The following is a 444,273-nucleotide window of genomic DNA, read 5'->3' as shown; positions in this document are numbered from 1 at the left end:
CCGCGCGCGGCCCGGAGGACAGCAGCCGCAGGTCGTTGCAGCTCTTGCTCAGTTTGACCGCGATCCGCTTGAGCACGCCGGACATCTGGACGAACGCGCCGCAGTCCTGGGTGGCCTCGACCAGGTTGGCGGCGGTGACCAGGTGCAGGCCGGTGATCGCGGAGAGGTGGCGCCGGGCGGACTCGGCGTACCCGGTGGGGGCGTTGAGGCCGGTGCCGATCGCGGTCGCGCCCAGGTTGATCTCATGGATCAGCTCGACGGCCTCCGCGAGCCTGCTGCGGTCCTCGTCCAGCATCACCGCGTACGCCGAGAACTCCTGCCCGAGCGTCATGGGGACGGCGTCCTGAAGCTGGGTGCGGCCCATCTTCAGCACGTCCCGGAACTCCACCGCCTTGCGCGCGAAGGAGTCCTGCAGGACGGCCATCGCCTTGAGCAGCCCGCGCACCGCGAAGATCGTGGCGATCTTGACGGCGGTCGGGTACACGTCGTTGGTCGACTGACCGCGGTTGACGTCCTCGTTGGGGTGCAGGTACTGGTACTGGCCCTTGGCGTGTCCCAGCAGTTCCAGCGCCCGGTTCGCCACGACCTCGTTGGCGTTCATGTTGGTGGACGTGCCCGCGCCGCCCTGGATGACGTCCACCACGAACTGGTCGTGCAGCTTGCCGTCGCGGATCTCACGGCAGGCGGCGACGATGGCGGCGGCCTTCTCCGGCTCCAGCAGCCCCAGTTCCTCGTTGGCGAGCGCGGCGGCCTCCTTCACGGCGGCCAGGGCGTCGACCAGGTGCGGGTAGGTGGATATCGGAGTGCCGGTGATGGGGAAGTTCTCCGTGGCGCGCAGGGTGTGGACACCCCAGTACGCGTCGGCGGGGACGTCACGGTCGCCGAGCAGGTCGTGTTCGATGCGGGTGGCGGCGGCAGTCATGCGGTGCGGGCCTCTTTCTCAGGTAAGGAGGTAGGGCGGGTCGGGTGGGACGGATACGGGCGGGTCGGGAGGGACGGATACGGGCGGGTCGGGCGGCGGGTCTTCGAGGGGGACCGGCTCCGGTGAGGACGGACGGCGGACGGGCTCCGTGGCTCCGCCGTTGGATACCGGGATGCGGGCCGGGGGGCCGGACAGGCCCCCGCGGCGCCGTGTCCCGGACGTGCCGGACGGGCACGCCTTCGGACGGCGGCCGCGCGACGGACACCGGCTCGGCGCCGGGCCCGGACCGGCAGCACGGCCCGGCAGGAGCCGCCGCCAGGACGCCGTGAAACGGCCATCGGCACGACCCGGCGCGACCGCACCGGGCGGGAGCCGGCCGCTCTGTGCGACGGACCCGCGTGCCTGCCAACCGCAGAGCGGTCGCAAGCCGCACGTACGGACACCGGCCCGCCCGGGGTCCGCGCCGTGACACCGCGGAACGGCAGACGGCCGCCCTGCCCGGCACGCCGTGCACACGGCTCGACGGCGTCCCCGGCCGAACCGGTGCGGCAGCGCCCGCACATGCCCGACGACGACGGCATCGCAACCGCCACCGGTGGCCACATCCGCCCCCGAGACCGGGTACCGCACGGCGACGGCACCCGGCCGACACGCCCGGCACCGCACCGCGACGGCACCCGGCCGGCGCATCCTGCGCCGCACGGCAACCGGGCCCGGTCGGCGCCATGAACACCGCCCATCGCGCCGACCGCCCCCGCGTCGCAGACACCCGCACCGCAGTCACCGCCGAAACCGAGCGTCGCGGCTACGCGCAGGCGGGCAGCAGTGCGACCGGGTCCAGCTCGCGGACCGGCTGTACGCAGCCCACGGGCTCCCCGCCGCCGAGCAGCGGCTCACCCGCGAACTCGGCGAGCAGGGCGGGGTCCACACCGGCGCGGATGAGGGCGGCGGCGGTGACCGGGACGCGGGCACGGTTGGCGCCGTCGGCGATCTTGACGGCGACGGCCCGGCCGTCCGGGAGGGCGGCGACCTCGACGCCCTCGAAGCCGTCCTTGGCCAGCAGTCCGGGCACGGCGCGCATCAGGGCGGCGACGTCTCGGCCGGAGCCGGAGGCCATCTCGGCGTGCTCGCGCATGGCGTCGGCGACCTGGCCCTCGGCCGTGCTGGGCGCCGCGGTGGTGATGCGGGCGGCGGCACGGGCGAGGCCGTTCAGGGAGACGGAGAACAGCGGCGCGCCGCAGCCGTCGACGGTCACGCGGGCGATGCGCTGACCCGTCAGGTCCTCGACGGTCTCAGCGATCGCCTGCTGGAGGGGGTGTGCCGGGTCCAGGTAGTCGTCCAGGGACCAGCCGTTGAGCTTGGCGGTCCACAGCATCGCCGCGTGCTTGCCGGAGCAGTTCTGGGCGAGCCGGGAGGGCAGGCGGCCCTCCCGGACCCAGACGTCGCGTACGACGGGGTCGAACGGCAGGTCGGGGACGTTGCGCAGGTCGTCCTCGGTCAGCCCGGCGAGTTCCAGGATCTGCCGGGTCCCGGCGAGGTGGTACTCCTCCCCCGAGTGGCTGGCCGCGGCGAGGGAGAGCAGGGCGCCGTCGAGTGGCAGCCCGAGCCGCACCATGGCCACGGCCTGGACGGGCTTGAGCGCCGAGCGGGGGTAGAAGGCGGCCTCGACGTCACCGAGTTGGAAGCGGACCTCCCCGTCGGTGCCGAGGACGACGACGGAGCCGTAGTGGACGCCCTCGACGATCCCGCCCCGTACGAGGTGGGCCACGGGAGCGTGGAGCGGCTCGCGGGCGATGGGTGCTGCCAGGGGTGAGCTGCTGTACATCATTGCCTGCATCACTGGTCGGTGGTGTGGTGGACCGGCGCCCGGTTCACGCGTCGGCCCCCGTGGACTGGCGCGCCGTTCGGCCACGGACGGCGTACCAGCCCGCGACCAGCGCTGCGACGATCAGCGGCAGGCACAGCACGGTGGTGCGTCCGGCGCCGCCGTCGGCGTACATCAGGACCAGGACGGAGGCGAGGAACGCCAGCGTCACGATTTCGGTCCAGGGGGAGCCCGGCAGCCGGTAACCGGGCCGGGTCAGTTCGCCCTTCTGGGTCTTCCGCCAGAAGAACAGGTGGCAGATCATGATCATGCCCCAGGTGGCAAGGATACCGATCGCCGCGAAGTTGAGCACGATCTCGAAGGCGTCGGCGGGTACGACGTAGTTGAGGCCGACGCCCAGCACACAGATACCGCTGGTCAGCAGGATCCCTCCGTACGGCACCTGACTGCGGCTCATCCGCGCGGTGAACTTCGGGGCCGAGCCGCTGACCGCCATCGAGCGCAGGATGCGGCCGGTGGAGTACAGGCCGGAGTTGAGCGAGGACATCGCCGCGGTGAGGACCACCAGGTTCATCACGCCGCCGGCCGCCGGGACGCCGATGTTGGACAGCACGGTGACGAAGGGGCTCTCGCCGGCCGAGTACCTGTTCCAGGGCAGCAGCATCGACAGCAGGACGACCGAGCCGACGTAGAACACGCCCACCCGCCACATGATCGAGTTGATCGCCTTCGGCATGATCTTCTCGGGGTTCTCGGTCTCACCGGCCGCGACGCCCACCAACTCGACGGAGGCGTAGGCGAAGACGACACCCTGGATGATCAGCAGCATCGGCATCAGGCCGTGGGGGAAGACACCGCCATGACCGGTGATCAGGGACGGGCCGGGGTGGTGGCCGTCGACCGGGTGCTGGGTGACCAACAGGAAGATGCCGATGCACATGAAGACCACGAGTGCCCCGACCTTGACGATCGCGAACCAGAACTCCAGTTCGCCGAACATCTTCACGGATATCAGGTTCACGGTCAGCACGACGGCCAGCGCGATCAGCGCGATCACCCACTGCGGGATGTCGGAGAACATGCCCCAGTAGTGGGTGTAGGTGGCCACCGCGGTGATGTCGGCGATGCCGGTGGTCGCCCAGTTGAGGAAGTACATCCAGCCCGCGGTGTAGGCGCCCTTCTCCCCGAGGAACTCCCGGGCGTACGACACGAAGGCGCCGGAGGACGGCCGGTGCAGCACGAGTTCGCCGAGGGCGCGCACGACGAGGAAGGCGAAGACGCCGCAGACCGCGTAGGCGATGAACAGGGAGGGTCCGGCGTCGGCCAGACGGCCGCCCGCGCCGAGGAAGAGGCCGGTGCCGATGGCGCCGCCGATGGCGATCATGTTGACGTGCCGGGACTTCAGGGACTTGCTGTAGCCCGAGTCGCCGGCGTCGACGTGACGGGACGATGGGCGCGTCTCTTCTTTGAGGTGCTCGCTCACGCCTCGGGTCCGCCTTCCGTGGGAGTGTCCGTGCGCGCTGAGCGCACGATGTCGGTGAGGGTCGTCTCGACGCGGTCGAGATGGTGGGACATGGCCTCCACCGCGTCGTGCTCGCTGCCGTCGACCAGCGCCTCGACGATCGCCCGGTGTTCGCGGTTGGACTGCTCGCGGCGGCCGCCCAGCTCGTTGAGGAAGGCCGACTGACGCGCCAGTGCGTCGCGGATCTCCTCGATGACCCGGCGGAAGACCGGGTTCTGGGCGGCCTCGGCCACGGCGAGGTGGAAGAGGGTGTCCATCGCGACCCAGGCGGTGGTGTCCGTCTCCCGCTCCATGCGGTCCAGCAGGTGGGCGAGGTGGTCGAGGTTCTCCGGGGTGCGGCGCAGGGCCGCGTACCCGGCGACCGGGATCTCGATGTGCCGGCGCACCTCGAGCAGGTCGCTGGCCACGTAGTCGCCGAAGGTGGGGTCCTCGACGGCGTTCGCCACGACGAAGGTGCCCTTGCCCGTCTTGGAGACGGTCAGGCCCATCGTCTGCAGGGCCCGCAGGGCCTCGCGGAGCACGGGCCGGGAGACCTCGAGCGTGCGGCAGAGCTCCGCCTCGGACGGGAGCTTCTCCCCGATGGCGTACTGACCGCGCTCGATGGCACCGCGGAGGTGGGCGAGTACCGCTTCCATCGCACTGACGCGCCGCGGCCCAGGACCACCTGTCTGGCTGTCTGACAGGTTCACGGGCTCGATCCTGCGGGTTGCGGAAGGACGCTGTCAAGACACCTGAAAAGGAAACATTCACGGGGTGTGATGCATGAATCTCTGCATCACACCCCGTGAAAGATCACCGACGGCCCGGCGGCCGTACGCCGGTCAGCCGTCGAGCACGCCGCTGCCCAGCAGACCGAAGAGCGCGAGGCCGACGACGATCCGGTACAGGACGAAGGCGTTGAAGGAGTGCTTGGCGACGAACTTCAGCAGCCACGCGATGGAGGCGTAGGCGACCACGAAGGAGACGACGGTGCCGACGGCCAGCGGGGCGGCGCCCACGCCCGTGCCCAGGGCGTCCTTGAGCTCGTACAGGCCGGCGCCGGTCAGGGCCGGGATGCCGAGGAAGAAGGACAGACGGGTGGCGGCGACGCGGTCCAGGTCGAGGATGAGCGCCGTGGACATGGTGGCGCCGGAGCGGGAGAAGCCGGGGAAGAGCAGGGCGAGGATCTGGGAGCAGCCGACCAGCATGGCGTCCTTGAACGAGGTGTCGTCCTCGCCGCGCTTGTGCCGGCCCATCTGGTCCGCCGCCCACATCACACCGGATCCGACGATCAGCGAGCCCGCGACCACCCACAGCGAGGCGAGGGGACCGTCGATCAGCGGCTTGGCCGCGAGGCCCACCACGACGATCGGGATGGTCGCGTAGATCACCCACCAGGCGAACTTGTAGTCGTGGTGGTACCGCTCCTGCTTGTTGCGGATGCCACGGCCCCAGGCCGAGACGATCCGCACGATGTCCTTGAAGAAGTACACGAGCACGGCCGCGATCGCGCCGACCTGGATGACGGCGGAGAAGCCGACGACGGACTTGTCGTCGACGGGGATGTTCATGAGCCCCTCGGTGATCTTGAGGTGCCCGGTCGAGGACACGGGGAGGAATTCGGTCACCCCCTCGACGACACCGAGGACGGCGGCTTGACCGACGGAGATGGCGCTCATGGGATCCAGTTCTGCTGAGGAGTTGGTCGACAGTGCTGTAGACAGTCTTACTATGCCCGGGTGTGAGTCCCGTGCCTACGCCCCTACCGCCCGGGCGAGTGACACGCCGGCGAAGGCCGCACCGAGTCCCGCCGTCACACTCGCGACGGCGTTGGCGGCAGCGTAGAGCCCCGCACCGGTCTCGGTCAGCCTCAGGGTCTCGTACGAGAAGGTCGAGTACGTGGTCAGCGCTCCGCACAGGCCGGTGCCCAGCAGCAGCCTGAGGTGCGCGTCGGCGGCGGACGCCCCGGTCAGCAGGCCGAGGATCAGGCAGCCGGTGACGTTCACCACGAACGTGCCCCAGGGGAAGAGAGAGTCGTGCCGGGACTGCACCGCGCGGTCGGTCAGATAGCGCAGCGGAGCACCGACCATGGCGCCGAGGGCGACCAGCAGCCAGTTCACAACGACTTCTTACCCTTCCCGTCCGTGCCGACCGGGCCCGCGTACCGGATGACCTCGCAGTCGTCCAGCATCACCAGGCCTTCGGTGACCAGTTCGTCGAGCTGCGGCAGGAAGGCCCGTACCCGCTCCTCGGTGTCGACGATGACGACCGCCACGGGCAGGTCCTCGCTCAGGGACGGCAGCCGCGAGGTGTGGGTCGGGGAGGAGGCGCCGAAGCCCTTGATGCCCCGGAAGACGCCGGCTCCCGCGAGACCGGCCGCATGTGTGGTGCCAGGTGTCGTGCTCGCCGACGAAGACGGTGACGCGCGGCGCGCTGCCGGTCAGCCGGGTCATGGCTGCCTCCGCTTCAGGACACGGCGGGTCGCCGCCGCGGCGGCCCAGACCGCCGTGAGGGCCGCGAGCAGGGTCGCGGCGAGGTAGCCGAGCGCCGTCCGGGGGTGGCCGCCGTCGAGAAGCCTCTGGAGGTCGACGGCGTACGTGGAGAAGGTGGTGAACCCGCCGAGCACACCCGTGCCGAAGAAGGGGCGTACGAGGCGGTGGGCGGCCCGCACATCGGTGATGATCACCATGAACACGCCGATCACGGCGCAGCCGCTGACGTTGGTCCAGAAGGTGGCCCAGGGGAAACCGCCCGGGGCGGTGGGCCAGGCCAGGGACAGTGCGTAGCGGGCCGTCGCGCCGAGGGCACCGCCGAGGGCGACCACGGCGACCACGGGTGTCTGCGCACGCCAGGCCGACGGCCGCGCGGGGCCGGGCTGGACGCGGAGGCTCTCGGCTTCCGGGGCTGTCATGGTCGTGCATCTCCTGGTTCGGCCCCGTCGTCTCGAGCACGGCCGGGCATCAGGGTACCGCCGGGCCGCCGCGGGGGTCACTTCGCGGTGGGTGCCTCGCAGACCGCGATGCCGCGCTCCCGGAGGCTGCCCAGGACCAGGTGGCCGCCGGTGAGGCAGACGCTGGTGACCATGCGGAAGCCGGACCGGCGTCGGGTGAGGTGGTGGACGGTGGTGCCGTCGTCGTCGACGGCCAGGACGCCGGCGTAGCCCGTCGGGCGGAAGGACGCGTGCGCGGCGGCGCGGCCGGCGGCCCGGCGCACGACGGGCGGGGTGCGGTGCAGCAGGTCCAGCGGGGGGACGGGCGGTGCGGCCAGGGCCACCCAGAGCGGGCCGGAGCCACCGGCTCGCCAGATGTTGTCGGGCATGCCCGGGAGGCCGTCGGCGAGGGGCTCGGCGGTACCCGCCCGCGGGCCGGTGAGCCGGTAGCGGGTCAGTCGGCGGGCACCCGTCTCGGCCACCACCAGGCAGGACTCGTCCGCGCTCGGGGCGAGGCCGTTGGCGAACTGCAGCCCTTCCAGCAGCACCTCGGGGCCGCCACCGCCGGGCGGGAGGCGCAGCAGACGTCCCGTGCCGGTGTGTTCGACGAGGTCGGCCATCCAGTGACGCAGGGGGTGACGGCGGCTGAAGACGGTGAAGTACAGGCTGCCGTCGGACAGAGCCACCACGTTGCTGCAGCCCCGCAGCGACTCCCCCGACACCGAGTCGGCGAGTACGTCCACGGAGCCGGCGGCACGACCGCCGAGGCCGACGCGGAGCAGACCGCGTTCGGCGTCGCAGACGACCAGGTCGCCGTCCGGGAGGAGTTCCAGGCCGAGGGGCCGGCCGCCGGTCTCGGCGAGCACCTCCACGCGTGCCGTGCCGGGGTCGGCGAGGCCGTCGAGGCGCAGGATGCGGCCGTCCTCGACACCGGTCAGGACCCGTCCCCGGTCGTCGGCCACCACGTCCTCGGGTCCCCTGCCGCCGATCGCCACGTAGCGCAGGGGGTGCAGGGGTACGGGTGCCGTGGCACGTTCCATGTGCGCCCTGCCCTTCGTGATCCGAGGTGCGGTGGCCGGGGAGTTCATGGTCGCAGGTGCCCCTGCCAGCCCTTCTCGAACATCCGGGCCACCTCGGCGATCCGGACCTCGTCCCGCCGGTAGTAGGTGCGGCGCCGGATCCGCTTGGCCTGCAGCAGACCGATGCGGGTCAGCAGGCCGAGGTGGGTGTCGGCGGCCCGGCGGGAGACGCCGAGCTTGGCGGCGACGGCACGTGCGGTGACGCCGTCCTCGACGGGGTCGGCGTGGCGCTCGGGTGGGAAGTGCGCGGCCGGGTCCTTGAGCCACTCAAGGATGTCCAGGCGCCGATCGCCCGCGGGAGTCCTCAGCATCGCGTCGCCTCCGTCCGCGCCTCCTCATGTTCCGTCTTCCCACTGTCCCGCGGTCTTCACCGTCGCGCACGGGACTCGCCGGCCCTTGTCCGGTACCGAACGCCCCTTCCCGACAAGGGAGTTCCGCTTCCGGCCCAGGCAAGACGCCGAAGGGCCCAGCCGCCCCCACACGGCCGGGCCCCGTCGCGGCGGTTCAGCGGTGGCTGAACCACGACATGGACGACAGCGCCTTGTCGTCGTAGCCGAACAGCGCCTGGTTCTCCCAGCCGTTGCCGGAGGTCGCGTCGGCCGGGTCCCAGCCGTTGCCGGTGACCGCGGTCCAGGTGGCCTCCCAGTAGAAGACGCCGAGGCCGCGGCCGTTCGGGACGGCCTCCACGATGCTCGCCACGTCGTTCATCCACCGGGTCTGCCCGGCCACCGTCGCCGGGTAGCCGGCGACGAGCTCCCCCGTGGTGTCGATCTGGTTGGTGAGCGGGTCGTCGCTGTCCAACCGGAAGGGATAGGCCGTCTCGGCGATGAACACCGGCTTGCCGTAGCGGGCGGCGGCGTCGTCGAGGGTGGTCTGCGCGGCGGCGAGCGAGCCGTGCCAGTAGCCGTAGTAGGACAGGCCGATCACGTCGTAGTCGATGCCGTACGTCCTGGCGTTGTCGAACCACCAGCGGACGGTGGCGTCGTCGCCGGCGTTGGCCAGGTGCAGCGCGACCCGGGTGCCGGAGGAGACCGCCTTGGCGGCGCTGTAGCCGGAGTTGATCAGGCCGGCGAGCTGCGGCCAGTTGTCCGTCGAGCCCTCGGACCACAGCATGCCGCCGTTGATCTCGTTGCCGATCTGCACCATGTCGGCGGTGGTGCCCTGCGCCTTCAGCGCGTTCAGGACGTCGTACGTGTGGTTGTAGACGTCGGTCTTCAACCGGCTGTAGGAGTGCGAGGCCCAGGCGGCGGGCTTGGTCTGCTTGCCCGGGTCGGCCCAGGTGTCCGAGTAGTGGAAGTCGACCAGCAGCTTCATGCCGGCCGCCTTGACGCGCTTGGCCATGGCCAGTACGCGCGCCTTGTTGTTGTAGCCGTCGGCGGGGTCGACCCAGACCTTCAGGCGGGCGTAGTTCATGCCGGCGTTCTTCAGGATGGTGACCGCGTCGCCGGTGCTGCCCGAGCTGTACTTGTACACCCCGCCCTTGGCCTCGCTCTTGGCGAGGGAGGAGATGTCGGCGCCCTTGACGGTCAGACCTGTCCTGCCCGAGGTGAGGCTCAGGTCGTCGACGTTGATCCAGTTGCCGGCGTTGGCGTCGGAGTCGACGCTGATCGTGCACTGGTTGTTCGTCACCGCTATGGAGGTGACGATGCGGACCCAGCTGCTGGTGGACACCGGCAGGTCGGTGCGCTGGGTCGGGCTCCCGCAGTTCTTCAGCGCCAGGTAGGCGGAGTTCTGCCCACCGCTGGAGCGCACCCAGGCGGTGAGGGTGTAGGTGCCGTTGGCCAGCCCGGACAGGTACTGGTACGTCTCCACCTTGTAGGCGGACGACGAGTAGTGGCTCAGCCGGTAACTGCCGCCGTGGCCACCGGACTCGGTGTAAGAGGCGCCGGTGTCGCCGTACTCCGACCAGCCGCTGGGCGTGGCCGCGCCCGTGCCGTCGGACTCGAATCCGCCGTTGGTGAGCGTGCTCGCCGCCTGCGCGGTCTGGGCGGGCAGAGCGGTCAGGGCGAGCCCCGCCGCGAGCGGCAGCAGCAGGGCTCTCAGGGTGCGTCTGGGATGGAACATCGTCGTCCGTCGTCCCTTCGACGTGGTGGGTCGGGGATGTCCTCCCCGGGGAGGGGAGGAGAGCCCCTCCGCCCACGGCTCGTACGGCTCACGCGGGCGGAGGGGAGCCGGTGGGCCCCAGGGGTCTTCGGTCGTCCTCAGCCGTCGAGCCGTACGACCCGGACGGCTCCTGCGGGGACCACCAGGCGGCCCGCGGCGCGTTCGCCCGTCAGCAGTTCGGTGCCGGGGGTCTCCAGGGGCACCTTGGCGTCGGTGGCCGTGTGGTTGATCGCGAAGAGGAAGGCGGGGCCGCCCGAATCGCCGGCGCGGCGCACGACCTCCACGTCCCGGGGCAGATCGGTGCGCGGCGCGATCCGGGCGTCCGCGGCGGCCCGGGCCAGCACCTCGTCGAGGCCGTGGGTGTCGAGGCGGGTGGAGACGTACCAGGCGGTGCCCTCGCCGAGCCGGTGCCGGGTGACTGCGGGGCGGCCTGCGGTGAGGCCGTCGGCGTACGTCCAGACGGTCTCGGCGCCGTGCGGCACCACGAACTCCGTCCACACGTCGCCGGTGAGCTCCGAGCCCTCGGGGCCGGTGACGCGCACCCGCTGGTTCTCCAACAGGGGTGAGAACTCCTCCACGGTCAGACCGAGGACGTCGCGCAGCGGCCCCGGGTAGGCGCCGTCGTGCACGGCGTCGTGCTCGTCGACGATGCCGGAGAAGTACGAGACCACGAGCGTGCCGCCGTTGCCCACGTACTCCTCGAGGTTTTTCCCGGCGGCCTCCGTCATCAGGTACATCGCCGGTGCGACGACAAGGGGATATCTCGACAAGTCGGCTTCGGGGCGGGCGAAGTCGACGGTGAGGTGACGGTCGTACAGGGCCTCGTAGAAGGAGTCGGCGCGTTCCCGGGCGTCGTGGTCCTCGCTGGGGCGCCACTGGAGGTTCTGCGCCCACCAGGAGTGCCAGTCCCAGAGGACCGCCACGTCCGCCTGGGTGCGGGTGCCGCGGATCTGGCTCAGCGAGTCGATGCTCGCGCCGAGTTCGACGACCTCGCGCCACACCCGGGTCTCGGTGCCGCCGTGCGGCAGCATCGCCGAGTGGAACTTCTCGGCGCCGCGCCGGGACTGCCGCCACTGGAAGAACATGGCGCCGTCGGAGCCCCGTGCGACATGCGCGAGGGAGTTGCGGGCCATCTGGCCCGGGGCCTTGGCGGGGTTGCGGGGCTGCCAGTTGACGCCCGAGGTGGAGTGCTCCAGGAGCAGCCAGGGTGCGCCGCCCGCCACCGAGCGGGTGATGTCGGCGGCCATCGCAAGGTTGACGTGGGTGCGGCGGCCGTCGGTGATCAGATAGTGGTCGTTGGAGACGAGGTCGACCTCGCGGCCCCACGCCCAGTAGTCCATGGAGTCGCACTGGCTGAGCGCGGTCATGAAGTTGGTGGTGACCGGGATCCCCGGCGAGATGCGGTGAAGGATGTCCCGCTCGGCGCGGAAGTTCTCCCTGACGGTGGCGTCGGCGAAGCGTTTGTAGTCCAGCGCCTGGGCCGGGTTGCCGACCGTGGGGGTGGCGCGCGGCGGGTTGATCTGGTCGAGGCCGGTGTAGCGCTGCCCCCAGAAGGCGGTGCCCCAGGCCTCGTTGACCGCCTCCACGTCGCCGTAGGTGTCGGCGAGCCAGCGGCGGAAGTGGGCGGCGCAGGAGTCGCAGTAGCAGGCGGAGACGGGGACGCCGTACTCGTTGTGGACGTGCCACATGGCGAGGGCCGGGTGGTCGCCGTAGCGCTCGGCCAGCTTGGCCGTGATGTTCGCGGCGGCGGCGCGGTAGTGGGCGTTGCTGTGGCAGATCGCGCCGCGCGAACCGAACTCGTAGCGCACCCCCTCGGCGGTGACCGGCAGGGCCTCGGGGTGCGCCCGGTAGAACCAGGCGGGCGGCACCACGGTGGGCGTGCCCAGGTCGACGCGGATGCCGTTCTCGTGCAGCAGATCCAGGATCCGGTCCAGCCAGCCGAAGTCGTACTCGCCCGGCGAGGGCTCCAGCAGGGCCCAGGAGAAGATCCCGGCACTCACCATCGTGACCCCGGCCTCCCGCATCAACCGGACGTCCTCGAGCCAGACGCTCTCCGGCCACTGCTCGGGGTTGTAGTCCCCACCGAAGGCGAGCCCGGTGAGGCCGCTGGGGGTGGTCTCCGGCATGGATGTCTCCCGAGATGTCGATCGTTTGGGAACGTGCACACACATGGTCAGCAGTGCGAGGGCCAACATAACCGCACAGCAACAACCATTGACAAGTGTCCGGGATGTTTCTCTACTGTGAACGCTCACAGAAGCGGACAGGGCCTCGCGACGGGCGGGGACCCGGGTCAGAGGGCTTCTGCAGGGCAGGTTCCCGCAGCGGGCGGGAACCCAGGTCAGGGGAGAGTTCCATGCCGCACACGAAGCGCCGTCGCCTCGTGACAACCGCCGTCGCCGTCTCGCTCGGGGCCACCGCCCTCGCCGCCTGCGGCTCCGAAGACGGCAGCAAGGCCGAGTCGGGCCCGGTCTCACTGACGTACTGGACCTGGACGCCCGGTATGGACAAGGTCGTCGACCTGTGGAACAAGGGGCCGGGGAAGAAGGACAGGATCACGGTCACGGTGAAGAAGCAGGCGTCCGGCGACACGCTGGTCACCAAGATCCTCACCGCGCACAAGGCGAAGAAGGCGCCGGACCTGGTGCAGGCCGAGTACCAGGCGCTGCCGACGCTGGTGAGCAATGACGCGCTGGCCGACATCTCCAAGCAGGTCGGCGACGTCAAGGGCAAGTTCGCCGACGGTGTGTGGCAGCAGACCACGCTCGGCACCGACTCCGTCTACGCGGTCCCCCAGGACATCGGGCCGATGATGTTCTACTATCGCGAGGACCTGTTCAAGAAGTACAAGCTGAAGGTCCCCGCCACCTGGGAACAGTTCGCCGAGACCGCCCGCGCCTTGAAGAAGGTCGCTCCCGACAAGGACCTGACCACCTTCTCCGCCAACGACTCCGGTCTCTTCGCCGGTCTCGCCCAGCAGGCCGGCGCCAAGTGGTGGACCACCTCCGGTGACAAGTGGAAGGTCGCGATCAACGACGCGGCCACCCAGAAGGTCGCCAGGTTCTGGGGCGGCCTGGTCAAGGAGGGCGCCATCGACAACCAGCCCATGTACACCCCGGCCTGGAACAAGGCGCTCGACACCGGGAAGCAGATCGCCTGGGTCAGCGCCGTGTGGGCGCCGGGCACGCTGACCACGGCGGCGCCCGACACCAAGGGCAAGTGGGCCATGGCCCCGCTCCCCCAGTGGTCCGACAGCGAGAACGTCACCGGAAGCTGGGGCGGCTCCTCCACCGCCGTCACCACCGACTCCCCGCACCAGGAGGCGGCCGCCGAGTTCGCCGAGTGGCTGAACACCGACCACGACGCGCTCAACGCGCTGGCGAAGGACAGCGGCATCTACCCGGCCTCGACCTCCGCCCAGCTCTCCGGCGCCTTCACCAACCCGCCGGCGTACTTCTCCAACCAGGCGGACTTCTACACCGAGGCCGCCAAGATAGCGAACACCACCGCGCCGTCCGCGTGGGGCCCCGACGTGAACGTCGCCTACTCGTCCTTCAACGACGCCTTCGGGGCCGCCGCTAAGAACAGGACGGACTTCGCCGCCGCCCTGGACAAGATGCAGGGCGACACGGTCGCCGACATGAAGAAGCAGGGCTTCGAGGTCGCTCAGTGACCAGCACAAGCCGGAAGGCGTACGGGGTCAAGGGGGCCCCGTACGCCTTCCTCCTCCCCGCGACGATCCTTTTCGCCCTGTTCTTCGCGCTGCCCATCGGGTATGCGGTCTGGCTCAGCTTCCGCAAGGTGCACGTCTCCGGGCTCGGCCTGGGGTCGGGTGCGCGCAAGGAGGTCTGGGCCGGGCTGGAGAACTACTCCGACGCCCTGCGTGACCACGAACTCCTCGACGGCGCCCTGCGCGTGCTCGGCTACGGCTGCATCGTCGTCCCGGTGATGCTGGGCCTCGCCCTGCTCTTCGCTTTGATGCTCGACTCCGACAAGGTCCGCCTCGCGCCGTTCACCCGGCTCGCGATCTTCCTGCCGTACGCCATCCCCGGCGTCGTGGCGGCACTGCTGTGGGGCTTCCTGTACCTGCCGGACGTCAGCCCCTTCTACTTCGTGCTCGACAAGCTGCACCTGCCGCAGCCGAACCTGCTGGACGGCGGCCCGCTCTACCTCGCCCTGTCGAACATCGCGGTCTGGGGCGGCACCGGCTTCAACATGATCGTCATCTACACCGCGCTGCAGGCCATTCCTGCCGAGGTGTACGAGGCGGCGAAGCTGGACGGCGCCACCCCGCTGCAGATCGCGCTGCGGATCAAGATCCCGATGGTGGCGCCCTCGCTGGTGCTGACCTTCTTCTTCTCGATCATCGCGACGCTCCAGGTGTACAACGAGCCGACCACCCTCAAACCGCTCACCAACTCCCTCAACACGAGCTGGAGCCCGCTGATGAAGGTGTACCAGGACGCCTTCCGCCGCAACGACATCTACTCGGCGGCCGCCGAGGCCACATTGATCGCCCTGGTCACGCTGGTCCTGTCGTTCGGTTTTCTGCGGGCCACGAACCGCCGCACCAAGCAGGAGGAAGCAGCATGAGTTCTCTTGCCGTCCGCAACGCCGCCCAGGCCGCCGGCACCGCCCCCGGCACCGCCCAGGGTCCGCCGCTGCGCCGCCGGATCGCGCTGGTCCCGACGGTCACGCTGCTGCTCGGCGCGCTCTACATGCTGCTGCCGGTCGCCTGGGTGGTGATCGCGGCCACCAAGTCCGGGCACGAGCTGTTCTCGACGTTCACGTTCCTGCCGGGCACCGGTCTCGCCGACAACCTCAAGGACCTGACCGCCTACCGCGACGGCATCTACTGGAGGTGGCTGGGCAACTCCGCCCTCTACGCCGGTCTGGGCGCCCTGCTGTCCACGGTCGTGTCCGCGATCAGCGGCTACGCGCTGGCGACCTACCGCTTCCGGGGCCGCGAGACCATCTTCAACGTCCTCCTCGCAGGCGTGCTGATGCCGCCGGTGATCCTCGCCGTGCCGCAGTACCTGCTGCTGGCCAAGGCGAACCTCACGGACTCCTACCTGTCCGTGCTGCTCCCGCAGATCCTCTCCCCCTACGGCGTCTACCTCTCGCGTATCTACTCGGCCGCCGCCGTCCCCGGTGACGTGGTGGAGGCCGGGCGGATGGACGGCGCCAGCGAGTGGCGGATCTTCACCCGGATCGCCCTGCCGATGATGGTGCCCGGCCTGGTGACGGTGTTCCTGTTCCAGTTCGTCGCCGTGTGGAACAACTTCCTGCTGCCGTTCATCATGCTCAGCGACGACGAGAAGTTCCCGATCCCGCTCGGCCTGTACACACTGCTGGAGCAGGGTTCCAACACCCCGGCGCTGTACACACTGGTGATCACCGGCGCCGGACTGGCCGTCCTGCCGCTGATCGTCCTCTTCCTGGTCATCCAGCGGTTCTGGAGCCTGGACCTGCTGTCCGGGGCCGTAAAGTCATGACCATGAGCAGCAATGCGGCGGGCCGGCGCAAACCGCCGACGATCCACGACGTGGCGCGCGAGGCGGGGGTCTCCAGGGGCACCGTCTCCCGGGTGCTCAACGGCGGTCACTATGTCAGTCCCGCCGCGCAGGAAGCGGTGAACGCCGCGATCCGCAGGACCGGGTACGTCGTCAACCGGCACGCCCGCTCCCTGATCACCGGACGCTCCGACTCCATCGGCTTCCTGCTGACCGAGCCGCAGGAGCGGTTCTTCGAGGACCCCAACTTCAACGTCCTGCTGCGCGGCTGCACCCAGGCGCTGGCCGCCCACGACATCCCGCTGCTGCTGATGCTGGCCGGTACGGAGGACGAACGGCGGCGCATCGCGCGGTACATCACCGCCGGGCACGTCGACGGGGTGCTGCTGGTCTCCAGCCACTCCGGGGACCCGGTGGCCCAGGAGCTGTGCGAGGCGGGCGTGCCGCTGGTCGCCTGTGGCAAGCCGATCGGCCTGGGCTCGAAGGTGAGTTACGTGGCCGCCGACGACCGCGACGGCGCCCGCGACATGGTGCGCCATCTGCTGTCGATCGGCCGCCGCCGGATCGGCGTGGTCACCGGGCCGCTCGACACCCCCGGCGGTGTCGAGCGTCTCGCCGGCTACAAGGAGGTGCTCACCGAGGCGGGTGTCGGCCTCGACGACGACCTCGTCGTCTCCGGTGACTACAGCCGGGCCAGCGGCGAGACCGGCGCGGAGCGGCTGCTGGCGCGGGCCCCGGACATGGACGGCGTCTTCGTCGCCTCCGACCTGATGGCGCAGGGTGTGCTCGCGGCGTTGCAGCGAGCGGGCAGGAGGGTGCCGGACGACATCGCCGTCGGCGGTTTCGACGACTCCCCCGCGGCCACCGCCGTCAGCCCCGCCCTCACCACCATCCGCCAGCCCTGGGACCGGATCAGCGCGGAGATGGTCCGTGTGCTGCTCGCCCAGATCGGCGGCGAGGACCCGGCGGCGGTGATCCTGCCGACGGAACTGGTGCGCCGCGATTCCGCTTGAGCGGACACAGCCCGTGCCCCTTCCGGTGCCTCACCGCTCCCCCGGTCTGACCAGCCCCGTCTCGTACGCGAGCACGACCGCCTGGGCGCGGTCGCGCAGCCCGAGCTTGGCGAAGATGCGGGCGACGTGGGACTTGACGGTCGCCTCGCTCAGCGTCAGCTCGGCGGCCAGTTCGGTGTTGGACAGACCGCGGCCCAGCAGGGTCAGGACCTCGCGCTCCCGGGGTGTGAGCGCGGCGAGGTCGGCGTGGACGACGGGGGCCCGGTCGGCCTCCGCCGCGTACCGCTCGACGAGGCGCCGGGTGATCGCCGGGGCCAGCAGTGCGTCACCGGTGTCCACCAGCCGTACGGCGGCGGCCAGGTGCTCCGGCGTGACGTCCTTCAGCAGGAACCCGCTGGCACCGAGCGACAGCGCGGTGTACACGTAGCGGTCCAGGTCGAAGGTGGTCAGGATCAGCACCCGGCACTCCGGGGCCCGTTCCAGGATGCGCCGCGTCGCCTCCAGACCGTCCATGGCCGGCATCCGGATGTCCATCAGCACGACGTCCGGCCGCAGCTCCCGCGCGGCCACCACCGCCTCGGCGCCGTCGGCCGCCTCCCCCACGACCTCGATGCCCCGGGCGGTGAGGATCAGCCGGAAGCCGGTCCGGATCAGGGTCTGGTCGTCGACGACCAGGACACGGGGCGCCCGCTCGGGCGCGCCCGGGATCACGGGCGGTCCAGGGGTATGCGGGCCCGGACCCGGTAGCCGCCGCCGAGTCTGCGGCGGGCGTCGAGGTCGCCGCCGTACACGGCGACCCGTTCGCGCAGCCCCAGCAGGCCGCGGCCCGCGCCCTCATGGCGCCGCGGCGGCACGGTGCCGGGGGTGCTGCCGGTGCCGGTCAGCACGCTGGGGCCCGTGTTGAGGACCTCCACGCGCAGCGCGTTCTCGGCGTAGCGCACCATCACCTCCGCCTTGCCGCCGTTGCCGTGCCGGAGCGCATTGGTGAGGGCCTCCTGGACGATGCGGTACGCGGTCACGTCGACGCCCTGGGGCAGGGGACGCGGGTCGCCGGACATCCGTACCTCGACGGGCAGTCCGGCGAACGAGATCCGGTCGACGAGCGTGCTCAGGCGGTCGAGGCCCGGTTGCGGGGTCAGGTCCGCGCGGGCCCCGGCCGGGCCGGGGTCCTCGTCCTCACCGCTCGCCGCCGGCGCCAGCAGCCCCAGCAGGTGCCGCAGGTCGGTCATGGCACCGCGCCCGGCGTCCTCGACGGCCCGCAGGGCGGCGGCTGCCTCGTCCGGCATGGTCCCCAGCACCTCCCGGGCCGCGCTCGCCTGGACGACCATGAGGCTGACGTTGTGGCTCACGATGTCGTGCAACTCGCGGGCGATGCGGTCGCGTTCGGCCGCGACCGCGGTGTGCGCGGCGCTCTCCCGCTCCCGCTCCAGCAGCCAGCCGCGCTCCCCCACGGCCGCCTGCCAGCGGCGCCGGGTCCGCAGCAGCGCCACGCCCAGCCATACGACGGCCGCGCACGCCACCCCCAGCGCCGCCACCAACCAGTCACGTTCCCCCATGCGATCACTGTCGCAGACACCACTGACATCCGCATCGGCCTGTGGATCCAGCCGTCTGCATCTGTGGGATGAGACGCGTGCCGTGATGCGGTCCGGGGAGGGATGCCGGCCGGCCGGCCGCACCCCTAGCGTCCTCACCATGGTCACTGAGGTGGGAACGGAAGACGCCGTCGTGCGACTCGACGGCGTACGCAAGGAGTACGGCGAGACGGTCGCGTTGGGCGGTGTGTCGCTGCGGATCCGGACCGGTGAGGCGGTCGCGGTGATGGGGCCCTCGGGATGCGGCAAGTCCACACTGCTCAACATGATCGCCGGGCTGGACCGGCCCACGGGCGGCTCGGTCGTCGTGCACGGCGAGGACATCGGCGCGTTGAGCGAGACGAGGCTCGCCCTGTACCGGCGGCGCCGGATCGGCATGATCTTCCAGTTCTTCAACCTCATCGACGACCTGTCGGCCCTCGACAACGTGGCGCTGGCCGCCCAGTTGACCGGGGCGCCCGCCCGGCAGGCCCGTCGGCGCGCGCTGGAGCTGTTCGACGAGCTGGGCATCGCCGACCGCCGCAACGCCTATCCGGCGGTGCTCAGCGGTGGTGAGCGGCAACGCGTCGCGGTGGCCCGCGCGTTGATGAACCGGCCGGCGCTGCTGCTGGCCGACGAGCCGACCGGAGCACTGGACAGCCGGGCCGGGGAGCAGGTGATGGACCTGCTGATCGACCTCAACCAGATCGGCCAGACGCTGATCATCGTCACGCACGACGAGCATCTCGCGCAGCGCTGCGCGAGCCGGCTGGTGCGGTTGGCCGACGGCCGGGTCGCCGGCGAGCACACCCTGGAGCCGTCCGCGTGAGGGCGGTATGGACGGCCGCCCGGGCGGCCGTCCGCAGGAGGAGACTTCAGACGCTGGTGATCTGGCTGGTCACCCTGGTGTCGACGGGGTCGATCGTGGTCGCGCTGGGGCTGGTGGACGCGGCGTCCGCGCCGTTCGACAGGGTCTTCGGCGCGCAGCGCGGGCCGCATGTGGTCGCCGAGTTCGACCGGGGCAAGGTGACGGACGCCCGGTTGACGGACGCCTCGCGGAGGTCCGGCGTCGAGGCGGTGGCCGGCCCGTTCCCGGCGGCGACGGTGGACGTTCCGCGCGGTACGGAGGACCTGGGTCTCGGCGGCGAGGTCACAGTCGTGGGCCGGCACCGGCCCGGCGGCCCGGTGGACCGGGTGGATCTGTGGGCGGGCCGGTGGCCGGCCCGGCCCGGCGAGATGGTCCTCAACCGCCAGTCCGACTGGTCCCGCGACGCCCTCGGCAAGACGTTCCACCTGCCGTCCGGGCCGACCCTCACCATCGTCGGATTCGCCTTCGAGCTGAGTCACACCGCGGACGCGTGGGTCACCCCGGACCAGGTCGCGGCCCTGCACCCGAACGCCACTCAGATGCTGTACCGGTTCCGGGACGCTTCCTCGCAGGGCGCGCTGCGGGCGGAGCTGGCCCGGGTGACCGAGGGACTGCCCAAGGGCTCGCTGAGCGGATCGCACAGCTATCTGACGCTCAAGGACCAGGTCGGCGGCAGCGCACGCGCGTATGCCCCGTACCTCATGGCGTTCGGGATCCTCGGCATCCTGGTGGCGGTGCTGATCGTCGCCAACGTGGTCGGCGGCGCGGTGGTGTCGGGCTTCCGGCACATCGGCATTCTCAAGGCCCTCGGGTTCACTCCCGGGCAGGTGCTGGGCGTGTATCTCGTGATGGTCTCCGTGCCGGCCGTGCTGGGCTGCGCACTGGGCACGCTTACCGGCAACCTGCTGGCCAAGCCGTTCTTCCGGTTCGTGTTCTCGGGTCCCGGCGCAGGGGTGCTGCACGCAAGCGTCGGCATCGCGCCCTGGGTGAACGTGCTGGCTCTGTGCGGCATGCCGCTGGTCTGTGGGCTCGCCGCGCTCGGCCCGTCCGTGCGCGCCCAGCGGCTGTCCGCGGCGCGGGCGATCAGCGCGGGCAGCGCAACGCGTGCCGGGCGGGCGGTCCGTGTGCAACGGCGGCTCGCGGGGCTGCGGCTGCCGCGGTCGGTGAGCCTGGGGGCGGGGCTGCCGTTCGCCCGGCCCGCGCGCAGCGCACTCACGCTGGCCGCGGTGGTCCTGGGTGTGACCACGGTGACGTTCGCCACGGGTCTGGCGACGACGATGACCCTCTTCGGGAACAGTGGCAGGGAAGCGTACGACGTCACGGTGTACGCGAGCGACCACGTCCATGGCAAGCAGGTGTTGCCGGTGCACGGCGACCGCGAACTCCAGCACCTGCTGGGCTCCTTGCCGGGCGCGGCACGGGTGACGGCCCGGGGCGACGAGGACGCGCGGCTCGAGGGTTCCACACAGCGGGTCGTCTTCGAGGGCAGGCGCGGGCCCGGCCTGTCCCTGGGCGACGTGCTCGTGCGGGGCCACTGGATGCGCCGTCGTGGAGAGGTCGTGGTCGGCACGGCCTTCCTGCGCCGCAACGGGGTGCACCTGGGTGACCGCCTCCGGCTGCGCAAGAGCGGTCACGAGGAGGAGGTCACCGTGGTCGGCGAGCTGATGCAGGACAACGACGAGGTGGTCGCCGGCACCTGGCCGACGTTCACCGCGCTGATCCCGGACGGAAAGGCGTTCGCCTATCACGTCGCACTGCGCAAGGGCGCGGATCCGGCGGCGTACGCGCGCGCCGCCCGAGCCGTCGACAAGGGGCTCAGCACCCAGCTGACCGGCCCGAGCAGCGGCGCCGAGACCATCATCGGCTCGGCGACCGGCCTCACGCTGGTGCTGGCCCTCGTCGCCTCCCTCGGCGTCTTCAACACGGTCGTCCTCAACACCCACGACCGGCGTCGCGACCTCGGCATGCTCAAGTCGATCGGGATGACCCCGCGCCAGGTGACGGTGATGACGGTGACGTCGATGGCGGTGCTCGGCGTGGCCGGGTCGGTGCTCGGCGTCCCGCTGGGCGTCGCCGCCTACGAGGTGGTGGTCCCCCGCATGGCCGCGGGCATCGACATCACCCTGCCCTCGTACATGACGGACGTCTGGCACGCGCCGAAGCTGGCGGAACTCGCGCTGACGGGGGTGGTGATCGCCGTGACGGGCGCACTGGTCCCCGCTCGGCGCGCGGCGCGTCTCACCGTCGCAGAGGTGCTGCACAACGAATGACGGCAGCACACGGAGCCCGCAACCGGTCAGGATCGAAGAAGCCGGGGCGGGCTCCCCGGACCTAGCGTGGGAGCACCGACGGGGAGCCCGTCGGGCCGCCCACCCAGAGGAGTGAGTCCCATGACCGCCGGCCTGCAGACGATCATCTACCCCGTCAAGGACCTCGCCCGTGCCAAGGCCCTGTTCACGGCCCTGCTGGGCGTCGAGCCCTACGCGGACGAGCCCTACTACGTCGGTTTCAAGGCCGCCGGGCAGGATGTCGGCCTCGACCCGAACGGGCACGCCAAGGGGATGACCGGGCCGGTGCCGTACTGGCACGTCACCGATCTGCGGGAGCGGCTCGCCGCCCTGCTGGAGACGGGCGCCGAGCTGCTGCAGGACGCACAGGACGTGGGCGGCGGCAGGCTGATCGCCTTCGTCAAGGACACCGACGGCAACCTCGTCGGGCTCCTCCAGGATCCGGCCGCCTGAGCGCCGTACGGCTGCCCGACATCCGCACTAGTTGCATACTCAACTATTGACCGGATCGGTGTTACCGTGCAGTCATGGCAGTCAAGACGGCCGATGCCCGGCTCGAGGAGCGCTGGCGGGACATCCTGTCCGTCCACGCGCGCACGATGTGCGAGATCGACCGGGCCCTGCATCCGCACGGGCTGGGCGCCAGTGACTTCGAGGTGCTGGACCTCCTGGTCTCGGAGTCGGGCGAGCAGGGTGACCAGTGCCGGGTGCAGAACCTGGTCGGGCGGGTCCATCTCAGTCAGAGCGCGCTGTCCCGCCTGATCGCGCGGCTGGAGAGGGACGGTCTGGTCGAGCGCTCGGTGTGCGCGGAGGACCGGCGCGGCGTCTGGGTCGCGCTCACCCGCAAGGGCCGCGCACTGCACAAGGACGTGCTGCCGCTGCAGCGGGCGGTGCTGGCGCGGATGCTGGAGGAGCGGCAGGAATGACGGGCGGCCGGGGTCGCCCCGGCCGCCCAAGCCTGCCCGCTCAGCCCGCGGACCGGGCGAGCAGGGTGCGCACCCCCTCGGAGGTGAGGGTCAGACTGTGCTCCGAACTGCCGTCTATGGTGAGCGAGATCTCGTCGGCCGGCCACTGGGAGGCGAGCGCGCCCAGGGGCACCAGACGGTAGCGGGAGACGAAGGGCAGCAGTTCGGCCATCGTCGTCTCCGAGGTGAACACGGGCACGACCGGGTTGTCCCCCGGCCTCTCCAGAACCGGCAGCGCCACCGCCGAGGGGTCGGTGGCGTCCTCGGCGGCGGCGTCGTCCGGCACGGGGAGCAGCACGTCGCTGCTGGCGAGCGTGTGCAGCGCGACCGAGTCCTCGGCGTTCTCGGCCAGCGCGTCAAGCGCCCGCTGGGCCGGCGTCGGCATGTCGTCGTACGCGGGTGTCTCCATGGCAGATCCCCTGCTAGCGGCGGTCTTACGTCCGCCCGGGGCGGCTCGGCCCCGGGCGCGGTCCTGGGCGCGTACCCAGTCGGCCCCGCCGCATGCCGACCGGATGGCGCCGGGTGGGTGACGGAACGGTGAACCGTGCGTCGTCCACCGGGCGGGCCTGCACGCCGACCCCATGGCCGGCGCTCTCGGGTGGCGCGGCCGGCCGGGGGCTCAGCCGCCGAGGAGTTCGGCGAACCGCTGGGCGCCGATGTTGCCGCCGGAGAGGACAACACCGATCCGGCGGGGCAGCGGATCCACTCGGTGGGACAGCAGGGCGGCCAGGGCGCTCGCGCCGCTCGGTTCCACGACGGTCTTCAGCCGCTCGAAGGCGAACCGCATCGCCTCGCGGATCTGGTCGTCGCCGACCAGCGTGATGCCGTCGAGCAGGCGCCGGTTGATGGAGAACGTGAGCTCGCCGGGGATGTCCGCGGCCTGGCCGTCCGCGATGGTGCGGGGCACGGGGATGGACACCCGCCGTCCGGCCTCCAAGGACCGCTTGGTGTCGTCACCGGCCTCCGGCTCCACGCCGATCACCCGGATGCCCGGCAGGAGCCCCTTGGCGGCGGTCGCGCTGCCGGCGATCAGTCCGCCGCCGCCGACCGGCACGACCAGGGCGTCCAGTTCGCCGGCCTCCTCGATCAGCTCCAGGGCCGCCGTGCCCTGCCCGGCGATGACGTGGGGGTGCTCGTACGGCGGGATCAACGCCAGTCCCCGATCGGCCGCGAGGGCCTCCCCGATCGCGACCCGGTCGCCGGTGTAGCGGTCGTAGGTGACGATCTCCGCACCGTACCCGGCGGTCGCCTCGAGCTTGGCCCGGGGCGTGTCCTTGGGCATCACGATGACCGCGGTCGTGCCGAGTTCACGGGCGGCCAGCGCGACGGCCTGGGCGTGGTTGCCGGAGGAGTAGGCGGCGATGCCCTGGGCCAGCTGCTCCGGAGTCAGCCGGGAGGCGGCGTTGTAGGCGCCGCGGAACTTGAAGGCACCCGCCCGCTGGAGGTTCTCGCACTTGACGAAGACCTCGGCGCCCACCAGCCCGTCCAGGGTCCGCGAGCGCAGCACGGGTGTCCGGTGGGCGTGGCCCTTGATCCGTGCGGCGGCGTCCTGGACGTCGTACAGGCTGACGGGCGGGGTCTCGGGCATGGGAGTACTCCGTTCTGAGCGCTGCCGACCGCTGTGGTCGCCGGATGTCCGGCCACGCCGGACTGGACTCATTGTCCAACATCTAGACGGAAAGTCCAGAGTCCGTTCCTCGCGCGGATCCGGCAGCGCCCAGCCGTGAGTGCTCCCGTGAGAGCTTCCCGCCCAGGTTCAGTGCGTCTGGCCGGGGTCGCCGGGCCGGATGCGCCCGCGCCACGCGCCGGTCTCGTCGCCCCGGTGCTCGATGTAGTCCTTGAAGCGGCGCATGTCCCCCTTGACCCGCCGGTCGATCATGCCCAGCGCGTCGGCACCCTTCTCCACCATGCCGCCGGGCTCGATGTCCATGACGAGTTCCACGCGCGTGTGGGTGTCGTCCACACGCTCGAAGCGGACGCTGCCCTTCTGCTGGGCCTCACCACCGACGGTGCGCCAGGTGATCCGCTCGTCGGGAAGCTGGTCGACGATCTCGGTGTCGAACTCCCGCTTCACTCCGCCGATCTTGGTGGTCCAGTGGTTGTGGCGGTCGTCGAGCTGCCTGACTTCCTCCACGCCCTCCATGAACTGCGGGAACTGTTCGAACTGCGTCCACTGGTTGTAGGCGGTGTGGACGGGGACTTCGACCTCGACCGTTTCCTTCACCGTGCTCATGGGTGCTACCTCCTTCATCGGTCGGTCATGGCGACCATGGGCCGCCCTTCGTCGGCCGGCCTTCGAGTACCCCCGCGACCGGTCCGATCACAGCTGTTCCGTGCGTCCGCCGGCGGTCCGCCGGCTCGTCCTCCTGAGGGCACCCTCGTGCTACTTGTCCTCGAAGTCGTTCCGGTCGACTCCCGCCTCGTCCAGCGCCTCCCGCATGGTGCGGCTCGACGGTCCGGGGGTGCGGCGCCGCTCGCCCTGCGCCGATCCCCCGACCACCTCGTCCGTGGTGTCCGTCTTCGGGCGGTTCTCCTCGGGAACGGTCATGGCGGGAATCTCCTCACGTGTGCGTGCGCCGTGCGCGTCTTCCTGTGCCTGCGGTGCGGTGAGTACCCGGGAGCCGACCGGGGACACCGGGTCACCCGCGGCCCCGGAAGACCTCCTGTGTCGCGGTGAAGCGCAGCTCCTCCAGCGTGCGCAGTTGCCGTTCGGCGCGTTCCAGCAGCTCGTCCAGCTGCCGCGGGTCGAGGCGCTCGTCCGCCTCCGCCAGGGGACGCAGCATCCGCCAGCCGGCCGCCTTGCCCTCGACTCCCAGCAGCAGGAACTCGAGCTCGAGGACCGTCGTGAGCGGTGAACGGCGCACGACGCGTCCGTTGGGCTTGAACCGCCCCGCCCATTCGGCCGCGGCCCCCGCCAGGACCTTGTACCGGCGCGCCGGTACACCGAGCCGGCCCATGATGGCCAGCAGGCTCCTGCGGTCCTCCGCGATCTCCTTCGCGAGCGGTCGCAGCACCCGCCCCAGCGGGGTGCCCTGCTGGGCCTGGGCGACGTAAAAGGCGCGGCGGGTGCCGATGGTCGCCCCTGCCAGATGGTCGTTGAGATAGATGCCGAGCAAGTCCACCCGTAGCGAACCGGGCCGCCTCACACTCGTCGCGCTCCCCCTGGGGACGTCACTGGTACTCACCGCAGCCTCCTCGGATCGCACTTCCGGCCGGGACGCTCCTGCGGCCGGCGTCCCGGGTACCCACCCGGTACCGATATCAGCAGACGACCGGTTTGCCGCTTATTTCAGAAAGTTACCCTTAAGCTCGAAAAGCTCGCATCGTCCCCCCGCAGGACGGGTACCTGAGCAGTCCGGCGCGCCTTCCGACGGCGTCGGACAGACCCTCGTCGACATCTCACCGCCTGGAGGAACCATGGCGGCTGTCAGGCCCCCTGATCTGCAGAAGGCCCTGTCCGGAGCGGAGTACCCGGCTGACCGGGACGAGCTGCGGAAGGTCGCGGAGAAGAACCACGCGCCGAAGGAGATCACCGAGCGTATCTCCCACCTCGGCAAGAAGGAGTTCCAGAATCCGGCCGAAGTCAGCAAGGCCGTGTTCGAAAACGAGTGATCCGAAACGAGTGACAGCACCCGTGGACAAGGCGGCCGGAGCCTCGGGCTCCGGCCGCCGCCCGCTGTCCGGCCTCACTCCCCCGGCGCGAGCGTGCGGACGAGCACGTGCCGTGTCGGCGATCAGCGCGTCGTCCGCCGTCGCGTCCGGTGTGGCCCCAGGCGACGCCGATGTCGTTGGCGGTGGCGTAGGTTGTCCGCGGTCGGCGTCCGTCAGCGACCGGCCCACGACCGGCCGCGTGAAACTGCCGCCGATCGCCTCCGGCGTGGTGGTGCCGCGCAGGTCGCCGGGAACGGCGGAGTTCAGGTCGGGCTCCCACTGGTCGAGTCAGCTGACCGGGTGCCCGGGGCGGTGTCCGCGCGCAGTTCGCTCGCCGACCGGTGCGCCCCAGATCGGCGTGGGCCGGCGTGGGAGGCCGAGTCCGGTCGCCTTCGAGGCGCTGCGCCGCTGAGGCGTCGGCGGTCACCGGGCCCGCAGACGTCACCCGGTGGCCGCGGCCTTCTTGATCGCTTCGCGGATCCGGGAGTAGGTACCGCAGCGGCACACGTTCTCGATCCGGTCGATGTCGGCGTCGGACGGGTCGGCCGTCTTCTTCAGCAGGGCCGCCGCGGCCATGATCTGGCCCGGCTGGCAGAAGCCGCACTGGGCGACGTCGCAGTCGAGCCAGGCCTGCTGCACGGGGTGCAGGGTGTCACCGTCGGCCAGGCCCTCGATCGTGGTGACCTCGCGGCCCGCGCAGTCGGCGACCGGCACGACGCAGGGCTGGACCTCCTCGCCGTCGAGATGGCTGGTGCAGGCACGGCAGACGCCGACACCGCAGCCGTACTTGGGTCCGGTGACGTGCAGCAGGTCCCGCAGCACCCACAGCAGCGGCATGTCGGCGGGTGCCTCGACGGTGACGGGCTTGCCGTTGAGGACGAAGGAGTAGGAGGGCATCGGCACCTTCTCGCGCGTGTCAGAAGTTCAGGGGGAAGCGGCGGGGCTTGGTGCCGGTGGCCCGGGCGTATGCGTTGGCGACGGCACCGGCCGCGGCCGGAACGCCGAGCTCCCCCGCGCCGCCCGGTTCCCGCCCGGAGGGCATGACGTACGCCTCGAAGTGCGGCGGGGAGTGCCGCTGGCGGGCGTAGTGGAAGTCGGCGTAGCTGCTCTCGCGTACGGCGCCGCGGTCGATGTGGAGGCCGGCCCGGAGGACGGTGGAGATGCCGTCGATGGCGGTGCCCATGAGCTGGGCCTGCAGGCCCCTCGGGTTGACGGCGATCCCGACGTCGGCCGCCATCACCACCTTGGTCACCCGGGGGTCCTTCGGGTCGGTGGCGTCGATCTCGGCCAGGCAGGCGACGCACGAGCCGTACTCCTCGTGGACGGCGACACCCTGTGCCTGGCCGGCCGGCATGGGCCGCCCCCAGTGCCCGGCGGCGGCGACCTTGTCGAGTACGGCTTTGACGGCCTTGTCGCGGAGCGTGGCGCGCCGGAAGGCGACCGGGTCCTTGCCCAGGCTCGCGGCCACCTCGTCCACGAGGACCTCCTCCGCGGTGCGCATCGTCCCGGAGTCCACCGACCGCCACGCGCCGAGCGGCATCGCCAGTTCGACCGAGCCCGAGTCGCCGGAGACGCGGCCGAAGTTGTACAGGCCGCTGCCGCTGGGCAGCGGGCCGGCGGTGCGGGCTCCGGCCGGGGCCCTCCCGCCCAGGGCCGACAGTCCCCGCCCCTCGTACGACTCGCTCACCGAAGCCATGGCGTGGGTGAACGCCACCACCCTGCCCGCGGCGTGGCTGGCCCGGATGCGGTGGTGGCTGGCCGGGCGCATCCTGCCGTGCCGGATGTCGTCGGCGCGGCTCCACATCAGCTTCACCGGGCGGCGTGCCGCCTTGGAGATGAGGGCCGCCTCGATCGCCGCGTCGTAGTTGAGCCGCCGGCCGAACGAGCCACCGCCCCGGATCACATGGACCCGTACCCTGCCCTTGGGCAGTCCGATCGCCGAGGCGATGCCGTCCCGCGCGTCCATCGGTGTCTGGGAGGAGAACCAGATCTCGGCGCGGTCGGGACGCACGTCCGCCACCGCCGTCAGCACCTCCATCGGCGCATGACTGACGAAGGCGAACTCGAACTCGCCCTCGACCTGCGTCGTTCCGCGTGGCGGGGTGCCCTGCCGGGGCACGGCGGCCCGCAGCCGCGAGCGGATGCCGGCGTCCGACAGCGCCACGAGCGGACCGGGGGTCCAGGTGATCCGCAGGGCGTCCCTGGCCTGGAAGGCGTGGTGGAAGGTCTCCGCCACCACGGCGACCCCACCGGCGGTCCTGACCACCGCGTGCACCCCGGGCATCGCGCGAGCCGCCCGGTCGTCGACGGACCCGACCTTGCCGCCGAGCGTGGGCGGCCGGGCCACCACGGTCGGTTTCGCTCCGGCCACCGTCAGGTCTCCGGTGTACTCCGCCTTGCCGGTGACGATGTCCCGGGCGTCGATACGGGTGGTGGGCCGTCCGATCACCCTGTGCCGGGAGGCGGGCTTGGGCCGGCTGGAGACGGCGGGACGGCGGACCCGGGCGGCGCTCGCGGTCAGGGATCCGAAGGTGGCCGAACGCCCGTCCGGCGCGACCACCTTCGTGTCCTTGGTGTACAGCGACCGTGCCGGGAGGTTCCAGCGCCCGGCCGCCGCGGTCACCAGTTTGGCGCGAGCCGTGGCGGCGAGTTCGCGGGCCGGTCCGTACAGCGAACTGACCGAGCTTGAACCGCCGGTGTACTGGTTGCCCTTGGCGCGGGCCTCGGCGAGCGGCACGTCGACGTCGGCGAGCCGGGCGTCCAGTTCCTCGGCGATCATCATGGCGACGGCGGTGGTGACGCCTTGCCCGACCTCGACGCGCGGCAGCCGTACGACGACCTTGTTCGCTTCGGTGACCTCGAGGACCAGCATCTCCTCGTCGGTGCCGGTCACCAGGACGTCGGAGTGCCCGTGGGCGGGCTCGGCGCCTTCCGCGGCTGACGCGTCGCAGGCGAGGGGGGCCGCGACGGTCAGGGTGGACGCGGCGAGCGAATAGACCATGAACCTGCGACGGGACAACTGGCGGGCCAACAGGCTCTCCTTACAGGTTCCGGTTCGGTGCGGCGCTTTCGCCGACTGGTATGAGGTGTCAGCACCCTCCGGGGTTGCCTGCCCGGGCCCGCGGATCCCCGCTGCCCACGAGGCCCTCAAGACCCTCAAGACCCCCGAGAAGACCGCGTAGGCGCTCGGAAAAGACGTCACCGGCGAAATACGGGAAATGCACACCACCCGCCCCTTGGCGATTCCGTGGCGGGCTTGTGTGGATAGCGTGGCAATCGGCCGTGAAGTGTCGGCGTATAAGCCTGTCGGTACGGATTCCGGCCGCTGGGGATCCCGGAGAAGGCTTGCGGGGATATCTTCGGTGCAGTAACTAGGTGAATCATGAACCTGTTCAACCGCGGTGCGTCCCTGCGCCGTTCGGCATCCTCCTCGACCTCCCAACTCACCGCCGAGCCAGAGGCTTTCACCGGCTCCGGCCTGCTGGATCCCGCACTGGCGGCGCTGACCGGAGAGTGGATGATCGACCCGGCGCACAGTCGCATCGGCTTCTCGGTGCGGCACGCCATGGTGACGACGGTGCGCGGGGCATTCACGGAATACCAGAGCCGGCTCTACTTCGACGGGCGCGATCCCGCGCGTTCGCAGGCGGAGATCGTCCTGTCCACCGGCAGCGTCGACACCGGCGTGGAACAACGCGACGCCCACTTGGTGGGCCGCGACTTCCTGGACGCCGCGGCCTATCCGCGCATGCGTTTCGTGAGCACCGCCGTGGAACTCGCGGGAACCGACGTCTACCGCATGACCGGTGACCTCACCATCAAGAACGCCACCCGTCCCGTCGTCCTGGAACTCACCTACATCGGACGGGTCACGGACCCCTTCGGCTACGAGCGGGTGGGATTCGACGGGACCACCACCATCAACCGCTCCGAATGGGGCCTGACGTACAACACCAGACTGGCCGAGGGCGGGGCCATGGTCAGCGAGAAGGTACGCCTCCAGTTCGACATCGCCGCGATCCGTGCCGCGCCCCTGGGCTGACGGGGGGCCGGACGCACCGGTCACATCACCACGGGTCCGGGCCGTCGGCGCGTGGATCGGTGAGCAGCGTCAGATGGGCCAGGTCCCGGGGCGGCGGGGTCGTCACCGACCACAGCGGTGGGGGGCTGCCATCGGCGACGGCGGCCGGGGCGTCGGTCAGGTTCATCCGCTCGCGCAGCCGGCCGTAGAAGTCCATCGGGCCCAGCCGGACCGCCCGCAGCCGGCGCGGCGCCGCGTACACGCCGATCCAGTCCCCCGGGTCCAGCACGCCGCGCAGCTGGCCGTCGATGCTGACCGCGGCCTGTCCCGACCGCTCCAGCACGCGCAGCCCGACGGGCTCGTCCGGGGCCGTCACGACCGATCTGTCGAACGCCATGTGCGGGGCGACCGGGGTGAACACCAGTCCCTCGGCGCGCGGCGAGACCACGGGGCCGCCGGCGGCGAAGCTGTACGCGGTCGAGCCGGTCGGGGTGGCCACCAGCAGGGCGTCGGCGGAGTAGGACGCCAGGAGCCGGCCGGCGACATAGACCCCGACCGACACCTGACGGTCCCTGGACAGCTTCTCCAGGACGATGTCGTTCAGCGCGAAGACGTTCAGGGGGATGCCCCACTCGTCGTCCACCTCGCAGTCGGCGCGCACCCGGGGAGGCGGCAGGAGCGGCCCGCGGCCGAACCGCATCAGTGCCTCCATCTCCGCCGGTACCTTCAGCCGGCACGAGGCGCGCAGGGTCAGCAGCATGCGGTGCTCGACCTCGACCCGGTCCTCCCGTACGGCGTCCAGGGCCGCGCGCACCTCCGCGAACGGCACCTCCGTCAGGAAACCCACCCGCCCCAGGTCGACACCGAGGACCATGGCGTCGTGCTCGGCGGCCAGCCGGGCGCCGCGCAGAAAGGTGCCGTCGCCGCCCAGCGTGACGATGAGGTCGGGATCACCGGCGGCGTCGACCTCCTCCCGGGCGCTGTGCCGCCCGCCGTCCCGCCACACGTCGATGTCCGCGCAGGGCACGCCGTGTTCGGCGCACCACTCGCGTACGGTGCGGGCGGCCTCCGCGGCTCTCTCACGCCCACCGTGGATGACCAGTCCGAGCCGGCTCACCGTCACGCCTGCCTCCCGAAAGCCTCAGGAACGGCCACCAGTACACCGTAAGCGGCACACCGCCGCGGATGCCACGCCGTCGGGGCCCCGGCGGTGCTCGACCTAGGCGGGCGGCTCGTGCGCGGTGACGAACACCCGTACGTCCCAGGCGCCGAGCTCCAGTGCGGTGCCCGCGGCGGTGCGGCTGCCGTCCAGGACGTCGGACAGGTCCACCGGGGTCATGACGCGGGCCGGCTCCCAACTCCAGTTGTGGATCACATGGACGCGGTGTCCCCCGGGTGAGGTGCCGGTCGTCGCGGTGACCGTCGGTGGCAGGTTCCGCCAGCCGCTGACCCCCGACGGGGCCAGCCAGGCGGCCAGCGCCCGGGCGAGGCCGCGGCCCGGTACCGTGCCGACGCAGGTCACCCGGCCCGCTCCGTGGCGGCGGGTGGTGACCGCGGGCCAGCGGCCGAAGTGGGGATGGCGGTACTCGGCCAGTACGTCGGCGTCGGTCACGGTGAGGCCGTCCACCCACCGGGTCGCGGTCGCGTCCTCGGGCAGCCGCAGCGGCCCGTCGGCCACGGCGCGGACCGGGACCTCGCACCGCAGGTCGCCGAACTCCTCGTAGCCGACGCCCGCGGCCTCGGTGAGGCGTCCGGGCGCCGGCCCGCGCCGGGCCCGCGCCTCGTGGTCGGCGTAGCCGGTGCGCGGGCCGAGGACCAGGTGGGCCGAATTCTTCCCCCGCTTCCGCTCGCCGGCGACTGAACGGGCCGCTCAGCCGCCCGTCAGCAGCCGGACCGGGGTGCCGGCGAGGAAGGCCGTGATGTCTTCCACGGCTTGTGTGTAGAAGGTGCGGTAGTTCCGTTCGGTGACGTAACCGAGATGCGGGGTGGCGAGCACGTTCGTCAGGGACCGCAGGGGGTCGTCGGCGGGGAGCGGCTCCGTCTCGAAGACGTCGAGCCCCGCCCCGGCGATCCAGCCCTCCCGCAGAGCGCGCACGAGTGCCGCTCGGTCGACGATGGGGGCGCGGGAGGTGTTGACCAGGAAGGCGTGCGGGCGCATGGCGCGCAGCTCCGGCTCGCCGAGCAGGCCGCGGGTGCGGTCGGACAGGACGAGGTGGACGGACACGAAGTCGCTGCGGCGGAGCAGATCCTCCTTGCCGGAGGCGAGTCGGGCGCCGGCGTCGGCCGCGCGTTCGGCGGTGAGGTTCTCGCTCCAGGCGAGGACCTCCATGCCGAAGGCGGTGGCGACGCGGGCCACCCGGGAGCCGATCTTGCCGAGTCCGAGCAGCCCCAGGGTCCGGCCTTCGAGGTCCTGGCCCACGGTGGACTGCCAGGGGCCGCCCCCGCGCAGGGCCCGGTTCTCGGTGGTGACGTGCCGTGCGAGACCGAGGAGCAGCGCCCAGGTCAGTTCGACGGGCGGGGTGGAACTGCTCGCCGTCCCGCAGACGGTCACGCCCTGCGCGGCCGCCGCGGCGAGGTCGATGGAGGCGTTGCGCATGCCGGTGGTCACCAGCAGACGCAGCCGGGGCAGGCGGCGCAGGAGGTCGGCGTCGAAGGGGGTGCGCTCCCGCATGGCCACGATGATCTCGCAGTCGGCGAGTTCGGCCACGAGCTTGTCCCGGTCGGTGATGTGTTCGCGGAGCGTGCGCACCTCGACCTTGTCGGCGAGGGCGTTCCAGTCCGCCAGGGTCGGGGCGACGCCCTGGTAGTCGTCCAGCACTGCGCAGTTGAGGGTCATACGATCATTCTGCCGGGAGCACACAGACCGTTCACGGTCGCTCTTTACGCAGTGCTTTCCCGTAGGTCGTACCATCCGACCGAGCACCATCGGTGGAACGATTCTCCACGCCTTCGACGCCGTCACCGGACCGAGCGTCCACATCGGCTCAAGCCACCGAACCAGCACACCGGAAAGAGAGATGCGCATGACCGCCGCACGTGGCACACCCGTCGACGTCCCCACCCAGGACGGCTCCGCCGACGCCTACTTCGCGTACCCGGACGACGGCGCCGCCCACCCCGCCGTACTGCTCTACATGGACGCCTTCGGTCTGCGCCCGCAGCTCAGGGCCATGGCCGACCGGCTCGCCGGAGCGGGCTACACGGTGCTGGTCCCCAATGTCTTCCACCGGCACGGGCGGGCGCCGGTGTTCGCCCTGCCCGAGTTCATCAGCGATGCCGACCGGCCGGCCCTGTTCGAGCAGATCGTCCCGGTCGCGGGTGCGCTGACCGGGGATGTGGTGGCTCGCGACGCCGCCGCCTATCTCGACTGGCTGGCCGCGCGTCCCGAGGCCGCCGACGGACCGGTCGGCGTGTCCGGCTACTGCTTGGGCGCCCGCCTGGCCCTGCTCACCGCGGGCACCCACCCGGAGCGGGTGGCCGCCGCGGCCGGCTTCCACGGCGCAGGCCTGGCCACCGACGCCCCCGACAGCCCCCACCTGCTCGCCGACCGGATCACCGCGGAGGTGTACTTCGGCCACGCCGACCAGGACCCCTCGATGCCGTCCGAGCAGATCGAACGCCTCGACAAGGCCCTCACCGAGGCGGGCGTCCGGCACCACAGCGACGTCTACGCCGGTGCCGCACACGGCTACACCATGGCCGACACCGACCGCTTCGACGCCGAGGCCGCCGAACTCCACTGGACTGTGCTGCTGGACCTGTTCCGCCGCACCCTCTGACTCACCGTCCCGACAGGGACGCACGCGGTGCCGGACACACCCTTCCGCGCGGATCAGCGCTCCGGCAGCTCGAGCGTGCGGGTTTCTCCGGGCGCGACGGTGACGGCCCGGTCGGCCAGTACCACGCGGATCGGTGACTCCTCCGAGTCGGGCACACCGATCTCCAGCTGTCCGCTCCGGCGCCGGACGCCGACTCCCCAGTGACCGCGGTAGCGCAGCGAGAAGCCGTACTCGGAGAGCGCCGGGAGGGGGACCGGGTCCAGCCACAGCGCGTCCTCGCGGGCCTGAAGTCCTGTGAGGCCGCGCTGGACGAGGTCGAGGGTCCCGGCCATGGCTCCGAGATGGATGCCCTCACCGGTCGTGCCGCCCTGGATGTCGGCGATGTCCGCCTCCAGGGCCTCGCGCACGTACTGCCATGCCTCGGTTCGTCTGGCCCTGGCGAGGACGAGGCCGTGGACGAGTCCGCTGAGCGTGGAGCCGTGGCTGGTGCGCCGCAGGTAGTAGTCGACGGTTCCGTGCCAGATCTCGTCGTCCAGGCCGTATCCGAGACGCCGGAACAGGCTCCGCAGCTCCCCGGGTGAGAACAGGTAGCCGAGCATGAGGACGTCGGCCTGTTTGGACGCCTTGTAGCGGTTGACCGTGTCACCCTCGGCCTCGAGGATCCGGTCCAGTCGCCGGATGCCGCCGTAGCGGGCCCGGTACGCCTCCCAGTCGAGCTCGACGAGGTCGTCGTAGCCTTCGAACTGGCTGATGACACCCCGGTGGAAGGGCACCCGCAGCCGTCTGGAGACCCCGTCCCACTTCTGGAGTTCGCCGCCGTCCAGCCGCAACCGGTCGAACAGCTCCTCCCGGCGCCACACGGGAAGACGCCGTACGAGGTCCAGAGCACGGGCGAGGACCCAGGCGGCCATGACGTTGGTGTACGCGTTGTCGTCCAGTCCCGGCCGGGCGGCCCCCGGGTAGCCGTCGTGGTACTCGTCGGGGCCGACGACGCCCCGGACACGGTAGCGGTCCGTGGCGGGGTCGAGGACCGCGAGGTCCGCCCAGAAGCGGGCGATCTGCAGCAGCGTCTCGGCGCCCTTGGTGTGCAGGAACTCGGTGTCGCCGGTGGCCTCGCAGTACTGCCACACGTTGTAGGCGACCGCCGAACCCACGTGGTGCTGCAGCCGGGACCGGTCGGGCAGCCAGCGCCCCGAGTGCGGGTTGAGATGCCATTCCGGGGTCTCCTCACGGCCGTCACTGCCGCTCTGCCACGGGTACATCGCCCCGGCCCGACCGGCCTCGGCGGCGGCCCGGCAGGCCCGCGGGAGGCGGCGGTGGCGGTAGTTCAGCAGCGCCCGGGAGACCTCGGGGAAGCGCAGGTTGAGATACGGCAGGACGAACAGCTCGTCCCAGAAGACATGACCGCGGTACGCCTCGCCGTGCAGCCCCCTGGCCGGGACACCCACGTCCAGGTCCGCGGTGTGCGGGGACAACGTCTGCAGGACGTGGAAGAGGTGGAGGCGCAGGACGCGGCCGGCCTGGCCGGGTACCTGGACGTCCGCGCGCCGCCACAACCGCTCCCAGGCCGCGACGTGCGACTCCAGCAGGGCGGGGAAGTCCGCCGCCGCGGACACCCGGTCGACCGCTTCGGCGAGCGGGTCGCTGATCGCCGTGTCGCGTGAGGTGTGCAGCGCCACGGTCTTCTCCACGGCGACGGGCCGGCCGGAGGCGACCGGGACCACCAGACGGTGGACGGCGCGACGGCGGGCGGGGCGAAGCTCCGACGCGGCCGCGGTGGCACCGGCCACGACCGTCCGGGCGGCCAGGGCGACACCGATGTCCGAGGCGCTGGTCCGGCACTTCAGCCAGACGGTGTGGGGTTCCCGCGCCGCCGTGCGCACACGGTTCAGATGGCGGCGGTCGAGGGCACGGTAGCGGTGCACGTTGCCGTTGATCACCTCTGCGTCGAGGCAGGACTCGATCTCGATCTCTCCCGACCAGTCCTCGGCCGTGAACACCGTCCGCAGCGCGGCCAGGTGCGGGTCCCCCATGTGCACCAGGCGGGTCTGTTCGACCCGGAGTACGCCCGCCTCGTCGTCCCGGTGGCGGAAGGTGCGGGTGAGTGTGCCCCGCCGCAGGTCGAGGGTGTGCCGGTGGTCGAGAAGGAGATGTCTGTCCGGGGAGAACCACTGGCCCCACGCTCCCCCGGTGCGGCGCAGCCGGAAACGGAACAGCAGCCAGTTCGGGAGGTTGACCAGGTCCTCGTTCACCACCTGCCGCCCCGCCACGGTCGACTCCAGGCGGTTGTAGCACCCGGCCACGTAGGTGCCCGGGCAGTGCACCAGGCTCGCCCGGCTCTCCGGTACCGCGCCCCGTGTGGCGAAGTAGCCGTTGCCGAGCGTGCACAGCGATTCACGCAGCCGCTCGGCGGCGGGGTCGTAGCCCGTCCACCGCCATGTCCACTCCGTCATCCCCTCAGACCTGCTGGGGGACGACGGCGACCGGGCACTGCGCGTGGTGCAGCAGGGTGTGGGCGACCCTGCCCAGTTGCAGCCCGAAGTCACCTTGGCGTCGCCGCGCGCCGACGACCACGAGGTCGGCGTCGGCGGATGCCTCCAGCAGGACGCGATGGGCGGGGCCCTCCGCCGGGTGACGGTGGACAACGACCCCGGGGTGCTCCGTCACGGCCTCTCGCAGCGCGTCGTCGAGGCCGGCGGAGGCCTGCTCCTCGCGCGACCGTGCGGCGGCGTCGGCGATCAGCATGTGGTTCAGGGGCTCCTGGGCGGGAATGCGCCAGGCCCGCACGGCCGCCAGGGCGCAGCCCCGCGCCTCGGCCTCGCGGACGGCGAAGCGCACGGCGCCCGCACCCCCGGCCGGCTCGCCGACGCCGACCACGATCCGGCCGAGGGTTCCCCGCACATTGGGCTCCGCTCCACGCACCACGACGACCGGGCACACGGCGCGGGCCGCGACCGCGAGGCTGACCGACCCCAGGAGCAGCCCGGCGATCCTGCCCCGCCCACGCGAACCGGTGACCAGGGCGAACGACTCGGGTGCCGCTCTCAGCAACGCGGTCACGGCGTCCTCGGGCAGTACCTCGCCCGACGCCTTCACCTCGGGATCGCGGAGTCCGACGCGTTCCGTGCAGGAGGCGACGATGTGCTCGGCCATGACCTCCTCGGCCGGGCGGTCGGTGCCGAAGGACGGCAGGGCTCCCTCGTAACGCTCCCACAGGGAGGCGTGCACCAGGCGCAGGGGCAGTCCGTGCCGTGCCGCTTCGTCCGCCGCCCAGTCGACCGCCCGCAGACTGGAGTCCGATCCGTCGACGCCCACGACCAGCGGGAGTTCCATCGCTGCCACCACCTTGCGCATCCGGTTGCCGAACGGCCCCCTGTGAACACGGTCGCACCGCAGACGAACCACCGCGACACACGGGACGGCGAAGCACGACCCGGTGGCGCGGACGCCGGCCCGGACGGCCCCGGCGCCACCCGGATGATCACAAGGGCCATCCGGCGGCCTGACGGGGACCCGGCCGGGGCGCGCCCGTGCCCTCCATGTCGCGCTCGGCCGCGTTCAGCAACTGGTGCGCGAGGTCCACCATGGCCCGGCCCGCCGCGAGTTCGTCACCGATCTCCGGAACGTTCGCGTCCGCGGGGTGACAGTGCGCGGATCCGCGTCCGGTGAGTGCCGAGGTGCCGGTGTCCAGCACCGCGTGGGCCTTCGTCGTTCCGTCGTCGTCCTCGAAGAGGTGGAGGCGAACCTTCCACTCAGCCGTGTGCGACATCGCTTCTCTCCTCTGTCTGGCCGGCTGTGCTCTCGATGCGCCACCGGACATCGACCACGAGTACGCCGCACATGCGCCGCGGAGGGGATGGGGGTACTCCTCGAATGAGAGCACACCACACGCGGCACGCACGCGACGTCCGGACCATCCGCGCCACCGGACTCCTCCACCGTCGTTTCCAGCTTCTTACGAGACGGAGGCCACCGCCATGCAACCAGTCGTCATGGGGCAGGAGCGCCGGCCGCCACCGCGCGCAGCGGTGTGCGAGACCCACACCGCGATCCTGTTCTTCGCCGGCGACCGCGTCCACAAGGTCAAGAAGCCGGTGGACCTGGGGTTCCTGGACTACACCACGGTGGCGGCCCGCCGGGCCGCGTGTGAGCGCGAGGTCGCTCTCAACCGCCGTTTCGCCCCCGACGTCTACCTGGGCCTGGGCGAGTTCCGCGGCCCCGAAGCGAAAGAAGGGGCAGACGCCGAACCGCTCGTGGTGATGCGCCGCATGCCGGCGGACCGCCGCCTGTCCCGGCTGGTACGGGACGGGGTCGCCGTCGACGACGTGCTCCGGGCCGTCGCCCGGCGGCTCGCCGCATGGCACGCGGAGGCGCCCCGCGGTCGCGACGTGGACGAACAGGGCACGAGGGACGCGCTGGCATCGCGCTGGGAGGCGAGCTTCGCCCAGGTCCGGGCGCTGGGGGAGGACGGCTCGGTGCCCGACGGGCTCGCGGAGATCGAGCGGCTGGCGCGCCGCTATCTCGTCGGCCGTGAGCGGCTGTTCGACGCCCGTATCGAGCAGGGCCGGGTGGTGGACGGCCACGGCGACCTGCTGGCCGAGGACGTCTTCTGCCTCGACGACGGCCCCCGCATCCTGGACTGCCTGGAGTTCGACGACCGCCTGCGCTACGTCGACGGCCTCGACGACGCCGCCTTCCTCGCCATGGACCTGGAACGACTCGGCGCCCCGGACGCCTCGGCGTACTTCCTCGCCCGGTACGGCGAGTACTCCGGCGACCCCGCACCCCCTTCGCTGTGGCATCACTACGTCGCCTACCGCGCGTTCGTCCGCGCCAAGGTCTCCCTGATCCAGGCACACCAGGGCACGCCGGGCGCGGAGGCCGCGTCACGACGGCTGGTCTCGACGGCGTTGCGTCACCTGCGCACCTCGGCCGTCACCCTGACGCTGGTCGGCGGACTGCCGGGCAGCGGGAAGTCCACCCTCTCCGGAGCGCTGGCCGACCGGCTCGGGGTCACCCTGCTCAGCAGCGACCGTCTCCGCAAGGAGCTGGCGGGCATCCCCGCCGAACAGTCCGCGGCGGCCGGCTACGGCGAGGGCCTGTACACGCCCGAGTGGACGGACAGGACTTACGCCGCCCTGCTCGAGCGGGCGGCCGCCCTGCTGTCCTGCGGGGAGTCCGTCGTCCTGGACGCCACCTGGTCCGACGCGAGCCGGCGCGCGGCGGCACTGCGGGTGGCCGAGCGCACCGGCGCCGACCTGCTGGCCCTGCACTGCCACGTACCGGGCGACGTGTCGGCGGCCCGCCTGGACACGCGCGGCCCCGGGGTGTCCGACGCCGGTCCCGGCATCGCCGCCGCGATGGCGGCCACGGAACCGCCCTGGCCCGAGGCCGTCCCGGTCGACACCAGCGGCCCGCTGGAGTCCGCGGTCACCCGCGCGCTGGCGGCCGTACGCCCGCGGGGCACCGGCCAGGCGCCGGTCTTCCGCCGCCCGGACAGCGGGCCGGGCTGAGCCGCCCGTGCCGGGCGCGCCCTCTCATCAGGCCGCCGGGACGACTTCGGCGTGGGAGGCGCCGCCGAGGACCACCTTGAGCGCACCGGTCTCGGCGGCCTGGGAGAAGACGTCGTACGCCTCCTCCATGTGATCCAGCGGGAAGGTGTGGGTGACCAGTTGTCCGGTGGGCAGCCGTCCGGCGGTCGCCATCCGCAGCAGTGTGGGGGTGGAGTACGTGTCCACCAGTCCCGTCGTGATGGTGACGTTCTTGATCCACAGGTCTTCGAGGTGGAGCGTGGCGGGCCTGCCGTGCACACCGATGTTGGCCACGTGTCCGCCCGGGCGGACCATGCGGGTGCACAGTTCGAAGCTCTCCGGTACACCGACCGCCTCGATGACCACGTCCGCTCCGAGCCCTTCGGTCAGGTCGGCGACCAGTTGGCCCGGTGTCTCGCGGACATCGGCCACGGCGTCGGCGCCGAGCCGCCGGGCGGCCTCCAGCCGGGCCGGGGCGAGGTCCACGGCGATGATCCGCTCCGGGGTGAACAGACGCGCCGTGGCGATCGCCGCCAGCCCGATGGGACCGGCGCCGACGACCGCGACGGTGTCTCCCGGGCGTACCCGCCCGTTGAGGACGCCCACCTCGTAGGAGGTCGGGAAGATGTCCGCGAGCAGGACGGCGTCCTCGTCGCGGACCGCGCCCGGCAGCGGGTGGACGGACAGGTCGGTGTAGGGGACGCGGACGTACTCGGCCTGGGTGCCGTCGATCAGGTGGCCGAGGATCCAGCCCCCGCCGCCGCGGCACTGGCCGTAGCTGCGCTCCCGGCAGAAGCGGCACCGGCCGCAGGAGCTGATGCAGGAGATGAGCACCCGGTCCCCGGGGCGTACGGTGCGCACGTCGCTGCCGACCTCGACGATCTCGCCGACGGCCTCGTGGCCGAGCACCGTTCCGGGGCGTACCTCGGGGACGTCGCCCTTGAGGATGTGCAGGTCGGTGCCGCAGATGGTGACGGCGCCGACCTTCACGATCGCGTCGGTGGGCTCCTTGACGGCCGGGTCCGGGACGTCCTCCCAGGAGGCGTGTCCGGGGCCGTGGAAGACGAAGCCTTTCATCGCGCTCCTCACCCTTCGCTCTGCCGCGGGACCGGGTTCCGGCGCGTACGACGAGGGTCGCGGGCCGGACTCCGACACGGTGCCGGAAATGCCCCGCACATCCAGCTTGTGCGGTGTCGGAGGACCGCGCTTGGGCCGTCCGGCCCTCGTGCGCGACCGGAGGGCGCCCGTCGGTGGGTGCTCCGCCCGGGACGGGGGTCGACCGGGCGCGCGGCGCGAGGTCAGGCGGTGAGCAGGTTCTTCACCTCGACGACGTCGGCGATGCCGTCGATCTCCGCCACCAGCCGGGCCGTCGTCGCCGGGGACATCCGCCCGGTCAGCTCCACCACGCCGTCGTGCACGGCCACCTCCACACTGCCCCGTTCCCCCGGCGGGCAGCAGGCTTCGATCCTGGCCTCGACCTCGGCCCGTATCCCGGCGTCGTCCCTGATGAGCGCCTGCAGCAGGGCTTCCCGGCGTACGACGCCGACCAGCCGGCCCTCACGGTCGGTGACCGGGATCCGCTTCAGCCGGGACAGCGCGGCGAGCCAGGCGGCCTCGGCGACGGTGGCACCGGGCAGCACCGTGATGGCCGGGCTCGTCATCAGGTCGGCCGCGGTCTCACCACGGGCCTTGCCGTGCAGCCGCCGCTCGCGCAGCGTGCCGATGGGTCCGGGCCGGTGGCCGGAGGCCTGGAAGGCGACCTTCGCCAGCAGGTCGTTCTCCGAGACGACACCGACCACGTGGTCCTCGGTGTCCACGACCGGGACGGCGCCGACCTGCTCGCGGGCCAGCAGACGGGCGATGTCCCGGTACGGCAGGTCGTCGCGGAGGGAGGCGGCGGGCACGTCCATCACGTCGCGCACCAGCGGCAGGCCGGTTCCGGGCGTGGGCTCCGGCCGCGGCGTCCCGCCCGCCGGGGCCCACTGGGTGCCGGCGTGTGCGGCCGCGGCCACGGCCACGGCGCCCAGGTGGCGGACAAGCGTGTCCTGCCGTGCGCTCTCCCCGGAGCCCCGGGGGCGGGAGGGCAGGTCCCGCCGGGCCTCGGCGTGAGAGGTGAGGTTCTCGTGCTCGTTCACTGCGGCCTCCGGGTTCCGCCGCATCGCCTACGGTCCCATTCTTCCGCGCGTCCCGGCCCCGCCCAAGCGGCCCAGCGGTGCGATCACTGTCCGGCAGCGACGACGTACCGCCCGTGGAGTGGTCACCGCCGGTCCGCGGGAGGAGGCTGGAGGGAGATCGCCGCAAGGGCGTGACGCCGTGGCGTGGCCGGTGCGAGGGAGGAAGCCATGAAGGTCGGAGTGCTGACCGGCGGCGGCGACTGTCCCGGTCTGAACGCGGTGATCCGCAGCGTCGTCCGCAAGGGCGTCCAGGAGTACGCCTTCGACTTCGTCGGGCTCCGGGACGGCTGGCGCGGTGCGCTCGGCGGCAACGTCGTCCCGCTGGACATCTCCAGTGTGCGGGGAATCCTCCCGCGCGGCGGCACCATTCTCGGCTCCTCCCGCACCAACCCCTTCAAGCACGAGGACGGCCCGCGCCGGGTACGGGACACCCTCGCCGCGCACGGCGTGGACGCGCTCGTCGTGATCGGCGGCGAGGACACGCTCGGTGTGGCCGCCGAGCTGAGCCGGCAGGGGGTCGATCTGGTCGGTGTGCCGAAGACCATCGACAACGACGTGTACGGCACCGATTACACCTTCGGGTTCGACACGGCCGTGGGCATCGCGACCGAGGCGATAGACCGTCTGCACACCACGGCCGAATCGCACATGCGCACACTCGTGGTGGAGGTGATGGGGCGGCACTCGGGATGGATCGCCCTGCAGGCGGGCGTCGCAGGCGGCGCGAACGCGATCCTCATCCCTGAACGGCCGTTCGACGTCGATCAGGTCTGTGCGTGGGTGCAGAGCCGATTCAGGATCAACTACGCGCCGATCGTCGTGGTGGCCGAAGGGGCCGTCCCCAAGGACGGGCAGATGGTCCTGAGGGACCGGACGGTGGACGAGTTCGGTCATGTCCGCCTGTCCGGCGTCGGCGAGTGGCTGGCCCGCGAGATCTCACGGCGCACGGGCACGGACGCCCGCACCACGGTCCTCGGTCATGTCCAGCGCGGCGGAACTCCCAGCGCCTTCGACCGGTGGCTGGCCACGCGCTTCGGGCTGCACGCCATCGACGCCGTCAGGGACGGCGACTTCGGCCGGATGGTGGCGCTGACCGGTACCCGCGTGGTCCGGGTGCCCCTCGCCGAGATCACGGGCCGGACCAAGAAGGTGGATCTGTCGCTGTACGACGAGTTCGAGGTGTTCTTCGGCTGACCGCTTCAGTGACGCGCGAGGCATTGACGTCCACGGTGTCACGGTCGCGGCCCCCGCCGGAGATCGGCGGGGCCGGCAGTGCCGTCGTGGTGCCGCACCGCGACGTGTTCTCAGCCCTCCAGCGGCTCGTAGTCGAGCCAGTCGAAGTGGACGGTGCCCGCCGAGGCGTACAAGCCGATCACACGGCCGGTGAAACCGCCGGCGACCTCGGTGGACAGGTACCGGCCGTCGAGCGCGGCGAGCTCGACGAACGTGCCCTCCGCGTTCTCCACGCCGAGCGAGACGGTGTCGGGTCCCTGGCGCGCGTCGGTGATGTGCTGTGCGACGGCCGTCTCGATCCTGAGCACGACCGGGCCGCCGGTCACCGGGTGGGACGCGACCACCGATCGCAGCGGCCCGATACGGGCGATCACCTGCACTTCCGCCGACGTCGTCTCGATCTCGTAGTGGTGCTGCTCGTCGAGCCGGACGGCCAGACCGCCACGCCCCTCGGCCGGATCGACCAGGGCCCGTGCGCGGCAGGACAGGTGCTGCTGGCGGCGGCCGACGAAAACGGCCTCCGGATCGTCGAGCGAACCGCCCCGGGCGTGCAGACTCAGCCAGCCGGTTCGTTCCTTGGTGGTGCAGTTCTCCTCGGGACGCGAGCGCGGCGAGATCCAGCCCGGGGCGAGTTCACTGAGCTCGAAGTCGTCCCGGACCGGCACGGCGGCAGGCTCCTGAAGCGGCCAGGGCGGCGGGGGCATGGCGGGTGACACCTCGCCGACGACCGGCCAGTCGTCGACCCAGGTCACCGGGGCCAGGAACGTCTCCCGGCCGAGGACGTGCCAGCCCGGCGTACCACCCTGGGGCCGGACTCCGAGGAACACCATCCACCAGGAACCGTCCGGGCCCTGCACCAGATCGCCGTGTCCGGTGTTCTGGACGGGGTGGTCGGTGCCACGGTGCGTCAGGATCGGGTTGCCCGGGCAGGGTTCGAACGGGCCGCCCGGGGTGCGGCCACGGGCGATCGAGACACCGTGGCACCGCTCGGTGCCGCCCTCGGCGATGAGCAGGTACCAGTAGTCGCCGATGTGGTACAGGTGCGGCGCCTCCGGTGCCTTGGCACCGGGCGCTCCGGACCACAGGCGCCGCGGCTCGCCGAAGGTCTCCCCGGTGTGGGGGTCGATCCGGATCTGGCTGACTCCGGCGACGGTGCACCAGCAGTTGCCCTCGTCGTCCCAGGCGAGGTCCGGGTCGATGCCCTGCACTCCGGGCAGCCGGATCGGCTCCGACCAGGGACCGGCCGGATCGGTCGCGGTGAACAGGACGTTTCCGTCACCGCTCACGTTGGTGACGATCAGCCAGAAGCGGCCGTCGTGATGGCGCAACGTGGGGGCGTAGAGACCGCCCGACGAGGTGGAGTCGGGCGGCAGACGCAGTTGGCTCGGCCGGTCCAGGGCGTTGCCGATCTGGGTCCAGTGCACCAGGTCGCGACTGTGGAAGACGGGGACGCCGGGGAAGTACTCGAAGCTGGAGCACGCGAGGTAGTAGTCCTCGCCGGCCCTGCAGATGCTGGGGTCGGGGTGGAATCCCGCAATGACGGGGTTGCTGACGGTGTTGTCCCTCGCGGACGTGCTCGGCAACTCGAGTCCTTTCAGCTGGACTTTCCACCGGAAAAGAAACTTTCGCACAGCGAGCTCGGATAGTTTCCAGGGGAGGCTAGCGACAGCCCTGGCGCGGGTCAACGCTTCGGCGGTGCCGTGCTCTCCCGTACCGTCAGGGTCGTCGCGATCTCCAGCCCGACCTGGGGGGCCTGTTCGCCACGGCCGAGGGTGAGCGCCAGCTCGGTCGCGGCCACGGCCATCTCGGTGAGGGGCTGGTGGACGGTGGTCAGCGGCGGCTCCACCCAGGCCACGACCGGCAGGTCGTCGAAGCCGACGACGCTCAGGTCGTCCGGAATGCGCAGGCCCGCCTCGCGCGCCGCCTGGTACACACCGAGGGCCTGCAGGTCGTTGGACGCGAAGATCGCCGTCGGGCGGTCGGCCAGGGCGAGCAGGGTGCGCGCCGCGGCGCAGCCGTCCTCCCTGGTGAGGCCGGTGTGCACGACGATCTCCGGATCGACCGGCAGGCCGGCGGCCCGCAGCGCCGAGCGGTAGCCGTCCAGCCGGGCCGCGCAGCACAGCTGCTCCTCGGGCCCGCCGATCATCGCGATACGCCGGTGCCCCAGTTCGGCCAGGTGACGGGTCGCGGCCCGGCCGCCGGACCAGTTGGTGGCACCGACGAACGGGACGTCGTCCGGCAGCTCCATGATGGGATCGAAGACGACGAACGGGATGCCCTTGGCGGTGAGTTGCTCGCGTTCGGCCTCGGAGAGCTGCGCCACGGACAAGACGCAGTTCGGGCGCCGGGACACCGTGTCCTCCCAGGCGGGAGCGGCGGTGTCGTGCAACCCGAACTCCGACACCATGACCCCCACGCGGTGCCGGCGGGCCACCCGCTCCACACCCCGGATGATCTCCACCGCCCACATGTCCTTCAGCTCGCGGAACACGAGTTCCACGACGTTGCTGCGGCCCGCTCCGGCCGGTTTGCGGTAGCCGTAGCGGTTGATCAGCTCCTCGACCCGGGCGCGCGTGTCCGCGGACACCCCCGACTTTCCGTTGAGCACCTTGGACACGGTGGGGACCGACACCCCCGCCGACTCGGCGATGTAGGCGATGGTGACGGATTTCGGAGTGCCTTTGGACCTGCCGTCCCCGTCGGCGGGTCCGTCCGCTGTGTAGTCGGCCAAGGTCGCCTTCCCGATCATCGAACCGCTCGCTGTCGGCGTGTCGGACATTCTGGCACCTCTGACCGACCGACCTGTGGCCTTGCACACCTCTTCATGTTAACTTCTCCGCCGCGCGAAACGAAACTTTCTCTCATCGAGCCCAGCACGGTCCCGGCCGCCGACCAACCGGAAGGTGCACGTGATGACGAGGAGACGGACAAGGTTCCTGCCGCGACGGCACCGGTCGTCGCGCCCCCCGCGCAGACTGGCAGCGCTTCTCCTGTCGATCGCCCTGCTCGCGCTGGTGCCGCCCGCCACGGCACAGGCCGCCGGTCCTCCGGCGCCACCGCCCGGTGCCCCGGCCGCCCGGTCCGCGGTGGCGGCCATGCAACCCGGCTGGAACATGGGCAACACCTACGACGCCATCCCCGACGAGACGTCCTGGGGCAACCCGCCCGTGACCCGGGCACTGCTCGGAAAGGTCAGGTCGCAGGGGTTCAAGAGCATCCGCCTGCCCGTCACCTGGGGCATTCACCAAGGTGCCGCGCCCGGTTACACCATCGACCCGGCCTGGATGGCGAAGGTGCGGCAGGTCGTCGACTGGGCACTGGACGAGAACCTGTACGTGATGCTGAACATGCACCACGACTCGTGGATGTGGGTCGACGACCTCGCGACGGACCACGACACCGTCCTCGCCCGCTACACCGCGACCTGGACGCAGATCGCGACGGAGTTCCGTGACGAACCGTCCAGGCTGGTGTTCGAGAGCATCAACGAGCCGACGTTCAGCGGCACTTCCGGTGACGACGAGAACTACCGGCTGCTGGCCGAACTCGACAAGGCGTTCCACGGCATCGTACGAGGCTCCGGAGGCGGGAACGCCAAGCGTCTCCTCGTCCTGCCCACCCTGTACACGAACGCCGACCAGGGCCGGCTCGACGCCCTGGCCGCCGAACTGGCCGATCTGCGCGACCCGATGGTGGCCACGACGGTCCACTTCTACGGCTGGTGGCCGTTCAGCGTGAACATCGCCGGGTACACCCGCTTCGACACCACGTCGGAGCAGGACCTCACCCAGACCTTCGACCGCGCGTACAACACCTTTGTCGCACACGGCGTCCCGGTCGTCATCGGCGAGTACGCGCTGCTCGCCTACGACCACACCCGTCCCGGCATCATCGAACGCGGTGAGGTGCGCAAGTACTTCGAGTTCCTGGGTGACTACGCCCGCGAGCGCGGACTGACCACCATGCTGTGGGACGCCGGCCAGTTCCTGGACCGCGAGACCCTGCGATGGCGGGACCCCGAGCTGTTCGCACAGATCAAGTCGAGCTGGAGCACCCGTTCCGGAACCGCCTCCAGCGACCAGGTGTTCCTCCCCAGGTCGAGCCCCGTCACCAGCCGGACACTCACGCTGAACGACAACGGCACGGACTTCCAGGGCCTGCGGCAAGGCTCCCGGAACCTGGTGAAGGGCAAGGACTACACCGTCTCCGGCAACCGGCTCACGCTGACGGCCGCCGCACTCACCGAGCTGGCCGGCGACCGGGCGTACGGCGTCGACGCGACCCTCGAGGCCAGGTTCTCCCGCGGAGTCCCATGGCGCGTCGACGTGCTCACCTACGACCCTCCGGTACTGTCGAACGCCTCGGGGAACACCGACGGCATGGCGATTCCCACGCGGTTCCGCGGCGACCGGCTGGCGACGATGGAAGCCACGTACGACGACGGCGGCGGCAACGCCGGCCCGGCGAGCTGGACGCCCTACCAGCAGTGGGACGCCGCCTTCTCGGCGTACACCGACGACTCCGTCAAGCTGACCTCCGGCTTCGTCAAGTCGCTGAGGGACGACTCCCCGGTCACGCTCACCTTCCACTTCTGGAGCGGCACCACGGTGACCTACCACGTCGTCAGGACCGGCGGTACGGTGACCGGCACGGCAGCCTGACCGCTGCGGCCGCGTGGGCTGACGACTGCCACCGCTGCGGACCGTTCAGTGGGCCGTCCAGCCGCCGTCGAGGACCAGTGAGGTACCGGTGACGAAGGACGCCTGCGGACTGCACAGGTACGCCACTGCCTCGGCGACCTCCTCCGGCTCGATGAGCCGTTTGACGGCACTGTCCTGGAGGAGCACCTCGGACAGCACACGCTCCTCGGGGATGCCGTGCGCCTGTGCCTGGTCGGCGAGTTGCCTCTCGACCAGTGGGGTGCGCACATATGCGGGGTTCACGCAGTTCGAGGTGACGCCGTGGGACGCGCCCTCCAGGGCGGCCGTCTTGGACAGGCCCTCCAGGCCGTGTTTGGCGGCCACGTACGCCGACTTGTAGGCGGAGGCGCGCAGTCCGTGGACGGAGGACACGTTGACGATCCGGCCCCATCCCTGTCCGTACATGTGCGGCAGGGCGCCGCGGATCAGCCGGAAGGGCGCCTCCAGCATCACCGTCAGTACGGTGTGGAAGGTGTCGGGCGGGAACTCCTCGATGGGGCGTACCAGTTGCAGCCCGGCATTGTTGACCAGGACGTCGGTGCCCGCCGCGGCGTGTTCCGCTGCGTCCAGGTCGGTGAGGTCCAGCACCTGCGGTTCGACGGTGCCCGCCAGGTCCCGGGCCCGCTCGGCCAGGGCGTAAAGGCCCTTCGCGTCCCGGTCGACGGCCCTGACCTCGGCCCCGGCGGCCGCCAGCCGCAGCGCGCAGGCTCGCCCGATGCCGCCCGCGGCGCCGGTGACGAGGGCGGTGCGGCCGCCGAGGTCCAGGGAAAGGGCATGAGGGGCGGGCGGGATGCCGGGCGAGGTCATGAACCCACCCTAGGCGGCGTCCGACCGCGACCGCACATCAGTGCAAGGTGGCGTCGGACGCCATGGGGTCGAACCACGTGGGTGCGTCGTTCATGGCCTGCTTGATCCGGAACAGGCCGAACTCGTGGAGCTCCGGCAGAGCGTCCACCTCGAACCAGCCCACCTCGAGCGACTCGTCGTCATTGACCCGCGCCTCGCCGCCCACGGCCCGGCAGCGGAAGGTGATGTCCATGAACTGGCAGACGTCACCGTTGTCGTAGGTGATGGGGTCCAAGGCCTGTACGAGGACCACCCGTTCGACGACGCAGTGCACCGCCGTCTCCTCGTGGACCTCCCGCACCGCGCAGACCGCCGGCTGCTCACCCGGATCCGGGATGCCGCCGATCACGGACCACTTGCGGGTGTCGGACCGGCGGCCCAGCAGCACTCTGCCCTCGTCGTCGAAGACGATGGCGGTGACCCCGGGGAGCCACAGCAGCTGCTGACCGGCACTGGCCCGGAGCGTACGAATGAACTCAGGAGTTGCCATGGCCCGACCCTAGGGCCTGTCCGGCGGATCAGGTCGCAGGGCACGGGCGGTGCCTCATCGGCGCTGGTGAGCGGGGCGAATGGGGGTGCCCCCGCGCGAGCTCATTCGAGCGTGGGGGAGCGTCCGGCTGCAAGGCGGAGGAGGGCGTCGACGCGATGGGGGTCCCCCCGCGCGAGCTCGTTCGAGCGTGGGGGAGTCGGCAACCGACGACAACGCCGGTGGGGGCACCGCCCGCTCGAGCGAAGCCGAGAGTGGGGCAGGGCGTGCCAAGCCCCGCGTCTGCGGCATGATCCGCCGGACAGGCCCTAGCGAGCCGGTTCGGCCCGCTCCGGTTGTTCCGGCCCGGCGCACCGCCGGGGTACGGCTACACGTCGGCGGCGCGCCGACCGCGCACACCGGCCCCGATCGCCCAGCCGAGCCCGCCCGCGGCGACGATCACCAGGGCGATCTCGGGGAGGATGCCCAGCCGGGTGGCAGGTGTCTCGGTGGTGCGCAGCGGCACTTTCTGGACCAGGTAGGCGGGCACGAACATGCCGGTCCTCTGGGTGATCCGCCCGTCCGGCATGATGATCGCACTGACACCGCTGGTGACCGGCACGGTCACCGTCCGGCTGTGCTCGACGGCACGGATACGGGACATCGCGAGCTGCTGGTAGGTCATCTCGCTGCGGTCGAAGGTCGCGTTGTTGCTGGGCACGGAGATCAGCTGCGCGCCGTCGGTGACCTCGGACCGTACGGCCCAGTCGAAGGCGGCCTCGTAGCAGGTGACGAGGCCGACCTTGGCGCCGTGGATGTCGAACACGCCGGGCTTGGTGCCCCGGCTGAAGTCCTGGCGGACCATGCTGGTCCAGTTCTTGTTGATCGCCCCGATGAGCGACCGCAGCGGGAGGTACTCGCCGAACGGCTGGATCTGCCGCTTGTCGTACGTCTGGGTGGGCCCCTTGGCCGGGTCCCACAGGATCTGCTCGTTGTAGAGCTTGCCGCCTCGCTCGACGACGCCGCCGACCGAGATGGGGACGCCGACCTCCCGGGCCGCCTGGTCGATCTCGATGGCCGCGTCGGCGTTGGCGAACGGATCGATGTCGGAGGAGTTCTCCGGCCACAGCACGAAGTCCGGCTTGGCGACCTTGCCGGCCTTGATGTCGGCGGCCAGCTTCTTGGTCTCGCGGGCGTGGTAGTCGAGCACGGCGCGCCGCTGGGCGTTGAACTCGAGACCGGAGCGCGGAACGTTGCCCTGGATGACCGCGACGGTCGCGGTGCCGTCCTCGGCCTTGTCGCTCACCAGCGGCCGGGCGACGACCGCGCCCACCACGGGCACGGCCACGCTCAGCAGGGCGGCGGCAGCGGCCCCGCGCCGCACCGCACGGGTGCGCCGGCCCTCGACGGCCAGGCGCCCGGCCTCGTACAGGCCGAAGCCGCACAGCACCACCGCGAAGCCGAGCACCGGGGTTCCGCCGACAGCGGCGAGCGGCAGGAAGACGCCGTCGGCCTGACCGAACGCGATCTTGCCCCAGGGGAAGCCGTGGAACGGTACGCGCGCGCGTATCGCCTCCCCGGCCGTCCATACGGCGGCCGCCCAGACCGGCCAGGCGGGCAGCCTGGACACCGCGGCGACGCCGACGCCGACCAGTGCGACGAAGATCGCCTCGATGGCGACCAGCGCGAGCCAGGGCCCGGGACCGACCTCCACGCCGGTCCACACCAGCAGGGGAAGCAGGAAGCCGAGCCCGAAGAGGTAGCCGAGCCCCAGGGCGGCCTTCCAGCCGCGGCCGCGCAGGGCCCAGGCGAAGCCCGCGAAGGCGGGAAGTGCCAGCCACCACAGAGTGCGCGGCGGGAAGCTGAGGTAGAGGACCACTCCACACAGCGCTGCGGTGGCGGCCGGGATCAGACGGGCCGGCCGGCGGCCGAGCCAGGTGGACGGGGTCCGCGGCTGCAGCTGGTCGGGCTGGTCCACGGAAGTTGCGGTGACGGTCACTCCGGGAGTGTACGGCGGACCACATTGACCTTGACAGGACGGTCCGGCGGGCGACGCACGACACACCTACGGTCAGGAACCGCATCTTTCCTGTCCAACTCATCCACAAAAGGGTCATCAGCGGCTACGGTGTGCCCAGCCTCTGTCGTGTGGCCCTGTCGTGGCCCGGCGGCCGGGGTCTGCCACAGGCCGGGGGGCCGGGTACGGGGGCGGGTTCGGGGGGCGAGGGTTGGGTTCCACGCAGACGGCGTCCGCTGCGGGCGCGGAGGCGGACAGCGGCAGGCGAAACGTTTCCGACGCGGCGGGCGTGATCATCCTGGGGGGCTGCGCCGTATGGTCCCTGATCAGCGCGGCGGCGCATGACGGCCGACCGGAGGGCGTGCTCCTCGCGGTGCTCGCCGTGGCCGCCGGCTACGCCTCCGGCCGGATCAGCGGCTCGCTCCTGCCGGTCGCGGCGCCCTGTGCGGGGGCCCTGGCCGGGCTCGGACTGACGGTGACCCTGCCGCACCTCGCCGCCGGACCCGAGGTCAGCACCCCGCTCGGCCACGCCGGTGCCGCCGCGGCGCTGCTGACGCTGGCCGCCGGAGCCGCCTGCTGCGCGGCCTGGGCCACTCCCGCACCGGCACCGCGGTTGGCACTGCGGCTGCTGGCCATGGCCATGGCGGTGACCGGGGCCGCCGTGGGCTCGGCCACCGGATGCATCGTCAGCGGCGCCGTACTGCTGTGCTCGCTCGCCGCCGCCCGGCTGCGCTCCCGGGGCCCCGGCATCGTGGCACTGGCCCTGACGGCGGCCCTGGTGACCGGAACGGTATGGACCCTGACCGGGAACTTCCTGTCGGGCGGGCCGGCCACCTCCCTCGAGGGCCGGCTCACCGCACACCGCGTCCGGTTGTGGCGCGACGCGCTGCACCTGGCCCACCGGGACCCTGTCCTGGGGGTGGGGCCCGGCCGGTTCGGCGAGCTGAGCCCCACCGCGTCCCAGGCGCTCTGGCCCGACGGAAAACCGCACTCGGCGCCGTTGCAGCAGGCCGCGGAGCAGGGGCTGGTCGGGGTGCTGCTGCTCGCGGCGGCGTTCTGCTGGGTGCTGTTCGCCCTGTGGCGCTCGCCCCGCTCGACCCCGGTCGTGCTCACCGCGGGCGCGGCCCTCACCGGGCTCGCCGCGATCGCCGCGATGGGCGACGCGCTGAGTTTCACCACGGTCTCGGCGGGCGCCGGACTACTGGCCGGACTGGCCACGGCCCGGCCGCTCGCACCCGACGGCCCGGCGGGCGCCCCGGACACCCGGGTACGGTGACCGGGCGAGTCGATGGCGGCGGGCTGCTCCCGGGTGACCGTGCCGAGGCGGTCGGGGTCAGTGGGCCCTGCGCGGGGTGACCGCGCGAAGCCGGTCGCGGATGACGCGTACCGCCGACTCCGCGTCGTCCACGGTGACGGTGAACGTATGGCCGTCCCACAGCCGCAGCACGATCCCCTCACCCCGGCGCACCACGACCGCGGTGCCCTTCTCGGGCCGCCAGCGGTACCCCCAGCCGCCCCAGTGCCGCGGGGTGACATGGGCGGCGAACTCGGCGCCGGCCACCTGGGACAGCGGGATGCGGCGGCGCGGCAGGCCCATGTGGCCGCAGCGCACCTCCAGGCACTCCCGGTCGACCTTCAGGGCGACGTGCACGAACGCGAGGGTGCCGAAGAGGACCAGCAGCCCGGCGGCGATGCACCCGACCACGGACATCGCCAGCGGGGCGACGCCGGACGTCCAGGTGGAATCCACGGCCAGTTCGATGCCGAGCGCGAGACAGGCCGCGCCGACCAGGGCCAGCAGCCACTGGACGCGGTTGGTGGCGCGCCCGGTCCACACGTCGGCGTGGTGCGCGCTCTCGTCGTGGGTGTGGTGCCTCATGCCTATGAGACTACTCAGGTTTCGCTGCGCGGGTACCGCGTCGCACAGCGTGACCGGCTTGCGTGCCCGGCTTGCGTGCCCGCATGGCGGGCCGGAGGAGTCCGGCCCGCCGTGACGGGTCAGCGAGCCGGGGTGACGGCCTGCAGGAGCCGCCCTTCGGCGTAGTTCAGCGCGGGTTCGGGCAGCGCGCCCTCACGGCCGCTGAGCAGCACCGTCAGTGTGCCCTCGGCCGGGGCCCCGGGGGGCGGCTGGGCGCCGATCCGGCGCAGCGCCTGGGCGGCCACCGCGCCGGCGGAGCCGTGCAGGACGAGCGGTGCGGCGCCGGGCTGCTGCACCGCGCTGCGGATGCGTTCCGCCACCAGCTCGTAGTGGGTGCAGCCCAGCACGACGGTGGTCACGTCGTCCGGGGTGAGTCCGGCGGCCGCGGCGACCGCGGCGTCGATGGCGGCCTCGTCCGCGTGTTCGACGGCCTCGGCCAGCCCCCAGCAGGGCACCTCGGTGACGGGCACGCCGCCGGCGAAGTCCTCGATGAGTCCCCGCTGGTAGGGGCTGCCCGTGGTGGCCGGCGTCGCCCAGATCGCGACATGGCCGCCGCCGGCCGCGGCCGGCTTGATCGCCGGGACCGTGCCGATGACCGGGATGTCCGGTTCCAGGCGCAGCCGCAAGGCGGGCAGGGCGTGCACGGTCGCCGTGTTGCAGCCGATGATGAGCGCGTCGGGCCCGTGCGCCGCGGCGGCCTCGGCGACGGCGAGCGCCCGGCGGGTGACGTCCTCGGGGGTGCGGGGCCCCCAGGGCATGCCGTCCGGGTCCAGGGAGAGCACGAGGTCCGCGTCGGGTCGCAGGCGCCGTACCGCGGCGGTGGCCGCCAGCAGCCCGATTCCGGAGTCCATGAGCGCGATCTTCACCCGGCCACGATAGACGATGCGCCCTTGAGGGTCCCTCCCGTGGGGCAGACTGCGCGCGTGAGCGCCATCGCGTGGACCGCCGTCGTATCCCTCGCCGCCTGGCTGTGGTTGCTGCTGTGTCAGGGCTTCTTCTGGCGCACGGACGTCCGGCTGCCGCCCCGCCGGGACCCGGAGGTGTGGCCCCCGGTCTGCGTCGTGGTACCGGCCCGCGACGAGGCCGCCGTCCTGCCGGGCAGTCTGCCGTCGCTGCTGGCGCAGGACTATCCCGGGCGGGCGGAGGTCTTCCTGGTCGACGACGGCAGTTCGGACGGCACCGGCGAGCTCGCCCGCGAGCTGTCCCGGCGCCACGGCGGACTGCCGCTCACCGTCGACTCCCCCGGTGAGCCGCCCCCGGGCTGGACGGGCAAGCTCTGGGCGGTCCGTCACGGCATCGCCCTGGCACGCGCGCGTGAACCGGAATACCTGCTGCTGACGGACGCGGACATCGCGCATGCGCCGGACAGCCTGCGGGAGCTGGTCGCGGCGGCGCGCACGGGCGACTTCGACGTCGTCTCCCAGATGGCCCGGCTGCGGGTGGAGAGCCTGTGGGAGCGGCTGGTGGTGCCCGCGTTCGTCTACTTCTTCGCCCAGCTGTATCCGTTCCGGCGGATCGGCGTACGGGGTGCGCGGACGGCGGCCGCCGCGGGCGGCTGTGTCCTGCTGCGCGCGGAGACGGCCGAGCGGACGCGGATCCCGGACGCCATCCGGCACGCCGTCATCGACGACGTGGCACTGGCCCGCGCGGTGAAGGCGGGCGGCGGCCACATCTGGCTGGGCCTGGCCGACCGGGTGGACAGCGTGCGCCCCTACCCGCGGCTGCACGACCTGTGGCGGATGGTCTCGCGAAGCGCGTACGCGCAGCTGCGGCACAGTCCGCTGCTGCTGCTCGGTACGGTCGCCGGGCTCGTCCTGGTCTACCTGGTGCCCCCCGCGGCAGTGGTGGCGGGCGCGGCGGCCGGGAGCACGGCGGCCGTGGTCACCGGCGCGGCGGCCTGGCTGGTGATGACGGCGACGTACCTCCCGATGCTGCGTCATTACCGGCAGCCGCCCTGGCTCGCCCCCCTGCTGCCTTTCACCGCGTCGCTGTACCTCCTCATGACGGTCGATTCCGCGGTACAGCACTACCGGGGACGCGGCGCGGCCTGGAAGGGCCGTACGTACGCCCGGCCTGACGCCGTGCCGGACGAGGGCTGACGCCGCCGGACCGCTATTTGCGTCCGGGCGTCCAGTCCATGCCCCATCCGTAGGCGCGGTCGACCGTCCGCTGCGGGCTCACCCCGTACTCCGGTACGAGATAACGGGCCTCGCGCCGGACGATCAGGTCGCCTCCCGTGTTGGTGATCAGGGCGAGTGCGCACACGGTCGAGGGGACCGTGCACTCGTCGAGCGAGAACTCGATCGGGGCGCCGTGCTGGGGCCGGAGGGTGACCGCGGCGTGCAGGTCGGCGAAGGAGTCGGCGCCCTCGTAGACGGTGACGAAGACGAGGATGCGCCGGAAGTCGCGCTGGTGGTCGAGGTTGATGGTGAGGTTCTCGCCGGCGGTGACGGCGCCGGTGCGGTCGTCGCCGTCGAGGTGGATGTACGGCGGCCGGTGCAGCGATCCGAAGGCGTTCCCGAGGGCCTGTACGACCCCCTTGCGGCCGTCGGCGAGTTCGTACAGGGCGCACAGGTCGAGATCGCGGTCCGCCGCGCCGCCCCGGCCGGCCCGGACGGGGAACCGTTTGCGGGTCTGCCAGTTGAGGTTGACCCGCATGGCGCCGGAGGTTCCGCCCTGCTTGGCCAGGGAGACGGTGGGGGCGGCCTTGGTGAGCGTGACCTTGGTGAGCCGCACTGGCGGGGCCGCGGGGGCCGGCTGGGGCGGCGCGGTGACCGGCGGGGCGGTGGGCATCGGCGGGGCGGCGGGCGGCGCCGGATGGCGAGGCGGGGCCGCCGGGGATGCCGGGGCGGGCGGAGCCGCGGCACGTGCGGCGGCGGGCCGCGCGGGATGCTGAGGCTCGTCCACCGTGATGCCGAAGTCCGTGGCCAGCCCTTCCAGTCCGCTGCTGTAGCCCTGGCCGACGGCGCGGAACTTCCAGCCTCCCTGGCGCCGGTAGAACTCCCCGAGGACGAAAGCCGTCTCCACGGTCGCGCCCGGGCTGTCGAAGCGGGCGACCACCGTGTCCCGGCCGGCGTCCCGGACCTCGATGTAGAGGCCGGGCGCCTGCCCGAACGTACCGCCGTCCGCGGAGGCGGCGAGGACCACCCGCTCGATGACGTCCTCCACGCGCGCGAGGTCGACGAGAAGTGTGTCGGTCACCCGGTCCCCGGCGTCCCGCTTGCCCTCGTGCCGGACCGAGCCGGAGGAGTGCGCGGGCTGGTTGTAGAACACGAAGTCCCCGTCGGAACGGACCTTTCCGACCGCGAGAAGCAGCGCCGAGGCATCCACGTCGGGGACGCCCGGTCCGTGGCGCCAGCCCAATTCGACACGCAGGGCCGTCGTGGGCACCGGCGTATTCGATCCTTTCGCCATTGACATGTCCGCCCCCATCACGGTTCACCGCCGGGCCGTGTCCCGGCCCGGCGCTCGGCATCGCCGGCTCATCCCTGCCCGTCAACCTGTTCGCGGGGACGGCGAACACCATGATGGGCACGGAAGATCGAGGTCAACCATCGGTAACCGGCCCGGAACTCGGCCTTTACAAGATCGATGCCTCGAGTGGCGTCCTATTTTGCCGAGTTCGCTCGGATTGGGGATGCCGGGTCACCACCGACACGAAAAACAACCCTCTTATCGGTCTCCCCAACCAGCACATCGTGGGCTTAACTTATGTGCCATGACCTCCCCCCGCTCCACTTATGGTGGCGGCTACTACTCCGCCTCCTTCCCGGACACTCCGATCTACGACTCGCTCGTCGCCGAGCGGGGTACCCCGCAGATCGCGCCGATCCGGGTCCCCGCCGCGTACGACTCGGGCAGCCACCTGCCCGCGCTGCCGTCGGCACTCCCCGCGCTCCCCTCGGGCCCGTCCCAGCAGGCCCCCGCCTACGGCTATCCGCAGGCGCAGCAGCCCGCTCCCCTGCAGCAGGCGCCCACGGCGTACATCCCGCAGCAGGCCACCGCGCCGCGCGGCTACCCCGGCGCGCAGCCGCAGCAGCCCCGGCCCATGGCCCAGGGCACCGGCTACGAGGCGATGCGCCCGGCGGCCCCGCGGCCGGCCGCTCCGTACCAGGAGCCGTACAACAACCAGCAGTACCGCGGTTACTGACGGCGAACCCCGGTTGTCGGTGCCGCCTGGCACCATGACGTCATGGGGAATGCCGCACTGAAGTCGATCCACATCCATCCGGTCAAGGCGTTCCGGGGCTTCTCGCCCCGGGAGGCGCTGGTGGAGCCCTGGGGGCTGGCCGGAGACCGCCGCTGGACGCTGGTCGACGACGGGGGAAAGGTCGTCACACAGCGCGAACAGCCGCGCCTCGCGCTTGCCGCCGCCGAACTCGCTCCCGGCGGCGGCGTTCGTCTGTCCGCACCCGGTAGGACTCCCCTCACGGTGCCCGTGCCACGGCCGGTGGACACGGTCACGGTGAACATCTTCGGCACCAAGGTGGAGGCCGTCCCGGCCGAGGAGGCCGCGGACGCCTGGTGCTCCGGGTTCCTCGGGACCTCCGTCCGCCTCGTCCACATGGACGCCCCGGCCACCCGCCGTCCGGTGGATCCGGACTACGCCCTCCCGGGTGAAACGGTGAGCTTCGCGGACGGCTATCCGCTGCTGGTCGCCACGACCGCCTCCCTGGACGCCCTCAACTCCCTGATAGCGCGGGGCGGGCATGCCCAAGAGGGTCCGCTCCCCATGAACCGCTTCCGGCCGAACGTGGTGGTGGCCGGCACGGAAGCCTGGGCCGAGGACGACTGGTCGCGCATCGCCATCGGCGAGGTGATCCTCCGGGTCGCCAAGCCCTGCGGGCGGTGCGTCGTGACCACGACCGACCAGGAGACCTCCGAGCGCGGCCGGGAGCCCCTGCGCACCCTGGCGCGTCACCGCCGGTCCGGCAGCGCGCTGGTCTTCGGCCAGAACCTGGTGCCCCTGTCCTCCGGCACGATCCGGGTCGGTGACCCGGTGCGGATCCTGGAGTGACGGACCCGGATCGAGCTCGTGCCGCCGGACGGGAACCGGAGGGCCGGGCCGGGTCGTTGGGGGACATGAGAAGTTCATGAACGGTCCCGGTCGCGGTCCGAGGTGACGTTGATCTCTCTTCGACCGGGTCCGCGGGTGCACGGCTCCGCGGGGGTCTATCACGGAGCGGGAAGGGGGTGCGTGACGGTGCGGGTAATCGGCGGACTCTGGCGCTGGCGGAAGAATCCGCTGCGTCGCACGACCGATCTGGTCGAGGCCTGGCTGGCCCTCGTCGCCCTGCTGCTGATCGTGGTGGCCGCGCCCGTGGTCGGCTCGCTCGTCGGCGCCGTGGCACAGGACTCACTGCAGCGGTCCGTCCGCGCCCAGCACGAGTCCCGTCACCTGGTGACGGCCACGGTGACGCGAAAACTGGACCGTGCGCCGCTGGACCCCGAACCCGACACCACGGCGCACGACATACGCACCCGGGTCGTGGCCGCCTGGACGGCCCCGGACGGCACCCGGCGGCACGACACGGTCCTGGCGCCCCTGAAGTCCCCGCACGCCGGGGAGCACTTCCGGCTCTGGACGGACCGCCACGGGCAGCTGATGACCCGCCCTCTGGACTCGGCGACGGCAACCACGCACGCCGTACTCGCCGGGCTGGGCGCGGCGATGCTGACGGTGGGAGCGGTCGAGAGCGGAAGACGGCTGGTCCTCTGGCGCATGGTCCGCCGCCGGTACGCGGGCTGGGACCGGGCCTGGGACCGGGCGGGTCCGGACTGGGGCAAGGCCGGCACCGGCAGCTGACGGCCTTCCGACTGTGGTCAACCCACTGCCCGCCCGCACGCTACGGTGGACCGGCTGACGCATTCGGCATCGACCCGCGCGCGCGAGCTACAGGGGCAGCGCCCCGCAGGCGAACGAGCCATCAGTACGACGAGGTGGGGGCACAGCAACGCCATGGCACAGGGCACGGTCCAGGTGACGCACACCGGCACATCGAGGTGGCGGCGCCGCACGGGTGAGTACGCTTCGCTCGCCGCCGCCCTGGAGGCCGCGGCCGACGGCGACGTCCTCACCGTCGCCCCCGGCACCTACCGGGAGAACCTCGTCGTCCAGCGGGCGGTCACGCTGCGCGGCCCGGAGGGCTCGCCCGGCTCCGTGCGCATCGCACCGCCGGACGGTGTGCCGTTGACCCTGCGCGCCTCGGCGGTGGTGCGCGACCTGCACGTCGAGGGGCAGGACGCGGCCTCCCCCGCGCTGCTCGTCGAGGAGGGCACGCCGGAGCTGACGGACGTGCGGGTCGTCACCCGGTCCGCCTCGGGGATCGAGGTGCGCGGTGGTGCCCGGCCGACCGTGCGCCGCTGCACCGTCGACAACCCGGCCGGCGTCGGCATCGCCGTACTGGACGGCGGGAGCGGGGTGTTCGAGGAGTGCGAGGTGGTCGCGGCCGGTCAGTCGGGCGTGGCGGTCCGCGGCGGCGGACACCCCCGGCTGGAGCGCTGCCGGGTGCACCACGCCTCGGGCCCGGGTCTGACCGTGACGGGCGACAACTCCTCGCTGGAGGCGGTCGGCTGCGAGGTGTACGAGGTCCGGGGCTCGGGTGTGCAGGTCACCGCACGGGCCACCGCGCACCTGAGCGACTGCGATGTGCACCGCACCACGGCGGACGGCGTCACGCTCGACACGGACGCCGTCGTGACCCTGGCCGACTGCCGTATCCACGACATCCCGGAGAACGCGGTCGACCTGCGCTCCCGCTCGGTGCTGACGCTGACCCGGACGACGGTGCGTCAGTTCGGACGCAACGGCCTGTCCGTGTGGGACCCGGGCACGCGCGTGGACGCCAACCAGTGCGAGATCTTCGACAGCACGGGCGACTATCCGGCGGTGTGGGTGAGCGACGGTGCCACCGTGGTGCTCGACTCCTGCCGGGTGCACGACGTCCCGGACGCGCTGTTCGTGCTGGATCGCGGCTCGCGTGCGGACGTGGTGGACAGCGACCTGTCCCAGGTGCGCAACACGGCCGTGTCGGTGAGCGACGGGGCGACCGCGCAGCTGGACGACTGCCGGATCCGGGAGGCGGCGACCGGTGCCTGGTTCCGCGACCACGGCAGCGGCGGCACGCTCAACAACTGCACCCTGGACGGCACCCAGACGGGCGTGATCGTCACCAAGGGCGCCGACCCCGTCATCGAGCGCTGTACGGTCGACTCGCCCGCGGAGGCCGGCTTCTACGTGTCGGCCGGAGGCCGGGGCAGCTTCCTCGGCTGCCGGGTCACCGGCAGCGGCGGGTACGGCTTCCATGTCATCGACGGCTGCCGTACGACGCTGAAGAAGTGCCGTACCGAGCGGTGTGCGCGCGGCGGCTACGAGTTCGCGGACGGCGGGCCGGACGCCGCGCCCGGCAGCGGTCCGGTCGTGGAGGACTGCACCAGCGACGAGAGCGCGGGGCTCAGACCGCCCGCGGCGGGCGAGCCGGCCGTGCAGACGGCGAGCCAGACCCCCGGCCTGCTGGGCCTGCTGCCCGAGCAGCGGGCCGGCGACCCGCCGGCGCCGTCGGCGCCGTCGGCCGCTCCTGTCGCGCCGGAGCAGCCGGCCCGCACCTCCAAGGCCGTGCTGGGTGAACTGGACGCGCTGGTCGGTCTGGACAGCGTCAAGCGCGAGGTCCGCGCACTGACCGACATGATCGAGGTGGGCCGGCGACGGCAGGAGGCCGGTCTGAAGGCGGCTTCCGTCAAGCGCCACCTGGTCTTCACCGGGTCCCCCGGCACCGGCAAGACCACGGTCGCCCGGCTCTACGGCGAGATCCTCGCCTCCCTCGGCGTGCTGGAGAAGGGTCATCTGGTCGAGGTCTCCCGGGTCGACCTGGTCGGTGAGCACATCGGCTCGACCGCGATCCGCACCCAGGAGGCCTTCCAACGGGCGCGCGGCGGTGTGCTGTTCATCGACGAGGCGTACGCCCTGTCACCTCAGGACGCCGGCCGGGACTTCGGCAAGGAGGCCATCGACACCCTGGTGAAGCTGATGGAGGACCACCGGGACGCGGTGGTGGTGATCGTCGCGGGTTACACCGCGGAGATGGAGCGCTTCCTCTCCGTCAACCCCGGTGTCGCCTCCCGCTTCTCACGGACCATCACCTTCGGCGACTACGGCCCGGACGAATTGCTGCGGATCGTGGAGCAGCAGGCCGACGAGCACGAGTACCGGCTGGGGCCGGGCGCGGCGGAGGCCCTGCTGAAGTACTTCACGGCCATTCCGAAGGGTCCCGCGTTCGGCAACGGCCGTACGGCGCGGCAGACCTTCGAGGCCATGGTGGAGCGGCACGCGAGCCGGGTGGCCCAGCTCGCCGAGCCGACCACCGACGATCTGACCCTGCTCTACGCCGAGGATCTGCCCGAGCTGCCCTGAGGTTCGCCGGGTGTGGGCCGCGGGCCCGGTACCCCGGGGCCCAGCCGGGCCAGCAGGAGCGCCCGTTCCTCGGCGAACACCGGGTCGGCCTGGTAGTCGGAGTGGCCGAGCAGGGGCGCGGGCAGCGGGTGCTCGACGGTGCGGCCGTAGGCGAGGGGGTCTTCGAGCGGGGCGCGGTCGACGGCGGGGCCGCGGTCGCCGGTGAGGCGGACCGGGCCGCCGATGGGGTCGGTGAGCCGGTAGAGGTTGCGCCAGCAGGCGACCTCCCGGTGCAGGGCGGCGAGGGCGGCTGGGCCGAAGTGGGCGGGGAACCAGCGGCCGTACAGGCGCTCCAGCGGGGAGCCGTAGGTGAGCAGGGCGATCCGCGCCCGCGCGGCGGGGGGCAGCTGCCAGGCCGCGGCGGCCGCGAGCACACTGCCCTGGGAATGCCCGGACAGCACCAGACGTCCCCCGGTGCGCCGGGTCCAGGTGGCCATCCGCCAGGTCAGGTCCGGGACGGCGCGCTCGGCGTAGCAGGGCGGGGCGAACGGGTGGGCGGCGCGCGGCCAGAAGGTGCCGACGTCCCACAGGATGCCGATGGTGCGCCGGGCCGAGACGTCCTTGTAGGCGCGCCGTCCCCAGGTGGCGAACAGCAGGAGGCCGAGGCCGGCCAGCCAGGAGCCCAGGGCCTGCGAGGTCTCGGCGGCGGCCCGGACCATCTCCGGGGCCCGCTGTGCGGCCTCGCCGGGGGGCCGGTGGGTCGCCTGGGCGCCGGCCAGGGCCGCGGCGCCCAGTAACAGGGTGGCGGTGGACAGGACGCCGACGACCAGGGGCGCCCGGTCGGTGAGGGTGGCCGTCGCCAGGGCCCGTGCGATACGCCGGGTGCGCGCCGGATCCTCGGGTTCTGCCCGGTGCTCGCGCTCGATCCGGCTCCGTTCGGCGCGGGCGAGCCGACGGGTGCGCAGGACCGGCCGGACGGCCGACGCCGACAGCACCAGCAGCAGGGCCGGGACCGCGGACACCTGCCACGCCAGCGACGCGGGCGGGCCGTCGACGGCGGCGCCGGTGCCGTCCAGCCAGTCGGCCACGCGCCCGGCGACACCGCCCGAGACGACGCCGCCCAGGGCACAGGCGAGCAGCGCGACCGCCGGTCCGCCGAGGCCGCGCAGCGCCGCGCGCGGATCGGGTGCCGTGCGGTGCAGCAGGTGCGCCACCCCACCGAGTGCCACGACCAGCAGGCCCTGGGTCAGGGCGAGTCCCCCGAACACGGTGTCGCCGGGCAGCCGCCCGGCGGAGTTCCAGCCCGGCCGGGACCAGCCGGTGTACAGCAGGGTGAGGCCGAGCAGGAGCAGGGCCCCGAGCGGCAGACGCCGTACGAGGTGCTCGTCCAGTTCCTGGTCGAGGCGGTTCTCGCTGCGGCCCCGGCGGCAGACCACGGCGACCGCTGCCACCGCCCAGGCGAACAGCGCCACCGCCAGCGACCGTCCCAGCGTCTCCAGCACGGCGGGCCCGTCGGACCGGTGGTCGAAACGGGCCGCCGGGAGCAGCACCGCCGCGGCGACCGTCAGCAGGCCCGCGGCGGTGTGCGCGGCGCGCAGCCGTGCCACGAGCCTGCGCCCGTACCAGAAGCCGGGGCGGCCCAGCGAGGTGGGGTCGGTCTCCTCGTCGGGCTCGGGCTCGGACTCGGGCCCGCCGGACTCAGGCTCAGGCTCGGACTCGGGCGAGCGGTCGAGTGGCTTCTGCGACTCGTACGCGCTCCAGGTGCGGTGCGAGAGGTACCAGAGCAGGGTGGTGAGGGCGGTGGGAAGCAGGGCGGCCAGGGCCAGCCGTCGTCCGGGCCGGCTCCACCAGCCGTCGCCGGAGAGGGCCGGCGAGAGGAAACCCAGCCAGGTGTGCCGCCGGGCGCAGGGGCTGGTGCCCGCGCACTGCCAGGCCGTCAGGTCGAGGGCGACCTCGCAGGCCGCCGCCACCAGCAGCACGGTCAGGGTGAGCCCGGCGAGCCGCACCAGCAGCCCGTAGAGTCGCACCGCACGGGTCCGGCCGGGCGCGGCGGGGCGCATCCAGTGGGCGAGGTTGACGATCATGAAGGGAAGCAGCAACAGCCACAGGGCCCGGGTGCCGTTCCCGGAGGTGAGGTTGCACCAGACGTACGCCTCCGGCACGGCCCTGCCGGGGGCCGCCGGGTCTCTGCGCGGCACCGGGGTCCTCGGCGTCGACGTCCTCGGCGCGCCGGAAGACGGCCGCCGTGTCGTCACCGGTGATCCGCACCGTGCGCGGGTCGCCGAGCATCTTCGCGGGTGTGGTGCCTCCGACTCCGTGGAACCAGGAGTTCCAAGGCGGCAGCGCGTTCCTGTGCACGTTCCACTATTCGTACTTCCCCCGCGACGCTCCGATGGCATGTGTCCGTGCATGTACCAGGATCACCGCTTGCCATGTGATGTACACCACTTCGGCCGGAAACTCCCTCGATCCGTGGGGACCGCGGCGATGAGCATGATGTCCGAATGACATGTGCGCGTCGGTGCGGTAGTGGCGCCACCGGGGCTCTCCCGTGACAAGATGGGACGCCCGCGCATCGGGGACGGACGGAACGTCCTGGTCGGAGCAGGTGCGAAGGCGTGACGGACGGCTGACGCGAAAGGACCGGAGCGTACGTGAGCGAGAATCAGAACCTCCTCGCGGAGCAGCGGCGCGCCCTGATCCTCGACGAGGTCCGGCGCCGTGGCGGCGTACGGGTCAACGAACTGACCCGCAAGCTCGGCGTGTCGGACATGACGGTGCGCCGCGATCTGGACGCCCTGGCCCGCCAGGGCGTGCTGGAGAAGGTGCACGGCGGTGCGGTACCGGTGGTGCAGGCCAGCACCCACGAGCCCGGCTTCGAGGCGAAGTCGGGTCTGGAGCTGACTGCCAAGGAGGACATCGCACGGGCCGCCGCCCAGTTGGTCACCCCCGGCACGGCGATCGCGCTGTCGGGTGGTACGACCACCTATGCGCTGGCCCACCACCTGGTCGAGGTGCCCGACCTGACCGTGGTGACGAACTCGGTACGGGTGGCGGATGTCTTCCACGCGGCGCAGCGCTCCTCGGGGCAGCGGCAGGGTGCGGCCACGGTGGTACTGACCGGCGGGGTGCGCACCCCGTCCGACTCGCTGGTGGGACCGGTCGCCGACCAGGCGATCGCAGCCCTCCACTTCGACCTGCTGTTCCTGGGCGTGCACGGCATATCGGTGGAGGCCGGGCTGTCGACGCCGAACCTTGCGGAGGCGGAGACCAACCGCCGGCTGGTGCAGTCCGCGCGGCGCGTGGTGGTGGTCGCCGACCACACCAAGTGGGGGACGGTGGGCCTGAGCTCGTTCGCCGCGCTGGAGCAGGTCGACACGCTGGTGACCGACGCCGGACTGCCCGCGGGGGCCCGCGCGGAGATCGCCGAGCATCTGCGGCGGCTGGTGGTGGCGGGCGAGCCCGGTGAGGGCGTGGAGGACTTCTGACCGACGGGAGCACCGGGGGTACAGACAGCTGATCTCCCGTCAGTTAGGGTGACCGGCCAACAGACCATGCACGTCGGGCACTTCCCGAGGGGGTCCCTCGCCCATGGCTCACCGTCTGCGCCCGGTGGGGGCCGACTTCACCGAGAACGCCCCCGTGCGTCTGGTGTTCACACGGGAGATCACCACGGCCCCCGACCCGGTCTTCCGCGCGCTCGCCGAGGACCTGCCCGGCTGGGCGGGGTGGTTCTCCGCGGTGACGTCCGCCCGGCCGACCGAGAGCGGACGGGAGATCCGGCTGCGGGGCGGCGCCCGCTTCGAGGAGACGGTGCTCGTGGCCCAGGCACCGGAGCTGTACACCTACCGCGTCGACGTGACGAACGTCCCGGGCGCCCGGGCCTGGACCGAGGAGTGGCGCCTCGCCCCGGCCGGCACCGGAACCCGGGTACGGATGACCTTCGCCCTCGACGGAACCACCCCCTTCCGCCTCTTCTGGCCCCTCGCCCGCCCAGCAGTCGGCCACGCCTTCCACGACGCGATCACCGAACTGGACCGGCGGCTGACCAACGCCGGGTGACTCAGCCCGTCCACACCCCCGTGAGCAGCAGCGACTCGATCGCCGAGGTGTACGGCGTGATGTCCAGGCCCTGCTCCGCGAGCCAGACGTCGGAGTAGTACTTGTCCAGGTAGCGGTCGCCCGGGTCGCACAGCAGGGTGACCACGCTGCCCGTGCGGCCCTCGGCCACCATCTCGGAGACGATCTTCAGGGCGCTCCACAGGCCGGTCCCGGTGGAACCGCCCGCCTTGCGGCCGATGACCCGCTCCAGGGCCCGCACGGCGGCGACGCCGGCGGCGTCCGGGACCTTCATCATCCGGTCGATGGCGCCGGGCACGAAGCTCGGCTCCATGCGCGGGCGGCCGATGCCCTCGATGCGCGAGCCGCAGTCGCAGGTGACGTCCGGATCGCCGGTGGTCCACCCGTCGAAGAAACACGAGTTCTCCGGATCGGCGACACAAATGCGGGTGTCATATTGCATGTAGTGGACGTACCGTGCGAGCGTCGCGGAGGTGCCGCCCGTGCCCGCGGTGGCGACGATCCAGGCCGGCTGCGGGTACCGCTCCAACTCCAGTTGCCGGAAGATGGATTCGGCGATGTTGTTGTTGCCGCGCCAGTCCGTGGCCCGTTCGGCGTAGGTGAACTGGTCCATGTAGTGGCCGCCGGTCTCCACCGCGAGGCGGGCGGACTCCTCGTACATCTTCCGCGGGTCGTCCACGAAGTGGCACCGTCCGCCGTGGAACTCGATGAGGCGGCACTTCTCGGCGCTCGTCGTGCGGGGCATCACCGCGATGAACGGCACGCCGATCAGCTTGGCGAAGTAGGCCTCGGAGACCGCCGTCGAGCCGCTGGACGCCTCGATCACCGGGCGACCCGGCCGGATCCAGCCATTGCACAGGCCGTAGAGGAACAGGGAGCGGGCCAGCCGGTGCTTGAGACTGCCGGTCGGATGGGTCGACTCGTCCTTCAGGTAGAGGTCGATGCCCCACTGCTCAGGCAGCGGGAAACGCAGCAGGTGCGTGTCGGCCGAACGGTTGGCGTCGGCCTGCACCTTGCGGACGGCTTCTTTCAGCCAGCCGCGGTAGGCGGTGTCGCTGCGGTCGACGTCAAGGGTGGCGCCGGTTCGGGTCTGTGGGGTGGTGCTCACGGCGGGGCTCCTTACGCTTCGCGCCGACGGCGCCCAGCGCGGCCGACACCAGGATCATAGGCACCTTTCACACTGCTTCCCACCTGCATAAACGCTTCTTTGAGCCACCCCAAGACACCCTGGGGCACGCGCATACGAACCGCCGGCGGCCCCCAGGGGGCGCATTCGCGCGAATGCTCCGGGCGCCGGTCGCACGCGCCCCCTCGCGCACTGGTGCTCGGCGTCGCACGCGGGCAGACTGCACCGACGACGGGCCCTCTGCTCCGGCACCCGGTTGTCCCGGTGACACGGCCGAGGTCCCGCACCAGGCGCACACTGAACGACACGGAAGCACACAGCTCAAGGGCCGGAGCGACCCGGAGGGGATCGGGCCCGGCGAGCGACACGCAAGGGGGCGGCGAAGGATGGCGGAGCCGGAGTTCACGGCCACAGGTGTGCGGATCGGGAAGCGAATGCGTTCACTGACCCGCGCCGGACAGGTCCGGATCAGCGACGGCAGGCTGGAGTTGCTCACCAGCTACGGCAGTGAGATCGACAGCGCGCCGGTCCGGTCGGTGCGCGCCTCCAAGCCCTGGTTCGCCCCGGACGACCGGGCCCTGGCCGACCTCAACGGCAAGCGGTACCTGCTCACCCTCGGCGAGCACGACCCCGCTCCGGGCGAGCCGGGGCCACCCGCGGCACGCCGGTTCATCGAGGCCGTGCGCCGGGCCGCCCGCCACGGCGGCTGAACGGCCGCGTGAGTTGCGGTAGCGCACCCCCTGCGTCACGCTGGTGGCACGTCACTCTGGGTTTACCGGCGATAACGCTGCGAACCAGCCCGCCGGCCACGACAGCAGGCGGACGTTTGGACGCAAGCACCCTGCTGGATCTGTTCTCCGTGTTCCTCCGGGTTCGACCGGACCTCACATCGGGGAGTCGCAGCCGTGATCAGTCATCCAAAGCACTGCACGGTGGAGCTCCAAGCCCTGCCGTCGCGGATCGGCCAGGTCCGCAGAATCGTATCTGCGCAGTTGCGCTACTGGCATCTGGACCAGTTGATAGACCGGGCCTCGCTCGGTGTGACGGAACTGCTGAGCAACGTCCACCGGCACGCCCAGCCCGACAAGTCCTGCACGGTGGAGATGGAACTGGTCCTCGGCCGGCTCATGGTGTCGGTGCGCGACCACGATCCGCGTCTGCCCGTGGTCGGTGACATGCCCGTGGTGGGCGACGTGCAGGACCTCGGACCGCTGGCCACGTGCGGGCGCGGGCTCGCCATGGTGGCGGCGGTGAGTGAGAGCTGGGGGGCGCGGCCGGACGGCGACAAGGGCAAGGTCGTGTGGTTCACGCTGCCCGCCCCGTCGGTCACCGACCGGCAGCCGGCCCGCCCACCGCGGCGCGCCGCCGCGGAGGCGCCCGTGCGCCGTTTCGAGCAGGTCGAAGTGGAGCCCGCGGCCTGTGCGCCCGCCCCGGTCCACGTCCCCGCCCGGCCCGTCGCCACGGGCTGACCGGGCGGCTGCCGTCAGTCCGGTCGGCGCCCGGCGCAGCCGCCGGCCGGCGGGGCGGCCCGCGGCACTCAGGCCACGCCGCCCTTGCCGATACGGCCGAACTGCTCGTCCAGGACGGACAGCCGGCGCCAGTACTCGTCCTCGTCGATCTCGCCGGAGGCGAAGCGGCGGCCGAGGACGGCGATCGGCGAGTCGCCCGCGGGGCGCGCGCCGCCCATCGTCCGCCAGTACCCGCCGCGCTCGCGCCACACGGTGCGGCGCAGGAAGGTGACGGCGCCGATGACGACGACCGCCCAGATCATCGGGAAGAACAGGATCCACGGGCCGGGCCCGCCGTTCGAGTTCGCCAGGGTCTGCATCTCGGTTCCTCTCCATGGTCGGAGGCGTGTGGTGCAGTGATGCTTCAACACTGGTCCGGGGGAGGGGTCCGGGGCGTCGTACGCCCGGCGGCAGTGGGCGTACCCCGCAGGAAGTACGCGGCGATCGCACGAGTACCCGGCGACAGGACTGGCCACTGTAACTACTAGTATGTACAGTGGCGGTATGAGCACCTCGGAGCGGCTGATCGAGTCCACCCGCGAGCTTCTGTGGGAGCGCGGGTACGTGGGGACGAGCCCCAAGGCGATCCTGGAGCGGGCCGGCGCCGGTCAGGGCAGCATGTACCACCACTTCAAGGGCAAACCGGACCTGGCGCTGGCCGCGATCCGGCGGACGGCCGAGGAACTGCGGGCCACCGCCGAGCGGGTGCTGGACGGCCCCGGCACTCCGTACCAGCGCATCGAGGCGTACCTGCTGCGCGAGCGTGACGTGCTGCGCGGCTGCCCGGTCGGCCGGCTGACCATGGACCCTGACGTGATCGCCAGCGACGAGTTGCGCGCGCCGGTCGAGGAGACGCTGGACCGGATCCGCGCGCGGATCGCCGGGATCGTCGAAGAGGGCAAGCGGCAGGGACAGTTCGCGTCCTCGCTGGACGGCGCGGAGATCGCCGCCGCCGTCATCGCGACCGTGCAGGGCGGTTACGTCCTCGCCCGCGCCTCCGGCTCCCCCGCCGCGTTCGACACCGCGGTCCGCGGGCTGCTCGCTCTGCTGGCACCGCAGCACACGGGCTGCGACGACCACCCCGCCTGAGAAAGGTTCGCATGTACGCGCTGCAGTACGAGCTGACATTCCCCGCCGACTACGACATGGACGTCATCCGTGGCCGGGTGGCCCGCATCGGGCACCTGCTCGACGACTGGGACGGCCTCGGCCTGAAGGCCTACCTGATGCGGGAACGCGGTGCGCACGGCTCGCCGGTCAACCAGTACGCGCCGTTCTACCTCTGGAACACCGTGCGGGGCATGAACCGCTTCCTGTGGGGCGGCGCCTTCCAGGGGCTCGTCGACGACTTCGGGCGGCCGGTGGCACGGCGCTGGTCGGGGCTGGCGTACGAGGAGGGCGGCGCCACGGCTTCCCGGGCCGCCGTCGCCGTCCGCCGGCGCGAGCCGGTGCCGGACGGGGCCGGACTGTCCGGGCTGATGGAGGACGCGGTGCGCGAGACCGGACGGCTGGCCGCCGAGGACGGTGCCGTGCTGGCGGCCAGTGCCGTGGACACCCACCACTGGGAGCTGGTGCACTTCTCCCTCTGGGAGCACGATGCGCCCAAGGCGCGTGGGGACGTCTTCCAGGTGCTGCACCTGTCGGCACCGGGCAGGGCCGGCCTGCCGCGCGGGCGGCAGTGGTGAGCGCCGCCGTCCGCACCGTCCTCGGGGACATGCCTCCCGAGGAGCTGGGCGTGTGCGACGCGCACGACCACCTCTTCTTCGGCAGTCCCCAACTGGTCGGCCAGGAACTGAACGACGCCGCCGCGGCGCGCGCCGAACTGGAGGCGTTCCGGGCGGCGGGCGGGGCGAGCGTGGTGCAGTGGACGCCGTACGGCCTCGGGCGCCGGGCCGCTGACCTGCCGGTGCTGTCCCGGGCCGCCGGGGTGCGGGTGGTCTGCGCGACGGGACTGCACCAAGCGGCACACTACGCGCCGGAGTTGCTCGACGAGCTGCGCGGCCGGCTCGCCGCCGTGTTCGTCGCCGAGCTGACCGAGGGCATCGGCACGTCCGGGGTCCGCGCCGGGCTGATCAAGGTGGCCGGCGGCTTCCACGCCCTCGACACGCACGCCCGCTGGACGATGGCCGCCGCGGCGGAGGCGCACCACGCCACGGACGCGCCGATCGCCGTGCACCTGGAACTGGGCACCGGTGCGCTCGACGTACTGGACCTGCTGTGCGGCGAGTTGGAGGTGCCGCCGCACCGAGTGGTTCTCGGGCACCTCAACCGCTCCCCCGACCCCGTGGTGCAGCGGCAGGCCGCCCGGAGCGGCTGCTGGCTCGCCTTCGACGGGCCGTCCCGCGCCCATCACGCCACCGACTGGCGGATGCCGGACGCCGTACTCTCCCTGGTGGAGGCCGGGTTCGGGCACCGGCTGCTGCTCGGCGGGGACACCGTGGTCGCCGGGGCCCGTTCGGTGGACGGCGGGCCCGGGATGCCGTATCTGCTGCGCCGGGTGCGGCCGCGCCTGGAGGCGGTGCTGGGCACGGAGCCGGTGCGGCGGATCCTCGTCGACAACCCGGGGCGGGCCTTCGCCGTCGACTGGCGGTGAGCCGCCCGCCCGCGCCGGGTCAGGCACCGGCCTCCGCGAAATCGCGGACGACGGGCGCCAGGTAGTCCGCGTGCGGGCCGCCCAGAGCCGCCAGTGCGTCCGGTGAGCCGACCAGCGCGATCCGGTCGAACTCCGGATCGCGGCCCTGGGCCGTCTCCGCGTCCGCCAGCGCCGCATGGCGTTCGTACAGCGACGACGCGGGACACGGCGGGGCCAGGAACACGACGCCGACGGATCCGTTGCCACCGCGGGTGGCGAGCCCCAGGGTCAGCGCTTCCGGCCTGGTGTCCGACCCGGTCTCCTCGGCCAGTTCGCGGGCCGCGTGCCGGCGCAGTGCGGCCAGGTCCAGGTCGTCGCCCGCCACCGGTGGTTCGACGGTGCCGCCCGGCAGCTGCCAGCGGCCGGGCGCGGCGGTCCACGCTGCCGCCCGGCCCACCAGCAGGCGCCCGTCGTCGGTCGGCTGCACGACGGAGACGAACAGGGACGGCAGCCAGGCGGTGGCGCCCGGGACCTGACGCAGGGCGCGCAGCCGGTAGCTCGTTCGGGTCCAGGACAGGACCAGTCCGTGCCCTTCCTCCCAGGTCAGCCCCGTGAGGGCGGCCACGGGCCCGTCGAACAGGGCCGGATTGGCCCGTACCGCCTCGTCCCACACGCGGTCCATCGCCGAACGTTCCTCGGGAGGCAGTTCGGGCGGGGGTGTCTCGACCAGCCGGACGCGGTGTGCCCGCAGGAGTTCGACGGCGCGCTCATCGGTCACCGCAGTGCCCCGAGCGGGTCGTCCAGCACCGGCTGCCACGCCAACTCGGCTGCTCCGACCAGGCTGTTGTGGTCGAGGGTGCAGGGCAGGATGGGGACGCCGCCGCTCTGGCCCCACAGGCTGCGGTCGGCGACGACCGCGCGGAGCCGGTCGGGGTCCGCGTCGAGCAGGGTGCGGTGCAGGCCGCCGAGGATGATGCGGTCGGGATTGAGGATGTTCACCAGGCCCGCGAGACCGAGGCCGAGCCGGTCGATCAGCGCCTCGGCGGCGGTGCGCACCTCCGGGTCGGCGTAGTGGTGGCGGATCAGGTCGATGGCCTGCTGGAGCAGGGAGACCTCGGGTCCCGGATCGCGTCCCGCCTCGCTGAGCAGCGCCAGCGGGTCCGCCTCGACGTCGAGGCAGCCGCGGCTGCCGCAGTGGCACGGGCGGCCCTCGGGGTTGACGGTGAGATGCCCCACCTCGAGGGCGAGGCCGGAACTCCCGGTGTGCAGACGGCCGTCCAGCACCAGTGCCCCGCCCACGCCCCGGTGCCCGGTGGCCACGCACAGCAGGTCCCGGGCGCCGCGGCCCGCGCCGTGCCGGTGCTCGGCGAGCGCGGCGAGGTTGACGTCGTTTCCCGCGAAGGCGGGGCCGGTGATCCCGGCCGCGCGGACGCGCTCGGCGAAGATCCGGCGCACCGGCGCACCCACCGGCCAGGCCAGGTGCAGGGGGTTGAGGGCCAGTCCGTCCGGTTCGGCCACCGCCGAGGGCACCGCGAGGCCGGCGCCGACGCAGCGGCGCCCGGTGCCGCGCAGCAGCTCGGTGCCCGCCTCGACCACGGAGCCGAGGACCTTCGCCGGGTCGGCGTCGACGGTCTCACAGCCCGGCGAGGTCGCCACGATCCGGCCGCCGAGTCCGACCAGTGCCGCGCGGAAGCCGTCGGCGTGCACCTGCGCGGCCAGCACGACGGGCCCCTCCTCGGCGACCTCCAGCCGGTGCGAGGGGCGTCCCTGGGAACCGGCCGCCGCGCCGGGCCGGGCGTCGACCCTGATCAGGCCGAGCGCCTCCAGTTCGGCGGCGACCGCGCCGGCCGTCGCCCGGGTGACCCCCAGTTCGGCGGTGAGCACGGCCCGGGTCGGCGCCCGTCCGGTGTGCACGAGCTCCAACGCGGGCCCGAGCGCACCGCGCCCCCGGTCCAGCCGCGTCCTCGAGGTGCTCCCATCCCCCGCCGCCCGGGGGTCCGCCTTCCCGCTCATGAGGGCGAGTCTCCCATGATCCGCATGTCGGCCGGTCCGTGTCGCGCGCAAACGCGGGGACCAGGGGGTGTCTTGTGGATCAGGCCGGCCTGGACCGACGGTGTCTTCCTGCCGACCCCGGCATGATCCACGAGAAGCTCCCTAGAAGCCACTCACCCTGAGGGTGATGTTCAGCCGCCCGGACAGCCCCAGCGCGGGCGGCGCCGTGCCGGCGCGTACCCGGGGGACGCCGTGGTGGGCGAACCGGGACGGCCCGCCGAAGACGAACAGGTCGCCGCTGCGCAGTTCGACGTCCGTGTACGGCCTGGTCCGGGTCTCGGTGTTGCCGAAGCGGAACACGCAGGTGTCGCCCAGGCTGAGGGAGACCACCGGCGCGTCGCACTTCTCGTCGCTGTCGCGGTGCATGCCCATGCGGGCGTCGCCGTCATAGAAGTTGATCAGCGCGATGTCGTACTCCCCCGTGGCCGCCTCCGCGCCGAGCGCGTCGGACACCGCGCGGCGGCCCAGCTCGCCCAGCCAGGGCGGGAAGGGTTTCACGGGGACACCGTCGCCGTCGACGACCGTGCGGGCGTAGCCGTACGGGTACCAGTGCCATCCCAGACACACCTGCCGGGCGGTCATCGTGCCGCCGCCGGGCGTACGGACGGTGCGCAGGCCGGCCGGGGGGCGTGCCCACCCACGGCAGGCGGCCAGCAGCTCACGCTGGGCGTCGGCGTGCAGCCAGTCCGGGACGTGCACGGCGCCCGGCGCGACCCGGGTGCGCCCCCTGGGGAACAGCTCCGCCTCCATACCCCCATCCTGCCCGACGTGCCGCGGGCTGCCGCCCGGCCGTGCCTGACGGGCCGGATAGCCTGGACGCACGATGAACGACCGTATGACGACCGCATGGGGCACGCTCGAGCTGTCCCGCTTCCCCGAGGATCCGCACGAGAAGCTGCGTGCCTGGGACGCCTCCGACGCGTATCTGCTCCGGCATCTGGCCGAGGAGGAAATCCCCCTGTCCGGCACGGTCGTGGTCGTCGGGGATCGCTGGGGCGCCCTGGTCACGGCGCTGGCGGCGCACCGGCCGACGCAGATCACCGACTCCTACCTCAGCCAGGAGGCGACCCGGGCGAACCTCGCGCGCGCCGGGGTGGAGCCCGGTGCCGTACGCCTGCTGACCACCCAGGACCCGCCACCGGGCCGCGTCGACGTCCTGCTGGTCCGGGTGCCGAAGAGCCTGGCGCTCCTCGAGGACCAGCTGCTGCGGCTGGCGCCCGCCGTGCACCCGGACACGGTCGTCGTCGGCACCGGCATGGTGAAGGAGATCCACACCTCGACACTGCGGTTGTTCGAGCGGATCCTCGGCCCGACCCGGACCTCGCTGGCCCGGCAGAAGGCCCGGCTGATCCTCTGCTCCCCGGATCCCGCGGCGGAACGTCCCGCCAACCCGTGGCCGTACAGCTACGCCCTGCCCGACGGCATCGGCGCGGCCTCGGGGCGCACCGTCGTCAATCACGCGGGAGTGTTCTGCGCGGACCGGCTGGACGTCGGCACCCGCTTCTTCCTGCAGCACCTGCCGGGCGCGAACGGGGAGGGGCCGCGCCGGGTGGTGGACCTGGGGTGCGGCAACGGCGTCGTCGGAACGGCGGTCGCGCTGGCGGACCCTGGCGCCGAGGTGCTGTTCGTGGACGAGTCGTTTCAGGCGGTGGCCTCGGCCGAGGCCACTTACAAGGCCAACGGGGTTCCGGGGCACGCCGAGTTCCGCGTCGGCGACGGGCTCGCCGGGGTGGCGCCCGGCAGCGTGGACGTCGTCCTCAACAACCCGCCGTTCCACTCCCACCAGGCGACGACCGACGCGACGGCCTGGCGCATGTTCACCGGCGCCCGGCGCGCGCTGCGTCCCGGCGGCGAGCTGTGGGTGATCGGCAACCGGCACCTGGGCTACCACGTGAAGCTGCGACGCCTGTTCGGCAACAGCGAAACGGTCGCCGGCAACCCGAAGTTCGTGGTGCTCAGGGCCGTGAAACGGGGCTGATGCCGGCGGCTCGCGCGGGCGGGGAGAGGACGCCGATGATACGGGTGACCTCCCGGGCCATCGCCTCGCGGGCCGCGCCGAGGTACTGGCGTGCGTCGACGGCCTCCGGACGGGCCGCGAGGAACTCCTTGATCGCCCTGGTCATCGCGACGCTCAGGGCGGTGCCCACGTTCACCTTGGCGATGCCGCCCGCGACCGCCGCGACCAGGCCGTCGTCCGGTACTCCGGAGGAGCCGTGCAGCACGAGCGGGACCGGCACGGCGCGGGCCAACCGCTGGAGGAGGGCGTGGTCGAGGGCGGCGGTGCGGGTGGTCATGGCGTGCACGCTGCCGATGGCGACGGCCAGCGCGTCCACGCCGGAATCGGCGACGAAGGCCCGGGCCTCCTCGGGATCGGTTCGGGCGCCGGGCGCGTGGGCGTCCCTCTCCTGCCCGGCTTTGCCACCGATCTGACCCAACTCCGCCTCGATCCACAGCCCTTGGGCGTGCGCCCAGGCGACGGCGGCGCGGGTGGCGGCCAGGTTCTCGGTGTACGGCAGGCGTGCGGCGTCGTACATCACGGAGCTGAAACCGGCGCCCGGCGCCTGCCGCAGCAGGTCGTCGCTCTGTACGTGGTCGAGGTGCAGGGCGACCGGTACCCGGGCCCGCTCGGCGGCGACGGCGGCGGCCCGGGCCAGCGGGTGCAGTCGTCCGTGGCGGAACCGGACCGCGTTCTCGCTGACCTGGAGGACCACGGGGGCGTCCGCCGCCTCGGCGCCGGCGATGACGGCCTCGACGTGTTCCAGGGTGATGATGTTGAACGCGGCGACGGCGCAGTGCGCGGCGGCGGCTCGGGTCACCAGCTCACCGGTGGTTGCGAGAGGCACGGCCTGTCCCTTCCTTTCAGGGGTCCGGTCAGTGGTCCTGTCAGGGCGCGAGGACGACCGAGCGGGTGAGGTGACGCGGCCGGTCGGGATCGAGGCCGCGCGCCGCGGCGACGGCGACGGCGAGGCGCTGGGCCCGGACCAGTTCGGCGAGCGGGTCGAGACGTCCCTCGATCCACGACCCGCCGGTGGCGCGGACCTGTCGGTCCAGCCCGTCGGGTGCCGTCCCGAGCATCCAGGTGATCGTGCCCGGGCCGGCGATGCTGATGGGACCGTGCCGGTACTCCATCGCCGGATAGGCCTCGGTCCAGGACAGTGACGCCTCGCGCATCTTCAGTCCGGCCTCGTTCGCCAGTCCGACCGTCCAGCCGCGCCCCAGGAAGGTGAACTGCGTGCACGCGACGAGCTCCGGAGGCAAGGGAGTCGACAGCGCGGTACGTGCGTCGGTGACGGCCGTCTCGGTGTGCAGGCCGAGGTGGGCGCGGAGCAGAGTGAGCGCGCTGGTCGCGAACCGGGTCTGCACGACGGACCGTTCGTCCGCGAAGTCCAGTACGGCGACGTCGTCGGCGGCCGACATCACGGGGGCCTCCGGGTCGGCGGTGACCGCGGTCGTGCGCACACTCCCCCGCAGCCGCTCGAGCAGTCGGAGTACTTCGGTGGTGGTGCCGGACCGGGTGAGGGCGATGACACGGTCGTAGCGGCGTCCGTGCGGGAACTCGGACGCGGCGAAGGCGTCCGTCTCGCCCGCGCCCGCGCCCTCGCGCAGGGCGGCCACGGCCTGCGCCATGAAGTACGAGGTGCCGCAGCCGACGATCGCGACCCGCTCCCCCGGCGCCGGAAGCACCGCGCCGTACCGTCCCGCCTCCTCGGCTGCCCGTGCCCAGCACTCGGGCTGGCTGCTCAGCTCGTCCTCGACATGGGTCACGCGCGCCCCTCCCGAAGATTTTTGCATTTTCCTGCAAGATAGAAGCATCTTTCGAGCAGAATCAAGCATGGTGACCGAATCGGACCGCGTCAGGGTCGCGGAGTCGCCGGGGAACGGAGGCCGCCGATGTCGCGCGACGCCCGCTGGAAGGCGCTGCTGGAACTGCTCGTCGAGCGTGGCCGCCTGGAGGTCGAGGAGGCGGCGGCCGAGCTGGGCGTGTCGCCCGCCACGATCCGCCGGGACTTCGACCGGCTCGCGGAGCAGCAGATGCTGGTGCGCACACGCGGCGGTGCGGTGGTGCACGGGGTGTCGTACGAACTGCCGCTGCGCTACAAGACGGCCCGCCGCGCGTCCGAGAAGCAGCGCATCGCCAAGGCGGTGGCAGACCTCGTCGCGCCGGGTGAGGCGGTGGGACTGACCGGCGGTACGACCACCACGGAGGTGGCCCGCGCGCTCGCCGTGCGCGGCGACCTGACCTCCGCCTCCCCGGCGCTGACCGTCGTGACCAACGCGCTCAACATCGCGGGCGAGCTCGTCGTACGGCCCCAGTTCAAGATCGTGGTGACCGGCGGGGTGGCCCGCCCGCAGTCGTACGAACTCGTCGGCCCGCTCGCCGACGGCGTGCTGGGGCAGATCACCCTGGACCTGGCGGTCCTCGGGGTGGTGGCCTTCGACGTCGCGCACGGTGCGGCGGCGCACGACGAGGCCGAGGCCGCGATCAACCGGCTGCTGTGCGAACGCGCGCAGCGGGTGGTCGTCGCCGCCGACTCCAGCAAGCTGGGCCGACGGGCCTTCGCCCGTATCTGCGCGGCCGAGGCGGTGGACACGCTGGTCACGGACACGGCCGTGGGACAGGACATGGTCCGCCGGCTTGAGGAGGCGGGGGTACGGGTCGTCGCCGTGTGACCCCGCATTCCGCGGGCGGATCCACCAGGGCCGTCAGATCCCGCTGTGGTCCGCGCTGACGAACCCGGCACCCCGCTGGTCGTTGCAGCCGACCGCCGGCCGGTACGTGCCCGGGTCCGGCCAGGTCTGCTGGGCCTGCAGGGCGACGCTCACCAGCGTCAGCAGCAGGTCGACGTCGCTCGCGGCGTCGAGGCGGATGGTCACCCACTGCGAACCCGGGACGATGCGGATCGCCCCGGAGCCCTTGAGGTTCTTGGAGAAGTGCCGGATGGCGCGGGCTGTCAGGCGCAGGTCGACGTCCCGGTCGGAGTGGAAGTGGGCGATCTCGCCCCCGGCCGAACTCACCGCCTGCCCCAGGCCGCAGCTCGGCGCCGCCTGTCTCAGGTCCGGCCAGGTCGCCAGTTGCGCGAAAGCGCGCGAGGCCAACGTCATGGGCCCATCATGACGCGCTTACTCTCCCGCAACCAGCTCGTGAGCAAGCATTAACCGGACTGTATCGGCCAGTTGTCCGCACTCAGGCCGTACGTCCAGCACAAAGAAATGCCCACTGATAAGACAAATCGCCCGTATTCCTGTGTGTGCGGCGCGGCCGGGGACCCGTCAGTCCCCGGCCTGCCGGGCCGGGTCAGGGCTTCACGGGCTTGCCGTGTCCCCAGCCCCAGGCGAGCCGGTCGGCGCCGGACTGGTTGGTGGTCTCCAGCCAGGGCCGGGAGGCGTCGCCGATCAGCGTCTGCATCGAGTAGGTGTCGTCGGTGCGCAGACCCGGCCAGTAGACGGAGCCCATGCCGAGCTTGCGGAACGTGTCGGTGTCGGCCTGGATGAAGTTGACGAAGTTGTTGTCCGGAGCCGGGTGGTCGTAGTCGAGGCCCGTGGTCATCGGGGCGCCGAACTCGTCGGCCACGGTCCGGCTCGCGCAGTCGCCGAGACGCTCCTTGAGGTCGGACACCCACTGGTCGTAGGTGGCGTAGTCCTTCCAGAACCCGTAGTGGTGCAGCGACAGGTAGGTCCCCTTGAGGCGCGGGTCGGCGCAGACGGAGGTGACGTGGTCGTTGTAGCCGGCGCCGCTGACGAAGACCCGGTTGCGCGGGACGGAGGGGTAGGTGGCGAGCCACTTCGCGGCTATGTCGGCCCACTGGGTGTCGGTGTAGCCGTGCGGCTCGTTCATCGGTTCGAAGTAGACCCGCGAGTTGTCCTTGTAGGCCTTCACCACCGTGTCCCACATCGGCCAGTAGGTGGCGGTGTCGTCGATGAAGCCGTCCTTGTTGGCGCCCGTGCCCTCCCAGTAGGAGACGATGACCTTGAAGCCCTTGGCCGTCGCCGCGTCGATGACCCCGCGGTAGGACTTCCAGTACGCGCCGCCCACGGTGTACGGGTTGATGGGCAGCCGGACGGTGTTGGCGTCGAGGTTGGCGCGGAACGCCGAGATGATCCGGCTCGCCTTGGCGTAGGTCTGGGCGTAGGTGTCGGAGGTCGACAGGCCGGACAGCTGCAGGTAGTCGTCGGCGTAGTTGTCGCGCGGGTCCGCCCAGTTGACGCCCCGGAACTGGCCCGTACCGGTCGGGGCGGCCGAGGCGGGGCTGCCGACCAGGGTCGCACCGCCGACCGCGGCGATCGCGACCGCCGCACAGGCGGCACGCAGTCGGGGGGTGAGGCGGTTGCTGGTGGGGGTCTTGCTCATCGACGTGCCCTTTCCGGAGATGGCGTCTCAGCGCCTCGCATGTTTACGTAAACATGACCTGCCGTCGTGGGGGATGTTTACGTAAACTCGGCGGCGCCGGAATCGTGGCATCCGCCTCAGCGGCCGTCAAGATTTCTCACGCGTAACATCCGGTGCATTGCGCAACAGACCCCGGGGGCGGGGAACGGGTCGAGGAGGCACGAGTGGTCGAGCGGGGCGGCTCCGGTGTTCCGGGCGGGCGTCGGAAGCAGCGAGTGTCCATGGCCGACGTCGCCAAGCTCGCGGGTGTCTCCTCCCAGACGGTCTCCCGGGTGTCGAACGGCCATCCCGGGGTGATCGGCTCGACCCGGGAGCAGGTGCTCGCGGCGATGCGGGAACTGGGCTACCGGCCCAACAGCGCGGCCCGCGCCCTGAGGTACGGGCAGTTCAACACCATCGGCGTGATCCTCTTCAGCCTGTCCTCGACGGGCAACAGCCGTACGGTGGAGGCGATCGCCACGCAGGCGGCGGCCGAGGGGTACGCCATCACGCTGATCCCCATCGACGTCCCCACCCAGGACAACGTGCTCGGGGCCTTCACCCGGATGGGAGAGCTGGCCGTCGACGCCGTCATCGTCATCATGGAGATCCATCTCCTCGACACCGGCACGGTGCAACTGCCGCCGGGCGTGCACGTCGTCGTCGTGGACTCCGACGCCGGCGACCGCTACGGCGTGGTCGACACCGACCAGGCCGACGGCGCCCGGAAGGCCGTCCGGCACCTGCTCGACCTGGGCCACCGGACCGTGTGGCACCTCACGGGACCGGAGACGTCCTTCGCCGCCCAGCGCCGCACCCAGGCCTGGCGCGCGGCACTGGAGGAGGCCGGACGCCCCGTACCGCCGCCGATGCACGGCGACTGGTCGGCCGAGTCGGGCTACGCGGCCGGCCTCGCCCTCGCCCAGCACCCGGAGTGCACCGCGGTGTTCGCCTCCAACGACCAGATGGCCCTCGGCCTGCTCCGTGCCTTCCACGAACGCGGCCGCTCCGTGCCCGGGGACATCAGCGTCGTCGGCTTCGACGACATCCCCGACGCCGCGTTCTTCGTGCCGCCTCTCACCACCGTGCACCAGGACTTCGCCGAGGTGGGCCGCCGCTGCGTCCGCAAGGCGCTGGAGCAGATACGCACCGGTGGGGGTTCGCGGCCGGGGACCGACCTGGTGCCGGCGACTCTGGTGGTCCGGCGGAGTACGGGAACGGCGCCGCCGAGGTGACGGGAAGGCCCGTCACAGGACGTCGGCGAGGCGGTCCACCTGGTCCGGGTCGAGGCCGTAGCAGTAGAGCATCACCTCGTCGGCGCCGAGATCGGTGAAGGCGGCGACGGCCTCGCGGATCTCGGCGGGCGTGGTGAGCATGCCGGCCACCATCCGCTCGGGCATGCCGGTGAAGGTGTAGTACGCGTGCATGGCGGCCCGGGCTTCGCGCACCACGTCCTCGGAGCCCAGCGCGACGTTGACCTGCGCGACGATACGCGGTTCGCCGTCGCGGCCGTACTCCTGCCAGAACCTGCGGGCGGTGTCGAACAGGCCGCCCGCCCAGGAGGGGGCCGCGGCGGCGAGGAAGCCGTCACCCCAGCGCGCGACGCGTTCGATCGCGGCGGGCTTGAAGCCGCCGAAGAGCACCTCGGGACCGCCGGACCGGGCGGGCGCGGGACCGATCGGGCCGATGCCGTCGCCGTACGGTTCACCGGACCACAGACGGCGCATCACCGCCATCTGCTCGTCGAGGCGCCGGCCCCGGGTGCGTATGTCGGTGCCCGTGACCTGGTGGTCGTCGTCCCGGCCGCCGACGCCCAGGCCGAGGACCAGACGGCCACCGGTCATCCGGTCCAGGGTCGCGGCCTGCTTGGCGAGCAGGGCGGTGTCGCGCAGCGGGGCGAGCAGCACCTCGGTCTGGACGCGGATGCGGGAGGTGGCACCCGCTAGGACGGCGAGCGCGACCAGGGGCTCCGGGTTGTCGTAGACCATCCGGTCGAGCAGACCGAGCGTGCTGAAGGGCCCGGCGTCGGCGCGCTGGGCCCAGGTGATCAGGGTGGCGGGGTCACCGATGGGCAGGCCGATACCGACGTTCATGGGGAAACCTCCGAAGGGAAGGGTCGACGAAGACTGCTGCCGCCCCTCCGGCACCTCAGCGAGGTGGGACGCTCCGCTCTGCGGCGTGCTTCTGGGAACGTCACTTCGAAGTGGCCTCACCCTAAGGCGAGTTGATTCGGCGGGACAAGCCGATATCGGCGAACCCGCGCGAGGACGGTCCGGCGCGCTCCGCAGCCCTCCACGGAAGCCCTTGCCCGGCCTCGGCCACCCCCCTACCCTGCGTTTGTGCCGCAAATAAACAAAACCCGATCGCACAACGCAGTGCCGGGAGACGGCGACCCGCTCACGCGACTCCGCATCATCCTGACCGTCTTCTTCGCCCTGGACGGCTTCATCTTCGCCGGGTGGGTGGTCAGGATCCCCGCCATCAAGCACCAGGCCCATGCCTCGGCCGGTGCCCTGGGGCTCGCTCTCCTCGGGGTGTCGGCCGGGGCGGTCGTCACGATGATGCTCATCGGGCGCCTGTGCCGCCGCTACGGCAGCCACCCCGTCACCGTGGTGTGCGCCGTGCTGCTCTCCCTCAGCGTCGCGCTGCCCCCGCTGGTCCACTCGGCGCCCGCGCTCGGGGCCGTACTGGTGGTGTTCGGGGCGGCGTACGGCGGCATCAACGTCGCCTTCAACAGCGCCGCCGTCGACCTGGTGGCCGCGCTGCGGCGACCGGTGATGCCCACCTTCCACGCCGCGTTCAGCCTGGGCGGCATGCTCGGCGCCGGTCTCGGCGGGCTGGTCGCGGGATCCCTCTCCCCCGCCCGCCATCTGCTGGGCCTGGCCCTGGTCGGGCTGCTGGTCACAGCCGTGGCAGGGCGTGCGCTGCTGCGGCACGAGTCCCCGGTGCGGCATGCCGTCCGGGCTCCGGAGGATCGCCCGCCGCGCGATGACGGCACCCGGCGGCACCTTCATCGCCCCGACCGCCGTACCCGCGCACTCGTCGCCGTCTTCGGGCTGATCGCCCTGTGCACCGCGTACGGCGAGGGAGCCATGGCCGACTGGGGCGCCCTCCATCTCGAACAGGACCTCGACGCCTCGGCCGGGGTCGCGGCGGTCGGTTATTCCTGCTTCGCGCTCGCCATGACCCTCGGCCGGCTGACGGGTACGACCCTCCTGGAACGCCTCGGCCGGACCCGGACCGTGATCGCCGGAGGCGGCACCGCGGCCGCCGGGATGCTGCTGGGGTCACTCGCCCCCGCCGTCTGGGCGGCGCTGATCGGCTTCGCCGTCACCGGACTGGGGCTCGCCAACCTGTTCCCGGTCGCCGTGGAACGCGCGGGCAGCCTGGCCGGCCCCTCCGGCGTCGCCGCCGTCTCCACCCTCGGCTACGGCGGCATGCTCCTCGGGCCGCCCGCGATCGGCTTCATGGCCGACTGGTTCTCGCTGCCCACCGCGCTGACGAGCGTGGCCGTACTGGCGGCCGTGGCGGCGCTGATCGGCCTGACGGCGGCCCGGTGGGCGGATGACTGCCGCCCGGTCGGCGGTCGGACGCGACACGACCCCGGTGCCGGAACCAGTACGCGCGCCGTGTGACGGATCACGGCCGGCCTCGCTCAGAGAACGCCAAGCCGGACGCCGGTCAGATGACAGCTGACGTCCCACAGCCGGGCCGCGACCGAGAGGTCGCAGAGGTGGCTCCACAACGGTTCGCAGCGGGGCTTGCCGCGCAAGGAGAACATCCGCGGGCCCCAGACCTGCCCTCCGCGCACGGACGGGTCGAGCGCCGCTCGCACCACCGGCCACGCCCCGGCGTCCTTGCCCTGGACGACGAGAGCGGCGGGTGCCGCACGCAGGCCCTCGCCGAGGGTGCGCACATGGACCGGCGGCCGCGACGGAGTGAGGGAGTCCAGGGCGCCGCCCGGGTGCGCCACGACGCTCGTCACCGTGCTGCCGACGGCGCGCAGGCGGCGGTCGAGTTCGAGGCCGAAGTACATCTGCGCCAGCTTGGAACGCCCGTAGGCGCGCCCCGGCCGGTAGTCCCGCCGGGACTGGAGGTCGTCGAGGTCGAGCCGTTCGGACTTCGCGGCGAAACTGCCCACGGTCACGACACGGGCCGCCGGCGCGGCCGAGAGCAGCGGCATCAGACGGTGGGTGAGCGCGAAGTGCCCGAGGTGGTTCGTGCCGAACATGAGCTCGTGACCGTCGGCGGTCTCCCTGCGCGGCGGGGCGTCGAGCGCCACCCCGGCGTTGTGGACCACCGCGTCCAGGCGGTCCGTGTCCAGGGAGGCCACCGCCGCTTCGAGTGAAGACAGGTCGGCGAGGTCCAGCCGTACGGCACTCAGCCGTGCGCCGGGCACACGCGCGCGGATCGCGGCCATGGCGACTTCGGCCCGCGCGGGCTCACGGCTGCCCAGCACCACGGTGGCTCCGGTCGCCGACAACTGCTCGGCGGTGAAGTACCCGATGCCGGCGTTGCCGCCGGTGACCAGGACGACCCTGCCGTCGGCGCGGGGCGGACGCCGTACGTCCCAGGGGGCGGCGGAGGATTCGGACGGCATGGCGCAGGCTCCCTTGTTGCTGGGGACGGGGTCGAGGACGCTCCCGGGGAGCGCGCTCGCCGCCCACACTCCCGGCGTCCACCGACACATCGCCTACGGATCACCGACAGCCCGCGCGGACGGCGAACCGAGGCGGCGGGCGGGAGCGAAATACGGTGCCGTTCCGCCCGGCCCGTCCGGCACACTCGCCCCATGGACACAGCCGACTACCTACACGTCCTCGACCACGAGGGCCGTCTGCTCGCCACGGCCGCCGTCAAGGCGGGGACCGATGCGAAGGTGCCGACCTGCCCGGGGTGGCAGGTGCGGGACCTGCTGCGGCACACGGGCGCGGTGCACCACTGGGCGGCGGGGTTCGTCGCCGGTGGACTCTCCGAGCCGCGTCCGCTGGGGGACGGCCCCGATCTCGACGGGGACGAGCTGGTGAGCTGGTACCTCGACAGTCACCGGCGACTCGTCGGGACGCTGGCCGCCGCGCCGCCCGATGTGGCGTGCTGGACCTTTCATCCGGCGCCGTGCGCCTCACCGTTGGCCTTCTGGACGCGGCGGCAGGCGCACGAGACGACCGTGCACCGGTACGACGCGGAGTCGGCGGCCGGGGGCACGGCGTCCCGGATCGCCACCGACTTCGCCGTGGACGGCGTCGACGAGCTGCTGCGCGGATTCCACGCCCGGCCGAGGAGCGGGGTCCGGACCGACCGGCCGCGTGTTCTGCGGGTGCGGGCCCTGGACGCGGACGCGGTGTGGACCGTACGGCTGTCCGACCGGCCGCCCGTCGCCGTCCTCGGCGAGTCGGGCGACGCGGAGGCCGAACTGGCCGGTCCGGCCGATCAGTTGTACCTGGCGCTGTGGAACCGGCTGTCCGTGCCCAGGGTGACCGGCGACGCCGGGCTCGCCACCCTCTGGCGCGAGACCTCAGCGATCGGCTGAGTCGGTCAGCATCCGGGTCAGCACCGCGCGCTGCACCGGCCGTACCTCGCCGTGCAGCGCGCGCCCCTTCTCGGTGAGGGTCACGCGGACGCCCCGCCGGTCCTCGGCGCACATGGCCCGCTGCAGGAGCCCGTCCTTCTCCAGGCGGGCGATCAGGCGGGACAGAGCGCTCTGGCTGAGGTGGATGCGGTCCGCGATCTCCTGCACGCGATAGGTGCAGCCGCCGTCCGCCGCGGAGCCCTCGGAGAGCAGGTCGAGCACCTCGAAGTCGCTGGCGCACAGGCCGTGTCCGTGGAGGGCACGGTCGAGTTCGCACTGGGTGCGGGCGTGCAGCGCCAGGATGTCCCGCCACTGGTTCACGAGCTCCTGCTCGGCCTTCTTCGCCGCCATGAGCGCACGTTAGCAGAGAAACCCATTTGTTGCATCGTAATTAAATGCGTTTGCATCTCATGCATGCGCATGTAGCCTCTCCGGCATGACCTCTCCGCTCACCACCCCCGCGGTCCCGTCCCCGGCGGTCCGCTGGACCCCCCGGCTGTGGGGCACCCTGCTGGTGCTCTGCGCCGCGATGTTCCTGGACGCGCTCGATGTGTCGATGGTCGGCGTGGCCCTGCCCTCCATCGGCTCCGACCTCCATCTGTCCACGTCGACGCTGCAATGGATCGTCAGCGGCTACATCCTGGGTTACGGCGGGTTGCTCCTGCTCGGCGGCCGCACCGCCGACCTCCTCGGCCGGCGCCAGGTCTTCCTGGTCGCCCTGGGCGTGTTCGCGATCGCCTCGCTGCTCGGCGGACTGGTCGACTCGGGGCCGCTGCTGATCGCCAGCCGCTTCGTCAAGGGGCTGAGCGCCGCGTTCACCGCACCGGCGGGCCTGTCGATCATCACCACGACCTTCGCCGAGGGGCCGCTGCGCAACCGCGCCCTGTCGATCTACACCACCTGCGCGGCCACCGGCTTCTCCATGGGCCTGGTGCTCTCCGGCCTGCTCACCGAGGCCAGTTGGCGCCTCACCATGCTGCTGCCCGCGCCCATCGCACTGCTCGCGCTGCTCGCCGGACTGAAACTGCTGCCGCGCAGCACCCGCGAGAAGGACCACAACGGGTACGACATCCCCGGCGCCGTCCTCGGCACCGCCTCGATGCTCCTGCTGGTCTTCACCGTGGTGCAGGCACCGCAGGCCGGCTGGGCGTCGGCCCGTACCCTGCTGTCCTTCCTGGCGGTCGCGGCGCTGCTGACCGTGTTCGTCGTCGTCGAGCGGCGCTCGCCCGGCCCCCTGATCCGTCTGGGTGTGCTGGGCTCGGGGCAGCAGGTGCGGGCCCAGCTCGGGGCGATGGCGTTCTTCGGCAGCTACGTCGGCTTCCAGTTCCTGGTCACCCTGTACATGCAGTCCCTGCTCGGCTGGTCGGCGCTGCACACGGCGCTCGCCTTCCTGCCCGCCGGTGCGCTGGTCGCGGTGTCCTCGACGAAGGTCGGTTCGATCGTCGACCGGTTCGGCACCACGCGGCTGATCGCGGCGGGCTTCGCGCTGATGGTCGCCGGGTACGCCCTGTTCCTGCGCGTCGATCTCGACCCGGTGTACGCGGTGGTGATCCTGCCGTCGATGCTGCTGATCGGAGCCGCCTGCGCGCTGGTCTTCCCCTCGCTCAACATCCAGGCCACCAACGGGGTCGAGGACCACGAGCAGGGCATGGTCTCCGGGCTGCTCAACACCTCGGTCCAGGTGGGCGGCGCGATCTTCCTGGCCGTCGTCACGGCCGTGATCACCGCCCGCGCCCCGGCCCACGCCACCCCGCGGGCCGTGCTCGACAGCTACCGTCCGGGGCTGCTCGTGGTGACGGGCATCGCCCTCGCCGGGCTCCTGATCACCCTCACGGGACTGCGTGGCCATCGGGTCCCGCAGCGGACCGTCGTGGTCGCCGGGTCCACCGTGGAGAGGGAGGCGGACGCGGAGCGCGTGGCGGTCCGCGACTGACGGGGAACGCCTCCTCGCGTGCGCCCGGCCGGAGTTGGTTGCTCCGCCGGGCGCACGCCTGTGAAACTGGGCGGATGGACGGGTACGGGGGACGACGGAACAAGAGCGAGCAGGACGCCTGGACCGTCGAGATCGGGTACGCGCTGCTCAGCGCGGTGTTGGTGGCGGGGGTCGCCTTCGGAGCCGTCGGTGGGCCGGCCCTCCTCTTCGATCTGCCGCGCATGCTCTCGACGGTGCTGCTGCGCGTCGGCGGCACGCTGGCGGCCCTCGCCTTCGTCGCCCGGGTGGTGGGTGTGCTGGTGAGCTTCGGGCAGCGTGCTCAGCCCAGCCAGCCCGGTCGCACCAGCCCGGACTCGTAGGCCAGCACCACCAGTTGGGCCCGGTCCCGGGCTCCCAGCTTGACCATCGTGCGGCTCACATGGGTCTTCGCGGTGAGCGGGCTGACCACCAGGCGGCGGGCGATCTCCTCGTTGGACAGGCCGATGCCGACCAGCGCCATCACCTCCCGTTCCCGCTCGGTGAGCGCGGCGAGGGCGTCCGCTGCCGCGGGCTCCTTGGAACGGGCCGCGAACTCGGCGATCAGCCGGCGGGTGACGCCGGGCGACAGCAGCGCGTCGCCGTCGACCACGGCCCTCACGGCGCGCAGGAGTTCGTCCGGCTCGGTGTCCTTGACCAGGAACCCGGAGGCACCCGAGCGGATCGCCTCGAAGACGTACTCGTCGAGTTCGAAGGTGGTGAGCATGACCACCTTGACGTCCTTCAGGCCCGCGTCGCCGGTGATCCGGCGGGTCGCGGCCAGGCCGTCCAGCAGCGGCATGCGGATGTCCATGAGGACGACGTCCGGGCGCAGTGCGCGGACCCTGCCGAGGGCCTCCTCGCCGTCCGCCGCCTCCCCGACCACCTCGATGTCCGGCTGCGCGTCGAGCAGCGCCCTGAAACCGGCCCGCACCAGCGACTGGTCGTCGGCGAGCAGTACCCGGATCACTGGCCCTCCCTGGGGTACGCAGGCAGTACGGCGAGCACCCGGAAGCCGCCGTCGGGGCGCGGGCCCGCCTCGATCGTGCCACCCAGCGCGGCGGCCCGCTCCCGCATTCCGGCGAGCCCGTTGCCGCTGCCGCCCGCCTGCGCACCGGTCGGGGGGCCGTCGTCGTCGATCTCCAGCCGCACCACGTCACCGTCGTGCCCGAGGCGTACGCGCGCGTGCCGCGAGACGGAATGGCGTACGACGTTGGTGAGCGCCTCCTGGACGATCCGGAAGGCGGCGAGGTCGGCGCCGGGCGGCAGGCGCGGCGGCTCGCCCTCGACCTCGACCTCGACGGTGAGGCCCGCGCTCGCCGCCTGTTCCACCAGTTCCGGCAGCCGGTCCAGGCCGGGTGCCGGGGCGCGGGGGGCGTCTCCGGGCGCGCGCAGGGTGGCGAGGACTTGGCGCACCTCGCCGAGCGCCTCCTTGCTGGCGTCCTTGATGGTGCTGAGCGCCGCCCGCGCCTGCTCCGGGTCGCTGTCCAGGAGTGCGAGGCCCACGCCGGCCTGCACGTTGATCACGGAGATGCTGTGCGCCAGGACGTCGTGCAGTTCCCGGGCGATGCGCAACCGCTCCTCGTCCGCGCGTCTTTGGGCCGCCTGGGCCCGGTCGGCGCGCTCCCGGGCCCACTGCTCGCGCCGTACCCGGGCCAGTTCCGACAGTGCGAGGACGGCCAGCACCCAGGCGGCGACGACGACCTCCGGGCCGATGCCCGTTCCCTTGTCGTGCGGCGGTGGAAGCAGGCGGTAGAGCCAGAGCGCGACCAGGACGTGCCCGGCCCACAGCAGCCCCAGGGACGCCCAGGCGGCACGGCGGTGTCCGGTGACGACCGCGCTGAAGCAGCTCACGACGACCGCCAGGTACACCGGCCCGTTGGGGTAACCGGCGGCCAGGTAGACCAGTGCGGCCGTGGCGGTGCCGAACGCCACGGCCACCGGGTGCCGCTGCCGCCACAGCAGCAGGCCCGAGGCCACGAGCAGCAGCACCCGCCCGGGGACGCCGAGCGGCTCGCGGCCCGGCTGCTGGTGCTCGGCGAAGCCGGAGCCGACCAGCACGAAGACGGTGAACAGCACGGTGGAGCGCCACGGCCAGTGCGCGCCCGGGACTTCGGTGCCGTCCGGGCCGTGCCACCGGCCGGACCACGGTCCCGGGCCGTGCCACCGGCCGGGCCACGGTCCCGGGCCGTGCCATCGGCCGGACCACGGTCCCGGCCGCTCCCTTCGGCCGGGCCGGAGCCGCCGCCCGCGCTGCTCTTCCATGACCGCCACGCTAGACGCCGGCCGGGCGGGCGGGCGTCCGCCGGGCGTGGTGATCACACGTACTCCCCGGGAAGTACGGCGCCCCGCCGTGCGGGGACCTACCTCAGCCCCACTCCGTGCGCCAGCCCGGTCGCCGCGTGCCGGAAGAAGGGCTCCCGGTCCTCGACCACCCGGTGGAACTGCCCGAACAGTTCGAACCCGACCAGGCCGAACAACTGCGCCCAGGCCGCCACCAGCGCGGTCGCCGCCTCGGGAGGAAGGTCGGGGGCGAAGTCGGCGACCATGCGTTCGGCTTCGGGGCGCAGTTCGGCGGGGAGCGAGAGACCGGCGAGGCCGGGTCCCTGGTGGGCGTCCCGGACGATGCCGATGAGTACGAGGCCCACGCGGGCGGCGGCGCGGACGGTGGTCTGGGGGGCGGAGTAGCCGGGGACGGGCGAGCCGTAGATCAGCGCGTACTCGTGCGGGTGGGCCAGAGCCCAGCCGCGCACCGCTTCGCAGACCGCCGTCCAGCGGGCCACGGGAGCGGCGTCGGAGGCGGCGGCGTCGGCCTGCTCGGCGGCCTCGCCGAGGGAGTCGTAGGCGTCGATGATGAGCGCGGTCAGCAGGTCGTCGCGGCTGGGGAAGTAGCGGTAGAGCGCGGAGGAGACCATGCCGAGTTCCCGGGCCACCGCGCGCAGGGAGAGCTTGGCGGCGCCCTCGGCGGCGAGTTGTCTGCGCGCCGCGTCCTTGATGGCCGCGGTGACTTCGATCCTGGCCCGCGCACGGGCGCCCTTTGCGGTGCTCATGAGGAACAGTCTGCCACGGTGGAGAGCACTGCACACAAGAGAGAGCAGTGCTCTTGCCAAGGTGGCCGGTCTCGTGCAGACTCCTCCTAAAGCGAGAGCACCGCTCTCCCACATGCAGGGGGTCTCATGTCCACGCACGTCAAGAAGCCCGGCTGGTTCACCGTCAACGTCTTCAACCGCTTCGTCGCATGGCTGACCCGTCGCGGCATCAGCGTGTGGGGCTCCCGGGTCCTGGCGGTCCGCGGCCGCAAGAGCGGCGAGTGGCGGACCACCCCGGTGAACCTGCTGACCGTGGACGGGCGGCAGTACCTGCTCGCCCCGCGCGGCCACGTCCAGTGGACACACAACATGCGCGCGGCCGGCGGCGGCGAACTGCACCTGGGCAAGAACGTGGACGTGTTCACCGCGGAAGAGGTCGCCGACGAGGAGAAGGTCCCGCTCCTGCGCGCCTACCTCAAGCGCTGGAAGGCCGAGGTCGGGGTCTTCTTCGATGGAGTCGGCCCCGACTCCCCCGATGACGACATGCGCCGCATAGCCCCCGACCACCCGGTGTTCAGGATCACCGTCAAGAGCTGACGGTGTCACCCGGGGCCGGGTTCCGCCGGTCCAGCGCGGTCAGGGCGCGCTGGGCCATCGGATGCGTGCGGACGAGCTCGCCCAGCGACGTGGATCCCTGCGTGATGTCCTTGAAGGCCTTCCACGCGGGCCGGATGCCGGTGAGGGCCATGTGGAACAGACCGGGCCGGCGCTCGAACGCCGCCAGCATCCGCTTGCCGACGCTCATCTCGACGCCGAGCCCCGCCTTGATCGCGAACGCGTAGTTCAGGGCCTGCCGGCGGGCGTCCACGGCGTCGTGCGCCTCGGCGATCCGGACCGCCCACTCCCCCGCGAGCCGCCCCGACCGCAGGGCGAAGGAGATGCCCTCGCGGGTCCACGGCTCCAGCAGCCCGGCCGCGTCCCCGCACACAAGGACCCGGCCGCGCGAGAGCGGGGAGTCGTCGGCGCGGCAGCGCGTCAGGTGCCCGGAGGAGATGCTCGGCTCGAAGCCGGCGAGCCCGAGGCGGGCGACGAAGTCCTCCAGGTACCGCTTGGTGGCGGCGCCTTCGCCGCGGGCCGAGATCACCCCGACGGTCAGCGTGTCGCCCTTGGGGAAGACCCACCCGTAACTGCCGGGCATCGGCCCCCAGTCGATGAGGACCCGCCCCTTCCAGTCCTCGGCCACCGTCTCCGGCACCGGGATCTCCGCCTCCAGGCCCAGGTCGACCTGGTCCAGCTTCACCCCGACGTGCGCGCCTATGCGGCTGGCGCTGCCGTCGGCGCCGACCACCGCGCGCGCGAGCAGTGTCTCGCCGCCCTGCAGGACGACGGCGACCGTACGGCGGTCCGGCACCGCCGAGCCGTGCTGCTCGACCCGTGTCACGGTGACGCCCGTGCGCAGCTCGGCGCCCGCCTTCTGGGCGTGGTCGACCAGCTGCTGGTCGAACTCGGGCCGGTTGATCAGCCCGAACAGCATCTGCTTGGAGCGGCGGGTACGGGTGAAACGCCCGTTGTTCGAGAAGGTGACCGCGTGCACCCGGTCCAGCAGCGGCAGCTCGAAGCCGGGCGGCAGGGCGTCGCGCGACGGGCCGATGATGCCGCCGCCGCAGGTCTTGTAGCGGGGCAGTTCCGCCTTCTCCAGCAGCAGCACGCGTCGTCCCGCGACCGCCGCCGCGTAGGCGGCCGAGGCCCCCGCGGGTCCCGCGCCCACCACGACGACGTCCCACACCCGCTGCACGTCGTCGTCCGCCGAAGAGTTCTCGCCGCTCACGATGGTCCGCTGCTCCGATCAAGCCGTCTGCCGCACCTGTCCCCCGCATCCTACGGCGCACGTCGCCGCAGGCCACTGTGGGAGGATCGGTGCACTCGCAGGTACAACGTCGCACCCACAAGGAGCGTGCCCATGTCGTCGAATCCGCTCGCCGGGACCGTCGCGGCCCTGATGCCCAGGGCGAGGGCGGAGCTCACCGAGCTGGTGGCCTTCAGGTCGGTCGCGGACTTCGACCAGTTCCCCCGCAGCGAGAGCGAGGGCGCCGCGAACTGGGTCGCCGACGCGCTGCGCGCCGAGGGCTTCGAGGACGTGGCCCTGCTCGACACCCCGGACGGCACCCAGTCGGTGTACGGGTACCTGCCGGGCCCGGAGGGCGCCAAAACGGTTCTGCTCTACGCGCACTACGACGTGCAGCCGCCGCTGGACGAGGCCGCCTGGGTCACCCCGCCCTTCGAGCTGACCGAGCGCGACGGCCGCTGGTACGGCCGCGGGGCCGCCGACTGCAAGGGCGGTGTGATCATGCACCTGCTCGCGCTGCGCGCCCTGAAGGCGAACGGCGGTGTGCCCGTGCACGTCAAGGTGATCGCCGAGGGCTCGGAGGAGCAGGGCACCGGCGGTCTGGAGCGGTACGCCGAGCAGCACCCCGAGCTGCTGGCGGCCGACACGATCGTCATCGGCGACGCCGGCAACTTCCGCGTCGGTCTGCCGACGGTCACCACGACCCTGCGCGGGATGACGATGGTCCGTGTGCAGATCGACACCCTCGAGGGCAATCTGCACTCCGGCCAGTTCGGCGGCGCCGCCCCGGACGCGCTGGCCGCGCTGATCCGGGTCCTGGACTCGCTGCGCGCCGAGGACGGCTCGACCACCGTCGACGGACTCGAGTCCGAGAGCCGCTGGGAAGGCCTCCAGTACGACGAGGAGCAGTTCCGTGCCGACGCCAAGGTGCTCGACGGGGTCGGCCTGATCGGTGACGGCACGGTCGCCGACCGCATCTGGGCCAAGCCGGCCGTGACCGTGATCGGCATCGACTGCCCGCCGGTCGTCGGCGCCACCCCGTCCGTGCAGGCCCGCGCCCGCGCCCTGCTCAGCCTGCGGGTGCCGCCGGGCGTGGACGCCGCCGAGGCGACCAAGCTGCTCCAGGCCCACGTGGAGGCGCACACTCCGTGGGGCGCGCGGGTGAGCTTCGAGCAGGTCGGCCAGGGCCAGGCCTTCCGCGCCGACACCGCCAGCCCCGCGTACCGGGCGATGGCCGACGCGATGGCGGTCGCCTACCCGGGCCAGGAGATGCAGTACGCCGGGCAGGGCGGTTCCATCCCGCTGTGCAGCACCCTCGCGGCCCTCTACCCGCGGGCCGAGATCCTGCTCATCGGCCTGAGCGAGCCGGAGGCCCAGATCCACGCGGCCAACGAGAGCGTCTCGCCGGAGGAGTTGGAGCGTCTGGCGGTGGCGGAGGCGCACTTCCTCACGCTGTACGCGGCGGGCTGAACCGCTCTGCCCACGGCAGAGGGCCCTCGCCCCCGGGCGGGGGCCCTTCCTACGGTCGGCGCATGGACGTCATCGAGCTCTCCCCTCGCCTGCACCTGCTGCGCTTCCCGGTCGGCCAGGCTTATCTCTGGCGCGACGGCGAGGAGTTGACGCTGATCGACGCCGGGGCGCCCGGCGCCGGCGCGGCGATCGCCGACGCGGTCACCGCGCTCGGGCCCAAGCCGTCGGCCCTACGGCGGATAGTGCTGACCCACTTCCACTGGGACCACGCAGGCGCGGCGGGTGAGTTGGCCGCCCTGACCGGCGCCGAGGTGCTGGCGCACGGCCTGGACGCACCGGTCGTCCGTGGGGAAGCCGAAGGCCCCCCACCGGTGTTCGAGGACTGGGAGCGGCCGATCCACGCCGAAGCCCTCACACACCTGCCACCGGATGAGCCGGTCGCCCCGGGACACGTCACCGAACTCGCCGACGGCGACGTCCTCGACTTCGGCGGCGGCGCCCGAATCGTCCACGCCCCCGGGCACACCCACGGCAGCATCGCCGTCCATCTCCCCCGGCACGGAGTGCTGTTCACGGGGGACGCGGTGGCGGCGGCACCGGGCACGGGGGCGGTGATGCTCGGCGTCCTCAACCTCGACCGGGCGCGGACAGTCGCCTCCTTCCACCGGCTGGCGGACCTCGACACGGACGTGGCCTGCTTCGGTCACGGTGATCCGGTTCTCGGGCGGGCATCGGCGATCCTGCGCAAAGCGGCGGACACGTGCGGTATGCCTGGCCGACCATGGCGGTGTGCCCCTCCCCGCACGCCTCGCCGTCCACACCGGGATCGCCACTCCCCTGAGCCTTCTCAGTGACCGGCAACTGGCCGAACGGGTGGCGGCCGGCACAGCGCTGGGCACCGGGATCGGCGGAAGAGCCGTGCGGATCACGGTCGAGGGCAACGAGGTCTTCGTGAAGCGGGTGCCGCTGACCGACCTGGAGCGGCGGCCCGACCACGTACGGTCCACGGCGAACCTCTTCGGCCTGCCGCCGCAGCTCCACTACGGGATCGGCGCCGTCGGCAGTCCCGGCTTCGGCGCCTGGCGGGAACTCGCGCTGCACACGATGACGACGAACTGGGTGCGGCCGGGCACTTCCCGGGCTTCCCGCTGCTGCACCACTGGCGGGTGCTGCCCGACACCGCGCCGCCCCTGCCGGACGAACTGGCGGACCTGCAGCGGGCCGTCGCCTACTGGGGCGGTGGCGAGGGCGTCGCCGATCGCATCGACGGCCTGCGCTCGGCCTCCGCGAGCCTGACCCTGTTCCTGGAGCACATTCCGCACACCCTGCACGACTGGCTCGACGCCCGGCTGCACACCGGATCGGCCGACGCAGCGTGCACCATGGCGGCGGGCCTGGCGGAGCTCACGGACTTCCTCCACGAGCACCGGCTCCTCCACATGGACGCCCACTTCCGCAACATCCTCACCGACGGGCGCCGGCTCTACCTCGCCGACTACGGCCTCTCCCTCAGCTCCCGGTTCCGGCTCGCCGAGGACGAACGCGGTTTCTTCGACCGGCACCGTGGCTACTACCGCGCCTACACCACGTACCAGTATCGCCAAATCGGCGTATGTTCGCCGGAACGTCAGCCGACCGGGACACCCGCCTCCAGATACAGCGCCGCACCGCGCTCCCGCGCCCGCAGCGCCCAGCGCAGCCGCTCGTAGCGGACGGGCGGCAGCATGTCGGCGGCCTCCTGCTCGGTGGCGAAACGCCAGTCGCGCAGCTCGGGTCCCGGCAGCAGCAGCCGTCCGGCCTCGGCGGAGTCCAGCCGCCCGCCGTCGAACAGGAACCGCAGCCCGCCGTACCCGGGGGGCACCGGCCGCTCCCAGTCCACGACGAGCAACCGCGGTACCTCGTCCAGCCTTATCCCCGTCTCCTCCGCCACCTCGCGCATGCCGGCCCGGGCGGGTGCCTCGCCGGGTTCGACCACCCCGCCGGGGAACTCCCATCCGGCCTTGTAGGTGGGGTCGACCAGCAGTACCCGGTCCCGCTCGTCGAAGAGCAGGACGCCCGCGGCGAGGGTCGCCGCGGTGGGCTCCGGGGTCTGCACGATGTCGCAGACCGGCACCTCCCCGCCGCCCACGGCCTCGGCGAGACGGACGGCCGTCTCGTACGGGGTGAGGGCGCTGGTGTCGACGGGATGGGCGTCGACGCTGAGCCACGTGGCCAGGGCCGCGCGATAGGGCTCGATGTGGTCGTACGACCACTGCCTTACCCGCATCTCGCCGTCGGCGAGGTCCGGGGGGACCTCCCGCCCCGCTATTCGCTTACGCAGGATCGTTTCGGCCGGGGCGAGGAGGATGTGTCGCACAGCGATACGGCGGGCGGCGAGACCACCGAAGATCTCGTCGCGGTACTCCTGGCGCAGCAGGGTCATCGGAACCACGAGGGTCCCGCCGAGCTCGGCGAGCATCGCGGCCGCCGTGTCGATCACGAGCCGTCGCCAGATCGGCAGGTCCTGGAAGTCGCCGACCTCGGCGAGGCGCTTGGGCGGCAGCAGGTGCGTGAGCGCTGCGCCGATGACCTCGGGGTCGAAGAGCGCACTGTTCGGGATCAGCTCGATCAGTTCCCGTGCGGTCGTGGTCTTCCCCGCACCGAAAGCGCCGTTGATCCAGACGACGGTCACGGGCTCCCCCTCTTCTGTTGGCCCCCTGTGGCTTGCCCGCTCCACACTGCCACGGAAACCACCGCCAGTAGAGGGCGCGATGCCGCCGCCCCGCCGGACGGGACGACGGCACCGCGCGGTACGAGCGGGCCGGACTACTGCTGGGACGGGGCTTCGTCGTCCGGGGCGGAGCCTTCGCCGATGCCCTTCTCCGCCGTGCCGAGGGTGTGGGAGACGTGCGGGTCCCCATGGACGTCGTGATCCGCTGCGGGCGACGGGGTGATGGCGGCCACCACGAACCCGGTGGCGAGGGAGGCGATGGCGAGCATGCTGCGCTTCTTCATGCCCGGATCAACTGCGCAGCGGGGCCGGGAGTCACGCCGGATCCGGACCATCCCGGTCGAAACGACGGCGACGGCCACATCGTGCGGCTACCTTGTCACCATCAGTGCGCCGGCGCATCGGAGGGGAAGGTCGGTGCCGTGGTGAGGGGACGGGCGCACGTATGAGGGATCCGGACACCCACCCGGCGCAGCCGCAGTCCGATCGGTCGGATCAACGGGGTCACCCGGAGGCCCACGCCTTCGCCTACGACGCGTTCATCTCCTACAGCACGGCCGCCGACGGCGATTTGGCCGCAACGCTCCAACACCACGTCGAACGCATGGGTCTGCCGGCTTACCGGCGCCGACGGCTGCGGCTGTTCCGCGACTTCACCAGTCTGTCCGCGGACGCGGACGCCCAGCGGGTGATCGAGGAGGCGCTCGCCCGCTCCCGGCGCTTCATCCTGCTCCTGTCCCCCGAGGCCAGCCGGTCGAAGTGGGTGGGCAGGGAAGTGCAGTGGTGGCGTGAGAACCGGTCTACCAGCGACATGATCCTCGTCCTCACCGCGGGCACGATCCGCTGGAACGACACCTCGCAAGACTGGGACTGGACCGACGACACGCCTCTTCCGCAGGCGCTGCGGGGTGCGTTCACCGCGGAACCGCTGTGGGTCGACCTGTCGGGCCAGAAGTCCCCGGAGGGACGGCTCAGCCGAGCCCAGCGCGACCGGGCCCGGACAGAGTTGCTGAACGGATGCGCAACCATCGCGGCGCCCCTGCGCTCGATGGACAAGGACGTTCTGTACGGGGACCACATAGTGCAGCTGCGCCGGGCGCGCCAGTTCCTCGTCGGCGGCATCGCCGTACTGTCGGTCCTTCTCGTTCTCGCTGGGCGGTGCCGTCGGGAGCGGCGGTCAGTGTGGCGACCGACCTCGCATGGTGCCCCGGTGCTGGTCTGTTCAAGCGGGCATCCGGGTGTACGCCCTCGGTTTCGCGGAACTGGCCGGTGTCCGGGATCCCGAGCTCATGCTCGGTGACATGCGCGGCGAAGGGGCGATCCCCAGTCCTTCGTCCGGGCGGGACCGAAGAGCGCAGTTCAGGGACTGAAGGCTCCTGCTCGCCCCTGTCAGACCCCCGCCGCCGTAGCGTCCGGTTCGCGGGCCAGTACGGCCGCGGCGGCGCCCACGAGGCCGGCGTCCGTGCCCATCTGGGCGGGGGTCACGGTGAGGCCCTGGACGAAGGAGAGGGTCGCGTAGCCGGCGAGGGCCTTGCGCAGCGGCGCGAAGAGGATGTCGCCCGCCTTGCCCACACCGCCGCCGATCACCGCGACGTCGATCTCGACGAGGGTCGCGGTGGCCGCGATCCCGGCGGCCAGCGCCTGTGCCGCGCGTTCGAAGGAGGCCACGGCGACCGGGTCGCCGGCCCGGGCGGCGGCGGCAACCGCAGCGGCCGAGGCGTCGCCGTCCGGGCCCGGCCGCCAGCCGTTCTCGAGCGCGCGCCGCGCGATGTTCGGGCCGCTCGCGATGCGCTCCACACAGCCGCGGGAGCCGCACGGGCACGGGTCGCCGTCGAGGTCGACGCTGATGTGGCCGATATGGCCCGCGTTCCCGGTCGGGCCGGGGTGCAGCCGCCCGCCCAGCACCAGGCCGCCGCCGACGCCGGTGGAGACCACCATGCACAGCGCGTTGTCATGGCCCCGGGCGGCACCCTGCCAGTGCTCGGCCGCGGTGATCGCCACGCCGTCGCCGATCAGCTCCACGGACAGGCCTCCGGTGGCCGCCCGCACCCGGTCGACCAGCGGGAAGTCCCGCCAGCCCGGCACGTTCACCGGGCTGACCGTGCCGGTGGCGGCGTTCACCGGACCGGCGCTGCCGATACCGACGGCACTCGCACGCGCCCACAGGGGCGACCCGGTCAGCTCACCGAGCACCTTCTCCACGGCCCGCATCACGGTGTCGCCGTCCTCCCGGGCGGGCGTCGCGCGCTGCGCCCGCACCAGGATCTCGCCGTGGGCGTCCACCAGCGCTCCGGCGATCTTGGTGCCGCCGATGTCCAGCGCGGCCACGAGGTCGGTGTACATGAGTGTGATATCTCCCCATCAACCAGGTTAAGAAGGGCGGGCCGGTCACGGTGGGGGCGCGGGCCGGAGATTGCAGTGGACAGTCTCTCCCGGGCCTGACAACGTTGTCTAGGTTCTATGCTCGACGCCACATCCTCATACAAACCGATGAGCGACGCACTACCCCCGTGGAAAACAAGGACGACAGGACAGGACAGCGCATCGTGCCCGACACCATCCGCCGAGCGGATCACCCCTCCGGGAACCGCTACGGCAACCGTCCGACCATGAAGGACGTGGCCGCCCGGGCCGGCGTCGGGCTGAAGACGGTCTCCCGCGTGGTCAACGGCGAACCGGGGGTCACCCCGGACACCGAACGCCGGGTCCAGGAGGCCATCGACGCGCTGGGCTTCCGCCGCAACGACAGCGCCCGGGTGCTGCGCAAGGGCCGCACCGCGAGCATCGGTCTGGTCCTGGAGGACCTCGCCGACCCCTTCTACGGGCCACTCAGCCGCGCAGTGGAAGAGGTGGCCCGGGCCCACGGTGCCCTGCTGATCAACGGTTCCAGCGCCGAGGACCCCGACCGCGAGCAGGAACTGGCGCTGGCGCTGTGCGCACGGCGGGTGGACGGCCTGGTGGTCATCCCGGCCGGGGACGACCACCGGTATCTGGAGCCGGAGATGAAGGCGGGCGTCGCCACCGTGTTCGTGGACCGCCCGGCCGGGAACATCGACGCCGATGTCGTACTGTCCGACAACTTCGGTGGCGCGCGGACCGGTGTCGCCCATCTCATCTCCCACGGCCACCGCCGGATCGGGTTCATCGGTGACATGCCCCGCATCCACACCGCGGCCGAACGGCTGCGCGGCTACCGGGCGGCCATGGAGGACGCCGGGATCCCCGTGGAGGCGTCCTGGATGTCCCTGGGCGCCACCGATCCCGAGCGGGTGCGCCGGGCCGCCGAGGAGATGCTCTGCGGCCCCTCCCCCGTGACCGCCGTCTTCACGGGCAACAACCGGGTCACGGTGACCGTGATCCGCGTCCTCGCCGAGCACGGCCGCCGGGTCGCCCTGGTCGGCTTCGACGACATCGAGCTCGCCGACCTGCTCCGGCCGGGCGTCACGGTCGTCGCCCAGGACGCGGCCGCGCTCGGCCGTACCGCCGCCGAACGCCTCTTCCAGCAGTTGGACGGCACGCTCGTCGCTCCGGAGCGCATCGAGCTGCCGACCCGGCTGATCACCCGCGGCTCGGGCGAGCTGCCGCCGGCGGACTGAGCCACCGGTGAAGGGCCGCACGCTGGAGGAACTCGGCCTGGCCGAGGTACCGCGCGAGGACCCGCTGAGCTATCCGGGCGCCTGGCCGGCCGACTCCGGGCTGCTGCTCGGGGACCGGATGCTGCCGCTCGACCGGCCGGTGCACGAGGACCGGACGCCGGTCGTGGCGGTCGGCTCCAACGCCTGTCCCGGCCAGCTTCGCCACAAGCTGGCCCGGGCCGGGATCACCTCGGCGCTGCCCATGGTCAGGACGCGGGTGACCGGACTCGACGTGGGAGTCTCCGCGCACGTGAGCCGGATGGGCTATGTGTCCGCCTCCCCCGTCCGCGCGCCCGAGGTGTGGCGGGAGTTGTTCGTCATCTGGCCGGACGAGCGGCAACTGGCCGTGATCGACGCCAGCGAGGGCGTGCCGCTGCCCGGGGGCAACTACGCCCGCGCCTGGCTCCCCGCACCGGATGTGCGGATCGAGCCGGCGGACGGCTCCGCACTGCCCGGCGCGTACGTGTACGTCAACCGGCACGGCGTGCTGCACGACGGCACCGGAGCACCGCGTGCCCACCCCGGGCAGCGGGCGCTGCTCACCGAACTGCTGCTGGGATCGGCGCCGTTGCGGGAGCTGTTCGGCGTCACGGCCGAGCAGTTCTGCGCACGGGCACGCGCCGATGCCCGGCTGTGCGCACGGGGCACGCGGCTGTTCGCCGAGCACAAGTGGGTGACGGAGTCCGGGCTCGAACGGTACGTCCGCTGAGGGAGAGGGCTGGGGCCTACCCGGCCGGCGCCGTCAGGCCGCCCCGGCGTGGTGCCGCGAAGGCCTCCAGATCGGCCCGGGTCAGTCCGGTCGGCCGGGTCACTTCTGCCATGTCCAGGGCGCCGCAGTCCAGGCCGCGCAGCAGATAGCCGCTGAGGGCCTTGGCGGTGGCGGGTTCGTCCATGACGTCACCGCCCGCCCGGCCGACGTACCGGGCCAGGCGGGCGGCCGCCTGTTCGAAGCCTTCCCGGTAGAAGGCGAAGACGGCTGCATAGCGGGTGGGCAGGTGTCCCGGGTGCATGTCCCAGCCCTGGTAGTAGGCGCGGGCCAGGGCGCGGCGGGTGAGGCCGTAGTGCAGCCGCCAGGCGTCGTGGACCTTTTCGGTGGCGCCGACCGGCAGGACGTTGGTCGAGCCGTCCGAGACGCGTACGCCGGTACCCGCCGCCGCGACCTGCATGACCGCCTTGGCGTGGTCGGCCGCGGGATGGTCACTGGCCTGGTGGGCGGCGGAGACGCCGAGGCAGGCGCTGTAGTCGAAAGTGCCGTAGTGCAGTCCGGTGGCGCGGCCCTCGGCTGCCTGGATCAGACGGGCGACCGTGGCGGTGCCGTCGGTGGCGAGGACGGCCTGGCTGGTCTCGATCTGGATCTCGAAGCCGATCCGGCCGGGCTCCAGGCCTCGCGTCTTCTCGAACGCCTCGAGAAGCCGGACCATGGCGGTGACCTGTGCGGGATACGTGACCTTCGGCAGCGTCAGCACGAGCCCGTCGGGGAGGCCGCCGGCCTCGGCCAGGCCGGTGAGGAAGACGTCGAGGGTGCGGATGCCCCGGTGGCGCACCGGAGCCTCCAGGGACTTCATCCGGATGCCCATGTAGGGGGCCCCGGTCCCCTTCTCGTAGCCTTCCGTGACGATACGGGCCGCACGGGCCGCCGCCTCGTCCTCCTCGGCGTCGGGGCGGGAGCCGTAGCCGTCCTCGAAGTCGATGCGCAGGTCTTCGACCGGCTCGCGTTCCAGCTTGGCGCGGACCCGGTCGTACACCGGGGCGGCCAGTTCGTCGCCCAGCCCGAGGACGGCGGCGAAGGAGGCGGCGTCCGGGGCGTGTTCGTCCAGGGCCGCCAGGGCCCGGTCGCCCCAGGAACGGACGGTGTCGGCGGCGAGGACGTCGGCGGGGACGTACACGGTGTGCACGGGCTGCCGGGTGCCGGGATCCCCGGGGTAGCGGCGTTCCAGTTCCGCGTCGACCGGGGCGAGGGAGGCACTGATCTCCTCGGTGACGGCACCCGCGAGGCTGGTCGCCACCGGCTCCTGTCGGGCCTGCCCCATGCCACAGCCTCCTGGTTTCCGCCTTACGGAATCAACAATCCGTAGCGCGAAGTTATCGGCGCGTCTTCTCACCGGTCAACACCGCGTCCACGGCCGGAGCCACCGCGTTCACTCCCGACGCCCAGAGATCCTCTGGGCCCTCTTTCGCTGGGCGGCCCACCCCTTCATCCTGATCCATCGGGAGGGAATCACATGCCGGACCCCAGCAGAATGACCCGCCGCGCGGGCCTGAGAACGACGCTGGCCGCCGCGATCACCGTGCCGCTGCTCGGTGCGTTGGCGGCCTCCGCCGCCGGGCAGACCAGCCGTCGTCTGGACGTCATGACGTTCAACCTGCGTGTGGCGGGCACCACCGACCCCAACAGCTGGGCCGTTCGCCGCCCGGTGATGCGGGCGCTGTTACGCCAGGAGGCACCCCACGTCATCGGCACCCAGGAGGGCCTCTACCAGCAGCTGCGCGACATCCACTCCGATCTCGGACCGCACTACGACTGGATCGGCACCGGCCGCCGGGGCGGCAGCCACGACGAGGCCGTGGCGGTCTTCTACGACACCCGGCGCCTGGCTCCCGTCGAGCACGACACGTTCTGGCTCTCCGACACCCCCCAGGTCATCGCCTCGAACACCTGGGGCGCCGCATTCCCCCGTATCGCCACCTGGGTCCGCTTCAGTGATCTGCACGACGGCGGGCGGGAGTTCCACCTCCTCAACACCCACCTCGACCACCGCAGCCAGTACGCCCGCGAACGTGCCGCGGCGCTCGTCGCCCGGCGGATCACGGAACTCGGGCTCTCCAGGCCGTTCCTCGTGACCGGCGACTTCAACTCGGCGGCCCACGGGAACCAGGTCTACGACACTCTGCTGGGCGCCGGACTCGTCGACACCTGGGACGCGGCGGCCGAGCGGAGCGAGGCGTACGGGACCTTCCACGGCTACCAGCCGCTGACCCAGGGCGGCGACCGTATCGACTGGATCCTGGCCGGTCCGGGCGTCACCACGCACCGGGCGGCCGTCAACACCTACGCGCACGACGGCCGGTTCCCGAGCGACCACCTTCCCGTGCAGGCCTCCGTGACCCTGGGGTGAACGAAGACCCCCGTGACCGGCGCGGTCACGGGGGCCTCGGACAGCCTGGCGGCGATCAGCCCTTGCGGGCCTTGATCTCCTCGGTGAGCTGCGGGACGACGTCGAACAGGTCGCCGACGACGCCGTAGTCGACCAGGTCGAAGATCGGGGCCTCGGCGTCCTTGTTGACCGCCACGATCGTCTTCGAGGTCTGCATACCGGCGCGATGCTGGATGGCGCCGGAGATGCCGTTGGCGATGTAGAGCTGCGGCGAGACCGACTTGCCGGTCTGGCCGACCTGGTTGGTGTGCGGGTACCAGCCCGCGTCCACCGCGGCGCGCGAGGCGCCGACGGCCGCGCCGAGGGAGTCGGCCAGCGCCTCGATGATCGAGAAGTTCTCGGCGCCGTTGACGCCGCGGCCACCGGAGACCACGATCGCGGCCTCGGTCAGCTCCGGGCGGCCCGTCGACTCACGCGGCGTACGGCCGGTGACCTTGGTGCCGGTGGCCTTGTCGGAGAAGGACACCGACAGCGCCTCGACGGCGCCGGCGGCCGGGGCGGCCTCGACGGACGCGCTGTTCGGCTTGACCGTGATGACCGGGGTGCCCTTGATGACGCGGGACTTGGTGGTGAAGGACGCGGCGAACACCGACTGAGTGGCCACCGGGCCCTCGTCGCCGGCCTCGAGGTCCACGGCGTCGGTGATGATGCCGGAGCCGATGCGCAGCGCCAGACGGGCGGCGATCTCCTTGCCCTCGGCGGAGGACGGGACGAGTACGGCGGCCAGGGAGCCCCCGGCGGACACCACCTCGACGGCGGCCTGCAGGGCGTCCACCTTCGGGACGACCAGGTAGTCGGTGTACTCGGACGCCTCGTGGGTGAGGACCTTCACCGCGCCGTGCTCGGCGAGGGCGGCGGCGGTGTCGGCGGCGCCGTTGCCCAGCGCGACGGCGACGGGCTCGCCGATGCGGCGGGCCAGCGTCAGCAGCTCCAGGGTGGGCTTGCGGACGGCACCGTCCACGTGGTCGACGTAGACGAGGACTTCAGCCATGGGATTGCTCTCCTGCGAAACGAAGTTGCGGGGCGGTCAGCGACTCAGGGGGCCTAGATGAACTTCTGGCCCGCGAGGAACTCAGCGAGCTGCTTGCCGCCCTCGCCCTCGTCCTTGACGATCGTGCCGGCCGTGCGGGCCGGGCGCTCGTTCGCGGCCTCGACCTTGGTGAAGGCACCGTCCAGGCCGACCTCCTCCGCCTCGATGTCGAGGTCGGACAGGTCCCAGGACTCCACCGGCTTCTTCTTGGCGGCCATGATGCCCTTGAAGGACGGGTAGCGCGCCTCGCCCGACTGGTCGGTGACGGAGACGACGGCCGGGAGCTGCGCCTCGAGCTGCTCGCTGGCGGCGTCACCGTCACGGCGGCCCTTGACGGTGCCGTCCTCGACCGAGACCTCGGACAGAAGCGTGACCTGCGGGACGCCCAGACGCTCGGCGACCAGCGCCGGTACGACGCCCATGGTGCCGTCGGTGGAGGCCATGCCGGAGATCACCAGGTCGTAGCCGGCCTTCTCGATGGCCTTGGCCAGCACCAGGGAGGTGCCGATGGCGTCGGTGCCGTGCAGGTCGTCGTCCTCGACGTGGATCGCCTTGTCGGCGCCCATGGACAGCGCCTTGCGCAGCGCGTCCTTGGCGTCCTCCGGGCCGATGGTCAGCACGGTGACCTCGGCGTCGTCGGCGTCCTCGGCGATCTGCAGGGCCTGCTCGACCGCGTACTCGTCCAGCTCGGAGAGCAGACCGTCCACGTCGTCCCGGTCGACGGTCAGGTCATCGGCGAAGTGCCGGTCGCCAGTGGCGTCGGGCACGTACTTCACAGTGACAACGATCCTCAAGCTCACGCCGGCTCTCCTACTGCATCGTCATTTCCGGTCTGCCTCTTGCAGGCAGCATAGGCGCCTCAAGCGGCCGGTCCCGGTCGGGGCGACCGCGCGCTCCGAACGAAATATTACTCGTCAGTACACTCAGTTCGTTCCCGCTGAGCAAGCGCTTTGAACTGTGACCTTCGCAACGCAGCGTAACCGGAATCGGACCGCTTCGCAGGAGGGGGCGGCGTGATCAATCCCGCAGACCGCTGAAGCCGCCCTGGTGGTAGAGCAGGGGGCGGCCGTCGCCGGTGGGGTCGCCGAGGAGGACTTCGGCGAGCACGATGCGGTGGTCCCCGGCCGGGACCCGCCCGACGATCCGGCAGACCAGCCAGGCCGGCACGTCGTCCAGCACCGGCACCCCTTCCGGGCCCTCGCGCCAGGCCGTGGGCGCGCCGAACCGGTCGGCGCCGCTACGGGCGAAGGTGGCGGCCAGCTCCTGCTGGTGTTCGCCGAGTATGTGGACGCCGACGTGGTCGGCCTGCGCCAGCACGGGCCAGCTGGAGGCTCCGGTGCCGATGCCGAAGGAGAGCAGCGGGGGCTCGGCGGAGACGGAGGCGAGGGAGGTGGCGGTGAAGCCGACCGGGCCCGCGTCACCGGCGGCGGTGATCACCGCGACGCCTGCGGCGTGCCGGCGGAAGGTGGCGCGCAGGAGGTCGGGCGAGGCGAGCTGGATGGTGCCGAGATCGGGCGTGGCCGTCATGGAGTTGTCCTTCTCCGGGAGGTGGCGTGGGGGTCCGTCGTTGCTCAACAGCCCGGACAGCGCGCGCTCGCGGTGCGGGCCAGGTCGACGTGGACCCGTCCGAAGAGAAGGAGTTCCGTAGGCATACGGCCAGGCTGACGATGGTTGGCACGCGCAGTCAAGTACGTCCCGTGATCCGGGAGGTGCCTCGTCCTCCTGCGTCCGGCCGTCACACGGCCTCCCCGAGCGCGGCTATCACATCGGCCTTGCGCGGCTGGCCGGTGGCACGCCGCACCACCCGGCCCTCGGCGTCGAGCACCAGTACGGTGGGGGTCTTCAGGATCTCCAGCTCGCGCACGAGGTCCAGACGGGCCTCGGCGTCGATTTCGACATGGGTGACGCCGGGGACCATCCCGGCGACCTCGCCGAGCACCCGCCGGGTCGCCCGGCAGGGCGCGCAGAAGGCGCTGGAGAACTGTACGAGCGTTGCCCGCTCGCCGAGTTCGCCGCCCAGCTCGGCCACCCCGAGCCGCTTGCCGTCGTCCCGCCCGCGCACCCGCACTCTCCCGCTCCGTCGCCGCTGCAGCACTCCGTAGGCGCCCGCCACCGCGAGCGCCGCGACGCACACCACCAGTCCGGTCATCACCTGCACAAGCATTCACGAGACTGCAAAGATTCCCGCCTCCCCGGTGGGTTTCCCATGCGGAATGCTTGATTCATGGACATCGACGTGAGGGGGCCGCGCTTCGGCGCTGCCGTGACGACCGCAGTGCTGGCGGTGGTGCTCGTCACCGGGAGTGCGTGGCTGCTGGCCTGGCAGACCCTGGCGTTCGCGCTGGGCGCGGCCGGGGGCGTGACCCGGTCGCCGTACGGCCTGCTGTTCCGGAAGGCGGTGCGCCCGCGGATCGGCCCGCCGGCCGAGTTCGAGGGACCTGAACCGCCGCGGTTCGCGCAGGCGGTGGGCCTGGTCTTCGCGGGACTCGGTCTGGTCGGGTACACCCTCGGGCCCGAATGGCTGGGACTCGCGGCGACGGGCGCGGCGCTCGCCGCGGCCTTCCTGAACGCGGCGTTCGGTTACTGCCTGGGCTGCGAGATGTTCCTGCTCATCCGGCGAGTCACGGTACGTACGCAGTAAAGGGGACTTAAAGGGCCGAGGTGGATCATAGGCCGACGTGACGAGAATCTCGCCGCGGCGGGGCGTCAGGGCTGGCTCCCCAACCGTTCTTCGGGCACGATCTGCGAGACGCCGTAAACCTACGGCTGCGTAACCTCCCGCCGGGAGCCCCCTTTCCCAGGCAGAGCAGAAAGGGCCCACCCCGCCCATGGCAGAGCTGGTCTACCGTCCCGTCATCGGTCTCGCCCAGACGTTGTTCAAGGCCTGGGACCTCAAGATCGACTGCAGAGGGTCGGAGAACATCCCGCGCGCGGGCGGCGCCGTGCTGGTGAGCAATCACATCAGCTACCTTGACTTCGTCTTCAACGGCCTGGCGGCGCTGCCGCAGAAGCGGCTGGTGCGCTTCATGGCGAAGGAGTCCGTCTTCCGCCACAGGATCTCCGGCCCGCTGATGCGCGGCATGAAGCACATCCCGGTGGACCGCAAGCAGGGCGAGGCGGCGTACGCACACGCTCTCGACTCGCTGAAGTCCGGTGAGATCATCGGCGTCTTCCCGGAGGCGACGATCTCGGAGTCCTTCACCCTGAAGAGCTTCAAGTCCGGTGCCGCGCGCCTGGCCCAGGAGGCGGGTGTGCCGCTGATCCCGATGGCGGTGTGGGGTACGCAGCGGCTGTGGACCAAGGGTCACCCGCGCAATCTCAAGCGCAGCCACACCCCGATCACCATCCGCGTGGGCGAGGCGTTGGAGGCCTCCCGCGAGCAGTACGCGGGCGCCATCACCCGCCGACTGCGCGAGCGCGTCCAGGAGTTGCTGGAGGCGGCCCAGCGCGCCTACCCCGGCCGCCCGAAGGGCCCGGAGGACTCCTGGTGGCTCCCGGCCCACCTCGGCGGCACCGCCCCGACCCCGGAGGCACTCAAGGCCGCAGAGGCCCACTGAGCCGACGCCGAGCCCGACGCCGCTCCGGCACGGCCGGGTCGGCGACCGCGGTGGATCAGGCCCGCGGCAGGGCGTTCACCGGCCCCGGCTCGTGCGCGGTGACCTGTGCGCCGGGGCTGTACTTCTCCAGCAGGTCGACGAGTTCGGCGGCCGCTGCCACCACTTCGGTGACGGGCATCGGGGCGAGGCTCTCCAGCAGGAAGATGCCGGAGGTGGTCTCCTCGGTGAGCCGGGTACGGGGGCCCTGACGCCAGTTCCAGCGGCGGCAGGTGACGCCCGCATCGTCGCACCACACCACCTCCCCCGCATCGGGGTGCTCGACGGTCCGCTCGCCCCCGGCGACGGTGACGAAGTCCTCGTCACCCGCGGCGCGGATCAGCCGCATCCCGCCCTCGACACGGTCGAGGTCCTCACCGCCGACGGGGATCAGGTGGGCGACGCTGACGGCGTTGTAGAGGTCGACGAGCAGGTTGATCCTGGGCAGTCCGGCCTCGGACAGCGCCCTCCTGGCCAGCGCCTCGGCCGAGTTGCGGGTGCGGGAGGGCTTGGAGCCGAACGCCGAGTAGACCTCGCGCCAGGCGGCCATGTGCGGGTCCTCGTGGGGAGCACGGCCGTCCAGGCGGGCCGCGAGGCGGCGGGCCGCGTCGTCCAGGAGCGCCGAACTCCCCTCGGTGCTCGGTCCGCCGACGAGGCCGTGCGCCTCGATCGCGACATGGGTGAAGCCGGGCGCGAGGGCCCGCACTTCGTCGGCCACGGTGAGCGTGAGAGTCATCTGCCTCGCCTCAGAGTGCGGTGGGGAGCGTCTGCCACAGATACGGCCGGTCCGGCGCGGCCTTCAGTGCGGCGAGCACGACCGGATGAGGTTCAGCATACAGGACCGGATAGTCCATCTCATTGGACTCCGGATCGGGCGCAAAGGCCAGCCGCTCCTCGTTCAGGGAGAACTGCGCGTCCACGCCGGGTTTGTTGCCGCGCGGGTCCTGCCGGTGCCAGGCGCCGTTGAAGCGCACGGCGACCAGGCCGTGAACCGTCTCGAACTTCTGGTAGCAGAGCGCCGTGGGGATGTCCTCGGCCCGCAGCAGGGCGGCTGGCGCGTGCGCCTTGGCGTAGCGGACGCCGGTGCCCTGCTCCAGCACGTCCGAGGCGCGCCAGGTGACCCGCGGGTCACCGGCGTCCCGGGCGAGCCGCGCGGCGGTCCTCCGGACCAGCGGATGGTGGTGGTCGATGGCCTCGTCGGCGGCGAGATAGGCCGAAAGGTCGGGAACCTCCTGGATCAGCTCCATGCCCGCAGAGCATAGAAATGCGATCACCCGATGGTCAATGACTTTTCAGGTGACCGCATATCTATGCACACTTGGACAGATCTAGCCCGCCATCTCCTCCTTGACGGCCGCCACGAACGCGTCCACGTCCTCCTCCGTGGTGTCGAAGGAGCACATCCACCGGACCACGCCCGCGGCCTCGTCCCAGAAGTAGAACCGGAACCGCTTCTGCAGGCGCACGCTCGCCTCGTGCGGGAGCCGGGCGAAGATCCCGTTGGCCTGGACGGGATAAAGGATCTCCACGCCGTGCACCGCCCGCACGCCCTCCGCCAGCCGCTCGGCCATCTCGTTGGCGTGGCGGGCGTTGCGCAGCCACAGATCCCGGGCGAGCAGGGCCTCGAACTGCACCGACACGAAGCGCATCTTCGAGGCGAGCTGCATGGACATCTTGCGGATGTGCTTCATCCGGCGGACGGCGTCCTGGTTGATGACCACGACCGCCTCGCCGAACAGCGCGCCGTTCTTCGTCCCGCCCAGCGAGAGGATGTCGACCCCGACCGCGTTGGTGAACGTCCGCATCGGAACGTCCAGGGAGGCCGCCGCGTTGGCCAGCCTCGAGCCGTCGAGATGCACCTTCATGCCGTGGGCGTGGGCGTGGTCGCAGATCGCGCGGATCTCGTCCGGCGTGTACACGGTGCCCAGCTCCGTGCTCTGGGTGATCGACACCGCCTGGGGCATGGCCCGGTGCTCGTCCTCCCAGCCGTACGCCTGCCGGTCGATCAGCTCGGGGGTGAGCTTGCCGTCCGGGGTGGGCACGGTGAGCAGCTTCAGGCCGGCCATGCGCTCGGGGGCGCCGCCCTCGTCGACGTTGATGTGCGCGCTCTCGGCGCAGATCACCGCGCCCCAGCGGTCGGTGAGCGCCTGGAGCGCGACGACGTTCGCGCCGGTGCCGTTGAAGACCGGGAACGCCTCCGCCGTGGCACCGAAGTGACTGCGGATGATCCGCTGGAGGTGCTCCGTGTAGTCGTCCTCGCCGTACGCGACCTGGTGGCCGCCGTTGGCCAGGGTTATGGCGGCGAGCACCTCGGGGTGCACCCCCGCGTAGTTGTCGCTGGCGAAACCGCGGACCTGCGGGTCGTGATGGCGACGGGCGTCGGTCCTCGGGGGGTTCACGGCTTCTCGGTCAGCCACAGACGGTGTCCGTTCACTTCGGCGGCGGGCTTGCTCCAGACGTCCACGATGGCCTCGGCCAGGTCCTTGACGTCGGTGAAGCCCGCGAACTTCGCGTTGGGGCGTTCGGCGCGCATCGCGTCGTGCACCAGCGCCTTCACCACCAGGATGGCAGCCGCCGACGTCGGCCCCTCGGCGCCCCCGGCCTTCTTGAAGTAGTCACCGAGGGCCAGGGTCCAGGCCTCGGCGGCGGCCTTGGCCGCGGAGTAGGCGGCGTTGCCCGCGGTCGGCTTGCTGGCGCCCGCGGCGCTGATCAGCAGGTACCGGCCGCGCTCGCTGCGCTGCAGCGCCTCGTGGAAGGCCAGCGAGGTGTGCTGCACGGTCTTGACGAGGAGCAGCTCCAGGAAGTCCCAGTCGTCGAGGCTGGTCTTGGTGAAGGTCTCACTGCCGCGCCAGCCGCCGACGAGGTGGACGAGGCCGTCGACGCGGCCGAAGTCCTTCTCGATGTGCGTGGCCCAGTCGCGGGTGGACTGCAGGTCGAGCAGGTCCACCGTGTCCCCGGTGACGGTGGCGCCGCCCCCGGCGTAGCGGGCGGCGTCCACGGCCTCGGAAAGCCGCTCCGGGTCGTTGTCCGCCCCGACGACGGTCGCGCCCGCCTCGGCCAGCCTGCGCAGCGCGGCCCGGCCGGCGGGTCCACCCGCACCCGCGACCGCGATCACCGCACCGCTGAGAGCCCCGTTCCCCATTTTCTTCGCCTCCTGCTGAGCGGTGTTCGTACGGTCGCTCACGCGGCGACCCTCTCGGCGCTGTCCGCCGTGATGCCCTTGGTGGAGGCGATCACGTTCTTCAGCTTCTTGGACAGTGCCTCATAGAACATGCTCAGCGGAAACTCGTCCGGAAGCACGTCATCCACCAGCTTGCGCGGCGGCTGCGTGAGGTCCAGGGCGTCCGGACCCTTGGCCCACCTGGAACCCGGGTGCGGGGCGAGGTAGGTGGAGACCAGCTCGTACCCGGCGAACCAGTGCACCAGCTTCGGACGGTCGATGCCGTCCTTGTACAGCTTCTCGATCTCGGCGCACAGCTGGTTGGTGACCTGCGGGGCACGCTCCCAGTCGATGGAGAGCTTGTTGTCGGTCCAGCGGACGACGTCGTGCTTGTGCAGGTAGGCGAAGAGCAGCTGGCCGCCGAGCCCGTCGTAGTTGCGTACGCGCTCGCCGGTCACCGGGAAGCGGAACATCCGGTCGAAGAGCACCGCGTACTGCACGTCACGGGCCTGCGGGACGCCGTCCGCCTGGAGCCCCACGGCCTCCTTGAAGGCGGTGAGGTCGCAGCGCAGCTCCTCCAGGCCGTACATCCAGAACGGCTGGCGCTGCTTGATCATGAACGGGTCGAAGGGCAGGTCGCCATGGCTGTGGGTGCGGTCGTGGACCATGTCCCAGAGCACGAAGGCCTCTTCGCAGCGCTTCTGGTCGTGGACCATGGCGGCGATGTCCTCGGGCAGTTCGAGGCCGAGGATGTCGACGGCGGCCTCGGTGACCCGGCGGAAGCGGGCGGCCTCGCGGTCGCAGAAGATGCCACCCCAGGAGAATCGTTCCGGCGCCTCGCGCACGGCGATCGTCTCGGGGAAGAGCACGGCGGAGTTCGTGTCGTACCCGGAGGTGAAGTCCTCGAACTTGATGCCGCAGAACAGCGGGTTGTCGTACCGGGTGCGCTCCAGCTCGGCCAGCCAGTCCGGCCAGACCATGCGCAGCACGACCGCCTCCAGGTTGCGGTCGGGGTTGCCGTTCTGCGTGTACATCGGGAAGACGACCAGGTGCTGCAGGCCGTCCGCACGGTTAGCGGCGGGCTGGAAGGCGAGCAGCGAGTCCAGGAAGTCCGGCACGCCGAAGCCGCCGTCGGCCCAGCGGCGCAGGTCCGCCACGAGGGCCTCGTGGTAGGCGGCGTCGTGCGGGAGCAGCGGGGACAGTGCCGTGACGGCGTCGATCGCGCGGTGGACCACGCGGGCGGCCTCGGCCGGGTCCGGCGCGCCGTCGGCCTCGAAGTCGATCGATCCATCCTTGGACTGCCATGGCCGAATCTGCTCCACGGCATCCTTGAGCGCAGGCCAAGCAGGGTGCTCGATGACCCTGGCCACGGAAGGAATCCGCTCCTCCGAACCCACCTGCACAAGAATTTCCGTCATGTCCCATCCTCCACGGGAGAACCTCGCGTAAGGACACCGTACGCATACAGCGTTTCTCCCAGCAAGTAGGGAAGCGGGAAATTATCCCGCCACAACCCATGGTCACCGCTCTTTTTCCTGTCTGACATCGCGTCAGCGCACACTTCCGTTGCGGGCGAAGGTATGGACGACACCGGACGGGGTAGAAGCACCGACCGTGCGGATCCAGCCAGTCGGTCAATCGCCGGGTCCGGCCGTCACCCCAGACGCGCGTGTACGTGGGGGTCCAACCCGAGGCCCGGCCACTAGGCTGCGAGCCTGCCGCGTGGACAGCGACGTCCGTCCGGTCCGCGCGTGCGACGAGCCGCCGTCGACGGAAGCGAGTTGGACCTTGAACTTCCTTACCATCGGTCACCGCGGGGTCATGGGTGTCGAGCCCGAGAACACCCTCCGTTCCTTCGTCGCCGCGCAAGCGGCCGGCCTCGACCTGATCGAACTCGATCTGCACCTGAGCAAGGACGGTGCCCTCGTCGTGATGCACGACGAGGACGTGGACCGCACGACCGACGGCACCGGCGCGATCGCCGAGAAGACCCTCGCCGAGCTGCGCGCCCTGGACGCGGGTGACGGCGAGCGGGTGCCGGTGTTCGAGGAGGTCCTGGACGCCGTGAAGGCGCCGCTGCAGGCGGAGATCAAGGACGTCGCCGCGGCCCGGGCACTGGCCGAGGTGATGCACCGGCGGAACCTGGTCCCCCGGGTGGAGGTGTCCTCCTTCCACGACGAGGCCGTCGCCGAGATCGCCCGTCTGGTGCCCGGTGTCCGCACGGCACTGATCGCCGGCCGGTACGGCACCGACGTCGTGGAGCGGGCCGTGGCGGCCGGCGCCGCCACCGTCTGTCTCAACATCCGCCGGCTGACCCTGGAGATCGTCGAGCACGCCCGCAGGGCGGACCTGAGGATCATCGGATGGGTGGTCAACACCCAGGACCACCTGCGGCTCGTGCGCGCCCTCGGGCTGGACGGCGCGACCACCGACTACCCGGAGATCAAGCGCACGGGCCGCTTCACCGCGTGACCGGCCCGCCGGAACGATTATGCGAGCGGCTTGACCAGGAGCTCGAACTGCAGGTCGTCCCGTTGCGGGACACCGAAGCGCTCGTCGCCGTACGGGAAGGGCGTCATCCGCCCCGTACGGCGGTAGCCGCGGCGCTCGTACCAGGCGATCAGGTCGTCGCGCACGGAGATCACCGTCATGTGCATCTCCGCGACGCCCCAGCTCTCACGGGCCTGCCGCTCCGCCTCCGCGATGATCACCTTGCCCAGGCCCGCGCCCTGCAGCACCGGGCTCACCGCGAACATGCCGAAGTAGGCGTGGTCGCCGCGGTGCTCGAGCTGGCAGCAGGCGACGACCCTGCCGTCCCGCTCGACCGTCAGCAGCCGGCTGTCCGGCGCCTTGATGACCTCCAGCACCCCTTCCGGGTCCGTCCGCTGCCCCTGGAGGATGTCCGCCTCGGTGGTCCAGCCGGCCCGGCTGTCGTCGCCCCGGTAGGCCGACTCGATCAGCGCGACCAGCGCGTCCACGTCGGCGTCGGTGGCATCACGGAAGATCAGTCCAGCAGCGGCGGTGTCCATGGCGAAACGTCTCCTATCTCTGGCGCGGCAGGGCAGAACGAGGGCAAGCCTGCCACTACCCTCCGGGTGCATGGTGCACGTACTCAGCAGCCGGACACTCCTGCGCCCGACCGACCCCGAACGCTCCCGGGACTTCTACCAGCGACAGCTCGGGCTGGCCGTCTACCGCGAGTTCGGTACGGGGCCCGAGCGGGGCACCGTCTACTTCCTCGGCGGCGGCTTCCTCGAGGTCTCCGGACGGTCCGAGACCCCGCCGTCGCCGGCGGTACGGCTGTGGCTCCAGGTCGCCGACCTCGCGGAAACCCACCGGGAACTGCTCGAGCGCGGTGTCGAGATCGTCCGGCCGCCGCTGAAGGAGCCCTGGGGGCTGGTGGAGATGTGGATCGCGGACCCGGACGGGGTGCCGATCGTGCTGGTGGAGGTGCCGGCCGATCACCCGCTGCGGCACCGGCCGGGCATCTGACCTCCCTCAGCGCGGCCGGTGCTCCCAGCCGCGGTCCGTGCGGGTCAGTTCGCGAAAGCCCGCCGTGCGCAGTAAGGCGAGCCGGGTGTGGTCCTCGGCGGGTTCGTAGGCGAGGAGGCGGTCGACGCCGGACAGGCGCAGCCAGTCCGCGGCGTGGCCCAGCAGCCACTGTTCCCACCCGGATCCGTACCGTGCCGGGTCGACGTGCAGGTTGCCGACGTCCGCGAGCCCGGCGGCGCGGGCCTGGCGTTCGGGGCGGGCGAGAGAGGTGTCGACCTCGACGAAGCCGACGCGCTGCCCGGCCTCGCACGCGGTGAGGCGGGTGCCGCACTCCCCGACCGTCCGCTCGACGGTGACGCCGGGGCGGGGTTCGGGGCGGGGCAGCTCGGACACCTGCGCGATCAGGATCACCTCGGTGGGCCCGGTGTGCCGGAAGCCGGCGCGCTCGTAGACGGATCGGACGTGCGGCCAGTTCCGGGGCAGGCCGTAGACCGCTGGGGCGGGCAGATCACCCGAGGCGCGACTGACGCGGACCTGCCAGCGGGCGAGCTGGGCGAGGCAGGCGGCCATGAGCAGGTCGGCGGCCTTGTCGGTGCCCGGACGGAAGGAGGCCGGCGGATGCCACAGGAACCAGGTGATCTCGCCGGCGTCGCGGAAGTCGGCGCCGACCTCGGCGTCGGAGCGGTAGCGCAGCAGATGGGCCGCGGCCACGAGGTGCCGGCGCAGTTCGGCGACGAGGGTGACCCGCTCCGCGACCCACGGGTCGGTGACGCATTCGTCCGGCTGCCGCTCGAGGCTGCTGAGCACGGTGTTCACGGAGACGGACACACCGGGTACGACGGCGGCGGCATGGGCGTTGACCAGCTCGGTCAGCTGGTCGCGATCGTCGCGGCGGAAGGGGCGTACCAGGGACATGCGTGACCTCCGGTCCGGGGCGTGATCGGGAGGCCGCCATGCGATGCGGTACGGGCCGAGCGTACGTCGGTGCCGACGGCCCCCGCGAGCGGTTTCCGGACGTCTGGGCGCTCACGCCAGCGGTGTCACCGTCACCTGGTCGATGACCGGGGCGTGCGCGGAGCGCTGACCGTGGGCGTTCCGGCCGGTGCCGTCGAAGTCGGGGAGTTCGTCGGCGGTGACGAGGACGGTGTTGGCGCCCGCGCGCAGGGTGACGGGGACAGAGAGCTCGAAGAAGTTGTTGAAGTGGAAGGTGGTGGGGAAGAGCACGCGCTGCGCGGGGGCCTCGTTCACGGTGAGGTCCGCGTGGCGGCAGACCGGGTCGGGGTTGTAGTGGGTGGCGGGCGGCTGCTCGCCGTTGGAGTAGCGGATGGTCAGCGCGTGCCGTCCGGCGCGCTCCGCCGTGACGGTCAGGGTGAGCGCGTTCGCCGGTCCGCGGCCGATGCCGTCCACCGCCTTGCCGCCGGTGGCGAAGGTGTGGGCGCCGGTGACCTGCGCCCTGCCGGTCAGTACGCCTTCCTCGGCCGGGTATGCCGTGGTGGGCAGCAGACCGCGGGACGGCCCGACCAGCAGCCGGTCCAGCACGAGCCGGCCCGTGGTGCCGGTGACCGTGATCTTGTTGATGCCGCCGGACAGGAAGAGCGGCACGGCGGAGCGTTCGACCGGCCCGATCTCCTCGCCGTTCACCGTGAGCAGTCCCTCCCCCGGTCCGAGGAGGTCGACGGTGACGCTCGCCTCGCCGTCGGCGGGGGCGTGCACCCAGAAGGTTGCGGTGCCCCCGCGGGGCAGGACGACGGCGCCGGGTCCGGAGGCGCCGCGGTGCGTGTGGTCCACGTGTGCCCCGCCCCCGAGCGAGGCGTACTCGGCGTCGTACAGCGCGGGCGCGGTCACGTGCTCGTCGCGCAGGACCAGGTCCAGCCGGTCGACGACCGCGTCGCCCCGGGTGACTCCCAGGTCGGCGTCGCGGGCGGCCAGGGTGAGGGTGTGGCGGCCCGCGGTCAGCTCCACCCGGGTGTCGGTGCGGCCCCAGACCGCCCACTTGTAGCCGAGGGGCAGCCGCAGTTCCTGCGGTTGTACGCCGTCGACGCGCAGGAAGACGTTGGTGGGGCCCTGTTCGCGCACCCCTTCGGCGAGGTTGTGGGAGTTCGCGAGGACACCGACCTCGTACGTCCCGTCGCACGGCACCTCGACGTCGAAGGCGAGGACCAGGTCGGAGCCGGTGCGCAGGCCGCCGACGTGGTGGCCGCCGGAGGTGGCGAACTTCTCGACGTCGGCCGGGGAGCCCTCGGGCCCGTGCACGACGTGTCCGTCACCGGTGTGCGCGGCGTCCTCCGCCTCGTACGAGCGACGCCAGCCGATCGAGGGCGGCGCCGGAACGGCCCCGTTGCCGCCGGGCGAGAGGATCACCTGGTAGGCGGACATCTCCTGCAGCTCGGGCAGGCCCAGGGTCACCTTGCCGTCCTTGACGGGAAGTTCGAGGTCGGCGAGCCGCAACGGCTGTGCCGAGGCGCCCACCTGTCCCGTCCACGGGATCTCCAGCAGCCGTAGGTGCACGAACGTGCCGAACGTCTCCGCGTCCACACCCGTGAAGACCAGCTCCGCACCGCCGCTTCCGCCGCCGAAGAGCACCCGTGCCTGCCGCTTGTCCCGGTCGAGGGCGGCGAGGCCCTGGAGGGTGTACTGCACGTTGGGCTGCGGGGCGGTGACCTGGACCGTGTGGCCGGTGAGCCCGCCGTAGGCGTTGAACAGCCACCACTGGCCGTTGCCCTTGTTTGCCTCGACCGCGGAGTCGTTCAGGTTGCCGTCGATGTTCCAGTACGCCATGTCGGCGTCGACCTTGGACTCCTCCAGGGCGGCGATCCACTGCACCATCTGGCCGGGCACGGACAGGTGGTAGTTGTGGGCGTACTCGTTGATGTTGACCGGCAGCGGGCCGATCCCCAGCTCACGCTCCAGCTGACGGTATCTGGCGACGTTCCTGCGGATCTCGTCCGGTGACGACAGCTCGTGCCAGGTCACCACGTCGGGGAGGACGCCGTGGTCGCGGGCGAACTCCAGGAAGCCCCGGACCTCTTCGTACAGGATGCAGGTGTTGGGTCCGGCGATGCGCGCGTCGGGGTAAAGGCCCCTGATGAGCTCGCACATGTCCCGCCACGCGGCGAAGTAGTGGGTGGGGTCGTCCCGCCAGGAGACCGTGTCGTAGCTCCACTCGCCCGTGCCGAACATGTTGCCCTCGGGCTCGTTGAAGGGCACGTACACCACGTGCGACTTCAGGGGGCCGAGGGTCAGCACCTGCTCGACCTGGCGGCGGACCCGGTCCCGGAAGTCGGCCAGCCGTTCCTCGCCCGTGGCGCCGGGCCACTCGTAGGGGAAGCCGCGATAGATGTCGGTCATGTAGACGTACACGTCCCGGCCGCCCGCCGCGACGAAGGACGGCAGGATCTCCAGGGCGTCGGCTCCCGGGTGCTGGGTGCCGTCCTGGGCCTTGGTGGCGACCGTGCGGACATGCATGCCCTCGACGACGTTGCGGCTGGGCACACCCTCGCCGTACAGCCCGTACAGGGTGCCGCTCGCGCCGCCGTGGACGGGCCCGGTGTCGGTGCCGAGGTCGACGGTGAGCGTCTGGGCGGCGGAGGTTGCGGTGGTCACGGCACGTCCTGTTCGTCATTTCGTACATCAGTCGGCAAACCGAACGTGTCGACCGTAGGGATCACTCCGGGCCCGCGTCAACGGTCGCGACGACCGCGTCTCAGGCGCCCAGCGCACCCATCCCTCGGGACGGGTCGGCAGCCCTGCCGGCAGGGCCGCCCGTGGGTGTCGCCGCGGCACGCCCCCGCCTGCCGTGCTCCACGGAGTGCTCCCGTGCACCCCGATGCGCTCGCGTGCGCACCGTACGGACGGGGCATCGCATCCCTCGACCGACAGTGGAGCGCGGAGGTGCGCGTGCACGGACCGACTTCGCCCGGCTGGCTGCTGGTCGCGCTGTGCGCGGCGACCGGGGCCTACTGTCTGCTGCGGATGCGCAGCAGCGTCGAGGAGCAACGCCGTGCCGCGGGCGGCGAGGCGCTCATGGGCTTCGGCATGGCCGCGATGGCCGTGCCGGGCGAGGCGTTCAGCCCACCGGCGTGGACCTGGCCGCTCTACGCGGCCGTGTTCGGTGCGGCGGCGCTGCGTGCCCTGTGGGCCGCGCGCGGCAGCCCGCACCATCTGCATCATCTGGTGGGCAGCGCGGCCATGGTCTACATGGCGGTCGCGATGTCGGCCTCCCCCGCATCCCCGGGCTCCCCCGGATCGCACCACGCGCACGGCGGCACGGGGGTCCCCCTGCTGACGGGTGTGCTGCTGCTCTACTTCACCGGCTACGTGCTGATCGGCGGAGTCCGCCTGGTCCCCGCCCCCGCCGCGGCCGGCCCACGGACCGTCCGCTGGGGCGACCGGCCGGAGCTGGCACGGGCGTGCCGGCTGTCCATGGGGATCGCGATGGTGGCCATGCTGCTGACCCTCTGAACACGCCGTGGCCTCGTGCGGCGCGGGCGTTGCCTGCGTCACTTTGCCGCGGCGGACCGTACCGCTCGGTAGCGTGCCGCTCCTAGAGTGCTGCCCATGATGGTCCCCGCGGCACTGCTGCTGCTCGGCGTCCTGGCCGCCGTCGCCGGCCCACGGCTGCTCGCCCGGGCGGACTGGACGGACCGTGAACCGGTGGTCGCCCTGTGGGCGTGGCAGTGCGTCGTCGCGGCCGTCCTGTTGTGTTGCGCGTTGTCGATGACGCTCAGCGCCGCCGCTGCCTGGCAGGCGGTGCGGGGGCACGTGTTCGCTTCGGCGCCGAGGGGTGTCGTGGACGCCTACGCCTTCGGCACGGCCGGGCGCTGGGCGGCGGGGACCGCGGTCGCGCTGGCGTGCGGCGGGCTGTGGAGCGCGGCGATGCTGGTCCGCGAGGTGGCGCTGGCCCGCACCCGGCGGCTCCGGAGGCGGGCAGAACTCCTGGTGCGCGCACCGCTGTTGCCCGGTGAGGAGCCCTCGGGAGGCCGTCTGGTCGTGCTGGAGGGCGAGCGTCCGGACGCCTGGTGGCTGCCGGGCGCCACCCCACGACTGGTCGTCAGTACGGCCGCGTTGCGCCGGTTGAAGGGGCGGCAGCTGGACGCCGTCCTCGCCCATGAGCAGGGACACGCGCAGGCCCGCCACGACTGGCTGCTGCACTGCTCGGCCGCGCTGGCGGGCGGCTTTCCGCAGATCCCGGTGTTCGCCGCGTTCCGTGACGAGATGCACCGGCTGGTCGAACTCGCCGCCGACGACACGGCCTCCCGCCGCTTCGGCCGCCTGACGACCGCGCTGGCTCTGGTGGAACTCAACGAGGACCGGGGCGTCTTCGGCCCCGGCCCCACCCGGCACGCCCACGTTCCGCAACGCGTGCACCGCCTCCTCACTCCCCCGGACCGCCTCACGGCCGTGCGCCGCCTGCGCCTGACCGCGGCGGCGGCCGTGCTACCGGTGATCCCGGTGCTGGTGGCCGTGGTGCCGGGGCTGCGGGCATTGGGGTGACGCGCGGGCCCGCGCGATCGGACCGGCCCGGGATTGGCCTCGTCCCGTCTGCTTCGGCGAAGATCGCAGTATGGCCCACCCGTCCCTGGAGTCCCCGCCCCGCCCGCGGGAGTACCGCGCGGCCGCCCTCACCGCCACGGTCCTCGCGCTGTGTTCCGCGCTCCTGCTGACGCTGGTCGCGAGCAGATGGCATCCCCTGGTGGCCCTGGACGGGGACGTGTCGCGCACCACCCACCGGTGGGCGGTCGAGGAGCACGGTGTGACGCGCACCTTCCGCATCCTGACCGACTGGTTCTGGGACCCGCTGACGATGCGTCTGGGATGCGCGGCGGCCGCGGTGTGGCTGGTGTGGCGCCGCTCGGCGTGGTGGACGGCCGTGTGGCTGGCGGTGACCTGCGCGGTGGCCGCGGTGGTGCAGCAGGCCCTCAAGGACGCCGTCGGACGTCCCCGTCCGGTCTGGCGGGACCCCGTCGACTCCGCCCACTACGCGGCGTTCCCCTCGGGCCACGCCATGACCGCCACGGTGGTCTGCGGTCTGCTGTTGTGGCTGCTCCACCGCTTCGGCGCCGAACGCGCCCTGTGGCGTACGGCCCTCGCCCTCGCCGTCCTCTCGGTGGCGGGCGTCGGCCTTACCCGCGTGTGGCTGGGTGTGCACTGGCCGTCGGACGTGGTCGGCGGCTGGCTGCTCGGGGCGCTCCTGGTGGCGCTGGCGATCGCGGCGTACGAGTCGCCGTGGGGCGCTCGGGCACGCTCTCGCTGACGTCCGCGCGGACGCGGGCCGGCCGCGCGGCGGGTGAGCGAGGCGCGAAGACGTCGTACGGAGGCGCCGGCACCACCACGGTCAACTGGGCGCCGTCGGCGTCCTGCCGCGGCCGCGGGAGCGTCCGTGCCGCAGCAGCACCCCGGCACTCGGGAAGCGGCCACCCCCGCACGCGAAGCCTCCTCCTGCGCCGGCCGGCAGACGAACTTCGGCGGGGACCGTGGCCGCACGTCGCGGGATGCGCGCCGGTGAACGGGCGGCCACGGGCGTCGACGAAGCCGAGCGGCCGGTCCGCCGGCATGTCCGGCCCTCGTTCGAGCCGCACGCCCGGTCGGTCCGCGACGCGGCCGCCCTCATGCGCCGCGACCGCCCTCCTCGGCCGTGAACGCGCGGGTAGAGTCCGGCGCATGACCGCCGTCCTCTTCGACTTCTCCGGGACCCTGTTCCGTGTCGAGTCCACCGAGTCCTGGCTGCGCGCCGTACTGGCCGAGGCCGCGCTGGAGCTGCCCGAGCGCGAACTGGCGGAGACGGCACGCGCGTTGGAAGCCGCCGGGGCGCTGCCCGGCGGGGCCGCCCCGGTCGAGCTGCCGGCGGAGCTGGCCGGACTGTGGGCGGTCAGGGACGAGAGCGCCGCGCTGCACCGGGCCGCGTACACCGGCCTGTCCCGCCGGGTGCCGCTGCCCGATCCGGGGCTGCACGACGCGTTGTACGACCGGCACATGTCCCCGCGGGCCTGGGCTCCGTACCCGGACGCGGCCGCGGTGCTGCGCACCCTGCGTGAGCGCGGGATCCCCGTGGGCGTGGTCAGCAACATCGGCTGGGACCTGCGCCCGGTCTTCCGGGAACATGGCCTCGACGCGTACGTCGACACCTACGTGCTGTCGTACGAACACGGTGTCCAGAAGCCCGACCCGCGGCTGTTCGCCACGGCCTGCGAGGCGCTCGGAGTCGACCCTCCGGGCGTGCTGATGGTCGGCGACAGCCGGCCCGCGGACGGCGGTGCGGCGGCCCTCGGGTGCCGGGTGCACTTCGTGGACCACCTGCCGGTGTCCGAGCGCCCGGACGCCCTGCTGCCGGTGCTGGACCTGGTGGACATGCCGAGCCGCCCGCCTGAGACGATCCCCCGCGTCGCCCCAGACGGACGGCAGCCCTGAGCGAGCCCCGCGCGAAGCGGTGCCCGGTACGTTGAGTATAGTTGGCTGGCAGCCAGTCAACGCAGGAGTTACAGCATGTCCCCGCGCAGCGCCTCGGTCAATGAAGAGTTGCGGCGGCGTTCCCGGGAACGGCTCCTGCAGGCCGCGGTCGAGCTGGTCGGTGAGCACGGGTACGAGGCCACGACCTTGGGCGACATCGCGGACCGGGCGGGCTCGGCACGCGGACTGGTGTCGTACTACTTCCCCGGCAAACGCCAGCTCGTGCAGTCCGCCGTGCACCGGCTGATGCACCGCACGCTGGAGGAGGCGCTGGAGCGCGAGCCGCGCACCGACGACGGGCGGGAGCGGCTGGCGCGGGCCATCGACGCGATCCTGGGCCTGGCCCGGGACCGGCCCGTGCTGATGCGTCAGCACATGGCCGGGCTCCTGCAGGCCGAGGGCCTCGTCCCGTGCCCGGATCAGCGGCGCCTGTCCGAGCTGCTCGGCGACACGGTCGCCAGGTACGGCTCCCATGACGTCCGGGCCGACTATCCCCTGCTGCGCGCGCTGCTGATGGGCGCGGTGTACGCGGCGCTGGTCCCGGGCGTGCCGATGCCGATCCCGACGCTGCGGGACGAGCTGTTCAAGCGTTACCGCCTGGACTGGGAGCTGGGCGTCCCGCCCGGGGCCCAGACCGCCGAGGGTCAGTGCGAGAAGGATCTGTCCCGGTTCTTCGCGACGGAGGAACGGGGCGCCGCCCGCTGAGGCGCGTCACTCCATCGGCTCTGTCCGGGGAGTCGTCCCGGTGGGATGCTGGAGCCATGCGTGTCGCCGTCGTCGGCTCCGGGCCGAGCGGGTGTTACACCGCCCAGAGCCTGGTCCAGCTGGATTCCGAGGTGTTCGTCGACGTACTGGACCGCCTGCCGTGTCCGTATGGGCTGGTGCGCTACGGGGTGGCCCCGGACCACGAGAAGATCAAGTCGCTGCAGGGCAGTCTGCGGACGGTGCTGGAGCACGACCGGGTGCGGTTCCTCGGGGGCGTGCGGGTCGGCGGGCCCGGCGGGGTGCCGGTGCGGCGGCTGCGGGAGCTGTACCACGCGGTCGTGTACTGCGTGGGCGCCGCGACCGACCGGCACCTCGGCATTCCGGGTGAGGAGCTGCCGGGCAGCTGGTCCGCGACCGAGTTCGTGGCCTGGTACAGCGCGCATCCCGATGCGGTCGAGGCCGGTTTCCTGACCGGGGTCCGGTCGGCCGTGGTCATCGGCGTGGGCAACGTGGCGGTGGACGTCACCCGGATGCTGGCCCGCGGCGTGGCGGAACTCAGCCCGACGGACATGCCGCAGGCGGCGCTGACCACGCTGGCGGCGAGCGGGGTGCGGGAAGTCCTGATGGTGGGCCGACGTGGCCCCTCCCAGGCCCGCTTCACCACCAAGGAGCTGCGCGAGCTGGGCAGCCTGCCCGGCACCGAGGTCACCGTGGACCCGGCCGAGCTGGCACTCGACCCGGCGTACGCCGACCCGTCCGGGCTGCCCGCGGCGCAGCGGCGCAACGTGGAGGTGCTGCGCGGCTGGGCGGAGCGACCGCCGGCGGAGGCGGCGCACCACATCCGGCTGCGCTTCTGCCTGCGCCCCGTCGAACTCCTCGCCGAGGGCGGACGCGTGGGCGCGGTGCGCTTCGAGAGGACCGCGCCGGACGGGCGGGGCGGTGTCACGGGCACCGGCCGGTTCGAGGACGTGGCGGCCCAATTGGTGCTCCGCTCGGTCGGCTACCGCGGAGTGCCCCTGGAGGGCCTGCCGTTCGACGCGGCGAGCGGCACAGTGCCGAACGTGCGGGGCAGGGTGGTGCGCGGGTCCGCCGTGTCGCCGGGTGAGTACGTGGCCGGCTGGATCAAGCGTGGCCCCACGGGCGTCATCGGCACCAACCGCCCGTGCGCCAAGGAGACGGCGGCCTCCCTGCTCGCGGACGCCCCCGCCCTCGCCCGCAGGGCCGTCCCGGACGATCCCGCCGCGGTGCTCCGGGCGGCCGGGATCGAGCCGGTGCCGTGGGCGGGCTGGCAGGCGATCGAGCGGGCCGAGGCGGCGCTCGGGGCCTCGCTCGGGCGGAGCGTGGTCAAGCTGGCCGACTGGGAGTCACTGCTGGCGGCTGCACGGACGGCGACGCCCTGAGAACCGGGCCCCACTGATGACCGGGCGCCTGCGACCGGTTGCCAGGGAACGTCTTGCCGATCATGTGTCGAGCCAGACGGGTGTGCTGGCCGGGGTGATCGCGGCACTGTAGCGCCGGGCTGTTTGTCATAGCGGGTGGCGATGCCGCGCCATTGCTCTCGAGCGCGGCCTTTGATCGACGGCCGGTTCACGCCGTTGCAGCAGCTCGGCGGCGGGGGTCTGGGAGTGGTCTGGCGGGCGTACGACACCGCCCTGACCGGGAGGTGGCGCTGAAGGAAGTCCGCCCCGCCGATCCGGCGACCGCCGCCGCGGACCCCGAGGGCGCCCGCACGATGCGCGAGCGGGTCCTGCGCGAGGCGCGGACCCTGGCCCGCCTCCAGCACCCCCACGTGATGACGATCCACCACATCATCGACACCGCCGAGTACCCGCATCCCTACCTGGTGATGGAACGGGTCCACGGCGGAAGCCTCGCCGACCGCCTCGCCTCCGGCCCGCTGAGTCTGCCCGAAGCCGCCCGCATCGGCCGCGGCGTGCTGGCCGCCCTGCGCGCCGCCCACGCCGGCGGGATCCAGCACCGCGACGTCAAACCCGGCAACATCCCGTTCCGCAGCGACGGCACGCCGGTACTCACCGACTTCGGCATCGCCACCCTGCACGACGCGACCGCGCTCACCATGACCGGATCGCTCGTCGGCTCCCCCGAGTACATGGCCCCCGAGCGGATCCGCGGCCACGAAGGCGGCCCCGCCTCCGACCTGTGGTCCCTGGCCATGACGCTCTACGTCGCACTCGAAGGCCACCACCCGCTGCGCCGCCCGAGCACGCGTGCTTCTGTCTGCCCTGACGGCCATCTGCACAGGTGCAGCCTGTCGTCACCGTTCCGTCACAAGTAGTCGCCGCACGGAACCCTGCCGCTCTCCCGCCCCGTCTGCACTCACGTACCACGACCACCGCGGGGCAACAACCGACGACCGAAACCCGCGGACGAGACGACTCAGGGGGACGACAGCATGCGTCACAACAACGGCATTCGCAGGGCGGCTCTGGCGACGACGGCGGTCACGGCCGTCGCGGCGGCGGTGACCGGCATCCTGCCCGGCACCGCCATGGCGGCGAGCACCACCACCTCCACCCCGCCGCCCGCCTGCCCGGCCTCCGCCCTCCAGGTCAGCGCCTGGCAGGCCGTCCACCGGCCCGTCGGGACCGGGACCGGGGCGGCGGTCGTGCAGTTCACCAACGTCTCCCGGAAGACGTGCGTCCTGAAGGGCCATCCGACGGTCGCGGGCGCCGGCAACGGCTCCCCCGCCCACAACACCCCGCTCACGGTCACCCCCACCGGCAAGGCGGCCACCGTGACGGTCCGGCCGCACGGCAAGGCGTGGGTGAAGCTGACCTTCGTCCAGGTCCAGGGGGAGGCCGACGGCTACTGCGTGTCGGGCAAGGCCCCGGTGACGTATCCGACGATGGTCATCGGGCTGCCGCACTCCGGGAAGCACCAGGTCGCCCTGAACGACGGGGTGTGGGCCGAGTGCGACAACAAGGTGACCGTCACCCCGGTCTCGGCGGTCAAGCCTTCCTGACCCCCAGGTCCCCACAAATCGAGCAGCCTGCATGACGATAGCAAGGCTATGACCTACACGTTTACGAGGAACTGCACATAAGTGCAGGTCAGCGACTCAGCACACCGAAGGTGCGCTGAGTCGCTGACCTGCGGTGATCGCGGTCAAGATCCAGTGGCACGGGACAGGCCGCACCGGCTTGGTCGGCCTCATGGTCGAGTCAATGGCGGGCCGCCGCCCTGCTCATCTCGCTCGGCGACAACCCTGAGCGACTCGCCAGTGAGGCGTCCTTCGCAGCCTATGTGCCGTCTGCGCTGGGACGACCGGTCCCAGGGCTCTCTGCGACGACGTCTTGCCGAGGGCAAGACACGTCGCGAGATCGTCCGCTGCCTCGAACGCTATGCCGCACGGGACATCTACCGGCTGATCAGGCCGGTCCGGACCGACGGTGTCGTCCAGTCGGTCCGTGCGGGGGCGATGGGGGTGCCCCCGCGCGGGTCTGTTCGAGCGTGGGGGAGCGTGCAGATACAAGGCGGAGGAGGGCGTCAGCGCGATGGGGCCCCCGCTCGAGCGAAGCCGAGCGTGGGGGAGTGCGTGCCAGGCCCCGCGACCCCGGCATGATCCTCAAGACACCCCCTAGAGACCTGCCGCGGTCCGGACGAGGCCGGCGACGGCTCTGGACCGGCTGTGGGGTGGCCACGCGATCACCGTGGTGACCGCCGGCGCGTCCAGCACCGGCACCGCGGCGAGGGCGTCCCCCAGATGCGCCCGGGACGACTCCGGCAGGATCGCGCAGGCGCGGCCGAGCGCGATCAGCTGGAGCAACTGCGCATGGTCGCGGACCTGCGGGCCGGGACCGTCCGGGTAGGTGCGGCCTGGGCCGGGCCAGCGTGGCATCGGCAGGCCGGGCAGGTCGGCGACGTCGGCCATCCGCACGTGTGTCCGCCTCGTGAGGGGGTGTCCGGCCGGCAGGATCACCACCTGCCCCTCCGTGCGGAGCTCTTCGGTGTCCAAGCCGGCCGTAGTGTCGAACGGCCGGTGCAGCAGGGCCACATCGGCCCGGCCGTCGCGCAACAGCCGTTCCTGCTCGCCGATCCCGCACAGGAGCACGTCGACGGTGACCGCATCGGGTTCGGCGGCATAGGCGTCGAGCAGTCGCGCCAGCAGCTCGCCGGCCGCGCCGGCCTTCGCGACGAGGACCACGCCGGCCTGGCCGGTCGCGGCGAGCGCGGCACGGCGGGCGCGACGTTCGGCGGCTTCGACCGCGTCCAGCGCCGCCCGGCCCTCCTCCAGGAGCACCGCCCCGGCGTCGGTGAGTGTGACGGCGCGACTGGTGCGTTCGAGCAGCGCCGCCCCGAGGCGTCGTTCCAGCTGGCGGATCGCCCGCGACAGCGGCGGCTGCGCGATCCCCAGCCGCTGTGCCGCCCTCCCGAAGTGCAGCTCTTCCGCGACGGCGACGAAGTACCGCAACTCCCGTGTCTCCACGCCGCCATGCTATCCCCACCTGTGGCGATACCCGAGCGGTATCGCTGCCCACCCGATCGGTGTTGGCCGGCCCCCGGCGGACCGGGACAGGATCAGTCCCATGAGTGAACAGAGAACCGCGCTGGTGACCGGCGCGAACAAGGGCATCGGGTACGAGATCGCGGCCGGTCTGGGCGCCCTCGGCTGGAAGGTCGGTGTCGGCGCCCGGGACGAGGAGCGTCGCGAGGCCGCCGTGGCGAAGCTGCGTGCCGCAGGCTTCGACGCGTTCGGCGTGCCGCTCGACGTGACCGACGATGCGAGCGTGGCGGCCGCCGCCGAGCTGATCGAGGACGGCGTCGGGCGCCTCGACGTGCTGGTCAACAACGCCGGCATAACCGGCAGCGCACAACAGATGCCCACCACGGTCGATCCGGCGACGGTGCGGGCGGCCGTGGAGACCAACGTCATCGGCGTCATCCGCGTCACCAACGCGATGCTGCCGTTGCTGCGCCGCTCGGCGTCACCACGGATCGTGAACATGTCCAGCAGCGTCGGCTCGCTCACCCTGCAGACCACTCCCGGCGCCGAAGTGGGCCCGATCGCCGCCGCGTACTCACCGTCGAAGACGTTCCTCAACGCCGTCACGGTGCAGTACGCCAAGGAGCTGCGCGAGACGAACATCCTGATCAACGCCGCGTGCCCCGGCTACTGCGCCACCGACCTCAACGGTTTCCGCGGGTACCGCACCCCGGAGCAGGGCGCGGCTGTCGCGATCAGGCTCGCGACCCTGCCGGACGACGGCCCGACCGGCGAGTTCTTCGACGACGCGGGGACCGTGCCCTGGTGACCTGCGGCGGCCACCGGCGCCGGTGCGCCGGCACGGGGCGGTGGGCTCCCTCCCACCACTCGTGACCGGCGCGGTGCCCCTCCGGCAGGGCAGCCCTCACCCCTTGCGGAACAGCCCGGCCGGCACCGCGGCGGCCAGCTTCCCGTACCCCGTCGGGTTCAGGTGCAGCCAGTCGCCGTCGTGCAGGGTGGGCTGCAGACGGCGCGGGTTGTCCGGGTCCCGTACCGCGCGGTCGAAGTCGATGACCGCGTCGAAGTGGCCGGGGGTGCGGATCCAGTCGTTGACGCGCTGCCGGGAGGCTTCGCGCTCGCCCGCCGTGTCGTCGTAGAAACTGCCGCCGAAGGGCGTCACGGTGGCGCCGTAGACGTGGATGCCCTGGGCGTGGGCGCGGACGACGATCTGCCGGTAGGCGGCGATCAGGTCGTCGGTGACCCGGCGCTGGGCAGCGGGCGTGGCGTCGGCGGTGCCGATGTCGTTGACGCCCTCGAAGACGATCAGCCACGAGACACCGCTGCGGGAGAGGACGTCGCGGTCGAGGCGGGCGAGGACGTTGGGGCCGAGCCCGTCGTTGAGGACGCGGTTGCCGCCCGCGGCCTGGTTCAGCACGGCGATGCCGGAGGTCGCGGCGCGGCTTTGGAGCCGGTCGAAGAACTGGTCGGGCCAGCGGTCGTTGCCGTTGGTGGTGGAGCCGCGGCCGTCGGTGAGGGAGTCGCCCAGGATCGCCAGTGCCTCGGTGGCCGCGGGTGCCAGGACCTCCACGTCGCTCAGCAGGTACCAGTGGTTGACCGGGGTCGCGCCCGGCAGGTCCTGGTCCTGGGTGTGGTCGCCCCCGATCAGGTACGAGGTGGTGCGCGAGCCCGGGTGGGAGGTGAGCGCGAGCGACGGCTGGCCCTGCGCCAGGTAGGCCGTGACGGTCAGGACGGATCCGGCCGGCAGGTCGAGGGCCAGGGGGTCGGAGACGACCTGGGCGCCCACGGGAACGGTCGTGGAGGCGTGCCCCGAGAAGGTCGCCCGGCGGGTGCTGCCGGGCTCGATCGCGCTGACTCCCGCCTGTCCGCCCTGTGGCAGCGCCACCGTCACCGCGGTGAGCGGCAGCGGGGTGTCACCGTAGGCGTTGGAGAAGCGCAGCCGGATGCGGTGGCCTCCGGTGGACACCCGCAGGGTCTGCCGCAGGGTCGTGTCGGCCAGGACGGACTTCTCACCCGTGAACGGTGCGGGTGGCAGGTTGGCGGGTTCGGTGAGCTGCGGCATCGCGGTCCAGGTGTTCACCCAGTGCTGACCGGAGGGCTGGTGGGCGGTGGCTTGCGGTGCGGTGGACCGGGACCTGACCAGCGCTGTGAGCGCCGACGACGTCACCAGAAGGGCGAGCGTGAGGACGCAGGTGCTGATCAGGGTGGCGAGCGGGACACGTCTGGGCGGCTTCACTGTGCCCTTCCTGTACGGGGTCGGGTGGGGGGTGCGCGCCGTACTCCCCTCCGGCGCGCACCCGGGTCTGTCAACTGACGGTGCAGGCGGTTCCGTTGAGCGTGTAGGCGGTGGGCGCGGCGCTGTTGCCGGTGTGCGTCGCCTGGTAGCCGATGCTGACGCTCGCGTTCGGCGCGATCGTGCCGTTGTAGGAGACGTTGGTGGCCGTCACCGCCCCGGAGGACGGGCTGTAGGTGGCGTTCCAGCCGCCCGTGATGGTCTGGCCGGAGGGCAGGGTGAAGCCCAGTTTCCAGCCGGTGACCGCTGCCGTCCCGGTGTTGGTGATGGTCACGGAGGCGGTCAGGCCGGTGCTCCAGGCGTTCGTGGTGACCGTCACCCTGCAGGGCCCGGCGGGAGGCGGGGGTACGGTGCCGCCGCTGTCGAGGCCGAAGAAGTGCAGTGCGCGGGCCCCCATGCCGTAGGTGTACAGGTTGTGTCCGACGCCCTGGAGGCTGATGGCCTCGACGGGGGCCCGGTCACCGGTGGAGCCGTAGCGAGTGCGGGTCCAGCCGGACTGGGGCGAGTCGGTGGCGGCGGGTGTCTGGCTCACGCCGAGGACGTCGGTCCACTGTTTGATCGCCTCCCCGAAGTTGGGGTAACGCAGCACGTCGTCCTCGGTGCCGTGCCACAGTTGCATCCGCGGCCGGGGGCCGGTGTAGCCGGGGTAGGCGGCCCGGACCAGGTCGCCCCACTCCTTCGCGGTGTGGGTGAGATTGCCGCCGGAGCAGGTGCTGTTCCACTCCGAGCCGTCGGTGGTGGCGAAGCAGCCGAAGGGCACCCCGGAGAACGCGGCGCCCGCGGCGAAGACGTCCGGGTAGTCGCCGAGCAGGACGTTCGTCATCATCGCGCCCGACGAGATGCCGGTGACGAACACCTTTCCGGTGTCGGCCGAGTAGGTGCGGGTCGCCCAGTCCACCATCGACCTGATGCCGACGGGGTCGCTGCCGCCGCCGTGGCGCAGGGCCTGCGGGGAGGAGACGTCGAAGCACTTGCCGGCCCGGGTCACCGACGGGTACACGACGACGAACCCGTACTGGTCCGCCAGTTGGGCCCACTCGGTGCCCGAGTACATCGCGGAGGCGGACCCGCCGCACCAGTGGACGGCCACCACGATCGCCGGGTGGGCGGTGACGCCGCTCGGCACGTACACGTACATCTGCAGGTTGCTCGGGTTGTCGCCGAAGCCGGTGACCTCGGTGAGCTGGGCCGTGGGCACGGCGGCGGGGGCGTCCGTGCGGGCGGCGGCCGGCGGCGCGGTGAGGAACACCGCCGCGAGCAGCGGGAGCAGCGCCGCGAGGAGCGCGCTCAGGGCGCGGCGTAAGGGCACTGTGGGGGGCATCTCCTCGTCCCTTCCATGAGGGGAACGTCCGGGGCATCGTGGCATGGACATGGCCTTCATGGAAGCGCTCCCACGCCACTTCTCCCGATGGCCGGATCGGCGCGGCCGAGCCCGGACCCCTTCTGCGCGAGGCGTTGACTAGAAAGCGCTTACCCCCTACGGTCCGTTCAGCAGTGTGACCGCGCGAACCGGCGTGCACCACATATAGTGATCGGTTCCAATGCGGCGTTCCACATGACGCACGTCGTTCATGTACATGGCTGCATACAGCAGCGCGAACACGGCACGGTTCCGTACCCCCACAACCAGGAAGAAGGAATCGGGACATGACTTCTTCGACACGACCACGCGCCCGCGGGCGCGCCCTGACCGGCACACTGGCCGCCGTCGGGGTCACTGCTGTCATGATCATGACAGACGGCGCTCTGACGCCCGCGAACGCCGCCACCTGGCCCACCCCCAACGGCAGCCAGGCGGTCACCGCAACCATCTCCGTCTCCGGCACCAAGGACTACGGGATGAAGCGGCTGTACGGCAGCGGGGACCTGGGCACCGGCGGCCAGAGCGAGGACCAGGACCCGATCCTCGAACTGGCCCCCGGTGCCGTTCTCAAGAACGTCATCATCGGCGCCCCCGCCGCGGACGGCATCCACTGCCTGGGCAGTTGCACACTGCAGAACGTCTGGTGGGAGGACGTCGGCGAGGACGCGGCGACGTTCCTCGGCTCCTCCTCGTCGAACGTGTACACCGTCTCCGGCGGCGGCGCGAAGGAGGCCAGCGACAAGGTGTTCCAGTTCAACGGCGCCGGAACGCTCAACGTCTCGAACTTCGCGGTGCAGAACTTCGGCAAGCTGGTCCGTTCCTGCGGCAACTGCAGGACGCAGTACAAGCGGACCATCAACCTCAACACCATCGAGGCGACCTACAAGGGCAGCGCGCTCGTCGGGATCAACACCAACTACGGCGACAGCGCGACCCTGAAGAAGATCACCATCGTGGGTGATTCCGGCAAGAAGATCGTTCCCTGCCAGAAGTACATCGGCAACAACACAGGCAAGGAGCCGCCCAAGAACGGCTCGGACCCCGACGGGACGTACTGCAAGTACTCGTCCTCCGACATCACCTACAGGTAGTCCGACATCACCTGCGGGTAGTTCCAGGTCCTCCAGGCGGCTCCCCCTGCGGCGGTCGTACGAGGCGCACTCGGCGGCGCTTCGTACGACCGCCCCCGTCTGCGCCGTTTCGCGGTGGTGACGGTCCCGCTCTCAGCCGGTCATCCGCCCCCACTGCGGGCCCAGTCGGGCCCATTCGGCGTCCCAGTCGGCCATGCGGCGGCGTTCCAGGCGTCCCCGCAGGGCCATGCCGGAGACGAAGGGGACGGCGGCGGCGCTGACCCCGACGAGGGTGCCTATCAGGCCGGCGCGCAGATGGGCCTGGGAGGCCGAGGCGGGACGGGTGACCAGGCTGCCCTGCGGGTCGGTCCACACCGTGACCGGGGCGCCCGCCCCGCTGCCGGGTGCGACGCGGGCCTGGCCGGTGTGCGAGGAGCCGTCCGCCGCTTTCCAGCGCACCTCGGCCCACACCTGGTCACCGCTGCTCGCCTTTCCGGGGGCCTTCTCGGTGACCCGGGCCACGACCGGACGCCATTCGGCTCGCTCCCGGGCCAGCCCGTGCTCGATGGAGCCGGCCGCCGCCAGTCCCGACAGCACACCGGTCAGGACGGTGAGCAGCCAGACGCCGAGCACCAGCCAGGCCTCCATCATGTCGGCACGGCGTTTGAGCGGGTTGCGCCGCCACCGCCACAGCCAGACCTTCGGACCACGGAACGCCTTCAAAGGCATCCTCCTCACGAGCGCACGGACAGACCGGCCGCCTTCCCGGCCGCCTTCCCATACGGGGGACACCCCCGTGTTGCTCAGGTCGAGTCCCCCACTCGACGGTCGCACGAGAGCCCGGTTCGCGGGGGCGTCTGGCCGGAAGACGCCCCACTGTTCTTGACGGCAGATCGACGCGACCCGCCTGACCTGCGGCGATGTCACGTGCAGAGGTGTCTGTCAGTGCGGGGGTGCAGACTGGCCCGTGTCTGAGAACTGCGTGTGACAAAGACGTCCCGGAGGTGATCGGCATGACCGAGGTACTGCTCGCCGTGGGCACCCGAAAGGGCCTGTTCATCGGGCGGCGGCGAGGTGGCGCCTGGGAGTTCGACGCGAGTCCCTGCTTCAACGCACAGGCGGTCTACTCGGTCGCCCTGGACACCCGCGGCGGCACCCCGCGGCTGCTGGCCGGTGGCGACAGCGCGCACTGGGGCCCGTCGGTGTTCCACTCCGACGACCTGGGCCGCACCTGGACGGAACCGGCCCGGCCGGCCGTCAGGTTCCCCAAGGACACCGGCGCCTCACTGGAGCGGGTCTGGCAGCTGCACCCGGCCGCCGCCGAGCCGGACGTGGTGTACGCGGGCACCGAACCGGCCGCCCTCTACCGCTCGGAGGACCGCGGGGAGAGCTTCGAGCTGGTGCGCCCGCTGTGGGAGCACCCCACCCGCTCGCAGTGGGTGCCGGGCGGTGGCGGTGAGGGTCTGCACACGGTGGTGACCGATCACCGCGACCCGCGGGCGGTGACCGTCGCCGTCTCGACCGCCGGAGTGTTCCGGACCACGGACGGCTGCACGAGCTGGACGCCGTCCAACTCCGGTGTGTCCGCGGTGTTCCTGCCGGACCCGAACCCGGAGTTCGGCCAGTGCGTGCACAAGATCGCCCAGGACTCGGTGAATCCCGACCGCCTCTACCTGCAGAACCACTGGGGGGTGTACCGCAGCGACGACACGGGCGGGCACTGGACGGACATCGGCGCGGACCTGCCGTCCACCTTCGGCTTCGCGGTGGCCGCCCACCCGCACCGCGGTGACACGGCCTATGTCTTCCCGATCAACGCCGACGCGGACCGGGTGCCCGCCGACCGCCGCTGCCGGGTCTTCCGCACGGCGGACGCGGGCAAGACCTGGGAACCGCTGACCACCGGGCTCCCCCAGGAGGACCACTACGGCACGGTGCTGCGCGACGCGCTCTGCACGGACGACGCGGACCCGGCCGGCGTGTACTTCGGCAACCGCAACGGCGAGGTGTATGCCTCGGACGACGACGGGGACAGCTGGCGGCTGCTCGCGTCCCACCTGCCCGACGTGCTGTGCGTGCGCGCCGCGGTCGTGGGCTGAGGTGTCCGGCCCGCCCCGGGGTCTCGGCCAGGGTCAGGCCCCAGGTCCGGGCCACCGGCGGGTCGGGGCGTCGGGTGCGCCCTGGGCTACGGCAGTCGCCAGTCCACCGGCTGCGCACCCTGCCGCAGCAGCAGGTCGTTGGCCCGGCTGAACGGGCGCGAGCCGAAGAAGCCACGGTCCGCCGACATCGGGGAGGGGTGCGCGGACTCGATCGCCGGAAGATCCCCCAACAGCGGCCGCAGATTGCGTGCGTCACGCCCCCAAAGAATGGACACCAGCGGTTTGCCGCGCGCGGCCAGCGCCCGGATCGCCTGCTCCGTGACCTCCTCCCAGCCCTTGCCCCGGTGGGCGCCCGGCTTGCGCGGGGCCGTCGTCAACGCCCTGTTGAGCAGCAGCACGCCCTGCCGCGTCCACGGCGTCAGATCGCCGTTCGACGGCCTGGGCAGCCCGAGGTCGGAGTGCATCTCGCGGAAGATGTTCTCCAGACTTCCCGGCAACGAGCGCACCTCGGGCGAGACCGCGAAACTCAAACCGATGGCCATTCCCGGGGTCGGATAGGGGTCCTGACCCACGATCAGCACGCGAACGTCGTCGAAGGGCTGCTGGAAGGCCCGCAGGACGTTCGCCCCGGACGGAAGATACGTCCGGCCCGCCGCTATCTCGGCCCGGAGGAAGTCCCCCATGGTCGCGATGCGTTCGGCGACAGGTTCAAGAGCCTTCGCCCAGCCTGCTTCGACAAGTTCGTGCAAGGGTCGTGGTGCCACGGCGCGTCACTCTACTGGTACGCGCCGTCTCCCTGCACAAACGCGGAAGCTCTCAGGCACGGACGCCGCTCCTGGCACTACCCTGTCCGCTCACCGGGAAGGAGCGGAGAGGCCACTGATGTGCATCCTGCGGCGCCGAAACGCCCTCGGCCGGAGCGATGACCAGCTGATCCGGCATGCGGGACAGCCGGTGGACCGGTGCCTGCCGTGAACCGTGCGGGAGCCGGGCCGGGCTTCCTGGCCGTCGATTCGGGGGGCTCCGGCCTGCGGGTCGCCGTGGGGGGTCTGGGAGGCGGCCCGTCCGCGCAACAGGAGTCGCGGGAGCCCGTCCGCACCGGTGCGCGGGGGATCGACCCGGGACACCTCATGGAGCAACTCGTGCCCACGGCCAGGGCGCTGATGGCGCGGACCGGGGTCAGCGGCCTGGAAACGGCCGTCGTCGCAGCCGCCGGGTTCGCCTCCCTGGGCGGCGCGCTGCGGACGGATCTGCCGGGCGCACTGACCCGGGAGCTCGGGGTGCGGGCCGTCGCGCTCGCCGCCGACGCGGTCACCGCCTATGTGGGCGCGCTGGGACCGCGGGCCGGCGCCGTCGTCGCCGCGGGCACGGGGCTGATCGCGCTCGGCACCGATCTGACGAGCTGGCGGCGGGCGGACGGCTGGGGGCATCTGCTGGGCGACTGCGGCAGCGGCGCCTGGATCGGCCGGGCGGGACTGGAGGCGGCGCTGCGCGCCCACGACGGGCGGGACGGCGGCTCCGTCCCGCTGCTGACGGACGCCGAGCGGCACTTCGGCCCGGTGCGCGGGCTGCCCGGCCTGCTCTATCCCCGTGCGGACCGTGCCGCAGTCCTGGCCTCCTTCGCGCCCCGGGTGGCGGCCTGCGCCGGGGACGATCCGGTCGCGGCCGGGATCCTGCGTGCGGCGGCCCGGCACATGGCCGAGTCGGCCGTCGCCGTCTGCCCGCCCACCGGGGCACCCCGGGTGGCCGTGACCGGGGGCCTGGTCGGGCTGGGCGCCCCGCTGCTGGAGCCGCTGGGTGAGGAGTTGGCCCGCCGGCTGCCGCACGCGCGTCATGTCCCGGCCGCAGGAGACCCGCTGCAGGGCGCGATGCGACTCGCGGCCGAGCTGGCGGGCGGGCAGCTCGACCTGCCGGGGGACGAGGCGCTGTTGTACGTGGTCGCCACAAAGGCGGATTGACTCCTCCGGCGGATGAAGTGTCCGGAAAGTGCCCGAAACGTGAAGGGTTCACTTCCGATCCGTCCGTAACTCATCAGACAAAACCGGACGGATACCGCTCACCTGCACCCTCCCCGAACAGAGAAGCCCAGGAAACCAGTAACATGCGGCGCCATGAGCTCCCCCACTGGGCCCGCGTCCGGCCTGCCAGTACGAATGCCGCGACCCCGCCAGCCCGGACGGCACCGCCGCCCCGAACCGCTGGTGGCTCCCGAGGGCGCGCCCGCGCTCGTCCTCGCGGTGCCCGGCACGCCCAGCGCCGCCACGCGCGGTCTCGCCGACGAGGTCGTGAGCATCGCCCGCTCCGAGCTGCCCGGCCTGGACGCCCGGATCGGCTACCTGGACGGGGACGACGCGGAGTTCCCGACCCTGAAGTCCGTGCTCGTCCGTGCCGCCGACGAGCGCACGGCCCGTTACGAGCAGGCCGTGGCCGCGGGGGTCGACGTCAAGGAGCCCGACGGCCCGGTCGCCGTGGTCGTCCCGCTGCTGGCGGGCCCGGACAGCGCGCTGCTGCGCCAGGTCCGGCAGGCCCTCATGGAGAGCCGGGTCGCGGCCGAGCTGACCGACGTCCTCGGCCCGCACCCGCTGCTCGCCGAGGCACTGCACGTGCGCCTGTCCGAGGCCGGGCTGGCCCGCGCCGACCGGGCCCGGCTGTTCACCGTGGCGACCGCCGCGGACGGCATCGTCCTGGCCTCCATCGGCGGTGACGAGGCCGTGCAGGCGGCCGGGATCACCGGCATGCTGCTCGCCGCGCGGCTCGCCGTGCCGGTGATGGCGGCGGCCCTCGACCAGGAGGGCTCGATCGCCTCCGTCGCGGACCAGCTGCGCTCCTCGGGCTCGCAGAACCTGGCGCTCGCGCCGTACCTCGTCGGGCCGGAGATCGACGCCGGTCTGCTGCAGGAGGCCGCGGCGGAGGCCGGCTGCGCCATCGCGGAGCCGCTGGGCGCGTACCCGGCGATCGGCAAGCTGGCGCTGGCCAAGTACACGACGGCCCTGGGGATCGCCCCGCCGCAGCCGCAGGGCACGCCGGTCCGCTGAGGCGTCGCCGCCGCCGCAGGCTCCTGCGGCGGCGCGGCCGAAGGCCCGTTCCTCGCCGAGGCACGGGCTTTTCCCATGTCCGGGCGGGGCCGGTTCCCGGTCGGGTCCCGGTTCAGTCGAGGACCACGCAGGACGCGGCGGGCACGTCCACGGACCCTTCGTAGCGGGGCATTCCGGTCGTCCGGTCGACCGTGAACCAGGTGACGTTCCCGGAGCGTTCGTTGGCCACGTAGAGGACGCCCCGGGACTCGGCCAGGGCGCGCGGCCAGTCGCCGCCGCAGGGGACGGTGCCGATCAGGCGCAGGATCTCGCCCTCGACGGCGAACGCGGACAGCACGTCCTCGCCGCGGGTGGCGATCCAGACGTGGCGGCCGTCGGGCGAGACGACGATGCCCGACGGGTAGGCGTCGCCGACCGGGACGTCCGGGAGGACCTGGGTCTCGACCAGCGGCTGCAGGGAGCCGCTGTCGCCGTCCCAGCGGCACACGGTGACGGTCGGGGTGAGTTCGTTGACGACGTAGGCGTACCGGCCGTCCGGATGGAAGGCCAGGTGGCGGGGGCCGGAACCGGGGCGCAGCGCGAACTCCCGGTGCAGCGCCGGGGTGCCCCGCTGGAGGGTGCACACCCGGACCGAATCCGTACCCAGGTCGACGCTGACGGCCCAGCGGCCGCCTGGGGCGGGTTGCACCTGGTGGGCGTGCGGCCCGCGCTGGCGTTTCTCGTGCGGGCCGGACCCGGTGTGCTGGAGGCAGCCGGACGGCGCGGCCGCGAGGGTGCCGTCGGCACGCAGGGGTACGGCGGTGACGCTGCCCGAGCCGTAGTTGGCGGTCAGGACGTGCCCGTCGTGGAGGCTGAGGTGCGTGGGTCCGCTGCCCCCGACCCGCACCGGGGGGCCGGCGAGCTCCGGCCGGTCACCGTGCACCCGGTAGGCGGCCACCGCGCCCTCGGTGGTCTCGCTGACCGCGTAGAGCGTGTCCCCGCCGGGCGAGAGGGCCAGGTACGACGGGTCGGGAACGCCGTTCGCACTGCCGAGCAGGCTCAGCGCACCGCTGTGGGGGTGAACCGCCGCCATGACGACCCCGGGCCCGCCCGCCGCCGTGAACGACCCGATGAACGCCCTGCGCCGCCGCGTGCCGTCCTCTGTCACTGCCGCCCCTTCCTCGCCGCGCCCGTGCATGCTCGCTCGGCCCGACGGTAGCAGTCGATCACGGGCGGTCTAGACCAGGGCGGAGGGCCTTGGCGCGGCGCCCGGAGGGGGCACTCCGCGGCCCCCGTCCCGCGGAGTGCCCCCTCAGACCCCGGCCAGTCCTGCCCGCGGCGGGGTCCGCAGGGGCTCCGCCAGTTCGGCCAGGGCGCGTTCCACGCCGTGGATGTGGGCCAGGGCCGGTCCGGCGGGCGGATCGGCGAGGTGGGTGACGTGGCCGGTGCCGCCCTCGGTGAGCGCCTCGACCGCCGCCTCCACCCGCCGGCAGGCCGCGGCCAGCCGGGCGTCGTGGGAGGCCTCCGGGTCGGCGGCGACCACCGCCAGGCCGCGGATCTCGCGGGCGCAGTCGTCGAGCAGGGCGAGCACCCGGCGGGCGCGCCGCTTGCGGCCGAGGGCGGGATTGAGGGGGTGCACGAGCGGGGCGACCGAGAGCCGTACCCGGCCGAGAAGCTGCTCCAGTTCGGTCACGCGGCGCGCGGGATCCGCCGTCCGGTGGCCCGCGAGGCGGGCGGCGGCCTCGGCGGTGCAGACGTGCACGCAGCGCAGGGCGCGCTGGATCCAGGCGTCGGTGGTGCTGTGCGTGGTGACGGGGAGCACCAGCAGCACGGCCAGGACGGCCCCGAAGGCGCCCACCGCGGTCTCGGCCAGGCGCAGCGCGAGCAGGCCGGGACCGAGCACGCCGAGGAGGCCGTAGAGGGACTCGGCGAGCAGTGTGACCCAGAGCATCATCCAGGTGTAGGACACGGCGGCGGTGTAGAAGATGCCGAAGACCGACACGGCGACGAGGACGGCCGTGGCGAGCGGCGCCCCGTGCAGCGGGACGACGACCAGCAGGCCCAGGGCGATGCCGATGACCGTGCCGAGGATCCGGCGGAAGCCGCGGACCAGCGTCTCGCCGCGCGAGGCGGTGTTCACGAAGATCCACCAGGTGGCGCCGACGGCCCAGTACCACCGCTGCCCGGACACCAGTTGGCCCACGACGAGCGCGAAGGCGGAGCCGGCGGTCGCCTGGACCGCCTGCCGGGTGGTCACGCGGGCCAGTCCGCTACCACCGGGCACGGCCGGCGCCGGGGCCGGCGGCAGCCGCCGCTCGTAGCACCACAGTCCGAAGCGCACCGCCGCCGCGGTGAGCAGGGAGAGCAGGACGGCGGCGTACAGCTCGGGAAGCAGTGCCGGGGTGGCGTGCAGGAACTGGGCCACGAAGAAGGTCATGAAGGCGAACACGCCGAGGCTGTGGCCGCGCGGCCCCCAGCGGCGCGCGTACACGCCCGCGCCTACCACGGCCAGGAAGGCGAGGTCCCGGGCCACCGGGTGGTCGTGCAGCTCGGCCGCCGCGGCGAGCACCGGCAGCCCGGCCACGGGCAGCAGCGCGGTCGTGACCGCCTGCCCCCGCACGGTTGCGTCGGTGACGGTGAACAGGGCGAGGAGGGCGGCCAGCCCGCCGGTGACGGCGCCCACGAGGGAATGCCCGGCGAGCCCGCACACCGTGACCGCCGACCCGATCCCGAGCACGGCCCGCGCGGCGAACCTGAACCGCAGCCGTCCCGGGTCCGAGGCCACGAACGCCCTCTTCAGCACCGCTTCCCACCTCTTGCACTCCGGCACACAAAAGGCGCCGCGGGGATCCGCAGCGCCATCGACGCGTACATGAGAGCACCCACTGGGTCACTGGCTCAAGTCCAGCCCGCAAGGCTGGTCCAATGGCACAGCGTCAAAGTCGCCCGAGCATCCACCGACACGCCAACGGACCAGGTCGTGCGGTACACGCCGACCGGACTGCGCTGAGCCATTGGTACAGTCGTACGTCATGGCCGTGGACGGACTCGACACCCGCATCCTGCGGCTGCTGCTGGAGCAGCCGCGCACCAGCGTGCGCGAGTACGCCCGCATCCTCGGTGTGGCCCGCGGCACGCTCCAGGCCCGCCTGGAGCGTCTCGAGAGGGACGGCGTGATCACCGGCACGGGCCCCTCGCTCTCCCCCGCCGCGCTCGGCCACCCGGTGCTGGCGTTCGTGCACATCGAGGTCACCCAGGGCCACCTGGACGACGTCGGGGACGCGCTGGCCGCCGTGCCGGAGATCGTGGAGGCCTTCTCGATCACGGGCGGCGGGGATCTGCTGACCCGGGTCGTGGCGCGGGACAACGAGCATCTGGAGGATGTGATCCAGAAGCTGATCAGCCTGCCGGGTGTGGTGCGCACCCGTACGGAGGTGGCCCTGCGCGAACGCGTTCCGCATCGGCTGCTGCCGCTGGTGGAGTCGGTGGGCAGGGCCGCCCGCGGGGTATGACCGGCTGAGCCGTACCGGCCGCCGACGAGGGGTCATGGGTGCGGCGGAGCCGGGCCCGCGTTCGGTCGCGGTGTATGTCGAGGGGGACGATGCGCACGCCGGGCGGGGCCGACGAGGCCGTGCCGCCCGGCGACGGCGGCTCGCCTTCGGACGGCTCGGCGGGACCGTACGGCGGCGGTCCGCTCACCCTCCGGGCCGCCCAGTAATCCCGGGGTGTCGCACAGCGAGACGACCGGCAGACCGAACGCGTCGCGCCCCGCCCGCGCGGTGCCGACTTCGCACGGCTGTGGGTCACGGCATGGGCCTGGAGGGCGCCGTCCGGCTCGGCCATCGCGGGGAACGCGCGACGATCGCGGGCGCGGATGCGTGGACACCTGGTCACCACCGCCCGGCGGCGCTCCCCGTGCGGCGGACGGCGGCGCATGCCAGCGTGGCCCCATGACCACACTGCAGGCACGGTCGTCCGTGCCCATCGTCGACGAGCGACGGTGGCGCGCGCTCGGGGTGTGTCTCACCGGCGGGTTCATGACGGTGATGGACACGTCGATCGTGAACGTGGCCCTGCCGTCGATGCAGCGTGGCCTGGGGGCGGCCCAGGCCGACCTGTCGTGGGTGGCCTCCGGCTACGCGCTGACGTACGGGCTGTCCCTGGTGCCGGCGGGCCGGCTGGGTGATCTGCGCAGCCGCAGGGAGACCTTCCTCGTCGGGGTCGCGCTGTTCACGCTGGCCTCGGCGGCCTGCGGACTCGCCTCGGCCGCCGGGTGGCTGGTGGTGTTCCGGCTGCTCCAGGGTGCGGCGGGTGGCCTGATCGCGCCGCAGAGCTCGGGGCTGATCCAGCAGATGTTCCAGGGGCGGGAACGGGCGCGGGCATTCGGCATGTACGGCAGCGTCGTCGCCGTCGCGACAGCCGTCGGCCCACTGGCGGGAGGCCTGCTGATCCAGGCGTCCGGCGGCGACGACGGCTGGCGCTGGGTGTTCTACATCAACCTGCCGATCGGCGTGGCGGTGTTCGCGGCGGCGCTGCGGCTGCTGCCCCGCGCCCCTGCGCGGGAGGGCCCGCGGGAGGGGTTCGACCTGCCCGGTGTGCTGCTGCTGGGGACCGGTGCGCTCGTGCTGATGCTGCCGCTCGTGCAGGAACAGCAGTGGCCCGGGCGGCGCAAGTGGGCGCTGGTTCCCGTGGCAGCGGTCATCCTGTTGGCGTTCTGGGCGTGGGAACGGCGGCAGTTGCGGCTGCGGCGGGGACCGCTGGTGGACCTGCGGCTGTTCAGACGGCGGTCGTTCTCGCTCGGCGCGCTGGTGAGCTTCCTGTACTTCGCCGGGTTCACCTCAATCTTCTTCGTCTACACGCTGTTCCTGCAGAACAGCCTGGGCTACGGCGCGCTCGCGGCCGGGGCGGCGGCGACGCCGTTCGCGGTCGGTTCGGCGGCCGGTGCCCTGGCCGGGGGCCGGCTGGTCATGCGGTACGGGCGCATGCTGGTGGTTCACGGTCTGTGCGGTGTGGCGGTGGGACTGCTCGGGGCCGTCGTGGCCGTGCAGTTCGCGCCGGGCCGGGGGGTGGCGTGGGCGGCGGCGCTGCCCCTGCTCGTCGCCGGGATCGGGTCGGGCCTGACCGTCTCCCCGAACACCACGCTCACCCTCGGCCGTGTCCCGGTCCGCCGTGCCGGGGCCGCCGGGGGCGTGCTGCAGACCGGTCAGCGGATCGGCTCGGCGGCCGGTATCGCCGCCGTGGGGGCCGTGTACTTCGCCCACCTGGCCGGCCACGGCCACGTTCCCGCGGCGCTCCAGCTGGGCCTGGGTACCGCTCTGCTGTTCGTGCTGATGGCGCTGGGGCTGGCGGTGGCGGATCTGCGGGAGTGATCCCGTACGGGGCCAGGCAGGCCGGTGCGCGGCCCGGACCTCGTTCCCGGGTCAGGACCGGCGTCGCGGCTTCCCCCGCTTGGGGCTCTTCGCGCCGGCGGCGCGGCTCCTCGGATTGCGGCCGCTCGTCTTGCCGGCGGCGGGCTTCTGCCGGGCGGCGGCGGTGTCCGGGCGCTTGCGGCCCGGCTGGGTCTCGGGCTGCGCGGTGCGGCCTCGCGTGCTGTTGACGGTGCGGCCGCGGACGATGCCGATGAAGTCCTCGACCAGGTCGGTGGTGGCCTCCTCCGGCCAGGACAGGGCGATGCTCGACCGGGGGGCGTCCACGACCGGCCGGTAGGTGAGGTCGCGACGGTGGTGCAGACGGGCCAGCGACTGGGGGACGACGAGGAGGCCGACGCCGGCGGCGACGAGTTCGACGGCGTCCGCCGTCGTCGCGGGGCGCTCGAAGGCGGGCTCCCCGGGCGGACTGTCCCAGTCGAACACGTCATCGAGGGGGTGGAAGAGCACCTCGTCGGCGAGGTCGTCGACGGACACCTCCTCGGCCGCCGTGATCAGATGGTCCTTGGGGACCACGACCACAGAGGTCTCGGTGTAGAGGGGGATCGCGCTGAAGAACGTACGGTCCACGGGCAGCCGTACGAAGCCGGCGTCCGCCTCCCCCGCCCGCAGTACCCCGGGGGCCTCGGCGGCCGTCACCTGGAGGAGGGTGAGCGGGATGTCGGGCAGGCGTTCGTTCCAGATCCGCACCCATTTGGCGGGCGTCACTCCGGGGACGTACGCGAGCCGGAACGACGGTGATTCCTGCGAGCCTGTCACACCGCCAGGGTATCGGCCGTGTTCGGAAGCCCCGAACCCGGCCGATACCCTTGTCCTCATGAAGTCGCAAGCGAACACCCAGACGATGAAGCCCGCCACCGCGGCGAAGAAGCTGGGTGTGTACCTCCCCGCCACCCCCGCCGAGTTCCAGGAGGGTGTGGTCACGCGGGCCGAACTGGGCGAGCTCCAGGCCAACCCGCCCGAGTGGCTGCGGGAGCTGCGACGCACCGGCCCGCACCCCCGTCCGGTGGTCGCGGCGAAGCTGGGCGTGTCCATCGCGGGCCTCGCGCGCGGCGGTGTGACCGAGGCGCTCACCACCGAGCAGATCGAGGCGCTGAAGCAGGCCGGCCCCGAGTGGCTGGAGAAGGAGCGCGCCACCCAGGCGGAGGTCCGCAAGGAGACGGTGCGGATCAAGAAGAAGAACGCCGAACGCGCCGAGCGCTCTCGCCCCTGAGACCGGAGCCGGTCACTTCGGCTCCCCCGACACCGACGCCCCCGTCGCCGATTCCCGGCGGCGGGGGCGTCGTGCTGTCTGTGGGCTTGGCCACGTCGATCATCCGCCGCCAGGTCTTCGGTGCCTTCCGGCCGAGCTTGCTCAGCCAGTCCTTGCGGATCATCAGGGTCATCGCCTGGCGGGAGTACGGGATGCCGTAGTGCTTGCCGTCCCGGCCCACGGTGGAGGCCCACGACTGTCCGCTGATCCGGCCGTGACCAGGGACGGCACCGGGGACGATCGGCTTCAGCAGGCCCTGGCTCTGGTAACTGCCCATCAGTGCCGTGTGGTTGATCATGACGTCGGGCAGGTCCTTGGTGGACGCCCGCGCCTGGAGCTGCTGGTCGAAGTTCATGACCGGCTGGTAGTCGATCTTGATACCGGTCTTCTTGGTGAACGCCGCGAAGACGCGGCCGTAGGTGACGGCGGAGTCCGGGTCGCTCCGGGTCCACAGCTCGAGTGTGTTCGGATCAGCGGACCCGGCCGCGGTGGAGCTCGACCACGACGTCCTGGACCGGCTGCACCGGCTGTATGGGGACTCCGGTGTGCGCAGCCGCGACGACACCGGGTACATGCGCCGGATCCACCCCGAGTACGAGCTGCGGCTGCCGCGATGGTGACTCCCCCGCCCGTGGGGCGTTGTCAGTGGCCTGCCCTAGAGTTCCCGTCACTTGATCACAGTGGTGCGGGGAGGCACGCATGGGGTGGGTGCAGGCGGGCGACTACGAGGTCGCCCTGGACGGCGGAAAGGTGGTGTGCCGCAACGCGTCGGGGCGGCGGCTGAAGTCCGTCCCCGCGAAGCTCGCCGACGATCCGTCGGTGGTGGGGCTGCGGCAGCTCGCCGAGTGGCTGGAGCGGCACGAGCGCCAGTGCCTGGCCGACGTCGAGCGGTGGATGGTCCGCTCGCTCCCGGTGCCCCTCGCCGTCATCGCCCGGGTGTGGCCGGACCCGGCCTGGCGGTCCGCCCTGCGCGACCTGGTGGTCACCGACGCGGACGGCGCGGTCGCGGGCTTCCTGCGGGACGCCGACGGCGAGCGCGGCCTCGGCCTGGTCGACCTCGACGGCGACACCGTGCGCGTGGCCCCCGACCTCGTCCGTGTCCCGCACCCGGTGCTCCTCGAGGAGCTGGAGGAGCTGCGGGAGTTCGCCGTGGAACTCGGCGTGGAGCAGCGGGCCCAGCAGCTCTTCCGCGAGGTGTTCCCCCGCCCCGCCGCCGTCGACGGCGACAGCACGCACGTCGAGGACTACGCGGGCGGCTCGTTCAAGGAACTGCGCTTCCTGCACGGCAGGGCGACCCAGCTGGGCTACCGCGTGCGCGGCGGCAACTGCGTGTACTCCGTGCTGGAGGACGGCCGCGGCGTCGAGGCCCGGGTGTGGATCGGCGACTACGACGGCTACGAGGAGACCGAGACCGGGCCGCTGATGTGGACGGACACCGCGGGCCGGGCGCTGAAGCTCGCTCGGGTCGGCCCGGTGGCCTGGTCGGAGGGCATGCGCATGGCGGCCGCGCTGTACGCCGGGCGCGACATCGAAGACGAGGAGCGGGCGGCATGACGACGTACGACGAGACCACCATCGCCGCGCTGCTGGACTCCGGCGCCGTCCTGCCCCCGGGCAGCACCGCCCGCGAGGACGCCGACACCCTCACCGTCCGCACCTACACCCACCCCGCCCTGGACGATCGTCAGGTGGTCCGGCTGGTGCCGGGCACCCTCGGCGAGGCGGAGGACCTCGCGCTGGAGTTCCTCGGCCTGGCCCGGGAGGCGGAGACACCCGAGGTCGGCCAGGTGCGCCGGGAGACCCTGGGCTTCCCCGCCTGGGCGCTGGTCAACGACCCGGCGAACGGGCACCACGCCCTGGCCCTGGTCAAGGACGTCGAGCGGCTCGCCCGCCAGGCCAAGTCCCGCCCCGGCAACGCCAAGGACGGTTTCGAGGCGCTCGGCGTGCGGCTCGGCCGGGCCGTGCCGCACTTCCTGCCGACCTTCTACGAGCAGGCCGCCCGGGTCTTCCTGCAGCACGAGAACACCACCTACGCCGCCGCGTTCTTCGGCAAGGCCCGCGAGGCCGAGCGGGTGCACGCGCTGACGGTCGACGAGGAGCGGCAGCGGGCGGTGTTCCTGGAGTTCGCCTTCGCCGGGGCGCTGACGGTCAAGGCGCTCAAGGAGCATGTGAAGGATCTCGCGCGACGGCTCGACCCGGTCGCGGCGTGGGCGCAGTTCCGGCAGCTCACCGTGGAGCGCTGCGCGGCCGGGATGCCGCCGTACGCCTCCCTGCCGCAGGACGCGCGCGGTCTGATCAGGGCGGCCGGCCTGGACCGGGTGACGGAGGAGTGCGCTCTCCTCGCCGACCTGCTCGCCTCGCCCGCCGCCGTGCGCGCCCCCGCCTCCTTCTGGACCGCCTACCGCGCCACCCTGCCGGTCCTCGCCGAACAGCGGCCGGCGGTCCGGGCGCGGCTGCTGGAGATCATGCCGGCGGGGCTCGGCCGGGCGGTCGAGGACGACGAGTTCTGGCTCACGCTGCTGGCGGAGTGCGGCGCGGACGGACTGCTGACCGGAGTGGACGAGGCGGGCGACGGCACGGGGCCCGGTGTCGACGCCGCCGACTGGCTGGGCCGTTGGGCGCTGCACCGCAAGCACGGCAGCGCCTACACCCGGCGTTCACCGGCCACCCTGGCGCTCGTCGCGCGGATGGCTCCGGGGCTGCGCGCCGCCGGGCGGCCCGTCGATCTGTTCAGCGGCCGCTGGCACGCCGGTGCGGACCTCGACCTGCTGGACCTGTGCGCGGCCGAGGGCGTCCCGCTCGCCGTGCCCGACGCCGAAGTGGACGTGTACCTGGCCCTGGAGCGCTGGCTGCCCGACACCGCGCCGCCCGGACGGCGGGATCTGGTCGCCACCGCGGCGGACCCGCGGCTGCGGCGCCTGCTGCACGGGTCCATCGGCACACTGGGCAACGGACGGCAGGTCACCGCCGAGGTGCTGGCCGCCCTCGCCGCCCATCCCGTGCTCGGTGACGTCCTGCGCGAGTGGCTGGACGAGGCGGCCGGGGAGTTCACCCGCGCGGTGGGCCTGCCCGGCGCCCGCACCGCCCTCGACCGGCTGCGTCCCTTCCGGTCGGTCGCTCTCCAGGCCGCGCCCGAAGCCGTCGCCCGGATCGCGCGGCACGCGGTCGCGCCGCTGCTCGGCCGTACGCTGCGCGCGGGCATCCTGGACGAGCTGGGCTGGCCCGCTCTGGAGGAGGGGCTGCGGCTGCTCGACGGCAAGCCCAGGAAGGGCGAGGACAACACGCTCACCGTCACCGAGGCCTGGCCCGCGCTGATCCTCGCCCGCAAGCACAAGGCGGTCGTCGTCGGCTCGGAGGGGATCCTGCTCGAGCACGAACTGCGGCTGCCCGACGACCTCGACCGCTGGCAGCGCCCCCGGTTCCGGTACACCGACGGTGAGCTGCTGGTGATGTGGCGGCAGGGCAGCAAGCAGTCCGGCTACTGGTCGGCCCGGCCGTCCGAGGTGTTCCCGCTGGCCGGCGAGCAGCTGCCGAGCTACTGGTCCGGCGGCTACACCGACACCCCCTCGATCCCGCTGCCCGGCGGGGGCCGGGCCACCGGAGGCCGCACGCTGCACGCCGGGGACACCGTCCTGCCGGCCGGCCGTGCCGTCCTCGGCGACGGCACGACGTACTGGCGGCAGGGTCGACAGGGCAGGCAGACGGTGTGGCTCGAGTACGACCCGGCCACCGGTACTCACGGCCGCGCCTCACTGCCCGCCTTCCTGCGGTCCGGCATCCGCGAGGACGCTTCCCTGCTGCCTGGGGACTGCGAGGTCCTGCCGCTGCAACCGGGCCTGGAGAACAGCCCGTTCGGCACCGACGGCACGGTCCTCGGCCGCTGGGTGCGCACGGAGGGGAAGGGCGCCGAGGAGGTGACGACCGCGGGCACCCCCGATGGCCGGACCGTCAGCCTGCCCGTCGAGCGGGGATGGCGGCGGGTGCCGCTCGGCGCGCTGCGGCTGCCCGGCGGCGCCGAGCCGGTCGTCGGGCAAGGCCATCGGACGGTGTTCCTGTACGCCGGCGAGGACACCTCCGCCGCCGGGGTGCTCGGCCGGGTGACCCTGCACGAGCAGGGCGGAGAGTTCGCCGCCGGGACCCGGTTCGTGCCGCCGGTCGCCTTCTGGCACGCCCTGCGGCCCCGCGACGAGCGGTCGTCGGCCGTGCTGCGCGCCCTGACGGACGAACAGACGGCCGGGGTACTGCGCGTGACGGCCGAGGCACTGGCCGAGCGGCTGGAGCAGGTGGCCCGGGCCGGTGGTCCCGGGTCGTCCACCGACGCCGCCGGCACCAAGCCCGCCGTGCCGACCGCCGACGTGGTGGCCCGGCGTGCCGTGGCCCGCGCCCTGCCCGGCGTTGTCGACGAGCGGATACTCATCGGCGTGGCCGCGCTCGTGCGTACGGCACTGCGGATCGCCGAGTCGGCCGCTGCCTTCGCGGCACCGCCCGTGGAGCGGTCTCGGCCGGACCGCCGGCGGACCGAGGGCATGTTCGCCGACTACGGTCCCGAACTCGGCGACGACCGCGCGCTGTCCACGGCCTCCGCCGGACTGGCCCACCTCGGCTCGTGGTGGGGCGGCCAGCGGTGGAGCGCGCTGCGTCAGATCCGGTCCGTGAACCACGTGCTGTCCGGCAGGCCGGCCGACGGCAAACCGCTGCCGGACCGTGAGCGGATCGCCGCGCTCGGCGACGGCTGGCACACCGATGAGCACACGATTCCCGGCATCGGCATGGTGTGGACGAACCTGCTGTCCGTGCTGCGGCCGCTCGCCTACCGCGCCGCCTGTGCCGCCCTGCCCGACACCGAGCGGGAGGCACTGCTCCTGCTGTTCGAAGCGTTGACCGAGGGGCCGCTCGTCACCGCGTCCGGGGACACGCTCCGCGAGATCGTGCTGAGCGAACCGCACGACAAGCAGGAGCGGGCCGGTCAGGTGCTGCGCCGGGCCGGCCGCACGGTCGTGATCCTCGGCTGCCAGAGCATCGACGTCCACCACGATCGCGTCAACTGGCTGGCCCTCGACCACGACCCGGCCGGCGCGTTCGGTGCCGTGGCCCACTTCACCCTGGGCCGGGAGACCCGGCACACGCCGGAGATCTCCGCGGACCGGCTGGCCACGCTCACCCGGCTGATCCGGGACAAGGGCGCCATGCCCTGGTGGCCGCAGGCCCCCGCCGCGCTCGCCGCCGGGACACGTGACGGACTGGGTCCCGTGCAGGCCACCGTGCTGCTCGCCGGACTGCCGGACCGTCCGGGCGCGGAGGTGTTGGCCACGATCGGGCTGAAATCGCGCCAGCTCGACTTCGGCAACCGCATGCTGGCCCCGCTCGGCGTGGACGGCCGCACGTCGCTCGTCGCCGCCCTGCTGCCCGAGGATCCGGCCGACCTGTGGGTCTCGGGTCCGGACATCGGGGCCGCCGGCCGGGTGTGGGCCGAGCGCCACGGCTCGCTCGTGCGCCTGACCGAGGAGCTCGCCGCCGAGCTTCCGGTGGGCGCCGGTGCCGCCGAGCAGGTGCTCAACCCGGGCCGCACGCCCTGGCTGAGCCGCACCACGGTCCTGCGGCCGGACAAGGACGGCGACCTCGTCTGGTCGGACCCGGCCGCGATCCCCGGCCGCCACGACCTCACCGGCGCCGTCACCGCCCTGGCCGCGCTGGCCTACTGGCTGCCGTACGGGCACCCGCTGCGCGCCGCCCTGCCGGACGGTCTGGCCGCGCTGCGCCGCCGGCTCACCGATTCCGAGCTGCTGCTCGACCTGGACGTCGCCTGGGCCGAGAAGGGCGGGCCGACCGCCGTCGAGCTCCGCAAGGCGTACGGGCTGCCCGCCACCGGCGGCGCGGACCCCCACGGACGGACCCGGGTGGGCGAGGCGCTCGTCCTGCGCCCCTGGTACGGGGACAGCGAGAGCGTCCTGGTCCGCCCGGCCGCGCTCACCGGCCCGGACGACGACGTCCTGCTGCTCCTCGAAGGCCTGGTCGGGCCCGCGCGCGGCGAGGGCCTGCGGGCCCTGCGCACGGTCCTCGGCGACGAACTCGCCCTGGCCGTCGCGGCCGGCGGCGACGGGCCGGCGGGCCACGCCCAGGATCCGGGCGTCAGCGTTCCCGCCCTGGTGGCCGAGGTCGCCGCCGCGCACGGCCTGGGAGAGGACGCGGCGGCGCTCTACCTGCAACTGCTGGCCCTGCCCGACCCGACGGACCGCAACTGCGCCCGCTGGACCGGGTGGAAGCCCGCCCGGCTGAAGAGGGCCCGTGCCGAACTGGCCGGCACCGGCCTGGTCGTCGAGGCCAAGCGCCCGCGCGCCGGGCGCACCCTGTTCCTCCCCTGCGGCTGGTACGACCTGAAGTCCCCGGCGCTGCCGGTGGAGACCTGGAAGGAAGGGCTGTACCCGGTCCCACCGCACCACCGTGCCGTGCCGCTGCTCCCGGTGCCCGCGCTGTTCGCCCGCGCCTGGGACCGGGTGCGCGCGGGCGACGCCCCCGCGTACGAGGAGCTGACCACGCGGGCCACACGCAGGGGGCACCGCCGATGAACGCCAGTGACGAGCGACCGACGCCCACCGGGCCGCCGATGAGCGCCCGTGACGGGCGGCCGACGCCCACCCTCCGTACCCGCGCCCCGAAGGACCGCCGCCGATGACCACCACCCTCGTCCCCGACGCCACCCGGCAGATCGTCCCGCCCGAGGACCGGTTCGCCACCGAACTGGCCTTCCTCGCCGCGTACGACGACGGGCCGCGTCCGCCCGCCTGGCGGCTCACCCCGCGTGCCGTCGTCACGTTCGTCATGGGCAGTGACGGCCGGGCGCTGCGGCTGCCCGACGGTGCGCAGGTGGCCGAGGGGGTGCCGCGCCGGCTGGTGGTGGAGGGCAAGTTCGTCGGCGACCGGGCGCTCGTCGAACGGTGTGTGGTCACACTCGCCGGTGAGCGCGGTCTGCTGCTCGTCGGCGAGCCGGGCACCGCCAAGTCCATGCTGTCCGAGCTGCTGTCCGCCGCCGTGTGCGGCACCAGCGGTCTGGTCGTGCAGGGCACCGCGGGCACGACCGAGGACCAGCTCAAGTACGGCTGGAACTACGCCCTGCTGCTGGCCAAGGGACCCAGCCGGGAGGCGCTCGTGCCCTCGCCCGTGCTCGCCGCGATGCGCCGGGGCGCCATCGGCCGGGTGGAGGAGGTCACCCGATGCCTGCCCGAAGTGCAGGACTCGCTGGTGTCGTTGCTCTCCGAGCGGCGTATCGCGGTCCCGGAGCTGACGGGCACCGAGGACGCCCTCGCGCACGCCGCGCCGGGTTTCAACCTGATCGCCACCGCCAACCTGCGGGACAAGGGTGTCTCGGAGATGTCCGCCGCGCTCAAGCGGCGTTTCAACTTCGAGACGGTCGGCCCGATTCCGGACCTCGACGCGGAGACCGCGCTGGTGCGTCAGCAGGCGCGGGCCGCCGTGGAGCGGGCCGGGGCGCCGTTCCAGGTGGACGACGCCGTCCTGGAGGCCCTGGTCACCGCCTTCCGTGACCTGCGCGAGGGCCGCTCGGCGGAGGGCTGGGAAGTCGAGCGGCCCTCCACGGTGATGAGCACGGCCGAAGCGGTGTCCGTCGCGGGCGCGCTGGGGCTGGCCGCGGCCTACTTCCCGGGGGACCGCGACGTGCTCGGGCTGCTGCCCGGCCACCTGCTCGGCGTGGTCCGCAAGGACGACCCGGCCGACGCGGCCCGGCTGCGCGGCTACTGGGACGGCCCCGTGCGCCGCCGCGCCGAGCAGGGGTCCGCCACCTGGCGCACCCTGTGGGACCTGCGCACGGTCCTGGAGGGCTGACGGCCGTGCCCCTCTCCCCTCTGCTGTCCCCCGACGAAGCCGTCGCGGCCCTCACCGGTCCGGTGGCGCCCTACCTCATCGGCGTACGGCACCACTCGCCCTCGCTGGCCGCGGTCGTGCCGGCGTTGCTGGATACGGCGAAGCCGGACGTGCTGCTCGTCGAACTCCCCGCCGAGTTGCAGGAGTGGCTGCCCTGGCTCGGCCACGAGGAGACCCGGGCCCCGGTCGCACTCGCCGCCGCGCCCGGCGACTCGGGCGGCGGTCCGGCGTTCTACCCCTTCGCCGACTTCTCCCCGGAACTGGCCGCCGTCCGCTGGGCGGCCCGGCACGGGATCCCGGTCGTCGCCTGCGATCTGCCGCTGGGCGACCGGGCGTGGGGTGAGGAACGGCGTGACCAGGGCAGGGCAGCCGGGCCGGGACTCGTCGGCGCCCTGCGGTCCCGGCTGACCGGCCGTCCCGGCGACGACCTGTGGGACCGTCTCGTCGAGGCCACCGCGCCGGGCTCCCCGCCCGAGGCGGTGCGCCGGGCCGCGCTGCTCGCGGGGTGGGCGCTGCGCGAGGACGCGGCGGGGTCGGGCGGGGTCCCCGAGGTGGACCTGCGGCGCGAGCGGTGGATGCGCGGCCGCCTGGCCGACGCCACGGCGGGTGGCGAGCGGGCGGCCGTGGTCGTCGGTGCCTTCCACGCACCGGCATTGCTGCCCTCGCCCGAGGAGGCCGCACCGGACCGTGCCACGCCGGCCGGGACCGGTGACGGCCCCGTCTGGACCACCTCGCTCATCCCGTACACCTACGCGCTGCTGGACGAACGCTCCGGTTACCCCGCGGGCATCCGGGACCCGGAGTGGCAGCATCTGGTCCTCGACGCGGCGGGTGATCCGGCCGCGCTGGAGGAGGCACTGACCCGCGCGGCCGTGCGGGTGTGCGCCCGGCTGCGTGCGCTCGGCCATCCGTCGGGGCCCGCCGACGCCCGGGAGATCAGCCGGCTCGCCGGAGACCTCGCGCGGCTGCGCGGACTGCCCGCGGCGGGCCGCGGCGAGCTGGTCGAGGCGGTGCAGACGGTGCTGGCCCAGGGCGAGCCGTACGGCCGGGGACGGGCCGTCGCCCGGGCCATGGAGCAGGTGCTCGTGGGCACGCGCGGCGGACGCCCCGCACCCGGCGCGCCGCGCAGTGGCCTCGCCCCCGCCGTGGAGGCGGAGCTGTCCGCTCTGGGGCTGCCCGGGCCGCAGGACGGCGCGTCCGGCGCGGCCCGAGACCTGCGCCTCGACCCGCTCCGCTCCGACCTCGACCGGCGCCGCGAACTCCTGCTGCGCCGGCTGACGGTGTGCGGTGTGCCGTACGCGGAGGCGAAGGAGGTCGTCGGCGCGGGCGGCGCGGAGGCGCTCACCTCGCGCTGGGAGGTGCGCTGGACGCCGGCCTCCGCGGCCGTGCTCGCCACGGCGGGAGTGCGCGGGGTGACCCCGGCGCAGGCCGTCGAGGGCCTGCTGCGCGAGCGTCGGCGCGCGGAGCGGGACGAGGGCGGGCCCACCGCCGCCCAGGCCCTGAGCGGTCTCGAGCAGGCGGCTCAGTGCGGGCTGCCCGGCCTCGCCGACGAGCGGCTCACGGACACCGCCGAGGTGCTGCCGCAGGCCGGGACGCTGCCCGAACTCCTCTCCGGGCTCGCCCTGCTGGACCGGCTGCGGTCCGGGCACATCGCCGGGCTCGGTGCCGACGAGGAGCGTACGGCGCGGGCCGCGGCCGTGACCGAGGCGCTCACCGCCGCCGCGGTGCGCCAGGTGGACGGGCTCACCGGATCGGAGGACCCCGCCGACGCCCACGCCCTGCTGGCCCTCGCCCACCGCGCCGACCGGTTGGGCGGCATCCGGCTCGCCGACGCCCTCGCCCGGCTGGCCGCGGACGGTTCCCCGTTGATGCGCGGCGCCGCCGGGGCCGTACGCGTCCTGCTCGGCCACGAGGACGCGGAGGCGCTCGGCGGACGCGTGGCCTCCTGGGTGGACACCGCCTGCGATCCGCAGTCCCGGTCCGCGCTGACCGCCCGGCTCACCGGGCTGCTGACCGCCGCCGGCCAGCTCCTGGAGGCCGCGCCGCCCGCACTGGAGCCCCTGCTCGCCCGGGTGTCGGAGCTGTCCGACCAGGACTTCCTGGACCGGCTGCCCGCACTGCGGGGAGGTTTCGACACGTTGAGTCCGGCCGCCCGGGACCGGCTTCTGGCCGGTGTCGAGGAGCGCCTGGACAGCAGCCGTGTGGCGGACACCGGTGAGGTGGGCCCGGCGGCCCTCGCCACGTGGACGCGCGCGGACCTGGCGGCCCGCGAGGTGCTGCGGACGCTGGGGCTGCTTCCGCCGCCCGGTGTCACGGACGGGCGCGGGCCGGCCGACGGCGCCTCAGGAACCGGCGTGTCCGCAGCGTCGGACACGCCGGGCGAGGACCACCGGCTCGCCCCCGTCGACCGCTGGCGTCTGCTGCTGGGCCGCCGCACGGACCGCCTGCCCCGGGATGCGGCCGCCCTGGCCACCGCGCTGGACGAGTTGTACGGCAGCGGACGCGGCGAGGGCAGCCGGGGCGACCTCACCGGAGCGGGCCGGGGCGGCGGGCGCGAGGCGCCGTATCCCGGAGTGCGGGAGTGGTCGCAGGAGCTGGCGGCGCTGTTCGGGCCCGGCATCCGGGAGGAGGTGCTGGCGGCGGCCGCCGCGGCAGGCCGACGGGACGTGTTCGCCGAGCTCGACCCCGACGCCGTACGGCCCTCGGTCGACCTGTTGCGCAGTGTGCTGCGGCATGCGGGCGGGCTTCCCGAGGCCCGGCTGGCCGCACTCCGGCCGCTGGTGCGGCGCCTGGTCGACGCGCTGACCCGGCAGCTGGCCACTCGGCTGCGCCCCGCCCTGCACGGCACGGTCCTGCCCCGCCCCAGTCGGCGCCCGGGCGGCGGCCTCGATCTGGCCCGCACGCTGCGCGCCAACCTGCCGACCGCGCGGCGCGGACCGGACGGCACGGTCCAGGTCGTCCCCGAGCGGCCGGTCTTCCGCACCCGTGCCCGCCTGGCCGCCGACTGGCGGCTGATCCTGGTCACCGACGTGTCCGGGTCCATGGAGGCGTCCACGGTCTGGGCCGCTCTCACGGCTTCCGTGCTGGCCGGGGTGCCGACCCTGTCCACGCACTTCCTGGCCTTCTCCACCGAGGTCATCGACCTCACCGACCATGTCGAGGACCCGCTGTCGCTGCTGCTCGAGGTGAGCGTGGGCGGCGGCACGCACATCGCGGCGGGGTTGCGGCACGCCCGCGAGCTGGTGACCGTGCCGTCCCGCACCCTCGTCGTGGTCGTCAGCGACTTCGAGGAGGGCTATCCGCTCGGCGGGCTGCTCGCCGAGGTCCGTGCCCTGGTCGGGGCCGGCTGTCATGTCCTGGGCTGCGCGAGCCTCGACGACACGGGCCGGCCCCGGTACTCGACCGGCGTCGCGGGACAGCTCGTCGCCGCGGGGATGCCCGTCGCGGCCCTCAGCCCGCTCGAACTCGCCCGCTGGGTAGGGGAGAAGATCTCATGAACCCGGACCTGCCTCCGGTCGCGCCGTCCGTGACCGCCGAACTCGTCGGGGCGCTGTCGCCCCGGTTGCGGGGTCGGCTGGACGCGGGCGTCACCAAGCTGGCCGCCCGGCCGGTCGTCGTGGACGGCGACCTCGTGCGCATCGCCCTCGACGACGACACCGAGCTGGAACTGCACGCGCCCGGCGGCCTGGTGGGCAGCGCGGACGCGATCCGCTGCGGATGCCTGCTCGCCCCCGCCTGCCTGCACCGCGCCGCGGCCGCTTCGGCGGCGCCGGTCGCCGAACCAGGACCGTCCGGCCCCACGGAGGCGGTGCCCCCCTCCCCCGCCGGGCAGGAGGTGCCCGCGGAGCCCGGGACGGCCACCCCCGGCCAGTGCGCCGCCGCCCGGGCGGTGCGTGAAGCGGCGGCGGCCGTGCTGGACGCGGGCACGGACGGCGCGGGCGCGGTGCTCCAGGCGGAGTTGCTGCGCGCCGCGCACACCGCGCGGCTGGCGGGTCTGCCCCGGGCCGCCGCCTCGGCGGTCTCCGCGGTCACGGCGGTGCGCGCGGCCCGCGCGGCCGATCCGGCGTACCGGCTGACCGACCTCGTCGCCGACCTGCGCGAGGCGTTGTCCGTGGCGCACCGGCTGCCCGCCGCCACCGGCCCGGAACTCGCGGCCCTGCGTGGCACGGTGCGGCAGCCGTACACACCCGACGGTTCACTGCGCCTGTACGGTCTGTTCTCCGAACCCGTCCTGACGGCGACCGGCTACGCGGGCGCCGTCACCTGGACCGCCGACGCCGACGGCCGGCTTCACACGGTCTCCGACGTCGCCCCGGGCGGCGCCGGGCGGGCGGTGGGCGCGGCGGACCGTGCGGTGCGCATCGGTGACACGACCCTCACCCACCGCGAGTTGTCGCGTGCCGGGCTGGCGGTGTCCGGTGCGACGGTGTCGCCGACGGGACGGCTGGGTGCGGGGGCGGGGGTACGGGCCGTCCGCGCGTCCGGTGCCGACTGGGGCGGTGAGCCCCTCGACCGGCTGTGGGCCGTGCCCGTCGGCGACCAGGTCCGGCGGGCCCTCGAGGGCGGTCACGATCTGCTCTTCCTGGAGGTCACCCTCGCCGGTACGGTCCGTGAGGCGGCGGGCGACTGTCTGCTGGCCGACTGCGGCGGACGGATGCTCCGGCTGGCCGCCGCCCACGACCACCCCGCGCTTCCCGACCGCGACAACCTCCGTCTGCTGGCCGCCGCCCGGGGCAGCCGGCTGCGGATCGTCGCCCGCCTCGTCCCGGCCCCGCAGCCCCGGGCCCTGCTGCTCGCCACGGAGCACCCCACTGCCGCGGGGACGCGTGTGGACCTCGGTCTGGACCGCCTCCAGCGCGCCGACCTGCCCACCGAGGCGCCCTCGGCCGCCTCCCTCCCCGTGGCCGCACCGGACGAGCCCCCGCTGCATCTGCTGCGCCGCCGCGTCCACCAGGCCGCCTCGGGGGGCCGGCGCGTGCTGGCCTTCCCCGGGGAGGGCGGCGGCGACGGTCGCCGACTGCGCGACCACGGTCTGGCGACGGCGGGCGATCTGCTCGACGAGCTCCGGTCCGCCGCCGCGGACCGCGGTCGCGACGCCTTCGGCCGGCTGCTGCCGGCCGACACGGACCGTTTCGCCCGCGCCTGGCTCGCCGCCGCGCTCTACACGGAGGAGGTGGACCGCGCGCTGTGCGCCGCGGCGTGGGCCTAGGGGACGTCTTGTCGATCATCTGTCGAGCCAGCTGATCGACAAGACGTCCCCTAGGCCGGGCCGTCGAGGGTGGTGAGCGCGCCGCGGAGGATGGCCGGTGGTGCCCCGCGGCGGGGATGCCCCCGCGCGTGCGGGCCGGCGACTACTGCGACTGCGCCCAGTGGCGATAGGCGGCCACGGCGGTCGGCAGTGTCGGGAAGATCCGGTCGGTGCCCACGGAGTCCGTCAGGCCGTATGCGTCCAGGTCGTCCAGCAGGTCCTGTTTGACGCGGGCGAGGGCGAACACCACGCCGCGCCGGACCAGTTCCGCGCGCAGTGCGTCGACGGCGTCCAGCGCGGTGATGTCGACCTCCACATTGGCCTCCGCGTTGAGAACGAACCAGCGCACCGCGCCCGTCTGCTCGTCCACGGCCGCCAGGGCCCGGCGTCGGAAGTTCTCCGCGTTGGCGAAGAACAGGGGGGAGTCGTAGCGGTAGACGAGCAGGCCGGGGATCGTCCGAGCCTGCGGGTAGTCGTCCACATCGTGCATGCCCGCCACGCCGGGGACGAGGCCCTCCACGGCGTCGTGCGGGCGGGCCACCCGTGTGAGCAGCTCGGCCACCGACAGGCCGACGGCGACGAGCACCCCGTTCAGGATGTCGAGGGTGAGTACGCCGGCCAGGCAGCCGAGTGCCAGCATGAGTTCCCGTCGGCGGAACGACGCGAGCCGTCGGAAGCCCGCCACGTCGATCAGGCGGATGGCGGCGTAGACCACGAGTGCGCCGAGCACGGCCGACGGTGTGCGGGACAGCAGAGGGCTGAGGAAGAGCAGGACGGCGAGTACGGCCGCACCGGCGACGAGTGAGTACGCCTGGCTGCGGGCGCCCGCGGAGGACGCGAGCGCGGTGCGGCTGGCGCTGCTGCTCACCGGGAAGCCCTGCAGCATTCCCGCGCCGAGATTGGCCGCACCCAACGCCAGCAGTTCCTGGTCTGCGTCGAGTTCCCGGCCGTCGGTGCGGTCCGTGAAGGCCCTGCCGGTGAGGATGAAGTCCGTGTAGCCGACGAGGAGTACGCCGAGCGCGGGCAGCACCAGATGGGGCAGTGCGGCGAGGTCCGGCAACCGGAACCCCGGCAGCCCGGACGGCACTTCCCCGATCACCTCGATCGAGTAACGGTCGTCGAGGTCGAAGACGGCCACGGCCGCCGTGCCGAGCACCACCAGCAGCAGGGGGGCGGGAAGTACGCGGAAGAGATGCGGCACGGCGAAGAGGAAGCCCACAGCGGTGGCGGCGAGGATCACGGTGGCCGCATGCGCCTGCGACAGGTGCCGCACGAAGGACCACAGCTGGGGGAAGAACGCGTTCCCCGTCGTCCGTACACCGGTGACCCTGGGCAACTGGTCGACGATCATGATGCAGGCCACGCCCGCCAGATAGCCCACCAGGACGGGCCGCGAGAGGAGATCGGCGACGAACCCGAGCCGGGCCGCCCGGGCCGCCACGCACAGCAGGCCTACCGTGATCGCGAGGGTGGACGCCACTACGGCGTACCGGCCCGGGTCCCCCGCGGCGAGCGGGCCGATCACGGTGGCCGTCATCAGCGCGGTCGTCGACTCCGGGCCGACGGACAACAGCCGGGAGGAACCCAGCAGCGCGTACAGGGCCAGGGCGGGCAGGATCGCCCAGAGCCCGGTGACCGGCGGCAGCCCGGCCACGCCCGCGTACGCCATGACCTGCGGCACGAGGTATGCGGCCACCGTAGCTCCGGCGAGGAGATCGCCACGCAGCCACGAGCGACGGTAACCGGCCGCCGCGGCGATCCCCGGTGCCAGGCGGCGCCACCTCGGTTCGTGCCCGCCCCTCTGCTCGGCCATCGGGTTCCTTCCGCCACGTCCCGGCATCGTCCGCCTTCGGGGCGGCTGGGATCATGGTGCGCGATCTCCCGCCGCCGCCCTGGCTTCGACGCCCGTCCCGACGGTGAAACCACGCCGTCCGGCGCCTCGGCCCCCCCCCGACGATCAGGCACGGTAAGACGGTCGAGCCGGCCGGGAGGCGCTCCCACCCGCCCTCCAGGGCCGCGCTGCGCCCGGCCGAGCGCCGGTCCTCGCCGGCGCACGTGCCGAGCGGGCGGATCACCACCGCCTCAGCGCAGGGCGCCCTTGGTGGCGTCGGCGATGAAGCCGCGGGCGAAGAAGGCGAACACCAGCAGCAGCGGGATCACCGACAGCAGCACCCCGGACATCACCATGCTGTAGTCGGTGGAGTGGCCGGCGTATAGCTGGGCCAGCGCCACCTGGAGGGTGAGACGGTCGGGGTTGACCAGCATCACCAACGGCAGGATGTAGTCGTTCCAGGCGCCGATGAACGTGTAGATCCCGAGGAACGCCAGGGCCGGGCGGACGCACGGCAGCACCACGTTCCAGTACAGCCGGAAGAACCCGGCGCCCTCGATGCGGGCGGCGTCCAGCAGTTCGTCGGGGACGCTGCTGCTGGTGTACTGGCGCATCCAGAAGATGCCGAAGGCGTTCGCGGCGGCCGGCACGATGAGCGCCTGCAGGGTGCCCAGCCAGCCCAGCTGAGCCATGATCTCGTACTGCGGGATGATCGCCAGCTGGGTCGGCAGGATGTACATCGACAGCAGGACGCCGAAGAGGAACTTCTTGGCCGGGAAGTCGTACTTGGCGAAGGCGAACGCCGCCAGGGAGTCGAAGAACAGCACCAGCGCCGTCGTACAGACCGCGACGATCACCGTGTTGAGCAGCGACCCGAAGAAGTCCATCTTTTCGAACAGGTGCCGCAGGTTGGTCATCAGGTTGCCGCCGAACCACAGTTTCGGCGGGTAGCTGTAGATGTCCTGCGAGGTGTTCGTCGCCATGACGACGATCCAGTAGAACGGGAAGACCGAGATGACCACGCCGAGCATCAGCAGCGCATGGACGCTCAGCCCCCGGACACGCTTGCGGTACAGGCCGTTCATGACCGTGGCTCCTTACGCTGCACCAGGCGCCAGTTGATGAGGACGATGAGCAGGATCAGCAGGAAGAAGGCCCAGACGATCGCGGCGCCGTAGCCGAAGTCGTTGTTGTCGAAGGCCTGGTGGTAGAAGTAGAGCAACGTGGTCAGACCGGCCTGGCCCGGCCCGCCGGAGTTGGGATTGGTCGCCGCCTCGCTGCCGAACAGCACCTGTGGTTCGGTGAAGCTCTGCAGGCCGGTGACCGTGGAGATCACCACGGTGAACAGGATGATGGGCCGCAGCAGCGGGATCGTGATGGAGAAGAAGATCCGCGCCGGGCCGGCGCCGTCCATCCTGGCGGCCTCGTAGAGCTCCGAGGGAATCGCCTGGAGGCCGGCGAGATAGATGATCGCGTTGTAACCGGTCCACTGCCAGGTCATCAGCGCCGCGATCACCAGCTTGATCGTCCACTCGTTGCTCATCCAGGGCACGGCCGACAGGTGCAGGGCCCTCAGGATGGCGTTGATCAGACCGAAGTTGTTGCTGAAGATCGCGCCGAAGAAGATCGCGATGGCCACCAGCGAGGTGACGCTCGGAATGAACAGGGCGACCCGGTACAGGGCCGTGAACCGCCGGGTGGAGTTGACCAGTACCGCCAGCACCAGTGCCATGAAGAGCATCGGCACGGTCGACAGCACCCAGATGATCAGGGTGTTGCGGATGGACAACCAGAACACCGGGTCGTCCCACAGGAAGCGGAACTGCTGGAACCCGACGAAATGCATCGCCCCGATGCCGTCCCACTTCTGGAACGCCAGGTACACGGTGTAGATCACCGGGAAGAGCATGAAGACCGAGAAGAGGATGTAGTAGGGCGAGATCGCCAGGTACTGCGGCCAGAACCGGGCGACGCGCCGCCGCGGCCCGGGCCGGGCCCCGGCCGACACCGGCCGGATCCGGCGGCCGTGCCGGCCCGGGCCGCCTGTGCGGCGGCCCGGAGCCCGCCCGCCGGCGGGACCGGTGCCGGATCCGGAGGACGGTCCGGTGTGGGCCGGGCCGGCTACCGGGCTTGACGTCATGTCACTTCACTCCCTGGCGCTGGGCGATCTGCTTGGCCTGGCTGACCGCGTCCTTCCATGCCTGGTCGGGGTCCTTGCCCTTGGCCTCGATGGTGGTCAGCTCGCTGAAGTAGGGCGCCGAGACCGCCGCGTCGGCCGGGGCCTCGTAGGCGGCGGGGATCTTCTCCGCCGCCGGGCCGAAGATCTCGATGGTCTTCTGACCACCGAAGAAGGGGTCGCCACCGGTGAGCGCGGGCAGTTTGTACGCGGCCGGGGCGGTCGGGAAGAGAGCCGCGTCGGTGAAACCGCGGGCCTCGTTCCCGGGGTTGAGGATCCAGGCGATGATCTTGAATGCCTCTTCGGGGTTGCCGCTGGTCGCGGGGATGGCGAGGAAGGAACCGCCGAGGTTGGACGGCCCGCCGGGGAGGTTCGCCACCCGCCATTTGCCCTTGGTGTGCGGGGCGGCGTTGCTGATGTCCAGGGCGTGCCACGCGGCGCCTATCTCGGTGCCGAGGGTGCCGTTGCTGATGGCCGCGTTCCAGGTGTTGTCGTTGATCTTGGCGTCGATGCCCAGGGTGTAGGGCTTGACCGCGGTGGTCCAGGCGGTGCGGATGTGGTCCTGGTCGCCGATGAACTTGTTGTTCTCGTCGATGAACCTCTTGGTGCCCTGTCCGATCATCATCGTGAACACCGAACTGATGTTGTTGACCAGGAAGGTCTTGGGCAGGGCCTTGTGCAGTTCGACACCGGCCTTGAAGTAGTCCTCCCAGGTGGACAGTTCCGCGGAGACCTTGGCCGGGCTCGTGGGCAGTCCGGCCTTCGCGAACAGGTCCTCGCGGTAGAAGGTGGCGCAGGGGCCGATGTCGATGGGGAAGCCGATGAGCTTGCCGTCCTGCGTGGTGGCCTGCTTCAGCTTCCATGACAGGTAATGCGGCATCAGCTTGTCCGCGCCGACCGTCTTGAGGTCGATGAAGCGGTCCGCGTTGGGCAGGAAGGAGGCGATGTCCTCGCCCTTGATGCCGGTGATGTCCGGGGCGCTCTGAGCGGCTCGCAGACCGGTGAGCAGCTTGGTCTTGAAGTCACCACCGACCACGGCGGTCTTGAGGGTGACGCCGGAGAAGTGCTTCTTGGCGTCCGCGACGACCTTGTCGCTCAGGCCGCCGGACCAGTACCAGAGGGTCAGGTTCTTGCTGTGCTTGCTGCCGCTCGAACCGGATTGGCCACCGCATGCCGCGGTGGCGCCGGCCGTGGCGGCCGTCAGTGCGGCGGCCTGAAGGAATCGTCTGCGGGAAAGGTCCACGATCTTCTCCTAGTTTTCGGCGTGTCCGACAGGACCTGTGGTCGTGGGCTACGAGGGGGATGGGGCAGACCGGATGGCTGAAAAGCATCGGCGTGGTGGGAACTCTTCAGCCACCCGGGGCTTTTGACCTGGTCCTCTCGGACGGTGCCGACGCGTCTTGACGGCGGAATGCACCGTTGATCCGCTTCGACCGGAGTGGGGTCCGGATCTGGCTCCGAATTACGCAAGAGATTGCACCCGGTGCGCAGCTTTGACAAGAGGCAAGCAGGTATCGAGACATTCATGCGCGACTTTGCTTGAGTTTGGCGAGTTCGCGAGTATGGTCAGCGCATGCTCTCTGACCGAAGGCACCAGCTGATCCTGCGCTTCCTGCGTGCGGACGGGCCTACGACGGTGGTCTCCTTGGCCGAAAAGATCGGTGCGAGTCAGGCCACGATCCGGCGAGATCTCGTGCAGCTGGAGGACGAGGGACTGCTCAAGCGGGTCTACGGCGGCGCCGCGCCCCTCGACGGTGAGGACGACCCTTTCGCCGACGTGGCCATGGTCCGGGTCGAGGCGAAGGACGCGCTGGCCGTGTGGTGCGCCGACCTGGTCAGGGACGGCGAGACGATCCTGCTCGACATCGGCACCACAGCCCTCAGGGTGGCCCGCAACCTGCACGGCCGCACGCTGACCGTGATCACCAGCAACCTGGCCGTCTACGAGGAACTCCAGGACGACAAGGGCATCCAGCTGATCCTGCTGGGCGGCGTGGTCAGGCGCGACTACCGCTCGCTGGTCGGCTTCCTCACGGAGGACAACCTGCGGCAGATCCACGCCGACCGGTTGTTCCTCGGCACCAGCGGGGTCCGCCCCGACGGCCAGGTGCTGGACACCACCGCCGTCGAGGTTCCCGTGAAACGGGCGATGATCTCCGCGAGCGCACAGGTGGTCCTGCTGGCGGACGTCGGCAAGTTCCCCGGCACCGGCATGGCCCGGGTGTGCGGCCCGGAGGAGCTGGACATCGTGGTGACCAACGCCCCGGGGGACGAGAAGACGTGTAATCGACTGCGTGAGGCGGGAGTTGAGGTGGTCGAAGTATGAGACTCACGATCCTGGGCGGCGGAGGTTTCCGGGTCCCGCTGGTCTACCGGGCGCTGCTGAGCGACCGCGGTGAAGAACGTGTCACCCACGTGACCCTGTACGACCTGGACGCCTCCCGGCTGACGACCATCCGCAAGGTCCTCACCGACCAGGCGGCCGGGCACCCCGATCCGCCCGCCGTCACCGTCACCACCGATCTGGACGAGGCGGTGACCGGGGCGGACTTCGTGTTCTCCGCCATCCGCGTGGGCGGGCTCGCCGGACGGGCGGCGGACGAACGGATCGCCCTGGAGGAAGGCGTACTGGGCCAGGAGACCGTCGGCGCGGGCGGCATCTCCTACGGGCTGCGCACCATCCCGGTGGCGCTCGGTATCGCCCGTCGCATCGCCGCCCTGGCGCCCGACGCGTGGGTCATCAACTTCACCAATCCCGCCGGCATGGTCACCGAGGCCATGACCGCCCGCCTGGGCGACCGCGTGATCGGGATCTGCGACTCTCCGGTTGGTCTCGGCCGTCGCGTGGCCGGAGCGCTGGGCGTCGACCCGGCGCGCACCCGCCTCGACTACGTGGGCCTGAACCATCTGGGCTGGCTGTGCGGTCTGTACGCCGACGGCCGGGACCTGCTGCCGTCACTGTTCGGGAACGAGGCCGCGCTGACCTCCTTCGAGGAGGGCAAGCTCTTCGGAGCCGATCTGCTGCGCACGCTCGGCGCACTGCCCAACGAGTACCTGCACTACTACTACTTCCACCGCGAGTCGGTCGGCGCCGCGCGGGCCCTGGGACAGACGCGCGGCGCCTTCCTCCACTCCCAGCAGCAGCGTTTCTACGACGCCATGGACACCGTCGGCGTCGACTCGCCCGCTCCCCGCGCCGCCTGGAACGCGTGGGACGCCACCCGCCTGGAGCGCGAATCCACCTACATGGCCGAGAACCGCGACGCCGTCGGCATGGGCGAACGGGACTCCTGCGATCTGGAGTCCGGCGGGTACGAGCAGGTGGCGCTCGCCCTCATGCGGGCCATCGCGCTGGACGAGCGCACCACGCTGGTCCTCAACGTCCGCAACCGCGGCCGGATCCCCGTCCTCGACGACGACGCCGTCGTCGAGGTCCCCTGCCACGTGGACGCCAACGGTGCCCGGCCCATCGCCGGAGCCCCGTTGCCCGACCACGGCCAGGGCCTGGTGCACGCGGTCAAGGCCGTCGAACGGGCGGTGATCCAGGCCGCCACCACCGCCGACCGCGCCCACGCGGTCAAGGCACTGACCATCCACCCGCTGATCGACTCGTACATCGTCGCGAAGCGTCTCCTCGACGCCTACCAGCGGCACTTCCCCGAACTCGGTTACCTGGGCTGGTGACGACTCTCAGCGGCAGTCGAGCAGGCCCGCGTGGCGCTTGGCGTCGAGTATCCGGCGCACGCTGTCGTCGACCTTGGCCCGAAACGTCGCGTCCTGCCGCATCCGGGTCTGGATGGCCTGTGCCATCGCCGGTACGGTGCTCGGCTGCACCGTGAGGACCATGTCTCCGCCTGCCGCGACGAAGTTCACGGCCCGCTGGGCGGGGCTGAAGGAGCGTACCGCGACCGCGTTCCCGAGGTCGTCCGAGATGACCACTCCCTTGAAGCCGAACCGGCCGCGCAGCAGGTGTTCGATGACCGTCGGTGAGAAGGCCGCCAGATGGCTGGGATCGATCCTGGTGTAGGTGGCCGACGAGACCATCACGAAAGGTGCTCCTGCCCGGATCCCGGCCCGGAACGGCGTGAGGCTGGAGCTGTCGGCGGTCGTCACCGAGTCCACGACGTTCGCGGTGGTGTCGGTGTTGCCGATCACCTGGCCCAGCCCGGGAAAGTGCTTGAGCGTGGTCATCACGCCCGACTGTGCGAAACCGGCGGCGAAGGCCCCGGTGTGGGAGGTGACGGTGTCCGCGGTATGGCCGTACTCGCGCTGGAAGGAACCGATGGGGATGTTGCGGGTGCCCAGAGCGGCCGGGACCACGTCGGCGACCGGTGCCAGGTTCAGGTCGACCCCGGCGGCCTTGAGCTGCTCGGCCCATCCCGCGACCTGGGTACGCAGCGTCGCGGTCGGCCAGCTGCCCTGGGTCAGGCCGCTGGGCATGGCCGAGAAGCCGGGGCCGTGGAGCACCTGCACCCGGCCGCCCTCCTGGTCGGTCGCGACCAGGAGGCCGACCCGCCGGCCCGCGACCTGGTCCGCTTGGCCCCGGAAGCCGTCGACGAGCCTTCTGGTAGCCGTCGTACCGGCGGTGCTGCGGCCGGTCAGCATGACGGACCCCACATGGTTGTCGCGCAGAGTGCGCAGCTGGGCCTGGGACGGCTGGGCCGCGGAGATGCCCCCCATGAGGAGCTGTCCGGCTCGTTGAGCGGCGGTCATGCCGGACAGGTACCGATCGGTGCAGGTGGCGGCCGGTGTCGACGGGACGGTGCTCGCGGGGGCCGGGGCGGCGTCGCCGCTGGTGCGGCTCGGCAGCGCACTGGCGGAGCCCGGGTCCCGTGTGCCATGGCTGGCAGAGGGGGATCGGGGGGACTGGGCTGTTCCCCCGGGCGCGGCTGACGCACCGCAGCCTGTGACGGCGAGCGCCAGCGTGATCAGCGGGACCCCGGTGCGCAGGGCTGTGCGGCGGCTCCTGGGCTGCTGCCGGACACGTATCGTCATGCTTTCTCTCCCGGCGTGGACGAGCCGGGCTGCCGCGTGCTGCGCAGCCGCTTCTGTCATGGCGAGCCCGGCTTGCTGCATCCCCCACACCGTACGTTATTGGGCATTTGTTCGCCCCCGGAGGGCGTGCGCGGCGGACCGGTGCGGCGGCAGACAACCGCACCGAACCGCCGACCGGGCTCTGAGAACAGTCGCTACTTCGGCGCCTGGAAGCCGCCGATCTTCTGCTCGAGCAGCTCGGCCAGACGCAGCGGGGTGCGGTCCTCGAACATCGGGCCGATGAGCTGCACCCCCACCGGCAGACCCTCCGGGGACCGGCCCGCCGGTACGGCGGTGGCGGGCAGGCCGGGCATGGTGGGCAGACCGGCCCAGACGAGCTGGTCGAGGTACGGGTACTCGACGCCGTCGATGTCGATCCGGCGTTTCATCAGGTCGGGGTTGTGATCGTGCGGGAACGCCGGAGTGGGCGTGATGGGGCACACCACGGCGTCGAACTCGGCGAAGAACCGCCGCCAGCCGTGGCGGTGGCGCTCGCGACGGTCGTTCGCCTCGATCCAGTCACGGTGACTGAACACCATGCCGCGCAGCCGCGCCGCATCGAGGCTCTGGTCGTCCGCGCTCAGTGCGGCGGCGTGGGCCCGCAGCTGCTCGTACACCTCGACGGGCAGACGCGCACTGGTGCTCGAGAACAACAGGTGCGCGTAGACCATCGCGGCCTCGGTCAGATCGGGCAGCAGTGGACTGTGCCGCTCGACGCGGGCGCCGTCGTCGGCAAGCGCGTCGGCCACCCGGTTCACGCCCGCCCGCACCGCGGCCCCGGTCGGAATGAGCGGATGGTCGTCGAGGACCAGCACCCGGAAGTCGCCGAGCCGCTCATGGCGCGCGGTCGGCAGCTTCAGGTCGTACGCCACGCCGTGCGTCAGCGGGTCCGGGCCGGCCATCACGTCGAGCAGGAGCGCGAGGTCGCGGGCACTGCGCGCCATCGGGCCGACTACGGCGAGGTCGGCCTCGGCCGGGAACGCCGGCGCGGCCGGCGGGACCATGCCGCGGTTCGCCGCCAGCCCGAGTGTCGGCTTGTGTGCGTAGACACCGCAGAAGTGTGCGGGGGTGCGCAGCGAACCGGCGAGGTCGGAGCCGATGGACAGCGCGCCGAACCCGGACGCCAGGGCCGCGGCCGAGCCGCCGGAGGATCCGCCGGACGTACGACGGTGGTCCCACGGGTTGTTGGTGGTGCCGTAGATCTCGTTGAAGCTCTGGATGTCCTGCAGCCCCAGGGGCACGTTCGTCTTGCCGAGCACCACCGCGCCCGCGGCCTTGAGCCGCGACACCTGCACCGCGTCCTCGGCCGGCATGTGGTTCCGGTGCGGCGGCATGCCCCAGGTCGTGGGCAGCCCGGCGATGTCGTAGGACTCCTTGACCGTCACCGGTATGCCGAGCAGCGGCAGGTCCTCACCCCGGGCGCGTGCCTGGTCGGCATCGCGCGCGGCGGCCCGTGCGCGGTCGAAGTCCGGCACACAGATGGCGTTGATCGCCTTGTCGTCCCGCTCGATACGGGCGATCGCCTCGTCGGTCAGTTGCTCGGAGGTCACTTCACCAGCGCGTAAGGCGGCCGCGAGTTCTTCGGCCGTCTGAAGACTCCATTCCATGCGCCAGACCGTAGCGGCCTCCGGTTCGGGTCATGAAATGCCCTCTGGCGCAAGAGAGTTGACGTCCCGATACCGCCGCCCCCGCTGACGGTGAGCCAACTGAGGCCTACCGAAAAGCTCTGGGGGTTCCTGCCTCGACGATGTGTGCCGTGTCACGCCTTTCCACTAATGCCTTAGTTGTCCACATCACAGCGGAAATGTCCATTTATCGTCCATGCTCGACACGGATGCCGACTCCCGAAGTGGAGCCTATCCGCAACACCTTGGGCACGAAGTTCCGAAGTGACCCATGACACAGCATTCGCGACATTCCTCAACGTTCCCCCGGAAAGGTGCCTCATCATGGCCGCTTACCTCTGTCCTCCTGCCGTGATACACGGCGAGCACGCCGTGCAGACCAGTCAGATCGTGGCGGAGGTGCGCGATCGGCATCCCCATGCGGCGTGGGCGCCGCGGATCGACGGCATCGCGGCGAGCACGGGAATCGAGACCCGCGGGTGGATGCTGCCGCTGGAGGACGCCGTCGCGCCCGGCAACGGCGGCGGCCTGCGGGCCGTCGGCATCGCATCGGCCCAAGAAGCGCTGGCACGCGAAGGGTTCACCCAGCAGGACGTGGACCGCGCGATCGCCGCACTCGAGGCGATACCCGCGCCGCAGACCGTTCAGGAACGGACCGCGCCCGCCTGGGAGGCGGTGCAGGCCTACGGGGAGCGTGCGGCGCGCGGGGCCCTGCAGATCGCCGGGCTGGACGCCGCGGACGTCGACTGCCTGATCACCAGTCACTCCACCACGCCCGCACTGCCGGGTCTGGACATCGCCCTCACCAACAGGCTTCCGCTCCGCGACGACGTGATGCTGCTGCCGGCCACGCAGTGGGCCTGTATCGCGGGGACCCGCTCCCTGGCGCTGGCGGCGGATCTCGTGGCCGCGGACCCCGACCGTGTGGTCCTCGTCGTGATCGCGGAGGCGCTGAGCACGACCTACCAGCCCGCGGACGACACTCTGGAGTCCCTGATCGTCCGGTTGCTGTTCGCGGACACCGCGGTCGCCGTGGTGGTCACGGGCCGCCCCAGGCGCGAGTCGACGCTGCGGCTGGACGCCGCCTGGCACCACACCCTGCCCGGCACCCAGGACCTGCACCGCCTGGACACGCGGGCGGACGGCACCCACTTCGTGATGGACCGGCGCGGGCCGCGCGCCGTGCAGGAGACGGTCACCGCGATGTGGGAGTGGCTGCGCGTCCGCTACCAGGACGAGCCGGACTCCTGGCATCCCGACGTGCTGCTCGCGCATCCCGGCGGGACCCGGGTGCTGGAGTACATGGAGCAGACGATGCCCGACGCGTGGCCGTCCGGGCTGCTGGATCACAGCCGGGACAGCTACACCAGCGGCAACCGCGGAGGCGCCGCAGTGTTCGACATCATGCGGCGGGCGTACGACGCCGGGCAGAAGCCGGGCGATCGCGCCGTCCTGTACGCGGCGGCACCGGGCCTCACCGCCACCGCCCTGGAAGGGGAGTGGCTGTAGTGCGCCCACCGACGCGCACGCCGCCCCCACCGTCGCCCTGTTCGCACGTCACTGGCCGAGCCCCCGCCCCACGGGTTCGTCACCTCGCGACCTCCGCCCACACCACCTTGCCACCGTCCGTCCACCGGACCCCCCACCGGGTGGTGAGTCTGTGCACGATGTGCAGGCCACGACCGCCGTCGTCGAGGAGAGCGCCCCGGCTCAGCCGTGGCCTGCCGTTGCCGGTGTCGCCCACCTCGCACAGCAGGCCGTGACCGGCCCTGATCAGCCGTACCGTGACGGGGCCGGTGGCGAAGCGCACCGCGTTCGTGACCAGCTCGCTGACCAGGAGCAGCACGGTGTCCCGGGTGTCGTCCCTGGTTCGCCACTTCCGCAGCAGCGCGGAGACCTGCGAGCGGGCACGGGCTGGAGCGTCGTCGCGGGCGGGCAGCCGCCAGGTCGCGGTGTCCCCCTTGCGGTAGCCGATCGTTCGCGCCAGCAGCAAGGTCACATCGTCGCGCCGGCACACGGGTGCCAGCGCGGAGACGACATGCCGGGCGGCCTGCTGCAGGGAGTCCCAGGGGTGCACCCTGGAGACGGCGTCCGCCAGCCTGGCGATGCCCTCGTCGATCGATTCGACCGGATCCTCCACCAGGCCGTCGGTGTAGAGGGCGAGCAGGGAGCCCGGGGGTGCGTCGAACGTGTGCACGTCGAACGGCTCTCGCAGCGCGAACTCGGCGCCGAGGCCGGGGTGAGGGCGGACCGCGAGTGGACGCGCGTGCCCGTCCGGGGAGACCAGGACCGGCGGGAGGTGGCCGGCGCTCGACAGCGCGACCTGGTGGCTGACCGGGTCGTAGAGGGCGATGCAGCAGGTCGACCCGAGGGCGCTGTAACCGGCCGCCAGCCCGGACTCCGCGTCGTCCAGCAGCGTCACGGTCTTGTCCAGGTGCTCCAGTACCTCGTCCGGCGCGAGCCCAGCGGACAGCAGCGCACGGGCCTCCATGCTCAGCTGGCCCATGGTGGCCGCGGCTCCCAGGCCGTGACCGACGACGTCGCCGACCACCAGTGCGGTACGGCCGTCCGGCAGCGGAAAGCTGTTCACCCAGTCGCCGCCGACGCCCGCGCTGTCGGGCGTGGCGGGCTGGTAGACGCTGGCGATCTCGACGGTGTCGCCGCCGGTCCGGGGCAGCAGCCGGCGCTGCAGCGCCAGCACCTGGGTGTGCTCGCGCTGGTGCTGACGGGCGAGGTCGACGTGATGGGCGGTCCTGGCGACCAGTTCCTGAAGGTCGAAGAGCTCGCTGTCGCGGAAGGGGCAGTCCGCCCGCCGCCAGACCTCCGCCACGCCCAGCACGACGGGCGGCGCGTGGTCCAGGACCAGCGGTATGCACGCCACACCCGCCGACCGGTCGCCGGGCACCAGGGCTCGCATCACTCGCGGACTGCCGAGCACCCGCTCGACCGTCTCCCGGTCGGGTATGACGATGGCCTGCGGTGCGTCGTCCCGCCGTACCGCCTGCGCCAGCAGGCGACTCGCGTCGCTGGGGAGGTCGTCGCCCGGGGTCACGTAGCCCTCGGGCCACGCCCGGTCCGGCACCAGGGCCGCCCGCCGCAGCCGGATACGCCCCTGCCCCTGACCGGTGACCCCCTCGCCCGTCCACACGGCGAAGTCGAGGTCGACGGCGGCCACGTCCCCCCAGGCCAGCAGGGACTGCGCCAGTGACTGCGCGGTCTCGCCGATGTCCAGCGAGGTGCCGATCGCGGTCTCGGCGGCGTACAGGTGCAGCCTCCTGGCCATGGCGATCAAGGAGACGGTCAGGCCCTCCTGGGGCGCCGCGGCGGGCAGGATGCTCAGCGAGACCACCAGTTCCGACCCGTCGCCACGCCGCAGGCGCTGGATCCGGGCGACGTGTGCCTCACCGGTCTCCAGCACCTGCCGCAGCCGTCGGGTGACCGTCGGTACGTCCCTGGGGGGCAGGAGATCGACGAAGGAACTCCCGGCCACGGCGTGCAACCCCGCGAACACGGGGGCGTCCAGATTGCAGCGGGTGATGATCAGGTCCCGGTCCAGGTTGACCGCGCCTAGAATCTGATCCTGCTGACCGGCCGCCGGGTCGCCGGTTACGGGACGGCGGCCGGCACGGTCGCCCTGCGCCTCGGCGGGTCCGGCGGCCGCGGCCGCTCCGCCGCGCGGGATGTAGCGCCCCAGAGCGCTGCTGACCAGGCCGAACGCCGAGGAGGACGAGGGAGAGGGTGTGGAGTCCATGCGGCTCTCTCAGCAATCCCCGGCACAGCGCCGGGGCCGTACTCGAAAACCATGCGCCGGGGCCCCGAGCCCCCTGACCGCACACCTCATTGAATAACACCGGGGGTCGCTTCGCCCACACCAGCGGATCGCGCGGTGGCCGCGGACAGTGAGGGAACGCCGCGGCCGGGCCGCACGTGGGCGATCTTGTCAACGCTCGGTGCAACCGGAGGAGCACAACCGGTCACGGGGCTGCCCGTCCAAGAGAAACCCTGCCACCGCATCGCGGACAGAGTGGAGGTCACCGAGTGGAAATCACCGCGGGCCTCGTCGTCCCGGATGTCGAAAGGGTCATGCTGCTGACCAGCGTCGTCGAGTCCGCCGAGCGCGGCTCACGATGACCGACGGCCGCGTCCCGGAGGGACACCTGTCCGGGGCCTCCCAAGTCCGTCACCAAGTGGACGCCAAGACCGCTGAGGAAGGTGGGACGCGTCTTACCCGTCCCTCATGTTGGAGCAAACAGGCGTGTCCCGCAGTACGGCTTTTCCCTCCCCGTCCGACCAACAGCCCTACACGCACGAGATGGTGGTCGTCCACCGGGTCTTCCGACGCGAGGCGGCGCTCGCGCCCCGCCTGGTGCGGGCGGTACCGGACGGCGACACGGCACGCGCGGCGCGGATCGCCGCCCACCTGGACGACTACGTGAGGGGACTGCACCATCACCACTCCCTCGAGGACGAGTTGGTCTGGCCCCTCCTGCACGCCCGGGGCGCAGGCGGTGAGTTGGTCGACCGGATGGAACGACAGCACCAGGGCATCGACCGGACGCTGGCGATCGTCGCCGAGTGGCTGCCCGCGTGGCAGCGGGAGGCGAACCACATCGCCCGGGAGGAACTGGCCCTGGCGCTGCTCGAGCACCACAGGGTGCTGCTGGACCACCTCGACGACGAGGAGCGGCTGGTGCTGCCCCTGGTCGCCGAGCATCTGACCGTCGCCGAGTGGGAACTGGTGGGCCGACGCGGGCTGGAGCAACTGCCCAAGAACAAGGTGATGCTGGCCCTCGGTGCGATCCTCGAGGAGGCGACGCCGCAGGAACGCACGTACTTCCTCGGCAAGGCCCCGTTCGCCGGCCGCCTGCTGTGGAAGATCGTCGGTCGACGGCAGTACACCGCCTCGTGCCGTGCCCTGCGCGGCGTGCTGCACGAGGAGGCGGGCCGGTGACGTCACTCGATGCCGCCCCCCTCGACGTCCTGGACGCCTACCGGACCTGCGAGTTCGTCACGCTCGGCCGGAACGGCGCACCGGTGGTCTGGCCCGCCGCGGTCCGGCGCCGGGCCGACGGGACTCTCCTGCTCACCACGTCGCTGGCGTTCGCACAGAAGGCGCTGAACGTGCGCCGGGACGGGCGCGTGGCCCTGCTCTACTCCGACCCCACCGGCAGCGGCCTCCAGCATGCCCCGCAGATCTTCGTCGGTGGGCGGGCCGTATGCCCGGACGACATCATGACGGGGCCCGAAGGCGCGGAGGACTACTGGCGGATGCTCTTCGAGCGGCAGCCGCACAGCCGGTCCTACCTCGCCCCCGGCGTGCGACGCCTGATGGAGTGGTACTACCTGCGCCTCCTCATCACCGTCACTCCCGAACAGGTCGTGGTCCGCCCTCCGCTGGCCTCCCTGCCCCCCTCGCAGCCCGCCGTCGGGAAGGGACCCGTCGGGTCACTCCCCGGTTCCGCACAACTCGCCCGCCACCCGAGTGCCGTACTGGCCGCGTGCGACGAGACGGGAGCACCCGCCCTCGCCCGGACCCGGCCGGTGGCGACGGACGCGGGGTTCGCGGTGACACTGCCCTCCGACTGCGCCGTGACGGCAGGACCCGCGTCCCTCCTGGTACACCGGCACGACGAGCGGCTCAACCACCTGCGGAACACACTCGTCCGCGGAGAACTGCGACAGACCGGTCACGGCTGGCTGCTGGTGCCCGGCACGGTGGTGGAGCCGATGGGCTCCGGGCGCCCGAGCGACGCGCTGCGAGTGCTGCGCCGGACGAAGCGGGCCACCGCACGTTATCTGGAACGGCGGGGCCTGCCCCGGCCCCGCGTGCGGTGGGAGGCGTTTCGCGCGCTGGTTGAAGGAAAAGGACACACGTGTACGCGATGATCATCGTGATCGTCCTGGTCCTCGTGGTGGCCGGTGTGACCGGAGCACGGGCCACCGGCCGCCGGCCGCAGCCGGACACCGGCACAGACCGGATCCAGCGGGTGATGCGCTCACCCCACCACTGACGCAAGACCAGGACCCGGCAGTCGACTCGGCTCCGAACCCGCCGCGGCTCGCGTTTATTGTCTGTTGACAGGACGGAACCACGGCTCGGGTAGATTTCCGCGGCGTGGTGCGTATTCGAGTCCTGGGTTCGCTGAGCGCCGAGGCCGGAGGCGAACCGGTCGATCTGGGCACGCCTCGGCAGCGAGCCGTGCTGGCCCTTCTGACGGCGGCCCGTGGCGGTGTCGTGCCGGTGGAACGGATCGCCGACGCGCTGTGGCACGGGGAACCGCCCGCCAAGGCCATGGTCTCCCTGCACAGCTACATCTCGAACCTGCGCCGCTCGCTCGAGCCGGGGCGGCCGCCCCGCACCCCGGCGACCGTCCTGGTCACCACGCCGCCCGGCTACACCCTGCGGCTGTCCCGGGATGCCGTGGACGCCTGGCGTTTCGAGGCGTCGGTGCGCCGGGCCCGCCGTGCCCCGGCGGAGGAGGCTCGCGCGCTGCTCACCGAGGCCCTTGGGTGGTGGCAGGGGCCCGCCTTCGCGGAGCACGCGGACGAGACCTGGGCCGCCTCGGAGGTGGCCCGCCTGACCGAACTGCGTTCCGAGGCGGGCGAACTGGCAGTGGCGGCCGCTCTGCGCACCGGACGCGCGGCCGAGGCTGTCCCCGCGGCCGAAGTCCTCGTCGGCCAGAACCACTTGCGCGAGGAGGGCTGGCGGCTCCTCGCCCTCGCCCACTGGGCCTGCGGCCGTCAGGCCGACGCCCTCGCCACCCTGCGCCGCGCGACGCGGACGCTCCGCGAGGAACTGGGCTGCGACCCGGGCCCTGCGCTGGCGCAACTGGAACGGGCGGTGCTCACCCAGGACTCGGAGGTACTGCACACGGCCGCCCCGATGCACGCCGGATCGGCCGTGCAGGCCCCCGCGCCGGTTGTCCCGACTCCGGCGCCAATCGCCCTTCCGGTTCCTGTGGTGCCCGTTCCGTCGGCTGGGGATGAGGAGGACGCCGGACTGCCCGCCGTCGGACCGGGGACGGGCGTTCCCCCCACACGTCTCGCGGGCAGCGAGGCCCGTGGCTCAAACGCCCTCTTCGTCGGCCGTGGCGGCGAACTGCGTGCCCTGGAAGCCGCCGCGCGGGAGGCCCGCCGCGGGGGAGGGGCGGTGCTGGTCAGCGGGGAGGCCGGGGCGGGGAAGTCGGCGTTGCTGGAGCGGTTCGTCGGCTTGCTGCGGGCCGACGGATGGACCGTGGTCGTCGGGCGGTGCCCCGAGTACGAGGGCGCGCCGCCCGCCTGGGCGTGGGTGGAGGCACTCGGCGCACTCGCCCGGGACCTGCCCCCGGCCCGGCCCGGCGAACTCGACGTGCTGCTGCGTGAGACCGCGAGCACGGCCGCCACGACCCGCGACGAGGCGGCCACCGGACGCTTCCGTATGCACCGCGCGTTCGCCGCTTGGCTACGGACCGCCGCATCCGCCGCCCCGCTCGCCGTCGTCCTGGAGGACCTGCACCGCGCCGACGGCGAGACCCTCGCCCTGCTCGAAGCGGCGGCCGCGGTCACCGGCGTCCCCCTGCTCACCGTCGCCAGCTACCGCCCGGCCGAGGTGGGTGAGCACCTGGTCAAGACCCTTGCCCAGCTCGCCCCCGGCGTCCCGCATCGCGTCGCGCTGCGCGGGCTGGCGCCCGAGGATGTCGCCACCGTGGTCGACGCCGTCTGCGGACAACCCGTTGATGCGACGACCGTGGCGGCCCTCGCCGAGCGCACCGGCGGCAACCCCTTCTACGTCCTGGAGAGCGCCCGGCTGCTCACCAGCGAGGGCGCCCTGGTCGCCGTGTCCGAGGTACCGCTGGGGGTCCGGGACGTGCTGCGCAGGCGGCTGGCGCTGCTGCCCGCCGGCGCCCGGGCCGCCGTACGACTCGCGGCCGCCGTGGGCCTCGAGGCCGAGGTGGCGCTGCTGGTCGACGCTGCCGATGCCGACGAGGACGACGTGGTGGAGGGGCTCGACGCCGCCCTGGCCGCCGACCTGCTCACCGAACCGGGCCCCGGACGGGTGCGGTTCGTGCACGCGTTGGTCCGCGACACCGTCTACACCGACCTGTCGGGTGTCCGGCGTGCTCGGCTGCACGGCCGTATCGCCCGTGTGCTGCGTCGTCACCGCCCCGACGACCTCGCCGCCCTTGCCCACCACTTCGGCCGCTCCGGCAGCCCTGCGGACGCGTCCCTTGCCGTCGACTACGCGCTGCGGGCGGCCGAGGTCGCCGAGCGGCGCTACGCCCACGACATCGCCGTAGGCCTGATCCAGCAGGCGATCGACGTGCACACGAGGGCCGTACCCGACCCGTACCTGCAGCCGGAGGACGCGGTCGGGCTGCTGGTACGGCTGCTCGGGGCGCAGATCCGGGCCGGCTCCACGGACGCGGCGCGTGGCACCCGGCAGCGGGCCGTCGAACTGGCCGAGCAGTCCGGCCGGGGCGACCTGGTGGCAGCGGTCTACGCCGCCTGGACCGAGCCCTCGCCCTGGCGGAGTCGACTGGAGGGTCTCTACGACCGTGCCGCGCTGGCCCGGCTGGAGGGGCTGGCGGCCGATCCCGGCCTGGACTCCCCCACCCGCGCCCGGGTACTCCAAGTCCTGGTCGACGCGGTGGCCGCCGAGGACGCCCCCCGCGCTCTCGACGCGGCCCGCACCCAGCTGGCGCTCGCCCGCACGGGCGGCGAACCGCGTCTGCTGGCCGCCGCGCTGATGACCTCCGCCAGGCTGCTGCCGCACGAAGGACAGGGCAGCGCGCGTCCGCCGCTGGTCGCCGAGCTGCGTGAGCTGGCCCAGGCCCACGACCTGCCCGCCTACCGCTGGATCTGCGAGCACCTCGACGGTATGACCGCCGCCACCCGCAACGACCCCGAGGCGGTCCGCCGCCATACCGCCGACGGGCTGGTCCTCGCCCGCCGCTACGGGATGCTCTGGGCTCAGGGCCTGGACGCCGCCACCTCGGCCATGCTGGCCGCCGTCGCCGGCCGCCACTATGCCGCCGAGGCCGGATACGCCGAGGCCGACGACCTGCTCCAGCGGGTCGGAGCGCACCACGCCACGGGCCTGCGCACTCTCGGGCTGATCGCCGTACGGCTCGCCCAGGGACGTATCGACGAGGTCGAGCAGATCATTCGCCCGGTGTACGAATCCACGGGGCCGTCCGTGGGCGTCCTGCTCGCGTTCGCGCTGGCCCACCTCGGCAGGTGCGACGAGGCGCGCGCGGTGGCCTTCCCGCCGGAACCGGTGACCGACCACCTCTACGGCATAGAACTCGACGTGCGCTCCCGCCTCGCCATCCTGCAGGACGACCGCGCCACCGCGACCGCGCTGGTAGGGCATCTGCTGCCGTTCCGTGACCAACTCGCGGGCGCCGCCGGGATGGCCTACGCGACCCGTCCGCTCGCCCACGTCCTCGGCGACCTGTACCGGTTCCTGGGCGAGGACCGGGCCGCCGCCGAGCACTACGCCCTCGCCGCCCGCACCGCGCAGGCGTGGCGCTCGCCCCATCTCACCGCCGACGCCCACCGGGCCGCCGCCGAGCTGTCGGCGGACCGGGCACGGCGACGCGTCATCGTGACCTGACGTGGCGCAGGGCGCCTGGACGGCAGTCCTTGCCTGGGGCGGCGCCCGGCGCACGCTGGTCGTACGGCTGGGCAGGACGGCCCCAACGGTCCCCGCCCCGCTGCGAGTGCGACGGAAACCCGCTTCACACCAGGCCCGGCACTGCGTGACCTCGTAGGCAACACGTCGTGGACGGCCACCTCCAGCGGGATGGAGCAGCGGAACGCAGGGTCGTGATGTCCGACGTGCGGTACTCGGCGACGACGGCAGGCTGCTGTCGCCGGCCGCTGACGGCGCCGAAGTCTGGTCATCCGAGCGGCCGGACCTGGGCGGGCGGCTTGGTCACCCCATGAAACTCAGCCGCACCTGGCGGTCCGGGTTGTCCCGGTTCGTGTCCACCAGGCACACCGACTGCCACGTCCCCAGTTCCAGCCGTCCGTCGATCACCGGCAGGGTCGCGTGCGGGGGGACGAACGCGGGGAGGACGTGGTCGCGGCCGTGGCCGGGGCTGCCGTGGCGGTGCTGCCAGCGGTCGTCGGCGGGGAGCAGCGTGTGCAGGGCGGCGAGGAGGTCGTCGTCGCTGCCCGCGCCCGTCTCGATGATGGCGATGCCGGCGGTGGCGTGGGGGACGAAGAGGTTCAGCAGGCCGCTGCGGCCGGCCGCCACCTCGCCCAGGAACGCCTCGCAGTCGCGGGTGAGGTCCGCGACCCGCTCCCGGGAACCGGTGGCGACGTGCAGCACTCGGGTGGTGAAGGCATCTGACATGCTCCCATCCTCACCGCTGCGCCGGGTTTCACACGTCGCCCCCGCCCGAGCTCGCGGGAAGATCTCCGGGTACCCCAGGTGTTCGTACGGACGTGAACAGCATGCGTGAGGTCGACGTGGTCGTCGCGGGCGCCGGGCAGGCGGGTCTGTCGAGCGCCTATCACCTGCGGCGGGCCGGCTTCGAGCCGGGCCGCGACTTCGTGGTCCTCGACCACTCCCCCGCGCCGGGCGGCGCCTGGCAGTACCGGTGGCCGTCGCTCACGTACGGCAAGGTGCACGGGATGCACTCGTTGCCGGGAATGGAGCTGGCGGACGCCGATCCGGCGCGGCCTTCCGCGGAGGTCATCGGAGAGTACTTCGACACCTACGAACGGACCTTCGACCTGCGGGTGCGGCGACCTGTGCGGGTACGCACCGTGCGCGAGGGCGAGGGCGGGCGGCTGCTGGTGGAGACCTCGGACGGCACGTGGTCGACGCGGGCGCTGATCAACGCCACCGGCACCTGGGACCGGCCGTTCTGGCCGCGCTACCCCGGCCAGGAGAAATTCCGCGGACGGCAGTTGCACACCGCCCGGTACACGGGTCCCGAGGAGTTCGCCGGGCAGCGGGTGGTCGTGGTCGGCGGGGGTGCCTCCGGCACCCAGCACCTGCTGGAGATCGCCCCGTACGCGGCCGCCACCACCTGGGTCACCCGGCGTCCGCCGGTCTTCCACGAGGGCCCGTTCGACGAGAGCGCCGGCCGGGCGGCTGTCGCACTCGTGGAGGAGCGGGTGCGGCAGGGGCTGCCGCCCAGGAGCGTGGTCTCGGTCACGGGCCTGCCGCTGGGCGACGCGATCCGGCGGGGACTGCGGGACGGCGTGCTGGACCGGCTGCCGATGTTCGACCGCATCACCCCCGACGGGGTGGAATGGGAGGGCGGGCGGCGCGTGTCCGCCGACGTCATCCTCTGGGCGACCGGCTTCCGTGCGGCCCTCGACCATCTGGCGCCGCTGCGGCTGCGCGAGCCCGGCGGCGGGATCCGGATCGAGGGGACGCGCGCGGTGGCCGACCCGCGTGTCCACCTCGTCGGGTACGGGCCGTCGGCCAGCACCATAGGCGCCAACCGGGCGGGGCGCGCGGCTGTGCGGGACATCGGACGGCTGCTGGCCGCCGGGCCGGTCGCCGCGTGACGCCCCCGGCCGCCACGGCCGGTCACGCGGTGGGCTGGGCGGTCCCGCTCTGTGACGGCTGCGGGGTCCGGCCGGGGCTCGGCTGCCGCGTCCTGCTCTGCTGCAGGGCGTTGTACTCGGCCACGTTGCGCTGGTGCTCGGCGTAGTCGGCGGTGAAGCGGGTGTCGCCGGGCTTGACGGTGACGAAGTACAGCCAGTCCCCGGGCGCCGGGTTGACGGCCGCGCGCATCGCCGCCTCCCCCGGGTTGTCGATCGGCGTGGGCGGCAGACCCATGCGCTGGTAGGAGTTGTAGGGGCTCTCGATACGGGTGTCGTCCGTGGTCGTCCGGACCGCCCTGCGGTTCAGGGCGTAGTCGATGGTGGAGTCCATCTGCAGGGGCATGCCGCGCTGGAGCCGGTTGAAGACGACCCGGGCCACCTTGGCCATGTCGGTCTTCGAGGCGGCCTCGGCCTGGACGATGCTCGCGATGGTGACCGCCTGGTAGACGTTCATCGCATTGTGCTGCGCGCCGGCGGCGATCGGCGCGCCGTTGAACTTCCGGTTGGCGGTGTCGATCATCGACTGCAGCAGGGACTGCGGGGTCGCCTTGTGGTCGATCGGGTACGTCGCCGGGTAGAGGTAGCCCTCCGGGTTGCCCTGGGCTTCGCCCGGCAGCTTCAGTGCGGCCTTGCCGATGGACTTGCGGGTGGTACCCGCGGGGAGGGCGAGGGCCTTGTCGACGGCCTGGTAGACCTGGCTCGCGCGCCAGCCCTCCGGGATCACCAGTGTCATGGGCCGGGCGGCGTCCCCGTCGTCGCCGAGGGTGAGCAGCGGCACCGCCACGGCGGTGCCGGCCAGGACGGCGCCGGTCGCGACGAGGGCGATACGGCCCCGGCGTGTCAGTCGGATCGTTCTCCGCGGCTGAGCGTTCGTCTGCATGCGGGCACGGTAACCCGCATATCGTCACAAACCCGGCATATCACAGGAGATCCGGCAGTATCTTCAGCTTGTCGGTTCCAGTTGCGCGTCCCGCCGGACCAGGGCCGCGTACCGGCCGTCCAGCTCCAGCAGTTCCTCGTGCGTCCCCCGCTCGGCCACCCGCCCGGAGTCCAGCACCACGATCCGGTCGGCGTCCCGGACGGTGGACAGGCGGTGCGCGATGGTGAGCGTCGTCCGGTTGGCCGACAGGGCGTCGATGGCCTCCTGCACGGCGGCCTCCGTACGGGTGTCCAGGGCGCTGGTCGCCTCGTCGAGGATAAGCACCGGCGGGTCGCGCAGGATGGTGCGGGCTATGGCCAGGCGCTGTTTCTCACCGCCGGAGAAGCGGTGGCCGCGCTCGCCGACCACCGTGTCGTAGCCGTCGGGCAGCGCGGCGATGTGGTCGTGGATCTGGGCGGCCTTCGCCGCCGCGTGCAGTTCCTGGTCGGTGGCGTCCGGCTTGGCGAAGCGGAGGTTGTCGGCGACCGAGGCGTGGAAGAGGTACGTCTCCTGGGAGACGACGCCGACCGCGCGGGCGAGGGTGTCGAAGTCGAGGTCGCGCACGTCGACGCCGTCCAGGGTCACGCGGCCGCCGGTGACGTCGTACAGCCGGGGCACCAGATAACCGAGCGAGGACTTGCCCGCCCCGGTCGGGCCGACGATCGCCAGGCTGCCGCCCGCCGGAACGGTGACGTCGATGCCGTCGAGGACGGGGCCGCCTTTGCCGTCGTAGCGGAACTCGACGTCCTCGAAGCGGATTTCGCCCCTGACGCGGTCGAGGTGGACGGGCCGTTCCCGTTCGGTGATGTCGATCGGCAGGTCGAGGTACTCGAAGATGCGCTGGAAGAGCGCGAGAGAGGTCTGGATCTGCACGCCGGTCGACAGCAGGCTGACGGCCGGGCGGAACAGGCCCTGCTGGAGGGAGACGAAGGCGACGATCGTGCCGAGCGAGGTCTGCGGGCCGCCCAGTTGAAGGGCCACCCCTGCGGTCCAGTAGATGACGGCGGGCATGGCGGCCATGACGATGGTGATGACGGCCATGCGCCAGCGCCCCGCCATGTTCGACTTCACCTCGAGGTCGACCAGCCGCTCGGACTCCTCCGCGAAGGACGCGGTCAGGGACTCGGCTCGGCCCATGGTACGGCCGAGCAGGATGCCGCTGACCGAGAGCGACTCGGTGACCGTGGCGGCCATCGCGGCCATCTGCTTCTGGCGCTGGGTGGTGATCTTCTTGCGCTCGTTGCCGACGCGGCGGCTGATCCACACGAACACCGGCAGCAGGAGCAGCGAGACGAGGGTCAGCCGCCAGTCGAGCGCGACCATCGCCACGACCGTGGCGACGACGCTGGTGAGGTTGGAGACCAGCGAGGTGGCGGTGGAGGTCACGGTGGCCTGCATGCCGCCGATGTCGTTGGCTATGCGGGACTGCACCTCGCCGGTGCGGGTGCGGGTGAAGAAGGCGAGCGACATGCGCTGCAGCCGGCCGTAGACGGCGGTGCGCAGGTCGTGCATGACGCGCTGGCCCACGGTCGTGGAGATCAGCGTCTGCAGTACGCCGAAGACGCTGCTGAGCACGGCGCTCAGGGTCATGCCGAGCGCCAGCAGGCTCAGCAGGCCGGTGCGGCCGTCGGGGATCGCGACGTCAAGGGTCTCCCTGAGCAGGAACGGCGTGGCGACCGAGACCAGGGACGATGCGCCGACCAGCAGGCCGACGATCGCGAGCCGGGCACGGTAGGGACGGAAGAGCTTCAGGATGCGGCGCACCTGCCGGGGCTGGTCCTTGGCGTCGGCAGGCGGGTTCCAGGCGTTCTCACGGTCGGGATGCATGGGCTCCTACGGGGGTGGGTGGGCGTCGGCGTCGAGGCCTGGCAGGCCTGACCGACGGCGGTCGATTGATCATAGGTCATTGTTACCTATACTCACAATGAACTGCATCCTGATATTGTTCCCGCATGACCACCCCCGATCCCGAGGGCCTGCTCGCGGAGCAGTTGCTGCGGCTCACCCGCCGGGTGCACCGCATCCAGAAGCGCCACCTGGAACAGTGCGACCTGGGCATCACCCCGGCCCAGTCCCGGCTGCTGCGCACCCTCGCCCACTACGGCTCACCGCCGCGCATGGCCGACCTGGCCGAGCGCCTCGAGGTGGTGCCGCGTGCGGTGACCACGCTGGTCGACGGGCTGGAGGCGAGCGGCAGGGTGCGCCGGGTGCCCGACCCGGCGAACCGGCGGGTCACCCGGATCGAACTGACGGAGGCCGGCCGCACGACCCTCGACGCGCTGCGCGGGGCCCGGCGGTCGGCCGCGCGGGAGATCCTGGCGCCGTTGACGCACGAGCAGCGCGAGTTGCTCGGCGACCTGCTGGACACGCTGGTCGACGGGGCCACAGTCAAGCACTGCTGACCGCCCCGCGCCCGCCCCGCCCCGTCAGCACCGCCTGTCGTCCTGCGTCAGCACCCCCTGAACCGTCGTCAGCGAACGGTCGTCGCAGCCGTCCGCGCCGTACAGCCGATAGCGCTCGCGCGTCGTGCCGACCGCGTGGCGCCGGTCGCGCGGACACCGAGGGCGTGGGCGGTACGTCCGGTGTGACCGGTGAGGCGCGCCCGGCCCGTGTCCTGCCAGACCATGACGTTCACGGAAGTGCTCCAGCCCGTCCGCCCGTCGGGGGCCCCGGCCACCGAGACCTGCACGCGGTGCGGACGGCCGTCGTCGCTGTCCGGCTTCTCATGGCCGGTGTTCTACGGGGAGTCGGGCCCGGCCGCAATGAGGCCTCGGCGGATCAGGCGCTCAGGTCGGCCCTGTCCCCCATGACGATGACGGGATGCCGGGCCGGGTCGAGCGTGCGCAGCAGGTACTCCATGGCGTCCCGCGAGAGGCTGACGCAGGCCGAGGTGCCGCTGCCGTGGTCCATGTGCAGCCAGATGCCGCCGCCCTTCCGCTCGCCCTCGGGGCGGGCCGGGTTGTTCGGCGGGGTGCCCTTGACGCGGTTGTAGTCGATGGCGATGACGTAGTCGAAGTCGTGCCAGTGCGACTCGGCCCACGTGCGCGGGGCCGCGAACGACGCGTCCTGCGTGTACGGCAGCCTGGCACCGGGATCGTCGAGCACGCCGCCCGCGTCGGAGAGGGTGTAGACCCCGACGGGGCTGCGGTTGTCACCCATGTGGTGGTCGGCGGTCCAGCCCTTCTTGCCGTTGTGCGCAGGCCAACTACGGGTCCGCTCCCAGGCACTGCCGTGCCTGGTGTACAGCACGACCGTGGCTTCGGCCGAGTCCTTGCCGCGGCCGTAGACGGCCACCACCTGGCCGGATTCAGCGGGAATCCGGCGGTGCAGCCGGTCGCCGACGCCCGGCAGGCGGGTCGGGTCGACGGTGGCGGGGCGGTGCGCGGAACGGCCGGGGGCCCCGCGCGCGCCGGCGGGCCGGACACCGCCGTCTCCAGCGGAGCCACATCCGGACAGGGCCGACAGGGTCGTCAGAAGCGTTCCGAGAGCCGTCACCACGACCGTCGTACGCCGCACACCGTTCAACTGCACCGGGCCATGGTGGCACGTTGTGCGCACTGCCCCGGAAAACCGTTTGCTTTCGACCACGCTGCGACGCGAACCTTGCACGGTTTGTTGCCGTCTCCTCCCCCCTGACACGAGCACCTGACACGAGCCACTGGGACGTCTACGCCATGCAGATCCAAGACCTTCCGTATCCCGACCCGGGCGTCCCCGACGCGCGTTCGGGTCCCCGATTCCTGTGGTGGCTGTGGCGCAACCAGTTGGGCGGCCAGGTCAAGTCGCTGGCCTGGGGCCTGCTCCACTTCGTCTCCGTCTCCGCGCTGCCGTTCTGCGTCGGACTCGCCGTGCAGGCCGTGGTCGACCGCTCCGGCCGTCATCTGGCCCTGACCGGCGGGCTGATGGCACTGTGCGGTGCGGGCATCGCCGTCGGAGACACCTTCCTGCACCGGGCCGCCGTCACGAACTGGATCACGGCCGCCGCCCGCGTCCAGCAGTTGCTGGCCCGAAAGGCCGCACAGCTCGGCTCGGCGCTGACCCGGCGGGTCGCGGCCGGCGAGGTGGTGGCCGTCTCGACGGGTGACGTCGAGAAGATCGGCTGGTTCGTCGAGGCGGTCTCGCGTTTCACCGCCGCCGCGTTGACGGTGGTGGTGGTCTGCGTAGCCCTGCTGGTCTACCAACCGGCGCTCGGCGTGCTGCTCGCGGTGGGCCTGCCCGTGGTGGCGCTCGCCGTGCTGCCGCTGCTGCCCCGGGCGACCCGACGTGCCGACGTCCAGCGCGAGAAGGCCGGCCGGGCCACCGAACTCGCCTCGGACACCGTCGCCGGGCTGCGTGTGCTGCGTGGCATCGGCGGCGAGGAACTGTTCCTCGACCGCTACCGCAGCGCCTCCCAGGAGGTACGGCGCGCGGCCGTGCGCAGCGCCCGGATGTGGTCCCTGATCGCCGCGATCCAGGTGCTCCTGCCCGGAGTGCTGCTGATCACCATCGTCTGGCACGGCGTCCATCTCGCCCGCGACGGCCGGATCACCGTCGGCGAACTGGTCACCGCCTACAGCTCCGTGATGATCCTCGCCTACCCGCTGCGGCACTTCGAGGAGATCGCGATGGCGTACTCCTTCTCGCGTCCGTCGGCCAAGCGTGCCGCGCGTGTGCTGTCGCTGGACCGCACGACGGACGCGGGTGGCTCGCGCGAGGCCGAGACGCCGAGCGGCGACCTGTACGACCCGGGCACCGGACTGCTCGCGCCCACCGGCCGGTTGACCGCCGTGGTCTGCGGCGACCCGGACGCGGCCGGACGGCTCGCCGAGCGGCTCGGCGGCCACCCCGCCGAACCGGGCCCGTCGGTGCTGCTCGGCGGGGTGCCGCTGGACGAGCTGCCCCTGGACTGCGCGCGCACCGCCGTCCTGGTACAGGACAAGGACCCCGTGTTGCTGTCGGGTTCGCTGCGCGAGCTGCTCGACGTACCCGCCTCCGGCGCCGTCCGCCCGGAGGAGGCACTGGCGGCCGCGCAGTGCGGGGACGTCCTGGAGGCCCTGGTCCAGGGATCGTTGGCCGCCGCCGATCCGATGGACGCCCGCATCACCGAGCGCGGGCGCTCACTGTCGGGCGGCCAGCGCCAGCGGCTCGCGCTGGCCCGGTCCCTGATCACGGACCCCGAGGTGCTGGTCCTCGACGAGCCGACCTCCGCCGTCGACTCCCACACGGAGGCACGGATCGCCGAGGGGGTGCGGCAGCTGCGGACCGACCGCACAACGGTGGTGTTCACCTCCTCACCGCTGCTCCTGGACCGCGCGGACCTCGTCGTCCTCGTCCACGACGGCGAGGTGGCGGCGGTCGGCGCGCACCGCGAACTGCTGCACACCGAGCCCCGGTACCGGGCGGTCGTGACCCGCGAGACCGAGGAGGAGGGTGCTGCGCCGGGACTGCCGGCGGACGAGAAGGCCGCCCTGCGCGGAGTGTTGGAGACGAACGAGGCCACCGCCCTCCGGGGCGCCCTGGAAGAGATCGAGGAGAGCGCATGATCGGCGTCGCGCCACCGGCCTACGACCCGGCGGCCCCGACGACGGCCGCCACCCTGCCCGTCGGCGCCCCTGCGACCGTACGCGCCTACGTGATGGAGCTGCTGCGCCGGCATCGCCGCGCCTTCGGGACACTGATCCTCGTCGACACCGTCGCCGTGGTGGCCTCCATGGCGGGCCCCTATCTGGTGGGCGGGCTCGTGGAGCGGGTCTCCGACGGGGCCGGCGAACTGCATCTGGGGCTGACCGTCGGGTCCTTCCTGCTCGCGCTGGTCGTCCAGGCGGTGTTCGTTCGTGAGGTGCGGTTGCGCGGGGCGATGCTCGGCGAGCGGATGCTGGCCGACCTGCGCGAGGACTTCCTCGTCCGGTCGGTCGGGCTGCCGCCGGGGGTGCTGGAGCGGGCGGGCACCGGTGACCTGCTGTCGCGTATCACCACGGACATCGACCGGCTCGCCAACGCCATGCGCGAGGCGGTACCGCAGCTCGCGATCGGGACGGTGTGGGCCGCGCTGCTGCTCGGCGGGCTCGTGGTCACCGCACCGCCGCTGGCGGCCGCCGTGCTGCTCGCCGCACCGCTGCTGGTCGCGGGCTGCCGCTGGTACTGGAGGCGGGCGCCGTCCGGCTACCGGTCCGAGGCCGCCGGGTACGCCGCCGTGGCGGCCGCGCTCGCCGAGACAGTGGACGCCGGCCGCACCGTCGAGGCCCACCGACTCGGCGACCGCCGCATCGCCCTGTCGGAACGCCGGATCAAGGAGTGGACGGCCTGGGAACGCTACACATTGTGGCTGCGGTCCGTGCTCTTCCCGGTCATCAACGCCACCCACACCGTGGTGCTCGGCTCGGTCCTCATGGTCGGCGGGGTCCTCGTGCTGCACGGCCGGCTCGGGGTGGGGCAGCTCACCACCGGCGCGCTGATCGCGCAGATGCTCGTCGAACCAGTCAACCTGATCCTGCGCTGGTACGACGAGGTGCAGGTCGCCCAGGTGTCGCTGGCCCGACTGGTAGGCGTGCGTGACATCGAGCCGGACACCGGGGACCCGGCGCTGGCCCCGGACGGACGCGACGTGCACGCGGACCGGGTGCACTTCGGCTACCGGGAGGGCGTAGACGTCCTGCGCCAGGTGTCGCTGGAGGTCGCGCCCGGCACCCGGCTGGCCCTCGTGGGGCCCTCGGGGGCGGGCAAGTCCACGCTGGGCAGGCTGCTCGCCGGTATCTACGCGCCCCGGGACGGCCGGATCACGCTGGGGGGTGCCGAGCTCTCCCGGATGCCCGCCGAGCGGGTCCGCTCGCACGTCGCCCTCGTCAACCAGGAGCACCACGTGTTCGTGGGCTCGCTGCGCGACAACCTCCTGCTGGCCGGCGCCGGCGCCACCGACGCCGAGCTGTGGGCGGCGCTCGGCGCGGTCGACGCCGACGGGTGGGCGCGGGCGCTGGACGACGGCCTGGACACCGAGGTCGGCTCGGGCGGACTGTCGCTCACCCCCGCTCAGGCCCAGCAGATCGCGCTGGCCCGGCTGGTGCTGGCCGACCCGCACACTCTGGTCCTGGACGAGGCGACCTCGCTCCTCGACCCGCGCGCGGCACGCCACCTCGAGCGCTCCCTGGCCCGGGTCCTGGACGGCCGCACCGTGGTCGCCATCGCCCACCGCCTCCACACGGCGCACGACGCCGACGTCATCGCGGTCGTGGAGAACGGGCGCATCAGCGAGCTGGGCAGCCACGACCAGCTGGTCGCTGCGGACGGCGCGTACGCGGCGCTGTGGCGGTCCTGGCACGGGTGACCCACCGGCACGCCGGGCGGCCCGGCAGCGGGCCGGAAGGAGAGCGCACGCTTCGGGTGGACGGCGTGGAGCCGGGAGCGAGGTGTGCACTCTCGGGCCGGTCCCCGTGCCGTTGCGCGGTGCCGAGCCGGGGTGGAAGGCTGGAAGCTGGCACCGGCTTGGGGAACACCCGGGAACCGTCCGCTCACCGTCCGGTTCGCGCCGGGTGACACCTGTGCCCCGCACCCCGGCGGTCCGCCGCCGGGCGCGGTGAGAACGGGCCGTGCCCAGCAGCTGGAGGTAGCCGTGGACAGCACCGACGGATGGGGAGACGACGTCTACCAGCCCGATGCGTCCGAGATCCAGGACGACGCCGGACTGCTCGACGCGGAGGACACGCTCGTCGACGACGGTGTCGACGACCCCCTGGACCGCGGCTGGTCTCCTCCCGAGCGGCCCTGGGCGGTGGAGCACGTCGGTGTGACGGCGGCCGAGCGCCGGCACGGTGAGACCCTGGAGGAGCGCCTCGCCGAGGAACTGCCCGACCTCGCCGCCCCCGACGGCGACGGCATCGGCGACGCCGAGGACACCGACGGCGAAGCTCTGGACAACGAGGTCGGAGGCCTCCGCTCCGGCCGCCTCGTGGCCCCCGACGAAGGTGCGCACGAGGACGAGGAGGCCGCCCTCGTGGCCACCGACGTCGGTATCGACGGCGCGGCCGCCTCCGCCGAGGAGGCCGCGATGCACGTCGTGGACGAGGACACCCTCTCCGGCTGACCCCAACGCCACCCGCCCGCCGCCCGCCCATCGCGAGGAGCCGCCATGCAGGAGGACAAGCACCCCGACTACCACGCGGTCGTCTTCCGTGACCGCGCCGCCGGATACGCCTTTCTGACCCGGTCCACCGCGACCAGCGACCGGACCATCGAGTGGGACGACGGGGAGACGTACCCCGTCGTCGACGTGGAGATCTCCTCGGAGAGCCATCCCTTCTACACCGGCACGGCCCGCACGGTCGACGCCGAGGGACGCATCGCACGCTTCGCGCGCCGGTACGGCGAGGCGGACTCGGGGGAATCCGCCTCCTGAGCCCGGCCCGGGGAGTCCGCCTCCCGGGCCCGGCCAGTCCGTCAGATGACGTTGAGCGCGGCGGCGCAGCCCACTCCGCCGAGCACCATGAACGCCGGCATCAGCACCTTCAGCTCGACCCAGCTGCCCGCCCGGAACCGCATCGCCTTCGGCGGCCCCAACGGGTACCAGCGCTTGCGGCCCACGGGGATCGGCCACAGGATCGGGCAGCCCGAGACGGTCAGCGCGTCCCCGATGTCGTGCACCAGTGCCCCCAGCACGACGGGCAGCCCCAGCCACAGGTACTCCTGTCCGGGCGCGGTGAACAGCCAGCCGGAGCCGTTGCCGGGCTTGTCCAGGATGCCCGCGAGGATCCAGGCGCTGGTCGCGGCCAGCAGCCAGACCAGTACATCGCTGCTCGAACCGCGCGCCGCCCGCCACAGCAGACCCTCGATCGCCAGCACCATGTGCGCGAAGAGGATCGCCAGCACCGCCCAGCGGCCACCGGTGATCGCCGCCGCGGAGCAACCCCCGCCTATCAGGACGGCCCACAGCCAGGTGTGCGTCAGCGTCCGGTGCCCGCCGGAGCGCCGCGGGTCGCCCTGCTTCCTGGTCGCCTTGTAGACGGCGTACGACAGCTTGTCCACGATCTCGCAGATCCAGCGCGAGAGCGGCCCGAAGGCGCGCGAGATGGTGGCCGCCTTGTGGTCGAGGTCGGGGGCGAGCGCGGCACCGGCGCAGATCAGCGCGCCGACCAGCAGCACCGGCCAGGGCATCGGGTGCCCGGCCGCGGCGGTGGCCGCTCCGACGCCGAGCCAAGCGGCGGCCCCCGACAGTGAGTGTGCTGGTCCCATCATGGCCGTGGCCCGCCCCATTCCTCGTGTGCCGCTGTCCAGTTGACCGGGTGCGTCGACGCTCCGTCGGCGACACAGCGTAGCCTCCGTGATCTTCGAGCTCACAGCCGATTCCCCCATCGGCCGGGACGCCAGGCAAGATGGGTGCGTGACCCTCATCGATCAGCTGCCGCCGACCGCCGACCCCGACGCCCTGTACGAAGCCTTCGAGTCGTGGGCCCAGGAGCGCGGTCTCACGCTCTACCCCCATCAGGAGGAGGCGCTGATCGAGGCGGTCTCGGGTGCGAACGTGATCGTGTCGACGCCCACCGGCTCGGGCAAGTCCATGATCGCCGCGGGGGCACACTTCGCCGCGCTGGCCCGGGACGAGGTCACCTTCTACACGGCGCCCATCAAGGCCCTGGTGTCGGAGAAGTTCTTCGAACTGTGCAAGCTCTTCGGCACCGAGAACGTCGGGATGCTCACCGGCGACGCCTCCGTGAACGCCGACGCGCCGGTCATCTGCTGCACCGCCGAGGTACTCGCGTCCATCGCGCTGCGCGACGGCAAGGACGCGGACGTCGGCCAGGTCGTCATGGACGAGTTCCACTTCTACGCCGAGGGCGACCGTGGCTGGGCCTGGCAGATCCCGCTGCTCGAACTCCCCCAGGCGCAGTTCGTCCTGATGTCGGCCACGCTCGGCGACGTCTCCTTCTTCGAGAAGGACCTCACCCGCCGCACCGGCCGCCCCACCGCGGTGGTCCGCTCGGCGACCCGCCCGGTCCCCCTCTCCTACGAGTACAAGCTCACGCCGCTCACCGAGACGCTCACCGACCTGCTGGAAACCAGGCAGGCACCGGTCTACATCGTGCACTTCACCCAGGCGCAGGCCGTGGAACGGGCGCAGGCGCTGATGAGCATCAACATGTGCTCGCGCGAGGAGAAGGACCAGATCGCCGAACTGATCGGCAACTTCCGCTTCACCACGAAGTTCGGTCGCAACCTCTCCCGGTACGTACGTCACGGCATCGGCGTCCACCACGCCGGCATGCTGCCGAAGTACCGGCGTCTGGTGGAGAAGCTGGCGCAGGCCGGTCTGCTGAAGGTCATCTGCGGCACCGACACCCTGGGTGTCGGTGTCAACGTGCCCATCCGCACGGTGCTTTTCACCGCCCTGACCAAGTACGACGGCAGCCGCGTGCGCACCCTGCGCGCCCGTGAGTTCCACCAGATCGCAGGCCGGGCCGGCCGGGCGGGTTTCGACACGGCGGGGCTCGTGGTCGCGCAGGCGCCCGAGCACGTCATCGAGAACGAGAAGGCCCTCGCCAAGGCGGGCGACGACCCGAAGAAGCGCCGCAAGGTGGTGCGCAAGAAGGCGCCGGAGGGTTTCGTCGGCTGGACGGAGAACACCTTCGAGAAGTTGATCGCCTCGGAGCCGGAACCGCTGACGTCCCGGTTCCGGGTGACGCACACGATGCTGCTGTCGGTGATCGCCCGGCCCGGCAACGCCTTCGAGGCGATGCGCCGTCTCCTGGAGGACAACCACGAGCCGCGCAGGCAGCAGCTGAGGCACATCCGGCGGGCGATCGCCATCTACCGCTCCCTGCTGGACGGTGGCATCGTCGAGAAACTGGACGAGCCGGACCCCACGGGCCGCATCGTCCGCCTCACGGTCGACCTCCAGCAGGACTTCGCGCTCAACCAGCCGCTGTCGACGTTCGCGCTCGCCGCGTTCGAGCTGCTGGACCCGGAGTCGCCGTCCTACGCCCTCGACATGGTGTCGGTCGTGGAGTCCACCCTGGACGATCCGCGGCAGATCCTCGCCGCCCAGCAGAACAAGGCGCGCGGCGAGGCCGTGGCCGCGATGAAGGCGGACGGCGTCGAGTACGAGGAACGCATGGAGCGCCTCCAGGACGTCACCTACCCCAAGCCCCTTGAGGAGCTGCTCTTCCACGCGTACAACACGTACCGCAAGAGCCACCCCTGGGTCGGTGACCATCCGCTGTCGCCGAAGTCCGTGATCCGCGACATGTACGAAAGGGCGCTGTCCTTCACCGAGTTGGTGTCCTTCTACGAGCTGGCCCGCACCGAGGGCATCGTGCTGCGCTACCTCGCCGGCGCCTACAAGACCCTGGATCACACGATTCCGGACGACCTGAAGTCGGAGGACCTCGAGGACCTGATCGAATGGCTCGGCGAGATGGTGCGCCAGGTCGACTCCAGCCTGCTGGACGAGTGGGAGCAACTGGCCAACCCGGCGGAGATGACCGCCGAGGAGGCCCAGGAGAAGGCCGACGAGGTCAAGCCGGTCACCACCAACGCGCGCGCCTTCCGGGTACTGGTCCGCAACGCGATGTTCCGCCGTGTGGAGCTCGCCGCCCTCGACCAGGTCGACGAACTGGGCGAGCTGGACGCGGAGTCCGGCTGGGACGCGCAGGCCTGGGGCGATGCGATGGACAAGTACTGGGACGAGTACGACGACCTCGGCACCGGCCCCGACGCCCGCGGCCCCAAGCTGCTGGTGATCCAGGAGGAGCCGCAGAACGGGCTCTGGCGCGTCCGCCAGATCTTCGACGACCCGGCCGGTGACCACGACTGGGGTATCAGCGCGGAGGTCGACCTCGCGGCCTCCGACGCGGAGGGCCGTGCGGTCGTTCGCGTCACCGACGTCGGACAGCTGTGAGCACAGGAGTATCCCACCCATGACGAATCCGGCCGAGAGACTTGTCGACCTGCTCGACCTGGAGCAGATCGAGGTCAACATATTCCGTGGCCTCAGCCCGCAGGAGTCGCTCCAGCGGGTCTTCGGCGGCCAGGTGGCGGGCCAGGCACTGGTCGCCGCCGGGCGCACCACGGACGGCGACCGCCCGGTGCACTCGCTGCACGCGTACTTCCTGCGCCCCGGCCGACCGGGCGTGCCGATCGTGTACCAGGTGGAACGGGTGCGCGACGGGCGGTCGTTCACGACACGCCGGGTCACCGCCGTGCAGCAGGGCCGCACGATCTTCAATCTGACCGCCTCCTTTCACAAGCCTGAGGAAGGACCCTTCGAGCACCAGCTGCCGCCGGCCCGCGAGGTGCCGGACCCGGAGTCCCTGCCGACGGTCACGGAGGAGATCCGCAAGCACCTGGGCGCACTGCCCGAGCAGCTGGAGCGGATGGCGCGCCGTCAGCCCTTCGACATCCGTTACGTCGACCGGCTCCGCTGGAACGCCGAGGAGGTGGAGGGCGCGGAGCCGCGCAGCGCGGTGTGGATGCGTGCGGTCGGCCCGCTGGGCGACGACCCGTTGGTGCACACCTGCGCTTTGACCTACGCCAGCGACATGACCCTCCTGGACGCGGTCCGTATTCCCGTCGAGCCGCTGTGGGGACCGCGGAACTTCGACATGGCCTCGCTGGACCACGCGATGTGGTTCCACCGGCCGTTCCGCGCGGACGAGTGGTTCCTGTACGACCAGGAGTCCCCGATCGCCACGGGCGGCCGTGGTCTGGCCCGTGGGCGGATCTACGACCTGCAGGGGCGCCTGCTCGTCTCGGTGGTCCAGGAAGGTCTGTTCAGGGCCCTGTAGCCACGCCTCGGCGCCCCGTGGGCCGGGAGCTTCTGCGGCGCAGCCGGCCCAGGAGTCCGCGTGCCGGTTTCGTGGTGTGCGCCGCGTCCGGCGCGGACGGGCCCGGGTGTGGTGGCGACGGGTCCGGGTGTGGTGCGGGCGGGTGTGGCGTGGGCGGGCGCGAGGCGGGCCGGTGGGCGCGAGCCTCCCGCACCGCCTGCGCGAGATCGCGGCGGAGCCGGCCGACTTCCTCCGCGTCGTTCGCCGTCATGATCCGCTCGGCCAGCTCCGCGTAGGGCGATCCCGGGGCGCCGTTGGCGGGCGGCCCCGGCCGGTTGCGGTTGACCTGAGCTCGTTCGTAGGGGTCCTTGATCACGTCCGAGATGTGCACCGGGTCGAGGAAGGCGGCCAAGGCCCCGGCGCGCTCCCACGGATCGTCGGCCTGCCGCAGCAGGAACCCGAGATGACGTCCGCGCCAGGTGCGGGCCCGTAGATCCAGCCCCTCCCCCAGTCGCTCGCGCAAGGCCTCGGGGGTACGGCCGGTGAGCAGCGGGGCGTTCCGCTCGTTCGCCGTGAACTGCCGCAGTTCCTCGGCGGGATAGAGCCAGACCACGGCTCGGTACCGGTTCAGATGGAAGCGCACGGGCACCACCAGGCCGAGGCGTGCCAGGCGGGTGAACCTCATGGCCGACACTTCCATCAGGGCCGCGCCCTCCGTGGTGCCCACGGCCCTGACGCTCTCCCGCAGTGCTTCGGGGAATCCCTCCTCGGCGCGCAGGCGCTCGATCTCGGGCCGCTCCACGCGGCGGCCCCCGCCCCCCTGTCCGTCGGGCACGGTCCGGATCCGGCCGAGGAGTACCGCTAGGTCGAATTCGCCGCGCGCAAGGCCGAGTTCCCGCGCGGCACGGTTCGGCGCGCAGGTCGGATGACGTGGTGCCGCGATGGTGCTGCCCGACATGGTCGTCTCCCCCGTGGAGTGGTGGCTCACGCCGTCTGCGCTCGCCGTGAAAAAACCGTAACCGGTCCGGCGAATCTCCTGGCGAGCCTGTGGATAACTCCAGGCGGGGCGACGAAAATGCAGGTCAGAGCTCTTCTCTTGGTTCACGCCCGGGTTGCCGGGCATCCACCCCGAGGTGCTCGCCGACCCGGTTGACGAGCAGCGTCATCTCGTAGGCGATCTGTCCGATGTCGGCCTCCGCGCCGCTGAGCACGCACAGACAGCTTCCGCTGCCGGCGGCGGTGACGAACAGCACGGCGTCGTCGTACTCGACCATCGTCTGGCGGACCCTGCCCGCACCGAAGTGGCGTCCCGACCCCTTCGCCAGGCTGTGCAGTCCGGAGGCGACGGCGGCGAGATGCTCCGCGTCCTCGCGGCGGAGGCCGGTGCTCGCGCCCGTCACCAGGCCGTCGTTCGACAGGACCAGCGCGTGCCGTACGTGTTCCACGCGTTCCGTCAGGTCGTCCAGGAGCCACCCGAGTCCCTGGTTCTGCGCCATCTGCGGTCTCTCCCCGTGTGACGTCTCCCCCTGGCTGGAGGAACTCTTCGCCAGCCTTCCCCACGACCGCCGTCCGGGCAAGGAGGATGGAGGTATGGCACAGAAGATGACCGACGAGGAATGGCGGGAGTTCGTCTCGGCGGGCACCCGCACCGGCAAACTCTCGACGGTGCGGGCCGACGGCGCTCCGCACCTGGCACCGATCTGGTTTCTGCTCGATGGGGACGAGGTGGTCTTCAACACGGGCAAGGAGACCGTGAAGGGGCGCAATCTGGCACGCGACGGCCAGGTCGCGCTCTGCGTGGACGACGACCGGCCGCCCTTCCACTTCGTGGTGCTGAACGGCCGCGCCCGGCTGTCGGAGGATCTCGGCGAGGTCCGGCACTGGGCGACCCGTATCGCCGCGCGGTACATGGGTGAGGAGCGGGCCGAGGAGTTCGGCGCCCGCAACGGCGTTCCGGGCGAGCTACTGGTCCGGGTCAGCATCGAGCATGTGGTCGCCTTGAAGGCCATCGCGGGCTGAGGCCTCGCAGACCCTCAGCCGACCGAGTCGAGCAGCCGGGCGGTGTGCATCCGCCCGGCGTACTCGACGAGCCGGATCAGCACCTCCTTCCCCGAGTCCCGGTCGCGGGCGTCGCACAGGACCACGGGGGTCCCCCGGTCGAGATCGAGGGCACGGCACACGTCGTCGGCGTCGTGGGCGCGTGCCCCGGCGAAGCAGTTGACCGCCACCACGAACGGGATGTGCCGGTGCTCGAAGTAGTCCACGGCCGGAAAGCAGTCCTCCAGCCGCCGGGTGTCCGCCAGGACCACCGCTCCCAGCGCGCCCTGTGACAGCTCGTCCCACAGGAACCAGAAGCGGTCCTGGCCGGGTGTACCGAAGAGGTACAGGGACAGGCCCGAGCGGATGGTGATGCGGCCGAAGTCCATGGCCACGGTCGTGGTGACCTTCTGGTCGACGCCGTCGGTGTCGTCGACCGACTGTCCGGCCTCGCTCAGCAGTTCCTCGGTGCGCAGCGGGCGGATCTCGCTGACCGCGCCGACCAGGGTGGTCTTGCCGACGCCGAAGCCGCCGGCAACCAGGATCTTCAGCGCCAGGGCGGACGTCTCGCCGTCGGTGGTGTCGGAGTGCTCGGAGAGCTCTGAGGCCATGATCACTTCTCTCGGGAATGCGGGTCGCGCGCGGCTGTGCGGCGAGGGTCCGGTGGGTCGGGAACTGTCATCTACAACGCCCGCAATCCCGCGATGACCTCGCGCAGAATCCGTTCGTCGGGCAGCTGCGCCGGGGGCACCGGGCGGCTGATCGTGACGTGGCCCAGATCGAGCAGGTCACCCAGCAGCACCCTGACCACGCCCACGGGCAGGTCCGTCCCGGCGGCGAGTTCGGCGACCGACTGGGTTTCGGTGCGGCACAGGTCGACGAGCGAGCGGTGCTCGGGTCCGAGGGCGGGGTTGCCGTCCGCGGTGGGGCCGCCGGGATCGAGCGTCACGAGTGCGATCAGATCGAAGCGCACTCCGCTGGGGCCGGGCCTGGTGCGTCCGCCGGTCATGGCGTACGGGCGGACGAGAGGTCCGGCCTCGCCGTCGTACCACTGGCTGCCCTGCTCCGGCGGAATGCCTCTGGTGTCCTCGCTCATGGGTGCCGACCGCCTCCTCGGTTCATCCGGCGGCAGGGGGCCGCGTGGCGGCCCGGGGGGCGGTGTAGAGGTGCTCACCGACGCGCTTGACCAGCCGTGCCATCTCGTACGCGACGAGTCCGATGTCGGCGCTCACCGCGGTGAGGACGGCGAGGCAGGAGCCGTCTCCGGCGGCGGCCACGAAGAGGAAGGCGTCGTCCATCTCCACCATGGTCTGGCGGACTCCGCCGACTCCGAAATGCCGCCCCGTGCCCTTGGCCAGACTGTGGAACCCGGAGGCGACGGCGGCCAGGTGCTCCGCGTCCGCGCGCAAGAGGCCGGTGGAGGCGCCCACCGCGAGGCCGTCGTTGGACAGCACCACGGCGTGCCGTACGTCGCCGACGCGTGCCACAAGGTCGTCCAGCAGCCAGTCGAGTTCCCCGGACGGCTGGGCCGGCCTCGTTCTCGGGTCGTGGATCATACGGGGTCTCCTTCAGTGCTGTCGCTGCCCGCTTGCAGGTCGGGGGTGGCCCCGCGGCCGGGCCGTCTGCCGCCGCCGCGCGTCCAGCCGTCGCGGTAGGCCGCCATGCGGTCCCTCACCAGTTCGGGGGTGCGGTCGTCGCTCTGTGGGTCCGGTGCCGGGGACGGCTCGGGGTGGTGTTCCCGCAGTTGGGGCGCCAGACTCGCCTGCCGTATCCGGCGCGGGAGGTCGTCGGAGCCCTCGGAGTCGTTCGGGGGGCGGTGCAGCCGCAAGGTGGTGACTCCCGGGGGTGCGGTTTCGGTCGCGGGTTCCGCGGACGGCCGCCCGGTGGCCGCGAGGACGGGCCGGCCGGAGGTCTCCGCCGCGACCTCACGGGGTGCTCGGGTGCCGTGCACGCGCGCGTGTGCGAGGTGCTCGGCACGTCCCCGGTCCGCCGCGGAGTGGGGGGCGGGTTCCGCCCGGTCGCCGTGCAGGAGGGCGGTGGGCAGCAGGACCACCGCGGTGGTGCCGCCGTAGGGCGAGGTCCTCAGATGCACCTTGATGCTGTGACGTGCGGCGAGCCTGCTGACCACGAAGAGGCCCAGACGGTCGCTGTCGAACAGGTCGAGCGCCTCGGACTGCTCGATGCGCCGGTTCGCCTCGTCCAGGGTCTCCGGACCCATGCCCAGCCCGCGGTCCTCGATCTCCAGGGCGTAGCCGTTGCCGACGGGTTCACCCGTGACGCGCACACGCGTGTGGGGCGGAGAGAACTGGGCGGCGTTCTCCACGAGTTCGGCCAGCAGGTGGGTGAGGTCGGCGACGGCGGCGCCGTCGACGGATGTCTCGGGAAGCTGCCGCACCTCGATGCGCGCGTAGTCCTCGACCTCGGAGACGGCCGCGCGTACGACGTCCGTGAGAGACACCGGCATGCGCCAGGCCCGCCCGGGCGCCGCCCCGGAGAGAATGATCAGGCTCTCCGCGTGGCGCCGCATGCGGGTGGTGAGGTGGTCGAGCCGGAAGAGGTCACCGAGCTCCCCCGGGTCGTCCGAGCGGCGTTCCATGCTGTCGAGCAGGCTCAGCTGGCGGTGCACCAGGACCTGACTGCGGCGGGCCAGGTTGACGAAGACCCCGGAGATGCCGCCGGCCAGCTCGGCCCGTTCCACCGCGGCGCGCAGGGCCGCCCGGTGGACGGTGCCGAGGGCTTCGGCGACCTGACCGGTCTCGTCCTCCGCGGGCGGACCCGAAGGGGCTTCGGCCCGGATGTCGATCTCCTCTCCGGCGCGCAGTCTCCGCATGGCTTCGGGAAGTTTGCGGCGGGCGATCTCCAGAGCACCGTTGCGCAAGCCCACCAGCTCGACCACGAGTCCGCGTCCGATGCGTACGGAGATGACGAGCGAGGCGGTCACGGCGGCGAGGCCCAAGAGGACGGCGGCTCCGGCCGGGGTGAGCAGGCCGCGGCTGTACGGGTCGGCCTGGCCGGCGACGGTGATCGCGGCGTCCCTTTCGATGGCCCGCATTCCGTCCCGTACGCGCGCGTGGGCCCCTTCCCAGGTGGCTGCCGGGGCGGCCGCGCGGGCGTCGGGCGCCGCGGCCAGGACCCTGTCCTCGACCGCGCCGAGCGCGGTGTAGGCGCCGCCCGCGGCAAGTTTCCGCCAGGCGGCACGCTGGGCGGCGGGCAGGTCGGCGACGGCGGCGTCGGTGAATGCGCGGCGGGCGTCGGCGGCGCCGGTGAACAGGCGCAGTCGCTCGCCGGCGAGTCCGCCCGCGCGGCGGGCGCCGGCGAGTACCGCGTCCTCCTGCGCCAGGGCTTCCCGGGCGCGGGAGAACTCGAGCACCACGCGCGCGTCGGAGCCCAGATCGGCTTGCTGGATACCGGTGAGGGCGCCGTCCACTTGGAAGGCGGTGGTGATGGCCCGCGTGTACCGGCCGTACGCGTCGTCCCACCCGGCGCGGCGGTGGAGCACCGCCGTGCGCACGGTGCGCAGGTGCTCCGCCCCGCTGACGAAGTCCTCCAGGCGCTGCGCGACGCCGGAGGGCAGTTCCTGGCCGTCGGCGACGGTGTTGTGGTCACCGAGCCGCAGCCGGGCAACGGCACGGTCGGTGCGGGTGGCGAGGGCCCGCAGGTCGTCGCCCTGTCCGGTGGCCGGATCGCTCGCACAGCGCACGGCGGCCACCCGTTCGACCTGCAGGGCGGTGACGGCGTCGGCGAGCGGGGCGCGCAGCTCGGCGTCCACGCGCTGCGACTGGCGCAGCCGGGCGACGTCCTGGGCGGTGCTGACGGTGGCGTACGCCCACAGGGCGAGCAGGGAGACGACGGGCACCATCAGCAGGGAGACGACCTTGGCCCGTACGGTCCGGGGCCTGATCCGCCGACGTCCCGCGCGCATGGGAGCGGCGCCCGGGGGCGGGCCGGCCGTGCCGTCGGTGTCTTCGTCGGCGGGCCGCCCGGCATGGGCGCGACGGCCGCGCACCGGTGGCGAGGACGGCGTCTGCTCGCCTGGTGTGGTCCTACGGGGTGTACGCATGGCCTTCTCGCTCGGAGGTGGGTGGGACGCGTTCTCGGCGGGGGCGGTCAGCGGGCGGGGCTCTGCACCGGGCGCTGCGCGGAGGCGGATGCCTCGCGTTCCCCCGCCGTCGGCGAGAGGGCGACGAAGGCCGAGGTGATGAACAGGTAGGACCCGAGGCCGACGGTGAGGGGGAAGATGAACTGCATCGCCGTGGCCCCGGGCAGCACCTGGCCGGAGGGGGTGACGTGCACGCGGACCGCGAACATGCCGGTGTAGTGCATGCTGCTGACCGCCGCTCCCATGACGAGAGAGGCCGCGGTGACAGCGATCGGCGACTTGATGTTGAGCCCGGCCCACAGGGCCGCGGTCGCGGCGACCACTGCGATCAGGACGGAGATCCCGACCAGCACCGGGTCGTAGGTCACGTCTCCGTGCAGCCGCACGGCCGCCATGCCCAGGTAGTGCATGCTCGCCACGCCCAGCCCGGTGGTGAGGCCGCCGAGCAGGAGGGCGCGGGTGCGGTCGCGGCTGTAGCCGACGGCGAAGACGCCGACGCAGACGACGACCACGGCGACCAGGAGACTGAGGATGGTCAGCGGCACGTCGTAGCGGATGTCGGTGCCGCTGACGCTGAAGCCGAGCATGGCCACGAAGTGCATGGTCCAGATGCCGGTGCCGATCGCGGATGCGGCGGTGAGCAGCCAGTTGCGGCGTGCCCGGCCGGTGGTGCCGAGCGCGCGGACGGTGCAGCGCAGTCCCAGAGCGGCGCCGATGCACGCCATCACGTACGACAGCGTCGGGGTCAGCCAGCCGAGGGAGGCGTGGTCCAGGTGTCCCATGGCCCCGGGACGCTAGACCCGACAGGGAGGCACAAAGGGGGCGCATTTCGAAAAGTGTTGGAATCTGGCGCAGACGTGCGCCGGAACGATCGCGTCACGCTCGAACATGTGCACAGAGCGCCCCTCCATGTGAGTGAGGGATCATGCGGACCATGAGCGATGACCACACACACGTGCAGGAGTTCTTCGCCGCCCGGGCGGACGACTGGGACAGCAAGTTCCCGGCGGACGGCCCGGCCTTCGCCGCCGCCGTCGCCGATCTCGGGCTGCGCGCGGGCGACCGTGTGCTCGACGCCGGCTGCGGCACGGGACGCGCCCTGGAGCCGCTGCGCTCGGCCGTGGGGCCGTCCGGCGTCGTCATCGGAATGGACCTGACTCCGGCGATGCTGCGGGCCGCCGTTCGCGCGGGGCGGGATCGTCACGCCCGTCTGCTGCTGGCCGATGTCGCCGCGCTGCCGTTGCGGTCCGGGGCGTTCGACGCCGTGTTCGGCGCGGGGCTGATCGCGCACCTGCCGCATCCGGCGGAGAACCTGCGGGAGCTGGCACGGGTGGTGCGGCCCGGCGGCACCCTGGCCCTGTTCCACCCGGTCGGCCGGGCCGCGCTGGCAGCACGGCAGGGCCGCCGGATCACTCCGGACGACCTGCGCGCCGAGGCCAACCTCGGCCCCCTGCTGGCCGGTGCCGGGTGGCGCATGACGTCGTACGTCGACGAGGACGCGCGCTTCCTGGCTCTGGCGGTCCGCGAGGGCTGAACCCCACGGAGGGCCTATCCGACGCCTGCGACCGCCGCCGCGAACGCGTCAGGGTTGTCGAACATGATGTTGTGACCGGCGGCCGGCACGGTCAGTACGCGGACCCCGGCCGCCTCCAGCCGCTCCCTGCCGGGGAGTTCGCCGCTCAGCTCGCCCTGCAGGTACACGCGCTCGATCCCCAGCCCCTCCAGCAGGACGCGCATGACGGGGTCCGAGCCCCTGCGCAGTCCGACGGCGCTGCGGTGCAGTCCCCGCGGGTCGGCCAGCCGCATGGTCGCCGCCCACAAGGGGCCGACCTTCTCCAGCACGCGCGCGTGCCCGCCTGCCACGAACTCATCCTCCTCGTAGGAGGCGATCGAGCTGCTGTCCGCACCGGGCGGCGGGAAGGCGTCGAGGTTGGCTTCCGTGAGAACGAGCCGGGAGACCAGGTCGGGCCGCCGGTGAGCGAGCACGACGGCGACGGAACCGCCCATGCTGTGCCCGATCAGCTCGGCCCCTGTGAGGCCCGCCGCGTCCAGCGCGACCGCCACGGCGTCGGCGTGCTCCTCGAGGGTGTAGCCGAAGTCGTCCGGCCGGTCGCTGACACCGTGCCCGGGCAGGTCGACGAACAGGCTGCGCCGGCCTGCGAGTTCCGGTCGGGCCGCGATGTGGGCGTGGTACACGGCCGAGGTCGCGCCCAGCCCATGGACGTACACGCGCGCGGGATTCGCGCCCGGGGTCTCGGTCCAGCGGATGCGGCTTCCCCTGCCGTCGAACTCGGCCTGCTTCATGACGTCCTCCTCGCTGACACCGATGGCAGCACAATACCTCGGTACCGATGTATTACTTAAGCGAGGTACCTGCGTGGCGTCATACAGCGGGTGTGAAGCAGAATGCGGACATGCTGGAGCTCGCCATCCTGGGATTCCTCTACGACGCCCCGCTGCACGGCTACGTGCTGCGCAAACACATCGCGGCGCTGACGGGTCACGTGCGGCCCATCGCCGAGAGCACGCTGTATCCCGCGATCAAGCGCCTGGAGAAGGCGGGTCTGCTCGCGCGCACCACCGAACCGGGCTCAGTGGCCGCACCGCGTCACGTACTGACGCTCACCGAGGAGGGCAGGCGCGAGCTGCGGCGGCGGCTCACCGAACCGGCCCGGCGGGAGATCACCGACGAGAACCTCTGGTTCACGCTGCTCGCCTTCCTCAGGCACCTCGACGACCCGTCCGCGCAGGCGGCGTTGCTGCGGCGCCGCCTGTCGTTCCTGGAGGAGCCGGCCAGTTTCTTCTACGAAGGTGACCGCCCGTTGCGTGCCGAGGAACTGGACGATCCGTTCCGGCGCGGCATTCTCACCATCGCCCGCGCCACGAGCCGGGCGGAACTCACCTGGCTGCGCGAGACCCTCGCCTCACTCGAGGGAGTCGGCCGCTGAGGTGCCGGTGTGCCGCACCGGGCAGCCCCGCACGCCGGGCACCGGGCGGGTGCCCAGGTCGGCCAGCCGGTAGCCGTTCGGGTAACCCTTGATCTCCCAGTTCTGCCGACCGTAATGGGGTGTGCGGCGCGGCGGGAGCAGCCGGACGAGGCGTCCCCGCATCCGGACGGCGCGTCGCACGACCGTGGTGGTGACGGGGGCGGGCGGCTCGTAGCGGAAGGCCTTCAGCAGTGGTTCGTCGAGAAGGGCGAGCGTCGCGGCGCGCAGCACCGGCGCCATGGGTTTGGGGTACCAGGACGTCATGAGGTCGAGCGTGGCGTCGGAGACCCGGCGCGACTGCTCGTCCCAGGCGAAGTGGGCCTCCTCGTAGGCGTCGAGACAGTCCTCGAACTCCTCGTAGGACTCCGGCAGGTCCGTGATGCCCATGTGCCGGCCGAGCGTGCGGTAGTAGACGGTGGCGGCAACGATCTCGTGCCGGGACATCCGGCGCCAGCCATAGGCGTCGATCCACCTCTTCGGTGTCACGACGAAGGTGCACAGCACGTAGCGCATGTCGTCGTTGCTGATGTCGTAGGCGCGGTGCATCTGGTTGATGCGGCGGATCGCCGTGCGTCCCTGGACGGAGGCGAAGCCGTGTTCGACGACGGCGTCGAGGAGCAGCGACGTGTCGTCGTAGCGCTTCTGCGTCCGGTCCGTGAGCTCCGCCGTCTCGGCGAGCAGCCGGCCGATGCTCGGCACGGCGTAGGTCCGGTACAGGGCCAGCTCCAGGGCCCGGGCGAAATCCCAGGGAAACTCGAGACTGGCGCTGATCCGGTAGATCTCCACGGCGTCCGCCACCGGATCCATCCGGCGGATCCGTTCGAGCCGCTCGTAACGCTTCACCGCGTCATCCCCCTTTTGCCACCGAGGCTCCAACTCTACGTTGAGGAGGGGCGGATGGACGATCAGCCGGAGAAGGCCACGCAGGGGAAGGCGGCTCGTATGTGGGACAGGATCCGCGAGAAGATCGCCGGGCTGGGCGTCTCCGCGCGCGTGGACGCGGGTGGAGATCGCGAAAAGGGCACGCACAATGTGTTCGACGCCGCGGCCGCCTATGTGTCGGCCAGTGCGGAGGACGACCAGGACGGGATCGAGGAGGCCGCTTCCTGGGTGTCGCCGGAGGCGCTGTCGTTCGGGGTGAGCGAGCTGGCGTGCCGGGCCGTCATCGCACTGGCCCGGGAACGGAACGAGTCTCCGCGCAAGGTGGCCCGTGACCTGCTCGGGCTGCCCGTGGCCTGACCGGCGTCCGACGGACGGCTTTTCACCCGTTTTCCCGGTGGAGGACCGCGAGAAGACCGCAGCTCCGCGTGTGGAGGGAGTCGTGACAACCGCGTTCTGCGCCCACTAGGGTGCGCGCCGTTGGACGAACCACTGGGGAGGCTGGGATGGCCGGGACGGATGAGGTCGTCGCCACCGCGGACGATGCGCTGTACGTACTCACGGCGGTACTGCTGACGCCGGCGCAGTTTCCGGGCGTGCTGGGCGACGACTACCCGGAGGCGTGCGCCGCGCTGGACCTGGCGCCGCGCGCCGACGGCTACGGCCTGGTGCTCGGGCAGGACGGCGACGGCTCCCGCTGGACGGTCGTCATCGACGACGTCTCGCTGGTCGCCGTGGCGATCGCGTCCTGGGACTGCGGCATGGAGTACGAGCTGTCGCCCGACGAGCGCTCGGTCGTGACCGCGCTGCCGGGCTGGCCCCTGGCGGTCGCCGTCGCCGCACCGAACGTGCCGGCACCGCACGACCCCGGCCCAGAGGTCGCGGACCGGCCCCCGCTGGCCCCGCCGGACACCACCTCCTGGGGACCGGCCCAGCGGCGTCTGGGCGCCGACGAGATCGCCCTGCAGTGGGCCGTGTGGCGGGGGCAGATCGACGACGCGAACTTCCAGCCGCCGGGCGGCTCGGCCGCGCCACGGGACGGCGGGAAGGGCAGCCGGGAGGACGGAACGGATGCTCCGACGCCGGGTCACCCCGGCATCCGGCGCGTACTCGCCGAGGCACACGCCTACGTGGACACGCCGCCCCCGCTCGGGCGGGTCCGCTCGTCGTTCGCCCCGGGGAACGCCCGGACGCTGCGCGTCGACGGCCCCGGCTGGTCGATGGTGGCCCGCACCGACGACATGGCTTTCGTGCTGCTCGACGACAAACCCGGGGAGGTCCTGCCGGTGGGTCGGGGCCCCGAGTTGCCCGGTCTGCTGGAGGCGCTCGACAAACTGGCCGTGCGGCCCATGTGAGGCCGTCCCCGGGCGTGCCCGACACGGGCGGCGCGCGTCGGCGGTCATCGGGGTTCCTGGGCACGTGGTCGTTCGTGGCCGTGCGACGGGTGGCGAGGGTGCGCGGAACGAACGGCACCGTCGCGAAGACGGCGTCCAGGGAGACCGAGTTCGGCGCAGCGTCCCTCCCGCAGGTACGCGGGCCGGGCCCAGGACGCCGCGGCGCGGGTGACGAGTTCCGGATCGTCGCAGCTGAGCGCGGTCTGCCGGACCCCAGGCGGCCACTGCCGCCCGGGTGGTCGGCTCCCGCCCTGTCCAGGGGACGCGGAATTGCGCGGGAGACACGCGAGACACTCCGGGCGGCAGCGCGCCTCAGCGGCCGAGTTCCTTGCGCGTGACACGGCGCAGCCTGCGGCGCTGCGACGGATCCAGGGCGAGGTAGGCGGCCACCGGCACTCCCACGATGATCAGGAACGAGATCCACCAGGGCAGCCATATGAGCAGGATGAGCCCGACCGCCACACCTCCTGCGGCGATCTTCGCGTTGTTCGACATGAGCGTCGCCTCCTTCACGGCCACTGCCGCTCTCTGATGTGGAAACGGGTCCGCGCTTCCAGCGGTTCCGCTCCGCGACCCTGAGACGTCCCTGAGGCTCGACCCTTACCCGTCCCTGAGGGCCCGCTCCCCGGCCGGATCCGGTGGGCGGCGCCGCCTCAGGGCAGCGTGCCCGGGACCGCGCTGAGGAACGACTCGAAGCCGCTCGGCACCTCGCTCGGCAGCCCACTGGGGAACACCGACGGCAGACCGCTCGGCAGCCGGGAGGGCAGCCCCGACGGCAGCCCGCTGGGCAGTTCGGTCGGCAGCCGGAACGAGGGCCTGGGCGAGTCACTGGAAGCGGCGCTGCCCGCAGGGCGCTGGTCGTCCGAGGGACCGTCGCCGCCGGAGGCCGTCAGGGCCACGGCGAGGACCGCCCCGGCCACCGCGAGCACGGCGAGGACGCCGAAGAGCGGGCCCCGGCGCCTTCGCGGGCCGGGGTCGGGGCCACCGGCAGGCGGTCCGAAGCCGCCGCCCGGTGGTCCGGGCGGCGGAGGCGGTACGGCCGGTGGCGGCGGTGCGGACGGTGGGGTCATGCCGTCCACCATCGCCGCGTACGGCCCGGGAGGCGACCGGCGCACGGTGGTTGATACCGGCTCGGACCATGGACCGCACGATTCCGGGGCATTGCGCGCGCGGGCCGCACCACGGCACGCGCGCGTAGCACGTCACCGGTAGACGCGCGCGGGGTCAGCCGCGCGCCCCCAGCAGGTGGTCCATGGCCAGCTGGTCGAGGCGCTCGAAGGCCATCCCGCGCGCGGCGGCCGCCTCCACGTCGAAGTCCTCGAAGGCCGTGCGGTCGGCGAGCAGCGCCTGCAGACCGTCCGCCGCGGTGGGCTGCGCCAGCTCGTCCAGGCGCGAGGCGCGCAGTGCCTCCTGGACCTCCGGGTCGGCACGGAAGGCCGCCGCGCGCTCCTTCAGGACGAGGTAGTTGCGCATGCAGCCGGCCGCCGACGCCCACACCCCGTCGAGATCCTCGGTCCGGGGCGGCTTGAAGTCGAAGTGACGGGGGCCGTCGTAACCGGCGCTCTCCAGGAGGTCGACCAGCCAGAAGGCGGCCCGCAGGTCACCGGCGCCGAAGCGGAGGTCCTGGTCGTACTTGATGCCGGACTGGCCGTTGAGGTCGATGTGGAAGAGCTTGCCCGCCCACAAGGCCTGGGCGATGCCGTGCGGGAAGTTGAGCCCGGCCATCTGCTCGTGGCCGACCTCGGGGTTGACGCCGTACAGCTCCGGGCGCTCGAGGCGCTCGATGAAGGCCAGCGCGTGACCGACGGTGGGCAGCAGGATGTCGCCGCGCGGCTCGTTCGGCTTGGGCTCAATGGCGAAGCGCAGGTCGTAGCCCTGGGAGGTGACGTACTCACCGAGCAGGTCGAAGGCCTCCTTCATGCGGTCCAGGGCGACGCGCACGTCCTTGGCGGCACCGGACTCGGCACCCTCGCGGCCGCCCCAGGCCACGTACGTCTTCGCGCCCAGCTCGACCGCCAGGTCGATGTTGCGGATGGTCTTGCGCAGGGCGTAGCGCCGCACGTCACGGTCGTTGGCGGTGAACGCGCCGTCCTTGAAGACCGGGTGCGTGAAGAGGTTGGTGGTGGCCATCGGCACGGTCATCCCGGTCGTGTCCAGGGCCTGGCGGAACCGCTTGATGTGCGACTCGCGCTCGGTGTCCGAGGACCCGAAGGGGATCAGGTCGTCGTCGTGGAAGGTCACCCCGTAGGCGCCGAGCTCGGCCAGTCGCTGCACCGTCTCGACCGGGTCGAGGACGCGGCGCGTGGCGTCGCCGAACGGGTCCCGTCCCTGCCAGCCGACGGTCCACAGGCCGAAGGTGAACCTGTGCTCGGGGGTGGGCTGGTAGCTCATGCCGCGGCTCCTTGCTCGCTTGCGACTATTTCGTCATGGCGATTTACAAATTAGTATGCGCTCGCGTCCCTGGGAAGGGACAGGATGTCCTCGAGGCCTGAACTCGAGACCAGATCCCGCGAGCCGCGGAAAGAGGGAGAGCCCGATGTCAGCAGCCGAGGGTCCGCTCGTCGTCGGCGTGGACTCGTCCACCCAGTCCACCAAGGTCCTGGTCGTCGACGCGGCCACCGGGCAGGTCGTGGCGAGCGGCCAGGCGCCGCACACCGTCTCCTCCGGCGCCGGCCGGGAGAGCGACCCCCGACAGTGGTGGGAGGCCCTGTGCACGGCGCTGCACCAGTGCGGGGACGCGGCCCACGAAGCGGCCGCGGTGTCGATCGGCGGCCAGCAGCATGGCCTGGTCACCCTGGACGCCCGGGGCGAGCCGGTGCGTCCGGCGCTGCTGTGGAACGACGTGCGCTCGGCGCCGCAGGCCCGTCGGCTCGTCGAGGAGGTGGGCGGCCCGAAGGCCTGGGCGGAGCGGACCGGCAGTGTGCCCGGCGCGTCGTTCACGGTCACGAAGTGGGCCTGGCTCGCTGAACACGAGCCGGACGCGGTCCGTGCCGCCAAGGCCGTCCGGCTGCCGCACGACTACCTCACCGGGCATCTGACCGGTCAGGGGACCACCGACCGCGGCGACGCCTCCGGTACGGGCTGGTGGGCGTCCGGCACCGAGGCGTACGACGAGGAGATCCTCGCGCACGTGGGCCTCGACCCGGCGCTGCTGCCGCGGGTGGTGCGGCCGGGCGAGGTGGCCGGGACGGTGCGCGACAGCCACGACCTGCCGTTCTCCAAGGGCACCCTCGTCGCCCCCGGCACCGGCGACAACGCGGCTGCCGCGCTGGGCCTCGGGCTGCGCCCGGGCACTCCGGTGCTCAGCCTCGGCACCTCGGGCACGGTGTACGCCGTCTCCGAGAACCGCCCCGCCGACCCGAGCGGCACCGTCGCGGGTTTCGCCGACGCGCGCGGGGACTGGCTGCCGCTGGCCTGCACCCTGAACTGCACCCTCGCGGTCGACCGGGTGGCGGCCCTGCTGGGCCTGGACCGCGAGGCCGTGGAGCCCGGCACCTCCGTCACGCTCCTGCCGTACCTCGACGGTGAGCGCACCCCGAACCTGCCGGACGCCTCCGGTCTCCTGCACGGCCTGCGTCACGACACGACCGCCGGGCAGCTCCTGCAGGCGGCGTACGACGGCGCCGTGCACGCTCTGCTCGGCGCGCTGGACCTGGTGCTCGACGAGGACGCGGACCGCACGGCACCGCTGCTGCTGATCGGCGGCGGGGCGCGGGGCGCGGCCTGGCAGCAGACGGTACGGCGTCTGTCGGGACGGCCGGTGCAGATCCCCGAGGCCAGGGAACTCGTCGCGCTCGGCGCCGCGGCCCAGGCGGCCGCCCTGCTGACCGGTGAGGACCCGGCCGCGGTCGCGCGCCGCTGGAACACCACGGCCGGGCCGGTGCTGGAGGCCGTGGAGCGGGACGAGGAGACGCTGGCCCGTATCTCCGGGGTACTCTCCGACGCGGCGCCGCTGCTGGAGCGGGGGGCGGGCGGGCGCTGACCGTCCGTCGCCGGGGGCACGACGGCGCGGGGACCACGTGGCCGTACGGCGTGCCGACGGGCTGACGCACTGACCGGACAGACGGACCGAGGACTGACTTCAGGCATGAGCGCACCGCTGCACGAGGCTCGCCCGGCCGGCCCTGGCCGGGCGCTGCCGGACACCCAGCAGGGCATGCGCCGCCGCAACCTCGCCCGGGCGATGCATGCCGTCCGCGCCGAAGGGCCGCTCTCGCGCGCCGCCGTCGCCTCACGCATCGGTCTGACACGGGCTGCGGTGTCCACCCTGGTGGACGACCTGATCCGGTGGGGGCTGCTGGAGGAGCTGGGCCCCGAGCGGCCGGGCCGCGTGGGCCGCCCCGGGTCGGCGCTCGCGGTCAGTGGCCGGGGGCCGGCCGGGATCGGCGCGGAGGTCGGCGTCGACCACCTCTCGGTGTGCGCGGTCGACCTGCGCGGCGAGGTCCGGGCCCGGGCCGTCCGGCGCCGCGTGAACCGTGGCCGTGCGCCCGGCCCGGTGCTCGAGGAACTCGACGCTCTCGTCCGCCGGGTCGTCGCGGAGGCGGAGCAGGAGGGGCTGTGGCCCGCCGGTCTCGCGGTCGCGGTGCCCGGTCTGGTGGCGCGGGACGATCGTACGGTCGTACGCGCCCCCAACCTCGGCTGGCACGACACGGACCTCGCGGCCCTGCTGCCCACCGGCGTCCCGCTGACCGTGGACAACGAGGCCAACTTCGGTGCCCTGGCCGAACTCTGGCTCGGGGCGCACACTCCTGGTGACTTCCTGCATGTGTCGGCGGAGATCGGCATCGGTGCCGCGGTCGTCGTGGACGGCCGGCTGCTGCGCGGCACGCGGGGGTTCGCGGGCGAGCTGGGCCATGTACCGGTCCACCCGGACGGGCCCCGGTGCGCGTGCGGCGGGCGCGGCTGCCTGGAGCAGTACGCCGGAGAGGAAGCGGTTCTGCGCGCGGCGGGGCTCGAACCGGGCGAGGACCTGGTCGGGCTGCTCGCCCGGCGGGCCGACGAAGGGGACACGGGCGTGCGGCAGGCACTGCGGGACGCCGGCACGGCCCTCGGTATAGCCCTGACCGGGGCGGTCAACCTGCTCGACCCCGAGGCCGTCGTCCTGGGCGGCGCGCTGGCCGGGCTGTCTCCGTGGCTCCTGCCGTCGTTGGAGGCGGAGCTGGCGAGCCGGACGGCGGGGCCCGTCTGCCCGGTGTCGGTGTCCCGCCTCGGACCCGAGGGACCGCTGCTCGGCGCCGCACACTCCGTGATACGCGCGGTGCTCGACGACCCGGCGACGGTGGCGGTGCGGCAATGAGCGGTACGTGGATGCCCCGCGAGGAGTGGGTCAAGACCCAGCCGCAGGCTCTCCTCGCCTCCTGCGTCGTGCTGCTGGACGGCCGGGGCCGCGTCCTGCTGCTGCGCTACGGGCCCGGTCAGCCGACCGCCGGCACCTGGTGGCTGCCCGGCGGGATGGTCGACCGCGGCGAGGACCCCTGGGCTGCGGCGCGGCGGGAGATGCGGGAGGAGACGGGCATCGAACTCGGCCCCGTGCCCAAGCTGATCGGCATCGACCACCGGGTGGACGTACTGGGGACCGGACCGGTCCTCGACTGCTTCTTCCACGGCGGCACCCTTGAGGGCGAGGCACGCGTCCGGCTCAGCGCCGAGCACGACCGCTACGGGTGGTTCGCTCTCGACGAGCCGGTCGCCACGCCGCTCACCGCGCGCCTGCCCACGCTCGTCGCCCTGCGCACCGCCGCCCTGTCCGGAACCGTCACCTGTCTGCGGGAGGGCGACCCTCTGTGACCCCTGGCTGTGAACCGTGGTCGCGATCCGCCTGCGTGTCCCGCTTCCACGGGCCGACGGCGAGTTTCCCCGTGGTGCCCAGGTCCAGTTCCGGTGTCACCATCACCGGCGCAGCCCCTGGCTTCGCCCAGACCCTGACGTAGGGGACGTCGACCGCGGCACCGGACAGCACGGTGTTGCGCCACACCAGGCCGGCGTGGGCCGCCTCGCCCGGCTTCAGGGACACGGGGCGGGCCGGACCGTCGGCCCCGGTGCCGGTCGCGATGCCGGAGCCGTCGTGCAGGATCCGCAGGCCGGTGACCGGCCTGTGGTCCTCGCCGAGGGGGCTCACGCGGGGATAGCCGGTGAGGCGCTGGGTCCGGTGCCCGCAGTTCACCGCATGGAGCCCGACCACTCGCAGGCCCATGGCGGCATCGCCCTCGTCGGCGTACAGACGCAGTCCCGAGGAGGGGCAGGGACCGCCCGGGGCCGGAGCCTCGTCGGCAGGGACGCTCCTCACCTTCTCGACACGCACCCGTGACCAGCCCTGTGCGCCCAGCAGCGGTTCGCCGCCGCCGACGGTGCCGGTCACCGTACGGCCGGCCGCGACGGACGGCACGGTCCGGTCGGTGTCGCCCATCCGTGATCCGGAGTCGGACAGGAAGGCGAAGGTGACCGTGTAGGTCAAGGGTTCACCAGCACGGTTGGTGATCTGGAACGCGGCGCAGTCCCGTGCTCCGTCACTCCCCTGATCCGTGATGCTGACACCGTCCGTCTCCTCGTCCGCGGGCTCGGAGGCCGTGCCGGGCCGCGAGGAGAGTTCCGCGTCGCACGTGGGGACGTCGGTCGGGCCGGCGGCAGTCTCCTTCTGGGCGCAGGAGGTGAGGAGCAGTAAGCCGGTGACGACACAGAGACCGGCGGGGAGGGTACGCATCCGACGAGTCGATCAGGACGGGCTCACAGCGGGCTGTGGCGGAAGCCACTCCTCCGGTCACAGCACTGTCACAGGGACATCGAAGCCGATCGCACCCCTTCTGACTCTCCCTCCACTCACCTCGCCGACGCGGGTTTCAGCGGTTCGGGCGGCCGAGTTGTCCACAATGCCGCTGTCATCCACGGATCGGCCCGGGGCTCTTCTGCCCAATCGCCGGGCGCCGTACGGTGCTTGAGGCGAGGCACCCACCACGGCCGGACGTGGGTGGCGTGACGAGGACTACGAGCGCGCCCGGATGCACTGAGCTGGAAGTGTGTCAGTTCGCAACCCGGGCCGCCGCATCGCCGTTGGCCAACCTGTGCGACACCGACCACATGTGCGCTGCCGGAACCCGCCGTTGCCGCCCACGCCCGTCCCCGGAGCCACGCTCCCCCACCCCCACTCCGGAAGGCGACCCACCATGGACCGGGACAGACCCCCGCCCACCAGACGACACCTGCTCAAGGGCGCGGCACTCGCCGCCGTCCCCCGTGCGGTGCTGCCCGCCACACGAGCCGATGCCGAGGCCGAGACCGTCGACTACCCGACCGCCGAGTGGCAGCCGGCCACCGGTTCCAACTACACGGCGTCCGGCCGCCCCGGCACCTACGCGATCGACCGCGTGATCATCCACGTCACCCAGGAGACCTATGCCGACACCCTGGCCATCTTCCAGAACCCGCGGAAAGCGGTGTCCGCGCATTACCTGGTGCGCTCCGCCGACGGGCACATCGCGCAGTGCGTACGCGAGGCCAACATCGCCTGGCACGCCGGGAACTGGGACTACAACACCCGCAGCATCGGCATCGAGCACGAGGGCTGGGTGGACCGGCCCGCCTATTTCACCGACGCCCTGTACGAGCAGTCGGCGAGACTGACGGCGGCGGTCTGCGACACGTACGGCATCCCCAAGGACCGGGAGCACATCATCGGGCACTACCAGGTACCGGGGACCGACCACATCGATCCGGGGCCCGACTGGGACTGGGTCCGCTACGTCAGGCTGGTCAACTTCACCTGACCGGTTGTCCGGGTGACCGCCGCGGGTGACGATGCCCCGGCCGCATGGCTCTTCCGGTCCGGAGCCTGCCCGAAAGCCCCGCGGTCCGCCCGAAGTGCGGGCCACGGGGCGTCGGTGCGTGCGATCGCGCGGTGCAGTTCCTCCCGGTCCTGCGCCCGAGTGCTAGATCCCCAGGTCGAGGGCCAGGCACGAGAAGGTGCGCCACGCGCCCACGTCCTCGGGTGAGGCGTTCGCCCCGCCGTGCGTCTCGGTCGCCATCACCTCGGTCATGTCCTCGTACCGGATGCGCTCGGGCAGTTTGCCGAAGCGTGCGTGCCGCGCTGCCGCTGCGGCGTCCCTCTCTGCTTCCTGGTTCACGACCGGCCTCCGCTTCGTCGTTCGTGGACGTTCCCGTCGGACGGCGGGACCACTGTCAGGCTGCACCACCCCCCGTCACCTGTCAAGGCGGTGACGAACGCAAGTAACCGTCTTGACAGGTGACGATTGGCCTTGGGAATCTCTCGTCACCGGTCAGAACAGTTACTATTCGGTGAGGGAATCCCATGACAGTCGTTCGGTTCGATGTCGTCTCCGAGCTCAGCCCGCGCGACGTGATGGCGGTGCTGACCGACTTCAGCCCCGCACGCGTCGCGGCCTGGCCCACGATCGACGCCGCGCACTTCACGGTCCATGAACTCGGCGACACCTGGGCCGAGGTCACCGAGGGGACCTCGGCGGCCTGGGAGCGGGCCCGCTACCAGTGGGAACCGGCCGGTGACACGGTCACCGTCACCACGCTCGACTCCAAGCTCTTCGGCGCCGGGGGCGGCTGGGTCTTCCGGATGACCCCCGAGGGCGACGGCACCCGGATCGAGGTCGAGCTTTCGCGGCAGCCGACCACGATCAAGGGCAGGATGCTCGCCGCACTGCTCCCCCTGGCCGCTCCCCCGTCCCTGCGCAAGTCCTTCGCCGGGCCCCTGCGCGCGAAGTGACGCGCCCCCGGCCTCTGGCCATGACGCCGTGGCACGGGGCCGGTCACCCACCCAGGTGGGTGGTGAAGAAGTCGGTGAGCTTGTCGACGGCGGGGTCGATGTACTCCCTCTTGTCGTAGAGGTCGACATGGCTTGCGCCCTTGATCCAGTGGAGTTCCTTGGGGCCCGTGGCGCGTTGATGGGCCTCGACGGCCATCCAGGCGGTGACGGCGCGCTCGCCGATGACCTGGAGGAGGGGACGGGGGCCGATGAGGGGGACGGCGAAGAAGGCATCGTAGGAGGCGAGCTTGTCGATGCTCTGCCAGGCCAGGGACTTCGCGGAGCGTTCATGCTCGCCGCGCGGGGTGCAGTAGTACTCGAAGCCCTCGATGCCGTGCCGGCCGCCGACCGCGCCGGCCTGTTCGGCGGCGTCGGGGAACATGGTCATGGTGCCGGGATCCCCGCCGCGGGCGGCGGTGGTGCGGGCCTGTGCGGCGGCGTCCAGCAAGGCCTGGAAGACGGCTGGGTCCTGGGTGCCGTCCGCACCGAGACGGAACTGGCGGGAGGGATCGGCGGTGCACACGGTCGCCACGGCCCTGACCCGGTGGTCACCGCCGGTGGCGGCCAGCGAGTAGCCGCCGGAGGCACAGATGCCGAGCAGCCCGATCCGGTCGACGGCGACCTCCTCACGGGTGGTCAGGAAGGACACGGCGGCCTTGAAGTCCTCCACCCGCTGGGCGGGGTCCTCCAGCCCACGCGGCAGACCGCCCGACTCGCCCTGATGGGCGGCGTCGAAGGCGAGGGCGACGAACCCTCGCTGGGCCATGAGCTGCGCGTAGGTGCCGGAGGTCTGTTCCTTCACCCCGGTGCCGGGGTGGCCGACCACCAGCGCCGGACGCGGGTCCTGCTCCGCCGTGTCGGGCAGATAGAGGTGCGCCGCGATCTCGATACCGGCGCTGTTGAAACTGACACGGGTCCTGGCCATGAGAACAACTCTTTCTGAGACGGTGACGGGCGTTCGCATCGAGCCAGGTCAGTGCCGGGCCGTGGAGTGACAGCGGAAGCTGGAGGCGACGGCCGGGTCTCCGTGGCCCTTGTAGCGGGACACCTGCGGGTAGCCGCACAGGTTGCGGGTGACCCGCTGACCGTCGGCGTTGATCAGCGTGGCGGGCAGCGTCCTGGGCGCCTTGCCGTCCTCCACCCATGCGGTCAGGGCAGCGAGGCCGTCGACCGAACCGTCAGCGCCGTTGAGGCCGCAGTGGCCGGTGCCCGGGGCGAGAAAGAGGCGGTAGAAGTCGTCGGCCTTCTTGGCGCTGCCCAGCTCCCGCTCGACCTGCTCGCGGTACTCCACCGTGCCTTGGGTGGGAATGAACTCGTCAGCCTGGCCGTGCCAGGTCAGGAGCTTGCCGCCGGACCTGCGGAAGGCGGAAAGATCCGGGTCGCCCGTGCCGATGACCTTGTCGTACTCGGCCTTGGACTGCTGGAACAGCTGAGTGAACTGACTGTAGGTGATCGTCGAGACGTCGAAGGCCGGGTCCTTCTTCAGCCAGAGCTGTACCCAGAGTGCGGGTACCGGGAAGGGCTTCCCCTTGACGGTGCCGTCGGCAGCCACCTCGGTCCCCGCCAGCCCCTTGAGATCGGCGCCGACCGGGACGCCGTACCACAGTCTCCGGCCGGAGGCGGTGCGCGGACCGTCCCAGATCTTGCGCACCACGGCGGCGTCGGCCGGGGTGATGGTCAGCTCCTTGCCGTCGCACACCACCTTGGTGCCGATCAGCCGGCGCGGGTCGAAGTGGCAGCGGGCGGCGTCGTCGACCAGCCCGTCCCTGACACCGTCGAGCGAATCGCAGGCCTTGACGGCGGCGTGCGTGAAGGCGTCCAGCTCACAACCGGTCGGGTAGGTCTTCTCGTTGTTCATCACCACCTGCGGCCACAGCGTGGCGGGCTCGTACTCGGCCCAGTTGATCGCAGGCGCGTCGGCGAGGATGCCGTCGTAGTCGTCGGGGTGGCGCTGGGCCTCCGCATAGCCCTGGCGCCCGCCGGTGGAACAGCCGGTGAAGTAGGAGTGGGCGGCGCGCCTGGCGTAGGCCGAGGCGACGACCTGCTTGCCCACGACGGCCGCCTCGTGCTGGGAACGGGAGGCGAGGTTCGCCAGCAGGGCGGTGTCGACCCGGCCCTTGCCGTCCAGCGCCCAGTGCGTGTCGAGGACGTCACCGAGGCCGGCGTCCGTGGTGGTCACCGCATAGCCGTTCTTGACCGCGGTGCCCAGACCGACACCGTTGTCCCCGGCGCCGTAGGCGGCGCCGCCGAGTCCCTGGAAGCGGCCGTTCCAGCCGCTGACGGGCAGCCAGGTCCGCACCTCGGCGTGGTCGCCGTCGCCAGGGTGAGTGAGGGCGACCGTCACCTCGCAGTAGGGCGGGACGTCGGTGACCGTGCCGCCCAGGATTCCGGTGCCGTGCACGGTGCCGCCCACCTGGCGGACCGCCGTCACGGACTCCACCTCGGTGCCGGTCGGAGCCTTCACCGACACCGTGTCGCAGTTGAGCGGTGGGGAGGCGTGGGTCTGGGGTTCCGCCGACGCGGACGGCAGGTACACCGCCGCGGCCAGCGGCACAGCGGCCGCGAGGACAGCCAGCAGTCGTCTCATTGCTTTCCCTTCCAGGAATCAGGTGTTCGCTCGGTTGCGGTGGCACATGCGGACATCACATGTGCGGGACAGTGGGCGGCCCAGAGGGTGGAACGGGGATGTGCCGCGACATGCGTACGGACGCCGAGCGGACCGCATGCCCTCGGCCCGGTCCCCACCCTGACTGCCCGCGGCGTACTCCGGCGACAGTCAGTTGACGGTGCGCGCCCCCCGAGCCGCGGCCGGGCTCCGGCACGCGCGTGTTAGGTCATTCGACCGTCTTGCCCCCGACAGGAGTCACCTGTCAGTATGGTGACGTGAACCTTGACCATGTATTCGTCTGCGGGCACCCTGCCCTCGACTTCGCGGCCACGCTCCGGGCTCGGCGTTCGACCCGGTTCGAGATGTTCGTGACGCCGGAGCGGCTGAATGCCTGGTACCTGGAGTCCGGTCTGGTGGACACGATCACTCCCGGCGAGGAGGACGACGTCCGCGCGGCGACCACCGTACGCGAGGCCGTCTACCGGCTCGTCACCAACCGCCGCCTCGGCGAGGAGTTCGACCGGGAGGCGCTCGGCGTGGTCAACGCCGCCGCACGCAAGACCCCCGTGACGCCGCAGCTCACCCTGACGGGCCGGCACACCGACGCGACCCCCGAGCAGGCCCTGGCCACCGTCGCCCGGCAGGCCGTCGAACTGCTCAGCGGGCCGGACGTTCCGCTGATGAAGGAGTGCGGCAACCCCGAGTGCACGCGGGTCTACATCGACCGCTCGCGGGGCATGCGGCGCCAGTGGTGCGGTATGGAGTCCTGCGGCAACAAGATCAAGGCCGCCGCCTACCGCGCCCGCAAGAAGACCGCGTCCGCGTGACCGCGCGCTGACCTACTGACACCACACCGTGCGGTGAGCGGCTCCGGTCGATCCTCCTCCGCCACCACCGCCCCGTCGGCCTGCCCGTCAGACGAAACTCGAAGCCGCCGGCCCGTAGCCCGACAGCAGCGCACTCTCCGCCCAGTTCCACACCTGCGCGTCCGTCGGCCCGCCACGCTCCTCGGAGCTTGCCGCGCCCCGGGACAGCCGCTCGCGGGAGACACGATCGGGTTCCGGGCGGCAGTGCCCGGCGGTCCATATGTGTGTGTACGTCATGAAAGCCATGTCCTGCCTCGCTCTTCGGTCGGGGAGGGGCTGATCAGGCGGCGACGCCGGCGTTGACGGCGACCGGGACGTTGTCACGCATGGCCTTGGAGTACGGGCAGATCCGGTGGGCCGCGTGCGCGAGTTCCTCGGCGGTGGCCTGGTCGACACCGCCGAGTACGGGGTTGAGTACGGCGGACAGGGAGAACTCGCCGTCGTCGCCGTGGGTCAGGGTGATCTCGGCGGTGATGGTGGTGCCGGTGAGCCGGATCTTGCGAGAGGCCGCGGCACGACGGAGGGCGCCGAGGAAGCACGCGGCCCAGCCCGCGGCCAGAAGCTGCTCGGGGTTGGTCGCGGTACCCGCGCCGCCCAGCTCCTCGGGAAGGGCGAGGCCGGTCTCCAGCAGACCGTCGGAGGAGCGGACATGTCCGCCGTTGCGGCCTTCTCCGCTGACCTCGACCACGGCGGTGTAGGTGACTGCCATGACTGGTTCTCCCCATCTGGATCGAAGGACTTCGGCCACCCCCTGACCAGGACACCCATAGCGTCACCGGTTGAGGCGGTGACGGAATCATGGCAGCTGCTATCGTCACCAGTCAAGACGGTGATGGATGACTTACGCCGGCGGACGGCGACGCCGTCCCGGGCAGGAAAGAGCGGCAGTCAAACGACGGTCGTCCGCGACGGGGCGCGCGGCAAGACTGAGGCATCTCCTGCCACACCCGTTCGAGCAAGCGAAGAGGACACATATGACCAGCACATGGTTGATCACCGGCGCGTCCCGGGGCTTCGGGCGCGCTCTGGCGGAAGCGGTTCTGGCGGCCGGCGACCGGCTCGTGGCGACCGCGCGTCGTCCGGAACAGCTCACAGACCTGGTCTCCCGCTTCGGCGACCAGGTGCGGGCGGTCCCCCTGGACGTCACCGACGCGGCGGCGGCCCGGGATTCGGTCCAGGCGGCCGTCGACGCCTTCGGCCGTCTGGACGTGGTCGTGAACAACGCCGGGTACGCCAACAGCGCCCCGATCGAGGAGATGGCGGAGGACGACTTCCGCGCCCAGTTCGAGGTGAACTTCTTCGGGGTCGTCAACGTGACCCGGGCCGCCCTTCCGACGCTGCGCGGGCAGCGCTCGGGAACGTTCCTGCAGTTCTCCTCGCTCGGCGGACGGGTGGGCGGCACACCGGGCATGGGCGCCTACCAGAGCGCGAAGTTCGCCGTGGAGGGCTTCTCCGAGGTGCTGGCCAGCGAGGTCGCCCCCTTCGGCATCAGGGTCGTCATCGTCGAGCCGGGCGCCTTCCGGACGGACTGGCAGGGCTCGTCGATGGAGCTGCACGCCGTGGGCGCCGACTACGCGGAGACCGTCGGCGCCATGAACGAGTACCGGGCGGAGAACGACGGTTCGCAGCCCGGTGACCCGGTCCGCGCGGCCAAGGTCCTCATCGATGTCGCCCACCACGACGATCCGCCGCGCCGGCTCCTGCTCGGCGCCCAGGCCGTGACCATGGCGCTGGAGGCGGGTGAGGCGCGCGCCGCGGAGACGAGGAAGTGGGCCGAGGTCAGCGCCACCGCCGACTTCCCGGCTTAGGGCCTGTCCGGCGGATCATGCCGCAGACGCGGGACTTGGCACGCCCTCCCCCACTCTCGGCTTCGCTCGAGCGGGCGGTGCCCCCACCGGCGTTGTCGTCGGTTGCCGACTCCCCCACCCTCGGCTCCGCTCGCGCGGGGGCACCCCCATTCGCCCCGCTCACCAGCGCCGATGAGGCACCGCCCCTGCCCTGCGACCTGATCCGCCGAACAGGCCCTGGACGCCGCGCGCCACCACTCAGCCCGCAAGTTCACACCCACGGAGGTTCACATGATCAACAGGCGCACCTTCAGCAAGGCCCTCGGTCTGGGCACCGGCGCGGCCGCGGTCCCGCTGTCCGGGCTGCGGACCACCGCGTCGGCCACGACCGCCGCGCACCAGCCGGGCGGCGCTTCCGTCGCCGCCGTCACCCCGGGCACCCACACCGGGTTCCAGACCGTCAAGCAGGTCAAGGCGGGCCTCCTGGACGTCGGTTACGCCGAGGCCGGCCCGGCCCACGGCCCCGTCGTCATCTGCCTGCACGGATGGCCGTACGACATCCACAGCTACGTCGACGTCGCCCCGATCCTCGCCGACCTGGGCTACCGCGTCATCGTGCCCCACCTGCGCGGTCACGGCAGCACCCGTTTCCTGTCCGGCCACACCCCCCGCACCGCCGAGCAGTCCGCCATCGCGCTGGACGTCCTCGCCCTGATGGACGCCCTCAAGATCGACAAGGCCGTCCTTGCGGGCTTCGACTGGGGCTCGCGCACCGCCGACATCATCTCCGCGCTGTGGCCCGAGCGGGTCAAAGCCCTTGTCTCGACCGGCGGTTACCTCATCACCCAACGCAGTACACAGCTGGAGCCGGCCCTCCCGGCCGTCGAGCACAACTGGTGGTACCAGTGGTACTTCGCCACCGAGCGCGGCAAGAAGGCCATGGAGGACGAGAAGAAACGCATCGCACTGTGCCGCTACGTGTGGACCCTCGTCTCCCCCAACTGGGACTTCGACGACGCCACGTACGAGCGGACCGCCGAGGCGTTCAAGAATCCCGACTACGCCGCCATCGTGCTCTACAACTACCGCTGGCGCATCGGCCTCATCGAGGGTGAACACCGCTACGACCGCTACGAGAAGCTGCTCGCGGCCCAGCCCTCCATCGGCGTTCCCACGGTCACCCTCGACGCGGCCCTCGACCCCTTCACCCCGGCCGGCGACGGCTCCACGTACCGCGGCCATTTCACGGGACCGTACGAGCACCGCACCATCGCGGACATCGGCCACAACCTGCCGCAGGAGGCACCCACCGCCTTCGCCCAGGCAGTGGTCGACGCCGACCGCCTCTGAGCGAGCGCCCTTCGGGAAGCGCCATCAAACGTCACCACCTTGACGGGTGACGGATCCTCATGACACATTCGTCACCAGCCAGAGTGGTGACGAAGACCGACGAGGCCGACCTGCCTCCTGTACCGAGTAAATGCCTGAGAGGGGTTTGTCGTGGTGAGTATCAAGGGTGGACACAAGCGGCTGCCGACGGGTGTCCTGTCCACGGTCGCGGCGGGTGTCGCGTTAGGAGCGTTCGCCCTCAGCGGCACCGCCGACGGCGCGACAAGGGCCGCCGAGCCCACCGACGCCGGCAGACACCCCGAACCGACCATCGTGCTGGAGCACGGCGCCTTCGCCGACGGTTCGAGCTGGAACGGAGTCATCGCCGAACTGCGCGCCGACGGCTACCCGGTCGTCGCCGCCGCCAACCCACTGCGCGGCCCGGCCTCCGACGCCGCCGCCCTGCGCACGGTCCTCGACCACGTCAAGGGCCCCAAGATCCTCGTCGGCCACTCCTACGGCGGCAATGTCATCAGCGAGGCCGCCACCGGCGACCCCGCGGTGAAGGCCCTGGTCTACGTCGCCGCCTTCCTGCCCGCCCCCGGCGAGACCGCCTTGGAGCTCACCGGCAAGTACCCGGGCTCCACCCTCCCCGACGCCCTCGACCCGGTCACCTACCAGCAGGCCGACGGCTCCACGGCCACCGACCTGTACATCCGGCAGGACAAGTTCCGCCACCAGTTCGCCGCCGACGTCCCGGCCGGTCAGGCCGCACTCATGGCCGTCGAGCAGCGCCCCGTCGCCCAGGCCGCCCTGGAGGAGAAGGCCACCACCGCGGCCTGGAAGACCAAGCCGAGCTGGGACATCGTCACCACCCGCGACCTCAACATCCCGGCGGCCGTCCAGCGCTTCATGGCCAAGCGCGCCCACGCGCACACCACCGAGGTCGCCGCCTCCCACTCCGTCGCCGTCTCCCACCCCCGCCTGGTGGCCGACGTGATCGAGCAGGCGGCCCGCACCACCGTCCACTGACCTCCGACTCGAAGGGCGGCGAGGCTCGAGGCCCCGCCGCCCTCGGACGACCCCGCGCACCTCACCGGCACGCCTCACAGGTGTGCCGTTCGCATGGGAAACCTCGCCCTCCGGGGACGTCGTCATGCCCGGCGGTCACGGCGGTCAGCGGCTGTCTCCGAGAACCCCCGGCGGATGTGAGCAGGCGCGACGTACTCTCACCACTGTGCCTGGCGCGGACCGTACACACGGAACGCGGGGTTGTCCGGGCCGAGTTGGTTCGGGGCGAAGGGAGTTGGGGGACCGGTGGAGTCGATCGCCGTGACCATGGTCGGCCGCGAGAGCGAGCAGGAGGTGCTGTCGGCGTTCGTGGGGGCCTTGAGCGGCCGGGCTCTCGTGCTGCGGGGTGACACAGGTGTGGGCAAGAGCGCACTGCTGGACCACGTCGCCGAACTCGCGACGGCCGAGGAGCACAGTGTGATCAGGGCGGCCGGGGTGGAGGCCGAGTCGGAGTTGCCGTTCGCCGGTCTGCACCAGTTCCTGTATCCGCTGCTCTCCTCCATCGACCGGCTGGACGACACCCACCGGGGCGTCTTCGACGTCGTCTTCGGCAGGGGTGAGGGCACACCCCCCTCGGTCATGACCCTCGGCATCGCCGTCCTCGACCTGCTCTCCCTGGCGGCTTCGCGAAAGCCCCTCCTGCTGGTCCTCGACGACGGCCAGTGGCTCGACACCTCCAGCACGGCGGTGTGCGGGTTCGTGGGGCGCCGGCTCGCCGGCAGCTCGGTGAAGCTGGTCGTCGGGCTGCGCTCCGGTGTGGCGTCGGGCTTCGACACGGCCGCGCTGCCGGAGCTGCCCGTGACAACGCTGTCGGAGAAGGCCTCGGAACAACTCCTGGACATGCGCCATCCCGGGCTCGATCCCCGGATACGCCGTCTGGTGCTGGACGAGGCCCAGGGCAATCCGCTGGCCCTGCTGGAACTTCCCCCCTACCTGCGCGGCGGCCGGGCGGGGCGCGACTCCGAACTGTTCGGGTACACCGGCGTCCCGCTGCCTCTGCGCCTGCAGCAGGTGTACGGCGCGCGGGTGGACGCCCTCGGCGACGCCGTGCGCGCGGAGCTGCTGCGCGGCGCCCTGGACGGTGCCGGAGCGGGCACTGCCGCCGGCAGCGCACGGGGCACGCGCTATCGCATGCTGGACGCCGACGAGGCCGCGGCCTGCGGGCTGCTGGACATCGACCCGCTCAGCGGCGAATTCACCTTCCGCCACCCCTTGGTGCGCTCGACGGTCGTTCTGAGGGCGACCCCCAACGAGCGGCGCGCGGCCCACGCCGCGCTCGCCGATGTGCACCGCGACGACGTGGAACGGCGGGCCATGCACCTGGCGGCCTCGACGATCGACCCGGACGAGGAGGTCGCGGCCTCGCTGGAGGCGGCGGCGGACTCCGCCACCCGGCGGGGTGGCTCGCAGGCTGCGGTCGCCTGGCTGACCCGGGCCGCCGAGCTGAGCGAGAGCCGCGAGGAACGCTCCCGCAGGCTGGGGGACGCCGCGTTCATCGCCGGTCACGCCGGCCTCCTGGACCGGGCCCAGCAGTTGGTCCACTCCGACAGCACGTCCGCCTGGAGCGGGTCTCCGGCCTCGGTGGTGGCATCGGCCTATGTCGCGCTGTACGAGGACGGGGACGTACGGTCCTCGCATCGCCAGGTCATGGCGGCGATCGAGAGCATCCGTGACAGTGGTGTGGAAGAGCCGAACGAGGTGCTCACCCGGCTGGTCAACCTGCTGCTGGCCATCAGCCAGTATGCGAGTGACGCGACCGCGTGGCAGCGGACGCATGAACTCCTCGGTTCGCTGGGCGACTTGGTGGATGCGCGTTCGCGGGTCTACGAGGACGCGTGGGGCGACGTGGTGCTGCGCGGTGCCGGGGTGCAGGAGCGGGTGGAACGCGCCTTCGCCCGCCTCCCCGACCTCGAACCGTGGGACGTCACACGCCTGGGCGCCGCCGCCTATCACGTGGACACCCTCAGTCAGTACCGGCCGCATCTGCAGCGACTCGTCGACCGCGAGGTGGAGACGGGAGCCGTCTCGGTCGGCATGACCATGCTGCACCAGATCATGCTCGACCAGATCGCGGTGGGTGAGTGGGAGGAGGCCGAACGGACCGGACAGCGGTGCCTGGAGCTGACCACGTCTCACGGGCATGCGCTGTTCGCCCATCACACCCGGGCGTACCTGGGCCTGCTGGCCGCACTGCGCGGGCAGGTCGAACGCGCACGGGAACTCCAGGCCGTCGTCGACGCCTGGGCCCGTCCCCGCGGCGTCGGCTTCCTCACCCAGATCGCCGACGCGACCGGCACCGCCGCCGCCCTCACCGAAGGCGACTACGAAGCCGCCTACCTCCACGCCATCGGCATCACACCCCCCGGCACCTTCCACCCCTACGCCCACCAGGCCTCCCGCACCCTCCTCGACCTCGTCGAAGCAGCCCTCCACACCGGGCGCACCCGACAGGCCCGGCAACACGCCCTGGCCGCACGGGACGACGGCCTCCCCGACGTCTCTCCCCGCCTCGCCCTCATCACCTACGGCGCCCTCGCCATGACCGCCACCGACCCGACCGAAGCCGGCCACATGTACCACCGCGCCGAGACCCACCCCACCGCCACCCGCTTCCCCTTCGAACTCGCCCGCGTCCACCTCGCCCACGGCATCCACCTCCGGCACACCCAGGGCCGGAAGGCGGCACGGCCGTACCTCGTCCGGGCCGCAGAGGCATTCGAGCGGCTCGGCGCGCCGACGTGGACCGAACGGTCCCGCGCCGAACTGCGCGCGACCGGCGCGTCCACCATGGCGGCTTCCGCGCCTCTGGCGGCGCTGACGTGGCAGGAACGCCGGATCGCCGATCTCGCCGCCGGCGGCCTGACCAACAAGGAGATCGGCGCACAGATGCATCTCTCACCCCGCACGGTCAGCTCCCACCTGTACCGGGTCTTTCCCAAACTCGGCATCACCTCCCGCGCCGCCCTGCGCGACGCGCTCGGCAGACTCCCGGGCGAGCAGAACGTGTGAGCACCATGTGTGTTCAGCCCTCAGTCAGCCCTCATTGGGTCCTCCTTCAGTCCTCCTTCAGTCTTCCTTCGGTACGCCTTCAGTCCGCATCGGGCAGACCGCGGATGCCGCGTTCGTCCAGCCAGCCGAGCACGTAGTCGGCGACGGACCGCCATCCGCCGTCGACGACCAGCGAGTGGGCGCGGTCCGCGAACTGCTTGAGATCGGTGACGGCCGTGGAGTCGCCGTACTGCTTGTACACCTCGCGGGTGGCGGAGTCGGGCACCAGCCGGTCCTCCTGCCCGGATATCAGCAGCAGCGGCCCGCGGCGCGCGTTGCCGATGTCCGCCACGGCACGCGGGCTGCGCTGCGCCCCGCCGCATCCGAGGTCGGCGAGCAGACGGCGCGGTGCCGGCACCCCATAACGCTGGAAGAGCCGGTCCGACTCCTCGGCCCCGACCGTGTTGGCGACGAGGTGGTGGAACCGCTGCGGGGACAGCGACACGAGGGGGGCGGAGCCGTCCGCCTGCCCGGGGGCGCACGGCCGGGTCGGTGAGGAGGGCAACGCGACGTCGTTGACCGGGGCGGACGCGACGGCCACCGCCGCCCGGCCGATGTCGGCGCCGATGAGATGCTGCGCGATGAGCCCGCCGACCGAGTGGCCGATGATCACGGGCGGAACGTCGAATGCACGCACGATCCCGGCGTAGTGGTCCATGAGGACGTCCAGACCGGCGCCGCCCAGCGACCCGGGGGACTCGCGCACCTGCGCGGCGGTGGCGGCCTCCCCCGGCCAGCCGGGGGTGAACGCGAGAAACCCCCGGCTCGCGAAGCGCTCCGCCCACGACTCCCAGGACAGCGCGTGCAGCCACACACCATGGATGAAGACGACGGGAGTACGGTTCACGGCTGTTTCCTCCGAGCACGACGACCACCCGGCACCGGCACGCGGGCATCGGTCTCAGGTTCGTTCAGCCGGCTCCCCCGGACGACAGTCGAATGACTCAATCTTCACGGTTCCAGCCGCCGGGCCCGGCAAGCGGGACACCGGACTTCCTGTCGACGCCTCAGGCCATCACTCGTCGTTCACCCAGCGCATGAGCCGTTGCAGCGGATAGAAACCGTCGTGGGAGAGGCCGGGCGGCATGCCGCCCGCCCTGCCGAGGGAGACCACGCGCTGCACACCGGCGCAGGCGAGGGCGTCACGCAGCTCCGCCTTGCGGGCGTCGGGGTACACGCCGACCGTCTGGGTGGCCACCCCGGCGTGCCCTACGGCTTCGGAGAGCCGTGCGACCGGGACGACGTTGACGATCTTTCCGTCGGGGTGGAAGTCCACCGGTTCCGGGGAGCGGATGACCAGGCCCCGCCCGTCGTAGCCGCCCCACACCCGGTACTCGGGCGCCAGCGACCGCAGGACGTCGATCTCCTCACGCAGTCCGCCGGGGACCCTCGGGCCGTCGGCCGAGCTGAACTCCCGGGCGGTTCCGAGGCGTTCACACAGAAGTGCGGCGTAGCGGTCGGCGTCCTCCTCGGTGCCCTCGACGAACTGGAAGCGACTGGCCACGCACGCCTGCTGGTTGAAGAACGTGGCGTCCGTGGCGCCGGCGTCGGCCGCGAGGGCCAGCGACCCCGGCGAGTCGAAGGCCTCGCGGCCGATCAGCGAGATGGAGGTCTTGGGATCGAAGGAGACGAGCTCGAATCCCGGGCCGACATACCTCAGCGCCCCGCGGATCGTGGCCTCGCCGCCCCAGGCGACCAGCTTGTCGAAGAACTGCGGGCGGAAGAGGACGCTCTCGACCGTCTCGTCGCCGCCCCGCCAGTACACCGCAGAGAAGGAGCGGACCACCGGGTGGCCGGGAGCCACACCGGCCATGGTGCGCAGGATCGCGGTCGCCGTGAACAGGTCGTTGGAGGGCAGCTTCAGCAGGTTGACGCCCTTGGTGAGGGCTCCGCGTACGACGGACATCGCGGCGACGCCCGGGGCGTTGCCGGCGATGATGTGCACCAGGCGGGGCGGGAACGCACGGATGGCAGCCGTGCGCCCCTCGGGGAGCCGCACCTCGCGCCAGCCGTCGAGCACGTCCGCGCCCCCGAGTTCGTGGTCGATCTGCGCGTACAGGCCGGCCCGCTGGAAGCTGCGCCACAGCACGGCGTAGGCGCGTTCCAACACCTCCGCGGGGAGCGGACTGACCCGCACCATGCGGTCCAGGGCCTCGGCGAGCAGCCCCTCGCGGTCCGTTCTGAGGGCCTCGCCGGTCTCCACCAGCAGATCGACGATCTCCGCGACCGGCACGTGGAAGGCGGGGCCGGGTTCGGTGCGGGGCCACACCAGGCGGTCCAGGTCGAGTGCCGGAGCGGTGAAGGCGGCGTCCGCTCGGCCGTGCGTGGTGTGCGGGCCCGTCTCGACCTCCCCCCGGACCACGTGGGCGACGGCCACCGGGCTCACTGCCGCTGTCGTGGGCCTCATCCGTGGATCATCCCCCGCACATAGGAGTCGAGTGTCGCGGCGCAGGTGATCTTGTCGTCGCTGCCGAGGTCTCCGTAGCGCCGGATGTCCGGCAGGACCGCCGGTCCCGCTCTGCCGCAGTCGCACGGCGAGAAGTCCACGAAGACCCGGTCGCCGCTGATCAGCCCGCCCCAGCGCCCGGAGAGTGAGACGTCCAGGAAGGCGAACCGGCCCTCCACGACGCCGTGTTCCGTGTTCAGAAGGGTCTCGCCCGGCTCGTCGAGGACGAGGGGGATCACCCACGGCGGTACGTGGTGGTTGCCCTTCTCGCAGGCGAGGCAGGAGCCCTGGAGCTCCGTCATGCCGTAGCTGCGGACGCGCCGTACGCCGTCGTAGAAGGCGGCGAGCTGCGCCTGGTAGTCGTCGGGCAGCGCGCGGCCCTTGTTGCCGCCGCCGCTGAGCACGAGCGTGTCCGGGTGCAGGCTCCCGTCGGGCACGCCGCGGGCGCGCAGGGCCTGGATCAGCGTGAACTGCTGGTTGTTCATGCCGGCGATCAGCAGCGGCTCGTCGCGGTGGGTGGCGATGTCGTCGACGATGCGGGCGACGGCCGCGCCCAGCTCCTCCTCACGGGCCTCGGACGCCGTCTCGAAGGAGCTGATCTCCTGTGGGGTCGCGGTGCCCTCCGCCATGCGGCGACGCAGCAGCGCGCTGCTCATCAGCTCGGAGACCCGCATCGGGTCCTCGGTGAGCAGCCGGGTCTCCCCGGGCCGGGCGAAGACCTCCGCATGCCATCGGAAGCCGTCGATGGAACGCATCGGACCGCTCGCCGGCGCGAGCAGGTAGGCACGGCGGGTGGGCTTCGGCGGGAGCGGATCGGGCCAGCAGGTGAGGTTCTCCAGGATGTCGCGGAGGAAGCTCAGGTCACTTGCGTCGCAGTTGAGGAAGGACACCTTCCCGGAGGTGCCGCTGGTGATGTACGGGCGGTGTCCGGCGGCCGTGACGCGTTCGGTCCACTCGTCGATGTCGCGTACGCCGTCCACGTCGACGTCGCCCGGTTCGACCACGGACACGGTCGTGTACCAGCGCAGGAGCCGGTCCCACCGGCCGGCGGTGATGAGGGAGAGGGGGTACGACTTGTAGCTGGTGTGGGAGAACAGCAGGGGCACGAGGTCGTCGAGAGCGGTGACCTCTTGTACGCCGGTCTCCTCCGCCCGGGTGCGCAGCAGCGGGATGCGCTCGCAGTGGGCGGCGAACGCCTCCCGTGCGGCCTCGAGTTGCAACTCGCGCAGTTCTTCGGCCGGTTGGTCGAACGGGTCGCCGTTCAGGACCAGGGATCGGATCTGTTCGCGTGTGCTGGGCACAGCACCCCTCTCAATCGGTCGTGGTGGTTGTCTTCTCGGCGAGGTAGGACGACTCGATCGCGTCCAGATCGCCGCGCAGTTCCTTCGGGGTGCCGGTCATGGTGACGCGGCCGCGGTGCAGGACGTACACGCGGTCCGCGACGTCCAGCACCTTGCGCACATGCTGTTCGACCAGCAGCGCGCCCAGGCCGCGGTCGGCCGCCTCGCGCACCGCGTGCAGGAGACGGTCGACCACCATCGGGGCGAGACCGAGGGACAGTTCGTCGGCGAGGAGCAGCCGGGGCGCGCGGCACAGTGCGCGGGCCAGCGACAGCATCTGCTGCTCACCGCCGGACAGCATGCCCGCGCCGGTCTTCAGGCGTTTCTCCAGCTCGGGGAAGAGGCTCAGGGCCTGCTGGGTCGCCACTCGGCCGACGCGGAGGTTGTCCGCGGTGTCGAGCCGGGTGAAGACGGCCCGCTCACCGACGTACGCGAGCCCCTGGCGGGCGCGGCGGTGCAGCTGTGCGCGGCCGGTGTCACCCAGCCAGCGCACCTCGCCGGTCATCGGGGCCAGGTCGCCCGAGAGCACCCTGAGTGTCGTGGTCTTGCCCGCGCCGTTGGGCCCGAGCAGGGCGACCACCTCACCGGGGCGGACCTGAAGTTCGAGGTCGCGTACGACGGGTTGGGTGCCGTACCCGGCGGACAGGGCTCGGGCTTCGATCAAAGGTGTTCCGGTGTCGTGCACGGACGTTCTCCTTCGCTCGGGCTCCGGGGCGCCGGGCGCTCAGCCGGCCGACATGGCCGTCAGTACCTTGCGGACGTCGACGAACGTCGAGCCCTTCTTCGCCCACTCGATCTTCCCGTCGCGGATGGTCAGTTCGGTGGCGGTGGTGTTGTGGATGCGGTCGAGGCCCTTGATACGCAGGGCGGTCGACGCCTTCCAGGTCAGGGGCGGGGTGAGACCGCCGGTGGGGATGCCCGAGGTGGTGTTCAGCTCATGCACCAGGGCCTTGGCCGACACCGTCGACAGCTTCTTGACCGCCTCGGTGAAGACCTTGAAGGCCACCCAGGTCGTTTCGTTCGCGCCGTTGCTCGTGTCGATGTCGGTGCCCTTGGCTGCCGAGACGAAGGTCTTCCAGACGGCGTCCGAGGTCGGCGGGTAGTAGCCGGTGATCGCGGCGCCTTCCAGCGGGCTGCCGCTGCCCCCGGTGCTCTGGGCCAGCTGGGGGGTGAGGTTGCCGACGACGCTGCCGAGCTTGGTCTTGGCGCCGGACTGCACGTACGCCTTGACGAACAGGTCCGAGTGCGTGCCCAGGATGACGCTCACGCAGTTGCTGCCCTTGGTGGCGGCGGCGACCTGCGGAGCCAGGTCGGTGGCGGTGACCGGCACCTTGAGATCCTTGGGCGGCGCCCCTCCGGCGGAGGTCGCGCCCAGGGTGAGGAACTGCGAGACGATGGCGGCGGCCGCGAGGTCGTACCGTACCCCGGAGATCTTCTTGCAGCCCTCCTTCACCAGCTGCCGCCCGTGTGCCGCGAACACCGCCGGGGTACCGCCGTTGACCGGGAACGACAGCGGGTTGGAGAACTCGGCGGCCGAGACGCCGGTGCCGCCGAGGTAGGGGATGCCGGCCTTCTGCAGGATGGGCATGTAGCGGTCGCCCGCGAGGCTGTAGGAGCCCACGACGGCGACCACCTTGTCGGCGACCGCCTGCTGCGCGCACTTCTCGGCCTCGTCGGGGTCGTTCTTCTCGTTGCAGGTGAGCACCTTCAACGGGCCGCCCTTGATGCCTCCGTGGGCGTTGATCCACTTCTCGTAGGCCTGGGCGGTGAGCCGGACCCCGGGCTGGGCGCTGCCCTGGGTGTCCTCCGGGTTCCAGACCATCACCTTGACCGGCTTGCCCTTCGGCCCGGTGGCCTGGGTCGGGCTGCCGGCTGCCTCTCCCCCGCAGCCTGCGGCGAGCAGGGCTCCGGTCACCGCGAGACAGCTCGCTGCAACAGATCTGCGTCGGCGTGAGTCGTTCATGGTTCCTCCGGGGGAGCTCGCGCCCTGTGGGCGACGTCGAGATGCCGAACAGCATGGAGGTGTGACATTCGTTAGTGAAGTACTCTGGACACAATTATTTAAATAATTACTCTGTCTGTCTGGAGGTGCCACAGATGGACGACGTTCTGCGGTTCGCACTGCTCGGCCTGGGGCTCGGAGCCCTTTACGCACTCACCGCGCACGGCATCGTGCTGGTCTACCGGGGCTCCGGGGTCCTCAACCTCGCGCACGGTGCGATCGGGATGGCCGGCGCCTACGTGCAGTGGGAGCTCGCCGCCCACCACGGTGTCCCCTACTGGCCCGCCACCGCGTGCGGAGTCCTCGCCTCCGCGGTGCTGGGCGTCCTCACACATCTGCTGGTGCTGCGCCCGCTGCGCCGGGCGTCCACACTGGCCCGGCTGGTCGGTACGCTGGCGGTCTTCATCGTGCTCACCGCGACCGCCGTCAAACGCTACGGCGACAGCCTGCAACTGGTGCCGGGCAAACTGCCCGACCGGCTGCTGACGATCGCCGGGGCGACGGTTTCCGAGGACCGGGTCTGGCTGCTCGGTATCGCGGTCGTCGTGACCGCGGGCCTCCATCTCCTCTACCAGCGCACCCTGTTCGGCCTGGGCACCACCGCGGTCGCGGAGAACGAGGGCGCCGCCGCCTCGCTCGGCTGGTCCCCCGACCTGATCGCCACCGGCAACTGGGCGCTGGGCTCGGCACTCGCTGGGCTGACGGGCATCCTGATCGTGCCGGTCATCGGTCTGTCGGTGACCGGGCTGACCACCCTCCTGCTGAGCGCGCTGGCCGCCGCCCTGGTCGGCAGGTTCTCGTCCTTCCCCGTCACCCTGGCGGGCGGTCTGGTCATCGGGGTCGTGCAGTCCGAACTGACCCGCTTCGGCTCCGGCGTCACCGGCCTCGCCTCGTCGGTGCCTTTCCTCTTCATCACCCTGGTGCTGGTCGCGCGGGGCCGGGCGCTTCCCCTGCGCGGGACGTTCCTGGACCGGCTGCCCGCACTGGGCACCGGCAGGGTGCGCCCCGTGCCGCTGGCCGCGGCCGTCGTGGCCGGGCTGCTGCTGGTGAGCGTGTCGACGCCGCTGTGGGCCGACGCGATCACCACCACGCTGGTGCTGTCGCTGATCATCCTGTCGCTCGTCGTGGTCACCGGTTACGCGGGGCAGGTCTCCCTGGCGGCCTACGCCCTCGCCGGGACGGGCGCCTTCATCGCGGGGCACGCCTCGGCCGACTGGGGCTGGCCGTTCGCACTCGCCCTGCCGGCAGGTGTGCTGGGCACGGTGCCGATCGGCCTGCTGTTCGCGCTCCCGGCGGTCCGCACCCGCGGTGTCAACCTCGCGATCATCACGCTCGGTCTCGGCACCACCCTGGAGGCGATGGTCTTCCAGAACACCGGTCTGTCGACGACGCCGGGCAGCGACGGCATCGCCGTGGGCAAGCAGACCCTGTTCGGCATCGGCATCTCCGGAATCGACCATCCGCAGCGGTACGCCGCCGTGGTCCTCGTGCTGTTCACCGCCGCCACGCTCGTGGTCGCCTGCGTACGGCGCAGCCGCACCGGCCGGCGGCTCGTCGCCGTACGGGCGAACGAACGGGCCGCCGCCGCCCTCGGCATCGACGTCCGCGCGGCCAAGCTCTACGCCTTCGGCCTGTCCGCGGCCATCGCCGCGCTCGCCGGGGTGCTCACCGGCTTCCGCTCCACCTCGGTGGTCTTCTCCGACTTCGCCTCCTTCGACTCCATCACCGCGCTCGGGCTCGCGGTCATCGGCGGTGTCGGATTCCTCGTCGGGCCGCTGTTCGGCGCGACGTTCGCCGCGGGGACGGTGGGCGCACGGTTCGGCGACCTGGTGCTGCCCGGCCTGAGCGACTGGATACCGCTGATCGGCGGAATCGTCCTGGTGCTGACGCTGGTGGGCAACCAGGACGGCATCGGGAAGGAGGTCGGCAGGCGGGCGGAGGGCATCCGGCGCAGGCTGTCGTCCCGGCGCGGCGCGCACGCGGCCACGGCGGTTTCCGCGGCCTTGGCGGGTTCGAGTGGTTCGGCGGCTTCCACGGGTTCGGCGGCTTCGGCGCGAGAGGCAGCCGTGCCCCGAGCCACGCCGCTGCCCCTCCGCGTGCGGGGCCTGACCGTCCGCTACGGCGGTGTCGTCGCCGTCGAGGGGCTCTCGCTGGACGTCGAGCCCGGACGGGTCGTGGGGCTGATCGGCCCCAACGGCGCCGGCAAGACCTCCGCCATCGACGCCGTCACCGGCTTCACCCGGGCCGCGTCGGGCCGCGTGCGCCTGGGCGACCGGGAGCTGACCCGGCTGCCGGTGCACCGACGGGCCACGGCGGGGCTGAGCCGGTCCTTCCAGTCGCTGGAGCTGTTCGAGGACATGACCGTGCTGGACAACCTCTACACGGCCTGCGCCCGGCCCGGCCGGTGGGCGTGGCTCACGGACCTGGTCCGTCCCGGCAGTCGCCCGCTGCCCTCCCATGTGCTGGTCGCCGTGCGGGAGTTCGGACTCCAGGACAGTCTGGACCGGCCGGTGGGCGACCTGTCGTACGGAGAACGGCGGCTGCTGGCCATCGCCCGTGCGGTGGCGGCCTCCCCGTCCGTGCTGCTCCTCGACGAACCGGCGGCCGGGCTGTCGGACGACGAAACGCGGGAGCTGGCCCGGCTGGTGCGGCGGCTCGCCGAGGACTGGGGCATGGGAGTGCTGCTCGTCGAGCACGACGTCGACATGGTCATGAACGTCTGCGACCAGATCGTCGTGCTGGACTTCGGACGCCGGATCTGTGCCGGTACACCGGAGGAGGTACGCCGTGATCCGGCGGTCCGGGCGGCCTATCTGGGCGACCTGGAGCCGGAGGCGATGTCCTGACCGCCTCCGGCTCCGCCGGTGCTCGTGCCGGGCGCGCCCTTCAGGCGTCACGCAGCTCCGCGACATAGGGCGCGTGGGACAGCAGCCCGCCGTCCACGCGGAGGGTGTGCCCGGTGATGAAGGCCGACTCGTCGGAGGCGAGGAAGACGACCGCCGCGGCGACGTCCTCCGGGCGCCCCAGGCGCGGCGTGAGGTGATGGCGCAGCATCGCCTCCCGGATCGCCCCGTGCGCCGAGCCGGAGCTCGCCGGCGTGACGATGAAGCCGGGAGCGACGGCGTTGCAGCGGACGCCCAGCTTGCCGTACTGGGTGGCGACGTACTGTGTGAGGTTGATGAGCGCGGCCTTGGAGGCGCCGTACGCGGGGTTGCGCAGGTCGCCCGCGAGGCCGGATCCGGACGAGGTGTTGACGATCGAGCCGCCGCCGCGGGCGATCATGTGCGGGACGGCGGCCTGGATGGCGACCATGGTCCCGCGGAGGTTGATCCGCATCGTGTCGTCCCACACCGCCGGGTCGGCCTCGAGCACGGCGAGGTCCTGACGGGCGGCCAGGTGGGTGGCCGCCGCGTTGTTGTGCAGGACGTCGAGGCCGCCGTAGGTCTCCACCGTGGCGGTCACCATGGCACGTACGCTGTCGACGTCACCCAGGTCGACCGTGACCGCCGTGGCGGAGCCTGAGGCGGCGCGGATCTCCTCGGCGACCGCCTTGGCGCCCTCGGTGTTCAGGTCGGCGACGACCGTGTGCGCTCCCTCCGCCGCCACGCGGCGTGCGGTGGCCGCGCCGATGCCGGAGGCCGCTCCGGTGACGATCGCGATCTTTCCCTGGAGCCGTCCCATGACCGAACCGCCTTTCTCAGGCTGAGAGTTCACTGCCGACGACGGAGACGAACGACACGCATTCGCCGGGGCCGCCGCCGAGGTTGTGGGTCAGGGCGAGCGACCGCCCCTCGGCCAGGGACTTCACCGTCCGCTCGGGCGGCGCCTCGCCCCGCAGCTGCAGCCACGCCTCGAACACCATGCGCAGGCCGGAGGCACCGATGGGGTGGCCGAAGGCCTTCAGTCCGCCGTCCGGGTTGACCGGCAGCGAGCCGTCCAGGTCGAAGGCACCGTCGGCGACGTCCTTCCAGCCCTGGCCGCGCTCGGAGAAGCCGAGATCCTCCATCAGCACCAGCTCCGTGGGCGTGAAGCAGTCGTGGACCTCGGCGAGCGCGAGCTCGGACCGCGGGTCGGTGATGCCGGCCTGACGGTAGGCCTCCTGCGCCGAGGCCACCACCTCGGGGAAGGTGGTGAAGTCGTACTCGGGGTCGAGGAGCCCGTCCGCCGGGCCGGCGACGAAGGACAGCGCCTTCACGAAGACCGGCTTGTCGGTGCACCGGTAGGCGTCCTCGGCGCGTACGACGATCGCGGCGGCCGAGCCGTCGGAGACCCCCGAGCAGTCGAACACGCCGAGCATGCCGGCGACGACCGGCGCCGACCGGATGCGCTCCAGCGGCACCTCCTTGCGGAACTGCGCGCGGGGGTTCCGGGCCCCGTTGACGTGGTTCTTCCAGGCGATGCGGGTGATGACGTCCTTCATCTCCTCGGCGGAGAGCCCGTACTTGGCCGCGTAGGCGGGGGCGAGGAGGGAGAAGTTGGCCGGAGCGGTGATCTCCCCGCGGCTGTCGTCTCCCGCGCCGGGGATCGCGGTGCCCGACAGCCCGGACATGCCCGAGTCCTTGAGTTTCTCCACACCGACGGCCATCGCGACGTCGTACGCCCCGGACGCGACGGCGTAACAGGCGTTGCGCAGCGCCTCGGAACCGGTCGCGCACATGTTCTCCACCCGGGTGACCGGCTTGTGGGGCAGGCGCAGCGCCCGGCTCAGGGTGAGGCCGGACACCCCGGACGCCTGGGTGCCGAACCAGAACGCGTCGATGTCGTCGAGGGTGACGCCGGCCGAGGTCACCGCCTCGCCCACCGCGTCCACCAGCAGATCGTCGGCCGAGCGGGTCCAGTGCTCGCCGAAGGGCGTGCAGCCCATGCCGACGATCGCGACCCGGTCCCGGATTCCGTGCGAGCTCATCCGCGTGTCTCCTCGGTCTCGCCGGCGGTGCGCACCGGCCGGGCCTTCCAGAAGTAGTTGTGGACCCCGGCGGCGGTCACCGTGCGCCGGAACGTCATCTCCACCCGGGCGCCGATGACCGCGTCGGCCTCGGTCGCGTCGGTGAGCTGGCAGCGGAACCGGCCGCCGCCGTCGTAGTCGACGACCACGACGAGCATCGGCGGGCTCGGGGTGTGGGCCAACCGGTCGACGGTGAAGGTGGCGACCGTGCCGCCCACGTGCTCCATCGGCTCGTCCGTCATGGTGTCGACGCTGCCGCAGGAGGTGCACACCCGGTCCGGCGGCAGATGCCGGGTGCCGCACTTCTCGCAGCGGGAGGCGACGAGGCCGTACTTCCAGGCGTTGCGACGGTGGGCGGGTGGGGCGTAGGGCGGCTCGGGGTCCGGGCGGCGGGGCGGTTCGCGGTCGAGGAGGCCGCGCCAGGAGAGGTACGTGGCATACGGCATCGGGGCGCTGCCCGCGGCGATCTGTGCGGCGACCGGGCGGGCGCTGCGGTGGGCGGGGAGCGCGTCGGTGGTGCGCAGCAGGAGCACTCCGGCGCCGTCGCCGAGCACGACGAGGGCGATGATCTCGCCGGGTGCGGCGCGGTCGAGGACGTCGGCGAGGAGCAGTCCGGGCTGGGCGGTGCCGGCGTTGCCGATCGTCGCGGCGAGGTCCGGGGTCACCGCCTCGGGACGTGAGCCCGCCGTCCGTCGTACCGCCGCGCACGCGCGTGCGTGCAGGCCGGAGACGACGAGGTGGTCGATCGCCCCGCGGTCCAGTCCCGCCTGGTCGAGGGCGGCGGTGAGCGCCTTGTCCGCGAGGGACACGTAGATCTCCTCGGCGAAGCGCTCCTCCCACACCCGGGAGGCGGGGGCGCCGGGCAGCCGCCAGCGTTCGAGGATCTCGTCGCTGACGGTGTCGTGGGCGAGGAGTTCGGCGACGACGGGGGCTCCGTTGCGGTGGCCGCCGAAGACGAACGCCGCCGCGCCGTCGCCGCCCGCGATTTCGTCGCTGCCGCCGGGCAGGCCGGTGCGCAGGTCGGACAGGACCGTCAGGGTCGGTATCGGGGAGCGGGCGGCGGTGACCAGCGCGCCGAGGCCGGAGCGTACGGAGCCGGCCATGTCGACGGCGAGTACATGCTCGTCGAGGCGGAGCGCGGCGTGGACCGCGGTCGCGTTCGTCTTGTCCAGGTAGGCGGGTGCGGCGGTGGCCAGGAAGAGCTGGCCGATGCGGGGACGCAGGCCGTCGCGGGTAAGCGCGGCGCGGGCCGCCTCGACGGCCATGGACGTGGTGTCCTCGTCGTAGCCCGCGACCGCCCTCGTCCCCTTGGCCGGCCGGGTTCCCAGTGCCGCGGCGACGTCGGCTCGGGCGAGGCGGTGGTACGGCACGTAGGCGCCGTAGGCGATGAGTCCGGGCATCAGCGTCCTCCAGGAGCTTCGTTGCCGGTGCGTTCGAAGATGGCCGCCAGGCCCTGTCCGCCGCCGAGGCACATCGTTTCCAGGCCGTAGCGGGCCTGGCGGCGGTCGAGTTCGCGCAGCAGGGTGGCGAGGATGCGGCCGCCGGTGGCGCCGACGGGGTGGCCCAGCGAGATGCCGGAGCCGTTGACGTTGAACCGTTCGAAGTCGCTCTCGGTCAGGGCCCATTCGCGGGTACAGGCGAGTACCTGGGCGGCGAAGGCCTCGTTGAGTTCGATCAGGTCGATGTCGGCGAGCTTCAGCTCCGCGCGTTCCAGGGCCCTGGCCGTGGCGGGCACGGGCCCGATGCCCATCGTCTCGGGCGGCACGCCGACGACGGCCCAGGAGGCCAGGCGGCCCAGCGGGCGCAGGCCGAGTTCGGCGGCGCGTTCGGGATGGGTGACGACACAGATCGCCGCGCCGTCGTTCTGGCCGCTGGCGTTCCCCGCGGTCACCGTCGCCTCGGGGTCCTGGCGACCCAGTACGGGCCGGAGCCCGGCGAGCTTCTCCAACGACGAGTCGGGGCGCGGGTGTTCGTCGCTGTCGACGACCGTCTCGCCCCTTCGGTCGCGTACGGTGACGGGCACGATCTCGTCGGCGAAGCGGCCCTCCCGCTGGGCCGCGACGGCCTTCTCGTGCGAGCGCAGGGCGAGTCGGTCCTGCTCCTCGCGGGGGATGGCGTACTCCCGGCGCAAATTCTCGGCGGTCTCCAGCATGCCCCCGGGGACGGGGTGGTTGACGCCGCCCGACGTCACCCGGCCTCGGGCCAGCCGGTCGTGCAGAGTGGTGCCCGCGCCGCGTACGCCCCAGCGGACGTCGGTGGTGTAGAACTCGGCCCGGCTCATGGACTCGACGCCACCGGCCAGGACGAGGTCGCTCGCACCCGTCTGCACCTGCATCGCGGCGGTGATGACGGCCTGGAGCCCGGAGCCGCAGCGGCGGTCGATCTGGAGTCCCGGTACCTCGACGGGCAGACCGGCGTCCAGGGCGGCCACGCGGCCGATGGCGGGTGCCTCGCCGTTGGGGTAGCACTGGCCGAGCAGGACGTCGTCCACGGCCGCGGGCGGTATGCCGGTGCGTTCCAGTACGGCGCGCACGACCGTGGCGGCGAGTTCGGCCGCGGTCACGTCGCGCAGGACACCGCCGTAGCCGCCGACGGGAGTACGCAGGGGTTCGCAGATCACGGCGTCACGCAGAGGGGCGGGCATCGGGCAGGCCTTTCGTGTCGGCGAGTGGGCGGGGGTCACATGTACCGGCCGCCGGTCACCTCGACCACGGCTCCGGTGATGTAGCCGGCCATGTCGGAGGCGAGGAAGAGGACGACCTGGGCGACCTCTGCGGGCTCGCCGGCGCGGCCCAGCGGGATCTCGGCGAGCTTCGCGTCCCAGGCGGCGCGGGGCATCGCCTCGGTCATGGCGGTACGGATCAGGCCGGGCTGGACGGCGTTGACGCGGATGTCCGCCTTCGCGAGCTCCTTGGCGGAGGCCTTGGTGAGGCCGACGAGTCCGGCCTTGGCCGCGCTGTAGTTGGTCTGGCCGAAGTTGCCGACCTTGCCGGCGATGGAGGAGATGTTGACGATGCTGCCGCCCTGTCCGTGCGCCCGCATCGCCTCGGCGGCGTACCGGGTGCCGTTCCAGGCGCCGGTGAGGTGGACGTCGATCACCGCGCGGAAGTCGGCGAGGGGCATCCTGTGCAGGGTCGCGTCCCGGGTGATGCCGGCGTTGTTGACCATGACGCCGACCGGCCCGAAGGTGTCGGTGCAGTGGGCCACGAGGGCGGCCACCTCGTCCTCGTCGGTGACGTCGCAGCGCAGCGAGGTGGCGGCCACACCGTTCCCGGCGAGGCGTGCGGCGGCCTCGGCCGCGGCGGCCTCGTTGACGTCGCCGAGGACGACGCGGGCGCCCGCGCCGCCGAGGACGCCGGCGATCGCGAAGCCGATGCCCTGTGCGCCGCCGGTGATCACCGCGTTCCGGCCGTCCAGCAGTCCCATGTCAGCCCATCCTGACTCGACGCCATTCCTTATAAATAGATAACCTATTATGCTGAAACAATCAATACAGCGATCAGCTGTGCGAGCAGGGGCGACGAGGAGAGATCGCAGGTGGACATCAGCTATCCCCCGGAGACCGAGACGTTCCGCGCCGAGGTCGGCGCGTTCCTCGCCGAGACACTGCCGCCGGACTGGAAGGGCATCGGCGCCCTGGACGAGGACGCGGCCTGGGCGTTCGCCCGGGACTGGCGCCGCCGGCTCGTCGAGCGCGGCTACCTGTCCCTCACCTGGCCCGAGCGGTACGGCGGCCGCGGCCTGTCCAAGCTCCACCAGGTCGTCCTGATGGAGGAGCTGGCCCTGGCCGGGGTGCCGTTCGGGCTTCCGCAGGACACCTTCGGCGTGAAGATGCTGGCCAACACGCTGCTGCGCTGGGGCACAGAGGAGCAGAAGAGCCGCTTCCTCCCCCGGATCCTCAGCGGCGAGGACACCTGGTGCCAGGGGTACTCGGAGCCGGACGCGGGTTCCGACCTGGCTTCCCTGAAGACCCGCGCGGTGCTGGACGGCGGGGAATGGGTGCTCGACGGGCAGAAGGTGTGGACGTCCGGCGCCCACCACAGCGACTGGATCTTCGTCCTGGCCCGCACGGACCGGGACGCGCCCAAGCACCGCGGGATCTCGTTCCTTCTCGTGCCACTGGACCAACCCGGTGTCCAGGTACGGCCGTTCCGCATGATGAGCGGGCAGCTGCACTTCAACGAGGTCTTCTTCGACGGCGCCCGCACGCACGCCGATCTCGTCGTCGGAGGCGTCCACAACGGCTGGACGGTCGCCCAGAGCCTGCTCGGCGTCGAGCGCGGGGAGGAGGCGGCGACCAACCCGATCCTGTTCCGGGCGGAGGTGGAGCGCCTGGTGGAACTGGCCCGCCTGTACGGCAGGGACCAGGACCCCGTCGTCCGGCAGCGCATCGCCTGGTGCTGGTCCAAGGTGGAGATCATGCGGTGCCTCGGATACCGGACACTCACCGGCTGGCTCAAGGGCGCGGAGCCGGGTCCCGAGTCGTCGATCGCCAAGCTGTACTGGAGCGAGTACCACACCGCGGTCACCGATCTGGCGATGGACATCATGGGCCTGCACGGCCAGGTGCCGGTGGGCCGGCCGCCCCTGCGCACCTACCGCGCCGACGACCCCGGCGCCGCGAACTCCTCGGCGTCCTGGTCGACGACGTACCTGATCGCCCGCTCCGGCACGATCTACGCCGGCACGTCCCAGGTGCAGCGGAACATCCTCGCGGAGAAGGTCCTCGGGCTGCCGCGCGAGCCGCGGACGAGTGCCGGTCAGTAGCCGGGAAGGTCGCCGCCCCGAGCGGTCCCGGGCGCCCGGGGCGACCAGGGCCGCCAGAGGCGGCCGGACCCTGGTTGCCGGTGCTGCCTGGCCGGCCCAGGGGCCGCCGAGCTCCCCGGACCGGCCAGGGGCCCCCGGGCCCGCCAGGCACCGCCGGACCCACCAGAGTCGCCGAACCCACCAGGCACCGCCGAACCCACCAAAGTCACCGGAGCCGCCAGGCACCGCCGGATCCACCAAAGTCACCGAACCCACCAGGCACGGAGCCGCCAGGCACCGCCGAACCCACCAGGCACGGAGCCGCCAGGCACCGCCGAACCCACCAGGCACCGGAGCCGCCAGGGGCCGCCGGACCGGTCGGGCGGTCAGGCGTCGCCGGGGCTCTCGAAGGTGCCCAGCTCCGGAACCGGTCGCGGTCCTGTGCCCGGGCGCCAGCCCGCGTCGAGCTTGCGCAGGCCCACGCCGTCCGGCGCCCAGATGTGGCAGCTGTTCAGCACGCCCGCCGTGGCGCGCGGGTTGTGGACCGGTTCGCCGTCGGCCGCGCGGCGCAGCGCGCCCGCCGAGATCGCCGCCTGCACGACCGCGGGACCGAGGGCGCGTGCCAGCTCGTACAGGTGCGTACAGCCGGAGACGCCCCGGAAGCGCTCCTGGATCGCCCGGTTGTACCCGGCGGTGACACCGAGCCCGACCAGGCCGTCGAAGGCCGCGGTGATCCGCGGGCACTCCGCGTGCGGGAAGGTTCGCATGTCCGCGTCGGCGGCCGTGATCACCATGTCGTCGAGGCGGATCCGCACGGTCAACGTCATCCGGTGGACGACCCCGCCCGGCGGCTCCTCCCAGGGGCGCTCGTCGCGCAGTTCCGCCTCGACGGAGATCTCGCCGCCGCCCTCTTCCTCGTGTGCGGTGACGGAGATCGTACGGCGGTGCAGCGGGAGTCCGGCGCGGCTCATGACGAGGTCTCCACAGGCTGCGGCACCGTCTCGCCGAGCCCCGCGAACCGGGGCCGCCGGCGCTCGATGAAGCTGAGCACGCCCTCGCGGTAGTCCGGGGCGCGCTTGGCCACGGCAAGGAGTGCGGCCGCGCCGTCGCTGCTCTCGGTGAAGGTCCTCGCCTGGTCGTCGGCGAGCTGCCGCTTGATGAGGGACATCGCGAAGGGGCTCGCCGAGCGGGCCAGCTCGGCCGCGTAGGCGAGCGCCTCGGAAAGAAGTTCCTCCGGCTCGACCAGACGGTTGACCAGGCCCATCGACAGGGCCTCCGTCCCGGTGAAACGGCGCGAGGACAGCAGCAGGTCGGCGGCGTTGCCGTAGCCGACCAGCCGGGGCAGGATCCAGGACACCCCGTCCTCGGCCACCAACCCGCGCGCGCTGAAGGCGGCGGCGAACTTGGCGTGCGGCACGGCGAACCGGACGTCGCACATCAGCGCCTGGTTGAACCCGATGCCCGCGCAGGCGCCGTTGACGGCCGCCACGACGGGCTTGGGGAAGTGCATGGGGCGAGTGCGCGGTGGCAGCTCGCCGGTGGGCCACGGACGGGCACCGGACGAGGCCCCGTCCAGCACGCTCATGTCCATCCCCGGACAGAAGCTGCGCCCGGCGCCGGTGAGCACGACGGCCCGCACCCGTGGGTCGGACTCCGCCCGGTCGAACAGCTCGTTGTAGAGCAGCTCCATCTCCAGCGTCCAGGCGTTGTGCCGCTCGGGCCGGTTGAGGGTGAGGAGCATGACCCCGTCGGGGTCGAGTTCGGAGAGGATCACCGGGGTCGGCTTCTCGGTCATCGAGGTCACTCCCGCGCGGGCCTGTAGCTTATAGGTAGATGAATCATCTATATACCCAGCGATGGCCCCCACGCCAGACCGGGTCCGCGGAAGACAAGATCAAGCATCCCTTGACCTGGTATCCTCGATGCACTAAGACGATTCATTTTGCTATATGAGGGAGCCCATCGTGGCCGAGGCAGCCCCTGCAAGCGAAACGGCGGCCGTGCCCGCCCCCGCACGCAACCGCGTCGGACGCCAGGTACGGGTGCCGAAGACCGCCGAACTGGTCGCCGCGCACCTGCGCCGCCAGATCGTACGGGGCGAGCTGAAGCCGGGCGACGCGCTGCCGCCGGAGTCGGGACTGATGGAGCAGTTCGGCATCTCGCGGCCGACCCTGCGCGAGGCGTTCCGCGTACTGGAGTCGGAGTCCCTGATCACGGTCCGCCGCGGCGCCCACGGCGGCGCCCGGGTGAGCGCGCCCGACGCGGACGTCGCCGCCCGCTTCGCCGGCCTGATCCTCGAGTACCGCGGCGCGACACTGGGCGACATCTACCGCGCGGCCGCCCTCATCGAGCCGCCCTGCGCCCGCCAGCTCGCCGTCAAGCACACCGCGGACGACATCAAGCGGCTGCGCGACGCGGTGGCCACCGAGAAGGCCGCCCTGGACGACCCGCTCGCCCTGGTCGACGCCCAGGACGCCTTCCACGCCCTCCTGGTCGAGCTCACCGGCAACCAGACCCTGATCCTGCTGTGCGGCATGCTGCGCAACATCATCGACCGGGCCAACGCCTCCTACACGGCGGCCGCCACCGACGCCGAGACCCAGAAGGCGCAGGCCCTCAAGGGGCACCGGGCGCATGTACGGCTGGTCGGCCTGATCGAGTCCGGCAAGGCGGACGAGGTCGAGAAGCTGTGGCAGCGGCACATCTCCAGCGCCGACGACGTCGTGAACGCCGCCGGCCCCAAGACGGTGCTCGAGCTCATCGACTGACCCGGCCCGACACACAGGAACGAGCCTCTCCCTCCGAACCCCTTGCCTGGAAGAAACAGTTAGATAATTATAGAAGGCGTACTGAATAGCTCCTGGGGTCCGGAGGCGACGGCCATGGCCGAACAGCGCAAGCGCATCTTCGACTGCGACCAGCACATGTACGAGGAGCGGGACTCCTTCACCCGCTACCTCCCGAAGGAGTTCCTCGGTGCGGCGGTCGCACCGGTGACACTGCCGGACGGACGGGAGGTGATCCTCGCCGGGGACCGGATCGTCGTATGCCTGGAGCCGGAGTTCGGGCAGGTGTACCGGCCCGGTTCGCTGAAGGAGATGCTCAAGGCGATGGCCTCGGGCAATCCGGAGGAGACGTACCAGTTCGAGCCGATGCACGAGTCGTACCAGAACCGCGAGGCCCGCCTGCGGGTCATGGACGAGCAGGGCCTGGACCAGACGATCATGTACCCGGGCGGCTGGGCGCTGGTCGCCGAGGAATACGTCCAGGGCGTCGAGCCGCTCTACGCCAACTACCACTCGTTCAACCGCTACATGAACGAGGTCTGGGGCTTCAACCACCAGGACCGCATCTACTCCCCCGCCCTGCTGTCGCTGCGCGACCTGGACCACGCGGTGAAGGAGCTGGAGTACGTCCTGGAGCAGGGCGCCCGGTTCATCATGCTGCCGACCGGGCCGCAGTACGGCCGCTCCCCCGGCGACCCGTACTTCGACCCGTTCTGGAAGCTGCTCAACGAGGCCAAGGCCAGCGTCTGTTACCACATCAGCGAGTTCTACTACAACTCGAACGTCGCCCCGGCCTGGGGCCACGACCCGAACCCCATCCACTTCCGGATGTCCGCGTGGCAGTGGATGAACACCTACGGTCAGCGCCCGATCGAGGAGACGCTGTCCGCGCTGATCTTCGACAACCTCTTCGGTCGCTTCCCCGACATCAATGTCCTGGTGTCCGAGTTCGGCGCCGAGTGGGTGCCGCACTTCGTGCGCCACATGGACAAGAGCCGGGGCATGGGCCGCAACGGCCCCTGGATCGGCGGACAGCTGGACGAGCGTCCCAGCCAGGTCTTCCGCAAGCACGTCCGCGTGGTGCCCTACCCGGAGGACGACATCCCGAGCCTGGTCAAGCGCCTCGGATACCACGAGTCCGTCGTGATGGGCTCCGACTTCCCGCACGCGGAGGGCATCGCCAACCCGGCCGACTACCGCAAGCTCCTCGCGGAACTCGACGAGTCGGTGCAGGACGACATCATGTACAACAACGCCCAGCAGCTGGTCAGCCGCTGAGCGTCGTGGCACCCCCGCCTGGCGGCGGACCCGGTCAGCCGGCCAGGCCCGCCGCCAGGTTCGCGATGTCGCCCAGCAGGGCGGTGCCGCGCGGGGAGTGGTCGTAGCCGGCGAGCGGATAACCGTTGCTCAGGCACGCGAAGGACAGGCCGGACTCCGGGTCCATGAACCCCAGTTGGTAGGCGGCACCGGCGCTGCCGAACAGGGACGGCGAGCCGGTCGACGGCAGGTTGCCGCCCGCGTCGGGTCCGGCCACGGTGACGAAGAGTCCCATGCTGGTACGGCGACCGCCGCCGCCCCCGTAGATCTGCTCGCCGTACGGATGGCCGGTCAGCCGGATCCGCGTCCCCTCCGCCACCGCCCCGGGTTTCCACAGGCCGGAGTGGACCAGCGCCTGGAAGTAGAGCGCGACGTCGGCGGCGGTGGCGACCAGGGCGTGGCTGGGTTCCCCGGCCGCCAGGACCCTCGGATCGGACAGGTACCACGGCCCCCAGGGATCGGGTTCCCGGCCGTCGTCGGTGCGGTCGGTGGCGATCATCGGGGCGACACTGCCGGGCTGCCGGTCCACCGGCACCCCCAGTTCGATCGACGCCAGACCGAGCGGCCCTACGACCCGCTCGTGCAGGTAGTCGGCGAAGGCGAGGCCCGTGCGCCGCTCGACGATCTCGGCGATCAGCCAGGCCGCCGAGGTGAGGTGGAACTGGAACCGGCTGCCCGGAGGGTGGTCGAGCCGCCAGCGGCCGAAGGCGGCGAGCCGCTGCTCGCGGTCGAGCATCTTGGGGTACCCGAGGGGCGCGAAGGGGAATCCGGCGGTGTGGGTGAGCACCTGCTCGACCCTCACCTCCTCCTTCCCGTTCGGCGCGAACTCCGGAATGATCGCGGCGACCCGCTCGTCCACGTCGAGGAGACCCTCGCCGATCAGCTTCCACACCACGCCCGCGACGATCGACCGCCCGACGGACTGCAGGACGTACCGGGTGCCGGGGTGGGCGTCGCCATAGGTCTCGAAGGCCACCAGCCGTCCGTCGCGGGCGACGGCGACCTGGGCCGATGGCAGGGGGCCGTGCTCGACCTCCCCGCGGATGCGGCTGAGGAGGGTGTCGAGTCGCCGCGGGTCGACGAGGTCAGGCATGTGTTCCTCCTTCGTACGGCTCCCGCAAGCGACGGCGCACGACCTTGCCGTTGGCGTTGCGGGGCAGGTGGTCCACGAACCACCAGCGGACGGGGACCTTGAACCCGGAGAGCCGGGCGCGGGTATGGCTCCTGAGCGCCGCGGGATCCGGCGGGGTGCGGGGATCGGCCGGTACGACGAAGGCGACGACGGTCTGCCCCAGCCGCTCGTCGGGGACGCCCGTCACCGCCGCGTCCGCGACGCCGGGGTGAGCGCTCAGGACCGTCTCGACCTCCAGCGGATGGACGTTCTCGCCACCCCGGATGATCATGTCGGTGCGGCGGCCGTAGAGGTAGAGATAGCCGTCCGGTGCCACTTGGCCCAGGTCGCCGCTGTGCAGCCAGCCCTCGGCGTCGACGCGGAAGAAATGGCCGGCGCGCGCGTGGATCTCGCCGATGCCGTCCGGTCCGGCGTCGTCGACCCTGAGCTCGACCCCGGGGGCGGGGCGCCCCACGGAGCGCAGCAGTTCGGTGCGTCCGGCGACCGCCTCCCGGTGGTCCTCGGGGGTGAGCACGCTGATCGGTGAACCCTCGGTCTGGCCGAACATGTTGAGCATGCGGACGCCGGGCATCGCCTCGTACGTCCGCCGCAGGGTGCCGGGGCGGACGGGCGCGCCGCCGTACTGGAGGGTCCGCAGGGACCCGTGGCGTGCCTCGCCTGCCGCCAGCAGGGTCTCCAGCATCGCCGGGACCATGCTCGTGTGGGTGGTCCCGAGGTGCCGAAGCAGGCGCCAGCCCTCGACGGTGAAGCGCGGCAGTCCGGTGATCAGCGCTCCGGCGGCGAGGGCGACGGCGATGTTGCCGAGGCCCGCGATGTGGTGGAAGGGCGCGCTGCCGCCGTAGAAGCTGTCGGGGTCGAGCCCGCACAGCCGCCCGTTCACCCGGGCCCGGGCCGCCAGGCGCCGCTGGGTCATGGCGACGGGTTTGGGCAGGCCCGTCGTCCCGGAGGTGTGCAGAAGGGCGGCGAGTTCGTCGGGCCGGGCCGTGAAGGCCCGCGTACCGGTGGGCAGTTCGGGCACGATGACGAGCCGTCGGCCCGCGAGTTCGGCGACCTGTCCGGCCAGGTCGGCGAACTCGGCCTGGGCCAGCAGTATGTGAGCCGGTAGTTCCCGGACCACGCCGGCGATCTCGTACGCCGTCATGCGGACGCCGAGTGGTGCGAGCGGATGGCCCGATCCGGCGCCGCCGATCACCAGCGCCAGGGCGTCGGCGGAGGTGGCGACGAGAGCGGGTACCGGCGCGCCGGGCTCCAGGCCGAGGGTGTCCAGCCAGTCGGCCGCCCCCGCAGCCCGGTCGAGGAGTTCGCGTCCGGTCCAGCTCAGGTCGCCGAACCGGACGGCGGGGCGGGCGTGGTCGTAGGCGCGGTTCACCATGGCGGTCCAGGTGGCCGGCTGCCCCGGCTCCTGTGCGGCGGCCACCGGCTCAGGGCTCCAGGCGGGCCGCCGCGGTGCCGGTGACCACCTCGGCGCCGTCCTGGTTGACGGTGCGCAGCGAGAAGTGGGCGACCCGGCCCGACGGCGTGTCCTCGATGGATTCGACGGTGGCGGTGGCGGTGAGGGTGTCGCCGGGCCAGACCTGGGCCTTGAAGCGCACGCCGTAGCGCAGCAGCGCCTCGGGGCCGACCCAGTCGGTCAGGACCCGGCCGGTCATGCCCATCGTCAGCATGCCGTGGGCGAAGACTGCCGGGTATCCCGCGGCCTCGACGGCGAACCGCTCGTCGGTGTGCAGCGGGTTGAAGTCACCGGAGGCGCCGGCGTACTGCACGATCCGGGTGCGCTTGAGGTCGTCGACGAGGACGCGCTCACGGCTCTCGCCGACCTTGATGTCGGCCACGCTCACAGTCATCGGGATTCCTTCGGGGTCGCGGGGCCCTCGGGGACGACGGCCACGGTCACTGCGCTGACGACCGGCTCACCGTCGGCGTCCCGGTACTCGGTGATGCGCTCGCTGAACAGGAGACGGCCGCTGCGGCCCTGCTTCTGCCAACTGCGTCCGGGGACGGTGTGCGCGTAGAGCGTCTCCCCGGCGCGCACCGGGCGGTGGTACTCGAAGTGCTGCTCGGCGTGCAGCCCGCCGCCGCCCTCGGCCATCACCCCGGGGCCCCGGCCGGATCCGAACCACTCCTCGTCCGGCTTGGGGCGCAGGTGGTAGCCGGCGTCGTAGTGGGCGCTCGCCATGGTGAAGGTCGGCGGCGCGAGGGCCGCCCCGCCCTGGTACGCGGGGTGTTCGTCGCCGATGGCGCGGGCGAACATCATGATGTGCCCGGCCTCGACGGGGAACGGCTGCCCTGTCATCCTCGTGCTCCTCGGTCGGAAAAAGCAGGTCGTCGAAACAGCGGATCAGTACGGTAGGAACGCGTCCCGGACGGCTTCGTCCGGGTCGAAGTCCGGCGGCAGTCCCTCGAACTTCGGCTGGCGTTTCTCCGTGAAGCTCGCCACGCCCTCGCGGAAGTCCGGCGAGCCCGCGAAGAACTCCATGGCGGAGTAGGAGCGGGCGAGGGCGTCGGTGAAAGAGCGGTCCAGGTCGCCGTACACCTGATGGCGTACGACGGCCATGGCGCGCGGAGAGCAGTTGCGGGCGATGTCCCGGGCGTAGGCGCGGGCGGCGTCCAGCAGGTCCTCGCCTTCCACGACACGGCTGACGAGGCCGAGGGCCTTGGCCTCGTCGGAGTCGAAGACCCGGCCGGACACCAGCAGGTCGAGCGCGTTCTCCAAGCCGATGACGCGCGGCAGCACGTACGGCAGGTTGTACTCGCCGGCCAGGCCGCGCCGGGTGAAGGCGGTGGTGAAGCGGGCTCCGCGGGCGGCGAAGCGGACGTCACAGATGAGCGCCTGGACCAGGCCGATGCCCGCGCAGGCGCCGTTGACGGCGGCGATCATCGGCTTCGGCAGGTTCCGCCTGCTGTACATGGGGACGCGGGCGTGGAGCCCCAGCGACTGGCCCGGCCGGGAGTTCTGCTCCAGCCGCTGCATGTCCATGCCGGGACAGAACGCACGGCCGGCGCCGGTGACGATCACGACGCGGACGGCGCTGTCCTGGGCGGCCTCGTCCAGGAGCGCGAAGAAGCGGTTCTCCATGGGGATGCTCCAGGCGTTCTTCCGCTCGGGACGGTTGAGGGTGAGCGTGGCCACGCCGTCCTCGTCGACCTCGTAGAGAACCAGGTCGTCAGCGTCTTCGGGCATCACGTCACTCCTCGCTCAGCGGTCCTATGGGATCGCCGACGCCCGGCCGCTCTCCGGAGATGGTGACCACCACCTGCCCCCGGGCGCAGATGCGCCCGTCGGTCATCACGTCGACGTCGGCGAAGTGCAGTCTCTTGCCCCGCCGGACACAGCGGGCGTGGGCGACGGCCTCCCGGCCGCGGGCGGGGGCGAGGAACTGCACCGACATCGACACGGTGCTGAGCCGGCTCCCCTTGGTGAAGTCGTGCCCGGCGATCACCGCGCCGGACCCCGCGGTGTCGATGAGTGCCGAGATCACCCCGCCGTGGAAGACGTCCTCATGGGCGGAGAGGGAATCGGCGTAGGGCAGCACGATCTCGACCGTTTCGGAGTCCCAGCGCGTCACCCGGATGCGGCAGCGGCGGTTGAAGGCGACGCCTCGTTCCCAGCGGGCCCGGAACCACGCCCGGCGTTCGCACTGCTCCTGTTCGGTGAGGGTCCTCGCCGCGACGGTCATCAGCACGCCCTCCGGTCTCGGCCTGCCAGCCGATCCATATAGTTACATGATTTGAATAGTTACAGCAATCGAGCCGGGTTCAACCCTGACGCCAGATGTATTATTTATATAACTCATTGGCCGTCTGTGAACAGAGGGAGAACTCGATGCCGTCGACCGCCCTGTCCGGGATACGCGTCCTCGATCTGTCCCGCGTCCTGGCGGCGCCCCTGGCCACCCAGCTGCTGGCCGACCTGGGCGCCGAGGTCATCAAGGTGGAACGGCCGGGCGTGGGTGACGACTCACGGACGTACGGGCCGCCCTTCGCCCGGGGGACGGACACCGCCGCCTTCTATCTCTCCTGCAACCGCAACAAGCGGTCCATCACCGTCAACCACGCCACCGCCGAGGGGCAGGAGCTGATCCGTGCCCTGGCCACCCGGTCGGACGTGCTGGTCGAGAACTTCCGGACGGGGACGCTCGCGAAGTACGGCCTCGGCCACGAGAGCCTGCTGGAGCTCAACCCGCGGCTGGTCTATCTCTCGGTGACGGGCTTCGGCCAGACCGGGCCGTACGCCGCGCGCCCCGGCTACGACGGCATCTTCCAGGCCATGTCCGGGATGATGAGCGTCTCCGGCCACCCCGAGGAACCGATGAAGGTCGGGGTCAGCATGGTCGACATCCTCACCGGCCTGTACGCCGCCACCGCGGTCCTGGCGGCCCTGCGGCACCGCGACGCCACCGGGGAGGGCCAGTTCATCGACCTGTCGCTGCTGGACTGCGGGTTGGCGTCGCTCTCGCACTTCGCGATGAACTACCTGGTCTCCGGTGAGGTGCCGGCCCGGCGCGGCAACGGCGGATACGGCGGCATCCCGTCCCAGGCGTTCCTGTGCAAGGACAAGCCGCTCTTCCTGGTCGCCGGCAACGACAAGCAGTTCGCCGCGTTCTGCGCGGCCGCCGACCGCACCGACCTGCTGCAGGACCCACGGTTCGCCACGACCTCCGCCCGGATCGCCCACCGCGAGGAGATCCTGCCGGTGCTGGAGGCGATCCTGCGCACCCGGACCCGGGACGAATGGCTGGCTGTACTCGACGCGCACGACGTGCCGGCGGGGCCGTTCAACGAGATGCCCGAGGTCTTCGCGGACCCGCAGATCCAGCACCGGGGCATGCTGGTCGAGGCCGACGACCCGGTGTCGGGTCGGCTGCCGTTGCTGGCCAATCCGATCCGGCTCACCGCGACACCGGTCGAGGGGTACGCTCCGCCGCCCGCGCTGGGTGAGCACACGGCACAAGTCCTGCGGAACCTGGTGGGGGTGACGCAGGCCCGGCTCTGCGAGCTGCGGAGGCGGGGGGTGGTGTGAGGTGGGCACAGCTCCACCTCAACCGATCGGCGTCCGCCCGCCCTCCAGCATCAGCGTCGCGCCGGTCAGATAGGCCATGTCGTCGCTGACCAGCGCGGCCACCGCCCGGCCGATGTCCGTCTCCGGGTCGCCCATCCTGCCCAGCGGGATACCGGCGACCACGCTCTCGGCCTTGGCCGGGTGGGCCGTGAAGTAGGCCTGGGCGGCCGGGCTCAGCGCGGCCGGGCAGACCACGTTCACCCGGATCCCGTACGGGCCCCACTCCCGCGCGGCGACCCTGGTCAGGCCCCGTACGGCCTCCTTGGCCATCGCGTACGCCGCGAAGCCGGCCTCACCCTGCACGGCGGCCGACGAACCGAGGTTGACGATGCTGCCGCGGCTCGCCTTCAGATGGGGCAGAGCCGACCGCATCGCATGGAAGACCGCCAACGGACCGCTGCGGTAGGCGAGTTCGACATCGTCGTACGACGTATGCTCCAGCGGGCGCTGCACCGAGCTCTGCGCGTTGTTGACCAGCACGTCCAGCCGGCCGAACTCCCGTACCGTCTCGGCCACCATACGGTCGACGTCGTCGCGTTCACCGACGTCCCCGACCACGGTGCGGGCCCGTCCGCCGCGCTCGGCGATCTCCCCGGCCGTGTCCTTGAGCCTGCCCTCGGTGCGGCCCGTGATCACCACCGCCGCCCCCTCCGCGGCCAGCGCGAGCGCGATGCCGCGGCCCACGCCCTGTCCGCCGCCGGTGACCAGGGCGGTCCTCCCCGACAACCGTGCCATCACGACTCCTTCCAGAAGGGTCCCCAGGAGGGAAAGGCCTCGGGCAGCGCGGGTTCGCCGGCCCCCTCCCAGGAGCCGAATCCCACCGCTTGGGGCCGCTCGGTCACGTCGGACGCGTACCAGTGCTGCTCACGGCGCCGCGAGAAGTACCACTCGCCGTCCACGCGCGCGTACTCGTCGAGGTACCGGATGGCCATGACGATCCACCGCTCCCCCACCTCGTGCTCGGCGCGGCAGTAGACGGAGCCGGTGGCCGTGTCGCGGCCGGTGAACTCGATGCGGTGGCCGCAGATCTGGTGGACCGAGCGGTGGAAACCCCTGACGAGGGGGGCGATGTGCGTCCGCAGCACCTCCCGGCCCCGACCGTGGCGCCCCATGTCGACGTCCGGCCGGAAGCAGCCGGTCCAGGCGTCGAGGTCGCGGGCGTCCACGGCGAGCGCGTAACGCACGGGAAGCTGCTGGATGGCCAGGTGCGACTCGACCCGGTCGAGGCGTTCCTCCAGCGACGTCATGGCCGGGGCTCCTTCGGCAGACCGAGGATCTGCTCCCCGATGATGTTGCGCTGGATCTCGCTGGATCCGCCGTAGATCGTCTCCGCCAGGGAGAGGAGGAAGGAGCGCTGCCGGGTGTCCAGACCGTAGTCCTCGCCGACGATCTGCCCGGCGGGGCCGGCCAGTTCCGCGGCGAGATGCCCGAGTTGCTGATGGCGTGTCGAGGCGTACAGCTTGGCCGTGGTGGCCTGGGCGCCCGGGGTGCGGCCCGCGGTGAGTTCGGCGAGGGTGCGGAGGTTGGTGGTGCGCATGATGCGCACGGAGATCCAGGCGTCGACGATGCGGCGGCGCAGCATCGGATCGTCGAACGCGCCCCGCTCCCGGGCCAGGCCGATCAGTGCCTCGGCCTCCCGCTCGAAGGTGAGCTGCTGAGGCAGGAGCGTGGTCCCGCGTTCGATGCCGAGTGTGGTCATCGCGGTGCGCCAGCCCTGACCCACCTCCCCGACGACCATGTCCGCTCCCGTGCGCGCGTCGGAGAGGAAGACCTCGGCGAACTCCTCCTGGCCGGCGAGATTGCGGATCGGGCGGATCTCCACCCCTGGCTGGTCCGTGGGCAGGAGCAGCATGGTCAGACCCTTGTGCCGGACGGAGTCCGGGTCGGTGCGGGTGAGGACGTAGAGCCAGTCGGCGTACATGCCGAACGAGGTCCACACCTTCTGTCCGTTGACCACCCAGCGGTCGCCGTCACGCTCGGCCCGGGTGCGCACGGAGGCCAGGTCGGAGCCGGCGCCGGGCTCGCTGAAGCCCTGGCCCCACAGTTCCTCGACGGCGAGAACCGGCGGCAGGAAGCGCTTCTTCTGTTCCTCGCTTCCCGCCTTGAGCAGCATGGGGCCGAGCAGGTCGAGGGCGTTGACGGTGGCCCGGTAGGGGGCGTTCGCCCGGGCGTACTCGTACTCGAAGACGATCTCCTCCAGGAGACCGAGCCCGCGTCCGCCGTATTCCTCGGGCCAGCCCACGCCCAGCCAGTTCCCCGCGGCCAGTTCGCGGTCCCAGGCGAGGCGGACGTCCCAGGCCGCGCCGTCGGTGGGGCCGCCCACACCCCTGTGCTCGGCGAACTCCCCCACCAGGTGGTCCGCCAGCCAGTCCCGCAGTTCGTCGCGGAAGCCTCGTACGGCGGGCCCGAAGTCCAGCTCCATGTCTGCCTCTCCCTGCCTCTCCCCTGGGGTCTCAGATGCCGAGCCGGCGGGCGAGCAGTTCTAGGTGGTACGAGGGTGTGCCCAGCAGTACCTCGGAACTCTTGGCCCGCTTGAAGTACAGGTGCGCGGGATGCTCCCAGGTGAAGCCGATCCCGCCGTGGACCTGGATGTTGTCGCCTGCGACCTTGGTGAACGCCTCCGAGCAGAAGGCCTGCGCCAGCGCCGCCGCGACGGCGATCTCCGTCTCGTCGCCGGTGTCCAGCGCCCACAGTCCGCCGTATGCGGCGGAGCGGGCGGACTCGATCTCCACCAGCATGTCGGCGCACTTGTGCTTGACCCCCTGGAACGAGCCGATGGGCCGCCCGTACTGCACCCGGATCCTGGCGTAGTCCACGGCGGCGTCCAGCGCGGCGGACGCGCCGCCGACCTGTTCCGCGGCGAGCAGGACGGCGGCGGTGGCCAGGGTGCGTCGCAGGGCGGGCCATGCCGTGCCCTCGGTGCCCAGCAGGCGGGCGGGGGTGTCCCTGAAGTCCAGCCGGGCCTGCTTGCGGGTCTGGTCGAGGGTGGGCAAGGGGGTGCGGGTGAGGCCCGGCGCGTCGGCGGCGTCGACGGCGAAGAGGCTCACCCCGCCGGGGGTGCGGGCGGCGACCAGGAGCAGGTCGGCCAGGTGTCCGTCGGGGACGTAGGTCTTCGTACCGGTCAGGCGCCATCCGGCGGCCGGGGCGTCGACCGCGGTGAGCCGGACGCCGGACTCGTCCCAGCGGCCGCCGGCCTCCGTCAGCGCCAGTGTGGCCACCGTCTTGCCGGCCGCGATGCCCGGCAGGAGGTCACGTCGGGCCTGCTCGTCGTCGCAGCGCAGCAGGGCCTCGGCGGCCAGGGCGACGGTGGCGAAGTACGGCCCGCACAGCAGTGCGCGCCCCGCCTCCTCGAAGACGACGCCGAGGTCGACGTAGCCGAAGCCCGAGCCACCGTACTCCTCGGGTACGGCGAGCCCCTGCAGGCCGAGTTCGCCGGCCATCCGCCGCCAGACGACGGCGTCATGGCCCCGCCGGTCGGCGGCCAGGCGGCGCACGGCCGCCTCGTCCGAGTACTTGGCCAGGAACGACCGTACGACCTTGCGCAGTTCGTCCTGTTCCTGGCTGAAGGTGAGATCCATGCCGAGCTTCCCGTCCTCGGTGTGGCACATGTACCGGCCGCTTGCCGCTCGCCTCTCGATACAGTTAGATAATTATAGTATCCGCACTGATTCCGCCAGGAGCGCGACGTGACCGATCTCTACGCCCCGTTCACGAGCCTGACCTTCGAGCGGCCCGCACCCGGCGTGCTGCGTGTCGTGCTCGACGCCCCGAACCTCAACGCGGTCGATCCGCGGATGCACGGTGAGCTGGCCGACATCTGGCCGGTGATCGACCGGGACGAGCAGACCCGGGTCGTCCTGGTCCAGGGGGCCGGCCGGGCGTTCTCGGCGGGCGGGACCTTCGACTCCATCGAGGCCATGACCGCGGACTACGCGGTGCGCGCCCGGGTGATGCGCGAGGCACGGGACATGGTCTACGGCGTGATCAACTGCTCCCGGCCGGTGATCTCCGCGATCCATGGTCCGGCGGTCGGTGCCGGGCTGGTCATCGGCATGCTGGCGGACATCTCCGTGGCCGCCCGCTCGGCGAAGATCGTCGACGGGCACACGCGCCTCGGGGTGGCCGCCGGCGATCACGCCGCCATCTGCTGGCCGCTGCTGTGCGGCATGGCCAAGGCCAAGTACTACCTGCTGACCTGTGAGGCGCTCACCGGCGAGGAGGCCGAGCGGATCGGGCTGGTGTCGAAGTGCGTGGCGGACGAGGACGTGCACGCCGAGGCGCTGCGCCTGGCGACCGCGTTGGCCGCCGGACCCGCCAGCGCCCTCAGCTGGACCAAGCGGTCCCTCAACCACTGGTACCGCACCGCGCAGCCGATCTTCGAGGCCTCGCTCGGGCTGGAGTTCCTCGGATTCGGCGGACACGAGGTCACGGAGGGTCTCGCCGCCCACCGGGACAAGCGCGCCCCGGACTTCGAGGGTGTAGGCGGCAAGCACCCCCTCGACCTGTGAACGCCGTGAACCCGAAGGCCCGTACGGAGAGGACCGCACGATGACGACGCAGCACACCACGACCGAAGTCGCCCCGCAGGTCAGGGGGTTGACGTACGAGGAGATGCCGGTCGGGCAGGTCTTCCGGACCGCCCGCCGGACCGTCACCGAGACCGACCTGGTCAACTTCATCACCTGGGGCGGCTTCACCGAGCCGCTCTTCTGGGACGCCACGCACGCGGCGGAGGGCGGGTACACCGGCCGGCTGGTCCCGGGTGGCCTGACGTACTGCCTCGCCGAGGGACTCGTCCTGCAGACGAACGTCCTGCACGGCACGGGCCTCGCCTTCCTGCACATGGAGCTGACCGTGCGGGGGCCGGTGTACGTGGGCGACACGCTGTACGCGATCGTGGAGACGACCGGGTGCCGCCCCTCCAGCAAGCCCGGCCGGGGCGTGGTGACGAGCAGGATCACCGTGCGCAACCAGCGGGACGAGGACGTCCTGGTCTACCGCCCGGTGCGGCTGATCCGCGGCCGGGACTACGAGGCGCCGACGCCCTGAGTGCGGGGCACGAGGGTCAGTCCGGTCTCCGGACCGGCAGCGGGTCCGGTGGGTGCGGCGGCGAACACTCCCGTGCGCACCCAGTCCGACGGCATCGCGGGCCGTGGCGCCGGCTCCCGGTCCGGGACCGCCATCGCGTACAGACGGGTGTAGCGGAACTTGGCCTCCAGGTTGTCGAGGACCGACCAGTACTCGTAGCCGCACACGTCCACCCCGGCCGCGGCGAGCCTCGCCAGCCAGGACAGGCGGGCCCGCAGCAGTTCCCGGCGCCGGGCGTCGTCACTGTGGCCGGTGTCGTCGACCAGGTCCAGGTCGCCCATGCCGTTGTCGACGACGGAGAGCGGCGGCAGCAGGTTCCCGTACAGGTCGCACAGGCCGGCGACGGCGTCGGCGAGCCCCTCGGGGATGACGGGCCAGCCGTAGGCGGTGGTCTCCACGTCGTCGAAGGGGACGATCGCGAAGCCGAGGGACACGAGCAGGCGGTTGACCTCGTTGAGCGCGCCGCGGCACCTCGCGGCCGGCAGCACCCGGGGCAGGTTCTCCGGTGCGGTGACCCGGAACGGGGTGTGCCAGGACAGGCACAGCAGGTCCTGGGCGGTGGCGATGACCTCCAGGTCGCCCGGACGTACACAGCCGGTGTCCTCCACCGGGGAGACGTCCTCCTCGGTCACCATGTGCTCGCCGAGCAGCAGGGGATCGAGGAAGATGCGGTTCGTCCAGCTCTCCAGGCGCTCCAGGGCCAGGCGGTCGTAGGGGTCGTCGGTGGCCGCGTAGCCGCCGACGAGGGTCACCGTCGTGCCCGTCCGGCCCCTGACGCCGGCGGCCCGGAGGGCCCGGGTGGCGAGCCCGCCCGCGAGCAGGATGTGGTGGACCGCGGGCAGCCCGGCCCGGCCGGCGCCCCGGCCCGGTGAGTACATACCGGCCACGTGGTCGGCGAGTGTGGGACCGGCCAGGTCGGTGGAGGTGATCCAGCGTTCCACCCGGTCGCCGAAACGGCGGCCCAGCTCGGCGGCGTACGCGGCGAAGTGCTCGGCGGTGTCGCGGGCCAGCCAGCCGCCGGCGGCGTCCAGCCACGGCGGCAGTGTGCGGTCGAGCAGGGTGAGAGCGGGCCGCGTCCCTTGTGCGAGCATGGCGTCGAGCGCGCGCTCGCAGCGGTCCAGCGCCTTCCGGTCCCAGCCACCGGGGCCCTCGGGCTGGAGCTGCGGCCATCCGGCGACCATGCGGTGTGTGTCCGCGGTGACGCCGAGCAGCCGCCGGATGTCGTCGGTCCACTGCCGGAAGTGTCCGCCGCGCTCCGGCGGGGGCGGCAGTGGGGCCGCCATGGTGTCCGCGGTGGCGACTCCCCAGTCGACACCGCGCAGGGACGTGTGCAGGAAACCATCGCTCATGGTTACCGTCCAGGGCGGTAAATGGTTCAGCGCATTCAACTGAATGCCAGCCGACCGGACGCTAACACCTCGGACAGACGACGACAATGTTTCGGCCGGATGTCCCTGTGCTACTCCCCGAAGGGACGGAACTCCTCCTCCTGCCACCAGGGGTACACGGGCGGCATGTCCTTGCTGACCCGGCCCGGGAAGGCCGGCGGCCGCTTGGCGAGGAACGACTCGACGCCCTCGACGGGGTCCGGGCCGCCGCCGATTTGGCTCATGATCCGCGAGTCGAGCCGGTGGGCGGTCATCGGGTGGGGCTCGCCGAGCATCCGCCACATCATCTGACGGGCGAGGGCGACCGAGATCGCCGAGGTGTGCCCGGCGATCTCCCGGGCGAGTTCGTACGCCGCCGGCAGCAGCTCCTGCGGTGGGTGGACGGAGCGGACCAGCCCGGCCTCCAGTGCCTCGTCCGGACCGAAGACACGGCCCGTCGCCACCCACTCCATGGCCCGCTGCATACCGACCGCCCGCGGCAGGAACCAGCTCGCCGCCGACTCCGGCACGATGCCCCGGCGCGCGAAGACGAAGCCGAACTTCGCCGAGGTCGACGCCAGCCGGATGTCCATGGGCAGGGTCATGCTGGCCCCGACGCCCGCCGCCGGGCCGTTGATCGCCGCGATGACCGGCTTGGTGCTGGCGAAGATCCGCAGCGCCACCCGTCCGCCGGTGTCCCGGTGCCAGGCGCCCGCCCGCCGGTGGTCGAAGGAGGAGCCTCCGGAGCTGACGTCGGCACCGGCGCAGAAGCCGCGTCCGGCGCCGGTCACCACGATCACCCGGACCTCGTCGTCCGCGTCGGCCGCGTCCAGGACGTCGAGCAGGTCCTGCATCATCCTGGGGTTGAAGGCGTTCAGCTTCTCCGGCCGGTCGAGGGTGACGGTGAGGATCCGGTCCGCCACCTCGGCCCGCACGCTCTCGTAACTCTGCTCCGGCATGCGCGTCCTCTCGTCACTCACGGGCGTCGCTCACGGGGTCATCAACGGGTGTCGCTCACGGGTGTCACCCACAGACCCGGTTCCCAGAAAGCTTAATTAGTTATACCATTCAACTCTACTGACTCGCTCGTGAATGATGGCGGTGGAGATGACGGATCTGGTGGTGACGGCCGTCGGGCCGGTCCGGCTGGTCGAGCTGAACCGGCCCGAGCAGCTGAACGCGATGAGCGAGGAGCTGCACACCGGCCTCACATCGGTGTGGGACGAGGTCTGTGCCGACCCGGAGGCGCGGGTGATCGTGCTCACCGGGCGCGGCCGGGCGTTCAGCGCGGGCGGCAACCTGGACACCATGAACCGGGTCCAGCACGACGGCGACTTCCGGGAGCGGCAGGTCGACGAGGCCCGCGGCATCATCACCGGCCTGGTCCGCTGTCCGCTCCCGGTGATCGCGGCGGTCAACGGCCCGGCCGTCGGCCTCGGTTGCAGCCTGGCCCTGCTCAGCGACCTGGTGCTGATCGCCGACGACGCCTACCTGGCCGACCCGCACGTCAAGGTCGGGCTTGTCGCGGGCGACGGCGGCGCGTTCGTCCTGCCGCTGCTCGTGGGGCTGACGCGGGCGAAGGAGCTGCTGTTCCTGGGCGACCGGGTGAGCGCCGAGGACGCGGTCCGGCTGGGCATCGCCAACCGCTCCGTGCCCGGGGACAAGCTCATGGACGAAGCCGTGGACCTGGCGGTGCGGCTGGCCGCCCTGCCCGCGCAGGCGCTGCGCGAGACCAAGCGCGCGGTCAACCGGCACCTGGAGCAGGCCCTCGACACGGTGATGGAACCGGCCCTGCTCGCCGAGCGCGCCACCATGCACTCGCCGGAGCACATCGCCGCGGTCGAGCGGATCACCGCGGCGCGCGGCCGCCGCTGAGCCGGAGAGGAGCATTCGATGGACTTCGCGTTCAGCGAGGAGCAGGAGGAACTGGAGCGCACGGTACGGGCGTTCCTGGCTCGGACCGCGCCCGAGACCGAGGTGCGGCGCCTCATGGAGACTCCGGAGGGCTTCGACCGGGCGCAGTGGCGCCGGATGGGCACCGAGCTGGGCCTTCAAGGGCTGGCCGTACCCGAGGAGTACGGCGGCGTCGGGTGCGGGCCGGTGGAGGTGGGCGTGGTCATGGAGGAGATGGGCCGTGCGCTGCTGTGCGCGCCGTTCCTGTCCTCGGCCGTGCTGGCGACGACCGCACTGCTGCGCAGCGCCGACGAGGAGGCCCGGAAGCGTCTGCTGCCCGGCCTGGCCGGCGGCGAGCTCGTCGCGACGCTGGCCCTGACGGAGGACTCCGCCCGCTGGGACACGACGGGGGTACGGCTCACCGCCCGCGAACGCGCCGGGAGCTGGGTGCTCTGTGGCCACAAGACGTTCGTCCTCGACGGCGCCACCGCCGATGTCGTCCTCACCGTGGCCCGTACCGACGACGGGATCGGTGTCTTCTGTGTGGACGGCGACGCGCCCGGACTGACCCGCGCCCCGCTGCCCACGCTGGATCCGACCCGCCGGCAGGCGCGCCTCGACTACCACGACGTACCGGCGACCCGGTTGCGGACGCACGGCGACGGCTGGGATCTGGTCGCGGAGGTCCTCGACCGGGGTGCCGTCGCACTGGCCGCCGAGCAGGTCGGGGTGGCCTCCCGTGCGCTCGACATGGCGGTGGAGTACGCCAAGGTGCGGCACCAGTTCGGGCGGCCCATCGGCTCCTTCCAGGCCGTCAAGCACCTCCTGGCCGACGTCCTGATGGAGGTGGAGTCGGCGCGCGCCGCCGCGCACTACGCGCTGCTCGCCGCCGAGAACGAGGATCCGGGACTGCCCGCCGTGGCGAGCCTCGCCAAGGCGTTCTGCTCCGACGCCTGTCTGCAGGCGACGGAGCAGAACATCCAGGTGCACGGCGGCATCGGCTTCACCTGGGAGCATCCGGCCCATCTGTATCTGAAGCGGGCCAAGACGTCACAGCTGCTGTTCGGCGACCCGGCGTACCACCGGGAACTGCTCGCACAGCGCATCGGGTTGGACACGGTCACGGTCGAGGGAGCGGCATGAAGGTCGACGGCAAGCTCAACGTATGGAGCTCCACGGGGGTCGTGGAGGAGGCCCGGCACCACGAAAAGGCCGGTTACGACGGGCTGTGGGCCTCGGAGTCCAAGCACGACCCGTTCCTGCCGCTGATGCTGGCCGCCGAGCACACCGACCGGCTCGAGGTCGGTACCGCGATCGCGGTGGCCTTCGCCCGCTCCCCCATGCAACTCGCGTACACCGCGCACGATCTGCAGTCGTACAGCGGCGGGCGGTTCTCGTTGGGCCTGGGCAGCCAGATCAAACCCCACATCGAGCGGCGCTTCGCCATGCCGTGGAGCCGGCCGGCGGCGCGCATGCGGGAGTACGTGAGCGCGCTGCGCGCCATCTGGGCCGCCTGGAACGAGGGCGAGCGGCTGGACTTCCGCGGTGACTTCTACTCGCACACGCTGATGTCCCCGTTCTTCTCTCCCCCGCCCGCCACCGGCGGGGCCCCCGCCGTGTTCGTGGCAGCCGTCGGTGAGGCGATGACGCGGGTGGCGGGCGAGGTGGCCGACGGGCTGCTCGCACACGGCTTCACCACCGAGCGGTATCTGCGCGAGGTGACCCTGCCGACCGTCGAGGAAGGGCTCGCGGCGTCCGGCCGCACGCGCGCGGACTTCGCCGTCTCCCATCTGCTGCTCACCGCGACCGGCCGCACCGAGGAGGAGATGGCCCGCGCGATCGACGGCACCCGCGGCCAGATCGCCTTCTACGGCAGCACACCCGCCTACCGGGGCGTACTGGAGCTGCACGGCTGGGGGGAACTCGGTGACGAGCTGCACGCGTTGTCGACGTCCCGCCGCGAGGACAAGTGGGAGGCGATGACCCGGCTGGTCGACGACGAGGTCCTGAACACCTTCGCGGTGGTGGCGGAGCCGGAGCGGGTGGCCGGCGAGATCCGGCGCCGGTACGGGGCGCTGGTCGACCGCGTGTCCTTCTACACGGCGTACGAGATCGACGCCGAGGTGTGGGAGCCGATCGTGCGCGAGCTGCGCGACAGCTGAACGCTCAGCCGAGCAGGTCCAGGACCGTCGTCATGGACCTGTTCCGCAGCAGATAGTCCTCGGCCTCCTGCAGATGCACGCGCCACAGCTCCTCCGCGGCCTCGGGCCGGGACGCGGCCACCAGGTCGACGAGCGCTCCGTGGGCGCGGAAGCCCCGGCGGTTGGCCCGGATGTTCTCGGGGCTGCCGGCGTCGAGGTCGACGTGGGACCAGTTCGCCTGGTCGATGATGTGGCGGACCATGCCGTTGAGAACGCTGAGCGTCTCGTTGCGGGCCAGTTCGACGACGAGGGCGTGGAACTCCATGTGGGCGCGGATGAACGCCGACGGGTCGCCCATCAGCCGCTCCGCCTCGGCGACGGCGGCCCGCAGCCGGCGCAGGTCCTGGTCCGTGCGCCGCGCGGCCAGCAGACCGGCGCAGGGCGCCTCGATCACCGTACGGGCGTCGTACACGTCCTTGAGGGTCGTACCGCGGTACTCCAGGACCACGCCCGCATAGCGGGCGGCCACCATGCCCTCCGGGACCTGCACCCGTGCCCCGCCCCGGGCTCCCCGGCGCACACTGATCAGCGACTCCGACTCCAGCACCCGGAACGCCTCGCGCAGTGTCGGCCGGGAGACGGCGAACTCCTCCATGAGCGCCGTCTCGGACGGCAGCGCGTCGCCCTCGGCCAGTTCGCCGCGCACGATCATCCGGCGCAGTCGTGCCGCCACCAGCTCGGCCATCTTGGGGACCCGTACCGGCGTGTTCGCCACCGCGCCCACCTCCGCCCTCAGTGAGTGTTCTCCGGTACGAAGTACGGCAGCGCGATCTCGTCGGTGAGGGCGCGGAACTCCACGCGTACGCGCAGACCGATGACGACCTCGCCGGGGTCCCCGGCGACCACGTGCGACAGCAGCGCGCCCCCGTCGTCCAGGTCGATCACGGCCAGCGCGAAGGGCGTGGTGAAGCCGGGTCCGGGGGCGCGGTGCACGACGGTCACCGAGTACACGCTTCCCCGCCCGGCGCTCGGGGCGTACCGCCAGTCCGGCGACATGCAGCCGGGGCAGGCGGGTTCAGGGACGAAGAAGCGCAGATCGCAGGCCTTGCAGTACGGGACGACCAGGTCTCCGCGCCGGGCCGCTTCCCAGAAGGGCCTCGACAGCTCGGTGGGGACGGGTACGGGCCGGCTCATCGCATCCTCCCCAGTACGCTCATCTCGTAGTGCTGTGCTCCCGAGCCGGCGTTGCCCACGACCGCCAGCTCGGCGCCGTCGACCTGGTGCACCGCCGTGCCGCGCAACTGCCGTACGGCCTCGACTACTTTGAGGGTCATCTGCTGCGTCCCGTTCCAGGCGTACGACAGACAGCCGCCGTCCGGGTTGACGGGATGCCTGCCGCCGACGGCGATGGCGCCGCTCGCGGCCAGCGGTCCGCCCTCCCCCTCCCCGCACAGTCCGAGGATCTCCAACTGCCGGATGACCTCGAAGGAGTTGGGGTCGTAGAGGGAGAAGACGTCCACGTCGTCGGGACGCACTCCGGCCATGGCGTAGGCACGGGTGGCGGCGTCCCGGCCGAGCTGTCCGACCTCCCGGTGCAGCGCCGGGTTGGCGTACGCGGCCTGGTGGTACTGCATGCCGCCGCCGAGTACGGCGACGGGCGGGTGCGGCAGGTCCCGGGCGCGCTCGGCGGTGGTCACCACGATCGCGGCACCGCCCTCGCCGACGATGCAGCAGTCCAGCAGATGGAAGGGGGTGGCCACCATCCGGGAGGCGAGCACGTCGTCGGCGGTGTACGGGCCCCGGCCGTACATCATCGCCTCCGGGTTGGTGGTGCCGTTGTTGCGGATCGTGGCGGCGACCTGTGCGAGCTGGCGGGAGGTCGTTCCGTACTCGTGCATGTGCCGTGCGGCCACCAGCGCGAACTGGGCGACGACATAGCTGCCCCACACATCGGCGAACTCCAGCGGCACTCCGGCGCCGACGGGTCCCGCCCCGCGCGAGACCAGCTTGCAGCCGCCGACCACGACGGTGTCCGCGAAGCCTGCCCGGACGGCCGCCGCCGCTTTCAGCAGGCCCCGTGAGCCCGCGTTGTCGAGCATCGAGTCGCTGGTCCAGCTCAGGTCGCGGCCGAGCATGCGCGCCCAGGAGCTGCCCTCGCCCGGCACACCGCCCGGGCCCGGCCAGTCGACCTGGGCCCCGTCGACGTCCGCCGGCGTCAGTCCGGCGTCCTCGACGGCGCCGCGCACGGCTTCGAGGGCGAGATCCATGGCGTCGCGGTGCGGCAGCGAGAGTGCCTGCTCGGTGGCGTGCACTCCGACGACGACGGGCCGGCGGTCGTTCACTCGCTCACCGTCCGGCGCCGAGCGAGTCGCCGCCGGGATAGCCGCCGCCGCCGAAGCGCTCGTCGAGGGCCGCGTAGTCCTTGGCGAAGTCCTTGGTGCGCGGCAGCGCCTCGACGAACTCCACCGTCTTCGGCTTCTTGTACGAGGCGATCCGCGCCCGGCAGTGCTCGATGACGTCCGCCGCCGTGATCGGATCGGCGCCCTGATGCAGCACCACGACCGCCTTGACGTCCTGCGCCCAGCGCTCGTTGGGCACGCCGATCACGGCGGCCTCCTTCACCGCGGGGTGCGCTTCGATGCAGTTCTCGACCTCGGCCGGGAAGATGTTCTCGGCCGCCGACTTCAGCATCCGGGTCGTGGTCCCGAGGAAGCTGATCGTGCCGTCGGGCTCGCGCCGTCCGAGGTCGGTGGTGTGCCACCAGCCGAAGCGGAAGCGCTCCTCGTTGATCTGCGGCCGGTTCCAGTAGCCGAGGTGCACGAGGTCGCCGCGGACACAGATCTCGCCGGCCACCCCGACCGGGCACTCCCCGCCGGTGCTGTCGAGGATGCGTACGGCGGTGACGGGGCCCGGGCGTCCCGCGTTGCCGGTGCCCGTGCCGCCGTAGGCGCCGGTCACCGCGAAGCCGGTGACCTCGGTCTGCCCGTAGCCGCGGCCCTCGCCGCCGCCGTTGCGCGTGAAGCGGCTGGTGTCCGTGGGCACGGTGCCCTGCCACAGGGGTGCGGCGACGCTCGCCCGCAGGTGGGACAGGTCGTGTCCGGTCTCGCGGTTCAGCTCGACCAGCTGGGCGATGGTCGGCGGCATCAGATAGGCGTGGGTGCACCGCTCCGCCGCCAGCAGCGGGAGCAGCTCCTCGGCGACCACACGGCGGACGATCACGTTCTTGCCTCCGTGGACGAAGGCCGGGACACCCCAGAACTGGTAGTTGCCGATGTGGAACATCGGTCCGGCGCCGAGGAAGGCGGTCTCCGTACCGATGTCCCCCATCCAGGCGGCGCTCGCCCCCATCGCGAGCAGGTTGCGGTGCGAGAGCATCGAGCCGCACTGCCGTCCGGAGATCGCCGCGGTGTAGATGACCAGCAGGGCGGAGTCGGGGTCGACGTCGAGGGCCGGGTCCTCGGCCGGACCGGAGGCCAGGAAGGACTCGTACGAGCCGGGTCCCTCGGTGTCGTGCCGCAGCCACAACGCGCCGTGCTCGGTGCCCAGTTCGGCCCGGGCCTTGCCGACGGTGTCGCCGATCTCCTCGTCCTGCCAGACCACGACCTTGGGGTCGAAGTCCTCGACCGCGAACGCCATTTCGGGGGCGGCCCAGCGCCAGTAGCCGGGGCAGACCATGGCGCCGGTCTTCGCGGCGGCGCCGAGCAGCTCCCAGATACGGAAGGAGTTCTGGCCGAGCCACAGGATGCGGTCGCCCGGGCCGACGCCCGCGGCCGTCAGGGCGTGGGCGAGCCGGTTGGTGCGTTCGTCGAACTGCGGCCAGGTCAGCCGGACGTCGCCGTCGACGAGCGCGACGCCTTCGGGGTAGGACCTGCGGTGCTCGCGGATGATGTCGCCGAACGTCAGGCGGCGGGCGCGGGGGCCCAAAGGGGTGTCCCCGGGAGGATTGGACACGTTGTTTCTCCTGTGAGGTCTCGTCAGGCGCGGGCTACGCCAACGCCCTTGACGCTGATGAACTCGTCGAGCCCGGCCCGGCCGCCCTCCCGGCCGAAACCGCTGATCCCGACCCCGCCGAACGGTGTGGCGGGCGAGGTGATCGGGTTCGGGCCGGGGTTGACGTAGACCGTCCCGGCTCTCAGGCGGGGCACAAGACGGTTGACGCGTGCGATGTCACGGGACTGGATGTAGGCGGACAGCCCGTACTCGGTGTCGTTGGCGAGGGCGACGGCCTCGTCCTCCGTGTCGAACGGGGTCAGGGCGAGGACCGGGCCGAAGATCTCCCGCTGGGCGAGGTCGCTGCGGTTGTCGACGTCGGCGAAGACGGTCGGGGAGACGAAGTAACCCGCCGCGTCGATGCGTTCGCCTCCGTACACGAGCCGGCCCGTTCGTTCGTCGACCGCCGTGTCGATGACGTTCCGGACGCGGTCGCGGGCGGCCGCGTCGATGAGCGGGCCGATGTAGGTGGCCGGATCGAGCGGGTCGCCCACGGGCAGGTGGGCGACGACTCCGACCACGCGCGCGACGACCTCGTCGTAGACCGGACGCTCCACCAGCAGCCGGGTGGGCAGTGCGCAGCCCTGGCCGGTGTTGCTCATGGCGAAGGCCGCGCAGTACGGCACGACGGTGTCCAGGTCGGTGTCGGCGAAGAGCAGATTGGCGGACTTGCCGCCCAGTTCGAACACGACGGGTTTGAGGCTCCGGGCGGCACTCGCCATGATGCGGCGCGCGGTGGCGGGCCCGCCCGTGAAGGAGATCTTGTCGACGCCGGGGTGCGTCACCAGGGCCTCGCCCGCGTCGCCGAGTCCGGTGACGACGTTGATCACGCCGTCGGGGATGCCCGCCTCACGGGCCAGGTCGGCGAAGAGCAGCGCGGAGAACGGTGTCGACTCGGCCGGTTTGATGACCACGGTGTTCCCGGCGGCCAGGGAAGGCGGCACCTTCATCGCCAGGGACAGCGCGGGTGAGTTCCAGGTGATGATGTGACCGATGACGCCGTACGGCTCGGCGAGGGTGTACTCGACGTGCTCGTGCGGGCTGTAGGCGGCGCCGACCATGCCCTCGATCTTGTCGGCCCAGCCGGCGTAGTACTCGGTCCACTCGGCGACGTGTGCTCCGACGTTCTCGGCCCAGCCGCCGACGCAGACGCCGTTCTCGAGCGGACAGATCGCGGCGAAGTCCGCGATGTGCTCGCGGATGAGCCGGGCGAAGCGGATGAGCAGGCGGCGGCGCTCGGCGGGCCGCATGGTGCCCCACACCTCGAAGGCCTGGCGGGCCGCGGCCACGGCCTGGTCGACCTCGGCGGGTCCGGCGAGCGGGACGCGGGCCTGGACGAGACCGGTCGCCGGGTTGATGTGCTCGTGCAGGCCGCCGCTCGCCTCGCCGAGATCCTTGCCGCCGATGACGAGCCGGGGGCGCGGCAGGTCCCGCTCGGCCCGTTCCTGGTGCAGCTTCACGTCGACCGTGACCACGGTGCCTCCCGGAGCCCGCTGCCCTGACCTACTGTACAGCTTAAATAGATAACCTATTTAGCCGAACCAATCAATGCTCCGCACAGGCCTCGCGATGTCCTCACACCCCCAGCGACCGCCCGACGATCTCCTGCATGATCTCCGAGGTGCCGCCGAACACCCGCTGCACCCGGCTGTCCCGCCAGATGCGCGCGATCTCGTACTCGTTGACGTAGCCGTAACCGCCGAACAACTGCATGCAGCGGTCGATGACCTCCCAGCCGGTCTCCGTGGTCCAGTACTTGGCCGCGGCGGCCTCCTCGGCCGTCAGCTCGCCCTGGAAGAGGGCCATGATGCAGCCGTCCAGATAGACCCGGGCGACGGCCAGCCTGGCCTTGATGTCGGCGAGCGCGAACCTGTTGGCCTGGAACGCGCCGATGGGCCGGCCGAAGGCGGTGCGCTCCTTGGCGTACTCCAGCGCGCACTCGAAGGCCCGCTCGGCGGAGGCGAGCGCGGCGACGGCGATGGCGAGCCGCTCGGTCGGGAGGTTGCCCATCATGTGGTAGAAGCCCCGGCCCTCCTGCCCGATGAGGTTCTCGGCGGGGACGCGGACCTCGTGGAAGAAGAGTTCGGCGGTGTCCTGGGCCTTCATGCCGACCTTGTCGAGCTTGCGTCCGCGTTCGAAGCCCTCGGCGCCGCGCTCGACGACGATCAGACTGATGCCCTTGTGCCCGGCGTCCGGGTCGGTCTTGCAGGCGACGATGACCAGGTCGGCCAGGATGCCGTTGGTGATGAAGGTCTTGGAGCCGTCGATCACCCATGCGTCGCCGTCGCGGCGGGCAGTGGTGCGGATGCCCTTGAGGTCGGACCCGGCGGCCGGCTCGGACAGCGCGAGCGCGCAGATCGTCTCACCGGCGATGACGCCGGGGAGCCAGCGGGCCTTCTGCGCCGGGGTGGTCAGGTGCATCAGATAGGGCGGGATGACGTCGTTCTGCAGGCCGAGCCCGATGCCGACCGAGCCTGTGGCCGCCATCTCCTCGGCCATGATGGCGTTGTAGCGGAAGTCCCAGATCCCCTGGCCGCCGTACTCCTCGGGGAACTGCCAGCCGATGAGTCCGGCCTTGCCCGCGGCCGTCCACGCGGCGCGGCTGACCTGCCCCTCACGTTCCCACTCCGCCGCGTACGGGGCGCATTCCCGCAGGTAGTAGGAGCGGGCGGTCTCCCGGAACAGCTCGTGCTCGTCGGTGAAGATCGTACGGCGCATGCTCGACTCCGCTCCTGGGTCTCACGTACTCTACATCTCGCTTATTTAGCTGAAGTAGTTATACGATAGCGCTGTTTCTGGAGCCGGGCGAGGGAGGACGCGTGAGCGTACGGGACAAGGTGGCGCTCGTCACCGGGGCGGGACGCGGCATCGGCGAGGCGATCGCCGACCGGCTCGCCGACCGGGGAGCCGCGGTCGCCGTCTGCGACCTGGACGCGGAGGCCGCGGAGAAGGTCGCGGCGCGGCTCGCGGAGCGGTACGCGGTGCGGGCCACGGGAGTCGGCGCGGACATCTCCGACAGCGCGGCCGTACACGCGGCCGTGGAGCGGGTGACGGCCGCGCTCGGCCCGGTGGACGTACTGGTCAACAATGCCGCGGTCGATGTCATCGGCCGGTTCGTCGACAGCGACGAGGACACCTGGGACCGGATCATCGCCGTCAATCTGCGCGGCACGATCACGATGACCCGGGCAGTGCTCGACCCGATGATCGAACGCGGCGGCGGCCGGATCGTCCACGTCGCCTCCGACGCCGGCCGGGTCGGCTCCTCCGGCGAGGTCGTGTACTCCGCGACCAAGGGCGGCGTCATCGCCTTCGGCAAGGCCCTCGCCCGCGAGGTCGCCCGGTACGGCATCACCGTGAACAGCGTCTGTCCCGGGCCGACCGACACCGCCCTGCTCGGGCAGGTCGCCGAGTACAGCCCGAAGATGTACGACGCGACCGTGCGGGCGATCCCGCTGCGCCGCGTGGCCCAGCCCGCCGAGATCGCCGGCGTGGTGGCCTTCCTCGCGTCCGACGACGCCGCCTACATGACCGGGCAGACGCTCTCGGTCAGCGGCGGCCTGACGATGGTCTGAGGTGGGCGCGGTGCTGCGTGTGGAACTCCGCGACGGTCTCGCCGTGCTGACCCTGGACCGGCCCGGGCAGCTCAACGCCATCGGCTCCGGCATGGTGGAGCGACTGACCCGGGCACTGGACGACGTCCGCGACGACGAGGACGTACGCGCCGTGGTGCTGACCGGTGCGGGCCGGGCCTTCTCCGCCGGTGCCGACCTCGGTGAGATCGAGTCGTTCGTCTCGCCGGGCCAGTTCCGGGCGTTCGTGGGACGCCTGACCGACGCCTACGCGCTCCTGGAGGACTTTCCCAAGCCTTCGGTCGCCGCCGTCCACGGATTCGCCTTCGGCGGCGGTCTGGAGCTGGCGCTCGCCTGCGACCTGCGGGTGGTGGAGCGGGGTGCGCGGCTCGGGCTGCCCGAGATGAAGCTCGGCGTCCTGCCGGGCGCGGGCGGCACCCAGCGGCTGCCGCGTCTGGTGCCGCCCGCGATCGCCAAGCAGATGATCCTCACCGGTGAACCGATCGACGCTGAGCGTGCCTGGCAGCTCGGACTGGTCAACGAGCTGGCCGAGCCCGGCGGAGTGCTCGCCGCCGCCGAGAAGCTGGCCGGGGGGCTGACGGCCGGGGCGCCGCTCGCGCTCGCGGCGGGCAAGCAGCTGATCGATCACGGACTCGGCATGGACCTGCGGACGGCGATCGAGTACGAGCGCGAGACCGTCTCGGTGCTGTTCACCACCGAGGACCGGCAGGAAGGCCTCAAGGCCTTCCGCGAGCGCCGACCGGGAGAGTTCCGCGGCCGGTAGGCCGCGGAAGGCATCCCCGTCGCTTTGCATCCCCGTCACTTTTCAACCGGAGGTGGGCCGTGCGGCCGCTGGAAGGCATTCGTGTGGTCGAGCTGGGCATGTGGGTGGCGGCACCGGCCGCGGCCACCATGCTCGCCGACTGGGGTGCGGACGTGGTGAAGGTGGAGGCGCCGGCCGGCGACCCGAACCGGTACACGCTCCGGCACGTCGGTCAGGACATCGACAGCGCGCCCCCGTTCGAGACCGACAACCGGGGCAAGCGCGGGATCGTCCTCGACCTGCGGTCCCGGGAGGGCAAGGAGACGCTGGAGCGGCTGCTGGAACGCGCCGACGTCTTCGTCACCAACCTGCGCCCCGGCGCACTGGAGCGGCTCGGGCTGGCCCCGGACGAGCTACGGGCCCGCCACCCCCGCCTGGTCGTCGGCACGCTGACGGGCTACGGCTGGGCGGGAGCCGAGCGCGACCGGGCCGGATACGACGTCTCCGCCTTCTGGGCCCGGCCCGGCATCGCCGCCATGCTGAACCCCGCCGGTGAGCCACCGCCCGGCATCCGGCCCGGACTGGGCGACCGTACGGCCGCGTCCAACCTGGTGGCGGGCGTGCTGGCCGCGTTGCTGCGGCGCGCGCGCACCGGCGAGGGCGGCGTGGTGGACGTGTCGCTGCTGCGGTCCGGGACGTACGCCAACGGCAACGACCTCGCCCTGCAGAACTTCTTCGGCAGGCGCGGCCGCACCCGCCACCGCACCGAGCACGAGTCCCCGCTCTACAACTGCTACCGGGCCGCCGACGACCGCTGGTTCTGGCTCGTCGGCCTGGAGGGCAACCGGCACTGGCCCGGGGTCGTCAGGGCGCTCGGCCGCGAGGACCTGTCGGGCGACGAGCGGTTCTCCACCGGCAAGGCCCGTCGCGGCCATGTGCGCGAGCTGATCGCCGTGTTCGACGAGGAGTTCGCGAAGCGGCCGCTTCAGGAGTGGGCTGCGCGGTTCGACGCGGAGGGCGTGTGGTGGGCGCCCGTGCAGACCCTGGCGGAGGTGTCCGCCGATCCGCAGGCGGAGGCGGTGGGGGCGTTCGTCGAGCAGCCCGGCATGGGCGACGCCCCGCCGCTCAGGACGGTGGCGACGCCGGTCAGCTTCTGGGGCGTCGACGACAAGCCGCGCACCGGCGCACCGGCGCTGGGCGAGCACACCGACGAAGTACTCGACGAGCTGGGCCGGACTGGGAGGTAGGACGTGGGCATCCTCGACGACAAGGTCGCCATCGTGACCGGCGGCGGCAGGGGGCTGGGTCGGGCGCACTGCCTGGCGCTGGCCGAGGCCGGTGCCACGGTGGTGGTGAACGATCCGGGCTCGGGCGTGCACGGCGAGCGGACGGGGGACTCCCCCGCCGACGACGTCGTCACGGAGATCACCAAGCTTGGTGGCCGTGCGGTCGCCAACCACGCGTCGGTGACGGACTGGGCGGCGACGGAGGCGATGGTCGCGGACACCGTCGCGGAGTTCGGGCGCCTCGACATCGTGGTGAACAACGCGGGGATCGTGCGGGACCGCATGCTGTTCTCGATGTCCGAGGCCGAGTTCGACGCCGTGATCGCGGTGCATCTGAAGGGCACCTTCGCGCTCACCCGGCACGCGTGCGCGTACTGGCGCGAGGCGTCGAAGCGGGGTGAGCGCGTCGCCGGCCGTGTCATCAACACGACGTCCGGGACGGGCTTGTTCGGCAACCAGGGTCAGTCCAACTACGGTGCCGCGAAGGCCGGGATCGCCGGGCTCACGGTCCTCACCGCCCTGGAGATGCGCCGGTACGGCGTCACCGCGAACGCCATCTCGCCCATCGCGGCCACGCGGATGACGGACGGACTGGACGTCGGCGCGTCCCTGCGGGCCACCGACGACTTCGACCCGCGCGACCCCGCCAACGCCTCCGGTGTCGTCGTCTACCTGGCCTCCGACAGCGCGGCCTGGCTGACCGGCCAGGTCCTGCGCATCGAGGGCAACCGGCTGAACCGCCTCCAGGGCTGGACCGTCACCGGTGTCCACCCCAGCCGGTCCGGCAAGGCCCTCACCTACGAGGAACTGGTCGAGGGAGTACCGCGGTTGTACGGGGTCGCGCCTGCGGGCCGGGCCACGGGAGTGGGTCAGTGAAGGGCCACGACGCCGCCGCTCTGGTCCTGCGCGCCACCCTCGGCCCGATGCTCTTCGCCCACGGCTGGAACAAGGTCGCCGGACCGGGCGGGCTGGGGGGCACGACGGCCTGGTTCGACGCGCTGGGACTGAAGCCCGCCGAGGTGCACGCCCGCATGGCCGCCGGAACCGAGATGGCGGCGGGCGTGGGCATCGCCCTGGGCGCGGCGAGCCCCCTCCCGGCGGCGGCGGCCGTCGGCCTGATGACGGTGGCCGCGCGGACCGACCATCGCGGCAAGGGCTTCTTCGTCTTCAAGGGCGGCTGGGAGTACGTCGGTGTGGTGGGCGGCGCGGCGGTGGCACTGGCCGCCCTGGGCAACGGCCGGTACTCGCTCGACGCTCTAGCGGGCCGTCGACGCGCCGGTGCGAAACCCGCGTTGCTGGCCGCGGCACTCGGCACGGCGAGCGCGGCGGCACTGCTGGCGGTGTGCTACCGGCCGGAGCCCGGCACGCCGCAAGAGACAGATGACTGAGAGCAGAAAAGGGAGTCGACATGGACGCGGCTGACTTCAGCGCGGTGCTGTCCGAGGTCCGGCGCTTCGTCAGGGAGCGCGTCGTGCCGCTCGAGGCGGAGATCGACGAGAAGGACGAGATGCCCGCGGACATCCGCGATGCGGCGAGGAAGATGGGTCTGTTCGGCTTCGCGCTGCCCGAGGAGTACGGCGGGCTGGGGCTGTCGATGTACGAGGAGGCCCAGTTGATGTTCGAGCTGGGCTACACCACGCCGTCGCTGCGTTCGATGTTCGGGACGAACAACGGCATCGCCGGACACGTGCTGATGGTCGGCGGCACGGAGGAGCAGAAGGCCGAGTGGCTGCCGAGGATCGCCTCGGGCGATGTCCTGGCGTCGTTCGCGCTCACCGAGCCGGACGCGGGTTCGGACCCGTCGACCCTGACCACACGGGCCGTGCGGGACGGCGACGACTGGGTGGTCAACGGCGCCAAGCGGTACATCACCAACGCCCCGCTCGCCGACGTGTTCATGGTCTTCGCCCGCACCGACCCCGACGCTCCGCGCACCCGTGGCATCTCGACGTTCCTGGTCCCGGCCGGCACCCCGGGACTCACCGTGGCTCCGCGGGACCACAAGATGGGCCAGTTCGGCGCCTGGACCGCGGACGTGTACTTCGACGACGTACGCGTCCCGGCCACCGCGCTGGTCGGCGGCGACGCGGGGCTGAACCGGGGCTTCAACACGGCGATGGGCTGTATCGCGCACGGCAGGGTGCACATCTCGTCCCTGTGCGTCGGCATGGCCGAGCGCCTGGTCGACGAGTCGGTCGCCTACGCCCGCACACGCCGCCAGTCCGGCAGGCTCATCGGTTCCTTCCAGCTCGTCCAGGGCCTGATCGCCGACTCGATGACCGACTACTACGCCGGGCGCGCCACGGTCCTGGAGGCCGCCCGCGCGTTCGACGCCGGGACGGACACCAAGGTCGGCCCGTCCTGCACGAAGTACTTCGCCAGTGAGATGGTCTGGCGGGTCGCGGACCGCGCGGTGCAGATCCACGGCGGCGCGGGATACATGCGCGGGGTCGCCGTCGAGCGCTTCTACCGCGATGCCCGGCTGTTCCGCATCTACGAGGGCACCAGCCAGATCCAGCAGGTCATCATCGCCAAGGCGCTGCTGGGCGAGGCGGCGCGCGGCTGACCGCCGCGGACATGAGCGAAGGCCCCGGGTTCTCCCGGGGCCTTCGCCTTCCCACGGCCGTCGGTCAGATCCCGAGCCGGTCCAGCAGCCGCTCGTGGTAGACCGCCGGCCCTCCGAACAGCAGCTGCGAGGACTTGGCCCTGCGGAAGTACAGGTGGGCCGGGTGCTCCCAGGTGAAGCCGATGCCGCCGTGGACCTGGATGTTCTCCATCGCCGCGACCATGTACGCGCGTGAGCAGCAGGCGTGTGCCACGGCGGCGGCGACCGGGAAGTCCGGCGCGTCCTCGGCGGCCAGCAGCGCCGCCTCACGGGAGGACGCCTCGGCCAGTTCCACCTGGACGAGCATGTCGGCGCACTTGTGCTTGACGGCCTGGAAGGAGCCGATCGGCCGGCCGAACTGGTGCCGGGTGCGGGCGTACTCAGCGCTCATCTCCAGACACCGGCGGGCCCCGCCCGACTGTTCGGCGGCCAGCGCGACCGAGGCCACGTCCAGGACCCGGGCCATGATGCGTCCGCCCGCCCCGTCCGTGCCGACGAGGGTCGCGGGTGCGGCGTCGAACGTCAGCCGGGCCATGGACCGGGTGGCGTCCAGGGTCTCCAGCGGTTCGGCGGACAGTCCCGCCGCCGACCGGTCGACGGCGAACAACGACGGACCGGCGACGGTGCGGGCGACGACAAGGACCAGATCGGCGGTCGTGCCGTCGATGACGAAGCACTTGCGGCCGCTCAGCCGCCAGCCGCCGTCCACGCCCGGCAGGGCGCGCACGGTGATCAGCGCGGGGTCCCAGGAGCCGTCGTCCTCGGCGACGGCGAGGGTGCCCGTCGTCCGGCCGGCCGCGATGCCGGGCAGATGGCGCGCGCAGGCCTCGCTGTCGCCCGAGGCCAGCAGGGCCTGCGCCGCGAGGACGACGGTGGCGAAGAAGGGCGCGCACAGCAGGGCACGGCCCATCTCCTCCATGACGACGCCTAGTTCGACGAGGCCGAACCCGTCACCGCCGTACTCCTCCGGGATCGTGAGGCCCGGCAGGCGCAGTTGGTCGGCCGCCTGCGCCCACACCGCCGAATCGAAGCGCGGCTCGCTCTCCATGAGCTTGCGTACGGCTTCCTCGGGCGACTTGGCTTCCAGGAACTCCCGTACGGAACGCCTGAGTTCCCGCAGCTCTCCTTCGTCCGCACTCATGCGCGTGCCTCCTTCGGCAGGCCGAGGACCCGTTCGGCGAGGATGTTCTTCATGATCTCCTCGGTACCGCCGAGGATGCGCAGCGCCGGTGTGGCCAGCAGGAGTTCGGACCAGGCGTACGTGCCCCAGCGGCCGGTGTCGGCGATGATGCGGGGGCCCAGGCACTCGGAGACGAAGTGGGCTGCCCGGGTGAGGTTCTGACCGTACATCAGCTTGGCGACGGACCTCTCGGGGCCGGGGGCGGTCCCGGCGCGCAGGGTGCGCTGGGCGCGGTCGTTGAGGTAGCCGGTGGCCAGGGCGTCCACGAGGAGTTCGGCGAGGCGTCCGCGCAGGGCGCGGTCGTCCCAGGTCCAGGTGGCGCGCATGAGTGCCGAGAGGCGGTCCGGGGACAGGGCGGCGGCCACCGGGCCCGCGCCCTCGGTGCCGACCGTGTTGCGCTCGTTCATCAAGGTGGTCAGGGCGACCGTCCAGCCGCCGTCGACCTCGCCGAGGCGGTGGTCGTCGGGGACGTGGACGTCGGTGAGGAAGACCTCGTTGAAGTCGGCGCCGCCGGTCATCTGCCGCAGTGGCCGGACCTCGACGCCGGGGGCGTCCATGGGGACCAGGAAGGCGGTGATGCCGCGGTGCTTGGGCGCGTCGGGGTTCGTGCGGGTCAGCGCGAGCCCGATCTGGCTGTGGTGGGCGACCGACGTCCACACCTTCTGCCCGTTCAGCACCCAGTCCCCGCCCGCGCGGACGGCCCGGGTCGCCACGCTCGCCAGGTCGGACCCGGCGCCGGGCTCGCTGAAGAGCTGGCAGGCGATGGCGTCCCCGCGGTACATCGCGGGCAGCCAGCGTTCCTTGATGTGGGGCTGGGCGTGGGCGAGGATCGTCGGCCCGATCATGCCGAGGCCGACGACGCCGAGCACACCGGTGTCGGGGACGTCGTACTCGGACTCGATCGCGTCGTAGAGCAGATCGTGGACCGGGGTCAGGCCCCGGCCGCCGTACTCGGGCGGGCCGGTGATCCAGCCGAAGCCGTTTCCGTGGCGGGTCCGCTGCCACTCGCGGGCCCGCCGGACGTGTTCCGCCTCCTGTTCGGGCGGGAGGCTGCTGAAGTAGGCCATCGAGTCGTCGCCCTCGCCCCAGGTGACGGCGGCGCGGTCGGGGGCCTTCGCCGCGTGGGCGTCGAGGAAGCGGCGCACCTCGTCGGCGAAGTCCCGCATGTCGTGCGTTTCGTGGAGCGAGCCCATTGCGCAGGTCCCCTGTGAGGTCAGGTCGTCAGGATCGTCACCGCCGACGCGCCCGGCGCGCCGTACAGGTGGGTGTAGCCGACGCGGGGTGTGCCGGGGACCTGCCGGGTCCCGGCCGTGCCGCGCAGTTGGAGGACGATCTCGTGGATCTGGCGCAGGCCCGAGGCGCCGATCGGTTCGCCGTTGCCGAGCAGCCCGCCGTCGGTGTTGACCGGGAGCCGGCCGCCGATCGCGGTGGCGCCCTCGGCGATGAGCCGTTCCTGTTCGCCGTCCTTGCAGAGGCCGTTCTCGGCCATGTGGATGATCTCCGATCCGGCGTCGGTGTCCTGGAGCTGTGCGACGTCGACGTCCTCCGGGCCGATGCCCGCCAGCTCGTACGCCGCCCGGGAGGCGTCCACGGTGGGGCTGTCGACGGGTTCTGAGGCGGGGAACGACGGGCTCTGCACCTCGAAGGCGCCGAGCCTGCGGCTGCGCAGGGCGGTGGAGCGGACCCGTACCGGCTTTCCGGTGTACTTGTGGGCCTGGTCGGCGCGGCAGAGCACGATCGCCGCCGCGCCCTCGTTGGGTCCGCAGTACATGAACTGGCGGAGCGGGTGGTTGAGGACCGGCGAGGCGAGGATCTCCTCCACCGAGAGCGGGGTGCGGCGCCAGGCCTTGTCGTTGGCGGCGGCGTTGCCGAAGTTCTTGGCCGCCACACGGGCCAGCGTCTCGTGGGAGATGCCGTGGTCGTGCATATAGCGGTTGATCTTCATGCCGAAGAAGTGGGTGGTGAGGAAGAGGCCGGTCTGTCCGTACCAGGAGGGGATGCCGGCCACGGACGGGTCGGCGGCGAACGCGCCGCGAGGGTGCTTGTCCAGGCCGATCGCGACGGTGAGGTCGTGCTCGCCGGTCTCGATGGCGCGGGCGGCCAGCGCGACGGCCGTGCCGGCCGTGGCACAGCCGTTGAACACCCCGCGCAGCGGGACTCCGGTCAGGCCGAGCCGTGCGACGATGGCATCGGGGTTGGCGACTTCGTAGCTGCCGATGTAGCCCCCCTGGATCTGCGGCCAGGTCACGCCCGCGTCGGCGAGCGCCATGCGCACCGCGTCCGCGCCCATGTCCAGTGCGGGCTTGCCGGGGAATCGCCCGAAGGCGTGGAGTCCCACGCCGATGATGACGGCCTCGGTCACGGTGTCTCCTCCTCGGCCGCGTTCTGCTCTTCGGGGGCGAACGCGAACGTGACGACTTCGGTGCCGTCGTCCTGCACGGTGTAGGGCACGAGCGTGAGCCGCATGGGCTGGCCGATGCGCAGCTTGTGCGGGTCGGGCTCGGTGAGACGTGCCTCGACCAGCAGCTCACCGGGGAGTTCCACGTAACCGACCGCGTAGGGCGTGAAGGATTCGGGGCCGTCGTACGGCGGGGACGGCGGGCGGAAGTTCTGGGTGGTGTACGTCCACAGCGTCCCGCGGTCGGCGAGCAGGCGTCGCTCCGACTCCGTGCTCGCGCACCGCACACAGTCCGGGGCGGCCGGGAAGCTGACCAGGCCGCAGTGCGTGCACTCGGAGCCGATGAGCCGGGGCGCGGTCCCGCTGATGACCGGCCAGGTGAACAGGCCCTCTGCGACCGGGCGTTGCGTCGTCGTCATGTCAGGCCCCGTTCCGGTTGCCGAGGGCGTCGGCGTTCGGCGCCGCCTTGGCCACCAGGTTCGGGACGACCGAGGACAGTTCCTCCGGCGTCCACCGATCATCGGCGCTCGCGCAGGGGCCGTTGACCCAGCCCTCCAGGACGGTGATCCGGTTGCCGACGACACCGAACACGCGACCGGTGACCTCGCGCGACGCCGCCGAGCCGAGCCACACCACGAGCGGTGAGATGGCCTCCGGGGTCAGGTCCTGCGCCTCGGCGGCCCGCCGCATCATCTCGATGTCCTCGGTGAGCCGGGTCAGTGCGGTGGGTGCGATGGCGTTCACCGTCACGCCGTAGCGTGCGAGTTCGGCGGCGGCGATGAGGGTGAGGCTCGCGATTGCGGCCTTGGCGGAGCCGTAGTTGGACTGGCCCGGGTTGCCGAAGATGCCGGACGGGGAGGTCGTGTTGATCACCCGGGCGTCGTTGGCGTGGCCGGACTTGGCGCGCTCCCGCCAGTACGCGGCCGCGTGGTGCAGGGTGGCGAAGCTGCCCTTGAGGTGGACGGCGAGCACGCTGTCCCAGTCCTGCTCGGTCATCGACACGATCATCCGGTCGCGCAGGATGCCGGCGTTGTTGACCAGCACGTCCAGGCCGCCGTAGGTGTGCACGGACTGCTCCACGAGCCGGCCCGCTCCGTCCCAGGTGGAGATGTCGTCCGTGTTGGCGACGGCCGTACCGCCCGCCGCGACGATCTCGTCCACCACGGACTGGGCGGGTCCGGCCGAGGCGCCTCCTCCGTCGCGCGCGCCGCCCAGGTCGTTGACCACGACCTTCGCCCCGTGCGCGGCGAACGCCAGGGCATGGGCCCGGCCGATGCCGTTGCCGGCTCCGGTGACGACCACGACACGGCCGTCGACCACTCCTTCGGACATCCTCAGCTCCTCGATGACAGTGGCCGGCCGGCCACGGAGAACAGCACCCGCGGGTCCTCGCTGCCGCAGGCGCACCGGCCCACGGCGACGCGGCCGGGGATGCCGAGCGGGGTCTCGGGCAGCGGTGACGTACGCTGCTCCCCCGCCGCCACGAACAACTCCCCGTCGCGCTCGCCGACCCGCCATGCGGCGGAGTTGACGTGAGCGCCGCTCCGCTCGGGACACTCCAGGGCGAGAGCCGGCCCCAGGGGTGAGAGAAGACAGGCGGACACGCCCACCGCGCGCAGCACCGGAACGGCGGCGGGCCGGGCCAGCACGACCGACGTGGGCCGGAACATCTCGCCGATGTCGGCGGACCCGGCGAGCCCTTCCAGGGTCTCGGCGGACAGGCCGATCACCGCATGCGGTCGCAGTTCGCGGTGGAAGACCGAGGTGCGGCGGTGGTCCCAGCCCATCGCCTCGGCGATGCCGTACGTCACCTTCAGCGCGCGCAGTGCGCCGATCACCGCGTGTCCCCAGAAGCCCTCATAGCCGGACATGGTGAGCAGCGCCCACTGTCCCGCGGCGAGGCCGTGCTCCCGCAGCCGCGCGGTGACCCACTCGGTGTCCCGGGCAAGTTCCGCCCAGGTCAGTTCCGTCTCCCGCGTGCCGCCGGACGTCAAGAAGCGTACGACGTAGGCGAGTTCGGGACGTTCGAGTTCCCTGGCCCGGGCCAGGGTGTCGGCGCGGGCCATCAGTTCTTCACCACCCGGGGGAACTTGGCGACGCTGGTCATGGTCTTCAACAGGTCCTCCTCGGTGCGCATGTCGAGCACCGGCTCGACTCCGGTCCGCATCCGCACGGCCTCGCCCAGCCGGCCGGCCAGGGCCTCGACGTCGCCGGTGAGTGCGGGGTCGTAGCCGACGCGCAGACGCAGTTCGTCGACCTCCCGGCGGTCCCGGACGATCTGGAAGACGCCCGCCACGGTCTCCGGCTGGTCCTCCACCGCCTGCCAGACGTCCCGCAGCACCACGGAGCGCCCTTGGACCAGCGTCTCGTCGCCCCGCCGCCCCGCCACCCACATCCGGGCATGGGTGCGTCCGCAGCCGCATGTCCGGGCGGACAGCCGGACGAGGTCCTCGCTGCGGTAACGGATCAGGGGTGCGGCCCGGTTGTCCAGGTCGGTGGCGACCAACTCACCGAGGTCGCACTCGGGAACGTCGCGCCAGCCGTCCTCCCCGACCTCCACGCACTCCGCGAGGACGGTGTCCTCCCAGAGGTGGAATCCGTCGTGCTCGCGGCACTCCCACGCGGTGCCGGTGTCGGCCGCGCTGGTGTACTCGTAGACGTCGATGCCCCAGTCGTCACGGATCCGCTCGCGCATCTTGCGGCTGAGGGGCTGCCCGGCGCAGGAGGCGCCCTTGAGGGAGGAGAAGGCCTCCCTCAGGTCCGTCTTCTCGGCCAGGTGCTCCAGCTCCACCATCTGCGGATACATCATCTGCAGATAGGCGGGCCGGTAGGTGCGCAGGGCCTCGACGACCTCGTGCATCTTCCCCATCCAGGTGTCCACCTCGATGACCACGGCGCCGATGGCCTGGTAACCGGGGTCCATGAGGTTGCGGAAGGTGCCGGGCGGGCTCAGCACCCGGTCCCCGGGCCGCAGACCGAGCTCCCAGAGGTCGCGCACCTGCGCGGTCACCAGGGGCGGGGCGCCCTGCCAGATCTCGGCGAAGAACTCCGGGTCGCCGGTGGTACCGGAGCTGGAGGAGACGGAGGTCAGCTCCTCGCGCGGCACACAGAGCAGACCGCCGAAGGGATCGCCCGTGCGGGCCCGGTAGGCACGCACCATGTCCTTGGTGATGAACGGCACGCGCGCCCGGAAGTCCGCCAGGGACCGGATGTCGCGCGGGTGCACCTTGTGCTCGTCCCAGAGCTCACGGTAGAAGGCCGAGTTGGCATAGGCGTACTCGACGAGCTCCAGGACCCGTTCCTCCTGCCGCGCCCGCAGTTCCTCGCGGGGCATGGTCTCCACCTGGGGCTCGAAGTACCTGTCAGCGGTGTCGCTGTCACCGACCATGGCGCCTCCTCGCGGCTCGGTGCCCAGATCTTCCAGCTATCAGCGCAATCAGTCAACCAATTGGACGGATTGCAGGCGACCCCTCGCATACCGCCCGGCCGATATAGTTAACTATTAGCACTCATTCAAGCCACAGGAGGTGTCGTGAAGATCATTGTCTGTGTGAAGCACGTGCCCGACGCCGCGGCCGACCGCACCTTCACCGAGGAGGGCACCACCGACCGCGCCTCGGTCGACTCGCTGCTGTCCGAACTCGACGAGTACGCGGTCGAGCAGGCGCTGCGGATCGCCGAGTCGGGCGGGACGGACGTCGAGATCAGCTACCTCACGGTCGGACCCGACGACGCCAGGGACGCGCTGCGCAAGGCGCTCGCCATGGGTGGCGACTCGGCGATCCACGTGAGCGACGAGGACATCGAGGGCAGCGACGCCTTCGGCACGTCGCTCGTCCTGGCCAGGGCCGTCGAGCGGCACGGTTTCGATCTCGTGCTGTGCGGGATGGCCTCGACGGACGGCACCATGGGCGTCGTGCCGGCGATGCTGGCCGAACGGCTCGGCGTCCCGGCCGTCACACGTCTCGAGGAGCTGACGGTCGAGGACGGCACGGTGAGCGGTCGCCGTGAGGGCGATGGCGCGACCGTGCGCGTCCAGGGCGCGCTGCCGGCCGTGGTGTCGGTGACCGACCGCTCCGGCGACGCACGCTACCCCTCCTTCAGGGGGATCATGGCCGCGAAGAAGAAGCCGGTCGAGACCCTCGACCTCGCCGACCTCGGGATCGACCCGGCGCAGGTCGGACGTGGCGGCGCCCGGTCGGCCGTGGACACCACGGCCAGACGCCCGCCCCGCACGAAGGGCGAGATCGTCGTCGACGAAGGTGCGGGCGGCGCCGGACTGGCCGCGTTCCTCACCGCCAAGAAGTTCATCTGACCTCCCAGCGACAGGAGCGCACCACCATGCCCGAGATCCTCGTCCTCGTCGACCACACCGACGGCGCCGTAGGCAAGCCGACCCTCGAACTGCTCACCCTGGCACGCCGGCTGGGCGAGCCCTCGGCCGTCTTCCTGGGGCCGGGCGCGGACACCGCGGCCGACGTGCTCGGCCGGTACGGGGCGCACAAGGTCTACGTCGTGGACACCCCGGAGGTCGGCGAGTACCTCGTCACCCCGGCCGTCGACGCCCTCACCCAGATCGCCCAGCGCACCGGCGCGGCGGCACTCCTGCTGCCCTCCGGGCCGGACGGCAGCGAGACCGCGGCGCGGGTCGCGCTCAGACTCGGCTCGGGACTGATCACCGACGCCGTCGACGTCGCCCCCGGGCCGGACGGCCCGGTCACCGAGCAGTCGGCGTTCGCGGCGACGTACCAGGTGACGGCTCACGTCACCCGGGGCGTCCCGGTCATCACGGTCAAGCCGAACGCCACCGCCCCCGAACCGGCCCCCGTCACCACGGTCCTCGAGAAGCAGGACATCACCTTCGGTCCGGCCTCCGCCGCGGTCCGGGTCCTGTCCCGCACACCGCGCGAGCGCGGCGACCGCCCGGAGCTGGCCGAGGCCGACATCGTGGTCTCCGGCGGCCGGGGGGTGAACGGCGACTTCACCGTGATCGAGCGGGTCGCCGACGCGCTCGGCGCGGCGGTGGGGGCGTCCCGGGCCGCCGTGGACGCGGGCTGGTACCCGCACAGCCACCAGGTCGGCCAGACCGGTACCCAGGTCTCGCCGCAGCTCTACCTGGCCGCCGGCATCTCCGGCGCGATCCAGCACCGGGCGGGCATGCAGACGTCGAAGACCATCGTCGCCGTCAACAAGGACGCCGACGCCCCCATCTTCGAACTCGCCGACCACGGCGTCGTCGGGGACCTCTTCGAGGTGCTGCCGCAGCTGGTGGAGGAGATCCAGCGGCGCCGGAGCTGACCGCCCGCCCCTGCGGCCTTCCCTTCGGCCGCTCATACAACTAAAATCGCTAACTGATTGCATCCATTGGTCTTACATTCATTGACCCGAAGGAGCGTCATGTCGAAGATCTGGGTCAACTCGGGGGATTCACACGTGATGGAACCCGCCGACGTGTGGACCGAGAGGCTCCCCGCGCGGCTCGGCGCCCGTGCCCCGCGCAGCGAGCGCGGCGAGAAGTACGAGATGCTCTACATCGACGGCGAGCGCATCGACCGCCAGCTCGGCGACTTCATGGACGCCATGCGCCCGCCGGGCGCCTGGGACCTGAACGTCCGTCTCAAGGACCTCGACCAGGAGGGCGTGTGGTCCCAACTGGCCTTCCCCTCCATGGGCTTCTGGCTCGTGTCGATCACGGACCCGGAGCTCGCCCGGGAGACCGTGCGGGCCTGGAACGACTGGGCTCACGAGGAGATCCTCAGCAAGAACAAGCGCGTGATCACCACTGCCTGCGTCTCGACCGCCGACATCGGCGACGCGGTCGCCGAGCTGGAGCGGGCGGCCGAGCTGGGCTTCAAGGCGGTCTTCCTGCCGTGCGCGACCCGGCAGGGCGAGGAGTACGCCCTCGACCGCTGGGAGCCGCTGTGGACCGCGGCCGAGCGGGCGGGCATGGTGCTCGGCTTCCACATCGGCACGGGCGGTCAGAACGTCGTCTTCCGCGGGCCCGGCGGCGCGGTCGTCAACTACATGGAGACGACCTACCCCGGCATGCGCGTCGTGTCCCATCTGGTCGCGGGCGGCGCCCTCGACCGCCACCCCGACCTCAAGATCCTGATCGCCGAGGGCGGCGCGGGCTGGGTGCCGGCCATCGGCGACCGGATGGACGAGGCGTACCGCCAGCACGGCATGTTCGTCAGGCCGAAGCTGAGCCGGCTGCCCAGCGAGATCATCCGGCAGCAGGTGTACGCCTCCTTCCAGCACGACAGGAGCTCGGTGGAGATCGTCGAGTCGACCGGCTACCGCAACGTCATGTGGGGCGACGACTACCCCCACCTGGAGGGCACCTACGGCCACACGCAGGCCACCCTCCACGACCTGTTCGACGGCGTGCCGGACGAGGTGCGCGAGCGCGTGACCCGCGGCACCTTCAACGAGCTCTTCGGCCTGCCCGAGCAGACTCCCCAGGAGGCGGCCGTCTGAGCGGCGGCGAAGCGAACCGACGGTGACCACTGCCCCACTTCCGGGCGGCGCGGGCGTCGCCGGTCTCGCCCACGGGCGTCATACCGGATCTCGCGAAAGTGGCCGTCGCGTCCGCGACGATCCGGTTGGCGCACGACACCACGAGAGGCGGCCCCGCATGAAGGTGGGCATCTACTTCGACCTGCGCAATCCCCCGCCATGGCGGCAGAGTTGGGCACGCCTGTACGGCTTCTGCCTGGAGATGTGCGAGGAGGCGGACCGGCTGGGCATCGACTCGGTCTGGTTCTCCGAGCACCACGGCTTCGAGGACGGCTACCTCCCCCAGCCGCTCACCATGGCGGCCGCCGCAGCGGCCCGCACCCGCCGGGTACGCCTGGGCACCGCGGTCGTCCCCGCCCCGTTGCACGCGGCCCCCGAGATCGCCGAGCAGGCCGCGATCGTGGACATCATCAGCGACGGCCGCCTGGACCTCGGTCTCGGCACCGGCTACCGGGTCCCCGAGTACCGGCTGTACGGAGCCGACCTCGCCAAGCGCTACACCACGACCGATCAACGGGTCCGGGAGATCCGCGGCCTGTGGACGCAATCCCTGGTCACCCCTGGTCCGGTCCAGGATCCGCTGCCGATCTGGCTCGGCTACCAGGGCCCGCAGGGCGCCCGGCGGGCCGGCCGCCTCGGCACCGGCTTGCTCTCGCTCAACCCGGCGCTGCTGGCGCCGTACCGTGACGGGCTCGTCGAGAGCGGGTACGACGCGTCGGCGGCCCGGATGCAGGGTTCGTTCACCACGTTCGTCACCGAGGACCCCGAGGGCGACTGGCCGGTGGTGCGGCGGCATCTGCAGTACCAGTGGGACAGCTACCGACGCTACATGGTCGAGGGCACCGACCAGCCGGTCCCCCGGCCCATCGATCCGGAGAAGTGGCGGGAGACCGGGCTGCGCGCGAGCGGGGTCGGTCAGTTCCTGTACGGCACACCGCAGGAGACGGCCGAGGCCGTCAAGGCGTACGTGGCGGGGTTGCCGGTGGAAGGGGTGTTCCTGTGGGCCTCGCTGGCCGGGATGCCCGAGGACATGGTGGCCCGCCAGGTCCAGCTGATCGCCGGAAAGCTGCGCCCACTGCTTGCCGATGTCTGACACGAGGAGGCACACGATGTCCACGACACCGACGGGGCCCTGGGCCGGGGCGGACTTCCAGGAACCTCCCCGGACCCCGGGCGGGGTGGCGCTGTGCGGGGCGTGCCGAGCCGCCGGCTCCTGTCGGCTGGGAGTGCGGCGCGAGCAGCTCGACGAGAACGGGTCGGCGCGGTTCGAGCTGTCCTGCCCGCGGGACCAGGAGGGTGGGCCGGACGTCGCGCACGGCGGCTGGACGGCAGCGGTCCTTGACGACTGCCTCGGGCATCTCCCTTTGCTGCACCGGGTGTTGAGCGTGACCGCGGAACTGCGCGTGAGCTTCGTGAAGCCCGTACCGGTGGAACGCCCGCTCGAGGTCCGGGCCTGGGTGGAGAAGCGGGAGGGCAGTCGCTGGTACATCGCGGGCGAGATGGCGCTCCTGCCGACCCGCGCCGTGCTGGCCCGGGTCTCCGGGATCTGGGTGACCCGGGACCGGGGCCACTTCGTCCGTCACCAGGAATGGCTGGCCGGTCAGGACGGCGAGGGTCAGTAGGAGCGCAACCCCATGCTGCGGGCGATGCCGTTGCGCTGTATCTGGCTCGTCCCGCCGGAGATGGTGGCCACGATCGACTCCCGGTAGCGGAAGCTCATCACGCTCTCCGTGGAGAACCCGTGTCCCGCGAGGACCTGCATCCCGAGCCGGGCGGCGGCGACGTATGTCTCCGAGCCCTTCAGCTTCGCCATCGAGCCCTCCCGCGTGCACGGTTTGCCCTGGGCGAGCAGCCAGGCCGCACGGTGGGCGAGCAGCCTGGCGGAGTCGATCTCGGTCTGCAGGTCGGCCATGGCATGCGCGAGCGCCTGGAAGTTCCCGATCGGACGGCCGAAGGCGTGCCGGGTGCGGGCGTACTCCAGCATCTCGTCCAGGGTGGCCTGCGCCGCCCCCAGGTATCCGCCGCTGATGATCACCTTCTCCAGCTCGATGTTGGAGAGCATGACCTTCCACCCCTCGTCGCGCGGGCCGACGAGATTCTCCTTCGGCACCAGGGCGTCGTGGAAGAAGACCTCGTTGGTGCCCAGGATGTGCCGGGCCAGCGTGGGAGTGCGGCGGACCTCGACGCCGTCCGTCGCGGGATCGACGAGCAGGAGACTGATGCCGCCGTGCTTGGGTTCGCGGGGCCCGGTGCGCACATAGGTCGCGATGGTGGTGTCGGGCAGTCCGCCACCGGTGCACCACGCCTTCTGGCCGCGGACGGTGAAGTGGTCGCCGTGATCCTCGGCGGTGGTGCGCAGCGCCGCGGCGTCGGACCCGCTGTCCGGCTCGCTGAGGCCGACGGCGAGCCGATGGCGGCCGGTCATGACCTGCTCGCGGATGAAGTCGCGCTGTGCCCGGCTGCCCCACCGGAACACCGTGAGGGCGGGGATGAGCACCCCGATGTAGCACATGGCGACATCGAAGCTGGCCCTGCCCAGCTCCTCGGCGATCAGGAGGAGTTCGAGCGGTCCCCCGCCGTCGCCGCCCTCCTCCTCGTCGAACGGCAGGGAGAACCACCCCAGATCCGACATGCCCCGGAACAGCTCGGGCGGTACGACGCCCTCCTCGTCCCACTGCTTGGCCTTCTCGGCCGGGCACACGTCGGCGACGAACTGCCGTGCCGTCGCACGCAACAGGTCCTGCTCGTCGGTCAGCCCGAAGTCCACGGCCACTCCTCACCACTAGGGCATTCATCTATCTAATTATTCTATGTTAGCTGATAGTGAGGAGTGGCGACAGTGACGGTCACCCGTCGGACGGGCGTGCGGACTTCAGCTGTCGAGACCGAGAAAGGTGATGGCACGGGCGAGCATGCCGGGCTGCGGCAGGGTGTGGCCCGTACCCGCGATGCTGATGCCCTCGACGGGGGCCTGCGGGCCGGTGCCGCCATAGCGGGTGCGGGTCCAGGCCGACTGCGGCCGGTCGGTGGCGGCGGGTGTCTGGCCGATGCCGTGCAGGTTGGTCCACTGCTTGATCTCCTCACCGAAGTTCGGATAGGCGAGGGTCGTGTCGGTGGTGCCGTGCCACAGCTGCATGCGCGGGTAGCCTCCGGTGTAGCCCGGATCCATGGAACGCGCCAGGTCACCCCACTGCTGAGCCGATTTGATGACGTTGCCGCCGGAGCACTGGCTGTTCCACTGGGAACCGTCCCTGGTGGCGAAGCAGCCCGCCGGTACCCCGGAGAACGCGGAGGCGGCACTGAAGACATCGGGGTACTCGGCGGCCAGCACGTTCGTCATCATGGCTCCCGACGAGAATCCGCTGACGACGATGCGGGCCGGGTCGACGTTGTAGTGCTGCCGTGTGTAACCGACCATCGACATGATGCCGGTGGAGTCGCTGCCGCCGTTGCGCCTGAGCGCCGCCGGTGACGAGACGTCGAAGCAGTGCCCGCTGCGGGTGGCCTCGGGCAGGACGATGATGTAGCCGTACCGGTCCGCGGCGGTGACGTAGTCATGTCCGTTGCCGCCGAAGATCCCGCCGGCCGAGCCCCCGCAGTAATGGACCAGGACCAGCACGGCGGGCCTGGACGCCAGGTGGAAGGGCACGTAAAGGTACATGTTGAGGTTGGTGGGGTTGTTCCCGAAGCCGGTGACACGGGTCAGGCTCGCCGCGGCCGCGGGCTGGGACGTCAGGAGCGTGAAGGCTGCGGCCAGTGGCAGTAACACCATCGCCAGGACCGCGTGCAGAGTGCGTCTCACAAGTGGACCTCGTTTCCGGTGATCGGTATGGGCCGTGAAGCGGCTCGGGAGGGTGCCCGGCGGGCGCAGGAACCTGCGCCCGCCGGCGGTGGGTGGTCAGCCGATGGCTGTGGCGAAGATGTGCATGGCCACCTGGCCTTGCGTCGCGTCGGAGCCGACGTTCGGCAGGGTCAGGTAGGCCACGGTCTTGCCTGCCTGGAGCGGCACGGTGGCGCCGTACACGCTGACCTTCTGCTGGACCTTGCCGCTGCCGCTGTTGAAGTAGTCGGTGGTGGCGAGGATGTCGCCGCCGCCGGCGGCACTGTTGCTCCACCAGTCGGAGAAGGACAGGGTGTAGCTCTGGCTGGTGCCGTCGGTGTAGGTGATCAGGCCGGTGCCGGACGCGTCGCCGTAGTCGGCGGTGCCGAGGAAGCCGAGCTTGGCGCCGCTTCCGGTGAAGGGGACGGTCTGGCCCCCGGCCACGATGTTGTCGGGCTTGCCGGTGCCGGTGGTGGGCCAGGTGAACGTCAGTCCGTCGTGGCTGACGGTGCCGCCGGAGGTTATCCCCTTGGCGGCGAGGGCTTGCTGGGACAGGCTCTGACGGCCGCCGTCCAGATTGCCGGCGCCCGGAGTGGCGTCATCGCTGATGCCGGTGTTCTTGGTGATGTCGTCGAGGGACGAGTAGGGGACGAACAGTTGGCAGGCCGCGTCGTCGCTGGCCCGGGCGCCCCGGTAGCCGGCCGAGGCGGCGAGGGCGAAGGTGCCGGGCTTGACGCCGGCCGGGGGCGTGATCGTCCAGGTGGTCTTGACCGAGGCGCCGGCCGGGATGCTGCGGAAGGTGGCCGGTGAGGTCGGGGCGGCCCTCCAGCCGTCGGGTACGTCGAGGGTGACCGATGCGTTCGGCAGGGCGGTCGGGCCGGTGTTGGTGTAGGTGGTGGTCGCCGTGACGGGTGAACCCCGCTTGACGATCGGGTCGGCGGAGAGGGCCAGGGAGTGGTGGACGCGGATCACCGCGGAACCGGTGACGCCGTGCACGGTCGCGCTGATGGTGGCCACGCCGTTGCCCACCGCGGTGACCAGCCCCTTGCTGCTGACGGTGGCGACGGAAGGGTCGCTGCTGGAGTAACGGACCTTGGTCCTGGACAGGTCCAGGAAGGAGCCGTCGTCGTTGACCGCCTCCACGATGTGGTCGGCGGTGACCTTCAGGTTGCGGCCGGGCTGGGCCGTGGGATCGGTGTCGTCCTTGATCCACCGGTTGCGAGCGGTGAGGTCGAGGGTGTGGCCCGCGTCGTACACCACGGCCTCAGGCTGTACGGTCACGTACTTCACGTGCGGGGTGAGGCTGCCGTGCACGGTGACCCTGGCGGATCCGGCGGTGGTGGCGGAGTCCGGTCCGGCCTCGAACCGGTACGTGCCGTCGTGGACGACCTGCTTGGCCTTCCTGCCGTCGTGGAAGGCGAGGTCGGGGACCCGGACGCGCAGGGTGATGTGCTGTGTGGCGCCGGGCTGCAGGACCCGGGTCTTCTTGAAGCCGACGAGCCGCTTCTTCGGCAGTTCACGGTCCTTGACCGTGAAGCCGGTGGCCGCGTAGAGCTGGGCGACGGTGGTTCCGGCAACGGTGCCGGTGTTGGTGACGTCGAAGCGGACGTTCACCGTCCCATCGGCGTTCACCGAGGAGCGGTCCGCGCGGACGTGGGAGTAGGCGAAGGTGGTGTAGCTCAGGCCGTAGCCGAAGGGGTAGGTCGGCGTGCCCGTGAAGTACTGGTAGGTGCGGCCCAGACCACCGGTCCCGCTGGGTGCGAGGTCGTAGTCGGAGATGGCGGGCAGCTGGGAGTCGTCCTTGTACCAGGTGAAGTTCAGGTGCCCGCCGGGGTTCTGCCTGCCGAACAGGACGTCGGCGAGGGCGTCACCCTGGCTTTCGCCGTTGTAGCCGGCGAAGACGATCGAGGTCACCTTGGCACGGTAGGGCTCGATGGCGACCGGCCCGTCGGACTGGATGTCCAGGACCGTCCGGTGGTTGCCCAGGGCGGTGACCTGGTCGATGAGGCTGCCGTAGTTGCCGGGCAGGGCCAGCCCGGCGCGGTCCTTGCCCTCGCCCGCCGTGGCATCGTCGGTGCCGACCGCGACGACCACCAGGTCGGCGCTCTTGATATCGGCCTGGGTCCGGGCGCTCAGTGTCGCCGCGCCGGTCGCGGTGCTGGAGGTGCCGGCGGCGTCGTGGACGACCTGCGCGCCGGGGTTGGCCGCCTTGACCTGGGCGGTGATCCCCTGGACGGCGTCCACCTTCTTGGTGGGATCGCCCGAGTAGCCGCCCAGCGTGACCTTCCCGGCCTGGTCGCCGACGATGACGACCTTGTTCAGGGCGGCCGGGTCGGCCGGCAGCAGTGGCCTGCCGGTACCCGCGACCTTGTTGTTCTGCAGCAGGACGAGTGCGTTGTCGGCGACGGTCCGGGCCAGGTCCTGGTGGGCCGGGGACTCGATGACGTCCTTGGTGATCTTCGTGTACGGCTGCTGGTTCACCGGGTCGAACTCACCGGTCCGCATCCGGACGGTGAACAGGTGCACCAGCGCGTTGTCGATGACGCCCCCGCTGAGGACGCCGGCCTTGATCGCCTGCTCGAGGTTGGCTGAGGTGGCCTCCGCACCCGTGCAGTTGACGTTGGTGCCCGCACGCAGCGCGTAGGCCTGGCCGCCGGCCGCCCCGGACACCTTCTGGCCCGTGGCACTGCTGGTCCAGGTCGAGTTGGCACCCTTGTGGTCGGTGGTCCAGCCGGGCGGAGCCCAGTCGTGACCGGTGGGGAAGGACTGGTACGTGGTGCCGACCGCGCCGCAGTCGGAGGTGATGTACCCGTCGAAGCCGTACGTGCGCTGCGCGATCCGGTTGGTGGTGTACGTGTTGGCCGCGGACGGGGTGCCGTTGATCGCGTTGTACGAGGTCATCAGGCCCGCGACACGCGACTTCTCGATCAGGCTCTTGAACTGCGCGGTGTAGTAGTCGTACAGGTCGTCGTCCGAGACGTTCGAACTGATGCCGGTGCGGTCCTGCTCGACGTTGTTGAGCGCGTAGTGCTTCGCGGTCGAGGCGACCTTCAGGTACTTGCCCTGCGGGCTGCCGTCGGGATTCTGGCCCTGGTAGCCGTTCACGAAAGCGCCCGCCATCTGCCCGGTGAAGTACGGGTCCTCGCCGAACGCCTCGTCGGTGCGGCCCCACCGCGGGTCACGGTCGAGATTGACCGTCGGCGCCCAGTAGGTGAGCATCCCGTAGTCGTCCTTCGAGGGCCCGAGGTTGTTCTGCCCGGTTCCCCACAGCGACTTGTCCAGCAGGCCCCGGGCTTCGTCCGAGATCGCCGTCGTCTCCTTGTACATCAGGTCCTTGTCCCAGGACATGGACGCGGCGAAGTTGGTGGGGAAGCTGGTGGCGTGCACGCCACCGGTCACCGAACCCGGGTTGATGTTGGCGAACAGGGTGTTGATGCCGTGCTGACCCTCGCTCCAGTACGTGTACTGCTGCACGCCCAGCCGCGGAATGGCCGGCGCGCTGTTGGTGTGCAACTGCTGGACCTTCTCGTCCAGGGACATCCGCGAGACCAGGTCCGCGGCCCGCTCCGCGAAGGAATAGGAGGTGTCTAGATAGATGGGCGGGGACGCCCGGACCGTGGACCGGGGGCCGGCATGGGCCGTGCCACCGACCGCGCCGAGCATGCCCAAGCAGCACGCGGCTGCCACAGCCGCGCGTAGGGACGGTGTGTTGGTTCTGCGCATCTCGCGCCTCCTTGCGCAACATTGGCCGGTGGTCCGGTTCGTGCGCGGGGCCGGGTCCGTACGGTGCCTGCGGGCCCGGCCCCGGTGTGTCAGTTCTGCAGGCTCCAGTGCTGGTTCGCACCGCCCGTGCAGCTCCACAGCTGGATCTTCGTCCCGTTCGCGGTCCCCTGGCCGTTGGCGTCCAGGCAGAGCCCCGACTGCACCGCTGTGATCGTGCCGTCGGGATTGACGTTCCACTGCTGGTCCGCCTGACCGCTGCAGTCCCAGATCGCCGCCGGGGTGCCGCTGCCCGCGGACTGGCCGACGCCCAGGCACTTGTTGCCGTAGACCACCAGTTGCTTTCCGGAGGAGTAGGTCCACCGCTGGTTGGCGCCGCCGTTGCAGTCCCACAGCTGTGCCTGGGTGCCGTTGGCGGTCGTGGAGTTGTTGATGTCGAGGCAGCGCCCCGACTGCTGGCCGACGATCTCCTGGTTGCCGGAGGGCGGGGGCGGCGGCGGGGGCGGGTTCGTGCCCGAGCCGAACTGGGTGAAGAACTGCCACACCGCTGCCGACGTCCAGGTGCGCCAGCCGTCACCGGTGGAACCGTCTATGGGCCCGGGGTCGTGGCCCGCTCCGTCGAACGCGGCCCAGACGACGGGATATCCGGACCGGCATCCGGAGTAGGTGGTGATGATGTGCGTCAGGCTTCCGTAGGCCGGCTCGGGCGGGTTCTGCGGGGTGCAGCCGTTCGTCCGGACGAAGGTGTCCCGCAGCTGTCGTCCCGACGCGATGGGCAGCACGTTGTCCCTGAGGCCGTGCAGACCCATGTAGGCGATGGGCTGGTTGCCGCCGTCGCACCCGCTGAGGTTCGCACCGGAGTAGACGGCGACCGCGCGGAAGACCGTCGCCCGGGAGCAGGCCAGGGCGTACGACATCGCGGCGCCGTAGCTGAAGCCCGCGGAGAACAACTGGGTGGTGTCGACGCACAGACCTGCTTCGATCTGGCTGACCATGGCGTCGACGAAGGCCACGTCCTGGCCGCCGGGGTTGGCCCAGCCGTTGCCGTTGCCCTGGGGCGCGACGAAGATCGTGCTGTTGTTCGCGTCGGCCAGGCGCCTGAGACCGTAGTAGGACCAGTTGTACCCGTCGGTTCCGCCCGAGTCGACGTCGCCCGCCGTGCCGCCCCGCCAGTGGAAACCGAAGATCAGCCGGTAGGGGTGGTTGTTGTCGTAACCGGCGGGGACCCGCAGTATGTAGCTGCGCGCCTGGCCGCCGCTCTGGATGGTGTGTGTACCACTTGTCAGCGCCGGTGCCTTGCCGCAGCCGGCGGTCGCACGGACGGCACCGGTTGTCTTCGCCGCCGCGGGCGCGCCCAGGCTACTGCTGAACGAGGTGCCCGCGGCCGACAGGACGAGAAGTAACGCAGCCGCGATCGACAACAAGAGTGGTTTGGGTTTCATGCACTCCTTCTTCCTGGTGGGGGGACGTGCGGGGAGCTTCTGTCGCCGGGGCGGTTCACACGCCGGTGATCGTCCATTGGTTGTTGGTGCTGGAGTTCGGCGCCCACAGCACGGCGGTCGAGCCGACGGTGGTGCTGCCGCTGCCGTCGAGGGCGGTGCCCGTGCCCCGGTTGACGATCTGGTAGCGGTTGCCACCCAGGCTGTTGAGTGACCACTGCTGGTTGTTGCCGCCGTTCCACACCTCCTGGCGGACCGGAGCGCCGTTGGCCGCATTGCCCCAGCTGTCGGCCGCCATGCCGTTGGTGCGGTTGGAGATGCGGTGGTAACCGTTGCCGAGGTCGATCAGCTGCCACTGCAGGTTGGTGCTGCCGTCGTAGTTCCACTGCTTGAGGTTGGAGCCGGAGGCCACGTTTCCACCGCTGTCGAGCACCAGTCCGCTGGTCACGTTGGCGATCTTCACCCAGGTCGTGGAGCCGCCCGGCGCGCCCAGGGCGGGGATCTCACCGGAGAAGGTGAGCTTGACCGTGTACGCCAGGGCACTGAACGGCGGGTTGGACGAGGGCATGGTGAGGTGCAGGCCGGAGGCGTCCTGGGCCGGCACGGGGAGGTCGATGTAGGTGCCGGCGGTGTTGTTCAGCAGTTTGACGCCGGTCAGGCTGCTGAGGTTGATCTGGTTCGAGTTCAGCGTCGTGATGGTCATGGTCCCGCCCTGCCAGCCCAGCGCGGTGGCGTAGAGGACCTTGTTGTCCGCGCTGCGGGTGAACCGGACGTCCTGCGGTTTGCCGGCCACGGGTCCGCTGAACGAACCCCCGCCCATCTTGGTGGGGCCCTCGCCGTAACTGGCCCAGGAGCGGGTGCCGTAGATCGCCTCTCCGAAGCGGCCGAGCCAGTCGCCCATGGCGAGCAGGATCGACTGCTGGCCGGAGGGGATGGTGCCGTCGGCCATGGGGGCGATGTTCAGCAGCATGTTGCCGCCCTTGCTGACCCGGTCGATCAGCGAGTGGAGCAGTGCCTGCGTGGAGTAGTAGCCGATGCCCACCGTGTAGCACCAACTGGAGGAGGAGATGCTGTCGTCGGTCAGCCAGTAGGGGGTGAGCAGTCCTGCCGGGCCGCCGCGCTCGAAGTCGTAGACCTCGCCCTTGTTGTCGAAGCCGTCCTTGTAGGTCGCGACCACGTCCTTGTTCCAGGAGACGGCCTGGTTGTAGTAGTGCGCGAGGAACTGGAGCCGGTAGGACTCCTGCACCAGGCCCAGGTCGAAGTCCTGGTAGACCAGGTCCGGCTGGTAGCCGTCGACGATCTCGATCAGCTTGTCGTACCAGAGCTTGTTCTCCGCGGCCGAGCCCTGTTGGCCGTAGAGGATGCGCAGCGTCGGGTCCGACTGGTTCGGTACGTGGTCGTAGTAGCCGTTGAAGTGGTAGGCGTGGTGCAGCGCGGTGATGAACTTCAGTCCCTGCCCGCGGATGGCCTGCGCGTGCAGCCCCACGAGATCGAGCTTGGGGCCGCGCTGGACCGAGTTCCACGGGTTGGCGCGGCTGTTCCACATGGAGAAGCCGTCGTGGTGTTCGGCGACCGGACCGGCGAACCTCGCCCCCGCCGACTTGAACAGCCGCGCCCAGGCGTCCGGGTCGAAGTTGCCGCCCTGGGAGGCGAGTTTGGGGGCGAACTGCACCCGGTTGCCGGCCTTGTCGCGGGCACCGTCGATGAAGTTGTTGTACGGCCAGACCGAGGGGTCGCCGTAGGTGTCGATGTGGTGCCGGTTCTCGGCCGAGCCGCCGATGTACATGTTGCGCGGGTACCACTCGTTCCCGAACGCGGGAACGCTGAAGACGCCCCAGTGGTAGTAGATGCCGAACTTGGCGTCCTGGAACCACGCCGGGGCCGGGGGGTGCTGGTCCACGGAGGACCAGCTCGCGGTGTAGCTCCCGGGGCCGTCGGTCGCGGCGGCCTCGGGGGCGAACCGCAGCAGGCCGAAGGCCGTGGCCGCGCCGGCCGCCGCCAGCAGCCGGCGCCGGCTGACCGGCAGGGAGGAGGAAGACATGTGGGGGCCTCTCTGGGGATCGAGGGGGTGCGGGAGTGAGCGGTCGTCAGCCGGTCAGCGGCTCACTCGCGCGTCCATTTCTGGTTGCTGCTGCCGTTGCAGGTCCACAGCTGCAGCAGGGTGCCGTTGGCCGTTGCCGCGCCGGTGGCGTCCAGGCACAGGCCGGACTGGTCACCGGTGATCGTGCCGTCGGCGTGGAGGGTCCACTTCTGGTTGGCGCCGCCGGTGCAGCCCCAGATGTCCACCTTGGTGCCGGGGCTGGTGCCCTGGCCCGCGGCGTCCAGGCAGTCGCTGCCGTAGACCCGCAGCTCACCGGCCGAGGTGCTGGTCCACTGCTGGTTGCTGCCGCCGTTGCAGTCCCACAGCTCCACCTGGGTGCCGGCCGTCTGCGACTGGTTGGGCACGTCCACGCACCTGCCGGAACCGGCCCCGACGATCGCACCGGTCGTGCCGCCGTCGTCGCCGCCGCTGCCGGGAGTGATGGAGAGGTTGTCGAACTGCGCCGTCTCGCCCTGGCTGGTCGCGTAGCCGATCTGTCCGGCGGCCCAGGTGCGGTCGGTCGCGGAACCGACCGTGGCACCGTCGACGACGGCGGTGATGGTGGTGCCGGAGAAGGTGAGGCCCAGGGTGTGCCACCGGTTGGTGCCCAGCGCGGCGGTCGTGCCGCGGGCCAGGGTGGACACGGTGCCGTTGGTGTTCGAGTTCAGGATCGACCAGGACCCGGTGTCGCTCACCCGCAGGTGGTAGGCGTTCAGCCCTCCGGTGCGGTCGTAGTCGTGCCCGCCCGCACGGCCGATCAGCTCGACGTATCCGGGCTGTTCGAGCATGACGTCCGAGGAGACGGTGTAGTTGCCCCAGCTGGTGTCACCGAGCAGGGCGTGCGGATCGGTCAGCGCGTCCCAGGTGATCGCCTTCTGCGGGCTCATCTGGCGCACGCACTTGCCGCTGCGGCCGCCGCCGCAGCCCACCGCCTCGAAGGCGCCCTGCCAGTCCATGAGGTACTTGGCCTCGGTGCCGGTGGTGTAGCTGTCGAAGGAGTCGCTGTACGGGAGCGCCAGATTGCCCTGGGCGGGACCGGCGGCGGTGCCCTTGCCCTGGCCGGTCGTGGTGGTCAGGGTGTACACGCGGCCGGGCTGGACGGTGAGGCTGAAGCCGCTGCCGGACGGGGTGATGTCCGTGGTGTGCACGAAGTAGTCGGCCGCGTTGCCGGAGCGGACGTCGGTCGACCAGACGTGGACGGTCTTGGTGGACAGCCCACCGGTGACGTTGAAGTCCAGTGTCTGGGCACTGCCGGCGTCCATGGTCTCGATGACCGTGGACCAGTCGGAGTTGTTCGTGGACTTCAGTGAGACGTAGCTGCCGTTGTTCCGGTTGCCTGCGATGTAACCGCTGGAGGCGTCGAGGTAGTGCCACCCCGGGGCGGTGAACTGGCTGGTCTGTGCCATCACCCAGGCGTTCTTGCCGATCGAGTAGTGGCCGGACCAGGGCTGGGAGGCCAGGGCGAGCCCCATGGTGGGATAGGGGATGTTGGGTGTCACGGCGGCGACCACCGGCCAGTTGAGGTACGCGGTCATCCGGCCGTCGATGTAGCCGCGGTTGATGCCGCGGGCCATGGCCTGCGCTCCCCCGTTGTAGTCGTCCGAGCCGTTCTCGCTCGCCCACAGCGTCTTGCCGGACGAGGTGGCGGCCGACGGCACCGAGCAGTTGGACTGGGACGACCGGTAGCCGCAGGGATAGTGCGTGCCGATGACGCTCACCGCGGCGGCGAACGCCGGGTTGGAGTTGACGTCGTTCGCCACGTTCCAGTCCGAGTCGGCCGCGACGATCTTGACGTTGCCGTAGCCGTTGCTGTTGAGCGCGCTGCGCAACTGCTCGTACCAGGAGATGTTGTAGCCTCGCTCGTTCCACCCGCCGAGGTAGTCGATGCTCAGCCCGTGCTGCTTGGCGCAGCCCAGCCAGGAGAGCAGGTAGTTGACCATGTCGGTGGACCAGAAGTTCCCGCCGCCGATCCAGCCGGGCGCACCCCAGGCGAGCCCGTACAGCTTGATGTCCGGGTTGCGCGCCTTGGCCTGCGCCATCAGCCACCACTCGTAGCCCCGGTCGCAGTTCAGGTCGGACCGGGTGTGCTGGTGACTGGGTTCGGCACCCGAGGTGGAGTTGGTGTCACCGCCGACCTCCGCCTTGAGGATCTGCAAGGAGGCGCCGTAACCGGGTTTGAACAGATAGTCGAGGATCTGGCCGCGCTGGGGCTCGGGATAGTCGATCAGGAGCCTGCTGTTGCCGCCCCCGCCGCTGATCGCGCCGACGCCGTCGAAGGTGCGGCCACCGGACGCGCCGTTGACGGTGATGGAGGTGGCGGCCTGGGCCGGCGTGGCGGCCGTGGCCACGAGGCCGCCGGCGGTCAGGAGGAGGCCCGCGAGCACGACCGTCGAGGCGCGCAGGCGCCGTAACAGCCGTTTGAATGCTGACACGGTGGGTTTTTTCCTTTCGCAGGTCGATCAGCGGAGGATGAAGTCCTGGTTGCTGCCGGGCGTGTTCTTGCACTGCCACTGGTCGAGTTGCTGGCCGTTGTTGCTGCCGGCGCCGTAGACGTCCAGGCACAGGCCGCTGTTCTTGTTCTGGAAGGCGTAGGAGCCGTCGGACTGCGGCAGCGGCAGCCAGAGGCCGTTGGATGCGGTTCCCGGCGCCTGCTGGACGATGTCCGGGGTGCCCGCCGTCGTGGAGCCGCCGGCCACCGCCACGTCCAGGCCTGAGTTCTGGGCCCGCAGTTCGCCGTAACCACCGGAGGCGGGCACGAACCGGAACTTCTGGTTGGCCTGCCCGTTGCAGGTCCACTGGTCGATCGCGGCACCGGTGCTGCTCGAGTTGCCGTAGACGTCCAGGCACAGGTTGCTGGAGGCGACCACGAGTTGGTGGTCGCCGTCCGGGAAGCCGCCGCCACCGCCACCGGACGATGCGGGTGTCAGATAGACGGAGAAGGCGTCGTGCGCGCCCTGGAACGTGATCGGCACGGTGATCGAACCGCCCGAGGCGCTCACGTTCTGGTCGTACACCGTCTGCGGGGCGCCGAGCGGCGCCTGGTCCGGGATGCGGTGCACGGTGACGTGCACGCCGTCGGCGCTCGCCAACCAGGGTACGGACGCCAGCCCGTCGAAGGTCACGGACGCGGCGCCGGTGTACCCGTTGGAATCGCCGATGACCGCCACCGCCCGCTTGGCAGCGGAGTCCTCGGAGGCCGAGATCGCCGTGGAACCGACCTGGCCGGAGGTGTCCACCAGGGTGCCGGTCATGTCGGCGTAGTCCCGAAGCGCCCACCAGTTGCCGGTCGGCTGCCAACTGCCCCCGCTCTGGGTGAGGACTCCGGTCAGGTTCGGGGTCACGCAGCACACCCAGTTGCCGCGCATCGCGTTGGTGTACCCGGACTGCGCGAACCGCGCCAGGTACCACGCTGTGACCCCGGCGGTCTGCCGGTCGGCCGGCTGGTACTCGTTCGAGGACAGCGGCAGCGGCCCGATGCCCGCCGCGGTCAGATCGCTGTTCAGCGTCCGCGCGACGGTGACCGGGTCGTCGACGTCGCCCTCGTTGTGGTTGGTGATCATGTCCGGCACCGTCCCGGCCGCTTTCACGTGCGCGAGCCAGGTCTGCCATTCGCCCGGGCTGTGCTGGGGGTTGAACGCGAGTGACGGTCCTACGATCTGCGCCTGCGGGGCGATGCGCCGGATCTCCCGGTAGGCGGTGTCCCACATCCGGAAGTACTGGGTGCTGTTCACGCCCCGGGTCCAGAAGGCGGAGATGTCGGGCTCGTTCCAGATGTCGTAGGCGAACGTGAGTCCCGACGCCTGCAGCGCTCCCACCGTCGCGTCGATGAAACCGACCCAGTTGGAGCAGTCGCCGTTGTCGCACGGGTACCTGGTGTTCGACGGCTGGCCGCCGTTCGCGCCGTAGATGTCGCTCACCAGCACCTGGTACTGCGCGTGGTAGGGCGGCCGGGTGAGCCGTTTCGCCTGCGCGACGATCGAGTCGAGGTCGGCCCGGGTCGCCGAGCCGTACTGGTAGCCGTCCCTGATCCAGCCGCCGGAGAACCATCCGCCGCCGCGGAAGGCGTTGATCCCCAGCGGCTGGATGAACTGGTCCGCCGGCCGGCTGCCGTCTTCGTCGAAGCCGTAGAGGAACCCCTCGCCCACGCCGGTCGACGGTCCTCGTGTCGACGCCAGGTGCACGCTCAGTGACTCACCCGCGGCGGCCTGGCTCGCGGTCGTCGACAGCAGCGGCAGCACGAGCGCCAGGATGAAGCCGACGGTCAGGAGCAGACGGCCTGCTCTCGCTCTCGTCCTCATTCCGATCCTCCTCCCGGTTCGGCGCCGCCGCGCTGCGGCGCGTGTGAGGGACGGTTCCGTCAGGGGGTCAGCTCAGTGACCATTGCTGGTTGGACTGCCCGTTGCAGGTCCACAGTTCGACGGGGGTGCCGTTGGCGGTGGCTGCGCCGGTGACGTCCAGGCACAGGCCGGACTGGGCGTTGGTGATGGTGCCGTCCGTGTTGACGTTCCACTGCTGGTTTGCCTGGCCGTTGCAGGTCCAGGTGATGACCTTGGTGCCGGGGCTGGTGCCCCGACCGGAGGCGTCCAGGCACAGCCGGCTGCTGCCGGAGTACACGGTGAGCTCCTGCGCGGCGGTCTTGGACCAGGTCTGGTTCGCCGCGCCGGCGCAGTCCCGGATCTGCGTCTGCGTACCCGGTGTCGTGGAGGCGCCCGGCACCTCCAGGCACCGGCCCGCACCCACCGCACGCAGCGCACCGGTCGTGTTGCCACCGCCGCCGCCCGCTCCGTAGCCGGCGGCGGTGATGGCCGCCTGCACGGCGTTCTCGGTGGCGTCGGAGGGGTAACCCGCCGTCATGGCGCCTTCGAAGAACTCGCCGGTGCCCGAGACACTGTTGTCGCCCCCGGTGCCGAGCAGGACCGAACTGTCGAGCTTCATCGGTGAGTAGCCGTTCGGCAAGGGGCCGGAGAAGGTGGTGGTCAGTCCGCCGCTGCTGCCGTTGCCGTACTTGAGGGTGAAGTTGCTGGTGCCGTTGTTCTTCAGCCACGCGCTGACGAACGGGAAGTGCACCCCGGTGTTGTTGGGGTCTTTGTTGGAGCCGGTGTTGGTGTGGTACATGCCGTTCTCCAGGTCGGCCTCGACCCAGGGTCCGTTGCCGGTGCACCCGTTGAACCAGCAGGCGTTGCCCCAGTAGATGGCGTTCATGGTGGCGTTGCCGGTGTCGGTGTGGGAGTTCTCACCGCTGCCGTAGTCGAAGCAGCACCACTGGTTCGTGTAGTTCGACGACGTCACCATGTAGATGCCTTCGGGCTGGGAACCGGTGGCCACACCCTTCGCGTGGTCGATCCGGTAGCCGACACCTTGCTTGACCTTGACGCCGAAGACCTGGTGGCCGGCCGCGGTCACCGGCAGGGCCATGGCGTCCGCGCCGACGTCGGACCCGTTCGGACCAGGTCCCTTCCAGAAGCCGCCCCAGGAGATCGGCAGGTCGTTGTGCATACTGGTCTGGTCGTAGATCTTCGTGATCGTGCACGAGGTGCCCGCGCAGAACGAGACCTGGGAAGCCGCGTCGGCGTACCCGCCCGCGCTGAGGACGCCGATGTCGCGGTAGCTGTGGTCGGAGGACCGCTGGATCTGGTACAGCGGCCCGTTGTACGACGCGAAGAGCGCCCGGGTGGTGGCGTGCGCCGTCACACACGGCGTACCGCCCGCGGCGTAGATGTCACACGGGAGCGACGTGTCCGCCGCGCGGTGGGCCGCCGGGTGGACAGTGGCGGTGACGCTGGTACCGGGCTGCGAGGACGTCGCGAACGCAGGCGCGCCGAACGCGGCCACGGCCATCGCCAGGGCAATGAGGAGCACGGCTTTCCATCGCCTTCGCCGGCGATCTGCGGCTGGTCCGATCATGGAGACCTCCTCTGTGGCGGTGCCGCCCCCACGGCGGCACCGAAGCTGCGCGGAAGGGGATTCATCCCAGCGTCCACCGCTGGCTGCTGCTGCCGTTGCAGGTCGACAGCTGGGCGAGGGCGCCGTCGGCCGTGGCCCCTCCGGCGACGTCCAGGCACAGGCCGGACTGGACACCGGTGATCGTGCCGTTCGAGTTCAGCGTCCACTGCTGGTTGGTCTGGCCGTTGCAGGACCAGATCTCCACCTTCGTCCCGGGGCTGGTCTGGTTGTTGTAGGCGTCCAGACACCTCTGATCGCTGCCGGAGTAGACGGTGAGCTGGTTGGAGGTGGAGTGCGTCCAGGTCTGGTTGGCCCCGCCGTGGCAGCTCCAGATCTCCACCTGGGTCCCGGCGGTCGTGGTCGAGTTCGGCACGTCGAGGCACTTGCCGGAACCCACCGCGTGCAGCGTGCCGGTCACGCTGGTACCGCCGCCGCTGGTGCCACCCGCGACCCGGTACATCACCGTGCCGTGGGCCGGCACCGAGGCGCTGATCGTGCCGGTGGTGGTCGAGGACGCCCCCGACCAGAGGTCGGTCAGGGTGTAGGCGGACGCGCCGGTCTTCCCGATCGCGGCCGCGCTGGTGGTGATGGTCGCCGTCGAGCCCGTCTCGTTGAACAGCGCCACCGACACGTCGCCGTTGGCCAGCGGCTTGGCCAGCACGTCCAGGCCGCCCGACGAGGAGACCATGGTGCCCTGCTTGCCCAGGGGGTCCTGGTCGACCGCGATCACCCGGGAGTTGGTCAGCGTGGACAGTGTCTGCGCACTCGCCGAGGGGATGTTGGTGCCCGCGATCAGCGGCGCGGCCATCTCCGCCCACAGGCTGAACTCGCTGCGGCTCTCGGTGGCCGTCAGGGAGCCGTTGCCGACCTCCAGCATGTCCGGGTCGTTCCAGTGGCCGGGGCCGGCGTAGGAGGCCAGTCCCACGTTGCTGTGGAAGATCGACAGCATGCTGGAGTAGCTGGCGCTGATGTCCCCGGTGGTGCGCCAGCTGTTGCCCACGTCCGCGCCCCAGGTCCACACGTTCTCCTGGCCCCAGTTGCACAGGCTGAACAGGATCGGCCGGCCGGTGGCCGCCAGGGCGTCACGCATGGCGGTGTACCGGGTCCGTGCCGGCGCCCCGGTGTTGTTGCAGTTGTCGTACTTCAGATAGTCCACGCCCCACGCCGCGAACGACTGCGCGTCCGTGGTCTCGTGTCCCAGGCTGCCCGGATACCCGGCACAGGTCGCGGTGCCCGCGTCCTCGTAGATTCCGAGTTTCAGCCCCAGCGAGTGCACGTAGTCCGCGGTGCCCTTGATGCCGTCGGGGAACTTGGCCGGGTCCGGCACCAGGCGGCCGCCGGAATCGCGGCTGTGGGTCATCCAGCAGTCGTCGATGTTGACGTAGGAGTAGCCCGCCGCCTGCATGCCGTTGGTGTGCATCGCCTGCGCGGTGGATTTGATGAGTGATTCGGAGACGTTGCAGCCGTAGGCGTTCCAGTCGTTGAAGCCCATCTGCGGGGTGAGCGCGAGGCCGTTGCCCAGGGCGGCGGCCGGCTGCGCCGTGTCGAGGGCGAGGAGAGGGGCGGCCACGGCGAGCAGCACGACCGAGAACGCGAACGCCAGGGCCCTGCGCAGAGAGAGCAGTCGGGAGAGCGGCCGCAGTCGCCGGGCTCTGTCAGTGATCACGGGCATGATTCATCGACTCCTGGGCCGGGTGGTGGGAGGGCGCGTGCAGGGCGGCGAGGCGGGTTTCGCGGCGGTCCCTCGGGCCTGCCGGGGGCCACCGCCTCACCTGTGAACGGAGCTCAGCGGTAGCCGGCCGCGGTGATGTCGGCCTGGACCGCGTTGTCGGTCGTGTCGGAGGGGTAGCCGGCGACGATCGCTCCTTCGTAGAAGGTGCCGGCGCTCAGGTTGGCGCCGCCGCCGGGCTTGCAGCAGTCGCCGCCGCTCCCGAGGACGATGGCTCCCTGTTTCTTCATGGGGCTGTATCCGCCGGGGAGCCCGCCGTCCCACAGGGTGGTCAGGCCACCGGACTGCGCGTTGCCGCCCTTGAGGGCGAACCTCGACGTCCCGTTGTTCTTCAGCATCGCGGTGACGAACTTGTTGGGGAACGCGCGCTGGTTGCGGTTCCAGGACTGGCTGCCGCCGGAGTACAGGCCCCACTCGAGATCGGCCTGCACCCAGGGCCCGCTGCCGGCGCAGCCGCCGAACCAGCACTCGGTACCGAAGTTGATGGCGTCCATCGCCCCGGCCGCGTCGGCCTTCCGGGTCGTCTCACTGTTGCCGTAGTCGAAGCAGCAGCCGCCGTTGACGTGGGTGCCGCTGGTCACCATGTACGCCCCTTCGGGTGCGGTACCGGTCGGCACGCCCGTCAGGTGTCCGTCCCGCCAGTAGCTGTTCCCGGGGTTGATGTACAGCGAGTACGCCTTGCCGCCCCCGGCGGTCAGCGACTCGGAGGTCGCCTTCGCGGGGCTGCTCTGACTCGATCCCGGGACCTGGGCCGAGCCCTGGTACCACAGGTCGTTGCCGTGTCCGGACTGGTCGCGGACCACCGTGATCACGCACGAGGTGCCCGCGCAGAACGAGTCCTGGGCCGCCGCGTCGGCGAAGCCGCCGGGTGTCAGTACGCCTATGTCCCTGGTCGCGTTGTCCGAGGAGCGCCTGACCTGGTAGAGGGCGCCTTGGTACGAACTGTAGAGGGCCCGCACCGTGCTGTGCGCGGCCACGCACGGGGTGCCGCCCGCCGCGTAGAGGTCGCACGGCCTCGATCCGCCGGGAGGGGGCGGAGGCGGAGCTGCCGGGGTGCTCCACTTCTGGTTGCTCTGACCGTTGCAGGTCCACAGGATGACCGCGGTGCCGTTGGCCGTTCCCGCCCCGTTGACGTCCAGGCACAGGCCGGAGCCGACGCCGGTGACGGACCCGTCGGGGTTCTGTCGCCACGTCTGGTTCGACCGCCCGTCGCACGACCGGATGACCGCCGGCGTGCCCGGGGCCGCCCGGTCGTCGTAGGCGTCCACGCACCGGGTGCCGTTCATCGTCCTCAGCTCACCCGCCGACGTGAGCTCGAACGCCTGGTTGACCTGGGCGTTGCAGTCCCAGATGTCCAGCGCCGTTCCCGGGGTGTCGACGTTGCCCCTGACGTCCAGGCACCGCCCGGACGCGGAACTCACCAGGGGCGCCGCGGAGGCCGGCGCCGACCATGTCGGCGCGGTGGCCAGCAACATGGCCAGCAGTGCCATCACGCATACGGCGGCGGCCGCCGGTAAGCGTCGTCCGAGAGCCGCGGGGCTCGGGGGCGGGACGGATGAAGGCTGCATTCTGTTCCTTGGAGATGTGGGGGAAGGGGACAGAGGGTGCCGTGCCTGTCCGAGGGGGGCGGGACGGTCGAACGCATCCACAGGGAACGCTCAGACATCCCATGTCGTAGTGATTCCACATGCCACTCACGCTGTCAATAGGCCCGTCTCCATCGATCGAACCGCTATCCATCCCATGTTTTGCCTGGTCGGGGCGGTGTGAGGGCATGGCGAAACCCGCGTCCGGCGACGGCCGCCGTGCCGGGCGCGGGTGTTCGTCATGGTCCACCGAAGCGATGCGGTGGCAGGAGCGCGCGCGGTGGCGGGAGCGCGCGCTCGGCGCCGATCACCTCACCTGAGGTTCCAGTGCTGGTTGGCGCCGCCGTTCGAGTCCCAGATCTGAACAGGGGCCCCGTTGGCACTCTGCCCGGAGGGGACCTCCAGCGCCCGGCCGGAAACGACGTTGGTCAAGGTGTACGAACCGTCGCCGTTCCGGCTCGCCCGCCAGTGCTGGTTGGCGCCGCCGTTGGCGTCCCAGATCACCACCCGCGTGCCGTTGCCCGTCTGGCCGCCCGGCTCGTCCAGAACCCGCCCACTGGCGATGTTCGTCAGCGTGTAGGAACCGTCACCGTTCTGACTCGCCCGCCACTGCTGGTTCGCGGCACCACCGCCTGCGTCCCAGACCTGCAGCTGCGTACCGTTCCCCGTCTGCCCGCTCGGCACGTCCAGCACCCGGCCGGCGGCGACGTCGCTCAGCGTGTACACCTGGCCCGAGACGATGCCTCCCGGGTCCCCCGGGTTCCCCCCACTGCTGCCGCCCAGCGCGGACAGGGCCGCGTCGTAGGCCGGCTTCTTGTTGCCGTTGCGGTCGAACAGCAGCGGATTGTCCCCGCTGCGCCAGGAGTCGCTGTCCCGGATGCCCCAGGCGGTGATGCCGGTGCAGCGGGCGACGTTCATACAGGCCTTGACGGTGTTCGCGTAGGCCGTCGGCGGTGCCTGGGCGATGTCGAGTTCGGTGATCTGGACGTCGACGCCGAGTGCGGCGAAGTTGGTCAGGGTGGTCTGGAAGCTCGACGGCGGGCCGCCGGCGCCGAAGTGGCTCTGGAAGCCCACGCAGTCGATGGGCACACCGCGCGCCTTGAAGTCGCGCACCATGTTGTAGACACCCTGGGTCTTGGCGTCGCTCCAGTTCTCGATGTTGTAGTCGTTGTAGCAGAGCTTGGCCGAAGGGTCGGCGGCCCGCGCGGTGCGGAACGCCTCCTCGATGAATCCGTTGCCCAGCACGTCGTGGAACACCGAACTGCGCTGCTGACCGCTGCCGTTGTCGGCGAAGGCCTCGTTGACCACGTCCCAGGCGTAGATCTTGCCCTTGAAGTGGGTCATCTCGCTGGTGATGTGGTTGTCCATCACGCTGCGCAGGGTGTTGGCGTCCCTGATGCCGCCGACCCAGCCGGGCAGCTGCGAGTGCCACACCAGGGTGTGCCCGCGCATCCGCTGACCGTGCGCGGTGGCGTGGCCGACGATCTGGTCGGCCGGACCGAAGTTGAAGTTGCCGCGGGACGGTTCGACGGTGTCCCACTTCATCTCGTTCTCCGGGGTGATCATGTTGAATTCCCGGTCGAGAATCGTGGAGTACGTCGAGTCACCGAGCCTTCCGGCGGCCACGGCCGTACCGAAGTAGCGGCCGCTGCCGGCCGCGGCCGCGCCCAGCGTGCCGGCGGCCGCATGGGCCGCGGGCGTCGCCGCGCCGGTGAGGGCCAGCACCGTGCCGGCGGTCAGTGCGGTGGCCGAGGTCAGGGCCTTGCGGACACCGGGCCCCTTGTTGAGCCAGGACATGGGCGATCATTCTCCTCGGGTGGGGGGTGAGGACCGGTCACGAGAAGTGCTGAGGCGAAGCCGGGTAGGGGAGGCTTCAGGTGACCGGTAGAGCGGTCCACTTCTGGTTGGCGCCGCCGTTGCAGTCCCACAGGACCAGTTGCGTGCCGTCGGTGGTGGACGAGCCGGGGTCGTCGAGGCAGCGGCCGGAGACCGGATTGCGGTAGCCGCCGTTGTACGCCTGCCACTGCTGGTTGGTGCCGCCGTTGCAGTCCCAGATCTGGATCCTGGTGCCGTTGGCGGTACCGCGGCCGGTCGCGTCGAGGCACTTCCCGAGTGCCCGCAGGGTGCCGTCGGAGCGCGCGGACCACGATTGCGCGTCGGAGCCGTCGCAGGACCGGATGTCCACGGCGGTCCCGTTGGCGCTGTTGCCGCCGGAGACGTCCAGGCACTTCTCCGCGACCGCGGAGCGCACCTGGCCGCCCGTGGAGGACGCAGGGGGTTTGATCCAGCCTGCCGCGTCCGCGGCCCGGACCCCGGCGCTGAAGGCGTCCGCCATCTTGCGGTAGCCGTTGTCGTTGGGGTGCAGCGAGTCGGCGAGGTCCGCGGGGGTCAGCGCGCTCATGTCCACCAGGCGTACGTGCTTGCCGGCGGCCTGCTCCGCCTGGACGATTCCGGGGATCCTGGCGTTGAACGCGGGCCGGTTGGCCTCCTCGGTGCCGCTGGTGGAGACGATCAGGGTGCCGACGAGGACGGTCACGTCGGGTACGTCGCCGGTGATCCGGTCGATGAGGGCGCGGAGCCGGTCGGGGGCGGTCGGCACCTGGTAGTTGCCGTTCAGATCGTTGGTGCCGATCTCCAGGGTCACCACGTTGGGCCGGTAACGGGCCAGCACGGAGTCGGCGATACCGGTTATCTGGTCGATCCGCCACCCGGAGTGGCCTTCGTTGTCCGGGTCCGCCATGGTGCCGGCCCGGCCCGAACCGACGAAGTCCAGGGTGTGGCCGTCGGCCGCCAGCTGGTTCCACAGGAAGCCGCGGTAACCGTTCCCCGAGGGGCTGCCGACACCCCAGGTGATCGAGTCGCCCATCGGCATCAGCCGCAAGGCGGTGGGCGCGGCGGCGGCCTGCCCGGCCGGGGGCGGCGCCCCGGTGCCGGGGGCGGCCGCCGCCGGCCATGCGGTGCACACTCCGAGCGCGGCCGTCAGCGCCGCGGCCAAGAGTGCCGGGTACTTCTTCATCAGCGTTCCTCACGGGTGCGCGACGGGGGTGGGGGCGCGAGCCGGTCAGCGGAGGGTGAAGTCCTGGTTGCTGCCGGCGGTGTTCTTGCAGGTCCATTGGTCGAGCTGCTGGCCAGGGTTGGTGCTGCCGCCGTAGACGTCCAGGCACAGGCCGCTGTTCTGGTTCTTGAAGGCGTACGAGCCGTCGGACTGCTGCACCGGCAGCCACAGACTGCCGGCCCCGCCGCCCGGGGCCTGCTGCACGATGTCGGGCGTGCCGGCGGTCGTGGAGCCGCCCGACACCGCCACGACCAGCCCGGAGTTCTGGGCCTGCAACTGGCCGTACCCGCCCGAGGCCGGCAGGAACTGGAACTGCTGGTTGCTCTGGCCGTTGCAGGTCCACTGGTCGATCACGGCGCCCGCGCTGCCGGAGTTGCCGTACACGTCAAGGCACAGATTGTTGCTGCCGATCACCAGTTGGTGGTAGCCGGTGGGGAAGCCGCCGTCCCCGCCGGACGGCTGGACGCCCGCCTGCTGGATGACCTGCTTCGCGTCCTGCGGCCAGTTGGTGCCGCTGACCTGGACGTTGCCGGTGAGGACGTTGTTGTGCGGGGGGCCGGTGGCCACGTAGGTGTTGCCGCCGTTGTACCAGTTGCCGGAGAAGGTGCTGTCGTCGGTGTGGTTGTTGCCGTTGGCGTTGGTGAGCGCCCAGTTGCCGGCGTCCTGCACCACGTTGTGAGACACCGTCAGGTAGCGGGAACCCTCGTCGAGGTACAGCGCGGTGGTGTGGTTGTTGCCGTACATGTAGTTGTCGGAGATCACCGAGCCGGGATTCGCGGACAGGCTGTAGATGCTGCCTCCGTCGAACATCGCCTTCTTGGTGTCGAAGACCAGGTTGTGCGAGACGGTGTTGTTCTTCAGCGTCGTGGGGGTGCTGTAGACGGGCTGGTAGTTGTACGTGCCCCGGTTGACGTAGTCCTGGCTGCCGCCCGGGTCGTTCATGCCCCAGCCCCAGCCGATGTCGATCCCGTCGTAGGGAAGGTGGTCGCACTGGTTGTGGGTGATCGTCGCGTTCGTGACGTAGGTGGACAGGATGCCCGCCGTCTCCTTGTAGTCGGTGCCGACCCCGCTGATCCGGTTGTTGCTGATGGTGATGTTCTGGTTGGTCATCCGCGGGTCGCCGGGGTGGTGCGCGTCCGGCTGGATCCCCCCGACCTGGATGCCGCTGCCGGCGTCGTCGGTGAACGTGTTGCCGGTGATGGTGATGCCGCTCGCGCCGAGTCCGGTGCCGGAGGCCGTGGCGACGCCGTCGTTCCCCACGCCGAGTCCCACCTGCCCGAGTTCGGAGAACGTGTCGCCGGAGAAGGTGATGCCGTTGGCGGCTGAGACCTGCACGGCCGCGGGCATCTGCGCCCAGTGGTTGCGGGTGGCCTCGAACTGGGTGCACCCCGACTTGCAGGTACTCAGCCAGTTGGCGGGCATCGCGAAGGCGCCGGTGATGTGCGCGCCGCTCTGCTGGTCCGCGTAGCCGTCGGGCCCGCTCGGGCCGAGCCAGGAGGTGCCCGTGAACCGGATGCCGGTGAAACTCAGGCCGGTCGCCGGTGAAGCGTAACCGCCGCTGACGCCGAGCAGACTCTGCAGCCGGGGCAGTTCGACGTCGAGGCTGTTCGGGTTCTGACCCGGCTGGGCCCGGTAGTACAGGTCACCGGTGGAGGAGTCGAGATACCACTGTCCGGCCTGCTTCAGGAACGCGTAGTTGTTCTCGAGGTACATCGTTCCGCCGGCGAACGGCGCGTTGATGGTGTCGTAGCCCCACGAGTTGTTGTTCCACGCGGGCTGCTGCATGGTGATGGTCCTGCCGTTGACCGACTGGACCGGCGCGTAGCGGTCGGTGAAGGAGTTGACGCTCTCGACTTCCATGTGGTTCTTGTCCGAGAGCCCGGCCAGGTAGTCGAGGGAGGAGTCGGTGACGGTGAGGCCGGTCTGGGTGAAGGTGAAGGCGGAGCGGGGCACCTGGATCGCCGCGCGCGGCGCCTCCTTGCCGTTGACGTACAGCTGGCGCGTGTTCACACCGGTGCCGACGTGGGCCGACCAGATGTTGGCACTCTGATCATGAACCTGCCAATTCGACACCTGCTGGGCGCCGCTCACGGTCGGCTGCTGTCCGGCCGTCGCCTGGTAGGTGATGGTGTGGCCGTTCTGGCCGCCGTCGTCGGAGCCGAACGTCAGCGGCCTGGACAGCCGGTAAGTGCCACCGGCCAGGTGGACCACGACGTCCGAGTCGGCCGAGAGCCGGTGCGCGGGCTGCTGCGCCTGGTCGATCGTCGCGAACGGCTTCTCGGCGGTGCCGTTTCCTCCTGGAGCCGCGTCCGGCGCCACGTACAGGGCAGCGGCCGACGCCTGGCGCTCGGTGGGTACGGCTCCCGCGGGCCCTGCCGCGCCCAGGCTCGCGGCCAGCAGGGCGAGCAGAGCTACTGGGGCGGCCAAGAGGCCGCGGTGCACTCTGGCTCTGGACATCGTCATCCTCCGGTGGCGGCGTGGGTGCGCTGGGGCGTGGGCTGTCGGCCGGATGGGCGGTGCCCGTGACCGGTGGCGAGCCGGTCACGGGCTGGAGCCGGTCAGGTCAGTTGAGACTCCATTTCTGGTTGGATCCCCCGTTGCACGTCCACAGCTCGGCCAGGGCGCCGTTGGCGGTGGAGGCGCCGGTGACGTCGAGGCAGAGGCCGGACTGGGTGCCGGTGACGGTGCCGTCGGAGTTCAGCTGCCACTGCTGGTTGGCACCGCCGTTGCACGGCCAGGTCACCACCTTGGTACCGGCGGAGGTCTGGTTGTTGTACGCGTCCAGGCACATCTGGCTGCCACCGCTGTAGACGGTCAGCTGGCCGGAGGACGTGCGGGTCCATTTCTGGTTGTCACCACCGCTGCAGTCCCAGATCTGCAGCTGCGTACCGGCCGTGGTGGACGAGTTCGGCACGTCCAGGCACTTGCCGGCGCCCACCGCGTGCAGCGCGCCGGTGCTCGTGCCGCCGGAGGGGGCGTTGCTGTATCCGGCCGCGGTGATGTTGGCCTGCACGGCGTTCTCGGTGGCGTCCGACGGGTAGCCGGAGGTCATCACACCTTCGTAGAAGGTGCCTTGGGCACCCTTGCTGTTGTCGCCGCCGGTGCCCAGGATGATGGCACCCTGCTTTCGCATCGGGTTGTAGCCCGGGACGTTGGGGCGCACTCCGTCGTAGAAGGTGGACAGGCCGCCGGACTGCGCGTTGCCGCCACGGATCGCCCAGTGGTTCGGGCCGCCCTTGATGATGGCTGTCATGTACCGGTAGTTGATGGTCGGATCGTTCGCGTTGTAGTGCTGGTTGACACCGGAGAACAGGCCGTTCTCCAGATCGGCCATGATCCAGGGGCCGTTGCCCGAACCGTAGCCCCAGACCCTGATGTTGCCGAAGTAGATGGCCTCCATGGTGCCGTTGCCGTCGTCGTTGCTGTCCGTCTCGGCGTTTCCGTAGTCGAAGCAGCAACCGCCGTTGTAGTGCGTGCCGTCGAAGATCGCGTACATGCCCTCCGGGTTGTCCCCGGTCGCGATGCCGTTGGTGCGGTTGTTGCGGTAGCCCGTGCCGGGGGCCACGTATACGCCGTAGGCCTTGTGGCCGCCCACCGTGGTGGGTGCGGCGGTCGCGTTCGCGAGGTTGTCGGGGCCTCCCGCGGCACCGCCCCCGGGCGCCTGGGTGAGGTTGTTGCCGCGGCCGGACTGGTCGTAGATGATCGTGATCAGGCAGCTCGTCCCCGAGCAGAACGAGTCCTGGGCGGCCGCGTCGGCGTACCCGCCCGCGCTCAGGACGCCGATGTTCCGGGTGGTGTTGTCCGAGGCACGCCGGACCTGGTAGAGCGGCCCGTTGTACGAGGAGTACAACGCTCGCGTCGTACTGTGCGCCGCCACGCAGGGCGTACCGCCCGCCGCGTAGATGTCGCACGGTCCGGACGTGTCGGCACGGGCCGTGCCCACCGCGGCCGTGGCACCCGCCAGCGTGCCGGCCACGAGCACGGCGGCCGCCCCCGCGCGGGCCAGCGCGGTGCGCCGGGAGCGGGGCGAGCGCACCGGCAGGGGGGCGTGCGTCCGATCCACCACCTCGTCCGGCCTGCCACGGCGCCACGCCGCGAGTAACCGTCGCACGCCGCCGCGCCCGGACAGCAGGTGGCGTCTTGTACGTGTGGTTCCCATCCGATCTCCCTACCGTGCCGACGCGACCCGACCGGGCCGTGTGGGTGGCGCTGACAATCCAGAAGCGCTCGGAGTTGCCGTATTTACAGCGAGATTGCAGAGAGGTTTCGGGGGGAGACGGTGCTCCCGGCTTCACGGACTGTCAAGGGTGCGGAGGATTCTGCTCCGAACCTTGTCGCGGAATCGGTTCGACGGCTGATTCCTGCGGTTCGAGGCCGGTCGGCCGGTCGAACAGATCAGGGGTGGATGATGGAGGGTCGTTCCGGAAGGCGCTGGCCGAAGCGGTGGCGCAGCGGCCCGCGTGTCGGGCGCCCCCCTCCGCCGCACCGTATGCCATTGACCCCGCACCCCCTCAGTCGTACCATCCCGTCGAAGCGCTTGCGCGGAATCGGTTCGCTCCACGCCCTCCGGTCATGCGTGAGACGCGGGACGCGTGACGGTTCCCGGCAGCCCGACGCCGTTCCCCGTGACTGCGCCAGAGCACCCTTCTTCCGCCCCGAGCCACCGGGGTGCGCGGGCCGGTTGTATGTACGGCCGAACACAGGGCGAACAGCACCATCCTTGACGAATCCCCGGGGGCGGGCGCCGGTCACGCCGTACGCGCGGCCCATCGCCGTGGACCGAGCACCCTTGCGCAGCAAAGCCGTAGCGAAGTGGCGCCGCTCTCGAAGGACGACGCGATGAGGCGAGACCTTGCCCGCACGGCAGGGCGCCGAGCGCGGGCGTGCAGGCTGTGTGTCGAAGCCATGGCGTACCAAGGAGGTTACTGATGCCAAGAAGCACAGTTGTACGGCAGGAGCCCGAGGGCTTCCCATCCGGGCGGACCGAGCCCGAGTTACGGACACAGCCCGGGCTACGGACACAGTCCGGGTCACGGGCCCGGAGCGGCTTACGGGCCCGGCCCGGCAAGGCGGTCGCGGCCGCGATCCTGGCGGTCGCGGGACTGGTCGCCGCGGTGCTCGCCACCCTCCAGCCGGCGGCGGCCGCCGGCAACCCCCACCAGCGCGGCCCGGATCCCACCGTGGCAAGCGTCGCCGCCAGCCGCGGCCCCTTCACCACCGCGTCGGTCAGCGTGCCACCCGGCAACGGATTCAACGGCGGCACGATCTACTACCCCACCGACACCAGCCTGGGCACCTGGGGCGCCGTCGCGATCGTCCCCGGCTACACCGCCCGCTTCGCCGACGAAGAGGCATGGATGGGGCCATGGCTGTCGTCCTTCGGTTTCGTCGTGATCGGCGTCGAGACCAACAGCCGCACCGACTACGACACCGCCCGCGGCACCCAGTTGCTGGCAGCGCTGGACTACCTCACCCAGCGGAGCCCCGTACGTGACCGGGTCGACCCCGGACGGCTCGCGGTCATCGGCCACTCGATGGGTGGAGGCGGGGTCGTCAGCGCCTCCGAACGACGGCCGTCGCTGAAGGCCGCCATCGCCCTCGCACCCTTCTCCCCCTCACAGAGCCTGGCCACCGACCAGGTGCCCACCATGGTCATCGGGGGACAGAAGGACACCGTCGTCACCCCTTCCTACCTCGACGGCCTGTACGCCGGCATGCCCGCCGCCACGCAGAGTGCCTTCCTCCAGATCGCCGGAGCCGACCACGTCTACTACACCCACCCCAACAACACCGAGATGAAGGTGCTGATCCCCTGGCTCAAGATCTTCGTCGACGAGGACACCCGCTACACCCAGTTCCTCTGCCCGGCGCTTGCCGACCCGGCCGGCATCTCGGTCTATCACGGCAAGTGCCCGTACACGCCTCCGACCACCACTCCGCCCAGCGGTACGGGCGCGCTGCGGGCGGTGGGTGCGGGCAGGTGTCTGGAAGTGCCGGGTGCCGTCACGACACCGGGTACGCAGACCCAGATCCGGGACTGCAGCGGTGCGGCGAACCAGACCTGGTCCCAGACCGCCTCCCACGAACTCACGGTGTACTCCGGCGGCAGCCGGCTGTGCCTGGACGCCTCCGGGCGGGGCACCAGCCCCGGCACCAAGGTCATCACCTGGACCTGCAACGGCCAGAGCAACCAGCAGTGGACGCTGAACCCCAACGGCACCGTCACCAACGCCCAGTCCGGCCTGTGCCTGGACGTCACCGGCGCCGCCACGACCAACGGCACCCCGGTACAACTGTGGACCTGTAGCGGCGAGTCCAACCAGCAGTGGACGCTGAGCTGAATCACTGAGGGGCCCGTACCCCACGCCGGGGCCGGCATCCGACCGCCGCCCCGGCGTGTCATCGCGCGACACCTCCACCCCCAGCCGTCACATCCCGTGCCCGCCGGCGAACCGAGGCCCGCGAGCTATCCTGTCGACCCGCAGGTGGGTTCTTGGGGAGCTGAATGAACATCGGGGAGATCGCTCGGCGCGCCGGCGTGTCACGGAGCACGGTGTCCTACGCGCTCAGCGGGAAACGACCCGTCGCGAGCAGCACCCGCAGACGGATCCAGGACGTGATCGACGAACTGGGGTATCGCCCCAACGCGACCGCGCGGGCCCTGAAGGAGGGCCGGACCCGGACGATCGGTCTCGTCGTCCCGCCGGCCGGCAACAGGCTCACACACATGCAACTGGACTTCGTCGCCAGCGTGGTCGACGCCGCCGCCCGGGTCGACCTGGATGTCCTGCTGTCTCCTTCCGGCGGGGATCACGACCGCTCCTTCGATCGGTTGGTCTCGGAGAGCCGCGTGGACGGTGTCATCCTGATGGAGATCCGCCTGGAGGACCCTCGTGTGGGCCGCCTGCAGGCCGCCGGGCTGCCCTTCGTCGGTATCGGGCACACGGCCGGCGACCAGCAGATGTCCTGGATCGACGTCGACTACGCCGGCCTGGTCCAGCACTGCGTGCGGCACCTCGCGGATCTGGGGCACCGCCGAGTGGCTCTGATCACTCGCTCCCCCGAACTCGTCTCGGCCGGTTACGGTCCGGCGCGCAGAGCCCGCGAGGGTTTCGAGGCCGCCGTGGCGGAACACGGCCTCGACGGCATCGAAATGCCGTGCGGGGACGACGCCCGCTCAGGTCAGGAATGCGTCGAGGCGCTCCTGCGCAGCCATCCGGACCTCACCGCTGTCACCACGATCAACGAGGCCGCCCTGCCCGGCGTCCAGCGTGCGCTGGCGAACACCGGCCGCCAGGTGCCCTACGACTTCTCCATCACCGCGGTGGCGGCCAGAGCCTGGGCCGAGGACTTCAGCCCGCCGCTCACGGCAGCGGACGTCCCGGCCCTGGAAATGGGTGAGAAGGCCGTTTCCCTGCTGGTGGAACGCATCACCGCGCCGGACACCCCGCCTCGGCACATCCTGTTGACCCCGCCGATCTCACTGCGCTCCAGCACAGCCGCCGCACGCACCCGCCGACGGGCGTGAGTCGACCGCGCGGCGTGCTGAGCAGGGTACGGCGATCGGCTGCCGGACCTGGGTGAAGCCATCCATGATGACGGCTGGGCCGTTTGACGCCCCACTCTCGCTGTCACTTTTCCCGGGGGACGACGGTCGCGCCGGGCGAAGCACCAAGTCCCCTTGTCAGCCGCCTGACGGGGCGGCTTCATGGGCGCGGGATTCTCGAAGCGATGAGCAAGGACGGGAACTGCTCCGGAGCTCTCCCGCGACCGTACGGTGATCGCCGCCATCGACAACTTTGAGCGCTGTCGCCGTCACGGCGGCGGAGCCTCTCGAAGCGGCCCACCCGCCCTTCTCACCCGATCGCGCTGTCGCGGCCGCCGCTCTGGGAGTGGAGCCGGCCGAGCTGGACGACGGGCGGTCGCTGTGCGACTACGGCCTCGATTCCCTGATGGCCTGCCACGGCCTGTGCTCCGGCCGACTGGGCCGGGGACTGGCACGGGGTCGCCGCACGTCCGTGACGGTGAACCTGGTCGCGGGAGTCACCTTCGCCGTCCTCGGGGCGTTCCTGCTGGAGGACGCGCTGACCGCTGCCATGGCGTGATGGTGAGCCCGCCGTCCGGTATCCGAAGCCCCGCCACGCCCTTCGGCGGCACGGAACAGCGCCGGTGGCGGATCACGTCGCGGCCTTCGCCGCCACAAGACGTACGGCTGTGCGCCGGCCCGGGTCCGTGCCCCCGAATCGGCAGCTCACACGCCCTGTGAACCATATTCTGCATGGGATTGCGAGCAACGGGGCACGCTCGGGTGCGAAACGAGCGACCGGGCGCCACCTGTCCATGCCGTCGGCAGACGCGTCCGGCGAGCACAGCGATCGACTGCCCGGCAGCAGGTCGAAACGTTACATCCGGGATGCGCACACTCGGATCGCACATCGGCGCGGCCCGGTCATTGATCAGGACGCGAAGACCACACAGCGCAGAGAACCCGCATTCTGCACATTATCCGACCTCCGTGGTGCGCTTGCCTCGACCTCACGATCCACGGCTAGCTATGTGCTGCGGCCGCTTCCCGGCCCCGGGCTCCCGACGAGCCTGGGCACCGAACTCGGGGAAGTGGCCGTGAAACCACCGCATGTGAGGAGTAGTCATGAAGAAGGCTTATGAGGCACCGACGCTCGTCCGGCTCGGCACCTTCCGGAAGGAGACCGGGCTCCTCGGGAACTCCGGCAACGACCGGCTTCTCCTGAGCAAGAACTGACGCTCGACGGTCCTTGACCGACGTCATGACTGAACTGCACGAAAGTGCGGGGACGGGACCCGGCGGCGCGCACTTCGCGGTCTTCACGGACCGTGCGGACGCGGCCGCCGTGGCCCGCTCCTTCGCCCGACCCGGAAGCCGGACCCTCGCGCATGCGTCCGGTCGGCCCTGGCTGGTCGGCCACTGGCACGACGACGAGGTCGTCGCGGCGCATGTCGGCGGCGCCTCCGTCGCAGTGGTCGGCTGCTGCCCGATCGACGCCCACGAACTGCGGCGCCGGGCCGCACGGTTGCGTGATCTCGCGGAGCTCGACGCACTGGCCCGCTCCCTTCCCGGCAGCTTCCATCTCGTCGGCGCCCTCGACGGACGGACCAGAGTGCAGGGCACCGCCTCCGGACTGCGGCTCGTCTTCCACGCGGAGGCCGACGGCATGCGGGTGGCCGCCACCCGGGCCGACACGCTCGCCACCGTCCTGGGCCTGGACCTCGACGTGGAGGAACTGGCCGTGAGGCTGCTGTGGCCGGCCCCGTATCCGCTGTTCGAGTCGTCGATGTGGCGCGGGATCACCGCCGTTCCTCCGCAGGACGCCGTGGTCGTCGACGCGGACGGGCGCAGCGTACGGCACACCCGGTGGTGGACGCCGCCGGAGCCGGTCCGGCCGCTCGCGGACGCGGTGCCGATGATCCGGAAGGCGTTGGAGGAGGCCGTCGACGCTCGTACCCGTCAGGGCGGCGTGGTGAGCTGCGACCTGTCCGGCGGCCTGGACTCGACCTCCGTCTGCTTCCTCGCCGACCGCTCCGCGGCACGCGTGGTGGCCGGCACATGGCCGGGGCGCGACCCGGCGGACACCGACCTGCAATGGGCCGAGCGGGCCATCGAGCACCTCCCCGACGTCGAGCACCTCGTCTGGGACCCCGATGACTCGCCACTGGTCTACGAGGACCTGCTCGGAGTCGACGACCTTCTCGACGAACCCACCATCGGCGTCATGGACCGCTCCCGGGTCCTGCACCACCTGCCCGGCCTCGCCGCACGCGGCAGCAGGATGCATCTGACCGGCATCGGCGGCGACCACGTGGCATGGTGCTCAGAGGCGTACTACCACCGGCTGCTGCGCACCCGCCCGCTGTTCGCCCTGCGGCAGCTGCGGGGGTTCCGGGCGCTGTGGCAGTGGCCGCTCGGCGGCACGGTCCGGGCTCTCGCCGACTCCCGTCCGTACGGGAAGTGGCTCGCCGACGCTGCCCGCCACCTGCGTGACCCCTCCCCCTCGTCCGTATCGACGAGTCTCGGCTGGGGCATGACGCCCCGCCTGTTCCACTGGATGACCCCGGAGACCGAACGGATGGCCCGCCGGGCGCTGCTCGATGCCGCGGCGACGGCCTCGCCGCTCCATCCGGACCGTGGACTGCACTCGGACATCGAGCAGATCCGCTCGGGCACCCGCATCATCCGGCAGTGGGACCGGATGGCGGCTCGCACCGGCCTGCCGATGGCCTCTCCCTTCCTCGACGACCGCGTCATCGAGGCGTTTCTCGCCGTACGCCCGAGTGAACGCGTCTCGCCCTGGCGGTACAAGCCCGTGCTGAGCGCGGCCATGCGCGGCATCGTGCCCGAGGAGTGCCTGCGGCGAAGCAACAAGGCCACGGCCTCCATGGACGCCGCCAACGGACTGCGCGAACACCGCGCCGACCTGCTGGCCCTGTGGGAGGACTCGCGGCTGGCGGAGCTGGGACTGGTGGACGGCGCCGAGCTCCGCCGCCTCGCCATGCGGCCCGCCTCCCATGGGCTCTCCGGGGCCATCCTCTACTCCACGATCGCCGCCGAGGTGTGGCTGCGGGGGCTTGCCCGCAACCACAACCGCGTCCCGACACCCTGACTCCACCCACCGCCTCGACACATCAGAAAGGCCCTCACATGCCCCTGCGGTTCGGCGACAACGTCTCCACGGCCGAGACCGACTACGGCACGGTACTGCTGGACGAACGAGCCGGTTTCTACTGGGAGTTGAATCCGACGGCCACTTTGGTGGTCCGGACACTGCTGGACGGGGGCGAGGCGGCGGACGCGGCCGCCGCCCTCGTGCGGGAGTTCGACATCGACCAGGCGCAGGCACTGCGGGACGTCGAAACGCTCGTGCGGGAGCTGCGCGACTCGGGGCTCGCCTCATGACCACGCCCAGCGCGCTGGAGCGCCCCGGCTCCGTCCCCCTGTCCCGGCGACTCGCCGCCCGCCTCGTCCTGCTGCCCGCCCTCGCCCTCGCCCTGCTCCCGCCCCGCCGCATCCGCACCGTACTCGGCGTTCTGCGGCGCGGTGCCGCGCCCGCCACCCCAGCGCAGGCGCAAGAGGCGCGCGACGCCATGTGCGCCGCCAGTCTGCAGTGCGCCGGCCCCAAGGGGTGCCTGCCGCGATCCCTGGGGGCGGCCCTGCTGTGCCGGCTGGACGGAACCTGGCCGACCTGGTGCACCGGTGTACGCGTGGTACCGCCTTTCACCGCGCATGCCTGGATCGAAGCGGAAGGCCGCCCCGTCGGTGAAGGTGCCCCGGAGGGCTACTTCGCCCGGCTGGTGACCGTCGGCCCGCTGCCCCCGTCGACGGACCGATGACCGGCGCGACCGTCCCGCTGGGCGGCCGAGCCGAGGCCACCGATGACGACAAGTCGGCCTGGACGGCGTTGGCCACCATGTACCGGCTCACCGCCGGGCACCGGGGCACGGTCACCGTCGCCACCGCGCTGACCCTCCTGGCCTCCGCGCTGGGGCTGGCCCAGCCACTGGTCGCCAGGAACGTCGTGGACGCGACCGGCCGCGGGCAGGTCGTCTGGTCGCTGCTGCTCCTCCTCGGGGTGCTGTTCCTCATGGAGGCGGCGGCGGGAGCCGTGGGGCGCTTCATCCTGGAGCGGATGGGGGAAGGAGTCGTACGGCAGCTGCGCCACGGGCTGGTGGGACGGCTGCTGCGGCTCGAGATGAGGGAGTACACGCGGCACCGCGGCGCCGACCTCATCTCGCGGGTGACGGCCGACACCGCCCTGCTCCGGGAGGTCGTGTCAGAGGCCCTGGTGGATCTGGTGACGGGAAGCATCGTCGCCGCCGGGGCGATCACCCTCATGGCGTGGCTGGACCCCCTGCTGCTGCTCCTGGTCGCCGCCACCGTGGCGGCGGCAGCCGCGGTCGTCGCGTCGCTGCTCAGTGGTATCAGGTGCGCCTCCGAACACATGCAGAACTCGGTCGGTGCCATCGCAGCCGACCTGGAACGTGCGCTGGTCTCCCTGCCGATGGTCCGTGTGCACCGGGCCGAGGAACGCGAGGCGGCCGGCATCGGCGCCCGTGTCGATGCCGCCTACGGGGCCGGGGTACGCACCGCGAAGCTCGCCTCCGTCATGAGCTCCGCCGTCGAACTCGCCGTCCAGGGCTCCTTCCTCATCGTCCTGGTCGTCGGCGGGCTGCGCGTGAGCGGCCACGCCGGCTCCCTGGGCGACCTCGTCGCCTTCCTGCTGTACGCCTCGTACCTGGTGCTGCCGCTGTCCTCCGTCTTCCGAGCCGTGGGACTCGTCCAACGCGGAATGGGTGCCTATCAGCGCATCGACGAGGCGCTCCACCTGACGGTCGAGGCCGCCGCACCCCGGATTCCGGGCGACCGCACATCCACGGCGCGGCCGACCGGGCCGCCCCTCGCCCGCGAGCACCCTGCCCTCACGCTGCACGACGTGCACTTCTCCTACGACCCGCGGCGGCCGGTCCTGCGCGGTGTCTCGTTCGCCGTGCCGCACCGGCGGTACGTGGCACTGGTGGGCCGGTCCGGAGCCGGCAAGAGCACGGTGTTCGCCCTGGTGGCGAGGTTCTACGAGCCGGATGCGGGCGCCGTGCTCTTCGACGGACGGCCTGCGGCCGAACTGACCCGTGAGGCATGCCGCCGCGGCATCGCCGTCGTCGGCCAGCACACACACGTCATGCACGGCACCCTGCACGACAACATCACCTACGCGGTGCCCGACGCGACGCAGGCGGAGATCCGGCGTGTCATCGAACTGACCGGACTTGAAGAGGTCGTGGCCCGGCTGCCCGGCGGCCTGTCCGCTGTGATCGGTGAACGTGGCAGCACCCTCTCCGGCGGCGAGTGCCAGCGCATCGCCCTCGCCCGCGCGTTGCTGGCCCGCCCCTCGTTGCTCCTGCTGGACGAGCCCACCTCCCACCTCGACGCCATCAACGAAGCGGCGATCACCACCGTCATGAAGAACATCGCCCAGGAGTGCGCTCTGCTGGTCATCGCCCACCGTATGTCCACCGTGCAGCACGCGGACCACATCGTCGTGCTGCAGGACGGCCGCACCGTCGCGGGCGGACGCCACGAGGAACTACTCGCGAGCAGTGCCCTCTACCGTGAGCTGGCCGCGAGCCAGATGCTCCGGCCGGGCGGGCAGCCGTACGCTCAGGGCGAAGTAGAAGCAGGTCGGTCTGCCTTCGCGGTACCGCCCGCCCGGTCGGACGGCGGCCAGACATAGGGAAGGTCGTCCGGAACGCCGGGGAACGCGTGCGCGTACGCCTGCGGGTCCTTGCGGACGAGCGCGGACTGGTGGCTGCGGTGGAAGGCCTCGTCACCGAGCCACGGCGGCAGTTCCCCGGCGGCGGCGAGGGCGGGTTGGTCACGGACGGGCGTGCCCGGGTGGCAGGCCGCGTATCCGGCGACCAAGGATGCGGCGCAACTGTCCTGGTGTCCCTGTTCCCGCCAGACCCGGCAGACCTCCAGTCCGTAACGGACCAGTGCCTCCTCGTATCCGCTCCACATTCGTACCGCCGGATGCATGCGCCAGCCGTACCCCGGGATGGTCAGGCCACGCAGGACCTGGAGCGCCTCGACCCGTTGTTTGCCCAGACGGCGGCGGTCGAGGAGCAGCGCAGAGCGCCGGAAGTCGGAATCGGGCAGGAACGTCTGCATGGACGCCCTCCTGTCGTGAGCGCGGGGGCCTCAGCTCACTTCTTGCGCAGGGCCGACGGCTTGTGAACCGCCGATTTACCGGACTTGGTGCTGCGAACCTCGTACTGCGGCTCGTCCTCCGAGGCGTCCACGGTCCGGCCGGCGGCCTCGGTCCGTCCGCTGATCTTTCGCTGTACCTTTCCCTCGGTGGTGGAGCCGTGGCTGGCCCAGGCCACTTCCTCGCCCTCGGCGAACTCCGCGTCCTGACGGTCGCGCCCCTTCTTCCCGGTCATGGTCATCACTTACCTTCCCGGATGCTCTCCGGACGGCTCAGCTCTCCGCGGTGGGAGGGCGGGCCGTGTGGTGGGGGTGGCGGGCGGTGCGGCGGTGCTCCTTCATCTCCGCCTCGTAAAGGTGGTCGCGGCCTTGGACGAGTTCGCCCACCGCGCCGCGCTCCAGCTCCTGGAACGGCCGGTAGTACGTGGCGTTGTAGGCCTCGACGATCTGGAACGTCCAGTGGCCGGGAATGACGTTGCGGCCGAGGATCTCGGTCTGGATCTTGTCGGCCCAGGCGTGATGCCCGGCTTCGCGCAGCAGCGTCACCGCCCGGTCCAGTTCCAGGTCTGCCGCGCCGGTCAGCTGGTGGAAGCTGTAGAGGTGACCGCGAGCCCGCTCGGTGGTCTCCAGGGCCTTCGACAATGATCCGAGGGCCTCGACGGTCGTGTCGTCGACGCCCTCGGGGCGCCGGTGCCGGTGGTCGGGTCCGTCCCGGTACTCGCTCATGCCGCTCCCTGGATTCCGTGGCCGCTCGTCCTGTCACTCTCACTTCCCCCTGCGCCGGACGTTCGGATGCGGCATCCCCTGAATGGAGGGCCGGCGTTCGCGTTACCCCCGCGTGCTGCCCGCGCGTGAAGGCGCGGCACGTACGCTCGTGCACATGGTTGAGCATCGAATGATCGACGTGAACGGCGTCCGGCTGCACATCGCCGAGCAGGGCGAGGGCCCCTTGGTGGTCCTCCTGCACGGCTTCCCCGAGTCGTGGCACTCGTGGCACCACCAGTTCGGGCCGCTGGCCGACGCCGGTTTCCGAGTCGTCGCCCCCGACCAGCGTGGGTACGGACGCAGCGACCATCCCGACGACGTCGACGCGTACACCATCCTCCACCTGGTCGGCGACGTAGTCGGTCTCGTCCACGCCCTCGGCGAGGAGAAGGCGTACGTCGTCGGCCACGACTGGGGTGCGCCGGTCGCCTGGCACACCGCCCTGCTGCGACCGGACATGGTGCTCGGGGTGGCCGGCCTCAGTGTGCCGCCCCCCTTCCGGGGGACGAGGCCTCCGCTGGCCGCCATGGAGGAGAGGTTCGGCGGCCGGTTCTACTGGAACTACTTCAACCGCCCCGGTGTGGCCGACGCGGAGTTCGGCAGGGACGTACGCACCACCCTCCGCAAGTTCTTCTACTCGGCTTCCGGCTCCGCTTCTCCCAGCGGTGAGATCAAGCAGCCGCTGGTCGAACCCGGGCGGGGCTGGCTCGAGGCCATGCCGGACCCCGAGGTCCTGCCGGAGTGGTTCACCGAGGAGGACCTCGACGCCCTCACCGAGAGCTTCTCCCGCGGCTTCACCGGCGCCCTCAACTGGTACCGCAACCTCGACCGCAACTGGGAGCTCACGGCACCCTGGCACGGCGCCGTCGTCACCCGTCCCGCGCTGTACATCTACGGCGACCGCGACCTCGTGCCCGCCTTCCCGGGCACACCCGAACTCATCGAGAAGCTTCCCGACCTGATGCCCAGCCTGTGGCGCAGGCCCCTCGAACTGGCGGGCTGCGGACACTGGACGCAGCAGGAACGCCCGGACGAGGTGAACGCGGCGCTCGTCGAATTCCTCACGGCCTGCGCCTGAGCCCGGCCGGCCGGCCGGACATCCCCGCCTGCGCGGCGCGGGGTCAGTCCACCGGGTCGAGGAAGGTCAGCACCGAGGCGTCCTCCTCGATCAGCGGGGTGAGAGCGGTGTTGAACGGGGCGCCGTACGGCGCCTGGAGGTGTGCCCGGAACGCGTCCTCGTCCCGGTAGACCTCGAAGATCCAGTAGGCGCGCGGGGCGGACGCCTTGGTGTAGACGTCGAAGGCGAGGTTGCCGTCCTCCTGGCGCACCTCGCGGGCGTAGTCCCGGATCAGGCGGGCGACTTCGTCCTCCGCGCCCTCGCGGGCGGTGAACTCGGCGAGCAGGCTCTTGGTCATCGTGGCGTTTCCTCAGGTTCCGGGGTGCGGTCGTCTCGTCGGTCGGCGACGGGGACCGCCGTGGTCCACGCCGGCCGGGGGTGGCGTCGCCGACTTGTGTCATCGTTGACATCGAGTGGCCTGATGATGGCCGGGGGCCTCCGGCGCGTCAACGGTTCCGGTGTGAATGATCCCTCCGGCCGGGATCGGCTGTCCGTCAGCGGCCGTCGGCGCTCACGAGCTGTTGCCGCCACGGCGGGTTGGGACCGGCGACCGAGCAGGTCAGGCCTGCGACGCGGGTGGCGAACCGGCAGGCTTCCGCGACGTCGTCGAGGGTGAGACCGACCAGCCGGCCGCCCAGGAGTCCCCGGCTGCCGAGCTGGTGCAGCAGCCCGGCGGTGAAGGAGTCCCCCGCGCCGACCGTGTCGACCACCCGCGTCGCCGTCGCGGGCACCTGCCGCCGTTCGCCGTCGAGCGAGATCAGCGCCCCCTCGGCGCCGCGCGTGATCACGACGAGCCGGGCCCCTGCCGCGTGCCAGGTGTCGCACGCCCGCTCCGGCGAGGTGCCCGGCAGCAGCTGCTCCAGGTCGTCCTCGCTCAACCGCAGGATGTCGGCGAGGCCGCACCACCGCGCGAGCCGGGCGCGGTACACCTCGGGACGGACCAGCAACGGGCGGACGTTGGGATCGATGCTGATGGTGGCCCGGGCAGCGGCGGCGGCCAGGAACTCCTCCACCACCGCCCCGCCGGGCTCACGGACCAGCGCCAGCGACCCGGTGTGCACACAGGCGGTCCCGGACAGGTCGACCCCGGACAGCTCCGCCGGCGTCCACTGCCAGTCGGCCGTGTTCTGCGCGTGGAAGGAGAACGCGGCCTGTCCCCGGGCGTCCAGTTCCGCCACGGCGAGCGTGCTGGGCTCGCCGGCCGCGACGGCGCACGACAGATCCACGCCGGAAGCCTCCAGATGCGCACGGAACAGGCGCCCGAACACGTCCTCGGACAGCCGCGCCAGGAAGCGCGCCGGTGTGCCCAGCCGGGCCAGGGCGACGGCGGTGTTCGCGGGTCCGCCGCCGGGCAGCACACGCAGAGCGAGTTCGTTCGGGGCGCTCGCGGGTTCGGCGAAGGCGTCCGCGACGCACTCCCCCAGGACGGTGATCCGACACGAGCTCATGGGCTGCCCTTCTTTCCGGACAATACGGTCGAACAGGGGCGTATCTCTACGCGAGGCCTCTGATCGTTCGCGGGCCGACAGCGGATCGGACGTTGCCAATTTGTGACGGGTGAAAGGCATTGACGTTGCCGCGAACCGGAGTCCATCATCCTCGGCAAGCAGTGTCAACGATGACATAAGTCAACGATGACACCCCGGGGCGGCATGCTCTGATCCCGGTCCCGCGCCGCTCGCTATCCCGCAGGAGTCGTTCATGTCTCGCACCACTCGTCTGTCCTCCTCCCTCCTCAGAACCGCCGCGGTCACGGGCGTAGCCGCCCTCACCCTGACGGCCTGCGGCTCCGGGTCCGGGTCCAGTTCCGCGAGCTCCGGCTCGGGCGAGGTCAAGGTCGGTCTGATCACCAAGACCGAGACCAACCCGTTCTTCGTGAAGATGAAGGAGGGCGCGGAGAAGGCCGCCAAGCAGAACGGCGCCCAACTCGTCACCGCCGCAGGCAAGTTCGACGGGGACAACGCAGGACAGGTCACCGCCATCGAGAACATGGTCGCCTCCGGCGTGAAGGGCATCCTGATCACGCCGAGCGACTCCAAGGCGATCGTGCCCGCGATCGCGAAGGCCCGCGCCAAGGGGGTCCTGGTCATCGCCCTGGACACCCCGACCGAGCCGCAGAGCGCTGTCGACGCCCTCTTCGCCACCAACAACCTCCACGCCGGCGAGCTGATCGGCGAGTACGCCAAGGCCGCCATGAAGGGCAAGTCGGCCAAGATAGCCGCCCTCGACCTCGCGCCGGGCGTCTCCGTCGGCGTCCAGCGGCACAACGGCTTCCTGAAGGGCTTCGGCGCCACCGACAAGGACGTCGTCTGCGCCCAGGACACGGGCGGCGACCAGGCCAAGGGCCAGACCGCGATGGAGAACTGCCTGCAGAAGGAACCCGGCATCAACCTCGTCTACACCATCAACGAACCGGCCGCGCTGGGCGCGTACACCGCTCTGAAGGCCAAGGGCCGGGAGAAGGACGTCCTGATCGTCTCCGTCGACGGCGGCTGCACCGGCACCCAGGCCGTCAAGGACGGCAAGATCGCCGCCACCTCCCAGCAGTACCCGCTGAAGATGGCCGCCGAGGGCGTCAAGGCCGTCGTGACGTACGCCAAGAACGGCAAGAAGGCGTCCGGTTACACCGACACCGGCGTCAACCTGATCACCGACAAGGCACAGCCGGGAGTCACGTCGAAGGACACCGCGTTCGGCCTGGAGAACTGCTGGGGCTGACCCGCCCCTGACGGACCGTACGACACCGCCGCCTCTCCAGCGGGGCGGCCGGCCCCACGAACACCCCCGGGACGGCCGCCCCCCTTGTCCTGGCGACAAGGACATCTGTCTTCCGACAAGGACTTCGCATGACAGCCACGACCACGCCGTACGCGGAGCTCAAGGCACCGACCACGGCCCGCAGACTGCTCACGGCACCGACCACCGGACCCCTGGCCGCGCTCCTCCTGGCCTGCGTCTTCTTCTCCGTCTCGACCGACCAGTTCCTCACCGGCGGGAACTTCTCCCTGATCGTGCAGCAGGTCATGGTCGTCGGCACCCTCGCCATCGGACAGACCCTGATCATCCTCACCGCGGGCATCGACCTGTCGTGCGGGGCCGTGATGGCGTTCGGCAGCATCATGATCGCCAAGATGGCGGCCGAGGGCACCCTGCCACCGCTGCTCGCCATCGCCCTGGGCATCGCCGTCTGCGCCGGCTTCGGCCTGCTCAACGGACTGCTGGTGCAGAAGATCCCGCTGCCGCCGTTCATCGTCACCCTCGGCATGCTCAACGTGGCGTTCGCGCTGACGCACATCTACTCCGAGGAGCAGACCGTCACCAACCTGCCCGGCCCGCTCACGGCTCTCGGGCAGACCTTCCCGCTCGGCCACACCGACATCACCTACGGCTCCCTGGTCACCATCGCCCTGTTCCTGCTGCTCGCCTACGCGCTGAGCAGCACCGGCTGGGGCCGGCACGTGTACGCCCTCGGCAACAGCCAGGAAGCGGCCCGGCTGAACGGTATCCGCACCTCCCGGCTGACCATCGGCATCTACACCACGGCCGGCCTGCTGTACGGCATCGCCGCCCTGCTGCTCATCTCCCGCACCGGAGTGGGCGACCCGCAGGCCGGGCAGACCGACAACCTCGACAGCATCACCGCCGTGGTCCTCGGCGGCACCAGCCTCTTCGGCGGCCGCGGCTCGGTCCTCGGCACCTTCATCGGCGTCCTGATCGTCGGTGTGTTCCGCAACGGACTTCAGCTGATGGGCGTCGCCTCCATCTACCAGACCCTGATCACAGGCGTTCTGGTGATTCTCGCGGTGACCGTCGACCAGATCTCCCGGAAGAAGGCCCGATGACCGCCACCGGCACCCCCACCCCTGTTCTGCAGGCCCGCGGCCTGGTCAAGCGGTACGGTCACGTCACCGCCATCGACGGCGCCGACTTCGACCTGCTGCCCGGCGAGGTCCTCGCCGTCATCGGCGACAACGGAGCCGGCAAGACGAGCCTGATCAAGGCGCTCACCGGTGCGGTGGTCCCCGACGAGGGCGAGATACGGCTCAACGGCGAGCCCATCCAGTTCAACGGTCCGCAGAGCGCCCGCGCCCACGGCATCGAGACGGTGTACCAGGACCTGGCCGTGGCCGCTTCCATGGACATCGCCTCGAACGTGTTCCTCGGCCGCGAACTGCGCCGGCCCGGCATCCTCGGCAGCGCCTTCCGCATGCTCGACAAGAAGCGGATGCGGCAGGAGGCCGCCGAACACATGGCGGACCTGAAGATCGGCCTGCGTTCGCTGACGCAGCCGGTCGAGACCCTCTCCGGCGGACAGCGGCAGGCCGTCGCGGTCGCCCGCGCCGTCGCCTGGGCCCGCTCCGTCGTCGTCATGGACGAACCCACCGCCGCCCTCGGCGTGAAGGAGTCCGGCCAGGTCCTCGACCTGATCCGCCGCGTCCGGGACAAGGGGATGCCGGTGGTGCTGATCAGCCACAACATGCCTCATGTCTTCGAGATCGCGGACCGGATCCACGTCCACCGGCTGGGCCGGCGCGCCGCCCTCATCAAGCCCTCGGACTACTCGATGGCCGAGGTCGTCGCCATCATGACCGGCGCGCTCAGCGTCGACGAGGCCGGAGATACTGTCGTAGCTGACTCGGCGGCAGCGAAGGCCGCCGGAGTCCAGGCCACCTGACAACACGACCCAGCTCCCGTTGTTTCCGGCCGAGGCCGCGGCCGGAACCGAGAGCTCACAGGAGACGGTTTCCTCCATGGCAGCGAACCGCCGCCCCACCCTGGCCGATGTCGCCCAGGAGGTGGGCGTCAGCGCCAAGACGGTCTCCCGCGTCCTCAACGAGGACGGCCCCGTCTCGGCACAGACCAGGGAACAGGTGCTCGCCGCAGTGGCGAAGCTCGGCTTCCAGCCGAACCTCATGGCACGCAACATCCGCGTCGGCGGTCCGGACACCACCATCGGACTGGTCATCCCCGACCTCGCCAACCCCTTCTTCGGAGCCGTGGCCCGCGCCATCGAGGACACCGTCCGCGAACGCGGACTGACCCTGCTCATGGGCTCCTCCGCCGACGATCCCCTTCGCGAACGGGCCCTGACGGACAAGTTCCTCGCCCGTCGCGTCAGCATCCTGATGGTCGTGCCGTCCGTCGGCGCCGACCACGCGCACCTCAAGTCCCACCGCACGGCGGGGCTGCCGGTGGTCTTCCTCGACCGCCCGGGAGTCGGACTGTCCACGGACAGCATCGTCAGTTCCAACCGTGCGGGCGCCCATACCGGCGTCGCCCACCTGATCGCCCACGGGCACCGGCGCATCGGCTTCGTCGGCGACCTGCCCGTGAAGCTCTACACCCGCCGCGAACGCCTGGCCGGCTACCGCTCGGCCCTGCAGGAAGCCGACATCCCCTACGACCGTTCACTCGTCATCAGCGCCCACGACCAACAGGGGGCCGAGCGCGCCACCGCCCAACTCCTCGGACTGGCCGATCCCCCCACCGCCCTGTTCGCCGGCAACAACATCATGGCGCTGGGCATCGTCGCCGAACTCGCCCGCAGCAAGCGCAAGGACATCGCCGTCGTCGCCTTCGACGACGTGGCGCTCGCCGAGGCACTCGAACCGGCCCTGACCGTCGTCGCCCAGGACCCCGAGGAGATCGGCAGAACGGCGGCGGCCACCGCCCTGACCCGGCTCGACGGCGACCACTCCCGCGCCCGCACCATCACCGTACCCACCCGGCTGATGGTCCGCGGCTCCGGCGAACAGCCTTCCCCCGCCCTCCAACAGACCTGACGCCACGTCAGGAGCTGCCCGCCCGCGGTGACGGCCCGGTCGGCCATCGGGGCGGCCGAGGGGCACAACGCCATCCCTGCCGCCTACTTGGCGGCGGCGAGCGCACCGGCCCCCCACCGGATCCGCGAGGCGCACACGGAGACGAGCAGGGCCGAGGCGGCGACCGCGGCCATGCCCAGGGTGAGGCCGCCGCTGCCCGCGATGAGGCCGATCAGGGCCGGCCCGGCCAGCAGGCCGGTGGTGCCCATCGCGGCGACCAGGGCGAGCGCGTCCGGTCCGCTCGCGGCCGCGGCCACGTACACGCAGGGGGTGATCGCCGCCGCTCCCAGTCCGACGCAGGCGAATCCGGCCAGTGTGGGCAGTACGCCGCCGGCCGTCAGGGCGAGGGCCAGGCCGAGTCCGGCGACGGCGCCGCCGGCCCGGACGACGTGTCCGTCGCCCCAGCGGCTGCGCCAGCGGTCGGCGCGCACGCGCGCCAGCAGCATCATCACCGACACGATGGCGATGCCCAGCGGGGCGACGGTCGCCGATGCCCTGACGACGTTCTTGAGGTAGAGCGCCGACCAGTCGTTCATGGCGCCCTCCGTGAGGGTGCCGAACGCCATGGCGCAGCCCAGCCACAGTGTCGTCCGGGACGGGAGGGTGAGTGCGGTACGCCGTCTTCGCGGCTGGTCCCGCTCCGCCCGCGGTGAGCCGGCGGCAGCCTCGCCGGTGGCCCGGTCCCCGTCCGTCAACAGGCGTGGTCGCGCCCAGGCGAGCAGTGTGGACAGCAGGACGGCGGCCACCGCGAAGTGCGCCGTGACGGCCGGTGTCAGTGTGCTGACGCCGGAGGCCAGAAGTGCGGCGCCCAGCAGTCCGGCGCTGAACGTCGCGTGCAGCCGGGACATGGCCGTGCGCCCGTACTTGTTCTCCAGGGCGGCGCCCTGCGCGTTCATGGCGACGTTGAGGCAGCCGACGGCCACGCCGTCGCAGCAGACGACCAGCAGCGCCGACGGGTAGTCCGGCACCACGGACAGGGCCAGGAGCAGCACGGCCAGGCACACGGCGGAGACGAGCGCCAGACGCCGTGAGCCCAGTCGCCGGGTCGCCGCGCCCGGGGTGATGGCTTCCGGGACGACGACGTAGCCGTACGTCTGCCAGAAGGCGAGGTCGGCCTCCGAGAGCACGCGGGGCGGGAGGGATTTCCGGATGTCTCTGAGGGGGGTCGGGGCGAGGTAGGTCTCGGCGTCCGCGCTGAAGTAGGGGCGGTCGGATGCCGCTCGGAAGAGGTGGGAGTGGTGGTGGGGCGTCGGCATGCGGCGACTTTCGGGTTGATCGAGCTGACGTGCCCTCACCTTGGACCGGACCAGTTGCCGTTTCAACGGATCATGGCCGAAACTGCCGCCAAATGCCGGTCAGATGCCGGTCGTCGAACAAGGACAAGCGCCGACGGGCATGCTTCCCGTCGGCGCTTGTGGCACCGTGCCGTCAGCCGGCGACGACACGCTCCGCCGCCGCCACCGCGCAGACACGGGCCGCGCCGTGCGTGGCGAGGTGCAGGGCGCCGCGCGGCGGTGCCTGTGGTACGCCCATCTCGACCACGACCGTGTCCGGGCGGGCGGCGAGGAGGGCGTCCAGGGCGGTGCGCATCCAGTCGTGCCGGTGTTCGTCACGGACGACGGCGACGATGCGGCGGCCGTCCGCGGCCGCGAGTGCGGCGCCCCCGGCGTCGGCACCGGTGAAGAAGCCGGTCGCGGTGCCGGGGAGCAGGCGTTCCAGCTCGGCGCCGACGCCCCAGGGGGTCTCGTCCCCGACGGCGATGTTGGCGGCCGGGTTGAAGGTGGCGACGTACACCGGCCCGGTGACCGGTGCGGCGTCGCCCGTGCGGGTCACGGACAGCGCGCGTCGCGCGGCGACCAGGCCGATCTCCGGGGCGGGTTCGGCCACGGCCTGCGGGTCGCGTCGCGCTTCGGCGGTCCAGCGCGCCAGCCGCCGCACCCGGTCGGCGGCGTCCGCCAGCCGTTCCTCGGGCAGTTCGCCGGAGCGTACGGCCGCGACGAGCGAGTCCCGCAGCCCCAGCACGGTGCCCTCGTCGCACAGCCCGCCACCGACACAGATGGCGTCGGCGCCCGCGGCGATCGCCAGGACGACGCCGTGCTCCAGACCGTACGTCCCCGAGATGGCACGCATCTCCATGCCGTCGGTGACGATCAGCCCGTCGTAGCCGAGTTCGCCGCGCAGCACCTCGGTGAGGACGCGGCGCGAGAGGGTCCCGGGGTACTGCGGGTCCAGCGCGGGGACCAGGATGTGGGCGCTCATGACGGCGCGGGTCCCGGCCGCCATGGCCGCGCGGAACGGCGCCAGTTCACGTGCGTACAGCGTGTCCGCGTCGACGTCGATGTGCGGGACCGCGTGGTGGGAGTCGACGTTGGTGTCGCCGTGACCGGGGAAGTGCTTGGTGCACGCGGCGACGCCGGTGGACTGCAGGCCCTGGACGTAGGCGGCGGTGTGCCGGGCGACGAGGTCGGTGCCCGCGCCGAAGGAGCGTACGCCGATGACCGGGTTGTCGGGGTTGGCGTTGACGTCGGCGGACGGTGCCCAGTTGAGGTTGACGCCGCATGCGGCGAGCCGGCGGCCCAGTTCACGGGCGACGCTCCGGGTGAGCTCCGGGTCGTCGACGGCGCCGAGGGCGTGGTTGCCGGGGAAGGAGGAACCGGTGCGGACCTCGAGGCGGGTGACGTCGCCGCTCTCCTCGTCGATGGCCACCAGCAGGTCGTCCCGCTCGGCCCGCAACCGGGCGGTGAGGTCGGTGACTTGTTCCTCACTGGCGACGTTGCGGCCGAACAGGGCGACGGCGGCCAGACCTTCGCCGAGCCGGCGGAGCACCCAGTCGGGTGCGGTGGTGCCGGCGAAGCCCGGCTGCAGCACGGCGAGCGCGTCGCGGGTCAGGGCGTCACCCGCGGCGGGGCCGTTGTCGGACGCGGTGGTGGCGCGTGTGGTGGTCATCGGGGTGTCATCCCTTCACGGCGCCGTCGGTCAGGCCGCTGACGGCCCTGCGCTGCAGGAAGATGAAGAGGATCAGGATGGGCAGCGCGAACAGGGAGGAGGCGGCCATCGTGGCGCCCCAGTCGTCGCCGAAGGCGGTCTGGAACTGGGACAGCCACAGGGGAAGGGTCTGCTTCTCGATGTCCTTGTTGAGGATCAGGACCAGCGGGAACTCGTTCCAGGCGGTGATGAAGCCGAACAGCGAGGTCGCCATCAGGCCGGGCGCCAGCAGCGGGAAGATCACCCTGCGGAAGGCCTGCGGACGGGTGCAGCCGTCGACCATCGCCGACTCCTCCAGTTCCTTCGGCACGGCGGCCACATAGCCGCGCAGCGTCAGGATGGTCAGTGGCAGCACCATGACCGTGTAGAAGACGGTGAGCGGGACCAGGCTGTCGAGCATGTCGTTGTCGCGGACCAGCATGTAGATGGCGATGATCATGACCTCCCAGGGCGCCATCTGCGCCAGCATGAAGGTCACGATGAGGCCGCGCCGGCCCTTGAACCGCATTCGGGCCAGGGCGAAGGCGGCGAACAGGGCGATGACCAGGGACAGCAGCACCGAGCCGACCGTGACGGTGACGGAGTTGGCGACCAGGGTCCAGAAGTGGTCGGCGTCCACGGCCTTGCCGAAGTGACCGAGGGTGACGTGCGTCGGGAACCACACGGGGTTCTCGGAGATGATGTCGCCGGTGGGCTTGAACGCCGTGGCGAACATCCAGTAGACGGGGAACACGAAGCCGACGAAGAGGATGACGGCGGTGGCGTTGGGCCAGAAACGGCCGAATGCGGAGCGCTTCACAGCTCGTCCTCCTCTTGTTTGAGCACCATGCGCAGGTAGTACGAGGTGATGACGAGCAGCACCAGGATGGTCAGGAAGGAGATCGCCGCCCCGACGCCGAAGTGCTGGTTGCCCACGCCCTCGACGAAGGCGTAGACGGGCAGGGTCTCGGTGCGGCGGTCGGGGCCGCCCTCGTTGATCGCGAAGATCTGCGGGAACGCCTTGAACACCCAGATGACCTCGAGGAAGGTCGTGGCGTACAGGAACGGCCTGAGGAACGGGAAGGTCACCGAGGTGAAGCTCTTCCACGCGCCGGCGCCGTCCAGCGAGGCGGCCTCGTACAGCTCCCTGGGGATCGTGGTGGTGGCGGCGTACAGATTGATCGCCACGAACGGGATCGACCCCCAGACGATCAGCAGGGTGATCACGGAGAAGGTGGAGAACTGGGAGCCGAACCAGTTGTAGTCGGCCATGGAGTGCCAACCGAGTTTGTCCAGAACCCAGTTGACGACGCCGAAGCGTTGGGCGAACAGCCACTGGTAGACCGTGGTGGCCGCGATGACGGGCATGGCCCAGGCGAGGACGAGCCCCAGCATGAGCAGCAGTCGCATCTTCTTGCCGAGGCGGGCCAGCAGCAGCCCGATCAGTGTGCCGAACACCATGATCAGAACGACGTTGGCCGCGGTGAAGATCACCGAACGCTCGACGACGTGCCAGAAGTCCGAACCGGTCAGGACCTCTTTGTAGTTCTCGACGCCGTTCCACTCGGTGAGGTGCTGGATGAGCTGGCGCGGGTTGAGGTTCTGGAACGACAGCATGCCGTTCTTCACCAGGGGCCAGCCGAGCAGGACCAGTGTGGCCAGCAACGCGGGCAGCAGGAGCAGGTAGGGCGTGACGGCGCCGCGGCGGCCGGACGGGGGCCCGGAGGGCCGGTTCTCACCTGTCGGCGGCGCCGGCATCCGGGTCTTGCGGACAGCGGGCTCCCCGGCCGTGTCCGTGCTTTCGGTCTGCACTGACATGAGTTGCCATCTCTTCCGTGGCCGTACCGGCCGTACCGGACGACTGAGCCGGGGGCACCCGCGGGCACCCCCGGCGCGGGTTATCAGTTCTGCTGTGCCAGACGCTTGTTGATGTCGCCCTCGACCTGCTTGGCGGCGGCTGCGGGGGACTTGCCCTCCAGTACGGAGGTCATGTAGGACTTGATCGGGTTCGGGGTGTTCTCCACTGCGGCCCACTCGGGGATCAGCGGGGTGGTGCCACCGACCTGGGCACCGGGAGCGGCGGCCTCGGCGACGGCGTTGCCCTTGAGGTTGGTCTCCAGGGACAGCTTGTTCGGGATGACGCCGTTGAGCTTGGCCAGTTCGCCCTCGTACGTGTCGGACAGGGCGATCTTGAGGAACTCCTTGGCCAGCGCCTGCTTCTTGCTGCCCTGGGCGATCGCGAGGTTGGAGCCGCCGAGGAAGACGCCCTCGGGCTTGCCGGCCGTCGCGCCCGGGATGGTGAAGTAGCCGAGGTCCTTCTCGATGGACTTGTTGGCGGCGATGGCCGTGCCGGCCTCCCAGCCCATGCCGATGAAGGCACCGGTCTTGCCCTTGGCGAACACCTGGGCCTGCTGCGGGGTGGCCTCGTCCTTGTCCTTGGGGGCCTTGGAGTAGGAGGCGTACCTCTTGTAGATCTCCATGGCCTGGGCGACCTTGGGGTCGGCCAGGTTGGAGACGTACTTGCCGCCGTCCTTCTTCACCAGGTCGGCGCCCTGGCCGATGGTCAGGCCGTCGAAGAAGTACCAGTTCTGGCCGGGCAGGTAGAGCGGCTCGGCGTCGGTCTTCTTGCCGATGGTGTCGAGGTCCTTGAAGAACTCGTCCCGGGTCTTCGGGGTGCCCTTGATGCCGGCCTTGGCCCAGATCTTCTTGTTGTAGATGACGACGCGGTTGGCGAAGTACCAGGGGGCCGCGTACTGCTTGCCGTCGTAGACGGCGGACTGGGAGACCGACGGGGCCCAGTCCGTGCCGATCTGCTGCTTCAGGTCGCCGAGTTCGGCGAGGCCCCCGGTCGCGGCGTAGGCCGGGGTCTGGGTGTTGCCGACCTCGAGGACGTCCGGCGGGTTGTCCTCGGAAAGGGCGGTGGTGATCTTCTGCTGGATCCCGTCCCACTTCTGGATCTCGAACTTCAGCTTTGCGCCGGTCTTCTTCTCGAAGGCGGCCGTCACGTCCTTGGTCCACTGATCCGGCACCGAACCGTCCATCGTCCAGACCGTCAGCGTCTGGCCCTTGAAGCTGTCCGGTCCCGCGTTCTTGCCGCTGTCCCCGTTGTCGCTGTTGCCGCCGCCACACGCCGCGACCGAGACCATCATGCCTGCGATACCCATCGCGGCTATCAGCTTGCGCTTCACGCCACCCTCCTCAGGGATGCACTGACCCCCCACGCCCCCTGCCGTGACCTGCGTGAACCGCTGACGCACGTGGGACTCGGGACCTGGCCACTAGTGGTGTAGACCAGTACGGTGGAGCTTGGCCTAGACCTTTGGGGGTGTCAAGGGTGGTTCACCAAGCGATGCGGTCCGTTACGAGAAAGTCACCGGGCGGCATCGAGGCCCAGCGGGCGGCGGAGCCGTACGCGTCCCGTTGGACTAGACCATAGGGCCATCGAGGGCTATAACGGGAGACCGCCGAGCGAGCCGGGAAGGCAGGCCATGACCATCGACGTCAGCAGCGCCCAGCACCACGAGGGGGCGCCCGGTCAAGTCGCGCGCGTGCCGAAGTACTACCGCGTGAAGCAGCAGATACTCGAGATCACCGAGGCCCTGCGCCCCGGATCGGCCATGCCCGCCGAACGGCTGCTCGCGGTCCGGTTCGACACCTCGCGCACCACGGTCCGGCAGGCGTTGCAGGAACTCGTCGGCGAGGGCCGGCTGGACCGCATCCAGGGCAAGGGCACGTTCGTCGCACGGCCGAAGCTCTACCGCACCCTCCGGCTCACCTCGCACACCGAGGACATGCGGGCCCAGGGCCTCGATCCCGCGTCACAGGTGCTGGACATCGGCCACTTCGCCGCGGACGCCAAGCTGGCGGGACTGCTCACGATCGGCGTCGGGGAGAAGGTGCTGCGCATCGAACGGCTGCGGCTGGCCAGCGGTGAGCCCATGGCGATCGAGACCACGCACCTGTCGGCACGGCGGTTCCCGGGCCTGCGGCGGTCGTTGGCCAGGTTCACCTCGCTGTACACGGCACTCGCCGAGGTGTACGGCGTGCATCTCGCGGAGGCTGAGGAGACGATCGAGACCTCCCTGGCGACACCGCGCGAGGCCGGGCTGCTGGCCACCGACGTGGGGCTGCCGATGCTGCTGCTCTCCCGGCACTCCCGGGACGCCGAGGGCACGCCGGTGGAGTGGGTCCGCTCGGTGTACCGCGGCTCCCGGTACAAGTTCGTGGCGGCGCTGATGCGTCCCGCGGACCGAGGGCCAGGACACGGCTGACGCCACCCCGACCGGGACCGCACAACGAGATGGGCTTGTCGTGACCGAAACGCCGAACCCTCGGACGCTCGCGGCGTCGCTGACCGAGGCGCGTGAGACGCTGGGCCTCACCCAGGAGGAACTGGCGGAACGGTCCGGACTGAGCGTGCGGGCGATCCGCAACCTCGAGACCGGCCGCACCGCCCGCCCCCGCAAGCAGTCCCTGCTGCTTCTCGCCCGGGCCCTCGGTCTGCCGCCCGGGCCGCTGCTGACGCCGCGGCACTCCGGGAGCCCACCGGGGCCGGTGCCCGCGGAACTCCCCGCGGCGCCCTGGCACCGCCTGGCCGGAAGGGAGCGGCTCATCGCCTCCCTGAAGGGCCGTCTGCTGCTTCAGGAGCGCCGCGAGAGCGGACCCGCCGTCGTCGTCGGACCGCCCGGCGCGGGCAGGACCGCGCTGATCCTGCGAGCCGCTCACGGTGTGCGCGCCCGCTTCCCGGACGGGCAGGTCTTCGTGGACCTGCATCCCTCCTCCCTGCCCTTCACACCGGACACGCTCGTCCGGCGCGTCCTGCGCTCGCTCGGCGCGGCGTCCACCGCGGACAGCGCGGAGGAGGCGGCCGCCCGGCTGCGGGACGCGCTGAGCCGGCGCCGCGTCCTGGTGGTCCTCGACAACGTCGACAGCGAGGCGCAGGTCCGCCCGCTGCTCAACGACGAGACGCGCAGTGCTGTCCTAGTGGCCGCTCGGCGTGAACTCCCGGCGCTGCCGGGGCAGTTACGCCATCAGCTCGGCAGCCTGGCGCAGCCGGACGCCCACCGGGTACTGGAAGACCTGGTCGGGGTCGCGCGCACCCGGGCCGAACCGTCGGCCACCTTCAGCATCCTGCGCTCCTGCGCCGGGCTGCCGCTGGCCCTGCACATCGCCGGCCTGTGGCTGACGGCGCGGCCCCACCGGTCCCTGCGCGACCTGGCGGACCGCCTCGGGGACGAGCGGGCCCGCATCGGCTTCCTGCGCGTGGGAGATTTGTCCCTGCAGGCGAGCGTGACGGCCTACCACCGGTCGCTGCCGCCCCCGCTGAAGGAGTCCCTGCACCGACTGCACGCCGTGCGGGGCGACTTCGGCGTCCCGGACATGCCGGCCCGTGTGACGCCCTCCCCGGATCTCGCCATGGACCTCCTCGAGGAACTGCTGCACCGCCAGATGGTCCACGTCACCGCTGTCGGCCGCGACGGCGGGATCCGCTACCGGCTGTACGACGCGGTACGGCTGTACGCGGCGCACTGCGTCGTGGAACGCCGCCCGCTCGGTACCGGTACCGGTACCGGTACCTGAGGAACGGCCGAGTCACGGTGGGCCGGTGAGCGGCGCAGGATGGGGGAGGCGGACCCTGCCATCGTCACCGGGCTCATGCGTGCCTTCGCCATGGCCGACGCTCGCCCCGACTTGCTGCGCGGCGAGTCGGCCGCACCCGTTACTCCAGCCGAGCGGCGTCTTCGAACGAGGTCAGGCCGGTGTCGATGAGCTTGGCTGCGCGGCGGACGTCGGCGCTCACCGCCTCATGGATCTGTGTCGCGGTGCGGGTGCCGTCCAGATGCTTCCCAAGGCTTTGGAACTGGATGGACCACAGGCCGAGCAGGGCTGTTGCTGCGATCTGCGGTTCCGGGTCGCCCGGGCTGCTGCGGGTGCGCTGGGCCAGCGCCTCAGCCGCGACGGTGACGAGCCGGTCGGTCATGTCCCGGTGGTAGGCCCTCAGCGAGGGCGTGGATCTGGTCAGTGCGCCGAAGCGTCTGATCATGGCGGCGGCCTGGCCGGGGTCGTCCTGCGCGGCGATCCAGGAGGTCATGGCTCGCAACTCATCGGAGAGGATCCGCAGCGCGACTTCGACCGCAGAGTGGCCGGTGTCCGTCAGGCCGGCGCGCAGGGCGGCCATCGTGGACTCGCCTTGGTCCAGGACGAGCGATTCCTTGGTGGGGAAGTAGTTGAAGACGGTCTTCTCCGACACTCCGCACGCCTGCGCGATCTCCGCTACACGGACGGCGTCGAAGCCGCGCTCCAGGAACATCTCGGTCGCGGTGTCGGACAGTCGTTGCCGCAACAGGCGCTTCTTCCGCTCCCGCAGCCCTTCAGCCTCGGGCGTCGCGGTCTGCGGGCGCCATGCCGTCCAATCCACCGTGCTCATGACGACAGAGTAGTGCAGCAGCAACATTTTTACTGCTACTGTAATTTTCTAGTGACTGTATGTTCTGTGCTCTACTTGATCGTTTCGGGAGACCCATGAGCGCCATCCACATCGTCCGCGACTACCCGCACTCCCCCGCCAAGGTCTGGCACGCCGTCACCGACCCTCGGCTCATACCGCTATGGACAGCCACTGGGGCCGGGGCACGCCCAGAAGGATTCAGCACCACCGTCGGCGCCCGGTTCCAGTTCATCGCCAGACCCAAGCCCGGCTGGAGCGGCATCGTCGACTGCGTCGTCCTGGAGGTGGCCGAGCCCCGGCTGCTGCGCTACTCGTGGACCGACCACGGCGGCGGCGAGACCACCGAGGTCACCTACCACATCGAACCCCATGGCACAGGAACGCGCTTCACCTACGACCACACGGGCTTCACTGGGACAGGCGGACTCCTCATGACCCGGATCCTGGGTCACGTCCGGCGGAAGATGCTGCGCGTCGGCCTGCCCACCGTGCTGAACGACTTGGACGAGGACGGCGAACTCCGCCCCGGAAGCCCCCTCAAGCCCAAGACCTGAATTTCGCCCGGTCGAACCCCGGCGCCGGGTGAAGGACCTGCCGTGCGCCCGGCCCGGACCACCTCGGCGCGGGCCCGCAGGAGGACTCCCGTGGCCGGGCGCACGGTGTGGAGCCACACCCGGCTGATCGTGGACGTGGTACCAGGGCGCGGCGGCGGTTTCTCGCTGGAGGCACCCGAGGGGATGCGTTTCCTCACCCGTTCTCGCGTAGTCGACGCGTAAGCACTGCGCCGGACACCGCTTTCTGCTGCACTTCCCCCTGGGACCACGGCAGTTGTCGAGTCATCAGGGGGCACAGTGACGGGTCGTCGTCGCACGTACGTCGCAGCGGGCAGAGCGGTCTGCACGGTTCTCACGGTCTTCGGCGTGCTGGCCGGTGCCGCCCTGACCGGGGCGGCACCGGCCGCCGCCGTACGGGGTGCCGGCACGGACGTCGCGCCGGGTGTCACCTACGAGGAGTTCGACGTCCCGGCGGCCAAGGGCGTGACCCACGCCCATCTGCTGACCGTGGACCTGCGTGACCCGCGGGTACGGCTCGACCTGCTGTACCCGGGCGCGGTGGCGGCCCGCGCACCCGTCTCCCGGATGGCCGACACGGCGGGAGCGGTGGCCGGCGTCAACGGCGACTTCTTCAACATCTCCGAGGCCCAGCACCCGGGCGTCGCGGCCACCGGCGCCACCGTGGGCCCGGCGATCGCGCACGGCCGGGTGCTCAAGGCCGCGGTGCCGGACGGACAGCGGTTCGGGCCGGCGCTGCCGCCCGGCACCACCACGGAGGACGTCTTCGGCGTGGGCGTCGACCGGAGGGCCCGCCTGGGCCGGCTCCGCCTCGACGGGTCCGTGAGCACACCCGGGGGCCGGCTGCCGCTCGGCGGGCTCAACCAGTACGCGCTGCCGACGGACTCCGTCGGCGCGTTCACGGACCGGTGGGGCAGCGTCTCCCGGGTGCGCGCCACCTGCGGCACGAACACCGACCGGGCCGCTGCGTGCAGTACGGACACCTACGAGGTGACGGTTCGCCACGGCCGTGTGGTCGCGGCCTCCGACAAGCCCGGCAGCGGCCCCGTCGCGGCGGGCACCACGGTGCTGGTCGGCCGGGAGGCGGGTGCGCAGTGGCTGCGGAAGCTGTCCACGGGCGAGCGGGTGGCGGTACGGCACCGGCTGGTGGCGTTCGCCTCCGGGGTCCCCTACCGCTTCGCCCTCGGCGGGTATCCGGTGCTGCGGGCCGGGCAGCCGCTGCCCGGTCTGGACCGCGGAACCTCGGCGGTGCGCACCGCGGTGGGCATCGCGGACGGCGGGCGCCGGCTGCTGCTGTTCGCGCTGGACGGTGCCCCGGCCTACCGCAGCGGTCTGACCATCGCGGAAGTGGCCGACGAGATGCGGGCCTTGGGCTCGGTCGACGCGTTCAGCCTGGACGGTGGCGGTTCGACCGAGCTGGTCGCCCGCGAGCCCGGGGCCGCCGCCGTGTCGGTGCGCAACCACCCGAGCGGCGGCGCCGAGCGGCCCGTGCCCAACGGCATCGGGATCTTCTCGGCGCCATGACGCACGGAGGGCTCACGGCCGCAGACTCCCGACCAGTTCGGCGGTGGCGGTGAGCCCGCTGTGAATGGTGGGGGCCATGCTCGTGCTGGCCAGGTAGAAGCCGAGCAGCACGCACACCAGGGCGTGCGAGACCTTCAGCGCCCCGTTGCGGACGAAGATCACCGCCATGATCAGGAGCAGCAGCACCACAGAGATGGAAACGGCCATCGCGAACCTCCTCCGCCACATCCATTTCGCGGCGTTCGCCCGCAAGTGTGGCGTAGCGGAGGGGTCGCTCCGGGGGCCGACATGTCCCCTGTCCGGGTGATGTTTCAGGAAGCGCCGTGCTCGTCCAGGAACGCTTCGAGTCCGGCGAGGTCGTCCGTGTTGAAGTAGTCGATGCCGGCGGCCAGCAACTGCGTCCACAGCGCGTCCCGTGCCGGGCCCGCGGTGTCGGGGGTGGCCCAGAACCGGACCTGCTGCCCGTGCGCGTGGGCGGCGGCGATGATGTTCCGCAGCTTCTGCCGCTCGGCGTCCGGGAACGGGCCGTCACCCAGCCAGCTGAAGTTGAGGGTCCAGTTGTCACTGATCAGCGGGATGAAGGAGGCGGACGCCGCGCTGCCGAGGTCGGTGAGCCGGCCGTCGTAGAAGGCCCGGCGCACGCTCTGGGCCTCCATGGGGGTGCGGGCGGCGCGGTCGCCGGAGATCACGGCGGTGACGGGGCCGGGGTGGACGCGTCCGTGGGCGTAGGTCGTGAACAGGTGCCGGTAACGCTGGAGGTGGCGGTCGAGTTCGAGGTAGGTCGAGGAGCCCTCGGTCTTGATGTCGATGAGGAGCTGCAGGGGCCTGCGCCGGCCGCGGTAGACGCTGCCGTGGTTGGCCTTCACCCGGGCGGCGAGCGGATCGAGGTAGAGGGACTCGAGGGTGCGGGACGGGTCCAGTTCGGTGGCGTCGTGGCCGATGAGGAGCTGGTCGCCGACGAGGAAGATGTCGGCCTCGACGCTGCCGAAGCGGTGGTCGAGCGCGTCGAAGAGGGGCCGGGGGTGCTCGTAGTCGTTGTGGGCGTGGGCGCGCCACAGCGGGCGCGGCGCGTGCTTGGGCTCGACCGCGGACGCCGGCGTCTGCGCGCCGGACACGGCGAACGAACCCGCGAGTGCGGCGCCGAGGGTGGTGAGGGCTCTGCGGCGGGTGGTGAGGGCCATGCTCTGCCTCCCTGGTAGGCCTGGGGGAACCTCAGCGATTGTGCGTTCCGTGCGGGGTCAAGGAGCAGGGCTGTGGCCGGAGTTGGCCGGACCGCCGTCCTCCGTTCACTTCTGTGGTGTGGCGTGCACGGAAAAACCCGCCCCTGGTGGGACGGGCTTCTCACGGATGTGACGCGGGCTTCTCCGGACGTATGTCAGGGGGCGCGCAGGTCGACCAGTTCGGCCAGTGCCGCACGGTGCGCGCCGGCCGTGCCGAGGGCGATCGAGTCCGCCTTGGCACGCTTGAGGTACAGATGGACCGGGTGCTCCCAGGTCATCCCGATGCCGCCGTGCAGCTGCAGCGCCTCCTCGGTGGCGCGGACGGCGACCGGGGCCGCGTAGGCCTGGGCGACCGCCACCGTCACGTCGGTGTCCTCGCCGGTCGCCAGGGCGTCGGCCGCGGCCCGGGCGGCCGCCCGCAGGTTGACGACCTCCAGCCACAGCTGGGCGAGGCGGTGCTTGAGCGCCTGGAAGCCGCCGACCGGCCGGTTGAACTGCTTGCGCTCCTTCAGGTACCGGACCGTCTCGGTCAGCGCCCAGTCGGCGACGCCGAACTGCTCGGAGGCGAGCAGCCCCGCCCCGGCGTGCAGTGCCCGTCGTACGGCGGGTTCGGCGGGGCCGAGGAGGCGGCCGGGAGCACCGTCGAGGCCGACGGTCGCGACCGGCCGGGTCAGGTCCAGGGAGACCTGCGGGGTGACCGTCACGGCGTCGGCGTCGACCGCGTACAGTCCCCCGTCGTCCGCGGGCACCAGCAGGACGTCCGCCACGGCCGCGTCCGCGATGCCCGTCAGCTCGCCGTGCAGGCGGCCGTTCTCGAGCCGTACGGAGGTGAAGGCACCGCCGGGAGCGAGGTGCAGGCCGACGGCGAGCACGCCGATCGTCCGGCCGGAGGCCAGCCTGCCGAGCAGGTCGTCGGCGATGGGGGTCCCCCCGCTCGAGCGAAGCCGCGAGTGGGGGAAGGCCAGCAGGGCCTCCGTGGCCACGACCGCGCTGCTCAGATACGGCACCGGCGCGACCGCCCGCCCCAGTTCCTCCAGGACGACGGCGGCTTCGCGGTGCGTGGCGCCCTGGCCACCCCGCTCCTCGGGGACGAGGAGCCCGGCGAGACCCATGCCGTCGGCGAGCGCCTTCCAGAGGGAGAGGTCGTGCGGGGTGCCCGACTCCGCGCGCGCGATCACGCCCGCGGCGTCGCAGTGGTCGTCGAGCAGGTCGCGGACCGCGGCGCGCAGCGCCTCTTCCTCCTCGGTGTAGAGGAGATCCGGCTGTGTGCTCATCGGGCCAGGTCCTTCCAGGCGACGTCCTTGTCGGTGCGCGGCTCGGCGGGCAGGCCCAGGACGCGCTCGGCGACGATGTTCAGCAGGATCTCGGTGGTCCCGCCCTCGATGCTGTTGCCCTTGGAGCGGAGGTAGCGGTAGCCGGCGTCGCGGCCGGTGAAGTCGACCAGCTCGGGGCGTCGCATGGTCCAGTCGTCGTACAACAGGCCCTCTTCGCCGCGCAGTTCCACCTCCAGGCCGCTGATCTCCTGGTTGAGACGGGCGAAGGCGAGCTTCATTCCGGCGCCCTCGGGGCCGGGCTGTCCGGCGACGAGCTGCTGGCGCAGACGCTCGGCGGTGAGGCGGGAGACCTCGGCCTCGACCCAGAGCTTCAGCAGTCGCTGGTGCAGGTCGTGGGTGCGCAGTTCGGGGCGTTCCCGCCAGGTCTGCGACACCGGGCCGATCATGCCGCCCTCGCGGGGCAGCCGCATGCCGCCGATGGCGACGCGTTCGTTGTTCAGCGTGGTCTGCGCGACCCGCCAGCCGTCGCCGACCTCGCCCAGGCGGCGGGAGTCGGGGATACGGACGTCGGTGATGAAGACCTCGTTGAACTCCGCCTCACCGGTGACCTGGCGCAGTGGCCGCACCTCGACGCCGGGATCGGTCATGTCACAGACGAAGTAGGTGATGCCCGCGTGCTTGGGCACGTGCGGGTCGGTGCGGGCGATGAGGATGGCCCAGCGGGCGAGGTGGGCGCTGGAGGTCCACACCTTCTGCCCGTTGACCACCCAGTCGTCGCCCTCCCGCACGGCGCGGGTGCCCAGCGCGGCCAGGTCGGATCCGGCCCCCGGCTCGCTGAAGAGCTGGCACCAGACCTCCTCCCCCGTCCACAGCGGCCGCAGATAACGCCGCTTCTGCTCCTCGGTTCCGTACTTCAGGATGGTCGGTGCCGCCATGCCGAGGCCGATGCCGATGCGCCGCGGGTCGTTGTCGGGCGCGCCCGCGGCCTCCAGCTCGGCGTCCACGACGGCCTGCAGGGAGCGGGGCACGCCCAGTCCGCCGAGCCCCTCGGGGTAGTGCACCCAGGCGAGTCCCGCGTCGAAGCGGGCCCTGAGGAAGTCCAGCCGGTCCGTGTCGGCGGGCGGGTGCGCGGCCAGCAACTCGGCTGTGCGGCGCCTGAGTTCGGCTGCGTCGGTCATACGGCTGCTCCGTTCTCCAGCGACAGGGCGGGCACGACGGCCACCCGTCCGGTGGTCACGCCGTCGGCGACGCGCTGCACGGCGGCCGCGGCCCCGCCCAGCGGCACCCGCTCGCTCACCAGCGGCTTGATCGCGCCACGCGCGGCCAGCTCGGTGAGCTGCTCGTGGCAGTGCTGGACCAGCTTGGGGTTCTTGGTGTTGTACAGGCCCCAGTGCAGCCCGAGGATCGAGTAGTTCTTCACCAGGGCGTGGTTGAGGCCGGGGCTGGGGATGCTGCCGCTGGCGAAGCCCACGACCACGATCCGGCCCTCGAAGGCGACGACCTTGGCGGACTGCGCGTAGGCCTCGCCGCCCACCGGGTCGTAGATCACGTCGGCGCCCCGGCCGGCGGTGGCCTCCTTCACCGCGGCGACGACGTCCTCGGCCCGCCGGTCGATCACGACGTCGCAGCCCAGCTCGCGGGCGACGACGGCCTTGCCGGCGCCGCCCACCACACCGATGACGGTGGCTCCGGCCGCCTTGCCGAGCTGCACGGCCGCGCTGCCTACCCCGCCGGCGGCAGCGTGGACGAGCAGCGTCTCGCCGGCCTCCAGACCGGCCCGGCGGTGCAGGCCGAACCAGCCGGTCTGGTAGCCGATGTGCAGGGCCGCGGCCTCGGCGTCGTCCAGCGACTCGGGCGCGGGCAGCAGGGCCGCGGAGTCGGCGACGGCGTACTCGGCGAAGCCACCGTGCGGCAGCGCCGGGTTGGCGATCACCCGGCGTCCGTCCTCGGTCTCGCCGCAGATCTCCACACCCGGCGTGAACGGCAGCGGCGGCCGGACCTGGTAGTGCCCCCGGGCCATGAGCACGTCCGGGAAGTTGATGTTGGCGGCACGCACCTTCAGCAGGACCTGGCCGTCACCGGGTGTGGGCCGCTCCACCTCCGCGAGCCGCATCACCTCGCCCGGCTCGCCGTTCTCGTGCACTTGCCATGCCTGCATGCGGGTGCCTCCACACGACTGCTCTGTCCGACGGGGTCAACGGCATACTAAGCGGTCGCTTGCTCATCAGGGAACAGTCGCGTGCGTCACTGCCCCCGGGGCCGCGCCCGCACATGCATGCGCTCTCCCTGCGGCCCGAACAGGCTGAGGAACTCCACCGGCCCCTCCCCCGTCGACCCGAACCAGTGCGGCACCCGGGTGTCGAACTCGGCGGCCTCCCCGGCCGTGAGCACCACGTCGTGCTCCCCCAGCACCAGCCGCAGGCGTCCGGAGAGCACGTACAGCCACTCGTAGCCCTCGTGGGTGCGCGGATCGGGTTCGAGCCGCCGCCGCGGCTCCAGCACCTTGTACGCCTGCAGCCCGCCGGGCTGACGGGTCAGCGGCCAGTGAGTGCGCCCGCCCCGCACGATCGGCTCGGACCGCACTCGCGGATCACCCACCGGCGGGGCGCCGACCAGCTCGTCCAGCGGCACCCGATGGGCCTGCGCGATCGGCAGCAGCAGTTCGAGGCTGGGCCTGCGCAGGCCCGACTCGAGCCGGGAGAGGGTGCTGACGGAGATCCCGGTCGCCTCCGACAGCCCGGCCAGGGTCACCTCCCGCTCCTTGCGGATACGGCGGAGCCTCGGGCCCACCTCGGCCAGTACCTCGTCGGTCGTCATGGCCGCAATTGCAGGATCGGCAACATTGTTTGTCAATACGGCGGGCGCCGGGCGACCGTCTCCGCATGACGGAGAGCAGCGAGAACACCTATGAAGTCGTCATCGTCGGAGGCGGCGCGGCCGGACTGTCCGCCGCCCTGGTCCTGGGCCGGGCCCGGCGCCGCACCCTGGTCGTCGACATGGGGGAACCGCGCAACGCGCCCGCCGCGCACATGCAGGGCTACCTCTCGCGGGACGGCATGCCGCCCGCCGAGTTCCTGGCCGCCGGCCGCGAGGAGATCGCGCGGTACGGCGTCGAACTGGTCCGGGACCGGGCGGTGGACGCCACGGTGGACGCCGCCCCGGGGACGGGCTTCACCGTGCTGCTGGAGAGCGGGCGGACCGTCCGCGCCCGGCACCTGGTCGTCGCCGCCGGCCTGAAGGACGAGCTGCCGCCGGTCGCGGGCCTCGCCGAGCGCTTCGGCCGGGACGTGCTGCACTGCCCGTACTGCCACGGCTGGGAGGTGCGCGACCGGGCGTTCGGCGTGCTCGCCACCACCCCCATGAGCGTCCACCAGGCCCTCATGGTCACCCAGTGGTCGAAGGACGTGACGCTGTTCCTACACAAGATCGCCGAGGACCGGCTCACCGACGACGACACGCGCAGGCTCGCGGCAGCCGGGGTCCGGGTGGTCCCCGGCGAGGTGGCCGAGGTGGTCGTCGCCGGCGACCGGCTCACCGGGGTCGCGCTCGTGGACGGACCGGCGTACGACCGCGAGGTGCTGTTCGTCGCGCCCCGGGCCGTGCCGCGCACCGATCTGCTCACCCGGCTGGGCGCGGAGCTGCGGGAGACCCCGTTCGGGGCCTACCCGGTGATCGACGAACGCGGCCTGACCACCGTGCCCGGGCTGTGGGCGGCGGGCAACGCGAGCGGGTTCGCGGAACAGGTGGTCAACGCGGCCAGCCGGGGTTACCGGGCGGGCGCGGCGATCAACGGGGAGCTGCTGTTCGCCGATCTGGACGCGGCCGTGGGGGTGTAGGCCGGGCGGCCCCGTAGCACCATTACTGCATGCTGCTGTCCCGGCTCGCCCACGTGTCCCGCGAGGTCGCCGCCACCTCGGCGCGGTCCCGGAAGACCGCCCTGCTCGCGGAGCTGTTCCGGGCGGCGGAGGCGGACGACGTGCCGATCGTCATCCCGTACCTGGCGGGGCGGCTGCCGCAGGGCCGGCTCGGGGTCGGCTGGAAGGTGCTGTCCCGCCGGGTGCCGCCCGCCACCGAACCGTCCCTGACCGTGGCCGAGGTCGACGCCCGGCTCACCGAGCTGGGCAAGGTCTCCGGGCCCGGCTCCCAGGCGGAGCGGGCGCGGCTGGTCGGGGAGCTGATGGGGGCGGCCACCGAGGAGGAGCAGCGCTTCCTGTACGGGCTGATCACCGGCGAGGTCCGGCAGGGCGCCCTCGACGCGGTCGCCGTGGAAGGGCTGGCCGAGGCGACCGGCGCGGACCCGGGGGGTGTCCGGCGGGCGGTGATGCTCGCCGGTTCGCTGCAGACGGTCGCCGGGGCGCTGCTGGCCGAGGGGCCGGGGGCGCTGGACCGCTTCCGGCTCACCGTCGGCCGTCCGGTGCTGCCGATGCTGGCGCACAGCGCCTCCTCCGTGGCCGAGGCGGTGGGGAAGCTGGGCGCCTGCGCGGTCGAGGAGAAACTGGACGGGATCCGGGTGCAGGTCCACCGGGACGGGCCGACCGTGCGGATCGTCACCCGCACCCTCGACGACATCACCGACCGGCTGCCCGAAGTGAGCTCGGCCGTAAGGGACCTGGCGGGCGAGCGTTTCATCCTGGACGGCGAGGTGATCTCCCTCGACGCGACCGGGCGGCCCCGCTCCTTCCAGGAGACGGCGGGCCGGGTCGGGTCCCGGGTGGACGTGGCGAAGGCCGCCGAGGAGGTGCCCGCCTCCCCCGTCTTCTTCGACGCGCTCGCGGTCGACGGCCGCGATCTGCTCGACCTGCCGTTCGCCGAGCGGCACGCGGAGCTGGCCCGGCTGGTGCCCGAACCGATGCGGGTCCGCAGGACGCTGGTGTCCGGGCCGGAGGACCCCGAGGACATGGCCGGGGCGGAACGGTTCCTCGCCGACACCCTCGCCCGCGGTCACGAGGGCGTGGTGGTCAAGGCGCTGGACGCTCCCTACAGCGCGGGCCGGCGCGGCGCGTCCTGGCTGAAGGTCAAGCCCGTGCACACCCTCGACCTGGTCGTGCTGGCCGCCGAATGGGGGCACGGCCGCCGCACCGGCAAGCTGTCCAACCTCCACCTCGGCGCCCGCGACGCGGACGGCGGTTTCGCCATGCTCGGCAAGACCTTCAAGGGCATGACCGACGCGATGCTCACCTGGCAGACCGAGCGGCTGGCCGAGCTGGCGGTCCGGGAGCACGGCTGGGGGGTGACCGTACGCCCCGAACTCGTCGTGGAGATCGCCTACGACGGCCTGCAGCGTTCCTCCCGGTACCCGGCCGGGGTGACCCTCCGCTTCGCCCGTGTCCTCCGTTACCGCGAGGACAAGCGCCCCGAGGAGGCGGACACCGTGGAGACGCTGCTGGCCGCGCACCCGGAGGTGGGGCCGTGAGCCCGGCGGCGCCGAGGCGCAGCGCCGGACTGCTGCTGTTCCGGCACACGGCCGACGGCCTTCAGGTGCTGCTCGGTCATATGGGCGGCCCCTACTTCAGCAGGAAGGACGCGGGCGCCTGGACCGTCCCCAAGGGCGAGTACGAGCCTGGTGAGCCCGCCTTTGACGCGGCCCGCCGGGAGTTCCAGGAGGAACTGGGGCTGGCGCCGCCCGACGGGGAGGCGGTGGCGCTGGGCGAGGTCCGGCAGACCGGCGGGAAGACCGTCACGGCCTGGGCGGTCGAGGCCGAGCTCGACCCGGAGACGATCGCCCCGGGCACCTTCACCATGGAGTGGCCGCCGAGGTCGGGGCGCTGGAAGGAGTTCCCCGAACTGGACCGCGTGGCGTGGTTCGGCCTGGACCGGGCACGTGCGGTGATCGTCACGGCGCAGACCGCGTTTCTGGACCGGCTGGCGGAGCACTCGGCCGAGAGGTGAGCCGCCCGGCGGGTCGCCTGCCGACAGGACCGCCCCGCGTTGCGGCGCCGACCGCCGCGCGGGAAGGTCGTAACACAGCCCTGCTCCTAGGGAGGTCTGCCATGCCCATCGCGACGGTGAACCCGGCGAACGGGGAGACGCTCAAGACGTACGAGGCCATGGGCGAGGAGGAAGTGGAGCGCCGGCTCCAGCTCGCCGAGGCCACGTTCCGCACCTACCGGACGACCTCCTTCGCGGAGCGCGCCCGGCTGCTGAACCGGGCCGCCGACCTCCTCGACGAGGACCAGGAGGAGATCGCCCGGGTCATGACCACCGAGATGGGCAAGCCGGTCAAGCAGGCTCGGGCGGAGGCCGCCAAGTGTGCCAAGGCCATGCGCTGGTACGCCGACCGCGCCGAGGGGCTGCTCGCCGACGAGGAACCCGCCGAGGCGGACGTACGGGACTCGGGCGCGTCCCGGGTACGGGTGCGCTACCGCCCGCTGGGCCCCGTCCTCGCGGTGATGCCCTGGAACTTCCCGCTGTGGCAGGTGATCCGGTTCGCCGCGCCCGCGCTGATGGCGGGCAACGTGGGGCTGCTCAAGCACGCGTCCAACGTCCCCCAGACGGCCCTGTACCTGGAGGACCTGTTCCACCGGGCGGGCTTCACGGAGGGCTGTTTCCAGACGCTGCTGATCGGCTCGGCGGCGGTGGACGACATCCTGCGCGACGACCGCGTGAAGGCCGCGACCCTGACGGGCAGCGAGCCGGCGGGGCGGGCGGTCGCCGCCACCGCCGGGGACATGATCAAGAAGACGGTGCTGGAGCTGGGCGGCAGCGACCCGTACGTCGTCATGCCCTCGGCCGACATCGACCGGGCGGCCGAGATCGCGGTGACCGCGCGGACGCAGAACACCGGGCAGTCCTGCATCGCCGCCAAGCGGTTCATCGTGCACACGGACGTCTACGACGCCTTCGCCGAGAAGTTCGTCGCGGGCATGAAGGCGCTGAAGACCGGCGATCCCCTGGAGGAGGGCACCGACGTCGGGCCGCTCGCCAGTGAGCAGGGGCGGGCCGACCTGGAGGAGCTGGTCGACGACGCCAAGCGTGCGGGGGCCGAGGTGTTGTGCGGCGGGGAGCGGCCGGACGGGCCCGGCTGGTTCTACCCGCCGACCGTGCTCGCCGGGATCACCCGGGAGATGCGCATCCACCGCGAGGAGACCTTCGGGCCGGTGGCGACCCTGTACCGGGCGGGCGACCTGGACGAGGCGATCCTCATCGCCAACGACTCGCTGTTCGGACTCAGTTCGAATGTCTGGACGCGGGAGGAGAGCGAGGTCGAGCGGTTCGCGCGGGACCTGGAGGCCGGGTCCGTGTACGTCAACGGCATGACGGCGTCCCACCCGGCGTTTCCGTTCGGGGGTGTGAAGCGGTCCGGGTACGGACGTGAGCTGTCCGGGCACGGAATCCGGGAGTTCTGCAACATCACGACCGTTTGGCAGGGTGCGTGAGGGTTCCACGACTACCATCCCGTCTGTGAACCGCGAAGTGACTCTGCCTCTGATCGTCGACGACCGCGGTACCTTGCAGGTGTCCGCCGCCGAAGTGAGCAAGCTGCTGCGCACGGTGGGCGGAAGGTGGCTGCGTCTCGTCGAGGCGGGGCAGGAAGGGCTCGACGAGGACACGGTGGCCGCGCTGACGATCGAGCTGGCCAAGCTGGCCGACCGGATCGACGTGGCGTGCATCGCGCACAGCAGCGGGGGCGCGCCCTAGGGGGTGTGTCCACCTGCCCGAATGCCTGCCGAAGTCCGCCTGAGCCTGTCGGGGGACGTCACCGGTCTGGAGTAACCCGACGCGAGATCGTCGCCCTCCCGGGTGATCGTGGATGGACCACCCCCTGAGGTGAACCACCTTCTGACCGGTGGGCGCAAGCCCGCAGGACGGCGAAAGCAGGCACGGTTCATGGCGACTTTGTGCAGACCCTCGGTGTCGGTCCCGGAGCACGTGATCACGATGGAGGAGACGCTGGAGCTGGCGCGCTCCCGCCACGCCGACCACCCACAGCTGCCCCTGGCCCTCCGGCTGATCGAGAACACGGGCGTGAAGACCCGGCACATCGTGCAGCCGATCGAGGAGACCCTGAAGCACCCGGGCTTCCAGGAGCGCAACAACCTCTACGAGGCCGAGGCGAAGGCCCGGGTGCCCGCGGTCATCCAGCGCGCGCTCGACGACGCGGAGCTGCTCACCACGGACATCGACGCGATCGTCTTCGTCTCGTGCACGGGCTTCATGATGCCCTCGCTCACGGCGTGGCTGATCAACGAGATGGCCTTCGACAGCACCACCCGGCAGCTGCCCATAGCCCAGCTGGGCTGTGCGGCCGGCGGCGCCGCGATCAACCGGGCCCATGACTTCTGCACGGCCTATCCCGAGGCCAACGCGCTCATCGTGGCGTGCGAGTTCTGCTCGCTGTGCTACCAGCCAACCGACCTCGGGGTCGGCTCGCTGCTCTCCAACGGCCTGTTCGGCGACGGCATCGCCGCCGCCGTGGTCCGGGGCCGGGGCGGCACCGGCGTGGAGCTCGAACGCAACGGCTCGTACCTGATCCCCAAGACGGAGGACTGGATCGCGTACGACGTCCGGGCCACCGGCTTCCACTTCCTGCTGGACAAGCGGGTACCGGCGACGATGGAACCGCTTGCTCCGGCCCTGCAGGGCCTGGCCGGCACGCACGGCTGGGACGCGTCCGACCTGGACTTCTACATCATCCACGCCGGTGGTCCCCGGATACTCGACGACCTCAGCAGGTTCCTGCAGGTCGAGCCGCACGCGTTCCGGTTCAGCCGGGCCACGCTCACCGAGTACGGCAACATCGCCAGCGCCGTCGTACTGGACGCCCTGCGCCGGTTGTTCGACGAGGGCGGCGCCGAGCACCGGGCGCGCGGGCTGCTGGCCGGGTTCGGTCCCGGCATCACCGCGGAGATGACGCTGGGCCGCTGGCGTGCCGAGCACGAAGGGACGGCATGAGGAACCGATGACGGCGACCGAGGGGCTGCTCGTGCCACCGGGCCACGGCCGGGTGGTGCAGACGCCCGCCCAGCGCGTGACCTTCAAGGTGACCGGCACGCACTCCCGGACGGCCTCCACCTTCGAGGTGGAGGTCCCGCCGGGTTTCGACGTGGGCGCCCATGTGCACACGCGCAGCGAGGAGTTGTTCTACGTGCTGGAGGGCGAGCTGGACGTGCTCGCCTTCGAACCGCGTGTCCGGACCCTCGACAACTGGCAGAAGTGGGAGTCGAGTTCGGGCAGCCGGGTGGTTCGGGCGACCCCGGGCACGGTCATCGTCGTACCGCCGGGTTGCCCGCACGCGTTCGCGAATCCGACGGACACCCCGGCGAAGATGTTCTTCCAGGCCTCTCCGCCGCCGGATCACGAGCGCTACTTCGAGGAGCTGCTGGAGATCCTGGGGACCGGCGGGCCGCCCGACCACGAGGCGATCGAGGCGCTGAGAAAGCGCTACGACATCGAGCAGCTCACGCCTCTGCGGCACCGGTGAGCGAGCGGGGCCTGGTGCGCCGCAGATGGGCGCGCCAAGCCCCGCGTCTGCGGAACGACCCGCCGGACAGGCCCTAACGGATCGGCACCCCGGCCAGCGTCCTCGCGATCACCAGGCGCTGGATCTCGCTGGTGCCCTCGAAGATCGTGTAGATGGCCGCGTCGCGGTGCACGATCTGCAACCTTCTACCGTTTCACCTGCTCAGTGCCACACTCCCCCTGTGTTACTCCGGCTTCCATGGGCGTTACTCGGCGTTCCTCCGTAGCAGGCGTCTCCCAAATCTCCCCGAGAGTGCGGGCACGCCCCCCAGCCCGTCGGCCGGGGAGCGCTCGCGCCGACGGCCCACAAAAGGGGGCGCCCTTCACGTGGGACCGTCGGCACGTCTCTGTCTTCTTGACCTTCCGTGTTGCCCGAGAGTTGCAGGTCAAGTCCCTAGTTCATCCTTTCGGGTGAACTTGTGTTCGATTACTGGCACTACCCGGAGCCCTACGGCACATGCCAGGGCGCCGCAGGACTGATGGCCAGATTCATGATCACAAAATGCCCGGTCAACCGGGCTGACCTATGATCATCTTCAGCGCAGCGTTTGACGGGTGCCAACCCTGCCCCACGACGACGAGTGGCTCGCCCGCGAGCGCCGCGCCAGCTCCACCGCCTCATCACCCAGCGAGAACGCCGACGGCGGGACACACTCAACCCGAGGCCTGGCCGCGCCACGCAGCGATTCACGCCGAGAGATCCGCGACACCAGAACCCCCGCCCCCGCCGCCGGCTTCCCCGAAGGAACCGCCGAGCCCTTCTGCGCCTGCCGAATCTCCGCCACAAGCCCCCGCAGAGCCGTCTGCTGCTGCCGAGCCTCAGCGAGAAGCGGCCCAGACAATCCCCATGCACCCGAGGCCATCCAGCGCATCGAGCGAGCCCGTGCCGCTAGACGAGTAGTTCCGATGTGATCAGTGGTCGAAAGCGATGAGCGAGCGTGTGATCGGTGCGCTGGTCTTGTGGTTGTGCCAGATCGCTGCGGACATCGCCAGGATGCGCTGGGCGACCCGGATCGCGACGCCCTCGAGGGTGCGGCCGCCGTGTTGCTCCAGGTCGAGCTGGCCTTTGAGGGTGTCGTTGACCGATTCGATGAGCTGTCGCACGGCCTTGAGCTGTGGCTCTCCCCGGCGCCGCCGCTCGCGTTTGATGGATGGACGCAGCAGTTCGATGCCCTGTCTGGCGAGATCGGCCTCGAACTCCTTGGAGGCAAAGCCCTTGTCGCAGATCAGCAACAGGCCGCTGCGCTCGGCGGGCAGGTAGGGTTCGCGGTCGAACATGGCCGCCAGCACCTCGCGTTCGTCGATCTTCGGGGTGGCCAGCGCCCAGGTGACGGGCATCCCGGCCGGGGTGCAGACCAGGTACAGGCGCAAGCCCCAGAAGAACCGGGAGTGGGAGGCGCAGTAGCCGTATCCGGCCCAGCCGGCCAGGTTGGACCGTCTGGCCGTCGGCCTGGACCGGCTGCACTCCACCGGGGTGGAATCGGCGATCCACACGTTGTCGAACCAGAAAGCCGTGTCCGTGGCCAGCAGCCGTATCACCCGTTTCACCAGCGGCAGAGCCGCCCGCAACCGCTTGTTGTAGCCTGGGCGTTGAGGCAGGTAGGGGAACATCGAACCGAGGTGCGCGTGAGCGAACCTCAGCCAGCGGGCCTCGGAGCGGAAGCCCGGGATGGACTGAGCCACCGCCAGGCAGATGAGTTCGGAGTTGCCGATCCGGGGCGGTCGGCCAATGCCCCGGGTTCCTCCGATCTCGTCGTCGATCTTCACATAGAGCGCGGTCAAGAGGGTGTTCAGGTCGGTCGTCACGAACCGATCTTGTGCGTTTTCGAGCGGCGAGTGGTCGGCCGCGTCAGTAGATTTTTGCTGCGGACGCGGGCTCACTCCTGGCGTTGGGCTGTCAGGACGTCGTGCGGGTAGGGCAGTGGGATGTGATGCAGTTCACGGGGGAAGGGTGACAGGGTGTTGGCGCAGACAGCTGCGACTGTCGACGCATGACGATCACAGATGAGGACTGCCTCGCCGAGACCCTGACATTCAACGCCCAGTTCGAGGCTACTGCCGCGAGCCGACCACCTCGTGGGCAAGCGTCGAGTGCAGACGTGCTGGCCCTTCTGCGGCGCAACCGGCTCGGTGGCGACACGCCACCAGTGCGGCTGCCGCAGGGCCAGGACCGCGTCGTCGCGGGCGGGGTGAAGGTCCGGGCGTTCGTGCCGGATCACGTCGACGGCGTGTACCTGCACATACACGGCGGCGGCTGGGCGTTCGGCTCTGCGGACGGGCAGGACGAGAAGCTGTGGCGGCTTGCCGTGGAAGCCCGGCTGGCCGTGATGAGCGTGGACTACCGCCTGGCACCGGAGCACCCATTCCCCGCCGGACCTGACGACTGCGAAGCGGCCGCCCGGTGGCTGGTAGACCACACCGAGGCCGAGTTCGGTACGGGGCGGCTGCTGATCGGTGGCGAGTCGGCCGGTGCCCACCTGAGCGTCCTGACCCTGCTGCGCCTTCGCGACCGGCACAGCATCACCGGCACGTTCCGCGGGGCCCATCTGGCCTTCGGCCCGTACGACCTGTCGATGACACCGAGCCAGCGGCTGTTCGGCTCCCGGCGGTTGCTGAGCAACTCCCACTCGGTGCGGGGAAGTTACGAGCTCTTCACGCCGGGAATGGGTCCGGAGGAGCGCCGCGACCCGGAGGTCTCGCCGCTGTACGCCGATCTGACCGGCCTGCCGCCCGCCCGGATCGTCGTCGGTACTCAAGACCCGCTGCTGGACGACTCTCTCTTCCTGGCCCAGCGGTGGCAGGCGGCCGGATCGCCCGTGCAACTCGGCGTCGTCGCGGGCGCGATGCACGGCTTCACCCTGTTCCCGCTAACCATCACCGCACGCGAACAGCAGCGGGAGCGGGACTTCCTGGCCGGCGCGTGACGGTAGCGTCGGCCTCATGAACCGCACTCCTCGGCTCTACGCACTGGTGGAAGAGTTGCGCGCGGCGGCGCCGCGATCGTTGACGGTTGCCGCACTCGCCGCGCGGTTCGAGGTCAGCACGCGCACGGTGCAGCGCGATCTCCAGGCGCTGATGGAGGCGGTTGTCCCGGTGCGCACCACAACCGGGCGGGGCGGCGGCTGGTCGATCGACCCGGCGATGACCCTCCCGCCGATCCGCTTCACCGCCGAAGAGACGGCGGCGCTGGTCGCCGCCCTCGCCGCCGCCGACGCCTCCGCCCCCTACGCCGGCGCGGTCCGTACGGCGTCCCAGAAGATCGCGGCCTCGATGACCGGCCCCGCCTGGACGGCGGCCCAGCACCTCGCCGCCCGGATCGTCGCGCTGCCGACGCGGACCATGGAATCGGTCCGGGCCGCGGTGGAGCAGGCTCTCACCGACAGCACGGTGCTGCGGCTGTCCTACGTCGACGCGGCCGGGCGGAAGAGCGACCGCGACGTTGAACCGGCCGGACTACTCACCGCCGACGGCAAGTGGTACCTCATCGCCTGGTGCCGCACGCGCCAGGCCGGTCGAGGCTTCCGACTGGACCGAATCACCGCAGCGGCACCGACCGGTGAACAGGCGCAGCCCCATGACCTGGCCGACCTACTGCTCGGCTCGGCCGCCGCCAGGGCGGGGCAGCCCACCGCGCTGGCTTCACTCATACCTTCACCGTGACAATCGGAACTACTCGTCTAGGACCGAGCTCTTGCCTCGCAAAGAGTCGAACAAGCACTACATGCGCGTAGCTGAGCTGCTCCGTAGCAGAATCGAGTCTGGCGAACTGCCACCGGGGGCCAAGGTCTCTCATACGGCATACGCTGCCGAGTTCGGCGTCAGCGTCGAGGCGGTGAAGCGAGCCTGCGGCAAGCTCGCGGAAGTCGGCCTCCTTCTACCCGGTCATGGGCATCGGGTCGTACCTAAGCCGTCTACCGGAAAAAGGTGGTTCTTCCTGCCAGTCGACCAACCCGAAGAGGTCGCTATCGCACTGCGAGAAGCCATGACTGACCAAGAGGTAGCTGCCTTGATGGCCGCCTTGGTAGCTGCCTCATGGAGGCAGAATCCCATCATCACCGGGCTGCCGCCCCAGTGAGCGTGCTGGACCAGAAGGTCGCGGCGGCCGTGATCGTGCATCACGGCCGCCTGCTTCTTATCCGCCGCCGGGTCGCAGAGGGCCGCCTGTTGTGGCAGTTGCCTGCGGGCAAGGTCGAGAATGGCGAGTCGCTCCAGGCGCGGCGGTACGCGAGACGCTCGAGGAGACGGGGCTGACCGTGGAAGCGATCCGGGTGCTCGGCGAGCGCATCCACCCGTACACGGGCCGGCCGATGTCCTACACCGCCTGCCGCGTGATCGGCGGCGAGGCCCACGTCGCGGACGCCGACGAGCTCGACGCCGTCGCCTGGGTGACGCTCGCCGAGATCCCCGAACTGGTGCCTTACGGGCCGGTACAGGAGTACCTGGACGACCTACTCAGTGCCTGAAAAGCAGATCACACACCCCTTCCACCGCGCGCGGGAGGGGCGCCGCTATGCACGGCGCCTGCACCGTCTTTGGGTCAAGTTCTGGCCGAATATCGCCATTACTGTGTTCGCCTTTCTCGGCCTGCAGGAAAAGGCGCAGGCCATAAACGACGACGGCCTTGAAAGTATCTACGAACTGCCGCCCCAGGCAGACGACCCGTCGGGGACTTCCAAGTGGTAGGGACCATAAATTCAGATGATCACCCATTCGAGTGACGGGGATAAAAAGTCTGCAGGCCAGAGGCTGCCTGGGGCCACTCCGAGCGTGCTCTACAGTCGTCTCCGGGACGACCAACAGCCGAGGTGAGGCACACCCCGACTGTCGCTTGACCAGCGAGTTCGCCGCTCGCTGGTCGGCTGGAAACCGTCCACGGAAATGGGGGCTCCATGAGGAGCGTAACGCAGACACCAGAATCTGAACCGACAGCGGACTACCTGCTCCACAATCCACTCCCGCAGTTGCTGAAGGAGTTCGGTGTCAGGGCGACTATCATGGAGGTCGAGCCGGGCTTCACCGGCTGGGCCTGCATCAACGCTGACGGCAGTCGCCTCTTCGTGCGGCCAGCGGGACGGCCTGACGCCGAGTGGGAGATCGTCGCCCGTTCGATGCTGGGCATGGTGCTGGGTGTTCAGCTGCCGCCACCGCCGGTGGCCTTATCGCCTGACCGAGCTGTAGCCCCTGACCGCCGCCGTGCCCGCCTCGGGTGCGGCGGCGTTTCGCGTGCGCCGGGTTCGCGCCCTTGTCGCTCCGCCTGCATCCCCTGGCCGTCTTCTGTCAGCGCGGTCTCGCTTCGACGCCCCGCCCGCTGGTGGCCTGTGAGCATTAACCGTTGCTTTTGCGCCATCCTGACTGCCCGTTTTGCTCTGCCGTACTACGCGTAACTACGCATTCACAGGAGGCAAGTCACGCCTTGCACGCATGCATGTGTGCAGGTCAACTCAGAATCCGTACTGTACGGGATTGCAGGTCAATGCACCCGTGGGTGCATAAGGGTGGGGTCCTCGGGGGGCCCGTCAAGGGAGCCGGATCTGCGTGATCACCTTGTGGCCGAATCGCACACGGGCCACGCGACGGGCTAGGTTCTGTGTCATCTTTCCGCAGGCGGAACCGGCCGGGCGGTTCGCACCCGCCCGGCCGGTTTGACCAGCGAGTTCGCACCTCGCCGCCAGTGGAAACCCATGCCAAATGAGAGGTTCCGATATGAGCTTAGCCGAGTTGGCGGAATCAAGTTCGGGGCAGACAGCGAGGTGGCTACTCGACACGCCCATCCCCCAGTTGCTCGCTGAGCTGGACGCGGAGCTGCGACTCCTGCCCATCGGCGACGAGAGGATGTGGGGGCGGGTGGATGTGCGCGAGGGTCGAATCTCGATGGATCTGTCCTCGTTTTTGCCGGCGCCGCTGCGTGAGCAGATGGTCCGCGTGATGTTGGGCCAGGTGCTGCGGGTGCCACTACCGGATCTGCCCGAGCCGTATCGACTGACCGCGCTGTAGCCCGGCACGCCCGACGCCCCCGGTCCCCCTCCCGGCTGGGGGCGTTTCGCGTGCGCCTGGTTCGCGCCCTTGTCGCTCCGCCTGTACTCCCTGACCGTGGACTGTCAGCGGGGTCGCACTGGACTTGAGGGGGACGACGTGGCTCGTAGGTGGGATGACGCGGTCGGCTGGCTGCTGCTGCACGCGGCGGTGGTGCTGCATCGGACAGTTGCGGGCCGGGCGGCGCGGGAGCGGATGCAGGCCCGGCGGAATGCGGCATTGCGGGCAGCGAACCGGCGCGGGGTGGCGGTGGAGGAGCTGGCCGCGCGGATAGGGCTGTCGGCGGGCTGGATCCGGCAGGTGCTCGCCGGGCGGAAGCCAGTCGAGCCGGCCGCAGTGGAGGAAGCCGCGTAGCCGGACGTGCGTGAAGCCCCCAGTCGGATTGCTCCAACTGGGGGCTTTGCCGTGTCCGCCGTATGCTCTCGCTGGATTCTCCGGCATGGGCTACCACGACGACTTGCCGATCGTCTCTCCACCTGAATGCCAGCTCGACCGCGACCTCTGGGAGTTGCTGGAGAAGGGCGGCGAGCGGGTGGCGCTGGCGAACGAGGCTGAATTCCGTGCCGCGATGCTGATGCTGCAGGTGCTGGCGTCGGGCGACAACGTGGGACACAAGCAGGCACTGGCGTTGGCCGGGCGAATCTCGCGGCGGCTGCCTGACGATGAGTAGCCGCAAGGCGCGTGAGTTGAGGATGAAGACGGCATTCGACGAGCTGCGAGTCGCGAGTGGGCGCATCGATAAAGCGGCCGACGGTCGATCGTGGCGGCGAAGACCTGATCGACGAGGCGCTGGGGCTGACGCGAGACGAGCCGGACGACGATGGCGATGCAACGCCGTCCGGCCAGTCGGACTAGCCCGTCCGCCATTCGGCCATCGGGCGGGGCTTCGTCGCTCACCCGAGGTAGGTCACCTGTAGCACGGTGATCGTCTTGAACGTCTGTCCGATGAGGAGGACGGCGAAGACCTGCCCAGTGACGATCATCCGCATGACGCCGTCGTCTTCACCGTAGGGCTCGGTGGCGGCGATGGGGTCGTGGCAGGCGTCGGCTAACGCGAGGGTGAGGGCTTCGCTGGCAGCGGCCGGCATCGCCTCGTGGACGGCTTCCGCAGCGGGGTCGTACTTGAGTCGGTAGATCACGCGCTACTCCATGAAGGCATGGCTAAGTACGGCCGGTAGGCAGCGGATCCTCCCAAATCCCCGGTCGAAGAGTAGCGGCTCGACGACAGTGCGTGTCTGCCGATCGAGGAATCAGGCGGCGCCTCGGGTGCGGATGCGGTCGGCTTCGGCGAGGACCCGGTCGGTAACGTCGATCCACTCGCCAGGCGGCTCCTCGCCGCGCGCCTCTGCCGCCGCGATCTGCCGGCCGCGCTCGACGGCGGCCACGGTGTCCTTGGCGATGCGCTCCCAGCGGGCGAAGACGGCCAGCAGTTCGTGGGCTGGCGCGCGGTTGATCTCGGCGAGGAAGCGCTGGGCGAGGGCAGGATTGCCGAGTGCGTCACGGATCCGTTCGATGGTCCACGGCTGCTCGCTCATCCCGGCCTCCGAAACTTTAGGGGGCTTGAGTTTCTCTACCCTAGAGCATCTATGGATGCGTAAGGGTGGGGTCGCCGCCAGCGGACCGTGACCGTCTCCCCCGCCGCCCGTTGCCCATGGCATGGATGATCTTCTAGCTAGCCGCCGAGTTCGACCCTGCCGAGGCCACGGAGCCGCGCGTGCCCCTGCTCACCCTGTCGGAGGCGCACGAGCTGTTGGAGGTGCTGCAGCACTTCGGGGCCGCCGATCACGATTGGGGTGCGCAGGCCCGGCGGTCTTGGTCGGGCGCTACTTTCGCCGCCATACGGAGTAACACGGCAGACCAAGGATTGCATCCTGTGGGCAAAGTGGGGGAATGGAAGACGCTGCGAGGAGGCCCGCGAGGTCGCGTAGAAGGCGACGCTTCGACGCCGTACACAAATGGTCCGCGACAGCTACTGCTGTCGTCGCTCTGGCCGTCTCCCTCTTCAACTTCGCTGAGCTGCAGCGCAAACCTCACGTCGATGTGACGCTTCCTCACCTCATTCGCCTCGAAAAGGCGGGCAACAACGTTTGGTTCTATGTACAGCCGACAATCGCAACCAGGTTCAAGAGTGAGAATGTGGAAGTAATCCGCGATGCACGTTTGCACCTCACCCCTACTGGTTCCATCTATTCTTCGAAGAGGCCAGCTTTCTATTGGAGGGAGAGCGACACGTGGTCATACGATGCAACTACAGACTCAATCAATCCCACTTGGAGTAGCGATCCCGCCCCAATTATCGTCAGCCAGGACAAACCTCAACAGCCAGCATTCAGTTTCCTGGCCGAAAACTGGATGTATCAGACTGGCCAATACGAAGCATCCCTTGAGCTGTCTCGTTCAACGGACCGCACTCCATTGATCAAGGCATTCTGCCTGATTATTTCTAAGGCGGCCGTCAATGAGCTGACACATCCACAGCCACCGGATCAGACGATCCGGTTCTTCCGCAATGATATTCCCAAGTTCACCTCGTCTGGCAACTCTCCGGGCTGCTACCGGAGGGACACGGACTAAAGCCCGGGGCGGCGGTCAGGGCTTGTCTCGCTTCTCGTGCCGCTTGCGGTAGTACTCGGCATGCTCTGCCTTCTGCTGTGCCTCGTACTGCTCATTCCAGGCGATGACCAGCTCGACGAGCGCTCGGTGGACGCGGCCGAGTTCCCAGAGGGGATAGAGACTGGCCACTGCGACGGCAATCCAACTGTCCCAGTGGAGGATCCTGAAGGGCTGGTAGAGCAGAAAGGCCAGGGGGCGAACTTTACGACAACTCCCGGAATGCTGTCGATTCCGCCAGCGATTTCAACTCTGCCGCCCTTGCTGTGCCAATGCAGGAGTGATCTCACGTGTCCCCCCTCGGGTTGCGGATGGGCATCATGCCGCAGACCGGGTCGCCAGCGGCAGCCGCAGCGCCTCTGAGTGCCCGTAGCTGGTGGAGCAGGCCGGGCAGCGGACGCCGGCGGTGTCGAGGGTGACGCGGAGGACGTGCCCGCACGGGCAAGAGACGCCTATCCGGCGGGGTGCTTTCTCCCCTTCGGCGATCGTCGTGGCGTGGCCGTGATAGCGCCACAGCTCCTTGTGCAACTCGTCGACCGCGGCGAACGAGCTGCAGATCCAGGGGGCGTTCGCGACGGCTCGTTGAGGGTCGTCGTAGACCGCCGCGAGTTCGGCCCGTATCCCCCACTGAAGCCGTCCAGGGACAGACGATCTCCCAAACGTCTCCCAAACGCGATGGGATCTTGAGTCGGAAGTACAGAAACGGCCCTCCCCAGATGACTGGGAGGGCCGTTTCACTGGAAGCGTTCTATGCGCGTCCTTCTGCTGAGATGCCCCTAACGGATCGGCACCCCGGCGAGCGTCCGCGCGATCACCAGGCGCTGGATCTCGCTCGTGCCCTCGAAGATGGTGTAGATGGCCGCGTCGCGGTGCATCCGCTCCACCGGGTACTCCCTGGTGTACCCGTTGCCGCCCAGGATCTGGATCGCCTGCGCGGTGACCTTCTTCGCGGTCTCGCTGGCGAACAGCTTGGACATCGAGCCCTCGGCCGCGGTGAACGGCTTGCCGTTGATCGCCATCCAGGAGGCCCGCCACACCAGCAGCCGGGCGGCGTCGATGGACGTGCGCATGTCCGCGAGCTGGAAGGCGACGCCCTGGTTGTCGATGATCGGCCGGCCGAACTGCTCGCGGGTCCTGGCGTAGTCGAGGGCGACCTCGTACGCGGCCCGTGCGGTGCCCACCGCCATGGCGCCCACGGCCGGCCGGGAGGCCTCGAACGTGGCCATCGCCGCGTTCTTCACCCGCTCTCCCCCCGCCTTGGCCGCCTTCGCCCGCTCCCGGGCCCGGGCGAGACGCTCGTCCAGCTTCTCCTTGCCGCCGAGCAGGCAGGAGCCGGGGACGCGCACGTTGTCGAGGATGACCTCGGCGGTGTGGGAGGCGCGGATGCCGTGCTTCTTGAACTTCTGGCCCTGGGCCAGGCCCGCAGTGCCCGGCGGGACGATGAAGGAGGCGTGGCCCTTGGAGCCCAGCTCCGGGTCGACGACGGCGACGACGACGTGGACGCCCGCGATGCCGCCGTTGGTCGCCCAGGTCTTGGTGCCGTTGATCACCCACTCGTCCTTGGCCTCGTCGTACACCGCGCGCGTGCGCATGGAGCCCACGTCGGAGCCGGCGTCGGGCTCGGAGGAGCAGAAGGCGGCCACCTTGACATCGCCCGCGTCACCGTACATCTGGGGGATCCAGGTGCCGATCTGTTCCTCGGTGCCGTTGGCGAGAACGCCCACGGCGGCCAGGCCGGTGCCCACGATGGACAGGGCGATGCCCGCGTCGCCCCAGAACAGCTCCTCCATCGCCATCGGGATGCCGAGGCCGGTGGGGTCGAAGTACTGCTGCGCGTAGAAGTCGAGGGAGTAGATGCCGACCTTCGCGGCCTCCTGGATGACCGGCCAGGGAGTCTCCTCACGCTCGTCCCATTCGGCGGCCGCGGGCCGGATGACGTCGGCGGCGAAGCCGTGCAGCCAGTCCCGGACCTCCTTCTGTTCGTCGTTGAGCTCCATGGTGAACTCGGCCATGTCCCCTCCAGCGGCTGTGCATGTTACTAGCGGTAACGGCAGTGTGTTACTCGCCGGTAGGAAAAGTCAACTCCACAAGGCCCCTCCGCTTCCGTTCGATGTCAGGGGCACGCAGTGTTAGTTTGCGCAGGCGTCACCGAACCAGCACGGGTGGGGAGAGCACATGGACACCACACAGCGAACCGATCAGCAGCGATCCGCCGACCGCCGACGGCGCGAGCTGCTGGAGGCCGCCGACCGGGTGGTGCTCCGCGACGGCCCGCAGGCCTCGATGAACGCCATCGCGGCGGAGGCCGGCATCACCAAACCGATTCTTTACCGCCACTTCGGGGACAAGGGCGGACTTTACGCCGCCTTGGCCAAGCGGCACACGGACGCCCTGCTCGATTCCCTGCGGGCCGCGCTGGACGCACCTGCCGACCGGCGGGAGCGGGTGGAGTCCACGCTGGACACCTACCTCGCCGCGATCGAGGCCCGGCCCCAGGTGTACCGGTTCCTGATGCACCCTTCGGAGGGCGGTCAGGGCGGCGACCAGGGGTTCGACGTCGGCAAGCACTCCGCGCCGTTGCTCCGCCGGATGGGCGAGGAGCTCGCCCAGGTCATCGAGGACCGGCTCGACCTCGGACCGGGCAGCCAGCAGCTGGCCCGGGTGTGGGGGCACGGGATCGTCGGGATGATGCACGCGGCGGGTGACTGGTGGCTGGGCGAACGTCCCTGCTCCCGTGCGGAGTTGGTGCGCAGCCTGGCCGACCTGCTGTGGGGCCGCCTGGCGGCCGCGGGGGACAGGATGGGCGGCCCCGGGTTCTGAAGCCGCGCGGCGGTCACCGCCCCCACGGCGCTCGCGCGGCCTGCCGCAGCACCCTCCGCTTGCGCCATCCCGTTAGGCGATCCACGTAAAGGCCACCCTCCAGGTGGTCGCACTCGTGCTGCAGGCACCTCGCGAAGAACCCCGTGCCGTGCACGGTGACCGGCTCCCCGGCCACCGTGCGGCCCTCGACCACCGCATGGTCGTACCGCTCCGTGCCCGCCTCCAGCCCCGGCAGGGACAGGCAGCCCTCCGGGCCGCGGAGCACGACGCCGTCCGACTCCACCAGTCGCGGGTTCACCACATGTCCGAGATGCCGCACATCGTCGTCGTCCGGGCAGTCGTAGACGAACACCCGCAGGGGCACCCCGATCTGATTCGCGGCCAGGCCCACGCCCTGCGCCGCGTACATGGTGGCGAACAGGTCCTCGACGAGCGCGGACAGTTCGGGACCGAAGTCGGTGACGTCCCGGCACGGCTCGCGCAGCGCCGCGTCGCCGAGCAGGGTGAGAGGCCGGACCCGCCCGCGGGCGCCCGGGATGAAACCGTGTCGCATGGCCGCAAGGGTACGGTTCCTTCGGCCCATGCCCGCCGCGCAGACGTGGGCCGCGGTTCGGGCATGTGAGTGGATCTCGATAGGCTGAGGCCACACCACGTTGCCGGATGGCTCAAGGCGCGGCGCGTACGCAAGGAGGATCGAGAACTGATGGCAGGCAACTCGGACCCGCTCACGCCGCGGGCCAAGCTCGCCGTGACCGCGGGCAAGGCGGTCGCGGCGGCGTCGCGCGCCGCGGGGCGCGGCAGCGGATCGGTGATCGGCGGCCGGGTGGCGCTCAAGCTCGACCCCGACCTCCTCGCCCGGCTCGCCCAGAACCTGGACGTCGTCCTGGTGTCGGCGACCAACGGCAAGACCACGACCACCCGGCTCATCGCCGAGGCCCTGCGGGCCGCCGGGCCCGTCGTGTCCAACGCGCTCGGCGCCAACATGCCGGCCGGCATCACCTCGGCGCTGGCAGGCGGCTCGGACGCCAAGTTCGCCGTGATCGAGGTCGACGAGAAGTACCTGGCCGGTGTGGCCAGGGACACCGACCCCAAGTGCATCGCGCTGCTGAACCTCTCCCGCGACCAGCTCGACCGCGCCGCCGAGACCCGGATGCTGGCCGAGAACTGGCGCGAGGGCCTGGCCGGCACGAAGGCCGTCATCGTCGCCAACTGCGACGACCCGCTGGTGGTGTGGGCCGCGTCCTCCTCCCCCAATGTGATCTGGGTCGCCGCCGGGCAGATGTGGAAGGACGACGCCTGGTCCTGCCCGTCCTGCGGCGGTGTGATGCAGCGGCCGGGCGACGACTGGTTCTGCGGCGAGTGCGGCTTCCGTCGTCCGACGCCGAGCTGGGCGCTGTCCGGGGACCACGTCCTCGACCCGCACGGCTCCGCGTGGCCGATCCACCTGCAGCTGCCGGGGCGCGCCAACAAGGCCAACGCCACCTCCTCCGCGGCCGTCGCCGCCGTCTTCGGGGTGCCGCCGCAGGTCGGTCTGGAGCGGATGTACCAGGTGCAGGCGGTCGCCGGCCGGTACGACGTCGTTCAGTTCCAGGGTCGTGACCTGCGTCTGCTGCTGGCGAAGAACCCGGCCGGCTGGCTGGAGACGTTCTCGCTCATCGACCCGCCGCCCGCCCCGGTGATCCTCTCCGTGAACGCCCGCGGCGCCGACGGCACCGACACCTCCTGGCTGTGGGACGTCGACTACACCCGGCTGACCGGCCATCCGATCTTCGTCATCGGCGACCGGAAGCTGGACCTCGCGGTGCGCCTGGAGGTCGCGAACCAGCACTTCCAGGTCTGCGAGAACCTGGACCAGGCCGTATCGGTGTGCCCGCCGGGCCGGGTCGAGGTCATCGCGAACTACACCGCGTTCCAGGACCTGCGCCGCCGCGTCGGCAACTGACCACATCGGACAACGGAGTGACGATCCCTTCATGAGCGACAACCAACTGCGGCTGGTGTGGATCTACCCGGACCTGCTGAGCACCTACGGCGACCAGGGCAACGCGCTGGTCATCGAGCGGCGGGCCCGGCAGCGCGGTCTGGACGTGGCGCGGCTCGACGTGCGCAGCGACCAGCCGATCCCCACCTCCGGTGACATCTACCTGATCGGCGGCGGCGAGGACCGGCCGCAGCGGCTCGCCGCCGAGCGGCTGCGCCGGGACGGGCACCTGTACCAGGCGGTGCAGAACGGCGCGATCGTCTTCGCGGTCTGCGCCGGCTACCAGATCCTCGGCCACGAGTTCGTCAACGACCTCGGTCAGCGCGAGCCCGGCCTCGGTCTGCTGGACGTGACCACGGTGCGCAACGAGGGCGAGCGGTGCGTCGGCGACGTCCTCGCGGACATCGACCCGCGCCTGGGCCTGCCCCCGCTGACCGGCTTCGAGAACCACCAGGGCATCACCCATCTCGGCCCCACCGCCCGTCCCCTCGCCCAGGTCCGCCTGGGCAAGGGCAACGGCACCGGCGACGGCACCGAGGGCGCGTACAACGACACCGTCTTCGGTACGTACATGCACGGGCCCGCCCTCGCCCGCAACCCGCAGATCGCCGACCTGCTGCTGAAGCTGGCGCTGGACGTCAACGCGCTGCCGCCGATCGACGACCGGTGGTACGAGGCACTCCGCAACGAGCGCATCGCGGCTGCGCAGCAGCCTGCGTAGGTAGGGCTGCGCAGCAGCCTGCGTAGGTGCGGTTACACAGTCCTTTAAGGCCCCTTCAAGCGCTGTCCGGCAGAGTGGTCCACAGGCCCGCCTGACGGTCCGTCCGCTCACATGTGCGGGCGCGTCCAGCAGGCGGACGCCTGCTGCGGAGCCACCCCCTCCCGCCGGTAGGGTGGCCGGGATCCAGCCGGACAGCGTGGTCCGGTTACCCGGCCCACGTCTAGAAGGTAATCGGGCTATGCGCATTGGTGTCCTCACGTCCGGCGGCGACTGCCCCGGCCTGAACGCCGTCATCCGGTCCGTCGTGCACCGTGCCGTCGTCGACCACGGCGACGAGGTCATCGGGTTCCTGGACGGCTGGAAGGGTCTCCTGGAGTGCGACTACCTCAAGCTCGACCTCGACGCCGTGAGCGGCATCCTGGCGCGTGGCGGCACCATCCTCGGCTCCTCCCGGGTCCGCCCGGAGCATCTGCGGGACGGTGTGGCGCGGGCCAAGGGGCATGTCGAGGAGCTCGGCCTGGACGCGATCATCCCGATCGGCGGTGAGGGCACGCTGAAGGCGGCCCGCCTGCTGTCGGACAACGGCCTGCCCATCGTCGGCGTGCCGAAGACCATCGACAACGACATCGCGGTCACGGACGTCACCTTCGGCTTCGACACGGCCGTCGGCGTCGCCACCGAGGCCCTGGACCGGCTGAAGACCACCGCCGAGTCCCATCAGCGTGTACTGATCGTGGAGGTCATGGGCCGCCACACCGGCTGGATCGCGCTGCACTCCGGCATGGCGGCCGGCGCGCACGCCATCGTGGTGCCGGAGCGCCCCTTCGACATCGAGGAGCTGACCCGGAAGGTCGGCGAGCGGTTCGAGGCGGGCAAGCGGTTCGCGATCGTGGTGGCGGCCGAGGGTGCCAAGCCGAAGGCCGGCTCCATGGAGTTCGACGAGGGCGGCAAGGACATCTACGGCCACGAGCGTTTCGCCGGGATCGCCCGGCAGCTCTCCGTCGAGCTGGAGCAGCGGCTGGGCAAGGAGGCCCGTCCGGTCATCCTCGGGCATGTGCAGCGCGGTGGCACGCCCACCGCGTACGACCGGGTCCTGGCCACGCGCTTCGGCTGGCACGCGGTGGAGGCGGTGCACCGCGGGGAGTTCGGCAGGATGACGGCGCTGCGCGGTACGGACATCGTGATGGTGTCCCTGGCGGAGGCCGTGGAGACACTGAAGACGGTGCCTTCGCAGCGGTACGACGAGGCGGAGTGCGTGCTCTGAGGGGTCCTGGCGGACTCCCTGCCCCCGGTCGCGGACGTGACCGGGGGCGGTTCTAGTCTTGGGGGCGGACAGACGCGTACAACCCCCACGAATCAGGAGCCGGCGATGGATCACAGCGGGCACGGCATGGTCATGGATCTGCCGCCGTTCACGCTGGGGCGGGGTCTTCACTGGTCGGCGGACCCGTTCTTCCTCGTCGCCTGCCTGGTGGGGCTGGGGCTGTACGGCTGGGGGGTCGTGCGGCTGCGGCGGCGCGGTGACGCCTGGCCGGTCGGCCGGACGGTGTCGTACGTCGCGGGTGTGCTGACCATCGGGCTGGTGATGTGCACCCGGCTGAACGACTACGGCATGGTCATGTTCAGCGTGCACATGGTGCAGCACATGATCATCAGCATGCTGTCGCCGATCCTGGTGCTGCTGGGCGCGCCGGTGACGCTGGCGCTGCGCGCCCTGCCGACCGCGGGCAGGGGCCGCAAGGGCCCGCGCGAGCTGCTGCTGGCGCTGCTGCACAGCCGGTACATGCGGGTGATCACCCACCCGGTGTTCACGATCCCGCTGTTCATCGCGAGCCTGTACGCGCTGTACTTCACGCCGATCTTCGACTTCCTGATGGGGTCGAAGACCGGGCACGTCGCGATGATGGTGCACTTCCTCGCGGTGGGCGTGGTGTTCTTCTGGCCGATCATCGGCGTGGACCCGGGTCCGCACCGGCCCGGGCACCTGCTGCGGATGCTGGAGCTGTTCGCGGGCATGCCGTTCCACGCGTTCTTCGGAATCGCGCTGATGATGGCCTCGACGCCGATGGTGGAGACGTTCCGGAACCCGCCCGCCTCGCTCGGCATCGACGCGCTCGCCGACCAGAACGCGGCCGGCGGCATCGCCTGGGCGTTCAGTGAGATCCCGTCCGTACTGGTGCTGATCGCGCTGCTGTTCCAGTGGTACAGCTCGGAGAAGCGGCAGGCCAAGCGCAAGGACCGGGCCGCCGACCGTGACGGGGACCAGGAGCTGGAGGCGTACAACGCCTACCTGGCCTCGCTGAACGCGCGCAAGGGCTGAGAAAGCCGGTCTTCCGGGGCACCATGGGGGGACGGACCCTACAGGAGGCTGGTGCGATGCCCGGTTCCACGAACGGTTCCACAAAGGCCATGGGGGTGCTCACCGTCGGCGGGCTGGTGGTGGTGACGGCCTACACGGTGGCGCTCGGCAGCAACGGCTGGCTGTGGTTCGGCTGGGTCGTGCTGGGGCTGCTCACGCTCGCCATGATCATGACGCAGAGCAGCTGACCACGCAGGGCACGCGACCGGCCGCGTTCAGCCGGCCGTGAGCCGGCCCGCCGAGTGGACGCCGGGCTGGTACTTGGGCAGCCGGGCGGTGATCTTCATGCCCGCGCCGACCGCCGTCTCGATGACGAGGCCGCGGTCGTCGCCGTACACCTGGCGGAGCCGGTCGTCGACGTTGGACAGACCGATGCCGCCGGACGGGCCGGCCTCGCCGGCGAGGATCCGGCGCAGCAGCGCGGGCTCCATGCCGACGCCGTCGTCCTCGATGACGACGAGGGCCTCGGCGCCCGCGTCCTGCGCGGTGATCTGGATGTGGCAGGCGTCGGCCTTGCCCTCCAGGCCGTGCTTGACGGCGTTCTCCACGAGGGGCTGCAGGCACAGGAAGGGCAGGGAGACCGGCAGCACCTCGGGGGCGATCTGCAGGGTGACGGAGAGGCGGTCGCCGAAGCGGGCCCGGACCAGTGCCAGGTAGTGGTCGATGGCGTGCAGTTCGTCGGCGAGGGTGGTGAAGTCGCCGTGCCTGCGGAACGAGTAGCGGGTGAAGTCGGCGAACTCCAGCAGGAGCTCCCGAGCCCGTTCCGGGTCGGTGCGCACGAACGAGGCGATCACCGCGAGCGAGTTGAAGATGAAGTGCGGGGATATCTGGGCACGCAGGGCCTTGATCTCGGCCTCGATGAGCCGGGTGCGGGACCGGTCGAGATCCGCGAGCTCCAGCTGGACGCTGACCCAGCGGGCCACCTCACCGGCCGCGCGGACCAGGACCGCGGACTCGCGCGGGGCGCAGGCGACCAGCGCGCCGTGCACCCGGTCGTCGACGGTGAGGGGGGCGACGACGGCCCAACGGACCGGGCAGTCGGGGGTCTCGCAGCTCAGCCGGAACGCCTCCCCGCGGCCGGTCTGGAGCGGTTCCGCCAGCCGGTCCATGACCTCGGCGCGATGGTGGCCGCCCGCCCCGTCCCAGACCAGTACCTCCGCCAGGTCGGTCAGGCACAGCGCCTCCGTGCCGAGCAGGGTGCGCAGGCCCCGGGCCGACTTCCGGGCGGTCTCCCCGGTCAGCCCGGCCCGCAGCGGGGGCGCGGCGAGGGAGGCGGTGTGCAGGGTCTGGAAGGTGGCGTGCTCGACCGGAGTACCGAGGTCTCCCGGGCTCCCGGGCCGGGCGGTACGCCGTCCGATCCAGAATCCGGCCGCCAGCAGCGGCAGGACGGCGGCACACAGACCCGCGAGGAAGCCGCTCAAGCCGTCACCTCGGACCGCAGTTCCTCGGGCAGGTGGAAGCGGGCCAGGATCGCCGTCGTGCCGGGCGGCACCCGGGCCGGGGTGGCCAGGGACACCAGCACCATGGTGAGGAAGCCCAGCGGCACCGACCACAGGGCGGGCCAGGCGAGCAGGGCGTGCAGCGGGCCGGTGCCGGGGAAGCCGGCCATGGTCGCGGCGACGGCGAGGAAGGCCGAGCCGCCGCCCACCAGCATGCCCGCGGCCGCGCCGGGCGGGGTCAGTCGCCGCCACCAGATGCCGAGGACCAGCAGCGGGCAGAAGGACGAGGCCGAGACGGCGAAGGCCAGCCCGACCGCGTCGGCCACCGGCAGGCCGCCCACCAGCATGCTCGCCGCGAGCGGCACGGCCATGGCGAGCACCGTGCCCAGCCGGAAGTGCCGTACCCCGCGTGAGGGCAGTACGTCCTGGGTGAGCACTCCGGCGACGGCCATGGTCAGGCCCGAGGCGGTGGACAGGAACGCGGCGAAGGCGCCGCCCGCCACCAGCGCGCCCAGCAGGTCGCCGCCGACGCCGCCGATCATCCGGCCGGGCAGCAGCAGGACGGCGGCGTCCGCGTCACCGCTGAGGGTGAGTTCGGGGGCGTACAGGCGGCCGAGGGCTCCGTACACCGGCGGCAGCAGGTAGAAGCCGCCGATCAGGGCGAGGACGGCGACCGTGGTGCGGCGGGCGGCGACACCGTGCGGGCTGGTGTAGAAGCGGACGACGACGTGCGGCAGCCCCATGGTGCCGAGGAACGTGGCCAGGATCAGCCCGTACGTGGCGTACAGCGGGCGTTCCTCGCGGCTCGCCGCGAGGGAGGTGGACATGCCGCCGTTGCTGCCCCGGTCGGCGGCGGGGACGGGGGTGCCCCGGGCGAAGGTCAGGCGGGTGCCGCCCTCGATGCGGTGGGTGCCCGCGGGCAGGCGGAGCCGGGTGCCGTCGTGGACGCGGCCGTCGATCCTGCCGCTGACGGTGATCGTGAGCGGCCCCCGGAGCCGGAGGTCGAGGGTGTCGTCGACGAGGACGGTGCGCTGCTCGCGGAAGGCGGCCGGTTCCGCGAGGGCGGGTCTCGGGCCGCCGTCGGTCTGCCAGGCGAGGACGAGGAAGAGGGCGGGGACGAGGAGCGCCGTGAGCTTGAGCCAGTACTGGAAGGCCTGCACGAACGTGATGCTGCGCATGCCGCCCGCGGCGACGGTCGCCACCACGACCACGGCCACGATGATCCCGCCGAGCGGGTCGGGGGCTCCGGTGAGCACCGTCAAGGTCAGCCCCGCGCCCTGTAGTTGGGGCAGCAGGTACAGCCAGCCGACGCCGACCACGAAGGCCCCGGCCAGTCGTCGCACGCCCTGTGAGGCGAGCCGTGCCTCGGCGAAGTCCGGCAGCGTGTAGGCGCCGGAACGGCGCAGCGGGGCGGCGACGAAGAGGAGCAGGACGAGGTAGCCGGCCGTGTAGCCGACCGGGTACCAGAGCATGTCCGGGCCCTGCACCAGGACCAGCCCCGCGATGCCGAGGAAGGAGGCGGCGGAGAGGTACTCGCCACTGATGGCGGCCGCGTTGAGGCGGGGGCCGACGGTGCGGGAGGCGACGTAGAAGTCGGAGGTGGTGCGGGAGACACGCAGGCCGAAGGCACCGACGAGGACGGTGGCCACGACGACGAGGGCGACGGCGGGCACCGCGTAACCGGAGTTCACCGGTCTTCCACCAGGCGCACGAAGTCGCGCTCGTTGCGTTCGGCGCGGCGCACGTACCAGCGGGCGACCAGGATCAGCGGTGCGTACAGGCAGAACCCGAGCACCGCCCAGGACAGGCGGCGGGCGTCGGGGGCGGCCGCGAAGACCAGCGGGAGCGGGCCGACGAGCAGGGCGAGGACCGCGAAGCCGGTCAGTGCGGCCCGCAGTTGACTGCGCATCAGGGAGCGCAGGTAGGTGTGGCCGAGGGTGGTGAGCTCGTCGATCTCGGTGCGCGGCCGGTAGTAGCCGGAGGTCCTGCCGCGGATGCGGCGGGGCGGTCCGGTGACGGTGACTCGGCGTTCGGTGGGCTCCACAGCGGCATCCCTACCCCGCGGTCCGGCGCATCAGCAGGTCCCGCAGTTCGCGGGCGTGCCGTCGGCTGACCTGGAGTTCCTCGTCGCCGACCAGGACGCTCACGGTGCCCGCGTCCAGGCGGAGTTCGCCGATGTGGCGCAGGGCGACGAGGTGCCGGCGGTGGATGCGGACGAAACCGCGGGCCCGCCAGCGTTCCTCCAGGGCGGACAGCGGGATGCGGACGAGGTGGCTGCCGGTGCCGGTGTGCAGGCGGGCGTAGTCGCCGTGCGCCTCCACGTGGGTGATGTCGTCGACGGCGAGGAAGCGGGTCACGCCGCCGCGTTCGACGGGTATCTGGTCGGGGTCGGGTTCGTGCACGGGTATCGGCGGTGCGGTGCCGCGCAGTTCGGCGGCCCGGCGGACGGCTTCGGCGAGGCGTTCCCTGCGGACGGGCTTGAGCACGTAGTCGACCGCCTCCAGGTCGAACGCCCGCACGGCGAAGTCCTCGTGGGCGGTGACGAAGACGACCAGCGGCGGCCGGGCGAACCCGGTCAGCAACCGGGCCATCTCCAGTCCGTCGAGGCCGGGCATCTGGATGTCGAGGAAGACCACGTCGATGGCGTCGGGCCCGGCCGGCCCGGACTCCAGGGCGCGGGTGATGCGGCGCAGCGCCCCGGTGGCGTCCCCGGCGCCCTCGGCGGCGGCGATGCGCGGGTCGGCGTTGAGCAGGTACACGAGCTCTTCCAGCGAGGGCCGTTCGTCGTCGACGGCGAGGGCGCGCAGCATGAACGTGGAGTGTAGGAGGAATCCGCACGCCTGGACATGTGCCGGTGTGGACGTCGCCGCTGGATACAGTGCCGACATGAACAGCAGGACCGTCCCGTTCGACGAGCTCGACCGCAAGATCATCACGGCGTTGATGGCGAACGCCAGGACCAGCTTCGCCGAGATCGGTGCGGCGATCGGGCTGTCGGCCACCGCGGTGAAGCGGCGGGTGGACCGGCTGCGGGACACCGGTGTGATCACGGGGTTCACGGCCACCGTGAAGCCGTCGGCACTGGGCTGGCGCACGGAGGCGTACGTGGAGGTGTACTGCGAGGGGGCGGCGCCGCCGAGGCGGCTGGCCGAGGTGGTCCGCAACCATCCGGAGATCACGGCGGCCATGACCGTGACGGGCGGCGCGGACGCGCTGCTGCACGTGCGGGCACGGGACGTGGAGCACTTCGAGGAGGTGCTGGAGCGGATCCGCACGGAGCCGTTCATCAGGAAGACGATCAGCGTGATGGTGCTGTCCCACCTCCTCCCGGAAAGCCCGGAGGCGGGAGCCACCCAGGCCGCCCCGGACGGGGACGGGCCGCACGCAGCAGACGTGCGCTGACCGGGTTCACAACGCAGTGATCCTGCGCGAAGACGCAGGTGTCGTTCCTTGTCGCGCGTCCGGGTCCGTTCTTACCTTGGAGTCAACCCTCGTTCGGCACCGCAGGAAGCGGAGGAACCCCTCTGTGCCCGACAGCCGTGTACCGCGCCTCAGGCGCTTCCTCGTCTGCGAACCCAGACACTTCGCCGTGCAGTACGCGATCAATCCCTGGATGCATCCCGACACCAGCGTCGACGTGGATCTGGCCCGGGAGCAGTGGCAGGCGCTGATGAGCGCCTACCGCACCCACGGCCACACCGTCGACACCGTGGACCCGGCCCCCGGCCTGCCGGACATGGTCTTCGCCGCGAACTCCGCGGTGGTCGTCGACGGCCGGGTCTTCGGCTCCCTCTTCCACGCGCCGGAGCGGCGCCCCGAGTCGGCCCACTACGACACCTGGTTCAGGTCGGCCGGGTTCGACGTGCGCCGTCCCGAGTCCGTCTGCGAGGGCGAGGGCGACCTGGTGTGGACGGGCCGGTACCTGCTGGCCGGGACCGGCTTCCGCACGACGCGTGAGGCGCACCGCGAGGTGCAGGAGTACTTCGGTCACCCGGTGATCAGCCTGACGCTGGTGGACCCGTACTTCTACCACCTGGACACCGCACTCTTCGTCCTCGACGACGACAACATCGCCTACTACCCCGAGGCCTTCTCGGCCGGCAGCCGGGAGGTGCTCGCGCGCCTGTACCCGAACGCGGTGCTCGCCACCCGCGACGACGCGATGGCGTTCGGCCTCAACTCGGTGTCCGACGGCCGGCACGTCTTCATCGCGCCGCGGGCCGAGGCACTCGCCGGCCGCCTCGCCGAGCACGGCTACGTCCCCGTCCCCGTCGACCTGTCGGAGTTCCACAAGGCCGGCGGCGGCATCAAGTGCTGCACCCAGGAGATCCGCTCATGAGCGCACCCGCACGCACCCGTACCTCCGCCGACCTGATCCGCGCGGAGGAGCCGGTCCTCGCGCACAACTACCATCCGCTGCCGGTGGTGGTCGCCCGGGCCGAGGGCGCCTGGGTGGAGGACGTCGAGGGCCGCCGCTACCTCGACATGCTGGCCGGCTACTCGGCGCTCAACTTCGGCCACCGCCACCCCGCGCTGATCGAGGCCGCCCACCGCCAGCTCGACCTGCTGACGCTGACCTCGCGCGCCTTCCACAACGACCGGCTCGCCTCCTTCGCCGAGCGGCTCGCCGCGCTGACCGGGCAGGACATGGTGCTGCCGATGAACACCGGCGCCGAGGCCGTGGAGAGCGGCATCAAGGTGGCCCGCAAGTGGGCGTACGAGGTGAAGGGCGTTCCCGCGGACCGGGCGACGATCGTGGTGGCGGCGGAGAACTTCCACGGCCGTACGACGACGATCGTCGGCTTCTCCACCGACGAGACGGCCCGCGCGGGCTTCGGCCCCTTCGCGCCGGGTTTCCGGATCGTCCCGTACGACGACCTGGCCGCGCTGGAGGAGGCGGTCGACGAGACGACGGCGGCCGTGCTGATCGAACCGGTCCAGGGCGAGGCGGGCGTGATCGTCCCCGCCGACGGCTATCTGCGCGGGGTCCGCGAGCTGACCCGGCGCGCGGGCTGTCTGTTCGTCGCCGACGAGATCCAGTCGGGGCTGGGCCGCACCGGCCGTACGCTCGCCGTCGAGCACGAGGACGTCGTCCCGGACCTGGTGCTGCTCGGCAAGGCGCTGGGTGGCGGGATCGTGCCGGTGTCGGCCGTGGTGGGCCGCCGCAAGGTCCTCGGTGTGCTGCGGCCGGGCGAGCACGGCTCCACGTTCGGCGGCAACCCGCTCGCGGCGGCGGTCGGCACGGCGGTCGTCGAGCTGCTCGAGACGGGTGAGTTCCAGCGCCGGGCGGCCGAGCTGGGCGCCGTGCTGCGCGAGGGGCTGGCCGGGCTGACCGGCCGGGGCGTGGTCGGCTTCCGTTCGCGCGGGCTGTGGGCGGGCGTCGACGTCGACCCCGCCCTCGGCACCGGCCGCGAGGTCAGCGAACGTCTCATGCGGGAGGGGATCCTGGTCAAGGACACCCACGGCTCGACGATCCGGCTGGCCCCGCCGCTGACCATCACGGCGGAGGAACTGCGTTCCGCGCTGGGCACGTTGGAGCGGGTGCTCGTCCGGGGAAGCTGAGGTGCGCGGTTCCGGGTGCTCGGTGGGCGCAATCCGCCGGGAGCTGTTCTCCGTATCCCTCACAGGAGCGGAACACCTGGAGCCACGATGAATCCCACCCATGCCGTCGAAGCCGGCCTCACGGGACTGGGGGTGTGCTGCGCCGTGGCCAATGCGGCGCTGCACACGCTCCTCGTCCCCGACCACCTGGAGGAGATGTTCTACATCGGCGTCCTCTTCGCGGTGGGGAGCGCCGTCATGTCGGCGGTGGCGGTGGCGCTGGTCGCCATGAGGCGCCCGCTGGCCGCTTGGCTGACCGGGGCCCTGGTCAGCCTCGGAATGATCGTCGGCTTTGCGCTGTCGCGCACCGTCGGACTGCCGGCCGGCTATGACGAATCCGGCTGGGAGACGCCGTACGGCCCGCTGTCCCTGCTCGTCGAGGGGCTCTTCGTCCTTGCCTTCCTTGCGTGGCTGGGCGGCCGGGTGGCCCGTGGCACCTCGCCGGGAAGGCGGTACGGGTCGGCGCGCGAACCGGTCTCCGTCAGGCCCGACATCTCAGAACGCTGACGCAGCGAGGAGTACCGGCCATGGCTGGAACACTCAGCCGGAGCGGAGCGGCGGTGGGGGCGGGCGTGATGACGCTGGCCGCCGTGCTCACGGCGTGCGGGAACTCGGGGTACGGCAGCGGGGGAAGCGGGACCACGTCCTCCGCGTCGCCCTCTCCGTCGTCTTCCCCCGCGTCCTCCCCGTCGGCAAACGGCAAGCCGACGGGGACGACGGTGACGGTGCAGATGACCGAGTACAGGCTGACCCTGTCGTCGAAGTCGTTCAAGTCCGGTGACTACACCTTCGTCGCCGAGAACAAGGGGCACATCGCGCACTCCTTGGAGGTCGAGGGGCAGGGCGGTGACGTACGGCTGCCCCACGACGTCGCTCCGGGTCGGTCGGCGCAGCTCAGGGTCACGCTGAAGAACGGCTCCTACGAGCTGTACTGCCCGGTGGACGGGCACAAGGACCTCGGCATGAAGACGGACATCACCGTCGGTGGCGCCACCGGTGGCTCGTGAGGGGCGGCACGGGCCGGTCCTGCCGGACGGGCCGGCCGGTGCTCAGTGGTGGGCGTGCACGACCGCGTGCCCCTTGCCGCGGCCGATCATCCACCGGTTCACTGGGGTGGTCAGCACGAACGCCAGAGCCAGCGACAGCACGAGTGAGGCCCAGAACAGCCAGTCGGAAAGGCCCGCGTCCATGGCGCCGGGCACGCCGACCATCACCGTGTTGTCGATCAGTTCCATCACCGCGATGGACACGGTGTCGGCGGCCAGCGCGACCCTGACCGCCTGCCCCAGGGGGACGCCGGCGCGCAGGACGCCCCGCATGGTCAGCGCGTAACCGAAGACGAACGCCAGGACGATGGAGATGACCACGGTGGCCGCGTTGTGCAGGCCGGCCGCCGTGCCGATGACCAGGCCGAGGATCTCGCCGATGGCGCAGCCGGTGAGGCAGTGGAGTGTGGCCCGGGCGGCCATGCTCCAGGACGTACCGGCCGCCTGATGGTGCCCCTGGTGTCCCTGGTGCTCATGGTGCTGGTGGTCATGCGTCGCGTGGTCCATCGTCGGCCTCCCCTTTCGCGATCTCTCGACTCCGCCAACCATATACCCCCCAGGGGTATTCTCCACTCCGGCCGCCCGTCAGGAAGGCCGGTGGCGGGTCGTCATCGACACGGGCGGAACCGGTTCCACCGGACTACGGCTGCACTTACACTGACACCCCGTTTGACATGCCGGTTGACCTGCGAGAACTCTGCGGTTGAGCCGATCCACCCGGAGTGAGGAGCGACCCCTTGTTCTACTACCTGCTCAAGTACGTGCTGTTGGGGCCGCTGCTGAGGCTGGTTTTCCGGCCCCGCATCGAGGGCCTCGATCACGTGCCGTCCTCCGGAGCGGCCATCATCGCCGGCAACCACCTGTCCTTCGCGGACCACTTCCTGATGCCGGCCATCCTCAAACGGCGCATCACCTTCCTGGCCAAGGCCGAGTACTTCACCGGACCGGGCGTGAAGGGCCGCCTGACCGCGTTCTTCTTCCGCAGCGCCGGCCAGATCCCGGTCGACCGCTCCGGCAAGGAGGCCGGCCAGGCCGCGATCCGCGAGGGGCTCGGCGTACTCCGCAAGGGTGAACTGCTCGGCATCTACCCCGAGGGCACCCGCTCACACGACGGCCGTCTGTACAAGGGCAAGGTCGGCGTCGCGGTGATGGCGCTGCAGGCAGGAGTACCGGTCGTCCCCTGCGCGATGATCGGCACCTTCGAGGCGCAGCCGCCGGGGCGCGTCATCCCGCGCATCCGCCCCATCGCCATCCGTTTCGGCGAGCCGCTGGACTTCTCCCGCTACGCGGGCATGGAGCACGAGAAGGCCGTCCTGCGAGCCATCACCGACGAGATCATGTACGCCGTGCTGTCGCTGTCCGAGCAGGAGTACGTCGACGAGTACGCGGCGGTCGTCAAGGCGGAGCAGGCCGCGGCGGGGGCCGAGAAGGAGCGCCGCTTCCCGCGGCTGCCGCTGAGCTGACCGGCATGACGAAGGGGCGGCCGGGATCCCGGCCGCCCCTCGGTCGTCGTAAGGCGACTACGGCTTGGGCGTGGCGTGCGGAGCGCAGGTGACGTCCGCGGTGTCCAGCTTGCCGGTGAGCAGGTAGGTGTCCACCCGGTCGTTGACACACGGGTTGACCAGGCCGGTCACGCCGTGGGAGCCCGCGTCCTTCTCGGTGATCAGACGGGAGCCTTTGAAGCTCTTGTGCAGTTCGACGGCGCCCTCGTACGGGGTGGCGGCGTCACGCGTGGACTGCACGATGAGAACCGGCGGCAGGCCCTTGTGGGTCTTGACGTGCAACGGGGTCTGCTGCTGGACCGGCCAGGTCGCGCACGGCAGGTTCATCCAGGCGTTGGCCCAGGTCATGAACGGGTAGTTCTTGTTGAGCCGTGTGTTGTCGCGGTCCCACTTGCGCCAGCTGGTGGGCCACTTGGCGTCGGCGCACTCGACGGCCGTGTAGACGGCGTTGCTGTTCTCCGAGGTGATGTTGCCCGCGGTGTCGGACATGTTCGGAGCGGCGGCATCGACCAGCGCCTGGGTGTCACCCGCGAAGTACTTGCTGAACGTCGTCGCCACCGGCACCCACGAGGAGTCGTAGTACGGGGCGCTCTGGAAGAAGGAGATCAGCTCGGCCGGGCCGACGACCCCGCCGATGGGGTTCTTCTTGGCGGTGGCGCGCAACTGGAGCCACTTGTCCTGGACGGCGGCCCGGGTGGTGCCGAGGTGGAAGCTGGCGTCGTTGGCGGCGACCCAGTCCTCCCAGTCCTTCCAGCGGCCCTCGAAGGCGACGTCCTGCTCCAGGTTGGCCTCGTACCAGATGTTCTGGCGGGACGGGTTGACCACGCTGTCCACGATCATCCGGCGGACGTGCCCCGGGAAGAGGGTGCCGTAGACGGCGCCGAGGTAGGTGCCGTAGGAGACGCCGAGGTAGTTGAGCTTCTTCTCGCCGAGCGCGGCCCGGATGACGTCCAGGTCGCGGGCGGTGTTCGGCGTGGTCATGTAGGGCAGCATCCCGCCGCTGCGCTGGTAGCAGCCGTCCGCGTACTCGCGGGCCAGCTTGCGCTGGGCGGTCTTGTCCGCCTCGGTGTCCGGCACCGGGTCGGCCTTGGGCGCCTTGACGAACTCCTGCGGGTCGATGCAGGAGATGGGCGCGGAGTGACCGACACCGCGCGGGTCGAAGCCCACGAAGTCGTACGCCTTGGCGGTGTTGACCCACAGGGGGTTCTTGGTGGTGACCCGGCGCGGGAAGCGCATGCCGGAGCCGCCGGGGCCGCCGGGGTTGTAGACGAGCGCGCCCTGGCGCTCCCCCTTGGTCCCCGTGTTGCCGATACGGTCGACGGCGAGCTTGATCTGCTTGCCGTACGGCTTGGCGTAGTCGACCGGTACGGAGACCCAGCCGCACTGGATGGGCTTCTCCAGCCCCCAGTCGGCCGGGCAGTCGTGCCAGTCGATCCCGGCCTTGGCGGCCCGGGCGGCGGCGATCGCGGCGCCGCGCGCCTCCCGGTCCTGGCCGTGCCGCTCGGCCGCGCCGGCCGTGGGCGCCGAGACGGCACCGGCCAGCAGGGTGGCCGTGACGAGTGCTCCGGCCGAACCGAGCGCCAGCACGCGGTTCTTCGGTCTCGTGTCCCTCAAGTGGGGCCCCTCCCCGTACATCGCAGCGGATGGTCACGGAGGATCCTCGCGGCTGTGAACCACCTGAGGACAGGGGCCGTTGACCTTCTTTACCAATCCGATAACCGGACGTTGACGTCCCGTTCAGCGGATCAGGCCAACTGCGCCAGCGCCTCGTCCAGTACCCGCCGCAGTCGCAGCGCGTCGGCCGCGACGGCGGTCACCAGCACCGCGGGCCCGGCGAGCGGCGCGACGGCGGCCCCCTCCCCCAGCATCCGTGGCGCCACCGGTTCCCGCTCGAACTCGGGCCGGGCGACGACGAGTTGCCCCACGGCCCGATGTCCCGCGAGCACGGCGGGACCGTCCCAGCCGCCCGGCGCGCCGGGCCCGCAGGCCAGCTCCTGGTCAAGCACGGTCCGCCCGGCGATCCGCACGGTGAGCCGGCTGGTCAGGCGCCCGGGCTCCTCCCCGGTCCGGCCCAGTACCTGCTCCTCGCGCAGCACGAGCCGGGCCCCGGCCGCGAGATCGACGCGTGTGGAGACGTACAGGTCGCTGCCGCGGGCACAGATCAACTGCTCGGGCAGCCAGTGCAGTTCGCCACCCTCGGCCACGACGAGCCGTACGTCGTACCGGGATTCCCCCTTCCGCTGCCCCGGCAACGCGATGGTCGCGGCGGCGGAGCCCACGTGCAGCCGGGCGCCCTGCCCCACCTCCGCCGTCACGTCGAACCGGTCACCGCCGAGGGGCCCGCTCATCGCCCCGACGAGCACGACCCGCGCTTCGGCCCCGCTCGCCCGGGTCCGGCGCGGCGCCAGCGGCCCCTCGCCGTCCAGCACGGGCAGTGCGGTACCGCCCCGTCCGTCCTCCCGGGCGACGATCCGGGCGGTGGCCCGCACCCCGGTCACGGTCATGCCGTCCACGCCGCGAGCCGGGCGCGCACCCAGTCGACCACGTCCGTCACTCCCGTCTCGCTCCTGAGCGACTGGAAGACGACCGGCAGTTCACCGCGCTGCACCTTCGCGTCGGCGGCCATCCGCGCCAGGTCGGAGCCGACGTACGGTGCGAGGTCGGTCTTGTTGACCACGAGCAGGTCGGCGGTGGTCACGCCGGGCCCGCCCTTGCGCGGGATGTCGTCCCCGCCTGCCACGTCGATGACGAAGATCTGCGCGTCCACCAGCCCCCTGGAGAAGGTGGCGGTCAGGTTGTCCCCGCCGGACTCCACCAGGATCAGGTCCAACGGCCCCACCTCTTCCTCCAGGTCCTCGACGGCTTCGAGGTTGGCGGAGATGTCGTCCCGGATCGCGGTGTGCGGACAGGCGCCGGTCTCCACGGCCGTGATCCGCTCCGGCGGCAGCACGGCCTCCCTGAGCAGGAACTCGGCGTCCTCCCGGGTGTAGATGTCGTTCGTGACGACCGCGAGCGACATCTCGTCCCGCAACGCCCGGCAGAGCGCCGCCACGGTGGCGGTCTTCCCGGACCCGACGGGCCCACCGAGCCCGATCCGCAGCGCCCGCCGACTTCCGCCGGGCAGGCGGGCATCGGCACTGAGGGCGGCGGTCGTGTGGGTGGGGGTGTGGTCGAGGTGCACGAAGACACTCCAATCTCTCGCACCGGTGCGCTTTTGCAGCCCGGTCAAGGAACTCTCAGCCCGTCCGGCCTTTGAGGACGAGGCCGTTCAGGCCGATGGGGGTCCAGGGGGCGGACCCCCCGGTGGGGTTCAGGGGGCGGAGCCCCCCGGTGGTTCAGGGGGCGAAGCCCTTGGTGGGGTGCAGGGGGCGAAGCCCCGGTGGGGTGCAGGGGGCGAAGCCCCGGTGGGGTGCAGGGGGCGAAGCCCCGGTGGGGTGCAGGGGGCGAAGCCCCGGTGGGGTGCAGTGGCGGAGCCCCGGTGGGGTGCAGGGGCGGAGCCCCGCGAGGGGCCCAGGGGGCGGAGCCCCCTGGCGGGGTCGAAGGGGCGAAGCCCCTGGGGACGGGAAGGGTAGGGGCGGCGGGGGCGAGAACCCCCTACGAGGCGAACAACCGCACGGACCACCCCGCATGCCACTCCGCCCCCACCTCCGACAACGGCGCCGACGCCGCGGGCAGCACGTCGACCCCCTCCTCGACCACTCGCCGAGCCGCCTCCACCGCCCGGTCCGCGACACGATCCACCTCCGGCGCCAGCCGGGCCAGTACCGCCGTCGCGTCGAACGGATCCAGGCTCAGCAACCGCACCACCGCGGCAGCGGGCCCGCTCACGCTCTCGTACGCCGCACAGTACGCCGCGTCCAACTCCCCCAGCCCGGCCGCCCCGGCAACGACACCCAGCACCACAGGCTGGTGCGCCCCCTTGGGGAACCCCCCTGCCAGCACGTCCAGTTCACCGCACGGCCAGGTCGCCCGAGCGGCCCGCAACAGCTGCCGCCCCAGCCGCCGCCCGGCGCCCCGCAACGCGGGCGACGGCGTCCGCGCGTCCGCCGCGGCGTCCAGCACGGCCGGGTCCACACCGAGCGCCGCGGCCGCGGCGAGCGCACCCGCCACCAGCCCGGTGGTGTGCAACCGCCCCCGGCAGAAGTCCTCCAGGCTCGCGGCCCCGTCGATCCGCCCGGCCTTGACGGCCGCCTCGGCCCCGCCGGAGTGCGCGTGCCCACCGGCGGGAAACCGGCCGTCGGCCAGGACGAGAAGCGCTGCCCTGGACATCAGAAGAGGAAGTAACGCTGGGCCATGGGCAGTTCGGCCGCCGGAGCCGCCTCGACCAGTTCCCCGTCGATGTGCACGGCGAAGCTGTCGGGATCGACCTGGACACGCGGCCGGGCGTCGTTCTCCCTCATGTCCGCCTTCGTCACACCGCGCGTCGACTCGATGCCGACGAAGCGTTTGCCCAGCTGCAGTCGTTCCGGCAGCCCGTCCTCGATGGCCAGTGGTGCCACGAAGTTGAACGAGTTCGCGGCGGGCGCCCGGCCGATCGCCCCGTACATCGGCCGCGGGAGGATCGGCTGCGGCGTGGGAATGGACGCGTTCGCGTCGCCCATCTGCGCGTACGCGATCTGGCCGCCCTTGAGGACGAGGTGCGGCTTGACCCCGAAGAACGCGGGCTCCCACAGCACCAGGTCGGCGAGCTTCCCGGTCTCGACGGAACCGATCTCGCGGGCGAGGCCCTGGGCGAGCGCGGGGTTGATCGTGTACTTGGCGACGTACCGGCGCACCCGCAGGTTGTCGGCCAACCCGTCCCCGGGCAGCGCGCCCCGCCGGCGCTTCATCACGTGCGCGGTCTGCCAGGTGCGCAGCACGACCTCACCCACCCGCCCCATGGCCTGGGAGTCCGAGGAGATGATCGAGATCGCGCCCAGGTCGTGCAGTATGTCCTCGGCGCCGATGGTCGACGGCCGGATCCGGGACTCTGCGAAGGCGAGGTCCTCGGGGACGGCGGGGTTGAGGTGGTGGCACACCATCAGCATGTCGAGGTGTTCCTCGGCGGTGTTGACGGTGAACGGCCGCGTCGGGTTGGTGGAGCTGGGCAGCACGTGCGGCTCGGAGACCACGGTCATGATGTCCGGCGCGTGTCCGCCGCCCGCGCCCTCCGTGTGGTACGCGTGGATGCCGCGTCCGGCGATCGCGGCGAGCGTGTCGCCCACGAAGCCGGCCTCGTTGAGGGTGTCGGTGTGGATGGCGACCTGGATGCCGGTGCGGTCGGCGACGGTCAGCGCGGCGTCGATGACGGCCGGGGTGGAGCCCCAGTCCTCGTGCAGCTTCAGGCCCAGCGCGCCGCCGCGGATCTGGGACAGCATCGCCTCGTGCGAGACGGTGTTGCCCTTGCCGAGGAAGCCGATGTTGAGCGGGTACTGCTCCATCGCCTCCAGCATCCGGGCCAGGTGCCAGGGGCCGGGCGTGACGGTGGTCGCCTTGGAGCCCTCGGCCGGTCCGGTGCCGCCGCCGACCAGCGTGGTGATGCCGGCCGCAAGGGCCTCGTCGGCGATCTGGGGGCAGATGAAGTGGACGTGCGCGTCGATGGCGCCGGCGGTGAGGATCCGCCCGTTGCCCGCGATCACCTCGGTCTCCGGACCGATGACCAGGTCCGGGTGGACGCCGTCCATGGTGTCGGGGTTGCCGGCCTTGCCGATGCCGGTGATCCGGCCGTCGCGGATACCGACGTCGGCCTTGACGATCCCCCAGTGGTCGACGATGACGGCACCGGTGACGACGGTGTCGGGGGTGCCTTCCGCGCGGGTGGCGCGGGACTGGCCCATGGACTCGCGGATGACCTTGCCGCCGCCGAAGACCGCCTCGTCACCGGCGCGTCCGGGGCCGCCGGAACGATCCTCCTCGATCTCGATCAGCAGGTCGGTGTCGGCGAGCCGGATCCGGTCACCGGTGGTCGGGCCGAACAGGTCCGCGTAGGCGGCGCGGGAGATCTCAGGCATCGAGGGCACCTCCGGTCTCCCCGCGCAGGCCGGGTACGACACGGGCGCCGGCGAGCGGGACGAGTTCGACGTCGACGGGGATCCCGGGCTCGAAGCGCACGGCGGTGCCCGCGGCGACGTTCAGGCGCTTGCCCCGCGCGGCGGTGCGGTCGAACTCCAGGCCCGGGTTGGCCTCGGCGAAGTGATAGTGGGAGCCGACCTGGACGGGCCGGTCGGCGGCGTTGAGGACGGTGACACGGGTGACGTCGCGGCCCTCGTTGAAGGCCACGGGGCCGTCCGCGAAAAGGATCTCTCCGGGAATCATGGCCGGCCCCTCAGAGGATGGGGTCGTGGACGGTGACGAGCTTGGTGCCGTCCGGGAAGGTGGCCTCGACCTGTACGTCGTGGATCATCTCCGGGACACCCTCCATGACGTCGTCCCGGGTGAGCAGCTTGCGCCCGGAGGACATGAGTTCGGCGACCGTACGGCCGTCACGCGCGCCTTCGAGGATGTGCGAGGTGATGAGCGCGACCGCCTCGGGGTGGTTGAGCTTCAGCCCACGGGCCCGGCGCTTCTCGGCGACGTCGGCCGCGACGTGGATCAGCAGCCTCTCTTGCTCGTGCGGGGTCAGTTGCACGTCCCACCTCACAGTCCTCGCTCCGGACCGTGCGGGGCCCGGTTGCCGCGGCCACGGGGCAAAGTCCCTGTTGGCGTGGATCGGCAGGCTAGTGCGAGCGGGTTTCGGGCACGTTAACCGTTCCGTGATCCCCCGTCCGGCCGCGGACGGGCCACACGGCCGGCAGGGAGACCGGACCGCGCCCGGACCGTATACGGCGCGACAGCGACCGTCCCGGCCCTCACACCGGCCTGCGAGGCGCCCCTAGGAGCGGTCGGGCCGCCGGTGTTCCGCCGCGATGCCGAAGCGCTGCTGTTCGCGAGGAGCGGACGTGGCGTCGTGGGTGTGCGAGACGGAGCTGATCATCCGCTCCTCCTCCGCCTCGTCGAGCGCGTCGAGTCGTTCCAGGTCGGCGGCGGAGACGAGGGCGACCAGGGGCTTGCCGTGCCGGGTCACGACGACGCGCTCACCGCCGTACACCACGCGGTTGATCAGGTCGGCGAGTTCAGCCCTGGCTTGCGTCACCGGAATCTCGTAGGCCATACCCCCATCATAACGTCATGTACATCCTGTACATTTTTTACAGACAGCGCCGCCCGAGGAGGGGAACACCATGACCCGACCGTCCGCCCGTCACGTCCTGCCCGAGTTCACCGAGCGAACCGGCAGCGGCTACCGCACCGTCGATCCGTACTCCAAGCTGCTGCAGGAGCGGATCGTGCTCCTGGGGGCACCGATCGACGAGGTCTCGGCCAACGACCTCATGGCGCAGTTCATGTACCTGGAGTACGACGCGCCCGACCGGGACATCTCGCTGTACATCAACTCCCCGGGCGGCTCGTTCAGCGCGATGACGGCGATTCACGACACCATGCGGTACGTCACCTGCGACGTGGAGACGGTCTGCCTGGGGCAGGCGGGCTCGTCCGCCGCGGTGCTGCTGGCCGCCGGTACTCCGGGCAAGCGGTTCGCGCTGCCGGGCGCGCGGGTGGTGCTCCAGCAGCCGTCGCTGCCCGAGCCGACGCGGGGTCAGCCGAGCGATCTCGCCATCCAGGCGGAGGAATTGGTCCGGATGCGCGGCCTGCTGGAGGAGCTGCTCGTTCAGCACACCGGCCGCGACCCCGAGCGGGTCGGCGCCGACCTCGAACGGGACCTGGTGCTGGACGCCCGGGGCGCTCTGGAGTACGGACTGGTGGACCGGATCGTGCCCAGCCGCAAGGCCTCGCGCACCGCCACCCCGGACGCGGGGTGAGCCGCCGATGCTGCCACCGGAACTTCCGCCACTGCCGGCCCTGACCCGGGCCGAGGGCGAGTTGATCGACCGTTACCTGGAGGCGGCCGACCTGCTCGGCCGGGTGAATCCGGCGCGGCACGGCCACACCTACAGCGGACTGCGGGCCGCCCAGGCGCTGGTGCGCAAGGCGGTGGAACTGCGCGACGCCCTGGCGCTGATGCACAGCCGTGGCGAGACGGAGCTGCACGAGGCCACCCTGGCGCGGGCGCTGAGGGTGCTGGACGGCGAGCGCCGCACCGCGCGCGTCACCGTGCCCCCGGACGGCACCGGTTGACAGCTTGCGCGTTCACGGCTGAGTCGAAACGGTCCAAAGGACGTACCCACGTTCGGACTAGCAGCGCATCCTTTTCCAGGGCCCTCGAAGTTGCGCGAACCGCCCGGCCGAAGAGCGCCGGGAGGAGCTTCGACCCTGGTCGGAGGGTGCGCCGCTGTCCCGGCAGGGACTCGAACACGAGCCCGTCCACCCGAACGGCTGAGTGGTGAGTAACACCACAAATACTCGGTTCCGTTGGGTTTTTCGGACAGGTGTGGGCGAAGATCCCTGACTGACGACAAGACCCCGCCAAAGCGGCGGGGCGATCCGGGCGGACGCCGAGTCCTGCCGCCGCCTGGATGACCGGTCGACAGGAGTGGATCGGCAGGAGTGGAGGACCCAGGCAAGACGGGTCGCCGGAGCGGACAGCCGTCCGTCTCCGAGCAGCCCTTGGGGTGAAGCCGCGGCAACGCGGCCGGGCAACTTCGCCAGCCCGAATCCGACAGGTCATCCTTCACAGGCGGCTGACGAAGGGTTGCGCATGACTGCGCTCAATCGTGTCCCGTCGCTCATGGCCCGGGCCGGCACGGCCTCGGCATTCGCCATCGCCGCCGTCGGCGGCTCGATAGTCGTTCCCGGTGTCGCCACAGACGCCGCTGCCACGACTCCGGCGACGAAGGCGCTCCAGGTCGCGGCGTCCAAGAAGGGCGCACCGTACAAGTGGGGAGCCACCGGTCCCGGCAGGTTCGACTGCTCCGGCCTCACGCTGTACTCGTTCAAGAAGGCGGGCAAGAAGCTGCCGCGGACGGCAGCCCAGCAGTACAACAAGACCCACCACATCTCCGCCGGCAACCGCAAGGCCGGAGACCTGGTCTTCTTCCATTCGGGCTCGAACGTCTACCACGTCGGCATCTACGCCGGGAAGGGGAAGATCTGGCACGCCCCGAGGACCGGGGACGTGGTGAGGCTGCAGAAGATCTGGACGAAGAGCGTCTGGTACGGCCGGGTCAGCTGACCCGCAGTCACGCGCCGCACGGTCCCGGGCACAGGGCCACACCCGGAACCGTGCGAGCCGTGCGGGCCCATACGGACCCCTGCAGGCCCGTGCCGGGCCCCTCTAGGGCTCCTGCTGCCCCGCTGTCGTGACCGGCCTCGCCGGGAGTGCCCACGGCAGCTCGACGAACACCGTCTTGCCTCCCTCGCGGGTGGGCCGCACCCTGAGCCTGCCGCCGCACTCGGCGGTCAGCCAGCGGATGATGACCATGCCGCGGCCGTTGTCCTGCTGCACGGCGGCGGGCAGCCGCTTCGGGAAGCGGGGATGGCTGTCGGTGACACCGACGCGCAACTGCTCGTCACGGTCGAGCGCGAGGGCCACCGTGAAGGTGGGCGACTGCCCGAAGGTGTGCTGTACGGCGTTGGTGGCGAGCTCGGAGACGATGAGCCGGACGGTGTCGCAGACGCCGGTGTCCGGCTGGAGCCCCCATTCCGCCAGGATGCCCACCACATAGCTGCGGGCAGCGGAGACCGAGGCTGGATCGCTCGGCAGAGTGATGGATGCTTCCAGATGGTCCGCCATGGCGACGTCGTCCCTTTCCCACGGGACCGCAGTCCGACACGGAGCGGATGGGTTCGAGTACGGTCCCGCACTGGTGCTTCGTCGCCAGACTGCCATCAGCGCGCCGGTCACGGGTGAGAACCACCAGGATATGCATATATCTGTCGCTCAAAGCGGTGAACTCTACGACGGCAGACCGTATTCGGGCGGCGCGCGCGGAGTAATGGCGAGTAAGGAGTGGCCCATGCAGAACGGTCCCGCGGTGCGCCGCCGGAAGCTGGGCGCCGAACTGCGCGAGCTGCGCACCGGCGCGGGCCTCACCAGTGGTGAGGCCGCCCGTCTGGTGGGCTGGCACCAGTCCAAGGTCAGCCGGATCGAGACCGGCGCCAGTGGGGTGAAATCGGCCGATGTCCGGTTACTTTTGGACGCCTACGGTGTGACCGACCGCCAGCAGCGCGAGCTGCTGCTGGTGCTGGCCGGGTCGGACGACGTCGGCGGCCGGCACCACTGGTGGCACGCCTACCGCGGGGTGCTGCCGCCCGCCTACCGTGACTTCATCAGCCTGGAGTCGCAGGCGAGCGAGATGCGCACCCTGGAGACATCGGTGGTCCCGGGGCTGCTGCAGACGCCGGAGTACGCCCGCGCGGTCACCGGGGCGGCCGTCGGCAGAAGCCACGACGGTCCCGACGGCACTGGCGGCCCCGACGGCACGGTCGGTCCCGACGCCCCCGACGACGCCGAGGAGCGGCTGGACGCTCTGGTGAAGGTCCGGCTGGCCAGGCAGGACGTGCTGCGGTCGGATCCGCCGCTGGTGCTGAGCGCCGTTCTGGACGAGGCGGTGCTGCGGCGGGAGGTCGGCGGGCCGGAGGTGATGGCCCGGCAGCTTCAGCGGCTCCTGGAGGCGGCGCGTCTGCCGCAAGTGCGCCTCCAGGTGCTGCCCTTCTCCGCCGGGGCGCATATCGGTATCACCGGCCCTTTCGTTATCTTCTCATTTCCGAGCACTTCCGATCTGGACGTGGTTGTTCTCGACCATTTGACGAGTAGCCTCTACCTCGAGCGGAAAGAAGACCTCCGGGCCTACTCGGAGGCCTTCAACACCCTTCAGATCCACGCCCTTTCACCCGAGGACTCGCTGGATTACATCGCCGGGATAGGCGGCGCGTAAGGAGGCACCATGTCTGCACTGCCTCGGAACGTACCCTCCAGTACCGATCTGCACGGTGTGCGGTGGCTGCGCAGCAGCTACAGCACCGGAGCGAACAACTGCGTGGAGACGGCCCGCCCGCACTCCGGTCCCTGGACCGGGCTGCTCGCCGTGCGCGACTCCAAGGACCCGGCCGGACCCGCGCTGCTCTTCTCCCCCGGGAGCTGGGCGGAGTTCGTCGCCGCGCTCCGGTGACCTGCTGACCGCTTCCGGTCAGTTTCCGTCCAGGCGATGCACGGCCGTGTCACGCCGACTCATGGTCGCGTCTCGCCGATCACTCGTACAGCGCGTTCGATCTCGGCCCCGGAGAGGTCCGCCCGCGCGGTCAGCCTGAGCCGTGAGATGCCGTCGGGCACGGAAGGAGGACGGAAGCAGCCCACGGCCAGGCCCGCCGCCCGGCATGCGGCCGCCCAGCGCACCGCCTCCTCCGGGGACGGGGCACGTACGGAGACCACCGCGGCGTCCGGACGCACCGCTTCCAGCCCCGCGGTGGTCAGGCGTGCGTGCAGTTCGGCGGCCACCGCGCGGGAGCGCGCCGCCCGTTCCGGCTCGCGGCGCAGCAGCCTGAGGGCCGCGAGCGCCGCTCCGGCCGCAGCGGGTGCGAGGCCCGTGTCGAAGATGAAGCTCCGGGCCGCGTTGACCAGGTGGTCGATGACCCGTGCCGGTCCCAGCACCGCACCGCCCTGACTGCCCAGCGACTTCGACAGGGTGACGGTGACGACGACGTCGTCCGCGCCGGCGAGTCCGGCTCCGTACGGTGCTCCCCGGCCGCCGTCGCCCAGCACACCCAGGCCGTGTGCGTCGTCGACGACCAGCCCGGCGCCGTACGCCCGGCAGGTCCCGGCGAGCGCGGACAGCGGGGCCGCGTCCCCGTCGACGGAGAACACCGTGTCGGAGACGACGACCGCGGGCCCCTCGTGCGTGGCCAGTGCCTTGCCCACCGCCTCGGGATCGGCGTGCCCGACGACCTGCGTGGTGCCCCTGGCCAGCCGGCATCCGTCGATGAGGGAGGCGTGGTTGCCCGCGTCGGAGACGACGAGGGAGCCGTGCGGCCCGAGCGTGGTGACCGCCGCGAGGTTGGCGGCGTATCCCGAGGAGAAGACCAGGGCCGCCTCGAAACCGCAGAAGGCGGCCAGCTCGCGCTCCAGCTCGGTGTGCAGTTCCGTGGTGCCGGTCACCAGCCGGGACCCGGTGGAGCCGCCGCCCCAGGTCCGGGCCGCCGCTGCGGCGCCCTCGGTGACCTCGGGGTGGCGGGCCAGACCGAGGTAGTCGTTGCTCGCGAGGTCGAGGAGCGGCGAGTCGGCGGCCCGGGGCCTGAGGGTCCGGACCAGTCCGGCGCGGCGGCGGGATTCCGCCTGGTCGTCGATCCAGCCGAACGCCATGGCTCCTCCGGGGATTTTGTAGGCAGTGGACAGACACTAGCCGGACGACCAACCGCCCACCGTGTGGCAATACCCACACAGGCAACCAGTCTCCGTTGTGCAAACTCTCCTTGGCCCGGGGCGGTCACGTAGGACAGGATCGGACCTCATGGACCTGCTGAACACGCTGGTGGACAAGGGGCTTCGGCGCGAGCTGCCGACCCGCGAGGAAGCACTCGCCGTACTGGCCACCTCCGACGACGACGTGCTCGATGTGGTGGCCGCGGCCGGCAAGGTGCGCCGGCACTGGTTCGGCCGGCGCGTGAAACTCAACTACCTGGTCAACCTCAAGTCCGGCTTGTGTCCGGAGGACTGCTCCTACTGCTCCCAGCGGCTCGGCTCCAAGGCCGACATCCTGAAGTACACCTGGCTCAAGCCCGACGAGGCCTCCGCGGCGGCTGCCGCGGGCCTGGCCGGAGGTGCCAAACGGGTCTGCCTGGTGGCCAGTGGGCGCGGTCCGACGGACCGGGACGTGGACCGGGTCTCCGAGACGATCAGGACGATCAAGGAGCGGAACGAGGACGTCGAGGTGTGCGCCTGCCTCGGCCTGCTCTCCGACGGCCAGGCCGAGCGGCTGCGCGAGGCGGGCGCGGACGCGTACAACCACAACCTCAACACCTCCGAGGGGACGTACGCGGACATCACGACCACGCACACGTACGCCGACCGGGTGGACACGGTGCAGAAGGCGCACGCGGCCGGACTGTCCGCCTGCTCCGGTCTGATCGCGGGCATGGGTGAGAGCGACGAGGACCTGGTCGACGTCGTCTTCTCGCTGCGCGAGCTCGACCCCGACTCGGTTCCGGTGAACTTCCTCATCCCGATGGAGGGCACCCCTCTCGCCAAGGAGTGGCACCTCACCCCGCAGCGCTGCCTGCGGATCCTGGCGATGGTCCGGTTCGTGTGCCCGGACGTCGAGGTGCGCATCGCGGGCGGCCGTGAGGTGCATCTGCGCACCCTGCAGCCGCTCGCCCTGCACCTGGCCAACTCCATCTTCCTCGGTGACTACCTGACCAGCGAGGGCCAGGCGGGCAAGGCCGACCTCGAGATGATCGCGGACGCCGGGTTCGAGGTGGAGGGCGCCGACCAGGTGACGCTGCCGGAGCACCGGGCGGCGTCCGGGGGCGGCTGCGGATCCCATGGCGAGGCGGGGTGCGGGTCGCACGCGGCGGACGGAGGCTGCGGCTCCCACGCGGGCGGTGGGGTCTGCGGCACCGCCGCGACGGCCACGGTGGCGGGCGAGCCCCGTACCGACCTCGTCGCCGTCCGCCGCCGGGGTGCCGGAACGGACCTCGCGCCCAATGCCTGACCTGCCCGGCCGGAGCGTGCCGGAGCTGCTGGAGCTGGACCGGCGGCACGTGTGGCATCCGTACGGCCCGATGCCCGGGCGGGCCGAGCCGCTCGTCGTGGAGTCGGCGAGCGGGGTGCGGCTCCGGCTCGCCGACGGCTCGGGCGAACTGGTCGACGGCATGTCCTCGTGGTGGTCGGCGATCCACGGCTACAACCACCCGGTCCTGAACGAGGCGGCGCGCGAGCAGCTGGGGCGGATGAGCCATGTGATGTTCGGCGGGCTCACCCACGAGCCCGCCGTCCACCTCGCGAAGCTCCTTGTCGACATGTCGCCGGAGGGGCTGGAGCATGTCTTCCTGGCCGACTCCGGTTCGGTGTCGGTCGAGGTCGCGGTCAAGATGTGCCTGCAGTACTGGCGTTCGCTCGGACGCCCGGAGAAGCGGCGGCTGCTCACCTGGCGGGGCGGCTACCACGGCGACACCTGGCAGCCCATGGCCGTGTGCGACCCCGACGGCGGGATGCACGAGCTGTGGAGCGGGGTGCTGCCGCGTCAGGTCTTCGCGGACGCGCCGCCGGTGGAGTACGAGGACGCCTACGCCCGCCGTCTGCACGACCTGATCGAGCGGCACGCCCATGAGGTGGCCGCCGTGATCGTGGAGCCGGTGGTGCAGGGCGCGGGCGGGATGCGGTTCCACTCCCCCGCGTATCTGCGCACGCTGCGTGAGGCGTGCGACGCGCACGACGTGCTGCTGGTGTTCGACGAGATCGCGACGGGTTTCGGGCGCACCGGTGCGCTGTTCGCGGCCGACCACGCGGCCGTGACCCCCGATGTGATGTGCGTGGGCAAGGCACTGACGGGCGGCTACCTGACGATGGCGGCGACGCTGTGCACCGCGCGCGTGGCGGACGGGATCTCGCGGGGCGAGGTGCCGGTGCTGGCCCACGGGCCGACGTTCATGGGCAATCCGCTGGCGGCGGCCGTCGCCTGCGCCTCCCTCGAACTGCTGCTCGGGCAGGACTGGCTCGCGGAGGTCAAGCGGATCGAGGGGGGCCTGCGCGAGGGGCTCGCCCCGGTCGCGCGGCTGCCCGGGGTGAAGGACGTACGGGTGCTGGGCGCGATCGGGGTGGTGCAGCTCGACCACGAGGTCGACATCGCGGCGGCCACCCGCGCCGCCGTGCGCGAGGGTGTCTGGCTGCGGCCGTTCCGCGATCTGGTCTACACGATGCCGCCGTACGTCACCGGCGACGCGGACGTGGCGCGGATCGCCCGCGCGGTGTGCGCGGCGGCACAGGAGGGATGACATGCCGGTACTGGTGATCACGGGAACGGGCACGGAGGTCGGCAAGACGGTCACGACCGCCGCCGTGGCGACGGCCGCGGTGGCGGCCGGGCGGTCGGTGGCCGTGCTGAAGGCCGCGCAGACGGGTGTACGGCCCGACGAGCGCGGGGACGCCGACGAGGTCGCTCGGCTCGCGGGAGCCGTCGCCACGGCCGAACTGGCCCGCTACCCGGAGCCGTTGGCGCCGGGGACGGCGGCGCGGCGGGCGGGCATGGCGCCGGTGCATCCGCACGAGGTGGCCGAGGCCGCCGCCAAACTGGCCGCGGAACACGATCTGGTGCTGGTCGAGGGGGCGGGCGGGCTGCTCGTCCGGTTCGACGCGGCCGGCGGCACGCTCGCGGACGCGGCCCGGCTGCTCAACGCGCCGGTGCTGGTCGTCGCCTCGGCCGGGCTGGGCACGCTGAACACGACCGAGCTGACGGCGCGCGAGCTGCGCTCCCGGGAGCTGGAGTTGCTGGGCGTCGTGATCGGCAGCTGGCCGCGGTCACCGGACCTGGCGTGCCGTTGCAACCTGGCGGACCTGCCGGAGGTGGCGGGCGCTCCGTTGCTGGGTGCGCTGCCCGCCGGGGCCGGGGCACTGCCGCCCGCGCAGTTCCGCGCGGTGGCGCCGGGCTGGCTCGCGCCGCGGCTGGCCGGCACGTGGGACGCGGAGGCGTTCCGGGTGCGCAACGCGCCCTGATCCGCCTCCCCGGGTGCGGCGACCCGCCTCCCCAGGGGTGCGACGGGCCCGTACGGGGGACAATCCCCATAGGCCCGTCCTGTCCGGGAGGTCGTCATGCGGCTGCGCTCCGCCGGCTCCGGCAAGGTGGCACGGGATGCCGTCCACCACCCCCTGTTCGCCCGCTATTACGCCCGGATCAGTACGGGCGCCGAGGCCCGGCTCGGGATGGCCGGGATGCGGGACAGGCTGCTCGCCGGGCTGTCCGGGCGGGTGCTCGAGATCGGCGCGGGCAACGGTCTCAACTTCGCGCACTACCCGGGCGCGGTCGCGGAGGTCGTCGCGATCGAACCGGAGCGCGTGCTCAGGCGGTTGGCGGTGCGGGCGGCGCTGCGCGCGGAGGTACCGGTGGACGTGGTGCCGGGCGCGGCGGAGGCGCTGCCGGTGAAGAGCGAGGCCTTCGACGCGGTGGTGCTGTCGCTGGTGCTGTGCAGCGTCCGGGACGTGCCGCGCGCACTGGGAGAGGCGCGGCGGGTGCTGCGGCCCGGCGGAGAGGTGCGTTTCTTCGAGCACGGCAGGGGCGGCGGCCGGGCCATGACCCTCACCCAGCGCGCACTGGACGGGACCGTGTGGCCGGTGCTGAACGGCGGCTGCCATCTGGCCCGCGAGCCGGTCGCCGCGCTGCGGGAGGCCGGGTTCGAGCTGGGCCCGTACCGTACGGTGCTGCTCCCGGAGAAGGGACCGCGGCTGCCCACGTCGTACTGCGTGCTCGGCACGGCCTGGCGGCCCGGGGAGCGGTGAGCCGGGGCTGACGGCGGCCGCGGTCCCGCGGCGGGGCGGTTCTCCTCCCCCGGGTGGAGGATGCCCCTTACACCGGTATCAGGGCTGCGACCTGAGACTGAGACGCCCTCTGCCCCACGGGGGATTCCAGCCGTGGGCCCCGTCACCTTACGCTCGGGCGGCACGAGGAATGCACGAGATCCCGGCGAGCGAGGAGGCGGCCTTGTCCACACCTGCTGCGGAGCACGCGCCCGGCCGGGCGCCCGGCGACGGGACAGCGGCCCGCGCCCGGGGACTGACCAAGGCGTACGGCTCGGGCGAGACCGCGGTGCTCGCGCTGGACTCGGTGGACGTGGACATAGCGCGCGGCCGGTTCACCGCGGTCATGGGCCCCTCGGGCTCCGGGAAGTCCACCCTGATGCACTGCCTGGCGGGACTCGACACCGTCTCGGCCGGTCAGGTGTGGCTCGGCGACACCGAGATCACCGGGTTGAGGGAGCGTGAGCTGACCCGGCTGCGACGGGACCGTATCGGCTTCATGTTCCAGTCGTTCAACCTCATCCCGACGCTGAACGCGGCGGAGAACATCACCCTGCCCATGGACATCGCGGGCAAGAAGCCCGACGAGAAGTGGCTGGACCAGGTCATCGACACACTGGGGCTGCGGGGCCGGCTGAAGCACCGGCCCGCGCAGCTGTCCGGCGGGCAGCAGCAGCGCGTGGCCTGTGCCCGGGCGCTGGCCTCACGGCCCGAGCTGATCTTCGCCGACGAGCCGACCGGGAATCTCGACTCGCGGGCCGGGCTCGAGGTCCTCGGGTTTCTGCGTGACGCCGTCGACGACCTCGGGCAGACCGTGGTCATGGTGACCCATGACCCGGGCGCCGCCGCCCACTCCGACCTGGTGCTCTACCTCGCCGACGGGCGCATCGTGGACGAGATGGAGCGGCCCACGGCGGAGGCGGTGCTGGACCGGATGCGCCTCTTCTCCGGTGCGGGCCACCGGACGACCGGCGCCGAGGCCACGCACGGCGCGTCCGACCGCGACAGCGCCGCCGAGGAGGACTGACCCGGTGCTCAAGGCGACACTGCGCAGCTTCCTCGCCCACAAGGGGCGCCTGCTGCTGTCCGCGCTGGCCGTCGTGCTGTCCGTGGCGTTCGTCGCGGGCAGTCTGATCTTCTCCGACACGGTCACCCGCACCTTCGACCGGCTCTTCGCCTCCACCTCCGCCGACGTGACGGTGGAGCCGAAGCAGGACCTGAAGTCGTCCGTCCCCACCGGAGCGGTCCAGACCGTGCCCGCCGCGCTCGCGGAGAAGGTCGCGAAGGTCGACGGGGTCGCCGCCACCCACGCGGACGTGTCCGTGCAGAACATCGTGGTGGTGGACAGCAGGAACAAGTCCGTGGGCCCGACCACCGGCGCCCCGACCATCGCCACCGACTGGTACCTCACCCACCGCAGCCCGGTGAAGCTGACGTCCGGGCACGCCCCGCACGGTGCGGACGAGGCACTCCTGGACGCGGACACCGCCGACAAGAAGCACGTACGGATCGGCGACACACTGACCGTGCAGGCGGCGCCCGGCACCTTCCGGGTGAAGGTCGTCGGCATCGCCACCTTCACCACCACCAACCCGGGCGCGGCCCTGGTCTACCTCGACCCCGCGGTCGCCGCCCGTGAGCTGCTGGGCTCCGCCGGCCGGGCCACCAGCATCTCCGTGGACGCCGCGCGGGGCGTCGGCGACGACGAGCTCAAGGGCCGGGTGGGCCGGGTGGTCGACACCGGCGCCTACGATCTGAAGACCGCGGACGAACAGGCCAAGTCGGCCGCCGCCGACCTCGGCGGCTTCCTCGACGTGATCAAGTACGTGATGCTCGGCTTCGCCGGGATCGCCGTGCTGGTCGGTGTCTTCCTGATCGTGAACACCTTCTCCATGCTGATCGCGCAGCGCACCCGTGAGCTCGGCCTGCTGCGGGCGCTGGGTGCCGACCGGCGGCAGGTGCGGCGGTCGGTGCTCACGGAGGCGGTGCTGCTCGGCCTGGTCGGCTCGACTCTGGGCCTGGCGGCCGGGATCGGGCTCGCGTTCGGGCTGATCCGCCTGATGAGCGCGTTCGGCATGAACCTCAAGGCGACCGAGATGGTCATCGGGTGGCCGACGCCCGTCTCGGCGTACGCCGTCGGTGTCGGCGTCACCTTCGTCGCGGCCTATCTGCCCGCCCGGCGCGCGGCAGCCGTCTCGCCGATGGCGGCGCTGGCGGACGCGGAGATCGCCGGGGTGGGACGGCCGCTGAAGACCCGCGCGATCGTCGGTGGTGTCGTCGGGGCGGCCGGTGTGGCCGCGCTGGCGGGCTGCGCGGTGGCGTCCAGGACCGCTTCGGCGGCCTCCCTGCTGGGCCTCGGAGTCGTGCTGACCCTCGTCGCCACCGTGATCGCCGGCCCGCTGCTGGTCCGGCCGGTGATCCAAGTCCTGGGCGGCGCGTTCCCCGCGCTGTTCGGCTCGGTAGGCCGGATGAGCCAGCGCAACGCCCTGCGCAACCCGCGCCGCACCGGCGCCACCGCCGCCGCGCTCATGGTGGGCCTGGCCCTGGTCGGCGGGATGTCGGTGGCCAGTGCCTCCATGTCGCGGTCGTTCGACCAGCGGATCGACAAGACGCTCGGCGCCGACTTCACCGTCCAGAACAGCAACTTCCTGCCCTTCACCAAGGAGATCACCGACCGGGTGCGCGCCACCGACGGCGTGCGTCTCGTGGTACGGCAGCGGTTCGTGCCGGTGGCGGTGCGGCTGCCGGACGGCAAGCGGGTGGAGACGACCGCCTCGGGGTACGACCCGCAGGTGGACGAGGTCGCCCACGTCACGTACAAGGGCGGCGACAGCGCGGCGGCGCTGGCCGCCGGGCATCTCGGCATGGACGTGAACTTCGCCGAGGACCACCGTGTACGCCTGGGCGGCGCCGTCACGGTGGAGTTCCCGGGCGGCCGAACCGCCGACATGACCGTGGGCGCCCTCACCGACCAGGGCGGGTCGGGATTCCGTATGCAGGGCGGGCTGTCCTTCGGCATCGCCACGGCGGAGAAGTACCTGCCGGACGGCCAGGACGCGGCGCTCTACGTCGCCAAGGACCCCGGGACGAGCGCCGACCGGCTGCGCTCGCGCCTGGAGAAGACGCTCGAGCCGTATCCGCAGGTGCAGGTCCGCGACCAGGCCGACTACAAGAAGCTGGTCCACGACCAGATCGCGGTGCTGCTCTACCTCGTGTACGCGCTGCTCGGGCTGGCGATCGTCATCGCCGTGCTCGGCGTGGTCAACACCCTCGCCCTGTCGGTCGTGGAGCGCACCCGGGAGATCGGTCTGCTGCGCGCGATCGGGCTGGCCCGGCGGCAGCTGCGCCGGATGATCAGGCTGGAGTCGGTGGTGATCGCGGTGTTCGGCGCGGTGCTGGGGCTCGGCCTGGGCCTGGTGTGGGGAGTGTGCACACAGCAGGTGCTGGCCCTGCAGGGCATGACGGCGCTCGCGATTCCCTGGGGAACCGTCGTCGCGGTCGTGATCGGCTCGGCGGTGGTGGGCGTGGTGGCGGCCCTGCTGCCGGCGTTGCGTGCATCCCGCATGAATGTGCTGGCGGCCATCGCGCACGAGTGATGGGATCGCAGCGAAGACTCGCATCGCCCTTCGCTGGAGGAGAGTTCATGCCGCGTCCGTTCCGTTTCGGGGTCAATCTGCTCACCTCCGCGTCGGCCGGGGAGTGGCGCGCCAAGTGCCGCCGCGCCGAGGAACTCGGATACGACGTGATCCTGGTGCCCGATCACCTCGGCTGGGTGGCGCCGTTCCCGGCGCTCGTCGCGGCCGCCGGGGCCACCGAGCGGCCGCGGCTGGGCACCTTCGTGCTCAACGCCGGCTTCTGGAATCCGGCGCTGCTGGCCCGCGAGGTGGCCACCACGGACGCGCTGACGGGCGGCCGCCTGGAACTCGGCCTCGGCACGGGCTATGTCCAGGCGGAGCACGACACGGCCGGGCTGCCCTACGGTTCGCCGCGCGAACGGGTGGACCATCTCGAGCACACGGTGGCGGAGGTGCGGCGGCTGCTCGGCTCGGCCGATCACCAGCCCCGGCCGGCGCAACCGCGGGTACCGCTGCTGGTCGGGGGAAACGGCGACCGGGTGCTGCGGCTGACCGCCGAGCGGGCCGACATCGCCGCGTTCACGGCCGGCCGGGTGGTGGCCGGGAGCGCGACCGGCAAGATCGCGCCGCTCACACCGGAGGAACTCGACGAGCGCGTGGCCCGTTACCAGGGGCTGGCGGCGGGCCGTGCGGAGCCCGCCGAACTGAATCTGCTCGTCCAGATGGTGGCCGTCACCGACGACCCCGAGGCCGTGCTCGGGCCACTGCTCGAACGCCGGCCCCAGCTGACCGCGGAGCAGGCGCTGGCCCTGCCGATCGTGCTGGTCGGCTCCCTGAAGGAGATCGTGGCGCGGGTGCGGGCGCAGCGGGAGCGGTACGGGTTCTCGTATCTGACCGTCCTGGAGCCGTACATGGAGGACTTCGCGGCGGTGATCGAGGAGCTGCGCGACGAGTAGGCGTGCGGTGTCCTTTCCTCGGGGGGCACGGGACGAAAACCGGGTGTGGTCCACCCTTATGGGCACCTCAGCAGTGATTCATGGGGTCTGCCGGGAGGGGCCCCCACCGGCGTTGTCGTCGGTCCTCGACTCCCCCACGCTCGAACGAGCTCGCGCGGGGGGACCCCCATCGCGTCGACTCCCTCCTCCGCCTTGCAGCTGCACGCTCCCCCACGCTCGAACAGACTCGCGCGGGGGCACCCCCATCGCCCCCGCTCGGGTCGGCTGGAAGGCGCCGTCGGTCTCAACCGGCCTGATCCACAAGACACCCCCTAGCGACGGCAGGACCCGCGGGCGGGCCGGGGCCGACTGGCGAGACGGTGCTTACGGCATCACATGCGTGCGCATAGCATCGGCCCGGCATGAACACGATGACGCTCTGGCACATATCCGGGTGGGGATTCACCGCGCTGGCCTGCGCGGCGCTGCTCGTCGGCTTCTCCAAGACCGCCGTCAGCGGGGCCAACACGGTCAGCCTCGCCGTCTTCGCCGCGGTGCTGCCCGCCCGGGCCTCCACCGGGGTGCTGCTGCCGGTGCTCATCGCGGGCGACGTGCTGGCCGTCCTCACCTACCGGCGGCACGCCCACTGGCCCACGCTGTGGCGGCTGTTCCCCGCGGTGGCGGCCGGAGTGATCGTCGGCACCCTGTTCCTGATGTGGGCGGACGACGGCGTCGTACGGACCTCGATCGGCGCGATCCTGCTGCTGATGGCCGCCGTCACGCTCTGGCGGCGGCGCCGCTCCGAGGAGGAGGAGCCGGACTCCGTGGGCAGCCGGGCGGGCCGGATCAAAGCCCGCTCGTACGGCGTGCTCGGCGGTTTCACCACGATGGTCGCCAACGCAGGCGGCCCGGTGATGTCCCTCTACCTGCTGTCCGCGGGCTTCAGGAAGCTGGGCTTCCTCGGGACCTCGGCCTTCTTCTTCCTGATCGTCAACGTCTCCAAGGTGCCCTTCAGTGTCGGCCTCGGCCTGATCGACGGCCGTTCGCTGCTGCTCGACGCGGCGCTCGCGGTGTTCGTCGTGCCGGGCGCGTTCATCGGCAAATGGGCGGTGAACAGGATCAACCAGCGGTTGTTCGAGCAACTGGTGATCGCGGCGACCGTCGTGGGCGGGGTGCAGCTGCTACTGCGCTGATCCCTATTGCGCTGATCCCTCGCGCAGCCCGAGCAGCCCCGGGAGGTCCGCGAAGGAGTCCAGGACGTGGTCAGGGGTGCCGCTCGCCCCCTCCTGCGTCTCGGGCAGGTACTTCCCGGTTCTCACCAGCACGCCGGTGATCCCCGCTCGCTGCGCCGCGAGCACGTCCGACTCGATGTCGTCGCCCACCATCAGCGCCTGGCCCGCGCCCACCCCCAGCCGGGACAACGCGGCCTCGAAGAAGGCCGGCGACGGCTTGCCGGTGACCTCCGCCTCGACCCGCGCGGCCTTCTCCAGCCCGGCCAGGAACGCGCCCGCGTCCAGTTGCAGACCGGAGTCCGTCCGCCAGTACAGGTTGCGGTGCATGGCGACCAGCCGCGCCCCGCGCTGGAGGTGCCCGAAGGCCCGGTTGAGCTGCGCGTAGCCGAACTCGGGACCGGCGCCCCCGACGACCACCACGTCGGGGACGGCGCCCTCGTCGACGAGTGTGACGCCGACCAGGTCCTCCTCGATGTCCCCGCTGTTGAGGAGCGCGCAGCGGGCGCCGGGGAAGCGCTCGGCGAGATGGACGGCGGTCACCGCGGGCGCGGTCAGGACGTCCTCGCCGGTGACGGGGAAACCGGCTTCCGACAGCGTCCGCGCGATCGACGCCCGGGTGCGGGACGTCGTGTTGGTCACCAGCGCCACGGCGAGCCCGGCCTCCCGGATCTCCCGCAGCGCCTCCACCGCACCCGGCAGCGGCTCCCACGACACGGTGAGCACCCCGTCGATGTCGATCAGCACACCACGTACGGACTCCATGCCTGGACGATAGCCGCCCCGTACCCTGACGCCATGTCTGCGCACGCCACGGCCCCGCACATCCTGATCCTCGGCGGCACGACCGAGGCCCGCCGACTGGCCGCCGAGCTCACGGCGCGCGGTGCTCTCCGGGTCACCACCTCGCTGGCCGGACGGGTGACCCGGCCCGGCGCACCGCAGGGGGAGGTCCGGATCGGCGGGTTCGGCGGGGCGGACGGGCTCGCGGACTGGCTGCGCGAACACCACGTGGACGCCGTCGTCGACGCCACCCATCCCTTCGCCGCCCGGATCACCGCCAACGCGGCGCGGGCCGCGACGTCCGCCTCGGTCCCGCTCCTGGTCCTGCGCCGCCCGGGCTGGCTGCCCGTCGAAGGCGACCGCTGGCACCCGGTGCCCTCACTCGGCGCGGCGGCCGATGCGCTGCCCGCCCTCGGCCGCCGGGTGTTCCTCACCACCGGCCGCCTGGGCCTCGGGGCCTTCGCCCATCTCGAGGACCTGCACTTCGTCGCACGGTCCGTGGAGCCCCCCGAGCCACCGATGCCGACGGACCTCGAAGTGCTCCTGGCACGCGGCCCCTTCACCGTCGCCGACGAACTCCGGCTGTTGCGCGGCCGCCGCATCGACGTCCTGGTGACCAAGGACAGCGGGGGAGAGGCGACGGCCGCCAAACTGACGGCGGCCCGCGAACTGGCGCTGCCCGTGGTCGTCGTACGACGCCCCCCTCTCCCGGAGGGAGTGACCGCGCTGCCCGACGTGGCGGCCGTAGTGGAACGGCTGAGCCGGCTGGAGGGGCCGGCCCGCACCGGCCTCAACCGGCCGTGACCGACTCCCGCAGCCGGTCGATCGCGCGCAGCACCTCGTCACGGTTCTTGGCGCTCTTGATCCACGCGGGCAGCCGGGCCACGTACGTCATCTTCCGCCCGTGTTCGTACCAAGGGGCCCGCTCCCGCAGCGAGGCCGCCACGAACCGCCGGAGCAGGTCGAGGTGTTCGAGGTTGTACGCCCAGATCTCGCCGTGCCGGGTGGTGGTCCGCAACCACAGAGCCGGCCAGCGCCCGTCGACCAGCCACGAGTTCCGGGACAGCCCGCAGGACCGGCAGACGAGACGGTGCCGCCCACCCTCGGCCGGATCCGCCCGCTCCTCCGCGTGGGCGATCCGCGCACAGCGCGGGCAGCGGACCAGCATCGAGGACCGGAACCGGCAGGCCGTGAGACCGGTGTCGTGGAAGCGGACGGGCACGGGAGACATGCCGGGAGTATGAAGGACGCCCCTCCTCTCAGGCATCCCGTTTGCGAGGCCTCACGTGTCCTTCGGGTTCCGGCGCAGCAGATACGTGTCCATGATCCAGCCCTTGCGCTCCCGGGCCTCCGCCCGCAGCCGCTCGATACGCGGGGCGGCCTCGGCGATCGGGCCGGAGACGAGGATCTCGTCCGGGGTGCCTATGTAGGCCCCCCAGTAGATGTGGATGTCGTCGCCGGCGTACTGCCGGAAGGTCTGACGGGCGTCCAGCATCACCACCACGTCGTCCACGCCCTCCGGGAAGCCCTCCGCGAGCCGCCGCCCGGTGGTGATCTGCACCGGCCGGGCGACCCGGTTGAGCCCTGTACGGTGCCGGGCGACGAGCGCCGAGACGCTGCTGACACCGGGCACGACGTCGTACGCGAACGCCACGGCGCCCCGCTCCAGCACCTCCTCGAGAATCCCGAGCGTGCTGTCGTACAGCGCCGGATCGCCCCACACCAGGAACGCGCCCGTCTCCTCCTCGCCCAGCTCCTCGGCGATCAGCCGCTCGTAGATGTCGGCCCGGGCGCTGCGCCAGTCCTCCACGGCCGGCGAGTACGCCGTACCACCCGCACTCCGGTCCCGCTCCGGATCACGGGCCTCCACCAACCGGTAGGCCCCATCCGGTACGTGCGCGTCCAGCATGTCCCGGCGCAGCCGGGTCAGGTCCGACTTCGCCTCACCCTTCTCGAGGATGAAGAACACGTCGGTGCTCCGCAGCGCCTTGACCGCCTGCAGGGTCAGCTGGTCGGGGTCGCCCGCGCCGATACCGATGACATGAATCTTTCGCACGGCCCCGAGTCTGCCGTATGCCACTGACAGTGGGTGAACCGCCTCGGGGCGGGACCCACCCCGCTACGACGCCCGCAGCCGGGGCGCCCGCGCCCGAGCGTCGACCGGCCCGCCACCCCGCTCCACGGCCTCGGCCAGCTCCCGCGCCCAGGCGACGACCCCGGCGAGATCGATCCCGTAGGGCCGCTGCTGCCCGCCGTCAGCCCACTCCTCGACGGCGCCCGCGCCACGCCTGAGCAGCCGCGCCCCACCGGTCGCGTTCCCCCGGGCGGCGTGCGTCAGCCCCACGGCGAGCTGCGCCAGCCCCCGCCAGAGCGTGCGCTCACCCTCCGGCCCGGACTTCCACGCGTCCTCGAACACCTCGTGCGCGTGGAACGGCCTTCCGGCCGCCAGCAGTGCCTGCGCCTCACGGACGGTCTCCTCCGGGGTCCGCACGACGCCCTCCGGCTGCCGTGCCACCCCCTCCGCCCCGTACGGCAGAGGACGCCCCAGCCCGTCCCGCGGCCGCGCGTTGCGCGCCCGCCCCTCACTGTCCCGGTCCCGCCTGTCGCCCATACGCACGATTCTCCCCCGGCCCGGGCGCCCCCTTCGGCCACCCCTCCGGGCGTACGGTAAAGTGCTGTCCGCGCGATCACACGGCTCCCCGTGTGCGAGCGCACCGGGACGTGGCGCAGCTTGGTAGCGCACTTGACTGGGGGTCAAGGGGTCGCAGGTTCAAATCCTGTCGTCCCGACTTGTGAGAGTCGTGATCAGGGCCGGCTTCGGAGACATCCGGAGCCGGCCCTCGGCCGTTCGTGGTGCACCCGACGGTGCACCACGGCTCTCAAGGCTTGACGGCCACCGCGCCGAACTGCGGCACCGGCGCCGCGGCGGCCGTGTCGGCACGCCACTGGGAGCAGGGCACCAGGCCGGGCTCCACGGGCTCAAGGCCGTCGAGGAAGGCGGCGATCTCGGTCCGGCCGCGTGCGGTGATCGGCGGGGTGGCGTGGGCGTTCCAGAACTCCATGGCGGCTGCGTTGCCCTCGCCGCCCACGTCGCCGTCGTACGTCGGGTGGGTCAGCACCAGGTGGCTGCCGGAGGGCACCGCCGCCATCAGCCGCCGCACGATGTCCGCGGCCTCGCCGCTGTCCAGCACGAAGTTGAGGACGCCCAGCATCATCACCGCGACCGGCCGGGTCAGGTCCAGGGTGCCTGAGGCGCTTTCCACGATGGCGTCCGGGTCGTGCACGTCGGCGTCGACGTAGTCCGTGGCGCCCTCCGGGGAGCTGGTGAGCAGCGAGCGGGCGTGCGCGAGGACGATCGGGTCGTTGTCGACGTACACGATCCGGGAGCCGGGGGCGATCCGCTGGGCGATCTCGTGGGTGTTGTCGGCCGTCGGCAGGCCCGTGCCGATGTCGAGGAACTGCCGGACGCCCCGCTCGCCGGCCAGATACCGCACCGCCCGGCCCAGGAACTCCCGGTCCGCCCGGGCCACCTCCCGGATCACCGGGAACATCCCGGCGACCTGCTCGCCGACCTGCTGGTCGACCTCGTAGTTGTCCTTGCCGCCGATCCAGTAGTTCCACACCCGTGCGTTGTGCGCCACGGAGGTGTCCAGCCGCGCCGGTCCGATCCTGGGGGAGTGACCCTCGCTCACGTGTTCGCCCTTCTCATGTGCGGTTCTCCGGCGTCATTGTGCCGCCCCACCCCGATCGCCGTCCCGGAATACGGCTGGCCGGAGGGGCGTTCCCGGCAGCGGAAACGGAGGAACGATGACCGGCAACTTCAACGGATACCCGGCGACCGGCGGAGTCGCGCCCGACCGATGGGCGAGCGCTCTGCACCTTTTCGACGAGGGCGCCGGGGTCCCGCACGAGGAGACCACCGCCGAACGCTGGGAGCGGGCCCGGCTGCTGTTCGAGGCCAAGGACTACATCGGCGCCGCGAAGCTGCTCGCCGCCGTCGTCGAGGAGGTCCCGGAGCAGACGGGTCCCCGGCTGCTGCTGGCCCGCGCCTACTACCACTCCGCCCAACTGCGGCGGGCCGAGGAGCAGTTGCGCGACATCGTCGAACGCAACCCGGTGGAGCACTACGCCCACCTGATGCTGGGCCGCACGTTGCAGCGCCAGGGACGCAAGGACGAGGCGGACACCTGGCTGCGGATGGCCGCCGCGTTCTCGGGTGAGTCCACCCCCTAGCGATCGACCCAGCCGTGGTTCTGGGCGAGGGTCCTGATCCGCTTGCGCAGGTCCAGGATCTGCGCCCCGGTCAGCGTGGGCTCGGCGCACAGGAGGACCTCGGTGACCTCGTGCTCGAATTCCGCAGCGGAGAGGACGTCGCACATGTCGTCGCCGTCCGGGTCCGCCCCGCGGCGGTGCGCGAACACCGGCTCCAGGCCAGGTGCCGGTTTCAGGACGCGCACCGCCGACGCCTTCGGGCCGCGATCGCCCTCCTCGACCAGGAATTCCACGGTGCTGCCCGGACCGAGCAGGTTCTTGTCGTCCAGAAGATCGTTCACGTGCATGAACACGTCGTCACCGCCGGTGTCGACGGCCACGAAACCGTAGCCCTTGATCCGGTCGAACGAGACGACCGTGCCCCTGACAGTCACCACAACCACCACCTCATCCCACCCCACACCGGACTTCCCGCCGGTCACGATAGGCGCGGGCGTGGAACCGGACAAGACGCGTCCCCCGCGACCCGGACGCCCGCGCCCACGCCCTTGACTTCGCGTGCGCTTCAAGCTCAAGACTCCTGTCCGCGTGCCCGGCATCCCGGGTGCGCGGACGGAGGGAGCAGCAGCGTGCAGTACCGCACCATGGGACCGACCCGGCGACTCGCCGCGAGGTGAGCGTGCTCGCCCTCGGCGCCATGCTGTTCGGATCGAGGACGGACGAGCGGACACCGTTCGCCGTCCTCGACCGGTACGTGGAGGCCGGCGGGAACTTCATCAGCCGGGGGATCGGTGACGAGGTCGTGATCGCCACCAAGCTGGGCGGGAGGCCGCTCGCGCCCGGGACGAGCTACGTCGACAACGCCGAGGGCCTGTCGGCGAAGGTCGTCCGGGAGTCGGCCGAGCGCAGCCGGGAACGCCTCGGAGTGGAGCGGATCGATCTGCTCTACGCCCACATGGAGGACCGTGCCGTCCCGCTGGACGAGACCGTCGAGGGCTTCGCCGCACTGGTCGAGGAAGGCACCGTCGGGCTGCTGGGCGTCAGCAACCACGCCGTCTGGCGGGTGGAGCGGGCCCGGTCCCTCGCCGCCGCGGCAGACCGGCCCGGCTACGAGGTGCTCCAGTACGAGCACAGCTACCTCAGGCCCGCACCGACGTACCGGACGACCTTGGAGGAGAACCTCGCCGCGGTGGAACTGGAACTCGACCCGGAGCAGCGGGCCCGCCTGGACGCCGCCCACTGAGCGCGCCGCCCGACCGCCACCGACGTACGCTCCTTCATGAGTCAAGGAGCGGGTCATGACCACACTTCCCACCGCCCATTCAGTCCGCACCACCCCGGAGGGCTTCCGGTGGGAGCCCAGCGAGCGCTGGGTGCGCGGGGTGAAGGGCGAGGTCACCGTCGTGGACAGCCGGCACCCCGTGCTCGTGTGGGAGCCCGGACTGCCCGTACCCCAGTACGCCTTCCCGCGCGGGGAGGTCCGCCAGGACCTCCTCCGCCCGGCGGCGCACCCCCCGACCGGCGCGCACGCCGGGTCGCGGGTGTTCTACGACCTCGACGTCGGTGGCGAGCCGCTGCGGAACGCGGCCTGGACGTACCCGGGCCGGGAACTCGCCGGGCACATCGCCTTCGCCTGGTTCCAGCGCAGCGGCCCGGGCCTCGACCACTGGTACGAGGAGGACGAAGAGATCTTCGTGCACCCCCGTGACCCGCACAAACGCGTCGACGCCCTGCCCAGCAGCCGCCATGTCGTGGTCGAGATCGACGGCACGGTGGCGGCGCAGACCCGGCGCCCGGTGCTGCTGTTCGAGACGGGACTGCCCACGCGGTTCTACATCCCCCGCGACGACGTCCGCCTCGACCTGCTGGAACCCACCGACCACAGCAGCAGATGCCCGTACAAGGGCGTCGCCGAGTACTGGTCCTGGCGGGGCGACGCGGACGTGCCGGGCAACATCGTCTGGAGCTACCCGGACCCCCTGCCCGCGGTGGCCGCGGTCAGGGGGCTCCTGGCCTTCTATGACGAGGCCGTCGACATCACGGTGGACGGCGAACGCCGCCGGCGCCCGGTCACCCTGTTCACCTGGGCCCTCTTCGACAGACCCGAGGTGAGCAGGCCGTAGGGGCCTGCGGACTCCTAGGGGGTGTCTTTCCGATCATCCGATCGTTGGGCTGAGACGTCCCCGCGGGGCTCCCGTACGACCGCGATCTCACCCGGGGCCAGTGTGACCGAGCCCGTCGTCTCCTTGCCGGTGAGGAGTTCGGTGGCGCCCGCCGGGACCGGGATCTCGGCGCCCTGTCCGGCGTGGTCGATCAGGAACACGTAGTCCGCGTCGGTTCCGCGCCGCCGGACCACCTCCACGCCCGCCGGCACGGAGCGCACCGGTTCCACTTCCGCCTCGGCGCGCATCCGGCCGAGCAGCCCGGCGAGGGTGTCGGGGTCCAGAAGCGTCGCCACGTACCAGGCGGTGCCCGCCCCGTGCGCGTGCCGGGTCACGGCCGGTACGCCCGCCAGGGGGCCGTCCGTGTACGAGGCGACCGCCTCGGCACCCGCCAGGCGCAGCCGCTCCGACCACAGGGTGCCGGTGGCCTCCTGGGGCACCTCCCCGCTCAGGCCCACCTTCTCGCCGGGCAGCAGCGGGAACGGCTCGTCGCTGCGCACGCCCAGCGCCTCCCGGAACGCGCCGGGGTAACCGCCCAGCCTCACATGGCACTTCTCGTCCACCATGCCGCTGTGGAAGCCCACGGCGAGGGTGCCGCCGCGCTCCGCGTACGAGGTGAGGTTCGCGGCCCCCGCGTCGTCCACCAGGTACAGGCCGGGCGCCAGCACCAGACGGTACGCGGACAGGTCCCCGTCCGGGCGGACGAAGTCCACGGCGACCCCGGCCCGCCACAGCGGCTCGTACCAGGTGCGCACCAGGTCCAGGTAACGCAGCTCGCCGCTCGGCTGGGAGGGCAGCTCCAGGGCCCAGCGGGCGTCCCAGTCCCAGACGATCGCGACCTCGGCCGTGCCCGTGCTGCCACGCACCTCGGCCAGCGCCTTCAGGTCGGCGCCGAGCCGCACCACGTCCCGCCAGATCTGGCTGTCGGTGCCGGCGTGCGGCAGCATCGCCGAGTGCCACTGCTCGGCGCCCGCCTTGGCCGCCCGCCACTGGAAGTAGGCGATGCCGTCCGCGCCGTGCGCCACATGCGCGAGGGCGTTGCGACGGAGCTCGCCCGGGCCCTTGGCGCGGTTGACCGGCTGCCAGTTCACGGCGCCCGTGGAGTGCTCCATCAGGAACCACGGCCCGCCCGCGAGGGAGCGCATCAGATCGCCGCACAGCGCGATGTCGATGTGCGACTCGGGGTCCGTGGACTGCAGATAGTGGTCGTTGGAGACGACGTCCAGCTCCGGGGCCCAACGCCAGTAGTCCAGCGCCTCGAAGCTGAAGTTCACCATGAAGTTGGTGGTGGCGGGGGTGTCCGGGGCCGCCACGCTCAGCACGTCCCGTTCGGCCCGGTACAGGGACAGCAGTTCGTCGGAGCAGAAGCGGCGCCAGTCCAGCTGGTGCGTGGGGTTGGGCACGGCGCCGGTGGCGCGGGGCGGGAGGATCTCGTCCCAGTGGTAGTACCACTGGCTCCAGAAGGTGGTGCCCCAGGCGTCGTTGAGGGCGTCCAGATTTCCGTACCGGGCCCGCAGCCAGCCGCGGAAGGCCTCCGCGCTGGTGTCGCAGTAGCAGGCCGCGTTGTGGCAGCCGTACTCGTTGTGCACGTGCCACATCGCCACCGCCGGGTGGTCGGCGTACCGCTGCGCCAGCTGGTCCGTGATGCGCAGGGCCGCCCTGCGGTAGGCCGGGCTGGACGGGCAGAACGTCTGGCGGCTGCCGTACGACAGCGTGCGGCCGTCCCGGTCGACGGGCAGGGCCTCCGGGTGGGCGCGGAAGAACCAGGCGGGCGGCGCCGCGGTCGGCGTGGCGAGGTCGGCGGCGATGCCGTTCTCGTGCAGCAGGCCGAGGATCTTGTCCATGCGCGAGAAGTCGAACAGGCCCTCGGCGGGCTCCAGCAGCGCCCAGGAGAAGATGCCGACGCTGACCATGTTCACCCCGGCCTCGCGCATCAGCGCCACGTCCTCGGCCCACACCTCCTCGGGCCACTGCTCGGGGTTGTAGTCGCCGCCGTAGGCGATGCCGGGGACGGACAGGGTGCGCTTCATCGGGTGGCTCCGGAAAGGATGCGGCGCGTGGTCTCCACGCCCCACTGGTCGAGGGAGAGCAGACGGTCGCTGGAGGCCATCAGACCGCCGGTGGCCGCCACGTGCGCGGCCCAGCGCTCTCGGGTCTCCACGGCCGGGCGGGCCATCAGGCAGTCCGGGTCGTTGACCCAGAGCCGGCCGTGCTGCCACTGGCGGGCGGCGCCGGTGAACTCGGCCGGGTCCTGTCCGGGCTGGCTGTAGTCACCGGCCTCGGGGCGGCGGTGCGGGGCCGTGTCGGGGCTGACCCGCATGGCGTCGAACAGGCCTAGGGAGGGCAGGATCGGCGCGCCGCAGCCCAGCAGGTAGGCGTCGGGGCCGATGGCCTCCCGGATGACGCCGATGCCCGCCCGGTAGGCGGACAGGGCGTCCATGTTCTCGTGGTCCCCGTGCCGTACGCCCTCCAGCGCGCCCGCGTAGAGGAAGTCCACCTTGAAGTAGTCGTAACCCTCGGCGCGCAGGGTCCGGAAGACGCCGGCCAGGTAGGCGGCCGCCTCCGGGTGGGTGGTGTCCAGTACGCACAGGTCGTGGCCCCAGTTGCGGCCGGCGTGCGCCGGTCCGCCCTCGGCGTCGCGGACCAGCCAGTCGGGGTGCTCCGCGGCCAGGTCGCTCGCCGGGTCCACCAGGAACGGCGCGGTCCAGATGCCCGCCCGGCGGCCCCGGGCCCGGATCGCGTCCGCGATGGCCTCGCGGGAGCGGAACCGTCCGGAGAGGGTGAGCCAGTCCCCCAGCGCGCGCTGGTAGCCGTCGTCGATCTGCACGACGTCGATCGGCAGGTCGAGGGTGTCCATCGCGCGCAGGTTCTCGTGGATGTCGTCCTCGGTGACCTCCGTGAAGTACTCGTACCAGGAGCACCACACCGTCGGCGCCGGGCGCGGGGCGGGCAGCCCGAGGCCGGCGGCCCACTCGCCCAGCAGCGACGGGATGTCCGTGCCGGTCCACTCCTTCACCGGGCCGTCGGCCGTGACCTCGGCGTGGTCGCCGGTGACGGTGAGGCGGACGGACGGCACCTCGTGGGCCGGGTCGGCCGCCGCCCACAGCCGTACCGGGGAGCCGTCGCCGGGGTCCAGGGCGAGCAGGCCCTCGCCCTGGAAGGCACCGGCGGGGACGGTCACGCCCGGGCGGTAGCAGACGGTCGCCCAGTTGTCGTCGGTCGGGCGGTACGGCGCCTGGTCGAGGGCGTAGGTGCCGCTGGGGCTCCAGGACTGCCAGCCCTCCTCGTGGACGCGCGCTCGGCGCGGGTCCACGAGGACCGAGGCGACCGGGGTGAAGGAGTGATGCACGGGATCTCTTTCGGCAGGTGGGGGCGGTTCAGCCCTTGTTCGCGCCCAGCGTCAGACCGCTCACGAACTGCCGCTGCAGCACGAAGTACACGATCAGCGTCGGGATCGCGGTGAGCAGGGCGCCTGCGGCGACCAGGTTGGGGTCGGTGAAGTACTGGCCGGAGAGGTTGTTCAGCGCCGAGGTGATCGGCATGTTCTCACCGGTGGAGATCAGCACGATGGCCCAGAAGAAGTCGTTGTAGATCCAGATGGACAGCAACGTCGCCAGGGCCGCCATGGCCGGCTTGCACAGGGGCAGCACGATCTGCCAGTACATCCGCCACACCGACGCGCCGTCGACGAGGGCGGCCTCGGTCAGCTCGTGCGGCAGCATGCGCATGTAGTTGCTGAGCACGAACGCGCAGAAGCCGGACTGGAACGCCACGTGGATCAGCACGAGGCCGAGCGCGGAGTCGTACAGCTTGCCGCTCATCGTGATGCCGGGCAGGTCGATGAGCAGGTACATCCGGTACAGCGGGGTGATGATGACCTGCTGCGGCAGCAGGTTGCCGGCCGTGAACACCAGCAGCAGGAACACGTTGAGCCGGAAGTCGAACCGGCTGACGTAGAACGCGACCATCGACGACAGCAGCAGCGTGAGCAGCACGGCCGGGACCGCGATGATCAGCGTGTTGCCGAAGTAGTGCATCATGTCCGACTGCTGGAACGCGTTCTTGAAGTTGTCGAAGTTCAGCGTGTGCGGCCAGGAGACGTAACCCCTGTTGCTGGTCTCCGAGTACGGGCGCAGGGCCGCGAGGATCGCCCACAGCAGCGGGGCGAGCCAGGCCAGCGATGTGACGACGAGGAACACGTGCAGCAGGACCCGGGCCGGACGGACCGGGGTGCGCTGCCGGCCGAGCGCGGCGGTGGTGGTGCTCACGCTTGCCGCTCCTTCCGGAAGGTCGCGATCAGGTACGGGATGATGACCGCGAGGGAGATGACCAGCAGGACGACGGCGATCGCGGAGCCGTATCCGATCCGGCTGGACTCGCCGATGATGTTGTTGGTGATCAGGATCGACAGCAGCTCGGTGCCCTGGGCGCCCTTGTTGAAGACGAACACCAGGTCGAAGGCGCGCAGCGCCTCGATGATGGTGACGACCAGGACGACCGTGTTGGTCGGCCGCAGGGTCGGGAAGATGACGTTCTTGAACGTCTGCCACTCGTTGGCGCCGTCGAGCGAGGAGGCCTCGCGCAGCGACGGGTCGACGCCCTTCAGACCGGCCAGGTAAAGGATCATCATGTAGCCGGTGTGCCGCCAGGACGCGGCGACCAGCACGGCCCACAGGTTGAGGTGCGGGTCGCCGATCCAGTCGATGTAGTGGCCCGGCTTGTTGGCCCCGATCAGGCTGTTGATCAGGCCCGTGTCGGGGTTGTAGACGAGCTGCCACACGAATCCGGTGACCGCCAGGGACACCACGACCGGCAGGAAGAACGCGGTCTGGTAGACGCGGGTGAACCGGATCTTCTTGTCCAGCTGGACGGCGAGGAACAGACCCATCGGCGTCGGGATCAGGATGAGCACGACGAACCAGATGATGTTGTGCTCGACGGCGGGCCAGAACTGCGGGTTGTCGGTGAACAACTGCTTGAAGTTGTCCAGCCCCACCCACTTGATGGAGTCGAAGCCGATGCCGTCCCAGCTGGTGAAGGCCAGCGCGATGGAGGCGAGGGCCGTGAACCAGACGAGGGCCACGTGCAGGACCGTGGGCACGCCGGCCATGAAGCCGAGCGTGACGCGGTCACGGCGGGTCAGCAGGCGCTTGTGGCCTCGCGGGACCCGCTTCTTCTCAGGCGCGGGGCCCGGAGGCGGCACGGGCGCCGCCTCCGGGCTCTTCGAAGTGATGTCGGTCGTCATGCGGAGGCGAAGATCTGCTTCTTCTGGCGGTCGATGGAGGACAGCAGGCTGTCGACGCCCTTGGGGTTCTGGAGGAACTTCTGCAGCCCGGGCTGCATGACCGTGGAGGTGAAGTCCGGCCGGGAGTCGCGGTCCATGAACTGGGTGAGGCTCTTGGCCTCACTGATCATCTTGTACGCCTTCTTCTGCAGCTCGGTGTACGAGGAGGTGTCGGCCTTGCTGGAGGCGGCCACCACGCTGTTGTCGGCCTTGAGGTAGATCTGCTCGGCCTCCGGGGTGCCCAGGAACTCCATCAGCTTCACGACGCCGGCGTGGTTCTTCGGGGACTTGCTGACCATGAAGCCGTCGGTGGGCGCCTCGACGGTTTCCTGGCCGTACGCCGGGTTGATCTCCGGGAAGGCGAAGAAGTCGAGGTCCTTGAGGTCGGCCTTGTTGGTGAACTGCTGGCCCACGAAGGAGCCGAGGAGGTACATGCCCGCCTTCTTCGACACCAGGGTCTGGGCGGCGTCCTGCCAGGTGCGGCCCATGAAGCCGTCCTGGTGGTAGGGGAGGAGCTCGGCCCAGTGGTCGAAGACGGCCTTGACCTTGGAGTCGGTCCACGACTCCTTGCCCGCCATCAGGGACTTGTGGAAGTCGTAGCCGTTGAGGCGGAAGTTGATCTGGTCGAAGGTGCCCATCGCCGGCCAGGCGTCCTTGTCGCCGAAGGCGAGCGGGACCAGGCCGTCCTTCTTCATCTGCTTGCAGAGGGCGACCAGCTTGTCCCAGGTGGTGGGGACTTCGTAGCCGTGCTGCTTGAACACGCTCTTGCGGTAGAAGAGCGCCCACGGGTACGTGTACAGCGGCACGAAGTAGTACTTGCCGTCCTCGCCCTTGCTGAGCTGCTTCATGGCGTCGGGGAAGTTGTCCCCGATCTTCGCCCACACGTCGTCGATCGGCGAGGCGAGCTTCTTGGCCGCGAAGAACTGCATACGGTATCCGGCGAACCAGGTGAACACGTCGTCCGGCGTGCCCTGCAGGTAGGAGTTGATCTGCTCCTGGAAGGTGTTGTGGTCCTTCGTGTTCACGTCGACCTTGATGCCCGACTTCTTCGTGAAGGCGGCGTAGATCTCGGCGAACGCCTTCTTGGGCACCGCGTCCGAGGAGTTGGAGCCCAGACTGACGGTCTTGGGGTCGGACGAGCTGCCGCTGCTGCCGCAGGCGGACAGCAGGGGTATCCCGGCACCGGCGAGGAGGGCGGCTCCGCCCGCTCCGCGGAGCAGGGAACGGCGGCTGGGACCCGGCACGGCGAGACCGGAGGGCGAGAGGCGCATGGCGGCTCCTGTAAGGCAGGGTTCGGCAAGGGGGAGCAGGTCTCCGAAAGGTGCTCGAAACCGATCAGAAACCAACTGGACCGAACATCGTGGGCGTAATAACAGCCGCATATCCGCTCATGCGTCAATAGCTACCGTCCGTCTCGTGCGTCTCTTGCCCGAAACGTAATCGACACGGCCGCCAACCGGATCGTTCACAAAGCGACAGTCACGGTCTGACCAGCAGCTGGAAGTCGAAGGTGTACCGCGACGCCCGGTAGATGTGGGTCCCGTACTCGACCGGCCGGCCCGCGTCGTCGTACGCCGTGCGCCGCATGGTGAGCAGGGCCGCGCCCTCCTTCTCCTCCAGGCAGGCCGCCTCCTCGGCGGTGGCGCCGCGGGCGCCGACGGTCTGCCGCGCGCTGTGCAGGGTGATCCCGGCGGAGCGCATCATCCGGTACAGACCGGACGACTCCAGCCGGGAATCGTCGAGTTCGAACAGGGCGGCGGGCAGGTAGTTGCAGAGGAGGGCCACCGGCCGGCCGTGCGTGCAGCGCAGCCGCTCCAGGACCGTGACCTCCTCGCCCTGTGCGACACCGAGCGCGGCGGCCACGTCGGCGGACGCCGGGACGCGCTCGTTGCGCAGCACCCGCGTCGTCGGGCGCTGCCCGGCCGACTCCAGGTCGTCGTAGAGACTGCTGAGCTCCAGAGGCCGTCTGACCTGGCTGTGCACCACCTGGGTGCCGACACCCCGGCGACGCACCAGCAGCCCCTTGTCCACCAGGGACTGGATCGCCTGCCGCACGGTCGGCCGGGACAGGCCCAGTCGTACGGACAGATCGATCTCGTTGCCCAGCAGATTGCCCGGAGCGAGTGCCCCGCGCCCGATCGCCGCTTCCAGCTGCTGTGCGAGCTGGTGGTACAGCGGCACCGGACTGCTCCGGTCCAGGGTGAAGTCGAGGGAGTCGAGCGTGGAGACGTTCAGGGAGTGGGCGCGGTCACCGGTCCTGGCCATCGGGACGCCTCCTTGGGGTGAGCGGAGTTCACAGATGCCGGCGGCGAGCGGCGACCTGCCGTTCGTGGTCCTCGCGGTCCTCGCGTACGGTCCTCTCAGGTGTAGGGGCCGACGACAGTCCTGTCAATGATTTGTACTTACATTCTGACTAGCTCCTGAAATGATGTCTTAACAAAGTATTGACAGCGGGCCTCCCAGGGACTTGGATCGCGTCCCAGCGCACCAGCGTCCTTTCCCCCGTAGCACAGTGAGGTGCAGGAAAAATGGACCGCTCTTCTCTCTCCCGCTCCCGCAGACTGGCCCCCGTCGTGGCCGTGGCCGCCGCGGCAGCACTGACCCTCGCCGGCTGTTCCAGCAGTTCGGGAGGGAAGAAGGCCGAAGAAGGAGGGGCGAACGCCTCCGCGGGCAGGGCCACCACTGCGCGGATGACGGTCGCGCTCGTGACCCACCAGGCGCCCGGCGACACCTTCTGGGACATCGTCCGCAAGGGCGCCGAGGCAGCAGCCGCCAAGGACAACATCAAGCTCATCTACTCCCACGACCCGAACGCGGGCCAGCAGGCCGGCCTGGTGCAGAACGCCGTGGACCAGAAGGTCGACGGCATCGCCATCACCCTCGCCAAGCCCGACGCCATGAAGGACGTCGTCAGCAAGGCGACGGCCGCCAAGATACCCGTGGTCGGCCTCAACTCGGGCGTCAGCGACTGGAAGAAGCTGGGCCTGCTGGAGTTCTTCGGACAGGACGAAACCGTGGCCGGTGAGGCGCTCGGCAAGCGGCTGAACCAGGAGGGCGCCAAGAAGGCCGTCTGTGTGATCCAGGAGCAGGGCAACATCGGCCTCACCCAGCGCTGCGACGGCGTGAAGAAGACGTTCTCCGGCACTACCGAGACGCTGTACGTGAACGGCACCGACATGCCCTCCGTGCAGTCCACGATCACCGCCAAGCTCAAGCAGGACGCCGCCATCGACTACGTCGTCGCCCTCGGCGCCCCCTACGCGCTGACCGCCGTGCAGTCGGTGGGTGAGACGGGCAGCAAGGCCAAGGTCGCCACGTTCGACCTGAACAAGGACCTGACCAACGCCATCAAGAAGGGCACCATCCAGTTCGCCGTGGACCAGCAGCCCTACCTGCAGGGCTACCTCGCGATCGACTCCCTGTGGCTCTACAAGAACAACGGCAACTACAGCGGCGGCGGCGAGCAGCCGGTGCTGACCGGGCCGGCCTTCGTCGACAAGTCGAACGTCGACACCATCGCCCGGTTCGCCGCGAAGGGCACCCGGTGATGAGCATGACCCAGCAAGCCGAACCGGCGGTGGGCACATCGCCGGGGCCCGGCCCCCGGAAGACCGACGGGCGCACCGCCGCCCGACCCCTGGTGATCCGGCTGCTGGCCCGCCCCGAAGTGGGCGTGTTCCTCGGCGCGATGGCGGTCCTGGTCTTCTTCCTGATCGCGGCGCCCACGGTCCGCCAGGGCAGTTCGATGGCCACGGTCCTCTACCAGTCGTCGACGATCGGCATCATGGCGCTGCCGGTGGCCCTGCTGATGATCGGCGGCGAGTTCGACCTCTCGTCCGGCGTCGCGGTGATCAGCTCGGCGCTGACCGCGAGCATGCTCAGCTACCAGCTCACCCTGAACGTGTGGATGGGCGTGATCGTCGCCCTGGTCGTCTCGCTCGGCATCGGGGCCCTCAACGGCTGGATGGTGGTCCGCACCGGACTGCCCAGCTTCCTGGTCACCCTCGGCACCTTCCTGATCCTGCAGGGCGTGAACCTGGCCGTCACCAAACTGGTCACCGACAACGTCGCCACCGACGACATCAGCGACATGGACGGCTTCGACCAGGCGAAGAAGATCTTCGCCTCCTCCTTCGACGTCGGCGGGGTCCAGGTGAAGATCACCGTCGTGTGGTGGCTGGTCTTCGCGGCCATCGCCACCTGGGTGCTGCTGCGCACCAAGTACGGCAACTGGATCTTCGCCGTCGGCGGCAACAAGGAGTCCGCGCGCGCGGTCGGTGTCCCGGTGAACTTCACCAAGATCACCCTGTTCATGACCGTCGGCTTCGGTGCCTGGTTCGTCGGCATGCACCAGCTGTTCTCCTTCAACACCGTGCAGTCCGGTGAGGGCGTCGGCCAGGAGCTGATCTACATCGCCGCGGCGGTGATCGGCGGCTGTCTGCTCACCGGCGGCTACGGCTCCGCGATCGGCCCGGTCTTCGGCGCGTTCATGTTCGGCATGGTGAACCAGGGCATCGTCTACGCGGGCTGGAACCCCGACTGGTTCAAGGCCTTCCTCGGCGTGATGCTGCTCGGCGCCGTCCTGATCAATCTGTGGGTCAGCCGCACGGCGACCCGGAGGTGACCCGATGACGAACAACGGAACCGGAACCCACGGCGCCATCCTCCAGGACACCGTGCCCCGCGACGACGGGGCGATCGTCGAACTGCGCGGCGCGGGCAAGTCCTACGGCAACATCCGCGCCCTGCACGGTGTCGACCTCAAGGTCCACCCCGGCCGGGTGAGCTGCGTGCTCGGCGACAACGGCGCCGGCAAGTCCACCCTCATCAAGATCATCTCGGGGCTGCACCAGCACACCGAGGGCGACTTCCTCGTCGACGGCACCCCGGTGCGCTTCGGCACCCCCCGCGAGGCCCTCGACAAGGGCATCGCCGCCGTCTACCAGGACCTCGCCACCGTCCCGCTGATGCCGGTGTGGCGCAACTTCTTCCTCGGCTCGGAGATGACCAAGGGGCCCTGGCCGATCCGCCGTCTCGACATCGAGCGGATGAAGAAGACCGCGGACGAGGAACTGCGCAACATGGGCATCGTCCTGGACGACCTGGAACAGCCCATCGGCACCCTCTCCGGCGGCCAGCGCCAGTGCGTGGCGATCGCCCGCGCCGTCTACTTCGGCGCCCGCGTCCTGATCCTGGACGAGCCGACCGCCGCGCTCGGCGTCAAGCAGTCCGGCGTCGTGCTGAAGTACATCGCCGCCGCCCGCGACCGCGGCCTCGGCGTCATCTTCATCACGCACAACCCCCACCACGCCTACATGGTCGGCGACCACTTCAGCGTGCTGCGCCTCGGCACCGTGGAACTGTCCGCCGACCGCAGCGAGGTCAGCCTCGAGGAGCTGACCAACCACATGGCCGGCGGCGCCGAACTCGCCGCGCTCAAGCACGAACTGGCCCAGGTCCGCGGCGTCGACGTGGAGGAACTCCCCGAGGCGAAGGACCTCACCGCGCCCGTGGCGACCTCTCCCGAAGGGACCCCGTGACCATGGCCGACGTCCTCGACCGCATCCGGGTGGGCTCCGCCCCCGACTCCTGGGGCGTCTGGTTCCCCGACGACCCGCGGCAGGTGCCCTGGCAGCGCTTCCTCGACGAGGTCGCCGAGGCCGGCTACTCCTGGATAGAGCTGGGCCCGTACGGCTACCTGCCGACCGACCCGGCCCGCCTCACCGACGAGTTGCAGCAGCGGAACCTGAAGGTGTCCGCGGGCACGGTCTTCACCGGCATGCACCGCGGCCCGTCCGTCTGGGAGTCGACCTGGGAGCACGTCAGCCAGGTCGCCGCGCTCACCCGGGACATGGGGGCGAAGCACCTCGTCGTCATCCCGTCGTTCTGGCGCGACGACAAGACGGCCGAGATCCTCGAACCCCCGGAGCTGACGACCGAGCAGTGGGCCCACCTCACCAAGGGCATGGAGCGGCTCGGTCACGAGGTCAAGGAGGTCTACGGCCTCGACCTCGTCGTCCACCCGCACGCCGACACCCATGTCGACACCGAGGACCACGTCGAGCGCTTCCTCGACTCCACCGACACCGAACTGGTCAACCTCTGCCTGGACACCGGTCACTACGCCTACTGCGGCGGTGACAGCGTCAAGCTGATCGAGACCTACGGCGAGCGCATCGGCTACCTTCACCTCAAGCAGGTCGACCCGGAGATCCTGGCCGACGTCGTCAAGGACGGGGTGCCGTTCGGACCGGCGGTACAGCGCGGTGTGATGTGCGAACCGCCCTCCGGGGTGCCCGACTTGGAGCCCGTGCTGGCCGCGGCTCAGCGGCTCGGCGTGGAACTGTTCGCCATCGTCGAGCAGGACATGTACCCGTGTGAGCCGGACAAGCCGCTGCCCATCGCGGTGCGCACCCGGCAGTTCCTGCGCTCCTGCGGGGCCTGAGGACAGAAGCGGGAGGGCCCGCGCGGCACCGCCGACAGGCGGCGGCGCGCGGGCCCTCCTATTCTGGTACAGCCGACTCCGGGGGCAGCCGACGTCGGGAGCACGCCCATGTCGCACACGTCAGCCCGACTGCGCAGGGGGGTCGTCGCCGCGGCCGCGGCGGGGATGCTGGTGACGCCGGCCGCGGGCTGGGTGGCCGGCGCGCCGCCGCTCCCGGCCGTCTCCGCCACCCCCACGCCCTCGCCCTCCGGGAGCGACGTCCGCGAGCTCACGCCGGCGGTGCGGCGGCAGCTCGACGCGGCCGTGCGGGACGTGATGCGCGTGGCGCACGTGCCGGGGGTCACCGTCGGGCTGTGGACACCCGGCAAGGGACAGTACGTGAGGTCCTTCGGCGTCGCCGACAAGGCCACGGGCCGGCCGATGTCCCCGGACCTGTACATGCGGATCGGCAGCGAGACCAAGACGTTCACCGTCACGGCGCTGCTGGAGCTGGTCGACCAGGGCAAGGTGGGGCTCGACGACACGATCGACAAGTACGTCGACGGCGTGCCGAACGGCGACCGGATCACCCTGCGTGAGCTGGCCGGCATGCGCAGCGGCCTGTTCAACTACTCCGAGGACGACGACTTCTTCAAGGCGGTCACCTCCGATCCGCAGCGGCCGTTCACCCCGCGGCACCTGCTCGCGTACGCCTTCAGACACCCCGTGCTGTTCCCGCCGGGGGAGAAGTTCGACTACAGCAACACCAACCTGATCCTGCTCGGCCTGGTCGTCGAGCGGCTGAGCGGCCGGTCGTTGGCCGACTGCATCCAGCAGGGTGTCCTCGCTCCGGCCGGCCTCGGCCACACCCTCTTCCCCACCGGCGACGAGTTCCCCACCCCGCACGCGCAGGGCTACACCGACCAGACCGCGACCGGCGAGGTCGAGGACGCGGCCGACTGGAACCCCTCCTGGGGCTGGGCGGCCGGCGCGATGATCTCCGACCTGGACGACCTGCGGGTCTGGGCACGCACGGTCGCCACGGGCCGGCTCCCGGACGGGCGCACCCTGATCAGCCCCGCCACCCAGAAGCAGCGGCTGACCACACCCCCGTCGTCCTTCCCGGGCGCCGGATACGGTCTCGGCATCTTCGACGTCCAGGGCTGGATCGGACACAACGGATCGCTGCCCGGTTACGAGTCCCTCACCGTCTACCTCCCGTCGGCCGAGGCGACCCTCGTCGTCCTGCTCAACACCGACATCGACCACAGGGGGACGGAACCCAGCACCCTCTTCGGAGAGGCGATCACCAAGATCGTCTCTCCGGACCACGTCTTCGACCTGCCCGCGGAACCGGCGGCGCGCTGAGAACGTTCAAGGCAGTGAGCGGGGCGTGCGGACCCCGGGACGGGGAGGAGACGCAATGGACCACGAGTCGACGGGTGGAGAGGCCCAGGAGACGGCCGAGGCAGCCGTCCGCCGGGCCAGGTTCGGGGCGCTGCCGGAGCGGGTGCGGGCCGAGGACACGGTGGAGGAGCGACCGGCCACCCTGCCGGACCCGGCGCGGGACGCCTACGATCCGGACGAGTGGATGGTGCGCTACTGCCTGTGAGCGCCGTTCAGGCTCCTCGTACCTCCGCGATCGTCACCGGCCGGTGCTCGTGCAGCGACAGCGTGCAGGCCTCCGCGATCCAGCCGGCCTCCAGCGCGTCCGCGATCGTGCACGGGGAGGGGCGGGTGCCGGCGACGACCTCGGTGAACGCGGTGAGTTCGGCGCGGTAGGCGTCGGTGAAGCGGTCCATGAAGAAGTCGTGCGGAGGGCCCGAGGGGAAGGTCACGCCGGGCTCGACGGAACGCAGCGGCAGCTTGTCGTCCAGACCCACGGCGATGGAGTCGGTGAAGCCGTGCAGTTCCATGCGGACGTCGTAACCGCGGGCGTTGTGGCGGCTGTTGGAGACCACCGCGATCGTGCCGTCGTCCAGGGTGAGGACCGCACCGGTGGTGTCGGCGTCGCCCGCCTCCCGGATGTAGTCGGCGCCCCGGTTGCCGCCGACCGCGTACACCTCGGTCACCTCGCGGCCGGTCACCCAGCGGATGATGTCGAAGTCGTGCACGGAACAGTCGCGGAAGATGCCCCCGGAGGCGGCGACGTACGCGGCGGGCGGCGGGGCCGGGTCCAGTGTCGTCGACCGCACGGTGTGCAGCTTGCCCAGCTCACCCCGCTGGACGGCGGCCCGCGCGGCCACGAACCCGGCGTCGAAGCGGCGGTTGTAGCCGATCTGGACCGGAACGTCGCTGCCTTCGAGGGCCCGCAGCACCTCGACGCCCTCGGGCATGGTGCGGGCGACGGGCTTCTCGCAGAAGACGGGGACGCCGGCCTCGACGCCGGCCAGGATCAGGGCGGGGTGGACGTCGGTGGCCGCCGCCACCACCAGCCCGTCGACTCCGGCCGCCAGGACCGCCTCGGGGGAGTCGGCGACCTCGGCACCGAACCGCTCGGCGGCGGCCTTGGCCGCGTCCGCGAACGGGTCGGCCACCACGAGGGACTCGACGGCGTCGAGCCCGGAGAGGGTCTCGGCGTGGAAGGCGCCGATGCGGCCGAGGCCGAGGATTCCGATACGCATGTGCTCCGCTGCTTCCTGTGAGTGGTGTTGCCGTCCGTCGCCGGGGCTCCGGTTCCGGCGGGCCCGGTCCGTCTGGTTCAGTCCAGCCCGCCGAGCACGTTCTGGTCCCAGTCGATCACCGAGCCGGTGACCACGCCGGACCGCTCCGACAGCAGCAGGACCACGAAGTCGGCGATCTCGTCCGGCTCGCCGAGCCTGCCCATCGGCAGCCGGGCGGCGGCCTGTTCCCGCCAGTCGTCCCCCGCGCCGTGGAAGGCCCGCTGGGTCGCGTCCTCGCCCTCGGTCGCGGTCACCGTCTAGAGCGCAGGTCTGCGCGGACAGCCAGACACCGCCTGGCGCGGAGGTCGGGGACATCGGTGTCCTTCCTTCGGTCACGGGAAGCGACGCGGCCCTGTCATTCTTGTCAGTACAAACCCTTCCAACAACCAGCACGCGACCATCAAAAACCCCTCAAGGAGCCGAGGAGTCCCCGTCATGGGCCACCCCTTCCCGATTCGCGAGATCGCACGTCAGGCCGGTCTCAGCGAGGCCACGGTGGACCGTGTGCTGAACGGCAGGGGAGGGGTGAGGGAGAGCACCGCGCAGGAGGTCCGCCGGGCCATCGCGGACCTGGACCGGCAGCGCACCCAGGTCCGGCTGGTCGGCCGGACCTTCATGGTCGACATCGTGATGCAGGCGCCCGAACGGTTCAGCACGGCCGTGCGCGCCGCCTTGGAGGCCGAACTGCCCGCGCTGCACCCGGCCGTGCTCCGCTCCCGCTTCCACTTCCGGGAGACCGGCCCGGCGCGGGAGCTGGTCGGCACCCTGGACCGGATCGCCCGGCGCGGCTCCCAGGGCGTGATCCTCAAGGCGCCGGACGTCCCCGAGGTCACCGCCGCCGTCGGCCGGCTGGCAGCGGCCGGGATCCCGGTCGTCACCCTGGTCACCGACCTGCCCGCCAGCGGCCGGCTCGGCTACGTCGGCATCGACAACCGGGCGGCCGGGGCCACCGCCGCCTACCTGACCGGCCAGTGGCTCGGCGACCGGCCCGGGAACGTCCTCACCAGCCTCAGCAGCGGGTTCTTCCGCAACGAGGAGGAACGGGAGATGGGCTTCCGCAGCGTCATGCGGGCCCGCCACCCGGAGCGCACGCTGGTGGAGATCGCCGAGGGGCAGGGGCTCGACGCCACCCAGTACGACCTGGTGCGGGCCGCGCTCGAACGGGACCCGGAGATCCGCGCGGTGTACTCGATCGGCGGCGGCAACATCGCCACCCTGCGGGCCTTCGAGGACCTCGGCCGCGAGTGCGCCGTGTTCGTCGCGCACGACCTCGACCAGGACAACACCCGCCTGCTGCGCGAGCACCGCCTGTCCGCCGTCCTCCACCACGACCTTCGCCAGGACCTGCGGGAGGCCTGCCACCTGGTGATGCGCGCCCACGGCGCCCTGCCGCCCGCCGGCCCGACCCTGCCCTCGGCGATCCAGGTCGTCACCCCGTACAACATGCCCGTGCACACGGCGAACCGAAAGGGGGCGGAGTGACCCGCACCGAGCGGACCGAACACCTGCGGATCGAAGGCGTGCCCCTGGTCGCCACCCTCGTACAGGGCGGGGACGTCGGGCTGCTGGCCCTGCACGGGGCGAACGAGGGAGGCACGGCCGAACTGGCGGGCATCGTGGCCGGCCGCTGCGGCGCCACCAGCCTGGTCTTCACCCAGCCGGGGACACGGCGGCCCGTGCACATCCCGTCCCCCCGGATGGCGGTGGACCACTGCGCGCTCCTCGGCGAGTTCCTGTCCGCCGTCTCCCTCACCGTCTCCCTGCACGGCCACATGCGGCCCGACGCCGCCCGCACCGTCTACCTCGGCGGCGGCAACCGGGAGGCGGCGCTCGTCCTCGCCCAGGAGTTCGACTCCTGTGCTCCCGATTTCAAGGCCGTCACGGACGTCGCGGCGATCCCGCCCGCCCTGCGCGGGCTGCACCCGAGGAATCCCGTCAACCGGACCCGCCGAGGGGGAGTGCAGGTGGAACTCCCGTTGTCGGCGCGGACCGCCGACCCGGTGAAACGGCGCGGAGTGCCCGACCGGCCTCCGCAGCCGGTGATCGACGCCCTCGTCGCCGGCGTCGCACGGCTGTCCGCGGGCCCGGACGCTCAGGGCATCCGGACGTCCACCCAGGAGCCGTTCTGAGCCGACCGCACCATCGCGTCCAGTGCCTCCGCGCCGCGCACGGCGTCGTCAAGCGTCGCGCCGTACGGCTCGCCCTCCGCGATCGAGCGCAGGAACCGGGCGGCCTCGATCACCTTCAGATCGTCGTAGCCCATCGCATTGGCCGCGCCCGGCTGGAACGCCGCGAACTCGCCGTCGCCCGGGCCGACGTGGACGGTGCTGACGGGCTGGTCCTGGTACCTGTCGCCGCGGCTGACCCCGAGTTCGTTCATCCGGCGGAAGTCCCAGAACACCGCTCCCGAGGTGCCGTGCACCTCGAAGCCGTAGTTGTTCTGCTCGCCCACCGAGACCCGGCAGGCCTCCAGGACACCGCGGGCGCCGGAGACGAAGCGCAGCAGACAGCTGACGTAGTCCTCGTTCTCGACCGGGCCGAGCTCGCCGCCCGTGGCCCGGGAGTGGCCCGCCGTGGCGCCGGCGGGGCGGGCCCGCTCCGGTACGAAGACCGCGGTGTCGGCGGTCAGGGACGCGATGTCACCGATCAGGTACCGGGCCAGGTCCACGCCGTGCGAGGCCAGATCACCCAGCACCCCGCTGCCGCCCCGCTCCCGCTCGTACCGCCAGGTCAGCGCGGACTCCGGGTGGGCGGCGTAGTCACTGAACAGACGGACGCGGACATGGGTGACGGTGCCGATCCCGCCGGAGGCGATCAGGTCGCGGGCGGCCTCGACGGCGGGCGCGTTGCGGTAGTTGAAGCCGACCGCCCCGCGCACGGCCGCCTTCGCCACCGCGTCGGCCACCGCCCGGGCGTCCCCGGCCGTCAGGCCCACCGGCTTCTCGATCCAGATGTGCTTGCCGGCCTCGGCCATCGCCACGCCGATCTCCCGGTGCAGGAAGTTGGGAGCGGTGATGCTGACCGCCCGCACCCGCGGGTCGGCGGCCACCTCCCGCCAGTCGCGGGTGGCCGAGGCGAAACCGAACTGCTCGGCGGCCTCCTCGGCCCGGCCCGGCACCTCCTCGGCGACGGTCACCAGTTCCGGCCGCAGCGGCAGCCGCGGATAGTGGTGCCGGACCCGGGCGTACGCCTGGGTGTGCACCCGGCCCATCCAGCCGAATCCGATGACGGCGACACCGAGCGAGTCCACCATGACAGCACCTCTTTGGACCGGTCCATACCCTGTCCGGCACCACCCTGAGCGTGGTGAGCACCAGTGTCAACCCTTTGACAGCCCGCGACGGCGCATGGAACGGTCCATGTCATGAGAGCGCCGACCATCCGCGACGTGGCCGAACGAGCCGGGGTGTCCAAGTCGCTGGTCTCGCTGGTGCTGCGCGGCTCCGGCCAGGTGCGCCCCGAGAAGCGGGAGGCGGTGCTGCGGGCCGTGCGGGAGCTCGGCTACCGGCCGAACGCCGCCGCCCGCAGCCTCAGCGAGCAGCGCACCCGGACTGTGGGGGTCCTCCTCAACGACCTGCGCAACCCCTGGTTCGTCGACCTCCTCGACGGCCTCAACTCCCCACTGCACGCGGCCGGCCTGCACATGCTGCTCGCCGACGCCCGCCTCAACCGCCGCACGGGCCACGACCTGACCGGCCCCTTCCTGGACCTGGGCGTCGACGGCCTGGTGGTGGTCGGCACCCTGCCCGACCCCGGGGTCCTCGGCGCGGTCGCCGAGCGCCTGCCGCTCGTGGTGGCCGGCGCCCGTGAGCCGGTACTGCCCGGCGTCGACATCGTGGCCGGGGACGACGAGCACGGCGCCCGGCTGGTCACCGAGCACCTCATCGGGCTGGGCCACCGCCGCATCGCGCATCTCTGCGGGTACGGAGCCGTGGGCGAGCTGCGGCGCCGCGGCTTCGAGGCGGCGATGCGGGCGCACGGACTGGCCGGGCAGGCGGTGGTGGAACCCGGCGACATGACCGAGGAGGGCGGCTACCGCGCCACCGTACGGCTCCTCAGCCGCCCGGACCGGCCCACCGCACTGCTCGCCGTGAACGACACCGCCTCCCTCGGCGCGCTCTCGGCCGCCGGGGAACTGGGGCTGAGCGTGCCCCGGGACGTGTCGGTGACCGGCTACGACAACACCGGCACCGCCCGGCTCCGCCACGTCTGGCTGACCACCGTCGACACCGCGCCGCACGAGGTCGGCCGCCGCGCCGCCCGCTGCCTCCTGGAGCGTCTCGACGGCCGACGCGGCGAGGGCAGCGTCCATCTGGCCGTGCCCACGCTGAAGATCCGGGGGACGACGGCACCGCCGGCCGTCACGACTGACCGGCCGCCGTGAAGTGGCGGGGCGCCTTCGGCCAGGTGATCGTGGAGAGCGCCGGCTTCACAGCCCCGAGAAGACCCTGGAGGAGAGGAGCCCATGGCGGACCCCTCCCGGGCCGTGCCCCGGCGGCCCGCGCACGACCGCCGGTCCATGCTGCTCTTCGGCGGTGTCTACGGTGCCGTGGTCGCCAGCGCCGTGCTGGCGGCGCTCACCGAGTACGGGCGCTACTCCCGGGCCGACCGGCGCTACGACGCCGCCTGGCTGCTGGTGACCGCGCTGGCCTCCGCCCTGGCGCACGGCTACGCCCACTACATCGCCGACCGCGGTCCCCGTCGACGGGGGCAGGCCCTGCGTGCGCTCGCCGACGAGTGGCCGCTGGTCGTGGCCATGCTGCCCAGCGTCCTGATCCTCGCGGGGGCCGGCTGGGGCTGGTGGCCGACCCGGAGCGTCGAGTACTCGGCGTTCTCCTTCAACATCGTCCTGTTGTTCACCCTGGGCCTGTTCTCCGCGAGGTCCGCGGGCCGCAGATGGACTTTCGCGGTGGCCACCGGCATGGGGGACGCGCTGATCGGGGTGATCGTGGTGGTGGCCAACGCGGTCATCAAGTAGCCGGCGGCCACTCGTGCGGGCCCGCACCGCGCCGACCGCCGCCCGGTGCCAGTATGGTGCTTATGGCCCTTATGGCCGGTTTCCGTGCGGTGTCGCTGTGTGCCGCCGCCCTCCTCGCGGTGACCCTCCAGACGACGGCGATCCCCGCCGCCGGGCGCCCCGCCCCGGGCTGCGTCGCCGGCGGGCAGCGGGACGACCGCGCACGAACGGTGCAGGAGATCACGCGGCAGGCCCGGCGGGAGCTCGACCTCAAGGCCGTACTGGTGCGGGTCACGGTGAACGGACGCGAACTGGTCACCGACGCGGCCGGTGAGTCGATGACCGGTGTCCCGGCCACGCCCGCCATGCACTTCCGGGCCGGTTCGATGGCCATCGCTCACCTGGGGACCGTGCTCCTGCAGCTCGTCGAGGAGAACCGGGTGAGTCTCGACGATCCCGTCTCCCGCTGGCTGCCCGACCTGCCGCACGGCGACGAGATCACGCTGCGGATGCTCGGTGACTCCACCTCCGGCCTGCACGACTACGTCACCGACCCCAAGTTCGTGCAGCGCTTCTACGCCGACCCCTTCCGTCAGTGGACCCCGCGCGAGCTGATCGGATTCCCGCTCAGCCATCCCCTGTGGTACGAGCCGGGCAGCAACTGGAGCTACTCGCACGCCAACTTCGTCCTCCTCGGCCAGGCGCTGGAGAAGATCACCGGCACCCCGCTGGACAGGCTGCTGCGCGAACGCGTCCTGGCTCCGCTGCGGCTGAGCGGGACCGCCAACGGTTTCACCCCTCAGATCCCGGCTCCGGTGCTGCACGCCTACGACGGCGAACGCGGCAGATACGAGGAGTCCACCTTCTGGAACCCGTCCTGGACGACGGCACCGGGCGCCGTCCTCACCACCGACATCTGCGACCTGGCCCGCTCCGCCCAGGGCATCGGATCGGGCGAGCTGCTCTCTCACCGCTCCTACCGAGTCCAGCTCGATCCCGGCACCCCCGGCCTCGGCACCCGGACCGCGACCTGCCCCGCCGCCGTCTGCCTCAAGCAGACCCAGGCCTTCCACTTCGGGATGGGCGTGATCGTGAAGAACGGGTGGGTCCTGACGAACCCCTCCTTCGCCGGCTTCGCGGCGGTGCAGGCGTACCAGCCCGCCGAGAAGCTCGCCATCGCCGTGTCCACGACCGTGGGGCCCAAGGCACCCCAGGGCAACACGGCCCAGACGATCACCGACCGCATCGCCGCGGCCCTGGCCCCGGTCCACCCGCTGGACATGGGCTGACCACGCGCAGGGCGACGCCGGGCGTCCGGCAACAGCACCGACATGTGTGCGGTAGGGTTGACTTGCGTGATCACGCGGGACACCGCGTGGCACCGCACCGGGACGTGGCGCAGCTTGGTAGCGCACTTGACTGGGGGTCAAGGGGTCGCAGGTTCAAATCCTGTCGTCCCGACTTTACGAAGTCGCAGGTCAGGGGCCGTTTCAGAGGAGATCTGAAGCGGCCCCTTGATCATTCTTGGGGACCGCTTGGGGACCAGTGCATGTGAAGGGGCTGTGGCGCACCCTGACCCGGTCAAGGTGCGCCACAGAACGTTGAATCGCCCGGGCGAAGCAACTGGCAGCGCGGGGCCCAGGTGTCCGGTTCCCGGCACCGACCCGGAGCCGCCGCAGGCGCCCGGTTCTCCCGGCGTTACGCTGCTGTACGAGTCCGACCCGCAGCTGTCGGACGCCGACCCGCGCACCTCGCTGCTCGCCCCACTGCCCCCCATGCTGGCTCACCCGCTCCTGCTCCAGCGGGCCCTGCGCCCCATGCGGCGCCGGGTGCCCTCGCACGTGGAGAGGGAACTGGACGAGCGGAGCACCGCCTACCGGATCGCCCGCCAGGGAGCATCGCCCGGCAGCTGGCTCCCCGTTCTCCGGGCGAGGCCGGAGCGCTGGCTCACCCTCCACCTCCTGTACGACGCGGGGCCCACGATGCCCATGTGGCGCCCGCTGCTGCGGGAGCTGCACCGCGCCATCGGCCAGACAGGCGCCTTCCGGGGGATACAGCTCCTGAAACTGACTCAGGACGGCCGGCTACGCCAGTCGCCCGGCGGTCGGCCGGCCACCCTTCCCCCGCGCGACGGCCGAAGCCGTGACCCTTGTCCTCAGCGACTGCAGCGGCCCCCACTGGTATGCCGGGAACGAGGGGGCCGCGGAGTGGTACCGCGTGCTGCGCAGCTGGGCACGGACGACATCGCTGGCGATCGTCCAGCCCCTGCCGGAACGGCTCTGGCGGCGTACGGCCCTCCCCGTTTCCGTGGGGCTGCTGACGGCACGCGCACCGGCCTCTCCCAACTCCGCTCTCCGCTTCACTCCGTTCGACACGGTCGGCGAAGCGCCTGCCGGGCTGCCGCTGCCGGTGTTGGAACCCTCCGCCCGTTGGTTCGCGCACTGGGCCGAGCTCGTGGCCGGACCCCCCGGTACCCGGGTGCCAGGTGCGGCGGCCACGCTGCCCACCGGTCTGTCGACGGTCCCGGCGGACCACGGACGGCCCGTCCCCCGGTCCCTGTCCCCCCAGGAACTGGTGCTCAATTTCCGCGCCCACGCATCGCCACAGGCACTCCGGCTCGCCGCGCACCTGGCGGTGGGCGAGCCGAGTCTTCCCGTGATGCGGCTGGTGCAGGCGGCCACCGAAGCGAGGCCGGAGCCGCAGCACCTGGCCGAGGTGGTCCTCAGCGGCTTGCTCACGACTGCCCCTGGCAGCCCGGCCGCCGCAGGCGACTACGTGTTCCGGCCAGGTGTACGCGAGGTGCTGCTGCGCAGCCTGCCCCGCTCGACGGCCGCGCGAGTCGGTGCTGTCATCCAGCGCTACGCCGGATCCCGGGCAGGGGAGTTCCCGGTCACGGTCCCGGACGAGCACAGCGCGGAGGGAGGTTGTGCGTCAGGAGAACCCTTGGCCGTGGTCTCGGACGAGACCGTACGGAATCTGAGCGGTGCCCCGGACGTGCCCGCCGACGAGCTGGACACGCTCGTCGAGGGACGCTACCGGCTGACTCGGCGGCGGCATGGCGGAACGACGTCGAGCACCTGGCGGGCGACGGACGAGCTACTGGGCAGGGAGGTCGCTCTCAAGCTCTTCGACACGCCGAGGGCCGGCAGGGCGTCGGGCGAGCAGCACTTTCTCGCCGACGCGGAACGGCTGGCCGCACTCGACATCCAGGGATGGGCGCGCGTCACCGGCTACGGGATGCACGACGGTCGTCCGTACCCGCGGTGCGCGATGTGGACCCCGACGGTGCACGTATGGGGCGCGTCCTGCGGGAGGCCGTCGACGAGGTGCTGAACGGCGGGGTGACGGGCCGTTACGACATGAAGAGCCTCACGAAGACGGAGAAGACGCACCTCGGGAGCCTGGTGGACATGGCGATCCAGCGCGAGTTCCGCTTCGAGGACGGTCGGGCGATGGACTTCCGCATCGCCGGTGTCGATGTCGACTGCCGGTTCAGCCTCGTATTCGGCGGCTGGATGTTCCCTCCCGAGACACTGGGTCACCTCTGCCTCCTGGTCTGGGCGAACGACTACCAGAGCCGGTGGAGCGTCGGCCTGCTGCGCGCCAACGAGGAGTGGCTCAGTGCCCGGATGAACCGAGACCTGAAGGCCACGCTCAAGGCCGAGCACCGCGACAAGATCCTTTGGCTCTGGCGCGACGTCGAGCTCGCGGAGAACGTCCTCCTGCACATGTCCGACGCCGACCGTGAGGCGGTTTTCCTGCACAAGACCGGTCAGCAGCGACTCAACGAGCTCTTCCAGCGCGTTCAGCGACGCCGGATCGGACGCAACGCCGTCCGTACCGTGGCGCAGCAGCGGGACTACATGAAGCGCCTCCGCGGACATGGCGGATCCCGCTCAGCCCTTCGGGACAAGGGGATCATCATCCTGGGCGACTACGAGGCACACCGGCACATCGCCCGGCAGCTCGGCCTCCCCGTCCCCCGGGAAGGAGAGTTCGTCAGCGCGCGGGTGGTACCGGTTGCGCCTGGGGCTGACAAGCCTGTCGCGGAGATGGATGGCGGGCTGTGGTCTCTGGCTTCCCCGGAAGACCCTGAGCACCCCGCGCCGATGCTTCCCGCACATCTGCCGACGGAGGCAAGCAGTGAGCATGGGGATGGACCCCGCCGGAGGTAGTGGGGGCCTCGTCGGCTCACCGCAGGCCAGCGAGTGGGCGGCCCGGTTGGCATCACTGGCGTGGGGACCAGTTGGGAACCGGCGCACTTGATCCTGGGCTCAGGCCCGCGCCGGGCTGGAACCGTGCGCGTGGCGGGGGAGACCGACCCGCGGACTGGACTACTGCGCCAAGACCGAGCTGATCGGAGTCGTCGACACCCTCGCCGCCGAAGGCCGCGCGGTCGTCGTCTCCACCCGCGGCGTCGAGTTCGCCGCCCGTGCCGCCGACCGGGTGGTGGTCACGGCCGAAGGAGACATCGTCGCCGACGGACCGACCACCGAAGTCATCGTCTCCTCGCCCGTGTTCGCACCTGACACGGCGAAGAATCTCGCCCCGCTCCCGTACTTGACGGCCGATCAGGTCAAGGCGGAGCGATCACGACGGCCGCAGCCATCCGGCTGCCCCCGCGCGCAGGCGCGGTCATGACCCTGGCCGCCTTTCTCGGCCTGGTCGCCTTCTTCTGGCCCTCCGCCGTCGCCCCGGGGACGTTCGGCTCGAACTACGCACCATCAGATGTCTCTCGGGGAGTCGAGACTCCAGTTGCTTGCACACCGGACGCATCACACGGATGTAGTAGCCCTTCGAGTAGCCGCTCGCCCACAGCCTCGTGATCGCTTTCGTCCTTCAGTCCCACCCCGGTGATCCCCAGCTCCCGCCCCCTCCCCATCAACCCCGCCAACTTCCCTGCTGCCAGCTCATACGTCAGGCCCAGGGGCGGCCGGATGTTGCTCAGGCAGTTGCGGTCCGCGTCCGTCGTCTTCCCCGGCCTCGGCCGGTACGTCAGGTACGCGCCCAGCGAGTCCGCCGCAGACATCCCCGGTCGTTCGCCCACGAACACGACCACCATCGCCGCTCCCATCGCGGACGCGATGTCGTCGCCGAGGGCCACCCGGGCCTGTTCGGCCAGTACCACCGGCGCCACCCGCCATCCCACGAGCCGCGCTACCGTGCCCCGTACCATCGCCGCCGCGTGCTCGTGCACGGCCCGGCTGGACAACCCGTCCGCGACCACGAACACCACGTCCCAGTCGCCGACGGGCAGATGCGCGCGATCCATCGGGTCCAACCGGCGGCCCAGATCGGGACGTTGGAGGTACGTGAGGCGGTCACCCGCCGCGCTGCGGACCCGTACCGTCTCCCTCCCCGCGAGCCCCGCCGCCACCACCTCCGGCTCGAACGGCGAGTGCACCGCGTCCCGTGCCGCCGCGTGCGCGGACTGGAGTTCCAGCCGGTTCCGCGTCGGCAGCGAGGTGCCCGCGCGGCCGAGGCCGATACGGGCCTGGGTGTGCCGGCGCAGCGCGGACCAGAGGGGCAGGTCCCTGACGGTGAGATCGACTTGGCCGTTCGTCATGCCGCAAGTTCCCTTCCGATCGCCGTCAGGGGATGCGCCGAGTCCGACGGCACCTCCCTGATCGAACCCGCCTCGTCCAGCAGACCGATCGACCCCAGCCATGCCTCGAACTCCGGTGCCGGGCGCAGGCCGAGGACCTCGCGGAGGTACAACGCGTCGTGGTAGGAGGCCGATTGGTAGTTGAGCATGATGTCGTCGCCGCCCGGCGTGCAGATCACGAACGACGCGCCCGCGACGCCGAGCATGGTCAGCATGGTCGCCACGTCGTCGTCATCGGCGTCGGCGTGGTTCGTGTAGCAGATGTCCAGGCCCATGGGGAGGCCGAGGAGTTTGCCGCAGAAGTGGTCCTCCAGGGCGGCGCGGAGGATCTGGCGGCCGTCGTAGAGGTACTCCGGGCCGATGAAGCCGACGACCGTGTTCACCAGCAGGGGCTCGTAGCGCCGGGCCACCGCGTACGCCCTCGCCTCCACCGTCTGCTGGTCCACACCGTGATGCGCGTCGGCGGACAGGGCGCTGCCCTGGCCGGTCTCGAAATACATGACGTTGTCGCCGACCGTACCCCGGCCGAGCCCGCGCGCCGCCTCGTGCGCCTCGTCGAGGAGGCCGAGCGTGACACCGAAGGCGGCGTTCGCCGCCTGGGTCCCGGCGATGGACTGGAAGACCAGGTCGACAGGGGCGCCCTGCTCCATCAGCTGCACGCTCGTCGACACATGGCACAGCACCGAGGACTGGGTCGGGATCGAGTACCGGCCGATCACACCGTCCAGCAGCTCCAGCAGTGCCCTCGTCGCCTTCGGGCTGTCCGTCGCCGGGTTGATGCCGATCACCGCGTCGCCGGAGCCGAGCAGCAGGCCGTCCAGCAGGGCCGCCGCCACTCCCGCCGCGTCATCCGTCGGGTGGTTGGGCTGGAGGCGGGTGGCCAGCCGCCCCGGCAGTCCGATCGTCGAGCGGAACGCCGTCACGACCCGGACCTTGCGGGCCACGGCGACGAGATCGGCGTTGCCCATCAGCTTCGAGACCGCCGCGACCATCTCCGGGGTCAGCCCGGGCGCCACCGCCGACAGCGCGTCGCTCCCCGCCGCCAGCAGCCATTCCCTCAGCTCGCCGACCGTCATCCCGCCCACGGGCGCGAAGGCCGCCGCGTCATGCGTGTCGAGGATCAACCGGGTCACGTCGTCGGTCTCGTACGGGATCACCGGCTCGGTCAGGAAGGTCGCGAGCGGTACCTCGGCGAGGGCCCAGCGCGCGGCGACCCGTTCCCGGGCGCTCGCGGCGGCGAGGCCGGCGAGCCGGTCGCCGGAGCGCTCGGGGCTCGCGGCGGCGAGGAGGTGCGCGAGGGAGCCGAAGCGGAAGCGTTCGACACCGAGAGTGGACGTGTAGACGGTCATGGCGGTGACCGTACGAGCCGTGTGTTGCCTACACGTTGCGCCAGGTTTCTAAAGGTCTGGTTGACAAACATTTAACGCCCCGAGACCCTTGCCCGACTCATTCGGTCTGCAGAGTTCCGGTTCAGTGCAAGCAACGAGCAGCAGGAGAGGGGCCACCGGCGATGGCAGTGGACGAGGGAGTCGCCCCGGCGACGGAATCAGGCGACGAAAGCACGGTTCACCGGCTTAAGCCGAACGCGATCGGCCTGCTGGGCGTGGTCTTCATGGCCGTCGCGACCGCCGCCCCGATCACCGCGATGACCGGCAACGTGCCCTTCATGGTGTCGTCGGGCAACGGCGTCGGGGCCCCGGCGAGCTATCTCGTCGCAATGGTCGTCCTGGCAATCTTTTCGGTCGGCTTCACGTCGATGGCGAAGCACATCACGTCCACCGGCGCGTTCTACGGCTTCATCTCCTACGGCCTCGGCCGCACCGCGGGCCTCGCCTCCGGCCTCCTCGCGACCTTCGCGTACGTCGTCTTCGAGCCGGCGCTGATCGGCATCTTCTCGGTCTTCGCCAACACAACGCTCAAGGACCAGACGGGCGTTGACGTCCCGTGGTGGGCGTTCGCGATCCTGATGCTCGCCGTCAACGCGACCGGCACCTGGTTCGGCGTCAGCGTCGCCGAGAAGCTGCTCGTCGTGCTCCTCGGCACCGAGGTCACCGTCCTCGCGGCCATGGCCATCTCGGTCGCCCTGCACGGGGGCGGCCCGCACGGCTTCACCTTCGGCCCGGTCAACCCGGTCAACGCCCTCAAGGGGACCTCCGCCGGCCTCGGCCTCTTCTTCGCCTTCTGGTCGTGGGTCGGCTTCGAGTCGACGGCGATGTACGGCGAGGAGTCCCGCGACCCGAAGAAGATCATCCCCAAGGCGACGATGATCTCGGTCCTCGGCGTCGGTGTCTTCTACGTCTTCGTCTCCTGGATGGCCATCATCGGCAACGGCGAGGCGGAGGCCGTGAAGGCGGCCTCCTCCGCGAACCCCCTCGCCCTCTTCTTCAACCCCACGGAGCGGTACGTCGGCCACTGGGCCGTCGACGTCATGCAGTGGCTGATGATCACCGGCTCGCTGGCCTGCGGCATGGCCTTCCACAACTGCGCCGCCCGCTACATGTACGCGCTGGGCCGCGAGGGCGTCCTGCCGTCCCTCAAGCGCACGGTCGGCCGCACCCACGCCAGGCACGGCTCCCCGCACATCGCGGGCCTGGTCCAGACGGCCGTGTCCGCCGTCCTCATCGGCGCGTTCTGGGCGGCCGGCAAGGACCCGTACAACGCGCTGTACGTCCTCCTCGCGATCCTCGGCACGATGGCGATCCTGGTCGTCCAGGCCGTCTGCTCCTTCGCGGTGCTGGTCTACTTCCGCAGGAACCACCCCGAGAGCCGCCACTGGTTCAGGACCTTCGCCGCCCCGCTCATCGGCGGCATCGCGATGCTCGGCGTGGTCGTCCTGCTGGTGTCCAACATGGGTGCCGCGGCCGGCACGGAGTCCGGCTCCCTGCTCCTGAAGGCGACCCCGTGGCTGGTGGCCCTGGTCGCGGCGACGGGCATCGGCTACGCCCAGTACCTCAAGCACCGCGCCCCCGAGCGGTACGCCCTGCTGGGCAGGACGGTGCTGGAGGAGACCAAGGAGCGGTAGGGGCATGAACGGCGTCAGGGGTACGGGGTGTGGGTCACCCCGTACCGGGCAGCGATGCCGCACCCATTACGCCCGCAACCTGCTGAGCCAGGTCCCCAAGTCGGCACAACTGTGGGTGGTCACCCTGCTGTTGAAGGTGCTCGCCGGGACGGTGAACGGAAGCCGGCGCGGACGGCGGCCTGCCGTGCCGTGTTGGGGCCGGCCCCGGCCTGGACTACGTGGCCCATGACGACGGCCTCCGCGGCGCCCGGGTCCAGGTGTGCGGCCGCCGGCGCGGCGCCGATGGCGTGCGCGCCCAGCTCGGCGGCGGAGAGGGTGTTCAGCGCGCCCATCAGTTTGCCGAGTCCGCGACTCGCCGCGGCAACCCCGTGCAGGGAATGATCATCCTCAGAGATGATGTCGCAGCGGTATCGGCGACTGGTCGGTGGCCAGCCGCTTCAGGCCGAGGAGAGAACGTTGAGCGCACATTTAGCCGGGGATCTGACCTTTCGGGTGCTGGGGAGGGTGCGGGCGTTCCGCGGAGAGGCCGAGATCCCGGTCGGCCCTCCGCAACAGGTGGCCCTGCTGTCGGCACTGCTGCTGCGCGCCGGGCATCCCGTGACGTTCGACGACCTCGCCGATGCCCTGTGGGAGCACGATCTGCCCAAGTCCGCGGCGACGACCGTCCGTACCTATGTGTGGCGGCTGCGGCGGGTCCTGGAGACGGACCCCTCGGCTCCGGACATCCTGCTGTCGGCGGGCGACGGCTACCGGCTCGCCGTGGAGGACAGCGCGGTGGACGTCTGGCACGCCGAGGCGCTGACACGGCAGACCGCCCGGCTCAAGGCCGAGGGGCGTGTCGAGGAGGCCGAGGAGAGCGCCGCCCGTGCCCTCGCCCTGTGGCAGGGCACGACCCTGGCGGGGGTCCCCGGGCCCTTCGCCGAGCGCAGGCGGGACAGCCTGGAGGAGCTCAGGGTGTTCCTGCAGGAGGAGCGCCTCGAACTGGCCATCCGGCTGGGACGCTTCCAGTCCTCCCTGCCGGGACTGGCCGAACTCACCGCCGAACACCCCCTGCGCGAACGACCGCACGCGCTGCTGATGCGTGCCATGTGCGCGATGGGACGCCAGTCGGAGGCACTCGCCGTGTACGACCGGGTGCGCCGTCGCCTCGCCGAGGATCTCGGCGTCGACCCGGGACAGGAACTGGTCGGGGAGTACACGCGGATACTCAACGGCCTCCCGGCCGTCGACGCACCGTCGGAGCCCCAGGGTCCCGGCGCCGCCACCGGCGTCCGTCCGGTGGCCGAGTACGTGCCCGACCCGTCGGAGAACCGTGCCGCGCAAGAGGGCCGTCCGGCGGAAACCGGGACGGACCGGGACCGGCAGCGCACCGGCTTCCTGCCCGCTCCCGCGCAGTTGCCCGCCGCGGTCCCGTTCTTCGTCGGACGCGACGAGCTCGGCCGGCGTATGTGCGAGCTGCTCACCGCTTCGGATCAACGCGCGTTGACCATGGTCGCGGTGAGCGGAATGAGCGGCGTCGGCAAGACCGCCTTCGCCCTGCACGTGGCCCACCGTGTGCGGCACCACTACCCGGACGGCCAGCTCTACGCCGACCTGCGGGGCGGCAGTGTCCCCCCGGCCGATCCGTTCGTCGTCCTGGGCAGCTTCCTCACCGCACTCGGTGCGTCGGCCGACGGGCTGCCCGAGGAACTGGACGACCGCGCACGGCTCTTCAGATCCCTGCTGGACCGCCGTCGCATGCTGGTCGTCCTGGACAACGCCCACGACGTGGTGCAGTTGCGGTCTCTCCTGCCCGGCAACGCCGGCTGTGCCGTGATCACCACCAGCCGGCCGCGTCTGTCGGGTCTGGACGCGACCGCGCACGTCGGCCTGGACGTCTTCACGCGCCAGGAGGCGCTGGCCCTGCTGGAGGAGGCCGTCGGCCCGTCCCGGCTGTCCGCCGAGCCCGACGCGGCCGGTGAACTCGTCGCCGCATGCGGTCATCTGCCCCTCGCCACGCGCATCGTGGCGGCGCGGCTGGCGGCGCGGCCCGCCTGGACCATCGCCTCCCTGGTCCGCAAACTCGCCGACGAACGCGGACGCATCGCACACCTGCGCCTCGGCGACGTCGCCGTCGACGCGGCGTTCGAGCTCGGGTACCGGCAGCTGTCCGCCCCCCAGGCACGCGCCTTCCGGGTGCTGGCGCCCGTGGCCGAGCCCGACCTGGGGCTGCCCGCCGTGGCGGCGGTTCTCGGCATCGACGAGGACAGCGCGGAAGAGGTGATGGAGTCCCTGGTCGACGGTTCCATGGTGGAGTCGGTCGCGCCGGGCCGCTACCGCTACCACGATCTGCTCAGAGCCTTCGCCCGCACCCTCCCGTGGCCGGCGGACGCGGAACCCTGCGGCGCGATCCTGCGGCGGCTCCTCGACTTCCTGCTGGCGAGCGCGGGGGCGGCGTTCCGGCACGTGGTCCCCGGGGACGACGTGCACGACTCCTTCGGACCGCTCGGCGGGGCAGGGCTGGACTTCGCCGACGCGCGCACGGCCCGGGCCTGGATCACCGAGGAGGCCGACGGCATGCTGGCCGCCGTGCGGCAGTCGGTGGGGGACCCCGCGGCGCTGCGGACGGCGACGGACCTGCTCATCGCCCTCAGCGCCTTCGGCCAGGAGGTTCCCCCGTCCCGGCTGGCGGAACAGGCCCAGGCCCTCGCGCAGGCCGCCGAGGCCCACGCGGACCGGCGGACGCTGGGGCGGGCCCGGTGGCTCAGCGGAGCGCTCGCGCTGCGGGCCGGGGATCCCGCCGGGGCCGAGCCGCTCGCCGCCCAGGCGGTGGCGGCGTGCCGTGACACCGGTGACAAGGCCATCCTGCGGCAGGCTCTCAACGACCTGGGGCTGGCCGCGCAGTTCCTCGGCCGGTACGAGGAGGCGTTGGCCCACTTCGACGCCTCCCTGGCGCTGGCGGAGGAACTCGGGCACCGTTCCGGCAGGGTGGCGACCACGCTCAACGCCGCCCTCACCCGGATCCGGGGCGGGCAGGCCCGCGAAGCCGTCGCCCCGTGCGAGGCGGTACTGAGTGATCTGCGCTCCGAGGGCGACGACGCCGCGATGACCGCCTACGCGCTCTATGTGCTGGGTCTGGCGCTGCACGGCGAGAGCCGGTGGCAGGAGGCAGCCACGCGTTTCGCGGAGTGCCTGGGTCTGTGCCGGGCGACGGGCATCCGGGACCGCGCGGCGCACGCCGGATACCGGCTCGCGGACACGCTGACCAGGATGGGCGACCTGGACGGTGCCCTGCGCCACGCCGAGTGGGCGCTCACGGAGGCCCAGGAGACAGGTGGGGACCGTGAGCTGGCCACGGCCCGGCTGGTGCTCGGCCGTGTCCTGGCCGAGCGGGGCGACGCGGACCGGGCGAGGGGACAGCTCGAGGAGGCGTACGAGACGTTCTCCCGCCTCGGACTGCCCGAGGCACGGCAGGCCGCCGACGCCCTCGAGACGGTGGGCGGCCCGCGCGCGGGCCGGCCCTGAGGGGCCGGCAGCCGCCTGCGAGCGGGCGCGCTGCCGGCCCTCGTCACGGCCCGGTGGGCGTTGTCAGCTGGGAGACTTGCACTTCTCGCAGTCGCTGCCGGTGCTGTTCCAGGCGACGACGTGCCGGTCGGCGTGTGCCCCGCCGTCCGCCCCCACCCGTCCGGCGACGCCGGTCATGCCGGTCAGGAGGGCGAAAAGCCCCAGGGCGGCGGCGTACCGCCGGACCGCCCTCCGTGTCGTTCTGCGCGTCATGCTGCTTGTCCCTCACTCTGTGCGGCAGGGCCGCCCGTGCTTGCGCGAGCAGCATGGCACGCCCGCGTCAACAACCGATCAACGAGTGATCGAAATCGGTCACCGACCGGCTGTCGACGTTCCGTTGACAGGCGGTGCCTAGCGTTCTCAGCGGTCGGACCTACCGGTCACGCACCACAACCAAGAGATCGAAGGAGAGCGACATGACTCGCAACCACGCCGTCGGAATGCGTCCCCGCCTGGACAAGGTGAAGGTCAAGGCCGCCAAGGCCTGAGGCACCGCATGGTCAGCGGCTGCCGGGGAGTTCTCCTCCCCGGCAGCCGCCGGCCGGTCTCCCTCCCCTGCCCGCACGGGAGGGCCACCCATGGTTCATCCGCTCACCGCGCCGGTCTCCCGCCGCGTACGCCCCTGCGAGAGTGCCCCCTTGACTGTCTCCCAGCTCACCACCCGGACCGCGGGGCCGGCGGTCGCGTCCGTCCCGCTGCTGACCGTCGTCGACGAACGGCTCAAGACCACCAGTATCTGCCTCGCGCTGGCCCACGGCTCCCGCGACGACCCGGAGGGCCGTGGCGGGATCGCCCACCTCCTGGAACACCTGGTGATGTCCTGTCCCCTCGGGGACGAGGGGCCGCCCGTGTCGTTCAGCGAGTACGTGGAACGGCGCGGTGGTCAGGCCAATGCCCAGACCGGGCTGGAAGTGATGCTGTACTACGCGCAGGTGCACGCCGACGACGCGCAGGACGTGGCCGCCGCACTCCTGCGGGCGGTGCGCGAACCCGAGCTCGGCCAGAACACCCTGGACCGTGAAAGAGCCGTGGTGCTGCAGGAGCTGGTCACCGCGGCCGCCGACCCCTCGGACGCCGTCCAGGACGCCGTCCTCGCCCAGCTCTTCCCCGGCCATCCGCTGGGCCGCCCGGTCGGTGGCGACCCGGGCCAGCTGGACGCGGTCACGACGCGGGAACTGGCGGCGGTGCACCGCGACCGGTTCGTGCGCGCCCCCGGAGTGCTGGTCGTGGTGGGACCGTGCGTCCCGCCCGCGCTGACCGGCCCCACCGCCCTCTGGCCGGAGCAGCCGGCGGCCCCCGCGCCGCACGTGCCACTGGGGCCCGCCGGCGCGGGCGACCCGCTGCCGGACCCCGGGACGGCGGACTTCGCCTGGCTCTGCTTCGGCGCCCGCTCCCCGAGAGCCGCCGCCGCGGGACGCGCCGCCTTCACCGTGCTCGCCCACCTCCTCGGCTCCAGCCCCTCCTCCCTGCTGTACCGCGCCCTGCGCAGCGAGCACGGCCTGTCCTACTCGTTCCACGCCTGGGACCGCGGTTACCGGGAGTCCGGCGCCTGGCGGTTGCTGATCGGTGCGGAGGCGTCCGCCGCCGACCGGGTCCGCGCGCTCGTCCACGAGTTGCTGGCCGGCGTCGCCGCACGGGGGCCCCTCGCGGACGACTTCCGCTCGGCCCTGCGGCAGGCGGAGATGAGCCTGGCCTGGTCCTGGAGTCGGAGACCCCCCTGGAGTACGCCAAGCTGATCGCCGAGCGCAGTTGCTCCGCGGGGCGCCCGTGGACCCTCGAGGACGAGATCGCCGAGTTGCGCCGGGTCACCCCCGAAGACGTCCGGCTGGCCGCCGAACGCGTCCGGCGGGAACTGCTGCTGACCGTCCGCTCGGTGGGCGCCTGATGTACGCCGTGGAGAGCTACCTCGAGGCGGCGGGCGCCGCAGGCCTGCTGCGTACGGTGTCCGGTCTGCCCTGTGTCGCGGGCGTGTCCACCGATGCGCTGACCGGCGCCCGGCACCTGCTGGTGGAGTACGCGGACCCGGGACTGCTGTCGGACCCGGACGCCTCGGCACTTCTGTGGCGGACGATGCTGACGGACCACCCCGAGGCCTCCGTCCTGATCGTGCGCACCGGTGCCGCCGTCCGGCTGCCGCAGCCGTGGCAGCGCGACCTGACGTACGTGCGGCTGACCGGGGACGCCGAAGCGGCGACGCGCGCAGGCGCCCCCCGGGTCACCCCCGCCGAGGAGCGGCACCGGCCCCTGCTGGCCGCCTGGCTGGTACAGGCCGTCCTGCACGCGGCGCGGGAGCAGGGGCGGCCGGCCGACCCGGCGGCCGCGGCCGCCGAGGCCGACGCTCTGCTCGACACCCCGTCCCGCTACTCCCTGCTGGTGTGGGAGGACGGGGTGCCGGTGGGACACGCGACCGTCATCGGCCGGTCCTGGGACGAGATCACGGCCGAGTCCCGTGCGGAACTGGTGGACGTCCTCGTCGAACCCGGCGACCACGCCTCCGCGGCCCGCGGTGCCCTGGTCGCCGCGGTCGCGGAGCTCGCCCGGACGGCGGGACTGCCGTTGCTCGGGCACGTCGTGCACGGCCCCGACGGCGGTGGCGACCGGGTCACCGAGAACCTGTGCGCGCGGGGCTGGAAGGTGGATCACCGTTACTGGAGGGCCCGGGCCGGGGAACTGGCCACGCCGCTGAAGGGAGCCGGGCGGGCATGACCGACACACCACTCGACCTGCGGCTGCTGCACCGGCTGCTCGAAGTGCCCGAGCACGAGGGCGCGTACCGTCTGGTCCGCCGCGCCCAGCAGACCTCGGGCACGCTCGCCCAGCTGGTCGTCTCGGTGGCCGCCGCCGAGGGCGCCGAGACCGGCAGCGGCAGCAGGGATCTGCTGGAACGGGCCCGTCTGCGCGCGGACCGCTACGCCGAGCTGCGCGGCGCACTGACCGGCTGCCCGGGGCTTCGTACCGTCAAGGGACCGTCGCTCGCCGCCCACTATCCGCCGGACGTCCGGCGCCCGGTGGGTGACCTCGACGTCGTCGCGCCCGACGAGGCACAGCTGTGGCGAGCCGCGCTCACCCTGTGCTCCCTGGGCGGTGAGCCGGCGGAGCTGTCGCTGTTCACCGCGGACGGGCGGCTGCACGTCATGGTCGCCGTCCTGTGGCCTTCCCCCGACCCCCTGATGGAGGAGGAGATCCGGGTCGAGCTGTGCACGGCCGCGTTCGCGGGTGACTTCGCCGGAGTCCCCGTGCGGCCGGAGCTGCCCGCGGACCAGGTCCTCGCCGACCTGCTCTCGGTCGCCGAGGAGCGCTTCCAGCGGTCCTTCCACGCCAAGGACGCCGTCGACCTGCTGATGCTGCTGGAGGGCGGTGCGGCGACACCGGCGGAGATGGCCGACGCCGCGTCCGCCTACCGGCTGGCGCCCGAACTGCTGGAGCTGACCGGTCTGCTGGGCGCCGCCGTCGACCATCCGGGCACGGAGCCGCTGCGGCGGGCGCTGGCCGGGGCGGCGCAGGACGAGACCGCTCGCCGTGCCGCGGCGCGCCGGAGCACACCGGAGCCGGAACGCCCGGTGGCGGCGCGGCTCGACGCGGGGTGTCCGGTCTGGGGCATGCCGCTGAACCGTGCGACACGGTCCGGGAACAGCTGCGTCCTGGAGCACCGGGCCGCTCTGCCACTGGCCCGCACACCGGTCGGGGACTACCTGCTGGTGGCCGACGAAGTCGTCGATCCGGGCGTGTACGCCACGGCGCTCGCCGCCGTCACGGAGCAGGAGGCCGGAACATGACTCCGCCGCAAGAGCGCGCGATCGAGGTCGGCGCGCTGACCCGGGTCTTCCGGACGGGCCGGCGGCCCGACGCGGTCGTGTCCGCGCTGCGCGGCGTCGACCTGACCGTCCGCAGCGGCGAAGTGCACGGCCTGCTCGGGCCGAACGGCGCCGGGAAGACCACCCTGTGCAAGATCCTCACGACCGTGCTGCTGCCCAGTGCGGGCACGGCACGGGTGTGCGGGCACGACGTCGCCACCGCGCCGCGGGCGGTCAAGCCGCTGATAGGCATCGTCTTCGGCGGCGACCGGGGCCTGTACGGCCGGATCAGCCCGCGGCAGAACCTCGCGCTGTGGGGCGCGCTGTACGGCCTGCACGGCAGCGAACTGCGGCGGCGGACCGACGCCCTGCTGGAACGGGTCGGTCTGAGCGAGCGGGCGGACGACCGGGTGGACGGCTTCTCCCGGGGCATGAAGCAGCGGCTGCACCTCGCCCGCGGTCTGGTCAGCGACCCCAGGGTGCTGATCCTCGACGAGCCCACCGCCGGCATGGACCCACTGGCCGCCCACGACTTCCGCACACTGGTGCACGAGCTTCGCGCGGAAGGCCGTACGGTGCTCGTCACCACGCACGACATGGCCGAGGCCGAGGCGGTGTGCGACCAGGTCACCCTGATCGACCAGGGCCAGGTGCTGGCCACCGACCGCCCGGAGGTGCTGGCCCGCCGGATGTCCGCCTACGAGCGCGTGGAGGCGGCCGGCGTGCCCGCGTCCGTCGCCGAGCAGCTCGGCAGGTTGCCCGGGGTGGCCTCGCTGGACCGGTCGCCCGACGGGCGGATCAGGGTGGAGGTCTCCGCCGCCGACACCACCGGTGAGGTGCTGCGCGGGCTGGTCGAGGCGGGCGTCACCTCGCTGGCGACGGTCCGGCCCGGGCTGGCCGAGGTCTACCGGCACATGATGCAGGACCGCGGGATGCGGGTGACCCGATGAGCCCCACCCTGTTCTGGCAGGTGTTCCGCCTGCAGGTGCTGATGACGCTGCGGACCCCGGACACCCTGCACGTCTTCGTGACCGCGCCGCTGTACACGTGCGTCTTCCTGGCCATCACCGAGCACGCCGAACGTCGTGACCTCGCCGGCTTCGCCGTGCTCGCGCCGGTCCTGATGTCCCTGTGGTCGATGGCGCTGATGGCGGGCGGCGAGCTGATCGGCCACGAGCGGGAACGGGGCACGCTGGAGGCCGTGGTGGCCACACCGGCACGCTACTCGACGGTGGTCACGGCCAGGATCACCGCGGTGACCCTGCTGAGCACCCTGAGCCTCGCGGAGGCGTGGCTGGTCGCCTGGGCCGGTTTCGGTATCACGGTGACGATCGCCCGCCCGCTGCTGTTCGCCGTGGGGGTACTGCTGACCGCGCTGGCGATGGCGGGCACCGCGAGCTGTGTGTCGGCGCTGTTCGTGCTGGCGCCCTCCGCCCGGATCCTGCAGAACACGCTGAGCTTCCCGTTCTTCCTGCTGGGCGGGGTCCTGGTGCCCGTGAGCGTGCTGCCGCAGTGGCTGCAGCCGGCCAGCAAGGCCGTGTTCCTGTCCTGGAGCGCGGACGTGCTGCGGACCGCGGTCGGTCCCGCCCCGGACCACGGCACGGCCGGCGGCCTGCTGGCCGTGGTGCTGCTGGGGCTGGCCGGTCATGCCGCCGGGACCCTGCTGATCGACCGTATTCTGCGCAGGGTCCGGGTCACCGGCACCCTGGCCCGGATGTGAGGCCGTATGGACACCACCGTCTTCCGTGCCGTCACCGCCGGCCGGGTGGTACGCGCCGCCGCCGCCAACGCCTTCGCGGACTTCCGCGCCACCTACACCTGGTACGGGTGGACGTTCGGCTGGCTCGGCCGGATGCTCTGCCAGGTCACCTTCTTCGCGCTGATCGGCTCCTTCCTGCATTCCCCCGCCCAGACCCGCTACCTCGTCCTCGGCAACTCGGTGATGACGTGCGTCATCGAGGCCATGACCGTGGTGGTGTCGACCAGTTGGGAACGCGCGCAGGGCACCCTGGCGCTGCTGGCCGCCGCCCCCGGCGAGATGGGGTGGGTCTTCCTCGGGCGCAGCCTGCAGTGGCCGGTGAGCGGCTGCGGCACCTCGCTGGTCGCGCTGCTGCTGCTGGACCCGATGTTCGGTGTGCACTTTCCGGCGGTCCGGGTTCCGGCACTGGTGGGGCTGGTGGTGCTGACCGCGTTCAGCACGTACTGCTTCGGGCTCTTCCTGGGCGCGTTCGTGCTCGCCGCGCCGGCCGTCCGCAACATCGTGTTCAACACCGCCTTCCTCGTCACCATGGCGATCGGCGGAGTGCAGGTGCCGACGGGCTTCTGGCCCCTCGGTGTGCGGCTGTCGGCCGACGCCCTGCCGGCCACCCACGGTGTGGCGGCGGTGCGCGCGCTCGCCGACGGCGCCGGCCCGGCCGCCGTCGCACGGCCCGCGGCGTTCGCCGCGGTGGCGGGCGCGCTGTGGCTGGCCGCCGCGCTGACCGCTTTCCGCCTGTCGGCGGAGCGGGCCCGGCGCAACGACGGATACGAGTTCGCCGTATGAGCGGCGAACCGCGCGAACAGAAAGGTCACCCCATGCCCCACCAGGCGACCACTGGTGAGCTCAGCGTCCTGGTCGTCAAGCCCGACGGCTATCGCTCCCCCCGGGTCCGCGAGTACGTCGACGTCCTCCTGGACGCCTCGCCACTGAGCGTCGAACTGCGCTACGAGGTCTGCCTGGAGGACGAGGACGTCCTGGACACCTGGCCCAAGTTCGCCGGGCCCAAGTACCCGATCACCGCGGAGCTGCTGAAGCTGTATCTGACCAGTGGACCGTGTGAGGTCATCGTGGTGCGGGGGCCGGAGGTGGTGCGCCGGTGCGCGCAGCTGCGGGCCGAGGTACGCGCACGGTTCGGCACATCGGCGTTCGCGAACTGCGTGCACACTCCGACCGAACCTCACGAGATCGGCCCCAACGTGGAGAAGTACCTGGTCAGTCTGCCGACGGGACGACCCTTCGTACGGCACCTCGACGAGGGCGCCACGGTGGGGATCACCGGGCGACTGGCCGCCGTACCACGCTCCGTCCTCCTTTCCGAGGCGCGGGCCTTCTGGCGGACCGCGCAGGAGGACGGCTGGCGTGCGGCCTGGCGGGGCCGTCCGGCGGGCGGGGCGTACGGCACCTGCCTGCTGCCCGGGGATCCGCACTCCGTGGATCACGGCATGTCGCTGATCGCCGACGCCCTGCCCGGCCTGACCCCGCGGGAGGTGATCTCCGCCTACGTGGAGGCCGAGGTGGAAGGCTGGTCCTGTCTGCTGTCCGGTACCCGGGAGCAGGCACGGGACCTGGCCGCACTGCTGACGGCGCAGGGGCTGTACACCGAGGTCAGGGCCATGGCCGCGGCTTAGGCGACGCCCCGCGGCCTCACCCGCGGATCCTGCCGCACCCCTTTTCCCTTCCGTGTCCGCCCGTACCGATGTGCGCCGTCCATCCGTACGGATCCTCGCGGGCGCTGTGCGCCCGCGCCCGCCGCCCGGCTTCCCCGTCGACGAGCGTCAATGAGCTTGGAGAGCCTTCGTATGCCCCTGCCCCCTCATCTCGTGGCCCCGGACACCTTGTCCGAGCAGCAGGCCGACGACACCAGCGCCGTCTACTACCCGGTTTCCGACACCAGGATGGTGGCCGGCGAGGGCATCCACCTGTACGACTCGGAAGGCCGCGGTTACATCGACTGCGCCTCGGCGACGTTCAACCTCAGCCTCGGGTACCGCCATCCCGCGGTGATCCGGGCCATCAAGGAACAGGCCGACCAGCTCATCCACGTGACCTCCGGTTTCCAGACGGCACCGATCAACGCGCTCGCCCACCGTCTGGTGAAGCTGGCCCCGAAGACCATCAGCAAGGCCCATCTGAAGGTCGACGGGGGCTCGGCCGCGAACGAGGGCGCCGTGAAGATGGCCCAGCGGGCCACCGGCCGCCGGGACGTCATCACTCTCTTCCGCAGTCATGTCGGGCAGACGGTGATGATGGCCAGCCTGTCCGGGAACGCCTTCCGCAAGCAGCCGTTGGCACAGCTGTACCACGGCGGCCTGCAGGTG

General features: G+C 71.6%; 411 protein-coding genes, 2 tRNA genes, 13 pseudogenes and 1 riboswitch (2 of these 427 only partly in view). Of the genes and pseudogenes, 208 read left to right on the top strand and 218 right to left on the bottom strand.

What is annotated here, in order from left to right:
• The 12 genes and pseudogenes from aspA to ACFY0F_RS08645 all read right to left on the bottom strand — a co-directional run.
• Window positions 1–922: the 5' portion of an aspartate ammonia-lyase gene (gene aspA / locus ACFY0F_RS08700; protein WP_388790892.1), read on the bottom strand. 491 nt of this gene lie to the left of the window's left edge; 922 of the gene's 1,413 nt are visible here — the first part of the coding sequence; its start codon is at window positions 920–922; its stop codon lies off the left edge, out of view.
• A gap of 805 nt (window positions 923–1,727) precedes the next feature.
• Window positions 1,728–2,747 carry an asparaginase gene (locus ACFY0F_RS08695; protein WP_388791333.1) on the bottom strand — a complete coding sequence of 340 codons (1,020 nt, stop codon included), beginning with the start codon at window positions 2,745–2,747 and terminating at the stop codon, window positions 1,728–1,730.
• A 46-nt stretch (window positions 2,748–2,793) separates the two neighbouring features.
• A complete protein-coding gene (locus ACFY0F_RS08690) occupies window positions 2,794–4,230 on the bottom strand; it encodes an amino acid permease (RefSeq protein WP_388790890.1) in 1,437 nt (478 codons plus the stop codon).
• Window positions 4,227–4,904, bottom strand: coding sequence for a FadR/GntR family transcriptional regulator (locus tag ACFY0F_RS08685; RefSeq protein ID WP_388790888.1), 678 nt, complete (start codon window positions 4,902–4,904; stop codon window positions 4,227–4,229). The genes ACFY0F_RS08690 and ACFY0F_RS08685 overlap by 4 nt, the downstream gene beginning before the upstream one ends.
• Before the next feature lie 186 nt (window positions 4,905–5,090).
• A complete protein-coding gene (locus ACFY0F_RS08680; RefSeq protein WP_388790886.1) occupies window positions 5,091–5,927 on the bottom strand; it encodes an undecaprenyl-diphosphate phosphatase in 837 nt (278 codons plus the stop codon).
• 75 nt (window positions 5,928–6,002) lie between these two features.
• Window positions 6,003–6,368, bottom strand: coding sequence for a fluoride efflux transporter CrcB (gene crcB / locus ACFY0F_RS08675; protein WP_388790884.1), 366 nt, complete (start codon window positions 6,366–6,368; stop codon window positions 6,003–6,005).
• Window positions 6,365–6,701, bottom strand: a pseudogene (locus ACFY0F_RS08670) (DUF190 domain-containing protein). The gene crcB (ACFY0F_RS08675) and the pseudogene ACFY0F_RS08670 overlap by 4 nt, the downstream one beginning before the upstream one ends.
• Window positions 6,698–7,159 (bottom strand): fluoride efflux transporter CrcB, encoded by a 462-nt coding sequence (crcB, locus tag ACFY0F_RS08665; protein WP_388790882.1) that lies wholly within the window; start codon window positions 7,157–7,159, stop codon window positions 6,698–6,700. Before crcB (ACFY0F_RS08665) ends, ACFY0F_RS08670 begins: the two are co-directional and overlap by 4 nt.
• A gap of 77 nt (window positions 7,160–7,236) precedes the next feature.
• Window positions 7,237–8,217 carry an SMP-30/gluconolactonase/LRE family protein gene (locus ACFY0F_RS08660; RefSeq protein WP_388790880.1) on the bottom strand — a complete coding sequence of 327 codons (981 nt, stop codon included), beginning with the start codon at window positions 8,215–8,217 and terminating at the stop codon, window positions 7,237–7,239.
• Between the two features lie 44 nt (window positions 8,218–8,261).
• The gene (locus tag ACFY0F_RS08655) at window positions 8,262–8,567 is read right to left on the bottom strand and encodes an ArsR family transcriptional regulator (RefSeq protein ID WP_388790878.1); all 306 of its coding nucleotides are present in this window, start codon (window positions 8,565–8,567) and stop codon (window positions 8,262–8,264) included.
• A gap of 193 nt (window positions 8,568–8,760) precedes the next feature.
• Complete coding sequence (locus tag ACFY0F_RS08650) at window positions 8,761–10,320, bottom strand: glycosyl hydrolase 53 family protein (RefSeq protein ID WP_388790876.1); 1,560 nt, start codon at window positions 10,318–10,320, stop codon at window positions 8,761–8,763.
• A 137-nt stretch (window positions 10,321–10,457) separates the two neighbouring features.
• Window positions 10,458–12,485, bottom strand: coding sequence for a beta-galactosidase (locus tag ACFY0F_RS08645; protein ID WP_388790874.1), 2,028 nt, complete (start codon window positions 12,483–12,485; stop codon window positions 10,458–10,460).
• Between the two features lie 230 nt (window positions 12,486–12,715).
• On the opposite strand from ACFY0F_RS08645, the gene ACFY0F_RS08640 reads away from it, so the two are divergent.
• Genes ACFY0F_RS08640 through ACFY0F_RS08625 form a run of 4 tightly spaced genes read left to right on the top strand, consistent with a single transcriptional unit; the run spans window position 12,716 to window position 16,885 of the window.
• Window positions 12,716–14,032 (top strand): extracellular solute-binding protein, encoded by a 1,317-nt coding sequence (locus ACFY0F_RS08640; protein ID WP_388790872.1) that lies wholly within the window; start codon window positions 12,716–12,718, stop codon window positions 14,030–14,032.
• On the top strand, window positions 14,029–14,952 hold the full coding sequence (locus ACFY0F_RS08635) for a carbohydrate ABC transporter permease (RefSeq protein ID WP_388790870.1): 924 nt from the start codon (window positions 14,029–14,031) through the stop codon (window positions 14,950–14,952). The genes ACFY0F_RS08640 and ACFY0F_RS08635 overlap by 4 nt, the downstream gene beginning before the upstream one ends.
• Window positions 14,949–15,854: a carbohydrate ABC transporter permease gene (locus ACFY0F_RS08630; RefSeq protein ID WP_388790868.1), complete on the top strand. Its 906-nt coding sequence runs from the start codon at window positions 14,949–14,951 to the stop codon at window positions 15,852–15,854. The genes ACFY0F_RS08635 and ACFY0F_RS08630 overlap by 4 nt, the downstream gene beginning before the upstream one ends.
• Complete coding sequence (locus ACFY0F_RS08625; RefSeq protein WP_388790866.1) at window positions 15,851–16,885, top strand: LacI family DNA-binding transcriptional regulator; 1,035 nt, start codon at window positions 15,851–15,853, stop codon at window positions 16,883–16,885. Before ACFY0F_RS08630 ends, ACFY0F_RS08625 begins: the two co-directional genes overlap by 4 nt.
• 30 nt (window positions 16,886–16,915) lie before the next feature.
• Here the strand turns inward: ACFY0F_RS08625 and ACFY0F_RS08620 are convergent, their stop codons facing one another.
• Window positions 16,916–17,593 carry a response regulator gene (locus ACFY0F_RS08620; protein WP_388791331.1) on the bottom strand — a complete coding sequence of 226 codons (678 nt, stop codon included), beginning with the start codon at window positions 17,591–17,593 and terminating at the stop codon, window positions 16,916–16,918.
• Window positions 17,593–18,441, bottom strand: a complete 849-nt coding sequence (locus ACFY0F_RS08615; RefSeq protein ID WP_388790864.1) for a sensor histidine kinase — start codon at window positions 18,439–18,441, stop codon at window positions 17,593–17,595. Before ACFY0F_RS08615 ends, ACFY0F_RS08620 begins: the two co-directional genes overlap by 1 nt.
• Before the next feature lie 139 nt (window positions 18,442–18,580).
• Here ACFY0F_RS08615 and ACFY0F_RS08610 point away from each other — a divergent pair, with 139 nt between their 5' ends.
• The 4 genes from ACFY0F_RS08610 to ACFY0F_RS08595 all read left to right on the top strand — a co-directional run bounded on the left by ACFY0F_RS08610 (window position 18,581) and on the right by ACFY0F_RS08595 (window position 22,541).
• Complete coding sequence (locus tag ACFY0F_RS08610; protein ID WP_388790862.1) at window positions 18,581–19,288, top strand: ABC transporter ATP-binding protein; 708 nt, start codon at window positions 18,581–18,583, stop codon at window positions 19,286–19,288.
• Window positions 19,285–21,597: an FtsX-like permease family protein gene (locus tag ACFY0F_RS08605; protein ID WP_388790860.1), complete on the top strand. Its 2,313-nt coding sequence runs from the start codon at window positions 19,285–19,287 to the stop codon at window positions 21,595–21,597. The genes ACFY0F_RS08610 and ACFY0F_RS08605 overlap by 4 nt, the downstream gene beginning before the upstream one ends.
• Before the next feature lie 120 nt (window positions 21,598–21,717).
• Window positions 21,718–22,068, top strand: a complete 351-nt coding sequence (locus ACFY0F_RS08600; protein ID WP_388790858.1) for a VOC family protein — start codon at window positions 21,718–21,720, stop codon at window positions 22,066–22,068.
• A gap of 74 nt (window positions 22,069–22,142) precedes the next feature.
• Window positions 22,143–22,541, top strand: coding sequence for a MarR family winged helix-turn-helix transcriptional regulator (locus ACFY0F_RS08595; protein ID WP_388790856.1), 399 nt, complete (start codon window positions 22,143–22,145; stop codon window positions 22,539–22,541).
• Window positions 22,542–22,581: 40 nt separating this feature from the next.
• Here ACFY0F_RS08595 and ACFY0F_RS08590 read toward each other — a convergent pair whose 3' ends face one another.
• The 5 genes from ACFY0F_RS08590 to ACFY0F_RS08570 form a co-directional block, all read right to left on the bottom strand.
• Window positions 22,582–22,989, bottom strand: coding sequence for an SseB family protein (locus ACFY0F_RS08590; RefSeq protein ID WP_388790854.1), 408 nt, complete (start codon window positions 22,987–22,989; stop codon window positions 22,582–22,584).
• Window positions 22,990–23,199: 210 nt separating this feature from the next.
• Window positions 23,200–24,168 carry a pyridoxal-phosphate dependent enzyme gene (locus tag ACFY0F_RS08585; protein WP_388790852.1) on the bottom strand — a complete coding sequence of 323 codons (969 nt, stop codon included), beginning with the start codon at window positions 24,166–24,168 and terminating at the stop codon, window positions 23,200–23,202.
• A 168-nt stretch (window positions 24,169–24,336) separates the two neighbouring features.
• Window positions 24,337–24,813 carry an SRPBCC family protein gene (locus tag ACFY0F_RS08580; RefSeq protein ID WP_388790850.1) on the bottom strand — a complete coding sequence of 159 codons (477 nt, stop codon included), beginning with the start codon at window positions 24,811–24,813 and terminating at the stop codon, window positions 24,337–24,339.
• A gap of 150 nt (window positions 24,814–24,963) precedes the next feature.
• Entirely contained in the window at window positions 24,964–25,128 is a 165-nt protein-coding gene (locus ACFY0F_RS08575; RefSeq protein WP_388790848.1) for a hypothetical protein, read from the bottom strand.
• 91 nt (window positions 25,129–25,219) lie between these two features.
• A complete protein-coding gene (locus tag ACFY0F_RS08570) occupies window positions 25,220–25,765 on the bottom strand; it encodes a hypothetical protein (RefSeq protein ID WP_388790846.1) in 546 nt (181 codons plus the stop codon).
• A 232-nt stretch (window positions 25,766–25,997) separates the two neighbouring features.
• On the opposite strand from ACFY0F_RS08570, the gene ACFY0F_RS08565 reads away from it, so the two are divergent.
• Complete coding sequence (locus tag ACFY0F_RS08565) at window positions 25,998–26,192, top strand: DUF2795 domain-containing protein (protein ID WP_388790844.1); 195 nt, start codon at window positions 25,998–26,000, stop codon at window positions 26,190–26,192.
• Between the two features lie 480 nt (window positions 26,193–26,672).
• Here the strand turns inward: ACFY0F_RS08565 and ACFY0F_RS08560 are convergent, their stop codons facing one another.
• Together ACFY0F_RS08560 and ACFY0F_RS08555 are read right to left on the bottom strand one after the other, a co-directional pair.
• Window positions 26,673–27,128, bottom strand: coding sequence for a (2Fe-2S)-binding protein (locus ACFY0F_RS08560; RefSeq protein WP_388790842.1), 456 nt, complete (start codon window positions 27,126–27,128; stop codon window positions 26,673–26,675).
• Between the two features lie 19 nt (window positions 27,129–27,147).
• Entirely contained in the window at window positions 27,148–29,232 is a 2,085-nt protein-coding gene (locus ACFY0F_RS08555) for a molybdopterin cofactor-binding domain-containing protein (RefSeq protein WP_388791329.1), read from the bottom strand.
• A gap of 381 nt (window positions 29,233–29,613) precedes the next feature.
• Here ACFY0F_RS08555 and ACFY0F_RS08550 point away from each other — a divergent pair, with 381 nt between their 5' ends.
• The gene (locus tag ACFY0F_RS08550; RefSeq protein WP_388790840.1) at window positions 29,614–30,273 is read left to right on the top strand and encodes a YceI family protein; all 660 of its coding nucleotides are present in this window, start codon (window positions 29,614–29,616) and stop codon (window positions 30,271–30,273) included.
• 25 nt (window positions 30,274–30,298) lie between these two features.
• Here ACFY0F_RS08550 and ACFY0F_RS08545 read toward each other — a convergent pair whose 3' ends face one another.
• The 3 genes and pseudogenes from ACFY0F_RS08545 to ACFY0F_RS08535 all read right to left on the bottom strand — a co-directional run bounded on the left by ACFY0F_RS08545 (window position 30,299) and on the right by ACFY0F_RS08535 (window position 33,088).
• The gene (locus ACFY0F_RS08545; protein WP_388790838.1) at window positions 30,299–31,375 is read right to left on the bottom strand and encodes an NAD(+)/NADH kinase; all 1,077 of its coding nucleotides are present in this window, start codon (window positions 31,373–31,375) and stop codon (window positions 30,299–30,301) included.
• 96 nt (window positions 31,376–31,471) lie between these two features.
• Window positions 31,472–32,074, bottom strand: a pseudogene (locus tag ACFY0F_RS08540) (beta-galactosidase trimerization domain-containing protein); the annotation flags it as partial.
• Window positions 32,075–32,122: 48 nt separating this feature from the next.
• Window positions 32,123–33,088 (bottom strand): D-2-hydroxyacid dehydrogenase family protein, encoded by a 966-nt coding sequence (locus ACFY0F_RS08535; RefSeq protein ID WP_388790836.1) that lies wholly within the window; start codon window positions 33,086–33,088, stop codon window positions 32,123–32,125.
• A gap of 187 nt (window positions 33,089–33,275) precedes the next feature.
• Between ACFY0F_RS08535 and ACFY0F_RS08530 the strand changes: the two genes are divergently transcribed.
• Window positions 33,276–34,031 (top strand): dienelactone hydrolase family protein, encoded by a 756-nt coding sequence (locus ACFY0F_RS08530; protein WP_388790834.1) that lies wholly within the window; start codon window positions 33,276–33,278, stop codon window positions 34,029–34,031.
• A gap of 53 nt (window positions 34,032–34,084) precedes the next feature.
• Here the strand turns inward: ACFY0F_RS08530 and ACFY0F_RS08525 are convergent, their stop codons facing one another.
• From ACFY0F_RS08525 to ACFY0F_RS08515, 3 genes are all read right to left on the bottom strand, one after another.
• Window positions 34,085–36,484 carry a glycoside hydrolase family 65 protein gene (locus tag ACFY0F_RS08525; protein ID WP_388790832.1) on the bottom strand — a complete coding sequence of 800 codons (2,400 nt, stop codon included), beginning with the start codon at window positions 36,482–36,484 and terminating at the stop codon, window positions 34,085–34,087.
• A 4-nt stretch (window positions 36,485–36,488) separates the two neighbouring features.
• Window positions 36,489–37,364 (bottom strand): universal stress protein, encoded by an 876-nt coding sequence (locus ACFY0F_RS08520; protein WP_388790830.1) that lies wholly within the window; start codon window positions 37,362–37,364, stop codon window positions 36,489–36,491.
• Window positions 37,365–37,512: 148 nt separating this feature from the next.
• On the bottom strand, window positions 37,513–37,800 hold the full coding sequence (locus ACFY0F_RS08515) for a DUF1876 domain-containing protein (protein WP_388790828.1): 288 nt from the start codon (window positions 37,798–37,800) through the stop codon (window positions 37,513–37,515).
• A gap of 208 nt (window positions 37,801–38,008) precedes the next feature.
• Here ACFY0F_RS08515 and ACFY0F_RS08510 point away from each other — a divergent pair, with 208 nt between their 5' ends.
• Window positions 38,009–39,544, top strand: a complete 1,536-nt coding sequence (locus ACFY0F_RS08510; RefSeq protein WP_388790826.1) for an AAA family ATPase — start codon at window positions 38,009–38,011, stop codon at window positions 39,542–39,544.
• A gap of 27 nt (window positions 39,545–39,571) precedes the next feature.
• Here the strand turns inward: ACFY0F_RS08510 and ACFY0F_RS08505 are convergent, their stop codons facing one another.
• A complete protein-coding gene (locus ACFY0F_RS08505) occupies window positions 39,572–40,639 on the bottom strand; it encodes a zinc-dependent alcohol dehydrogenase family protein (protein WP_388790824.1) in 1,068 nt (355 codons plus the stop codon).
• Between the two features lie 221 nt (window positions 40,640–40,860).
• Complete coding sequence (locus ACFY0F_RS08500) at window positions 40,861–41,697, bottom strand: CBS domain-containing protein (RefSeq protein WP_388790822.1); 837 nt, start codon at window positions 41,695–41,697, stop codon at window positions 40,861–40,863.
• Between the two features lie 207 nt (window positions 41,698–41,904).
• Here ACFY0F_RS08500 and ACFY0F_RS08495 point away from each other — a divergent pair, with 207 nt between their 5' ends.
• Window positions 41,905–42,930, top strand: a complete 1,026-nt coding sequence (locus ACFY0F_RS08495; protein WP_388790820.1) for a 6-phosphofructokinase — start codon at window positions 41,905–41,907, stop codon at window positions 42,928–42,930.
• Window positions 42,931–43,040: 110 nt separating this feature from the next.
• Here ACFY0F_RS08495 and ACFY0F_RS08490 read toward each other — a convergent pair whose 3' ends face one another.
• The gene (locus ACFY0F_RS08490) at window positions 43,041–44,552 is read right to left on the bottom strand and encodes a glycoside hydrolase family 43 protein (protein WP_388790818.1); all 1,512 of its coding nucleotides are present in this window, start codon (window positions 44,550–44,552) and stop codon (window positions 43,041–43,043) included.
• A gap of 98 nt (window positions 44,553–44,650) precedes the next feature.
• Window positions 44,651–45,748 carry a LacI family DNA-binding transcriptional regulator gene (locus ACFY0F_RS08485; protein WP_388790816.1) on the bottom strand — a complete coding sequence of 366 codons (1,098 nt, stop codon included), beginning with the start codon at window positions 45,746–45,748 and terminating at the stop codon, window positions 44,651–44,653.
• 133 nt (window positions 45,749–45,881) lie between these two features.
• Here ACFY0F_RS08485 and ACFY0F_RS08480 point away from each other — a divergent pair, with 133 nt between their 5' ends.
• The gene (locus ACFY0F_RS08480; RefSeq protein WP_388790814.1) at window positions 45,882–47,630 is read left to right on the top strand and encodes a cellulase family glycosylhydrolase; all 1,749 of its coding nucleotides are present in this window, start codon (window positions 45,882–45,884) and stop codon (window positions 47,628–47,630) included.
• A gap of 45 nt (window positions 47,631–47,675) precedes the next feature.
• Here ACFY0F_RS08480 and ACFY0F_RS08475 read toward each other — a convergent pair whose 3' ends face one another.
• The 3 genes from ACFY0F_RS08475 to lnt form a co-directional block, all read right to left on the bottom strand.
• On the bottom strand, window positions 47,676–48,476 hold the full coding sequence (locus tag ACFY0F_RS08475) for a 3-hydroxybutyrate dehydrogenase (protein ID WP_388790812.1): 801 nt from the start codon (window positions 48,474–48,476) through the stop codon (window positions 47,676–47,678).
• A 37-nt stretch (window positions 48,477–48,513) separates the two neighbouring features.
• Entirely contained in the window at window positions 48,514–49,005 is a 492-nt protein-coding gene (locus tag ACFY0F_RS08470; protein ID WP_388790810.1) for an NUDIX domain-containing protein, read from the bottom strand.
• Between the two features lie 364 nt (window positions 49,006–49,369).
• Complete coding sequence (gene lnt / locus ACFY0F_RS08465) at window positions 49,370–50,980, bottom strand: apolipoprotein N-acyltransferase (RefSeq protein ID WP_388790808.1); 1,611 nt, start codon at window positions 50,978–50,980, stop codon at window positions 49,370–49,372.
• 307 nt (window positions 50,981–51,287) lie between these two features.
• Here lnt and ACFY0F_RS08460 point away from each other — a divergent pair, with 307 nt between their 5' ends.
• A complete protein-coding gene (locus ACFY0F_RS08460; protein WP_388790806.1) occupies window positions 51,288–52,274 on the top strand; it encodes an O-antigen ligase family protein in 987 nt (328 codons plus the stop codon).
• A gap of 57 nt (window positions 52,275–52,331) precedes the next feature.
• Here the strand turns inward: ACFY0F_RS08460 and ACFY0F_RS08455 are convergent, their stop codons facing one another.
• Window positions 52,332–52,877, bottom strand: a complete 546-nt coding sequence (locus tag ACFY0F_RS08455; RefSeq protein ID WP_388790804.1) for a hypothetical protein — start codon at window positions 52,875–52,877, stop codon at window positions 52,332–52,334.
• 119 nt (window positions 52,878–52,996) lie between these two features.
• Window positions 52,997–53,782 carry a glutamate racemase gene (locus tag ACFY0F_RS08450; RefSeq protein ID WP_388790802.1) on the bottom strand — a complete coding sequence of 262 codons (786 nt, stop codon included), beginning with the start codon at window positions 53,780–53,782 and terminating at the stop codon, window positions 52,997–52,999.
• A gap of 57 nt (window positions 53,783–53,839) precedes the next feature.
• Here ACFY0F_RS08450 and ACFY0F_RS08445 point away from each other — a divergent pair, with 57 nt between their 5' ends.
• Window positions 53,840–55,015: a glycosyltransferase gene (locus ACFY0F_RS08445; RefSeq protein WP_388790800.1), complete on the top strand. Its 1,176-nt coding sequence runs from the start codon at window positions 53,840–53,842 to the stop codon at window positions 55,013–55,015.
• A gap of 13 nt (window positions 55,016–55,028) precedes the next feature.
• Here ACFY0F_RS08445 and ACFY0F_RS08440 read toward each other — a convergent pair whose 3' ends face one another.
• Complete coding sequence (locus tag ACFY0F_RS08440) at window positions 55,029–56,330, bottom strand: TerD family protein (RefSeq protein WP_388790799.1); 1,302 nt, start codon at window positions 56,328–56,330, stop codon at window positions 55,029–55,031.
• 304 nt (window positions 56,331–56,634) lie between these two features.
• Between ACFY0F_RS08440 and ACFY0F_RS08435 the strand changes: the two genes are divergently transcribed.
• From ACFY0F_RS08435 to ACFY0F_RS08420, 4 genes are all read left to right on the top strand, one after another.
• Window positions 56,635–57,066 (top strand): DUF6643 family protein, encoded by a 432-nt coding sequence (locus ACFY0F_RS08435; RefSeq protein WP_388790797.1) that lies wholly within the window; start codon window positions 56,635–56,637, stop codon window positions 57,064–57,066.
• Between the two features lie 42 nt (window positions 57,067–57,108).
• Window positions 57,109–57,933, top strand: coding sequence for an MOSC domain-containing protein (locus ACFY0F_RS08430; RefSeq protein WP_388790795.1), 825 nt, complete (start codon window positions 57,109–57,111; stop codon window positions 57,931–57,933).
• A gap of 186 nt (window positions 57,934–58,119) precedes the next feature.
• Window positions 58,120–58,722: a hypothetical protein gene (locus ACFY0F_RS08425; protein WP_388791327.1), complete on the top strand. Its 603-nt coding sequence runs from the start codon at window positions 58,120–58,122 to the stop codon at window positions 58,720–58,722.
• Between the two features lie 153 nt (window positions 58,723–58,875).
• Window positions 58,876–61,326, top strand: coding sequence for a right-handed parallel beta-helix repeat-containing protein (locus ACFY0F_RS08420; RefSeq protein WP_388790793.1), 2,451 nt, complete (start codon window positions 58,876–58,878; stop codon window positions 61,324–61,326).
• On the opposite strand, the pseudogene ACFY0F_RS08415 reads toward ACFY0F_RS08420, so the two are convergent.
• Window positions 61,296–63,670: pseudogene (locus tag ACFY0F_RS08415) on the bottom strand (hypothetical protein). The gene ACFY0F_RS08420 and the pseudogene ACFY0F_RS08415 overlap by 31 nt on opposite strands.
• A 289-nt stretch (window positions 63,671–63,959) precedes the next feature.
• On the opposite strand from ACFY0F_RS08415, the gene ACFY0F_RS08410 reads away from it, so the two are divergent.
• Entirely contained in the window at window positions 63,960–64,793 is an 834-nt protein-coding gene (locus tag ACFY0F_RS08410) for a DeoR/GlpR family DNA-binding transcription regulator (protein ID WP_388790791.1), read from the top strand.
• Window positions 64,794–64,896: 103 nt separating this feature from the next.
• Window positions 64,897–65,367: an SRPBCC family protein gene (locus ACFY0F_RS08405; RefSeq protein WP_388790789.1), complete on the top strand. Its 471-nt coding sequence runs from the start codon at window positions 64,897–64,899 to the stop codon at window positions 65,365–65,367.
• A 1-nt stretch (window position 65,368) separates the two neighbouring features.
• On the opposite strand, the gene ACFY0F_RS08400 is transcribed toward ACFY0F_RS08405, so the two are convergent.
• Window positions 65,369–66,493 (bottom strand): PLP-dependent cysteine synthase family protein, encoded by a 1,125-nt coding sequence (locus ACFY0F_RS08400; RefSeq protein ID WP_388790787.1) that lies wholly within the window; start codon window positions 66,491–66,493, stop codon window positions 65,369–65,371.
• A 404-nt stretch (window positions 66,494–66,897) separates the two neighbouring features.
• Between ACFY0F_RS08400 and ACFY0F_RS08395 the strand changes: the two genes are divergently transcribed.
• Together ACFY0F_RS08395 and ACFY0F_RS08390 are read left to right on the top strand one after the other, a co-directional pair.
• Window positions 66,898–67,221, top strand: a complete 324-nt coding sequence (locus ACFY0F_RS08395; protein WP_388790785.1) for a hypothetical protein — start codon at window positions 66,898–66,900, stop codon at window positions 67,219–67,221.
• Window positions 67,222–67,416: 195 nt separating this feature from the next.
• Entirely contained in the window at window positions 67,417–67,980 is a 564-nt protein-coding gene (locus ACFY0F_RS08390) for an ATP-binding protein (RefSeq protein ID WP_388790783.1), read from the top strand.
• A 68-nt stretch (window positions 67,981–68,048) separates the two neighbouring features.
• Here ACFY0F_RS08390 and ACFY0F_RS08385 read toward each other — a convergent pair whose 3' ends face one another.
• Window positions 68,049–68,339 carry an SHOCT domain-containing protein gene (locus ACFY0F_RS08385; RefSeq protein ID WP_388790781.1) on the bottom strand — a complete coding sequence of 97 codons (291 nt, stop codon included), beginning with the start codon at window positions 68,337–68,339 and terminating at the stop codon, window positions 68,049–68,051.
• 169 nt (window positions 68,340–68,508) lie between these two features.
• Between ACFY0F_RS08385 and ACFY0F_RS08380 the strand changes: the two genes are divergently transcribed.
• The 3 genes from ACFY0F_RS08380 to ACFY0F_RS08370 are packed head-to-tail and all read left to right on the top strand — an operon-like array spanning window position 68,509 to window position 70,612.
• Window positions 68,509–69,108: a TetR/AcrR family transcriptional regulator gene (locus tag ACFY0F_RS08380; RefSeq protein ID WP_388790779.1), complete on the top strand. Its 600-nt coding sequence runs from the start codon at window positions 68,509–68,511 to the stop codon at window positions 69,106–69,108.
• Between the two features lie 11 nt (window positions 69,109–69,119).
• A complete protein-coding gene (locus ACFY0F_RS08375; protein ID WP_388790777.1) occupies window positions 69,120–69,704 on the top strand; it encodes a DUF4865 family protein in 585 nt (194 codons plus the stop codon).
• Between the two features lie 29 nt (window positions 69,705–69,733).
• Window positions 69,734–70,612 carry a phosphotriesterase gene (locus ACFY0F_RS08370; RefSeq protein ID WP_388791325.1) on the top strand — a complete coding sequence of 293 codons (879 nt, stop codon included), beginning with the start codon at window positions 69,734–69,736 and terminating at the stop codon, window positions 70,610–70,612.
• A 19-nt stretch (window positions 70,613–70,631) separates the two neighbouring features.
• Here ACFY0F_RS08370 and ACFY0F_RS08365 read toward each other — a convergent pair whose 3' ends face one another.
• The 3 genes from ACFY0F_RS08365 to ACFY0F_RS08355 all read right to left on the bottom strand — a co-directional run bounded on the left by ACFY0F_RS08365 (window position 70,632) and on the right by ACFY0F_RS08355 (window position 73,393).
• A complete protein-coding gene (locus ACFY0F_RS08365; RefSeq protein WP_388790775.1) occupies window positions 70,632–71,369 on the bottom strand; it encodes an NUDIX hydrolase in 738 nt (245 codons plus the stop codon).
• Window positions 71,366–72,604, bottom strand: a complete 1,239-nt coding sequence (locus ACFY0F_RS08360) for an ROK family protein (RefSeq protein ID WP_388790773.1) — start codon at window positions 72,602–72,604, stop codon at window positions 71,366–71,368. The genes ACFY0F_RS08365 and ACFY0F_RS08360 overlap by 4 nt, the downstream gene beginning before the upstream one ends.
• A 141-nt stretch (window positions 72,605–72,745) precedes the next feature.
• Window positions 72,746–73,393, bottom strand: coding sequence for an alpha-ketoglutarate-dependent dioxygenase AlkB family protein (locus ACFY0F_RS08355; protein WP_388790771.1), 648 nt, complete (start codon window positions 73,391–73,393; stop codon window positions 72,746–72,748).
• 85 nt (window positions 73,394–73,478) lie between these two features.
• Between ACFY0F_RS08355 and ACFY0F_RS08350 the strand changes: the two genes are divergently transcribed.
• Window positions 73,479–74,621 (top strand): methyltransferase, encoded by a 1,143-nt coding sequence (locus ACFY0F_RS08350; RefSeq protein WP_388790769.1) that lies wholly within the window; start codon window positions 73,479–73,481, stop codon window positions 74,619–74,621.
• On the opposite strand, the gene ACFY0F_RS08345 is transcribed toward ACFY0F_RS08350, so the two are convergent.
• Window positions 74,599–75,486: a ketose-bisphosphate aldolase gene (locus tag ACFY0F_RS08345; RefSeq protein WP_388790767.1), complete on the bottom strand. Its 888-nt coding sequence runs from the start codon at window positions 75,484–75,486 to the stop codon at window positions 74,599–74,601. The genes ACFY0F_RS08350 and ACFY0F_RS08345 overlap by 23 nt on opposite strands.
• 40 nt (window positions 75,487–75,526) lie before the next feature.
• Window positions 75,527–76,408 (bottom strand): SIS domain-containing protein, encoded by an 882-nt coding sequence (locus ACFY0F_RS08340; RefSeq protein ID WP_388790765.1) that lies wholly within the window; start codon window positions 76,406–76,408, stop codon window positions 75,527–75,529.
• A gap of 126 nt (window positions 76,409–76,534) precedes the next feature.
• Here ACFY0F_RS08340 and ACFY0F_RS08335 point away from each other — a divergent pair, with 126 nt between their 5' ends.
• Entirely contained in the window at window positions 76,535–77,314 is a 780-nt protein-coding gene (locus ACFY0F_RS08335) for a DeoR/GlpR family DNA-binding transcription regulator (protein ID WP_388790763.1), read from the top strand.
• Window positions 77,315–77,347: 33 nt separating this feature from the next.
• On the opposite strand, the gene ACFY0F_RS08330 is transcribed toward ACFY0F_RS08335, so the two are convergent.
• Together ACFY0F_RS08330 and ACFY0F_RS08325 are read right to left on the bottom strand one after the other, a co-directional pair.
• A complete protein-coding gene (locus ACFY0F_RS08330) occupies window positions 77,348–77,746 on the bottom strand; it encodes a luciferase family protein (protein ID WP_388790761.1) in 399 nt (132 codons plus the stop codon).
• A gap of 193 nt (window positions 77,747–77,939) precedes the next feature.
• Window positions 77,940–78,992 (bottom strand): glycoside hydrolase family 5 protein, encoded by a 1,053-nt coding sequence (locus ACFY0F_RS08325; RefSeq protein ID WP_388790759.1) that lies wholly within the window; start codon window positions 78,990–78,992, stop codon window positions 77,940–77,942.
• Between the two features lie 203 nt (window positions 78,993–79,195).
• On the opposite strand from ACFY0F_RS08325, the gene ACFY0F_RS08320 reads away from it, so the two are divergent.
• The gene (locus ACFY0F_RS08320) at window positions 79,196–80,245 is read left to right on the top strand and encodes a LacI family DNA-binding transcriptional regulator (protein WP_388790757.1); all 1,050 of its coding nucleotides are present in this window, start codon (window positions 79,196–79,198) and stop codon (window positions 80,243–80,245) included.
• Between the two features lie 12 nt (window positions 80,246–80,257).
• Here the strand turns inward: ACFY0F_RS08320 and ACFY0F_RS08315 are convergent, their stop codons facing one another.
• Window positions 80,258–81,103, bottom strand: coding sequence for an LLM class flavin-dependent oxidoreductase (locus ACFY0F_RS08315; RefSeq protein ID WP_388790755.1), 846 nt, complete (start codon window positions 81,101–81,103; stop codon window positions 80,258–80,260).
• Window positions 81,104–81,385: 282 nt separating this feature from the next.
• Between ACFY0F_RS08315 and ACFY0F_RS08310 the strand changes: the two genes are divergently transcribed.
• Window positions 81,386–82,645, top strand: coding sequence for an MFS transporter (locus ACFY0F_RS08310; protein ID WP_388790753.1), 1,260 nt, complete (start codon window positions 81,386–81,388; stop codon window positions 82,643–82,645).
• Window positions 82,646–82,665: 20 nt separating this feature from the next.
• Here ACFY0F_RS08310 and ACFY0F_RS08305 read toward each other — a convergent pair whose 3' ends face one another.
• Window positions 82,666–83,610: an SDR family NAD(P)-dependent oxidoreductase gene (locus tag ACFY0F_RS08305; protein WP_388790751.1), complete on the bottom strand. Its 945-nt coding sequence runs from the start codon at window positions 83,608–83,610 to the stop codon at window positions 82,666–82,668.
• A gap of 192 nt (window positions 83,611–83,802) precedes the next feature.
• Here ACFY0F_RS08305 and ACFY0F_RS08300 point away from each other — a divergent pair, with 192 nt between their 5' ends.
• Entirely contained in the window at window positions 83,803–84,540 is a 738-nt protein-coding gene (locus ACFY0F_RS08300) for a maleylpyruvate isomerase family mycothiol-dependent enzyme (RefSeq protein WP_388790749.1), read from the top strand.
• Here the strand turns inward: ACFY0F_RS08300 and ACFY0F_RS08295 are convergent.
• The gene (locus ACFY0F_RS08295; RefSeq protein ID WP_388790747.1) at window positions 84,526–84,930 is read right to left on the bottom strand and encodes a MarR family winged helix-turn-helix transcriptional regulator; all 405 of its coding nucleotides are present in this window, start codon (window positions 84,928–84,930) and stop codon (window positions 84,526–84,528) included. The genes ACFY0F_RS08300 and ACFY0F_RS08295 overlap by 15 nt on opposite strands.
• Before the next feature lie 85 nt (window positions 84,931–85,015).
• On the opposite strand from ACFY0F_RS08295, the gene ACFY0F_RS08290 reads away from it, so the two are divergent.
• Window positions 85,016–86,512 carry an MFS transporter gene (locus ACFY0F_RS08290; RefSeq protein WP_388790744.1) on the top strand — a complete coding sequence of 499 codons (1,497 nt, stop codon included), beginning with the start codon at window positions 85,016–85,018 and terminating at the stop codon, window positions 86,510–86,512.
• A 74-nt stretch (window positions 86,513–86,586) separates the two neighbouring features.
• A complete protein-coding gene (locus ACFY0F_RS08285) occupies window positions 86,587–86,871 on the top strand; it encodes a DUF6332 family protein (protein ID WP_388790741.1) in 285 nt (94 codons plus the stop codon).
• On the opposite strand, the gene ACFY0F_RS08280 is transcribed toward ACFY0F_RS08285, so the two are convergent.
• From ACFY0F_RS08280 to ACFY0F_RS08270, 3 genes are all read right to left on the bottom strand, one after another.
• Window positions 86,832–87,497, bottom strand: a complete 666-nt coding sequence (locus ACFY0F_RS08280) for a response regulator (RefSeq protein ID WP_388790738.1) — start codon at window positions 87,495–87,497, stop codon at window positions 86,832–86,834. The genes ACFY0F_RS08285 and ACFY0F_RS08280 overlap by 40 nt on opposite strands.
• Entirely contained in the window at window positions 87,494–88,792 is a 1,299-nt protein-coding gene (locus ACFY0F_RS08275) for a sensor histidine kinase (RefSeq protein ID WP_388790736.1), read from the bottom strand. The genes ACFY0F_RS08280 and ACFY0F_RS08275 overlap by 4 nt, the downstream gene beginning before the upstream one ends.
• A gap of 98 nt (window positions 88,793–88,890) precedes the next feature.
• Complete coding sequence (locus ACFY0F_RS08270) at window positions 88,891–89,577, bottom strand: TetR/AcrR family transcriptional regulator (RefSeq protein WP_388790733.1); 687 nt, start codon at window positions 89,575–89,577, stop codon at window positions 88,891–88,893.
• A 126-nt stretch (window positions 89,578–89,703) separates the two neighbouring features.
• Here ACFY0F_RS08270 and ACFY0F_RS08265 point away from each other — a divergent pair, with 126 nt between their 5' ends.
• On the top strand, window positions 89,704–90,153 hold the full coding sequence (locus ACFY0F_RS08265; protein WP_388790730.1) for a nitroreductase family deazaflavin-dependent oxidoreductase: 450 nt from the start codon (window positions 89,704–89,706) through the stop codon (window positions 90,151–90,153).
• Here ACFY0F_RS08265 and ACFY0F_RS08260 read toward each other — a convergent pair.
• Window positions 90,143–91,384: a geranylgeranyl reductase family protein gene (locus ACFY0F_RS08260; protein WP_388790727.1), complete on the bottom strand. Its 1,242-nt coding sequence runs from the start codon at window positions 91,382–91,384 to the stop codon at window positions 90,143–90,145. The two genes, ACFY0F_RS08265 and ACFY0F_RS08260, sit on opposite strands and share 11 nt — an antisense overlap.
• 132 nt (window positions 91,385–91,516) lie before the next feature.
• On the opposite strand from ACFY0F_RS08260, the gene ACFY0F_RS08255 reads away from it, so the two are divergent.
• The 3 genes from ACFY0F_RS08255 to ACFY0F_RS08245 all read left to right on the top strand — a co-directional run bounded on the left by ACFY0F_RS08255 (window position 91,517) and on the right by ACFY0F_RS08245 (window position 94,581).
• Window positions 91,517–92,872 (top strand): dipeptidase, encoded by a 1,356-nt coding sequence (locus ACFY0F_RS08255; protein WP_388790724.1) that lies wholly within the window; start codon window positions 91,517–91,519, stop codon window positions 92,870–92,872.
• 62 nt (window positions 92,873–92,934) lie between these two features.
• A complete protein-coding gene (locus tag ACFY0F_RS08250) occupies window positions 92,935–93,726 on the top strand; it encodes an MBL fold metallo-hydrolase (RefSeq protein ID WP_388790721.1) in 792 nt (263 codons plus the stop codon).
• Window positions 93,727–94,038: 312 nt separating this feature from the next.
• The gene (locus ACFY0F_RS08245) at window positions 94,039–94,581 is read left to right on the top strand and encodes a hypothetical protein (RefSeq protein ID WP_388790719.1); all 543 of its coding nucleotides are present in this window, start codon (window positions 94,039–94,041) and stop codon (window positions 94,579–94,581) included.
• Here the strand turns inward: ACFY0F_RS08245 and ACFY0F_RS08240 are convergent.
• Window positions 94,500–95,543: an NUDIX domain-containing protein gene (locus ACFY0F_RS08240; RefSeq protein ID WP_388790716.1), complete on the bottom strand. Its 1,044-nt coding sequence runs from the start codon at window positions 95,541–95,543 to the stop codon at window positions 94,500–94,502. The genes ACFY0F_RS08245 and ACFY0F_RS08240 overlap by 82 nt on opposite strands.
• 134 nt (window positions 95,544–95,677) lie before the next feature.
• Window positions 95,678–95,866: a hypothetical protein gene (locus ACFY0F_RS08235; protein WP_388790713.1), complete on the bottom strand. Its 189-nt coding sequence runs from the start codon at window positions 95,864–95,866 to the stop codon at window positions 95,678–95,680.
• A 161-nt stretch (window positions 95,867–96,027) separates the two neighbouring features.
• On the opposite strand from ACFY0F_RS08235, the gene ACFY0F_RS08230 reads away from it, so the two are divergent.
• Complete coding sequence (locus tag ACFY0F_RS08230) at window positions 96,028–96,882, top strand: toll/interleukin-1 receptor domain-containing protein (RefSeq protein WP_388790710.1); 855 nt, start codon at window positions 96,028–96,030, stop codon at window positions 96,880–96,882.
• 89 nt (window positions 96,883–96,971) lie between these two features.
• Here ACFY0F_RS08230 and ACFY0F_RS08225 read toward each other — a convergent pair whose 3' ends face one another.
• Complete coding sequence (locus ACFY0F_RS08225) at window positions 96,972–97,925, bottom strand: ROK family protein (protein WP_388790708.1); 954 nt, start codon at window positions 97,923–97,925, stop codon at window positions 96,972–96,974.
• Between the two features lie 203 nt (window positions 97,926–98,128).
• Here ACFY0F_RS08225 and ACFY0F_RS08220 point away from each other — a divergent pair, with 203 nt between their 5' ends.
• Both ACFY0F_RS08220 and ACFY0F_RS08215 read left to right on the top strand, forming a co-directional pair.
• A complete protein-coding gene (locus tag ACFY0F_RS08220) occupies window positions 98,129–99,178 on the top strand; it encodes a LacI family DNA-binding transcriptional regulator (protein WP_388790705.1) in 1,050 nt (349 codons plus the stop codon).
• A gap of 7 nt (window positions 99,179–99,185) precedes the next feature.
• Window positions 99,186–99,926, top strand: coding sequence for a hypothetical protein (locus tag ACFY0F_RS08215; RefSeq protein ID WP_388790703.1), 741 nt, complete (start codon window positions 99,186–99,188; stop codon window positions 99,924–99,926).
• A gap of 16 nt (window positions 99,927–99,942) precedes the next feature.
• Here ACFY0F_RS08215 and ACFY0F_RS08210 read toward each other — a convergent pair whose 3' ends face one another.
• Window positions 99,943–101,247, bottom strand: coding sequence for a DUF6986 family protein (locus ACFY0F_RS08210; protein WP_388790700.1), 1,305 nt, complete (start codon window positions 101,245–101,247; stop codon window positions 99,943–99,945).
• A 192-nt stretch (window positions 101,248–101,439) separates the two neighbouring features.
• On the opposite strand from ACFY0F_RS08210, the gene ACFY0F_RS08205 reads away from it, so the two are divergent.
• The gene (locus tag ACFY0F_RS08205) at window positions 101,440–102,333 is read left to right on the top strand and encodes an endonuclease/exonuclease/phosphatase family protein (RefSeq protein WP_388790697.1); all 894 of its coding nucleotides are present in this window, start codon (window positions 101,440–101,442) and stop codon (window positions 102,331–102,333) included.
• A gap of 55 nt (window positions 102,334–102,388) precedes the next feature.
• Here ACFY0F_RS08205 and ACFY0F_RS08200 read toward each other — a convergent pair whose 3' ends face one another.
• From ACFY0F_RS08200 to ACFY0F_RS08185, 4 genes are all read right to left on the bottom strand, one after another.
• Window positions 102,389–103,363: an electron transfer flavoprotein subunit alpha/FixB family protein gene (locus ACFY0F_RS08200; protein WP_388790695.1), complete on the bottom strand. Its 975-nt coding sequence runs from the start codon at window positions 103,361–103,363 to the stop codon at window positions 102,389–102,391.
• A gap of 53 nt (window positions 103,364–103,416) precedes the next feature.
• Window positions 103,417–104,202 carry an electron transfer flavoprotein subunit beta/FixA family protein gene (locus ACFY0F_RS08195; protein WP_388790693.1) on the bottom strand — a complete coding sequence of 262 codons (786 nt, stop codon included), beginning with the start codon at window positions 104,200–104,202 and terminating at the stop codon, window positions 103,417–103,419.
• 217 nt (window positions 104,203–104,419) lie between these two features.
• Window positions 104,420–104,929, bottom strand: coding sequence for a flavin reductase family protein (locus ACFY0F_RS08190; RefSeq protein WP_388790690.1), 510 nt, complete (start codon window positions 104,927–104,929; stop codon window positions 104,420–104,422).
• 208 nt (window positions 104,930–105,137) lie between these two features.
• Window positions 105,138–105,551 carry a TlpA family protein disulfide reductase gene (locus ACFY0F_RS08185; RefSeq protein WP_388791323.1) on the bottom strand — a complete coding sequence of 138 codons (414 nt, stop codon included), beginning with the start codon at window positions 105,549–105,551 and terminating at the stop codon, window positions 105,138–105,140.
• 75 nt (window positions 105,552–105,626) lie between these two features.
• Between ACFY0F_RS08185 and ACFY0F_RS08180 the strand changes: the two genes are divergently transcribed.
• Together ACFY0F_RS08180 and ACFY0F_RS08175 are read left to right on the top strand one after the other, a co-directional pair.
• Window positions 105,627–106,043, top strand: coding sequence for a DUF4395 domain-containing protein (locus ACFY0F_RS08180; RefSeq protein WP_388790688.1), 417 nt, complete (start codon window positions 105,627–105,629; stop codon window positions 106,041–106,043).
• Window positions 106,044–106,230: 187 nt separating this feature from the next.
• Window positions 106,231–106,959 carry a lysophospholipid acyltransferase family protein gene (locus tag ACFY0F_RS08175; protein WP_388790685.1) on the top strand — a complete coding sequence of 243 codons (729 nt, stop codon included), beginning with the start codon at window positions 106,231–106,233 and terminating at the stop codon, window positions 106,957–106,959.
• Between the two features lie 55 nt (window positions 106,960–107,014).
• Here ACFY0F_RS08175 and ACFY0F_RS08170 read toward each other — a convergent pair whose 3' ends face one another.
• The 5 genes from ACFY0F_RS08170 to ACFY0F_RS08150 all read right to left on the bottom strand — a co-directional run bounded on the left by ACFY0F_RS08170 (window position 107,015) and on the right by ACFY0F_RS08150 (window position 111,573).
• Window positions 107,015–107,731: a B3/4 domain-containing protein gene (locus tag ACFY0F_RS08170; RefSeq protein WP_388790682.1), complete on the bottom strand. Its 717-nt coding sequence runs from the start codon at window positions 107,729–107,731 to the stop codon at window positions 107,015–107,017.
• A 10-nt stretch (window positions 107,732–107,741) separates the two neighbouring features.
• Window positions 107,742–108,242, bottom strand: a complete 501-nt coding sequence (locus ACFY0F_RS08165; protein ID WP_388790680.1) for a transglutaminase — start codon at window positions 108,240–108,242, stop codon at window positions 107,742–107,744.
• Window positions 108,243–108,323: 81 nt separating this feature from the next.
• Window positions 108,324–109,394, bottom strand: coding sequence for a threonine aldolase family protein (locus tag ACFY0F_RS08160; protein ID WP_388790678.1), 1,071 nt, complete (start codon window positions 109,392–109,394; stop codon window positions 108,324–108,326).
• The gene (locus ACFY0F_RS08155; protein ID WP_388791321.1) at window positions 109,391–110,137 is read right to left on the bottom strand and encodes an SDR family NAD(P)-dependent oxidoreductase; all 747 of its coding nucleotides are present in this window, start codon (window positions 110,135–110,137) and stop codon (window positions 109,391–109,393) included. The genes ACFY0F_RS08160 and ACFY0F_RS08155 overlap by 4 nt, the downstream gene beginning before the upstream one ends.
• Before the next feature lie 38 nt (window positions 110,138–110,175).
• On the bottom strand, window positions 110,176–111,573 hold the full coding sequence (locus ACFY0F_RS08150) for a DUF6421 family protein (RefSeq protein ID WP_388790676.1): 1,398 nt from the start codon (window positions 111,571–111,573) through the stop codon (window positions 110,176–110,178).
• Between the two features lie 370 nt (window positions 111,574–111,943).
• Between ACFY0F_RS08150 and ACFY0F_RS08145 the strand changes: the two genes are divergently transcribed.
• Window positions 111,944–112,627, top strand: a complete 684-nt coding sequence (locus ACFY0F_RS08145; RefSeq protein ID WP_388790673.1) for a glycerophosphodiester phosphodiesterase — start codon at window positions 111,944–111,946, stop codon at window positions 112,625–112,627.
• Window positions 112,628–112,644: 17 nt separating this feature from the next.
• On the opposite strand, the gene ACFY0F_RS08140 is transcribed toward ACFY0F_RS08145, so the two are convergent.
• Window positions 112,645–113,184: a GNAT family N-acetyltransferase gene (locus ACFY0F_RS08140; RefSeq protein WP_388790670.1), complete on the bottom strand. Its 540-nt coding sequence runs from the start codon at window positions 113,182–113,184 to the stop codon at window positions 112,645–112,647.
• Between the two features lie 70 nt (window positions 113,185–113,254).
• Between ACFY0F_RS08140 and ACFY0F_RS08135 the strand changes: the two genes are divergently transcribed.
• Window positions 113,255–113,647 carry a VOC family protein gene (locus ACFY0F_RS08135; protein WP_388790668.1) on the top strand — a complete coding sequence of 131 codons (393 nt, stop codon included), beginning with the start codon at window positions 113,255–113,257 and terminating at the stop codon, window positions 113,645–113,647.
• A 6-nt stretch (window positions 113,648–113,653) separates the two neighbouring features.
• Here the strand turns inward: ACFY0F_RS08135 and ACFY0F_RS08130 are convergent, their stop codons facing one another.
• Window positions 113,654–114,562 carry an N-acetyltransferase gene (locus tag ACFY0F_RS08130; protein WP_388790665.1) on the bottom strand — a complete coding sequence of 303 codons (909 nt, stop codon included), beginning with the start codon at window positions 114,560–114,562 and terminating at the stop codon, window positions 113,654–113,656.
• 111 nt (window positions 114,563–114,673) lie between these two features.
• The gene (locus ACFY0F_RS08125) at window positions 114,674–117,250 is read right to left on the bottom strand and encodes a cellulosome protein (RefSeq protein ID WP_388790664.1); all 2,577 of its coding nucleotides are present in this window, start codon (window positions 117,248–117,250) and stop codon (window positions 114,674–114,676) included.
• A 294-nt stretch (window positions 117,251–117,544) separates the two neighbouring features.
• Between ACFY0F_RS08125 and ACFY0F_RS08120 the strand changes: the two genes are divergently transcribed.
• The 8 genes and pseudogenes from ACFY0F_RS08120 (at window position 117,545) to ACFY0F_RS08085 (ending at window position 124,781) form a co-directional block, all read left to right on the top strand.
• Window positions 117,545–118,108, top strand: coding sequence for a DUF5134 domain-containing protein (locus ACFY0F_RS08120; RefSeq protein ID WP_388790661.1), 564 nt, complete (start codon window positions 117,545–117,547; stop codon window positions 118,106–118,108).
• A 96-nt stretch (window positions 118,109–118,204) separates the two neighbouring features.
• Complete coding sequence (locus ACFY0F_RS08115) at window positions 118,205–119,140, top strand: M56 family metallopeptidase (RefSeq protein WP_388790659.1); 936 nt, start codon at window positions 118,205–118,207, stop codon at window positions 119,138–119,140.
• 70 nt (window positions 119,141–119,210) lie between these two features.
• Window positions 119,211–119,900, top strand: coding sequence for a phosphatase PAP2 family protein (locus tag ACFY0F_RS08110; RefSeq protein WP_388790656.1), 690 nt, complete (start codon window positions 119,211–119,213; stop codon window positions 119,898–119,900).
• Window positions 119,901–120,307: 407 nt separating this feature from the next.
• Window positions 120,308–121,054 (top strand): HAD family hydrolase, encoded by a 747-nt coding sequence (locus tag ACFY0F_RS08105; RefSeq protein ID WP_388790654.1) that lies wholly within the window; start codon window positions 120,308–120,310, stop codon window positions 121,052–121,054.
• 75 nt (window positions 121,055–121,129) lie between these two features.
• The gene (locus ACFY0F_RS08100; RefSeq protein ID WP_388790652.1) at window positions 121,130–121,798 is read left to right on the top strand and encodes a TetR/AcrR family transcriptional regulator; all 669 of its coding nucleotides are present in this window, start codon (window positions 121,130–121,132) and stop codon (window positions 121,796–121,798) included.
• A 56-nt stretch (window positions 121,799–121,854) separates the two neighbouring features.
• The gene (locus tag ACFY0F_RS08095) at window positions 121,855–123,198 is read left to right on the top strand and encodes an FAD-dependent oxidoreductase (protein WP_388790649.1); all 1,344 of its coding nucleotides are present in this window, start codon (window positions 121,855–121,857) and stop codon (window positions 123,196–123,198) included.
• Between the two features lie 141 nt (window positions 123,199–123,339).
• Window positions 123,340–124,032 (top strand): annotated as a pseudogene (locus tag ACFY0F_RS08090) (serine/threonine-protein kinase); the annotation flags it as partial.
• Window positions 124,033–124,211: 179 nt separating this feature from the next.
• Window positions 124,212–124,781, top strand: coding sequence for a DUF4232 domain-containing protein (locus ACFY0F_RS08085; RefSeq protein WP_388790646.1), 570 nt, complete (start codon window positions 124,212–124,214; stop codon window positions 124,779–124,781).
• A gap of 615 nt (window positions 124,782–125,396) precedes the next feature.
• On the opposite strand, the gene ACFY0F_RS08080 is transcribed toward ACFY0F_RS08085, so the two are convergent.
• On the bottom strand, window positions 125,397–126,245 hold the full coding sequence (locus ACFY0F_RS08080) for a LysR family transcriptional regulator (protein ID WP_388790644.1): 849 nt from the start codon (window positions 126,243–126,245) through the stop codon (window positions 125,397–125,399).
• Window positions 126,246–126,345: 100 nt separating this feature from the next.
• Between ACFY0F_RS08080 and ACFY0F_RS08075 the strand changes: the two genes are divergently transcribed.
• The gene (locus tag ACFY0F_RS08075) at window positions 126,346–127,071 is read left to right on the top strand and encodes an SDR family oxidoreductase (RefSeq protein ID WP_388790641.1); all 726 of its coding nucleotides are present in this window, start codon (window positions 126,346–126,348) and stop codon (window positions 127,069–127,071) included.
• A gap of 96 nt (window positions 127,072–127,167) precedes the next feature.
• Here ACFY0F_RS08075 and ACFY0F_RS08070 read toward each other — a convergent pair whose 3' ends face one another.
• Together ACFY0F_RS08070 and ACFY0F_RS08065 are read right to left on the bottom strand one after the other, a co-directional pair.
• Window positions 127,168–128,496 (bottom strand): SGNH/GDSL hydrolase family protein, encoded by a 1,329-nt coding sequence (locus tag ACFY0F_RS08070; RefSeq protein ID WP_388790637.1) that lies wholly within the window; start codon window positions 128,494–128,496, stop codon window positions 127,168–127,170.
• Window positions 128,497–128,566: 70 nt separating this feature from the next.
• Entirely contained in the window at window positions 128,567–129,874 is a 1,308-nt protein-coding gene (locus ACFY0F_RS08065; RefSeq protein ID WP_388790635.1) for a PHB depolymerase family esterase, read from the bottom strand.
• Between the two features lie 326 nt (window positions 129,875–130,200).
• Between ACFY0F_RS08065 and ACFY0F_RS08060 the strand changes: the two genes are divergently transcribed.
• On the top strand, window positions 130,201–131,007 hold the full coding sequence (locus ACFY0F_RS08060) for a pectate lyase (RefSeq protein ID WP_388790632.1): 807 nt from the start codon (window positions 130,201–130,203) through the stop codon (window positions 131,005–131,007).
• Window positions 131,008–131,139: 132 nt separating this feature from the next.
• On the opposite strand, the gene ACFY0F_RS08055 is transcribed toward ACFY0F_RS08060, so the two are convergent.
• Entirely contained in the window at window positions 131,140–131,715 is a 576-nt protein-coding gene (locus tag ACFY0F_RS08055; protein ID WP_388790630.1) for a hypothetical protein, read from the bottom strand.
• Between the two features lie 284 nt (window positions 131,716–131,999).
• On the opposite strand from ACFY0F_RS08055, the gene ACFY0F_RS08050 reads away from it, so the two are divergent.
• Window positions 132,000–133,085, top strand: coding sequence for a WD40/YVTN/BNR-like repeat-containing protein (locus ACFY0F_RS08050; RefSeq protein WP_388790627.1), 1,086 nt, complete (start codon window positions 132,000–132,002; stop codon window positions 133,083–133,085).
• Between the two features lie 86 nt (window positions 133,086–133,171).
• Here the strand turns inward: ACFY0F_RS08050 and ACFY0F_RS08045 are convergent, their stop codons facing one another.
• A complete protein-coding gene (locus tag ACFY0F_RS08045) occupies window positions 133,172–133,849 on the bottom strand; it encodes a uracil-DNA glycosylase (protein WP_388790624.1) in 678 nt (225 codons plus the stop codon).
• Window positions 133,850–134,056: 207 nt separating this feature from the next.
• On the opposite strand from ACFY0F_RS08045, the gene ACFY0F_RS08040 reads away from it, so the two are divergent.
• Together ACFY0F_RS08040 and ACFY0F_RS08035 are read left to right on the top strand one after the other, a co-directional pair.
• Entirely contained in the window at window positions 134,057–135,043 is a 987-nt protein-coding gene (locus ACFY0F_RS08040) for an N-acetylglucosamine kinase (protein WP_388790621.1), read from the top strand.
• Between the two features lie 153 nt (window positions 135,044–135,196).
• Window positions 135,197–136,120 carry a sirohydrochlorin chelatase gene (locus ACFY0F_RS08035; RefSeq protein WP_388790619.1) on the top strand — a complete coding sequence of 308 codons (924 nt, stop codon included), beginning with the start codon at window positions 135,197–135,199 and terminating at the stop codon, window positions 136,118–136,120.
• A 112-nt stretch (window positions 136,121–136,232) separates the two neighbouring features.
• Here the strand turns inward: ACFY0F_RS08035 and ACFY0F_RS08030 are convergent, their stop codons facing one another.
• Both ACFY0F_RS08030 and ACFY0F_RS08025 read right to left on the bottom strand, forming a co-directional pair.
• Complete coding sequence (locus ACFY0F_RS08030; protein ID WP_388790616.1) at window positions 136,233–137,297, bottom strand: lactonase family protein; 1,065 nt, start codon at window positions 137,295–137,297, stop codon at window positions 136,233–136,235.
• Between the two features lie 114 nt (window positions 137,298–137,411).
• The gene (locus ACFY0F_RS08025; protein WP_388790613.1) at window positions 137,412–138,902 is read right to left on the bottom strand and encodes an FUSC family protein; all 1,491 of its coding nucleotides are present in this window, start codon (window positions 138,900–138,902) and stop codon (window positions 137,412–137,414) included.
• 229 nt (window positions 138,903–139,131) lie between these two features.
• Between ACFY0F_RS08025 and ACFY0F_RS08020 the strand changes: the two genes are divergently transcribed.
• Window positions 139,132–139,611 (top strand): Lrp/AsnC family transcriptional regulator, encoded by a 480-nt coding sequence (locus ACFY0F_RS08020; RefSeq protein WP_388790610.1) that lies wholly within the window; start codon window positions 139,132–139,134, stop codon window positions 139,609–139,611.
• Between the two features lie 438 nt (window positions 139,612–140,049).
• Window positions 140,050–141,468 carry a DHA2 family efflux MFS transporter permease subunit gene (locus tag ACFY0F_RS08015; protein WP_388790607.1) on the top strand — a complete coding sequence of 473 codons (1,419 nt, stop codon included), beginning with the start codon at window positions 140,050–140,052 and terminating at the stop codon, window positions 141,466–141,468.
• Between the two features lie 51 nt (window positions 141,469–141,519).
• On the opposite strand, the gene ACFY0F_RS08010 is transcribed toward ACFY0F_RS08015, so the two are convergent.
• On the bottom strand, window positions 141,520–142,284 hold the full coding sequence (locus tag ACFY0F_RS08010; RefSeq protein ID WP_388790604.1) for a LysR family substrate-binding domain-containing protein: 765 nt from the start codon (window positions 142,282–142,284) through the stop codon (window positions 141,520–141,522).
• 58 nt (window positions 142,285–142,342) lie between these two features.
• On the opposite strand from ACFY0F_RS08010, the gene ACFY0F_RS08005 reads away from it, so the two are divergent.
• Window positions 142,343–142,738 carry a DUF5997 family protein gene (locus ACFY0F_RS08005; protein WP_388790601.1) on the top strand — a complete coding sequence of 132 codons (396 nt, stop codon included), beginning with the start codon at window positions 142,343–142,345 and terminating at the stop codon, window positions 142,736–142,738.
• On the opposite strand, the gene ACFY0F_RS08000 is transcribed toward ACFY0F_RS08005, so the two are convergent.
• Window positions 142,695–143,150, bottom strand: a complete 456-nt coding sequence (locus ACFY0F_RS08000; RefSeq protein ID WP_388791319.1) for an extracellular solute-binding protein — start codon at window positions 143,148–143,150, stop codon at window positions 142,695–142,697. The two genes, ACFY0F_RS08005 and ACFY0F_RS08000, sit on opposite strands and share 44 nt — an antisense overlap.
• Before the next feature lie 112 nt (window positions 143,151–143,262).
• Between ACFY0F_RS08000 and ACFY0F_RS07995 the strand changes: the two are divergent.
• From ACFY0F_RS07995 to ACFY0F_RS07970, 6 genes and pseudogenes are all read left to right on the top strand, one after another.
• Window positions 143,263–143,397: pseudogene (locus ACFY0F_RS07995) on the top strand (glucarate dehydratase); the annotation flags it as partial.
• A 79-nt stretch (window positions 143,398–143,476) separates the two neighbouring features.
• Window positions 143,477–144,331 (top strand): DUF4132 domain-containing protein, encoded by an 855-nt coding sequence (locus ACFY0F_RS07990; RefSeq protein WP_388790598.1) that lies wholly within the window; start codon window positions 143,477–143,479, stop codon window positions 144,329–144,331.
• Window positions 144,328–149,343, top strand: a complete 5,016-nt coding sequence (locus ACFY0F_RS07985) for a hypothetical protein (RefSeq protein WP_388790596.1) — start codon at window positions 144,328–144,330, stop codon at window positions 149,341–149,343. The genes ACFY0F_RS07990 and ACFY0F_RS07985 overlap by 4 nt, the downstream gene beginning before the upstream one ends.
• Before the next feature lie 103 nt (window positions 149,344–149,446).
• Window positions 149,447–150,616, top strand: coding sequence for an AAA family ATPase (locus tag ACFY0F_RS07980; protein WP_388790593.1), 1,170 nt, complete (start codon window positions 149,447–149,449; stop codon window positions 150,614–150,616).
• A 5-nt stretch (window positions 150,617–150,621) separates the two neighbouring features.
• The gene (locus ACFY0F_RS07975) at window positions 150,622–154,152 is read left to right on the top strand and encodes a DUF5682 family protein (protein WP_388790591.1); all 3,531 of its coding nucleotides are present in this window, start codon (window positions 150,622–150,624) and stop codon (window positions 154,150–154,152) included.
• Window positions 154,149–155,864, top strand: coding sequence for a hypothetical protein (locus ACFY0F_RS07970; RefSeq protein WP_388790587.1), 1,716 nt, complete (start codon window positions 154,149–154,151; stop codon window positions 155,862–155,864). Before ACFY0F_RS07975 ends, ACFY0F_RS07970 begins: the two co-directional genes overlap by 4 nt.
• A 142-nt stretch (window positions 155,865–156,006) precedes the next feature.
• Here ACFY0F_RS07970 and ACFY0F_RS07965 read toward each other — a convergent pair whose 3' ends face one another.
• The 4 genes from ACFY0F_RS07965 to ACFY0F_RS07950 all read right to left on the bottom strand — a co-directional run bounded on the left by ACFY0F_RS07965 (window position 156,007) and on the right by ACFY0F_RS07950 (window position 161,153).
• Entirely contained in the window at window positions 156,007–157,716 is a 1,710-nt protein-coding gene (locus tag ACFY0F_RS07965) for a SulP family inorganic anion transporter (protein WP_388790585.1), read from the bottom strand.
• Between the two features lie 269 nt (window positions 157,717–157,985).
• A complete protein-coding gene (locus tag ACFY0F_RS07960; protein WP_388790582.1) occupies window positions 157,986–158,819 on the bottom strand; it encodes a carbohydrate ABC transporter permease in 834 nt (277 codons plus the stop codon).
• Window positions 158,816–159,874 (bottom strand): carbohydrate ABC transporter permease, encoded by a 1,059-nt coding sequence (locus ACFY0F_RS07955; RefSeq protein ID WP_388790580.1) that lies wholly within the window; start codon window positions 159,872–159,874, stop codon window positions 158,816–158,818. Before ACFY0F_RS07955 ends, ACFY0F_RS07960 begins: the two co-directional genes overlap by 4 nt.
• Window position 159,875: 1 nt before the next feature.
• Complete coding sequence (locus tag ACFY0F_RS07950) at window positions 159,876–161,153, bottom strand: extracellular solute-binding protein (protein ID WP_388790578.1); 1,278 nt, start codon at window positions 161,151–161,153, stop codon at window positions 159,876–159,878.
• A gap of 330 nt (window positions 161,154–161,483) precedes the next feature.
• Between ACFY0F_RS07950 and ACFY0F_RS07945 the strand changes: the two genes are divergently transcribed.
• The gene (locus ACFY0F_RS07945; RefSeq protein WP_388790574.1) at window positions 161,484–162,236 is read left to right on the top strand and encodes a DeoR/GlpR family DNA-binding transcription regulator; all 753 of its coding nucleotides are present in this window, start codon (window positions 161,484–161,486) and stop codon (window positions 162,234–162,236) included.
• A complete protein-coding gene (locus ACFY0F_RS07940; RefSeq protein ID WP_388790571.1) occupies window positions 162,233–163,594 on the top strand; it encodes a 6-phospho-beta-glucosidase in 1,362 nt (453 codons plus the stop codon). The genes ACFY0F_RS07945 and ACFY0F_RS07940 overlap by 4 nt, the downstream gene beginning before the upstream one ends.
• Window positions 163,595–163,600: 6 nt before the next feature.
• Here the strand turns inward: ACFY0F_RS07940 and ACFY0F_RS07935 are convergent, their stop codons facing one another.
• Both ACFY0F_RS07935 and ACFY0F_RS07930 read right to left on the bottom strand, forming a co-directional pair.
• Window positions 163,601–164,623 carry a glycoside hydrolase family 3 N-terminal domain-containing protein gene (locus ACFY0F_RS07935; RefSeq protein ID WP_388790568.1) on the bottom strand — a complete coding sequence of 341 codons (1,023 nt, stop codon included), beginning with the start codon at window positions 164,621–164,623 and terminating at the stop codon, window positions 163,601–163,603.
• A gap of 476 nt (window positions 164,624–165,099) precedes the next feature.
• The gene (locus ACFY0F_RS07930) at window positions 165,100–166,551 is read right to left on the bottom strand and encodes an amidase (protein ID WP_388790565.1); all 1,452 of its coding nucleotides are present in this window, start codon (window positions 166,549–166,551) and stop codon (window positions 165,100–165,102) included.
• A gap of 342 nt (window positions 166,552–166,893) precedes the next feature.
• Between ACFY0F_RS07930 and ACFY0F_RS07925 the strand changes: the two genes are divergently transcribed.
• Window positions 166,894–168,078, top strand: a complete 1,185-nt coding sequence (locus ACFY0F_RS07925) for a type III polyketide synthase (protein ID WP_388790562.1) — start codon at window positions 166,894–166,896, stop codon at window positions 168,076–168,078.
• 79 nt (window positions 168,079–168,157) lie between these two features.
• Here the strand turns inward: ACFY0F_RS07925 and ACFY0F_RS07920 are convergent, their stop codons facing one another.
• Complete coding sequence (locus tag ACFY0F_RS07920) at window positions 168,158–170,320, bottom strand: SpoIIE family protein phosphatase (protein ID WP_388790560.1); 2,163 nt, start codon at window positions 170,318–170,320, stop codon at window positions 168,158–168,160.
• Between the two features lie 504 nt (window positions 170,321–170,824).
• On the opposite strand from ACFY0F_RS07920, the gene ACFY0F_RS07915 reads away from it, so the two are divergent.
• From ACFY0F_RS07915 to ACFY0F_RS07900, 4 genes are all read left to right on the top strand, one after another.
• Complete coding sequence (locus ACFY0F_RS07915; protein WP_388790557.1) at window positions 170,825–171,520, top strand: hemerythrin domain-containing protein; 696 nt, start codon at window positions 170,825–170,827, stop codon at window positions 171,518–171,520.
• Window positions 171,517–172,455: a pyridoxamine 5'-phosphate oxidase gene (locus ACFY0F_RS07910; protein WP_388790554.1), complete on the top strand. Its 939-nt coding sequence runs from the start codon at window positions 171,517–171,519 to the stop codon at window positions 172,453–172,455. Before ACFY0F_RS07915 ends, ACFY0F_RS07910 begins: the two co-directional genes overlap by 4 nt.
• On the top strand, window positions 172,443–172,580 hold the full coding sequence (locus ACFY0F_RS07905) for a hypothetical protein (RefSeq protein ID WP_388790551.1): 138 nt from the start codon (window positions 172,443–172,445) through the stop codon (window positions 172,578–172,580). The genes ACFY0F_RS07910 and ACFY0F_RS07905 overlap by 13 nt, the downstream gene beginning before the upstream one ends.
• 104 nt (window positions 172,581–172,684) lie before the next feature.
• Window positions 172,685–176,164 carry a BTAD domain-containing putative transcriptional regulator gene (locus ACFY0F_RS07900; protein WP_388790549.1) on the top strand — a complete coding sequence of 1,160 codons (3,480 nt, stop codon included), beginning with the start codon at window positions 172,685–172,687 and terminating at the stop codon, window positions 176,162–176,164.
• A gap of 321 nt (window positions 176,165–176,485) precedes the next feature.
• Here the strand turns inward: ACFY0F_RS07900 and ACFY0F_RS07895 are convergent, their stop codons facing one another.
• Window positions 176,486–176,908, bottom strand: coding sequence for a secondary thiamine-phosphate synthase enzyme YjbQ (locus ACFY0F_RS07895; RefSeq protein WP_388790546.1), 423 nt, complete (start codon window positions 176,906–176,908; stop codon window positions 176,486–176,488).
• A 92-nt stretch (window positions 176,909–177,000) separates the two neighbouring features.
• On the opposite strand from ACFY0F_RS07895, the gene ACFY0F_RS07890 reads away from it, so the two are divergent.
• A complete protein-coding gene (locus ACFY0F_RS07890; RefSeq protein WP_388790544.1) occupies window positions 177,001–178,077 on the top strand; it encodes an NAD(P)-binding domain-containing protein in 1,077 nt (358 codons plus the stop codon).
• 22 nt (window positions 178,078–178,099) lie between these two features.
• Here the strand turns inward: ACFY0F_RS07890 and mltG are convergent, their stop codons facing one another.
• Window positions 178,100–178,996, bottom strand: coding sequence for an endolytic transglycosylase MltG (mltG, locus tag ACFY0F_RS07885; RefSeq protein WP_388790541.1), 897 nt, complete (start codon window positions 178,994–178,996; stop codon window positions 178,100–178,102).
• Between the two features lie 63 nt (window positions 178,997–179,059).
• Window positions 179,060–180,862 carry an ABC transporter ATP-binding protein gene (locus tag ACFY0F_RS07880; RefSeq protein WP_388790539.1) on the bottom strand — a complete coding sequence of 601 codons (1,803 nt, stop codon included), beginning with the start codon at window positions 180,860–180,862 and terminating at the stop codon, window positions 179,060–179,062.
• A 125-nt stretch (window positions 180,863–180,987) separates the two neighbouring features.
• Between ACFY0F_RS07880 and ACFY0F_RS07875 the strand changes: the two genes are divergently transcribed.
• Window positions 180,988–181,437 carry a MarR family winged helix-turn-helix transcriptional regulator gene (locus ACFY0F_RS07875; RefSeq protein ID WP_388790536.1) on the top strand — a complete coding sequence of 150 codons (450 nt, stop codon included), beginning with the start codon at window positions 180,988–180,990 and terminating at the stop codon, window positions 181,435–181,437.
• A 376-nt stretch (window positions 181,438–181,813) separates the two neighbouring features.
• Here ACFY0F_RS07875 and ACFY0F_RS07870 read toward each other — a convergent pair whose 3' ends face one another.
• Entirely contained in the window at window positions 181,814–182,566 is a 753-nt protein-coding gene (locus ACFY0F_RS07870) for a L,D-transpeptidase family protein (protein WP_388790534.1), read from the bottom strand.
• Window positions 182,567–182,709: 143 nt separating this feature from the next.
• Between ACFY0F_RS07870 and ACFY0F_RS07865 the strand changes: the two genes are divergently transcribed.
• From ACFY0F_RS07865 to ACFY0F_RS07850, 4 genes are all read left to right on the top strand, one after another.
• The gene (locus tag ACFY0F_RS07865; RefSeq protein WP_388790531.1) at window positions 182,710–184,557 is read left to right on the top strand and encodes an ABC transporter transmembrane domain-containing protein; all 1,848 of its coding nucleotides are present in this window, start codon (window positions 182,710–182,712) and stop codon (window positions 184,555–184,557) included.
• Complete coding sequence (locus tag ACFY0F_RS07860) at window positions 184,554–186,335, top strand: ABC transporter ATP-binding protein (RefSeq protein ID WP_388790529.1); 1,782 nt, start codon at window positions 184,554–184,556, stop codon at window positions 186,333–186,335. Before ACFY0F_RS07865 ends, ACFY0F_RS07860 begins: the two co-directional genes overlap by 4 nt.
• A 285-nt stretch (window positions 186,336–186,620) precedes the next feature.
• Complete coding sequence (locus tag ACFY0F_RS07855) at window positions 186,621–187,091, top strand: DUF5709 domain-containing protein (RefSeq protein WP_388790526.1); 471 nt, start codon at window positions 186,621–186,623, stop codon at window positions 187,089–187,091.
• A gap of 45 nt (window positions 187,092–187,136) precedes the next feature.
• Complete coding sequence (locus ACFY0F_RS07850) at window positions 187,137–187,403, top strand: type B 50S ribosomal protein L31 (protein ID WP_388790524.1); 267 nt, start codon at window positions 187,137–187,139, stop codon at window positions 187,401–187,403.
• A 41-nt stretch (window positions 187,404–187,444) separates the two neighbouring features.
• Here ACFY0F_RS07850 and ACFY0F_RS07845 read toward each other — a convergent pair whose 3' ends face one another.
• The gene (locus tag ACFY0F_RS07845; protein WP_388790522.1) at window positions 187,445–188,239 is read right to left on the bottom strand and encodes a metal-dependent hydrolase; all 795 of its coding nucleotides are present in this window, start codon (window positions 188,237–188,239) and stop codon (window positions 187,445–187,447) included.
• Window positions 188,240–188,384: 145 nt separating this feature from the next.
• Between ACFY0F_RS07845 and ACFY0F_RS07840 the strand changes: the two genes are divergently transcribed.
• Window positions 188,385–190,898, top strand: coding sequence for a DEAD/DEAH box helicase (locus ACFY0F_RS07840; RefSeq protein WP_388790520.1), 2,514 nt, complete (start codon window positions 188,385–188,387; stop codon window positions 190,896–190,898).
• Window positions 190,899–190,917: 19 nt separating this feature from the next.
• Window positions 190,918–191,784 carry an acyl-CoA thioesterase gene (locus ACFY0F_RS07835; RefSeq protein ID WP_388790518.1) on the top strand — a complete coding sequence of 289 codons (867 nt, stop codon included), beginning with the start codon at window positions 190,918–190,920 and terminating at the stop codon, window positions 191,782–191,784.
• Here the strand turns inward: ACFY0F_RS07835 and ACFY0F_RS07830 are convergent.
• Together ACFY0F_RS07830 and ACFY0F_RS07825 are read right to left on the bottom strand one after the other, a co-directional pair.
• Window positions 191,771–192,721 (bottom strand): DUF6397 family protein, encoded by a 951-nt coding sequence (locus ACFY0F_RS07830; RefSeq protein ID WP_388790516.1) that lies wholly within the window; start codon window positions 192,719–192,721, stop codon window positions 191,771–191,773. The genes ACFY0F_RS07835 and ACFY0F_RS07830 overlap by 14 nt on opposite strands.
• 124 nt (window positions 192,722–192,845) lie before the next feature.
• Window positions 192,846–193,259 (bottom strand): roadblock/LC7 domain-containing protein, encoded by a 414-nt coding sequence (locus ACFY0F_RS07825; protein WP_388790514.1) that lies wholly within the window; start codon window positions 193,257–193,259, stop codon window positions 192,846–192,848.
• Window positions 193,260–193,353: 94 nt separating this feature from the next.
• On the opposite strand from ACFY0F_RS07825, the gene ACFY0F_RS07820 reads away from it, so the two are divergent.
• Window positions 193,354–193,782 (top strand): PPOX class F420-dependent oxidoreductase, encoded by a 429-nt coding sequence (locus ACFY0F_RS07820; RefSeq protein WP_388790512.1) that lies wholly within the window; start codon window positions 193,354–193,356, stop codon window positions 193,780–193,782.
• Window positions 193,783–193,796: 14 nt separating this feature from the next.
• Here the strand turns inward: ACFY0F_RS07820 and ACFY0F_RS07815 are convergent, their stop codons facing one another.
• The 5 genes from ACFY0F_RS07815 to ACFY0F_RS07795 form a co-directional block, all read right to left on the bottom strand.
• Window positions 193,797–194,411, bottom strand: a complete 615-nt coding sequence (locus ACFY0F_RS07815) for an ATP/GTP-binding protein (protein WP_388790510.1) — start codon at window positions 194,409–194,411, stop codon at window positions 193,797–193,799.
• A 71-nt stretch (window positions 194,412–194,482) separates the two neighbouring features.
• A complete protein-coding gene (locus ACFY0F_RS07810; protein WP_388790507.1) occupies window positions 194,483–194,896 on the bottom strand; it encodes a DUF742 domain-containing protein in 414 nt (137 codons plus the stop codon).
• Between the two features lie 22 nt (window positions 194,897–194,918).
• Window positions 194,919–195,356 carry a roadblock/LC7 domain-containing protein gene (locus ACFY0F_RS07805; protein ID WP_388790505.1) on the bottom strand — a complete coding sequence of 146 codons (438 nt, stop codon included), beginning with the start codon at window positions 195,354–195,356 and terminating at the stop codon, window positions 194,919–194,921.
• Window positions 195,353–197,860: a nitrate- and nitrite sensing domain-containing protein gene (locus tag ACFY0F_RS07800; protein WP_388790502.1), complete on the bottom strand. Its 2,508-nt coding sequence runs from the start codon at window positions 197,858–197,860 to the stop codon at window positions 195,353–195,355. Before ACFY0F_RS07800 ends, ACFY0F_RS07805 begins: the two co-directional genes overlap by 4 nt.
• Window positions 197,861–197,907: 47 nt before the next feature.
• Window positions 197,908–198,681: an MHYT domain-containing protein gene (locus tag ACFY0F_RS07795; protein WP_388790499.1), complete on the bottom strand. Its 774-nt coding sequence runs from the start codon at window positions 198,679–198,681 to the stop codon at window positions 197,908–197,910.
• A gap of 152 nt (window positions 198,682–198,833) precedes the next feature.
• On the opposite strand from ACFY0F_RS07795, the gene ACFY0F_RS07790 reads away from it, so the two are divergent.
• Window positions 198,834–199,433 carry a class I SAM-dependent methyltransferase gene (locus tag ACFY0F_RS07790; protein ID WP_388790496.1) on the top strand — a complete coding sequence of 200 codons (600 nt, stop codon included), beginning with the start codon at window positions 198,834–198,836 and terminating at the stop codon, window positions 199,431–199,433.
• 14 nt (window positions 199,434–199,447) lie between these two features.
• On the opposite strand, the gene ACFY0F_RS07785 is transcribed toward ACFY0F_RS07790, so the two are convergent.
• The gene (locus ACFY0F_RS07785; protein ID WP_388790493.1) at window positions 199,448–200,203 is read right to left on the bottom strand and encodes an alpha/beta fold hydrolase; all 756 of its coding nucleotides are present in this window, start codon (window positions 200,201–200,203) and stop codon (window positions 199,448–199,450) included.
• A 110-nt stretch (window positions 200,204–200,313) separates the two neighbouring features.
• Here ACFY0F_RS07785 and ACFY0F_RS07780 point away from each other — a divergent pair, with 110 nt between their 5' ends.
• The gene (locus tag ACFY0F_RS07780) at window positions 200,314–200,847 is read left to right on the top strand and encodes a PadR family transcriptional regulator (protein ID WP_388791317.1); all 534 of its coding nucleotides are present in this window, start codon (window positions 200,314–200,316) and stop codon (window positions 200,845–200,847) included.
• On the opposite strand, the gene ACFY0F_RS07775 is transcribed toward ACFY0F_RS07780, so the two are convergent.
• Window positions 200,824–201,729 carry an oxygenase MpaB family protein gene (locus ACFY0F_RS07775; RefSeq protein ID WP_388790490.1) on the bottom strand — a complete coding sequence of 302 codons (906 nt, stop codon included), beginning with the start codon at window positions 201,727–201,729 and terminating at the stop codon, window positions 200,824–200,826. The two genes, ACFY0F_RS07780 and ACFY0F_RS07775, sit on opposite strands and share 24 nt — an antisense overlap.
• Before the next feature lie 99 nt (window positions 201,730–201,828).
• Between ACFY0F_RS07775 and ACFY0F_RS07770 the strand changes: the two genes are divergently transcribed.
• Both ACFY0F_RS07770 and ACFY0F_RS07765 read left to right on the top strand, forming a co-directional pair.
• Entirely contained in the window at window positions 201,829–202,125 is a 297-nt protein-coding gene (locus ACFY0F_RS07770) for a hypothetical protein (RefSeq protein WP_388791315.1), read from the top strand.
• Window positions 202,126–202,271: 146 nt separating this feature from the next.
• A complete protein-coding gene (locus tag ACFY0F_RS07765) occupies window positions 202,272–203,120 on the top strand; it encodes a hypothetical protein (protein ID WP_388790488.1) in 849 nt (282 codons plus the stop codon).
• Between the two features lie 351 nt (window positions 203,121–203,471).
• On the opposite strand, the gene ACFY0F_RS07760 is transcribed toward ACFY0F_RS07765, so the two are convergent.
• From ACFY0F_RS07760 to xylA, 3 genes are all read right to left on the bottom strand, one after another.
• Window positions 203,472–203,654 carry a hypothetical protein gene (locus ACFY0F_RS07760; RefSeq protein ID WP_388790485.1) on the bottom strand — a complete coding sequence of 61 codons (183 nt, stop codon included), beginning with the start codon at window positions 203,652–203,654 and terminating at the stop codon, window positions 203,472–203,474.
• A gap of 158 nt (window positions 203,655–203,812) precedes the next feature.
• Window positions 203,813–204,229 (bottom strand): hypothetical protein, encoded by a 417-nt coding sequence (locus ACFY0F_RS07755; protein WP_388790482.1) that lies wholly within the window; start codon window positions 204,227–204,229, stop codon window positions 203,813–203,815.
• Between the two features lie 154 nt (window positions 204,230–204,383).
• Complete coding sequence (xylA, locus tag ACFY0F_RS07750) at window positions 204,384–205,550, bottom strand: xylose isomerase (protein ID WP_388790481.1); 1,167 nt, start codon at window positions 205,548–205,550, stop codon at window positions 204,384–204,386.
• Between the two features lie 145 nt (window positions 205,551–205,695).
• Here xylA and xylB point away from each other — a divergent pair, with 145 nt between their 5' ends.
• From xylB to ACFY0F_RS07735, 3 genes are all read left to right on the top strand, one after another.
• Window positions 205,696–207,141: a xylulokinase gene (gene xylB, locus ACFY0F_RS07745; protein ID WP_388790478.1), complete on the top strand. Its 1,446-nt coding sequence runs from the start codon at window positions 205,696–205,698 to the stop codon at window positions 207,139–207,141.
• A gap of 105 nt (window positions 207,142–207,246) precedes the next feature.
• Window positions 207,247–208,455: an ROK family protein gene (locus ACFY0F_RS07740; protein ID WP_388790475.1), complete on the top strand. Its 1,209-nt coding sequence runs from the start codon at window positions 207,247–207,249 to the stop codon at window positions 208,453–208,455.
• Complete coding sequence (locus ACFY0F_RS07735) at window positions 208,452–208,946, top strand: NUDIX hydrolase (protein WP_388790473.1); 495 nt, start codon at window positions 208,452–208,454, stop codon at window positions 208,944–208,946. The genes ACFY0F_RS07740 and ACFY0F_RS07735 overlap by 4 nt, the downstream gene beginning before the upstream one ends.
• Here ACFY0F_RS07735 and ACFY0F_RS07730 read toward each other — a convergent pair.
• Window positions 208,915–209,859 carry a DUF4232 domain-containing protein gene (locus ACFY0F_RS07730; RefSeq protein ID WP_388790470.1) on the bottom strand — a complete coding sequence of 315 codons (945 nt, stop codon included), beginning with the start codon at window positions 209,857–209,859 and terminating at the stop codon, window positions 208,915–208,917. The genes ACFY0F_RS07735 and ACFY0F_RS07730 overlap by 32 nt on opposite strands.
• Before the next feature lie 460 nt (window positions 209,860–210,319).
• Here ACFY0F_RS07730 and ACFY0F_RS07725 point away from each other — a divergent pair, with 460 nt between their 5' ends.
• A complete protein-coding gene (locus ACFY0F_RS07725) occupies window positions 210,320–210,919 on the top strand; it encodes an N-acetylmuramoyl-L-alanine amidase (protein WP_388790467.1) in 600 nt (199 codons plus the stop codon).
• 162 nt (window positions 210,920–211,081) lie between these two features.
• On the opposite strand, the gene ACFY0F_RS07720 is transcribed toward ACFY0F_RS07725, so the two are convergent.
• Window positions 211,082–211,276 (bottom strand): hypothetical protein, encoded by a 195-nt coding sequence (locus ACFY0F_RS07720; RefSeq protein WP_388790465.1) that lies wholly within the window; start codon window positions 211,274–211,276, stop codon window positions 211,082–211,084.
• Window positions 211,277–211,461: 185 nt separating this feature from the next.
• Between ACFY0F_RS07720 and ACFY0F_RS07715 the strand changes: the two genes are divergently transcribed.
• On the top strand, window positions 211,462–211,890 hold the full coding sequence (locus ACFY0F_RS07715; RefSeq protein ID WP_388790462.1) for a hypothetical protein: 429 nt from the start codon (window positions 211,462–211,464) through the stop codon (window positions 211,888–211,890).
• Between the two features lie 43 nt (window positions 211,891–211,933).
• On the opposite strand, the gene ACFY0F_RS07710 is transcribed toward ACFY0F_RS07715, so the two are convergent.
• Complete coding sequence (locus tag ACFY0F_RS07710; protein WP_388790459.1) at window positions 211,934–212,854, bottom strand: alpha/beta hydrolase; 921 nt, start codon at window positions 212,852–212,854, stop codon at window positions 211,934–211,936.
• Window positions 212,855–212,902: 48 nt separating this feature from the next.
• On the bottom strand, window positions 212,903–214,516 hold the full coding sequence (locus ACFY0F_RS07705) for a tannase/feruloyl esterase family alpha/beta hydrolase (RefSeq protein WP_388790457.1): 1,614 nt from the start codon (window positions 214,514–214,516) through the stop codon (window positions 212,903–212,905).
• Between the two features lie 296 nt (window positions 214,517–214,812).
• Between ACFY0F_RS07705 and ACFY0F_RS07700 the strand changes: the two genes are divergently transcribed.
• Window positions 214,813–215,364 (top strand): CGNR zinc finger domain-containing protein, encoded by a 552-nt coding sequence (locus tag ACFY0F_RS07700; RefSeq protein ID WP_388790454.1) that lies wholly within the window; start codon window positions 214,813–214,815, stop codon window positions 215,362–215,364.
• Between the two features lie 87 nt (window positions 215,365–215,451).
• Here ACFY0F_RS07700 and ACFY0F_RS07695 read toward each other — a convergent pair whose 3' ends face one another.
• Complete coding sequence (locus tag ACFY0F_RS07695; protein ID WP_388790451.1) at window positions 215,452–215,640, bottom strand: hypothetical protein; 189 nt, start codon at window positions 215,638–215,640, stop codon at window positions 215,452–215,454.
• Between the two features lie 43 nt (window positions 215,641–215,683).
• Window positions 215,684–216,112 carry an Ohr family peroxiredoxin gene (locus ACFY0F_RS07690; protein ID WP_388790448.1) on the bottom strand — a complete coding sequence of 143 codons (429 nt, stop codon included), beginning with the start codon at window positions 216,110–216,112 and terminating at the stop codon, window positions 215,684–215,686.
• A gap of 265 nt (window positions 216,113–216,377) precedes the next feature.
• Here ACFY0F_RS07690 and ACFY0F_RS07685 point away from each other — a divergent pair, with 265 nt between their 5' ends.
• From ACFY0F_RS07685 to ACFY0F_RS07670, 4 genes are all read left to right on the top strand, one after another.
• Complete coding sequence (locus tag ACFY0F_RS07685; protein ID WP_388790445.1) at window positions 216,378–217,211, top strand: oxidoreductase; 834 nt, start codon at window positions 216,378–216,380, stop codon at window positions 217,209–217,211.
• Between the two features lie 270 nt (window positions 217,212–217,481).
• Complete coding sequence (locus ACFY0F_RS07680) at window positions 217,482–218,540, top strand: alpha/beta fold hydrolase (protein WP_388790442.1); 1,059 nt, start codon at window positions 217,482–217,484, stop codon at window positions 218,538–218,540.
• Window positions 218,541–218,690: 150 nt separating this feature from the next.
• On the top strand, window positions 218,691–219,551 hold the full coding sequence (locus ACFY0F_RS07675; RefSeq protein WP_388790439.1) for an alpha/beta fold hydrolase: 861 nt from the start codon (window positions 218,691–218,693) through the stop codon (window positions 219,549–219,551).
• Between the two features lie 306 nt (window positions 219,552–219,857).
• On the top strand, window positions 219,858–222,599 hold the full coding sequence (locus ACFY0F_RS07670) for an AAA family ATPase (RefSeq protein WP_388791313.1): 2,742 nt from the start codon (window positions 219,858–219,860) through the stop codon (window positions 222,597–222,599).
• 79 nt (window positions 222,600–222,678) lie between these two features.
• On the opposite strand, the gene ACFY0F_RS07665 is transcribed toward ACFY0F_RS07670, so the two are convergent.
• The 5 genes from ACFY0F_RS07665 to ACFY0F_RS07645 form a co-directional block, all read right to left on the bottom strand.
• Entirely contained in the window at window positions 222,679–223,485 is an 807-nt protein-coding gene (locus ACFY0F_RS07665; RefSeq protein WP_388790436.1) for an alpha/beta hydrolase, read from the bottom strand.
• A 168-nt stretch (window positions 223,486–223,653) separates the two neighbouring features.
• Window positions 223,654–225,045 carry an acyl-CoA reductase gene (locus ACFY0F_RS07660; protein ID WP_388790433.1) on the bottom strand — a complete coding sequence of 464 codons (1,392 nt, stop codon included), beginning with the start codon at window positions 225,043–225,045 and terminating at the stop codon, window positions 223,654–223,656.
• On the bottom strand, window positions 225,042–226,385 hold the full coding sequence (locus tag ACFY0F_RS07655; protein ID WP_388790430.1) for a hypothetical protein: 1,344 nt from the start codon (window positions 226,383–226,385) through the stop codon (window positions 225,042–225,044). Before ACFY0F_RS07655 ends, ACFY0F_RS07660 begins: the two co-directional genes overlap by 4 nt.
• Before the next feature lie 10 nt (window positions 226,386–226,395).
• On the bottom strand, window positions 226,396–227,109 hold the full coding sequence (locus ACFY0F_RS07650) for an ABC transporter ATP-binding protein (protein ID WP_388790427.1): 714 nt from the start codon (window positions 227,107–227,109) through the stop codon (window positions 226,396–226,398).
• A gap of 39 nt (window positions 227,110–227,148) precedes the next feature.
• Complete coding sequence (locus ACFY0F_RS07645) at window positions 227,149–228,387, bottom strand: ABC transporter substrate-binding protein (RefSeq protein WP_388790425.1); 1,239 nt, start codon at window positions 228,385–228,387, stop codon at window positions 227,149–227,151.
• Between the two features lie 134 nt (window positions 228,388–228,521).
• On the opposite strand from ACFY0F_RS07645, the gene ACFY0F_RS07640 reads away from it, so the two are divergent.
• Window positions 228,522–231,272 (top strand): ATP-binding cassette domain-containing protein, encoded by a 2,751-nt coding sequence (locus ACFY0F_RS07640; RefSeq protein ID WP_388790421.1) that lies wholly within the window; start codon window positions 228,522–228,524, stop codon window positions 231,270–231,272.
• Window positions 231,273–231,312: 40 nt separating this feature from the next.
• On the opposite strand, the gene ACFY0F_RS07635 is transcribed toward ACFY0F_RS07640, so the two are convergent.
• Genes ACFY0F_RS07635 through fabG form a run of 5 tightly spaced genes read right to left on the bottom strand, consistent with a single transcriptional unit; the run spans window position 231,313 to window position 236,797 of the window.
• Window positions 231,313–232,107, bottom strand: coding sequence for an SDR family NAD(P)-dependent oxidoreductase (locus ACFY0F_RS07635; protein WP_388790419.1), 795 nt, complete (start codon window positions 232,105–232,107; stop codon window positions 231,313–231,315).
• A gap of 16 nt (window positions 232,108–232,123) precedes the next feature.
• Window positions 232,124–233,332 (bottom strand): acetyl-CoA acetyltransferase, encoded by a 1,209-nt coding sequence (locus ACFY0F_RS07630; RefSeq protein WP_388790416.1) that lies wholly within the window; start codon window positions 233,330–233,332, stop codon window positions 232,124–232,126.
• Window positions 233,329–234,771 (bottom strand): OB-fold domain-containing protein, encoded by a 1,443-nt coding sequence (locus ACFY0F_RS07625; protein WP_388790414.1) that lies wholly within the window; start codon window positions 234,769–234,771, stop codon window positions 233,329–233,331. The genes ACFY0F_RS07630 and ACFY0F_RS07625 overlap by 4 nt, the downstream gene beginning before the upstream one ends.
• Window positions 234,771–236,015, bottom strand: coding sequence for an acetyl-CoA C-acetyltransferase (locus ACFY0F_RS07620; RefSeq protein WP_388790411.1), 1,245 nt, complete (start codon window positions 236,013–236,015; stop codon window positions 234,771–234,773). The genes ACFY0F_RS07625 and ACFY0F_RS07620 overlap by 1 nt, the downstream gene beginning before the upstream one ends.
• A 35-nt stretch (window positions 236,016–236,050) precedes the next feature.
• Window positions 236,051–236,797 (bottom strand): 3-oxoacyl-ACP reductase FabG, encoded by a 747-nt coding sequence (gene fabG / locus ACFY0F_RS07615; protein ID WP_388790408.1) that lies wholly within the window; start codon window positions 236,795–236,797, stop codon window positions 236,051–236,053.
• Window positions 236,798–236,908: 111 nt separating this feature from the next.
• Here fabG and ACFY0F_RS07610 point away from each other — a divergent pair, with 111 nt between their 5' ends.
• Window positions 236,909–238,138: an acyl-CoA dehydrogenase family protein gene (locus tag ACFY0F_RS07610; protein WP_388790405.1), complete on the top strand. Its 1,230-nt coding sequence runs from the start codon at window positions 236,909–236,911 to the stop codon at window positions 238,136–238,138.
• Window positions 238,139–238,503: 365 nt separating this feature from the next.
• Here the strand turns inward: ACFY0F_RS07610 and ACFY0F_RS07605 are convergent, their stop codons facing one another.
• Together ACFY0F_RS07605 and ACFY0F_RS07600 are read right to left on the bottom strand one after the other, a co-directional pair.
• Window positions 238,504–239,088 (bottom strand): DUF2889 domain-containing protein, encoded by a 585-nt coding sequence (locus tag ACFY0F_RS07605; protein WP_388790402.1) that lies wholly within the window; start codon window positions 239,086–239,088, stop codon window positions 238,504–238,506.
• Complete coding sequence (locus tag ACFY0F_RS07600; protein WP_388790400.1) at window positions 239,085–239,912, bottom strand: enoyl-CoA hydratase-related protein; 828 nt, start codon at window positions 239,910–239,912, stop codon at window positions 239,085–239,087. Before ACFY0F_RS07600 ends, ACFY0F_RS07605 begins: the two co-directional genes overlap by 4 nt.
• Window positions 239,913–240,081: 169 nt before the next feature.
• On the opposite strand from ACFY0F_RS07600, the gene ACFY0F_RS07595 reads away from it, so the two are divergent.
• Window positions 240,082–240,885: a FadR/GntR family transcriptional regulator gene (locus tag ACFY0F_RS07595; protein WP_388790397.1), complete on the top strand. Its 804-nt coding sequence runs from the start codon at window positions 240,082–240,084 to the stop codon at window positions 240,883–240,885.
• Between the two features lie 114 nt (window positions 240,886–240,999).
• Entirely contained in the window at window positions 241,000–242,181 is a 1,182-nt protein-coding gene (locus ACFY0F_RS07590) for an amidohydrolase family protein (protein ID WP_388790394.1), read from the top strand.
• A gap of 34 nt (window positions 242,182–242,215) precedes the next feature.
• Here the strand turns inward: ACFY0F_RS07590 and ACFY0F_RS07585 are convergent, their stop codons facing one another.
• Genes ACFY0F_RS07585 through ACFY0F_RS07560 form a run of 6 tightly spaced genes read right to left on the bottom strand, consistent with a single transcriptional unit; the run spans window position 242,216 to window position 247,029 of the window.
• The gene (locus tag ACFY0F_RS07585; protein ID WP_388790392.1) at window positions 242,216–243,313 is read right to left on the bottom strand and encodes a serine hydrolase domain-containing protein; all 1,098 of its coding nucleotides are present in this window, start codon (window positions 243,311–243,313) and stop codon (window positions 242,216–242,218) included.
• Window positions 243,306–244,769 carry a class I adenylate-forming enzyme family protein gene (locus ACFY0F_RS07580; protein ID WP_388790389.1) on the bottom strand — a complete coding sequence of 488 codons (1,464 nt, stop codon included), beginning with the start codon at window positions 244,767–244,769 and terminating at the stop codon, window positions 243,306–243,308. The genes ACFY0F_RS07585 and ACFY0F_RS07580 overlap by 8 nt, the downstream gene beginning before the upstream one ends.
• Before the next feature lie 4 nt (window positions 244,770–244,773).
• Window positions 244,774–245,196: a MaoC/PaaZ C-terminal domain-containing protein gene (locus ACFY0F_RS07575; protein WP_388790387.1), complete on the bottom strand. Its 423-nt coding sequence runs from the start codon at window positions 245,194–245,196 to the stop codon at window positions 244,774–244,776.
• Window positions 245,193–245,645, bottom strand: coding sequence for a MaoC family dehydratase N-terminal domain-containing protein (locus ACFY0F_RS07570; protein WP_388790384.1), 453 nt, complete (start codon window positions 245,643–245,645; stop codon window positions 245,193–245,195). Before ACFY0F_RS07570 ends, ACFY0F_RS07575 begins: the two co-directional genes overlap by 4 nt.
• A 45-nt stretch (window positions 245,646–245,690) precedes the next feature.
• A complete protein-coding gene (locus ACFY0F_RS07565; RefSeq protein WP_388790381.1) occupies window positions 245,691–246,533 on the bottom strand; it encodes an enoyl-CoA hydratase-related protein in 843 nt (280 codons plus the stop codon).
• A 4-nt stretch (window positions 246,534–246,537) separates the two neighbouring features.
• Window positions 246,538–247,029: a PaaI family thioesterase gene (locus ACFY0F_RS07560; protein ID WP_388790378.1), complete on the bottom strand. Its 492-nt coding sequence runs from the start codon at window positions 247,027–247,029 to the stop codon at window positions 246,538–246,540.
• A gap of 146 nt (window positions 247,030–247,175) precedes the next feature.
• Between ACFY0F_RS07560 and ACFY0F_RS07555 the strand changes: the two genes are divergently transcribed.
• Window positions 247,176–248,372, top strand: coding sequence for a CaiB/BaiF CoA transferase family protein (locus tag ACFY0F_RS07555; RefSeq protein ID WP_388790376.1), 1,197 nt, complete (start codon window positions 247,176–247,178; stop codon window positions 248,370–248,372).
• An 18-nt stretch (window positions 248,373–248,390) separates the two neighbouring features.
• Here ACFY0F_RS07555 and ACFY0F_RS07550 read toward each other — a convergent pair whose 3' ends face one another.
• Genes ACFY0F_RS07550 through ACFY0F_RS07535 form a run of 4 tightly spaced genes read right to left on the bottom strand, consistent with a single transcriptional unit; the run spans window position 248,391 to window position 251,989 of the window.
• Entirely contained in the window at window positions 248,391–249,146 is a 756-nt protein-coding gene (locus tag ACFY0F_RS07550) for an SDR family NAD(P)-dependent oxidoreductase (protein WP_388790373.1), read from the bottom strand.
• Entirely contained in the window at window positions 249,146–249,658 is a 513-nt protein-coding gene (locus tag ACFY0F_RS07545) for a nuclear transport factor 2 family protein (protein ID WP_388790370.1), read from the bottom strand. Before ACFY0F_RS07545 ends, ACFY0F_RS07550 begins: the two co-directional genes overlap by 1 nt.
• Entirely contained in the window at window positions 249,655–250,833 is a 1,179-nt protein-coding gene (locus ACFY0F_RS07540) for an acyl-CoA dehydrogenase family protein (RefSeq protein WP_388790368.1), read from the bottom strand. The genes ACFY0F_RS07545 and ACFY0F_RS07540 overlap by 4 nt, the downstream gene beginning before the upstream one ends.
• 31 nt (window positions 250,834–250,864) lie before the next feature.
• Complete coding sequence (locus ACFY0F_RS07535; RefSeq protein WP_388790366.1) at window positions 250,865–251,989, bottom strand: acyl-CoA dehydrogenase family protein; 1,125 nt, start codon at window positions 251,987–251,989, stop codon at window positions 250,865–250,867.
• A gap of 108 nt (window positions 251,990–252,097) precedes the next feature.
• Between ACFY0F_RS07535 and ACFY0F_RS07530 the strand changes: the two genes are divergently transcribed.
• Both ACFY0F_RS07530 and ACFY0F_RS07525 read left to right on the top strand, forming a co-directional pair.
• Window positions 252,098–252,919 carry an enoyl-CoA hydratase/isomerase family protein gene (locus tag ACFY0F_RS07530; RefSeq protein WP_388790364.1) on the top strand — a complete coding sequence of 274 codons (822 nt, stop codon included), beginning with the start codon at window positions 252,098–252,100 and terminating at the stop codon, window positions 252,917–252,919.
• Between the two features lie 40 nt (window positions 252,920–252,959).
• Window positions 252,960–253,460, top strand: coding sequence for a MaoC family dehydratase (locus ACFY0F_RS07525; protein ID WP_388790360.1), 501 nt, complete (start codon window positions 252,960–252,962; stop codon window positions 253,458–253,460).
• Here ACFY0F_RS07525 and ACFY0F_RS07520 read toward each other — a convergent pair.
• On the bottom strand, window positions 253,439–254,848 hold the full coding sequence (locus ACFY0F_RS07520) for a family 1 glycosylhydrolase (protein ID WP_388790357.1): 1,410 nt from the start codon (window positions 254,846–254,848) through the stop codon (window positions 253,439–253,441). The genes ACFY0F_RS07525 and ACFY0F_RS07520 overlap by 22 nt on opposite strands.
• 110 nt (window positions 254,849–254,958) lie before the next feature.
• The gene (locus ACFY0F_RS07515; protein ID WP_388790354.1) at window positions 254,959–255,825 is read right to left on the bottom strand and encodes a crotonase/enoyl-CoA hydratase family protein; all 867 of its coding nucleotides are present in this window, start codon (window positions 255,823–255,825) and stop codon (window positions 254,959–254,961) included.
• A 148-nt stretch (window positions 255,826–255,973) separates the two neighbouring features.
• On the opposite strand from ACFY0F_RS07515, the gene ACFY0F_RS07510 reads away from it, so the two are divergent.
• The 3 genes from ACFY0F_RS07510 to ACFY0F_RS07500 are packed head-to-tail and all read left to right on the top strand — an operon-like array spanning window position 255,974 to window position 258,921.
• Entirely contained in the window at window positions 255,974–256,741 is a 768-nt protein-coding gene (locus ACFY0F_RS07510) for an enoyl-CoA hydratase/isomerase family protein (protein WP_388790352.1), read from the top strand.
• 18 nt (window positions 256,742–256,759) lie between these two features.
• Window positions 256,760–257,902, top strand: coding sequence for an acyl-CoA dehydrogenase family protein (locus tag ACFY0F_RS07505; RefSeq protein ID WP_388790349.1), 1,143 nt, complete (start codon window positions 256,760–256,762; stop codon window positions 257,900–257,902).
• Complete coding sequence (locus ACFY0F_RS07500; protein ID WP_388790347.1) at window positions 257,899–258,921, top strand: LLM class F420-dependent oxidoreductase; 1,023 nt, start codon at window positions 257,899–257,901, stop codon at window positions 258,919–258,921. The genes ACFY0F_RS07505 and ACFY0F_RS07500 overlap by 4 nt, the downstream gene beginning before the upstream one ends.
• A gap of 4 nt (window positions 258,922–258,925) precedes the next feature.
• Here ACFY0F_RS07500 and ACFY0F_RS07495 read toward each other — a convergent pair whose 3' ends face one another.
• The 6 genes from ACFY0F_RS07495 to ACFY0F_RS07470 all read right to left on the bottom strand — a co-directional run bounded on the left by ACFY0F_RS07495 (window position 258,926) and on the right by ACFY0F_RS07470 (window position 265,608).
• The gene (locus ACFY0F_RS07495) at window positions 258,926–259,675 is read right to left on the bottom strand and encodes a FadR/GntR family transcriptional regulator (RefSeq protein WP_388790344.1); all 750 of its coding nucleotides are present in this window, start codon (window positions 259,673–259,675) and stop codon (window positions 258,926–258,928) included.
• Window positions 259,676–259,692: 17 nt separating this feature from the next.
• Window positions 259,693–260,094 carry a Zn-ribbon domain-containing OB-fold protein gene (locus ACFY0F_RS07490; RefSeq protein ID WP_388790341.1) on the bottom strand — a complete coding sequence of 134 codons (402 nt, stop codon included), beginning with the start codon at window positions 260,092–260,094 and terminating at the stop codon, window positions 259,693–259,695.
• Entirely contained in the window at window positions 260,091–261,242 is a 1,152-nt protein-coding gene (locus ACFY0F_RS07485; RefSeq protein WP_388790339.1) for a thiolase family protein, read from the bottom strand. The genes ACFY0F_RS07490 and ACFY0F_RS07485 overlap by 4 nt, the downstream gene beginning before the upstream one ends.
• Before the next feature lie 4 nt (window positions 261,243–261,246).
• A complete protein-coding gene (locus ACFY0F_RS07480) occupies window positions 261,247–262,851 on the bottom strand; it encodes an AMP-binding protein (RefSeq protein WP_388790336.1) in 1,605 nt (534 codons plus the stop codon).
• A 23-nt stretch (window positions 262,852–262,874) separates the two neighbouring features.
• Window positions 262,875–264,365: an aldehyde dehydrogenase family protein gene (locus ACFY0F_RS07475; RefSeq protein WP_388790334.1), complete on the bottom strand. Its 1,491-nt coding sequence runs from the start codon at window positions 264,363–264,365 to the stop codon at window positions 262,875–262,877.
• A 100-nt stretch (window positions 264,366–264,465) separates the two neighbouring features.
• A complete protein-coding gene (locus ACFY0F_RS07470) occupies window positions 264,466–265,608 on the bottom strand; it encodes an acyl-CoA dehydrogenase family protein (RefSeq protein WP_388790331.1) in 1,143 nt (380 codons plus the stop codon).
• A gap of 101 nt (window positions 265,609–265,709) precedes the next feature.
• Between ACFY0F_RS07470 and ACFY0F_RS07465 the strand changes: the two genes are divergently transcribed.
• From ACFY0F_RS07465 to ACFY0F_RS07440, 6 genes are read left to right on the top strand one after another with little or no spacing between them, the layout of a single operon-like run.
• The gene (locus ACFY0F_RS07465) at window positions 265,710–266,465 is read left to right on the top strand and encodes an SDR family NAD(P)-dependent oxidoreductase (RefSeq protein WP_388790328.1); all 756 of its coding nucleotides are present in this window, start codon (window positions 265,710–265,712) and stop codon (window positions 266,463–266,465) included.
• A gap of 10 nt (window positions 266,466–266,475) precedes the next feature.
• Complete coding sequence (locus ACFY0F_RS07460; protein ID WP_388790326.1) at window positions 266,476–267,246, top strand: enoyl-CoA hydratase/isomerase family protein; 771 nt, start codon at window positions 266,476–266,478, stop codon at window positions 267,244–267,246.
• 59 nt (window positions 267,247–267,305) lie between these two features.
• Entirely contained in the window at window positions 267,306–268,472 is a 1,167-nt protein-coding gene (locus ACFY0F_RS07455) for a CaiB/BaiF CoA transferase family protein (protein ID WP_388790323.1), read from the top strand.
• 3 nt (window positions 268,473–268,475) lie between these two features.
• The gene (locus ACFY0F_RS07450) at window positions 268,476–269,387 is read left to right on the top strand and encodes an SDR family NAD(P)-dependent oxidoreductase (RefSeq protein ID WP_388790320.1); all 912 of its coding nucleotides are present in this window, start codon (window positions 268,476–268,478) and stop codon (window positions 269,385–269,387) included.
• The gene (locus tag ACFY0F_RS07445; RefSeq protein WP_388790317.1) at window positions 269,384–269,899 is read left to right on the top strand and encodes a DoxX family protein; all 516 of its coding nucleotides are present in this window, start codon (window positions 269,384–269,386) and stop codon (window positions 269,897–269,899) included. The genes ACFY0F_RS07450 and ACFY0F_RS07445 overlap by 4 nt, the downstream gene beginning before the upstream one ends.
• A 20-nt stretch (window positions 269,900–269,919) precedes the next feature.
• Window positions 269,920–271,077 carry an acyl-CoA dehydrogenase family protein gene (locus ACFY0F_RS07440; protein WP_388790315.1) on the top strand — a complete coding sequence of 386 codons (1,158 nt, stop codon included), beginning with the start codon at window positions 269,920–269,922 and terminating at the stop codon, window positions 271,075–271,077.
• Window positions 271,078–271,141: 64 nt separating this feature from the next.
• Here ACFY0F_RS07440 and ACFY0F_RS07435 read toward each other — a convergent pair whose 3' ends face one another.
• The 7 genes from ACFY0F_RS07435 to ACFY0F_RS07405 are packed head-to-tail and all read right to left on the bottom strand — an operon-like array spanning window position 271,142 to window position 278,082.
• Window positions 271,142–272,257, bottom strand: coding sequence for an acyl-CoA dehydrogenase family protein (locus tag ACFY0F_RS07435; RefSeq protein WP_388790312.1), 1,116 nt, complete (start codon window positions 272,255–272,257; stop codon window positions 271,142–271,144).
• Window positions 272,254–273,489 (bottom strand): acyl-CoA dehydrogenase family protein, encoded by a 1,236-nt coding sequence (locus ACFY0F_RS07430; protein WP_388790310.1) that lies wholly within the window; start codon window positions 273,487–273,489, stop codon window positions 272,254–272,256. Before ACFY0F_RS07430 ends, ACFY0F_RS07435 begins: the two co-directional genes overlap by 4 nt.
• Before the next feature lie 20 nt (window positions 273,490–273,509).
• On the bottom strand, window positions 273,510–274,658 hold the full coding sequence (locus ACFY0F_RS07425) for a thiolase family protein (protein WP_388790307.1): 1,149 nt from the start codon (window positions 274,656–274,658) through the stop codon (window positions 273,510–273,512).
• Window positions 274,655–275,113: a Zn-ribbon domain-containing OB-fold protein gene (locus tag ACFY0F_RS07420; protein WP_388790304.1), complete on the bottom strand. Its 459-nt coding sequence runs from the start codon at window positions 275,111–275,113 to the stop codon at window positions 274,655–274,657. The genes ACFY0F_RS07425 and ACFY0F_RS07420 overlap by 4 nt, the downstream gene beginning before the upstream one ends.
• A 1-nt stretch (window position 275,114) precedes the next feature.
• Entirely contained in the window at window positions 275,115–276,026 is a 912-nt protein-coding gene (locus tag ACFY0F_RS07415) for an SDR family oxidoreductase (RefSeq protein WP_388790302.1), read from the bottom strand.
• 2 nt (window positions 276,027–276,028) lie between these two features.
• Complete coding sequence (locus ACFY0F_RS07410) at window positions 276,029–276,760, bottom strand: hypothetical protein (RefSeq protein ID WP_388790300.1); 732 nt, start codon at window positions 276,758–276,760, stop codon at window positions 276,029–276,031.
• A complete protein-coding gene (locus ACFY0F_RS07405; RefSeq protein WP_388790298.1) occupies window positions 276,760–278,082 on the bottom strand; it encodes a phenylacetate--CoA ligase family protein in 1,323 nt (440 codons plus the stop codon). The genes ACFY0F_RS07410 and ACFY0F_RS07405 overlap by 1 nt, the downstream gene beginning before the upstream one ends.
• Before the next feature lie 144 nt (window positions 278,083–278,226).
• Between ACFY0F_RS07405 and ACFY0F_RS07400 the strand changes: the two genes are divergently transcribed.
• The 5 genes from ACFY0F_RS07400 to ACFY0F_RS07380 all read left to right on the top strand — a co-directional run bounded on the left by ACFY0F_RS07400 (window position 278,227) and on the right by ACFY0F_RS07380 (window position 282,832).
• Window positions 278,227–279,009, top strand: a complete 783-nt coding sequence (locus tag ACFY0F_RS07400) for an electron transfer flavoprotein subunit beta/FixA family protein (RefSeq protein ID WP_388790295.1) — start codon at window positions 278,227–278,229, stop codon at window positions 279,007–279,009.
• Window positions 279,010–279,035: 26 nt separating this feature from the next.
• Entirely contained in the window at window positions 279,036–279,992 is a 957-nt protein-coding gene (locus tag ACFY0F_RS07395) for an electron transfer flavoprotein subunit alpha/FixB family protein (RefSeq protein WP_388790294.1), read from the top strand.
• A 99-nt stretch (window positions 279,993–280,091) separates the two neighbouring features.
• Window positions 280,092–281,171: an amidohydrolase family protein gene (locus ACFY0F_RS07390; RefSeq protein ID WP_388790291.1), complete on the top strand. Its 1,080-nt coding sequence runs from the start codon at window positions 280,092–280,094 to the stop codon at window positions 281,169–281,171.
• Window positions 281,172–281,328: 157 nt separating this feature from the next.
• Window positions 281,329–282,303 carry an LLM class flavin-dependent oxidoreductase gene (locus ACFY0F_RS07385; RefSeq protein WP_388790288.1) on the top strand — a complete coding sequence of 325 codons (975 nt, stop codon included), beginning with the start codon at window positions 281,329–281,331 and terminating at the stop codon, window positions 282,301–282,303.
• Window positions 282,304–282,319: 16 nt separating this feature from the next.
• The gene (locus tag ACFY0F_RS07380) at window positions 282,320–282,832 is read left to right on the top strand and encodes a PaaI family thioesterase (RefSeq protein WP_388790286.1); all 513 of its coding nucleotides are present in this window, start codon (window positions 282,320–282,322) and stop codon (window positions 282,830–282,832) included.
• Here ACFY0F_RS07380 and ACFY0F_RS07375 read toward each other — a convergent pair.
• The 14 genes and pseudogenes from ACFY0F_RS07375 to ACFY0F_RS07310 all read right to left on the bottom strand — a co-directional run bounded on the left by ACFY0F_RS07375 (window position 282,826) and on the right by ACFY0F_RS07310 (window position 308,741).
• Window positions 282,826–283,977 carry an acyl-CoA dehydrogenase family protein gene (locus tag ACFY0F_RS07375; RefSeq protein WP_388790283.1) on the bottom strand — a complete coding sequence of 384 codons (1,152 nt, stop codon included), beginning with the start codon at window positions 283,975–283,977 and terminating at the stop codon, window positions 282,826–282,828. The genes ACFY0F_RS07380 and ACFY0F_RS07375 overlap by 7 nt on opposite strands.
• A 105-nt stretch (window positions 283,978–284,082) precedes the next feature.
• Window positions 284,083–285,012: an alpha/beta hydrolase family esterase gene (locus ACFY0F_RS07370; protein WP_388790281.1), complete on the bottom strand. Its 930-nt coding sequence runs from the start codon at window positions 285,010–285,012 to the stop codon at window positions 284,083–284,085.
• A gap of 96 nt (window positions 285,013–285,108) precedes the next feature.
• On the bottom strand, window positions 285,109–288,753 hold the full coding sequence (locus ACFY0F_RS07365) for a glycoside hydrolase family 3 C-terminal domain-containing protein (protein ID WP_388790279.1): 3,645 nt from the start codon (window positions 288,751–288,753) through the stop codon (window positions 285,109–285,111).
• A gap of 89 nt (window positions 288,754–288,842) precedes the next feature.
• Complete coding sequence (locus ACFY0F_RS07360) at window positions 288,843–290,192, bottom strand: ricin-type beta-trefoil lectin domain protein (protein WP_388790276.1); 1,350 nt, start codon at window positions 290,190–290,192, stop codon at window positions 288,843–288,845.
• A gap of 55 nt (window positions 290,193–290,247) precedes the next feature.
• Window positions 290,248–292,230 (bottom strand): alpha-L-fucosidase, encoded by a 1,983-nt coding sequence (locus tag ACFY0F_RS07355; protein WP_388790273.1) that lies wholly within the window; start codon window positions 292,228–292,230, stop codon window positions 290,248–290,250.
• Between the two features lie 62 nt (window positions 292,231–292,292).
• Entirely contained in the window at window positions 292,293–294,701 is a 2,409-nt protein-coding gene (locus ACFY0F_RS07350) for a ricin-type beta-trefoil lectin domain protein (RefSeq protein WP_388790270.1), read from the bottom strand.
• Between the two features lie 27 nt (window positions 294,702–294,728).
• A complete protein-coding gene (locus tag ACFY0F_RS07345; protein ID WP_388790267.1) occupies window positions 294,729–296,567 on the bottom strand; it encodes an RICIN domain-containing protein in 1,839 nt (612 codons plus the stop codon).
• 67 nt (window positions 296,568–296,634) lie between these two features.
• On the bottom strand, window positions 296,635–298,173 hold the full coding sequence (locus ACFY0F_RS07340; RefSeq protein WP_388790264.1) for an arabinofuranosidase catalytic domain-containing protein: 1,539 nt from the start codon (window positions 298,171–298,173) through the stop codon (window positions 296,635–296,637).
• A 61-nt stretch (window positions 298,174–298,234) separates the two neighbouring features.
• Window positions 298,235–299,884, bottom strand: a complete 1,650-nt coding sequence (locus ACFY0F_RS07335) for a glycoside hydrolase family 27 protein (protein WP_388790261.1) — start codon at window positions 299,882–299,884, stop codon at window positions 298,235–298,237.
• 113 nt (window positions 299,885–299,997) lie between these two features.
• Window positions 299,998–301,431 carry an arabinofuranosidase catalytic domain-containing protein gene (locus ACFY0F_RS07330; RefSeq protein ID WP_388790258.1) on the bottom strand — a complete coding sequence of 478 codons (1,434 nt, stop codon included), beginning with the start codon at window positions 301,429–301,431 and terminating at the stop codon, window positions 299,998–300,000.
• Window positions 301,432–301,842: 411 nt separating this feature from the next.
• Window positions 301,843–303,324, bottom strand: a pseudogene (locus ACFY0F_RS07325) (endo-1,4-beta-xylanase); the annotation flags it as partial.
• A 76-nt stretch (window positions 303,325–303,400) separates the two neighbouring features.
• Window positions 303,401–304,543, bottom strand: coding sequence for a ricin-type beta-trefoil lectin domain protein (locus ACFY0F_RS07320; protein ID WP_388790256.1), 1,143 nt, complete (start codon window positions 304,541–304,543; stop codon window positions 303,401–303,403).
• Between the two features lie 45 nt (window positions 304,544–304,588).
• Window positions 304,589–307,039 carry an RICIN domain-containing protein gene (locus ACFY0F_RS07315; RefSeq protein ID WP_388790253.1) on the bottom strand — a complete coding sequence of 817 codons (2,451 nt, stop codon included), beginning with the start codon at window positions 307,037–307,039 and terminating at the stop codon, window positions 304,589–304,591.
• Window positions 307,040–307,145: 106 nt separating this feature from the next.
• Window positions 307,146–308,741, bottom strand: coding sequence for an arabinofuranosidase catalytic domain-containing protein (locus tag ACFY0F_RS07310; protein ID WP_388790250.1), 1,596 nt, complete (start codon window positions 308,739–308,741; stop codon window positions 307,146–307,148).
• Window positions 308,742–309,510: 769 nt separating this feature from the next.
• Here ACFY0F_RS07310 and ACFY0F_RS07305 point away from each other — a divergent pair.
• The 8 genes from ACFY0F_RS07305 to ACFY0F_RS07270 all read left to right on the top strand — a co-directional run bounded on the left by ACFY0F_RS07305 (window position 309,511) and on the right by ACFY0F_RS07270 (window position 317,841).
• Window positions 309,511–310,923: an RICIN domain-containing protein gene (locus tag ACFY0F_RS07305; protein WP_388790247.1), complete on the top strand. Its 1,413-nt coding sequence runs from the start codon at window positions 309,511–309,513 to the stop codon at window positions 310,921–310,923.
• A gap of 164 nt (window positions 310,924–311,087) precedes the next feature.
• A complete protein-coding gene (locus tag ACFY0F_RS07300; RefSeq protein WP_388790245.1) occupies window positions 311,088–312,110 on the top strand; it encodes a LacI family DNA-binding transcriptional regulator in 1,023 nt (340 codons plus the stop codon).
• Window positions 312,111–312,381: 271 nt separating this feature from the next.
• The gene (locus ACFY0F_RS07295; protein WP_388790242.1) at window positions 312,382–312,687 is read left to right on the top strand and encodes an acyl carrier protein; all 306 of its coding nucleotides are present in this window, start codon (window positions 312,382–312,384) and stop codon (window positions 312,685–312,687) included.
• Between the two features lie 545 nt (window positions 312,688–313,232).
• Window positions 313,233–313,343 (top strand): keywimysin-related RiPP, encoded by a 111-nt coding sequence (locus ACFY0F_RS07290; RefSeq protein ID WP_388790240.1) that lies wholly within the window; start codon window positions 313,233–313,235, stop codon window positions 313,341–313,343.
• Window positions 313,344–313,368: 25 nt separating this feature from the next.
• A complete protein-coding gene (locus ACFY0F_RS07285; RefSeq protein WP_388790238.1) occupies window positions 313,369–315,219 on the top strand; it encodes a lasso peptide isopeptide bond-forming cyclase in 1,851 nt (616 codons plus the stop codon).
• A gap of 38 nt (window positions 315,220–315,257) precedes the next feature.
• Entirely contained in the window at window positions 315,258–315,512 is a 255-nt protein-coding gene (locus ACFY0F_RS07280) for a lasso peptide biosynthesis PqqD family chaperone (protein ID WP_388790235.1), read from the top strand.
• Window positions 315,509–315,946: a lasso peptide biosynthesis B2 protein gene (locus ACFY0F_RS07275; RefSeq protein WP_388790232.1), complete on the top strand. Its 438-nt coding sequence runs from the start codon at window positions 315,509–315,511 to the stop codon at window positions 315,944–315,946. The genes ACFY0F_RS07280 and ACFY0F_RS07275 overlap by 4 nt, the downstream gene beginning before the upstream one ends.
• A complete protein-coding gene (locus ACFY0F_RS07270) occupies window positions 315,943–317,841 on the top strand; it encodes an ABC transporter ATP-binding protein (protein WP_388790230.1) in 1,899 nt (632 codons plus the stop codon). The genes ACFY0F_RS07275 and ACFY0F_RS07270 overlap by 4 nt, the downstream gene beginning before the upstream one ends.
• Here the strand turns inward: ACFY0F_RS07270 and ACFY0F_RS07265 are convergent.
• From ACFY0F_RS07265 to ACFY0F_RS07255, 3 genes are read right to left on the bottom strand one after another with little or no spacing between them, the layout of a single operon-like run.
• Window positions 317,769–318,275 carry an MSMEG_6728 family protein gene (locus ACFY0F_RS07265; protein ID WP_388790227.1) on the bottom strand — a complete coding sequence of 169 codons (507 nt, stop codon included), beginning with the start codon at window positions 318,273–318,275 and terminating at the stop codon, window positions 317,769–317,771. The two genes, ACFY0F_RS07270 and ACFY0F_RS07265, sit on opposite strands and share 73 nt — an antisense overlap.
• 35 nt (window positions 318,276–318,310) lie before the next feature.
• A complete protein-coding gene (locus tag ACFY0F_RS07260; RefSeq protein ID WP_388790225.1) occupies window positions 318,311–318,547 on the bottom strand; it encodes a DUF2945 domain-containing protein in 237 nt (78 codons plus the stop codon).
• A 37-nt stretch (window positions 318,548–318,584) separates the two neighbouring features.
• Window positions 318,585–319,037: a hypothetical protein gene (locus ACFY0F_RS07255; RefSeq protein ID WP_388790222.1), complete on the bottom strand. Its 453-nt coding sequence runs from the start codon at window positions 319,035–319,037 to the stop codon at window positions 318,585–318,587.
• Between the two features lie 169 nt (window positions 319,038–319,206).
• Between ACFY0F_RS07255 and ACFY0F_RS07250 the strand changes: the two genes are divergently transcribed.
• Complete coding sequence (locus tag ACFY0F_RS07250; protein WP_388791311.1) at window positions 319,207–320,154, top strand: alpha/beta fold hydrolase; 948 nt, start codon at window positions 319,207–319,209, stop codon at window positions 320,152–320,154.
• A 43-nt stretch (window positions 320,155–320,197) separates the two neighbouring features.
• On the opposite strand, the gene ACFY0F_RS07245 is transcribed toward ACFY0F_RS07250, so the two are convergent.
• Entirely contained in the window at window positions 320,198–320,491 is a 294-nt protein-coding gene (locus ACFY0F_RS07245; RefSeq protein ID WP_388790219.1) for a putative quinol monooxygenase, read from the bottom strand.
• 196 nt (window positions 320,492–320,687) lie between these two features.
• On the bottom strand, window positions 320,688–321,641 hold the full coding sequence (locus tag ACFY0F_RS07240; RefSeq protein ID WP_388790217.1) for a carbohydrate kinase: 954 nt from the start codon (window positions 321,639–321,641) through the stop codon (window positions 320,688–320,690).
• A 253-nt stretch (window positions 321,642–321,894) separates the two neighbouring features.
• On the opposite strand from ACFY0F_RS07240, the gene ACFY0F_RS07235 reads away from it, so the two are divergent.
• From ACFY0F_RS07235 to ACFY0F_RS07220, 4 genes are all read left to right on the top strand, one after another.
• Entirely contained in the window at window positions 321,895–322,911 is a 1,017-nt protein-coding gene (locus tag ACFY0F_RS07235) for a sugar ABC transporter substrate-binding protein (RefSeq protein WP_388790214.1), read from the top strand.
• Between the two features lie 128 nt (window positions 322,912–323,039).
• Window positions 323,040–324,035: an ABC transporter permease gene (locus ACFY0F_RS07230; protein WP_388790212.1), complete on the top strand. Its 996-nt coding sequence runs from the start codon at window positions 323,040–323,042 to the stop codon at window positions 324,033–324,035.
• Complete coding sequence (locus ACFY0F_RS07225; RefSeq protein ID WP_388790209.1) at window positions 324,032–324,868, top strand: ATP-binding cassette domain-containing protein; 837 nt, start codon at window positions 324,032–324,034, stop codon at window positions 324,866–324,868. Before ACFY0F_RS07230 ends, ACFY0F_RS07225 begins: the two co-directional genes overlap by 4 nt.
• A 76-nt stretch (window positions 324,869–324,944) precedes the next feature.
• Window positions 324,945–325,976, top strand: a complete 1,032-nt coding sequence (locus ACFY0F_RS07220) for a LacI family DNA-binding transcriptional regulator (protein ID WP_388790207.1) — start codon at window positions 324,945–324,947, stop codon at window positions 325,974–325,976.
• An 83-nt stretch (window positions 325,977–326,059) separates the two neighbouring features.
• On the opposite strand, the gene ACFY0F_RS07215 is transcribed toward ACFY0F_RS07220, so the two are convergent.
• From ACFY0F_RS07215 to ACFY0F_RS07195, 5 genes are all read right to left on the bottom strand, one after another.
• The gene (locus tag ACFY0F_RS07215) at window positions 326,060–327,271 is read right to left on the bottom strand and encodes an MFS transporter (protein ID WP_388790204.1); all 1,212 of its coding nucleotides are present in this window, start codon (window positions 327,269–327,271) and stop codon (window positions 326,060–326,062) included.
• 172 nt (window positions 327,272–327,443) lie between these two features.
• Window positions 327,444–328,961 (bottom strand): glycoside hydrolase family 3 protein, encoded by a 1,518-nt coding sequence (locus tag ACFY0F_RS07210; RefSeq protein WP_388790201.1) that lies wholly within the window; start codon window positions 328,959–328,961, stop codon window positions 327,444–327,446.
• Between the two features lie 7 nt (window positions 328,962–328,968).
• Window positions 328,969–329,799, bottom strand: coding sequence for a carbohydrate ABC transporter permease (locus ACFY0F_RS07205; RefSeq protein ID WP_388790199.1), 831 nt, complete (start codon window positions 329,797–329,799; stop codon window positions 328,969–328,971).
• On the bottom strand, window positions 329,796–330,797 hold the full coding sequence (locus tag ACFY0F_RS07200; RefSeq protein ID WP_388790196.1) for a carbohydrate ABC transporter permease: 1,002 nt from the start codon (window positions 330,795–330,797) through the stop codon (window positions 329,796–329,798). The genes ACFY0F_RS07205 and ACFY0F_RS07200 overlap by 4 nt, the downstream gene beginning before the upstream one ends.
• 83 nt (window positions 330,798–330,880) lie before the next feature.
• Window positions 330,881–332,167, bottom strand: a complete 1,287-nt coding sequence (locus tag ACFY0F_RS07195; protein WP_388790193.1) for an extracellular solute-binding protein — start codon at window positions 332,165–332,167, stop codon at window positions 330,881–330,883.
• A gap of 300 nt (window positions 332,168–332,467) precedes the next feature.
• Between ACFY0F_RS07195 and ACFY0F_RS07190 the strand changes: the two genes are divergently transcribed.
• On the top strand, window positions 332,468–333,250 hold the full coding sequence (locus ACFY0F_RS07190; protein WP_388790190.1) for a GntR family transcriptional regulator: 783 nt from the start codon (window positions 332,468–332,470) through the stop codon (window positions 333,248–333,250).
• A 40-nt stretch (window positions 333,251–333,290) separates the two neighbouring features.
• Window positions 333,291–334,559, top strand: coding sequence for a helix-turn-helix domain-containing protein (locus tag ACFY0F_RS07185; protein ID WP_388790187.1), 1,269 nt, complete (start codon window positions 333,291–333,293; stop codon window positions 334,557–334,559).
• A gap of 139 nt (window positions 334,560–334,698) precedes the next feature.
• Here the strand turns inward: ACFY0F_RS07185 and ACFY0F_RS07180 are convergent, their stop codons facing one another.
• Entirely contained in the window at window positions 334,699–335,433 is a 735-nt protein-coding gene (locus ACFY0F_RS07180; RefSeq protein ID WP_388790184.1) for a TetR family transcriptional regulator, read from the bottom strand.
• Window positions 335,434–335,501: 68 nt separating this feature from the next.
• On the opposite strand from ACFY0F_RS07180, the gene ACFY0F_RS07175 reads away from it, so the two are divergent.
• From ACFY0F_RS07175 to ACFY0F_RS07165, 3 genes and pseudogenes are all read left to right on the top strand, one after another.
• On the top strand, window positions 335,502–335,981 hold the full coding sequence (locus ACFY0F_RS07175; RefSeq protein ID WP_388790181.1) for an SRPBCC domain-containing protein: 480 nt from the start codon (window positions 335,502–335,504) through the stop codon (window positions 335,979–335,981).
• Between the two features lie 105 nt (window positions 335,982–336,086).
• A pseudogene (locus tag ACFY0F_RS07170) lies at window positions 336,087–336,203 on the top strand (DUF779 domain-containing protein); the annotation flags it as partial.
• 144 nt (window positions 336,204–336,347) lie between these two features.
• Complete coding sequence (locus ACFY0F_RS07165; RefSeq protein WP_388791309.1) at window positions 336,348–337,523, top strand: phosphodiester glycosidase family protein; 1,176 nt, start codon at window positions 336,348–336,350, stop codon at window positions 337,521–337,523.
• A gap of 12 nt (window positions 337,524–337,535) precedes the next feature.
• Here the strand turns inward: ACFY0F_RS07165 and ACFY0F_RS07160 are convergent, their stop codons facing one another.
• From ACFY0F_RS07160 to ACFY0F_RS07135, 6 genes are all read right to left on the bottom strand, one after another.
• Complete coding sequence (locus ACFY0F_RS07160) at window positions 337,536–337,730, bottom strand: hypothetical protein (RefSeq protein ID WP_388790178.1); 195 nt, start codon at window positions 337,728–337,730, stop codon at window positions 337,536–337,538.
• 104 nt (window positions 337,731–337,834) lie between these two features.
• Window positions 337,835–338,704 (bottom strand): phosphatidylinositol-specific phospholipase C/glycerophosphodiester phosphodiesterase family protein, encoded by an 870-nt coding sequence (locus ACFY0F_RS07155; protein WP_388790175.1) that lies wholly within the window; start codon window positions 338,702–338,704, stop codon window positions 337,835–337,837.
• 194 nt (window positions 338,705–338,898) lie between these two features.
• Entirely contained in the window at window positions 338,899–340,017 is a 1,119-nt protein-coding gene (locus ACFY0F_RS07150) for an acyl-CoA dehydrogenase family protein (RefSeq protein ID WP_388790173.1), read from the bottom strand.
• Window positions 340,014–341,195: an acyl-CoA dehydrogenase family protein gene (locus ACFY0F_RS07145; protein ID WP_388790171.1), complete on the bottom strand. Its 1,182-nt coding sequence runs from the start codon at window positions 341,193–341,195 to the stop codon at window positions 340,014–340,016. Before ACFY0F_RS07145 ends, ACFY0F_RS07150 begins: the two co-directional genes overlap by 4 nt.
• Entirely contained in the window at window positions 341,192–342,175 is a 984-nt protein-coding gene (locus ACFY0F_RS07140; RefSeq protein ID WP_388790168.1) for an NADPH:quinone oxidoreductase family protein, read from the bottom strand. The genes ACFY0F_RS07145 and ACFY0F_RS07140 overlap by 4 nt, the downstream gene beginning before the upstream one ends.
• 86 nt (window positions 342,176–342,261) lie before the next feature.
• Entirely contained in the window at window positions 342,262–342,834 is a 573-nt protein-coding gene (locus ACFY0F_RS07135) for a helix-turn-helix domain-containing protein (RefSeq protein ID WP_388790165.1), read from the bottom strand.
• 65 nt (window positions 342,835–342,899) lie between these two features.
• Here ACFY0F_RS07135 and ACFY0F_RS07130 point away from each other — a divergent pair, with 65 nt between their 5' ends.
• The 7 genes from ACFY0F_RS07130 (at window position 342,900) to ACFY0F_RS07100 (ending at window position 349,438) form a co-directional block, all read left to right on the top strand.
• A complete protein-coding gene (locus ACFY0F_RS07130; RefSeq protein ID WP_388790163.1) occupies window positions 342,900–343,853 on the top strand; it encodes an NAD(P)/FAD-dependent oxidoreductase in 954 nt (317 codons plus the stop codon).
• A 29-nt stretch (window positions 343,854–343,882) separates the two neighbouring features.
• On the top strand, window positions 343,883–345,430 hold the full coding sequence (locus ACFY0F_RS07125) for an ATP-dependent DNA ligase (RefSeq protein ID WP_388790160.1): 1,548 nt from the start codon (window positions 343,883–343,885) through the stop codon (window positions 345,428–345,430).
• Window positions 345,427–345,906 carry an NUDIX domain-containing protein gene (locus ACFY0F_RS07120; RefSeq protein ID WP_388790157.1) on the top strand — a complete coding sequence of 160 codons (480 nt, stop codon included), beginning with the start codon at window positions 345,427–345,429 and terminating at the stop codon, window positions 345,904–345,906. Before ACFY0F_RS07125 ends, ACFY0F_RS07120 begins: the two co-directional genes overlap by 4 nt.
• A 101-nt stretch (window positions 345,907–346,007) precedes the next feature.
• The gene (locus ACFY0F_RS07115) at window positions 346,008–347,393 is read left to right on the top strand and encodes an NADP-dependent succinic semialdehyde dehydrogenase (RefSeq protein WP_388790154.1); all 1,386 of its coding nucleotides are present in this window, start codon (window positions 346,008–346,010) and stop codon (window positions 347,391–347,393) included.
• A 25-nt stretch (window positions 347,394–347,418) separates the two neighbouring features.
• Window positions 347,419–347,655: a DUF6213 family protein gene (locus ACFY0F_RS07110; protein ID WP_388790152.1), complete on the top strand. Its 237-nt coding sequence runs from the start codon at window positions 347,419–347,421 to the stop codon at window positions 347,653–347,655.
• A gap of 141 nt (window positions 347,656–347,796) precedes the next feature.
• Window positions 347,797–348,909, top strand: a complete 1,113-nt coding sequence (locus tag ACFY0F_RS07105; RefSeq protein ID WP_388791307.1) for a type III polyketide synthase — start codon at window positions 347,797–347,799, stop codon at window positions 348,907–348,909.
• A 7-nt stretch (window positions 348,910–348,916) separates the two neighbouring features.
• Window positions 348,917–349,438: a cupin domain-containing protein gene (locus ACFY0F_RS07100; RefSeq protein ID WP_388790150.1), complete on the top strand. Its 522-nt coding sequence runs from the start codon at window positions 348,917–348,919 to the stop codon at window positions 349,436–349,438.
• A gap of 73 nt (window positions 349,439–349,511) precedes the next feature.
• Here the strand turns inward: ACFY0F_RS07100 and ACFY0F_RS07095 are convergent.
• Window positions 349,512–349,610 (bottom strand): annotated as a pseudogene (locus ACFY0F_RS07095) (acyl-CoA dehydrogenase family protein); the annotation flags it as partial.
• A 778-nt stretch (window positions 349,611–350,388) separates the two neighbouring features.
• On the bottom strand, window positions 350,389–351,282 hold the full coding sequence (locus ACFY0F_RS07090) for an IS982 family transposase (RefSeq protein WP_388790147.1): 894 nt from the start codon (window positions 351,280–351,282) through the stop codon (window positions 350,389–350,391).
• A 185-nt stretch (window positions 351,283–351,467) separates the two neighbouring features.
• Here ACFY0F_RS07090 and ACFY0F_RS07085 point away from each other — a divergent pair, with 185 nt between their 5' ends.
• The 8 genes and pseudogenes from ACFY0F_RS07085 to ACFY0F_RS07050 all read left to right on the top strand — a co-directional run bounded on the left by ACFY0F_RS07085 (window position 351,468) and on the right by ACFY0F_RS07050 (window position 356,179).
• Window positions 351,468–352,400, top strand: a complete 933-nt coding sequence (locus tag ACFY0F_RS07085) for an alpha/beta hydrolase (RefSeq protein WP_388790144.1) — start codon at window positions 351,468–351,470, stop codon at window positions 352,398–352,400.
• Between the two features lie 16 nt (window positions 352,401–352,416).
• Window positions 352,417–353,136: a helix-turn-helix transcriptional regulator gene (locus ACFY0F_RS07080; protein WP_388790142.1), complete on the top strand. Its 720-nt coding sequence runs from the start codon at window positions 352,417–352,419 to the stop codon at window positions 353,134–353,136.
• Window positions 353,051–353,551 (top strand): GntR family transcriptional regulator, encoded by a 501-nt coding sequence (locus ACFY0F_RS07075; protein ID WP_388790140.1) that lies wholly within the window; start codon window positions 353,051–353,053, stop codon window positions 353,549–353,551. Before ACFY0F_RS07080 ends, ACFY0F_RS07075 begins: the two co-directional genes overlap by 86 nt.
• A pseudogene (locus ACFY0F_RS07070) lies at window positions 353,509–353,939 on the top strand (NUDIX hydrolase). The gene ACFY0F_RS07075 and the pseudogene ACFY0F_RS07070 overlap by 43 nt, the downstream one beginning before the upstream one ends.
• Entirely contained in the window at window positions 353,932–354,159 is a 228-nt protein-coding gene (locus ACFY0F_RS07065) for a hypothetical protein (protein ID WP_388790137.1), read from the top strand. Before ACFY0F_RS07070 ends, ACFY0F_RS07065 begins: the two are co-directional and overlap by 8 nt.
• Before the next feature lie 1,095 nt (window positions 354,160–355,254).
• Window positions 355,255–355,470 (top strand): hypothetical protein, encoded by a 216-nt coding sequence (locus tag ACFY0F_RS07060; protein WP_388790135.1) that lies wholly within the window; start codon window positions 355,255–355,257, stop codon window positions 355,468–355,470.
• Window positions 355,471–355,608: 138 nt separating this feature from the next.
• Complete coding sequence (locus ACFY0F_RS07055; RefSeq protein WP_388790132.1) at window positions 355,609–355,863, top strand: hypothetical protein; 255 nt, start codon at window positions 355,609–355,611, stop codon at window positions 355,861–355,863.
• Window positions 355,864–355,948: 85 nt separating this feature from the next.
• On the top strand, window positions 355,949–356,179 hold the full coding sequence (locus ACFY0F_RS07050; RefSeq protein ID WP_388790130.1) for a hypothetical protein: 231 nt from the start codon (window positions 355,949–355,951) through the stop codon (window positions 356,177–356,179).
• Window positions 356,180–356,402: 223 nt separating this feature from the next.
• Here the strand turns inward: ACFY0F_RS07050 and ACFY0F_RS07045 are convergent, their stop codons facing one another.
• The 4 genes from ACFY0F_RS07045 to ACFY0F_RS07030 form a co-directional block, all read right to left on the bottom strand.
• The gene (locus tag ACFY0F_RS07045; protein ID WP_388790127.1) at window positions 356,403–356,648 is read right to left on the bottom strand and encodes a hypothetical protein; all 246 of its coding nucleotides are present in this window, start codon (window positions 356,646–356,648) and stop codon (window positions 356,403–356,405) included.
• Between the two features lie 111 nt (window positions 356,649–356,759).
• Window positions 356,760–357,044: a hypothetical protein gene (locus tag ACFY0F_RS07040; RefSeq protein ID WP_388790124.1), complete on the bottom strand. Its 285-nt coding sequence runs from the start codon at window positions 357,042–357,044 to the stop codon at window positions 356,760–356,762.
• 1,054 nt (window positions 357,045–358,098) lie between these two features.
• The gene (locus ACFY0F_RS07035; protein WP_388790122.1) at window positions 358,099–358,251 is read right to left on the bottom strand and encodes a hypothetical protein; all 153 of its coding nucleotides are present in this window, start codon (window positions 358,249–358,251) and stop codon (window positions 358,099–358,101) included.
• 644 nt (window positions 358,252–358,895) lie between these two features.
• Window positions 358,896–360,131: an acyl-CoA dehydrogenase family protein gene (locus ACFY0F_RS07030; RefSeq protein ID WP_388790120.1), complete on the bottom strand. Its 1,236-nt coding sequence runs from the start codon at window positions 360,129–360,131 to the stop codon at window positions 358,896–358,898.
• 163 nt (window positions 360,132–360,294) lie between these two features.
• Between ACFY0F_RS07030 and ACFY0F_RS07025 the strand changes: the two genes are divergently transcribed.
• A complete protein-coding gene (locus ACFY0F_RS07025) occupies window positions 360,295–360,939 on the top strand; it encodes a TetR family transcriptional regulator (RefSeq protein WP_388790117.1) in 645 nt (214 codons plus the stop codon).
• Window positions 360,940–360,952: 13 nt separating this feature from the next.
• On the opposite strand, the gene def is transcribed toward ACFY0F_RS07025, so the two are convergent.
• Window positions 360,953–361,492 (bottom strand): peptide deformylase, encoded by a 540-nt coding sequence (def, locus tag ACFY0F_RS07020; protein WP_388790114.1) that lies wholly within the window; start codon window positions 361,490–361,492, stop codon window positions 360,953–360,955.
• A 150-nt stretch (window positions 361,493–361,642) separates the two neighbouring features.
• On the opposite strand from def, the gene ACFY0F_RS07015 reads away from it, so the two are divergent.
• The 5 genes from ACFY0F_RS07015 (at window position 361,643) to ACFY0F_RS06995 (ending at window position 366,188) form a co-directional block, all read left to right on the top strand.
• Window positions 361,643–362,881: a MurT ligase domain-containing protein gene (locus ACFY0F_RS07015; RefSeq protein WP_388790111.1), complete on the top strand. Its 1,239-nt coding sequence runs from the start codon at window positions 361,643–361,645 to the stop codon at window positions 362,879–362,881.
• 31 nt (window positions 362,882–362,912) lie between these two features.
• Window positions 362,913–363,641: a type 1 glutamine amidotransferase gene (locus tag ACFY0F_RS07010; protein ID WP_388790108.1), complete on the top strand. Its 729-nt coding sequence runs from the start codon at window positions 362,913–362,915 to the stop codon at window positions 363,639–363,641.
• Window positions 363,642–363,879: 238 nt separating this feature from the next.
• Window positions 363,880–364,905, top strand: coding sequence for a 6-phosphofructokinase (locus tag ACFY0F_RS07005; protein WP_388790106.1), 1,026 nt, complete (start codon window positions 363,880–363,882; stop codon window positions 364,903–364,905).
• 105 nt (window positions 364,906–365,010) lie between these two features.
• A complete protein-coding gene (locus ACFY0F_RS07000) occupies window positions 365,011–365,961 on the top strand; it encodes a cytochrome c oxidase assembly protein (protein ID WP_388790103.1) in 951 nt (316 codons plus the stop codon).
• 56 nt (window positions 365,962–366,017) lie between these two features.
• Complete coding sequence (locus ACFY0F_RS06995) at window positions 366,018–366,188, top strand: hypothetical protein (RefSeq protein ID WP_388790101.1); 171 nt, start codon at window positions 366,018–366,020, stop codon at window positions 366,186–366,188.
• A 27-nt stretch (window positions 366,189–366,215) separates the two neighbouring features.
• Here the strand turns inward: ACFY0F_RS06995 and ACFY0F_RS06990 are convergent, their stop codons facing one another.
• From ACFY0F_RS06990 to ACFY0F_RS06975, 4 genes are read right to left on the bottom strand one after another with little or no spacing between them, the layout of a single operon-like run.
• Window positions 366,216–367,421, bottom strand: a complete 1,206-nt coding sequence (locus tag ACFY0F_RS06990; RefSeq protein ID WP_388790098.1) for a sensor histidine kinase — start codon at window positions 367,419–367,421, stop codon at window positions 366,216–366,218.
• Entirely contained in the window at window positions 367,418–369,130 is a 1,713-nt protein-coding gene (locus ACFY0F_RS06985) for a cation acetate symporter (protein ID WP_388790096.1), read from the bottom strand. Before ACFY0F_RS06985 ends, ACFY0F_RS06990 begins: the two co-directional genes overlap by 4 nt.
• Entirely contained in the window at window positions 369,127–369,483 is a 357-nt protein-coding gene (locus ACFY0F_RS06980; RefSeq protein ID WP_388790094.1) for a hypothetical protein, read from the bottom strand. The genes ACFY0F_RS06985 and ACFY0F_RS06980 overlap by 4 nt, the downstream gene beginning before the upstream one ends.
• Before the next feature lie 10 nt (window positions 369,484–369,493).
• Window positions 369,494–370,249 carry a LytR/AlgR family response regulator transcription factor gene (locus ACFY0F_RS06975; protein WP_388790091.1) on the bottom strand — a complete coding sequence of 252 codons (756 nt, stop codon included), beginning with the start codon at window positions 370,247–370,249 and terminating at the stop codon, window positions 369,494–369,496.
• A gap of 76 nt (window positions 370,250–370,325) precedes the next feature.
• Between ACFY0F_RS06975 and ACFY0F_RS06970 the strand changes: the two genes are divergently transcribed.
• From ACFY0F_RS06970 to ACFY0F_RS06950, 5 genes are all read left to right on the top strand, one after another.
• Window positions 370,326–370,841: an Lrp/AsnC family transcriptional regulator gene (locus ACFY0F_RS06970; protein WP_388790088.1), complete on the top strand. Its 516-nt coding sequence runs from the start codon at window positions 370,326–370,328 to the stop codon at window positions 370,839–370,841.
• Between the two features lie 124 nt (window positions 370,842–370,965).
• Window positions 370,966–371,778 (top strand): dimethylargininase, encoded by an 813-nt coding sequence (ddaH, locus tag ACFY0F_RS06965; protein ID WP_388790086.1) that lies wholly within the window; start codon window positions 370,966–370,968, stop codon window positions 371,776–371,778.
• A complete protein-coding gene (gene rocD / locus ACFY0F_RS06960) occupies window positions 371,775–373,001 on the top strand; it encodes an ornithine--oxo-acid transaminase (RefSeq protein ID WP_388790083.1) in 1,227 nt (408 codons plus the stop codon). The genes ddaH and rocD overlap by 4 nt, the downstream gene beginning before the upstream one ends.
• An 87-nt stretch (window positions 373,002–373,088) precedes the next feature.
• Window positions 373,089–373,547, top strand: a complete 459-nt coding sequence (locus ACFY0F_RS06955; protein ID WP_388790081.1) for a hypothetical protein — start codon at window positions 373,089–373,091, stop codon at window positions 373,545–373,547.
• A 20-nt stretch (window positions 373,548–373,567) separates the two neighbouring features.
• Window positions 373,568–374,047: a copper-binding protein gene (locus tag ACFY0F_RS06950; protein ID WP_388790078.1), complete on the top strand. Its 480-nt coding sequence runs from the start codon at window positions 373,568–373,570 to the stop codon at window positions 374,045–374,047.
• A 42-nt stretch (window positions 374,048–374,089) separates the two neighbouring features.
• Here the strand turns inward: ACFY0F_RS06950 and ACFY0F_RS06945 are convergent, their stop codons facing one another.
• Complete coding sequence (locus ACFY0F_RS06945; RefSeq protein WP_388790075.1) at window positions 374,090–374,593, bottom strand: DUF4396 domain-containing protein; 504 nt, start codon at window positions 374,591–374,593, stop codon at window positions 374,090–374,092.
• Window positions 374,594–374,823: 230 nt separating this feature from the next.
• Here ACFY0F_RS06945 and ACFY0F_RS06940 point away from each other — a divergent pair, with 230 nt between their 5' ends.
• A complete protein-coding gene (locus ACFY0F_RS06940; protein ID WP_388790072.1) occupies window positions 374,824–375,549 on the top strand; it encodes a lysophospholipid acyltransferase family protein in 726 nt (241 codons plus the stop codon).
• 57 nt (window positions 375,550–375,606) lie between these two features.
• On the opposite strand, the gene ACFY0F_RS06935 is transcribed toward ACFY0F_RS06940, so the two are convergent.
• The 8 genes from ACFY0F_RS06935 to ACFY0F_RS06900 all read right to left on the bottom strand — a co-directional run bounded on the left by ACFY0F_RS06935 (window position 375,607) and on the right by ACFY0F_RS06900 (window position 382,717).
• The gene (locus ACFY0F_RS06935) at window positions 375,607–377,202 is read right to left on the bottom strand and encodes an alpha/beta hydrolase (RefSeq protein WP_388790069.1); all 1,596 of its coding nucleotides are present in this window, start codon (window positions 377,200–377,202) and stop codon (window positions 375,607–375,609) included.
• 131 nt (window positions 377,203–377,333) lie between these two features.
• The gene (locus tag ACFY0F_RS06930; protein ID WP_388791305.1) at window positions 377,334–378,092 is read right to left on the bottom strand and encodes an urease accessory protein UreD; all 759 of its coding nucleotides are present in this window, start codon (window positions 378,090–378,092) and stop codon (window positions 377,334–377,336) included.
• The gene (ureG, locus tag ACFY0F_RS06925) at window positions 378,089–378,769 is read right to left on the bottom strand and encodes an urease accessory protein UreG (RefSeq protein ID WP_388790067.1); all 681 of its coding nucleotides are present in this window, start codon (window positions 378,767–378,769) and stop codon (window positions 378,089–378,091) included. The genes ACFY0F_RS06930 and ureG overlap by 4 nt, the downstream gene beginning before the upstream one ends.
• Before the next feature lie 413 nt (window positions 378,770–379,182).
• Window positions 379,183–379,857: an urease accessory protein UreF gene (locus ACFY0F_RS06920; protein ID WP_388790064.1), complete on the bottom strand. Its 675-nt coding sequence runs from the start codon at window positions 379,855–379,857 to the stop codon at window positions 379,183–379,185.
• Window positions 379,857–381,578, bottom strand: coding sequence for an urease subunit alpha (locus tag ACFY0F_RS06915; RefSeq protein WP_388790061.1), 1,722 nt, complete (start codon window positions 381,576–381,578; stop codon window positions 379,857–379,859). The genes ACFY0F_RS06920 and ACFY0F_RS06915 overlap by 1 nt, the downstream gene beginning before the upstream one ends.
• Complete coding sequence (locus tag ACFY0F_RS06910) at window positions 381,571–381,882, bottom strand: urease subunit beta (protein ID WP_388790058.1); 312 nt, start codon at window positions 381,880–381,882, stop codon at window positions 381,571–381,573. The genes ACFY0F_RS06915 and ACFY0F_RS06910 overlap by 8 nt, the downstream gene beginning before the upstream one ends.
• A 10-nt stretch (window positions 381,883–381,892) precedes the next feature.
• Window positions 381,893–382,195, bottom strand: coding sequence for an urease subunit gamma (locus tag ACFY0F_RS06905; RefSeq protein WP_388790055.1), 303 nt, complete (start codon window positions 382,193–382,195; stop codon window positions 381,893–381,895).
• Window positions 382,196–382,438: 243 nt separating this feature from the next.
• Window positions 382,439–382,717 carry a type II toxin-antitoxin system Phd/YefM family antitoxin gene (locus ACFY0F_RS06900; RefSeq protein WP_388790052.1) on the bottom strand — a complete coding sequence of 93 codons (279 nt, stop codon included), beginning with the start codon at window positions 382,715–382,717 and terminating at the stop codon, window positions 382,439–382,441.
• 70 nt (window positions 382,718–382,787) lie between these two features.
• Between ACFY0F_RS06900 and ACFY0F_RS06895 the strand changes: the two genes are divergently transcribed.
• The 3 genes from ACFY0F_RS06895 (at window position 382,788) to ACFY0F_RS06885 (ending at window position 384,736) form a co-directional block, all read left to right on the top strand.
• Window positions 382,788–383,426, top strand: a complete 639-nt coding sequence (locus ACFY0F_RS06895) for an ATP-dependent Clp protease proteolytic subunit (RefSeq protein ID WP_388790050.1) — start codon at window positions 382,788–382,790, stop codon at window positions 383,424–383,426.
• A 7-nt stretch (window positions 383,427–383,433) separates the two neighbouring features.
• The gene (locus tag ACFY0F_RS06890) at window positions 383,434–383,742 is read left to right on the top strand and encodes a hypothetical protein (protein WP_388790048.1); all 309 of its coding nucleotides are present in this window, start codon (window positions 383,434–383,436) and stop codon (window positions 383,740–383,742) included.
• A gap of 305 nt (window positions 383,743–384,047) precedes the next feature.
• Window positions 384,048–384,259: riboswitch (cyclic di-AMP (ydaO/yuaA leader) on the top strand.
• Between the two features lie 3 nt (window positions 384,260–384,262).
• On the top strand, window positions 384,263–384,736 hold the full coding sequence (locus ACFY0F_RS06885; protein ID WP_388790046.1) for a C40 family peptidase: 474 nt from the start codon (window positions 384,263–384,265) through the stop codon (window positions 384,734–384,736).
• Between the two features lie 102 nt (window positions 384,737–384,838).
• On the opposite strand, the gene ACFY0F_RS06880 is transcribed toward ACFY0F_RS06885, so the two are convergent.
• Complete coding sequence (locus ACFY0F_RS06880; protein WP_388790043.1) at window positions 384,839–385,297, bottom strand: ATP-binding protein; 459 nt, start codon at window positions 385,295–385,297, stop codon at window positions 384,839–384,841.
• Between the two features lie 223 nt (window positions 385,298–385,520).
• On the opposite strand from ACFY0F_RS06880, the gene ACFY0F_RS06875 reads away from it, so the two are divergent.
• Both ACFY0F_RS06875 and ACFY0F_RS06870 read left to right on the top strand, forming a co-directional pair.
• A complete protein-coding gene (locus tag ACFY0F_RS06875) occupies window positions 385,521–386,441 on the top strand; it encodes a helix-turn-helix domain-containing protein (RefSeq protein WP_388790041.1) in 921 nt (306 codons plus the stop codon).
• A gap of 9 nt (window positions 386,442–386,450) precedes the next feature.
• Window positions 386,451–386,675, top strand: a complete 225-nt coding sequence (locus ACFY0F_RS06870; protein ID WP_388790038.1) for a DUF397 domain-containing protein — start codon at window positions 386,451–386,453, stop codon at window positions 386,673–386,675.
• A gap of 59 nt (window positions 386,676–386,734) precedes the next feature.
• On the opposite strand, the gene ACFY0F_RS06865 is transcribed toward ACFY0F_RS06870, so the two are convergent.
• Window positions 386,735–387,862: an 8-amino-7-oxononanoate synthase gene (locus ACFY0F_RS06865; RefSeq protein WP_388790035.1), complete on the bottom strand. Its 1,128-nt coding sequence runs from the start codon at window positions 387,860–387,862 to the stop codon at window positions 386,735–386,737.
• A 148-nt stretch (window positions 387,863–388,010) separates the two neighbouring features.
• Between ACFY0F_RS06865 and bioB the strand changes: the two genes are divergently transcribed.
• The 8 genes from bioB (at window position 388,011) to ACFY0F_RS06825 (ending at window position 397,711) form a co-directional block, all read left to right on the top strand.
• Window positions 388,011–389,210, top strand: a complete 1,200-nt coding sequence (gene bioB / locus ACFY0F_RS06860; RefSeq protein WP_388790032.1) for a biotin synthase BioB — start codon at window positions 388,011–388,013, stop codon at window positions 389,208–389,210.
• On the top strand, window positions 389,203–390,492 hold the full coding sequence (locus ACFY0F_RS06855) for an adenosylmethionine--8-amino-7-oxononanoate transaminase (protein WP_388790030.1): 1,290 nt from the start codon (window positions 389,203–389,205) through the stop codon (window positions 390,490–390,492). Before bioB ends, ACFY0F_RS06855 begins: the two co-directional genes overlap by 8 nt.
• 1 nt (window position 390,493) lies before the next feature.
• Window positions 390,494–391,210, top strand: coding sequence for a dethiobiotin synthase (bioD, locus tag ACFY0F_RS06850; protein WP_388790026.1), 717 nt, complete (start codon window positions 390,494–390,496; stop codon window positions 391,208–391,210).
• Between the two features lie 96 nt (window positions 391,211–391,306).
• Window positions 391,307–391,990 carry a class I SAM-dependent methyltransferase gene (locus ACFY0F_RS06845; protein ID WP_388790023.1) on the top strand — a complete coding sequence of 228 codons (684 nt, stop codon included), beginning with the start codon at window positions 391,307–391,309 and terminating at the stop codon, window positions 391,988–391,990.
• A gap of 202 nt (window positions 391,991–392,192) precedes the next feature.
• Entirely contained in the window at window positions 392,193–393,035 is an 843-nt protein-coding gene (locus tag ACFY0F_RS06840) for an ABC transporter ATP-binding protein (RefSeq protein WP_388790021.1), read from the top strand.
• Between the two features lie 4 nt (window positions 393,036–393,039).
• Window positions 393,040–395,604: an ABC transporter permease gene (locus tag ACFY0F_RS06835; protein ID WP_388790018.1), complete on the top strand. Its 2,565-nt coding sequence runs from the start codon at window positions 393,040–393,042 to the stop codon at window positions 395,602–395,604.
• Window positions 395,605–395,651: 47 nt separating this feature from the next.
• Window positions 395,652–396,539: an LLM class F420-dependent oxidoreductase gene (locus tag ACFY0F_RS06830; RefSeq protein WP_388790015.1), complete on the top strand. Its 888-nt coding sequence runs from the start codon at window positions 395,652–395,654 to the stop codon at window positions 396,537–396,539.
• Between the two features lie 401 nt (window positions 396,540–396,940).
• The gene (locus tag ACFY0F_RS06825; protein WP_388790012.1) at window positions 396,941–397,711 is read left to right on the top strand and encodes a sulfite exporter TauE/SafE family protein; all 771 of its coding nucleotides are present in this window, start codon (window positions 396,941–396,943) and stop codon (window positions 397,709–397,711) included.
• 3 nt (window positions 397,712–397,714) lie between these two features.
• Here ACFY0F_RS06825 and ACFY0F_RS06820 read toward each other — a convergent pair whose 3' ends face one another.
• A complete protein-coding gene (locus ACFY0F_RS06820) occupies window positions 397,715–398,512 on the bottom strand; it encodes a TIGR01458 family HAD-type hydrolase (protein ID WP_388790009.1) in 798 nt (265 codons plus the stop codon).
• Between the two features lie 33 nt (window positions 398,513–398,545).
• Between ACFY0F_RS06820 and ACFY0F_RS06815 the strand changes: the two genes are divergently transcribed.
• Entirely contained in the window at window positions 398,546–399,334 is a 789-nt protein-coding gene (locus ACFY0F_RS06815) for a cobalt-precorrin-6A reductase (protein WP_388790006.1), read from the top strand.
• Here the strand turns inward: ACFY0F_RS06815 and ACFY0F_RS06810 are convergent.
• The 3 genes from ACFY0F_RS06810 to ACFY0F_RS06800 all read right to left on the bottom strand — a co-directional run bounded on the left by ACFY0F_RS06810 (window position 399,321) and on the right by ACFY0F_RS06800 (window position 401,141).
• On the bottom strand, window positions 399,321–399,761 hold the full coding sequence (locus ACFY0F_RS06810; RefSeq protein WP_388790003.1) for a hypothetical protein: 441 nt from the start codon (window positions 399,759–399,761) through the stop codon (window positions 399,321–399,323). The two genes, ACFY0F_RS06815 and ACFY0F_RS06810, sit on opposite strands and share 14 nt — an antisense overlap.
• 51 nt (window positions 399,762–399,812) lie before the next feature.
• Window positions 399,813–400,586: a precorrin-6A synthase (deacetylating) gene (gene cobF / locus ACFY0F_RS06805; RefSeq protein WP_388790000.1), complete on the bottom strand. Its 774-nt coding sequence runs from the start codon at window positions 400,584–400,586 to the stop codon at window positions 399,813–399,815.
• A gap of 63 nt (window positions 400,587–400,649) precedes the next feature.
• Window positions 400,650–401,141 (bottom strand): DUF309 domain-containing protein, encoded by a 492-nt coding sequence (locus ACFY0F_RS06800; protein ID WP_388789998.1) that lies wholly within the window; start codon window positions 401,139–401,141, stop codon window positions 400,650–400,652.
• Window positions 401,142–401,245: 104 nt separating this feature from the next.
• On the opposite strand from ACFY0F_RS06800, the gene ACFY0F_RS06795 reads away from it, so the two are divergent.
• Window positions 401,246–401,319: transfer RNA gene (locus ACFY0F_RS06795), tRNA-Pro, on the top strand.
• Between the two features lie 90 nt (window positions 401,320–401,409).
• Here the strand turns inward: ACFY0F_RS06795 and ACFY0F_RS06790 are convergent.
• Complete coding sequence (locus tag ACFY0F_RS06790; protein ID WP_388789995.1) at window positions 401,410–402,222, bottom strand: SAM-dependent methyltransferase; 813 nt, start codon at window positions 402,220–402,222, stop codon at window positions 401,410–401,412.
• 115 nt (window positions 402,223–402,337) lie between these two features.
• Here ACFY0F_RS06790 and ACFY0F_RS06785 point away from each other — a divergent pair, with 115 nt between their 5' ends.
• Entirely contained in the window at window positions 402,338–402,763 is a 426-nt protein-coding gene (locus ACFY0F_RS06785; protein WP_388789992.1) for a tetratricopeptide repeat protein, read from the top strand.
• On the opposite strand, the gene ACFY0F_RS06780 is transcribed toward ACFY0F_RS06785, so the two are convergent.
• A complete protein-coding gene (locus tag ACFY0F_RS06780) occupies window positions 402,760–403,179 on the bottom strand; it encodes a cold shock domain-containing protein (protein WP_388789989.1) in 420 nt (139 codons plus the stop codon). The two genes, ACFY0F_RS06785 and ACFY0F_RS06780, sit on opposite strands and share 4 nt — an antisense overlap.
• A gap of 192 nt (window positions 403,180–403,371) precedes the next feature.
• Between ACFY0F_RS06780 and ACFY0F_RS06775 the strand changes: the two are divergent.
• A pseudogene (locus tag ACFY0F_RS06775) lies at window positions 403,372–403,942 on the top strand (aldo/keto reductase); the annotation flags it as partial.
• A gap of 98 nt (window positions 403,943–404,040) precedes the next feature.
• Complete coding sequence (locus ACFY0F_RS06770) at window positions 404,041–404,865, top strand: DUF427 domain-containing protein (RefSeq protein ID WP_388789986.1); 825 nt, start codon at window positions 404,041–404,043, stop codon at window positions 404,863–404,865.
• Between the two features lie 14 nt (window positions 404,866–404,879).
• Here ACFY0F_RS06770 and ACFY0F_RS06765 read toward each other — a convergent pair whose 3' ends face one another.
• From ACFY0F_RS06765 to ACFY0F_RS06740, 6 genes are all read right to left on the bottom strand, one after another.
• The gene (locus ACFY0F_RS06765; RefSeq protein WP_388789983.1) at window positions 404,880–406,934 is read right to left on the bottom strand and encodes a beta-galactosidase; all 2,055 of its coding nucleotides are present in this window, start codon (window positions 406,932–406,934) and stop codon (window positions 404,880–404,882) included.
• Window positions 406,931–408,253: a glycoside hydrolase family 36 protein gene (locus tag ACFY0F_RS06760; RefSeq protein ID WP_388789980.1), complete on the bottom strand. Its 1,323-nt coding sequence runs from the start codon at window positions 408,251–408,253 to the stop codon at window positions 406,931–406,933. The genes ACFY0F_RS06765 and ACFY0F_RS06760 overlap by 4 nt, the downstream gene beginning before the upstream one ends.
• Before the next feature lie 28 nt (window positions 408,254–408,281).
• Window positions 408,282–409,172 carry a carbohydrate ABC transporter permease gene (locus tag ACFY0F_RS06755; RefSeq protein ID WP_388789978.1) on the bottom strand — a complete coding sequence of 297 codons (891 nt, stop codon included), beginning with the start codon at window positions 409,170–409,172 and terminating at the stop codon, window positions 408,282–408,284.
• The gene (locus ACFY0F_RS06750) at window positions 409,169–410,149 is read right to left on the bottom strand and encodes a carbohydrate ABC transporter permease (RefSeq protein ID WP_388789976.1); all 981 of its coding nucleotides are present in this window, start codon (window positions 410,147–410,149) and stop codon (window positions 409,169–409,171) included. Before ACFY0F_RS06750 ends, ACFY0F_RS06755 begins: the two co-directional genes overlap by 4 nt.
• Window positions 410,146–411,459 (bottom strand): ABC transporter substrate-binding protein, encoded by a 1,314-nt coding sequence (locus ACFY0F_RS06745; protein WP_388789973.1) that lies wholly within the window; start codon window positions 411,457–411,459, stop codon window positions 410,146–410,148. The genes ACFY0F_RS06750 and ACFY0F_RS06745 overlap by 4 nt, the downstream gene beginning before the upstream one ends.
• A gap of 208 nt (window positions 411,460–411,667) precedes the next feature.
• Complete coding sequence (locus ACFY0F_RS06740) at window positions 411,668–412,453, bottom strand: GntR family transcriptional regulator (protein WP_388789970.1); 786 nt, start codon at window positions 412,451–412,453, stop codon at window positions 411,668–411,670.
• Between the two features lie 263 nt (window positions 412,454–412,716).
• On the opposite strand from ACFY0F_RS06740, the gene ACFY0F_RS06735 reads away from it, so the two are divergent.
• The 6 genes from ACFY0F_RS06735 to ACFY0F_RS06710 all read left to right on the top strand — a co-directional run bounded on the left by ACFY0F_RS06735 (window position 412,717) and on the right by ACFY0F_RS06710 (window position 418,224).
• Window positions 412,717–413,736: a sugar ABC transporter substrate-binding protein gene (locus tag ACFY0F_RS06735; RefSeq protein ID WP_388789968.1), complete on the top strand. Its 1,020-nt coding sequence runs from the start codon at window positions 412,717–412,719 to the stop codon at window positions 413,734–413,736.
• A complete protein-coding gene (locus ACFY0F_RS06730) occupies window positions 413,736–414,812 on the top strand; it encodes an ABC transporter permease (protein ID WP_388789965.1) in 1,077 nt (358 codons plus the stop codon). Before ACFY0F_RS06735 ends, ACFY0F_RS06730 begins: the two co-directional genes overlap by 1 nt.
• Window positions 414,813–414,816: 4 nt before the next feature.
• Window positions 414,817–415,728, top strand: coding sequence for an ATP-binding cassette domain-containing protein (locus ACFY0F_RS06725; protein WP_388789962.1), 912 nt, complete (start codon window positions 414,817–414,819; stop codon window positions 415,726–415,728).
• Between the two features lie 2 nt (window positions 415,729–415,730).
• Entirely contained in the window at window positions 415,731–416,633 is a 903-nt protein-coding gene (locus ACFY0F_RS06720; RefSeq protein WP_388789960.1) for a sugar phosphate isomerase/epimerase family protein, read from the top strand.
• A 108-nt stretch (window positions 416,634–416,741) separates the two neighbouring features.
• Window positions 416,742–417,980: a serine hydrolase domain-containing protein gene (locus ACFY0F_RS06715; RefSeq protein ID WP_388789957.1), complete on the top strand. Its 1,239-nt coding sequence runs from the start codon at window positions 416,742–416,744 to the stop codon at window positions 417,978–417,980.
• A 55-nt stretch (window positions 417,981–418,035) separates the two neighbouring features.
• Window positions 418,036–418,224 (top strand): hypothetical protein, encoded by a 189-nt coding sequence (locus ACFY0F_RS06710; RefSeq protein WP_388789954.1) that lies wholly within the window; start codon window positions 418,036–418,038, stop codon window positions 418,222–418,224.
• Between the two features lie 7 nt (window positions 418,225–418,231).
• Here ACFY0F_RS06710 and ACFY0F_RS06705 read toward each other — a convergent pair whose 3' ends face one another.
• Together ACFY0F_RS06705 and ACFY0F_RS06700 are read right to left on the bottom strand one after the other, a co-directional pair.
• Window positions 418,232–419,236 (bottom strand): Gfo/Idh/MocA family oxidoreductase, encoded by a 1,005-nt coding sequence (locus ACFY0F_RS06705; RefSeq protein ID WP_388789952.1) that lies wholly within the window; start codon window positions 419,234–419,236, stop codon window positions 418,232–418,234.
• Window positions 419,237–419,313: 77 nt separating this feature from the next.
• Window positions 419,314–419,526: pseudogene (locus tag ACFY0F_RS06700) on the bottom strand (SDR family oxidoreductase); the annotation flags it as partial.
• A gap of 184 nt (window positions 419,527–419,710) precedes the next feature.
• Here ACFY0F_RS06700 and ACFY0F_RS06695 point away from each other — a divergent pair.
• Both ACFY0F_RS06695 and ACFY0F_RS06690 read left to right on the top strand, forming a co-directional pair.
• On the top strand, window positions 419,711–420,757 hold the full coding sequence (locus ACFY0F_RS06695; RefSeq protein WP_388789950.1) for a LacI family DNA-binding transcriptional regulator: 1,047 nt from the start codon (window positions 419,711–419,713) through the stop codon (window positions 420,755–420,757).
• Window positions 420,754–421,404 (top strand): poly-gamma-glutamate hydrolase family protein, encoded by a 651-nt coding sequence (locus ACFY0F_RS06690; protein WP_388789947.1) that lies wholly within the window; start codon window positions 420,754–420,756, stop codon window positions 421,402–421,404. Before ACFY0F_RS06695 ends, ACFY0F_RS06690 begins: the two co-directional genes overlap by 4 nt.
• On the opposite strand, the gene ACFY0F_RS06685 is transcribed toward ACFY0F_RS06690, so the two are convergent.
• On the bottom strand, window positions 421,368–422,528 hold the full coding sequence (locus ACFY0F_RS06685) for a Gfo/Idh/MocA family protein (RefSeq protein WP_388789944.1): 1,161 nt from the start codon (window positions 422,526–422,528) through the stop codon (window positions 421,368–421,370). The genes ACFY0F_RS06690 and ACFY0F_RS06685 overlap by 37 nt on opposite strands.
• A 111-nt stretch (window positions 422,529–422,639) precedes the next feature.
• Here ACFY0F_RS06685 and ACFY0F_RS06680 point away from each other — a divergent pair, with 111 nt between their 5' ends.
• From ACFY0F_RS06680 to ACFY0F_RS06645, 8 genes and pseudogenes are all read left to right on the top strand, one after another.
• Complete coding sequence (locus tag ACFY0F_RS06680) at window positions 422,640–423,659, top strand: LacI family DNA-binding transcriptional regulator (protein WP_388789941.1); 1,020 nt, start codon at window positions 422,640–422,642, stop codon at window positions 423,657–423,659.
• Window positions 423,660–423,740: 81 nt separating this feature from the next.
• Window positions 423,741–424,253 carry a hypothetical protein gene (locus ACFY0F_RS06675; RefSeq protein ID WP_388789939.1) on the top strand — a complete coding sequence of 171 codons (513 nt, stop codon included), beginning with the start codon at window positions 423,741–423,743 and terminating at the stop codon, window positions 424,251–424,253.
• A 71-nt stretch (window positions 424,254–424,324) separates the two neighbouring features.
• Window positions 424,325–425,521 carry a serine hydrolase domain-containing protein gene (locus ACFY0F_RS06670; RefSeq protein WP_388789936.1) on the top strand — a complete coding sequence of 399 codons (1,197 nt, stop codon included), beginning with the start codon at window positions 424,325–424,327 and terminating at the stop codon, window positions 425,519–425,521.
• A 98-nt stretch (window positions 425,522–425,619) separates the two neighbouring features.
• Window positions 425,620–425,693: transfer RNA gene (locus ACFY0F_RS06665), tRNA-Pro, on the top strand.
• A 681-nt stretch (window positions 425,694–426,374) separates the two neighbouring features.
• Window positions 426,375–427,565 (top strand): SAV_2336 N-terminal domain-related protein, encoded by a 1,191-nt coding sequence (locus ACFY0F_RS06660; RefSeq protein WP_388789933.1) that lies wholly within the window; start codon window positions 426,375–426,377, stop codon window positions 427,563–427,565.
• Window positions 427,526–428,407: a NaeI family type II restriction endonuclease gene (locus ACFY0F_RS06655; RefSeq protein ID WP_388789930.1), complete on the top strand. Its 882-nt coding sequence runs from the start codon at window positions 427,526–427,528 to the stop codon at window positions 428,405–428,407. The genes ACFY0F_RS06660 and ACFY0F_RS06655 overlap by 40 nt, the downstream gene beginning before the upstream one ends.
• 142 nt (window positions 428,408–428,549) lie before the next feature.
• Window positions 428,550–428,873: pseudogene (locus ACFY0F_RS06650) on the top strand (cobalt ABC transporter ATP-binding protein); the annotation flags it as partial.
• A pseudogene (locus tag ACFY0F_RS06645) lies at window positions 428,870–428,956 on the top strand (ECF transporter S component); the annotation flags it as partial. The pseudogenes ACFY0F_RS06650 and ACFY0F_RS06645, both read left to right, overlap by 4 nt.
• Here ACFY0F_RS06645 and eutC read toward each other — a convergent pair.
• Entirely contained in the window at window positions 428,947–429,798 is an 852-nt protein-coding gene (eutC, locus tag ACFY0F_RS06640) for an ethanolamine ammonia-lyase subunit EutC (protein ID WP_388789927.1), read from the bottom strand. The pseudogene ACFY0F_RS06645 and the gene eutC sit on opposite strands and share 10 nt — an antisense overlap.
• Complete coding sequence (locus ACFY0F_RS06635; RefSeq protein WP_388789924.1) at window positions 429,795–431,186, bottom strand: ethanolamine ammonia-lyase subunit EutB; 1,392 nt, start codon at window positions 431,184–431,186, stop codon at window positions 429,795–429,797. Before ACFY0F_RS06635 ends, eutC begins: the two co-directional genes overlap by 4 nt.
• Window positions 431,187–431,347: 161 nt before the next feature.
• Here ACFY0F_RS06635 and ACFY0F_RS06630 point away from each other — a divergent pair, with 161 nt between their 5' ends.
• Window positions 431,348–432,859 (top strand): APC family permease, encoded by a 1,512-nt coding sequence (locus ACFY0F_RS06630; RefSeq protein ID WP_388789922.1) that lies wholly within the window; start codon window positions 431,348–431,350, stop codon window positions 432,857–432,859.
• A 119-nt stretch (window positions 432,860–432,978) separates the two neighbouring features.
• Here the strand turns inward: ACFY0F_RS06630 and ACFY0F_RS06625 are convergent, their stop codons facing one another.
• The gene (locus ACFY0F_RS06625) at window positions 432,979–433,191 is read right to left on the bottom strand and encodes a hypothetical protein (protein ID WP_388789921.1); all 213 of its coding nucleotides are present in this window, start codon (window positions 433,189–433,191) and stop codon (window positions 432,979–432,981) included.
• A 124-nt stretch (window positions 433,192–433,315) separates the two neighbouring features.
• On the opposite strand from ACFY0F_RS06625, the gene ACFY0F_RS06620 reads away from it, so the two are divergent.
• Window positions 433,316–436,363, top strand: a complete 3,048-nt coding sequence (locus tag ACFY0F_RS06620; protein WP_388789920.1) for a BTAD domain-containing putative transcriptional regulator — start codon at window positions 433,316–433,318, stop codon at window positions 436,361–436,363.
• 63 nt (window positions 436,364–436,426) lie between these two features.
• On the opposite strand, the gene ACFY0F_RS06615 is transcribed toward ACFY0F_RS06620, so the two are convergent.
• Entirely contained in the window at window positions 436,427–436,615 is a 189-nt protein-coding gene (locus tag ACFY0F_RS06615; protein ID WP_388789917.1) for a hypothetical protein, read from the bottom strand.
• A 425-nt stretch (window positions 436,616–437,040) separates the two neighbouring features.
• On the opposite strand from ACFY0F_RS06615, the gene ACFY0F_RS06610 reads away from it, so the two are divergent.
• From ACFY0F_RS06610 to ACFY0F_RS06575, 8 genes are all read left to right on the top strand, one after another.
• Window positions 437,041–438,138: a M16 family metallopeptidase gene (locus ACFY0F_RS06610; RefSeq protein ID WP_388789914.1), complete on the top strand. Its 1,098-nt coding sequence runs from the start codon at window positions 437,041–437,043 to the stop codon at window positions 438,136–438,138.
• Window positions 438,139–438,286: 148 nt separating this feature from the next.
• On the top strand, window positions 438,287–439,108 hold the full coding sequence (locus tag ACFY0F_RS06605; RefSeq protein WP_388789912.1) for a hypothetical protein: 822 nt from the start codon (window positions 438,287–438,289) through the stop codon (window positions 439,106–439,108).
• On the top strand, window positions 439,105–440,178 hold the full coding sequence (locus tag ACFY0F_RS06600; protein WP_388789909.1) for a hypothetical protein: 1,074 nt from the start codon (window positions 439,105–439,107) through the stop codon (window positions 440,176–440,178). Before ACFY0F_RS06605 ends, ACFY0F_RS06600 begins: the two co-directional genes overlap by 4 nt.
• A complete protein-coding gene (locus ACFY0F_RS06595; RefSeq protein ID WP_388789906.1) occupies window positions 440,175–441,146 on the top strand; it encodes an ABC transporter ATP-binding protein in 972 nt (323 codons plus the stop codon). Before ACFY0F_RS06600 ends, ACFY0F_RS06595 begins: the two co-directional genes overlap by 4 nt.
• On the top strand, window positions 441,143–441,916 hold the full coding sequence (locus ACFY0F_RS06590) for an ABC transporter permease (RefSeq protein ID WP_388789904.1): 774 nt from the start codon (window positions 441,143–441,145) through the stop codon (window positions 441,914–441,916). The genes ACFY0F_RS06595 and ACFY0F_RS06590 overlap by 4 nt, the downstream gene beginning before the upstream one ends.
• Before the next feature lie 6 nt (window positions 441,917–441,922).
• Window positions 441,923–442,738: an ABC transporter permease gene (locus ACFY0F_RS06585; protein WP_388789901.1), complete on the top strand. Its 816-nt coding sequence runs from the start codon at window positions 441,923–441,925 to the stop codon at window positions 442,736–442,738.
• A gap of 32 nt (window positions 442,739–442,770) precedes the next feature.
• A complete protein-coding gene (locus tag ACFY0F_RS06580; RefSeq protein WP_388789898.1) occupies window positions 442,771–443,583 on the top strand; it encodes a hypothetical protein in 813 nt (270 codons plus the stop codon).
• A 171-nt stretch (window positions 443,584–443,754) separates the two neighbouring features.
• Window positions 443,755–444,273 carry the start of an aspartate aminotransferase family protein gene (locus ACFY0F_RS06575; RefSeq protein ID WP_388789895.1) on the top strand. The gene runs 789 nt beyond the window's last position, so 519 of the gene's 1,308 nt are visible here — the first part of the coding sequence; the start codon lies at window positions 443,755–443,757; its stop codon lies off the right edge, out of view.

Origin of the sequence: Streptomyces sp. NPDC001544 (assembly GCF_042894285.1) — a bacterium.
Classification (GTDB): Bacteria; Actinomycetota; Actinomycetes; order Streptomycetales; family Streptomycetaceae; genus Streptomyces.
The sequence above is the reverse complement of the archived record's forward strand: the minus strand, read 5'-3'. Positions and strand labels throughout refer to the sequence as shown.

Excerpts from the sequence above, each read along its gene's own strand:
- ACFY0F_RS08695 (WP_388791333.1), bottom strand. The coding sequence starts at position 2,747 with ATGTACAGCAGCTCACCCCTGGCAGCACCCATCGCCCGCGAGCCGCTC.
- ACFY0F_RS08685 (WP_388790888.1), bottom strand. The coding sequence starts at position 4,904 with ATGGAAGCGGTACTCGCCCACCTCCGCGGTGCCATCGAGCGCGGTCAG.
- ACFY0F_RS08680 (WP_388790886.1), bottom strand. The coding sequence starts at position 5,927 with ATGAGCGCCATCTCCGTCGGTCAAGCCGCCGTCCTCGGTGTCGTCGAG.
- crcB (WP_388790882.1), bottom strand. The coding sequence starts at position 7,159 with ATGACAGCCCCGGAAGCCGAGAGCCTCCGCGTCCAGCCCGGCCCCGCG.
- ACFY0F_RS08660 (WP_388790880.1), bottom strand. The coding sequence starts at position 8,217 with ATGGAACGTGCCACGGCACCCGTACCCCTGCACCCCCTGCGCTACGTG.
- ACFY0F_RS08655 (WP_388790878.1), bottom strand. The coding sequence starts at position 8,567 with ATGCTGAGGACTCCCGCGGGCGATCGGCGCCTGGACATCCTTGAGTGG.
- ACFY0F_RS08650 (WP_388790876.1), bottom strand. The coding sequence starts at position 10,320 with ATGTTCCATCCCAGACGCACCCTGAGAGCCCTGCTGCTGCCGCTCGCG.
- ACFY0F_RS08645 (WP_388790874.1), bottom strand. The coding sequence starts at position 12,485 with ATGCCGGAGACCACCCCCAGCGGCCTCACCGGGCTCGCCTTCGGTGGG.
- ACFY0F_RS08640 (WP_388790872.1), top strand. The coding sequence starts at position 12,716 with ATGCCGCACACGAAGCGCCGTCGCCTCGTGACAACCGCCGTCGCCGTC.
- ACFY0F_RS08630 (WP_388790868.1), top strand. The coding sequence starts at position 14,949 with ATGAGTTCTCTTGCCGTCCGCAACGCCGCCCAGGCCGCCGGCACCGCC.
- ACFY0F_RS08625 (WP_388790866.1), top strand. The coding sequence starts at position 15,851 with ATGACCATGAGCAGCAATGCGGCGGGCCGGCGCAAACCGCCGACGATC.
- ACFY0F_RS08615 (WP_388790864.1), bottom strand. The coding sequence starts at position 18,441 with ATGGGGGAACGTGACTGGTTGGTGGCGGCGCTGGGGGTGGCGTGCGCG.
- ACFY0F_RS08610 (WP_388790862.1), top strand. The coding sequence starts at position 18,581 with ATGGTCACTGAGGTGGGAACGGAAGACGCCGTCGTGCGACTCGACGGC.
- ACFY0F_RS08600 (WP_388790858.1), top strand. The coding sequence starts at position 21,718 with ATGACCGCCGGCCTGCAGACGATCATCTACCCCGTCAAGGACCTCGCC.
- ACFY0F_RS08595 (WP_388790856.1), top strand. The coding sequence starts at position 22,143 with ATGGCAGTCAAGACGGCCGATGCCCGGCTCGAGGAGCGCTGGCGGGAC.
- ACFY0F_RS08590 (WP_388790854.1), bottom strand. The coding sequence starts at position 22,989 with ATGGAGACACCCGCGTACGACGACATGCCGACGCCGGCCCAGCGGGCG.
- ACFY0F_RS08585 (WP_388790852.1), bottom strand. The coding sequence starts at position 24,168 with ATGCCCGAGACCCCGCCCGTCAGCCTGTACGACGTCCAGGACGCCGCC.
- ACFY0F_RS08580 (WP_388790850.1), bottom strand. The coding sequence starts at position 24,813 with ATGAGCACGGTGAAGGAAACGGTCGAGGTCGAAGTCCCCGTCCACACC.
- ACFY0F_RS08575 (WP_388790848.1), bottom strand. The coding sequence starts at position 25,128 with ATGACCGTTCCCGAGGAGAACCGCCCGAAGACGGACACCACGGACGAG.
- ACFY0F_RS08565 (WP_388790844.1), top strand. The coding sequence starts at position 25,998 with ATGGCGGCTGTCAGGCCCCCTGATCTGCAGAAGGCCCTGTCCGGAGCG.
- ACFY0F_RS08560 (WP_388790842.1), bottom strand. The coding sequence starts at position 27,128 with ATGCCCTCCTACTCCTTCGTCCTCAACGGCAAGCCCGTCACCGTCGAG.
- ACFY0F_RS08555 (WP_388791329.1), bottom strand. The coding sequence starts at position 29,232 with ATGGTCTATTCGCTCGCCGCGTCCACCCTGACCGTCGCGGCCCCCCTC.
- ACFY0F_RS08550 (WP_388790840.1), top strand. The coding sequence starts at position 29,614 with ATGAACCTGTTCAACCGCGGTGCGTCCCTGCGCCGTTCGGCATCCTCC.
- ACFY0F_RS08535 (WP_388790836.1), bottom strand. The coding sequence starts at position 33,088 with ATGACCCTCAACTGCGCAGTGCTGGACGACTACCAGGGCGTCGCCCCG.
- ACFY0F_RS08530 (WP_388790834.1), top strand. The coding sequence starts at position 33,276 with ATGACCGCCGCACGTGGCACACCCGTCGACGTCCCCACCCAGGACGGC.
- ACFY0F_RS08525 (WP_388790832.1), bottom strand. The coding sequence starts at position 36,484 with ATGACGGAGTGGACATGGCGGTGGACGGGCTACGACCCCGCCGCCGAG.
- ACFY0F_RS08520 (WP_388790830.1), bottom strand. The coding sequence starts at position 37,364 with ATGGAACTCCCGCTGGTCGTGGGCGTCGACGGATCGGACTCCAGTCTG.
- ACFY0F_RS08515 (WP_388790828.1), bottom strand. The coding sequence starts at position 37,800 with ATGTCGCACACGGCTGAGTGGAAGGTTCGCCTCCACCTCTTCGAGGAC.
- ACFY0F_RS08510 (WP_388790826.1), top strand. The coding sequence starts at position 38,009 with ATGCAACCAGTCGTCATGGGGCAGGAGCGCCGGCCGCCACCGCGCGCA.
- ACFY0F_RS08505 (WP_388790824.1), bottom strand. The coding sequence starts at position 40,639 with ATGAAAGGCTTCGTCTTCCACGGCCCCGGACACGCCTCCTGGGAGGAC.
- ACFY0F_RS08495 (WP_388790820.1), top strand. The coding sequence starts at position 41,905 with ATGAAGGTCGGAGTGCTGACCGGCGGCGGCGACTGTCCCGGTCTGAAC.
- ACFY0F_RS08485 (WP_388790816.1), bottom strand. The coding sequence starts at position 45,748 with ATGTCCGACACGCCGACAGCGAGCGGTTCGATGATCGGGAAGGCGACC.
- ACFY0F_RS08480 (WP_388790814.1), top strand. The coding sequence starts at position 45,882 with ATGACGAGGAGACGGACAAGGTTCCTGCCGCGACGGCACCGGTCGTCG.
- ACFY0F_RS08475 (WP_388790812.1), bottom strand. The coding sequence starts at position 48,476 with ATGACCTCGCCCGGCATCCCGCCCGCCCCTCATGCCCTTTCCCTGGAC.
- ACFY0F_RS08470 (WP_388790810.1), bottom strand. The coding sequence starts at position 49,005 with ATGGCAACTCCTGAGTTCATTCGTACGCTCCGGGCCAGTGCCGGTCAG.
- ACFY0F_RS08455 (WP_388790804.1), bottom strand. The coding sequence starts at position 52,877 with ATGAGGCACCACACCCACGACGAGAGCGCGCACCACGCCGACGTGTGG.
- ACFY0F_RS08440 (WP_388790799.1), bottom strand. The coding sequence starts at position 56,330 with ATGGCGAAAGGATCGAATACGCCGGTGCCCACGACGGCCCTGCGTGTC.
- ACFY0F_RS08435 (WP_388790797.1), top strand. The coding sequence starts at position 56,635 with ATGACCTCCCCCCGCTCCACTTATGGTGGCGGCTACTACTCCGCCTCC.
- ACFY0F_RS08430 (WP_388790795.1), top strand. The coding sequence starts at position 57,109 with ATGGGGAATGCCGCACTGAAGTCGATCCACATCCATCCGGTCAAGGCG.
- ACFY0F_RS08420 (WP_388790793.1), top strand. The coding sequence starts at position 58,876 with ATGGCACAGGGCACGGTCCAGGTGACGCACACCGGCACATCGAGGTGG.
- ACFY0F_RS08405 (WP_388790789.1), top strand. The coding sequence starts at position 64,897 with ATGGCTCACCGTCTGCGCCCGGTGGGGGCCGACTTCACCGAGAACGCC.
- ACFY0F_RS08395 (WP_388790785.1), top strand. The coding sequence starts at position 66,898 with ATGGCGGAGCCGGAGTTCACGGCCACAGGTGTGCGGATCGGGAAGCGA.
- ACFY0F_RS08385 (WP_388790781.1), bottom strand. The coding sequence starts at position 68,339 with ATGCAGACCCTGGCGAACTCGAACGGCGGGCCCGGCCCGTGGATCCTG.
- ACFY0F_RS08380 (WP_388790779.1), top strand. The coding sequence starts at position 68,509 with ATGTACAGTGGCGGTATGAGCACCTCGGAGCGGCTGATCGAGTCCACC.
- ACFY0F_RS08375 (WP_388790777.1), top strand. The coding sequence starts at position 69,120 with ATGTACGCGCTGCAGTACGAGCTGACATTCCCCGCCGACTACGACATG.
- ACFY0F_RS08370 (WP_388791325.1), top strand. The coding sequence starts at position 69,734 with ATGCCTCCCGAGGAGCTGGGCGTGTGCGACGCGCACGACCACCTCTTC.
- ACFY0F_RS08360 (WP_388790773.1), bottom strand. The coding sequence starts at position 72,604 with ATGAGCGGGAAGGCGGACCCCCGGGCGGCGGGGGATGGGAGCACCTCG.
- ACFY0F_RS08355 (WP_388790771.1), bottom strand. The coding sequence starts at position 73,393 with ATGGAGGCGGAGCTGTTCCCCAGGGGGCGCACCCGGGTCGCGCCGGGC.
- ACFY0F_RS08350 (WP_388790769.1), top strand. The coding sequence starts at position 73,479 with ATGACGACCGCATGGGGCACGCTCGAGCTGTCCCGCTTCCCCGAGGAT.
- ACFY0F_RS08335 (WP_388790763.1), top strand. The coding sequence starts at position 76,535 with ATGTCGCGCGACGCCCGCTGGAAGGCGCTGCTGGAACTGCTCGTCGAG.
- ACFY0F_RS08330 (WP_388790761.1), bottom strand. The coding sequence starts at position 77,746 with ATGACGTTGGCCTCGCGCGCTTTCGCGCAACTGGCGACCTGGCCGGAC.
- ACFY0F_RS08325 (WP_388790759.1), bottom strand. The coding sequence starts at position 78,992 with ATGAGCAAGACCCCCACCAGCAACCGCCTCACCCCCCGACTGCGTGCC.
- ACFY0F_RS08315 (WP_388790755.1), bottom strand. The coding sequence starts at position 81,103 with ATGAACGTCGGTATCGGCCTGCCCATCGGTGACCCCGCCACCCTGATC.
- ACFY0F_RS08305 (WP_388790751.1), bottom strand. The coding sequence starts at position 83,610 with ATGCCGTCCGAATCCTCCGCCGCCCCCTGGGACGTACGGCGTCCGCCC.
- ACFY0F_RS08300 (WP_388790749.1), top strand. The coding sequence starts at position 83,803 with ATGGACACAGCCGACTACCTACACGTCCTCGACCACGAGGGCCGTCTG.
- ACFY0F_RS08295 (WP_388790747.1), bottom strand. The coding sequence starts at position 84,930 with ATGGCGGCGAAGAAGGCCGAGCAGGAGCTCGTGAACCAGTGGCGGGAC.
- ACFY0F_RS08290 (WP_388790744.1), top strand. The coding sequence starts at position 85,016 with ATGACCTCTCCGCTCACCACCCCCGCGGTCCCGTCCCCGGCGGTCCGC.
- ACFY0F_RS08285 (WP_388790741.1), top strand. The coding sequence starts at position 86,587 with ATGGACGGGTACGGGGGACGACGGAACAAGAGCGAGCAGGACGCCTGG.
- ACFY0F_RS08275 (WP_388790736.1), bottom strand. The coding sequence starts at position 88,792 with ATGGAAGAGCAGCGCGGGCGGCGGCTCCGGCCCGGCCGAAGGGAGCGG.
- ACFY0F_RS08270 (WP_388790733.1), bottom strand. The coding sequence starts at position 89,577 with ATGAGCACCGCAAAGGGCGCCCGTGCGCGGGCCAGGATCGAAGTCACC.
- ACFY0F_RS08265 (WP_388790730.1), top strand. The coding sequence starts at position 89,704 with ATGTCCACGCACGTCAAGAAGCCCGGCTGGTTCACCGTCAACGTCTTC.
- ACFY0F_RS08255 (WP_388790724.1), top strand. The coding sequence starts at position 91,517 with ATGTCGTCGAATCCGCTCGCCGGGACCGTCGCGGCCCTGATGCCCAGG.
- ACFY0F_RS08250 (WP_388790721.1), top strand. The coding sequence starts at position 92,935 with ATGGACGTCATCGAGCTCTCCCCTCGCCTGCACCTGCTGCGCTTCCCG.
- ACFY0F_RS08235 (WP_388790713.1), bottom strand. The coding sequence starts at position 95,866 with ATGAAGAAGCGCAGCATGCTCGCCATCGCCTCCCTCGCCACCGGGTTC.
- ACFY0F_RS08230 (WP_388790710.1), top strand. The coding sequence starts at position 96,028 with ATGAGGGATCCGGACACCCACCCGGCGCAGCCGCAGTCCGATCGGTCG.
- ACFY0F_RS08225 (WP_388790708.1), bottom strand. The coding sequence starts at position 97,925 with ATGTACACCGACCTCGTGGCCGCGCTGGACATCGGCGGCACCAAGATC.
- ACFY0F_RS08210 (WP_388790700.1), bottom strand. The coding sequence starts at position 101,247 with ATGGGGCAGGCCCGACAGGAGCCGGTGGCGACCAGCCTCGCGGGTGCC.
- ACFY0F_RS08205 (WP_388790697.1), top strand. The coding sequence starts at position 101,440 with ATGCCGGACCCCAGCAGAATGACCCGCCGCGCGGGCCTGAGAACGACG.
- ACFY0F_RS08200 (WP_388790695.1), bottom strand. The coding sequence starts at position 103,363 with ATGGCTGAAGTCCTCGTCTACGTCGACCACGTGGACGGTGCCGTCCGC.
- ACFY0F_RS08190 (WP_388790690.1), bottom strand. The coding sequence starts at position 104,929 with ATGACGGCCACGCCCGATCTCGGCACCATCCAGCTCGCCTCGCCCGAC.
- ACFY0F_RS08185 (WP_388791323.1), bottom strand. The coding sequence starts at position 105,551 with ATGACCGGACTGGTGGTGTGCGTCGCGGCGCTCGCGGTGGCGGGCGCC.
- ACFY0F_RS08180 (WP_388790688.1), top strand. The coding sequence starts at position 105,627 with ATGGACATCGACGTGAGGGGGCCGCGCTTCGGCGCTGCCGTGACGACC.
- ACFY0F_RS08175 (WP_388790685.1), top strand. The coding sequence starts at position 106,231 with ATGGCAGAGCTGGTCTACCGTCCCGTCATCGGTCTCGCCCAGACGTTG.
- ACFY0F_RS08170 (WP_388790682.1), bottom strand. The coding sequence starts at position 107,731 with ATGACTCTCACGCTCACCGTGGCCGACGAAGTGCGGGCCCTCGCGCCC.
- ACFY0F_RS08165 (WP_388790680.1), bottom strand. The coding sequence starts at position 108,242 with ATGGAGCTGATCCAGGAGGTTCCCGACCTTTCGGCCTATCTCGCCGCC.
- ACFY0F_RS08155 (WP_388791321.1), bottom strand. The coding sequence starts at position 110,137 with ATGGGGAACGGGGCTCTCAGCGGTGCGGTGATCGCGGTCGCGGGTGCG.
- ACFY0F_RS08150 (WP_388790676.1), bottom strand. The coding sequence starts at position 111,573 with ATGACGGAAATTCTTGTGCAGGTGGGTTCGGAGGAGCGGATTCCTTCC.
- ACFY0F_RS08140 (WP_388790670.1), bottom strand. The coding sequence starts at position 113,184 with ATGGACACCGCCGCTGCTGGACTGATCTTCCGTGATGCCACCGACGCC.
- ACFY0F_RS08135 (WP_388790668.1), top strand. The coding sequence starts at position 113,255 with ATGGTGCACGTACTCAGCAGCCGGACACTCCTGCGCCCGACCGACCCC.
- ACFY0F_RS08130 (WP_388790665.1), bottom strand. The coding sequence starts at position 114,562 with ATGTCCCTGGTACGCCCCTTCCGCCGCGACGATCGCGACCAGCTGACC.
- ACFY0F_RS08115 (WP_388790659.1), top strand. The coding sequence starts at position 118,205 with ATGATGGTCCCCGCGGCACTGCTGCTGCTCGGCGTCCTGGCCGCCGTC.
- ACFY0F_RS08110 (WP_388790656.1), top strand. The coding sequence starts at position 119,211 with ATGGCCCACCCGTCCCTGGAGTCCCCGCCCCGCCCGCGGGAGTACCGC.
- ACFY0F_RS08105 (WP_388790654.1), top strand. The coding sequence starts at position 120,308 with ATGACCGCCGTCCTCTTCGACTTCTCCGGGACCCTGTTCCGTGTCGAG.
- ACFY0F_RS08100 (WP_388790652.1), top strand. The coding sequence starts at position 121,130 with ATGTCCCCGCGCAGCGCCTCGGTCAATGAAGAGTTGCGGCGGCGTTCC.
- ACFY0F_RS08095 (WP_388790649.1), top strand. The coding sequence starts at position 121,855 with ATGCGTGTCGCCGTCGTCGGCTCCGGGCCGAGCGGGTGTTACACCGCC.
- ACFY0F_RS08085 (WP_388790646.1), top strand. The coding sequence starts at position 124,212 with ATGCGTCACAACAACGGCATTCGCAGGGCGGCTCTGGCGACGACGGCG.
- ACFY0F_RS08075 (WP_388790641.1), top strand. The coding sequence starts at position 126,346 with ATGAGTGAACAGAGAACCGCGCTGGTGACCGGCGCGAACAAGGGCATC.
- ACFY0F_RS08065 (WP_388790635.1), bottom strand. The coding sequence starts at position 129,874 with ATGCCCCCCACAGTGCCCTTACGCCGCGCCCTGAGCGCGCTCCTCGCG.
- ACFY0F_RS08060 (WP_388790632.1), top strand. The coding sequence starts at position 130,201 with ATGACTTCTTCGACACGACCACGCGCCCGCGGGCGCGCCCTGACCGGC.
- ACFY0F_RS08055 (WP_388790630.1), bottom strand. The coding sequence starts at position 131,715 with ATGCCTTTGAAGGCGTTCCGTGGTCCGAAGGTCTGGCTGTGGCGGTGG.
- ACFY0F_RS08050 (WP_388790627.1), top strand. The coding sequence starts at position 132,000 with ATGACCGAGGTACTGCTCGCCGTGGGCACCCGAAAGGGCCTGTTCATC.
- ACFY0F_RS08035 (WP_388790619.1), top strand. The coding sequence starts at position 135,197 with ATGAGCTCCCCCACTGGGCCCGCGTCCGGCCTGCCAGTACGAATGCCG.
- ACFY0F_RS08030 (WP_388790616.1), bottom strand. The coding sequence starts at position 137,297 with ATGCACGGGCGCGGCGAGGAAGGGGCGGCAGTGACAGAGGACGGCACG.
- ACFY0F_RS08020 (WP_388790610.1), top strand. The coding sequence starts at position 139,132 with ATGGCCGTGGACGGACTCGACACCCGCATCCTGCGGCTGCTGCTGGAG.
- ACFY0F_RS08015 (WP_388790607.1), top strand. The coding sequence starts at position 140,050 with ATGACCACACTGCAGGCACGGTCGTCCGTGCCCATCGTCGACGAGCGA.
- ACFY0F_RS08005 (WP_388790601.1), top strand. The coding sequence starts at position 142,343 with ATGAAGTCGCAAGCGAACACCCAGACGATGAAGCCCGCCACCGCGGCG.
- ACFY0F_RS07990 (WP_388790598.1), top strand. The coding sequence starts at position 143,477 with ATGGGGTGGGTGCAGGCGGGCGACTACGAGGTCGCCCTGGACGGCGGA.
- ACFY0F_RS07985 (WP_388790596.1), top strand. The coding sequence starts at position 144,328 with ATGACGACGTACGACGAGACCACCATCGCCGCGCTGCTGGACTCCGGC.
- ACFY0F_RS07980 (WP_388790593.1), top strand. The coding sequence starts at position 149,447 with ATGACCACCACCCTCGTCCCCGACGCCACCCGGCAGATCGTCCCGCCC.
- ACFY0F_RS07970 (WP_388790587.1), top strand. The coding sequence starts at position 154,149 with ATGAACCCGGACCTGCCTCCGGTCGCGCCGTCCGTGACCGCCGAACTC.
- ACFY0F_RS07965 (WP_388790585.1), bottom strand. The coding sequence starts at position 157,716 with ATGGCCGAGCAGAGGGGCGGGCACGAACCGAGGTGGCGCCGCCTGGCA.
- ACFY0F_RS07960 (WP_388790582.1), bottom strand. The coding sequence starts at position 158,819 with ATGAACGGCCTGTACCGCAAGCGTGTCCGGGGGCTGAGCGTCCATGCG.
- ACFY0F_RS07955 (WP_388790580.1), bottom strand. The coding sequence starts at position 159,874 with ATGACGTCAAGCCCGGTAGCCGGCCCGGCCCACACCGGACCGTCCTCC.
- ACFY0F_RS07945 (WP_388790574.1), top strand. The coding sequence starts at position 161,484 with ATGCTCTCTGACCGAAGGCACCAGCTGATCCTGCGCTTCCTGCGTGCG.
- ACFY0F_RS07940 (WP_388790571.1), top strand. The coding sequence starts at position 162,233 with ATGAGACTCACGATCCTGGGCGGCGGAGGTTTCCGGGTCCCGCTGGTC.
- ACFY0F_RS07935 (WP_388790568.1), bottom strand. The coding sequence starts at position 164,623 with ATGACCGCCGCTCAACGAGCCGGACAGCTCCTCATGGGGGGCATCTCC.
- ACFY0F_RS07930 (WP_388790565.1), bottom strand. The coding sequence starts at position 166,551 with ATGGAATGGAGTCTTCAGACGGCCGAAGAACTCGCGGCCGCCTTACGC.
- ACFY0F_RS07925 (WP_388790562.1), top strand. The coding sequence starts at position 166,894 with ATGGCCGCTTACCTCTGTCCTCCTGCCGTGATACACGGCGAGCACGCC.
- ACFY0F_RS07920 (WP_388790560.1), bottom strand. The coding sequence starts at position 170,320 with ATGGACTCCACACCCTCTCCCTCGTCCTCCTCGGCGTTCGGCCTGGTC.
- ACFY0F_RS07895 (WP_388790546.1), bottom strand. The coding sequence starts at position 176,908 with ATGTCAGATGCCTTCACCACCCGAGTGCTGCACGTCGCCACCGGTTCC.
- mltG (WP_388790541.1), bottom strand. The coding sequence starts at position 178,996 with ATGCAGACGAACGCTCAGCCGCGGAGAACGATCCGACTGACACGCCGG.
- ACFY0F_RS07880 (WP_388790539.1), bottom strand. The coding sequence starts at position 180,862 with ATGCATCCCGACCGTGAGAACGCCTGGAACCCGCCTGCCGACGCCAAG.
- ACFY0F_RS07875 (WP_388790536.1), top strand. The coding sequence starts at position 180,988 with ATGACCACCCCCGATCCCGAGGGCCTGCTCGCGGAGCAGTTGCTGCGG.
- ACFY0F_RS07865 (WP_388790531.1), top strand. The coding sequence starts at position 182,710 with ATGCAGATCCAAGACCTTCCGTATCCCGACCCGGGCGTCCCCGACGCG.
- ACFY0F_RS07860 (WP_388790529.1), top strand. The coding sequence starts at position 184,554 with ATGATCGGCGTCGCGCCACCGGCCTACGACCCGGCGGCCCCGACGACG.
- ACFY0F_RS07850 (WP_388790524.1), top strand. The coding sequence starts at position 187,137 with ATGCAGGAGGACAAGCACCCCGACTACCACGCGGTCGTCTTCCGTGAC.
- ACFY0F_RS07845 (WP_388790522.1), bottom strand. The coding sequence starts at position 188,239 with ATGATGGGACCAGCACACTCACTGTCGGGGGCCGCCGCTTGGCTCGGC.
- ACFY0F_RS07835 (WP_388790518.1), top strand. The coding sequence starts at position 190,918 with ATGACGAATCCGGCCGAGAGACTTGTCGACCTGCTCGACCTGGAGCAG.
- ACFY0F_RS07830 (WP_388790516.1), bottom strand. The coding sequence starts at position 192,721 with ATGTCGGGCAGCACCATCGCGGCACCACGTCATCCGACCTGCGCGCCG.
- ACFY0F_RS07825 (WP_388790514.1), bottom strand. The coding sequence starts at position 193,259 with ATGGCGCAGAACCAGGGACTCGGGTGGCTCCTGGACGACCTGACGGAA.
- ACFY0F_RS07820 (WP_388790512.1), top strand. The coding sequence starts at position 193,354 with ATGGCACAGAAGATGACCGACGAGGAATGGCGGGAGTTCGTCTCGGCG.
- ACFY0F_RS07815 (WP_388790510.1), bottom strand. The coding sequence starts at position 194,411 with ATGGCCTCAGAGCTCTCCGAGCACTCCGACACCACCGACGGCGAGACG.
- ACFY0F_RS07810 (WP_388790507.1), bottom strand. The coding sequence starts at position 194,896 with ATGAGCGAGGACACCAGAGGCATTCCGCCGGAGCAGGGCAGCCAGTGG.
- ACFY0F_RS07805 (WP_388790505.1), bottom strand. The coding sequence starts at position 195,356 with ATGATCCACGACCCGAGAACGAGGCCGGCCCAGCCGTCCGGGGAACTC.
- ACFY0F_RS07800 (WP_388790502.1), bottom strand. The coding sequence starts at position 197,860 with ATGCGTACACCCCGTAGGACCACACCAGGCGAGCAGACGCCGTCCTCG.
- ACFY0F_RS07795 (WP_388790499.1), bottom strand. The coding sequence starts at position 198,681 with ATGGGACACCTGGACCACGCCTCCCTCGGCTGGCTGACCCCGACGCTG.
- ACFY0F_RS07790 (WP_388790496.1), top strand. The coding sequence starts at position 198,834 with ATGAGCGATGACCACACACACGTGCAGGAGTTCTTCGCCGCCCGGGCG.
- ACFY0F_RS07785 (WP_388790493.1), bottom strand. The coding sequence starts at position 200,203 with ATGAAGCAGGCCGAGTTCGACGGCAGGGGAAGCCGCATCCGCTGGACC.
- ACFY0F_RS07780 (WP_388791317.1), top strand. The coding sequence starts at position 200,314 with ATGCTGGAGCTCGCCATCCTGGGATTCCTCTACGACGCCCCGCTGCAC.
- ACFY0F_RS07770 (WP_388791315.1), top strand. The coding sequence starts at position 201,829 with ATGTGGGACAGGATCCGCGAGAAGATCGCCGGGCTGGGCGTCTCCGCG.
- ACFY0F_RS07765 (WP_388790488.1), top strand. The coding sequence starts at position 202,272 with ATGGCCGGGACGGATGAGGTCGTCGCCACCGCGGACGATGCGCTGTAC.
- ACFY0F_RS07760 (WP_388790485.1), bottom strand. The coding sequence starts at position 203,654 with ATGTCGAACAACGCGAAGATCGCCGCAGGAGGTGTGGCGGTCGGGCTC.
- ACFY0F_RS07755 (WP_388790482.1), bottom strand. The coding sequence starts at position 204,229 with ATGACCCCACCGTCCGCACCGCCGCCACCGGCCGTACCGCCTCCGCCG.
- xylA (WP_388790481.1), bottom strand. The coding sequence starts at position 205,550 with ATGAGCTACCAGCCCACCCCCGAGCACAGGTTCACCTTCGGCCTGTGG.
- xylB (WP_388790478.1), top strand. The coding sequence starts at position 205,696 with ATGTCAGCAGCCGAGGGTCCGCTCGTCGTCGGCGTGGACTCGTCCACC.
- ACFY0F_RS07740 (WP_388790475.1), top strand. The coding sequence starts at position 207,247 with ATGAGCGCACCGCTGCACGAGGCTCGCCCGGCCGGCCCTGGCCGGGCG.
- ACFY0F_RS07735 (WP_388790473.1), top strand. The coding sequence starts at position 208,452 with ATGAGCGGTACGTGGATGCCCCGCGAGGAGTGGGTCAAGACCCAGCCG.
- ACFY0F_RS07730 (WP_388790470.1), bottom strand. The coding sequence starts at position 209,859 with ATGCGTACCCTCCCCGCCGGTCTCTGTGTCGTCACCGGCTTACTGCTC.
- ACFY0F_RS07725 (WP_388790467.1), top strand. The coding sequence starts at position 210,320 with ATGGACCGGGACAGACCCCCGCCCACCAGACGACACCTGCTCAAGGGC.
- ACFY0F_RS07715 (WP_388790462.1), top strand. The coding sequence starts at position 211,462 with ATGACAGTCGTTCGGTTCGATGTCGTCTCCGAGCTCAGCCCGCGCGAC.
- ACFY0F_RS07710 (WP_388790459.1), bottom strand. The coding sequence starts at position 212,854 with ATGGCCAGGACCCGTGTCAGTTTCAACAGCGCCGGTATCGAGATCGCG.
- ACFY0F_RS07705 (WP_388790457.1), bottom strand. The coding sequence starts at position 214,516 with ATGAGACGACTGCTGGCTGTCCTCGCGGCCGCTGTGCCGCTGGCCGCG.
- ACFY0F_RS07695 (WP_388790451.1), bottom strand. The coding sequence starts at position 215,640 with ATGACGTACACACACATATGGACCGCCGGGCACTGCCGCCCGGAACCC.
- ACFY0F_RS07690 (WP_388790448.1), bottom strand. The coding sequence starts at position 216,112 with ATGGCAGTCACCTACACCGCCGTGGTCGAGGTCAGCGGAGAAGGCCGC.
- ACFY0F_RS07685 (WP_388790445.1), top strand. The coding sequence starts at position 216,378 with ATGACCAGCACATGGTTGATCACCGGCGCGTCCCGGGGCTTCGGGCGC.
- ACFY0F_RS07680 (WP_388790442.1), top strand. The coding sequence starts at position 217,482 with ATGATCAACAGGCGCACCTTCAGCAAGGCCCTCGGTCTGGGCACCGGC.
- ACFY0F_RS07670 (WP_388791313.1), top strand. The coding sequence starts at position 219,858 with ATGGTCGGCCGCGAGAGCGAGCAGGAGGTGCTGTCGGCGTTCGTGGGG.
- ACFY0F_RS07660 (WP_388790433.1), bottom strand. The coding sequence starts at position 225,045 with ATGAGGCCCACGACAGCGGCAGTGAGCCCGGTGGCCGTCGCCCACGTG.
- ACFY0F_RS07645 (WP_388790425.1), bottom strand. The coding sequence starts at position 228,387 with ATGAACGACTCACGCCGACGCAGATCTGTTGCAGCGAGCTGTCTCGCG.
- ACFY0F_RS07640 (WP_388790421.1), top strand. The coding sequence starts at position 228,522 with ATGGACGACGTTCTGCGGTTCGCACTGCTCGGCCTGGGGCTCGGAGCC.
- ACFY0F_RS07635 (WP_388790419.1), bottom strand. The coding sequence starts at position 232,107 with ATGGGACGGCTCCAGGGAAAGATCGCGATCGTCACCGGAGCGGCCTCC.
- ACFY0F_RS07630 (WP_388790416.1), bottom strand. The coding sequence starts at position 233,332 with ATGAGCTCGCACGGAATCCGGGACCGGGTCGCGATCGTCGGCATGGGC.
- ACFY0F_RS07625 (WP_388790414.1), bottom strand. The coding sequence starts at position 234,771 with ATGCCCGGACTCATCGCCTACGGCGCCTACGTGCCGTACCACCGCCTC.
- ACFY0F_RS07620 (WP_388790411.1), bottom strand. The coding sequence starts at position 236,015 with ATGCCCGCCCCTCTGCGTGACGCCGTGATCTGCGAACCCCTGCGTACT.
- fabG (WP_388790408.1), bottom strand. The coding sequence starts at position 236,797 with ATGGGACTGCTGGACGGCCGGAACGCGGTGATCACCGGCGGCGCACAG.
- ACFY0F_RS07605 (WP_388790402.1), bottom strand. The coding sequence starts at position 239,088 with ATGAGCCGCGCCGGACTCCCGCTGCACCGCCGTACGATCTCCGTCACC.
- ACFY0F_RS07600 (WP_388790400.1), bottom strand. The coding sequence starts at position 239,912 with ATGACCGAGAAGCCGACCCCGGTGATCCTCTCCGAACTCGACCCCGAC.
- ACFY0F_RS07590 (WP_388790394.1), top strand. The coding sequence starts at position 241,000 with ATGGCCGAACAGCGCAAGCGCATCTTCGACTGCGACCAGCACATGTAC.
- ACFY0F_RS07585 (WP_388790392.1), bottom strand. The coding sequence starts at position 243,313 with ATGCCTGACCTCGTCGACCCGCGGCGACTCGACACCCTCCTCAGCCGC.
- ACFY0F_RS07575 (WP_388790387.1), bottom strand. The coding sequence starts at position 245,196 with ATGACTGTGAGCGTGGCCGACATCAAGGTCGGCGAGAGCCGTGAGCGC.
- ACFY0F_RS07570 (WP_388790384.1), bottom strand. The coding sequence starts at position 245,645 with ATGACAGGGCAGCCGTTCCCCGTCGAGGCCGGGCACATCATGATGTTC.
- ACFY0F_RS07565 (WP_388790381.1), bottom strand. The coding sequence starts at position 246,533 with ATGCCCGAAGACGCTGACGACCTGGTTCTCTACGAGGTCGACGAGGAC.
- ACFY0F_RS07560 (WP_388790378.1), bottom strand. The coding sequence starts at position 247,029 with ATGACCGTCGCGGCGAGGACCCTCACCGAACAGGAGCAGTGCGAACGC.
- ACFY0F_RS07555 (WP_388790376.1), top strand. The coding sequence starts at position 247,176 with ATGCCGTCGACCGCCCTGTCCGGGATACGCGTCCTCGATCTGTCCCGC.
- ACFY0F_RS07550 (WP_388790373.1), bottom strand. The coding sequence starts at position 249,146 with ATGGCACGGTTGTCGGGGAGGACCGCCCTGGTCACCGGCGGCGGACAG.
- ACFY0F_RS07545 (WP_388790370.1), bottom strand. The coding sequence starts at position 249,658 with ATGACGTCGCTGGAGGAACGCCTCGACCGGGTCGAGTCGCACCTGGCC.
- ACFY0F_RS07540 (WP_388790368.1), bottom strand. The coding sequence starts at position 250,833 with ATGGAGCTGGACTTCGGGCCCGCCGTACGAGGCTTCCGCGACGAACTG.
- ACFY0F_RS07535 (WP_388790366.1), bottom strand. The coding sequence starts at position 251,989 with ATGGATCTCACCTTCAGCCAGGAACAGGACGAACTGCGCAAGGTCGTA.
- ACFY0F_RS07525 (WP_388790360.1), top strand. The coding sequence starts at position 252,960 with ATGACGACGCAGCACACCACGACCGAAGTCGCCCCGCAGGTCAGGGGG.
- ACFY0F_RS07520 (WP_388790357.1), bottom strand. The coding sequence starts at position 254,848 with ATGAGCGATGGTTTCCTGCACACGTCCCTGCGCGGTGTCGACTGGGGA.
- ACFY0F_RS07515 (WP_388790354.1), bottom strand. The coding sequence starts at position 255,825 with ATGCCGGAGCAGAGTTACGAGAGCGTGCGGGCCGAGGTGGCGGACCGG.
- ACFY0F_RS07510 (WP_388790352.1), top strand. The coding sequence starts at position 255,974 with ATGACGGATCTGGTGGTGACGGCCGTCGGGCCGGTCCGGCTGGTCGAG.
- ACFY0F_RS07505 (WP_388790349.1), top strand. The coding sequence starts at position 256,760 with ATGGACTTCGCGTTCAGCGAGGAGCAGGAGGAACTGGAGCGCACGGTA.
- ACFY0F_RS07500 (WP_388790347.1), top strand. The coding sequence starts at position 257,899 with ATGAAGGTCGACGGCAAGCTCAACGTATGGAGCTCCACGGGGGTCGTG.
- ACFY0F_RS07490 (WP_388790341.1), bottom strand. The coding sequence starts at position 260,094 with ATGAGCCGGCCCGTACCCGTCCCCACCGAGCTGTCGAGGCCCTTCTGG.
- ACFY0F_RS07470 (WP_388790331.1), bottom strand. The coding sequence starts at position 265,608 with ATGCGCCGTACGATCTTCACCGACGAGCACGAGCTGTTCCGGGAGACC.
- ACFY0F_RS07440 (WP_388790315.1), top strand. The coding sequence starts at position 269,920 with ATGGACGCGGCTGACTTCAGCGCGGTGCTGTCCGAGGTCCGGCGCTTC.
- ACFY0F_RS07435 (WP_388790312.1), bottom strand. The coding sequence starts at position 272,257 with ATGAGTGCGGACGAAGGAGAGCTGCGGGAACTCAGGCGTTCCGTACGG.
- ACFY0F_RS07430 (WP_388790310.1), bottom strand. The coding sequence starts at position 273,489 with ATGGGCTCGCTCCACGAAACGCACGACATGCGGGACTTCGCCGACGAG.
- ACFY0F_RS07420 (WP_388790304.1), bottom strand. The coding sequence starts at position 275,113 with ATGACGACGACGCAACGCCCGGTCGCAGAGGGCCTGTTCACCTGGCCG.
- ACFY0F_RS07415 (WP_388790302.1), bottom strand. The coding sequence starts at position 276,026 with ATGTCCGAAGGAGTGGTCGACGGCCGTGTCGTGGTCGTCACCGGAGCC.
- ACFY0F_RS07410 (WP_388790300.1), bottom strand. The coding sequence starts at position 276,760 with ATGGCCCGCGCCGACACCCTGGCCCGGGCCAGGGAACTCGAACGTCCC.
- ACFY0F_RS07405 (WP_388790298.1), bottom strand. The coding sequence starts at position 278,082 with ATGGTCGGTGACAGCGACACCGCTGACAGGTACTTCGAGCCCCAGGTG.
- ACFY0F_RS07395 (WP_388790294.1), top strand. The coding sequence starts at position 279,036 with ATGCCCGAGATCCTCGTCCTCGTCGACCACACCGACGGCGCCGTAGGC.
- ACFY0F_RS07390 (WP_388790291.1), top strand. The coding sequence starts at position 280,092 with ATGTCGAAGATCTGGGTCAACTCGGGGGATTCACACGTGATGGAACCC.
- ACFY0F_RS07385 (WP_388790288.1), top strand. The coding sequence starts at position 281,329 with ATGAAGGTGGGCATCTACTTCGACCTGCGCAATCCCCCGCCATGGCGG.
- ACFY0F_RS07380 (WP_388790286.1), top strand. The coding sequence starts at position 282,320 with ATGTCCACGACACCGACGGGGCCCTGGGCCGGGGCGGACTTCCAGGAA.
- ACFY0F_RS07365 (WP_388790279.1), bottom strand. The coding sequence starts at position 288,753 with ATGCGCAGAACCAACACACCGTCCCTACGCGCGGCTGTGGCAGCCGCG.
- ACFY0F_RS07360 (WP_388790276.1), bottom strand. The coding sequence starts at position 290,192 with ATGAAACCCAAACCACTCTTGTTGTCGATCGCGGCTGCGTTACTTCTC.
- ACFY0F_RS07355 (WP_388790273.1), bottom strand. The coding sequence starts at position 292,230 with ATGTCTTCCTCCTCCCTGCCGGTCAGCCGGCGCCGGCTGCTGGCGGCG.
- ACFY0F_RS07345 (WP_388790267.1), bottom strand. The coding sequence starts at position 296,567 with ATGAGGACGAGAGCGAGAGCAGGCCGTCTGCTCCTGACCGTCGGCTTC.
- ACFY0F_RS07340 (WP_388790264.1), bottom strand. The coding sequence starts at position 298,173 with ATGATCGGACCAGCCGCAGATCGCCGGCGAAGGCGATGGAAAGCCGTG.
- ACFY0F_RS07335 (WP_388790261.1), bottom strand. The coding sequence starts at position 299,884 with ATGCCCGTGATCACTGACAGAGCCCGGCGACTGCGGCCGCTCTCCCGA.
- ACFY0F_RS07330 (WP_388790258.1), bottom strand. The coding sequence starts at position 301,431 with ATGGCACTGCTGGCCATGTTGCTGGCCACCGCGCCGACATGGTCGGCG.
- ACFY0F_RS07320 (WP_388790256.1), bottom strand. The coding sequence starts at position 304,543 with ATGAAGAAGTACCCGGCACTCTTGGCCGCGGCGCTGACGGCCGCGCTC.
- ACFY0F_RS07315 (WP_388790253.1), bottom strand. The coding sequence starts at position 307,039 with ATGTCCAGAGCCAGAGTGCACCGCGGCCTCTTGGCCGCCCCAGTAGCT.
- ACFY0F_RS07310 (WP_388790250.1), bottom strand. The coding sequence starts at position 308,741 with ATGGGAACCACACGTACAAGACGCCACCTGCTGTCCGGGCGCGGCGGC.
- ACFY0F_RS07305 (WP_388790247.1), top strand. The coding sequence starts at position 309,511 with ATGCCAAGAAGCACAGTTGTACGGCAGGAGCCCGAGGGCTTCCCATCC.
- ACFY0F_RS07300 (WP_388790245.1), top strand. The coding sequence starts at position 311,088 with ATGAACATCGGGGAGATCGCTCGGCGCGCCGGCGTGTCACGGAGCACG.
- ACFY0F_RS07290 (WP_388790240.1), top strand. The coding sequence starts at position 313,233 with ATGAAGAAGGCTTATGAGGCACCGACGCTCGTCCGGCTCGGCACCTTC.
- ACFY0F_RS07285 (WP_388790238.1), top strand. The coding sequence starts at position 313,369 with ATGACTGAACTGCACGAAAGTGCGGGGACGGGACCCGGCGGCGCGCAC.
- ACFY0F_RS07280 (WP_388790235.1), top strand. The coding sequence starts at position 315,258 with ATGCCCCTGCGGTTCGGCGACAACGTCTCCACGGCCGAGACCGACTAC.
- ACFY0F_RS07275 (WP_388790232.1), top strand. The coding sequence starts at position 315,509 with ATGACCACGCCCAGCGCGCTGGAGCGCCCCGGCTCCGTCCCCCTGTCC.
- ACFY0F_RS07270 (WP_388790230.1), top strand. The coding sequence starts at position 315,943 with ATGACCGGCGCGACCGTCCCGCTGGGCGGCCGAGCCGAGGCCACCGAT.
- ACFY0F_RS07265 (WP_388790227.1), bottom strand. The coding sequence starts at position 318,275 with ATGCAGACGTTCCTGCCCGATTCCGACTTCCGGCGCTCTGCGCTGCTC.
- ACFY0F_RS07260 (WP_388790225.1), bottom strand. The coding sequence starts at position 318,547 with ATGACCGGGAAGAAGGGGCGCGACCGTCAGGACGCGGAGTTCGCCGAG.
- ACFY0F_RS07255 (WP_388790222.1), bottom strand. The coding sequence starts at position 319,037 with ATGAGCGAGTACCGGGACGGACCCGACCACCGGCACCGGCGCCCCGAG.
- ACFY0F_RS07250 (WP_388791311.1), top strand. The coding sequence starts at position 319,207 with ATGATCGACGTGAACGGCGTCCGGCTGCACATCGCCGAGCAGGGCGAG.
- ACFY0F_RS07245 (WP_388790219.1), bottom strand. The coding sequence starts at position 320,491 with ATGACCAAGAGCCTGCTCGCCGAGTTCACCGCCCGCGAGGGCGCGGAG.
- ACFY0F_RS07240 (WP_388790217.1), bottom strand. The coding sequence starts at position 321,641 with ATGAGCTCGTGTCGGATCACCGTCCTGGGGGAGTGCGTCGCGGACGCC.
- ACFY0F_RS07235 (WP_388790214.1), top strand. The coding sequence starts at position 321,895 with ATGTCTCGCACCACTCGTCTGTCCTCCTCCCTCCTCAGAACCGCCGCG.
- ACFY0F_RS07230 (WP_388790212.1), top strand. The coding sequence starts at position 323,040 with ATGACAGCCACGACCACGCCGTACGCGGAGCTCAAGGCACCGACCACG.
- ACFY0F_RS07225 (WP_388790209.1), top strand. The coding sequence starts at position 324,032 with ATGACCGCCACCGGCACCCCCACCCCTGTTCTGCAGGCCCGCGGCCTG.
- ACFY0F_RS07220 (WP_388790207.1), top strand. The coding sequence starts at position 324,945 with ATGGCAGCGAACCGCCGCCCCACCCTGGCCGATGTCGCCCAGGAGGTG.
- ACFY0F_RS07215 (WP_388790204.1), bottom strand. The coding sequence starts at position 327,271 with ATGCCGACGCCCCACCACCACTCCCACCTCTTCCGAGCGGCATCCGAC.
- ACFY0F_RS07210 (WP_388790201.1), bottom strand. The coding sequence starts at position 328,961 with ATGACCACCACACGCGCCACCACCGCGTCCGACAACGGCCCCGCCGCG.
- ACFY0F_RS07200 (WP_388790196.1), bottom strand. The coding sequence starts at position 330,797 with ATGTCAGTGCAGACCGAAAGCACGGACACGGCCGGGGAGCCCGCTGTC.
- ACFY0F_RS07190 (WP_388790190.1), top strand. The coding sequence starts at position 332,468 with ATGACCATCGACGTCAGCAGCGCCCAGCACCACGAGGGGGCGCCCGGT.
- ACFY0F_RS07180 (WP_388790184.1), bottom strand. The coding sequence starts at position 335,433 with ATGTTGCTGCTGCACTACTCTGTCGTCATGAGCACGGTGGATTGGACG.
- ACFY0F_RS07175 (WP_388790181.1), top strand. The coding sequence starts at position 335,502 with ATGAGCGCCATCCACATCGTCCGCGACTACCCGCACTCCCCCGCCAAG.
- ACFY0F_RS07160 (WP_388790178.1), bottom strand. The coding sequence starts at position 337,730 with ATGGCCGTTTCCATCTCTGTGGTGCTGCTGCTCCTGATCATGGCGGTG.
- ACFY0F_RS07155 (WP_388790175.1), bottom strand. The coding sequence starts at position 338,704 with ATGGCCCTCACCACCCGCCGCAGAGCCCTCACCACCCTCGGCGCCGCA.
- ACFY0F_RS07150 (WP_388790173.1), bottom strand. The coding sequence starts at position 340,017 with ATGAGCACACAGCCGGATCTCCTCTACACCGAGGAGGAAGAGGCGCTG.
- ACFY0F_RS07145 (WP_388790171.1), bottom strand. The coding sequence starts at position 341,195 with ATGACCGACGCAGCCGAACTCAGGCGCCGCACAGCCGAGTTGCTGGCC.
- ACFY0F_RS07140 (WP_388790168.1), bottom strand. The coding sequence starts at position 342,175 with ATGCAGGCATGGCAAGTGCACGAGAACGGCGAGCCGGGCGAGGTGATG.
- ACFY0F_RS07135 (WP_388790165.1), bottom strand. The coding sequence starts at position 342,834 with ATGACGACCGACGAGGTACTGGCCGAGGTGGGCCCGAGGCTCCGCCGT.
- ACFY0F_RS07130 (WP_388790163.1), top strand. The coding sequence starts at position 342,900 with ATGACGGAGAGCAGCGAGAACACCTATGAAGTCGTCATCGTCGGAGGC.
- ACFY0F_RS07125 (WP_388790160.1), top strand. The coding sequence starts at position 343,883 with ATGCTGCTGTCCCGGCTCGCCCACGTGTCCCGCGAGGTCGCCGCCACC.
- ACFY0F_RS07115 (WP_388790154.1), top strand. The coding sequence starts at position 346,008 with ATGCCCATCGCGACGGTGAACCCGGCGAACGGGGAGACGCTCAAGACG.
- ACFY0F_RS07100 (WP_388790150.1), top strand. The coding sequence starts at position 348,917 with ATGACGGCGACCGAGGGGCTGCTCGTGCCACCGGGCCACGGCCGGGTG.
- ACFY0F_RS07085 (WP_388790144.1), top strand. The coding sequence starts at position 351,468 with ATGACGATCACAGATGAGGACTGCCTCGCCGAGACCCTGACATTCAAC.
- ACFY0F_RS07080 (WP_388790142.1), top strand. The coding sequence starts at position 352,417 with ATGAACCGCACTCCTCGGCTCTACGCACTGGTGGAAGAGTTGCGCGCG.
- ACFY0F_RS07075 (WP_388790140.1), top strand. The coding sequence starts at position 353,051 with ATGACCTGGCCGACCTACTGCTCGGCTCGGCCGCCGCCAGGGCGGGGC.
- ACFY0F_RS07050 (WP_388790130.1), top strand. The coding sequence starts at position 355,949 with ATGGGCTACCACGACGACTTGCCGATCGTCTCTCCACCTGAATGCCAG.
- ACFY0F_RS07040 (WP_388790124.1), bottom strand. The coding sequence starts at position 357,044 with ATGAGCGAGCAGCCGTGGACCATCGAACGGATCCGTGACGCACTCGGC.
- ACFY0F_RS07030 (WP_388790120.1), bottom strand. The coding sequence starts at position 360,131 with ATGGCCGAGTTCACCATGGAGCTCAACGACGAACAGAAGGAGGTCCGG.
- ACFY0F_RS07025 (WP_388790117.1), top strand. The coding sequence starts at position 360,295 with ATGGACACCACACAGCGAACCGATCAGCAGCGATCCGCCGACCGCCGA.
- def (WP_388790114.1), bottom strand. The coding sequence starts at position 361,492 with ATGCGACACGGTTTCATCCCGGGCGCCCGCGGGCGGGTCCGGCCTCTC.
- ACFY0F_RS07015 (WP_388790111.1), top strand. The coding sequence starts at position 361,643 with ATGGCAGGCAACTCGGACCCGCTCACGCCGCGGGCCAAGCTCGCCGTG.
- ACFY0F_RS07010 (WP_388790108.1), top strand. The coding sequence starts at position 362,913 with ATGAGCGACAACCAACTGCGGCTGGTGTGGATCTACCCGGACCTGCTG.
- ACFY0F_RS07005 (WP_388790106.1), top strand. The coding sequence starts at position 363,880 with ATGCGCATTGGTGTCCTCACGTCCGGCGGCGACTGCCCCGGCCTGAAC.
- ACFY0F_RS07000 (WP_388790103.1), top strand. The coding sequence starts at position 365,011 with ATGGATCACAGCGGGCACGGCATGGTCATGGATCTGCCGCCGTTCACG.
- ACFY0F_RS06995 (WP_388790101.1), top strand. The coding sequence starts at position 366,018 with ATGCCCGGTTCCACGAACGGTTCCACAAAGGCCATGGGGGTGCTCACC.
- ACFY0F_RS06975 (WP_388790091.1), bottom strand. The coding sequence starts at position 370,249 with ATGCTGCGCGCCCTCGCCGTCGACGACGAACGGCCCTCGCTGGAAGAG.
- ACFY0F_RS06970 (WP_388790088.1), top strand. The coding sequence starts at position 370,326 with ATGAACAGCAGGACCGTCCCGTTCGACGAGCTCGACCGCAAGATCATC.
- rocD (WP_388790083.1), top strand. The coding sequence starts at position 371,775 with ATGAGCGCACCCGCACGCACCCGTACCTCCGCCGACCTGATCCGCGCG.
- ACFY0F_RS06955 (WP_388790081.1), top strand. The coding sequence starts at position 373,089 with ATGAATCCCACCCATGCCGTCGAAGCCGGCCTCACGGGACTGGGGGTG.
- ACFY0F_RS06950 (WP_388790078.1), top strand. The coding sequence starts at position 373,568 with ATGGCTGGAACACTCAGCCGGAGCGGAGCGGCGGTGGGGGCGGGCGTG.
- ACFY0F_RS06945 (WP_388790075.1), bottom strand. The coding sequence starts at position 374,593 with ATGGACCACGCGACGCATGACCACCAGCACCATGAGCACCAGGGACAC.
- ACFY0F_RS06930 (WP_388791305.1), bottom strand. The coding sequence starts at position 378,092 with ATGACCGTGACCGGGGTGCGGGCCACCGCCCGGATCGTCGCCCGGGAG.
- ACFY0F_RS06920 (WP_388790064.1), bottom strand. The coding sequence starts at position 379,857 with ATGTCCAGGGCAGCGCTTCTCGTCCTGGCCGACGGCCGGTTTCCCGCC.
- ACFY0F_RS06915 (WP_388790061.1), bottom strand. The coding sequence starts at position 381,578 with ATGCCTGAGATCTCCCGCGCCGCCTACGCGGACCTGTTCGGCCCGACC.
- ACFY0F_RS06910 (WP_388790058.1), bottom strand. The coding sequence starts at position 381,882 with ATGATTCCCGGAGAGATCCTTTTCGCGGACGGCCCCGTGGCCTTCAAC.
- ACFY0F_RS06900 (WP_388790052.1), bottom strand. The coding sequence starts at position 382,717 with ATGGCCTACGAGATTCCGGTGACGCAAGCCAGGGCTGAACTCGCCGAC.
- ACFY0F_RS06895 (WP_388790050.1), top strand. The coding sequence starts at position 382,788 with ATGACCCGACCGTCCGCCCGTCACGTCCTGCCCGAGTTCACCGAGCGA.
- ACFY0F_RS06890 (WP_388790048.1), top strand. The coding sequence starts at position 383,434 with ATGCTGCCACCGGAACTTCCGCCACTGCCGGCCCTGACCCGGGCCGAG.
- ACFY0F_RS06885 (WP_388790046.1), top strand. The coding sequence starts at position 384,263 with ATGACTGCGCTCAATCGTGTCCCGTCGCTCATGGCCCGGGCCGGCACG.
- ACFY0F_RS06880 (WP_388790043.1), bottom strand. The coding sequence starts at position 385,297 with ATGGCGGACCATCTGGAAGCATCCATCACTCTGCCGAGCGATCCAGCC.
- ACFY0F_RS06875 (WP_388790041.1), top strand. The coding sequence starts at position 385,521 with ATGCAGAACGGTCCCGCGGTGCGCCGCCGGAAGCTGGGCGCCGAACTG.
- ACFY0F_RS06870 (WP_388790038.1), top strand. The coding sequence starts at position 386,451 with ATGTCTGCACTGCCTCGGAACGTACCCTCCAGTACCGATCTGCACGGT.
- ACFY0F_RS06865 (WP_388790035.1), bottom strand. The coding sequence starts at position 387,862 with ATGGCGTTCGGCTGGATCGACGACCAGGCGGAATCCCGCCGCCGCGCC.
- bioB (WP_388790032.1), top strand. The coding sequence starts at position 388,011 with ATGGACCTGCTGAACACGCTGGTGGACAAGGGGCTTCGGCGCGAGCTG.
- ACFY0F_RS06855 (WP_388790030.1), top strand. The coding sequence starts at position 389,203 with ATGCCTGACCTGCCCGGCCGGAGCGTGCCGGAGCTGCTGGAGCTGGAC.
- bioD (WP_388790026.1), top strand. The coding sequence starts at position 390,494 with ATGCCGGTACTGGTGATCACGGGAACGGGCACGGAGGTCGGCAAGACG.
- ACFY0F_RS06845 (WP_388790023.1), top strand. The coding sequence starts at position 391,307 with ATGCGGCTGCGCTCCGCCGGCTCCGGCAAGGTGGCACGGGATGCCGTC.
- ACFY0F_RS06830 (WP_388790015.1), top strand. The coding sequence starts at position 395,652 with ATGCCGCGTCCGTTCCGTTTCGGGGTCAATCTGCTCACCTCCGCGTCG.
- ACFY0F_RS06825 (WP_388790012.1), top strand. The coding sequence starts at position 396,941 with ATGAACACGATGACGCTCTGGCACATATCCGGGTGGGGATTCACCGCG.
- ACFY0F_RS06820 (WP_388790009.1), bottom strand. The coding sequence starts at position 398,512 with ATGGAGTCCGTACGTGGTGTGCTGATCGACATCGACGGGGTGCTCACC.
- ACFY0F_RS06815 (WP_388790006.1), top strand. The coding sequence starts at position 398,546 with ATGTCTGCGCACGCCACGGCCCCGCACATCCTGATCCTCGGCGGCACG.
- ACFY0F_RS06810 (WP_388790003.1), bottom strand. The coding sequence starts at position 399,761 with ATGTCTCCCGTGCCCGTCCGCTTCCACGACACCGGTCTCACGGCCTGC.
- ACFY0F_RS06800 (WP_388789998.1), bottom strand. The coding sequence starts at position 401,141 with ATGGGCGACAGGCGGGACCGGGACAGTGAGGGGCGGGCGCGCAACGCG.
- ACFY0F_RS06785 (WP_388789992.1), top strand. The coding sequence starts at position 402,338 with ATGACCGGCAACTTCAACGGATACCCGGCGACCGGCGGAGTCGCGCCC.
- ACFY0F_RS06770 (WP_388789986.1), top strand. The coding sequence starts at position 404,041 with ATGACCACACTTCCCACCGCCCATTCAGTCCGCACCACCCCGGAGGGC.
- ACFY0F_RS06765 (WP_388789983.1), bottom strand. The coding sequence starts at position 406,934 with ATGAAGCGCACCCTGTCCGTCCCCGGCATCGCCTACGGCGGCGACTAC.
- ACFY0F_RS06750 (WP_388789976.1), bottom strand. The coding sequence starts at position 410,149 with ATGACGACCGACATCACTTCGAAGAGCCCGGAGGCGGCGCCCGTGCCG.
- ACFY0F_RS06745 (WP_388789973.1), bottom strand. The coding sequence starts at position 411,459 with ATGCGCCTCTCGCCCTCCGGTCTCGCCGTGCCGGGTCCCAGCCGCCGT.
- ACFY0F_RS06740 (WP_388789970.1), bottom strand. The coding sequence starts at position 412,453 with ATGGCCAGGACCGGTGACCGCGCCCACTCCCTGAACGTCTCCACGCTC.
- ACFY0F_RS06735 (WP_388789968.1), top strand. The coding sequence starts at position 412,717 with ATGGACCGCTCTTCTCTCTCCCGCTCCCGCAGACTGGCCCCCGTCGTG.
- ACFY0F_RS06730 (WP_388789965.1), top strand. The coding sequence starts at position 413,736 with ATGAGCATGACCCAGCAAGCCGAACCGGCGGTGGGCACATCGCCGGGG.
- ACFY0F_RS06725 (WP_388789962.1), top strand. The coding sequence starts at position 414,817 with ATGACGAACAACGGAACCGGAACCCACGGCGCCATCCTCCAGGACACC.
- ACFY0F_RS06720 (WP_388789960.1), top strand. The coding sequence starts at position 415,731 with ATGGCCGACGTCCTCGACCGCATCCGGGTGGGCTCCGCCCCCGACTCC.
- ACFY0F_RS06715 (WP_388789957.1), top strand. The coding sequence starts at position 416,742 with ATGTCGCACACGTCAGCCCGACTGCGCAGGGGGGTCGTCGCCGCGGCC.
- ACFY0F_RS06710 (WP_388789954.1), top strand. The coding sequence starts at position 418,036 with ATGGACCACGAGTCGACGGGTGGAGAGGCCCAGGAGACGGCCGAGGCA.
- ACFY0F_RS06705 (WP_388789952.1), bottom strand. The coding sequence starts at position 419,236 with ATGCGTATCGGAATCCTCGGCCTCGGCCGCATCGGCGCCTTCCACGCC.
- ACFY0F_RS06695 (WP_388789950.1), top strand. The coding sequence starts at position 419,711 with ATGGGCCACCCCTTCCCGATTCGCGAGATCGCACGTCAGGCCGGTCTC.
- ACFY0F_RS06685 (WP_388789944.1), bottom strand. The coding sequence starts at position 422,528 with ATGGTGGACTCGCTCGGTGTCGCCGTCATCGGATTCGGCTGGATGGGC.
- ACFY0F_RS06680 (WP_388789941.1), top strand. The coding sequence starts at position 422,640 with ATGAGAGCGCCGACCATCCGCGACGTGGCCGAACGAGCCGGGGTGTCC.
- ACFY0F_RS06675 (WP_388789939.1), top strand. The coding sequence starts at position 423,741 with ATGGCGGACCCCTCCCGGGCCGTGCCCCGGCGGCCCGCGCACGACCGC.
- ACFY0F_RS06670 (WP_388789936.1), top strand. The coding sequence starts at position 424,325 with ATGGCCGGTTTCCGTGCGGTGTCGCTGTGTGCCGCCGCCCTCCTCGCG.
- ACFY0F_RS06655 (WP_388789930.1), top strand. The coding sequence starts at position 427,526 with ATGGGGCGCGTCCTGCGGGAGGCCGTCGACGAGGTGCTGAACGGCGGG.
- eutC (WP_388789927.1), bottom strand. The coding sequence starts at position 429,798 with ATGACGAACGGCCAAGTCGATCTCACCGTCAGGGACCTGCCCCTCTGG.
- ACFY0F_RS06635 (WP_388789924.1), bottom strand. The coding sequence starts at position 431,186 with ATGACCGTCTACACGTCCACTCTCGGTGTCGAACGCTTCCGCTTCGGC.
- ACFY0F_RS06630 (WP_388789922.1), top strand. The coding sequence starts at position 431,348 with ATGGCAGTGGACGAGGGAGTCGCCCCGGCGACGGAATCAGGCGACGAA.
- ACFY0F_RS06625 (WP_388789921.1), bottom strand. The coding sequence starts at position 433,191 with ATGGGCGCGCTGAACACCCTCTCCGCCGCCGAGCTGGGCGCGCACGCC.
- ACFY0F_RS06615 (WP_388789917.1), bottom strand. The coding sequence starts at position 436,615 with ATGACGCGCAGAACGACACGGAGGGCGGTCCGGCGGTACGCCGCCGCC.
- ACFY0F_RS06605 (WP_388789912.1), top strand. The coding sequence starts at position 438,287 with ATGTACGCCGTGGAGAGCTACCTCGAGGCGGCGGGCGCCGCAGGCCTG.
- ACFY0F_RS06600 (WP_388789909.1), top strand. The coding sequence starts at position 439,105 with ATGACCGACACACCACTCGACCTGCGGCTGCTGCACCGGCTGCTCGAA.
- ACFY0F_RS06595 (WP_388789906.1), top strand. The coding sequence starts at position 440,175 with ATGACTCCGCCGCAAGAGCGCGCGATCGAGGTCGGCGCGCTGACCCGG.
- ACFY0F_RS06590 (WP_388789904.1), top strand. The coding sequence starts at position 441,143 with ATGAGCCCCACCCTGTTCTGGCAGGTGTTCCGCCTGCAGGTGCTGATG.
- ACFY0F_RS06585 (WP_388789901.1), top strand. The coding sequence starts at position 441,923 with ATGGACACCACCGTCTTCCGTGCCGTCACCGCCGGCCGGGTGGTACGC.
- ACFY0F_RS06580 (WP_388789898.1), top strand. The coding sequence starts at position 442,771 with ATGCCCCACCAGGCGACCACTGGTGAGCTCAGCGTCCTGGTCGTCAAG.